Origin of the sequence: Paenibacillus apiarius (assembly GCF_017052585.1) — a bacterium.
GTDB classification, from domain to species: domain Bacteria; phylum Bacillota; class Bacilli; order Paenibacillales; family Paenibacillaceae; genus Paenibacillus_B; species Paenibacillus_B apiarius.
The window spans coordinates 5,298,771-5,760,143 of the sequence record NZ_JAFFHZ010000001.1; the positions used below are offsets into that span (position 1 = coordinate 5,298,771).

The 461,373-nt window shown below is 48.2% G+C and carries 405 protein-coding genes, 13 pseudogenes, 6 riboswitches and 1 other annotated feature (1 of these 425 cut by a window edge); of the genes and pseudogenes, 311 read left to right on the forward strand and 107 right to left on the reverse strand.

All coding sequences use genetic code 11. The features are described from left to right. Positions 1-1,227, reverse strand: partial view of an ABC transporter permease gene (locus tag JSQ80_RS23450; RefSeq protein ID WP_206096900.1) — the 5' portion only. 216 nt of this gene lie to the left of the window's left edge; the window shows 1,227 of its 1,443 coding nt (coding positions 1-1,227); its start codon is at positions 1,225-1,227; its stop codon lies off the left edge, out of view. Between the two features lie 125 nt (positions 1,228-1,352). Between JSQ80_RS23450 and JSQ80_RS23455 the strand changes: the two genes are divergently transcribed. After that, a complete protein-coding gene (locus JSQ80_RS23455) occupies positions 1,353-3,092 on the forward strand; it encodes a dipeptide ABC transporter ATP-binding protein (protein ID WP_206096901.1) in 1,740 nt (579 codons plus the stop codon). Positions 3,093-3,310: 218 nt separating this feature from the next. Here the strand turns inward: JSQ80_RS23455 and JSQ80_RS23460 are convergent, their stop codons facing one another. Next, positions 3,311-3,859 (reverse strand): stage II sporulation protein M, encoded by a 549-nt coding sequence (locus JSQ80_RS23460; protein ID WP_206096902.1) that lies wholly within the window; start codon positions 3,857-3,859, stop codon positions 3,311-3,313. Between the two features lie 171 nt (positions 3,860-4,030). Then, positions 4,031-4,198, reverse strand: a complete 168-nt coding sequence (locus tag JSQ80_RS23465) for a hypothetical protein (RefSeq protein ID WP_206096903.1) — start codon at positions 4,196-4,198, stop codon at positions 4,031-4,033. A gap of 304 nt (positions 4,199-4,502) precedes the next feature. Here JSQ80_RS23465 and JSQ80_RS23470 point away from each other — a divergent pair, with 304 nt between their 5' ends. The 4 genes from JSQ80_RS23470 (at position 4,503) to JSQ80_RS23485 (ending at position 7,748) form a co-directional block, all read left to right on the forward strand. Then, entirely contained in the window at positions 4,503-4,973 is a 471-nt protein-coding gene (locus JSQ80_RS23470; RefSeq protein WP_206096904.1) for a 2-thiouracil desulfurase family protein, read from the forward strand. Between the two features lie 492 nt (positions 4,974-5,465). Then, a complete protein-coding gene (locus JSQ80_RS23475) occupies positions 5,466-6,305 on the forward strand; it encodes an amino acid ABC transporter substrate-binding protein (protein ID WP_206096905.1) in 840 nt (279 codons plus the stop codon). A gap of 14 nt (positions 6,306-6,319) precedes the next feature. After that, positions 6,320-6,985: an ABC transporter permease subunit gene (locus JSQ80_RS23480; protein ID WP_206096906.1), complete on the forward strand. Its 666-nt coding sequence runs from the start codon at positions 6,320-6,322 to the stop codon at positions 6,983-6,985. A 10-nt stretch (positions 6,986-6,995) separates the two neighbouring features. Further along, positions 6,996-7,748: an amino acid ABC transporter ATP-binding protein gene (locus JSQ80_RS23485; RefSeq protein ID WP_206096907.1), complete on the forward strand. Its 753-nt coding sequence runs from the start codon at positions 6,996-6,998 to the stop codon at positions 7,746-7,748. A gap of 106 nt (positions 7,749-7,854) precedes the next feature. Here JSQ80_RS23485 and JSQ80_RS23490 read toward each other — a convergent pair whose 3' ends face one another. From JSQ80_RS23490 to JSQ80_RS23505, 4 genes are all read right to left on the reverse strand, one after another. After that, positions 7,855-8,010, reverse strand: coding sequence for a DUF1540 domain-containing protein (locus JSQ80_RS23490; RefSeq protein WP_206096908.1), 156 nt, complete (start codon positions 8,008-8,010; stop codon positions 7,855-7,857). A 371-nt stretch (positions 8,011-8,381) separates the two neighbouring features. Next, positions 8,382-8,663 (reverse strand): aspartyl-phosphate phosphatase Spo0E family protein, encoded by a 282-nt coding sequence (locus tag JSQ80_RS23495; protein WP_240463785.1) that lies wholly within the window; start codon positions 8,661-8,663, stop codon positions 8,382-8,384. 200 nt (positions 8,664-8,863) lie between these two features. Continuing rightward, positions 8,864-9,004: a hypothetical protein gene (locus JSQ80_RS23500; RefSeq protein WP_206096909.1), complete on the reverse strand. Its 141-nt coding sequence runs from the start codon at positions 9,002-9,004 to the stop codon at positions 8,864-8,866. A 15-nt stretch (positions 9,005-9,019) separates the two neighbouring features. Then, entirely contained in the window at positions 9,020-10,309 is a 1,290-nt protein-coding gene (locus tag JSQ80_RS23505; protein ID WP_206096910.1) for a helix-turn-helix domain-containing protein, read from the reverse strand. 626 nt (positions 10,310-10,935) lie between these two features. Between JSQ80_RS23505 and JSQ80_RS23510 the strand changes: the two genes are divergently transcribed. From JSQ80_RS23510 to JSQ80_RS23530, 6 genes are all read left to right on the forward strand, one after another. Beyond that, positions 10,936-11,964: an ABC transporter substrate-binding protein gene (locus JSQ80_RS23510; RefSeq protein WP_206096911.1), complete on the forward strand. Its 1,029-nt coding sequence runs from the start codon at positions 10,936-10,938 to the stop codon at positions 11,962-11,964. A 211-nt stretch (positions 11,965-12,175) separates the two neighbouring features. Further along, positions 12,176-12,664, forward strand: coding sequence for a ferric iron uptake transcriptional regulator (fur, locus tag JSQ80_RS23515; protein WP_272491151.1), 489 nt, complete (start codon positions 12,176-12,178; stop codon positions 12,662-12,664). Positions 12,665-12,838: 174 nt separating this feature from the next. Next, positions 12,839-13,318, forward strand: coding sequence for an ABC transporter substrate-binding protein (locus JSQ80_RS29840; RefSeq protein ID WP_336245811.1), 480 nt, complete (start codon positions 12,839-12,841; stop codon positions 13,316-13,318). Continuing rightward, positions 13,263-13,727: an ABC transporter substrate-binding protein gene (locus JSQ80_RS29845; RefSeq protein ID WP_336245854.1), complete on the forward strand. Its 465-nt coding sequence runs from the start codon at positions 13,263-13,265 to the stop codon at positions 13,725-13,727. The genes JSQ80_RS29840 and JSQ80_RS29845 overlap by 56 nt, the downstream gene beginning before the upstream one ends. 4 nt (positions 13,728-13,731) lie before the next feature. Next, entirely contained in the window at positions 13,732-15,504 is a 1,773-nt protein-coding gene (locus JSQ80_RS23525; RefSeq protein ID WP_206096912.1) for an ABC transporter ATP-binding protein, read from the forward strand. After that, the gene (locus tag JSQ80_RS23530) at positions 15,497-17,236 is read left to right on the forward strand and encodes an ABC transporter ATP-binding protein (RefSeq protein WP_206096913.1); all 1,740 of its coding nucleotides are present in this window, start codon (positions 15,497-15,499) and stop codon (positions 17,234-17,236) included. The genes JSQ80_RS23525 and JSQ80_RS23530 overlap by 8 nt, the downstream gene beginning before the upstream one ends. Positions 17,237-17,385: 149 nt before the next feature. On the opposite strand, the gene JSQ80_RS23535 is transcribed toward JSQ80_RS23530, so the two are convergent. After that, the gene (locus JSQ80_RS23535) at positions 17,386-17,703 is read right to left on the reverse strand and encodes an AzlD domain-containing protein (protein ID WP_206096914.1); all 318 of its coding nucleotides are present in this window, start codon (positions 17,701-17,703) and stop codon (positions 17,386-17,388) included. Beyond that, positions 17,700-18,410, reverse strand: coding sequence for an AzlC family ABC transporter permease (locus JSQ80_RS23540; RefSeq protein ID WP_206096915.1), 711 nt, complete (start codon positions 18,408-18,410; stop codon positions 17,700-17,702). The genes JSQ80_RS23535 and JSQ80_RS23540 overlap by 4 nt, the downstream gene beginning before the upstream one ends. A 151-nt stretch (positions 18,411-18,561) precedes the next feature. Here JSQ80_RS23540 and JSQ80_RS23545 point away from each other — a divergent pair, with 151 nt between their 5' ends. Further along, positions 18,562-19,140: a helix-turn-helix domain-containing protein gene (locus JSQ80_RS23545; RefSeq protein WP_206096916.1), complete on the forward strand. Its 579-nt coding sequence runs from the start codon at positions 18,562-18,564 to the stop codon at positions 19,138-19,140. Between the two features lie 82 nt (positions 19,141-19,222). On the opposite strand, the pseudogene JSQ80_RS23550 reads toward JSQ80_RS23545, so the two are convergent. Together JSQ80_RS23550 and dhaS are read right to left on the reverse strand one after the other, a co-directional pair. Further along, positions 19,223-20,304, reverse strand: a pseudogene (locus tag JSQ80_RS23550) (oleate hydratase). A 133-nt stretch (positions 20,305-20,437) separates the two neighbouring features. Further along, complete coding sequence (dhaS, locus tag JSQ80_RS23555; protein ID WP_206096917.1) at positions 20,438-21,007, reverse strand: dihydroxyacetone kinase transcriptional activator DhaS; 570 nt, start codon at positions 21,005-21,007, stop codon at positions 20,438-20,440. 393 nt (positions 21,008-21,400) lie between these two features. Here dhaS and JSQ80_RS23560 point away from each other — a divergent pair, with 393 nt between their 5' ends. The 3 genes from JSQ80_RS23560 to JSQ80_RS23570 are packed head-to-tail and all read left to right on the forward strand — an operon-like array spanning position 21,401 to position 24,504. Beyond that, entirely contained in the window at positions 21,401-22,447 is a 1,047-nt protein-coding gene (locus tag JSQ80_RS23560) for a FecCD family ABC transporter permease (RefSeq protein WP_206096918.1), read from the forward strand. Then, a complete protein-coding gene (locus tag JSQ80_RS23565) occupies positions 22,447-23,472 on the forward strand; it encodes a FecCD family ABC transporter permease (protein ID WP_206097717.1) in 1,026 nt (341 codons plus the stop codon). The genes JSQ80_RS23560 and JSQ80_RS23565 overlap by 1 nt, the downstream gene beginning before the upstream one ends. 48 nt (positions 23,473-23,520) lie before the next feature. Then, positions 23,521-24,504, forward strand: a complete 984-nt coding sequence (locus tag JSQ80_RS23570; RefSeq protein ID WP_206096919.1) for an ABC transporter substrate-binding protein — start codon at positions 23,521-23,523, stop codon at positions 24,502-24,504. A gap of 114 nt (positions 24,505-24,618) precedes the next feature. Here JSQ80_RS23570 and JSQ80_RS23575 read toward each other — a convergent pair whose 3' ends face one another. Next, positions 24,619-25,275, reverse strand: a complete 657-nt coding sequence (locus JSQ80_RS23575) for a cupin domain-containing protein (protein WP_206096920.1) — start codon at positions 25,273-25,275, stop codon at positions 24,619-24,621. A 390-nt stretch (positions 25,276-25,665) separates the two neighbouring features. On the opposite strand from JSQ80_RS23575, the gene JSQ80_RS29575 reads away from it, so the two are divergent. Further along, the gene (locus tag JSQ80_RS29575; protein ID WP_268601528.1) at positions 25,666-25,788 is read left to right on the forward strand and encodes a hypothetical protein; all 123 of its coding nucleotides are present in this window, start codon (positions 25,666-25,668) and stop codon (positions 25,786-25,788) included. 356 nt (positions 25,789-26,144) lie between these two features. Continuing rightward, positions 26,145-27,014, forward strand: a complete 870-nt coding sequence (locus JSQ80_RS23580) for a phosphotransferase family protein (protein ID WP_206096921.1) — start codon at positions 26,145-26,147, stop codon at positions 27,012-27,014. Between the two features lie 338 nt (positions 27,015-27,352). Here JSQ80_RS23580 and mgtA read toward each other — a convergent pair whose 3' ends face one another. Further along, a complete protein-coding gene (gene mgtA / locus JSQ80_RS23585; protein WP_206096922.1) occupies positions 27,353-29,998 on the reverse strand; it encodes a magnesium-translocating P-type ATPase in 2,646 nt (881 codons plus the stop codon). 352 nt (positions 29,999-30,350) lie between these two features. Next, positions 30,351-30,523: riboswitch (M-box (ykoK) riboswitch) on the reverse strand. 107 nt (positions 30,524-30,630) lie between these two features. Between mgtA and JSQ80_RS23590 the strand changes: the two genes are divergently transcribed. The 18 genes and pseudogenes from JSQ80_RS23590 to thrS all read left to right on the forward strand — a co-directional run bounded on the left by JSQ80_RS23590 (position 30,631) and on the right by thrS (position 45,049). Then, entirely contained in the window at positions 30,631-30,849 is a 219-nt protein-coding gene (locus JSQ80_RS23590) for a hypothetical protein (RefSeq protein WP_206096923.1), read from the forward strand. 31 nt (positions 30,850-30,880) lie between these two features. Further along, positions 30,881-31,279 (forward strand): adenosylmethionine decarboxylase, encoded by a 399-nt coding sequence (gene speD, locus JSQ80_RS23595; protein ID WP_206096924.1) that lies wholly within the window; start codon positions 30,881-30,883, stop codon positions 31,277-31,279. A gap of 287 nt (positions 31,280-31,566) precedes the next feature. Next, on the forward strand, positions 31,567-31,926 hold the full coding sequence (locus tag JSQ80_RS23600) for a glyoxalase superfamily protein (protein ID WP_206097718.1): 360 nt from the start codon (positions 31,567-31,569) through the stop codon (positions 31,924-31,926). Then, positions 31,923-32,381, forward strand: coding sequence for a GNAT family N-acetyltransferase (locus JSQ80_RS23605; protein WP_336245812.1), 459 nt, complete (start codon positions 31,923-31,925; stop codon positions 32,379-32,381). The genes JSQ80_RS23600 and JSQ80_RS23605 overlap by 4 nt, the downstream gene beginning before the upstream one ends. 56 nt (positions 32,382-32,437) lie before the next feature. Then, positions 32,438-32,983 (forward strand): histidine phosphatase family protein, encoded by a 546-nt coding sequence (locus tag JSQ80_RS23610; RefSeq protein ID WP_206096926.1) that lies wholly within the window; start codon positions 32,438-32,440, stop codon positions 32,981-32,983. Positions 32,984-33,519: 536 nt separating this feature from the next. Next, complete coding sequence (locus JSQ80_RS23615) at positions 33,520-34,137, forward strand: hypothetical protein (protein ID WP_206096927.1); 618 nt, start codon at positions 33,520-33,522, stop codon at positions 34,135-34,137. A gap of 69 nt (positions 34,138-34,206) precedes the next feature. Beyond that, positions 34,207-34,605: a hypothetical protein gene (locus tag JSQ80_RS23620; RefSeq protein ID WP_206096928.1), complete on the forward strand. Its 399-nt coding sequence runs from the start codon at positions 34,207-34,209 to the stop codon at positions 34,603-34,605. Positions 34,606-34,683: 78 nt separating this feature from the next. Continuing rightward, the gene (locus JSQ80_RS23625; protein ID WP_206096929.1) at positions 34,684-35,067 is read left to right on the forward strand and encodes a hypothetical protein; all 384 of its coding nucleotides are present in this window, start codon (positions 34,684-34,686) and stop codon (positions 35,065-35,067) included. After that, entirely contained in the window at positions 35,064-35,564 is a 501-nt protein-coding gene (locus tag JSQ80_RS23630) for an aminoglycoside phosphotransferase family protein (RefSeq protein WP_206096930.1), read from the forward strand. Before JSQ80_RS23625 ends, JSQ80_RS23630 begins: the two co-directional genes overlap by 4 nt. A 33-nt stretch (positions 35,565-35,597) precedes the next feature. Beyond that, positions 35,598-35,927: an antibiotic biosynthesis monooxygenase family protein gene (locus JSQ80_RS23635; RefSeq protein WP_206096931.1), complete on the forward strand. Its 330-nt coding sequence runs from the start codon at positions 35,598-35,600 to the stop codon at positions 35,925-35,927. 127 nt (positions 35,928-36,054) lie between these two features. Next, positions 36,055-36,723, forward strand: a complete 669-nt coding sequence (rpiA, locus tag JSQ80_RS23640) for a ribose-5-phosphate isomerase RpiA (protein ID WP_206096932.1) — start codon at positions 36,055-36,057, stop codon at positions 36,721-36,723. Positions 36,724-36,836: 113 nt separating this feature from the next. Then, complete coding sequence (locus JSQ80_RS23645; protein ID WP_206096933.1) at positions 36,837-37,910, forward strand: hypothetical protein; 1,074 nt, start codon at positions 36,837-36,839, stop codon at positions 37,908-37,910. 48 nt (positions 37,911-37,958) lie between these two features. Further along, entirely contained in the window at positions 37,959-38,876 is a 918-nt protein-coding gene (locus JSQ80_RS23650; protein WP_206097719.1) for a DUF7638 domain-containing protein, read from the forward strand. A gap of 4 nt (positions 38,877-38,880) precedes the next feature. After that, positions 38,881-39,585 (forward strand): Type 1 glutamine amidotransferase-like domain-containing protein, encoded by a 705-nt coding sequence (locus JSQ80_RS23655; RefSeq protein ID WP_206096934.1) that lies wholly within the window; start codon positions 38,881-38,883, stop codon positions 39,583-39,585. Between the two features lie 90 nt (positions 39,586-39,675). Beyond that, positions 39,676-40,311: a DUF2625 family protein gene (locus JSQ80_RS23660; RefSeq protein WP_240463786.1), complete on the forward strand. Its 636-nt coding sequence runs from the start codon at positions 39,676-39,678 to the stop codon at positions 40,309-40,311. Between the two features lie 23 nt (positions 40,312-40,334). Then, a complete protein-coding gene (locus JSQ80_RS23665) occupies positions 40,335-41,348 on the forward strand; it encodes a Gfo/Idh/MocA family protein (RefSeq protein WP_206096935.1) in 1,014 nt (337 codons plus the stop codon). Between the two features lie 607 nt (positions 41,349-41,955). Next, the gene (locus JSQ80_RS23670; RefSeq protein WP_206096936.1) at positions 41,956-42,615 is read left to right on the forward strand and encodes an HD domain-containing protein; all 660 of its coding nucleotides are present in this window, start codon (positions 41,956-41,958) and stop codon (positions 42,613-42,615) included. Positions 42,616-43,135: 520 nt separating this feature from the next. Next, positions 43,136-45,049 (forward strand): annotated as a pseudogene (gene thrS / locus JSQ80_RS23675) (threonine--tRNA ligase). Between the two features lie 139 nt (positions 45,050-45,188). On the opposite strand, the gene JSQ80_RS23680 reads toward thrS, so the two are convergent. Then, a complete protein-coding gene (locus tag JSQ80_RS23680; RefSeq protein ID WP_206097720.1) occupies positions 45,189-46,061 on the reverse strand; it encodes a LysR substrate-binding domain-containing protein in 873 nt (290 codons plus the stop codon). A 42-nt stretch (positions 46,062-46,103) separates the two neighbouring features. Between JSQ80_RS23680 and JSQ80_RS23685 the strand changes: the two genes are divergently transcribed. The 9 genes from JSQ80_RS23685 (at position 46,104) to JSQ80_RS23725 (ending at position 51,673) form a co-directional block, all read left to right on the forward strand. Then, positions 46,104-47,003, forward strand: a complete 900-nt coding sequence (locus tag JSQ80_RS23685; protein ID WP_240463787.1) for an AraC family transcriptional regulator — start codon at positions 46,104-46,106, stop codon at positions 47,001-47,003. A gap of 193 nt (positions 47,004-47,196) precedes the next feature. Continuing rightward, entirely contained in the window at positions 47,197-48,204 is a 1,008-nt protein-coding gene (locus JSQ80_RS23690; protein ID WP_206096937.1) for an ABC transporter substrate-binding protein, read from the forward strand. A gap of 36 nt (positions 48,205-48,240) precedes the next feature. Beyond that, a complete protein-coding gene (locus tag JSQ80_RS23695) occupies positions 48,241-48,558 on the forward strand; it encodes an MFS transporter (protein WP_206096938.1) in 318 nt (105 codons plus the stop codon). Positions 48,559-48,881: 323 nt separating this feature from the next. Continuing rightward, the gene (locus JSQ80_RS23700; RefSeq protein WP_206096939.1) at positions 48,882-49,226 is read left to right on the forward strand and encodes a YojF family protein; all 345 of its coding nucleotides are present in this window, start codon (positions 48,882-48,884) and stop codon (positions 49,224-49,226) included. A gap of 25 nt (positions 49,227-49,251) precedes the next feature. Next, positions 49,252-49,908 carry a bacillithiol biosynthesis deacetylase BshB2 gene (bshB2, locus tag JSQ80_RS23705; protein ID WP_206096940.1) on the forward strand — a complete coding sequence of 219 codons (657 nt, stop codon included), beginning with the start codon at positions 49,252-49,254 and terminating at the stop codon, positions 49,906-49,908. A gap of 37 nt (positions 49,909-49,945) precedes the next feature. Continuing rightward, complete coding sequence (locus JSQ80_RS23710) at positions 49,946-50,365, forward strand: DUF6157 family protein (RefSeq protein ID WP_206096941.1); 420 nt, start codon at positions 49,946-49,948, stop codon at positions 50,363-50,365. Between the two features lie 294 nt (positions 50,366-50,659). Beyond that, complete coding sequence (locus tag JSQ80_RS23715; protein WP_206096942.1) at positions 50,660-50,950, forward strand: DUF5316 family protein; 291 nt, start codon at positions 50,660-50,662, stop codon at positions 50,948-50,950. Positions 50,951-50,981: 31 nt separating this feature from the next. After that, a complete protein-coding gene (locus JSQ80_RS23720; RefSeq protein WP_206096943.1) occupies positions 50,982-51,176 on the forward strand; it encodes a hypothetical protein in 195 nt (64 codons plus the stop codon). Between the two features lie 23 nt (positions 51,177-51,199). After that, positions 51,200-51,673 (forward strand): GNAT family N-acetyltransferase, encoded by a 474-nt coding sequence (locus JSQ80_RS23725; protein WP_206096944.1) that lies wholly within the window; start codon positions 51,200-51,202, stop codon positions 51,671-51,673. Here the strand turns inward: JSQ80_RS23725 and JSQ80_RS23730 are convergent. Continuing rightward, positions 51,668-52,198: a DUF1572 family protein gene (locus JSQ80_RS23730; protein ID WP_206096945.1), complete on the reverse strand. Its 531-nt coding sequence runs from the start codon at positions 52,196-52,198 to the stop codon at positions 51,668-51,670. The genes JSQ80_RS23725 and JSQ80_RS23730 overlap by 6 nt on opposite strands. 487 nt (positions 52,199-52,685) lie before the next feature. Between JSQ80_RS23730 and JSQ80_RS23735 the strand changes: the two genes are divergently transcribed. The 9 genes from JSQ80_RS23735 to JSQ80_RS23775 all read left to right on the forward strand — a co-directional run bounded on the left by JSQ80_RS23735 (position 52,686) and on the right by JSQ80_RS23775 (position 59,190). After that, positions 52,686-52,925 carry a hypothetical protein gene (locus JSQ80_RS23735; protein ID WP_206096946.1) on the forward strand — a complete coding sequence of 80 codons (240 nt, stop codon included), beginning with the start codon at positions 52,686-52,688 and terminating at the stop codon, positions 52,923-52,925. Positions 52,926-53,395: 470 nt separating this feature from the next. Next, positions 53,396-53,872 carry a GNAT family N-acetyltransferase gene (locus JSQ80_RS23740; RefSeq protein WP_206096947.1) on the forward strand — a complete coding sequence of 159 codons (477 nt, stop codon included), beginning with the start codon at positions 53,396-53,398 and terminating at the stop codon, positions 53,870-53,872. A 280-nt stretch (positions 53,873-54,152) separates the two neighbouring features. Next, positions 54,153-54,674 carry a hypothetical protein gene (locus JSQ80_RS23745; RefSeq protein ID WP_206096948.1) on the forward strand — a complete coding sequence of 174 codons (522 nt, stop codon included), beginning with the start codon at positions 54,153-54,155 and terminating at the stop codon, positions 54,672-54,674. A 194-nt stretch (positions 54,675-54,868) separates the two neighbouring features. Next, a complete protein-coding gene (locus JSQ80_RS23750; RefSeq protein WP_206097722.1) occupies positions 54,869-55,411 on the forward strand; it encodes a GNAT family N-acetyltransferase in 543 nt (180 codons plus the stop codon). Between the two features lie 73 nt (positions 55,412-55,484). Then, positions 55,485-55,745 carry a hypothetical protein gene (locus tag JSQ80_RS23755; RefSeq protein WP_206096949.1) on the forward strand — a complete coding sequence of 87 codons (261 nt, stop codon included), beginning with the start codon at positions 55,485-55,487 and terminating at the stop codon, positions 55,743-55,745. A 161-nt stretch (positions 55,746-55,906) separates the two neighbouring features. Further along, positions 55,907-56,452, forward strand: coding sequence for an NUDIX hydrolase (locus JSQ80_RS23760; RefSeq protein ID WP_206097723.1), 546 nt, complete (start codon positions 55,907-55,909; stop codon positions 56,450-56,452). A 17-nt stretch (positions 56,453-56,469) separates the two neighbouring features. After that, the gene (locus JSQ80_RS23765) at positions 56,470-56,967 is read left to right on the forward strand and encodes an NUDIX domain-containing protein (RefSeq protein ID WP_206096950.1); all 498 of its coding nucleotides are present in this window, start codon (positions 56,470-56,472) and stop codon (positions 56,965-56,967) included. Positions 56,968-57,203: 236 nt separating this feature from the next. Then, a complete protein-coding gene (locus tag JSQ80_RS23770; RefSeq protein ID WP_206096951.1) occupies positions 57,204-58,253 on the forward strand; it encodes a phosphotransferase enzyme family protein in 1,050 nt (349 codons plus the stop codon). Positions 58,254-58,299: 46 nt separating this feature from the next. Further along, the gene (locus JSQ80_RS23775) at positions 58,300-59,190 is read left to right on the forward strand and encodes a GNAT family N-acetyltransferase (protein ID WP_206096952.1); all 891 of its coding nucleotides are present in this window, start codon (positions 58,300-58,302) and stop codon (positions 59,188-59,190) included. A gap of 15 nt (positions 59,191-59,205) precedes the next feature. Here JSQ80_RS23775 and JSQ80_RS23780 read toward each other — a convergent pair whose 3' ends face one another. Beyond that, positions 59,206-60,159 carry a WYL domain-containing protein gene (locus JSQ80_RS23780; protein WP_206097724.1) on the reverse strand — a complete coding sequence of 318 codons (954 nt, stop codon included), beginning with the start codon at positions 60,157-60,159 and terminating at the stop codon, positions 59,206-59,208. A gap of 124 nt (positions 60,160-60,283) precedes the next feature. Between JSQ80_RS23780 and JSQ80_RS23785 the strand changes: the two genes are divergently transcribed. Then, complete coding sequence (locus tag JSQ80_RS23785; protein WP_206096953.1) at positions 60,284-61,153, forward strand: SDR family oxidoreductase; 870 nt, start codon at positions 60,284-60,286, stop codon at positions 61,151-61,153. 64 nt (positions 61,154-61,217) lie between these two features. Here JSQ80_RS23785 and JSQ80_RS23790 read toward each other — a convergent pair whose 3' ends face one another. Further along, positions 61,218-63,284 (reverse strand): class I SAM-dependent methyltransferase, encoded by a 2,067-nt coding sequence (locus tag JSQ80_RS23790; protein ID WP_206096954.1) that lies wholly within the window; start codon positions 63,282-63,284, stop codon positions 61,218-61,220. A gap of 453 nt (positions 63,285-63,737) precedes the next feature. On the opposite strand from JSQ80_RS23790, the gene JSQ80_RS23795 reads away from it, so the two are divergent. The 14 genes from JSQ80_RS23795 to JSQ80_RS23855 all read left to right on the forward strand — a co-directional run bounded on the left by JSQ80_RS23795 (position 63,738) and on the right by JSQ80_RS23855 (position 84,701). Further along, entirely contained in the window at positions 63,738-64,628 is an 891-nt protein-coding gene (locus tag JSQ80_RS23795; RefSeq protein WP_206096955.1) for an NAD-dependent epimerase/dehydratase family protein, read from the forward strand. 105 nt (positions 64,629-64,733) lie between these two features. Then, positions 64,734-64,886, forward strand: coding sequence for a hypothetical protein (locus JSQ80_RS23800; RefSeq protein WP_206096956.1), 153 nt, complete (start codon positions 64,734-64,736; stop codon positions 64,884-64,886). A gap of 199 nt (positions 64,887-65,085) precedes the next feature. Then, positions 65,086-66,546 (forward strand): helix-turn-helix domain-containing protein, encoded by a 1,461-nt coding sequence (locus tag JSQ80_RS23805; RefSeq protein ID WP_206096957.1) that lies wholly within the window; start codon positions 65,086-65,088, stop codon positions 66,544-66,546. Between the two features lie 886 nt (positions 66,547-67,432). After that, entirely contained in the window at positions 67,433-68,314 is an 882-nt protein-coding gene (locus JSQ80_RS23810) for a methyl-accepting chemotaxis protein (RefSeq protein WP_206096958.1), read from the forward strand. A 263-nt stretch (positions 68,315-68,577) separates the two neighbouring features. Then, the gene (locus tag JSQ80_RS23815) at positions 68,578-70,371 is read left to right on the forward strand and encodes an RICIN domain-containing protein (RefSeq protein WP_206096959.1); all 1,794 of its coding nucleotides are present in this window, start codon (positions 68,578-68,580) and stop codon (positions 70,369-70,371) included. Between the two features lie 367 nt (positions 70,372-70,738). Beyond that, the gene (locus JSQ80_RS23820; RefSeq protein ID WP_206096960.1) at positions 70,739-71,164 is read left to right on the forward strand and encodes a hypothetical protein; all 426 of its coding nucleotides are present in this window, start codon (positions 70,739-70,741) and stop codon (positions 71,162-71,164) included. 22 nt (positions 71,165-71,186) lie between these two features. Further along, a complete protein-coding gene (locus tag JSQ80_RS23825; protein WP_206096961.1) occupies positions 71,187-73,454 on the forward strand; it encodes a TULIP family P47-like protein in 2,268 nt (755 codons plus the stop codon). A gap of 112 nt (positions 73,455-73,566) precedes the next feature. Beyond that, on the forward strand, positions 73,567-75,042 hold the full coding sequence (locus JSQ80_RS23830; RefSeq protein WP_206096962.1) for a TULIP family P47-like protein: 1,476 nt from the start codon (positions 73,567-73,569) through the stop codon (positions 75,040-75,042). A 23-nt stretch (positions 75,043-75,065) separates the two neighbouring features. Next, complete coding sequence (locus JSQ80_RS29850; protein WP_206096963.1) at positions 75,066-76,802, forward strand: TULIP family P47-like protein; 1,737 nt, start codon at positions 75,066-75,068, stop codon at positions 76,800-76,802. Positions 76,803-77,148: 346 nt separating this feature from the next. Continuing rightward, positions 77,149-77,310: a hypothetical protein gene (locus tag JSQ80_RS30215; protein WP_472850240.1), complete on the forward strand. Its 162-nt coding sequence runs from the start codon at positions 77,149-77,151 to the stop codon at positions 77,308-77,310. 99 nt (positions 77,311-77,409) lie between these two features. Continuing rightward, positions 77,410-80,004: a binary toxin-like calcium binding domain-containing protein gene (locus JSQ80_RS23840; RefSeq protein ID WP_206096964.1), complete on the forward strand. Its 2,595-nt coding sequence runs from the start codon at positions 77,410-77,412 to the stop codon at positions 80,002-80,004. Between the two features lie 64 nt (positions 80,005-80,068). Continuing rightward, on the forward strand, positions 80,069-82,621 hold the full coding sequence (locus JSQ80_RS23845; RefSeq protein ID WP_206096965.1) for a binary toxin-like calcium binding domain-containing protein: 2,553 nt from the start codon (positions 80,069-80,071) through the stop codon (positions 82,619-82,621). Between the two features lie 140 nt (positions 82,622-82,761). Beyond that, positions 82,762-84,021 carry an anthrax toxin lethal factor-related metalloendopeptidase gene (locus JSQ80_RS23850; protein WP_206096966.1) on the forward strand — a complete coding sequence of 420 codons (1,260 nt, stop codon included), beginning with the start codon at positions 82,762-82,764 and terminating at the stop codon, positions 84,019-84,021. A 68-nt stretch (positions 84,022-84,089) separates the two neighbouring features. After that, positions 84,090-84,701, forward strand: a complete 612-nt coding sequence (locus tag JSQ80_RS23855; RefSeq protein ID WP_206096967.1) for an ADP-ribosyltransferase — start codon at positions 84,090-84,092, stop codon at positions 84,699-84,701. Positions 84,702-84,907: 206 nt separating this feature from the next. Here JSQ80_RS23855 and JSQ80_RS23860 read toward each other — a convergent pair whose 3' ends face one another. Beyond that, positions 84,908-85,147, reverse strand: a complete 240-nt coding sequence (locus tag JSQ80_RS23860) for a transposase (protein ID WP_206096968.1) — start codon at positions 85,145-85,147, stop codon at positions 84,908-84,910. Positions 85,148-85,165: 18 nt separating this feature from the next. Next, positions 85,166-85,921, reverse strand: coding sequence for an N-acetylmuramoyl-L-alanine amidase (locus tag JSQ80_RS23865; protein ID WP_206096969.1), 756 nt, complete (start codon positions 85,919-85,921; stop codon positions 85,166-85,168). A 305-nt stretch (positions 85,922-86,226) separates the two neighbouring features. Between JSQ80_RS23865 and JSQ80_RS23870 the strand changes: the two genes are divergently transcribed. The 7 genes from JSQ80_RS23870 to JSQ80_RS23900 all read left to right on the forward strand — a co-directional run bounded on the left by JSQ80_RS23870 (position 86,227) and on the right by JSQ80_RS23900 (position 108,425). Then, positions 86,227-89,436 (forward strand): CBM96 family carbohydrate-binding protein, encoded by a 3,210-nt coding sequence (locus tag JSQ80_RS23870; protein ID WP_206096970.1) that lies wholly within the window; start codon positions 86,227-86,229, stop codon positions 89,434-89,436. Positions 89,437-89,466: 30 nt separating this feature from the next. Next, a complete protein-coding gene (locus JSQ80_RS23875) occupies positions 89,467-93,063 on the forward strand; it encodes a Tc toxin subunit A-related protein (protein ID WP_206096971.1) in 3,597 nt (1,198 codons plus the stop codon). Positions 93,064-93,818: 755 nt separating this feature from the next. Then, entirely contained in the window at positions 93,819-97,121 is a 3,303-nt protein-coding gene (locus JSQ80_RS23880) for a Tc toxin subunit A (protein ID WP_206096972.1), read from the forward strand. A 31-nt stretch (positions 97,122-97,152) separates the two neighbouring features. Beyond that, positions 97,153-100,749, forward strand: coding sequence for a Tc toxin subunit A-related protein (locus JSQ80_RS23885; RefSeq protein ID WP_206096973.1), 3,597 nt, complete (start codon positions 97,153-97,155; stop codon positions 100,747-100,749). Positions 100,750-100,811: 62 nt separating this feature from the next. Further along, entirely contained in the window at positions 100,812-105,155 is a 4,344-nt protein-coding gene (locus tag JSQ80_RS23890) for a SpvB/TcaC N-terminal domain-containing protein (RefSeq protein ID WP_206096974.1), read from the forward strand. 16 nt (positions 105,156-105,171) lie between these two features. Beyond that, positions 105,172-107,976 carry an RHS repeat-associated core domain-containing protein gene (locus JSQ80_RS23895; protein ID WP_206096975.1) on the forward strand — a complete coding sequence of 935 codons (2,805 nt, stop codon included), beginning with the start codon at positions 105,172-105,174 and terminating at the stop codon, positions 107,974-107,976. 311 nt (positions 107,977-108,287) lie between these two features. Beyond that, positions 108,288-108,425, forward strand: a complete 138-nt coding sequence (locus JSQ80_RS23900) for a hypothetical protein (RefSeq protein WP_206096976.1) — start codon at positions 108,288-108,290, stop codon at positions 108,423-108,425. Between the two features lie 134 nt (positions 108,426-108,559). On the opposite strand, the gene JSQ80_RS23905 is transcribed toward JSQ80_RS23900, so the two are convergent. Next, positions 108,560-109,978, reverse strand: coding sequence for a helix-turn-helix domain-containing protein (locus tag JSQ80_RS23905; protein WP_206096977.1), 1,419 nt, complete (start codon positions 109,976-109,978; stop codon positions 108,560-108,562). Positions 109,979-110,320: 342 nt separating this feature from the next. Between JSQ80_RS23905 and JSQ80_RS23910 the strand changes: the two are divergent. From JSQ80_RS23910 to JSQ80_RS23940, 7 genes and pseudogenes are all read left to right on the forward strand, one after another. After that, positions 110,321-110,873 (forward strand): annotated as a pseudogene (locus tag JSQ80_RS23910) (ABC transporter permease subunit); the annotation flags it as partial. 20 nt (positions 110,874-110,893) lie between these two features. Beyond that, positions 110,894-111,640: a carbohydrate ABC transporter permease gene (locus JSQ80_RS23915; protein WP_206096978.1), complete on the forward strand. Its 747-nt coding sequence runs from the start codon at positions 110,894-110,896 to the stop codon at positions 111,638-111,640. A 7-nt stretch (positions 111,641-111,647) separates the two neighbouring features. Then, positions 111,648-111,788, forward strand: a complete 141-nt coding sequence (locus tag JSQ80_RS23920; RefSeq protein WP_206096979.1) for a hypothetical protein — start codon at positions 111,648-111,650, stop codon at positions 111,786-111,788. A gap of 162 nt (positions 111,789-111,950) precedes the next feature. After that, a complete protein-coding gene (locus tag JSQ80_RS23925) occupies positions 111,951-112,400 on the forward strand; it encodes a GNAT family N-acetyltransferase (RefSeq protein ID WP_206096980.1) in 450 nt (149 codons plus the stop codon). Between the two features lie 252 nt (positions 112,401-112,652). After that, positions 112,653-113,963, forward strand: coding sequence for an IS4 family transposase (locus JSQ80_RS23930; RefSeq protein ID WP_206094201.1), 1,311 nt, complete (start codon positions 112,653-112,655; stop codon positions 113,961-113,963). 204 nt (positions 113,964-114,167) lie between these two features. Next, positions 114,168-114,845 (forward strand): helix-turn-helix domain-containing protein, encoded by a 678-nt coding sequence (locus tag JSQ80_RS23935; protein ID WP_206096981.1) that lies wholly within the window; start codon positions 114,168-114,170, stop codon positions 114,843-114,845. 32 nt (positions 114,846-114,877) lie between these two features. After that, a complete protein-coding gene (locus JSQ80_RS23940) occupies positions 114,878-115,723 on the forward strand; it encodes an IS3 family transposase (protein ID WP_336245834.1) in 846 nt (281 codons plus the stop codon). Between the two features lie 82 nt (positions 115,724-115,805). Here the strand turns inward: JSQ80_RS23940 and JSQ80_RS23945 are convergent, their stop codons facing one another. Both JSQ80_RS23945 and JSQ80_RS23950 read right to left on the reverse strand, forming a co-directional pair. After that, on the reverse strand, positions 115,806-117,281 hold the full coding sequence (locus JSQ80_RS23945) for a serine hydrolase domain-containing protein (protein WP_206096982.1): 1,476 nt from the start codon (positions 117,279-117,281) through the stop codon (positions 115,806-115,808). Between the two features lie 345 nt (positions 117,282-117,626). After that, positions 117,627-118,295, reverse strand: coding sequence for an EexN family lipoprotein (locus JSQ80_RS23950; protein ID WP_206096983.1), 669 nt, complete (start codon positions 118,293-118,295; stop codon positions 117,627-117,629). A gap of 299 nt (positions 118,296-118,594) precedes the next feature. Beyond that, positions 118,595-118,841, forward strand: a binding site (T-box leader). A gap of 48 nt (positions 118,842-118,889) precedes the next feature. Here JSQ80_RS23950 and brnQ point away from each other — a divergent pair. The 11 genes from brnQ (at position 118,890) to JSQ80_RS24005 (ending at position 128,402) form a co-directional block, all read left to right on the forward strand. After that, positions 118,890-120,236, forward strand: a complete 1,347-nt coding sequence (gene brnQ / locus JSQ80_RS23955) for a branched-chain amino acid transport system II carrier protein (RefSeq protein WP_206096984.1) — start codon at positions 118,890-118,892, stop codon at positions 120,234-120,236. A 94-nt stretch (positions 120,237-120,330) separates the two neighbouring features. After that, positions 120,331-121,215 carry a GNAT family N-acetyltransferase gene (locus tag JSQ80_RS23960; protein WP_206096985.1) on the forward strand — a complete coding sequence of 295 codons (885 nt, stop codon included), beginning with the start codon at positions 120,331-120,333 and terminating at the stop codon, positions 121,213-121,215. A 501-nt stretch (positions 121,216-121,716) separates the two neighbouring features. After that, a complete protein-coding gene (locus JSQ80_RS23965) occupies positions 121,717-122,019 on the forward strand; it encodes an urease subunit gamma (protein ID WP_206096986.1) in 303 nt (100 codons plus the stop codon). 57 nt (positions 122,020-122,076) lie between these two features. Then, a complete protein-coding gene (locus JSQ80_RS23970; RefSeq protein ID WP_206096987.1) occupies positions 122,077-122,463 on the forward strand; it encodes an urease subunit beta in 387 nt (128 codons plus the stop codon). Beyond that, entirely contained in the window at positions 122,460-124,175 is a 1,716-nt protein-coding gene (gene ureC / locus JSQ80_RS23975; protein WP_206096988.1) for an urease subunit alpha, read from the forward strand. The genes JSQ80_RS23970 and ureC overlap by 4 nt, the downstream gene beginning before the upstream one ends. 46 nt (positions 124,176-124,221) lie before the next feature. Further along, positions 124,222-124,674 carry an urease accessory protein UreE gene (ureE, locus tag JSQ80_RS23980; RefSeq protein ID WP_206096989.1) on the forward strand — a complete coding sequence of 151 codons (453 nt, stop codon included), beginning with the start codon at positions 124,222-124,224 and terminating at the stop codon, positions 124,672-124,674. Further along, on the forward strand, positions 124,655-125,353 hold the full coding sequence (locus JSQ80_RS23985) for an urease accessory protein UreF (protein ID WP_206096990.1): 699 nt from the start codon (positions 124,655-124,657) through the stop codon (positions 125,351-125,353). The genes ureE and JSQ80_RS23985 overlap by 20 nt, the downstream gene beginning before the upstream one ends. Positions 125,354-125,407: 54 nt before the next feature. Further along, entirely contained in the window at positions 125,408-126,019 is a 612-nt protein-coding gene (gene ureG / locus JSQ80_RS23990) for an urease accessory protein UreG (RefSeq protein WP_206096991.1), read from the forward strand. Position 126,020: 1 nt separating this feature from the next. Then, positions 126,021-126,845: an urease accessory protein UreD gene (locus JSQ80_RS23995; RefSeq protein WP_206096992.1), complete on the forward strand. Its 825-nt coding sequence runs from the start codon at positions 126,021-126,023 to the stop codon at positions 126,843-126,845. A 283-nt stretch (positions 126,846-127,128) separates the two neighbouring features. Next, the gene (locus tag JSQ80_RS24000; protein ID WP_206096993.1) at positions 127,129-127,920 is read left to right on the forward strand and encodes a class I SAM-dependent methyltransferase; all 792 of its coding nucleotides are present in this window, start codon (positions 127,129-127,131) and stop codon (positions 127,918-127,920) included. A 44-nt stretch (positions 127,921-127,964) separates the two neighbouring features. Then, complete coding sequence (locus JSQ80_RS24005; protein WP_206096994.1) at positions 127,965-128,402, forward strand: ApeP family dehydratase; 438 nt, start codon at positions 127,965-127,967, stop codon at positions 128,400-128,402. A 96-nt stretch (positions 128,403-128,498) separates the two neighbouring features. Here the strand turns inward: JSQ80_RS24005 and JSQ80_RS24010 are convergent, their stop codons facing one another. Continuing rightward, positions 128,499-129,179, reverse strand: coding sequence for a succinylglutamate desuccinylase/aspartoacylase family protein (locus JSQ80_RS24010; protein ID WP_206096995.1), 681 nt, complete (start codon positions 129,177-129,179; stop codon positions 128,499-128,501). Positions 129,180-129,400: 221 nt separating this feature from the next. On the opposite strand from JSQ80_RS24010, the gene JSQ80_RS24015 reads away from it, so the two are divergent. From JSQ80_RS24015 to JSQ80_RS24055, 9 genes are all read left to right on the forward strand, one after another. Beyond that, positions 129,401-130,603, forward strand: coding sequence for an MFS transporter (locus tag JSQ80_RS24015; protein ID WP_206096996.1), 1,203 nt, complete (start codon positions 129,401-129,403; stop codon positions 130,601-130,603). A gap of 50 nt (positions 130,604-130,653) precedes the next feature. Then, positions 130,654-131,148, forward strand: a complete 495-nt coding sequence (locus JSQ80_RS24020) for a MarR family winged helix-turn-helix transcriptional regulator (RefSeq protein WP_240463791.1) — start codon at positions 130,654-130,656, stop codon at positions 131,146-131,148. 173 nt (positions 131,149-131,321) lie between these two features. Then, complete coding sequence (locus tag JSQ80_RS24025; protein WP_206096998.1) at positions 131,322-131,963, forward strand: hypothetical protein; 642 nt, start codon at positions 131,322-131,324, stop codon at positions 131,961-131,963. Positions 131,964-132,026: 63 nt separating this feature from the next. After that, entirely contained in the window at positions 132,027-132,569 is a 543-nt protein-coding gene (locus JSQ80_RS24030) for a hypothetical protein (RefSeq protein WP_206096999.1), read from the forward strand. Positions 132,570-132,723: 154 nt separating this feature from the next. Further along, complete coding sequence (locus JSQ80_RS24035; RefSeq protein WP_206097000.1) at positions 132,724-134,349, forward strand: AraC family transcriptional regulator; 1,626 nt, start codon at positions 132,724-132,726, stop codon at positions 134,347-134,349. A gap of 337 nt (positions 134,350-134,686) precedes the next feature. Next, the gene (locus JSQ80_RS24040; protein WP_206097001.1) at positions 134,687-135,706 is read left to right on the forward strand and encodes an ABC transporter substrate-binding protein; all 1,020 of its coding nucleotides are present in this window, start codon (positions 134,687-134,689) and stop codon (positions 135,704-135,706) included. A 10-nt stretch (positions 135,707-135,716) separates the two neighbouring features. Further along, positions 135,717-136,724 carry a FecCD family ABC transporter permease gene (locus tag JSQ80_RS24045; RefSeq protein WP_206097002.1) on the forward strand — a complete coding sequence of 336 codons (1,008 nt, stop codon included), beginning with the start codon at positions 135,717-135,719 and terminating at the stop codon, positions 136,722-136,724. 61 nt (positions 136,725-136,785) lie between these two features. Next, positions 136,786-137,745: a FecCD family ABC transporter permease gene (locus JSQ80_RS24050; RefSeq protein WP_206097725.1), complete on the forward strand. Its 960-nt coding sequence runs from the start codon at positions 136,786-136,788 to the stop codon at positions 137,743-137,745. 37 nt (positions 137,746-137,782) lie between these two features. Next, positions 137,783-138,649, forward strand: coding sequence for an alpha/beta hydrolase (locus tag JSQ80_RS24055; RefSeq protein WP_206097003.1), 867 nt, complete (start codon positions 137,783-137,785; stop codon positions 138,647-138,649). A gap of 325 nt (positions 138,650-138,974) precedes the next feature. On the opposite strand, the pseudogene JSQ80_RS30085 reads toward JSQ80_RS24055, so the two are convergent. The 4 genes and pseudogenes from JSQ80_RS30085 to JSQ80_RS24075 all read right to left on the reverse strand — a co-directional run. After that, positions 138,975-139,223: pseudogene (locus JSQ80_RS30085) on the reverse strand (peptidoglycan-binding protein); the annotation flags it as partial. Positions 139,224-139,576: 353 nt separating this feature from the next. Next, positions 139,577-140,278, reverse strand: a complete 702-nt coding sequence (locus tag JSQ80_RS24065) for a transglutaminase-like domain-containing protein (RefSeq protein ID WP_206097004.1) — start codon at positions 140,276-140,278, stop codon at positions 139,577-139,579. A gap of 19 nt (positions 140,279-140,297) precedes the next feature. Further along, entirely contained in the window at positions 140,298-141,098 is an 801-nt protein-coding gene (locus JSQ80_RS24070) for a helix-turn-helix domain-containing protein (protein ID WP_206097005.1), read from the reverse strand. A 204-nt stretch (positions 141,099-141,302) separates the two neighbouring features. Beyond that, positions 141,303-141,731, reverse strand: coding sequence for a VOC family protein (locus JSQ80_RS24075; RefSeq protein ID WP_206097006.1), 429 nt, complete (start codon positions 141,729-141,731; stop codon positions 141,303-141,305). 231 nt (positions 141,732-141,962) lie between these two features. Here JSQ80_RS24075 and JSQ80_RS24080 point away from each other — a divergent pair, with 231 nt between their 5' ends. Continuing rightward, entirely contained in the window at positions 141,963-142,715 is a 753-nt protein-coding gene (locus JSQ80_RS24080; RefSeq protein WP_206097007.1) for an alpha/beta hydrolase-fold protein, read from the forward strand. Positions 142,716-142,931: 216 nt separating this feature from the next. Here JSQ80_RS24080 and JSQ80_RS24085 read toward each other — a convergent pair whose 3' ends face one another. Beyond that, complete coding sequence (locus tag JSQ80_RS24085; RefSeq protein ID WP_206097008.1) at positions 142,932-143,555, reverse strand: LysE family translocator; 624 nt, start codon at positions 143,553-143,555, stop codon at positions 142,932-142,934. Between the two features lie 252 nt (positions 143,556-143,807). On the opposite strand from JSQ80_RS24085, the gene JSQ80_RS24090 reads away from it, so the two are divergent. From JSQ80_RS24090 to JSQ80_RS24145, 12 genes are all read left to right on the forward strand, one after another. Next, complete coding sequence (locus JSQ80_RS24090; RefSeq protein WP_206097009.1) at positions 143,808-144,767, forward strand: carbon-nitrogen hydrolase family protein; 960 nt, start codon at positions 143,808-143,810, stop codon at positions 144,765-144,767. Positions 144,768-145,033: 266 nt separating this feature from the next. Then, positions 145,034-146,116, forward strand: a complete 1,083-nt coding sequence (locus JSQ80_RS24095; RefSeq protein WP_206097010.1) for a bifunctional 3-deoxy-7-phosphoheptulonate synthase/chorismate mutase — start codon at positions 145,034-145,036, stop codon at positions 146,114-146,116. Between the two features lie 28 nt (positions 146,117-146,144). Next, positions 146,145-147,065, forward strand: coding sequence for a COX15/CtaA family protein (locus JSQ80_RS24100; protein ID WP_206097011.1), 921 nt, complete (start codon positions 146,145-146,147; stop codon positions 147,063-147,065). 209 nt (positions 147,066-147,274) lie between these two features. Further along, positions 147,275-148,183 carry a ubiquinol oxidase subunit II gene (gene cyoA, locus JSQ80_RS24105; RefSeq protein ID WP_206097012.1) on the forward strand — a complete coding sequence of 303 codons (909 nt, stop codon included), beginning with the start codon at positions 147,275-147,277 and terminating at the stop codon, positions 148,181-148,183. Positions 148,184-148,219: 36 nt separating this feature from the next. After that, on the forward strand, positions 148,220-150,184 hold the full coding sequence (locus JSQ80_RS24110; protein ID WP_206097013.1) for a cbb3-type cytochrome c oxidase subunit I: 1,965 nt from the start codon (positions 148,220-148,222) through the stop codon (positions 150,182-150,184). A 7-nt stretch (positions 150,185-150,191) separates the two neighbouring features. After that, the gene (cyoC, locus tag JSQ80_RS24115; protein ID WP_206097014.1) at positions 150,192-150,818 is read left to right on the forward strand and encodes a cytochrome o ubiquinol oxidase subunit III; all 627 of its coding nucleotides are present in this window, start codon (positions 150,192-150,194) and stop codon (positions 150,816-150,818) included. Beyond that, positions 150,819-151,148 (forward strand): cytochrome o ubiquinol oxidase subunit IV, encoded by a 330-nt coding sequence (cyoD, locus tag JSQ80_RS24120; protein ID WP_206097015.1) that lies wholly within the window; start codon positions 150,819-150,821, stop codon positions 151,146-151,148. After that, on the forward strand, positions 151,145-152,026 hold the full coding sequence (cyoE, locus tag JSQ80_RS24125; RefSeq protein ID WP_206097016.1) for a heme o synthase: 882 nt from the start codon (positions 151,145-151,147) through the stop codon (positions 152,024-152,026). The genes cyoD and cyoE overlap by 4 nt, the downstream gene beginning before the upstream one ends. A 62-nt stretch (positions 152,027-152,088) precedes the next feature. Beyond that, positions 152,089-152,427, forward strand: coding sequence for a c-type cytochrome (locus JSQ80_RS24130; RefSeq protein WP_336245814.1), 339 nt, complete (start codon positions 152,089-152,091; stop codon positions 152,425-152,427). An 18-nt stretch (positions 152,428-152,445) separates the two neighbouring features. After that, positions 152,446-153,048: an SCO family protein gene (locus tag JSQ80_RS24135; RefSeq protein WP_206097017.1), complete on the forward strand. Its 603-nt coding sequence runs from the start codon at positions 152,446-152,448 to the stop codon at positions 153,046-153,048. A 5-nt stretch (positions 153,049-153,053) separates the two neighbouring features. Further along, a complete protein-coding gene (resA, locus tag JSQ80_RS24140) occupies positions 153,054-153,632 on the forward strand; it encodes a thiol-disulfide oxidoreductase ResA (protein ID WP_206097018.1) in 579 nt (192 codons plus the stop codon). Next, positions 153,620-154,321, forward strand: a complete 702-nt coding sequence (locus JSQ80_RS24145) for a cytochrome c biogenesis CcdA family protein (RefSeq protein ID WP_206097019.1) — start codon at positions 153,620-153,622, stop codon at positions 154,319-154,321. The genes resA and JSQ80_RS24145 overlap by 13 nt, the downstream gene beginning before the upstream one ends. Positions 154,322-154,402: 81 nt before the next feature. Here the strand turns inward: JSQ80_RS24145 and pdxR (JSQ80_RS24150) are convergent, their stop codons facing one another. After that, positions 154,403-155,839, reverse strand: a complete 1,437-nt coding sequence (pdxR, locus tag JSQ80_RS24150; RefSeq protein ID WP_206097727.1) for a MocR-like pyridoxine biosynthesis transcription factor PdxR — start codon at positions 155,837-155,839, stop codon at positions 154,403-154,405. A 289-nt stretch (positions 155,840-156,128) separates the two neighbouring features. Here pdxR (JSQ80_RS24150) and JSQ80_RS24155 point away from each other — a divergent pair, with 289 nt between their 5' ends. The 6 genes from JSQ80_RS24155 (at position 156,129) to JSQ80_RS24180 (ending at position 162,148) form a co-directional block, all read left to right on the forward strand. After that, positions 156,129-157,172 carry a helix-turn-helix transcriptional regulator gene (locus tag JSQ80_RS24155; protein WP_206097020.1) on the forward strand — a complete coding sequence of 348 codons (1,044 nt, stop codon included), beginning with the start codon at positions 156,129-156,131 and terminating at the stop codon, positions 157,170-157,172. 124 nt (positions 157,173-157,296) lie between these two features. Further along, complete coding sequence (locus JSQ80_RS24160) at positions 157,297-158,238, forward strand: ABC transporter permease (protein ID WP_206097021.1); 942 nt, start codon at positions 157,297-157,299, stop codon at positions 158,236-158,238. After that, on the forward strand, positions 158,235-159,011 hold the full coding sequence (locus JSQ80_RS24165; protein WP_206097022.1) for an ABC transporter permease: 777 nt from the start codon (positions 158,235-158,237) through the stop codon (positions 159,009-159,011). Before JSQ80_RS24160 ends, JSQ80_RS24165 begins: the two co-directional genes overlap by 4 nt. Continuing rightward, entirely contained in the window at positions 159,004-159,816 is an 813-nt protein-coding gene (locus JSQ80_RS24170; protein WP_206097023.1) for an ATP-binding cassette domain-containing protein, read from the forward strand. The genes JSQ80_RS24165 and JSQ80_RS24170 overlap by 8 nt, the downstream gene beginning before the upstream one ends. Next, positions 159,801-160,529 carry an ATP-binding cassette domain-containing protein gene (locus JSQ80_RS24175; RefSeq protein WP_206097024.1) on the forward strand — a complete coding sequence of 243 codons (729 nt, stop codon included), beginning with the start codon at positions 159,801-159,803 and terminating at the stop codon, positions 160,527-160,529. Before JSQ80_RS24170 ends, JSQ80_RS24175 begins: the two co-directional genes overlap by 16 nt. A gap of 26 nt (positions 160,530-160,555) precedes the next feature. Continuing rightward, the gene (locus JSQ80_RS24180; RefSeq protein WP_206097025.1) at positions 160,556-162,148 is read left to right on the forward strand and encodes an ABC transporter substrate-binding protein; all 1,593 of its coding nucleotides are present in this window, start codon (positions 160,556-160,558) and stop codon (positions 162,146-162,148) included. A 661-nt stretch (positions 162,149-162,809) separates the two neighbouring features. Here the strand turns inward: JSQ80_RS24180 and JSQ80_RS24185 are convergent. Continuing rightward, entirely contained in the window at positions 162,810-162,968 is a 159-nt protein-coding gene (locus tag JSQ80_RS24185; RefSeq protein ID WP_206097026.1) for a hypothetical protein, read from the reverse strand. A gap of 384 nt (positions 162,969-163,352) precedes the next feature. Here JSQ80_RS24185 and JSQ80_RS24190 point away from each other — a divergent pair, with 384 nt between their 5' ends. The 3 genes from JSQ80_RS24190 to JSQ80_RS24200 all read left to right on the forward strand — a co-directional run bounded on the left by JSQ80_RS24190 (position 163,353) and on the right by JSQ80_RS24200 (position 167,856). Next, positions 163,353-165,383 (forward strand): thioredoxin domain-containing protein, encoded by a 2,031-nt coding sequence (locus JSQ80_RS24190; protein WP_206097027.1) that lies wholly within the window; start codon positions 163,353-163,355, stop codon positions 165,381-165,383. A 331-nt stretch (positions 165,384-165,714) separates the two neighbouring features. Further along, entirely contained in the window at positions 165,715-166,323 is a 609-nt protein-coding gene (locus JSQ80_RS24195) for a class I SAM-dependent methyltransferase (RefSeq protein WP_206097028.1), read from the forward strand. 288 nt (positions 166,324-166,611) lie between these two features. Next, entirely contained in the window at positions 166,612-167,856 is a 1,245-nt protein-coding gene (locus JSQ80_RS24200; RefSeq protein WP_206097029.1) for a DUF445 domain-containing protein, read from the forward strand. 313 nt (positions 167,857-168,169) lie between these two features. Here JSQ80_RS24200 and JSQ80_RS24205 read toward each other — a convergent pair whose 3' ends face one another. Next, a complete protein-coding gene (locus JSQ80_RS24205) occupies positions 168,170-169,186 on the reverse strand; it encodes a PocR ligand-binding domain-containing protein (protein WP_206097030.1) in 1,017 nt (338 codons plus the stop codon). A gap of 198 nt (positions 169,187-169,384) precedes the next feature. On the opposite strand from JSQ80_RS24205, the gene JSQ80_RS24210 reads away from it, so the two are divergent. Together JSQ80_RS24210 and dhaK are read left to right on the forward strand one after the other, a co-directional pair. Further along, entirely contained in the window at positions 169,385-170,518 is a 1,134-nt protein-coding gene (locus tag JSQ80_RS24210; protein ID WP_206097031.1) for a glycerol dehydrogenase, read from the forward strand. 2 nt (positions 170,519-170,520) lie between these two features. Next, complete coding sequence (gene dhaK, locus JSQ80_RS24215) at positions 170,521-172,281, forward strand: dihydroxyacetone kinase subunit DhaK (RefSeq protein WP_206097032.1); 1,761 nt, start codon at positions 170,521-170,523, stop codon at positions 172,279-172,281. Positions 172,282-173,000: 719 nt separating this feature from the next. Here the strand turns inward: dhaK and JSQ80_RS24220 are convergent. Genes JSQ80_RS24220 through JSQ80_RS24230 form a run of 3 tightly spaced genes read right to left on the reverse strand, consistent with a single transcriptional unit; the run spans position 173,001 to position 175,367 of the window. Next, positions 173,001-174,407, reverse strand: coding sequence for a nucleoside recognition domain-containing protein (locus tag JSQ80_RS24220; RefSeq protein ID WP_206097033.1), 1,407 nt, complete (start codon positions 174,405-174,407; stop codon positions 173,001-173,003). Next, positions 174,385-175,116, reverse strand: a complete 732-nt coding sequence (locus JSQ80_RS24225) for a FeoB small GTPase domain-containing protein (protein WP_206097034.1) — start codon at positions 175,114-175,116, stop codon at positions 174,385-174,387. Before JSQ80_RS24225 ends, JSQ80_RS24220 begins: the two co-directional genes overlap by 23 nt. After that, positions 175,113-175,367 carry a FeoA family protein gene (locus JSQ80_RS24230; RefSeq protein ID WP_206097035.1) on the reverse strand — a complete coding sequence of 85 codons (255 nt, stop codon included), beginning with the start codon at positions 175,365-175,367 and terminating at the stop codon, positions 175,113-175,115. Before JSQ80_RS24230 ends, JSQ80_RS24225 begins: the two co-directional genes overlap by 4 nt. Positions 175,368-175,777: 410 nt before the next feature. Here JSQ80_RS24230 and JSQ80_RS24235 point away from each other — a divergent pair, with 410 nt between their 5' ends. The 4 genes from JSQ80_RS24235 to JSQ80_RS24250 all read left to right on the forward strand — a co-directional run bounded on the left by JSQ80_RS24235 (position 175,778) and on the right by JSQ80_RS24250 (position 179,989). Further along, positions 175,778-176,077: a hypothetical protein gene (locus JSQ80_RS24235; protein WP_206097036.1), complete on the forward strand. Its 300-nt coding sequence runs from the start codon at positions 175,778-175,780 to the stop codon at positions 176,075-176,077. A 13-nt stretch (positions 176,078-176,090) separates the two neighbouring features. Then, entirely contained in the window at positions 176,091-177,191 is a 1,101-nt protein-coding gene (locus JSQ80_RS24240; protein WP_272491152.1) for an NAD(P)H-dependent flavin oxidoreductase, read from the forward strand. Between the two features lie 121 nt (positions 177,192-177,312). Beyond that, positions 177,313-178,932 carry a PASTA domain-containing protein gene (locus tag JSQ80_RS24245; RefSeq protein WP_206097037.1) on the forward strand — a complete coding sequence of 540 codons (1,620 nt, stop codon included), beginning with the start codon at positions 177,313-177,315 and terminating at the stop codon, positions 178,930-178,932. 151 nt (positions 178,933-179,083) lie between these two features. Beyond that, entirely contained in the window at positions 179,084-179,989 is a 906-nt protein-coding gene (locus tag JSQ80_RS24250) for a GNAT family N-acetyltransferase (RefSeq protein ID WP_206097038.1), read from the forward strand. Between the two features lie 225 nt (positions 179,990-180,214). Here JSQ80_RS24250 and gcvPB read toward each other — a convergent pair whose 3' ends face one another. The 3 genes from gcvPB to gcvT are packed head-to-tail and all read right to left on the reverse strand — an operon-like array spanning position 180,215 to position 184,146. Continuing rightward, entirely contained in the window at positions 180,215-181,672 is a 1,458-nt protein-coding gene (gcvPB, locus tag JSQ80_RS24255) for an aminomethyl-transferring glycine dehydrogenase subunit GcvPB (RefSeq protein WP_206097039.1), read from the reverse strand. Beyond that, complete coding sequence (gcvPA, locus tag JSQ80_RS24260; RefSeq protein ID WP_206097040.1) at positions 181,669-183,021, reverse strand: aminomethyl-transferring glycine dehydrogenase subunit GcvPA; 1,353 nt, start codon at positions 183,019-183,021, stop codon at positions 181,669-181,671. The genes gcvPB and gcvPA overlap by 4 nt, the downstream gene beginning before the upstream one ends. A 21-nt stretch (positions 183,022-183,042) precedes the next feature. Then, positions 183,043-184,146: a glycine cleavage system aminomethyltransferase GcvT gene (gcvT, locus tag JSQ80_RS24265; protein ID WP_206097041.1), complete on the reverse strand. Its 1,104-nt coding sequence runs from the start codon at positions 184,144-184,146 to the stop codon at positions 183,043-183,045. 91 nt (positions 184,147-184,237) lie between these two features. Beyond that, a riboswitch (glycine riboswitch) is annotated at positions 184,238-184,380 on the reverse strand. After that, positions 184,381-184,475: riboswitch (glycine riboswitch) on the reverse strand. It abuts the riboswitch before it with no gap. 163 nt (positions 184,476-184,638) lie between these two features. Continuing rightward, positions 184,639-184,752, forward strand: a riboswitch (glycine riboswitch). A 186-nt stretch (positions 184,753-184,938) separates the two neighbouring features. Between gcvT and gcvH the strand changes: the two genes are divergently transcribed. The 13 genes from gcvH (at position 184,939) to JSQ80_RS24330 (ending at position 197,092) form a co-directional block, all read left to right on the forward strand. After that, positions 184,939-185,328 (forward strand): glycine cleavage system protein GcvH, encoded by a 390-nt coding sequence (gcvH, locus tag JSQ80_RS24270; protein ID WP_206097042.1) that lies wholly within the window; start codon positions 184,939-184,941, stop codon positions 185,326-185,328. Positions 185,329-185,470: 142 nt separating this feature from the next. Beyond that, the gene (locus tag JSQ80_RS24275; RefSeq protein WP_206097043.1) at positions 185,471-186,025 is read left to right on the forward strand and encodes a GNAT family N-acetyltransferase; all 555 of its coding nucleotides are present in this window, start codon (positions 185,471-185,473) and stop codon (positions 186,023-186,025) included. 65 nt (positions 186,026-186,090) lie between these two features. Then, complete coding sequence (locus JSQ80_RS24280; RefSeq protein WP_206097729.1) at positions 186,091-186,555, forward strand: aminoacyl-tRNA deacylase; 465 nt, start codon at positions 186,091-186,093, stop codon at positions 186,553-186,555. Positions 186,556-186,569: 14 nt separating this feature from the next. Further along, positions 186,570-186,785 carry a hypothetical protein gene (locus tag JSQ80_RS24285; protein ID WP_206097044.1) on the forward strand — a complete coding sequence of 72 codons (216 nt, stop codon included), beginning with the start codon at positions 186,570-186,572 and terminating at the stop codon, positions 186,783-186,785. 137 nt (positions 186,786-186,922) lie between these two features. After that, a complete protein-coding gene (locus JSQ80_RS24290) occupies positions 186,923-187,234 on the forward strand; it encodes a hypothetical protein (RefSeq protein WP_206097045.1) in 312 nt (103 codons plus the stop codon). A gap of 328 nt (positions 187,235-187,562) precedes the next feature. After that, positions 187,563-188,246, forward strand: a complete 684-nt coding sequence (locus tag JSQ80_RS24295; protein WP_206097046.1) for a response regulator transcription factor — start codon at positions 187,563-187,565, stop codon at positions 188,244-188,246. Beyond that, positions 188,243-189,763, forward strand: a complete 1,521-nt coding sequence (locus JSQ80_RS24300; protein ID WP_206097047.1) for a sensor histidine kinase — start codon at positions 188,243-188,245, stop codon at positions 189,761-189,763. Before JSQ80_RS24295 ends, JSQ80_RS24300 begins: the two co-directional genes overlap by 4 nt. 118 nt (positions 189,764-189,881) lie before the next feature. Next, positions 189,882-190,277, forward strand: coding sequence for a (2Fe-2S) ferredoxin domain-containing protein (locus JSQ80_RS24305; protein WP_206097048.1), 396 nt, complete (start codon positions 189,882-189,884; stop codon positions 190,275-190,277). Between the two features lie 439 nt (positions 190,278-190,716). Beyond that, positions 190,717-190,915: riboswitch (cobalamin riboswitch) on the forward strand. A 172-nt stretch (positions 190,916-191,087) separates the two neighbouring features. Further along, positions 191,088-191,468, forward strand: coding sequence for a class Ib ribonucleoside-diphosphate reductase assembly flavoprotein NrdI (nrdI, locus tag JSQ80_RS24310; RefSeq protein WP_206097049.1), 381 nt, complete (start codon positions 191,088-191,090; stop codon positions 191,466-191,468). Next, positions 191,440-193,533 carry a class 1b ribonucleoside-diphosphate reductase subunit alpha gene (gene nrdE, locus JSQ80_RS24315; protein WP_206097730.1) on the forward strand — a complete coding sequence of 698 codons (2,094 nt, stop codon included), beginning with the start codon at positions 191,440-191,442 and terminating at the stop codon, positions 193,531-193,533. The genes nrdI and nrdE overlap by 29 nt, the downstream gene beginning before the upstream one ends. An 83-nt stretch (positions 193,534-193,616) precedes the next feature. Beyond that, complete coding sequence (gene nrdF, locus JSQ80_RS24320; RefSeq protein WP_206097050.1) at positions 193,617-194,618, forward strand: class 1b ribonucleoside-diphosphate reductase subunit beta; 1,002 nt, start codon at positions 193,617-193,619, stop codon at positions 194,616-194,618. Between the two features lie 211 nt (positions 194,619-194,829). Further along, entirely contained in the window at positions 194,830-196,524 is a 1,695-nt protein-coding gene (locus tag JSQ80_RS24325) for a M3 family oligoendopeptidase (RefSeq protein ID WP_206097051.1), read from the forward strand. 286 nt (positions 196,525-196,810) lie between these two features. Continuing rightward, positions 196,811-197,092 (forward strand): hypothetical protein, encoded by a 282-nt coding sequence (locus JSQ80_RS24330; protein ID WP_206097052.1) that lies wholly within the window; start codon positions 196,811-196,813, stop codon positions 197,090-197,092. 10 nt (positions 197,093-197,102) lie between these two features. On the opposite strand, the gene JSQ80_RS24335 is transcribed toward JSQ80_RS24330, so the two are convergent. Both JSQ80_RS24335 and JSQ80_RS24340 read right to left on the reverse strand, forming a co-directional pair. Beyond that, positions 197,103-197,318 (reverse strand): hypothetical protein, encoded by a 216-nt coding sequence (locus tag JSQ80_RS24335; RefSeq protein WP_206097053.1) that lies wholly within the window; start codon positions 197,316-197,318, stop codon positions 197,103-197,105. Between the two features lie 13 nt (positions 197,319-197,331). After that, on the reverse strand, positions 197,332-197,535 hold the full coding sequence (locus tag JSQ80_RS24340; protein ID WP_206097054.1) for a MerR family transcriptional regulator: 204 nt from the start codon (positions 197,533-197,535) through the stop codon (positions 197,332-197,334). Positions 197,536-197,746: 211 nt separating this feature from the next. On the opposite strand from JSQ80_RS24340, the gene JSQ80_RS24345 reads away from it, so the two are divergent. The 3 genes from JSQ80_RS24345 to JSQ80_RS24355 all read left to right on the forward strand — a co-directional run bounded on the left by JSQ80_RS24345 (position 197,747) and on the right by JSQ80_RS24355 (position 203,165). Then, positions 197,747-199,453, forward strand: a complete 1,707-nt coding sequence (locus JSQ80_RS24345) for a glycoside hydrolase family 19 protein (protein ID WP_240463793.1) — start codon at positions 197,747-197,749, stop codon at positions 199,451-199,453. Positions 199,454-199,575: 122 nt separating this feature from the next. Beyond that, positions 199,576-201,582 (forward strand): S9 family peptidase, encoded by a 2,007-nt coding sequence (locus JSQ80_RS24350; protein ID WP_206097055.1) that lies wholly within the window; start codon positions 199,576-199,578, stop codon positions 201,580-201,582. 158 nt (positions 201,583-201,740) lie between these two features. Next, positions 201,741-203,165 carry an NAD-dependent succinate-semialdehyde dehydrogenase gene (locus tag JSQ80_RS24355; protein WP_206097056.1) on the forward strand — a complete coding sequence of 475 codons (1,425 nt, stop codon included), beginning with the start codon at positions 201,741-201,743 and terminating at the stop codon, positions 203,163-203,165. A gap of 83 nt (positions 203,166-203,248) precedes the next feature. Here the strand turns inward: JSQ80_RS24355 and JSQ80_RS24360 are convergent, their stop codons facing one another. After that, entirely contained in the window at positions 203,249-204,220 is a 972-nt protein-coding gene (locus JSQ80_RS24360; protein ID WP_206097057.1) for an aldo/keto reductase, read from the reverse strand. A 73-nt stretch (positions 204,221-204,293) separates the two neighbouring features. Then, a complete protein-coding gene (locus JSQ80_RS24365) occupies positions 204,294-204,935 on the reverse strand; it encodes a TetR/AcrR family transcriptional regulator (RefSeq protein WP_206097058.1) in 642 nt (213 codons plus the stop codon). A gap of 210 nt (positions 204,936-205,145) precedes the next feature. On the opposite strand from JSQ80_RS24365, the gene JSQ80_RS24370 reads away from it, so the two are divergent. The 3 genes from JSQ80_RS24370 to JSQ80_RS24380 all read left to right on the forward strand — a co-directional run bounded on the left by JSQ80_RS24370 (position 205,146) and on the right by JSQ80_RS24380 (position 210,306). Beyond that, on the forward strand, positions 205,146-207,806 hold the full coding sequence (locus JSQ80_RS24370) for a phosphoenolpyruvate synthase (RefSeq protein ID WP_206097059.1): 2,661 nt from the start codon (positions 205,146-205,148) through the stop codon (positions 207,804-207,806). A 107-nt stretch (positions 207,807-207,913) separates the two neighbouring features. Next, entirely contained in the window at positions 207,914-209,368 is a 1,455-nt protein-coding gene (locus JSQ80_RS24375; RefSeq protein WP_206097060.1) for an aminotransferase-like domain-containing protein, read from the forward strand. 8 nt (positions 209,369-209,376) lie between these two features. After that, entirely contained in the window at positions 209,377-210,306 is a 930-nt protein-coding gene (locus JSQ80_RS24380; RefSeq protein WP_206097732.1) for a D-alanine--D-alanine ligase, read from the forward strand. 34 nt (positions 210,307-210,340) lie between these two features. Here JSQ80_RS24380 and JSQ80_RS24385 read toward each other — a convergent pair whose 3' ends face one another. After that, positions 210,341-214,951 carry a S8 family serine peptidase gene (locus JSQ80_RS24385; RefSeq protein WP_206097061.1) on the reverse strand — a complete coding sequence of 1,537 codons (4,611 nt, stop codon included), beginning with the start codon at positions 214,949-214,951 and terminating at the stop codon, positions 210,341-210,343. 439 nt (positions 214,952-215,390) lie between these two features. On the opposite strand from JSQ80_RS24385, the gene JSQ80_RS24390 reads away from it, so the two are divergent. Continuing rightward, positions 215,391-216,182 (forward strand): GNAT family N-acetyltransferase, encoded by a 792-nt coding sequence (locus tag JSQ80_RS24390; protein WP_206097062.1) that lies wholly within the window; start codon positions 215,391-215,393, stop codon positions 216,180-216,182. A gap of 73 nt (positions 216,183-216,255) precedes the next feature. Continuing rightward, positions 216,256-216,414: a hypothetical protein gene (locus tag JSQ80_RS24395; RefSeq protein WP_206097063.1), complete on the forward strand. Its 159-nt coding sequence runs from the start codon at positions 216,256-216,258 to the stop codon at positions 216,412-216,414. A 153-nt stretch (positions 216,415-216,567) separates the two neighbouring features. Here JSQ80_RS24395 and JSQ80_RS24400 read toward each other — a convergent pair whose 3' ends face one another. Next, positions 216,568-217,377 (reverse strand): DUF2935 domain-containing protein, encoded by an 810-nt coding sequence (locus JSQ80_RS24400; RefSeq protein ID WP_206097064.1) that lies wholly within the window; start codon positions 217,375-217,377, stop codon positions 216,568-216,570. 197 nt (positions 217,378-217,574) lie between these two features. On the opposite strand from JSQ80_RS24400, the gene JSQ80_RS24405 reads away from it, so the two are divergent. Then, complete coding sequence (locus JSQ80_RS24405) at positions 217,575-217,985, forward strand: DivIVA domain-containing protein (RefSeq protein WP_206097065.1); 411 nt, start codon at positions 217,575-217,577, stop codon at positions 217,983-217,985. 131 nt (positions 217,986-218,116) lie between these two features. Further along, complete coding sequence (locus tag JSQ80_RS24410) at positions 218,117-218,326, forward strand: hypothetical protein (RefSeq protein ID WP_206097066.1); 210 nt, start codon at positions 218,117-218,119, stop codon at positions 218,324-218,326. Positions 218,327-218,380: 54 nt separating this feature from the next. Here JSQ80_RS24410 and pdxR (JSQ80_RS24415) read toward each other — a convergent pair whose 3' ends face one another. Next, positions 218,381-219,823 carry a MocR-like pyridoxine biosynthesis transcription factor PdxR gene (gene pdxR / locus JSQ80_RS24415; protein WP_206097067.1) on the reverse strand — a complete coding sequence of 481 codons (1,443 nt, stop codon included), beginning with the start codon at positions 219,821-219,823 and terminating at the stop codon, positions 218,381-218,383. A gap of 254 nt (positions 219,824-220,077) precedes the next feature. Between pdxR (JSQ80_RS24415) and JSQ80_RS24420 the strand changes: the two genes are divergently transcribed. From JSQ80_RS24420 to JSQ80_RS24445, 6 genes are all read left to right on the forward strand, one after another. Continuing rightward, positions 220,078-221,013, forward strand: coding sequence for a TetR family transcriptional regulator (locus tag JSQ80_RS24420; protein ID WP_206097068.1), 936 nt, complete (start codon positions 220,078-220,080; stop codon positions 221,011-221,013). Then, positions 221,013-221,252 (forward strand): hypothetical protein, encoded by a 240-nt coding sequence (locus JSQ80_RS24425; protein ID WP_206097069.1) that lies wholly within the window; start codon positions 221,013-221,015, stop codon positions 221,250-221,252. Before JSQ80_RS24420 ends, JSQ80_RS24425 begins: the two co-directional genes overlap by 1 nt. Before the next feature lie 425 nt (positions 221,253-221,677). Further along, positions 221,678-222,031 (forward strand): DUF1360 domain-containing protein, encoded by a 354-nt coding sequence (locus JSQ80_RS24430; RefSeq protein WP_206097070.1) that lies wholly within the window; start codon positions 221,678-221,680, stop codon positions 222,029-222,031. 278 nt (positions 222,032-222,309) lie between these two features. Then, positions 222,310-225,405: a GNAT family N-acetyltransferase gene (locus JSQ80_RS24435; protein ID WP_206097071.1), complete on the forward strand. Its 3,096-nt coding sequence runs from the start codon at positions 222,310-222,312 to the stop codon at positions 225,403-225,405. A gap of 18 nt (positions 225,406-225,423) precedes the next feature. After that, the gene (locus JSQ80_RS24440) at positions 225,424-226,281 is read left to right on the forward strand and encodes an amidohydrolase family protein (RefSeq protein ID WP_206097072.1); all 858 of its coding nucleotides are present in this window, start codon (positions 225,424-225,426) and stop codon (positions 226,279-226,281) included. 194 nt (positions 226,282-226,475) lie between these two features. Beyond that, complete coding sequence (locus tag JSQ80_RS24445; protein ID WP_206097073.1) at positions 226,476-227,657, forward strand: dicarboxylate/amino acid:cation symporter; 1,182 nt, start codon at positions 226,476-226,478, stop codon at positions 227,655-227,657. A 320-nt stretch (positions 227,658-227,977) separates the two neighbouring features. Here JSQ80_RS24445 and JSQ80_RS24450 read toward each other — a convergent pair. Further along, positions 227,978-228,393: pseudogene (locus JSQ80_RS24450) on the reverse strand (hypothetical protein). Positions 228,394-228,578: 185 nt separating this feature from the next. Between JSQ80_RS24450 and JSQ80_RS24455 the strand changes: the two are divergent. From JSQ80_RS24455 to JSQ80_RS24470, 4 genes are read left to right on the forward strand one after another with little or no spacing between them, the layout of a single operon-like run. Next, on the forward strand, positions 228,579-229,307 hold the full coding sequence (locus tag JSQ80_RS24455; protein WP_206097074.1) for an amino acid ABC transporter ATP-binding protein: 729 nt from the start codon (positions 228,579-228,581) through the stop codon (positions 229,305-229,307). Between the two features lie 16 nt (positions 229,308-229,323). After that, positions 229,324-230,166 (forward strand): transporter substrate-binding domain-containing protein, encoded by an 843-nt coding sequence (locus JSQ80_RS24460; protein WP_272491154.1) that lies wholly within the window; start codon positions 229,324-229,326, stop codon positions 230,164-230,166. A 45-nt stretch (positions 230,167-230,211) separates the two neighbouring features. Then, positions 230,212-230,865 carry an amino acid ABC transporter permease gene (locus JSQ80_RS24465; RefSeq protein ID WP_206097075.1) on the forward strand — a complete coding sequence of 218 codons (654 nt, stop codon included), beginning with the start codon at positions 230,212-230,214 and terminating at the stop codon, positions 230,863-230,865. A gap of 16 nt (positions 230,866-230,881) precedes the next feature. Further along, positions 230,882-231,529 (forward strand): amino acid ABC transporter permease, encoded by a 648-nt coding sequence (locus JSQ80_RS24470; RefSeq protein WP_206097076.1) that lies wholly within the window; start codon positions 230,882-230,884, stop codon positions 231,527-231,529. An 82-nt stretch (positions 231,530-231,611) separates the two neighbouring features. Here the strand turns inward: JSQ80_RS24470 and JSQ80_RS24475 are convergent, their stop codons facing one another. After that, positions 231,612-232,292, reverse strand: coding sequence for a peptidylprolyl isomerase (locus JSQ80_RS24475; protein WP_206097077.1), 681 nt, complete (start codon positions 232,290-232,292; stop codon positions 231,612-231,614). A gap of 178 nt (positions 232,293-232,470) precedes the next feature. On the opposite strand from JSQ80_RS24475, the gene JSQ80_RS24480 reads away from it, so the two are divergent. From JSQ80_RS24480 to JSQ80_RS24525, 10 genes are all read left to right on the forward strand, one after another. Then, positions 232,471-233,301, forward strand: a complete 831-nt coding sequence (locus JSQ80_RS24480; RefSeq protein ID WP_206097078.1) for a hypothetical protein — start codon at positions 232,471-232,473, stop codon at positions 233,299-233,301. A 331-nt stretch (positions 233,302-233,632) separates the two neighbouring features. After that, positions 233,633-233,998 carry a hypothetical protein gene (locus JSQ80_RS24485; RefSeq protein WP_206097079.1) on the forward strand — a complete coding sequence of 122 codons (366 nt, stop codon included), beginning with the start codon at positions 233,633-233,635 and terminating at the stop codon, positions 233,996-233,998. A gap of 246 nt (positions 233,999-234,244) precedes the next feature. Further along, positions 234,245-236,044 (forward strand): oligoendopeptidase F, encoded by a 1,800-nt coding sequence (gene pepF, locus JSQ80_RS24490; protein WP_206097734.1) that lies wholly within the window; start codon positions 234,245-234,247, stop codon positions 236,042-236,044. 170 nt (positions 236,045-236,214) lie between these two features. Further along, on the forward strand, positions 236,215-236,994 hold the full coding sequence (locus tag JSQ80_RS24495) for a C39 family peptidase (protein WP_206097080.1): 780 nt from the start codon (positions 236,215-236,217) through the stop codon (positions 236,992-236,994). A gap of 159 nt (positions 236,995-237,153) precedes the next feature. Then, positions 237,154-237,738: a TetR/AcrR family transcriptional regulator gene (locus tag JSQ80_RS24500; RefSeq protein ID WP_206097081.1), complete on the forward strand. Its 585-nt coding sequence runs from the start codon at positions 237,154-237,156 to the stop codon at positions 237,736-237,738. A gap of 23 nt (positions 237,739-237,761) precedes the next feature. After that, positions 237,762-238,211: a DMT family transporter gene (locus tag JSQ80_RS24505; RefSeq protein ID WP_206097082.1), complete on the forward strand. Its 450-nt coding sequence runs from the start codon at positions 237,762-237,764 to the stop codon at positions 238,209-238,211. Between the two features lie 154 nt (positions 238,212-238,365). Next, entirely contained in the window at positions 238,366-238,545 is a 180-nt protein-coding gene (locus tag JSQ80_RS24510) for a small acid-soluble spore protein H (RefSeq protein WP_206097083.1), read from the forward strand. A 154-nt stretch (positions 238,546-238,699) separates the two neighbouring features. Then, positions 238,700-239,287 (forward strand): YitT family protein, encoded by a 588-nt coding sequence (locus JSQ80_RS24515; RefSeq protein WP_206097084.1) that lies wholly within the window; start codon positions 238,700-238,702, stop codon positions 239,285-239,287. A 120-nt stretch (positions 239,288-239,407) separates the two neighbouring features. Further along, positions 239,408-241,621: a heavy metal translocating P-type ATPase gene (locus JSQ80_RS24520; RefSeq protein ID WP_206097085.1), complete on the forward strand. Its 2,214-nt coding sequence runs from the start codon at positions 239,408-239,410 to the stop codon at positions 241,619-241,621. A gap of 16 nt (positions 241,622-241,637) precedes the next feature. Then, positions 241,638-242,315, forward strand: coding sequence for a sulfite exporter TauE/SafE family protein (locus tag JSQ80_RS24525; RefSeq protein WP_206097086.1), 678 nt, complete (start codon positions 241,638-241,640; stop codon positions 242,313-242,315). An 11-nt stretch (positions 242,316-242,326) separates the two neighbouring features. Here JSQ80_RS24525 and JSQ80_RS24530 read toward each other — a convergent pair whose 3' ends face one another. Beyond that, on the reverse strand, positions 242,327-242,749 hold the full coding sequence (locus JSQ80_RS24530; RefSeq protein ID WP_206097087.1) for a FixH family protein: 423 nt from the start codon (positions 242,747-242,749) through the stop codon (positions 242,327-242,329). A 189-nt stretch (positions 242,750-242,938) separates the two neighbouring features. On the opposite strand from JSQ80_RS24530, the gene JSQ80_RS24535 reads away from it, so the two are divergent. The 3 genes from JSQ80_RS24535 to gpmA all read left to right on the forward strand — a co-directional run bounded on the left by JSQ80_RS24535 (position 242,939) and on the right by gpmA (position 244,491). Next, entirely contained in the window at positions 242,939-243,520 is a 582-nt protein-coding gene (locus tag JSQ80_RS24535; protein WP_206097088.1) for an SCO family protein, read from the forward strand. A gap of 40 nt (positions 243,521-243,560) precedes the next feature. Beyond that, the gene (locus JSQ80_RS29580; protein WP_268601066.1) at positions 243,561-243,695 is read left to right on the forward strand and encodes a hypothetical protein; all 135 of its coding nucleotides are present in this window, start codon (positions 243,561-243,563) and stop codon (positions 243,693-243,695) included. Between the two features lie 64 nt (positions 243,696-243,759). Beyond that, positions 243,760-244,491 carry a 2,3-diphosphoglycerate-dependent phosphoglycerate mutase gene (gene gpmA / locus JSQ80_RS24540; RefSeq protein ID WP_206097089.1) on the forward strand — a complete coding sequence of 244 codons (732 nt, stop codon included), beginning with the start codon at positions 243,760-243,762 and terminating at the stop codon, positions 244,489-244,491. Positions 244,492-244,559: 68 nt separating this feature from the next. Here gpmA and JSQ80_RS24545 read toward each other — a convergent pair whose 3' ends face one another. Further along, entirely contained in the window at positions 244,560-244,856 is a 297-nt protein-coding gene (locus JSQ80_RS24545) for a DUF5316 family protein (protein WP_206097090.1), read from the reverse strand. A gap of 156 nt (positions 244,857-245,012) precedes the next feature. On the opposite strand from JSQ80_RS24545, the gene JSQ80_RS24550 reads away from it, so the two are divergent. The 4 genes from JSQ80_RS24550 (at position 245,013) to JSQ80_RS29855 (ending at position 249,431) form a co-directional block, all read left to right on the forward strand. Next, positions 245,013-245,930, forward strand: a complete 918-nt coding sequence (locus tag JSQ80_RS24550; protein WP_206097091.1) for an NAD(P)/FAD-dependent oxidoreductase — start codon at positions 245,013-245,015, stop codon at positions 245,928-245,930. 364 nt (positions 245,931-246,294) lie between these two features. Beyond that, on the forward strand, positions 246,295-247,374 hold the full coding sequence (locus tag JSQ80_RS24555; protein WP_206097092.1) for a lactonase family protein: 1,080 nt from the start codon (positions 246,295-246,297) through the stop codon (positions 247,372-247,374). A 765-nt stretch (positions 247,375-248,139) separates the two neighbouring features. Further along, positions 248,140-249,078, forward strand: a complete 939-nt coding sequence (locus tag JSQ80_RS24560) for a Rieske (2Fe-2S) protein (protein ID WP_336245815.1) — start codon at positions 248,140-248,142, stop codon at positions 249,076-249,078. A gap of 17 nt (positions 249,079-249,095) precedes the next feature. Beyond that, on the forward strand, positions 249,096-249,431 hold the full coding sequence (locus JSQ80_RS29855) for a hypothetical protein (RefSeq protein WP_336245816.1): 336 nt from the start codon (positions 249,096-249,098) through the stop codon (positions 249,429-249,431). Between the two features lie 123 nt (positions 249,432-249,554). Here the strand turns inward: JSQ80_RS29855 and JSQ80_RS24565 are convergent, their stop codons facing one another. Next, positions 249,555-250,469 (reverse strand): DMT family transporter, encoded by a 915-nt coding sequence (locus tag JSQ80_RS24565; RefSeq protein WP_206097093.1) that lies wholly within the window; start codon positions 250,467-250,469, stop codon positions 249,555-249,557. A gap of 192 nt (positions 250,470-250,661) precedes the next feature. Continuing rightward, positions 250,662-251,438, reverse strand: coding sequence for a delta-lactam-biosynthetic de-N-acetylase (gene pdaA, locus JSQ80_RS24570; protein WP_206097094.1), 777 nt, complete (start codon positions 251,436-251,438; stop codon positions 250,662-250,664). A 365-nt stretch (positions 251,439-251,803) separates the two neighbouring features. Between pdaA and JSQ80_RS24575 the strand changes: the two genes are divergently transcribed. The 9 genes from JSQ80_RS24575 (at position 251,804) to JSQ80_RS24600 (ending at position 259,106) form a co-directional block, all read left to right on the forward strand. Beyond that, on the forward strand, positions 251,804-254,263 hold the full coding sequence (locus JSQ80_RS24575; RefSeq protein WP_206097095.1) for a peptidoglycan-binding domain-containing protein: 2,460 nt from the start codon (positions 251,804-251,806) through the stop codon (positions 254,261-254,263). A 190-nt stretch (positions 254,264-254,453) separates the two neighbouring features. Then, a complete protein-coding gene (locus tag JSQ80_RS24580; RefSeq protein WP_206097096.1) occupies positions 254,454-255,488 on the forward strand; it encodes a glycoside hydrolase family 18 protein in 1,035 nt (344 codons plus the stop codon). Between the two features lie 103 nt (positions 255,489-255,591). Then, positions 255,592-256,110, forward strand: a complete 519-nt coding sequence (locus JSQ80_RS24585; RefSeq protein ID WP_240463795.1) for a cytochrome P450 family protein — start codon at positions 255,592-255,594, stop codon at positions 256,108-256,110. Continuing rightward, positions 256,056-256,184, forward strand: coding sequence for a cytochrome P450 (locus tag JSQ80_RS29270; RefSeq protein WP_240463796.1), 129 nt, complete (start codon positions 256,056-256,058; stop codon positions 256,182-256,184). The genes JSQ80_RS24585 and JSQ80_RS29270 overlap by 55 nt, the downstream gene beginning before the upstream one ends. A gap of 224 nt (positions 256,185-256,408) precedes the next feature. Next, positions 256,409-256,642 carry a hypothetical protein gene (locus tag JSQ80_RS24590; protein ID WP_206097097.1) on the forward strand — a complete coding sequence of 78 codons (234 nt, stop codon included), beginning with the start codon at positions 256,409-256,411 and terminating at the stop codon, positions 256,640-256,642. A 26-nt stretch (positions 256,643-256,668) separates the two neighbouring features. Further along, entirely contained in the window at positions 256,669-256,887 is a 219-nt protein-coding gene (locus JSQ80_RS29585) for a GerAB/ArcD/ProY family transporter (RefSeq protein ID WP_272491155.1), read from the forward strand. 1 nt (position 256,888) lies between these two features. After that, complete coding sequence (locus JSQ80_RS24595) at positions 256,889-257,803, forward strand: GerAB/ArcD/ProY family transporter (RefSeq protein ID WP_272491156.1); 915 nt, start codon at positions 256,889-256,891, stop codon at positions 257,801-257,803. Positions 257,804-257,906: 103 nt separating this feature from the next. Next, entirely contained in the window at positions 257,907-258,023 is a 117-nt protein-coding gene (locus JSQ80_RS29275; RefSeq protein ID WP_240463797.1) for a YjcZ family sporulation protein, read from the forward strand. A gap of 156 nt (positions 258,024-258,179) precedes the next feature. Continuing rightward, positions 258,180-259,106, forward strand: coding sequence for a Gfo/Idh/MocA family protein (locus JSQ80_RS24600; protein WP_206097098.1), 927 nt, complete (start codon positions 258,180-258,182; stop codon positions 259,104-259,106). A gap of 135 nt (positions 259,107-259,241) precedes the next feature. Here the strand turns inward: JSQ80_RS24600 and JSQ80_RS24605 are convergent, their stop codons facing one another. Continuing rightward, positions 259,242-259,544, reverse strand: coding sequence for a hypothetical protein (locus tag JSQ80_RS24605; protein ID WP_206097735.1), 303 nt, complete (start codon positions 259,542-259,544; stop codon positions 259,242-259,244). A gap of 135 nt (positions 259,545-259,679) precedes the next feature. On the opposite strand from JSQ80_RS24605, the gene JSQ80_RS24610 reads away from it, so the two are divergent. Then, positions 259,680-259,847, forward strand: coding sequence for a hypothetical protein (locus tag JSQ80_RS24610; protein ID WP_206097099.1), 168 nt, complete (start codon positions 259,680-259,682; stop codon positions 259,845-259,847). 122 nt (positions 259,848-259,969) lie between these two features. On the opposite strand, the gene JSQ80_RS24615 is transcribed toward JSQ80_RS24610, so the two are convergent. Next, positions 259,970-260,287 carry a hypothetical protein gene (locus JSQ80_RS24615; RefSeq protein ID WP_206097100.1) on the reverse strand — a complete coding sequence of 106 codons (318 nt, stop codon included), beginning with the start codon at positions 260,285-260,287 and terminating at the stop codon, positions 259,970-259,972. 579 nt (positions 260,288-260,866) lie between these two features. On the opposite strand from JSQ80_RS24615, the gene rpoD reads away from it, so the two are divergent. Further along, on the forward strand, positions 260,867-261,739 hold the full coding sequence (gene rpoD, locus JSQ80_RS24620; RefSeq protein ID WP_240463798.1) for an RNA polymerase sigma factor RpoD: 873 nt from the start codon (positions 260,867-260,869) through the stop codon (positions 261,737-261,739). A gap of 172 nt (positions 261,740-261,911) precedes the next feature. Next, the gene (locus JSQ80_RS24625) at positions 261,912-262,853 is read left to right on the forward strand and encodes an alpha/beta hydrolase (protein ID WP_206097101.1); all 942 of its coding nucleotides are present in this window, start codon (positions 261,912-261,914) and stop codon (positions 262,851-262,853) included. Positions 262,854-262,908: 55 nt separating this feature from the next. On the opposite strand, the gene JSQ80_RS24630 is transcribed toward JSQ80_RS24625, so the two are convergent. Further along, positions 262,909-263,700: an ABC transporter ATP-binding protein gene (locus JSQ80_RS24630; protein WP_206097102.1), complete on the reverse strand. Its 792-nt coding sequence runs from the start codon at positions 263,698-263,700 to the stop codon at positions 262,909-262,911. A gap of 486 nt (positions 263,701-264,186) precedes the next feature. On the opposite strand from JSQ80_RS24630, the gene JSQ80_RS24635 reads away from it, so the two are divergent. The 4 genes from JSQ80_RS24635 (at position 264,187) to JSQ80_RS24650 (ending at position 268,299) form a co-directional block, all read left to right on the forward strand. After that, positions 264,187-265,761 (forward strand): catalase, encoded by a 1,575-nt coding sequence (locus tag JSQ80_RS24635; protein ID WP_206097737.1) that lies wholly within the window; start codon positions 264,187-264,189, stop codon positions 265,759-265,761. Between the two features lie 122 nt (positions 265,762-265,883). Next, a complete protein-coding gene (locus JSQ80_RS24640; RefSeq protein WP_206097103.1) occupies positions 265,884-266,198 on the forward strand; it encodes a GNAT family N-acetyltransferase in 315 nt (104 codons plus the stop codon). A 136-nt stretch (positions 266,199-266,334) separates the two neighbouring features. Further along, a riboswitch (FMN riboswitch) is annotated at positions 266,335-266,480 on the forward strand. Positions 266,481-266,617: 137 nt separating this feature from the next. After that, positions 266,618-267,538 carry a DMT family transporter gene (locus tag JSQ80_RS24645; RefSeq protein WP_206097104.1) on the forward strand — a complete coding sequence of 307 codons (921 nt, stop codon included), beginning with the start codon at positions 266,618-266,620 and terminating at the stop codon, positions 267,536-267,538. A 194-nt stretch (positions 267,539-267,732) separates the two neighbouring features. Beyond that, positions 267,733-268,299, forward strand: a complete 567-nt coding sequence (locus tag JSQ80_RS24650; RefSeq protein WP_240463799.1) for a YkoP family protein — start codon at positions 267,733-267,735, stop codon at positions 268,297-268,299. 111 nt (positions 268,300-268,410) lie between these two features. Here the strand turns inward: JSQ80_RS24650 and JSQ80_RS24655 are convergent, their stop codons facing one another. Continuing rightward, a complete protein-coding gene (locus JSQ80_RS24655) occupies positions 268,411-270,624 on the reverse strand; it encodes a GH92 family glycosyl hydrolase (protein WP_206097105.1) in 2,214 nt (737 codons plus the stop codon). 173 nt (positions 270,625-270,797) lie between these two features. Between JSQ80_RS24655 and JSQ80_RS24660 the strand changes: the two genes are divergently transcribed. After that, on the forward strand, positions 270,798-271,670 hold the full coding sequence (locus tag JSQ80_RS24660; protein WP_206097106.1) for an AraC family transcriptional regulator: 873 nt from the start codon (positions 270,798-270,800) through the stop codon (positions 271,668-271,670). A gap of 100 nt (positions 271,671-271,770) precedes the next feature. Here JSQ80_RS24660 and JSQ80_RS24665 read toward each other — a convergent pair whose 3' ends face one another. Further along, positions 271,771-272,415: a metal-dependent hydrolase gene (locus JSQ80_RS24665; protein WP_206097107.1), complete on the reverse strand. Its 645-nt coding sequence runs from the start codon at positions 272,413-272,415 to the stop codon at positions 271,771-271,773. A 332-nt stretch (positions 272,416-272,747) separates the two neighbouring features. Between JSQ80_RS24665 and aspA the strand changes: the two genes are divergently transcribed. Beyond that, entirely contained in the window at positions 272,748-274,172 is a 1,425-nt protein-coding gene (gene aspA / locus JSQ80_RS24670; protein ID WP_206097108.1) for an aspartate ammonia-lyase, read from the forward strand. A 99-nt stretch (positions 274,173-274,271) separates the two neighbouring features. Here the strand turns inward: aspA and JSQ80_RS24675 are convergent, their stop codons facing one another. From JSQ80_RS24675 to JSQ80_RS24685, 3 genes are read right to left on the reverse strand one after another with little or no spacing between them, the layout of a single operon-like run. Continuing rightward, a complete protein-coding gene (locus JSQ80_RS24675; protein WP_206097109.1) occupies positions 274,272-274,871 on the reverse strand; it encodes a hypothetical protein in 600 nt (199 codons plus the stop codon). A gap of 55 nt (positions 274,872-274,926) precedes the next feature. Further along, positions 274,927-277,269, reverse strand: a complete 2,343-nt coding sequence (gene helD / locus JSQ80_RS24680; protein ID WP_206097110.1) for an RNA polymerase recycling motor HelD — start codon at positions 277,267-277,269, stop codon at positions 274,927-274,929. Positions 277,270-277,302: 33 nt separating this feature from the next. Beyond that, positions 277,303-277,896, reverse strand: a complete 594-nt coding sequence (locus JSQ80_RS24685) for a TetR/AcrR family transcriptional regulator (protein ID WP_206097111.1) — start codon at positions 277,894-277,896, stop codon at positions 277,303-277,305. Positions 277,897-278,355: 459 nt separating this feature from the next. Between JSQ80_RS24685 and hutH the strand changes: the two genes are divergently transcribed. The 5 genes from hutH to JSQ80_RS24710 all read left to right on the forward strand — a co-directional run bounded on the left by hutH (position 278,356) and on the right by JSQ80_RS24710 (position 284,165). Beyond that, positions 278,356-279,891: a histidine ammonia-lyase gene (hutH, locus tag JSQ80_RS24690; RefSeq protein WP_418888909.1), complete on the forward strand. Its 1,536-nt coding sequence runs from the start codon at positions 278,356-278,358 to the stop codon at positions 279,889-279,891. Positions 279,892-279,962: 71 nt separating this feature from the next. Beyond that, a complete protein-coding gene (gene hutU / locus JSQ80_RS24695; RefSeq protein ID WP_206097113.1) occupies positions 279,963-281,627 on the forward strand; it encodes a urocanate hydratase in 1,665 nt (554 codons plus the stop codon). A 44-nt stretch (positions 281,628-281,671) separates the two neighbouring features. After that, a complete protein-coding gene (gene hutI / locus JSQ80_RS24700) occupies positions 281,672-282,967 on the forward strand; it encodes an imidazolonepropionase (RefSeq protein WP_206097114.1) in 1,296 nt (431 codons plus the stop codon). A 474-nt stretch (positions 282,968-283,441) separates the two neighbouring features. Beyond that, positions 283,442-283,771, forward strand: coding sequence for a magnetosome magnetite crystal formation protein family (locus JSQ80_RS24705; RefSeq protein ID WP_206097115.1), 330 nt, complete (start codon positions 283,442-283,444; stop codon positions 283,769-283,771). A gap of 172 nt (positions 283,772-283,943) precedes the next feature. Continuing rightward, positions 283,944-284,165 (forward strand): cold-inducible protein YdjO-related protein, encoded by a 222-nt coding sequence (locus tag JSQ80_RS24710; RefSeq protein ID WP_336245817.1) that lies wholly within the window; start codon positions 283,944-283,946, stop codon positions 284,163-284,165. Between the two features lie 76 nt (positions 284,166-284,241). On the opposite strand, the gene JSQ80_RS24715 is transcribed toward JSQ80_RS24710, so the two are convergent. After that, positions 284,242-285,519, reverse strand: a complete 1,278-nt coding sequence (locus JSQ80_RS24715; RefSeq protein WP_206097116.1) for an adenylosuccinate synthase — start codon at positions 285,517-285,519, stop codon at positions 284,242-284,244. Between the two features lie 129 nt (positions 285,520-285,648). Here JSQ80_RS24715 and JSQ80_RS24720 point away from each other — a divergent pair, with 129 nt between their 5' ends. Then, positions 285,649-286,530 carry a LysR substrate-binding domain-containing protein gene (locus tag JSQ80_RS24720; protein WP_206097117.1) on the forward strand — a complete coding sequence of 294 codons (882 nt, stop codon included), beginning with the start codon at positions 285,649-285,651 and terminating at the stop codon, positions 286,528-286,530. 88 nt (positions 286,531-286,618) lie between these two features. Here JSQ80_RS24720 and JSQ80_RS24725 read toward each other — a convergent pair whose 3' ends face one another. From JSQ80_RS24725 to JSQ80_RS24745, 5 genes are all read right to left on the reverse strand, one after another. Then, entirely contained in the window at positions 286,619-287,770 is a 1,152-nt protein-coding gene (locus tag JSQ80_RS24725) for a Ger(x)C family spore germination protein (protein WP_206097118.1), read from the reverse strand. Further along, positions 287,767-289,272 (reverse strand): spore germination protein, encoded by a 1,506-nt coding sequence (locus JSQ80_RS24730; protein WP_206097119.1) that lies wholly within the window; start codon positions 289,270-289,272, stop codon positions 287,767-287,769. The genes JSQ80_RS24725 and JSQ80_RS24730 overlap by 4 nt, the downstream gene beginning before the upstream one ends. After that, positions 289,244-290,368 (reverse strand): endospore germination permease, encoded by a 1,125-nt coding sequence (locus tag JSQ80_RS24735; RefSeq protein ID WP_336245818.1) that lies wholly within the window; start codon positions 290,366-290,368, stop codon positions 289,244-289,246. Before JSQ80_RS24735 ends, JSQ80_RS24730 begins: the two co-directional genes overlap by 29 nt. A gap of 176 nt (positions 290,369-290,544) precedes the next feature. After that, positions 290,545-291,165 carry a sporulation membrane protein YtaF gene (gene ytaF, locus JSQ80_RS24740; RefSeq protein WP_206097120.1) on the reverse strand — a complete coding sequence of 207 codons (621 nt, stop codon included), beginning with the start codon at positions 291,163-291,165 and terminating at the stop codon, positions 290,545-290,547. After that, the gene (locus JSQ80_RS24745; RefSeq protein WP_206097121.1) at positions 291,153-291,419 is read right to left on the reverse strand and encodes a DUF3973 domain-containing protein; all 267 of its coding nucleotides are present in this window, start codon (positions 291,417-291,419) and stop codon (positions 291,153-291,155) included. The genes ytaF and JSQ80_RS24745 overlap by 13 nt, the downstream gene beginning before the upstream one ends. A gap of 259 nt (positions 291,420-291,678) precedes the next feature. Between JSQ80_RS24745 and JSQ80_RS24750 the strand changes: the two genes are divergently transcribed. The 4 genes from JSQ80_RS24750 to JSQ80_RS24765 all read left to right on the forward strand — a co-directional run bounded on the left by JSQ80_RS24750 (position 291,679) and on the right by JSQ80_RS24765 (position 295,208). Further along, on the forward strand, positions 291,679-292,338 hold the full coding sequence (locus tag JSQ80_RS24750; RefSeq protein ID WP_206097741.1) for a DUF1232 domain-containing protein: 660 nt from the start codon (positions 291,679-291,681) through the stop codon (positions 292,336-292,338). A 190-nt stretch (positions 292,339-292,528) separates the two neighbouring features. Beyond that, complete coding sequence (locus JSQ80_RS24755) at positions 292,529-292,918, forward strand: cupredoxin domain-containing protein (RefSeq protein ID WP_206097122.1); 390 nt, start codon at positions 292,529-292,531, stop codon at positions 292,916-292,918. A gap of 158 nt (positions 292,919-293,076) precedes the next feature. Next, positions 293,077-294,405, forward strand: coding sequence for a WD40 repeat domain-containing protein (locus JSQ80_RS24760; protein ID WP_206097123.1), 1,329 nt, complete (start codon positions 293,077-293,079; stop codon positions 294,403-294,405). Positions 294,406-294,476: 71 nt separating this feature from the next. After that, positions 294,477-295,208: a 4'-phosphopantetheinyl transferase family protein gene (locus tag JSQ80_RS24765; RefSeq protein WP_206097124.1), complete on the forward strand. Its 732-nt coding sequence runs from the start codon at positions 294,477-294,479 to the stop codon at positions 295,206-295,208. Here the strand turns inward: JSQ80_RS24765 and JSQ80_RS24770 are convergent. Continuing rightward, positions 295,205-295,741, reverse strand: coding sequence for a hypothetical protein (locus JSQ80_RS24770; RefSeq protein ID WP_206097125.1), 537 nt, complete (start codon positions 295,739-295,741; stop codon positions 295,205-295,207). The genes JSQ80_RS24765 and JSQ80_RS24770 overlap by 4 nt on opposite strands. A gap of 150 nt (positions 295,742-295,891) precedes the next feature. Between JSQ80_RS24770 and JSQ80_RS24775 the strand changes: the two genes are divergently transcribed. Together JSQ80_RS24775 and JSQ80_RS24780 are read left to right on the forward strand one after the other, a co-directional pair. Beyond that, the gene (locus JSQ80_RS24775) at positions 295,892-296,590 is read left to right on the forward strand and encodes an aspartate/glutamate racemase family protein (RefSeq protein WP_206097126.1); all 699 of its coding nucleotides are present in this window, start codon (positions 295,892-295,894) and stop codon (positions 296,588-296,590) included. A 128-nt stretch (positions 296,591-296,718) separates the two neighbouring features. Beyond that, on the forward strand, positions 296,719-297,729 hold the full coding sequence (locus JSQ80_RS24780) for a Gfo/Idh/MocA family protein (RefSeq protein ID WP_206097127.1): 1,011 nt from the start codon (positions 296,719-296,721) through the stop codon (positions 297,727-297,729). A 612-nt stretch (positions 297,730-298,341) separates the two neighbouring features. Here JSQ80_RS24780 and JSQ80_RS24785 read toward each other — a convergent pair. Together JSQ80_RS24785 and coaA are read right to left on the reverse strand one after the other, a co-directional pair. Then, positions 298,342-298,560: a hypothetical protein gene (locus tag JSQ80_RS24785; RefSeq protein ID WP_240463800.1), complete on the reverse strand. Its 219-nt coding sequence runs from the start codon at positions 298,558-298,560 to the stop codon at positions 298,342-298,344. 91 nt (positions 298,561-298,651) lie between these two features. Further along, positions 298,652-299,572 carry a type I pantothenate kinase gene (coaA, locus tag JSQ80_RS24790; RefSeq protein WP_206097128.1) on the reverse strand — a complete coding sequence of 307 codons (921 nt, stop codon included), beginning with the start codon at positions 299,570-299,572 and terminating at the stop codon, positions 298,652-298,654. A gap of 493 nt (positions 299,573-300,065) precedes the next feature. Here coaA and JSQ80_RS24795 point away from each other — a divergent pair, with 493 nt between their 5' ends. Together JSQ80_RS24795 and JSQ80_RS24800 are read left to right on the forward strand one after the other, a co-directional pair. Continuing rightward, the gene (locus tag JSQ80_RS24795) at positions 300,066-300,815 is read left to right on the forward strand and encodes an ABC transporter ATP-binding protein (protein ID WP_206097129.1); all 750 of its coding nucleotides are present in this window, start codon (positions 300,066-300,068) and stop codon (positions 300,813-300,815) included. Further along, entirely contained in the window at positions 300,784-301,884 is a 1,101-nt protein-coding gene (locus JSQ80_RS24800) for an ABC transporter permease (protein WP_206097130.1), read from the forward strand. Before JSQ80_RS24795 ends, JSQ80_RS24800 begins: the two co-directional genes overlap by 32 nt. Positions 301,885-301,986: 102 nt before the next feature. Here the strand turns inward: JSQ80_RS24800 and JSQ80_RS24805 are convergent, their stop codons facing one another. Further along, positions 301,987-302,649 (reverse strand): TetR/AcrR family transcriptional regulator, encoded by a 663-nt coding sequence (locus JSQ80_RS24805; RefSeq protein WP_206097131.1) that lies wholly within the window; start codon positions 302,647-302,649, stop codon positions 301,987-301,989. A gap of 69 nt (positions 302,650-302,718) precedes the next feature. Next, positions 302,719-303,414 (reverse strand): HAD family hydrolase, encoded by a 696-nt coding sequence (locus JSQ80_RS24810; protein WP_206097132.1) that lies wholly within the window; start codon positions 303,412-303,414, stop codon positions 302,719-302,721. Positions 303,415-303,577: 163 nt separating this feature from the next. Here JSQ80_RS24810 and JSQ80_RS24815 point away from each other — a divergent pair, with 163 nt between their 5' ends. From JSQ80_RS24815 to JSQ80_RS24890, 16 genes are all read left to right on the forward strand, one after another. Next, complete coding sequence (locus JSQ80_RS24815) at positions 303,578-304,450, forward strand: LysR family transcriptional regulator (RefSeq protein ID WP_206097133.1); 873 nt, start codon at positions 303,578-303,580, stop codon at positions 304,448-304,450. Between the two features lie 296 nt (positions 304,451-304,746). Continuing rightward, positions 304,747-305,151, forward strand: a complete 405-nt coding sequence (locus JSQ80_RS24820) for a Fur family transcriptional regulator (protein WP_206097134.1) — start codon at positions 304,747-304,749, stop codon at positions 305,149-305,151. After that, positions 305,121-305,858, forward strand: a complete 738-nt coding sequence (locus JSQ80_RS29860; RefSeq protein ID WP_206097135.1) for a winged helix-turn-helix domain-containing protein — start codon at positions 305,121-305,123, stop codon at positions 305,856-305,858. Before JSQ80_RS24820 ends, JSQ80_RS29860 begins: the two co-directional genes overlap by 31 nt. 155 nt (positions 305,859-306,013) lie before the next feature. After that, positions 306,014-306,940, forward strand: a complete 927-nt coding sequence (gene trxB, locus JSQ80_RS24830) for a thioredoxin-disulfide reductase (protein WP_206097136.1) — start codon at positions 306,014-306,016, stop codon at positions 306,938-306,940. Between the two features lie 36 nt (positions 306,941-306,976). Continuing rightward, the gene (locus JSQ80_RS24835; protein WP_206097137.1) at positions 306,977-307,222 is read left to right on the forward strand and encodes a glutaredoxin family protein; all 246 of its coding nucleotides are present in this window, start codon (positions 306,977-306,979) and stop codon (positions 307,220-307,222) included. 74 nt (positions 307,223-307,296) lie between these two features. After that, the gene (locus JSQ80_RS24840) at positions 307,297-307,851 is read left to right on the forward strand and encodes a peroxiredoxin (protein WP_206097743.1); all 555 of its coding nucleotides are present in this window, start codon (positions 307,297-307,299) and stop codon (positions 307,849-307,851) included. Between the two features lie 114 nt (positions 307,852-307,965). Then, complete coding sequence (zwf, locus tag JSQ80_RS24845; protein ID WP_206097138.1) at positions 307,966-309,513, forward strand: glucose-6-phosphate dehydrogenase; 1,548 nt, start codon at positions 307,966-307,968, stop codon at positions 309,511-309,513. A gap of 66 nt (positions 309,514-309,579) precedes the next feature. Continuing rightward, a complete protein-coding gene (locus JSQ80_RS24850; RefSeq protein ID WP_206097139.1) occupies positions 309,580-310,401 on the forward strand; it encodes a hypothetical protein in 822 nt (273 codons plus the stop codon). 140 nt (positions 310,402-310,541) lie between these two features. Then, a complete protein-coding gene (locus JSQ80_RS24855) occupies positions 310,542-311,525 on the forward strand; it encodes a phosphotransferase family protein (RefSeq protein ID WP_206097140.1) in 984 nt (327 codons plus the stop codon). A 345-nt stretch (positions 311,526-311,870) separates the two neighbouring features. Continuing rightward, the gene (locus tag JSQ80_RS24860; RefSeq protein WP_206097141.1) at positions 311,871-312,308 is read left to right on the forward strand and encodes a hypothetical protein; all 438 of its coding nucleotides are present in this window, start codon (positions 311,871-311,873) and stop codon (positions 312,306-312,308) included. Positions 312,309-312,377: 69 nt separating this feature from the next. Further along, positions 312,378-312,824 (forward strand): YrvL family regulatory protein, encoded by a 447-nt coding sequence (locus JSQ80_RS24865; RefSeq protein WP_206097142.1) that lies wholly within the window; start codon positions 312,378-312,380, stop codon positions 312,822-312,824. A 172-nt stretch (positions 312,825-312,996) separates the two neighbouring features. Beyond that, positions 312,997-313,722 carry an RNA polymerase sigma factor gene (locus JSQ80_RS24870; protein WP_206097143.1) on the forward strand — a complete coding sequence of 242 codons (726 nt, stop codon included), beginning with the start codon at positions 312,997-312,999 and terminating at the stop codon, positions 313,720-313,722. Positions 313,723-313,740: 18 nt separating this feature from the next. Next, positions 313,741-314,316 (forward strand): ATP-dependent Clp endopeptidase proteolytic subunit ClpP, encoded by a 576-nt coding sequence (gene clpP, locus JSQ80_RS24875; protein ID WP_206097144.1) that lies wholly within the window; start codon positions 313,741-313,743, stop codon positions 314,314-314,316. A gap of 483 nt (positions 314,317-314,799) precedes the next feature. After that, positions 314,800-315,747 (forward strand): ring-cleaving dioxygenase, encoded by a 948-nt coding sequence (locus JSQ80_RS24880; RefSeq protein ID WP_206097145.1) that lies wholly within the window; start codon positions 314,800-314,802, stop codon positions 315,745-315,747. After that, the gene (locus JSQ80_RS24885) at positions 315,747-316,358 is read left to right on the forward strand and encodes an alpha/beta hydrolase (RefSeq protein ID WP_206097146.1); all 612 of its coding nucleotides are present in this window, start codon (positions 315,747-315,749) and stop codon (positions 316,356-316,358) included. The genes JSQ80_RS24880 and JSQ80_RS24885 overlap by 1 nt, the downstream gene beginning before the upstream one ends. A gap of 27 nt (positions 316,359-316,385) precedes the next feature. Then, complete coding sequence (locus tag JSQ80_RS24890) at positions 316,386-316,997, forward strand: flavin reductase family protein (protein WP_206097147.1); 612 nt, start codon at positions 316,386-316,388, stop codon at positions 316,995-316,997. Positions 316,998-317,053: 56 nt separating this feature from the next. Here the strand turns inward: JSQ80_RS24890 and cdaS are convergent, their stop codons facing one another. Both cdaS and JSQ80_RS24900 read right to left on the reverse strand, forming a co-directional pair. Then, entirely contained in the window at positions 317,054-317,686 is a 633-nt protein-coding gene (cdaS, locus tag JSQ80_RS24895) for a sporulation-specific diadenylate cyclase CdaS (RefSeq protein WP_206097148.1), read from the reverse strand. 199 nt (positions 317,687-317,885) lie between these two features. Then, a complete protein-coding gene (locus JSQ80_RS24900; RefSeq protein ID WP_206097149.1) occupies positions 317,886-319,814 on the reverse strand; it encodes an acyltransferase family protein in 1,929 nt (642 codons plus the stop codon). Positions 319,815-320,571: 757 nt separating this feature from the next. On the opposite strand from JSQ80_RS24900, the gene JSQ80_RS24905 reads away from it, so the two are divergent. Further along, complete coding sequence (locus JSQ80_RS24905; RefSeq protein WP_206097150.1) at positions 320,572-321,714, forward strand: AI-2E family transporter; 1,143 nt, start codon at positions 320,572-320,574, stop codon at positions 321,712-321,714. 125 nt (positions 321,715-321,839) lie between these two features. On the opposite strand, the gene JSQ80_RS24910 is transcribed toward JSQ80_RS24905, so the two are convergent. Continuing rightward, positions 321,840-322,439 (reverse strand): TetR/AcrR family transcriptional regulator, encoded by a 600-nt coding sequence (locus JSQ80_RS24910; RefSeq protein WP_206097151.1) that lies wholly within the window; start codon positions 322,437-322,439, stop codon positions 321,840-321,842. A 284-nt stretch (positions 322,440-322,723) separates the two neighbouring features. On the opposite strand from JSQ80_RS24910, the gene JSQ80_RS24915 reads away from it, so the two are divergent. The 7 genes from JSQ80_RS24915 (at position 322,724) to JSQ80_RS24945 (ending at position 332,876) form a co-directional block, all read left to right on the forward strand. After that, positions 322,724-323,902: a cation:proton antiporter gene (locus tag JSQ80_RS24915; RefSeq protein WP_206097152.1), complete on the forward strand. Its 1,179-nt coding sequence runs from the start codon at positions 322,724-322,726 to the stop codon at positions 323,900-323,902. A gap of 202 nt (positions 323,903-324,104) precedes the next feature. Further along, a complete protein-coding gene (gene hprK, locus JSQ80_RS24920; protein ID WP_206097153.1) occupies positions 324,105-325,010 on the forward strand; it encodes an HPr(Ser) kinase/phosphatase in 906 nt (301 codons plus the stop codon). Positions 325,011-325,155: 145 nt separating this feature from the next. Next, positions 325,156-326,418: a tyrosine--tRNA ligase gene (tyrS, locus tag JSQ80_RS24925; RefSeq protein ID WP_206097744.1), complete on the forward strand. Its 1,263-nt coding sequence runs from the start codon at positions 325,156-325,158 to the stop codon at positions 326,416-326,418. 302 nt (positions 326,419-326,720) lie between these two features. Beyond that, positions 326,721-328,130 (forward strand): tyrosine-tyramine antiporter, encoded by a 1,410-nt coding sequence (tyrP, locus tag JSQ80_RS24930; RefSeq protein WP_206097154.1) that lies wholly within the window; start codon positions 326,721-326,723, stop codon positions 328,128-328,130. A gap of 60 nt (positions 328,131-328,190) precedes the next feature. Further along, positions 328,191-330,053: a tyrosine decarboxylase gene (tdc, locus tag JSQ80_RS24935; RefSeq protein WP_206097155.1), complete on the forward strand. Its 1,863-nt coding sequence runs from the start codon at positions 328,191-328,193 to the stop codon at positions 330,051-330,053. A 54-nt stretch (positions 330,054-330,107) separates the two neighbouring features. Further along, positions 330,108-331,481, forward strand: coding sequence for a Na+/H+ antiporter NhaC (gene nhaC / locus JSQ80_RS24940; protein WP_206097156.1), 1,374 nt, complete (start codon positions 330,108-330,110; stop codon positions 331,479-331,481). Between the two features lie 168 nt (positions 331,482-331,649). Next, positions 331,650-332,876 carry an MFS transporter gene (locus JSQ80_RS24945; protein ID WP_206097157.1) on the forward strand — a complete coding sequence of 409 codons (1,227 nt, stop codon included), beginning with the start codon at positions 331,650-331,652 and terminating at the stop codon, positions 332,874-332,876. Positions 332,877-332,958: 82 nt separating this feature from the next. Here JSQ80_RS24945 and JSQ80_RS24950 read toward each other — a convergent pair whose 3' ends face one another. Continuing rightward, the gene (locus JSQ80_RS24950) at positions 332,959-333,675 is read right to left on the reverse strand and encodes a divergent polysaccharide deacetylase family protein (RefSeq protein ID WP_418888884.1); all 717 of its coding nucleotides are present in this window, start codon (positions 333,673-333,675) and stop codon (positions 332,959-332,961) included. A 276-nt stretch (positions 333,676-333,951) separates the two neighbouring features. On the opposite strand from JSQ80_RS24950, the gene JSQ80_RS24955 reads away from it, so the two are divergent. Both JSQ80_RS24955 and JSQ80_RS24960 read left to right on the forward strand, forming a co-directional pair. Continuing rightward, complete coding sequence (locus JSQ80_RS24955; RefSeq protein ID WP_206097159.1) at positions 333,952-335,091, forward strand: amidase domain-containing protein; 1,140 nt, start codon at positions 333,952-333,954, stop codon at positions 335,089-335,091. Positions 335,092-335,178: 87 nt separating this feature from the next. Continuing rightward, positions 335,179-336,663: an oligosaccharide flippase family protein gene (locus JSQ80_RS24960; protein WP_206097160.1), complete on the forward strand. Its 1,485-nt coding sequence runs from the start codon at positions 335,179-335,181 to the stop codon at positions 336,661-336,663. 320 nt (positions 336,664-336,983) lie between these two features. On the opposite strand, the pseudogene JSQ80_RS30090 reads toward JSQ80_RS24960, so the two are convergent. The 3 genes and pseudogenes from JSQ80_RS30090 to JSQ80_RS24970 all read right to left on the reverse strand — a co-directional run. Beyond that, positions 336,984-337,166 (reverse strand): annotated as a pseudogene (locus JSQ80_RS30090) (glycosyltransferase family A protein); the annotation flags it as partial. Between the two features lie 36 nt (positions 337,167-337,202). Further along, positions 337,203-337,499 carry a hypothetical protein gene (locus JSQ80_RS24965; protein ID WP_206097161.1) on the reverse strand — a complete coding sequence of 99 codons (297 nt, stop codon included), beginning with the start codon at positions 337,497-337,499 and terminating at the stop codon, positions 337,203-337,205. 86 nt (positions 337,500-337,585) lie between these two features. Further along, a complete protein-coding gene (locus JSQ80_RS24970; RefSeq protein ID WP_206097162.1) occupies positions 337,586-337,867 on the reverse strand; it encodes a Gfo/Idh/MocA family oxidoreductase in 282 nt (93 codons plus the stop codon). A 270-nt stretch (positions 337,868-338,137) separates the two neighbouring features. Here JSQ80_RS24970 and JSQ80_RS24975 point away from each other — a divergent pair, with 270 nt between their 5' ends. Next, complete coding sequence (locus JSQ80_RS24975; RefSeq protein WP_206097163.1) at positions 338,138-338,641, forward strand: hypothetical protein; 504 nt, start codon at positions 338,138-338,140, stop codon at positions 338,639-338,641. Positions 338,642-339,268: 627 nt separating this feature from the next. Here the strand turns inward: JSQ80_RS24975 and JSQ80_RS24980 are convergent. After that, positions 339,269-339,412, reverse strand: a complete 144-nt coding sequence (locus JSQ80_RS24980; RefSeq protein ID WP_206097164.1) for a hypothetical protein — start codon at positions 339,410-339,412, stop codon at positions 339,269-339,271. A gap of 261 nt (positions 339,413-339,673) precedes the next feature. Here JSQ80_RS24980 and JSQ80_RS24985 point away from each other — a divergent pair, with 261 nt between their 5' ends. After that, positions 339,674-340,441: a DeoR/GlpR family DNA-binding transcription regulator gene (locus tag JSQ80_RS24985; RefSeq protein WP_206097165.1), complete on the forward strand. Its 768-nt coding sequence runs from the start codon at positions 339,674-339,676 to the stop codon at positions 340,439-340,441. A gap of 17 nt (positions 340,442-340,458) precedes the next feature. Then, on the forward strand, positions 340,459-341,607 hold the full coding sequence (gene nagA, locus JSQ80_RS24990) for an N-acetylglucosamine-6-phosphate deacetylase (RefSeq protein WP_206097166.1): 1,149 nt from the start codon (positions 340,459-340,461) through the stop codon (positions 341,605-341,607). Between the two features lie 87 nt (positions 341,608-341,694). Here the strand turns inward: nagA and JSQ80_RS24995 are convergent, their stop codons facing one another. Together JSQ80_RS24995 and JSQ80_RS25000 are read right to left on the reverse strand one after the other, a co-directional pair. Continuing rightward, positions 341,695-341,991 carry a winged helix-turn-helix transcriptional regulator gene (locus JSQ80_RS24995; RefSeq protein ID WP_240463802.1) on the reverse strand — a complete coding sequence of 99 codons (297 nt, stop codon included), beginning with the start codon at positions 341,989-341,991 and terminating at the stop codon, positions 341,695-341,697. 1 nt (position 341,992) lies between these two features. Then, positions 341,993-342,067, reverse strand: a pseudogene (locus JSQ80_RS25000) (recombinase family protein); the annotation flags it as partial. 245 nt (positions 342,068-342,312) lie between these two features. On the opposite strand from JSQ80_RS25000, the gene JSQ80_RS25005 reads away from it, so the two are divergent. From JSQ80_RS25005 to JSQ80_RS25035, 7 genes are all read left to right on the forward strand, one after another. After that, positions 342,313-342,972, forward strand: coding sequence for a GntR family transcriptional regulator (locus JSQ80_RS25005; RefSeq protein WP_206097168.1), 660 nt, complete (start codon positions 342,313-342,315; stop codon positions 342,970-342,972). Beyond that, on the forward strand, positions 342,959-343,951 hold the full coding sequence (locus JSQ80_RS25010) for a DMT family transporter (protein ID WP_206097169.1): 993 nt from the start codon (positions 342,959-342,961) through the stop codon (positions 343,949-343,951). The genes JSQ80_RS25005 and JSQ80_RS25010 overlap by 14 nt, the downstream gene beginning before the upstream one ends. 121 nt (positions 343,952-344,072) lie before the next feature. Beyond that, positions 344,073-344,219, forward strand: coding sequence for a hypothetical protein (locus JSQ80_RS30095; RefSeq protein WP_206097170.1), 147 nt, complete (start codon positions 344,073-344,075; stop codon positions 344,217-344,219). A gap of 101 nt (positions 344,220-344,320) precedes the next feature. Further along, positions 344,321-344,638, forward strand: a complete 318-nt coding sequence (locus JSQ80_RS25020; protein ID WP_206097171.1) for a thioredoxin family protein — start codon at positions 344,321-344,323, stop codon at positions 344,636-344,638. 264 nt (positions 344,639-344,902) lie between these two features. Continuing rightward, complete coding sequence (locus tag JSQ80_RS25025; protein WP_206097172.1) at positions 344,903-348,223, forward strand: DEAD/DEAH box helicase; 3,321 nt, start codon at positions 344,903-344,905, stop codon at positions 348,221-348,223. Positions 348,224-348,470: 247 nt separating this feature from the next. Continuing rightward, the gene (locus JSQ80_RS25030; protein WP_206097173.1) at positions 348,471-349,292 is read left to right on the forward strand and encodes a DUF2935 domain-containing protein; all 822 of its coding nucleotides are present in this window, start codon (positions 348,471-348,473) and stop codon (positions 349,290-349,292) included. A 156-nt stretch (positions 349,293-349,448) separates the two neighbouring features. Next, on the forward strand, positions 349,449-350,318 hold the full coding sequence (locus JSQ80_RS25035) for a GNAT family N-acetyltransferase (RefSeq protein ID WP_336245819.1): 870 nt from the start codon (positions 349,449-349,451) through the stop codon (positions 350,316-350,318). Positions 350,319-350,396: 78 nt separating this feature from the next. Here the strand turns inward: JSQ80_RS25035 and JSQ80_RS25040 are convergent, their stop codons facing one another. Genes JSQ80_RS25040 through JSQ80_RS25060 form a run of 5 tightly spaced genes read right to left on the reverse strand, consistent with a single transcriptional unit; the run spans position 350,397 to position 353,910 of the window. After that, positions 350,397-351,431, reverse strand: a complete 1,035-nt coding sequence (locus JSQ80_RS25040) for a polysaccharide pyruvyl transferase family protein (RefSeq protein ID WP_206097175.1) — start codon at positions 351,429-351,431, stop codon at positions 350,397-350,399. Positions 351,432-351,438: 7 nt separating this feature from the next. Beyond that, positions 351,439-352,584, reverse strand: coding sequence for a glycosyltransferase (locus JSQ80_RS25045; protein ID WP_206097176.1), 1,146 nt, complete (start codon positions 352,582-352,584; stop codon positions 351,439-351,441). After that, positions 352,574-353,296, reverse strand: a complete 723-nt coding sequence (locus tag JSQ80_RS25050) for a glycosyltransferase family 2 protein (RefSeq protein WP_206097745.1) — start codon at positions 353,294-353,296, stop codon at positions 352,574-352,576. The genes JSQ80_RS25045 and JSQ80_RS25050 overlap by 11 nt, the downstream gene beginning before the upstream one ends. A 26-nt stretch (positions 353,297-353,322) precedes the next feature. After that, positions 353,323-353,517: a hypothetical protein gene (locus JSQ80_RS25055; RefSeq protein WP_206097177.1), complete on the reverse strand. Its 195-nt coding sequence runs from the start codon at positions 353,515-353,517 to the stop codon at positions 353,323-353,325. A 15-nt stretch (positions 353,518-353,532) separates the two neighbouring features. Continuing rightward, positions 353,533-353,910, reverse strand: a complete 378-nt coding sequence (locus JSQ80_RS25060; protein WP_206097178.1) for a hypothetical protein — start codon at positions 353,908-353,910, stop codon at positions 353,533-353,535. A 275-nt stretch (positions 353,911-354,185) separates the two neighbouring features. Between JSQ80_RS25060 and JSQ80_RS25065 the strand changes: the two genes are divergently transcribed. Beyond that, the gene (locus tag JSQ80_RS25065; protein ID WP_206097179.1) at positions 354,186-354,677 is read left to right on the forward strand and encodes a GNAT family N-acetyltransferase; all 492 of its coding nucleotides are present in this window, start codon (positions 354,186-354,188) and stop codon (positions 354,675-354,677) included. Between the two features lie 163 nt (positions 354,678-354,840). Here JSQ80_RS25065 and JSQ80_RS25070 read toward each other — a convergent pair whose 3' ends face one another. Beyond that, complete coding sequence (locus JSQ80_RS25070; protein WP_206097180.1) at positions 354,841-356,187, reverse strand: lytic polysaccharide monooxygenase; 1,347 nt, start codon at positions 356,185-356,187, stop codon at positions 354,841-354,843. Between the two features lie 611 nt (positions 356,188-356,798). Between JSQ80_RS25070 and JSQ80_RS25075 the strand changes: the two genes are divergently transcribed. Continuing rightward, entirely contained in the window at positions 356,799-357,728 is a 930-nt protein-coding gene (locus tag JSQ80_RS25075; protein WP_206097746.1) for a glycerophosphodiester phosphodiesterase family protein, read from the forward strand. Positions 357,729-357,792: 64 nt separating this feature from the next. Continuing rightward, entirely contained in the window at positions 357,793-358,125 is a 333-nt protein-coding gene (locus JSQ80_RS25080; RefSeq protein WP_206097181.1) for an antibiotic biosynthesis monooxygenase family protein, read from the forward strand. A 61-nt stretch (positions 358,126-358,186) separates the two neighbouring features. Here JSQ80_RS25080 and cysW read toward each other — a convergent pair whose 3' ends face one another. The 3 genes from cysW to JSQ80_RS25095 form a co-directional block, all read right to left on the reverse strand. Next, positions 358,187-359,071: a sulfate ABC transporter permease subunit CysW gene (cysW, locus tag JSQ80_RS25085; RefSeq protein ID WP_206097182.1), complete on the reverse strand. Its 885-nt coding sequence runs from the start codon at positions 359,069-359,071 to the stop codon at positions 358,187-358,189. A 77-nt stretch (positions 359,072-359,148) separates the two neighbouring features. Beyond that, on the reverse strand, positions 359,149-360,012 hold the full coding sequence (gene cysT / locus JSQ80_RS25090; RefSeq protein WP_206097183.1) for a sulfate ABC transporter permease subunit CysT: 864 nt from the start codon (positions 360,010-360,012) through the stop codon (positions 359,149-359,151). 31 nt (positions 360,013-360,043) lie between these two features. Beyond that, a complete protein-coding gene (locus JSQ80_RS25095; RefSeq protein WP_240463803.1) occupies positions 360,044-361,111 on the reverse strand; it encodes a sulfate ABC transporter substrate-binding protein in 1,068 nt (355 codons plus the stop codon). 387 nt (positions 361,112-361,498) lie between these two features. On the opposite strand from JSQ80_RS25095, the gene JSQ80_RS25100 reads away from it, so the two are divergent. The 10 genes and pseudogenes from JSQ80_RS25100 (at position 361,499) to JSQ80_RS25140 (ending at position 370,438) form a co-directional block, all read left to right on the forward strand. Then, complete coding sequence (locus tag JSQ80_RS25100; RefSeq protein WP_206097184.1) at positions 361,499-361,798, forward strand: DUF2089 family protein; 300 nt, start codon at positions 361,499-361,501, stop codon at positions 361,796-361,798. Continuing rightward, on the forward strand, positions 361,798-362,085 hold the full coding sequence (locus JSQ80_RS25105; RefSeq protein ID WP_206097185.1) for a hypothetical protein: 288 nt from the start codon (positions 361,798-361,800) through the stop codon (positions 362,083-362,085). The genes JSQ80_RS25100 and JSQ80_RS25105 overlap by 1 nt, the downstream gene beginning before the upstream one ends. A gap of 253 nt (positions 362,086-362,338) precedes the next feature. Then, complete coding sequence (locus JSQ80_RS25110; RefSeq protein ID WP_206097186.1) at positions 362,339-363,301, forward strand: helix-turn-helix transcriptional regulator; 963 nt, start codon at positions 362,339-362,341, stop codon at positions 363,299-363,301. Positions 363,302-363,376: 75 nt separating this feature from the next. Then, positions 363,377-364,009 carry a type 1 glutamine amidotransferase family protein gene (locus JSQ80_RS25115; protein ID WP_206097187.1) on the forward strand — a complete coding sequence of 211 codons (633 nt, stop codon included), beginning with the start codon at positions 363,377-363,379 and terminating at the stop codon, positions 364,007-364,009. Positions 364,010-364,298: 289 nt separating this feature from the next. Beyond that, a pseudogene (locus JSQ80_RS25120) lies at positions 364,299-365,359 on the forward strand (flavodoxin domain-containing protein); the annotation flags it as partial. A 358-nt stretch (positions 365,360-365,717) separates the two neighbouring features. Then, positions 365,718-367,400 carry a DUF4855 domain-containing protein gene (locus tag JSQ80_RS25125; protein WP_336245820.1) on the forward strand — a complete coding sequence of 561 codons (1,683 nt, stop codon included), beginning with the start codon at positions 365,718-365,720 and terminating at the stop codon, positions 367,398-367,400. 34 nt (positions 367,401-367,434) lie between these two features. Further along, the gene (locus JSQ80_RS29865) at positions 367,435-367,566 is read left to right on the forward strand and encodes a dockerin type I domain-containing protein (RefSeq protein ID WP_336245855.1); all 132 of its coding nucleotides are present in this window, start codon (positions 367,435-367,437) and stop codon (positions 367,564-367,566) included. A 306-nt stretch (positions 367,567-367,872) separates the two neighbouring features. Further along, complete coding sequence (locus JSQ80_RS25130; RefSeq protein ID WP_206097188.1) at positions 367,873-368,373, forward strand: DUF2243 domain-containing protein; 501 nt, start codon at positions 367,873-367,875, stop codon at positions 368,371-368,373. Further along, positions 368,363-369,166, forward strand: a complete 804-nt coding sequence (locus tag JSQ80_RS25135; RefSeq protein WP_206097189.1) for a cytochrome c oxidase assembly protein — start codon at positions 368,363-368,365, stop codon at positions 369,164-369,166. The genes JSQ80_RS25130 and JSQ80_RS25135 overlap by 11 nt, the downstream gene beginning before the upstream one ends. 201 nt (positions 369,167-369,367) lie before the next feature. Continuing rightward, a complete protein-coding gene (locus JSQ80_RS25140; protein WP_206097190.1) occupies positions 369,368-370,438 on the forward strand; it encodes a right-handed parallel beta-helix repeat-containing protein in 1,071 nt (356 codons plus the stop codon). 183 nt (positions 370,439-370,621) lie between these two features. Here the strand turns inward: JSQ80_RS25140 and JSQ80_RS25145 are convergent, their stop codons facing one another. After that, positions 370,622-371,023, reverse strand: a complete 402-nt coding sequence (locus tag JSQ80_RS25145; protein WP_206097748.1) for a CHRD domain-containing protein — start codon at positions 371,021-371,023, stop codon at positions 370,622-370,624. A 276-nt stretch (positions 371,024-371,299) separates the two neighbouring features. On the opposite strand from JSQ80_RS25145, the gene JSQ80_RS25150 reads away from it, so the two are divergent. The 3 genes and pseudogenes from JSQ80_RS25150 to JSQ80_RS25160 form a co-directional block, all read left to right on the forward strand. After that, complete coding sequence (locus JSQ80_RS25150; RefSeq protein ID WP_240463805.1) at positions 371,300-372,097, forward strand: CsxC family protein; 798 nt, start codon at positions 371,300-371,302, stop codon at positions 372,095-372,097. 162 nt (positions 372,098-372,259) lie between these two features. Beyond that, positions 372,260-372,631, forward strand: a complete 372-nt coding sequence (locus JSQ80_RS30100; RefSeq protein WP_206097191.1) for a PEP/pyruvate-binding domain-containing protein — start codon at positions 372,260-372,262, stop codon at positions 372,629-372,631. Between the two features lie 41 nt (positions 372,632-372,672). Beyond that, positions 372,673-373,419 (forward strand): annotated as a pseudogene (locus tag JSQ80_RS25160) (IS256 family transposase); the annotation flags it as partial. A gap of 204 nt (positions 373,420-373,623) precedes the next feature. Here the strand turns inward: JSQ80_RS25160 and JSQ80_RS25165 are convergent. Further along, positions 373,624-374,601 (reverse strand): EndoS/ChiA family endoglycosidase, encoded by a 978-nt coding sequence (locus JSQ80_RS25165; protein WP_206097192.1) that lies wholly within the window; start codon positions 374,599-374,601, stop codon positions 373,624-373,626. 738 nt (positions 374,602-375,339) lie between these two features. Between JSQ80_RS25165 and JSQ80_RS25170 the strand changes: the two genes are divergently transcribed. Both JSQ80_RS25170 and JSQ80_RS25175 read left to right on the forward strand, forming a co-directional pair. Further along, positions 375,340-375,672 carry a hypothetical protein gene (locus JSQ80_RS25170; protein WP_206097193.1) on the forward strand — a complete coding sequence of 111 codons (333 nt, stop codon included), beginning with the start codon at positions 375,340-375,342 and terminating at the stop codon, positions 375,670-375,672. A 222-nt stretch (positions 375,673-375,894) separates the two neighbouring features. Next, entirely contained in the window at positions 375,895-376,275 is a 381-nt protein-coding gene (locus tag JSQ80_RS25175) for a PEP-utilizing enzyme (protein ID WP_240463806.1), read from the forward strand. Positions 376,276-376,955: 680 nt separating this feature from the next. Here JSQ80_RS25175 and JSQ80_RS25180 read toward each other — a convergent pair. Further along, entirely contained in the window at positions 376,956-377,498 is a 543-nt protein-coding gene (locus tag JSQ80_RS25180) for a recombinase family protein (protein WP_206097195.1), read from the reverse strand. 189 nt (positions 377,499-377,687) lie between these two features. Here JSQ80_RS25180 and JSQ80_RS25185 point away from each other — a divergent pair, with 189 nt between their 5' ends. After that, positions 377,688-379,139 carry a SulP family inorganic anion transporter gene (locus tag JSQ80_RS25185; protein ID WP_206097196.1) on the forward strand — a complete coding sequence of 484 codons (1,452 nt, stop codon included), beginning with the start codon at positions 377,688-377,690 and terminating at the stop codon, positions 379,137-379,139. Between the two features lie 253 nt (positions 379,140-379,392). Here JSQ80_RS25185 and JSQ80_RS25190 read toward each other — a convergent pair whose 3' ends face one another. The 5 genes from JSQ80_RS25190 to JSQ80_RS25210 all read right to left on the reverse strand — a co-directional run bounded on the left by JSQ80_RS25190 (position 379,393) and on the right by JSQ80_RS25210 (position 385,675). Further along, positions 379,393-381,132, reverse strand: a complete 1,740-nt coding sequence (locus tag JSQ80_RS25190) for an ABC transporter ATP-binding protein (protein ID WP_206097197.1) — start codon at positions 381,130-381,132, stop codon at positions 379,393-379,395. Beyond that, the gene (locus JSQ80_RS25195; protein ID WP_418888910.1) at positions 381,129-382,835 is read right to left on the reverse strand and encodes an ABC transporter ATP-binding protein; all 1,707 of its coding nucleotides are present in this window, start codon (positions 382,833-382,835) and stop codon (positions 381,129-381,131) included. The genes JSQ80_RS25190 and JSQ80_RS25195 overlap by 4 nt, the downstream gene beginning before the upstream one ends. Positions 382,836-382,932: 97 nt before the next feature. Further along, positions 382,933-384,378 carry an ABC transporter ATP-binding protein gene (locus JSQ80_RS25200; RefSeq protein WP_206097200.1) on the reverse strand — a complete coding sequence of 482 codons (1,446 nt, stop codon included), beginning with the start codon at positions 384,376-384,378 and terminating at the stop codon, positions 382,933-382,935. Next, positions 384,375-385,058, reverse strand: a complete 684-nt coding sequence (locus JSQ80_RS25205) for a CbiQ family ECF transporter T component (protein ID WP_206097202.1) — start codon at positions 385,056-385,058, stop codon at positions 384,375-384,377. Before JSQ80_RS25205 ends, JSQ80_RS25200 begins: the two co-directional genes overlap by 4 nt. Then, positions 385,055-385,675, reverse strand: a complete 621-nt coding sequence (locus JSQ80_RS25210) for an MptD family putative ECF transporter S component (protein WP_206097204.1) — start codon at positions 385,673-385,675, stop codon at positions 385,055-385,057. Before JSQ80_RS25210 ends, JSQ80_RS25205 begins: the two co-directional genes overlap by 4 nt. 164 nt (positions 385,676-385,839) lie before the next feature. Between JSQ80_RS25210 and JSQ80_RS25215 the strand changes: the two genes are divergently transcribed. The 11 genes from JSQ80_RS25215 (at position 385,840) to JSQ80_RS25265 (ending at position 413,363) form a co-directional block, all read left to right on the forward strand. Continuing rightward, positions 385,840-386,811, forward strand: coding sequence for a helix-turn-helix domain-containing protein (locus JSQ80_RS25215; RefSeq protein WP_206097205.1), 972 nt, complete (start codon positions 385,840-385,842; stop codon positions 386,809-386,811). Positions 386,812-387,041: 230 nt separating this feature from the next. Further along, entirely contained in the window at positions 387,042-387,806 is a 765-nt protein-coding gene (locus JSQ80_RS25220; protein WP_206097206.1) for a thioesterase II family protein, read from the forward strand. Positions 387,807-387,934: 128 nt separating this feature from the next. Further along, complete coding sequence (locus tag JSQ80_RS29595) at positions 387,935-390,937, forward strand: salicylate synthase (protein ID WP_206097208.1); 3,003 nt, start codon at positions 387,935-387,937, stop codon at positions 390,935-390,937. Between the two features lie 29 nt (positions 390,938-390,966). Next, the gene (locus JSQ80_RS25230; protein WP_206097210.1) at positions 390,967-400,062 is read left to right on the forward strand and encodes a non-ribosomal peptide synthetase; all 9,096 of its coding nucleotides are present in this window, start codon (positions 390,967-390,969) and stop codon (positions 400,060-400,062) included. A gap of 178 nt (positions 400,063-400,240) precedes the next feature. Next, on the forward strand, positions 400,241-401,362 hold the full coding sequence (locus tag JSQ80_RS25235) for a saccharopine dehydrogenase family protein (RefSeq protein ID WP_206097213.1): 1,122 nt from the start codon (positions 400,241-400,243) through the stop codon (positions 401,360-401,362). Positions 401,363-401,365: 3 nt separating this feature from the next. Continuing rightward, positions 401,366-403,675, forward strand: a complete 2,310-nt coding sequence (locus JSQ80_RS25240) for a bifunctional Gfo/Idh/MocA family oxidoreductase/class I SAM-dependent methyltransferase (protein WP_206097215.1) — start codon at positions 401,366-401,368, stop codon at positions 403,673-403,675. After that, positions 403,647-404,396, forward strand: a complete 750-nt coding sequence (locus tag JSQ80_RS25245) for a VOC family protein (protein WP_206097217.1) — start codon at positions 403,647-403,649, stop codon at positions 404,394-404,396. The genes JSQ80_RS25240 and JSQ80_RS25245 overlap by 29 nt, the downstream gene beginning before the upstream one ends. A 4-nt stretch (positions 404,397-404,400) precedes the next feature. After that, positions 404,401-409,929, forward strand: coding sequence for a non-ribosomal peptide synthetase (locus tag JSQ80_RS25250; RefSeq protein WP_206097222.1), 5,529 nt, complete (start codon positions 404,401-404,403; stop codon positions 409,927-409,929). A gap of 348 nt (positions 409,930-410,277) precedes the next feature. Further along, positions 410,278-410,931, forward strand: coding sequence for a FusB/FusC family EF-G-binding protein (locus JSQ80_RS25255; protein ID WP_206097224.1), 654 nt, complete (start codon positions 410,278-410,280; stop codon positions 410,929-410,931). A 484-nt stretch (positions 410,932-411,415) separates the two neighbouring features. After that, complete coding sequence (locus JSQ80_RS25260; RefSeq protein WP_206097225.1) at positions 411,416-412,135, forward strand: SDR family NAD(P)-dependent oxidoreductase; 720 nt, start codon at positions 411,416-411,418, stop codon at positions 412,133-412,135. 439 nt (positions 412,136-412,574) lie between these two features. Continuing rightward, positions 412,575-413,363 (forward strand): DUF4878 domain-containing protein, encoded by a 789-nt coding sequence (locus JSQ80_RS25265; RefSeq protein WP_206097227.1) that lies wholly within the window; start codon positions 412,575-412,577, stop codon positions 413,361-413,363. A 169-nt stretch (positions 413,364-413,532) separates the two neighbouring features. Here JSQ80_RS25265 and JSQ80_RS25270 read toward each other — a convergent pair whose 3' ends face one another. Further along, the gene (locus JSQ80_RS25270; RefSeq protein ID WP_206097228.1) at positions 413,533-414,321 is read right to left on the reverse strand and encodes a formate/nitrite transporter family protein; all 789 of its coding nucleotides are present in this window, start codon (positions 414,319-414,321) and stop codon (positions 413,533-413,535) included. Between the two features lie 166 nt (positions 414,322-414,487). Between JSQ80_RS25270 and murB the strand changes: the two genes are divergently transcribed. Then, complete coding sequence (murB, locus tag JSQ80_RS25275) at positions 414,488-415,405, forward strand: UDP-N-acetylmuramate dehydrogenase (protein ID WP_206097230.1); 918 nt, start codon at positions 414,488-414,490, stop codon at positions 415,403-415,405. 390 nt (positions 415,406-415,795) lie between these two features. Here the strand turns inward: murB and JSQ80_RS25280 are convergent, their stop codons facing one another. Further along, positions 415,796-416,977, reverse strand: coding sequence for a multidrug effflux MFS transporter (locus JSQ80_RS25280; RefSeq protein ID WP_206097231.1), 1,182 nt, complete (start codon positions 416,975-416,977; stop codon positions 415,796-415,798). Between the two features lie 351 nt (positions 416,978-417,328). On the opposite strand from JSQ80_RS25280, the gene JSQ80_RS25285 reads away from it, so the two are divergent. The 11 genes from JSQ80_RS25285 (at position 417,329) to JSQ80_RS25335 (ending at position 433,263) form a co-directional block, all read left to right on the forward strand. Continuing rightward, the gene (locus JSQ80_RS25285; RefSeq protein WP_206097235.1) at positions 417,329-418,525 is read left to right on the forward strand and encodes an MFS transporter; all 1,197 of its coding nucleotides are present in this window, start codon (positions 417,329-417,331) and stop codon (positions 418,523-418,525) included. 183 nt (positions 418,526-418,708) lie between these two features. Then, entirely contained in the window at positions 418,709-420,547 is a 1,839-nt protein-coding gene (locus tag JSQ80_RS25290; RefSeq protein WP_206097236.1) for an ABC transporter ATP-binding protein, read from the forward strand. Next, positions 420,544-422,286: an ABC transporter ATP-binding protein gene (locus tag JSQ80_RS25295; protein ID WP_206097237.1), complete on the forward strand. Its 1,743-nt coding sequence runs from the start codon at positions 420,544-420,546 to the stop codon at positions 422,284-422,286. Before JSQ80_RS25290 ends, JSQ80_RS25295 begins: the two co-directional genes overlap by 4 nt. A gap of 125 nt (positions 422,287-422,411) precedes the next feature. Further along, positions 422,412-423,440 carry a helix-turn-helix transcriptional regulator gene (locus JSQ80_RS25300; protein ID WP_206097238.1) on the forward strand — a complete coding sequence of 343 codons (1,029 nt, stop codon included), beginning with the start codon at positions 422,412-422,414 and terminating at the stop codon, positions 423,438-423,440. A 271-nt stretch (positions 423,441-423,711) separates the two neighbouring features. Beyond that, entirely contained in the window at positions 423,712-425,193 is a 1,482-nt protein-coding gene (locus tag JSQ80_RS25305; protein ID WP_206097240.1) for a spore germination protein, read from the forward strand. After that, positions 425,186-426,289 carry a GerAB/ArcD/ProY family transporter gene (locus JSQ80_RS25310; RefSeq protein WP_206097242.1) on the forward strand — a complete coding sequence of 368 codons (1,104 nt, stop codon included), beginning with the start codon at positions 425,186-425,188 and terminating at the stop codon, positions 426,287-426,289. Before JSQ80_RS25305 ends, JSQ80_RS25310 begins: the two co-directional genes overlap by 8 nt. Then, the gene (locus tag JSQ80_RS25315) at positions 426,286-427,401 is read left to right on the forward strand and encodes a Ger(x)C family spore germination protein (protein WP_206097243.1); all 1,116 of its coding nucleotides are present in this window, start codon (positions 426,286-426,288) and stop codon (positions 427,399-427,401) included. Before JSQ80_RS25310 ends, JSQ80_RS25315 begins: the two co-directional genes overlap by 4 nt. 147 nt (positions 427,402-427,548) lie before the next feature. Further along, positions 427,549-428,115: a TetR family transcriptional regulator gene (locus tag JSQ80_RS25320; RefSeq protein WP_206097244.1), complete on the forward strand. Its 567-nt coding sequence runs from the start codon at positions 427,549-427,551 to the stop codon at positions 428,113-428,115. 148 nt (positions 428,116-428,263) lie between these two features. Continuing rightward, positions 428,264-431,482, forward strand: a complete 3,219-nt coding sequence (locus JSQ80_RS25325; protein ID WP_206097245.1) for a bifunctional cytochrome P450/NADPH--P450 reductase — start codon at positions 428,264-428,266, stop codon at positions 431,480-431,482. 93 nt (positions 431,483-431,575) lie between these two features. Beyond that, positions 431,576-432,253, forward strand: coding sequence for a GNAT family N-acetyltransferase (locus tag JSQ80_RS25330; RefSeq protein ID WP_206097246.1), 678 nt, complete (start codon positions 431,576-431,578; stop codon positions 432,251-432,253). Positions 432,254-432,789: 536 nt separating this feature from the next. After that, positions 432,790-433,263 carry a GNAT family N-acetyltransferase gene (locus JSQ80_RS25335; protein WP_206097247.1) on the forward strand — a complete coding sequence of 158 codons (474 nt, stop codon included), beginning with the start codon at positions 432,790-432,792 and terminating at the stop codon, positions 433,261-433,263. 392 nt (positions 433,264-433,655) lie between these two features. On the opposite strand, the gene JSQ80_RS25340 is transcribed toward JSQ80_RS25335, so the two are convergent. From JSQ80_RS25340 to JSQ80_RS25350, 3 genes are all read right to left on the reverse strand, one after another. Continuing rightward, positions 433,656-434,537 carry a CgeB family protein gene (locus JSQ80_RS25340; protein ID WP_206097248.1) on the reverse strand — a complete coding sequence of 294 codons (882 nt, stop codon included), beginning with the start codon at positions 434,535-434,537 and terminating at the stop codon, positions 433,656-433,658. Then, positions 434,534-435,616: a polysaccharide pyruvyl transferase family protein gene (locus JSQ80_RS25345; protein WP_206097250.1), complete on the reverse strand. Its 1,083-nt coding sequence runs from the start codon at positions 435,614-435,616 to the stop codon at positions 434,534-434,536. The genes JSQ80_RS25340 and JSQ80_RS25345 overlap by 4 nt, the downstream gene beginning before the upstream one ends. Positions 435,617-435,921: 305 nt before the next feature. Beyond that, entirely contained in the window at positions 435,922-437,310 is a 1,389-nt protein-coding gene (locus JSQ80_RS25350) for an aminotransferase-like domain-containing protein (RefSeq protein WP_206097252.1), read from the reverse strand. Positions 437,311-437,420: 110 nt separating this feature from the next. Here JSQ80_RS25350 and JSQ80_RS25355 point away from each other — a divergent pair, with 110 nt between their 5' ends. The 3 genes from JSQ80_RS25355 (at position 437,421) to JSQ80_RS25365 (ending at position 441,868) form a co-directional block, all read left to right on the forward strand. Continuing rightward, positions 437,421-438,203, forward strand: coding sequence for a PhzF family phenazine biosynthesis protein (locus tag JSQ80_RS25355; protein ID WP_206097254.1), 783 nt, complete (start codon positions 437,421-437,423; stop codon positions 438,201-438,203). A 436-nt stretch (positions 438,204-438,639) separates the two neighbouring features. After that, complete coding sequence (locus tag JSQ80_RS25360) at positions 438,640-440,094, forward strand: Msr family ABC-F type ribosomal protection protein (protein WP_206097256.1); 1,455 nt, start codon at positions 438,640-438,642, stop codon at positions 440,092-440,094. 217 nt (positions 440,095-440,311) lie between these two features. Further along, complete coding sequence (locus JSQ80_RS25365) at positions 440,312-441,868, forward strand: ABC-F family ATP-binding cassette domain-containing protein (protein ID WP_206097257.1); 1,557 nt, start codon at positions 440,312-440,314, stop codon at positions 441,866-441,868. Positions 441,869-441,943: 75 nt separating this feature from the next. Here JSQ80_RS25365 and JSQ80_RS25370 read toward each other — a convergent pair whose 3' ends face one another. Then, the gene (locus JSQ80_RS25370) at positions 441,944-442,597 is read right to left on the reverse strand and encodes a class I SAM-dependent methyltransferase (protein WP_206097259.1); all 654 of its coding nucleotides are present in this window, start codon (positions 442,595-442,597) and stop codon (positions 441,944-441,946) included. A gap of 261 nt (positions 442,598-442,858) precedes the next feature. Here JSQ80_RS25370 and JSQ80_RS25375 point away from each other — a divergent pair, with 261 nt between their 5' ends. The 6 genes from JSQ80_RS25375 to JSQ80_RS25400 all read left to right on the forward strand — a co-directional run bounded on the left by JSQ80_RS25375 (position 442,859) and on the right by JSQ80_RS25400 (position 448,671). Continuing rightward, positions 442,859-443,449 (forward strand): DJ-1/PfpI family protein, encoded by a 591-nt coding sequence (locus tag JSQ80_RS25375; RefSeq protein WP_206097261.1) that lies wholly within the window; start codon positions 442,859-442,861, stop codon positions 443,447-443,449. Between the two features lie 206 nt (positions 443,450-443,655). Next, positions 443,656-444,480 carry a MerR family transcriptional regulator gene (locus JSQ80_RS25380; protein ID WP_206097263.1) on the forward strand — a complete coding sequence of 275 codons (825 nt, stop codon included), beginning with the start codon at positions 443,656-443,658 and terminating at the stop codon, positions 444,478-444,480. Positions 444,481-444,541: 61 nt separating this feature from the next. Next, positions 444,542-445,564, forward strand: a complete 1,023-nt coding sequence (locus JSQ80_RS25385; RefSeq protein WP_206097264.1) for a serine hydrolase domain-containing protein — start codon at positions 444,542-444,544, stop codon at positions 445,562-445,564. Between the two features lie 687 nt (positions 445,565-446,251). After that, complete coding sequence (locus JSQ80_RS25390; protein ID WP_206097269.1) at positions 446,252-446,677, forward strand: MarR family transcriptional regulator; 426 nt, start codon at positions 446,252-446,254, stop codon at positions 446,675-446,677. Between the two features lie 6 nt (positions 446,678-446,683). Continuing rightward, a complete protein-coding gene (locus JSQ80_RS25395; protein ID WP_206097270.1) occupies positions 446,684-447,331 on the forward strand; it encodes a GNAT family N-acetyltransferase in 648 nt (215 codons plus the stop codon). Between the two features lie 119 nt (positions 447,332-447,450). Then, positions 447,451-448,671: an IS256 family transposase gene (locus JSQ80_RS25400; RefSeq protein WP_206097271.1), complete on the forward strand. Its 1,221-nt coding sequence runs from the start codon at positions 447,451-447,453 to the stop codon at positions 448,669-448,671. Between the two features lie 153 nt (positions 448,672-448,824). Here the strand turns inward: JSQ80_RS25400 and JSQ80_RS25405 are convergent. Then, positions 448,825-449,183, reverse strand: a pseudogene (locus JSQ80_RS25405) (helix-turn-helix domain-containing protein); the annotation flags it as partial. A 240-nt stretch (positions 449,184-449,423) separates the two neighbouring features. On the opposite strand from JSQ80_RS25405, the gene JSQ80_RS25410 reads away from it, so the two are divergent. Next, positions 449,424-450,551 carry an NAD(P)/FAD-dependent oxidoreductase gene (locus JSQ80_RS25410; protein ID WP_206097272.1) on the forward strand — a complete coding sequence of 376 codons (1,128 nt, stop codon included), beginning with the start codon at positions 449,424-449,426 and terminating at the stop codon, positions 450,549-450,551. 86 nt (positions 450,552-450,637) lie between these two features. On the opposite strand, the gene JSQ80_RS25415 is transcribed toward JSQ80_RS25410, so the two are convergent. Next, positions 450,638-450,961 carry a TetR-like C-terminal domain-containing protein gene (locus JSQ80_RS25415; RefSeq protein ID WP_206097750.1) on the reverse strand — a complete coding sequence of 108 codons (324 nt, stop codon included), beginning with the start codon at positions 450,959-450,961 and terminating at the stop codon, positions 450,638-450,640. Between JSQ80_RS25415 and JSQ80_RS25420 the strand changes: the two genes are divergently transcribed. The 5 genes and pseudogenes from JSQ80_RS25420 to JSQ80_RS25440 all read left to right on the forward strand — a co-directional run bounded on the left by JSQ80_RS25420 (position 450,896) and on the right by JSQ80_RS25440 (position 456,514). After that, positions 450,896-451,972: an MFS transporter gene (locus tag JSQ80_RS25420; RefSeq protein ID WP_336245821.1), complete on the forward strand. Its 1,077-nt coding sequence runs from the start codon at positions 450,896-450,898 to the stop codon at positions 451,970-451,972. The genes JSQ80_RS25415 and JSQ80_RS25420 overlap by 66 nt on opposite strands. Positions 451,973-452,341: 369 nt before the next feature. After that, positions 452,342-454,183, forward strand: coding sequence for a serine hydrolase (locus JSQ80_RS25425; protein ID WP_206097275.1), 1,842 nt, complete (start codon positions 452,342-452,344; stop codon positions 454,181-454,183). Positions 454,184-454,682: 499 nt separating this feature from the next. After that, positions 454,683-455,263, forward strand: a pseudogene (locus tag JSQ80_RS25430) (ABC-2 transporter permease). Between the two features lie 51 nt (positions 455,264-455,314). Further along, positions 455,315-455,605 carry a YfzA family protein gene (locus JSQ80_RS25435; protein WP_206097276.1) on the forward strand — a complete coding sequence of 97 codons (291 nt, stop codon included), beginning with the start codon at positions 455,315-455,317 and terminating at the stop codon, positions 455,603-455,605. A gap of 36 nt (positions 455,606-455,641) precedes the next feature. Further along, positions 455,642-456,514: a CPBP family intramembrane glutamic endopeptidase gene (locus JSQ80_RS25440; protein WP_206097277.1), complete on the forward strand. Its 873-nt coding sequence runs from the start codon at positions 455,642-455,644 to the stop codon at positions 456,512-456,514. A gap of 219 nt (positions 456,515-456,733) precedes the next feature. On the opposite strand, the pseudogene JSQ80_RS29300 reads toward JSQ80_RS25440, so the two are convergent. Then, positions 456,734-456,870, reverse strand: a pseudogene (locus JSQ80_RS29300) (arsenate reductase/protein-tyrosine-phosphatase family protein); the annotation flags it as partial. Positions 456,871-456,873: 3 nt separating this feature from the next. Here JSQ80_RS29300 and JSQ80_RS30105 point away from each other — a divergent pair. The 3 genes and pseudogenes from JSQ80_RS30105 to fabG all read left to right on the forward strand — a co-directional run. Next, positions 456,874-457,085 (forward strand): annotated as a pseudogene (locus tag JSQ80_RS30105) (sodium ABC transporter ATP-binding protein); the annotation flags it as partial. Next, positions 457,078-457,302: an ABC-2 transporter permease gene (locus JSQ80_RS25445; RefSeq protein ID WP_240463810.1), complete on the forward strand. Its 225-nt coding sequence runs from the start codon at positions 457,078-457,080 to the stop codon at positions 457,300-457,302. The pseudogene JSQ80_RS30105 and the gene JSQ80_RS25445, both read left to right, overlap by 8 nt. 240 nt (positions 457,303-457,542) lie before the next feature. Next, positions 457,543-458,322 (forward strand): 3-oxoacyl-ACP reductase FabG, encoded by a 780-nt coding sequence (gene fabG, locus JSQ80_RS25450; protein ID WP_206097278.1) that lies wholly within the window; start codon positions 457,543-457,545, stop codon positions 458,320-458,322. A gap of 390 nt (positions 458,323-458,712) precedes the next feature. Here fabG and JSQ80_RS29305 read toward each other — a convergent pair whose 3' ends face one another. After that, entirely contained in the window at positions 458,713-458,829 is a 117-nt protein-coding gene (locus JSQ80_RS29305) for an ATP-binding cassette domain-containing protein (RefSeq protein WP_206097283.1), read from the reverse strand. A gap of 185 nt (positions 458,830-459,014) precedes the next feature. Here JSQ80_RS29305 and JSQ80_RS25460 point away from each other — a divergent pair, with 185 nt between their 5' ends. Together JSQ80_RS25460 and JSQ80_RS25465 are read left to right on the forward strand one after the other, a co-directional pair. Beyond that, on the forward strand, positions 459,015-459,398 hold the full coding sequence (locus JSQ80_RS25460) for a hypothetical protein (RefSeq protein WP_206097285.1): 384 nt from the start codon (positions 459,015-459,017) through the stop codon (positions 459,396-459,398). After that, positions 459,385-460,023: an O-methyltransferase gene (locus JSQ80_RS25465; RefSeq protein ID WP_206097287.1), complete on the forward strand. Its 639-nt coding sequence runs from the start codon at positions 459,385-459,387 to the stop codon at positions 460,021-460,023. Before JSQ80_RS25460 ends, JSQ80_RS25465 begins: the two co-directional genes overlap by 14 nt. A 78-nt stretch (positions 460,024-460,101) precedes the next feature. Here the strand turns inward: JSQ80_RS25465 and JSQ80_RS25470 are convergent, their stop codons facing one another. Then, entirely contained in the window at positions 460,102-460,275 is a 174-nt protein-coding gene (locus JSQ80_RS25470; protein ID WP_206097289.1) for a hypothetical protein, read from the reverse strand. 418 nt (positions 460,276-460,693) lie between these two features. Between JSQ80_RS25470 and JSQ80_RS25475 the strand changes: the two genes are divergently transcribed. Then, positions 460,694-461,122, forward strand: a complete 429-nt coding sequence (locus JSQ80_RS25475; protein WP_206097290.1) for a hypothetical protein — start codon at positions 460,694-460,696, stop codon at positions 461,120-461,122. The last annotated feature ends 251 nt before the right edge of the window (positions 461,123-461,373 follow it).

The following is a 461,373-nucleotide window of genomic DNA, read 5'->3' on the forward strand; positions in this document are numbered from 1 at the left end:
GAATTGCAGGCCGATGACGGTAATAATCGGAATGACGGCATTGCCGACAGCGTGCTTGAGCAGAACCTGGCGCTGACTAAGCCCTTTTGCTTTGGCGGTCAAAATGTAATCTTCGTTAATGACCTCTAAAGTGGAGGAGCGGGTCATTCTGGCAACGGCAGCCGTTAATCCCGTTCCAAGCACAACGACCGGCATAATGATGGACAGCCCATTCTGCGGATTGAAAGTTGCCGGCAACCATTGCAGCTTGATGGAGAAATTCAAGATGAAAATTAGTCCTTGCCAGAAGCTGGGTATCGATAAACCAAGCAGTGCGATAAAAATAAACGTGTAATCAAAGAAAGAATTCGGCTTTGCGGCTGACACGATTCCGATCGGCAACGCGATGAGGAGGGCGAGCGCGAGCGAGATAATCGTCAATGTCAATGTGATCGGAAACTTACTGGCGATTGTTGCAGTTACTTCTTCGCTGCCCGAGAACGATTTTCCAAGATCAAAGGTCGCTATTCCCTTCAAGGTGTTCCACAACTGGGCGAAATAGGGCTGATCCAGTCCGTGCATTTTGTTAAATGCATCGATCTGTTCCTGAGTAGCCGTTTCACCCAATATGTTGGCAGCCGGATGAAAGGGAGAGAGATGCAATATCGTAAAGACAAGCACGGCTACTCCTAAAATGACAAACATGCTCATGACGAGTCTTTCGAAAATGTATTTGAGATAAGAATTGCTATACAAATAGATAAGGAAGTACATGGGCAACCCCGGAATAAACGATGCAATGAAAAATAGTGGGTGCTCAAGGAGAGAGGTGAATGTGCCGGCATAAGTCACTCTCTGTTGCTTGCTCTGTTTCAGCTTTTCGTTGGTTCGATCCAGCAGCACCATTTGAAATTGATTTGCCGTCGTTTTGTCGACCTGCCGCTTCAGTTCATCCGGCGTTACTTGTTGGCCGAAAAAGGCATGCTTGCGCAGCAACTGCTCCTTGATCTCCGCTCTCAGCCTATCTCTGTATCCAGAGACGATGAGCTCGTATTTAGTTTCATCGCGCACCGACGAGTATGTATCTTTCGTTCGTCGAACGAGATAGAAGAGTAACACAACGAGATTGACAGGCAAGCCCAGCAAAAGAACCGCATATTTGTATGCAGGATTCAATAGCATTTTATTGTAGGCAGTGCTGATAGTGCCCATTAAACCGTGTTTGGTTGAAGTTTCCGTCCTCTCCATTACGCTTCTGGCTGCCTCCTTGTTTTAAATTGTATTATTCCGATGGATATAGTATATTTTATTTTAAGGTTTTGTCAAGAAATGTTGAGAAGCTAGAAATCCGGGTAAATAGGCAGGTGAACGGAATGGAGCATATCCTTCAGGTGAAAAATTTGTCTGTAACTTTTCAGTCTCGCAATAAAGAAGTTCAAGCGGTTCGGGACGTAAGCTTTGATGTGAAAAAGGGAGAGACGCTAGGAATCGTGGGAGAATCAGGCAGCGGAAAGAGCGTGACAGCTCGTTCGATTATGCGTTTGTTTTCTTCTTCCCTATCCTATATGAAAGAAGGGGAAGTCATATTCCTCGGAAAGAATGTGGCTCATTACACGGATAAGGAAATGGAGAGCATTCGCGGCCGCGATATGGGCATGATTTTTCAAGATCCAATGACATCCTTGAATCCCACGATTAAAATTGGCAAGCAAATCGCCGAAAGCTTGATTAAGCATCAAAAATTGCCGCCTCAGGCGGCAAAAGAACAGGCGATTGAAATGCTGAAATTGGTAGGCATTCGAAATAGTGAAATGCGTTATAACCAATATCCCCATGAATTTTCCGGCGGTATGCGCCAACGCGTCATGATTGCCATCGCATTGGCTTGCCGTCCTGCTTTACTCATTGCGGATGAACCTACCACGGCGCTCGATGTGACCATCCAGGCTCAGATTTTAAATGTAATGAAAAAAATGCAGGAGCGATTCGGCACTTCCATTATTTTAATAACGCATGACTTGGGCGTCGTGGCCGGCATGTGCGACCGCGTTGTCGTGATGAAAGACGGGGCCGTGGTAGAAACGGGAACAACGGAAGACATTTTCGCGAGTCCGAAGCATCCGTATACATTAAAACTATTACATGCGCTTCCGCGTCTGAACGAGAAGAAGAAACAGAAGCCGGCGCCACTCATCGCAACGGGCTCGGATTACGAACGGCCGCTGCTGGAGGTCAGATCGCTCAAGCAGTATTTTGATATGGGAAAAGGGAATGTGCTTAAGGCTGTTAATAACATCAGCTTCCATATCAATGAAGGTGAGACTCTCGGAGTCGTCGGGGAATCGGGCTGTGGGAAATCAACGACAGGGCGGGCCATTCTGCGTCTGCACGAGCCGACGGGAGGCGATGTTCTCTACCAAGGCATGGCGGTTAACCGGTTGTCCGCACAGGAGATGAAGACGATGCGCCGCTATATGCAGATGATCTTCCAGGATCCATATGCATCGCTTAATCCGCGGTACAAAGTGCTCGATATTATCGGTGAAGCGCTCGATATTCACCGGTTGACCGGCAGCAAGCAGGAGCGGAAGAAGCGGGTCGAGGAGCTGCTTGATATGGTGGGGCTAGATCCCGCTTATGCGCTGCGGTACCCGCATGAGTTCTCCGGAGGGCAGCGGCAGCGAATCGGCATTGCGCGGGCGCTTGCCGTGGAACCGAAATTTATTGTCTGCGATGAGCCTCTATCCGCGCTTGATGTGTCGATTCAGGCCCAGATTGTCAAGCTGCTGGAGGAGCTTCAGCACCGTCTTGGTCTCACGTACCTGTTTATTGCCCATGATCTGTCCATGGTCAAGCATATCAGCGACCGCGTGGCGGTGATGTATATGGGGAAAATTGTCGAGCTTGCGGAAAGCGAAGAGCTCTATTCCAACCCGCAGCACGACTATACGAAGTCATTATTGGCGGCCATTCCGGTTCCGGATCCCGCTATCGAATCGAAAAAGAAGAGGGTGTTGATGGAAGAACAGTCCGCAGCCGACAAGTATAAGTTGGAGCAATCCGAGCTTGTGGAAGTGTCTAGCGGACATTGGGTGGCCGTGCCTGCTGGATGAGCGGAAGTACAAGATGAAGCTGGTTCCTGTGCGGGAGCCGGCTATTATTTTTATATGATAAAAGCGTTGCTGCCAAAGTGAAAACTTGCTGTACGAGTTGCCATCATGTATGTAAGTAATGCGAGCAATCTAAGAGCCGAGGGATGCATATTCCATACGGCTCTTCATCTGCTCCAGTCTGCCGTTCACCATTCAACCTGCGGTGGCAGATCCCGGTTCTATTTGAACCAGCTCATCGTGACAGGCGATACGTGCGTCTCTATCAAGCTCGCAACGGTAAACAATGCGATCATCAAGCCAAGCAGCGCCGCAATGGCGCGGCCTTCCTTCTTCCATGATACAGCCTGCTTGGTGCGCACGTAACGAATGAGCCAGCTTATGGGCTTCAAGCCTATGGAACAGGCCAATAGGATGGCCGGCAGCTCGAAGATGCCGTGGGGCGCCAACGCCGCGATGATCTCCGCCGCAGAATAATGCGAGGCTGCCAACATGACGAGGTAGCCCAGCATGAAGCCGTTGAACAGCGTTAACAGCATAGCCGGAACGGACAATAGTATCCCGCTTCCTGCGATGAGCAGCCCTGCTCCGATATTGTTCAACGCAATCTGGTGCCATTCGTAATCGAACCCGGTCACAAGATTCGCTTTATCTACATGGATCTGGTTCCCAATCAACAGACTGAGCGCAATGCCTCCGAATAACCATAGGGCGGCTGCCAAGAAAAGCTTCTTCTCTTCTTGCCAAACCGCTTTCCAAAATGTCAGCAAATCAATCCCTCCCTCCGCTGTCCTGATCGAATCTAGTACATCATATGAAGGAAAGCGTGCCTGCGTGCTAGATTCGGACACAGAGAAGTCTGCCCGAGCTAGCGTGCGCCGATGCGGCAGGGAGAGGCGCACCCGATAACGGATGCGCCTCGTGCTTGTACAATTTCAGCGTTACAGCACAACGGCGATGTTGCTCAAGCCAGCGTCGACAAGGAACAGAATCAGATCTTTGACAGGTTCGAGGGCTGGAGGCACTACGCCGTTAAGGATTCCTTCCAGAACTGTCTGAGCCTCTGCAAGGTCGATTCCCAAAATAGAAGCGATTTTAAATACTGCCATGATATCACCTCCTCTTGTCTTGCTGGGATTACTATATTTCGGATTTGTCCTTTTGGTTCGTGAAAATCTGAAAATCAAACGAAGTTCCATAGTTTCATAGATTCGAATATCTCAAAGGAAGGCGAGGCATAGCAGTGATTAAACAATGTTTAAAACTATGTTTAATTGAATATTATCACTTCGTAAATGTAAAATCAATCCTTTAGCTTGGGCTCTTGCGTGTATTTGGGACACTTTCATTCCAACCGGCTGGTTTCATGTATAATTGAAATAGATTTCATGCCGATGTTAGGGGAGTAGCTATATGATCATCGTCAGTTCGTGCTTGGCAGGGATTGAATGCCGGTATAACGGCACACACAGCCTGCGCAAGGAAATACAACAGCTAGTCGAGCAAAATAAAGCCGTCATCGTATGCCCGGAACTGCTTGGAGGATTCTCGACACCGCGGGAGCCTGCCGAAATCGTCGGCGGAACGGGAGAAGATGTTCTCGACGGAGCAAGTAAAATTGTCGAGCGTTCGGGCAGCGACGTGACGGAGTTGTATGTAAAGGGCGCCTATAAGACGCTGGAGATGGCGAACGATATGAAGGCCGCCATGATCGTGCTGAAGGAATACAGCCCTTCCTGCGGCAGCCGCATGGTATATGACGGGAGTTTCTCTAATCAGCGCATTCCTGGTGAAGGCGTTACGGCTGCGCTGCTGCGCAGGCATGGCTATACGGTGGTGTCGGAAACGGAGTTCGAAGAAATGTTGAAGAACAAGGACCTTTAGAGGAGGCAAAATGCATTTGTACAGTTATTGTTGCGGAAACCTGGCGGTTTTGGCCTTTGAAATGAAATTGTGCAGTTCAAATCCAAGATGTTGCCATTATTTGTGAGCTTCCGTGAAAATGAACTGCACTTTTGAAGTCAAGCATCCTAAATGGCGAGTGATAGGGCTAGGCAGATGTATAACTGCAGTTGGATCGTGTGTTGCTAAGGCGGTTTCCTCTCAAGTTGCTCTTTGTTGGAAGATAGGGTGATTCCTGACATGTTATACGATCTTAAAGACAAGTTCTCTCTTGGGAATTTGTCTTTTTTGTTATATGACTGGCTAATATAGTCTAAAGACGAGTTATCATATCGGAATAATTTAAAAAAGTATTGTATAGCGCTGTAAACCGTGATATCATCTGAAACAATAATCGTTCACACCGGCCGCGCAAGCCACTCGAACAACGGAGTGAAGGCAGTTGTATAACGAGCTTCAAGGGGGATGTACCGTATGAAAAAGACAGCTTTAACCTTACTGTTAGCAACGCTTGTAGTCGCATTAGCCGCCTGCGGCGGCAAGAGCGGGAATGCGAAGACTGGAGCAGGCGAATCGGCTGCGACATCGGGAGCCGCTTCGGCAGAAGCCGCAAATTTATTGGAAGAAATCAAAGCAAACGGCAAAATTCGAATCGGTACAGAAGGCACCTACCCTCCGTTTACGTATCATGACGAAGGCGGCAAGCTGACAGGCTTCGATGTTGAGATTGCCCAAGAGGTCGCAAAGCGTTTAGGCGTGACACCGGAGTTCCACGAAGCGAAGTGGGACGGCATGTTCGCCGGACTGGATGCAAAACGCTTCGATATCGTGGTGAATCAAGTGGCGATTCGTGACGATCGCAAAGAGAAATACGATTTCTCTGATCCGTACAGTGTCTCTAAAGCGGTATTGATGGTTCACGAGGACAATCATGACGTGAAGAAATTTGCCGATATGGAAGGAAAAAAAGCCGGACAATCGCTCACGTCCAACTTGACCGAACTAGCGAAAGAGAACGGCGCGGAAATTGTGCAGACCGATGGCTTTAACCAAGCGATTGAATTGCTCGTATCGAAACGTATCGATGTGACGGTTAACGACGGCCTATCCTACCTGGATTTCAAAAAACACCGCCCGAAGGCGAAAGTGAAGGTTGTCGATGAGCATCCGGACGCTTCCAGAAGCGGGATCCTGATTCGCAAAGGAAATCAAGAATTTGTCGATGCAATCAACAAGGCGTTGGCAGATATGCAGGCTGATGGCACATACTTGAAAATATCGCAAAAATATTTTAATGCCGATATTTCGAAGTAGCCGGGTGATAGCTGGTGGATAAATATATAGATCTGTTTATAGATTCGCTATGGCCGCTGCTTAAAGCCGGGTTGTTGTTCGCAGTCCCGCTTACGCTCATTTCATTCGTCATTGGTCTTGCGCTTGCTTTGTTAACGGCCTTAGTCCGGTTGTCGAATGTGAAGCCCTTCGTTTGGATAGCCAGATTTTACGTATGGGTTATTCGGGGGACGCCGCTGCTCGTGCAGTTATTTATTATTTTCTATGGTTTGCCGAGTCTTGGCATTACGATTGGAGCGTTCCCGGCCGCGGTTATCGGGTTCTCATTGAGCGTCGGTGCGTACAATTCGGAAGTAATCCGCGCCGCCATTCAGTCGATCCCGCAAGGACAGTGGGAAGCCGCGGACTCGCTTGGCATGACGCGCACCCAGATTTTGCGCCGTATCATCTTGCCGCAAGCGGCAAGAGTGTCCGTACCGCCGTTATCGAATTCGTTCATCAGCTTGGTGAAGGATACGTCGCTTGCCGCGACGATTACGGTGACTGAAATGTTTCAGCGCGCGCAGCAGATAGCGGCGTCCACATACGAGCATATGCTTATTTACTGCGAAGTAGCGCTGGTATATTTGTTTTTCAGCACGATATTGTCGGCGCTGCAAGTGCGTGTAGAGAAATATTTTGAACGTTACGTTGTTCGATAGGAGAAGCCGAATGATCGAAATTAGAAATGTGAGTAAAAATTTCGGAAACGTATCGGTCTTGAAAGATATTAGTTTACGTGTAGAGAAAGGCGAAGCGGTCGTCATTATCGGGCCTTCGGGATCAGGGAAAACAACGCTTCTCCGCTGTCTGAACCTGCTTGAGCAGCCAACGAGTGGCAAGATTCGCATTGGCGGCGCCCAGCTTCATTTCCAAGCAGGACAATCGTTCAAACGACAATCCTTGATGGAGCTGCGCTTGCACACCGGGATGGTGTTTCAATCGCATCATTTGTTCCCGCATATGACTGCGCTGCACAATGTGATGGAGGGACTCGTCACGGTGCAACGGCGAACGAAGTCGGAAGCGCGTGCGACAGCGCTCAAGTTATTGGACAAGGTCGGGCTATCCGATAAGGCGGACTCGTATCCGTACCAGTTGTCCGGCGGTCAACAGCAGCGGGTCGGCATCGCGCGGGCGCTGGCGATGGGGCCGGACGTGCTGCTGTTCGATGAGCCGACCTCCGCGCTCGACCCGGAAATCGTAGGCGAAGTGCTCAAAGTTATGGCGGAGTTGAAACAAGAAGGGATGACGATGGTCGTCGTCACGCACGAAATGCAGTTCGCGCGCAGTATCTCCGACCGGGTCGTCTTCATGGATCAAGGTGTTGTGGTCGAGGAAGGCACGCCGGAGCAAATATTCGATTATCCGGCGCAGGAGAGGACGAAGCAGTTTTTGAATCGGTTGAACTGGGTATGGCAATGAATATGCAAAACTAAACTCATTTCATAGCTTGATAATAATAATCATTACTGCTATAATATAAAAAAAAGAAGAAGGAACCGGCTAGAGTTCCTTCTTTAAAAAAGGCTTATTTCACTTCAAATGTTTGGCAGTCCGTTTCAAGAGCGTTAGTTGCTTTGTTCTTGTTCTCATTGATAGCAATGAGAATCGAAGCTGCTGTGCACTTGTTCTGGTCAGCCCAGAAACGGCAAGAATTGACTTCACACAGTACATCTTTGGCCATAATAGAACATCTCCTTTTTGATGGCAACACAAAAAGGAACCTGGTTGTTTAAGGTCGCTCTTAAACAACAGTAAATAAATCAACCTCTTTGAATAAAAGAGGTTTTTTGCGTTGCCGATAGTTTTCATGTCTAATTATAGCAAGCGCACAGAATTTTAGCAATCTTTAAAAATCAATTTAAAAAATCAATAGGATTTCAATCTCCGCGCCACGCAATCTGAATCATGGGGAGAGTGGGCAAAGGGACAAAACGGCACTCGGTTTCCGCAGCGAGTGCCATTGGAAATGTACAGTCAAATGTGTTTTTTTGGGAGCAGTGCTGCTGTATCTTCGGATAGATGCTGAGCGGTGAAAATCAACCTGGGGTAGGACTACATTCCGTGCACTCCTGCAAAAGCATGGATCATTCCCTCGTTTTGCGTAACTCCTTTGTATGAGAGGGAATGTTTTTTGCGTTGCAGATCCATTTGTTGTTGGAATCTCACAATGTAAATGTCCAATTCCTGGCTTAATTGGACGATATCCTCATCCGTAAGACACTTGCCATATAACGTTGCACTCAATAGCTGATTGCGCTTGTCCTCGATTTTTTGCAACAATTCATCTTCCGAGCGCATCTGCTTGTTTTCTTTGGGGCCGTGCTTATGTATCAAAAAAGCAATCACCTCCCAAAAAGGGGTTGGATGGAATGGATTATCCCATCTCTAAATCTAGTGTAAACCCTGTTGACGACTTTTGGGGGAAAAAGGAATAAAACAACAAAAATTACAAAAAAAAGAACGCTATTTTTCGTAGCGTTCCATGGGAATTTATGTCATATTATCGAAAGATGAAGAAAACAACTTGTCCGGTGCTAACGGACTTGCCACGAAGGTTCCCCGCCTGTAAACATGACTGCTTGCCCCGTCTTACCCTCTTCGTTGGTTGTGACAGGTGCCGCGAAAAGCAATACAGCAACCGCCAAAATGGATAAATGAATACGAATCCCTTTCATGCTAATCTACCTCCCCTAGTTAGGTTTGCTCAGCATAGAATACATGCTGTTCATTTTTTGGAGAACATCTTTATATAATTCGATGCTCCCATTCTCTATAGCTGTGTTAGTAATGAAGCCCAAGCATTCAAATGCCTGGGTATGCATACTCAGCTCCATATATTCACAGGCACTTTTTATGTAGCATTCAAAAGCAACTGCCGTTGCTTGCCTATGCATCAAATAATCACCCTTGAGCCTATAGAAATACGCATAGATGTATCTCTTAAACGGTGTTCTAATATTGACTTGTGAAATTCTTTCCTCGAAGCAGAGCAGGTTTTCAATTCCAGAATAATCTTTCTTCTCAAGATACAATTCAAACAGTGTTGTAACGATATAAATAATATTGAAGTCGGAAGAGTGCTCAAGAAAGCTTTCGAGCTGGGCAACTGCCAAATCCGTATTTCCAGTCTTTCCGTTTATGGATCCCGTCATGAACCTGACGTTTTCGGCTACATTGGGGAATGAGAACTTGCTGTATTCCTCCAAATAATATTTGGCACGTGTATAGTCACCTAAGTAGTAGTATGAATTGCATAAGGCAAAAAAAGCTTCCGCTTTAAAGCAACTGTCTCTATTGTCATTGCGAATCACATGTTCGCATAATTCAGAGCATTCTTTATACTGCCTTAACACATAGGCATGTACGCCAAGCTTATAGTAAAGCAGTATCTTTTCTTCGTGAGATAGGAAATTATCGTATTGAATGATGTTTTTTCCCGTATGATAGGTAGAATCGAGCTTGCTAAAGTCATCGCGATCCATTAAGTACTTATGTAAAATTCCTTTGGCAAAATACGTTTGGATACCGTGGTTTCGGGAGAAATCAATGATATGATTCAGCAAGGCCAGCTTCATTTCAGAGTCCGTGGTGTTAATTGCCGTTTGAAATAATTGCTCGATAAGGTCATAGCTGTCCTTGTGAGGGGATTCAAGGAACCGAAGCGCAACTTTGGCGGCAAGCGAAATATTAGCTAGTCGAATAGCTTCCATCAACATATCATGCAATACGTCAGGGCGCTGCTCCACATCAATATAGTGGCTCACGTATACTTCGTATGGTATACCAAGCACGTCGGCCAGCAATTGAACGGTTCTTAATTCCGGACGCTTGGTTTCACCACGTTCGATTCTGGATATCCCAGCCTTATCGACTCCTGATTGATGCGCCAATTGGCTCAGCGATAAATTCGCTTCTTCTCTATGCTGTCGGATAAGGTCGCCGATGGTTGTGTGCAGCAGCACATTCAGGTTTGATTCCATACCATCACCTTCCGATTAATATAAAAAGTTCGTTTGTTTCCCTAATATTACCATTAAAGATTGGGGATGTAAATACTTGTTATGGAAAAACTCTCGCAATTTGGAGATATTTTGTGTTGAACCATGTCGGGTGAAACCGGCGTTGGAAACTGCCGCCTTTGCCTTGAACCGCCGCTTGTCTTTCACCCGGAGAAAGCATGTCCGTTCCAACCTTTGCTTCACTCTCCCTTTCATTCAGAAGCAGTACAAGCGCTCTCTTGCTGTTTATAAGTGCAAAGTTGTCGGGCTTCCGGATGAGGAGGCAGGAAGCTGCCGTTCTGTCTCCAGCCTCAGGTCGTTGGGTATTGGTTAAGCGCTGGAAAAGACGCCGGCGCTCATGTTGTTTGGAGTTGCCGTCCAGACAAACTTATTATGTAGAGTAAGGGCGGAAGGAATAAGGCCTCTTATTTTATTGCTAAAATTTTTAGCACGAGTTTGTATAAGAAATGACCCGAGTATATACATTGTTAGCTGCAAATGATGTAGGCTACAATAGTCTTGAGCGAATGAATGAGAATGAGAATCATTATATCTAAATATGCTCTCTGTTCGCTACATTTACAGCATGCATGGGAGTGGATCGGTTTATGGGAAGGTCACGTCGGATGATGGCCATTTGGATGGCCGCATTGCTTATGATGATGATGGGTCTGACTGGTTGCGGAGCGCAAGGGGAGCCGGTTGGACAAGCGGCACAGCAGGAAAACAAAGGGAAGGTGCAGCAAAGCGCGGGCAAGCCGTCCGCAGGAACAAAGGCAAGCGACCAGCACTCAACCGACACTCGGATAGTGAAAGATGCGTTCGGCGAAGTGGAGGTTCCGGTCAATCCGCAGCGTGTGGCGGCTCTTTACTTGGAGGACTATGTCGTCGCATTGGGCCACAAGCCAGTCGTGCAATGGTACACGCATACGTGGGGCACGCAGGAGTATCTTAAGCTGGACGTGCCGTTGTTCGATATGGATGGCAGCATTGAGGCCATGTTGGAGGTAAACCCTGATTTGATTATCCTTCCTGGAGATCCGGATGCGGCCAAGTATGAGAAGTATTCCAAAATTGCGCCGACGTACTGGCTGCCGGGCGATGTCAATCAAAATATGCGGAAAACGCTTGAAACGATTGGCGATTTGCTCGGCGCCCCCGAGAAAGCCAAGGAAGTTCTGGCACAGTACGAACAAAAAGCGGAGGAAGCCAAAGCAACGCTGCAAAAAGCGGTTGGTGAAGAAACCGTAGCCGTAATACGGCAAAGCGGCAAAGATAAATCATTGGCTCTGTTTAGCGCCAATAAAGGCTTTATCGGTCCAACCTTGTATACGGATCTTGGCCTGGCGCCACATAAGCTAGCTGCAGACATGACAGATTATCATGCCAAGTTGTCGCTCGAGATCATCCCCGAGCTCGATGCGGATCATATTTTTATTTTCCCTTCGAACGGGGACTGGACGACGGATTATAATGTGGAGGCAATCAATGAATTAGAGAGCAATCCATTGTGGAAGAACCTTCCGGCCGTGAAAAACGGACATGTCTATAAGGTAGAACGTTCTCACTGGCAGACAACGGCAGTAACGGCAAAAATGATGCAGATCGATGATGTCGTCAAGATGCTTGTGAAGTAACGTGATTCGGTACTGGCAGTAATAAGGAAACCGATAGGGAAAGCTTTTCAACCGATGTTGGAGAGCTTTCTTTTCGTTTTATATTTATTGCGGGCCATTGAATGCTATTGATTATTTTTATGGTTTTGATTAAACTATGAATATAATTAAATTAAAATAATTCTAATTTAGAATTTTGCGATAAAGGACAACTTGGGAGGTGTAGACAACTATGACGATGACAGAGCGACTTGAAAAGATTAATCAGCAATTGATCAACAAAAATTACAAGCTGACCTCTCAGCGTGAAGCGGTAGTTCGAGTGTTGCTGGAGCACGAAAGCGATCATTTGAGCGCCGAGGAAGTATTCATGCTGGTGAAGGATAAATATCCCGAAATCGGACTTGCAACCGTGTATCGATCATTGGAGCTATTGTCCGAGCTTCATATCGTAGAGAAGATGAATTTCGGCGACGGAGTGGTTCGCTTCGACCTGCGCGGAGATGACCATGAACATATGCATCATCATATGATTTGCTCGGAGTGCGGAGCGGTGGAAGAGATTCAGGATGACTGGCTGTTGGAGCTCGAAGAGCGAATCGAACGCGAATTCGGTTTTAAAGTAACGGACCATCGTCTTGATTTCATAGGCAGATATCATACCTGCAAAAATAACGTCTGCAAAAAATCATCCGCGAAGAAATGTCAGGCCGTATCCTAACGATTCAACAGGGTACTGGATTTGGCGATGCCACTGGAGTTTTTCTCCAGTGGTTTTTTTTGCGTAAAGATATATTCCGGCTAACCGCAACGTATTCCGCCTACTGGTAGAAGCTCGAATCATCTGCATTGTATGATGAAGCGACCGATACTAGAAAAGGGGAATGGAAAGAACATGAGAGAAAGAAAAGTGTTTACGTTATTAGTTGTCGTGTCCATGTTATGGAGCATAGTCGGATGTGCCGGAACTGACTCGGGCCATGCAGTCAAGGAAGGGGAGACGAAGCCGATCTCAACGGATGAAAGGGACAGTGCGACCGCTTCGGCGTTTCCGCGGACAATCAAACATTTGAAGGGCGAGACCGTTATTGAAGCGCGACCGCTTAAAATCGCGACGCCCTATATCTCATTTGTCGATTATATGGCCGTTTTGGACGAATATCCGATTGCGGCGCAAGGAGTCGAAACCATTATGCACAATTTCCCAAGTCTAAGCAAGCGCGTGGCGGGGAAAGAAATGTTGGATCTCGGCATGGAGGTTAATCGCCCCGACCGTCATCTTCCCGCAAGCGGGAGATTGGCGGAAGACGCTGGAGCAAATTGCCGAGGTGATGGGCAAAGAGGAAAAGGCGAAAAGCGTGCTTGCCGAATTTGACCGCAAATCCGCTGAATATAAAGAAAAGCTTGCGTTTCGCAGTAAGGAGTCCGTCATGTTTGTCATGTACAGAGGAAAGGAACAGTTTGTGACCTGGAACGACGGCCGCTTCGATCCTTTCTACAAGGGACTCGGACTTAAGCCGGTGGATGGTGCTGATGCGGATGGGCAATTGTCGCTGGAAAGCTTGGCTGCGTTGAATCCCGATCATCTCTTTGTCATTAACAATTGGCAGAGTCCGATTCAAGGTGGCGTCAAGGAGGCCTTTAAGGATAGCAAGGTGTGGAACAGCATGAATGCAGTGATTCAAAACCGCGTGTACTTCTTGGAAGATCCTTCGCTGCCCGGACCGATGGCGCTTGCCAAAATCGACGGCATCGAAGAAATCATGAATGCAATGGGGAAATAGGGTGATGGCACGGTCAAAATCATTGTCATTTATGATCCGGCTGGCAGGCAAGCAGCGCGGCAAGCTCATATGGTCATGCCTGTGCTCTGCGGCCAGCGCCGTATTTGCGCTAATCCCTTTTATCATCGTATATCGGATGGCGGAAGGGCTTCTCCATCCACCCGTTGATGCGGCAGTGATCCAGCAGCTCATTCTGATTGCGTGCATAGCTGTATTGCTGCGCTTCGCCCTGATGGGGGCTTCGACGATGCTTGCGCATGCCGCTGCGTTTCATGTGCTGTACGACTTGCGTGTTCGTCTGATCGAGAAGCTGGGGAAGCTGCCGCTCGGTTTTTTTGGCGGGCAGAACTCCGGACGGCTCAACAAAGTGATTGCCGACGATGTCGAGCGCATCGAATCGTTCATCGTGCATCATCTGCCGGATTTGACGGCGTCAATCGTTGCGCCGCTTCTGACGGCAGCCTACTTGTTCGCTGTCGATTGGCGTCTGGCAATCGCTTCGCTGCTGCCGTTGCCCGCCGCGTTCGCCATACAGGGGCTCATGTCAGCCAGAGGGCGCAGAAGCGATGATATGCAACGAATGCACGACCTGTCGGAAGCGATGAACGGCGCCATTGTCGAATTCGTGCATGCCATGCCAGTCATCAAGTCGTACAATCAAACGGTGCATTCGTTCGCCCGCTATCGCCATTCGGTAGAGAGCTACGCGAGCTTATGGACGGAAATCGCACGCAAGAAAACGCTGCTTTATACGTTGTTTCAGCTGTTATTGGAATCGGGGCTGCTGTTCATTATGCCTGCCGGCGTCTGGTTGTGCGGGCAAGGCTCGATCACATTCCCGGTTCTGCTGCTGTTCCTGCTGCTTGGCGTCGGACTGACGGCGCCGCTTAGGCAAATATCAACATTGGGCCATATGATGCAGAACAATCTGGAAGGCGTCCGCCGGATAGAGGCGGTGCTGTCCGAAGAGGAGCAATCCGCCCCTTCGCCTGCTGAGGTCAACAGGCCGCAACGGTTTCAGATTGAATTCCGCCAGGTTCGATTCGCCTATGGAGAGCGGGAGGTGCTGAAAGGAATCGATCTGACGGCTGAGGATGGCACGGTTACCGCTTTTGTCGGTCCGTCCGGTGCGGGGAAGTCTACGGCTGCTCAGTTGATCGCCCGTTTCTTCGACCCTGCGGCTGGAGAAATTCGCTTGGGAGGCTTCGATCTCCGTTCCATACCGCCGGAGCATCTGATGGACCTCATATCATTTGTCTTTCAGGATGTTCCCATCGTCAGCGACACCGTAGCGGCCAATTTGCGGATGGGCAAGGAGGAAGCCAGCGAGCGCGAAATGATCCGCGCCGCGCAAGCGGCCCAAGCGCATGAGTTCATCACCGCGCTGCCGGAAGGCTACCATACGCAAATTGGCGAAGGCGGCGTTCCACTAAGCGGAGGAGAGCGGCAGCGTCTTGCCATCGCCCGCGCCATTTTGAAGAACGCGCCAGTCTTGATTTTGGATGAAGCCTTCGCTTTTGCTGATGCGGAGAACGAGGCCAAGATTCAGGATGCGTTAAGCAGGCTGATGCATGGGAAGACAGTTGTCGTAATCGCGCACCGGCTATCTACGATTATGGACGCGGACCGCATCGTCGTGTTTGACGGCGGGCGAGCAGCCGGAATAGGAACGCATGAAGAGCTGCTTCACAGTTGTCCATTGTATGCGGGGATGTGGCGAGCTCACCGGGATGCCGGGGAATGGTCGCTGGAAGGAAAGGAGGAGTCCGATGTTTAACACCATCCGCTTTATAACGGGACGCTCCGAAGGGCTGTTATCACGGGCGACTCTGTATACGGTGCTGGAAATGATTGCGAACGCCGCTCCCGCCGGTCTATTGTTTGCCGTACTGGCATCCCTGGTTCAGGGGCAGGCATCGCCAGAACAGATTTTGTGGTGGACGCTCATACTAATTGGTTTGTTCGCCATACAAGCCTTGTTCTCCAGTCTCGGCCAGATCGAAGCGCAGAGCAAAGGCGCTTCGATTATGAAGGATGTGCGTCTGCGGCTGGGCGAGCATTTGCGGAAGCTGCCGATGGGGTTCTTCGCCCGCCGGGATCAAGGAGACATCAGCCACACGCTGCTGGCCAATGTAGATGAAGTGGAAATGATACTGACCCATTTGTTCAATCAGGTCATCGGCTCAATCATCCTGCCCGTCGTCAGCGCGGCGTTCCTGCTGGTCGTCGATTGGCGGCTGGCGATTGCCGTACTCGTATCCGTGCCGCTGGCGCTGCCTCTCCTGTATTGGTCCCAGAGTCTGATGAACCGGCGGAGCAAGCAGCGGCAGGAAGCCGCTGCCGCCGTGCATGCACGGTTGCTCGAATACGTGCAGACGATTCGGTTAATCAAAGCCAACAATCAGACGGGACAGCGCTTCTCACGGCTGGATAACGCCATGGCCCGGCTGCGGGACGACAGCATTCGGGTGGAGGCGATGACGTCTCCGGTTGTCATGCTGTTCTCCATCGTCTTGGAGCTTGGATTTGTGTTTCTGCTGCTGGCCGGTTGTTATTTGCTGGAAGGGGGCGTGCTGGATACGGCTTCCTTCCTCATCTTCTTGGTCGTCAGCATGAAGTTCTATCAGCCGCTGCGGTCGGCTGGCGCGGCTTTGACACAGATGCGTTATATGGCTTCGGCGGGAGATCGCATACGCGGCATATTTGCCGAAGCTCCACTGGCAGAGCCTGAACGGCCGCAACTCCCCGTTTCCTTCGAGATCGAGTTTTGCGATGTGCGTTTTCGGTATGGGGAGAAGGAAGTTTTGCAAGGGATTGATTTCAGAGTGCCGGAGCGCGATCTGGTTGCCCTCGTGGGCCCGTCAGGCGCAGGCAAATCGACAATAGCAGGCTTGGTGTCGAGGTTCTGGGATGTAGCGGGCGGAGCCGTGCGAATCGGGGGCGTCGATGTGAGAGACATGCGCAGCGAAGTACTGCTCGCTATGGTCAGCACCGTACAGCAGCAGCCTTACCTATTCAATGAAACGATCGCAAGCAATATTCGGATGGGGCAGCCGGGAGCATCACATGAAGAGGTGGTGAAAGCGGCTAAGGCGGCGCACTGCCACGAGTTCATTGAACAGCTGCCGCAAGGCTACGATACGGTGGCAGGAGAGGGAGGAGCGGCGCTGTCCGGAGGGGAGAAGCAGCGCATATCCATCGCCCGGGCCATCCTGAAGAATGCGCCGATCGTCATCCTTGACGAAGCGACCGCTTCGCTCGATCCGGAAAACGAGGCGTACCTGCAGCAGGCTATAGCCAAGCTGGCTTACGATAAGACAGTGCTTGTTATCGCCCATCGTCTGAAGACAATCCGCTGCGCAGACCGGATCTTGGTCGTGGATCAAGGCCGAATTGCGGAAGCAGGCAAGCATGAGGAGCTGCTGGCAAAAGGCGGCTTGTACAGCAGGCTGTGGCAGGAGCAACAGCGGCTTGGGGGATGGAGAATCAAGGGTGGAAGAATCTCATAGAACCGCTTCTGAGAGCTTTTCAACCACGGTTGAAAAGCTCTCTTTTTATTTTTCGCGGCATAGTTGCCGGATACGTTGAAGCCGCCATTATGAAGCAAGCGGGGCACAGAGAACACACAAAAAAAGCGCATTCCGCGAGGAATGCGTCATTATATCAACCGCAGCAGCGCAATAATCAATACGCCTGCAATCATTGCCCACATCGGGCTCTTGGCGAACCAAGCGGTCAGGCTCGCGACGGCCACAGCCACGTAAAAAGCCCATTCAATCTTTCCTTCCACCATGGGATGGTAGAAGATGGCGGGCGCCACTAATGCGGCAAATACGCCGATAGGCACGTAACGGAAGCCTTGTTCAATTCGCGGCGATACTTTGATATACCGGCTGAGCGCCATGCTCGGGTAGCGGGTCAGATACGTCGCGGCCGCGGCCACGCAGATGACGATAAAGATAGTGTTGGAGGTCATTTCGAGTACACTCCTACAGCAAACGCGGCCGCAGCTCCGGCAAAAACAGCCCCGGATGTCCCGAACCATTGGTAGGCGGCAACGGATGCGATTACGGCCAGCCCGGCAGCCAAGAAATGACTGCGATGCTTCAGCATGGCGATAAGCAGTCCGAGAAACGCCGCTGTAAAGGCGAAGTCCAGTCCGAAGCGGGCCGGGTCTGCAATATACCCTCCCAGCTGATATCCGATCGCAGCGCTCAGCACCCATGCCAGCAGCACGACCAAGCCGGCACCGGCCATATATCCAAGGCCCAGCTTCCCTTGCCTCGCCTGCATCGTGCCGACGCTATAGCTTTCATCCGTAATGCCATACGACAACCAGATCAGATGCCCGCGATGCATCGGGGCGAGATCGCGGCCAAGCGATAATCCATATATAATATATCGAGCGTTAATGAGAAAAGTGCTGATTGCAATCGTCCATAGTGTGGCATCCTGCTGAAGCAAAGACAGAATCGTAAATTGTCCCGCTCCGGCAAACACAAACAGAGACATCGATACGGTTTCCAACCATGTAAAATGATTGGCATTGTTCGCCAGCGCGCCAAATGCAAGCCCATAAGTGAATACGCCAAGCGCAAGCGGCAACACATCGGATATGGCTTTCATAAAACCGTTTCGCAATGGAATTTCTTTTGTTATTGTAGATGATACAAAACCGTCCATCCTCGATTGCTCCTCTAATATGCTATAATAACTCCCGAGATATAATATAGCATATCTATTGTGGCGGTCAACTGATATTTCGTCGAAATTTAATCATTTTTTATGTAAAGTGTTTAATTTTGGTCACATTATGCTAGCCATGGAGGTAATTATGGAAAAGGACTTAATCTCTGACCGTATCGGCAAGCGTTTGCGCCATTATCGGCAGCAATTGAATATGACTTTGGACGACTTGGCCGAGCTCACCGGCGTCAGCAAGCCGATGCTCGGACAGATTGAAAGAGGCAGCTCCAATCCGACCGTCGCCACCCTGTGGAAGATTGCTTCCGGGCTTCAAGTTCCTTTAACCGCATTCATCTTCGAGAATCCTTCCTTAAAGGTCGTCCGCGCAGAGGACCAGCCCCAATTCCGGGAAGACAACAAGCGGTTCGAGGCCTACAATACATACGCAGCGCCTGGCATATCGCTGGAAACGTTCCGCGCTCGATTGCTCCCGGGCTGCTCTTATCAATCAGAGCCGCATGGGCTCGGGGTGATCGAATCCGTCACCGTGTTTGCGGGGACGCTGACGATCGAAATCGGACCGGAGACAAGCACGCTTGGAAAAGGAGACGCGATTTCCTTCTCCGCGGACATGGGTCACATCTACAAAAACAACTTGGAAGAAGTGTGCGAGATATCGGTATCGATTCTCTATTCCAATGTATCCACCAATAAGACTTCCATTTGACATGATGCACAAATGCCCTTGATGCTCCAAATACAAGATCGCCAAGGGCAGGGATGGTGCCTTTCATTTCACAAAATACTGCTCAGCGGAACGAAGTGACGAGTCCATTCAACAGAGTTCTTACGTCATATTGATATTGATTGATGGGAGCGATCGGCTTCTTGATGCCCAATAGCGTATACACGGCGATTCTTGCGGCTCTGACCGAGTATTCTTCGGTAAATACGACATCGTCCGGAACTTTGCAGAATTGTCCGACGAATGCCAGATTCGTCGAGCCCTGCGGAACGACCTGAGGCCGGTCGCCGACCGCGCGCGGCATGAATTGGGCCGTGATATACGGCATCATGCAAGGGATGCAATTGGCGGACTGAATAATCGCGTCCATGTCTTTATCGAATTTAAGATGCTGCAGAAGCTCTGTCAGTATTTCCTCGCCGGTACATTCAGACATTTTTTTCTTCACGTAGTCGCCGGTATTGTCCGGGAAGAGGCCGTAGCCCCAGAACACCTTGACATGCTCCGGCTGGTTGCGGAAGTGAGGTTGATCGCCAGAACAATCGACATCAGCCAACTGGACTCTTTAAAGGTCACCAAAGAGCCTGTTCCTGCCTTGTTGCGGGAGAAGGCTTCCATCAGGTCGAAGAATCTTGAATCCTGGCATGTTACGGTGAAGGACTCCCACTTCGAACCCTCGATGTTATCGTCGAAGGAAGAAGGATTGCCCAATCCGGGCTTTTTGGCGGCGATCCGGTCCCACAGCTTCCAAGAGCTGCCTTTGCCGTTTAAGCTTGGGGCCTTGGTCATCGAACCGAGGCTGTAGCCTTCCGTCATCGATCCATTCGTGACGATAACCAGGTCTCCTTCATTGAGCTCGATGGTTCCTGCCGCGCCTTCTTTTACATAATGAATCTTCGTTACGGTAATATCGCTTGAATCTTTGAAATCAAGATCGGTTACCGTGCATTTCATATTAAAATCGACGCCATGTTCCGTTAAATATTTCTGTATCGGAAGCGTAAGCGAATCATGTAGATTGTAAGGAGTTCTCGTTACCCCTTCAAGCGTCTGGATTCTTGGGAATTCATGCATGAAGCGAATCATATACCGTTTGAGCTCTACTACGCTATGCCAAGGCTGGAATGCGAACGTAGTCGCCCACATAAACCAGAAGTTCGTCTCGAAGAAGTGGGGGCCGAAGCGATGGCTAGCGGAATAATCAATATTCGGCGACTGTATGATTTTTAGTCATTTGTTAAAAAGTGTATAAATTACAAACAAGATGCACGATTATCGTTTACTGCATTTTGTGCTCATATCGAAGCAGCGCTCTAGCGAAATTGCCTTCGACTAAGTCGTATAACTTTTTAATCAGCACTTCCGGATCTTCCTTCATTCCGTGCTCCATCCATTGAATAACCAGACCGGTAAAAGCAAGCGTATAGAAATTGGCGATAAATTTCTTATCCGCTTCCTCAACCTCCATATCGTTCGAAACTTCGTTAACGACACCCATCATCAATTCGTTGGTGACGCTATACAAATAATGGTCCAGATGGTTTCTTGCTAATGAATTGAGCGTATTGACACAAAATGCTTTGTTATTTTCAATATAGAGGAAAATTTTGCGGAGTCCATGTGTCCATGTATGATAGCTTCTATATTGGGCGATGCTCTCAACGGCTTCCGTCTTATAGACCCAACCGAGCAGATCGTATATATCTTGAAAGTGGTAGTAAAAGGTTTGCCTGTTCAAGCCACAGTTGTCCACGATATGCTTAACAGTAACTTTATTGAACGCAACATGGTTCATGACTTCCTTGAGCGAGGTTGCAAGCGCTTTTTTCGTTATTCGTGAACTGGACATTCCATCACCTGCCCGTATAAGTATAAAAGTTGAATTTATGCTTATTATACCCACAAACGGATAGCGCTACAATGACTCGGGTTGACAAGGCAGGGGTGGTTGGACATCCGGCCATTCTCCCAACGACTCAGACTGAGCAGGCAAAGGCGGTCAAAGCGGGGGTTAACCGGACAAAAGGACTTTTTGAAGCTGCATCTGCAGACAGAAATATTTACCGCAAATGATTGCGCTGAATCATCAAAAAAAATGCTTGACAGATGAACGGCCTTTGTTAAAATAAAACTCTAGCCTTTAAATGATAATGATTATCAATATCATTATATATTGTTAAGGCTCGCCCATATCCAGTGTCGCTCCGGCACTGCATTAACGTACATAAAGGTGGTTGCACAGATGTCAGCAGATGGAGTGGTTCATCCTCCAATATCCGGGACAGTCAAGTCCTCACGATTTATCATCGCAAGCGGGATGCTAATGATAGGGGCGATATTGCTTGCAGTGGGCTTTGTCGCTTCGATTTCATATGGCGCAGCCGACGTCGGTTTCCGCGATGTATGGAATCTGATTTTTTCGTATAATGCCGATTCGGCTTCGCACTTGCTCATCTATGAATTGCGGATGCCGAGGGCAGTGAGCGGAATATTTGTCGGCGCGTGCCTTGCTGTGTCCGGCGCGATCATGCAGGGCATCACCCGCAATCCGCTGGCCACTCCATCGATTATGGGACTGTCTCAAGGTTCGGGGCTGGCGATTGCCATCGCTATGATTGTTTTGCCGGCCATGAGCTACTTTGAAATGGTCATCTTTTCTTTTGCCGGAGCGTCGGTGGGAGTTATGGTCGTATACGCGATCAGCGCGTTGTCTCCAGGCGGGATGTCGCCGGTTAAGCTCGTTCTCGCCGGAACGGCGGTAAGCTCGCTGTTCGGCGCGCTATCGTCCGGGCTGGCCATTTACTTCAAAATCGCGCAGGACATCAGCTTCTTCGCAGCGGGCGGATTGACGATGGTGCGGTGGGAAGCCATTGAGATGCTGGTTCCCATAAGCGCGGTCTGCCTTGCGCTGGCGATAGTGCTGTCACGATATGTAACTGTGCTCAGCTTCGGCGAAGAAGTGGCAGCAGGACTGGGGCAGCGTACGGTACTGGTTAAGACGTTATGCACGCTCGTCGTGTTGTTCATGACTGGGGCGGCCGTATCGGTGGCTGGCGGAGTGGGCTTCGTAGGGTTAATCATTCCCCATATTGTCCGTTCGATTGTGGGGGTGGATTATCGGTTGATTATTCCTTGTTCCGCGGTATTCGGCGGAGTTCTCGTGACGTATGCGGATATTGCATCCAGATGGTTCAACGCGCCTTATGAAACGCCTATCGGCGCGGTAACCGCCGTCATCGGGGTTCCATTTTTCCTGTATCTGGCGCGTAAAGAAGGGAGGAGCTTATGATGCGGTCTTCGCGGTCGGCCACGAATGGACGCGCTCCTCTCGTGATGGGATTGCTTGCCGCCGTTATTGTGGCCGTTTTTTTAATCAGTCTGAATTCAGGCTCGATTCCCATGTCTCCGCTTGAAGTATTGAAGACGCTGTTCGGCGGCGGCACCCCGCAGCAGGAAACAGTTCTGTTCCAATTTCGGATGCCGCGCATGGTCATTGCGCTGCTCATCGGCTGCGGGCTGGCTGTATCAGGCGTCATTTTGCAGGGGTTGTCACGGAATGCGCTGGCTGACCCGGGGCTGCTGGGAATTAATGCAGGAGCCGGGCTGGCGGTTGTGCTGTTCATGTACTTGGTGTTCGACACGAAGGAGATTAAGAGCGTGCTGCCGGCGATGGCGATTCCCTTGTTCGCTTTAGCGGGAGCGGGTGCGACTGCCGTGCTCATTTTTACGCTGGCTTGGAAGCAAGGGATTACGCCCATCCGGTTGATTCTGGTCGGGATTGCGGTATCCGCCGGACTCGGTGCGGTAAATACGGTCATATCCCTGAAAATGGACAATGCCAGCTTCATGTATGCCGCCGTCTGGTTAGCGGGCAGCTTGTGGGGAACGAGCTGGGCGTTCGTTATCGCCATTCTCCCTTGGATACTGGTCTTAGTTCCGTATGCCATGTGGAAAGCCCGGTATCTCAATGTGCTCAATCTTGGAGATACGCTGGCCTGCGGCGTCGGGGTGCGCGTGGAACGCGAACGCGGCAAATTGATCTTTGCGAGCGCGGGGCTGGCCGGGGCTTGCGTAGCGGCTGGAGGAGGCATTGGCTTTGTCGGCCTGATTGCGCCGCATATCGCCCGCAGGCTGGTCGGCCCCAAGCATCAGCTGCTCATTCCTGCCGCGACATTGATCGGGGCGCTGCTGCTGCTGGCGGCAGACTGGCTAGCGCGGAATGTCCTTAGCCAGGCTGAAATTCCGGTCGGTATCGTCATCTCTGTACTGGGGACGCCGTACTTCCTGTATCTATTGATGAAAGCCAAGACATAGGCAAGGGACGGCGCAACTATAAAATGAAAAGAAACGGGGAGAATGAATATGATGAAACGGTTTATGAACTTGACATTGATTTTTATGCTTGCTCTTATCTTTACAGGCTGCGGCCAGAAGGCAGCGGCTCCGACGGCTGGCAGCCAAGATAGCGCAAGTCAACAGACCGAGGGGTCAAAAGAAAAGGCCGAGGCGAAGCAGGAGGAACAATTCAAAACGGTCAAAACATCGCGCGGGGAAGTGAAGATTCCGACTAATCCGCAACGAGTCGTCGACCTTGCCTATGCGACCGAAGAGCTGCTGATTATGGGCATCAAGCCCGTTATGTCTTCATCTGGCCCCGATCTGAAGGATTACTTGAAAGACAAGCTTGAAGGAGTGACGCTTGTTGATGCCGGCTCCGTAAAGGTGGAAGATGTAATGGCGCTCAATCCGGATCTGATTATAACGAGCGGCCGCACGGAGAAGCTGTACGATCAGCTGACGCAAATTGCGCCAACGGTTCAATTGGAAGGCGATTTTTACACGTGGCGCGAACGCTTCCCGGAAATGGCCAGCATTTTGGGAAAAGAAAAAGAAATGAACGAATGGCTTGCGCAATATGACGAGAAAGCGAAAAAAATCGGGGACGAAATAAAAGCGAAGACGGGTGATGCAACCTTTGCGCTTTATGTTGCGAATGCTTCCCAATACCGCATTTACGGCAAGGCTTTGCTGGGAGACGTACTATTCACTGACTTGAAGCTGCCAATGGGCGAGGGGGCGCCGCAAGAGAAAAGTGTAGAAATTGTATCCCTCGAAAATCTATTCAAGTTCGATCCGGATTATATTTTTTTGGGGCTGTATGGAAGCAACCTTGCCGTGGCGCAGAAAAAGCTGGACGACATGCAAAAATCCGAACTGTGGGGCAAGCTGAAGGCGGCAAAAAACGGCCATGTTTATATGCTGGACAACCCGACATGGTCACTGGGCACGTTCCCGCTCGGCAAAGAAAAAGCGCTTGAAATGGTGCGCGACACCGTATTGAAATAAGAGAGCCGCAAGACTCCCTAACCCTCATGCGCCAACTAATGAATATATGTTCACGAAGCACACCAATTGCAAAGAACAACAATTGGTGTGCTTCCGTTTTGTTACCAGCGTGTTTCAATAGCAAGTACGTGGCGGATAGAACTGTTGGTGATAAGGGCAATTGGTTTGTTGAAAATGTGGCTGAGGCTGCATGGAGTGTGGCTGCTGCATGAACGCTCCGCCTTCTTCCCCACTATTATGACAGTTTGCTGGAGGACCGATCACAACGCTCTTTTTAATAGGCGCCAACGTTTCTTTTACCTTATCCACATTCAAGCAATAAGAATGAGCAAGAATTTCTGGTGGCGTCAAGCGCAAAATATCCGATCCGAAGATAACCTCAGGAGTCGGAGCATCGAAAATAGCGATAAGATGGGTGTGGTCTTTATTGGCAATCTCATAATGCCACCATCCTTGAGGAACATTAACGACTTGGCCAGGCTTAATTAAGTATTTTAACAGCTGATTGGTGAAGGGGTTGATAAAACTGACAGCTACTTCTCCTGTAATGCAATATACGAGTTCATTTGCGTTCTGATGAATATGGGGTTCGATCATATTGCCTGCACTTAAAAAGATATCGAGCAGAGAAGTGTTTCCAAGACTGTTCAATTGATTTACCCCTAATACATTGATATAGTTCTGAGCGTCCTTCTTGAAGTAGAGGGATTGGTTCACATCATAAGCAAATTCGACATCAGGTGTAGCATAATTCACGTGAGAAGTCGTCATGTTTTGTTCCTGCCTTTTTAATGAGATATTTGCAATATCATATGTGTTTGCCTAAGGTGTGTGCCCATTCCCTTACTCGTACGCAAAGCTCAAATACGAAGACTGTCAGGCCGCATGGTATTAGCAGCTAGGGGAATTCGGGTCCGGCAAGAAAGTAGGTATTGAAAGGGCTGCATCGTTTATATTACAATATAATTAATGATGATAATCATTCTCATACGTATGAGAATGGACATTCTCGAGATGCAGTGGGATAAAAATGATAGATTTCGAAGGGCCATAGCCATCCCATTGGAAAATATACAGTGAAGTGTACAAAGTGGGCGGTTTCGAGCCGTGGACACGGCTGCCTCCCAGTCCTAATAATTAATGAGGAAGGAAGAACGCATCATGAATTCGTTATATCCGATTTTGACGGTTGCTTTAATGCTTGCAGGAGGGTTTTGTTTGTGGCTGGCCCTGGATCATGATCGGCGTTACAAGAAGTGGAACAGAAGCGAATCGCCAGAATAAGGCGCTTGTTGAGCCCTCTTTGGTCGATACCGCAACAAATACAGGCGGGAGGGTATCCGCTGGCAGACCTTGCGTTCCCCTGTGAATCCTTGTCATCACCACGCTAGATGACTTGATTTCAACAAGCGAAAGGTTGTGGACCCTTCCAATGTTTCCCCCTCTTCTCGCACTAATATCCAATTCTACGACCTCCATAAAAACGATATGGATCCCTTTCAAGATTATCCTGCGCTGCACGGTGTTCGCTTTCCGCTTGAATCATAAAAAAATAGATAGCTAAAAGTGGAAGCATTACATTATATTCAATATAGTCGACAATCAAGATTGCAGTCGCTCATTCAAGAGGAGGCGTATTCATGGATAATCCGATAACAGATATAAACTGGACCGGAAAAACGGAAATCATTGATGATTTAGCCGCGCAAGGGAGCTCCTTAACTGTATGCTCCTTGGAATCCGGACTCGAGGCAGAGGTAATCAAGATCGATACGGATGCGGCAAGCTATGTGCTCAAAGTGTGGAACAAGGGCTCCAGACCGGACGTTGGTTACCAATATCGTTTATTGCATACGCTATATGAGCGGGGACTGGCCGTCTCCAAGCCGTTCGGCTGGGGAGCGAATTCTAATGGCGAGAGTGTCTTGCTGACAAGTTATGACGGGATTCCTGTTCTGAAGGTGAACAAACAGAAAATGACGGAGATCGCGCATATATTATCGAACATACATAAAGTTCCGACGGAGGAGCTGGATGATTCACTCCTGCGAAAATATGATTTTATTCGTTATTTTTATCCGGAAATAGAACAGTTTCCAGAGCTGCATCATCAATTGACGCATCTTGTGGAGAATGCAAATATTAGACAAGACACGCTTATTCACGGTGATTTCAACTTGGGGAACATTCTGGAAAATGAGGGGCAGTACAGGGTGATCGATTGGACGAACGGTCAACTAGGGGATCCAAGGTATGACGTTGCTTGGTCGGGGATTTTAATGCGGATATATGCAGGGGAGCGGCAGCACTCTGTCTTTCTGTCTGCGTATGCAGCGGAAAATAAATTAGTTTCTGATGAGAAAGAACGGTTCGAGGCCATGGCTTGCCTCAGGTGGATTTTGCTCGACAAGCTGGCGGGGCTCCCCAAAAGAGCTGACACAATGAAGCGTGTAAAAGATATCATCAAAAAGAACGCGCATCTGAATGAAAGTATCGATCTTCTATTATAATAGGAAGCGAAACATTCATCCTGGTAAGCGGACGTACCAAAAGGGAGAGGTATGCGTGTTCATTAAATTCATACAAGTTTAACGCACTCATTGCAGGAATCTGGAGCGCTCAAGCAAGCTATGATCAATTCATGAGCAGAGAACATGATGAGATTGTGGAGCCATGCGCGTCCGATTGGCTAGGCGGAGATTAAGGGCGTTAAAACTGCAGAGCTATGGGGGCATAGCCCCCAACACTCTGTAATAGCCCGTTGTTGCTGTCGCTTACGACGGCATGCTTGCAAGCAACAGCTTGTCGAACCATATTATTTGCAACTTCCCTATTATGGGCCTTGCCATTACAGCCACTCGTTGAATTTGCGAATGTACCATTTCTTAACCAATTGTGTCAGCACGCAGTAGCCGAGCAACGTGCCCGCCAGCCATGGGAAGTATTCCAAAGGAAGCGGCTGCAGGCCGATACTTGCGCCAAAACCCGAGAACGGGACAAAAATTCCCGCAATCATGACGGCACAGGTCAGCAATAATACAGGCATGCTTGCTCTGCTTTGGATAAACGGTATTTTCTCGGTACGAATCATATGCACGATTAACGTCTGCGAGAGCAGCCCTTCGATAAACCAGCCGGAATGGAACAACGTTTGCTGATCGATTGAATTGGCTGAGAAGATATACCACATCAATGCGTACGTAGTGATATCAAAAATGGAGCTGATCGGGCCGATGAATATCATAAATCTGCCGACGGACTTCGAATCCCATTTCTTAGGCTTGCGTAAATACTCCTTATCCATATGGTCCCAAGGAATGGAGAGCTGGGAAATGTCATAGAACAAATTTTGAATCAGCAGATGAAGCGGCAACATCGGCAGAAACGGGATAAAGGCGCTTGCGACCAGCACGCTGAATACGTTGCCGAAATTCGAGCTTGCCGTCATTTTAATATATTTGATCATGTTTCCGAATGTTCTGCGTCCCTCGATTACGCCGCGCTCCAGCACCATCAAGCTTTTTTCGAGCAAGATGATGTCTGCCGATTCCTTGGAAATATCGACAGCGGTATCCACGGAGATGCCGACATCGGCTTCCTTGAGCGACACGGCATCATTGATGCCATCGCCCATAAATCCGACCGTATGGCCTTTGCTTTTCAGGACGCGGACGATGCGCGCTTTTTGCAATGGATTCACTTTGGCAAATACATTGGAACGCTCAGCGAGGTCAGCCAATTGTTGATCGGTCAACAGCTCGATTTCATGTCCCAGCACGATATCACTGATTTCGAGCCCGACATCCTTACATACTTTGCGGGTAACCTCCGCGTTGTCGCCGGTGATGATTTTAACTTCCACGCCGCTGTCGTTCAGTGCCCGGATGGCCTCCCGCGCCGTTTCTTTCGGCGGATCGAGGAAGCCGATATATCCGGCCAGCACGAGATCCTGTTCGTCCTTGACGCCATATGGCTCGTCTGTTGCCGCGGTGTGCTTGATGGCAACGGCAATGACGCGGAGGCCGTCCTTATTCAAGCTGTTGACGAATCGCTGCGCCTTGTCAGCGCGTTCCGCCGTAAGGGGGACGATGTTCCCGTTGTCGGACACATGTGAACAGATCCCAAGAACTTCTTCCATCGCTCCTTTACAGATGAGCAGATGTCCATTGCCCCGCTTCTCCAGTACGACGGACATGCGGCGGCGGTTGAAGTCGAACGGGATTTCATCGATTTTTGTATAGTTTTTCTCCGCGCCCAATACATCCGTAAGCTCCGCATGCTCCAGTACTGCCACATCCAGCAAGTTCTTCAGTCCCGTCTGGTGGTAGCTGTTCAAATAAGCGTATTCCAACACTTGATGGTCCTCTTTGCCGTTGATGTCCAGATGCCGTTCCAACACAATTTTGTCTTGGGTTAGGGTTCCGGTTTTGTCTGTGCATAAGATGTCCATCGCTCCGAAATTCTGGATTGAATTCAGCCGTTTCACGACCACTTTATTGCGCGACATGATAGCAGCGCCCTTGGCGAGATTGCCGGCGACGATAACCGGCAGCATTTCCGGCGTCAGCCCGACCGCGATGGATAAGCCGAAGAAGAGCGCTTCCCACCAATCGCCTTTCGTAAAACCGTTAATGAAGAAGATGACGGGGACCATAATGAGCATAAAGCGAATCAGCACGAAGGTAACGCTCTTGACGCCTTTGTCGAAGCTCGTAAGCGGCGGCTTGCCGATTAAGGTGCTGGCCATGGAGCCGAAATAGGTATTGTCGCCTGTTGAGACGACGACAGCGGAGGCCGAACCGCTGATCACATTTGTGCCCATATAGCACATATTGTTCAGTTCCAGCGCATTGGCGGGCGTCTGTTGTTTGCGATTGCGCGCCAACTTCGAGGCCCCTTGCGGCAGCGTATCCAGCTTTTCCACGGGCATCGCTTCCCCCGTCAAGGCGGATTCTCCGACATGCAGATCCTTCGAGTGAATCAGTCTGACATCGGCCGGCACCATATCGCCTGCGGACAAATGGATGACATCACCGGGGACGAGCAGTTCCAGGTCAATTTCTTTGCGCTGGGCCTGCCGGCTCACCGTTGCTGTCGTTTTGACCATCTCCTTCAGCTTTTCGGCGGTTCGCGCGGAACGAAATTCTTGCGTGAACGTAATAATGACGCTGACTGTGACCATGGTTGCAATAATGACCACGGCTTCGATGTCCTCATCGACGATATAGGAGAACAAGGCCAAGGAAAGCAAGATTAAAATAAACGGATTTTTGAAGCAGGCAAGCAACTGCACATACCAAGCCGGCGTTTTTTCGTGCGCCACCTGATTTTTTCCGTATTTGTCCAATCTTTTATTTGCTTCGATATCCGTGAGACCTGCAGAACGGGTGTCCAGCTCTTCCATCACATCATCTTCATGGGAGATGGAAGCGTGAATGAGCCGTTTGGCGATTTCGTGATTTTTCTTATCTTTGTCTTTTGCATGATGTTTCATTTTCTTATCTCCTCTCTGCACAGCGCATGTTCGGTTGAGGGAGGCCGTTCCGCTTAAATGCAAAAAAAGCTCTCCCCGTTGAAGGGAGAGCAAGTGCTCCGGACATTCAGCATGCACCTGCATGTTTCATTTACGCATACTCAAATACACCCAGCTGCATCCGCAGTTTGAATGGAAATAAAAGTATGGGAACACGCAAGAGCATGGCAAAGCCGGCTCTCCTTCAGTACAGGATGTTCGGTTGAACTTACATAATCGGCTGGCTGGTCCACTGTCCAAGGATATTCCCCCCTTTGCAAAATAAAAACCCTCCAGGGGACCTAGAGGGTTAGAAAAGCACGCAAAAAAGCTTCCGTATCCCCCTGGTCGAGTTTTGGCACTATACAACGTAAAGAGATGCAATGTCTCTTAGCCACCTTAAGAAAAGCCTTAATCCGGCAGTTCCTGTTCTACCCATGGGCATCTTTCGATATTTCTGGGCAGTGGCCTCTGTTTGTATAGGAGCCTCACCTAACGAGGACTTATTGAATTCCTTGTCATCTTAAGTCTTACATTTTCATTTGTCAAGCCATTTTTTTGCGGGGAAGCGCTGATGCTGTGTATGCAGTTCGGTAAATAGGAGAAGAATGGGCATGACAAGCAGATTTGTCAGGTTGACAATCGGAGCAGCAAGAAGTACGATTTCTTTGTTAGCATTTTACTTATTCCGTTCGGCAAAGGGGGTATGCGCCATGGACAGCAGTGACAGTCGATTATCGCACGCAGAACTGCTTATTACGAGGAGCGGGGAGGAAGAGCGCTCGCATGGCTGCTGCCGCCAACCGATTTCAAGGCTGGGAACAGCAAGCTGATTGTTTTCTCCCCAGAAAGGGGAAATGCCATATGACCTACTCAACGTTCGGAAGACACGTCGCAGCTGATCTATGGGAAGTTGATTTTGACCGGATTAATAATGCCGGATTTTTGCAAAACCAGCTGATCGCAGCCGCGGAACGATGCGGAGCGACCGTGTTGTCCGTGTCGGAACGGCAATTTGAGCCCCAAGGGGCTACCGTGCTTTTGTTATTGTCAGAAAGCCATCTTTCGATCCATACGTACCCGGAAAGAGGGTTTGCGGCGTTGGATTGTTACACCTGCGGGGACACGGTCGATCCCGAAATTGCCATTCACTATTTGATCTCTGTGCTCAAGCCCAGAACGTATTATGTGAAGAAGCTAATCCGGGGAATTGGAGAAATAGGAGAAGAACCGCCAGCGATGAATTCTATGCAGGCGCCTTAAATGCGTAGATGATTTATCTAAAGCAGATCCAGAATGATCCAGAATGCGCTCGGAGGATGGGGCTGTTCAAATAGGTTGATGTGACATGTATACGATACAAGCGCAGGATATGAAAGCTTGCAAGCTCTCCTTTTTCGGGGGAGCTTATTTTAGCTTGATTGCAGCTCGTCTGAATGAGCTATCGCTAGACTCGTGGGATAATATGACATATACTTGATTCATTAAGAACCACATACATAAGATAGAACCATATAAAGCGATTTGAGGTGATTACGTTGGAAGTTCAGATGAAAACGGTCACTCCGATCTTCCGGATGTTTAACGTAGAGAAAGCGAAAGAGTTTTATATTGAGTTTCTGGAATTCAAGGTGGATTGGGAGCATCGGTATGAGCCTGACCTTCCTTTGTACATGCAAGTTTCCTGCGGTGAGTGCGTCATTCATCTATCAGAGCATTATAACGATTGTTGCCCGGGCTCTGCCATCCGAATTGCTGTTGATAATATTGAATACCTGCATGAACGACTCACAACAAAGCAATATAAACATGCCCGTCCCGGATTGGATCACGACGATAAATCACTGTCTATTACGGATCCCTTTGGCAACCGTGTTCATTTTTTTGAGTCTCAATCCTCTAGGACATGAAGCAATTCGAAATTGAAATCAGGGCCGCAGCAGAGAGCGAATGGGAGGAAGTGTGGAACTTGCTTGAGCGCAGAGGAGCAACTGATTCCAAGGAACTAGCCGCATCCCGGTTTCGCTCCATTGTTCAGAATGAACAGCACTATTTGCCTGTCGCGGCTGTAAATAAGAAGCTCGTAGGGTATGGTTGGGCGCAAAATTATGGACCTCATTTACGGTCGGGACAACAGCTGTTCCGATTGCATGACTTGTTTGTGCTCGAATCTTACAGGAATAAACGGATTGCCGCCTTTCTTTTTGAAAGGATGAAAGAGTGGTCGCGGCTTAACGGAGCATCATGGTTGCAGTGGAATGCAAATCCCGAATCTGCGAGTTTTTATTTGCGTTTAGGATATCAGCCTATTCCAGAGGAAGATGAAGGATTTCCCTTTTTTGAAATCGAATTTGCCGTAAAATAGCAAGTACGAGGGTTGATTCCGAATTTCCAAAACGAGGTTCAAGGTGGTGTATCTCAATGAAACGCATCTATCTGATAAGGCATTGCCAGGCCGAGGGACAAGAGCCACAGGCTCCGTTGACAACGGAGGGAGTAAGGCAAGCGGAGGAACTAAGGGAGTTTCTTGCTCACCGGGGTATTGAACGAATCGTTGCCAGCCCTTATTTGAGAGCGGTTTCGACCATCCGTCCCTTAGCTGAATTGCTGCAAATCCCAGTCCATACGGATGCCAGACTTCAGGAACGAGTGCTATGTTCATACAACATGATAGACTGGCTTGATCATTTAAAGGAGACCTTTGCAGATACAGAGTTGAAGTATGAAGGCGGAGAATCGTCCCGGGAAGCGAAGAATCGGGGGCTTGAAGTCATTCATGAAGCGCTCGGAAGAGCCGAACGCAGCACTGCAATCGTAACGCACGGAAACTTGATGTCGCTGCTGCTGAATCATTTCACGCATGATTTTGGATTCGAGAAGTGGGAGCGGCTGTCCAACCCAGACGTGTATGAGCTTCAATTATTCGGAGAGAACGATAACATCACTGTAAGCCGAATCTGGATGTAAGATCAGATGTAAAAATAGCCCCGTACAAGTTTCTGTCGGATAGAAGACTCTTGTATGGGGTTTTATGCATTTCTTTTTATTATAGTAAGGTATTATATGGTATATTGCATAGTGAAACAGACTTTGGAAGACAGCACTAGCGCCACGGCGATGGATTAGCCTGCAATGATGGAGAAGGGATGTCTTTGCGCATTCTTTTCGCCACTCTCCCGCTCGTTCAGATTGCAAGATTTTGCCATCGCAAATAGGAGGCAGTAGTGAGAAGCGTGGCAGACAGGAGCGAGCAGTCGAAATGCAATTGTGCAGTTATATTTGCGGACTATCGGCTTTTTCGGCCTTTGAAATGCAAAAGCGCATTAAAATGTAAGGGAACACCATTATTTGTACGCTTTTGCAAAAAAATGAAATGCACTTTTGCATTTCAGCACCACGAAAAACAAGCAATAAGCCCAAACAAATGTATATTTGCAGTTGAAGCCTCTCATGCATCCGAAAGTTCACTATTTTCGTACCCAATATACTTTAGGAGATTTTACATGACAAGTGTAGGACGACCGTTTTTGGAAAAGGAAGGCTTGTTGCTCAGTGAGTATGGATTCACCCCAGACGAAGGATACGCAAAGTTGGCTTCTGGCACCGTAACCTATTATCATTATACTCATGCAGACAGGCTGGATGAAATTTTTTCTCCGGATAGCGGCTTATTGGCAAGCAGGCCGATAGCATGTCCCAATATACCGGAGCAATTTAAGGATCGTTATGTAACCGAAGGATTCCTCGAACCTTTACCCAACTGGCTTAAAAACTGCACGTACTTTGGCGATCTTGGGTATGAACTGATGCGCAGATACATCGGAAATGTACTGCTGGAAATCAAGCTGCCTGTTCGTGAGTATGATGTTCATATTGCCGATTATGCACATGTGATGGAATGCAAAAGCATCGAATATAGAGGGACTCCAGCATTGCAGCTCGGGTATGATTGCAACAGCGGAAGCAAAGTGACGCAGGCCTACGTACATTCATTTATTCCAGTGGTCAAGTACAAGCGAGGACATGTGGCGCCTGTGGTCCAAGTGTTGCGCCTCGGAGAAGGAGTGGCCGTTCCGAACCGCTATATTGAGGTATCGAAGCTTCAACCTTTTCAACTATAAATACAATTCATGACGAAAGCTTGATGGAACACATTATTGCAACTTTTTAAGGAATAGGCGGAGAATACGATGAATACATGCGAACCAGTCGAAACGGAATTAGGCTTTATTAGCGGCAGAGATGCCGTTTACGTTGATGCCATTCATTACGATTATAATTGCAGAACCGTTACGTTCAAGGGAGAATTCAACGGTGCATTATGTTCGAATGCTTCCAGCGATGAATTTATCGCATACGAAATGGTGTTTGAGAGTGTGTATGTATTTAAGTCCATCGAGCTGGACGTGTGTATGGAATTAATGGACCCAGAGGAAGTAACAGCGTGCTCCTTCATGGAGTATGTCGAATCAGAGCTGCTGGACACGGTTGAAAAGGCGAGAAACATCAAGCTGAAACATTTTCTGTTGCAGACGTATGATGATGTATTTGTAATCGCATGCAAGGATGTCAAGTTGGCGCTAGTTTAGCGATAATGGAGCAAGGTGATAGAGATTTGTGACTCCATGATCTTGTAGACCGACACTATTGAGGGGAGTGCCGACATCATGCAACGGATTCATGCTTTAACAAACGATCTAACCAAGAAATTATTGCATTTTCTATATCAGGATGAGTTGTACAATATTTATTTGATTGATTTGCTGGAAAATCGGCCGGAGTTCATTGGCGAGTTGTACATCCATCAAAAAGAAAAGCAGATTATGGCTGTGATGCACATGAAGAGTGATGGCAATTCTGATTATACTACGTTTTCTTATATGCCCTCAGAGGATGGACTGCCCCACACCGCAGCTCAGATCCGCAGCTTATGTCATGAGAAAATATTGTTGGCCGGGAAAAGGTCCGATGTAATAAAATTGTTGGAATTGCTTGGGTCTGCGAGAGAAGTTGCTCCTAATCAAAAATTCGAAGGCAGTGATACGAAATGAGGACTACATTATATTTCGTGAGACATGCCGAATCCATTTATATGGAAGCTCCCGATCATGTGGCTTTCTGGACTGATTTATATAATCGCATCCAGAGCAAATTATTCTCTTATATGAACGCTGAAGCAAGGTTAAAAGTTAAACATCACTTTGAGAGCGTATTAAAAAATCGCGGCTTTATTAACGTGCCTTCGGTATTGATTCATGGAGATTTCGGGACGTCGAATATTTTGGTTCGCCCGGAGACAGGAGCGCTGGCAGGGGTCATTGATTTCGGGGATGCAATGCTTGGAGACCCGGCTTTGGATTTTGCGGCTCTATATGCGCAATATGGCGTAGGATTTTTGGAAATGTGCAAGGCAAGCTATGGCGAGAGGGGGCGTATTCAAGAACGGCTTGATTTCTATGCGGGGACCTTTGCGCTGCAGGAAGCTTTAATCGGGATCGAAAATGACGATAAGGCAGCATTCGAAAATGGAATCAGAACGTATATATAAAATATATTACATTGATGCATAAGAGGTGAGGGAATGATTCTCGAAGTGGCCATGCTGCATATTAAGCCCGGCATGAAAAGCGATTTTGAAAGCAGCTTCAGGAAAGCGTCGAAGATTATTTCGAAGGCGAGAGGTTATATTGAGCATGAACTGCAAAAGTGCGTGGAAGAAGACAATAAATACGTATTGCTTGTCCGCTGGGAGTCGTTGAAGGATCATATGGTCGGATTCCGTCAGTCTGACGAATATGAAGATTGGAAGGCGTTGCTGCACCACTATTATGATCCGTTTCCAACCGTAGAGCATTATATTACGATCAACTTGGAAAGCCTGAATACGGATGACGAGGATGAACATAAATGACGACAAAGCTGGAGCAAGCGATTCAATTGCGGGCTGCGGGAATTCAGCTATTTCATAAATACGGGAGACATGTGGTCCGGAAGGGACAACACATGAGCAAATATAACGAGGTCAGGAAGTGTCAAAGATGAACCCGAAAAAGTTGGCGGCGGAAGCTGCGGCCGAGCTTGTGCAGGATGGGATGGTCGTAGGTCTCGGAACGGGGTCTACGGCTTATTGGGCGATTCAGAGGTTGGGTCACAGAGTGAAGGCAGGATTGCAAATGAAAGCGATTGCCACATCATCTTCCTCCGAAGATTTGGCCCGGCAGCTAGAAATACCGATCGTCCCATTTTCGGAAATCGATCATATAGATATTGCCATTGATGGCGCGGACGAGGTGGACTCGGAGCTTAGTCTGGTCAAAGGCGGCGGCGGAGCGCTGCTGCGCGAGAAAATCGTGGCCGCTGCAAGCCGCATTTTCTATGTCGTGGTGGATGAATCCAAACTCGTGCCGCAGCTGGGCGCGTTTCCCTTGCCTGTCGAGGTCGTTCCGTTCGGAGCGGACATGACGAAGCGCAAGATCGAAGAACTGGGCTGCAGGGCGTCCATTCGAATGCAAATGGGAGAACGTTATATTACCGATAACGGAAATTACATTTTGGACTGCGACTTCGGGGCGATACGCGATCCGGAGCGCCTTCATGCTCAATTCCATGCGATACCCGGAGTTGTGGAGAACGGCCTGTTCATCAATATGGCCAATCGTGTATTTGTAGGTTATCAAGATGGCAGCGTGAGAAGGATGGAGCGGTAGTGGATGAAATACGGCAACCCGTCCGCTGGGGGATTTCGCAAATTGCCAATCATAGCCGCATCATTACGCCAACATTGCTCGCCTGAAATGATTTCGGGAGTGAAGAGAAGCTTATGAGTAATTATGAATCTATATTGCAGGCTCTGGAACGGAAGGGTTGGAGCACCAAGGGTTTGGACGTAAAATTTCTAGGCGAGGGCGCTTGGTTCAAAGCATATTGGTTTACGACCAGCGAACGCGAGCCGGCGGTGATCCGCTTTCCGCAGCCCGTATCTTATGGCAGGCCATTTCAATATGACGAGACCGAACTGCTTACGGAATTCGCCTCCCGGGGCTTATATTATGAGAAGGCCAACGACCTTGTGCCTGGAATTTGCCCACAGTGGTATACTTATGACGTTCAGCCTGACTTATCGTTCACCATCGAAGCGTATTGCGGCGACACCGTGCAGCTGAAGCAGACGGATGATACACAGGCGGCGCAGCTCGGGAGGCAGTGCGGCGAATTGTGCCGGGCCATGAACGGGGTGCAGCTGGACATCGACGGGTTCGGCTTTTTGGAGTGGCGCGAAGGCAGGCTGCAGGGAACGATGCAGGGTGACCACCAGGAATACTGGATGCATGAGACGAACGGATACTGGGAGCAATTCGAACAATTTTTGGGCAACGATTATCCTTGTCAATCAGATGCTATCAAGGAAAAGCTGAAGCGGATTATCGAGCGCCGCTTGCATTCTGAATGCACGCTGTCTCTAGCCAATCGGGATATATCGCCTGAAAATATGACGACAATGAGCGGCCGTATCAGGTTAATCGATCCGTTTCCGCTCTATTTCAATGGGCATGTTTTTGCTGGTAACGTGCTCAACAATTTCATGACGCTCTTCCCGTCGTATTACCGTTCGCCCCGCTATGCCAAGCATCAATTTCATTTGTGCCAGCGTCAATTGCAATGCTTCGCCGCAGGGTTTCTCGATGGATATGCCCAAGGCGATCGAGAGATTCGTTTAACTGTGCTGATGGAGGAATACTTGATGCTGTTTGATTTGACTGTGGAGCATATGAATCTATTGAAGCAGGAAAATTGGCAGGAAGAAACGGTGCTCCGCTCAGGCAACCGGGAAGCGGTAAGCGAGAGAATACCGGGATATGTGAGGAGGCTGGAGCAATTCAGCTTTGACGTATAAGACTTTAAGGCACATAGTAAAAGCAAGAACCGGCAACAGGAGGATATGATGCATAAAATAAGCAGACAAAAGACGGTGGAGGGCACTAGAATACCGGGCTTCATCCGCAATGGCCAATATTTTTATATCAATGTGGATGTATATGAAGACGGCATGATCAACTGTTGGGAATTGGTAGATATCGCGGGCTTGGAAGAGAAGCTCGATACCAATTGGCTGAATGCCCAGGTTCCGGACGGAGAGCATATATCGATATTCGGGTTAGGTTATTATAAAGCAGAGTCGGCAGTATGGAAATATGACAAGATGAGCTATCTGCAGTACATAAAAGAAAAAATAAAACAGATGAATCCGCAGTTGTCCAATCTGTATGTCGTCACCGATGCGGAGAAAGAACTGCTCGAGAAGCGCAGACTGGCATACTCGCCGCGTGCGAAAGAATTTTATGTCACAAGCGAAGTCGGGTATCAAACTATTGAAGGCGCGGCCTTTACGGCGTTCTTGCGCCATCAAGACCATAATTACTTGGTCAATCTCGTTGTCTATGAAGATGGAAGAGTTATGATCTATCATACTGATTTTACGCTTCAATATAGAATAGAAGATATCAATGCGCTGTTCGCTAATGGGACGTTGTTCACTTCTTGCGCTGCGCCGACGCGAATCATTTTGGATAACTTCGGGGAAGTGACATTGACGGATGCGGGATATGCGGTTGAAGGGAAAGAGAAGCTGAAGGAATTAATGGACCTATACACAAGGCTCAAGGGTGAAAAAACGACATTGGAAGTGTGCAGGAGCTTGTATTTGCAATATTTGCAATATCCGGATGAGGACACGAAAGCGGCGCTGAAGGAAGCTTATGAAGCGATTCCAGAGCATGAAAGGGTTTATTTGGGAGATATGGACAGCCGGGACACAGATTATATTCGAATTCTCTATACGGATGAGACAAGGGAGGTGTAAAGTGATGAAGCAAATCATTGCAATGGGCGGCGGCGGATTCTCCATGGAACCGGAGAACCCGCTCCTGGATTTATATATTTTGCGGCAATCGGGTTCAGAGCACCCGAACATATGCTTCCTGCCGACGGCCAGCGGAGATGCGGACGGGTATATACAGCGATTTTATAAGGCGTTCGGCGAGCACGCCTGCATTCCCTCCCATTTGTCATTGTTTAATGCTCCCACGAAAGACCTGGAAGATTATGTGCTGAGCAAAGATATTATTTATGTCGGCGGAGGAAATACACGCAATTTGCTTGTTCTGTGGAAAGAATGGGGACTCGATCGCATCCTGCGGACAGCATGGGAGCAAGGTATTATTTTGGCCGGTCTCAGTGCGGGATCCATTTGCTGGTTCGAAGAAGGGGTGACCGATTCCATTCCGGGCGAACTTACTGGATTGGCAGGTTTGGGCTTCTTGAAAGGGAGCAACTGCCCTCATTATGATGGTGAAGCAGATCGAAGACCAAGCTACCATCGATTGATGCAAACGGGCAAAATAAGCGGCGGCATCGCTACGGATGATGGGGCAGCCATTCATTACCGGGATCAGGAACTCTATCGCGTCATCGGATCAAGACCGGAGGCGAGGGCATATCATGTGGACTGTGCCGCTGGGCAAGTGAGGGAGAGCGCAATCATACCGGAATATGTAGGGGATATGTTCTGAGCAGCCACAAGTATGAGTCCGGAGTCGGCATGGCTTCTGCACAATTTGTGCCCTGCGCCTAACAAACATGTGAAAATGAGGCGAGCAACATTGGAATCTTCTGAACATCATCAGCAGCCTTGGGCTGACATCATGAACTTATTCGAACGGGGCGGCAATGATGCCGTTATTCTCCCTGCAAGCTCCGAGCGCGGGCAAGAGACGCTGCAGCGCCTTCAAATATCTGAAGGCTCTTATCTCGGTTCCATCGCCCGCTATTCTGGCGGCGTGCTCATTAATCAAGGATGGATTAAGCTGTTGGGTTCTGGCAACGAGCTTGTATACGGAGATGTGCTGAGCTGGAATGGATTGGGCGAAGATATAGGGATTTCGCCTTTGCGCGGCGCGTGTGTGATAGCGTATGACGTGGCAGGCGGTTTTTTTGCCTTGAATGGCGGGCGTTTTGGAGAAGAAGGGTATTCCGTCTATTATTTTGCGCCCGATACATTGGAATGGGAGAACACGGAGTTGACCTATTCGGCGTTCCTGGAGTGGCTGGCGAATGGCGACCTGGAGCTTTACTATCGCACTTTCAGATGGAGCAATTGGCAAGAAGATGTTACATCTATGGATGCGAACCAAGTGATTAGTTACTTCCCGCCGCTCTGGTTGAGGAAGGAACTGCAGAGACGAGCAGCAGGAAAGCCATTGCTGTTACAGAGTTATGGAATTCTTCCGTACAGATGACAGACTGAATTGGAGAGAGAACAATGACATCTAGAAAAATTAGATTGGCTATCGTCGGCTTGGGACATATGGGGCAGTATATGATTCGTCTCGCGAACCAGCCTGAATTTCAACCAGACATCGAATTAACGGCAATTTGTGAATCGAATGACCATTCGCGCCAACAATGCCGGGAACAATATCCCGAAGTGAAATATTACGCTGACTATCAGCTCCTATTGGACGAGACGGACATTGATCTGCTCTATGTAGCCGTCCCGCCTGCCTACCATCATGACGTCGTGTCAGCTGCGCTGCGCAAGAACATCCATGTCTTTTGCGAGAAGCCGCTCGCTAATAGTCTGGATGAGGCGAAGCGCTTGCTGCTGATGGCCAAGGAGGCCGGCGTTGTGCATGCGATTCATTTCTCGATGCCGCATGAACCGGCAGTAAGACAGGCGGAGAAAATGGTGGCGGAGGGAGTCATCGGAACCATCCGCAAGCTTGACCTTATTTTGCAATTTCCAAGCTGGCCGCGGGATTGGCAGCATAACTCATGGATTTCCTCCAGACGGCAAGGCGGATTCGTGCTGGAGGTGGGGGTTCACTGGATTCACGTTATCCAGAAGCTGTTCGGCCGGATTACTCATGTGCAGAGCGAACTGGAGTTCCCTGAGCAGCCAGACCGCTGTGAGATCGGAGTTCGTGCGAAGATGGTGCTTGCCGGCGGGGTACCCGTTCACCTGAACGGAATGTCCGAGTTCGCGGGAGCAGAACGCGTCTCGCTTGTTGTTCATGGCACAGCCGGTACGATTGCGCTGGAAAATTGGAGCGAGTTATACGCCGGACCGATAGGCCAACCTCTGCGGCCTGTCGTTGCAGATAAACAGCTTGGCGAGCCGCCTGTTTTGAAACATGTCATCCAAGCCATTAGAGGAGAACAAGCCGATCTATTTGATTTCCATGACGGTTACGAGGCTCAGGTCGTGCTGGAGGCGCTGCGGCGTCCTGAATCATCTCAGTTGGTTGATGTCAGAGAGTGCGATATTGATATATAAGAAGCTGCTGATTACTCTTGATTACTTTCCTCCTGCTTTCGTTTGCAGGGGGGATTTTTCTATTACGGGCATCACATTAGATGACATCGGAATCGCACAGAATAGAGCCTATGAACTGCATTTGTTCAGTTGTTTTTGCGAAATTCTACCCTTATAGGCGTTTGAAATGCAAATGTGCAGTTCAAAACGAGAGGAATTCCATTATTTAGATGATTTCGTGGAGATGAAATGCACTTTTGCAGTCTAGTGTGATGAAAGACGCAAAAAGGGGAGTCTCAAATGTATATGTGCAGTTGAAGACGCTCCCTCCCGCTCTTTCGGCACTCGCTTGAGCGCTTGTACGATGCGGGAATGGTTGTTACTGACTGAAGGGGAGAGTGAGTGGAAAGGGTTGAACGGAGAGAGTAACGTCTCTATGGATCTAGAGCTGAGTAAGGTAGCTGCTTGCCACAACAATACGCTTCACTGACGTTTTATTACTTTTAATTCTCCATTATATGATAAAATTAGTGATATATCCGGTTCGACTGCGATTGAAACACAATATGCAGATACAGCTTCTACGTGCATAATAGCATATAAACACTTTGGCAGAGAGGGAATGATGATGCATACACAACAAGACTTGATTGGCCGTGCGGAGCAGTTCGTCCAAGCCGAATTGGCTCACGACAGCAGCGGCCATGACTGGTGGCACATTCATCGGGTCAGACAGCTGGCTGTTCGAATTGCGGCGGAAGAAGGGGCCGATGTATTCATATGTGAACTGGCGGCGCTGCTGCACGATGTAGCCGATGCCAAGCTGAATTCCGACAAAGAGAGCGGAATGGCCACAGTAGCCCATTGGCTTGCAGCGAATGAGGCCGATTCTAGCACAAGTGAACAGATACTTCGTATTATATCGAACCTGTCATACAATGGCGGTCATAACCCTCCAATGAATACATTGGAGGGACGGATCGTGCAAGATGCCGATCGGCTTGATGCAATGGGGGCGATCGGTATTGCGCGGGCCTTTGCTTATTCGGGATGGAAAGGCCACTTGATGCATGATCCTGAGCGTGCGCCAAGGGAGACCACGTCAGAAGCCGAGTATCGTAACCATCCCTCGACCGCCATTAATCATTTTCACGAGAAGCTGTTGAGATTGAAGGAGCTCATGAATACGAAGCACGGGAAAAGCTTGGCCTTGCAGCGGCATCAGGTGATGACAGAGTTCTTGCAGCAGTTCCACAAGGAATGGGAAGCCGAGGACGGTCGATTATGATTGATTCCAATTATGAATTGCTTTCACAGCACTATCCTATTAGCCGCGTGCTCCTCATCGAAAAGATGGGGCAAGGAATGAAGGAATATGATTTGTAATAATTTAAAAGCTTGATTGCCGTCATCATTTTTCCTTGACTTTTACAAGTATGATTTAGTAATATTGTACCCAACCTCATATTAGGCATTGATCAAAGACATGATTTCCATTACGGCCTGCCCAGAGAGAGAAGTTACAGCTGCAAGCTTCTTCAGTACCGGATGCGAGATTACCCCTTTGTAGCCGTGGCGTTGAACCCGTCGATCTGTTCTCGCGGAAGTAAGCGGCACCGTCTTATCCCCGTTACCGGATATCAATGAGGATCTAGCATCGGCATGCTCCGGAGAACAGCCACGGCATGTAACGCCGCAGATCGAATCAGGGTGGAACCACGAGCTGAACGCACTCGTCCCTTAGCGGAGAGCTGCGTTTTTTTTGCGTTCAAATATTCAATGGAGAACGTAGGAATGGAGGCTGGATCATGGAGATCAACGTAATACTGCCCGATGGCACTAGCAAGAGGTATTCCCAAGGAACGACAATCGAACAAGTGGCGGAATCCATTAGTTCCAGCTTGAAAAAACAAGCGATAGCCGGTAAGGTCAATGGAACACCGGTTGAGTTGAGCTGCGCGCTCAATCATGACTGCCACATCGAAATCGTTACGCTGGATAGCAAAGACGGTCTGGACATAGTTCGGCACAGCACGGCGCATGTATTGGCTCAAGCCATTAAACGCATATACGGAGATAAAGCAGTTAAGCTCGGGATTGGCCCGGTAATCGAAGACGGATTTTATTATGACATCGATATGGATACGCCGATATCCAGTGATGATCTTGTCTCAATTGAACAGGAGATGGAGCGGGTTATACAAGAGAACCTGCCTATTGTTCGCCGGGTCGTGAACCGCGCAGAAGCGTTGGAGATGTTCGCGGAGCGCGATGAACCGCTTAAGCTGGAGCTCATCCGCGATCTGCCGCAAGATGACGTTATTACCATTTACGAGCAAGGAGAATTCGTTGACCTGTGCCGAGGGCCGCATCTGCCGTCGACCGGCCGGATCAAAGCATTCAAGCTGTTGAATGTCGCGGGTGCTTACTGGCGCGGGGACTCCAATAATAAGATGCTGCAGCGAATTTATGGAACTGCATTTCCAAAGAAAGCCCTGCTTGAGGAACATTTACATCGCCTTGAGGAAGCTAAAAAGCGGGATCATCGCAAGCTCGGGAAAGAACTTGGATTGTTCATGTTCTCTGAAGAAGCGCCGGGAATGCCTTTTTATCTGCCCAAAGGGATGACCATCCGCACGGAGCTTGAACAGTTCGCGCGCGAACTGCAAAGACAGCGGGATTACGATGAAGTGTGAACGCCGCTTATGATGAATAATAGGCTGTGGGAGCAATCCGGGCACTGGGATCACTATAAAGACAATATGTACTTCACTGACGTGGACGCTACGAAATATGCGTTGAAGCCGATGAACTGTCCGGGACATATGCTCATTTTCAAAAATAGCCTGCATTCCTACCGGGAGCTGCCAATTCGGATTGCGGAGTTTGGACAAGTGCACCGCCACGAATTTTCCGGCGCTTTGAATGGGATGATGCGAGTGCGCACATTTTGCCAGGACGATGCTCACTTATTCGTTCGGCCTGACCAGATTGAAGAGGAAATTAGCCGTGTCATCGCATTGATCGACCATATTTATCAAGTATTCGGTTTTGAATATACGATTGAGCTGTCCACTCGTCCGGAAGATTCGATGGGGTCTGAAGAACTATGGAATCAGGCGGAGCAATCATTGCAGAATGTGTTGGATAAGCGGGGCATCGAATATCGCATTAATGCAGGCGATGGAGCATTCTACGGTCCGAAGATTGATTTTCACATCTTAGATGCGCTCAAACGGAGCTGGCAATGCGGGACGATCCAACTGGATTTTCAAATGCCTGAAAAATTCGATCTTTCATATATCGGCGAGGACAGTCAAAAGCACCGGCCGGTCGTTATTCACCGCGCTGTTTACGGTTCGGTGGATCGATTTATCGGAATTTTAACCGAACATTTCTCCGGCGCTTTTCCGCTATGGCTTGCGCCAATTCAGGCAAAGCTGCTGCCTGTATCGGAGCAGTACAGCGATTATGCCTGCCAAGTGAAGAAATCGTTGGAAGAAGCCGGTATACGTGCCGAAGTCGATATGCGGAATGAAAGACTTGGATACAAAATACGGGAGGCCCAGCGCGAAAAGGTTCCGTACATTCTAGTGCTTGGCGAGAATGAGAGGACATCCGGGAGTGTGGCGGTTCGTAAGCGGGGAGAAGGCGACCTTGGCACTAAGAGCATTCTAGAGCTGACGAACCAAATCGTTGAAGAAGTCCGTGCTAAAAAGTAAATGATATGCCGATGGGTAAAAAGAGTCGTAAAGGTAAATAGAATAGTGATCGTTAGTTTGCAAGCCGAGTCAAATCAGGCATGTTTTGCCTGATTTGCTCGGCTTTTTCGCGATTCAATAGCGTGAACAAGTATGAGCATCATTTTTTCGGAGCGGAGCAACCAAACAACTCTTGTGCCGTCTTGATAAATAATTGAACCGCTAACGAGGATTCCTTTAAAGAAGGGACGGCGAGATTAATATCTCTCAGCACCTGTGGCTCTAATTCACGAATATGAACATTGGGCGGCAGGGTTGTCAATGATAACTCTGGCAGTATAGCAAGACCTAATCCCTCTTGTATCATATTTAATAATGCACTTGTGTTATGGACTACAAACTTAACCTTAAGATTAGTCCCGGTCTTGTTGAATGGGTCAATAATGGGTAATTCATTCCCCCCTTTGCAAATGATTAGGGGTTCATTATCCAAATCATTGATACGAATGAAGGGCTGATCTTGCAAGGGATGGTCGTCTCGTAATACCGCAACCATTTTGTCCTTATAAAGAGGAAGAATTTCTAAATCTTCATTTGGAAGCGTAATAATTCCAACATCTATGACTCGCGAGGCTAACCATTTTTCCACTTCATTAATGGTTCCTTCATAAAGATCGAATTCCAAATTAGGATAGTTCTGCTGAATCGTGCGAATGATTTTTGGCAAGAAATACGCAAATGCTGTTGGAAATGCGCCGATGCGAATGGTTCCTATTTCCAGACCCTTTTCAGCAGCGATCTCCTGCTCCATTTTTTCGAAGCCTTTCAAAATCTCTCGGATTTGTACGAGCATCCGCTTGCCGATGTCTGTAAGGATAATCCCATTTTTGCGATCCCGGATCATTAGCGTAACGTCTAAATCTGATTCAAGATTGGAGATTGCGCGGCTTACTGCCGGTTGGGTCATATGGAGTATTTCACCAGCTCTTGTGAACCTTATTCTATAATGGATACATTGAGAATTGTTCTCAATGTATTGAAGAAGACGTCATAGAGTTACGGGCAGGAGTTATGAATGATGAACACCGCAAACATTCACGATATATATAATCAATATTTGCAAGGGCAGCGGCTGGTAACGCATTCCGGCATGGAGATCGTGTACGCGGATTACCGCTTGTCGTCCAATCATGCCTTTCGGTTTTCGTCCGAGGCGGCCAAGGTGGAGCTTAGCTTCTGCTTGGAGGGAACCGGTGAAGTGTGCGTTTCAGGAGAACGGCATGAGCTATCGGCAGGCACCTGCTACTTGCATTTCATGGAGCGATTCGAGGCTGCGTTCGAATACGATGAACGTTCTCCCATGCGCTCGGTGGCGGTGGGCATTCCGCTCGATTTGTTCCATCGGTTCTTGGGGGAGGAGACGCGAGGAAGCTGCGATTTTGCAGGAGTGATTGGCAGCCGGGCATTCCGTAAATTTCAGAAGCCCATTGATCCGCCGGTTTCGTATATTGTGCAGCAGATGCTGGACTGTCCGTTTCATCAGATGGCGCGGCGGCTCTATCTGGAAGGCAAAGCGTTAGAATTGCTCGGCATCCACTTTCAGACGTTTCTATTCGAGCAAGAGCCGGATAAGAATGCGGCACGCCTCTCGAAGAGCGATCGGGACAAAATTCGAGAAGCCGGTGACATTTTATTGCGGCGTATGGATTGCCCTCCATCCCTGTTGGAATTGTCCCGCTTGGTCGGCTTGAATGATTTCAAGCTGAAGACCGGGTTCAAGGAGCATTACGGCACGACCGTGTTCGGCTATTTGCGCGATAAACGAATGGAGCATGCGATGAAGCTGCTTCTCAGCGGAGAGATGAACGTCACGCATACGGCGGGGCAGGTTGGTTATGCTAATTTGAGTCATTTTTCTGAAGCTTTCCGGAAGAAATTCGGAATCAATCCTTCCGAACTCCTCCGCAAACGATAGGATCATATAGAATGCGCATACTATCTTATCAACGTCAGGACGATTAGGTTCTGGCGTTTTTTTATTTTCTTTTCCATTAGGTAAAATCCGCTGAACCGTATTCCTATCCGTCTGTCGGTAGTTGACCAACATAAGGAGATGATGACATTTGTACAAATGATAATCATTATCGATATGCAGAGGGAGATGGAGTATGTTTCAGTTCAAAAAAGGGGTTGTCATTTTAACACTTGTCCTCTTGTCGTGTGCGTTGTTTGGATGTGGAGGAAGTGTCAAGCAAAACGAGACAACAGGAGCCGCTTCATCGGATGCAGCGGAGAAAAATACGAAGCAGGCTGCGGCTGGCGCCGAACAGACGCTCCAGACCCGCGTAGTGAAGGATGCCAAAGGCGAAGTCGAAATCCCTGCGCATCCGCTGCGGATTGCGGATATATCAGGCTCTACAGAGGAACTGCTGATTCTGGGCTATCAGCCTATCCTGACCGGAAATACGGCCAATCCGCTTGACATGACTCCAATTCTGAAGGAGAAGCTGAAAGGGGACTTGAAAATTGCCGGCTGGTTCCAAACCCCAGTGAACATTGAAGCCGTTGCCGCGGCCGAGCCCGATCTGATATTGGCAGGCCCGACGCAGGATACACAGTACGAAGAGCTGCAAAAAATAGCTCCGGCCGTTGCGGTTCCATACGGTTTCAACGCCTTCCGCGATCGTTTTTCCTTTGTGGCGGAGGTGTTCGACAAGAAGCAGGTCATGGAAGCATGGATGAAAGAGTATGACGATCGAGCGCAGCAGCTGCATGATCAAATTGCAGCGGTAACTAAAGATGAAACGTTTGCGGTCATCGAAGCGACTCCCAAAGAAATCCGCATCTATTCCAGCACGGGAGTGGTAGACATGATCTTCAATGATATCAAGCTCCCAAAAGCGCCGGGCAGACCGGAACCAGATGGTTGGGGTGGCAAGGTGACGAGCTTGGAAGGACTGTCGTCGCTCAATCCAGATCATCTGATTCTATTGTTCGAGAGTGAAAACAATGTCTTGGAAGACAGCAAGCTGTGGGAAGGATTAAAAGCAGTGAAGAGCGGGAACGTCTATCGGATGACGAGCAGGCAAAATTATAACGAGGCGTTTACAGCCTGGGACAAGAAGGCCGTGTTGGAGCAAATTGCAAGCGCCATATTGCAGAAGCCGAAATCATAATTGCTTGGAGTTGCGCATAAAGAGAGGTGAGCGAAAATGGGTAAATCCCCAACTTTGAAGTTACAAAAGGAACCGGAGCAACGTCAATTTTGGCTCAACGTCGGCATCGGCATGCTGCTGGTCATCGCAACGACCGGATTGGCACGGGTAGCCTTGGGCGCGGTGCTGCCGTCTATGCAGGAAGGGTTGTCCTTATCTTATTCTCAGTCTGGAATGCTGGGAACGTTTATGTTTTTGGGATATTTGCTAACGGTTGGCCTATCTGGGGTCATAGCGGTGCGTTGGAGAGCAAGGATGGTCTTGGTTGCAGGAGGCTGGCTGGTCGCAATCGGCCTCTTCGGGCTGGCTGATTGAAAAGATGGGAGGTTTTTCTGCCGCATACGGGTTTGGAGCGATTGTATATATGCTGGGACTTATTCTATGTATACGTCCGAAGAAAGCAGCTTATCATGAAGAAGATCTGCAGAAAAGCGCGAATGCCGGGCGATAAGGGCGTATACCTACGAAGCGCAAGCGTGTCGGCTTGCAATGACCGCTTTCCATTTTACTGATTTTCCGGTAAACTGAAATCAGTTGGTGCAAATGTACAGCCGATGCAGATCGGCGAAGCGATAAATATGAAAGCCCCTTGTGCCTAGCGATTGGCAAGGGGCTATTCCATTTACGGGGGAATAATCATGCAGTTGATACAACCAGAGAGTGTGCAGCGCGTTCTGCAGACATTGCAGGATCGCCCCTTATATCTCCATCTCGAAATGACGACAGGGGCTTACGCGTCTCATCGCGACAAGTCGAAGATTACGGCTTCCGCCTTCGTCAGCAATACAGTCATCCGCTATTCGCACGGAACGATTGCAGGTCAAGGCCCCTATCGGGTCGGACTCAAGACACCAGAGGGATGGGTGTATGCAGAAGGTTTGACGCACTGGGACGAGAACGAGCCGAATCGGCTCATTATGGCAGGTCATGATCAGCAAGGCAGACTGATTGTCAGTCTGCAGTTAAGCAAAGAACCATTTTAAGATGACAGGGAAGAAGGGACTTCACATGGAAAGACAACGTCATATTGTCGTCTTGCTGCCGCATCCGGATGATGAAGGGATCATTGCGGGTACTTTAGCTCGACATATTCATAATGGCACGCCTGTATCTTATGTCTGCTTGACATTAGGGGAAATGGGGCGGAATATGGGCAACCCTCCGTTCGCGAATCGGGTGACCCTGCCGATGATTCGCAAGCAGGAACTGGAGGAGGCCTGTCGCCGAATCGGCATTCAGGATGTGCGAATGTGGGGATATCATGATAAAACGATCGAGTTTGAAGACCAAGAGAAGCTCGCCGACAGAATCGAGAGGTTGATTTCGGAGCTTGAGCCTTCACTTATTTACACCTTCTACCCAGGGTACAGCGTGCATCCCGATCACGATGCGACCGGAGCGGCCGTCGTTCGCGCAGTAGAGCGCATACCCGCGCACAAGCGGCCCGCAGTCCATTGCATTGCTATCGCAACAGGCCGGGAGAAGCTTCTGGGACAGCCGGATGCAGTTCATGATGTTCGTGAGCATGTGGAGCAGAAAATTCATGCCATACATGCGCATCAATCGCAAGTGCAGCATTTGCTGGGCAACGGCACATTGGATGACCCGGCATTCCGTGCGAAGTACAGCAGGGAACCGTTTTGGGAGTACCGCTTTAACGATTGAATGGTTGTATTGCAAGTGGTTGGGAGGAAATGAGACGATGAGCTATACCGATACGTTCATTCTTGTCGCGCTGGATTGTCCGGTTGCGAGCAGCACCGTGCCGGAATCCCGAAAAGCAAAAAAACCGATTCATGTCCTCCAGTACGAGCTGCTCTCGCAGCATCCCTATCACTTTACACATGAGGACCTGCTATTCGAAGTGCATATCAGACACAAGGGGATTGACAATGAGGATGTCCGTAGGCGGGAGGAAGAAATCCGTGCTGAGCTATTCAGCAAGCCCCATCCATGCCTGAGAGCGTCCATGCTACCGAAGAAATTCGGTTGGGGCGTACATTATGATGCAGAAGGAAAAATCGCCATCTACGGCATGGAATCTGCGGAATATCAACGATTTCTGCAGTCGGATGACGGGAGCGTGAAGCTGCTGCCCGCGATGCGCAATTCTCGCAAGTAACCGTTAAAATAGTAGCGCTTTTAGACATCAAGCGAATGAAGCTTGATGTCTTTTTTTGGGGGCATTCACGATACTTCATAACGCGTCAGCTCTTCTAATACACTAATGTCAGAGCGTCAATATTATAAAATTGTACATGGTTACATATGTTCTTATATGATATGATGGCTATGGAAAATCAGGAAATATGAAGTGTTTGGACACCGACGGTTATGGTTCGTTCATACGATACGGTTTTGAGGGATGCAACCTCAACGATACGGGATAGGAGATCCTGCAGGAGGGAGCGGGCATATGAATTACTTCGGAATTTCCGTGCTGACATGTCTGGTTCTGTCACTCATTACTTATGCAATGGGTGGTTGGGCATTGACCGCAGAGAGCAATGCATGGATCGGCGTTATTTTGCTGGGGATTGGAGCTTTGTTGTCCGGCGCCTTCATAGGCGGGGATCGGTTGAGAGCGAATGATCACTCCAGCACGGATGAAGACCGGCAGTTTCGTAACCGATGGGGTCATGTTGCCTTCCTTGCGTGCCTTCCATTTCTGTTCGTAGCGATATTCATTTTTGCGTTGTTAAAATGACGGACATATCGAACTGAGAGGAGGGGAATTGATGTCGTTCATGAATTCATCCGGTATTATTGTGTTCATTCTCGTCTGGGGGATCGGTTTTTTTCTGGTTGCCGCAGCGATCAGTTACGGAATCAACCGTTCTAAGCTTGTTCAGAAGCTAGACGATCTGCAGAATGAAGTCCGGCAGCTGCGCAGCGAGATTCAGCAGTCGAAGCAGCAAAACCATAGTGATTAATATCCTATTTGGCGGAGGATTGCATGAATATTAGAAACGTCAAAGCTTCAGACTACAAGATGATTATTCCAGTTATAAATGAGTGGTGGAATGGTCGTCAAATGGCTGATATGTTACCGAAGCTATTCTTTGATTATTTTCAAAATACCAGCTATATAGTTGAAGAAAACGAAAAGGTTATTGGTTTCCTTATTGGATTTTTGTCTCAAACCAACAATAAAGAGGCCTATATTCATTTTGTTGGCCTGCATCCGCAATACCGCCAACATGGCATTGGCCGCAAACTTTATGAAACCTTCTTTGATCACGCTAAGAGAAACGGGGTTGAAACCGTCCGTTGTGTAACTTCACCAGTGAACAAAGTTTCAATTGCATTTCATACGAAAATAGGATTTGCAATCGAAAAAAACGGAGAGAAAGAAATGAACGGAGTTGCTGTACACACTGATTATGACGGTCCGAATCAAGATAGAGTTTTATTTGTTAAAACACTATAACCCGTCAGCCCTTGATAGGGGGGCCTCACGCGGAATGGACAACGTGTTCCACGCATCTGATTTCAACTGTTTGGCGATGAAGACAATCTGGCCGACGTGATACGAGTAGTGGGACATTTGGCGTTCAATGGCTTCCATAACGGTATGGGGCTCGTTACGTATGTGGACGATTTTCAGCAGATCTGCGCCAGTCAATGCTTGCAGGGCATCAAGAAAGACGCCCCACCCCCGGTTCCATATTTGCAAGAGTTCCTCCATCGACTGTATGGAATCAACAAATTCATCATCCCGGTTGCGATTCGGCTTCTCGCCATCGCTGTTCAGGAAGTCGGTCCACCGGGAGAGCATGTTCCCGCTCATATGCTGCACAATGACCGCAATGCTGTTCGATTCTTCATTCAAGGACCAGTGAATGTGATCGCTTTGCAGCTGTTCCAGCGCGCGCTCGGCGTTTGCTTTGAGAGCATTGAATCTACTAATAACGACACGTAAATATTCCATTCCAACATTTTTATCATTTGACATGGAGCGGTACCTCCGAGACGGTTTTGTAGTTCATTATATATGGAAAATAATTTCTGACCTAGTGCTTGAGACATGCTGTTGGACGATTTCCAGTAGAGGAGCCGGCGAACTGCATTTGTGCAGTTGTTTTTGGGAAATAGCGCCCTTTTCGGTGTTTGAACTGCAAATGTGCAGGTTAAAGCGAGGGGATTACCATTATTTATGCGATTATGTGGAAATGAACTGCACGATTGCAGTCGAGCGTGACGAAAGACGCAAAAGGGGAACTCTTAACTGTATAATTGCAGTCGGAGACGTTCCCTCCCACTAAAACATCAAACGGTAGAGCACTTGGGCAATGCTGGAATCGTTGTTACTGACTGAAAGGGATAGTGAGCGGAAACGCCGGACGGAGAGAATATCACCTCACTAACCAACAGTTCTCTCGTATCATTCGTATAAACACAAACTCGTGCGAGTGCTTCCTGATATAGGATCCCAGACGCATATGAGCAAACGGAACCAGATTCAGAAAACGTTCGTACCGCAAGGAGATGAATGTGCAAAGCTCGGCATCATCCTCAATATCCCGTATTGCAGCGTGCAAGACAGAAGTGCTGTGCTGCCGACTTCGTTCCATCAGATACCGCTCTGTCTCATCCAAATGACGAAGCAATGCTTCCTCTCGGATATGCCGCAAGCCGTGTTTAGCATCAGATATCCGCCCTACATTTGTATTGTATCATGAAAATAGAGATATAAGGAAAAAATTACTTGTAGGAATGGGCCGTGTATTCCATAATAAATAAATAGCATAAAATCATGCCTGATGGTATATGCGGGACAGGGACATGAACGAGTGAACTTGGTTGGACCTGAAGATGACATGTGACGGCTCTGGTCCACAGAAGAATAGACGCTGCGCTGTTCCATAGAACGAACAGTGTGAGGGAAGCCAGCGCTCCTTTGGGTTATCGGTACCCACAATAGTCTGGTTGATTGAATAAGTACGCCCGTCCCTTTTGCCGAGCTGAAAAAGAGCCAGAGCTGTTTCGTTTAAGCGGCATATGGTGAAGTTTTTAAAGGTTATCGTTTATAAAATATTTTAGAAAAGTGCAACATTACATTATTTTCTAGCGTATATTAACTAAATGGATGATAATACCGATAACTGCAAATAGAGGGAAACCCATCTAATAGAGTAAGGATGAGCATATTATGAGCTTGGTTATTCAAAAAATGGAAATAGAAGAAAAAGACATCCTTAAAAATTTGATGCAATACTATTTTTATGATTTTTCGGAATATGTTCGTTGCGATGTCAATGAATGCGGACAGTTTGATGAATACCCATATTTAGATTCTTATTGGGGTGGAGAGGGAAAAGTTCCGTTTTACATCCAATTTGAAGGCAATTATATTGGTTTTGTTCTTGTGCGCTTCGTCCGTTCATTCGACAAGGATTATTACTCTATCGCTGAATTTTTTGTCATGAAGAAATATCGGAGATCAGGGCTGGGCCGGCAAGCGGCAATACATATCTTTGATTTGTTTCCGGGGAATTGGGAAGTATGTCAGCTTGAAAGCAATAAACCGGCACAAGACTTCTGGATAGATGTCATAGGGCAATATACGAACAACACTTATTCCGATCGAATTGAACACGGGAAAAGAATACAACAATTTGTGAATTAACGTTATGTAACGACATCTAGTTAACATTGCCGCATGAAGAATCGAGTGATTACGTTCCAATTGAAACGCAGTTGAAGACTATCGAAAAGCGTGGTCAGAGAGGATGGCGAGAGCCGCAATCTAGGAGATATTGTTGGACGATCATCACGGCAGGAGGAGTACATGATGGAATACGGCACAGCATCAATCCTCCCGTTTTACCCATTGTGGAGAGTCCAAAGAAAAAAATGCACGGCTGATTTCCGCATCGGAAAACGACCTCACAGTGGGGGTGATATCCTTGATGTTAATTGATAAATATGTGCCCGAATTCGATTATTCCATGGCGAACAGCAAGCAGATACATGGCAGCAAACAGCAAATCCTCTCGCTTTTGCACCATGTCAATTTTGACAAGTCGTGGTTGATGAGAACTCTGTTCTCGATACGCGGAGTATCGAACCAATTGTTGACCTTGGAAAAATTAATCGAGGACGGGTTAATCATTTTAGAAGAAACCGGGGACGAAATTTTTATTGGACTCATCGGACAACCGTGGAAGTGGAACGGAAATGTTTTGCCTATGACGCCTGATGAATTCATTGCGTTCCGCGAACCGAATTTTATAAAAATAGCTATGAATTTCTATATCGAGTCACTCTGTGGGGATGACATCCAACAAGTTATTACGGTAACGAGAATGTATGGCACGAATAAGAAGGCCAAAAAGATGTTTTCGCGTTATTGGATGTTGATTTCGCCGTTCAGTTCCATCATTAGATTTGAAATGTTGCGCGTCATAAAGCGGGAATTGGAAGGATGATAGCAGGAATATATGAACGGCGTGGAGAAGAAGATCTTGTGCAAGGTACCGCAAACGCAATGCCGATTGGCTTCTGATGAGGACATGGACCGCTTCATCAAGACGTTCGGTACAATTGCAAGCAGATATGTCACGGAAATAGGATATCATTCCTATTGAGTGAGAAGCAGAAGCGAGAGGAGACAATACATATTATGAAATCGTTCCCGATTCTAGAAACAGACCGCTTGAGGTTAAGGCAGTTAAGGGCGGAAGATGCCCAAGAGCTTTATCATTACTTTTCACAGGATGAAGTTACGCAATATTATGATTTGGAGAGCTTCGTCGAAATGAGGCAGGCTGAAGAGCTGATAGCGAATTGGAACCGGAGATATGAAGAGCAGCAAGGCATACGGTGGGGGATTACCTACAAGCCTGACGATGTCATTATCGGCACTTGCGGCTTCCACAACTGGTTCAAGGATCATCGCAAGGCGGAAATCGGCTATGAGTTGACCCCTGAATATTGGCGGCAAGGTATTATGACCGAAGCGATTGCGCAAGTGATGAAATTCGGTTTTGAAGAAATGGGGCTGCACCGGATTGAGGCATTTATTGATCCGGATAATATCTCTTCGCGCAAATTGCTGGAGAAGGCCGGACTGCGCGAAGAAGGACGGCTGCGGGAATGCTTCTACGAGAAGGGGCAATTCGTCGATGCGGTCATCTTTTCTATATTGAAGCGGGAGTTTAGCTAGGATTTTCACTTCGGAAATGATATCGGGTGCGTTCCGTATAGTAACATACTAGATGAGGCACCGGAGGGTTCCTATGGAATACATGGTCATTATTTTATTGCTGTTTATCATTTTACTGATTACAGAAAAAGTGAATAGCTTGCAAGCGCAGGTGAGAAGCATGAAGTATACTTTAGAACAGATCGCGAATCAGTTCGGAGTGCCTGAACATCCGATTAACAATGAATTGCGTATTCTTAGGACAGAAGGCAAAAAGATCGAAGCCGTCAAAGAGGCGAGAAGAGTTCTTGGCCTTTCCTTAAGAGAAGCCAAAGAATATGTGGAGGCTTTATAAAACTCATTTTCATGCCTGAAAGCCGCTGAAATGCGGCTTTTTTAGGTTGGCGTTATTTGTAAACGTTCTGAAAAAAGAATATCATTAAAGGTATGAGGGCTCTTTAGAGGGTTGCATGCTCTCTAAACAATACTAATATTTGGGGTAGATAGGTGAATATCATGCTTGCATATACGATTTGCTTTATTAAAAGAAAGAACGACATTCTGCTCCTGAACCGGGAAGCACCTGCGTGGATGGGAGCGTGGAACGGTGTTGGCGGCAAGCTGGAGCCGGGCGAGACACCAAGAGAATCGATTCTCCGCGAGGTGAAGGAGGAGACAGGCATTCAATTGGATGAAGGAATCCGCTTCAAGGGCGTCGTGACCTGGACCGTGGATCAGAATCGAGCTGGCGGAATGTATTTATACTTTGCCGAGGTTGAAGATCATTTTGAATACGCAACTCCATTGAAGACGGAAGAAGGCATACTAGACTGGAAGGATATCGATTGGATTTTGCATCGTGATAACGTCGGCGTCGCCACGAATATCGTTCATTTTTTGCCTCTGCTCTTGAGAGATTCTTATTGCTATGAGCATTTTTGCGACTTCCGTAATGGTCGGATTGTGCACACGGAGTGTGAACGGATCTCGAATGATGTGGAGCAGCGGGATGAATTATTGCGAGAGCTGAGATTTAACCGGGATACTGTTTATATTACTTAAAATAAAGGGTGGAAGTTTTGAAAAAATGCAAAATCATCGTGACTGCAGGGGCCATCATTCGTGATCAGCGGGGCAGAATTCTGATGCAAAAGCGCTCGGATCATGGAAATTGGGGGTTGCCTGGAGGCGGGATGGAGCCAGGAGAAGCGATTGAAGAAACGATGACTCGGGAAATCTACGAGGAAACAGGTCTCTTCGTGGAGCAGCACGAGTTGTACTCGATATATAGCGGGGAACGCATGCAATATACATATGCAGACGGCAATGAGGTCGCGATCGTCATGTTCCTGTTCAACGCAAAGGTGAATCTAAACGGAAAACTGGCAGAGGACGGGAAAACGTTGATGCATCAAGATAATAGCCATGAATCATTGTCATTGGAATTTCAGTCCTTGGAACAAATTGATATAAAGGAGATAAGCACCGTTCAAAGACCTGTCTTCGAGGATTTATTGTTACGAAAAATCAAATTTGCTGCAAAAAGAGGATCAGAATCTGCTGGACATGATTCATAGTTATCATACAGAGGGAAGAGCAGATATTCCGTGGCCACGGAGCCTGCTCTTTCTGTCTGTTTTGACGAAATCAACAAAAAAGAATGAGGCATTCATGATGATAGAGTATTCATTTTACTTGCCATTCTGGGACTTTGTGGAATACGATATATCAACAGCACATCCATTATTACGTAGACGGACAGCATGTTGCGGGGTGGCGAGAAGCTGCAATGAAAAAGACAAAGGAGCGGAACATGATCAGAAAGGAACATATCGAGCAAATTTTAAAATCATATTTTCAGGATCGCGTGCAAGCTTACAAACTAATCGACAATAGCTGGGAAGATGAATATCGGTATATTGCAATCGTCACGACAGTGAATCATGGACATGTCGTCGTGAAGTGTTACAGCGACCCATCTACCGATAGCGACAAAATCGACGGATGGGCGCACTTGGCTCTTGCATACCGTCAGCACGGCATTCATACGCCGGAATTCTATCGAACGGAAGCCGGAAGCTATAGGGTGACCATGACGGTGGAAGGGCATCTATTTTATATCTGGACAGAGGAGTTTATGCCGGAGAAGACGATGGATGATCTGGAACTGGACATGGAGGACCTGCCACCTGATTTTCTGCGGCAGCTGGGAAGCTGCATGGGGACCATGCATATGATCACGCTTCGCAACGGGATGCAGTATGACTGGAGCAGTCCGTACGTGCTGTTCGATCCGGAAGAAGAGAACTATGAACATGCGTTGCAATTGTATGATGGGTTAAAGGACACGGAAGCAGACACTCGCTTGCTTGAGGAAATATGGGAGATTTACAACCGCAAGCGTGCGGAGCTGCAGTCTGTATTTCACGCTTTGCCAGCTGGTGGCGTGCAAGGGGACTTGTCGATGAACAACATTCTGGTTGATGGGAATCAGCGGCTGGCTGGCCTTATCGATTATAATCTGGCGGGTAACGACAAATTTTTGTCCTACATGATGCAGGAAGGCATCTTTCTATGCTTTGAATGCTATCGGGAGGAATGGCTGGACCGCGAGAAATGCGCATATATGGAGCAGCGCTTCAAATATTTCTTCGACGGATATACAGAGCAATATCCATTGACACAAGCGGAACGCAGCCACGTCAATGTGTTCTACAATATAATCCGGCCATTCCGCTGGGATAAAGTGAACATCACCCTGGGCAAAGCGGAGGCGGGATTATGGCAGGAAGTAAATGAGCGCCTGCAGTGGATGTATCGCGAATTGACGCGGGATGATATGTTGGACTACTTGGAATCGTAACGACGGCAGGAAATGCGCGTTATGTACGGAAAAGGAGAAACTATTAATGAGCCAGCACACCTTCATTCGTGATTACAAACATATTGCGAAATATAGACGGAGCTTCAACCGGTTGGCGCAATCCGTATTCGGCATCGATTTTGAGGCATGGTATGGGCGAGGCTGCTGGGACGATCGCCATGTCTGTTTCTCTTTCCATGACGGGTGCGACATCGTTGCAAATGTTTCGGTGACCCATATGGATTATATGTTGGAGGGCAGGCCGTACAAGGCGCTCCAGATTGGAACGGTCATGACCCATCCGGAGGCCCGAAATCTCGGGTTGGCACGGCGGCTGCTGGAGAAAATATTGTCCGAGCGCGAGCGGGACTATGATTTCATCTATTTATTCGCGAATCCAGAAGTGTTGCAATTCTATCCCAAGTTCGGATTCGTCCGAGCAAGAGAAACGGCTTTTTATTCGCATCATTCGCTCGTACAGACCGGCCGGAGCGCGGCACGCAAGCTGAATATCGACGAGACGGCGGAGTGGGAACTGCTCGCGCAGAAGGCAGCGGCCCGCATTCCGGTGTCTAACCGCTGCGGAGCGGTTCGCGCAGAATCGATATTGCTCTGGTACTGCCTGAATATTTTTGGCGATCATATTTATTATATTGACGGCTGCGATGCCATCGTCATCGCGGAACGCCGAGAGCAAGAGATCCATGTGTATGATGTCATTGCCGAACGGAAGCTTTCGTTAAATGAATGGATTCCTCATATGGCCGACCATTTCGCCGCTGAGGGGGAATACAGGATCATCTTCCACTTTACGCCGGACTTCGACGACATCCACCTGGAATCCAGCGAATGGGATCAATCGGATACATTATTCGTGAAGACGGACCGCGTATCTTTTCCGGCCGCGATCCGGTTCCCCATAACGGCTCAAGCATAGATAGCTGCGATGCGGCTACAGCTCCTTGTATCTCGCCAGGATCGCTTTCGCTTCCGAGATGACCCTGCTCCGCAGCTCGGCGGGAGCAATCGCCTCCATGAATGAACCGAAGCCGAGAATCATCTCTGCTGCCGAATCGAGCGTATCGAATTCGACATCGGCTTCAGACCAGCCGTCATCGGCTGGCACGGTATGGAGCACTTTGACATACCGTTCACGGGTAAAGCGAGGCAGCAGCCGATCATTCAAGCGCACACGCGCCGGATAGCGCGGCAGGCTGGATTGGAATTGCGCGGTTGATTGTTCCCAATAGGCGGCCAAGTCGAATCCGGCGGGACGCGCAAATGCCTCCTCCAGCAGTTCGGCATGCCGAACACGCGACAAACGGTAGGAGCGCAAGCCGCCGTCCGTGTCCGCCACGACGTACCAAACGCTCCGCTTGGCCACCAGCCCGAGTGGATGAATGGTTCGTGTCACGAGGCCATCATGGCGCTCATATTCAATGCGCAGCGTCCGCTCCTCCCACACGGCCTCTTGCACGACAGGCAAATAGGTGGACGATTCGCTCGTCTGATGCCAGCCAGCTCCATCCACATGAATGCGTTCTCTGGCCACTTCCGCATCTCGCCGCAGCTCGGCGGGCGATGCGGCCAATAGCTTAAGACAGGCGCTGTCGAACTCGCCTCGCAGACCGAGATCGTCCACCAGCGAAGATGAATTCATGAGCAGCAGCGACATAAGCTCCTGCGCCTTCATCCCGGTCAATCTCGTCCGGTATCCTTCCGTGAGCGCCCATCCGCCAGTGGAACCGCGATCGGCATAGACGGGAATTCCCGCCGTACACAATGCTTCCATATCGCGAAAGATCGTCCGTTCGGACACCTCCAGCCGCCGAGCAAGCTCGCGGGATGTCATTTTGCCGTGGTTTTGCAGCAGCAACAAGATGGACAGCAATCGATCGGCCCTCACCATAATCCCTCTTTTCTTCATGGAATCCGATATCATCTCCTCCTGTCACGACCAATATGACAGTAGTTGTCATATATTTTCGGATAAACTAAAACAGAAGTCAAATGAGATGAGGAGGACAAGGATGAAGCCATTGCGCAATCAAGTCGCCGTAGTCGCTGGAGCGACTCGCGGGGCAGGACGGGGAATCGCCGCCATGTTGGGAGAAGCGGGCGCGACGGTCTATTGCACGGGTCGCAGTGCGCGCGGACAGCTGTCCAGCATGGGGAGGAGCGAAACGATTGAAGACACGGCCGAATTGGTGACGGCGAACGGAGGAAAGGGGATTCCTGTACGCGTGGATCATACGGTGGAGAAAGACGTGAAGGCGCTCTTTGAACGGATAAAAGAAGAACAGAATGGACAGCTCGATATATTGGTGAATGATGTGTGGGGAGGAGATCCTCTCACGGAGTGGGGCAAAGGCTTCTGGGAGCACTCGCTTGCGAACGGCTTGCTCATGCAGCAGCAGGCCGTTCACTCGCACATGATAACGAGCTATTACGGAGCGCCGCTAATGGTTGCACGGCGGCACGGGCTTATTATCGAGATTACCGACGGCATGGATTATCGGTACCGGGGCAACGTGTATTACAGCCTTGCCAAGGTGTCGGCAATCCATCTGGCTGCGGCGATGGCAGAAGACCTGCGTCCACACGGAGTTGCGGCAGTTGCTGTTACTCCCGGGTTTCTGCGGTCGGAAGCGATGCTCGACCAGTTCGGCGTAAACGAGCAGAATTGGAGAGAGGCGGGGAGGCAAGATCCCCATTTCTTAATGTCGGAGACGCCAACCTATATCGGGAAGGCCATAGTTGCATTGGCGGCCGATCCGGAGCGGATGGACAAGTCAGGAAAATCGTACAGCACGTGGGGACTATCGGATGAGTACGGGTTCACCGATGCCGACGGCAGCCGCCCGCATTGGGGCAAATACGCAGCCGAGCAAGGATTCTGACTGCGATGTGAATCAAGGCCGGTCTCGAATCTTGAGTGGACCGGCCTTTTCTGTGCGCTTGCCGTTATTGCTTCTCGATGACGATGAGACAGGTGCTGTCGGGGAATGGAGCCGGCTCTCTCCGCTCGTTCATGAAGGAGACCTTCGGCGCAAGCGCCTCTGTATAGCCGTCTTGCAAGTAATGGCCGCACTTGATGATGGCAGCGCGGGCTCCCAACGTCTTCGCGATGAAAGTCTCATATTGCGACGGCGTAAAATAACCGAATTGCTCCTGGACTTCGTGGACATATGCTTCAGGTCCCCAAGTGTACGTATACAGGAATTCCATGGCGTCATTGATCGGCATTAACGCTTCTCGCGGCGACAAACGCTCATATCGAATCTTCCTTCCCGCGAAATCTTTGGCATATCGTTCCAGCCAGGACATGCCATCTTCCTTGCGGAACGCGACGATCCGCATCTCATCCGTTGGCTCGCTCATAATCCCGTCGCGGATAATGATGCGTCCGCCCGGCCGAAGGACATCGAAGGCGCTCCGGAGGGCGGCCGCAACCGTGTCATGGTTGAAGCGTCTTCCTTCATATTCGATATAAGAGTACAGCTCATGCAAGATGGACGAGAAAATGATCGTATCGATGCTTCCCGGCTCGACATATTGCTTGAGATTAAGCGCATCGCCCTTCATGACGCGCCAGCTCCGGTTCTCACGCTGTTTCCTGCGCTCCAGCGCCTGGATGACATTTTGCGAAATATCGATTCCGAGCGCCTGTTTGCCTGGCAGACGGTCCTCAATCAAGTCGAGCATGACTCCTCCGCCAGGGCCGATATCGATCACGCCGACACCGGTCACATAATCGAGAATAACTTGCTTATAGTCTGCCGACCGGTTCATATCGGACAAATAGTCCTCTTCATTATGGAACCGATCGTATGCGTCGCGCCGCAATTCGAACAAGTCGAACAGCATCAGAATTGCTTTCTCATAGAGCGGCGTCTTCTCGGCTTCGATGCAGAACGCTATCAATTTTTCCGCGGCGGCAGAAAATTCGAAGTTCACATACACACTGTCCCGAGCTTCATTAAGTTGTTCGATACGGAAGGCCAGATGCGGACTATCCGGCGTGCGATGGTTCCTTATATCCTCATAAGTCAGGTCCCGCAATGCCTTTTCGATCATCCGTTTTTTGTAGACGTTCATTTTCTTCCGGCCTTTGAACTCGTAATACATGCCATTCATCAGCCGCTCGAAGCTAATATGGCGCACATGCTCCGTCTGCGGAGCAGCCAAGGTCAAGAGAAAGATTTTGATGAACTCTTCGAACGAAAACTCATGTAAAGCCGCTTCGACGAACCATAAGGTTTTGTCGTCCAATGCACGGAGCGCGGTCATGATATGCGGTTGGCTTTCCAGCTTCGCCAGCTCAGCCTTTACATTTTCGCCGCTGCGGCCAGACAGCTCCCGCAGATGACGGAACCGCTCCTGCAAGGAGTACCCCTTATCGAATTGTCCAGTCACGATCTGATCGATGACGTCCTCGACCCGGCTCTTCAGTGAATCCCACAATTCAGGCGAGACCGCGGCAATGACGCACCGATTCAGCGGCAGGAGCAGATCCCGCAGTTCCCGGGGTGATACGATGCCTTGCTCTACCAGTTGATATAAGGGCGCGTTTTCGATTAAGGGCACTTCTCCGCGCAAATATTGTCCGATAAGTCCATGCGTATAAATAAGCGTATGCGTAAGCTGGCTGCGCCCATGGCTGCTGTCCTCGACATGCTGCTTATAGATCTGAGCGGAGCCGATGTTATGGGCGAACAGCAATACGCCTTGCTCCTGCCAGACGATCCGCTGCCGCAAGGTCCCGCCCTTGGCAATCTCGGACCATTTCAGCGTCTCTTCCACCGTTTCCTTAATCCAGAAGGACAAGGGCGTGTCTGACAACTCTTGCAGTGTCCGCTCTACATAGTCGAGCACCGGATTGGAATTCGCCAGCTGCCGCAGCGATTGAATCCGTTCCAGATTGACAATCCGTTCCTCGGCCGTCACGATGTATTCCAGCCAGCGGTTCTCCGCCAGCAGCGCGGTTTCGCCTTGTCTGTAGGATTGAATAGCTTCTAATGATTGCAGCAAGTGCTTCACCTTTTTCTATGGAATAGACATGAACATGTTCATATTTTGATACTCCGACGCCTTAAGTCGCACGCTGACTAACGTCAGCAGGATTATTAGCAAGATAAGTTGAGCTATTGAATTTATTCACGAGAGTGTGACACACCTTCGTTACTTATCTCAACATATTGGAGAGGCTATGCTCTCGGTTTGGCGCTTCCGCTGCATGCGGATTTAGCAGATGAACATGGTGGAGGAATCCTTTATATACTACAACATTAAGAGATGCCGGACAATTCATGTGGCAGAAGACACGACCTGTCGGAAACCGGTTCGTCCAGCTGCTTGCCGCAGAAATGGCGTTGTCGGATCATAGGGGGAGGGAGATTGATCTTGCTGGCTGTGCCGGAAAGTTCCGGTGCTTTATAATGTGGAAAAGACGAAGCAAGCAAAAGAACGAAGGAGGCAGATATCATGAACAAAGTATTGATTTTGGGAGGAACTCGCTTTTTCGGCAAAAAGCTGGTGGAGGCGTTGCTGCGCAAAGGCGCGGACGTGACGATAGCGACAAGAGGGAAGACTGCGGATCCGTTCGGGAATGCGGTGAAGCGGATTGAGGTGGACCGCACCGATTCCGCGGCGTTCAAGTCCGCTATTGGAACAGCCCAATGGGATGTTGTATACGATAATATCTGCTTCACGCCGCAAGAAGCGGATGAAGCTTGTGCCATCTTCGCCGGCAAGGTACAACGATACATATTGACGTCCAGCTTATCCGTCTACGAATTCGGTCCGGAGCGAAGAAGCGAATCGGACTTCAATCCCTATACGCACCCAATCCAATTGGAGGTACAACCTGAGCTAAGCTATAAGGAAGGAAAGCGCTGCGCGGAAGCGGTGCTATTGCAGAAAGCCTCGTTTCCGGTCTGTGCGGTCCGTTTTCCGATCGTGCTTGGAGCGGATGATTATACGAAGCGTCTCCATTTTCACGTTGAGCATGTGCGGCAAGATGAGCCAATCGGCATTCCTTCTCTGGACGCGAAGCTGTCATTCATCAGCTCCGACGAGGCGGCGGAATTCCTGGCCTGGCTGAAGGACAACGCTATGGAAGGGCCGGTGAATGCATGCTCGACAGGAGAACTGTCGCTGCGGGACATCGTCACTGCTGTCGAAGCAGCAGTTGGAAAGCAGGCGCGCGTCGTTGTCGATATGTCCGAGTTGCCCGATGTGCATAAGTCTCCATTCGGCGCGCCGGACAGCTGGTTCATGGATACCGCGAAAGCGAAGCAGCACGGATTTGCATTCCGCAATGTGAGGGATTGGTTCGTGCCGCTCGTTCGCGATATTGCGGCCGGGAGGGCATAACGGACGATAATCACGCTGTCGAGAAGTTCTTTAACGGTTGCCAATGAGTCAACAGCAATGAAAGCGGGATCTCTCCGCATTTGATCAACTCAGGCAGCAGCACCGATGCTGCTGCCTGAGTTGATCATTGTGACACCGTTGGCAGTTATCGGACACCCTTGCTTTGAGCAGCAGAAGGCTGGATTGGCGCTCAATCCAAAAGTGAAATGGCTCCTGAACAACGCGGGCAGCGAAAGTTTGCAGAAGCAATATAAGTAACCAATATCACGTTCTTCTTTTGGTAAAATATAAACTTATATATTATGAAGATATGTTCATGTACTAAAGTATAAACTTTAGTACTTTTTATCTATGAACAGCTCTGTTGGAATACTCCATAATGAAAGTTGGTTTACACTCCTTAATCGTATATCCAAAAGAAGGTAGTGAGTATGGAACACATCAGAGGTGAATGAAAGTGAAAACTTCAAATCGACTTGTTGCTTTATACCAATATTTAGTTGAGCATGACAGTTGGATTACAACCCAACAATTAGCTGCGATGCTGGGTTGTTCCGTTTGTACGATAAGAAATGATCTTGAAATACTAAAGTCTTTTTTACCGGATACTTGGTTTATTGAAAGCCGGAGGGGCAAAGGGGTTCATATAAATCGTCCCTCTAACCAACCTATTGTACCATTTAGACAGTTACTAAATGAAACAGATAGAGTTCAAAATCTAATAGCATATCTCATTCATAATGAGTCAGGGTGTACATTGATAGAACTCAGCCAAAAATTATTTTATAGTGTGAGTACAATCAGTAAAATTATAAAGATATTAAAACATGAGTTGAAAAAATACCACCTAAAATTAGGTACAAAACCCGTGAAAATTCATGGAAATGAGTTTCATTTACGACAATTTTATTTTGACTATTATCTGAATAAAAACTGTACGGCTTGGATACAACAAGATACTTTAAAATCGATATGTACTCTTATGAAATCAATTGAACAAAAAGGGAGATTTAAGTTTTCTGACACTTCTTATATCCAACTTCCGATTGTATTGTCTATCTGGAAAAGTCGCCTTTTAAAAAAACAGCACATTACAAAATTTGTTTATCCAACCTTTGTTTACGAATCCAGTGATTCATTTCGATGGATTATTCCAATTATTGAAGAACATTTAAAAAAACTGCATATAAGGGTAAGTTCTCATGAATTACAATATGGAGCAGCTCTGATACTTGGTGTACCACGAACCGAGGGGAAAATAGCAGATAGCACTAAGACTCTTATTAATGAAATGTTAGAGCAGTGTCATACGGAGCCTGTTAGTAAAGTTATTCAACACATAGAAGAAAAAACATTGTTGCCTTTTTCCAACGACCCAATTTTGTTTCAACAATTATATGACTATTATAAATACGCAAGTATAAGATGGATTACCGGAATTCACAGTAATGCTAGCCAAAAGACTATAAAGATCAAAGATAGTGAATTCAGTCTTTTTAACTCAGTCCGTGAGGCCATGCACCAATACTTTAATCATGTAGATTCAATTAGGGATGATGATGTGGCAGACATTACGATGTTCTTTGTCGCCAGCAAGCTAGGCTATAATATGCAGCAGAAAGAAAAAACAATATTATTGTATGTAAGTGAAACCGGTGTTATGAGATATGTTAAGTTGAAGCTGCTTGAAAATATCTGCGGACCAATCAAAATTGTTACTACAAATCATGCCCACGAGATGAAATATCTTGCCTCAAATAAAAAAATAGATATCATAGTGACAACCAATCAGCAAAGTTATACTCTGCTTCCCAATGGTATTCCTATCATCCATATAGACCCAATACCATCCAGCTATGATATTACTATTATTCAAGATGCATTAAAACGGGAGTCTGATCATTGTAAATACGGTTAAAACGATCCCGTTTTTTCTTTACTCTTTCGCACTTCTCCCCATCCGTCATTTCATCCATATTATCTCCCATTATATAGTTACACATTTTCTGCTCATAAATGTTAATTTTAAATATTTTATTGTTATCTATAGATGTTAGCATACTTTACGAAATGGGGAATTATAGGAAGCTCTCCTTGTTTCTAAATGGGAATTCAAAGCGACAGGTTATGGAAAAATTAATGAGGAAGGAGAGCTTAATAGAGGCGAACTTCACTTTAAAATTTGCCGATGGACCTGTATCGTGTTCAGCATTTTGCAGAGAAGATGATATTTCAAAAAAACTAGCTATCGTAAAACAACTCAAACAGCAAGTAGCTGCACTAAATGTTTGACCTTCAAATAAACCAAAGTGCTTTCTCCAAAAAATTATTACTGTGGAATAATGATTCCTTGCTGGCGATCGTATATCCCGCTAGTGGTTACTGTAAATTAAAAAGTAATTTTGTATATTTATTCTCTACTTCAATGGCAAAAAAAGAGAAATGTACGTAAAAATATCTATGTAACAATTGACTTAATGAAAGAGGGAAGAAGGGGGATAGCTCTAAAAAGATTTTTAACGTTTGCTTTCAATTGAATCAAGTTATTTCAACAAAGAGGTGGAATTGAATGATTACGAAACTGAGAAATATCTCGGCGGGAAAAAAGTTGTCACTATTGGTAACCACATTAATTCTATTTGTCGCCATTTCTAACATTATCAGTATCAGTGTCTTGAATTCGTTAACGAAAAACACGGAACAAATCATTAATGAGCGCTTAGTGCCTTCCATTATATTGGGTCCAGACGAAAGGACTCGCTATTTTAAATGAAATAGATGATCATGTTTAATATGTAAATAACTTGAATATCATTTTAGCCGAGCAATTACGTGATGTGAGCTCGAAACAAGCAGCGTCATTTACCGAGCAGCTTAACGAAAGCGTATCTCAGACGAGTGCAGCAAGTGAACATATTGCACAAAATGTACAGGAAATAGCGGAAGGTGCGGATGTGTTAATCACGACTCAAGTCGCCTCCGTTAACGACGCCGTAATGAACGCATCCGATAAATCAACGGAGGGAAATAAAGCTATTGAGTCTGCCGTAAACCAGATGCAATCGATTCATCGAGTTATATCTAACCTCGAACTTACCATTCAAGGTTTAAATCGGCGTTCTAACGAGATTGCGCAAATCATGGACTTGATTAAAGAGATTGGAGAACAAACAAATCTGCTTGCATTAAACGCTACCATAGAGGCCGCGCGAGCAGGGGACAGAGGACGCAGCTATATGGTTGTAGCTAACGAAGTACGCAAGCTTGCTGAACAGTCTTCTCATTCAGCGGATAAAATCGGCAACTTAATTAACGCGATACAGGATGAAGCATCCGAGGCGGTGCAGTCCATGCAAAGGACAAAAAATGAGGTGATAGCCGGGGTGAACGCCGTTGGCGATGCAGGACAGCTTTTCGAGGGAATCAAGCAATCGGTAGAAGAAGTAGCCATCCATATTGAAAAGGTGATCTCTTCCGTAAATCAAATGACAATTGACGCCGAAGCAATACAAAATACGGTTCAATCTGTTAACCATTCAGCTATACTTTCCTCTTCCCGTTCGCAAAATATTTCTGCGGCGACAGAAGAGCAACTCGCTTCGATGGAAGTAATCTCTGCATCCACCGGAGAACTGACTCAAATGGCTGCTGATCTTCGCTCTCAACTTTCCTACTTTAAAGTATAAGAGGAAATCCGAGCTTTTTTACCTCGATAAAACGGGCCGTTTCAGGTTTCATTCCTGAACGTCCCGTTTTTCTTTTTTTAGCAGAGCGGGCCCGACAAGATCGAGAGCGTTCATATTAAGGCATATATTTTTTCATTAATAGGTGAAAAAATGTGTGCTGTTTTTTAGAAAGTTACCGATATACTTTGCTTGTAATCGTGATTTGAATATTGTGAGGGTTATTTCCGTGTATATTTTTGACTCGTAAAAAGGAGAGGGTACTCATGAAAAAATTAATTGATGAAAAAGCAACTAATGTTCTTCCAGACGGCACATACAAAATACAAATCGATGGCAGCAAAGAAAGTAAAGTTTTACAACATGAAGGTACGTCAGCGGTAATTGCAGAATGGGCTGGAGAGCAGTCTCAAATATGGGATATTAGGTATCAGTCTCCTAATTGGCAAGGGATTGGCGGATATGTTATCCAACCAGCAAATACGGATAGATATCTTGCATGGGACAGAAATAATGGGAGTTCTGTAATTGTATCTAGAATTCCTGCAGCAGACATACAGTATACACGTTTTTGGAGAGTTGAGAAAACTCAAAACAACACATATATATTTAAGAATAACCATCATCGACTGCCTAATCTAACTATAAGGGAAAATACACTTCAGGTACTAAGCGGACATAATTACGAGTTTTCTTTGAGTACAGACTTGACTAAACCTATTCCTAAAGGAAGAGCTTTAGTAATTACTTCAGATCCACAATATCCTTGGACCAAAAATACGGATAATAACGTACCAGAAAGTGATAGTGAGAAAGAAAGAGAGTCTGAAAGGTTAATACGAGAGCAATATCAAAGTATTAATAGGTATAATAATACGAAACAACAATCTGCTGTTATTATCAATGGAGATATAACGGCATTTGGGCACTCTTGGCAACGGACCAAAATGCTTAATACACTTCTTCCTATACTCAACAGAAATTACTACTTTGGGTTAGGCAACCACGATATTGAAAATAATCAGGGTGACTGCGCTGATGATGCATGTTTTGGAGGATCGATGTTGATGCTAAAGAGTCATATTGAGAAACTTGGTTTGCCGACATTCCAATATGATATAAAAAAAGCCTCTACAAGTTGGAGTGAACCTTGGAAGGGGAGTTTTGCTTATGCAATTGATTTCGGTACAATCTATTCACTACAATTAAACAATTATCCAACCATGAACGCATATGGAGGAAGCTATTCGAATTATTATGAGATCCATCAAAACTTAGATTGGATAGAAGCAAATCTGAAACATGCTTCGAAACTTGGTAAACCAATTATTGTAAATGTACACAAACCGGACGGCTGGACGGGGGGACCAAGCCAGAGATTTATTGACCTATTGGAAGAGTATGATGTGAAAGCTGTATTTGCTGGACATTATCACAAAAGCTTAGGAACTTATTCAGCAAGCAGATTTTTTGGTAAGGTACCTGTGTTTTTATCGGGTAGTGCATCGCAATCTACTTATTTGATCGTAGAATATGATATGGATACGATGAATGTGTACAAAGTAACAAATAATAATTGGGAAGAAAAAAAACTAGTGAAAAGTATTGAATTGAATAATGGAAATTCCAATAATTACAAAATTGTGAGCGCTTTAAATAACTCAAGTGTCGTTGATATGTCTTTACAAAAAAATGGGGATGTTCATTTATGGCAATACGGCGGTGCTTTAAACCAAAAATGGAAACTTATCAATGATGAAACGAAAAAGGCGTATCAATTTATAAATATGTACGATGAGGGCCTAGTATTAGCCTGGAATGACTATATGGGCTCAAGGAATGTATTTGCTACGCCTAATCAAGGGAAAGATGAGCATTATTGGCTCCTTGAGGATACAGGAGACGGTTATCATATTTTAAAGAATAAAAAGTATCCTTATTTAGTCTTGGATGTAGATAAGGCTGACACTGACAATGGCACAAATATTAAAGTAAATGAGCAACATGATTTTAGCAGCCCGTATATTAAAGCACAAAAATTCAAATTGATACAAGTTTGAAAGCCCTTTCGAATGGTTTTTTGCATACAGTTCTCAAGCTGCATACATTTCTCAAGCTGTCGAGATTTTCTCGACAGCTATTTTTGTATTATTAATTCTCACACGACACTGCGCGAAAGAAAGAATGGACAAGACCGTCTCCGGACACTGGCGATATGATTCGTAGTGGGAAGCCGGAAGGTTATTACGGTTTAAGTTTCTCTACACTTTTTTCATTGATAGATGAAAATATGTATGCTTTTTAAGGAATTTCAAAAGCTATACTTTAATCGTAACTGAAAGGAGGATTGATTTTATAAGGAAAAGAATAGGAAAAGATTTTATCTGTCAAGCCTTTTCAAAATCTTGTTCGGTATTGAAGGATGTGATGAAAGTGAATATTTTTCCTTATCATTATGATGATGCACAGACCTCATTCCATGGCACTTTTTCGATTAAGAAAATAAACAAAGAATACCATTACAATTATGCTTACTTTCAACTTCATTTTTTAGAAGGCCAATTCCTTTTGAAAGATGCGCATCAAAAGAAGATGTATGAAGAAAATGTCACAGGAGTCAAGGCTGTCGTAGCTCTTAAAAAAGAGTACTTGCAAGAAGTTCTGCCGACTCATCAAAAAAACCTAATTTTTAGAAACGTAGGTGGATTAGAGAAAAACAAATATGACTTGATGGTAGTAAGCACTGATTTAGAAAATAAATTGGCGAATAAGTTGGTTTTAAAAGGAATGTTACATCAGAAAATAAAGGAGCTTTTGATAGGGAATGAAAAGTACCTGTTGACAATTACATGAGGAAAATAGAGGAGGAATCAATATGAGTGCCGGAAAACTGGATACCCTTACAATCTATGATTGGAATCAAACCGTTAATGATGTGAAAAATCAAGGAAGCATCCTTGCAAGGAACTTTCCAAGCTTCTTCTCTCAAGAAATTAATGAGCAGACCATGAAGGCAAAAGTAAGTGGAGTTTGGCTGAAATGGGAATTAACGAATGAAGGCACGGGACAATATCCTATTTATAAGTGTTATATAGAAGATGGAACATTGGAAGTGGAGGTAGAAAATAAAAAAACGAAGTATGACTTAAAAAACAGCTGGATTAAAATTTGCGCGAAAATCGAAATCGATAAAAGCAGTTCCACTGAGATGTATAAGTTTTCAGAAAAAGAAGATGCCTTATACTCTATCCATCATTCTTTCCCATTTGATAAAGAGAATCGAGTTGCATCTAATCTGTTAGAACATTTGCTTATCTCATGGTTTAAAGAACATAGAAATCTATTAAATAATCATGTCAACAATTACAGGATCCATGTTCGTACGTCAAATGACTTGACCTTGGCTGGATGGGATACCGGTTATGTAACGTCGTTCTCAAATGTAAATAAAACCATTCTGGAGAAAGAACTGTATCCTAAGAATTTCAAATATGAGTTTGAGGATCTTGACTTTGGATTTTTGTTTAATATGAAAGGAACATTTGATTCTTGGAAAATGACTACAGGAGCAGACGGGCAAAATGTAAATTTTATTTGTAAAATTGGTCAAAATAGCTCGCTTACCAATGAAACCGGCAATAAAACCTACGACTTTTCTTCTGATGCGTTCTTGAAAGTTCAAGTGAAATTAGAATACTTCAATTCAACAGAAAAAACGATTGAAGATCCTACCGGTCTACATGATGGGAATCAAGTCGAATTGAGAGTAAAAACAGACCGGGACCAAAATCAGAATCCCCCAGTGGTTCTTGTGGATTCTTACTACTCCGAAGACCTGACAAGTCCGTTGTTGAACAGTATCGCAACGAGTATGTTCAAGGAATGGTTAAATGAAAACATCGATAAATTCGAAAATATTTTTTCCTACTTTCTTTTACAAGAAACTGCAAAAAACGAAGATTTCCAATGGTTGAAGCCGACGACCGCTTATTACGGAGTAGCAAGCGTCGAGGATGAAAATAAGAAGCCGGATTTGGATAAGAGTGTCTTTTCCGTTATGTCGATGGTCGAGAACCATGTGAATAAATTTCCACAGCACACCGTAGATGCCCGATTATTGCACGCAGTGAATAACGAGTCAGCCTTTGGAATTGATATGCCATTATTTGTGGAGAAATGGGTTGAAAATGCGTTAGTTGCAATGCAGATTGGTACGCCAGAACAATTTGAAAAAACAGATAATGGATTGGTTATCTCGAATAAAGAGAAAATTAAGTTTGCCACAATAGAAAATGACTCTGGGAATGACGTGCCTGGTTATGTTGATGAAGGTAAATTCAGACTGGGCATAATCAATAATCAGCTTGTTCTAGAGATGGAAGACCTGTATTGGGAACAGGCAAGAGGAATTATGGGCCATGTTAATTATAAGCAAAGCTTTGACATTACCTTAAAAAGCGGCGTTGATGAATTAGGTAAAGAATATAGTAACGTCTTGATTCCAACTGAAAATACGGATCCTACCATGTTAATGACCTTTACGATTGAAGATTGGAAGAAGAATGAGAATTTGATTATTGAAATCGTTACAGGAGTCGCTATTGGAATTTTGGTAGGTTTTATTCCTGTCGGAAAGATATTCTCAAAATTAAAAGACGTTGTAAGGAAAGCTTTTCGGCAATCCGGTAACCGTATGTCAGCCGAACTAGGATCAAGTGTCGCGATCGCCATGAGGGAAATAGCTCAAGAATCCGGAGAAACAGGGACAGCATTCTTCCGAAGAATAAGTCAGGAATCAGCTGATGAAATTACCTTGTTCACTCGGCCAGGTATTAGTGCTCAGCAAATCATAAATGAAGTAGCAAATAAACCCGAGAGCTTTTTTTCGAAAATATGGAAAAATAAGTATAAACTTATAGGCGGAGTTGTTGGGGGAGCAGTAGGGGGAATGGTGCCAACGGCCATTATTGGAGCTATCCAAAATGCACAACAAGAGCATTATTCATTACTCCCGACAATCCATGAATTTGTTGCGAATTGCGTAGGAACCGTAAACTGGCCCGATAACAGTGAATTTAAAATTGAAACCGCTCAGCTTCAAGGCATTTATTTAATGGGCGGAAAACTAAATAAGGAAAAGTAAAGATTTGAGCAAAAGCAATACATCTATTGTAAGAAATTACACTTAAATGCGGGGAGCGCCGGACAAGACGTTCCCTACTATCAAAATTTTAGATAATGAGGTGATGATGCACGTGACGATTACCCATTCAACCAGCACTTTTAATTGGGATACCGTATTTGCCATTCCTATTGCAGAGGTTAACCGCATGATAAGGGAGCAAAAAAGCAGTCCACAACATTTTGAGCTGAATGATTCAACTCATAATTTCAAAGGGGATTTTGGAGAATGGAAAATTATTACCGGCGGTGATGGAAATAGCATTCGAATGAATATACCTGTTCGGAATTTTCAGACATTTCTGAGTGAAGATTTATTTACAGGTGAATTTGGTTTTCAATCCGCGGATTTGAATGTCCAGGTTAAGCTTAATTACCTGCCACATGAAAATATATCGAATAAGGCAACGAATGAACAGTTATATGACTTGAAAATTAAATCAACAAGCTCTGATCCAATTTATGATCCTGTAGTGATAGCCATTTCGATCAAAAATGTTGAAGGTCTATTTTTTCCGTGGAGCTTGAAAAGCAGTCTGTTTATTGATCTCCAGACGATCTTGAAGGAATTATTTATGCAGCAAATCACTAAATGGTTGGCATTGAACTTGGAAGCATTCAACCACACTTTTAGCGTCGTTAACTTGAATCTGTATATTAGCGATGAGGAACCATGGACTTGGTGCAAGCCTTCTTATGTCGATTATGCATACACAGATATTGAAGAAGACCTGGACAAAAGCTTGTTGGGAGTATTGTGTATGACAGGAGGAAGAAAAGGGGGAATCCAGCAGCAACAAAAGTTGGATGCCTATGTCATTCCGGAATCATCGAATGCCGGGTTTCTAATTGCAGAAGAACGATTTTTATTAGATGTATTATTGCCAACTTTACCAATGAAGTTCGAATATTCAACGATCAATGACTATGAGGTAATCAATGCAAGCGGGGAAGCAGGTCAATACCAATATATATTGAGATTGAAAAAAGACAGGAAAATTAAGTTGGATAGGGTAGAAGTGAATGGATCAAGATACGATCCGTATATGACCGAAATGAGCCTAAGTTTAGTGAATGACACATTAAAGCTTGAAGCGGCCACAGAAACTTCTATAGGAGTAGGTGGCGTGGTAGGTTGCAGAACGATCAATTGGTATAAGTTAAAACTGGCGGAAAACGGAAATGGCGAACAAACGATAGCATATGAAGAAGCTCTACAGCCTACTGTAACACATTATGTCATAAAAGAAGGTTCAAATTGGGTATGGGAAGTTATAGCAGTCATTATAGGACTTTTAGCGCAGGCTGTCTTAGCCATATTTACAGCAGGTGCGTCCTTATTGATAGGATCCATTGTCATCTTAATATTGACTGGTGTTTTAGCTAAAACCCCTGATATTATTCAAAACTGGAATATTAATACTTCCCCGAGCATCGAACCTTTTTTAGAAAATACGACTTCCGAGATTATTTGGAATGCCAGTGAAACTTTTAAATTAGATTATGCCGGGTTAGCAGGTCCGCTCCAATTAGGCGGGAAGTTTGCATGAAAGAGTAGAAAGAAGGTGTTTATGTGAATACTTACGGTTGGGACATCATTTATGTGAATTCGAATGAGGGCATAAATAAGCAACTACAGAAGTATATGAATGAAAATAAAATAACCTTTACCTATGACGATGAAAACACATCTGTGAGCTTAACTTTTGATAATTGGGAGATTGTTCCCGGGGGATCAAGTAAACTCTTGCGAATGAAAACCCTTGTGAAAGAGGGGGAACTGACCTTTATGGGGCAGCGCACAATGGTAGACGGTATATGCCCTCTCTTCGAAGTTCAACTTGGTTTCTTTGATGATAAAAATGAGTCCTCTATTCAGAAGTTAATGTTTAACTTTCAGGTAAAAGGAGAGAAGGAAGGGGATCAAAGGGAAGGAGCAATTACGGTAATTAATCCGGATATAAATCATGTATTTGCCGAAGGAAGCATGATTTACACCCTTTTAAAGTTAACATTAGCAGAGATGTTTATCGCAAACAAAGAGAAAATATCTTATATATTTGCACAACTGAATATATCGCCGGACATTCCGTGGATGCAACCTAAAAAGTACAAATATTCTTATTATTCTCCGACTTCCAGTAAAGATAAAGGTTTTTTGTCCGTTCTGTCTGTCGTAACGAATCGGGACATATCTGGACTCACAGAGGGAATTGATGGTTCAATCCTGGATAATAATCATGATAGCTTTCTGGTGCTGTCTGAACGATTGTTTCTGGAGCATATCATTATGCCGGAATTGCCAAATTCATTTGGGAACGGGACAACAAAAAACCATTTTACATTTGAAGGCACATCGAATACAAGCGGGGTCATTAAGAATAGCAGGAATATAAATTGCGGTTCGGTACGATGGGGTTTAATCGATTATTATCCGGTACTAACAGAGTTAAAAATACAAGTCGAAGGGAACAGCCTTCGGATGAAAGCAGCGGGAAATTGTGACATTACGGGACTGGCAAGCTCGTATGTAACATTTGAAGTCGAAACGAAAAATACTTTTTATTTTAATAAAGCTTCGAAGAAAATTGAATTTAAGGCTGACAGCAATCCAAAGGTAAGTTACGAGCGCCATATTCCATGGTGGATATGGATATTAGGAATAGCAGCTCCTATCGTGGATGTGATTATCCATTTTGTCACTGACGCAATTTCCGGTTCTGTTGCAGGAAATATCAAAATTGATACCAATACTTCTATTGGTGAGTTAAGAAGTGAAGTAGTGAAGTGGAGTGGCATGGATGAAGAAGAGATTGCAGATTGTGTGTTTGATGTAGCTTTTTGTATAAAAGGTATTAAATTGAATAATGGAAATTCCAATACTTACAAAATTGTAACTGCTTTAAATGACTCAAGTGTCGTTGATATGTCTTTACAAAAAAACGGGGATGTTCATTTATGGAAATATGGCGGTGCTCTAAACCAAAAATGGAAACTTATCAATGATGAAACGAAAAAGGCGTATCAATTTAAAAATATGTACGATGAAAGCCTAGTACTAGCCTGGAATGACTACATGGGCTCAAGGAATGTATTTGCTACACCTAATCAAGGGAAAGATGAGCATTATTGGCTCCTTGAGGATACAGGAGATGGCTATTATATTTTAAAGAATAAAAAGTACCCTTATTTCGTATTGGATGTAGATAAGGCTGACACTGACAATGGCACAAATATTAAAGTAAATGAGCAGCATGATTTTAGTAGCCCGTATATTAAAGCACAAAAATTTAAATTGATACAAGTTTGAAAGCCCTTTCGAATGGTTCTTTTGCATACAGTTCTCAGGCTGTCGAGAAAATCTTGACAGCTATTTTTATATTATAAATTTTCACACGACACAGCGCGAAAGAAAGAATGGGCAAGACCGTTCCGGACACCGGCTATATGATTCGTGGTGGGAAGCGGGAAGGTGAGTACGGAGTGCCCTCGTTAGGTTTCTCTACACTTTTTTCATTGATAGATGAAAATATGTATCCTTTTTAAGGAATTTCAAAAGCTATACTTTAATCGTAACAGAAAGGAGGATTGATTTTATAAGGAAAAGATTAGGGGAATATTTTACCTGTCAAGCCTTTTCAAAATCTTGTTCGGTATTGAAGGATGGCCAATTCCTTTTGCAAGATGCGCATCAAAATAAGATGTATGAAGAAAATGTCACAGGAGTCAAGGCTGTCATAGCTCTTAAAAAAGAGTACTTGCAAGAAGTTCCGCCGACCCATCAAAAAAATCTGATTTTTAGAAACGTAGCAGATTAGATAAAAACAAATATGACTTGATGGTAGTAAGCACCGATTTAATTCTTGATGTTGCTTTATGTATAAAAGGTAAAAATTACTGAGAGGGAGGGAAAAACGATGAAAGAGACGAGGCGAACCGCGGAAAATCAACAAGATCAACAAGTATTAAAGTCTGTGGGACAATTTTTCTATGGAGAGAATTTGGACGAACCGGCTTTTGTCAGCGGGCGTGGGTTGAATGGGTTTAAGATCGATCCTGGCCAGTTGGAAGGAGCAGATTTGAACAAGAAAGTAAAATCAGCCCGATGGATTGCCGATTTTACACCAAAGCAAACGGGACTGTATAAGTTTATGGCCAGTTCAAACCCGTATACACATATCTTTGTGGACGGACAAGAAGTAAAGGATAATGAAGTAACATTGACAGAAGGAGAGCATTATACATTTGTTATCCTCTATTTTGGACACCCGGATGTGAAGCAAGAAGACTTGTTTCAATTTGAAGTGAAATATACATGTAACCGGCAAGAAAGCCAAGCGATTGCAGCAGAGGACTTCTCCATGCCCAGAAAAGTTTCCTTCGATAGTCTTCCCGTGGGCATTGTACCTCGAGCGGAAGGAAATGAAGAAAAGCTTATAGATACGGATGAAGATGGGATTTATGATAAATGGGAAATAAACGGATATACCGTAATTAATCATGTTGTCTATCCTTGGCCTGATACGACCACGGAGGAAGGGAGAAAAAAGGAAGAGGAGTACAAAGAAAAGGGCTACAAAAAATATGTGTCCAATCCGAACGAAGCCCATACGGCAGGGGACCCCTACACTGATTTGGAAAAAGCCAGCGGAAGAATAGATCGCAATATACACAAAGTGGCTTGGGATCCGCTTGTTGCAGCGTATCCAAGTATCACGGTGGGGATGGAACGGCTAATTCTGTCCGATAATAAAGAATTTAGTTCATCGTCAGGAAAGAGTGTCAGCCGGGAGACATCTTCCAGCTCCAGTGCCTCCAATACGGAAGGGATTGATGTGAGTGCGGGTTTTTCCCTCTTCGAAGGGTTCTCAGGATCCGTTACCGGCAGTTATTCGCATACGTCTACGCATACGGTTAACTCTGCACAGACTTCAGGACAGGACTGGTCCAAACAATTAGGTTTACACGCTGCGCAGGCAGCCTATGTAAATGCCAATATCCGCTATTACAATACCGGAACAGCTCCTGTGTATAAATTTATTCCCACCACAAACTTAGTTTTAGGGAAAGAGACGATTGCTACCATCACGGGACAAAAGAACCAGGAAGCTTTCAGCTTGGCTCCGAATCAAGCATATCCTAAAAGACATTTACATGGTATTGCCTTAAATACGTTAGATCAGTTCAGCTCCACTCCTATTTCCATGAATATCAATCAAGTGGACAGACTAGAAAATGGAGAGAAATTGAAATTGGAAACGACCCAATTTCAAGGAGCATTTGCAAGAAGAGATCCATCAGGAAGACAAGTCGTTACAGAGGAAAACGAGTGGGCCAATTATATCCCGCAAATTGAGCGCGTGACAACCGGAATCCTGATAGATATTACAGGCGGACCGATGATAGAGCGCCGTATTGCGGCAAAAGACCCTGATAATCCCAATGACCTTACACCGGAGCTTACATTGGGCCAAGCGTTGGAAAGAGCGATAGGGGCTTACGAAGAAAAGGATAGATGGTATTTTGACCGTGCGGATAACACGCATATTCTGAGTCCGAACCTGGTCCATTTTATTTATAATCGCAAAACGGAAAAAAAGATTAAAAAGGAACTGGAAGGGAACAAGAATATAAAAAATATATACGATATGACAATCCGGCCGGGGATGAATATTCACATCAGTGTCCCGCTAGTATGGGATGATTTTAAGGACGATGAGGGAAGCTGGAAGGGAGGTGCATATGACTCAACGAATGGGTTGAATAACGGCAGATGTTACAAGATAGATCCGAATAGAGAAGTGTACAAGGAAGGGATTATTTTAAAAGCCAATTCAAAATATCTAGTAATCATGGATATGAAAGGAAATGGTGCGGGTAAGGCTGCAATTGAGTTCGGTGGAATAACAAATGAATTCGATATTCCTAACGGGTATCGCAGACAAAAGGTTATAGTTGAAGTATTTGATTTTCCAGCCGATTTTAATAAACTCAAAATTTCGACCACTAGTACAGGAAGCGCTTACATCGATAACTTTTCGATTGTAAAGGTAGGAAATGCATGGGACAAACTGAAAGAGGAAAATGAAGAGTATTCCAAAAAGGTTGCGGGGCGAACTTTTTCCTTTACGTCCTCGAATCCAGTAAGATATATGACTAGCTTTGCAGGTGAAGCCATTATGGCAGATTCGGCAGCAATGTTTGACCAAAAATTCAGGTTAGAATACCGGAAGCCTAGGGGAGCATTCTACATTCTTAGTTCTTCCAATAAAGTTTTGACATGGGATAGAGGGAGCCAAAAATTAATTTTTGCAGACAATACGCCTGTGCTTAACCAGCTCTGGTTCTTTCAAAAATCCGGAAATAAAGGCTATAACATCATAAGCGCTGCAGATAGAAGTAAAGTGCTTGAATACGGCCTTGAAGCCGTAAATCATACAATCCCGATTCGAATCGCGACATTAGATGAAGCAAAAAATAACCAATATTTTACGATATCCCCTCCATTTTAATGAAGGAAGCTATAACTTGAAATGAAATAAGAAAAAACGAGTTCAGAAGAAGGAGAGAAGAACGATGGAAAAAACAAGCCGAATCGAGGAAAATCAACAAATACTAAAATCGGTGGGTCAATTTTTCTATGGAGAGAATTTGGATGAACCGGCTTTTGTCATCGGACGTGGAATGAATGGATTTAAGGTAGATCCCAGCCAATTAAAAGGAGTCGATTTGAAAAAGAAAGTAAAATCAGCCCGATGGATTGCCGATTTTACTCCAAAGCAAACCGGCGTATATCAATTTATAACCAGTTCAAATCCATATACGCATATTTTTGTGAATGGAAAAGAAGTAAAGGATACGGAAGTAACACTGACAGAAGGAGAACAGTATACATTTGTTGTCCTCTATTTTGGAAACCCGGATGTGAAGCAAGAAGACTTGTTTCAATTTGAAGTGAAATATACATGCAACCAGCAGGAAACCCAAACGATTGCAGCAGAAGACTTCTCCATTCCCAGACAGGTTTCTTTTGAATATCTCCCCGGAGGCAGTGACAACACCGAGGATGAACAGCCTCTGTTAGATACAGATAATGACGGAATTTATGATGAGTGGGAAATAAACGGATATACCGTAATTAATCATTTAGTTGTGCCATGGGAGGAAAAATATGCCGCTCAAGGATACAAAAAATATGTGTCCAATCCGAATGAATCCCATACGGCAGGCGATCCCTACTCTGACTTGGAAAAAGCCAGCGGAAGCATAGATCGGAACATAAAAAAAGTGGCTTGGGATCCGCTTGTTGCAGCATATCCAAGCATCACGGTGGGGATGGAAAGGTTAATTCTTTCCGATAATAAAGAATTTAGTTCATCATCAGGAAAAAGAATCAGCCGGGAGACGTCTTCCAGCTCCAGTGCTTCCAATACGGAAGGAATTGATGTGAGTGCAGGTTTTTCTCTCTTTGAAGGGTTTTCAGGGTCCGTTACCGGCCATTATTCGCATACGTCTACGCATACGGTTAACTCTGCACAGACTTCAGGACAGGACTGGTCCGAACAATTAGGTTTAAACTCTGCGCAGGCAGCCTATGTGAATGCGAATATTCGCTATTACAATACCGGAACAGCTCCTGTGTATAAATTTATTCCCACCACAAATTTAGTGTTAGGGAAAGAGACGATTGCCACCATCACGGGACAAATGAATCAGGAAGCTTTCAGCTTGCCTCCTGATCAAACATATCCTAGAAGACATTTACATGCGATAGCCTTGAATACGTTAGATCAATTCAGTTCTACTCCTATTTCCATGAATATCAATCTAGTGGATAGATTGGAAAATGGGGAAAAATTAAAGTTGGAAACGACCCAATTTCAAGGGGCGTTTGCAAAAAGAGACCCTGCGGGTGGACAAGTAGTCATCGAAGAGAATGAGTGGGCGAATTATATCCCGCAAATCGAAAGTGTAACAACCGGACTCCTGATTGATATTAAGGGCGGCCTAATGATGGAGCGCCGTATTGCAGCAAAAGATCCTGATAATCCAAATGACCGCACACCGGAACTTACGTTAGGTGAAGCATTGATCAAATCGATAGGGGCCTATAAAGAGGGAGGAAATTGGTATTTCAAAGATGAGTATACAGATGAAGCACGTATTCTGAGTCCGAACCTGGTCCATTTCATCTATGATAGAAAAACAGAAAGAAAGATCAAAAAAGAACTCGACGGGAATAAAAATATAAAAACGATTTACGATATGACAATCCGGCCGGGAATGAATATTCAAATCAGTATCCCGGTAGTATGGGATGATTTCAATAATGATGATGGAAACTGGGATGGAGGTTCATACGACCAAAGTAATGGTTTAAATAATGGCAGATGTTACAAGATAGATCCGAATAAAAATGTGACCTACGATTTGGATGATATTACATTAGAAGCAAATTCTAAATATCTTATTAGCATGGATGTTAAAGGAAACGGTACGGGTAAGGCCACTGTTGAATTTGGCGGAACAACACGTGAATTCAATATTTCTAACGGATACAAAAGGCAAAAGATCATGTTCGAAGTATTCGATTTTCCAACAGATTTTAGCTTCCTTACTATTTCAACGAATAGTACGGTATATATTGATAATTTTTCAATTGTAAAGGTAGGAACTGCATGGGATAAATTGAAAGAGGAAAACAAAGAGTTCTCCAAAATCAATGATCAAAAGGATTTTTATTTTGCATCTACCGATTTAACACAATATATTACCAATTATAAGGATGAAGCATTTATAAAAAAATGGGATGTTAATTCCAAACAAGACTTTAAGCTGGTCTATCATGTGTATAGGGGAGCCTTTTACATTTATGACATACCGGCAAAGAAAGTTCTGACATGGGACAGAAGAAATCAGAAATTAATATTTATGAATGATTTGGGTGTACGATATCAGCTTTGGTTTTTACAAAAATCAGGAAACAATGGATATAACATTGTAAGCGCCGCAGATAGAAGTAAAGTGTTGGCTTACGACATTGTAAAACCAGATCTAACACCACTTCAAATTGCGACATTAGACGAAGCAAAAGCTAATCAATATTTTGTGTTATCGCCCGTAAAGTAATATGTAGTCTTTAGCTTCAAATCGAAAGATCGAAATTGGTTTTCCTGGACAAACTTCGCCTTTATGGCGGGTTTGTCCCTCCCATTATATACATGGCCGACATCAGCTAACATTAATAAAACGATATGGTGGAATGACGGATGGAAAAAAAACCTTTGAATTTCAAGAAAGATGAACGTAAAGCCGAAGCATGGAGTCAGAAGCGTTATTCGGCTTGGATAAAAGCATTACCGGATAATCGGAAAGAAGCAGTCGAAGCATTTAAAAGATCATCAAAAGAAATGAATAGAAAATTGAATGAAGTTCGTGGAAATATTGATGAGCTAACAGATGAACAATTAAAAAATCAAATAAAAGAAATGAACATCATGATTAAACAACCCGTTAATCTATTAAAGGAAAGACAAATCATTTATACCCATTTTGATCCCGAAGATTTAGGATATTCCAATGAATTGCAAATGTTGGTTGGAAATGGGGATAGACAGTTAGATCGCGGAAAAATTAAAACTGTCTTAAATGAGTATAAATATGGGAATTTGACCGATTTAAAAACAGGAAATTTAACACTTACCGGGGGAGAAACAGGACAATATTATGTAGCGGAGTTAGAACTGCCGAAAGGCACCTATGTAGGACATTTTGAAGATGGACAAACGGTATTGCCAACGGATTATGCGATAGAAATCACGAATAACATGTTTAGTAAACCGAAGGTTATTAGAGAAAATGGAAAAGAACTTATTAAAGTAAATGCAAGATTAATCAAAAAAGAGAAGATTGAAAATAAAGTAAAAGAGACGGAAGCAGCATTAAACAAAATGGTAAATAAAGATACTGGCTTTATCAAGTTAAATATTGGAGGGGGATTTGAGTCCTACACAATCGATCAAGCGAAAGAAGCAATTCATGCTTTAATCAAACATGTACCTTCAAAGTTACTAAATGATGCTCTTGATGAATTAGAATCTATCGTATTTCAAGATGTGAAAATAAGAGAAAATAATCCGCGGGGTTTATTTGATGAAAATACGAATAAAGTCTTTATAAGAGTGAAGCACGAAACATTTATTCAAAATATAGATCAGAGCGGAGATCCAGCAAGAGGGTTAATACATGAAATGGGACATGTCGCGGACATCGTCTTATTTAATAGGACTTCTTATAGCCCTAGATTTAATGGGATTTATGAGGAAGAAAAAAATAACGTTACGAACATCATAACATATCAAGACTACGCTGCACGTAACGCGCAAGAGTTTTTTGCGGAAATATTCAAAGCAATGCATTCCACAGATCCTAAACAACAGGATGCTGTTACAAAAGAAGCACCTAAAGCTGTTGATTATATAAACACTAAAATAAAGGAATATAATAGAGGATTATTGATTATCAGTTAAAATAACAAGCAATTTTGGATGCGAACATGTTTCCTGCCAAATTGCCGTGTAAGTAGGTGAGTTGCAAAATGATAGATTTTCGTATTGACACAGTAAAAGCGAAAAAATGGGGAGAGAAAAAATATTCCCGCTGGAAATCCGCATTAACAGAGAATGAAAAAAAACAAATTACGGAATATACCAAAAACGCCAGTCCTGTAAATCGTTATCTTAGAGAAAATGACGGGAACTTAGGGGCCAATCCTGATTTGGACAAGAAAATTGAACTAATGGACAAAGCGCTAAATAAGACAACTTTACATGATTCCATTACCGTATATCGTGGGACGGATGGAATCATATTCGGAGAAGAATTCCAGACCACTTTAATGAAGGGGAATAAAGTTAATGAGGAGGTGGCCAGGAAGATCAAAGGACAATTCGAAGGAACCGTTCTATTGGAGCGGGGTTACTTAAGCACATCAATCGTTCTGGGAAACAATTTTCTGGCAAGAAACGTTCTTATAGAACTAAAGGTTCCTAAAGGGGAGAATGCCGGGTATGTAGATCCAATTAGCTATTTTCCTGGCCAACTTGAGATGTTATTGCCCAGGAATACTCAATATTATATTGATAATATAAGGACGATTGTTAATGGCGGATCACAAAGATTAAAAGTTGAAGCTAGAATCATAAAATAGAATCTTCACTTGCAGGAACTCGTAAAGACCTGAGTACATCTCGGGTCTTTTTATTTTTCTGAGCGTCCTGAAGGTGTAAGTGCTGCAACCGCAAATGATAACTTCGCGATGGTGGAATTTTCAGAGGCATTTGAGACATCGGAAGATGAAAATGATGAAGCCGGCTGCATGCTGATGCAGCCGGCTTACGGCTCAACTCTATATTGTTATTTTCTCAAGGCGCTTTTCCCCGTGCTGTACAATCCGCAAGAGGTGAGGCCACAGACAATTCCATACATGACACCCATTTTCAAATCGCCTGGAGCGAGATAGACAGCGCCTGCCGCGATACCAAGGATAATGGACAGTACCGGAGCCAGGCGAATCGGCAGGCCGAGCCCTTTTGCTATTTCTACTAATCCGACAATGACGGCCACGATCATAACTTCAGTAATCTCCATATTCATCTATTCCTCCTCTCCGATTTACGCATCTCTCAATTCATAGTTCCATCCGTGTTCTTGGAACCATGTCTCCGCACGCGCCAAATTCTCGCCGCTTAACGCTCCTGTAACCGCATAAGACGTGCCATTATTTAAAAACTGAATCTGTGCCCAAAATCTCTTCTCCAGGAACATCTGAGAGAGCTCATGAATAGCGGCTGCACTCAATCCGCCTGTAACGATTTTCTTTTTGCCAGAGGCTTCAGGCGCTTCTCGGCCAATTACTGTCTCCACGATTGCAGATATGACATTTTCTTTATTATTCAAAAGTCTCCGCATATCGTCAGGATTCGTGATAAAAGCCAGTTCTATCAATATGGCCGGGGCGTTCGTGGAATTAAGCACCCGAAGCTCTTTCCGTTCCTTAGCTCCTCTGTCCCTAATTCCAACCGCCTCAGAGATTGCCTTGCTCACGCTTGCGGACAAGGCTTGTTGATCGTAATAAAGAACTTCTACCCCTGTAGCCGTTGATGCGGCCGCGTTAAGATGTAAGGAAATGTCTAATCTTCCATCTTTATTGTAGCTGTTACAATTGCGGACGATGTTGGCCAGGTTCTCATTCTGCGTTTTCCCCATGTCATCCGTAGTGCAGGCAACAGCTTGACCCGCTTGCTTGAAGGCATCTATGAGCATGGCTGCAAATTCTCTGGCGACTTCATGTTCCTTGTAGCCGCATCCGGTTGCGCCCGGAACAAATGCGTTGTGCCCCGCATGGACAGTAATCATTTTATATCCCATGTTTCTCTCTCCCTTTGTAACAATGTGTGATCTTTTGATGTCCTTTCTCATTGCAAATCTTCCTTGCAGTTACACCTAAAATATACCTTTCGAGATTCCCGAAGGATGAAATATATTTTCACCCATTAACGAAAATGTCTATGCTTTTTTTTGGAAGGCGAGAGGTATGCTTAGGTTGTAAATGAAGGGGGACCTGTGCATGAAAAATGACCAAAAACGGTACGGATATCTTCTATTGTTTTGATGTCTACGGTCATTTTGACTGTGCGGAGTACTCATCATTCAGAACACAAGAGGAGGAGTTCATGGTGTCAACAACAGACCACGCCGCCGGCGTATTCCGGCTCGGAACCGAAGAATTAACAGAAACACTTAAGCAATCCGGTTATCGGACAGTCTTTGATATTGCATCTGAAAATCTTGCGGAATTTCAGAAAAGCAACCCGGAGATTCCCTCTTCCGACGCTAAGGACATTTATCAATTAGCCGTCCAGAGGACAGACAACTTATGCATGCTTTATAAGGCCTGGCAACTGCACAATGATCCGGTCGTCCAGAGCCTCCCCAAATTATCCGCGGATACCGGCCTGCAAGGCATGCGTGCCGCGTTGGAGCGGAGTCTTGGAGGGGGAGCCGATTTTGGAGACTTGTTCCCGGAACGATCGCCAGAGGGTTATGCGGAAGCCTCCTCTATACAGTCGCTTTTTTCGCCGGGACGTTACCTGACGGTGCTGTATAAAATTGCGCGGCAGCTCCACAGTCCAGACGACAAACTGCATATTGACAACCGCCGCCCTGATTTGAAGTCGCTCATCCTCAACCATGACAATATGAACCGGGAGGTATCTTCTCTGGATATCCTTCTGGATGTGCTGCAGCCCGAAGGCTCTGACACGCTGACATCCTTGAAGGATACCTACCATCCGATGACCCTTCCTTATGATGACGACCTTGCGCAAATCAATGCCGTGGCGGAGGCGCGCTCCTCCAATTTGCTGGGGATCTGGGATACCCTGCTGGACACGCAGCGGAAGTCCATCCTGCTGGATTCCGCCGCTATTCGCCGGATAAGCAAGGAGCGGCAATCGGCCTCATCAATTGCCGATACTACCCCGTCTCCGCGTACGAGGGAAGCCCTTTCCTTGACGCCAAACAGCTTCCGTCTGTTGATCAACCCCGAGCCGACAGTGGAGGATATCGCCAACCACTATAACGTAATGACTACCAAAACTGCCGAGCTGGCAGCCGTCTTAAATATGGTCGATGACTTCTGCCTGAAAACCGGCTTGCGTTTTAATGAATTGCTGGACTTAACGATGCAGAAGGATTACCAGTCCAAAAGCAGTGAGTACAAAAGCCGGTTTGTAAAATTTGGCGGGTTGGAGAATGTTGCGGTTTCAACCTATGGCGCAGCTTTTTTGACAGGATCGGAGGAAACGCCGTTGTGGGTAGGAAAAGGAGCTGTGATAAGCCCTGCAGCGGACGCCTATGTTCGTAATGGGACATATGCAAACACGAATTATGGATCAGACAATAGTCTTGTTGTGAAGCAGGATGGGTCTAGCGGATACAGTAGAGAAGCATACATCAGGTTTGATTTGACAGGTCTTTCTGGAGCCGTGGAGGAAGCTAAAATTTCTTTAACAACGACAGCGAAACAATTGTCTAGCTTAAGACACCAAGCTCATTTGGTCAGTGACAATAGTTGGGATGAATTGAAAATCACATGGGATAACAAACCTGCAGGAGGAGCGATCATCGCAAGCTGGGATGTTCCCGAAGTTGGTAAGAATGTAAAGGTTGATGTGACCCGGCAAGTAAATGATGCGCTCGCAAAAGGTCAAAATAAACTATCATTTGTTATACGTTCTAGTGCAAATTACGGCAGTCAGGGCGATGTCTCTTATGCCTCTAGAGAACACCATGAAAAAGCTTTACGGCCTTCTATGGAAATAAAGGCGATGACGGGTGCTGGTTTAAACTTCACGGCGGATAATGTGGTAGCTCTGGCAGGAAGGGCGGAAAAGCTTGTCCGGCTGGCGCGTAGCACGGGTCTTTCCTATGAGCAGTTGGATTGGCTGATTACCAATGCCAGCCGTGCCGTAATCGAACACGGTGGAGAACTTATTCTGGATAGGCTTGTACTGGAGGCTGTGGCCGAATTCACAAGGCTCCAGAAGCGTTATGGCATCACATCGGATATGTTCGCCGCGTTTATCGGCGAAGTCAATACGTATGCAGAAGCAGGCAAGGACAGCTTTTATCAGACAGTTTTCAGCACGGCCGACCATTCGGCTACCTTACCCTTGGGTGAGACTTTGCAATTTGAGGTGAGCAAGCAGGAGCGATATGAATCGATTTGCTGCGGGGCCATGGGGGTGACCGCCGATGAGTTCTCCCGTATCGGAAAATACTGCTTTGGCGACAAAGCGCAGCAAATCACCGCCAATGAAATAACCGTTGCTCAGCTTTATCGTTTAGGCCGAATTCCTCACATGCTCGGTTTGCGTTTTACCGAGGCGGAGCTATTGTGGAAATTGATGGCTGGCGGCGAGGATACTTTGCTCCGTACGATTGGCGCTAACCCTCGCAGTTTAGAAGCGTTAGAGATCATTCGCCGTACGGAGGTCCTTTTGGACTGGATGGACGCCCATCAGCTGGATGTTGTCTCCCTGCAAGCCATGGTTACCAACCGGTACAGCGGCACAGCCACGCCGGAGCTGTACAACTTTTTGGCACAGGTGCATCAATCCGCAAGCAGCGCCGCGAACGTGACCCGAGCAGATGCTCAGGATACCCTACCCGCGGACAAGCTGTGCCGGGCCTTGGCGGCGGGTTTCAACCTAAAAGCCAACGTAATGGCACAGGTCATTGAATGGGTGGACAAAACCGACGGAACGTTTACGCTGCAGGATTTTTGGGACAGGCTTCAAGTACATTTCAACGCCGATCATGAAGATGAACTGGCGGCCTTGGAAGGAGAAGCCGACTTGCTGCAATGGTGTCAGCAGATCAGCCAGTATGCGCTCATTGTCCGTTGGTGCGGATTAAGCGAGCAGGATCTGGCGCTGCTGACCGGGCATCCCGAGCAGCTTCTGGATGGACAAGATACCGTGCCCGTACCCTCCCTGCACCTCCTGCTGGTGCTAACCCGCCTGAAGGAATGGCAGCAGCGCGTCCAGGTTTCCAGTGAGGAGGCCATGCGCTATTTTCCCCAGGTTAATTCGCCAACCGTCACAGGCGACGCTGCGGGTAAGCTGCTTGCCCATATTCATGGTTGGAATGAAGCGGATACCGCCTCGATGAATGACTACCTGCTGGGAGAGAACGAATATCCTAAGAACTTTGAGCAGATCTTTACTTTGGAAAGCTGGGTCAACCTGGGCCGTCAACTGAATGTTGGCAGCCGAACGTTGCGAGAGCTGGTTGACATGTCAGAAGAGGATGATACCGCGGAAAACACGGATTTGATTATCTCGGTCGCCCAAAGCCTGATGGCTGCGGTGCAGGCCTGAACCAACATGACCAAGGAAGGTGGTAAGAATATGTCTACTTCAACCCTGTTACAATCAATTAAGGAATCCCGCCGGGATGCGTTGGTCAACCATTATAGCGCCAACAATGTTCCTACAGAGCTTAAGAACAAGATTACGGACGCGGACAGCCTGTATGAGTACTTGCTGCTGGATACGAAGATCAGTGAACTGGTGAAAACATCGCCGATAGCGGAGGCCATCAGCAGCGTCCAGTTATACATGAACCGCTGCGTCGAAGGTTATGAAGGCAAGCTGTCTCCGGAAGGCAATAGCCATTTCGGGCCGGGAAAATTCCTGGATAATTGGGATACCTATAACAAGCGTTATTCCACCTGGGCCGGCAAGGAACGTCTGAAATACTATGCAGGCAGCTATATTGATCCATCCTTGCGCTACAACAAAACCGATCCGTTCCTGGACCTGGAACAGAGCATCAGTCAGGGAAGAATCACCGATGACACCGTAAAGAACGCGCTGCAACACTACCTGACTGAATATGAAGTGTTGGCGGATCTCGAGTATATCAGCGTAAATAAAGGCGCCGATGAAAGTGACTTATTCTTTGTTGGGCGCACGAAGACAATGCCTTACGAATATTACTGGCGCCGCTTAACACTGAAAAAGGACAATAACAATAAACTGGTACCAGCCATCTGGTCCCAGTGGAAAAAAATCACGGCCAATATCGGCGAAGCGGTTGATAACTATGCAGTGCTTTTCTGGTATAAAAATCGCCTACATGTACAATGGTGTTCTACAGAGAAGACTCAAACTGATGCTGGAGAAGCCGTTGAGAAACAGTATCTGAATGACTGGATCATGAATAGTTCCGGAGTCTGGTCTTCATTCCGAAAGTCTTCATTTATCAAAAATAGTTTTACTTATAGTGAGGGCACCATCACTTCAGAATCTGTTTCTACGGTTCGAAATCAACTATTCTGTGATGCTCCAGATGCTTTTAAGGCAACAATAACTGCCCTTCCATATGACCGAATTCATGTTTATTTTGAAAAAAGATACCATTCATACCATGCTTGGCTCCATGTAGGAGGATTAACTGGCATTGTTCTAAAAGAGGGGGAGCAAAGAGACTTCAGCTACGGTCCAAATCGGGCATTTCATGTACAACTCAGCGATCTTCAAGGACCGAGTGTAGGTCCATATTTCACTGGTATATATAATGGAGATACACTCCAAAACTCTTACGGCTCAATTAACAACGATCAATACACCCCTCCATCAGGAAGCAATATTAAAGGTCCTATCGACCTTACCCTGAAAAATAATATCGACCTGTCGGCTTTGTTGGACAAGAGCCTTGACGCACTGTTCGACTACACCATTCAAGGCGATAACCAATTGGGCGGTTTAGATGCCTTTAACGGTCCTTACGGGCTTTATTTGTGGGAAATCTTCTTCCATGTTCCTTTTTTAATGGCGGTTCGCTTCCAAACCGAGCAGCGGTATGAGTTGGCGGAACGTTGGTTTCAATTCATCTTCAACAGCGCCGGATACCGTGATGACTACGGCAGTCTGCTGACGGATGACACAGGGAACGTGCGCTACTGGAATGTGATGCCGTTGCAGGAGGATACGGAGTGGGATGACACGTTGTCCCTGGCAACGACCGACCCGGACGAGATTGCCATGGCCGACCCGATGCAATACAAGCTGGCTATATTTATTCACACCTTAGACTTCCTGATCAGCCGCGGCGACAGCTTGTACCGGATGCTGGAGCGGGATACCCTGACCGAAGCCAAGATGTATTACATCCAGGCCAGCCAACTGCTGGGTCCCCGCCCCGAGATCCGGATCAATCACAGTTGGCCTGATCCGACCCTGCAAAGCGAAGCGGAGGCGGTAACCGCCGTACCGACGCGAAGCGATTCGCGGGCAGCGCCAATCCTCGCCTTGCGAGCGCTTCTGAGAGCAGAAAACGGACATTTCCTGCCGCCCTATAATGATGAACTGTTAGCTTTCTGGGATAAAATCGAACTGCGTTTATACAATCTGCGCCACAATCTGAGCATGGACGGTCAGCCGCTTCATTTGCCGCTCTTTGCCGAGCCGGTGAATCCGCGTGAGCTTCAGGTGCAGCATGGCGCAGGCGATGGCTTGGGGGGAAGCGCCGGTTCCGCCCCGAGTCGTGAGAGTGTCTATCGTTTCCCTCTGGTCATCGACAAGGCGCGCAATGCGGCGAACAGTGTTATCCAATTCGGCAATGCCCTGGAAAATGCATTGGCCAAGCAGGACAGCGAAGCCATGACCATGCTGTTGCAAACCCAGCAGCAGAGTGTTCTGCAGCAAACCCGCGATATTCAGGAGAAGAACCTGGCCGCGCTGCAAGCAAGTCTGGAAGCAGCCATGACAGCGAAAGCGGGGGCGGAATCCCGGAAGACCCATTTTGCCGGCCTGGCGGACAACTGGATGTCCGCAAATGAAACCGCCTCACTCGCACTGCGGACCACTGCGGGAATCATCAATACAAGCTCGACCGTGCCGATCGCCATCGCCGGCGGCCTGGATATGGCTCCGAACGTGTTTGGTTTCGCGGTTGGTGGTTCCCGTTGGGGAGCCGTCAGCTCCGCTGTAGCCCAAGGATTGCAAATCGCCGCCGGAGTCATGGAACAGACGGCCAATATCATCGATATTAGCGAAAGCTACCGCCGGCGCCGGGAGGATTGGCTGCTTCAGCGGGATATTGCCGAGAATGAAGCGGCGCAGCTGGATTCTCAGATTGCGGCCCTGCGGGAACAGATGGATATGGCGCGCAAGCAATTGGCGCTGGCGGAAACGGAACAGGCCCACGCGCAAGCGGTCTACGAACTGCAAAGCACCCGCTTTACGAACCAAGCTTTGTATAACTGGATGGCCGGGCGTCTGTCGTCTCTATACTATCAAATGTATGACGCCGCATTGCCGCTTTGCATGATGGCTAAACAGGCTCTAGAGAAAGAAATCGGCAATGATAAAACGGTTGGACTCTTCACCCTCCCGGCCTGGAATGATCTGTATCAAGGATTACTGGCGGGCGAGGCGCTGCTGCTAGAGCTTCAGAAGCTGGAGAACCTGTGGCTGGAGGAAGACAAGCGCGGAATGGAAGCTGTAAGAACGGTATCTTTAGATACCCTTCTGCGCAAAGAAAAGGCAGAATCCGGGTTTGCAGATTTCGTCAAGGAAGTTCTGAACGGAAAAACACCTGACCCTGTGGGCGGGGTGGGCGTACAACTGCAAAACAATATTTTCAGCGCAACCCTTGACCTGTCCGTTCTTGGCCTGGATCGCTTTTACAACCAAGCGGAAAAGGCCCACAGGATCAAAAACCTGTCGGTTACCTTACCCGCGCTATTGGGACCTTATCAGGATATAGCGGCAACCTTATCGCTTGGCGGCGAGACCGTTGCGCTTTCCCATGGCGTGGATGACAGCGGCTTGTTCATCACGGATCTCAACGACAGCCGTTTCCTGCCTTTCGAGGGCATGGATCCGTTATCCGGCACACTCGTTCTGTCGATACTCCATGCCGGGCAAGACGGTGACCAGCGCCTCCTGCTGGAAAGCCTGAACGACGTCATCTTCCACATTCGATATGTCATGAAATAGTTGAACTTCCAGATATTTAGGGGCTTGTGAATACAAGCCCCCCAGATTGAAGACAAACTCCCGCGAAATACTGCACCGCGGGAGTTTTTATTTTTCCATCCATACTTTCAATTATGAAATTGAAAGTATGAGATGGGCAACGTAGTGATCCACATGAAGCGTGTGGATCAAATAGCGAGTTATGCGATTGAAGAGGAGAAAAGTATTAAAGTACCAGACAATAAAAGAGGAAGAACAACAAAAAGATTGGAGACGGTACGGCTGCCTATCCTAAAGGAGTATGCCTTTCTTTTTGATTGAAGTTTAGGAAATTGCTCGGATTACTTCGGGGAATGTCATAAAACAGGAGCGTTCCGAGCTTTACCCAATCGTTACAGGAGATCTCTAGAACAAAGTCCGGTTCGTTCCCCCATCCGGAAGTTCATATTCCGTGGGTAGCTCCATCCTGATCCCCTCTTCTTAACAGGTTATAAAAAGTTACACTTATCATTTCCGTCATTGCTAATCTACCTTGCAGTTACACGTAAAATATACCTTCCGAGATTCCTCAAGAATGAAACATATTTTCACCCATCAATGAAAATATCTATGCTTTTTTTTGGAAGGCGAGAGGTATGCTTGGATTGTAAATGAAGGGGGGACCTATTCATGAGGAATAACCAAAAACGGTAACGGATAGCTTCTATTGTTTTGATGTCTACGGTCATTTTGACCGTACGGAGTACTCATCATTCAGAACACAAGAGGAGGAGTTCATGGTGTCAACAACAGACAACGCCGCCGGCGTATTCCGGCTCGGAACCGAAGAATTAACAGAAGCGCTCAAGCAATCCGGTTATCGGACCGTCTTTGATATTGCATCTGAAAATCTTGCGGAATTTCAGAAAAGCAACCCGGAGATTCCCTCTTCCGACGCTAAGGAGATTTATCAATTAGCCGTCCAGAGGACAGACAACTTATGCATGCTTTATAAGGCCTGGCAACTGCACAATGATCCGGTCATCCAGAGCCTCCCCAAATTATCTGCGGATACCGGCCTGCAAGGCATGAGTGCCGCGTTGGAGCGGAGTCTGGGAGGCGGAGCCGATTTTGGAGACTTGTTCCCGGAGCGATCGCCAGAGGGTTATGCGGAAGCCTCCTCTATACAGTCTCTTTTTTCGCCGGGACGTTACCTGACGGTGCTGTATAAAATTGCGCGGCAGCTCCACAGTCCAGGAGACAAACTGCATATTGACAACCGCCGCCCTGATTTGAAGTCGCTGATCCTTAACACTGACAATATGAACCGCGAGGTGTCATCTCTGGATATCCTGCTGGATGTGCTGCAGCCCGAAGGCTCTGACACGCTGACATCCTTGAAGGATACCTACCATCCGATGACCCTTCCCTATGATGACGACCTTGCGCAAATCAATGCCGTGGCGGAGGCGCACTCATCTAATTTGCTGGGGATTTGGGATACCCTGCTGGACACGCAGCGGACTTCCATCCTGCAGAATTCCGCCGCTGCCCGCCGGATAAGCAAGGCGCGGCAATCGGCATACCTGAATCCGAAAGCCGCGGATGATGAGCCGGTATTGATTACAGGAGAAGAATTCTACCTGGAGACGGGCGGCAAACGGCTTTTTCTGGCGCATAAACTCGAGATAGGCTCCACGATAAGCGCCAAAATCAACATTGGACCGCCGCAAGCGGCCGATATCGCGCCAGCAAAGTTGCAACTCGTTTATTACGGCAGAGGCGGCAGAGGGGACTACTTCCTTCGTGTGGCAGACGATGTGTCCCTCGGTGGAAAATTGCTGAACAATTGTTATCTGACCAGCGACGACGGACAGAGCAACAATATTAACGGACCATTCTGCCTAATGATTAATCGAGGCACCGGCAGCATGCCCAGCGGGACTCACCTGCCAGTTCAGATTGACAGAGTGACAGATACATCCCTACGCATTTTTGTGCCGCAACACGGTTACTTGGGACTAGGAGAAAGCCTTGCCAGCAACTGGAATGAACCGTTGGCGCTGAATCTGGACTTGGATGAAGCGTTGACCTTTACCCTAAGAAAGAATGAGTCCGGACAAGATACCATTTCCATAATCGATATGATGCCGCCTGTTGCCGACACGACCCCGTCCCCGCCGACGAGGGAAACGCTTTCCTTGACGCCAAACAGCTTCCGTCTGCTGGTTAACCCCGAGCCGACAGAAGAAGACATCGCCAAGCACTACAACGTTAAGACTGCCATAACCCGAGCTCCTGCCGATCTGGCCGCCGCCTTAAATGTTGTCGATGATTTCTGCCTGAAGACCGGCTTGAGCTTTGATGAATTGCTGAACTTAACGATGCAGAAGGATTATCAGTCAAAAAGCAGTGAGTACAAAAGCCGATTTGTAAAATTTGGCGGCGGGGAGCATGTTCCGGTTTCAACCTATGGAGCTGTGTTTTTGACAGGTACGGAAGAAACTCCGTTGTGGGCAAAACAGTATAACAGCGCAGGCGCTGCAACAGACACCCCTGTTTTGAACTTTACGGCGGATAATGTGGCAGCTTTGGCAGGAAGAGCGGAAAAGCTTGTGCGGCTGGCGCGAAGCACGGGTCTTTCCTTTGAGCAGTTGGATTGGCTGATTACCAATGCCAGCCGGACCAAAATCGAACACGGAGGGGAAATCATTTTGGACGGGCCGGTGCTTGGGGCTGTGGCCGAATTTACCAGGCTCAATAATCGTTATGGCATCACAACGGATATGTTCGCCGCTTTTATAGGCGCTGTGAACCCTTATGCAGACAACGGACAGAAAAGCTTCTATCAGTCCGCATTCAGTACAACGGATGATTCATTTACCATTCCATTGGGCGGAGGTTTGCAGTTCGCAGTTGACAAGCAAGGCAAATATGAAGCTATCTGCTGCGGGGCCCTGGGCGTTACGGCGGATGAGCTGTCTCGTATTGGCGGATACTGCTTCGATGCAGCGCAGGGCGCCAAGCTGAATATGAATGAGAGTAACTTTGGGCAGCTGTACCGTCTGGGCAGAATACCTCGCATGCTGGGCCTGAGTTTTACCGAGGCTGAGCTGCTATGGAAGCTGACGTCAGGCGGTGAGGATACATTGCTTCGGATCATTGGAGGAAGCGCCAGTCTGAACACTCTGGATATCATCTGTGACACCGAGACGGTTATTGCCTGGATGGATGCCCATCAGCTGGATGTTGTCTCCCTGCAAGCCATGGTTACCAACCGGTACAGCGGCACAGCCACGCCGGAGCTGTACAACTTTTTGGCACAGGTGCACCAATCCGCTAACAGTGCCGCGAACGCGTCCGGAGCGGATGCTCAGGATACCCTGCCTACGGACAAGCTGTTCCGGGCCTTGGGGGCAGGCTTCAACCTGAAGGCCAACGTGATGTCGCAGGTCATTGACTGGTTGGACAAAACCGACGGAACGTTTACGCTGCGGGCTTTCTGGGACAAGCTTCAAGCGTATTTCAGCGCCGGACATGAAGATGAACTGACCGCCTTGGAAGGAGAAGCCGCACTGCTGCAGTGGTGCCAGCAGATCAGCCAGTATGCGCTGATTGTTCGCTGGTCCGGGTTAACCGAGCAGGATCTGGCGCTGCTGACTGGGCATCCCGAGCAGCTTCTGGACGGACAACATACGGTGCCCGTACCCTCGCTGCATCTCCTATTGGTGCTGACCCGCCTGAAGGAATGGCAGCAGCGCGTCCAGGTTTCCAGCGAGGAGGCCATGCGCTATTTTGCCCAGGCTCATTCGTCAACCATCACACGCGACACTGCGGTCAAGTTGCTGGCCCGTATCCATAGCTGGAATGAAGAGGATACCGGCTCGATGAATGACTACCTGCTGGGAGAGAACGAATATCCTAGGAACTTTGAGCAGATCTTTGCACTGGAAAGCTGGGTCAACCTGGGCCGTCAACTGAACGTTGGCAGCAGAACGCTGGGAGAACTGGTTGACATGGCCGAAGAGGATAAAACCGCGGAACACATGGATTTGATTACTTCGGTAGCCCACAGCCTGATGGCTGCGGCGCAAGCCTGAACCCACATGGATCAAGGAAGGTGGTAAGAATATGTCTACTTCAACCCTGCTGCAATCGATTAAAGAAGCCCGCCGGGATGCTTTGGTCAAGCATTATATCGCCAATCAGGTTCCGACTGAGCTTGCGGACAAGATTACGGATGCGGACAGCCTGTATGAGTACTTGCTGCTGGATACCAAGATCAGTGACCTGGTGAAAACATCGCCGATAGCGGAGGCCATCAGTAGCGTGCAGTTATATATGAGCCGCTGCGTCGAAGGCTATGAAGGGAAGTTGACTCCGGAAGGCAACAGCCATTTCGGGCCGGGGAAATTCCTGGATAATTGGGATATCTATAACAAGCGTTATTCCACCTGGGCCGGCAAGGAACGTCTGAAATATTATGCAGGCAGCTATATTGACCCGTCACTGCGCTATAGCAAAACCGATCTGTTCCTAAACCTGGAACAGAGCATCAGTCAGGGAAGAATTACCGATGACAGCGTAAAGAACGCGCTGCAACACTACCTCACTGAATATGAAATGTTGGCGGATCTGGAGTATATCAGCGTAAATAAGGGAGCCGACGAAAGTGTTTTATTCTTTGTGGGCCGAACGAAGACAACGCCATATGAGTATTACTGGCGCCGATTAACGCTGAAAAAGAACGATGACAACAGGCTGGCGCCAGCCATCTGGTCTGGGTGGAAAAAAATAACTGCTAATATCGGGGAAGCGGTTAATGACTATGTAGCACCTCATTGGGAGAACAATCGACTTCATATAAAGTGGATTTCCATAGAAAAAGAAGGACAGGCTCTTGAATCATATTTTATTAATGATTGGATCCTAAATGCTTCCGGGGTCTGGTCTTCGTTTAACAAACTCCCGTTTCGGGCTTTTAGGCTTTTGGATCAGCAGGGAGACATTAATCACAATTTTATCACTTGTATAGGGGACAAATTAATTATTGATGATCCGTCCTATTTTAGAGCAATCATATCAGCAGTACCAAATTATTCGAACACACGTTTGATAATGAGTATGTTTGTTGAAAAAATTTACTCTAAAAATTTTAATGAAGTCAATTTTCTTGAAAATAATAGTTCTAGATTTCGATTAAGAGAGGGGGAAGAACGAACATATAACTCTGGTACTTATGACGGCAATTATTCAATAAATCCTGGTGGAGTTGACTTTAAATATGATGAAGAATTTTTTCTTTATTTAAAAATACACTACTCGCACGGTTCAATTGTCAATAATCAGTTTAGACCTCCATCAGGAAGCAGCATCCAAGGTCCTATCGACCTTACCCTGAAAAATAATATCGACCTGTCGGCTTTGTTGGACAAGAGCCTTGACGCACTGTTCGACTACACCATTCAAGGCGATAACCAATTGGGTGGGTTGGCTGCCTTTAACGGTCCTTACGGAATTTATTTGTGGGAAATCTTCTTCCATGTTCCTTTTTTAATGGCGGTTCGCTTCCACACCGAGCAGCGGTATGAGTTGTCGGAACGTTGGTTTCAATTCATCTTCAACAGCGCAGGTTACCGTGATGACTACGGCAATCTGCTGACCGATGGCAAAGGCAACGTGCGCTATTGGAACGTGGTGCCGCTGCAGGAGGATACGGAGTGGGATGACACGTTGTCCCTGGCAACGACCGACCCGGACGAGATTGCGATGTCCGACCCGATGCAATACAAGCTGGCTATATTTATTCACACCTTGGACTTCCTGATCAGCCGCGGCGACAGCTTGTACCGGATGCTGGAGCGGGATACTCTGACCGAAGCCAAGATGTATTACATCCAGGCCAGCCAACTGCTTGGTCCCCGCCCCGATATCCGGATCAATCACAGTTGGCCTAATCCGACTCTGCAAAGCGAAGCGGACGCGGTGACCGCTGTACCGACGCGAAGCGATTCGCGGGCAACGCCAATCCTCGCCTTGCGAGCGCTTCTGAAAGCGGAAAACGGGCATTTCCTGCCGCCTTATAATGATGAACTGTTAGCTTTCTGGGATAAAATCGATCTGCGTTTATACAATTTGCGCCACAATCTGAGCCTGGACGGTCAGCCGCTTCATTTGCCGCTCTTTGCCGAACCGGTGAATCCTCGTGAGCTGCAGGTTCAGCATGGCGCAGGCGATGGATTAGGGGGAAGCACCGGTTCAATCCAAAGCCGTCAGAGTGTCTATCGTTTCCCTCTGGTCATCGATAAGGCGCGCAATGCCGCCAACAGTGTTATCCAATTCGGCAATGCCCTGGAGAATGCATTGGCCAAGCAGGACAGCGAAGCAATGACCATGCTTTTGCAATCTCAGCAGCAGATTGTCCTGCAGCAAACCCGCGATATACAGGAGAAGAACCTGGCCGCGCTGCAAGCAAGTCTGGAAGCAGCCATGACAGCGAAAGCGGGTGCGGAATCCAGAAAGACCCATTTTGACGGCTTGGCGGACAACTGGATGTCGGACAATGAAACCGCCTCACTCGCACTGCGGACCACTGCGGGAATCATCAATACAAGCTCGACCGTGCCGATCGCCATCGCCGGCGGCCTGGATATGGCTCCTAACGTGTTTGGTTTCGCAGTTGGAGGTTCCCGCTGGGGAGCCGTCAGTACTGCTGTAGCCCAAGGATTACAAATTGCCGCCGGTGTAATGGAGCAGACGGCCAATATCATCGATATTAGCGAAAGCTACCGCCGGCGCCGGGAGGATTGGCTGCTGCAGCGGGATATCGCGGAGAATGAAGCGGCGCAGTTGGACTCGCAAATTGCGGCCCTGCGCGAACAGATGGATATGGCGCGAAAGCAACTTGCGCTGGCGGAGACGGAACAGGCGCACGCGCAAGCGGTCTTCGAGCTGCAAAGCACCCGTTTTACGAATCAAGCTTTGTATAACTGGATGGCCGGACGTCTATCGTCTCTGTACTATCAAATGTATGATGCCGCATTGCCGCTCTGCTTGATGGCCAAGCAGGCTTTAGAGAAAGAAATCGGCACTGATAAAACGGTTGGAGTTTTGTCCCTCCCTGCCTGGAATGATCTGTATCAGGGATTACTGGCGGGCGAGGCGCTGCTGCTCGAGCTTCAGAAGCTGGAGAATCTGTGGCTGGAGGAAGACAAGCGCGGAATGGAAGCCGTGAAAACGGTATCTATAGATACCCTTCTCCGCAAAGAAACGCCAGAGTCTAGCTTCGTAGAGCTAGTCAAGGAAGTTCTGGACGGAAAGACGCCTGACCCTGTAGGCGGAGTCGGCGTACAGCTGCAAAACAATATTTTCAGCGCAACCCTTGACCTGTCCGTTCTTGGTTTGGAACGCTCTTACAATCAAGCGGAAAAGACCCGCAGGATCAAAAATATGTCGGTTACCTTACCTGCGCTATTGGGGCCTTACCAGGATATAGAGGCAACCTTATCGCTAGGCGGCGAGACCGTTGCGCTGTCCCATGGCGTGGATGATAGCGGCTTGTTCATCACGGATCTCAACGACAGCCGGTTCCTGCCTTTCGAGGGCCTGGATCCGTTATCCGGCACACTCGTTCTGTCGATATTCCATGCCGGGCGAGACGGTGACCAGCGCCTCCTGCTGGAAAGCCTGAACGACGTCATCTTCCACATTCGATATGTTATGAAATAGCTTTACAGCCAGATATATTCAGGGGCTTGTATTGACAAGCCCCTCCAAGGAGGAATTGGATTATGCCACAATCTAGCAATGCGGATCTCAAGCTATTGTCGCCATCCCTGCCAAAGGGCGGCGGTTCGATGAAAGGAATCGAAGAAAACATCGCGGCTCCCGGCTCCGACGGCATGGCACGTTGTAACGTGCCGCTGCCGGTAACCTCCGGCCGCTATATTACTCCTGATATAAGCCTCTCCTATGCCAGCGGCAACGGGAACGGAGTTTGTGGAATGGGTTGGACGATGGGAGTGATGCGGATTTGCCGCCGAACAAGCAACGGCATCCCCCGTTATACAGCCGGAGATCAGTACCTTGGTCCGGATGGGGAAGCGCTAGTCCCGGAATGCAACGAACAAGGGGAGGTCATTACCCGCCGCACCGATACGGCCCAAGGTACACCGTTAGGCGAGACGTTTACGGTTACCCGCTATTTTCCCCGGATCGAGAGCGCCTTTCATTTGCTGGAATACTGGGAAGCGGAAGCAGGAAGCGCAGCCGCGCCGTTTTGGCTGCTTCATGCTGCCGACGGGGTGCTGCACTGCCTGGGCAAAACTGCTCAGGCGCGGATTGCCGCCCCTGACGATTCCGCCAAGATCGCGGAATGGTTGGTGGAGGAGTCCGTCTCTCCTTTCGGAGAGCATATTTATTATCAATACAAAGCAGAAGACAATGAAGGCGTGAATCTGGAGCAAGACAATCATCAATATGGGGCGAACCGCTATCTGAAATCGATTCGCTATGGAAATAAGGTTGCCTCTCCTTCTCTCTATGTTTGGAAGGGGGAAATCCCTGCGGACGGCCAATGGCTGTATTCCGTCATCCTGGATTATGGCGAGAACGATACGTCAGCGGATGTTCTTCCCGTATATGAGCCCCAGGGCAAGTGGTTGGCGCGCCCGGACCGTTTTTCCCGCTATGACTACGGATTTGAGATCCGAACCTGCCGCTTGTGCCGCCAGGTCTTGATGTTCCATGCCTTTGCGGAGCTTGGCGAGGAGCCGGCTCTGGTGTGGAGGATGCAGCTGGAATACGACGAGAACCCCGTGGCGTCCATGCTGAGCTCGGTTCGGCAATTGGCTTATGAAGCAGACGGGACCATCCGGAGCATGCCGCCGCTGGAATTCGATTATACGCCATTTGACATCGAGGCAATCGAGGAAACGGCCGATTGGCAGCCATTTTTACCGGTGCCTGAATTGGCGGATGGAGAACATTATCAGTTGGTCGATTTGTACGGAGAAGGCATACCGGGCTTGTTATATCAGGACAATGACCACTGGCATTATCGTGCGCCCGCCCGGGGCGATACACCGGACGGGATCGCCTATGATATCTGGCGGCCGCTCCCTCGTATCCCCGCGAACTCCCGGAACGGGATGCTAATGGATCTGAATGGCGACGGGTATCTGGAATGGTTGATTGCGGAACCCGGGGTTGCTGGGCGATATAGCATGAATCCGGATAAGACATGGTCCGGTTTTGTGCCGCTCCAGGCACTGCCGACGGAATTTTTCCATCCGCAGGCACAGCTTGCCGGTGTGACCGGATCAGGATTAACCGACCTGGTTATGATCGGACCGAAGAGCGTCCGGTTTTATGCCGGGGATCAAGCGGGCTTCAAGCGAGCATGTGAAGTGTGGCAGCAAGCGGGCATTACTTTGCCTGTGGAACGCCTGGATAAAAAGGAACTGGTGGCATTCAGCGATATGCTGGGATCCGGTCAGTCTCATCTGGTGCGCATCCGGCATGATGGCGTTACATGCTGGCCTAATCTGGGGAACGGCGCATTCGGGGCGCCGCTGGCCCTTCCCGGGTTCACGGCAGCGGAGGGTGAATTCAACCCTGAGCGAGTATATCTTGCGGACCTTGACGGATCGGGGGCTTCCGATATCATTTATGCTTCGCGTGACGCTCTTCTCATTTACCGGAATCTTTCAGGCAATGGCTTTGCCGATCCGCTGCGGGTTCCGCTGCCGGACGGCGTGCGGTTCGATGATCTGTGCCGGCTGCTGCCTGCCGACATCCGCGGGTTGGGCGCGGCTGGTCTGGTGCTGCATGTGCCCTTCATGACCCCCCGCAGTTGGAAATTAGATTTCTTTTCGGCGAAGCCGTTTTTGTTGCAAATCGTCAGCAATAATTTCGGAGCTTCCAGCTTGTTCCTGTATCGAAGCTCCGCCCAGTATTGGCTGGATGAGAAACAGGCTTCCTCATCGGCTGACTGCGCTTTGCCCTTCCCGATCAACGTGGTCTCGGGTATACACACGCGGGACGAAATTAACGGCGGCACCCGGATTCAGCAGTATACTTACCGCCATGGCGTGTATGACCGGACCGAAAAAGAATTTGCCGGGTTCGGCCGCATTGACACAGGGGAAGAGGAGCGGGACTCCGAGGGAACCCTGAGCGTCAGAAATCCGCCCGTGCTGACGCGAACCTGGTATCATACCGGGCAAAAGCGGGATGAGGAACGTGCAGAGCAGCAATATTGGCAAGGCGACCCTGCCGCTTTTCAGGTTAAACCCGTCCGGCTTACTCGATTCGATGCGGCCACGGCCCAGGATGTACCGCTAGATTCCCCCAATGGGCGGGAAGAGTATTGGCTGTATCGCTCGTTGCGAGGGATGCCGCTGCGTAATGAAATTTTTGCGGGAGATGTTGCGGGGGTGCCTCCTTATCAGGTGGAGAGCTTCCGTTATCAAGCGCGCTTGGTGCAGAACGCCGATTCGGAATGTGTTGCCTTGCCCATGCAGTTGGAGCAGCTTACGTACAACTATGAGCAAATCGCCTCTGATCCGCAGTGTTCACAGCAGATACAGCAATGGTTCGACGAATACGGCGTGGCGGCACAGAGTATAACGATCCAATATCCGCGCCGGGCACAGCCGGAGGACAATCCGTACCCTCACACGCTGCCGGATACCAGCTGGAGCAGCAGTTATGATTCGCAGCAGATGCTGCTGCGCTTGACAAGGCAAAGGCAAAAAACGTACCACCTGACAGACACCGAAGGCTGGCGCTTGAATATTCCCCAGCAGACACGCCTGGATGCTTTCATCTATTCAGCCGACAGCGTGCCAGCCGAAGGGATAAGCGCCGAGCTGCTGGAGGCGGACGGCACGTTACGCTCTCCGGCGCTGGAACAGGCTTATGGCGGCCAGTCCGAGGTCATCTATGCGGGCGGGGGCGAACCGGATGTCCGAGCTCTGGTCCATTACACCCGAAGCGCGGTTCTCGATGAAGTTTGTTTACAAGCCTATGAAGGCCTGCTCAGCGACAGCCAATTGAACTCGCTTCTTGCCTCTTCGGGCTATCAACGAAGCGCAAGAGTATTGGGTTCCGGCGATGAAGCGGATATTTTTGTGGCGGAACAAGGATTTACCCGTTATGCGGGGGAAGAGTGCTTTTACCGCATTGTGGGACAACAAGCCTCTCTCTTGACGGGGGAACAAGTTTTATCATGGGATGATCATTTCTGTGCAGTGACATCCATCGAAGACGCGCTTGGCAATCGAATTCAGATTGCATATGATTACCGCTTTGTGGAGGCTATCCGGATTACCGATGCGAATAATAATGTGAATCAGGTCTCCCTGGATGCTCTCGGCCGGGTCGTATACAGCCGGACCTGGGGCACGGAGGAAGGGATAGAGACGGGCTTCCGCCCGGAGGCGGAATTCGCGCCGCCCGAGACAATGGAGCAGGCGCTTGCCCTGACGTCTCCCTTGCCGGTTGCATCCTGCTGTGTCTATGATGCGCACAGCTGGATGGGAACGATAACTGTTGCGCAACTGTCAGCGCTTGTTCCAGATAGTGAAAAGCAATGGTCTTTCTTGATAGCCAACCGCTTGATTATGCCGGACGGCAGAATCAGAGCCCGCGGCCGGGATCCATGGTCGCTTCAACGGCTATTGCCGCCGATAATGGCCAAGCTGCTAAGCGATGCGGACCGTAAGCCGCCGCATACGGCAATTTTGGCAGCGGATCGTTACCCGGATGACCCATCCCAGCAAATTCAGGCCAGCATCGTGTTTAGCGATGGCTTTGGGCGTACAATACAAACCGCTAAAAGAGCAGATACCCGATGGGCGGTTGCGGAACGGGTTGACTATGACGGAACCGGAGCCGTAATCCGAAGCTTTCAGCCTTTTTATATTGATGACTGGAATTATGTGGGCAAGGAGGCTGTCAGCGGCTCTATGTATGCAACGATCTATTACTATGATGCGCTGGGACGCCAACTAGGGATGGTCAATGCCAAAGGATATGAGAGGAGAACGGCTTTCTACCCATGGTTTACAGTAAACGAAGATGAAAATGATACCATGGACTCATCATTACTTGCTTCACCGCCTGCGCGGTGAGATGGAGGTTAAACCTATGAATACAACGTCCATATATAGCGGCACGCCTACGATTTCGGTTGTGGATAACCGGAACTTGGAGATTCGCCTTCTTCAGTATAACCGTATCTCGGCTGAAGATCCGGCAGATGAGTATATCCTGCGGAACACGTATACGGCGTTAGGGTATCTTGACAGCAGCATGGATCCCCGCCTGTTCGCGCAATATCAGGAGGATAGCGGCACACCGGCGAATATAAGAAACATGGCCTCCCTGAGAGGCGAAGCGCTGCGTACGGAAAGCGTGGATGCCGGCCGCAAAGCGGATCTTTTTGATATCGAGGGGCGGCCAGTCTGGCTTATCGATGCCACCGGCACACAGACGACGCTCGAATATGATGTATTAGGCAGGCCGACAGCGGTATTCGAGCAGCAGGAAGGTAAGGAATCCCCCCGGTGCCGGGAGCGGTTTATTTATGGCGAGAAAGAAGCGGATGCCCAGGCCAACAATTTGCGCGGGCAGTTGGTGCGCCACTACGATACCGCAGGCCGGATGCAGACAGACAGCTTCTCGTTGGCCGGAATGCCGCTGCATCAAAGCCGTCAACTGCTGGAAAATTGGGATCATCCTGGCGACTGGAGTATAGGAGAGGAAAGTGCTTGGGCCTCGTTGTTGGATGCTGAAACCTATGATACGAGCTGGCGGTATGACGCGCAGGACAGGGTGCTTGCCCAAACCGACGCCAAAGGGAATCTCCAGCAACTGACATACAATGCCGCCGGCCAGCCGCAGGCGGTAAGCCTCACGCTGCAAGACCAAGCCGAACAGCGGATTTGGAACCGGATAGATTACAGTGCGGCGGGTCAAGTGCAGCTCGCAGAAGCCGGGAATGGTGTCGTAACGGAATATACTTACGAGGAGAGCACGCAGCGGCTAATCAGAAAAAAAGATTCCCGCCAGCTGTCCTCCGGGGAAAGAGAAGTCTTGCAGGATTATCGTTATGAGTATGATCCGGTAGGCAATATCTTGTCTATCTGCAATGAAGCGGAGCAGGTTCGTTATTTCCGGAATCAGGCCGTTGCTCCGAAAAGGCAGTATGCCTACGATGCCTTATATCAGCTTGTATCCAGTTCGGGGCGGGAATCCGACGCGCTTCGTCAGCAGACGTCGCTTCCTCCCTTGATCACGCCTATCCCTCTGGACGACAGCCAATACGTCAATTACGCGGAGAAATACAGCTATGATCGGGCCGGCAATTTAATCAAGCTTAGCCATAACGGGGCGAGTCAATATACAAGGAATGTTTATGTAGACAAGAGTTCAAACAGGGGGATTTGGCGGCAAGGGGAAGACATACCGGATATCGCGGCTTCCTTTGACAGAGCAGGCAATCAACAAGCTTTATTCCCAGGGAGACCGTTGGAATGGGATACACGAAATCAGTTAAGCCGAGTCCATATGGTCGTGCGCGAAGGCAGCGATAACGACTGGGAAGGGTATCTCTATGACAGTTCAGGAATGCGCATCGTAAAACGGTCTACCCGCAAAACACAGACAACAACGCAAACGGATAGGACCCTCTATTTGCCGGGCCTGGAGCTTCGCATCCGCCAGACCGGGGACCGGGTCACGGAAGCATTGCAGGTCATTACCGTGGATGAGGGAGCGGGACAAGTGAGGGTGCTGCACTGGGAGGAAGAAACCGAGCCGGACGGCATCGCCAATGATCAGTACCGGTACAGCCTCAATGATCATCTCGGGTCCTCTTCATTGGAAGTGGATCGGCAAGGCCAGATCATCAGCAAGGAAGAATTTTATCCCTACGGCGGCACAGCCCTGTGGGCAGCCCGGACAGAGGTGGAGGCAAGCTACAAGACCATCCGGTATTCAGGCAAAGAGCTGGATGCCACAGGCCTGTACTATTACGGATACCGCTACTATATGCCATGGTTGGGACGATGGCTGAATCCGGACCCGGCCGGAACCGTAGATGGATTAAACCTGTATCGCATGGTCAGGAACAATCCTATAAGTTTGATGGATCCGGATGGGAATGCCCCAATCAACATGGCGGATTATAGTGCCGAGAATGGCGATTTATTTTATGGACTAAGCGGTGAAAGGGGAAGATATATAAAGAAATTTAATCCTGGCTTTAACATGGAAGATGCAAGTGCTCCTGCCATGGTTATCGATCAATATAATAATAATGTGGCATTGAGTATAAATTTAAGCTATCCAGTTACACAATTGATGGACTTCCAAAAAGACTTAAAAAAATCCGCAGGGAAATTGAAGGTTCCAACGGATTTAAAACAGAGTATTCTGAAGGACCCTAAAAAGAATTATCCTTTGTGGAACGATTACTTTAACATTGGAGAAGCTAAAGCCAAATTTAATATCTCCGGTATCTTCAAAGAAACAGCAAAAAAATATGGAAGTGATCAATATCATAAATTAATATCTGGCAGAATGATAGAAGCGCCATTGCTGTGGAAACGAGGGAGCAAACTCGGCCTAGAAATCGCCGCTACAAATCAGAGAACAAAGATACACTTTGTTCTTGACAATTTAAATATCGAGCAGGTGGTTACGAAAGAGGGTAGCGGCGGTCAGTCAATCACAGCTTCCGAGCTCCGCTATATTTACCGGAATCGCGAAAGATTGAGTGGGCGTGTCATTTTCTATAGAAATAATGAAAGGCTAGATCAGGCTCCATGGCAAGAAAATCCTGGATTATGGAGCCAATATCAGCCAAGTCTTAGAGAAAGAAGTACTTTAGGAGTCAAAGAGCGAGGGATCGGGAACTTTTTCCGCCGGTTTTCAATGAAGAGAAAGTAGCATGTAACTGAAATTGCTCCCCATTGGTTTTGTAAACTAATGGGGAGTTGTTAATTCACTCCTTTTCAGCGGCATTCACGCCGAATTCTGTTGGGAGTTTAAGCCTATAAATACAAGAAACATGGCCTCCCTGAGAGGCGAGGCGCTGCGATCGGAAAGTGTGAATGCCGGGCGCAAGGCGCAGTTTTTTGATATCAAGGACGGCCAACCTGGCTTATCTATGCCAAGAGTACACAGACGATCCTCGAATATGATTTATTAGGAAGGCCGACAGCCGTATTCGAGCAGGAGGAAGGCAAGGAATTTCCTCAGTGCCGGGATCGGTTTATTTACGGGGAGAAGGAAGCGGATGCTCAGGCAATTTGCGCGGACGGTTGGTGCGCCACTACGATACCGCGGGCCACATTCAGACAGACAGCTTCTCGTTGGCCGGAATGCCGCTGCATTAAAGTCGTCCTGCCGGGCGCACATAAAATGTAAAAAGCATCAGAGCTGAATGAGTCGGCTGCTGATGCTTATTTATTGGACCGAACGAAATCTCTGCAAGTACGAATGGAGCCCGATATTGTTGATACCCCCGTTTTTATAAGGATAGACTAAGCAGTTGTTTAATAGACTTTAAATCTTTCAGGATGAGTTTATCTGGAATCCAGATGACAGGAATTTGAGTTTTATTGATTTTGTAATTGGTTATAATGAAATCGAATTTGACCGTATTGCTTGGTTCGGTTTGAAGGTTTAGAACGTTACCCAATTCATTATTTAATTTGTGATAGATGAATTTTTTCCAATTGGTTGGTCCGGATAAAAGCAATAAAACCTTTTTTTTATAATTTGACAGGAGAATAGATAAAATATGAAACGTGATGTGGTAGCTCTCATCTTCAGATAATCTATTTTCATTTATTTCTTTATTCCACGTGATAATAAGAGGGTGAATGATGTTGTAGCCCTCTATTAATTCATGAGGAATAGTCTTAAATTTACCCCAAAAGTATTCTAACGGTAAATTGAGATTTTTAAATATATAGATCTTGTGGAAAGAAAAATGGATGTTATGTTTTATTTCTTCTATTACTTTGGCATTCATATTTACTTCACTTGAAATCATGTCAATTAAAGCAAGGTGCTTATCGTAAAGTTGTTTATATGATCCACGATAGTAATTCTTGATTTTACTTTTTTCATTACCATCCCCTTCGGAGATGAGGAAAAAAAATAGTGTAAAAAACTTAAGTTCATTTTGCTGGAAGCTGACCTTATAGAAATTTTCAATCGCAGAGACAATGGCATAGGTGCAATCTAACTTTTGAGAGCTAAATATGTAGTCAATATTAAAACTTTTGGAAATAAAATGTTTATATATATTTCTATTTACAGACACATTGATGAGTATGGTTAATAGATTATAATCGATCTCCATTTTATAAAAACGAATATAGTTCTCAATTTTTTGTTGCAAGTTTAGGTCCGGTTTAAAAATTTCTTTATACTTTTGCACGTTAAAAAAAAGAACCATATAGAAGTATCTAATATTCAGTTCCTTTCCAATTATTTGAATCGTTGTTCTGAAATTAAAATCAAGGTTAAAATGTCTAAGTATTTTTCTGAAATTATTTAATTTTTTCTTCAATGTTAATTTATCTAAGTACAATATTTGAGACCATTTTTCCAGGCTATAATACTTCTGATTGAATATTCCCATTAAAATGTTGTAGAGTTCACTGTTTACTAAATAAGTAGCTATAATACTGGAAAGATGATCTAAAGGACCTTTTTTTAGAACGTAACCTTTGGAATTCATGCTTATTATATCCCAATTATTTGGAAGAGTTTGTTTTAATTGAGAAATGTCACTTATAATCGTTCTGCTCGTACATTGCAGCTTACGGGCTAAAGAACTTGAAGACACGATACCTTCGCTATCAATTAAGGATTCTAATATTTGGATTTTTCGAATAATTGAATGATTTTGAATTAAGTGGGCGGTGAAGTTATCCATTTAGTCTCCCCCTCGAAAAGCGATAAATGGTTAAAGTGCAGATGTACTATCCTTTGTTTGAAATTGCTAGTCATCAATTCTGCGGGTCTCTTCAAAGTGCTCCAGGTGCTATGGATTTACGAATTTCCCCTAAACATATCTTTCTAACAATGTTTGTCTTCTTAATGAAAATCTTTATTATTTTTCTCCTTCTCACAATTTATATTTCAATTAGAAAGTATCGTAATTTTGTAATGAAAAACGATACATAATTTCATTAATAGATGAAATTATGTATGGTTTTTTATATGTTTGTTGGTCAGCTTAAGAGATATTATTGTGCAAGGGGGAAACTTAGGAGGCTATATTATATCCATCGTCGTCATCGTCGGGATGATGGTTGATTTCCTGGCGCGGGACGGGCTGATCAACAATATCCTGGGATGGTTCGGCGTCGAAGCTGCCGCTTATTTGCGGGAGCCCGAATGGTTCAGGACAATCTATATTGCGTCAGGCATATGGCAGGGGGTAGGCTGGGGCACGATTATTTATTTGGAGGCGATATCGAACATCGATCCTTCGCTGTATGAAGCGGCCAAGGTGGACGGGGCATCGAAGTGGCGCCAGGTGCTCCATATTACGGTTCCGGGCATCATGCCGACGGTTATCATTTTGCTTATTTTGCAAATGGGCAGCCTCATGTCTGTCAGCACGGACAAGATCCTGCTTATGTATAAATTCATCGACGTATGAAACCGCTGATGTCATCGGCACCTATGTATACCGCAAAGGTCTGCTGGAGTCGAATTACAGCTACAGCACGGCCATCGGACTATTCAACTCCGTCATCAATTTCGGGCTTCTCATTCTGGCGAACACGGTAAGCCGCCGCGCAAGCGATACGAAGCTGTGGTAAGGGGGAGCTGCAGTTGATGAATGAATGCGAAGAGGAGGGATCTGCCGGTGAATAAATTGTCGCTTGGCGAACGAATCTTTGAATGTTTCAATATTCTGTTTATGATATGTCTTTGTCTGGTCACCTTATATCCGTTTGTATATGTGTTGTTCGCTTCCTTCAGCGATCCGCTTGGGGCGTATGGGTTGTCGCGGCAAAATGTCATGTGGAAAAACCCAATCATGTTCTTCATCGTGTTCACGATGTTTTTCTCCGGCGGGTTGATTCCAAGCTATTTGCTCGTTACGGGGCTGGGCATGCTCGATAGCCTATGGGCACTCATCATCCCCGGTGCGGTCAGCGCGTTCAACTTAATCATTATGCGCACGGCATTCCAAGGCATTCCGGTAAGCCTTGAGGAATCGGCCAAGCTGGACGGGGCGAACGACTTCACCGTGCTGGTTCGTATTATTTTACCGTTGTCCCTGCCCGTCATTGCGGTCATGATTCTGTTCTACGGCGTTGGGCATTGGAATTCTTGGTTCGGAGCGCTTATCTATTTGCGTGACCGCGATCTGTATCCGCTGCAGCTCGTGCTGCGCGAAATTCTGATTACGAACAGCACGGACAGCATGCTCACCGCGGCTGGCCCGGCGGACAAGATGCCTATTGGGGAGACGATTAAATACGCAACGATCATCGTTGCGACGGTTCCGATTCTGCTGCTATATCCTTTCCTGCAGAAGTATTTCGTCAAAGGGGTTATGATCGGGGCGATTAAGGAGTGAATGGCGCGTGCCGCCATTGCATGTGCCGCAGGATGACGTTCGCGACTCGCGGCTCGGCGTTAACCAGGCGGGCTCATACGGTCCGCCTGACCCGACAATGAATTCCTTCGCAAAAAGCCGATTACAGGCGAACAGGAAGCCTGTCTAGTTGCTTATATGCCGCTCATCGGCAAATTGTCTCCTCCCGCTCTTGCTATGTCCATCTGTCCCCGTTCATTTATTGAGAATTGTATCTTCTTAGTTGCCCCCCCGAACTTACTATAATAACAGAGCAGCGGGGAATGACAATTCAATTCGGGAGGGACTGTTCATGTCCGTTATGGTAAGGCCTGTTGAACCAAGTGATAAACAAGAGCTGACATCCTTGATGTATGAATATATCGTTGATTTTTATCAAAGGCCAAAACCGGAAATGGAAAAAGTGCATTGCCTAATTGACACACTGCTTGAAAAAAAACGGGGAATACAATTCACAGCTCAGAAGGAAGGCAAGCTTATCGGATTTGCGACCCTTTATTTTACGTTCAGCACGACAGTGTCAGATCAAATAACCGTAATGAATGACCTGTACGTAGTTGAGGAAGCAAGAGGAACTGGCGCGGCTCAAGCGTTATTTCAAGCGTGTGCAACGTTTACGAAAGAGAACGGTTACGCCCGTATGACATGGATTACGGCCTCCGATAATTATCGGGCCCAGCGCTTCTATGACAAAATGGGTGGAACGCGCGGCAATTGGATCAATTATTCAATCGGACGGTAGGCGGGGAGAGCGAGATCTACACAGAAGGGGCCGCCCCTTGGGTCATGTCAGACCTTTGATATGCTCCCCTTACGGTCAATGTCATTAAGTTAACTACTTTAGAATCCCGATTGCCACAAGATTTATGGTAATTGGGATTTCTCTATTGATTAGGTAGACATAAAAAATACTTCACAAAAAGAAAAAAACACTTGACAAAGCTGGGGAATCGGCGTCCAATCCTTAAAGACACTTTTCAAGGAGGAACGCTGAATGAAAACGACGCTTAGACCTTCAAAAATCAAGGAAATTTTATCAAACAATATCAAATCAATGGCAGCTACACTGGATGACTATGTTAGGAGACCTGGTCACGACTTTTCAAGAAACCGAAAACTAACTTTCGAGACTATGCTTCAAATGCTAATCGGTATGGGAGGGAATAGCCTTTGTAAGGAACTCTACGAATGGTTTTCTTTTTCTAAAGATACAGCATCGGTTTCAGCCTTTGTCCAACAACGCGAAAAAATATTGCCAAGCGCTATAGAAACCTTATTCCACAGATTTGTTGCATCATGCGATGAAAGCGTGTTGTTTAATGGGTATCGCTTATTTGCAGTAGATGGTACTGACTTACGACTGCCTACAAATCCGAACGATTCAGAATCGTACATGAAAAATGAGAGCAATACTAAGGGGTATAATTTAGTCCATATTGACGCCATGTATGATTTGATGCGGCATGTTTATGTAGATGCGTCTGTCCAACGGAAAAAAGGGATGAACGAACACAAAGCCCTTGTCACTATGGTAGATCGATCTAATTATTCAGGAAAAGTCATAGTTATAGCAGACCGAGGCTATGAATCTTTTAATAATATAGCCCATTTTCAGGAAAAATCATGGAATTACATTATACGTTCAAAGGAGTCTTACGGAATCATTTCTAAGTTAGCTGTACCAGACCAGGCCGAGTTTGATATCCAAGTCACACTGTCGCTAACAAGACGACAAACTAAGCAAACCTTGTCCTTGTTGAAAAAAGACCCTGTCCGATATCGTTGGATACAGCCACATACAACATTTGATTATCTTTATCCAAAAGATGATCGCCTATACGATTTGTGCTTCAGAGTTGTCCGCTTTGCCATTTCTGATGTATCATATGAAACAGTTTTTACAAATTTAGATTCCGGGAATTTCCCGCCTGATACAATTAAAGAACTCTACAATAGGCGTTGGGGCATAGAGACCTCCTTCCGAGAACTCAAATATGCTGTAGGGCTAGTGAATCTACATAGTAAAAAGCCGAGTTCCATGCTACAAGAAGTATTTTCTCGTTTCATCCTTTACAACTTCTCTGCCTTAATTGCACATCAAGCTCAGATTCCCAATGAAGCAACCAAGCGAATCAACTTCTCGGCTGCGATGCTTATTTGTAGGCAATATTTTAGGGATAAACTCTCAGAAGATAGTCTTCTTGATCTGATTGCAAAACATCTATCTCTAATACGGAAAGGCAGAAAATTCCCACGATTCCAAAACCCAATATCTGCTGTTGGGTTTACCTGTAGGGTATCATAGACAACTCCAAGTTGAGAGTGACTACGTCACAGATGCAGGTAGTGCATCTGTATTTGTCATGCCAGAAATATAAAATTAGCGGACGACTAAGCTTATAGTCATTCACCAATTTTACATCCGCAGGTCATTACTCTATTAACTTAATGACATTGCCCTTACGGTAGACAGGTGAAATAATAAAGCCTGTGTAAGGGGAGCTTTTTTATGCCTAATAAAAAATATGATGCGTCAGAGAAACTCGTTATCATTGGTGAAATCGAAAGTGGCGAAATTGGTGTTAAGGCTGCAGTTAAGAAATACGGTATCAGCAAAACGACTTTGGTGAAATGGCGTCGTCGTTACAAGGTGTATGGTTATGAGGGGTTAGAAAAACAAAACCATAATCGAAGTTATAGTGCTGAGCTTAAGCTCCAAGCGGTGAAGGATTACATAGAGGGAGGATTGTCCCAATATCAGATCATCGATAAATACAAGATTGCAAGTAGAACGCAGCTTTCCAACTGGATTAAGGAGTATAATCGTCATAGCAGCTTAAAAGCTTATTCAGGAGGAGCGAAAGCAATGACGAAGGGGCGTTCAACGACTTGGCAGGAACGGATCGATATTGTGCAATACTGTCTTGCTCATCAGCATGACTACCGTAAGACAGCGGACCATTTTCAGGTCTCCTACCAGCAAGTCTACCAATGGGTGAAGAAGTTTGAAGAGGGCGGTCATGATGCGTTAAAGGATGGTCGGGGAAGAAAGAAAGCGCCGGAGGAATTAACAGAGGCCGATCGTCAAAAACTCGAGATGAAAAAGATGGAATATGAAATCGAGCGGCTTCGGGCGGAGAATGCATTTCTAAAAAAGTTACGGGAATTCCAAAGGAGGCGAAGCTAAGCCAATACCGTCAAGAGAACGTCTATCTTGCTATTCAAGCGCTTCAGGAAGAAGCGTTGTTCAGCGTTCAGCTTCTGTGTGAAATTGCAGGCATTTCACGTTCAAGCTATTACAAGTGGCTAAATCGCAAGCCCAGTTCGCATGAGCAGGAAAATGCAGAACTGACGCATGTCATGATGTCCATTTATGAGAAAGCCGAGCGTACCTTTGGATACCGTCAATTGACGTTGCACATGCGCCGCCAAACGGGAAAAACGATTAACCAAAAGCGCGTGTACCGGCTGATGAAGATACAAGGAATTCAATCCGTCATCCGGAGGAAGAAAAAGAGATATGCGAGATCCACTCCACAGCAGGTGGCGGAGAACGTGCTGAACCGCAAATTCACGGCAGATGCGCCAAATGAAAAGTGGGTTACGGATGTGACGGAATTCAAGTACGGCAATGGCCAAAAAGCGTATCTAAGCGCTATTCTCGACCTTCATGATAAATCCATCGTCTCCTATGTATTCGGGCGTTCCAATAACAATCCTCTTGTATTTCAGACGTTGAAACGGGCCTTGCAAGAAGCACCAAGAAGCAAGCCCATGCTTCATAGCGACCGGGGTTTCCAATATACCTCTCTGGACTTCAAGAAGCTCTTGGACGACAACAAAATGACTCAGAGTATGTCCCGTGTTGGACGATGTATCGATAACGGTCCAATGGAATCTTTCTGGGGAACTCTAAAATGTGAGAAGTATTATTTACACACCTATCATACCTTTGAGGAGCTCGAGAGGGACATCCAGGCCTACATCCACTTTTACAATTACGAACGATTACAAGCAAAACTAAACGGCCTCAGTCCGATGGAATTCAGGACCAAAGCCGCTTAATTAATTTTTATTTTTTGTACTGTCTACTTGACGGGGTGCAGTTCACCTTCCGGGACAGCCCCATTGCTTCATCCTGCAGGCTCTATGACATTTTGGCCGCAGACATACGGTTTCCATATGCATCGCGATGCTCGATGGTTATCGAGCCTTGATTGTCTCTCGTAAATATAATCCGCTCGTCTATATGCTTGGCGGTGAACGTCGTTCCATGTTCATTTGCGGAGATGGGAACGATTTCGTATTTGTACCAGGCCCCATGCCGTTTGGCCATCTGCAAGTACAGCTTCTGTCCTTCTTCGGTGATGATGATGGTTCGGCCGGGATGAATGCCGAACTCTTGGAATCGGTTCACGTAAACGCCAACCGCGATTTCCGACGTTCCGAGCCGGGACAAGCTCGCGAACGCTTCTTGCCACTGAATGTCCGCGTCGTGGGGGCCGTCCTGCTCCGCCCGTTCATATATTCCCGGATACAGCCCCATTTCCCCGGCGGCGAGCTCGATGGCTGTCATCGTAGCCGGTACGGCGAGTTCTTCGCCGAACACGATTCTGGCCAAGTCGCCGCTTACCCGCTCTACCGGCGTAATGTTCACGTTGCTGAGCACGATAACGACGAGCTCGTCATTGACGAATCGGTTGAAATCGGCGCAGAAGCCATTCATCGTGCCGTGATGAGCGGCGCGTTTGCGCTTTGTGCCGCCTATCATTTCTTCAGTGACGACCCAGCCGTAACCGCCGAATATTGGGGAGTATGGCCCGAATATGTGGCGCAGCGACTCATGGCTGATAAGGGCTTCCGTATACAACGCGCGATCCCATTTATATAAATCCGCAATCGTGGAATACATTCCGCCTCCGCCCAGTGAAATGGACATGTCGACGTACTCGGCTGGAATGATCTCGCCGCACACCGAGTAACCGGAGGCAAAATGCTTCAGCAGCGTCCGGCCGTTCTCGACTCCCGAATCCTTCATTCCCAGAGGGAGGCAGATCCGTTTGGCAATATAATCGGCGAATGACAGGCCGGATACTTTTTCAATGACGGCGCTCAGCAAGATGAAAGAGGAACTGGTGTAGCTTGTCCGTTCACCCGGAACGAATTGCAGCGGTTCATGTTGAAAAGACGCTATCGTTTGCTCTATCGGCGAATATAGCCGCATCGTGCGTTCCCAATAATCAGGCAGCCCGGCATAATCGGGAATGCCTGAGGTATGTGTCAGGAGGTGATGGAGCGTAATCTCGTCTCCGCGCGGATAACCGGGCAGATAGCCGCTGATGGCATCATGGACGGAGAGCAGACCCAGCTCCTGCAGCTGCATGATGGCGAGCGCGGTGAAGCCTTTGGTTATGGAGCCGATGCGGAATTTGGTATGCGGCGAATTTGGCGCCTCATGTTCCCAATTAGCCATGCCGTATCCGTCGCACAATAGGATATTCCCCTGGTGGGCGACAAGCGCGGCTCCGTTGAAGTGACCGTTTCGGGAAAGAGCGTTCATATACTGCTTCAAATATAAAGCCGTCCCTTGTATGGATACGGTGGTATGTTTTTTATTTTTCATTCGTGCATTCCTCCTGATTTCAATCTGGTGAAGGAGCACATCAGGGGCAAAGTACAAAGGAGTGGAAACGGAGATGAAAATAAAAAAGCGGAACGACTCATCGTCTGATCCGCAGCAGTTGAACTCAATTGCGTACACCCTGCGCTCCTGTAAAGGTCAAAATGGACAGATTTACCCCTTGGATTGTTAGCGCACCAAAAAATAAATCGACATCCATCGTTGATATGACGCTCTACAGCATTGCTGGCATACGTGAATCTCCTTCCAAATATCTCCGTGTATGTATCATATAACAGAATCGAAGCGATGGAAAGCGTTTTAATCGCACAGATTCCAGCTTTTTAGTTAATCCTTAATCTTCTCTAGCACGCTTCCGAATAATAATTGAGCATTCGTATATCCGCCGCCAGTATTCTCAAATGAATATCCGCCTAGAGGGAGGCCCGCCACAGATACGTAATCTTCTTCAAGCACATCATACGAACCAAATAAAAAGACCGTGAAAAAGTTAAAGTCTTCATCGCCTACAAGAACAGTAGTTAGATTTGTGCTTTCATCGTACTCTTCTTCTGAAATCTGAACGACTGCTCCCTTGAATGTTACGAGCTGCGACAAAAAAGGACGAATGTTTTTGTTCAGTTCTTTATTATTTAATTTTTTTGCTAACGATTTTACTTTCTGCACCGATTCCGCGGTTGGATCGAAGAAGAATTGAGGGTTGTTATCGATGAATTCCGCCCCTTCATCCGTTATGGAAATAACCCCATCGCTTATGGAATCTGCAACAAAATCGACGTGGTCGGACAAAGTAATTTCCTCATTGCTGGAAGGGGAGTCATCAAGTTCCGCTTGCTTGCTCTTCAGTTCCTCCAACTCGCGTTTTAACTTCTGATTCTCTTCCTCGATATCTTGTTTGGCGGAATTCGTTGTGAGAGTGTCGTTTCTTTTCTCTCCACAGGCAGTAAGCATGGTTGCGCAAATTACAAGAACTACAATAATTGCAAACTTCTTCATGTCTGAATACAACCTCGAAAGTATCCCCATCGGCTGGGGTATTTGCTCATACTTGATGCTGATTATTATCTTATTAACCGCTGCCAAGCGGTAAATCGGCAGTGATGTTCATCACCCCGGATTAAGACCAAGTATAACAAAACAAGGCGTGGTATGATCGTTTTTAGATGAAACAAGCTTTCATCATTCATTTTTTGGAGCCGAAGGAATGGAAAGCGCGTCAGGTATTGACAATGTGTATAATTGTCATTTGACAGTTGTCCCAATGCATGTGAAAATAGTATACAAACTTTACGATATGAACTTCGGCGACGAGAATAGTAAGTGATGGGCTGTTCCACAGAGAGTTGGCGTATTGCTGCAAGCCAATGTCCAGCGCATGACCGAATGTCCTCTCCGAGAAGCAAAGCTGAACGACAGTAAGCTTTGCCGGAATCCTCCGTTACCAGGAATGCGTGCATAGTCACGTCATGAGCTGCAACATACAGATCCATACGCAATATTGTTGAATTTGGGTGGTAACGCGGGTGCATACCCGTCCCTTTCTAGGGACGGGTTTTTTTGATCTCATGCAAATATCAGGGGGAGAGCAGATTGAATCAATCATTAACTAAGAAACATATCTTTTTTACGGGACTGATGCTGTTTTCATTGTTCTTCGGGGCAGGAAACCTTATCTTTCCGCCCATTTTGGGACAACAAGCGGGAGACAGCTTCATTCCCGCAATTATAGGATTTATTTTGACGGGAGTAGGCTTGCCGCTGCTCGCCGTCATCGCAATCGCGTTGTCCGGACGCGATATGCAGCATTTGGCCGGGCAGGTGAGTCCGCGGTTCGGCATATTTTTTGCCATCGTCGTCTATGTGTCGCTTGGGCCTGCTATGGGGATACCGCGCGTCGCCAACGTGGCGTATGAAATGGGCTTCAGCTCGTTCCTGACAGCTCACCAAGCATCCAATCCATGGATTTTGTTCCTCTATACGCTCATCTTCTTCATCGCCGTGTTCTGGCTGAGTCTCAATCCTTCGAAGCTTGTCGAGCGCATCGGAAGCTGGCTTACGCCCATGCTGCTGTTGTCGATCGCGCTCTTGTTCATCGGCGGGGTGCTGTATCCGATCGGAGAAGGAGGACCGGCTATCAATGAGTATGTCGAGTCGCCCGGATTCAAAGGTTTCATGAATGGCTATCTGACCATGGACACCATTGCGGCGCTGGCCTTCGGCATCATCGTGCTGAATTCGATACGCGCCCAAGGAGTCACAGAGAAACGGGCCGTCGCGAAAGCGGCCATTCAAGCCGGCCTCATTGCCGGTATCGGGCTGTCGCTTGTCTATGCAGCGCTTGGATACTTGGGCGTCACCAGCGTATCGCTCGGGTATTTCAAGAATGGAGGCCAATTGCTGACCGATGTCGTGATGAACCTGTTCGGCCGTTCCGGGCTGATTCTGCTCGCTGTCATCGTTACGCTGGCTTGTCTCACGACGTGCATTGGGCTCGTTTCCGCTTGCAGCCAGTATTTTGCAACCTTGATGAAAGGGATGGCATACAATCGGATTGCGCTGTTCATCTGTTTATTGGGATTGCTGGTAGCCAATCTCGGATTGAACAAAATTCTCTCGATTTCCGAGCCGATCTTACTTGTCATTTATCCGGTAGCCATCGTGTTGATCCTATTGTCTTTCGTTCATAAATGGTTTGGCGGTTATTCCCAAGTCTACGCGGGGGCGCTTATCGGAACCGTTCTAATCAGCTTGTTCGACGGCTTGAAAGGAGCGAAAGTTCCCATCGAATTCGCCTTGCCGGTACTGCGGCATATCCCTCTATATTCGGAAGGGATCGGGTGGTTCATTCCGGCGCTGGCCGGCGGTGCCATTGGTTATGTGATAGGAAAACTTATTGCGGCTCGTGGAAAACAGTCATTCAATCCTACTAAAAATTGACAATGATTCCGCGGCCGTGATACGCTGTTGGCAGATATCTGAGCAATAACGGAATTTGTGATACATGTCGATGGCGCAGGGGAGGAATCGGTGCATGAAGCAAGTTGTCGTAACTATGAAAAGACTGAACGAATGCACATTTGATCAAGGATTGCAGCTATGGAACGAAGGGTTTGCAGGATACTTTTCTGATATGACCCGCAATCTGGAACAGCATCTCACTCACATAAGCATGAATGGCATACAGCCGCATCTATCTGTCGTCGCTTACGCGGACGATCAGCCCGCTGGATTCGTGCTTATTGCGGTTCGTACCGTGCGCGGCAAGACATTGGCCTGGAACGGGGGAACCGGAGTGGTTCCTGCCTATCGCGGTCACGGCATTGCCAAAGCAATGATGGACGAAGCGGTCCGCCTCCTCCGGGAGCAGGGGGTTCATACCGCCTATTTGGAGGTTTTCGCCGAAAATGACAAGGCCATCCGCGCATACCGGCATGTTGGATTTCAGATCGTCGACCGGTTAATCGGCATGCGGCATAACGGGAGCCTCGACACCGGCGCTTTCGGGAACGATCTATCCAATCCGTACCGTCTGCAGTGGGGGAGACCCGTCGAAGCGGCTGACCTGCCTTTTTACAAGGAGGCAGCGGCGTGGTCGTCTCAATGGCACAACATACGCGAAGGACATAGTCTTATCGTCTATGATTCTGAAGGAAATGCTGCGGCGTACGCTCTTTTTAAACAGACGGCAGACGAATACGGGAAATTAAACTCCATGGTGCTGTATCAGTGCGAAGCCGCTTCAGGCCGTACAGACAAGGATGCGTTGTACCGGGCGATGTTGGAGGAAGTGTTTGGGCCGAATTATGCTGAATGCGACCGGTTGGTATACAATGTTTCTTTCGAACCGGAAATGATCGGCTTGCTGCAGGAAGCGGGCTTTACGACGATTTATGAGCAAAATTTGATGCAACTTTAAGATTCCCCGACAAGCTTAGGTCAGCCAGAGCAATCTGGCTGGCCTTTTTTTGCCAAAATCCATGAAAAACGACAATTGGTAATGAAAGCGCATGAAAAGTTTTGATTTTAGCACAAATTGCGTCAGATTTAAAAAAATATGTGCAAATAGAGTGCTTTATATTATGTCTTCAATTTAATATGATGAAGATATTGTTAGGAGCATTTTGGAAATCCTCGCAAAATGCTTGAATGAGTTGCCCCCCTCACCCTAACTCATTCGTATCAGGTACTGGATTGGTCCTCACTTTACCGGTGTGTGCCGAATTCGTATACGGTTGCAACCCGATCCTCATTGCAGCCGCTCCTTAAATTATGGAATGTGGAAATGAAAGGCCGCTTTATGATGCAAGCTCGTTAACGCCAACAACTAACGGGTATGCTGTGCTGTCCGAAAATGTGAAAACAAACGCAAAGTAGGCTGAAAACAGTTGCTCAGGAACTGACAGGATGGAGGAAGCAGATGAGATTGACACCTCGAGAGCAAGAAAAACTAATGATCGTAGTCGCCGCCGATCTCGCGCGAAGACGCAAAGACCGCGGTCTAAAGCTCAACTATCCGGAAGCGGTTGCGCTGATAACGTATGAAATTATGGAAGGGGCACGGGATGGCAAAACGGTCGCTCAATTGATGAGCGAAGGCGCGACGATTTTGTCGCGGGCAGACGTCATGGAAGGCATTGCTGAAATGATACCTGATATTCAAGTAGAAGTGACGTTCCCCGATGGGACGAAGCTGGTAACCGTTCATGATCCGATTCGTTAAATAGGCAGGATTGCATGACTGACCGAACAAGCATTCTACATCCAAGGGGGAAGCAATTTGATTCCAGGTGAATATATTTTGCGTGACGATGAAATCGTTTGCAACGATGGGCGTAAGACGTTTGCCATCGAAGTGCTTAATGTCGGCGATCGCCCGATACAGGTCGGATCGCATTTTCACTTCTATGAGGTGAACCGCGCGTTGCAATTTAACAGGGAGGCCGTATTCGGGATGCATTTGAACGTTCCTTCCGGCGCGGCCGTGCGCTTTGAGCCGGGAGATGTCAAGGAAGTGGAGCTGGTTCCGTTTGCGGGTGAACGCAAAGTGTATGGATTGAACAACTTGACTGAGGGATCAATGGACGAGAGAGTGCTCATTGCCACCAATTATTCGAGTCCGCCTCTCAAATCCGGGGGAGTCGTGGAAACGGGGGCGGAGCAATGACTTTTCGCATGTCGAGACGGCAATATGCGGACATATTCGGCCCGACAACAGGCGATGCGGTTCGCTTGGCGGATAGCGAGCTGTTCATTGAGATAGAACGGGACTTCACACGTTACGGGGATGAGGCCAAGTTCGGCGGGGGCAAGTCGATACGCGACGGCATGGGACTGCATCCGTTGATTACGCGTGAAGAGGGAGCGCTGGATCTGGTCATTACCAATGCGATCGTGGTTGATTATACCGGCATCTATAAGGCGGATATCGGAATACGCGACGGGAAGATCGCGGGAATCGGCAAAAGCGGGAATCCGCTTGTCATGGATGGCGTCGACTTAATTATCGGGGCCTGCACCGAAATTATTTCCGCCGAGGGGCTTATCGTGACCGCAGGAGGCATCGACACGCATGTGCACTTCATTAATCCGTATCAGGTGGAGCACGCTTTGTCTTCCGGGCTTACGACGCTAATCGGCGGCGGGACGGGACCTGCGGAGGGATCGAAAGCGACGACGTGCACCCCGGGCGAGTGGCATATCCATCGGATGCTGGAAGCGGCGGAAGGCTTGCCAATCAACGTCGGCTTTCTCGGCAAAGGCAGCGGCGCTCGCGAAGAGCCGATGATCGAGCAGATCCGGGCCGGAGCGATTGGCCTGAAGGTGCATGAGGATTGGGGGGCGACGGCGTCCGCCATTGATCATTCCCTGCGGGTTGCGGACAAGCATGACGTTCAGGTGGCGCTTCATTCCGATACGCTGAACGAAAGCGGGTTCGTCGAAGATACGATCGCTGCCATTAAAGGCAGAATCATTCACACCTATCATACGGAAGGCGCCGGCGGAGGGCATGCGCCCGATATGATTAAGATGGCGGGCTTGGCCAACGTGCTGCCATCCTCGACCAATCCGACGCGGCCATTCACCATCAATACAGTGGATGAGCATCTTGACATGCTGATGGTCTGCCATCATCTGGACCCGTGCGTGCCTGAGGATGTCGCCTTTGCCGACTCGCGCATTCGCTGCGAGACGATCGCGGCGGAAGATATTCTGCATGATCTGGGCGTGTTCAGCATGGTCAGTTCGGATTCCCAGGCGATGGGCCGCGTGGGGGAAGTGATCACGAGAACATGGCAGACCGCTGATAAGATGAAAAAGCAGCGCGGCAAGCTGCATGAGGATAAGGGAACGGCTGGCGACAATTTCCGGATCAAACGATATATTGCGAAATATACGATCAACCCGGCATTGACCCACGGAATCGCCGATTATGTCGGTTCGATCGAAGTCGGGAAAATCGCCGATTTGGTCATTTGGCATCCGGCTTTCTTCGGCGTAAAGCCTGAATTGGTGTTGAAGAACGGGTTCGTCGCTCATAGCTTGATGGGGGATCCGAATGCATCCATTCCGACGCCGCAGCCGTACATCTATCGGCCGATGTATGCCGCAGTCGGGAAAGCATTGGCCCGCAGCTCCATTACGTTCGTTTCACACGCTGCATTGGATGCGGATGTGCCTGCGAAGCTGGGCCTTGACAAAATCGTGCTGCCGGTTCGGGGCATCCGTCGGGTGACGAAGCAAGATATGGCCCTGAACGGGGAAACGCCGGACATCCAAGTGGATCCCCAGACCTATGAAGTGCGGGTGAACGGAGAACTGCTGACATGTGATCCGGTCGCTGTCGTGCCGATGGCTCAGCGCTATTTCTTGTTTTAATTCAGAAACTGAACCGCAGAAAATTTGTATTGAGGAGAATGGGAACATGATCATTGAACAAATTGCTGGTCGGCTGGAGCAGCTTGCTCCGGAAGAACGTTCAAGCCGTCACATGGAAAAGGTATATATGCCAAGCGAAGATATGCTGAAAAAAATTCAGCGCGTGACGACCGATCACGGGACGGAGCTCGGCATTCGCCTGACACAGAAAGCCGATCTCGCCGATGGCGATATATTGCACATGGATGAGCACAACATGATCGTCATCGAAGTGCTGCCTGACGATGTGCTCGTCATTAGCCCGAGAGCGATGCAGGAGATGGGGGAAATTGCCCACAAGCTGGGGAACCGCCATTTGCCTGCGCAATTCGAAGGCTCCCAGATGATCGTTCAATACGATTATCTTGTGGAGGAGCAGTTGACTCAAGACGGGATTCCGTTCGTGCGCGAGAAGAAGAAAGTGAAGCAAGCGTTCCGTCATGTGGGACACAAGCACTGATTCGCTGCTGTCGCTGCTGCAGTGGTGCGATTCGAACTTCCCTTCGGGCGCGTTCAATCATTCCTTCGGTTTGGAAACGTATATCCAGGAAGGCAAGATTGTTGACAAAGCCACCTTTGCGGCTTGGCTGGAGATGTATGTCAACGAACAGTTCATCTATTCCGATGGACTGGCCTGCCGGCTCGCCTTTGAAGCGCTGGCGGACAACCGTCTGGATGATATATGGGAGCTGGACCGGTTAATGACGGTTCAGAATCTCTCGCGTGAATCGAGAGAAGGCGCACGCAGAATCGGGGAAAGAATGATCAAGCTTGGCACGGAGCTATACAAATGTCCGCATCTGCAGCATTACCGGGAACGAGTGGAGGCAAAGCGCGCCTTCGGTCATCCGGCAATAGCGTTTGCCATTATTGCCCGCCATGTCGGCGTCTCGAAGCAGACAACTGTATTGGCACATCTGTATTCCTCCTTGTCCAGCATGGTTCAGAACGGCGTGCGGGCCATTCCGCTCGGGCAGACGGAAGGGCAGAAGCTATTATCCGAATTGCAGTCTTTGCTGAAGGAAGCGGCAAAAAACCTGGAAGAGCTGTCTAGCGATGATATCGGTATCGTATCACCTGGTTTGGAGTGGTCTCAAATGAAGCATGAACGGATCCATATCCGACTTTTCATGTCGTAATAGATTGTGAATAGCATAACTTACAGCACAGACTGATGGGAAAGAGGGAGTGCAATGAAACCGGTTAAAATAGGGGTAGGCGGTCCTGTCGGGGCCGGCAAAACGATGCTTGTCGAGAAAATTACCCGGCGCATGCATGAACAGTACAGCATGGCGGTCGTGACCAACGACATATATACGAAGGAAGACGCGAAAATTCTGATTCATACAGGTGTGCTCCCTGCCAACCGGATTATCGGCGTGGAGACGGGCGGTTGTCCGCATACGGCCATTCGCGAAGATGCGTCCATGAACTTCGCGGCGATTGATGAACTGATAGCACGCCACCCTGACGTGGAAATCGTATTTGTGGAGAGCGGAGGAGATAACCTCGCGGCTACGTTTAGCCCCGAGCTGGTTGATTTCTCTATTTACATTATCGACGTCGCTCAGGGCGAAAAGATCCCGCGCAAGGGCGGGCAAGGGATGATCAAATCCGACCTGTTCATTATTAACAAGACCGACCTGGCTCCATACGTCGGTGCGGATTTGAACGTGATGGAAGCGGATACGCTTGCCTTCCGCGGCAACAAACCGTTCTTCTTCACGAATCTGAAAGACGAGTCGGGCTTGGATGAGGTCGTCGCTTGGATTCAGAAAAATGCGATGTTAACAGGATTGGAATAAGATGCGGCCATGGACGGGAATGCTGCGGCTGGCGGTCGAGAACAGACAGGGCAGAACGGCTGCCGCGCACGCATATCATCAAGGCGCTTACAAAATCGCCCGTCCCATGTACCCGGATAATACCGGTCAGGTCTATTATTATGTCATGAACCCGGGCGGGGGATATGTGGATGGAGACCGGTACTTGATGGAACTGGAGCTGGGTGAACAGGCGCAGGCGCTCATCACGACGCAATCGTCGACGAAAATATACAGGACGCCGAATCAGCCTGTGCTGCAGCTGACCGAGGTTATCCTGAAGCAAGGAAGCTGCCTCGAATGGCTGCCGGACCCTATTATCGCTTACCGGGATGCCCGTTACGAACAGCGCACGGTCATCCGCATGGAGAGAAGCGCTGCGCTTATAAGCGCGGAAATGATTACTCCGGGCTGGTCCCCGGATGGAATGCAGTTCTCCTACGATGAACTGGCGCTCAAAACGGATATTTACATGGATGGGCTGCGGGTTTTGTACGACAATCTGAAGCTTCGTCCACGCGGGCGGCAGATGCTGGACATGGGTCGTATGGATGGACAGACCCATCTTGGCTCGATGTTCGTTATCGGGGAACGGGCAACGCCGGAGTTCATCGAGCGGATGTGCGAGGAGATCGGGCTGGACTCGATGCCTGGCCGAATCGGATTGTCCCAGCTTATTGTGCCGGGATTCGCGGTCCGGATGCTGGGGAGTTCGACGCAGCAAATGGAAAAAGTGTTCGGCGTGATCATCAATTATGTGCGTGGGCAATGGTTCGGCAAAGAACGATTGGCGCTGCGGAAATATTGAGCCCGGGGAAAAATACGCTAAGTCATCATAATGAGGCATTGGCAAGCAAGCGGCTAGGCAATAGGGCCGCTTGCTTGCCATGCCAGGGCAAATCTGGGGGCAGAGAGCCGTTATAAGTGTTGGCGCCAATGTGTTCACACCTATCAAATCTATGGTGCGCCAGGTTGCTTCTGCCGAGATTAATTGTACTCTGCTGAACAAAGTAATGGTACAATGTTCACATAAAAGCAGTGGGGATTTACCACAATACGAGATACTAACACAACTGAGGCAGGGAATATGGATGCAAAAAGAGCACAGCAGAGTTAATGAAATGGCTTGGAACCAAAGTGCTTATGACGCTTGGGTAAACCGTTATGGCTCTCCGGCTGAGGCCGCATTGAAAATCAAGCAAAATCCGGAGGCGAGGCTGAAGACATTCTATAAGCACATAGGGGACGTGAAAGGTAAGAAAGTTGCCAATCTGCTGGGTTCTCATGGAAGCAAAGGCGTTGCCATGGCCTTGCTTGGCGCCGATGTCACGATTGTCGATATCGCATCTGAAAATGAACGGTATGCGACCGAACTGGCGCGTGAAGCAGGGGTGAACATCAATTACATTGTGTCCGACGTTCTAGAGCTGCCTGACTCCGTTCTGACGGCGGATTACGATCTGGTCATTATGGAGTTCGGCATCTTGCATTACTTTGTTGATTTGAAGCCGCTGTCCGATACTATCGCCAGCATGCTTAGGTTCGGGGGACGATTGATTTTGCAGGATTTCCATCCGATTACGACGAAGCTGATTACATCTCGGGGCTCGACGGCCAAGGTGCGCAAGCATAAAGTGACAGGCGACTACTTTGATACGTCTCTGGAAGAGACTGAGGTAGCCTATGCTAAGTTTATACCGGGACAGACGGCTGTCATGGAGAAGGTTCTGCATCGCAAATGGACGCTTGGCGAGATTGTGACCGGCATCGCGAGCAGCGGTCTCGTTGTCAAGCTGCTGGAAGAGGAGCCTAATAAGTCCTCCGATGTATATGATAAAGGCATTCCCAAATCCTTCACATTGGTGGCAGAGAAACTGCTGTAATGATGCTTGGGAGTGAGTGCTGTACGAACGGGAGGAGAGCAGATATGGACATAAACGAAATCACGAGCGTTCTTCCGCACAGGTATCCTTTTCTAATGGTCGACCGAGTGTCGGAGCTTGAGCCGGGAAAATGGGTGAAAGGCTATAAGAACGTAACGCCCAATGAATGGTTTATGAACGAGGCCCAGCCTCATATGCCAGGCACAATGATTGTCGAGGCACTTGCTCAGCTGGGGGCGTTCGCAACGACGAGGAGCGGGAGCGGGCTTGGATTTCTTTCTTCACTCAAAGGGGTGGAGATGACGGGAATGGCCCGGCCTGGCGACCGGGTGCATTTGTATTATGAGGTCATTCGGCACAAGAAAGGATTCACTCTTGGCAGAGGGCAGGCCTCTGTCGAGGGCAATGTAATTGTAAAGGTAGGCGAATTGATGTTTTATACGGCACCTTCGGATACATCAATTGCGCAGCCTGCACAGTAGCCGAAGGCGATGGGCTTGAGTTAGGGATCTGTGCCGGCAGATCCCTTTTTTGCGACCGTTCGGAACGCGTGATCTGGATATGGCCAGCCCGCTTCGTTATTGCATCAAGCCGGCTCTTTTTAAAAACTGGCGCAGGATGTTCTTCTGATACTTGACCCGAATAGAGTGGGGCAAGCTCCAGGATGTTTCGACGGTAACCGCATTGGCTTGCAACAGACGGGCGGCCGCCGTGCGGCCCGATCCCGGCAGTTCGCGCAGCCGAACGGTAAAATGCGTGGCTTGTCGTTCAATCGATCGATTGATGCGCTTTACGATTTGTCTGACTGTTTTTACGGATGGACTGCGACGGTCTGTCAGCAGCGATTGGCCCAGAACCTTCGGGTTAAGCCGGGAAAGTCCATTGGCTTCGTGCATGTCTATATACCAGGCTGGCCGGTATTGATCGGCCAATCGAAACAAATGCGCAGACAAGGGGTGGCGTGGCTTATCATGGGCTTTGCGCGGAAAGGTGCGATTCAAATCAGGAATTCCCCGAATTCGCTTTTTATAAGCTTGTTGATTGACAAGCGGAACGATAATGAGGGTCCCTTTATGCAGTTGGAGAAGTCCCTTCTGCAGGGAGTGAACGAACTGCTTTGCCGCACTTACGCTCGCGGTTTCATTCCCGTGAATACCAGCCGTTATCATGACAGTGGCTCCATCGCCTGAACCCTTGACAATGTAATAAGGGGTATGGAATTTCGTGCCGATCGCCAGTTCCCCCTGCATGATATCCATTTGCATTCACCTCCACCCTCCATGTTACTTATTAAGGTACGAACATGAATGCGATCGCGTAACGGGCAAACAACATGTCAAGGGCGATCATTTCGTCTTGGCTGGTCCCTTTTCACAACGGTTAGCAATCTAGAGATGAGCTTGACTAAATCGGCATCATGTGAAATACTATTATTGTTTCCAGGAAACAATAATAGTGACAACGGAAGGCGGTACTAGTTATGGCATCACAACACAAACATGTTGCCTCGCCGGCATTTTTGCTCTATTTAGTGTGCATCAGCGCGTTGCTGGCATCGGTGACACAAAATATTTATTCCCCCATTGTGCCCTTGTTAAGAGATTCGTTTCAAGTGCCATTGCATTTCATCAACTTTTCTGTTTCGATTTTTATGTTCGTGCTCGCCATCATGCAGATCGTATATGGGCCGCTTATTGACGCCAAAGGCGGAAAAAGGGTTCTGCTGCCTGGCATTTTGTTAAGCGTTGCAGGCGCATTAGGCTGCGCGCTAACGTCCAGCTTCACTCTGTTTATCGTATTCAGAGTCGTTCAGGCAGCAGGGATCGCGGCGATCCCGCTCGTAGCGTCAACGACGATAAGCGAGCTATTCGAGGGTTCGGCCCGCGGGAACGCAATGAGCACGTACCAGACGATGCTGGCGCTGGCGCCGGCCATCAGTCCGGTCGCAGGAGCGTTTATTGGTGAACAGGCCGGTTATCGCGGCATTTTTTTGTTCCTGGTCATCATCTCCGTTATCTTATTCGCCATGAATCTCAAATATTTTCCCAAGAGAACCGAACATCGAGCTGTTCATGCCAGAGGAAATTCTTTTCACAGATATGTCTTTGTCTTTAAAAGTAAATGGGGGCAAGCCATTATGGCAATCGGATTTATTCATTATTTCATCTACTTTGCCTTTCTCGTCAGTCTGCCTATCATATTGGCCGATCAGTACCACTTGGGATTGGGACTCATCGGACTCCTATATTTGCCGACGGCGGTCAGCACCATGCTTGGAAGCAGACTCTACAAGACCGTCCAGCAGAAGATGGAACAGCGAACATTGCTCTTGCTGGGCAGCTTGCTGACCGCAGTCTGCGTCATTTTATTTGCGGTCACCAGCACGATTTCGATCGTCTTGCTCACTGTGTCCGCGATCCTATACGGTGTATGCTCGGGGCTGACGATGCCGACACATACCACTCTATTAGCGAACGAATTCGAGGGGAACCGGGGAACCGCAATGGGCGTATACAACTTGGTTCGCTATATGGGGATGGCGGCTGGTCCAATGGCAAGCAGTATATTATTATTAACTTTAAGCAACCTTTGGCTTTTCTTGCTGTTCGGGGTCACCTTTGCCGTCATCGTCTTCGTATTGGCGATTCGGATGAATGGCAAAGGCGATGTGTCGCCGAGCTAGCATCAAGGAACTTGTAAAGGAGATATCAATTGTACATGGAAGAGCGGAGCATGCTGAAGAACAGAGTGTACGCCAACCTCGCCGATTATTTGCACACAAGAGACAGAAGCGCAGAATTCAAACGGGAAAAGGCGCTTGCCATCATTGAACAGCAAAGCGAAGCGGACCAAGAAGCGGTCTGTCTGCATCTGGACAAGTTAACTTTGACCCAGCTCCACGTGCTGCATGAAATCGGGAAATGTCCGGACTCAAACGTGACTTTTATCTCGAATCACATTAACGTAACCAAGGGCGGCGTATCGAAAGCCGTTGCCAAGCTCATTGCATGGGGGCTCGTTCGTGAACATTACCGTGCGGATAACAAAAAGGAAATATATTATCGGCTGACCACGGAGGGGGAAAAGCTGGCGTACGTACATGATGAGCTGCATCAGCAATTGGAGAACAAACATAAGGATTTATTGGAGCGTTATACAGAAGAGGAGCTGAGGGTAATCGCGAGCTTCCTGAAAGATTTGACTGAGCTTAATAGCTCACCGCTCTGAAAAAAGCTCGATGCCGAGCTTTAAAACATCTGCCCGCTTCGCAGCGGGCTTTTTGCTTGCAAGCTGAACTCTTTTACCTTCAATATTTTTGATTTTAACCGATGAATACAATAGACATATTTCAAAATGAATCCAATTCCGACAAATTCAAAGAAATGATGGGGGGAGGATGTATGGATGTATTCGATGATTGCAGAAGCAAAGACGGGAGAGAGCTGCCGTTCACTCCTGCAGCGTTAAGCAAGGAATGCTCAATCTGCATTCCGGCAGATGTGCTCCATGGCTTGCTGCAATATGAAGAAAAAAGGAATGCGGAAGATGCGATGTATCGCATCTTGAATACAGAAGAAATTATTGAGTTAAGGAGCATCTTCCAAGAGCTTGAATGCCATCAAAATATTTGCCCTTTGCATGATTATCCTGCTTTATCAGATGATGATGAATACAGCATGCAGGACAATGAAGCGATAGCAGAGCTAGACAGGCTTATCATGGAAGAGGGGCTGGATGAGGACTTTAGGCTGCAGTTGATCTTTTCGAAGCTGACACTCATGCCGTGCTCAAGAACAGAACATCTTTATGAATACTTGTTGTCGGACGATATGTACGTGCAGGACAAGGCAGTCGAGATCATTCGAAAACGGAAATATACGGCGGCGGCCGCGCAATTGTTCGAGGTTGCAAAAAACGGTATGCACAATGGCAAAGTATCCGCGATTCTGGCATTAAAAGAATTAAAAACAATAGAGAGCAAGCAGTTTTTGAAGGAACTGAAAACGGTGTTGCCTGCGAGCTATTTAATATACGTTCAATAGCCGAAGCGTTACCGATAAATGACTTTGACTTTACGGCACATTGGGACAGAGGAGATGAAAAAAATGAACTTTGATGCTGAGGTTGAAGAGGGCCATGATACCAATAGAATGGAAAACAAGATTAACGAATACATTTCGGTTCCGAAGTTAAGCTTGAAACAACAAGATATAATGGCATGCGTTGAAGCTCTAATCAGGGAAAACAAGTTTGCCGAAGCGATAGAGACGCTGTGGGACATGTACAAAGCATTGCAGAGAAGAGAACAAAGCGGCAATGTCGGCCGATATATTTTAATCCGAATTGCGCATATTAACATTTATAATGAGGATTATATCGCAGCAAGGCATAATTTGTCTTATGTTATGCATTTTCCAATTACAATCGGCAATCCGCTGCTGCATTTGAGGCTGGGGCAAGTCCAAGATAAGCTTGGGAATGAAAAGCGGGCGGTCGATGAGCTTGCCAGGGCATTGATTATGGACGGAAAAAGAGTGTTCGATCAGGAAGACCGAAGATTGCTTGAAATTCCGTTGCGGGCGCTCAATGAATCGATGGATAGCGAATGGAAGCATTATGAGGGCCAAGACTGGGAAGTGACCAAATAGTGTGGACAAGTTATGCCATAGCTTATGATAGATCGGTCTCTCGGCGAGACTGGTCTTTTTTTGCAGCTTGATCTGTTTGACTGCGGTTTGTACACTATGCTAATTTAATATAATGATAATGATTATCATTTTCGAGTTTTAGATAGGGGTGTCCATGTTGCAATATTCACGCATTGGTCCAGTACAGACACATACATTTCTGGACAGTCTATGGTTCAAGCTGCGGAACGTCGAATTAGCGCGTGTCGGCCAGATGGAGCAGCAGCTCATTGAATCCCATGTCTTGTTTATAGTAAAGAATGGCGAGGGCCGATTGACGTTGGATCTTCAGGATTACCGTTTGAGGCAGGATGCCGTCCATTTCGCTGTGCCCGGGCAAACCGTCGGCGTATCCACTGCGGCAGAGGAAGGAGTGGAGATGTATGTCGTCAAGTTCGATATCTGTCACGAGTCGGAATTGGCCGAGGCGTTCCCGCTGCAAGGAGAACTGCCGGTTCATTCCGCTGCCGAGATGATTATTTTATGTGAATTGCTGCATAGCTGTTGGCGCTCTGAAGAGTCGCTGGAACGATTCCGCGGGCAGTCAGCCTTTCAGGAATTATTGTATTGTTCGTTGAAAAATATCCGGCTTCAGCCGGAGTCTGACCCTCGTGCGGCGTTGGAACGCACCAAAGCATATATCGAGAGCCATTATAATGAAAGCTTGACGATTGAGCAGTTGGCTCGCATAGCGGAGGTTAGCCCCAAGTATTATGTTGACTTATTCAAAAGGACCTATGGCAAGAGCGCAATCGACTATATTACGGAAGTGAGGCTCAACTGCGCAAAGCACATTATGGCCCAATCGGACGCCCGGCTGCGTGACATCGCTCATCAAGTGGGGTATAACGACGAGTTTTATTTTAGCCGCAAGTTCAAGCAAGTGGTAGGGGTATCGCCTACGGTTTATATGAAAAACCGCCGCCGCAAAATCGTGGCTTATACGGCTTCCATACTCGGGCAATTGCTGGCGCTCAAGATGATTCCATATGCCGCTCCGCTGCACCCGAAATGGACGGCATATTATTACAAAACGTATCGGACTGATATTCCCGTGCACCTGAGCGCCTACCGGTTTAATCAGGATTGGGAATCCAATCTTGAAGCGCTTCATCTTGCCCAGCCGGATATCGTGATTTGCGACAAAGATCATTTGCACCCTAGCGAGATGGAACAGCTGGAAAACATTGCGCCTGTATTTTATGTTCCATGGAAGGAACAAGATTGGCGGGAGCAACTGAAGTCGACGGCTCGATTTTTGGGAGTCTCGCAAGAAGCGGATTCTTGGCTGCTCAATTATGAGCAGAAGGTGAAGTGCGCCCGGGAGCGGCTGAATCGGGAATTGCAGGACGATACCATTCTCGTTATGAGCATTCATAAGGAACACTATTATGTCTGTCCGGCTCGGGGGATGAATGATGTGCTATACCATGATCTTCAGTTGAATAGGGTGCCCGGTGTAGAGCCCGCATCTTGCAAACAAGTCATAACATTGGATCAATTGGCGGAGCTGGATGCGGATCGGATCCTGCTGAACGTATGTCAAGAGCCGGATTCATTAAGCCATTGGCAATCGTTGCAAACCTCCCGGAAATGGCGGGATTTGAAAGCAGTCCGCAGGAATCATGTCTATTTAATCTCCTCCGATCCATGGCGGGAATATTCCGCCTATGCCTGTGAACGAATGGTGGATGACTTGTTGAAGCAACTGATTGAGAATGTTCAGCAAGTTTCCTCCTAATCACGCGCCATATGGAAATCGTCCAAAATGATTCTGGATATTGTCCATGTTCGATTGCGGGAGACGTGGTTTATAATCTTAATGAGAATTGTTATCAGTATAGTGATAATCGTTTTCAACAAAGCCGGATTTAATCATTTGGGAGGTATGCCGTGGCACTTGTTCGATGAATGGGGGAGGGCTGCATCTATACATAGCTCAGAGGAGTATCCCGGATGCAGGATCCTCAAGGTGAAGCCGGTACAGACCAAGATGAACGGCTACATTATGCACACATTTACCGGAAGCTCTTAGAATGAAGCTTCCCAATATATGATGATGGAGAGGGAATAGTAGAATGAAAAAGAAAGTATGGGCATTAGGATTAGCGTTAATGATGGTGTTTGCATTATCGGCTTGCGGAGCCAAAGAGGAAGCCAAGCCGGCCAATGCCGGGACGGAGAGCGCGCAAACGGAAAACGCGTCTCAAGGCAGCACGGGCGAAAGTGCGTCGAGCGCCCAATCGGAATCAAGAACCATTACTTATTTGGACAAAGAATACACAGTGCCAACGAAAGTAGAGAAAATCGTTATCACCGGATCGGTGGAGTCGATGGAAGACGCGCTGGTGCTTGACGTAAAACCAGTTGGAGCCATGACAACCGGCGGTCAATTCGCGCCGCTGTTCGCCAAGATTACTGAAGGCGCGGAAGGAATCGGGGAGAAGTCTCAGCCAAATATTGAAACCATCTTGAAGCTGAAGCCGGATGTCATTCTGGCAAGCACGAAGTTCCCTGCCGAAGCTCTGGAGAAATTGAACAAAGTCACGACAACCATTCCAGTCTCGCATATTGCGACTGACTGGGAAGCCAACCTGAACTTGCTGGCCGAGCTGACAGGCAAGCAGGAGCAAGCCAAGCAAGCGTTGCAGAAGTACAATGACGAGACTGCGGCCTTGAAGGAAAAAATCGGGCCTATCATTAAAGACAAAAACGTTCTGACGCTTAGAGTCCGGGCTGGCAGCATGTTTATCTATCCTGAAAATGTGTTCTTCAACCCGTCGGTATATGCGGATCTGGGAGCAACGGTACCGGAAGAAGTGAAGGAAGCGAAGGCTCAGCAACTCATCTCCATTGAGAAGCTGTCCGAGATGAATCCGGATTACCTCTTCGTACAATTTTCGGAAACTGAAAATAAAGATACGCCTAAGGTGCTGGAGGAATTGCAAAACAATCCAATTTGGAAGAGCATCAATGCCGTGAAGAATGACAACGTATTTGTCAATCTGGTCGATCCGACCGCGCAAGGCGGCACAGCTTTCAGCAAACTCGCTTTCTTGGAAGCCGTGAATAACAGCAAACTAGTTCAAGCAAAGTGAGTAGAGGGATATGCGATCAAGGATTTCCGCTTCGGCCCTAATCCTGTGGAGTTCACCGTTTCTCATTGTGCTTACGATCCTCTTGTCGGTTTTATACGGAGCCAAGAATATCGAGGTAAGCACGATTCGCGATGCGCTGTTCCATTTCGATCCGGGCAATGTGAATCATCAGATTATTATGCATTCGAGAATCCCGAGAGTGGTCGGGGCTTTGTTAATCGGAGCTTTCCTCGCCATCTCGGGGGCGCTTATGCAGGGGATGACAAGAAATTATCTTGCATCCCCTTCTATTATGGGGGTTACCGACGGTTCGGCCTTTGCGATTACGCTTTGCATGGTTTTCATGCCGAATTCTTCGTCGATGGACATGATCATGTTCTCCTTTATGGGTTCGGCGCTTAGCATCGTCATCGTTTTTGGCTTGGCCGCCTTGCTTCCCGGAGGGCTCTCTCCAGTGCGGATGGCTATATTAGGCACGATTATCGGCACCTTTTTGAGCAGCGTTTCCGCAGCTTTATCAACCTATTTTCAAGTATCGCAAAATATCAGCTTTTGGTTTAATGCGCGGCTGCACCAGTTGGACCCAGGACTTATCAAGCTGGCGCTTCCCTTTGCACTGGTCGGCATCCTGATGGCAATCTGGATTTCAAAATCAATTTCGGTTCTTTCGCTTGGTGAAGAGATTGCCGTAAACCTGGGACAAAAAACGAAGCTGATCAAGTTTATGGCTACATTGAGCGTTGTCATTTTAACGGGTATTTCGGTAGCGCTCGCAGGCAAGATTGGCTTTGTGGGACTCATTGTTCCTCACATTGCGCGTTTCTTGACAGGTGTCGATTATAAGAAGATTATTCCTTGCGCCGGAGTGATTGGAGGAATATTCCTCGGCTTGTGCGACGTGCTCAGCAGGTTCGTCAATTATCCGTTTGAGATGCCGATTGGTGTCGTCACTTCCATCCTTGGCGTTCCCTTCTTTCTCTATTTAATCCGGACGAGGGGAGGCGGGAAGCGTGAATAAAATATCTGGAAGCCGCTACGCCACGGTATTGGTCGTCGGTATAGCCATTATTTTTATTACGATGTATTTGAGTCTGACGAATGGCGCCTTTGACATTAAGGTCATGGATGTCATTCGCACGTTATTGCGCATTGACCCGCAGCCTGATCAGGATCTGGTCATTCTGGAGTTCCGCCTGCCGCGGATCGTCATTGCCCTGTTCGTCGGCATGGGGCTGGGAATTGCAGGGGCGGTCATTCAGAGCATTACGAGAAACGGGTTGGCCGATCCGGGTATTCTGGGGATTAACTCGGGGGCCAGTGCGGCCATGGTTATTTTTCTGTTTTTCTTTCAAGGCCAGATTAAGGGAGATGGCTTGGCGTCCATTTTTGCGATGCCGCTGTTCGGCTTAATGGGCGGGCTTCTCGCAGCCATGCTTATCTATCTGTTCTCTTGGAAGGATGGAAGGCTGGAATCACAACGTCTCTTATTGACTGGTATTGCAATAGGAGCAGGTTTAGGAGCTGTTTCGCTCTATCTGACTTTGAAAATGAATGCCAGCGATTTTGAGATGGCGGCAGTATGGAATTCGGGCAGCATTTACAATGCCAATTGGAAATATATTTTGTCTATTGTTCCATGGTTCGTCTTTCTCATTCCTATTATCGTAAGAAAGTCTTATATTCTGGATTTGTTTCATCTGGATGAAGATAGTGTCATCAGCGTAGGCGTAGCCTCGGAAAAAGAAAAAGCGGTGCTCTTATTATGCAGCATCGGCATTGTGAGCGCATGTGTATCCGTTTCGGGAGGAATCGGATTCATCGGCCTGATGGCCCCTCACATCGCGAAGCGCCTTGTCGGCAACTCGCATCGGCGCATCATTCCGGTGTGCGGTATCGTCGGGGCTGTGCTGGTACTGGTCTCTGACTTTATTGGCAAGACGGTCTTCGCGCCAGCGGAATTGCCCGTAGGCATCGTTATTGCCATTATCGGGGTTCCTTATTTCATATTTTTGCTGTACAGAAAAAAGGGCCGGAACTAAAAGCGCAATGGATAGAAGCAGGGAGGAATAAGAGAGAATGGCTAACCAGGATAACATCCAGACCGCTTCGGCTGTCAATGAAGCCGCTGCCAGCATGGTCACCATACCCCGGACGGAACAATGGGATATGCGTTCGCGCGGGGGCAACCGCGACTATCGGATATTCGTGGCCAAGCCCAGCGAGGAACCGCCGTCTGCGGGATACCCAGTCATCTATGTGCTGGATGCCAACTCCGTATTCGGTACGATGGTGGAGACGGTACGCGTGCAGTCACGCGCTTCCGAGAAGACGGGGGTGCAGCCGGCGATTGTCGTCGGAATTGGATACCAGACGGAGGCGCCGTTCGATCCGTCCCGCTTTCATGACTTTACTTTGCTAACCCGAGTTGAAGAGCTGCCCTTTAGCCCGAAGGACGGCGTCGTGGCGAATATGGGCGGAGCGGACGCGTTTTTGGAATTTATCGAAGCGGAGCTGAAGCCTGAGATTGAACGCAAGTATGTGATCGATAAGAGCAGACAAACGATCTTTGGCCACTCTTTGGGCGGGTTGTTTGCGCTGCAAGTGTTTTTTACAAAGCCGCACACGTTCCAGACGTATGTTGCAGGGAGTCCTTCCATACATTGGAACAAGCCGTTTCTGCTTGAAGCGGAGCGTCAATTCGTATCGCGTGTTAAGCAGGACAACAACAACATCAACGTCAACATCATGATAGCGGCGGGGGAAGTCGAGAAATTACACTGGAGCTGCATGAATGAAAACGCCCGGGAGCTTGCGGAACGCCTGTCTGCTCTCGCAAGCCATGGCGTGCGCACAGAGTTCAAAGAGTTCGAGGGAGAAGGCCACATATCGGTGCTGCCGGCCTTGATTAGCCGAGCCGTGCGGTTTGCCTCGAGTTCTGTATGATGTGTTTCACTCTCTTTACAAGATTGAGAGAGATACAATTACAATTTAATGTGATGTCCGCTAAGGCACTAACTATTACGTTAGTGCCTTTTTTTGTTGCGCCGAAGTGTACGAAAGTCAGCCTAAGTATGATATTGTAATTGGCAGAGTTACATCTACCTATGATGAGAGAGCAGAAGGGACTACGTGGATGAAAAAAAGTTTAGTGATATGGTGATAAATAGGGCAGAATTTTCTGCCCTGCACCTTAATTAACCTAAATTGAAAGTGAAAGGCATCATCTGAAGTTCATTGGCATGTAAATGCCATGAACTCATCAGCTGTTTCAATAAAAGTAGTTGTAATAATACGGGATATTCCGATGATTATTTAGATGATGATGGTGTTGGTGCGCAAGATGATGTTGATTGATTAACTCTGGATTAAAAGATGATGGGTTTGTTGGCAAAGCTGTATGATGCGGGATAGACTCATAATTATCCCTATACTCTAATGTAGAATAATAGACGTTTGTAGTTTTACACCATGTCCGGAAGTCTATAATCCCATTTTGTAGTATCGTAAATATTTTTTGGAAGGCTTCAACGGCTTTTTTTGTTCCTTTTCCATAAGTGCCTCTACTTCGAGGCTAGGTATTTCACGGTATTTTTTAGAGATCTCGTTTAAATAGACTTGAATTTCACGTACATGGGAACCGGTTGCGCCTTCTTGCAAGACTGTTTCTGGAGGCGGAGTTGGACGTCCTTGAAAGATTACACCAGGACTTGTAGCCGTTGCTATCGGTTTATAACATGGTTCATAAAAGTATTTTAAAATATCCAGATGTTTATATCCTGCACGTGCAAGCTCTTGACTCTTGTATTGGCCGTCATAAGAAAAAAAAGGGTTCTCTTATGGGAACCCTTATCTGTACGTCTGGATTAAGCTTTAGCCTTTGCCGTCTCGGATCGCCCCCACCCTTTTATTAATTCTTTTGCGCCAAAAATTAAATAAACTCTTAATTAGGAATCCCTTCGTATTGTTGTATTTCACAAAAAATTCATCCGGATGATCATAATAACCGAGATCCTCCGTAATCGAAAAACTTTGCACATATGTGCTTTGTCCTTGCCAGCAGAGATTGATTCGTTCTTTGCTTTTTACCGATATGCCGAATCCGATATAACCCCCGTTTACGCTGCATAGTCTATCCTTTACTCGCTCCAGATAAGAATCGTCAATGATTACGCCTTCTAGCGCCTGCCACTCGTTATTGAAATACACCTCAGTCCATGCATGAACGATTTTCTGGGGAGCAAATAAATAGATGGTTCCGGTAAGAGCTCCTCTTTGCATTTGTTTATCAATGTAAAACCCGTGAATTCGGCAAGGTATGCCCACTCCCCGCAATAATGCCATTAACAGGATACTTTTCGTGTTGCACTGCCCGTAACCGTCTTGAAGAACCTCAGAAGCGGGGATATCATCGCCCCGATTATAGCCGAACTTGATGCCGTTGCGCACATAATCATACACGCGGCGGATTTTTTCATATTCATTGAGCTTGTGCCACTGCTGCTGCATAATCAATTGTTGAATCGAAGGATGGTTAAAATTGACTAATTTTGTCGTTTGCAAATATCGGCGCATGCCATTCACCCTTTTTAGATTAAATATAAGGGTAACCGGGTTCCTTGACTTGCAAATATCTGCTATTCTGTATAATTGCTCGCGGAGACATCCCCAACTTATCCCGTACGCTGCGGGTAAAATGCGAAGAGCTATTGAAGCCGGCCTCCAGAGCTGCCGCTGTAATCGTGAAGCCGCCAAAAATAAAATGGAATGCCAGTTCCAATTTGTGATGGAGAATATAACTGACTAAAGAAATCCCCATTTCCTCCTTAAACAAATGTGACAGCCTGCTCTCCGATAAATAAATCAGTTGACTGAGAGTTTTGACCGACAGTTTATGTATGGGGTACTTTTCGATATAGGTTATTACATCTTGAATTCGATCATCCAGAGCATGCTCGATTGCAGAATCATGGAGTTTTAATATTTGTTTGAATGTGGTGATGAACTCGCTGTACCCGGTGGAGCCAGTTAGCGAGAACAGAGTTCGAGCAGCCAATTGCTGTAATGGATCGGCTTGATGAGTTGCCAATACAGAATAACGGTTGTCCTGCAGATATGTTCGTTTCAGTAATTCACCAAAGACAGATTCAGGATTGACTAATACGTAACATTGCCATTCCTGGCCGCCGTGCAACTTATGGTGTGTATTGGAATCGAGAATGATCCCTTTCACCCGAAGGGACTCTTCTTCAATTGTGATATGAAAATCATTGTTGAGACCTATCGTAATCTGGATATAATTATGGTTGTGATAGTCAGTGTCTACTTTGTTCGTGATAAACGAGATATGATCCCTGCTTGAAAACAGAATAAGATCGTGGGGAGATTGAATCATCGAAGCGAGTGACCTCCTTACATTGTTGTCTGGCAGTAGGGTGCATTGACCCGAATTATACAAACAGCAGGGAGGGAAAGCAAGCTTCTCATTGCCATAATAAAGAAGGATAGTTTGAGGGAAGAAAAAAGGATACAGAACCTTGGCTTGTCTGCACAAAAAAAGGTCCATATCCTTTGTATTTACAGAATGATTGGCAATCCATTACATTCCCGTTTCTCCACTGTCATAGTTAAATTGCCATTCAATCCCGAACTTGTCCGTTACGCTTCCGTAGCATTTGCTCCAGAACGTTTCTTGGAGGTCCATGCCGACCTTGCCGCCTTCTTTCAATTGATGAAAATACGATTGGATTTCTTCCAGGTTCTTGCTGACGATCGCAAGGCTAATGTTGTTACCCGCAATAAAAGGCATGCCGGGAAAAACATCGGAAAACATTACATTGCTGCCTTGAATGTTAAGCCGTGTGTGCATGACTAAATTTTTCGCTTCCTCCGGAAGTGTGAAATTAGGGTCTGGCGGTGTCTCGCCAAAGGTCATGATTTGCGGTTGTTCCGTTCCAAAAACTTGGGCGTAATACTCTACAGCTTCGCGGCAGTTCCCATTGAAATTAAGATAAACATCAACAGACATTCGTTTCGCTCCTTCGTTTCAAATCGTTGTTGTTGCTAATTTTTTCATATTGTATCATTTAACGATCCGTAATCAAATATACATTTCGCATTAAAATTTGTGGAATGTGAATATAGATGCATTTGCTAAAACTCTATCAAGTATAATGAGCAAATGAGTACTAGCTTTCACTTGTTAACAATCATCCAATCGTTTAGCGTGTGTATACGATTGATGTGAGGAGGATTCGACGTGCAGACATTGATGGTGCAGGATACATTTCAGGAGCGTCAGTTGTTTATTTATTTACCTGAGGGATATGTTGAGAGCGAGCAACGCTATTCAGTTGTTTATTTGCAAGATAGCGGAAATCTGATTGATCCGCAGGAGAGCGGAACCCTGCAAGCGGTTAGGGAATTAACAGCCAAGGGGGAACTGCCGGGCATTATATTTGTCGGAATCGCGTCGCTTGATCGCAATGACGAATACACGCCGTTTGTTTCGCCGAATGCATTTGAGCCGAGTCGTATGTTTGGAGGTCATGCCTCCGCTTACGCCGCTTATCTCGCCAATGAGTTAAAGCCTTACATCGACAGCAACTATCGTACGTTCCCTGATCTGAAGCATACGGGGATTATGGGATTTTCGTTGGGGGGACTCATCTCTTTCTATACGGGAATGCTGTATCCTGATATATTTGGCAGAATCGGCAGCTTCTCCGGGTCTTTCTGGTTCCCGGGGATCGTGGAATGGGTACAGCAGCTCTCGATTCGCGATACGGGCCAACGATTGTACATGAATGTCGGACACGCCGAAGGAAGCGGACGGACTAACGGTCAGCATTGGATGGTCCCGAACAACAAGACAGTCTACGACTATTTGCTGCAAAATGGGTTTACGGAGCATACGGCGCGTCAAGATATTTACGAAAGCGAGTTTCATTCGTTTGAACGCGGGGTGCGTTATGTGCCGGAAGCGCTGCAATGGCTGTTCAACGGAGAATGATAATAGGAGATGGTGCCCCATGACAACGAACATCACACCCAATAGATTAGAAAATAAGCCTATTTTCTAATCTATTGGGTATAGCTGACATTTAATGACCCACACGTAGCTGCCATTGATGGGATGTTCGCGTAAATCATTAATTCCTAAAGCTTGAAAATTGGATGAATTATGAATAAGGGGTTCTACCACATAGCTATCAACTTAAAATGAAAACTATAGTATTCCTATTATAAACTCATATAAGAAATATCCCGCAAAACCTATTAAAATAAATCCAGCGATTATGGATACCCATTTTATCATGGTTTGACTCATTACTTTTCTTGTTACCGCAACAATAGCAAGCAGACCAACATCATGGACTAGTATACCAGCTAAAATTCCCGCGCCGACGATTAAAAATTTTGTCGGTTGTGTCGTATCATAAGAATCAGAAAGTACAGCGCCAAAAACAGAAATCCAAAACACGAGATATCCTGGTGAAACAGCTACGAGTAAGCCATTACGATATGAGCTAAGAAATGATCCGTTTGGTTTATCACCAGCTAACGTAATGCCTTGATCAGAGTTTTTTATGGAATCATAGCCTAAAAACGCTAAGAAACATGCGCCAATAAGCCACATTGGTATTTGAATGTAAGATATAGAAAGTATAGAAGCCAATCCCATATATAATGCAATAATTAATAATAAATCGATTGTCATTCCACCTAATCCTACAGCCCAACCATGCATAAAACCCTTTTTCAGACCTTGCTTCGTCATTTCAACTGTCATTGCTCCTACAGGCATTGCAATTGCAAGACCCGCGAGAAGATATGTGAAAAATAGATTCAAAAAACCACTTCTTTCAAATTTGATGTCTTCATATGTTCATCAATATACACACTTTAGCATTAAAATTCAATATTTGTTTGTGATCCATCCGTGAAAAGCAATCGCCCAATTAGATACGCATTAGAACCAACCGCTTCGACCGGCGAAGCGGTTGGTTCTAATAAAATCAGAATGGATGGTTTCTTTTCATCTGGTTTCTTTTATTATAGTGGTCAAGTCGGAATTCAGTGAGGAAGCGCGAGGGAGGGTGGAATGAAAAATCGTTATATTAAGGTAGCCGCCGTTCAGTCCGCGCCCATCTTGTTCGATAAGCAATCCGCCATGGACAAGATTGATAATATGACGAGAGAGGCGGCAGGACAAGGGGCCCATTTGATTGTTTTTCCAGAGGTGTTTTTGCCGGGTTATCCGCGAGGGCTAAGCTTCGGCACACGCGTTGGAAGCCGTAATGCCGACGGAAGAAGAGACTGGGAACGCTATTGGGCAAGCGCCATCGACATCCCGGGGTCCGAAACCGAGACTTTTGGCGAATTGGCGAAGGAGTTGGGGGTTTATCTGGTCATCGGCGTTGTGGAGCGGGACCAGGAATTTAGCACCGGAACGTTATATAATTCCATGGTGTACATCGGGCCGGATGGCAATCTTTTGGGCAAACACCGCAAGCTCGTTCCGACCGGTTCCGAACGTCTCTTATGGGGACAGGGGGACGGCAGTACGCTTACGGTCATCGATACCCCTTTTGGCAGAATCGGCGGTTTGATATGCTGGGAAAATTACATGCCGCTTGCACGTATGGCCATGTATGCGCAGGGCATTGACATTTATCTCGCTCCTACGGCAGATGCCCGTGATACATGGCAAGCGACCCTTCGGCATATCGCTTGTGAAGGCCGCAGTTTTGTCATTTCGTGCAATCAGTTTGCGACCAAAGCTTCTTATCCTGCTGATTTGGCTTGCTATGAGGACCTCAAGGAAGACGGCGATATTCTAAGCAGAGGGGGAAGCGCCATTGTAGGACCGCTTGGCGAATATGTCGTTGAGCCGCTCTATAACCAGGAAGGCATTCTGTTTGCCACACTGGATCTTTCCCAGGTCACACAAAGCCGTTATGATTTTGATGTTGCAGGTCATTACAGCCGCCCGGATGTATTTCAACTGATCGTTAACGATAAAAAACAAGAAGTCGTACGAACTGCAGGCATGCAAAACTGAAACGGACAGAGAGGCAGTGACGTAAAGCCGTGGATCCTTCGCTTTAGCGAGCCCGAAGGGTTACCCCTAGCCAGACACGACCTTGGGGTCGTGTTTTTTGTTTTCTCTTTGTGTTGCCGACCCTTTTTCCTGACTCATTGGATTGTTAAAAAAATAGTAAATTGGTAGGTTACTTCTTAGCCTAATCTGTTAATGTAAATAAACGTATTCGGACGATGAGTGTTAAAGGATAGCGAACTTATCATAAAAGAGGAGAGAACACGGCTATGACACAAAGGAATGTAAACCAATTACGTAAGGACTTGGATACGATTAATGTTCAACTTCTGGAGCTGCTGTCGGAACGGGCACGCATTTCTCAGGAAATTGGACATGTGAAAAATAAGCAAGGCGTTCCAAAGTTTGATCCGGTTCAGGAAAAGAATATGCTTGATCTGTTAATCGCGAACAATACAGGACCTTTTGATGATAAAACGATCCGACATTTGTTCAAACAGATTTTTCAGGCTTCGTTGAATCTTCAACAAGAGGAGCACAAAAAGCATTTGCTGGTAAGCCGTAAAAATCAGAAGGAAAATACGGTCATTACTTTGGGCAATATTACGGTCGGAGGCGGAACGCCTATCATAATTGCAGGACCCTGCTCGGTTGAAAGCTATGCGCAGGTTCGTCAAACAGCCGCGGCTCTCAAAGAAGCAGGCATTACAGTGATGCGAGGGGGGGCATTCAAGCCAAGGACATCCCCTTACGATTTCCAAGGTTTGGGGATAGAAGGCCTGAAGATTCTGAAAGAAGCCGGAAGCGAGTTTGGATTAAAAACGATAAGTGAAATTGTGGACCCTTCCCATATCGAATTGGCCTGCAATTATATCGACATTATCCAAATCGGCGCAAGAAATATGCAGAACTTTGAGTTGCTCAAAGCGGCAGGAGATGTGCGTACCCCAGTCCTGTTAAAACGTGGTTTGGCAAGCACGATTGACGAATTCCTCCACGCTGCAGAATATATTGTTTCGCGAGGCAACACACAGGTTATGCTGATTGAGCGAGGCATTCGAACTTATGAGAAAGCGACCCGAAACACGCTCGATATTTCTGCCGTACCGATTCTGAAACAGGAGAGCCATCTCCCGGTGCTTGTCGACGTCACTCATTCAACCGGCCGCAAGGATATAATGGCTCCTTGCGCCAAGGCGGCGCTGGCCGCGGGGGCAGACGGTGTAATGGTTGAAGTGCATCCGGATCCTTCAACAGCATTATCCGACGCCGCACAGCAGATGAATTTCGAAGAATTCAATCGCTTCTACACGGAAGTCAAACAGTCCGGATTGCTCCATGGGTTAGGATAAAACAGAAAAAGAGAAGAGGTCATTTCTTTTGTTATCATTACGTTACCGTTTGTTGGCATGGACTTCATTCATTGGTATGTTTCTTGTTATGCTTGCAGGAGCCTTGGTTACCAAGACCGGTTCCGGGCGCGGTTGCGGAGATGACTGGCCCTTGTGCAACGGGGAGTTTGTTCCGGCCTACACGCTGGAGTCCCTGATCGAGTATTCACACCGTATGGTTACTGGGATCGTTGGCATAGTTATTCTAGTGACGTTTCTATATACATGGCGCTACCTCAGGCATCATCAAGAAGCCATGTGGTATGCCGGCGGAACGCTGCTCTTTACGATCGTTCAGGCACTGATGGGAGCTGCAGCTGTGAAATGGCCGCAGCAGCCGGCCGTAATGGCGCTTCACTTCGGAATATCACTGCTTGCGGTTGCCAGCAGTATGCTTCTGGTCGTATGGAATTGTCGGATGAAAAATGAGGCGGAGCATGCTTCTTCCAGTCAAATCCCGAAAGGTATTTATCCCATCGCATGGGGGATATGGCTCTACTGTTATGGTGTTATTTATTTGGGGGCTTTCATACGTCATACGGATGCGGATGGCGGTTGTATGGGCTGGCCGCTTTGCAATGGTCAGGTTATCCCTTACATGTCCGGGGCTTCGGGGATTGTCTTCGCGCATCGAGCTGCCGCTGCCGTCCTGCTTATTCTTATTGCTGCATTTTATATGCTTGTTCGTCGCGGCAAATCCAAGGATCAGTCATCCGAGTTGAGGACGGGTACCGTCTATGCTCTCGTGTTAGTTATCGGACAGATTGGCAGCGGTGGACTGCTCACTGCAACGATAAACAACGAAAATATATATCTATTTACAAGTCTTCTCCATAATGTTGTGGCAACGATGCTGTTCTGCGTGCTGACGGATACAGCCATCCGCTCATGGAAGCATCGAATGCTATAATGATGAGCTCTTCATTCCATATGAAGGGCTTTTTTTTTATGAAAGGGGGAAGGCGACGCCACTTTTGGAGGATTTGCTGTGAATATATTTGTTTCATTTTGTTGAACATGGTCGGTTTTTTGATTTTGTTACTGGATGGTGACACCTGTACCGTTGCCTTATAGAGTAAGGTGTGATGAAAATCACACCATTCGATGGGAGATGAAAAGATGAAGAGACCCAACCCACTCCGCTGGTTCGCATCCTTATCCATGCTGTTGCTGCTGCTCTTGATGACGACCGGGTGCACAGAAAGCATGATCGTGCTTGATCCCAAAGGGCCGATTGCCGAACAACAGCGGGATTTGATGATGATTTCAACGGTCTTGACTTCCCTTGTTATCGTGCCTGTCCTGATTCTTACCGCAATCATTGTGTGGCGTTACCGGGATAGGACAGGCAGAAAAGCGAAATACGCACCGGATTGGGAGCATAGCACCAAGCTGGAAGTTATCTGGTGGGGGATTCCAATCCTTATTATTACCGTGTTAGGCCTGATTACCATAAAGGGAACGTACGCCCTGGAGCCGTCCAAACCTCTCGAGTCGGATAAAAAAGCGTTGACCATCCAAGTGACCTCGCTGGACTGGAAGTGGTTATTCCAATATCCCGAGCAAGGAATCGCAACGGTGAATGCTGTCCATTTCCCGGAGGGTGTGCCGATCCGATTTGAGATTACAGCCGATTCTCCGATGAATTCCTTCTGGATTCCGCAGCTCGGCGGTCAGATGTACGCGATGTCCGGGATGGCGATGACCCTTTATTTGCAAGCAGATGAGCGTGGACAATATTGGGGATCAGGGGCGAATTTCACCGGAAAAGAGTTTGCAAAGATGTATTTTGATGTGAAATCCACTTCACAGGAGGAGTTTGACCAATGGGTGAACGAGGTCAAAGCATCGTCACCGGCGCTGACGTTGGAAGGCTACCAACAGCTGGCTAAGCCTGCCGCGTCGGACGTTAAGACGTTCTCCGCGTTTCCGGAAGGGTTGTTTTATATGACGGTTACCAAGTATGCTTCCTCGCACAATCATGGTTTGTCCTGGAAGGACATTCAAAAAATCAAGCTCCAAGAGTAGCTGGTTTCGAATTGAAATGTTAGGAGAGAGCGATCCATGTGGGAGAACGTAAAAAGCTTTGCTTCGGAATTTTTTGTAACGGGCGATCCGTTAATTTACGGTGCGGATATCAGCATTGTTTTAACCATCATTGGCATTGTATTTGGACTCACCTATTTTAAAAAATGGGGCTGGTTGTGGCGTGAATGGCTAACGACCGTCGATCATAAAAAAATCGGCATCATGTACATACTTTCCGCTTTCCTTATGCTGTTCCGCGGCGGAGTGGATGCGCTCTTAATGCGGGCGCAGCTGGCCATGCCGGAGCTGAACCTTTTGGCGCCCGATCATTACAACCAGATTTTTACCACGCATGGCGTGATTATGATTCTATTTATGGCGATGCCGTTTATGTTCGGGTTGTTTAACGTGGTCGTGCCGCTGCAAATTGGTGCGCGTGATGTCGCCTACCCTTTTCTGAATGCGCTGAGCTTCTGGCTGTTCTTTTTTGGCGCGATGCTGTTTAACTTGTCCTTTGTGATTGGAGGATCGCCAGATTCGGGGTGGCTCGCTTATCCGCCTTATTCGGAACGAATGTTCAATCCGGGTGTCGGACAGGATTTCTATATATGGGGGATACAGATATCGGGGATCGGCAGCCTGATGACCGGTATCAACTTTATCGTGACGATTTTGAAAATGCGTGCTCCCGGCATGAAGCTAATGAAAATGCCGATGTTCCCGTGGTCGGTTTTATCGAGCTGTATCGCGATTATATTTTCTTTTCCCATCTTGACGGCAACATTGGCGCTGCTGTTTCTGGACCGATATTTGGGCGCGCATTTTTTCACCTTGGACGGCGGCGGTAACCCGATGATGTATATCAATCTGATCTGGATGTGGGGGCACCCCGAAGTGTATATCATCGTTCTGCCTGCCTTCGGCATTTACTCGGAGATTGTATCCACTTTTGCGAAGAAAAAGTTGTTTGGCTATAAATCAATGGTGTATGCCATGATGATTATCAGTATTTTATCGTTTCTCGTATGGGCGCATCATTTCTTTACGATGGGCTCTGGCGCCGATGTCAATGCATTTTTTGCGCTAACGACGATGCTGATTGCCATCCCGACAGGCGTGAAAGTGTTCAATTGGCTGTTTACGATGTTCCGGGGAAAAATCACCTTCGAGACTCCCATGTTGTGGACGATCGGCTTTATTGTTTGCTTTCTCGTCGGCGGGATGACCGGGGTGCTGCTGTCGGTTGCGCCAGCTGATTTTCAATTCCATAACAGTTATTTCCTGGTCGCGCATTTTCATAATACCATCATTGGCGGTGTGGTGTTCGGTTATTTCGCCGGATTGTATTATTGGTGGCCCAAATTGTTCGGCTTCAAGCTGAATGAACGTATCGGGAAATGGGCGTTCTGGTTCTGGAATATTGGATTTTACGCATGCTTTATGCCGCAATACGTGCTCGGATTAATGGGGATGACGCGGCGGCTGGTCACGTACGGATGGGATAAGGGATGGTGGGAAATGAACTTGGTATCCACCATCGGGGCAGCTCTGATGGGAATAGCCTTCTTGTTTCAAGTATGGCAAATCGTGTATAGCGTCAAGCATCTTCAAAAAGATGAAACGGGCGATCCATGGAACGGACGCACCTTGGAATGGTCGATTCCTTCTCCTGCGCCGTACTATAATTTTGCAACGCTGCCACAGGTATCTTCTCAGGATGAATGGTGGGAAGAGAAGCAGCGCAGAGAGCGGGATCCGCTTTCGCTGGCTCCAGCGAAGCTGGAACCGATTCACATGCCCAAAAATTCAGGAATTCCTTTTGTGATGTCGATGTTCTGGTTTGCGGCCGGATTTGGTTTTGTATTTGACTGGCTCTGGTTAACGATATCCGGTTTAGTTGGGGTGGCGGTGTGCATGCTTGTTCATTCCTTCAACTATGATACCGATTACTATATCCCTGTTGAGGACATTAAACGCACAGAAGCTGCGATAAGGGGGTAACGAACGAATGGCTCAATTAAACGATTCCGGACATGCCTATCAACACGTATCGCGTTCGGATCATCACAAGCATCCGGATATGGAAGAAATGCGCACATTCGGATTTTGGATCTACCTGATGACGGATGTGATTATTTTCGGCACTTTGTTTGCTGCCTATATTGTTCTGCAAGGCAACAGAAACGGTGGGCCTGGGCCTGAAGAACTGTTCCAGATGGGCGGCATTATTGCAAGCACTTTCATTTTGCTAACCAGCAGCTATACGAGCGGTCTCGCCGTGCTGGCCATGCATAAAGGCAATCGCCAAGCCCTGATGGGATGGCTCGGTGTCACGGCATTGCTCGGTGCGACCTTCATTGTGCTGGAAGTCAATGAATTTATCCATCTGGTGCATGAGGGAGCCACCATAAGCACGAGCGCATTTCTATCCGCTTTCTTTACCTTGGTCGGGACTCATGGGCTCCATGTATCCATAGGATTGGTCTGGATGATTGCATTGATTATTCAGCTGGCCAAGCACGGCATTACGCCGGTAACGAAGCGCAAAGTGAATGTAATCAGCCTGTTTTGGCATTTCCTTGATGTGGTTTGGATTTTTGTGTTTACGATTGTCTATTTGATGGGGGTGAGATAGATGACGCAGCATGACATGACACATCCGCATGACGCCGAGACCCAGGGCTCCTTGAAATCGTATACGATCGGATTCCTGTTCTCCATCGTATTGACGATCATTCCGGTTACCGCCGTCTTGTACGGATGGACCGAGGGGATGACGAACACCATCGTTCTGATGACGGCAGCAGTGTTGCAGTTCGTCGTGCAACTGATCTATTTCATGCATCTGCGGGAGGAAAAAAAGCCTCGTTATAATTTGGTGACGTTGATTCTGGGCTTGATCATTTTGCTGGTTATCGTAATCGGCTCCATGTGGATCATGTTATTCAATATGGTGGCAACATGAGCAGGTCATCCACAAGTGTATTGACTTGGATTCAACTGACAAAGCCCCGAATCCTTCAACTAAATCTCGTTGCCGCGTTTGGCGGGTATTGGCTGGCTTCCAAATGGATGGTGGATTGGAGCTTCTTGTTCTGGATGCTTCTAGGCACCGTTTTAACGATGGCATCCTCGTGCGTAATGAACAACATCTGGGACTGGAAGCTGGATCAGAAGATGAGCCGAACGAAGGATAGGCCGCTGGCGACAGGCCGATTGAAAATAAGGGGCGTGCTGTTGTACGCCCTGGCGCTTGGAATAGCGGGAGAAATCGTCCTGTTTTGGAAAGTAAACGCGCTGTGCGGCTGGCTCGGATTGCTCGGTATGTTTGTCTATATCGTCTTGTATACGATGTGGTTAAAGCGAACCTCGACCTGGAGCACATCGATTGGAGGCGTCTCTGGCGCAATGCCGCCGGTAATTGGTTACTGTGCGTTTACCAATGAGGCAGATGCAGGCGCTCTGCTTCTGTTCGCGTTATTATTTCTGTGGCAGCCCGCTCATTTCTGGTCGCTTGCCATCCGGCGAGTAGACGAGTATCAGGCTGCGGGATTTCCGCTTTTGCCGGTTCGTAAAGGGGTACGCCGGACGAAGCTGCAAATGATCCCCTATGTAGTCTTGCTACTTCCGACTGTTGTGCTGATTTACACCTATGGGTATGCAGGCGAAATATTCCTTACGGTCTCTGTGCTGGCAGGTGTCGTTTGGGTATGGCATACGTTAATAGGCGCTGCTGCATTGGATAACGACAAGTGGGCCAAAACGAATTTCCTGATTTCGGTGAATTACTTGATGGTCATCTTTTTCATCATGATTTTGGATACTGCCGGTCGTCCAATCTAAGTCTGTTCACTTGGATGACGAATGAAGACATTTATCCGTTATTTTAGGAGTGGGAGTGGGTCGTGTTGAAGGCAAACCTTGCATTTTTTCTTATTGTTATGATTGTGCTTGTCATAACTGCGTGTAGTGAAGGAGCTAACAATCAAGCAACAAATGAAGGAATGACTGCTCCGGGAGACGCAAACGCGCTGGCCATATATAAAAAACAATGTTTATCCTGCCATGCTGCTGATCTAAGCGGAAAAGTAGGCCCCGGTTTGCAGGAGATTGGCTCCAAATTGACGGAGCAGCAACTGATCGAGATTATACATGATGGCGCAAGAGGCATGCCGGCCTTCAAAAAGATGTTAAGTGGCGAGGAAATTCAAGCTTTATCGCAATGGCTCTCGAAAAATAAATAGGTGCAGGAGGGGTTATCTGTGAAAAGGGCGGTCATATACGTCTTAATTGGTTTGATGATTGTCATTACATCCGCATGCGGCAGCGGCAAGCCGAATCAGCTTAATTACCAGGTTGCGCCTTTTGAGTCCATCAATCAAGATGGGAATCCGGTGTCTTTGTCTGATTTGAAAGGCAAGGTGTGGATCGCTGACTTTGTTTTTACGTATTGTACAACGGTGTGTCCGACGATGACGGCCAACATGTCCGAATTGCAAAGCCGATTAAAATCAGCGGGTATTGAGGCGGTATTGATCTCTTTCTCTGTAGATCCAGAGCGGGATGATCCTGAGGCATTAAAAAATTACCTTACAAAATTTGACGCCGATTTCTCGAATTGGCATGCGCTAACCGGGTATGAGTTTAATGAGATCAAAACATTCATTGTCAATTCGTTTAAGACTGTTGTTGCGAAGGATACGTCCTCCGATCAGGTTATTCACGGTACTTCGTTTTTTTTGGTCGACCAATCAGGGACAGTTGTTGCCAAGTACGATGGGATGACGGATACGCCTTACGATAAAATTATGAAAGATGTAAAAGCATTGCAACGACAGGGAGACAATTTGGCGGGGGGGAGTTGATAGCATTGGAGATTATTGCACGTTCTTCATGGACGCGAGCGATTGTGCTTATCCTTATCCTGATTGCTGTCGGCTATGCGATCATGCAAACGCTGGCGGGAAATCGCGAAGCTGTTGCGATAGGCAAGAAAGCGCCGAATTTTACATTAACCAATTTGCAAGGAAAAACGGTGCAATTATCCGACTATCTTGGGACAGGCGTTCTTCTGAACTTCTGGGCATCCTGGTGCGACCCATGCGTCAATGAAATGCCGCTTCTGAACGAAACCTATCAGAGATTGCCAGGTGTTGAGATCCTAGCTGTCAATATGGGAGAAGCCAAGGAAAAAGCAAGCCAATTTGCAGATCGTTATCACTTGAAATTCCCCATACTGCTTGATCAACAAAGCGATGTGAAAAAACGCTATAAAATTGGTGGTTTGCCAGCAACTTTTCTGATTGACGACAAGGGTCACATCGTGGAGAAAATCTCAGGGGAGTTGGACAGTTCCGATTATATTATGAATGTAATGGAACGGATTCAACCTAAGCATGGACGTGAAAAGCAGGATATGACTGGAGAGCTGTCGGAATGGATACTTTAACATGGTCTATCGCGTTTGGCGGGGGGGTACTTGCATTTGTCTCGCCGTGCACGTTGCCTTTATACCCGTCTTTTCTTTCTTATATTACAGGGATGTCAGTTAGTCAATTGCAGACGAGGGACTCTTCCAAGATTCATAAAATATTGTTTCTCAATTCTGTTTTGTTTTTGTTTGGTTTCTCTCTCGTATACTATATTTTAGGCTTTTCAGCGAGTTTTATGGGCCATTTATTTGAAAATTATCGCGACCTGATTCGAATGCTTGGCGGCGTATTTATTTCTGTCATGGGTTTATTCCTGATTGGAATATTTCAGCCTCAAATGATGATGAGGGAGTTTCGTTTCCCCTTTATACAAGCGAAGATGAACAAATCGCTAGGTTCTGTGCTCGTTGGCATTATTTTCGCTGCTGGCTGGACCCCTTGTATAGGTCCCATATTCGGAGCGATTATGTACTCGAATATCATCAACCCGAACCCGGTTCACACCTTTGTTAACGTGACTGCCTATTCATTAGGGTTTGGGATTCCTTTTATTGTCATGGCCTATTTTATTGGGAAAATAAAGGGGATACTGAAGTATTCCGATTTGCTTATGAAAATTGGGGGCGTACTTCTTGTCATTGTGGGCATGCTGCTTTATTTCGATAAAGTGAGCATGATGAATACGTGGTTTTCGAGTTTTCTGTAACTTAATAGACAGACCATAAAAAGGTGAGTGAAAAGACTTGTATGATACGATACAAAGCTTTCATTCACCTTTTTAATTGGATTAAGCAAGAACGCTCCGAAGAGATGCGGCAAATTTGGAAACACCCGGAATGATTTCATCAGCCCTAGGCCTTGCAAAAGTGAAACGCACATAACCGGAATCCGAACCATAGACGCTGCCAGGGACAAAGATTACGCCATTTCGGAGAGCTTCTTCCAACAACTTACTATCATTCACCTCGGGTATAATCTTACACCACAGGTGCAAGCCACCCTGTGGAATCGAGAAGCGGACCAGGCCCGGCAGTTCTTTCCGAAGCGCTTCTATCAACAAATCCCGTTTATAGAGCAGATGCATTCGCAAACGGTCCAAATGAGGCTGGATATATGGAGACTTAAAGAATTGCGCAGCAACCTTTTGCGGAACGACGCTAAGTCCGAAATCCATCTGCTGTCTGGCATCGGCTAACCGTTCGACAACGGAATGAGGAGCGACCATCCACCCGACACGCAGCCCGGATGCTGCGATTTTGGAGAACGAGCCAATATAGAGGATCGAGCCGATAGAATCAATGGATTTGAGCGGCAGCGGCGGCGTTCCATCATAGGAAGTGAGGCTGAAGGGATCATCCTCTACAATCGGCAGTCCCAGTTCGCTCGCAACATCAAGCAGTTCCATACGGCGTTCAGCATCGAGGACAGCGCCTGTTGGATTCTGATAATTCGGATTTATGAACACCATCTTGATACGATGTTTTTTATACAGAGTGCGTACATCCTCGGGCCGGACTCCTTTCTCGTCGACGGGAAGACGGAATAATCGAAGACCTGCCGATTGAAACATAGGCAACGAGTAGCAATACGAAGGATCTTCAATTGCAACCGCATCACCGGGGGTCAGCAAACACTGGGTAATTAAATATAAGGATTGCTGGGAGCCGGATGTGATGAGGATCGACGACTCTGTGGTTTGAATGCCCCGATAGTGGCTTAAATACGTGACGAGCGCTTCTCGAAGTGGAACAAATCCTTGAGGATTGTCATATCCAAGATATTCTGTATAGTGGTTTTCGTCGATAATAGTATTTATCTCTTCCACAGGAGAGATGTCCGCCCCAAGTTCGCCGCTAGCAAAATCAATCAAAGAATTGTCTTTTTGAAGAGCTTCCCGGATACGGCGCAAAAAAGTCAGGTTAGGCAAGAAACTCCCGCCTTCCACATACCGATGCCAGTTAGGGGTATGTTTCGGTGTTGCTCCCCATTTATACTTGCTTACCCGAGTTCCGCTTCCTGTACGGCTCTCTATAATCCCAAGCGCACGAAGCTCCGCATAAGCAAGGACAACCGTGCTTCGATTAACTTCCAATTGATCGGCTAATTTTCGTTCGGAAGGCAGCAGACTGCCCGGCGGAAACTCACCGTATGAAATTCTCCGTTCGATGTCATCGGCAATCTGTTGATATAGAGGCTCGTTGCTGCGACGGTCAGGCTTCCACATCATTATCACCTCCTCGCCTAGTGTTTTTTTAGATGGATTATTATAACAGGAATCTTTTTATCATAACATTTGGCTTGTAAAAAAAAGCCCTTCTTGGCATCGGAAAAATATCAATCTGTTGAACATGGATGGTGATTTTGTTTACAATTGGATGGTTTCTCTCCGGTTTGGCGGCTTCTCATGTCCTACATATTTCCAAAAGAAAAAATTGCAGCTATAATATATAAATGATAATGATTCTCACTATTCTGCTATTACTACAACTTTTTGGTTTGAGAGGCGTGTGGGCATGAGACACCATTTTTTCATTGATAGTCCTGAAAGGTTTGAAGAGACGATGTGCCGGCTGGCCAGGCAAAGTGATGGAGCGGAGAGAACGCGTGATCGCTTTGTGCGCTACGATATTATGGAAAGCTGGGGATCGGGCAAAGTTGAAGTGTACCGCGTTATGGACTGCTCTGCACTTGTGATCTACGATGTTGCTTTTCATAACGACGTGGTGTTTGAATACGAGATGACCTGCCGTTATATCGGAGTGACCTATTGTCTGGGTGGTGAACTGGAGCTGCAAGAACACGGGTATGAGAAGGCATTGTTTACGAAGAACAGCTTGTCTGTATCCAAGTCTTGCGAGATGAAAGGCTGCACTCGTCATTATGCAGGCCGGCGTTATCAATGCGTGTCGCTGACAGCGGATTCGGAGCACATGTCCATGCTGTTCGGCAGCAGTGGCATTGACCTATGGAATCATACAATGGGGAAGCTCGATAGTTCGGCACGCCAGCAATATTTTACAGGCGTGCAAGCGAGTGCGGAAGTGGCAAACATCTTCTGCAGCATCTTCCATTGCCGCCTTCCGGAGCAGTCAAAAATATTATATTACGAAGGCAAAGTCATGGAACTGATGTCCCTTCTCCTGTCGGTAGAACTGTCCGGACAGAAAGACGAAGAGGCGGGGGTGCTTCTGGATGATTACGAGATCCGGCAAATCCGTCTGGGACATGACAGGCTAATGGAGAGCCCCGGCAATCCGCCCACGCTGGTTCAGTTGTCCAGGGAGCTTGCCATCAGCCGCAATAAATTGACGAAGGGTTATAAGTTAATCTACGGCCACACGATCTACGTTCATTATCGCAAAACGTGCATGCAGAACGCGGCTGCGCTGCTGATCGATCTCAACAAGTCTATTCAAGACATCGCGTTGGATGTCGGTTACTCCAACGCAAGCAATTTCTGCAACGCGTTCAAGCGTGAATTCGGCCTAACCCCCTTGCAGTATCGGAAATCCAAACTGAAGAGATTACCTGCACAAATAAGTACGCAACCAACATAATCGGTGCTTATCGCACAACAATTGACCGTCATCCTCCGGTATAGTGGTGTTGTATCCGATTCAGGAGCGCCAGCAGCTGCTGGGGGATGTTTTGGTGTTTCGCGTGAAAGGGGGGTCAACCGCTATGTTCGGCAATCGCGCGATCAGAGGTGCAGCGGATATTGTGCTCACTCTCCTCGTGGTAAGCATACTATCGTTCCTGCTTATGCGAATATCACCCATTGATCCGGCGGAAGCATTTGCCATCAGAAATACGATGAATCCTTCGGATGACATGATATCGGATCTGAGACAAGAATTGGGATTAGACGGCTCGCTAATCAGGCAATATGTCTCCTGGCTGGGAAATGCGTTCCGCTTCGACTTCGGGAAGTCGCTCATGAACAACAAACCTGTGCTTGATGAATTTGCAGCTACGATACCGTTCACATTCCGCATCGTAGCGTTGAGCGCCGTGTTGCAAGCGTTGGGAGCGGTCTCGCTAGGCTGTCTTGGCTATTGGCTAAGAGACCGATGGTCAGGATCCATCGTCAGAGCTCTGATGATTGCGGGGATCTCGTTACCGGGTTTTTATCTGGCTACCGCATACTTGGACATCGTGGCGGTGAAGCTGCATTGGATATCGGTCGTAGGTGGTCAGGGCATGCTGAATGTTTGGAATCCCGCTCTATGTTTGGCTCTCCCGATGGCCGCCTTTTATGGACGGATGCTTACCGGCATGCTGGTCAAAGAAATGGACGAAGATTACGTCATGTACGCTCGTTGCCAGGGATTACACGAGAACTATATCTTGCTTCGGCACGGCTTGCCTCATGTATTGCTTGCTCTGCTGCCGAACTTCATGCAGAGCATCGGATTTACGGTTGCGGGGGCTACGATTATCGAGCAGATATTTTCGGTTCCGGGGATCGGCAACGTCATCATCACTAGTGTCATCAACCGTGACGCGCCGATGATCCACTTTTCGATTCTGCTGCTCGCTGCGGTCTTTATGCTGACAAGCCGGATGTCCGATGCCGTACGGATAGGGCTGAATCGCGAGACGTCTAGGGGGAACAGGGAATGAGTCGATATCGAAGGTTGCGGATCGTGGCTGCCGTATTCGCACTATTCGCATGTGCATTTGCTTACGTCCTGGCTCCGCACGACCCTCACCTGGTCGATATCGGCAAGCGGCTGCTGCCTCCCAGCCCGGAATATCCGTTCGGGACAGACTCGATGGGACGCTGTGTGCTATCCCGTGTCCTATATGGAGGGAGAACGACGTTGGGCATCGTTCTGCTGACATGGCTGACAACATTGGCCGCAGGCATGCCAATAGGCATAGCAGCCGGGTTATGGCGGGGGAGATGGCGCTGGCTGGGCGACAGCTTCTTGAATGTGCTTGCCTCGTTCCCGCCTATTGTCTATCTGATCGTCTGGATTGGGGCGTGGGGAAGCGGGATGCACACGGTTGTCGTCGCATTGACGATAGCGTCGCTTGTCAGTCTGGTCAAGCTCGTGAAGGCGAAGGCGGAGATTGAGCGGGATAAAGCTTACGTCTACTGCGCAGCGGCGTCGGGAGCTTCCAAGCTTCGTATCATGTTCTGGCATCTGCCGCCGAATCTGATCAGGGAATCAGTCGTGCTGCTAAGTTTGATCAGCTCGGATATGGTGCTGATGATTAGCGGCTTCTCTTTTATCGGGTTAGGCCTCGAACAGAACGGGATTGACTGGGGCGCAATCATGATGGACGGCCGGGCGGTTGCCATGCTTCGTCCGGATATTATGTTGTATCCGCTGGCGTTTATTTTTTTGTGCGCATTCTCTTTTAATGTGCTGGGAGAAGAGCTTGAGTAGGAGTGGAGAGGCCATATTAAGTCTGAATCGAATAGGTGTGACTGCAACGAGCGGGAGACGATTGCTGCGCGAGCTTACTTTTTGCTTGCAGCGCGGAGAAGCAATCGGGGTGACCGGAGAGAGCGGATCGGGGAAAACCACGCTGCTTAAGGCGGTGATGGGCGTTCTGGGCAAGGGATGCGTGATCGATGGCGGAAGCATACAATTGGAGGGCCGTGATCTAGGTGCGCTTGCTCCGGCTGAGCGCAGGCAGGTGGCAGGCAGATGGATCGGGTTTGTGCCGCAACTCCCGATGACCGCTTTTGACTCGCGTTTGAACATGGGGAGGCAAATCCAAGCTATTTTTCGCAAACGGTTGGGACTGAATCGTTTAGAAGCAAACGAACTGGCGCGGGCCAAGCTGGAGCGGGTTAATCTTCCCGATTATGAGCGGGTGATGGCGAGCCGGCCCGGAGCGTTGTCCGGCGGCATGCTGCAGCGGGCTGCGATCGCGATTTTGTTGGGCCTGAATCCTCCGTATATTCTGGCGGATGAGCCTACTTCCGCATTGGATCCGGATAATCGGGAAGCCGTAATCAAGCTGCTGCAGGAGTTCAAGCTGACATCAGGGCTGCTGATCGTGTCGCACGACACAGAGGTGCTTGGTCGTATCTGCGATCAGGTGCAGGTACTGTATGACGGCGAGCTTGTCGAGCAAGGGAGCATGAAGGAACTGCTTGATCGGCCGCAGCACATGTGGACTGCGCAGTTTGCATGCAGCGCAGCGCAGCAGGAGGAAGGCTGTTGGTTATGGGAGAGATACTGATATCGAATTTGACGATGAGCTATACAGGTGACAGACGCGCTTCTGTTAAGGCTCTGGATCAAGTTTCTTTTCGATGGCAGGAAGGCGAGAGCCTTGCGGTTATGGGCGGAAGCGGGAGCGGGAAGAGTACGCTTGCCCGGTTGATGCTTGGCTTGGATCGTCCTGTCTCCGGAAACATCCGGCTGGATGGAGTCAATCTGGCCGGCTTGAGCTTCAAGGCTTGGCGCCCATACCGCAAGGTGCTGCAAGGCGTGTTCCAGGATGCTTCCGGCACGCTGAATCCCCGGTTGTCCGCTTACCGCAATATGGAGGAAGCGCTGCTCAATCTGACAGATATGACTAGGCGTGAACGCCGACGAGAGATTGAAGGGCTGATGGAGCGGTTCAACCTCGAGCGGGGCATGCTGCAAGTGCCTGTGCGGGAGCTCAGCGGAGGCCAGCAGCGCAGATTGTCGCTGTTAAGGGCCCTGTCGGTAAGACCGCGATATTTGGTGCTGGACGAGGTGTTAAGCGGACTGGATATGGTGTCGAGCGATGCGGCTATAGCCACATTGGGCGATTATCGCCACAGTTACGGCTGCTCGTATATGTTAATTACGCACGATCCCTATAACGCATACCGGCTTGCGGACCGATGTTTGCTGCTGGAGGAGGGACGTCTGGCAGGCCAGGCGGTCAAGCAGGAGCGGGTGCAGGCGGTCGCGCGCACCTAACGAACACAATCGGAGAGGAGAACGAGATGAAAACCAACGAATTTCGTTTCAAAACAATTGTCCTGTTGCTCTGTATCATTTTAGCGACAAGCGCTTGTTCATCGGGAGGAGAAAAAACGGATAAGGATACGCTTGTGATCGGCTATATCGGGGAACTGAGCAGCTTCTATCCTACGATGACGGACATGCATAACAAACCGGTCATTCAGCTTGTGTATGATATGCTCGTCCGTTATGAAGACGGCGAGATTAAGCCGGGTCTCGCTACCGAATGGCAATTCAACGAATCGGGTACCGAGCTCACGATGAAGATAAGGCAAGGCGTGAAGTTCCATGACGGAGAACCGCTGAATGCCGCGGCTGTCATTGCCAATCTGGAGTATTACCGAGATGAGGGGAATGCTTCATTCCTGAAGGCTGTATCGACAATCGACAAGCTGGAAGCAATGGATGAATACACGGTCAAAGTGACGTATAAAACGCCTTATTATCCAGTACTGCACGATTTGTGCACACCGTACCTTGCTATTGTATCCCCTAAATCGATTATTAAAGATAACTACCAGTCCATGAATGGAACGATTGGAACAGGTCCTTATATTCACGAGTCATTCAAGAAGGGCGAGCATACCGTATTTAAGAAAAACAAGGATTATTGGGGAGAAGAGCCGGCTTATGAACGAATCATAGTCAAATACGTTCCCGACTCCGCCACGCGGCTGAAAGCGCTGCAAACGGGCGAGATCGATGTGGTGTTCAGCTCGACCATGATTACGAACAACGAATTCAAGCAAGCGACATCGATGACGGGCGTCACCGGCAAGGCGTCGAAGGGCAGCCATACCAGAGCGCTGGCGCTTAATGCTTCAGGCGACAAGCTTGGTGATCTTCGGGTTCGTGAAGCGATCGCTTACGCCATCGACAAGCAGGAGATTGCAGAAGGGTTAACGTACGGCTATGAGGCGCCTGCCGACGAGATGTTTGATGGAGACATCCCGTATATTGACAAAGGAATGCTGCGAACGAAGAGAGCCTTCGATGTGCAGAAAGCCGGCATGCTGCTGGATGAGGCGGGCTGGAAGCTGAACAAGGAGACAGGATACCGGGAGTTCAATGGCAACCCGATGAAGCTGCGATTTACGTATGAGACGGGAGAAGCGTTCAACAAAGAATTGGCCACCGCCTTGCAGGGCCAGTTGAAGGAAGTCGGGCTGCAGGTAGAGGTAGAAGGGACCGATGTGATGACATGGTGGACAGACTCCGTAGAGGGCAAGTTCGACATCACCATTTGGGATTCAAAAGGAGCGCCTGAGGACCCGCATCACTTTATCGGTCCGATGCTCGATCAGACCGCTCATACAGCGGCGATGTCAGGTCTGCCGGAGGCGGACGACATTAAGGCTCGAATAACGGAAGTGCTGCATACACGGGATGAAGCGACGATAGCGTCGGGATATGATTTCTTATTGAACTATTTGAATGACAAGGTTATCGTCATACCGATTACGCATGCCAAGGAGTTAATTTTATATCGCAACGATAAGGTAGCGGACTATACGTTCAGCGGGCTTGAGAATGGGTTTAATCCTGCTGGAGTACGGAAAGCGGTTAGCCCTTAAGAGCGCTCCAGTCTCATTTTTGAAAACTATAATAAAGCTTAAGCTGCAAGCCGAATCCTGTATCTAACAGGTTCGGCTTGCAATGTTTTAAAGTCCGAGAGTATCCAAGTCGGTTACTGGCTTTTATTAGATAGCAATCAATATTTACAAATTTTGCAGGGGTTTTACTAGGCACGTCGAATTCTAATGACTTTGGATTGGAGGTATTTTGGAAAGAAAAAAATAGAAATACGGGAGCAGGAGCAATAAATGAGATATAACATTTTCTTGAATCAATAAGGAAAAATCCTTCCAAGCATAATTTAGAAGCCTTATCAGAGACTGAGCTAAAAAAAGAGATAGTAGAAGGTATTCCTGAGGATTATATTGATTTTTTAAGAGAAGTTGGATATGGGACTGTTAACAATACAAATTTTAGTTTTTATAGTGGCCTAGTTGAAGTAGACGAAATATTTGATGATCTTTATGATGCAGATTTGCGTCCCGAACTAATAAGACACAAGAAAATCTCAATAGATTTTTAGCTGGATGAGAAACAATGATACATATGAAGTGCTGATTACGAATCATTAGATTCTGATATAACTAACAAAGATGAAAATAGGGTAGCTTGGGCGCTGATGCAAACAAACTACCCTATATCAAACAAACCGATGAAGATCTAGAGAACTATTAAATTCTTCATTGTTTCAACAAAATCAGGAATGCCTTTAACAGCTAAAAGGATATTGTTGATTTTTAAAAGTGCTACGAACAAAGTTTTCATCTGCTGCAACCATTTCCTTTTCGAATGTTTGTCTTTGCGAGTTTGCTGAATCATATTAATGCACCATCCTCTTACTTTAAAATGGATTCTGCACAATATACATTCAGATCAATTTTCGGATCAGTAATTAGTCTTCAGATCAATTGCAGCTATTTCAGATCCGCATTTATTGTTGAGATATTCTATGGTTATTCAACACTAATTGAATGAACTTCATAAACGTATCCATAGGGGTCACGAATCTCCAAACTAATGCACTGTGAGAATCGAACTGGGAAACTACCAGATAAGCCATTCGTTAATGAATTATTAATCTTTATGAGGTAACCTTTAACTATTGAGGGTTACTTTTTTTTCCCTGCGGCTTTCCCCGCTCAATTGGGTAAAATAACCCTAAGCATTATTACAAATCCCAACAATGAAAAGAGGTGATACCCCATGACAACGAATCACAAGCCCAATAGATTAATCGATGAGAAATCACCATATCTGCTCCAGCACGCCTATAATCCAGTCAACTGGTACGCATGGAGCGATGAAGCATTTGACGAAGCGAGTAAAGAAAATAAACCTATTTTTCTTTCCATCGGCTACAGCACCTGCCATTGGTGTCACGTCATGGAAAAAGAATCCTTCGAGGATGAAGAAGTTGCACAGCTGCTGAACGAACATTACATATCCATCAAGGTCGACCGCGAGGAGCGGCCGGACGTTGATCATCTCTATATGAGCGTATGTCAGGCGATGACCGGGCAGGGCGGTTGGCCGCTGACGGTCATCTTGACGCCGGAGAAGACGCCTTTCTTCGCGGGCACTTATTTCCCGAAGCAAGCAAAGTATGGGCGCATCGGCCTGATGGAGCTGCTGGGGAAGCTGGCTGACAAGTGGGCTCATGATCGGGATGAGCTGCACAAGGTCGGCGAACAAATCCGTCAGGCGCTCGGCAAGCGTTCCGAGGCCGAGTCGGAAGGACAGGCCGCAGGCGTTGATGAAGAAGCATTGCATGTCGCTTTCGGACAATTCGAAGAGGATTATGATGAGACTTATGGCGGCTTTAACTCTGCTCCCAAGTTTCCTTCCCCTCACAATCTGTCATGGCTGCTGGCATACGGTTCAGCGTACGGGGATCCGGTAGCGGCGGAGATGGCCTTGCACACGCTGCGGATGATGGCAAGAGGCGGAATATACGACCACATCGGCTTTGGCTTTGCCCGGTACTCGACCGATCAGAGCTGGTTGGTGCCGCATTTTGAGAAAATGCTGTATGACAATGCGTTGTTGGCCATGGCATATATCGATGCTTACCAAGCGACTGGGGATAAGCCATACTCCGATATCGCGGAATCGGTTCTTGCCTATGTTCTCCGGGATATGACTGCGGAAGAAGGGGGCTTCTACTCCGCTGAAGATGCGGATTCAGAAGGAGTCGAAGGGAAGTTCTATGTATGGAAGCCGCAAGAAGTGATGGAATTGCTCGGCAGCGAAGCGGGAAAACGTTACTGCGAGCTATATGACATTACCGAAGGCGGGAATTTCGAAGGCGACAGCATACCGAATCTGTTGGAGTGGACGGTAGAAGAATACGCCAACAAGCACGGATTGGACAGCGAAGAATTCGGTGCCGAGCTGCACAGAAGCCGGGAACGATTGTTCCAAGCGAGAGAAGGGCGAGTCCATCCGCATAAAGACGATAAAATTCTGACATCGTGGAACGGTCTCATGATTGCCGCGCTGGCGAGAGCAGCCAAGGCCTTACAGCAGCCCCGTTATGCGGCGGCAGCCGAACGGGCGGCATCCTTCATCCTGGATAAGCTGCGTCGAACCGAGGACGGCAGGCTGCTGGCCCGATATCGTGACGGGGAAGCGGCATTCCTTGCCTATGCGGATGATTACGCATTTCTGATCTGGGGGCTGACGGAGCTGTATGAAGCTACGGCCAAGCCGGACTATTTGGATCACGCCGTATCCCTCCAGAAGCGGATGATTGACCTGTTCTGGGATGACGATGATGGCGGATTTTACTTCTATGGTTCCGATGGCGAGCAGCTATTGACCAGAATGAAGGAAATATACGACGGCGCCATACCGTCAGGCAACGCCGTAGCCGCAGTTCAGCTGCAGAAGCTGGCATTGATGACGGAGGATGATGAGCTTCGGTCTGTCGCCGAGCGGCAGCTGCAAGCATTTGCAGGTACAGTGAAGCGTTATCCGTCGGGATATGCGATGACCCTTCTTGCATGGCTGCAAGCGGTTAGAGGTCAGCGGAAAGTCGTAATTGAGGGAGATCCCGATCATGCATTGACCAAGGAAATGATTGCCGCCGTTCAACGGGCGTATGCGCCGGATGCGGCGATCGTATTTAAGTTGGATAAGAAGCTCGAACCTGCGGCATATGTATGCGCAGATTACGCTTGCCAGGCACCGGTCCATGATGCAGAGTCGCTGCTGGAACAGTTGAAAAGCACATAAATATGTCACACTGCGGCTCCGGAGTAGTGAAAGATGCCTCTCGTAAGACTGACGAGGGGCATCTTAGTGATTTCAGAAACTTATTTCATTGACAAAATATAACTGCACTACTACTATAGTAAATAGATCTTTTCATATTTTTGCCTCACTTCTGTACCGGCTTACCAACTACCACATCATGTTGCTTCACCTTCACGCTTCCATTGCTTTTCCTTTTTACAATTCTATCCTTTTATGATTTGTTGCTGCTTTTCATTGGCCGTCATGCTGTATCTTGTTCATCGTTGACAGGTAGTAAGCCAAGATCTACTAGAGTGGGAGGAATCAAAAAATGGAAAATACGAAAGTTCAGGATTATATTGAGAGTAATCAGCAGCAATGGGACAAAGAGTACAAATCGAACGTGTGGGATTATTTGTCGGATATCACGGAATATGCCAGATATTCGGTTGTGTGCGGCTACATAAGAAAGTTTATTGCAGAAGAGGGTATTCTGGATATGGGGTGCGGCACTGGAATACTGTACGATATGCTTCTGGACAGCGAGAAAGAAGTATATACGGGCGTAGACCATTCTCAGGAAGCGATCAAAATGGCATCGGCTAAATCGACAAAGAACATTTTCCACTGCGGCGATATTAATCAGTATGTGCCTGAAAAGCAATATGATGTCATCGTTTTTAACGAATCGCTGCATTATGTGCCCAACACGCCAAGCAAACTTCTTGAATATTCCAAGTTTTTGACTCCTAATGGCGTTATCGTATCTTCCTTGTATTCTCACAAAAACACGCAAGACCTTGCTTTTACCATTATCGAAAATAAGATCGAGGAAATGGAGCAGTGCGGACAATTTGACGTAGTGGACAAGGTGAGCGTATTTAACCACAACGCCGGACTGAAATGGTATATCCATCTATTGAAGAAAAAGAACGTATAGGTAAAAAATAGATGAAGGATAGTCGTCTCTAAGCTATGCATGAACGGTGACCCAAGAGAGGACACTTTAAAAAAAGTGCCCACTCTTGGGTTCTTTGCGTTTATAATCATAGTTATCTATAAAGAACGGAGTTTGAATATGCGATATACTGAAGCAGGTTTTTATTGTTCCAGCTATTTTTCTTCAGCAAATTATTAGCCATATGGGAATAATACCAGTTAAGGTACAGCAGCTTGAACTTCTGTGTTTACTTCAATATATCCCCTTGAACAAGGGAGGGAGGTTATCATGAATTCCAAATATATAGCGGGAATATCCCTAATTGTGATGGCTGCAGGCTTCGTGGTTACGCTCATGCTGCCTGATTATACATGGATACTGCTTCTGCAGGGCGGCTTCGAAGCAGGTCTTGTGGGCGGGATCGCTGACTGGTTCGCAGTTACGGCGCTCTTTCGACATCCGATGGGTATTCCCATTCCCCATACGTCATTGCTCTTAAAGAATAAAGATCGGATTGTTCAATCTCTCGTATCTGCTATAGAGACGGAGCTATTGAACAAAGAGAGCATTGAGAAGAAGCTTCGCGGATGGAACCTTGTGGAGCGGGTGACAGCGTTTGCCACGCAGGCCGTTCAGAAGAAGAAGGCTCGCAGACAAGTGCTTGATCGTGCGATACAGCTTGTTGAAAGGCTTCCTGTAGAGAAGCTGGCTCCCGTCGTTAAGTCAGGGTTAGCTACTTATGTACGTCAAATAGAGCTTCATCAAGCATTTGACCAGCTTGCCACCTATCTCATCAAGGAGAGTTATGATGAGAAAGCGCTTGACTACGTGCTTGAAGAGGCGGAGTCGTGGGCTCGGCGTCTAGAGACGAAGCGCATGCTTGGCAGAGTGGCGAATGAGAAGCTGGCGGAAGTCAAGCTTGGCGGACTGAAGGGCTTTGCATTTCAAGCCTTCGCAGGCTTCATGGACGAGGATAAGCTTGGTCAATTGCTGCAAGGCATGATTACTTCATCCCTGCAAGACTTGAAGGATGACGATAATGAATACCGCACAATGATTATCCAAGAGATTCGTGTGCAGGTCTTCCAGCTTGCTATGCATGAAGAGAAGGTGGGGCGACTAAAGACCTGGCTGCTCGAGCATATCCAGCATGAACGTTTTGACGAGATGATTAGGGAACGATTGGAAGAGATCCGCACGATGGCGCTTCATGCCTTAGCCCGTGAACGCGACACGGGGGGGCGAATCGTTCTCCACGTTTACCGTGCTGCCGCTCAACAGTTGAAGGCGAATCCGGAATGGATCCATGAGATCGAGAATCGAGTCAGTCAAGCGGTCGTCGCTGTCGTTGAGAAGAACCATTATCGTATCGGTCAGCTCGTAAAAGAAAATGTAAATCAAATGGACGATGAAGCGCTGATTGAGATGCTCGAAGGCAAAATCGGCAAGGATTTGCAGTGGATTCGCGTTAATGGCGCCTTGTGCGGATTTGTCATCGGATTGCTTCTAGCGGCAATTCAGCTGTTCCTTTAAATCAAGATGGAGTCTGTCGATAGCGGCAGGCTCTTTTGTTAGGTTGCAGAAACAGTCTCCCATTAGTGATGCATCGTGCTAACGTGAACAAAAGTGCATAAACCGAGGCGATATCAAGATAATAACACCAACTGAACGTCTTTATTCGTGCACAGCAAGATGTCGTGATTACGACCGTCCCTTATCATTTTCAGCAATAAGGAGGGGGAGGCATGAAGGATATACGGACAGGTTGCTGAAGAAGCAACGCTGAAATTATAAAAAAAAGAACCGCCTTGGATTTGAACTTTGGCAGACGGATCTTCGCGCATGGCTAGCGCTGATAAATTTGCCGATAACGGGCAGGAGTTATGCGCTCGAATTTCTTGAATGTCTTGATAAAGTAGCTAGGCTCGCTAAATCCCAATTCATTGCTTATTTGCGAGATAGACAGGTCGGTCGTCTCTAAAATTTGCTTGGCCCATTCCATTTTCAACCGCGGAATGAACACAGAAAAGTTTTCTCCGGTCTCCTTCGTAAAAATGCGGCTGAAATAACTGGGGCTGACATGGCAAAGCCCGGCTATGTCAGCCAATTTCACATTCTCGCTTTTATGTGTATAAATATAATCAAAGGCCGGCTGCAGAATAGCATTGGAAGCCATCTTTCGCTGATTCGACATGTTGCTGATTTGACTGTCGATCAGTGTATTTTCCAATTCGTTCTTGATTGATTGAATGCTGCGGTACGAATGCCCGGCAAGAGAATCGACAACAGGCTTATTGTTCGTTAACGCTTGCCGGTACATATCGATCGTTGCATTTTTATTGATCGCTTCTTCCACGATATAATTGCACAAATGATACAGCATCTCCGAGATTGTCGTGACTTCGTCATAATTCAATACCGGGAGCGAAGTATAATCTTGTTCCAAGCTAAGGAACTTTTTATCGGCATCGGCATTGGAGGGGCGAGTGACAATTTGTTCAAGCTCCATCGGATTGTCGCGCAGCTTGACCTGTCCCGCCATGATGGCCCCCATATACTGGTTATGAACAATAATCGGGATGGCGATATCGACAATATTGTAATGGCAAAGATAGATATAGGGCTTGTTCAACCGAACAGCCTCCAGGCCGCCCCTTGCGTCGCACTTCTGGCAGTATTGCGATAGCGCCTCGTCTTTGCGAATCGCCTGACAGAAGCTTTGACAGTGACTGTGCTTCGTCACAGGCACGCCTTTATAGTCAGTTGTAATAACGGCCATTTTGGTAACCAAAGAGAGTGAGTCCTGCAGCTTCTGCCACTTCTCCATATCTATGATGCCTTCCAAATTAAAACGTGAGTTCACGATGGCCCATTCTCCTTTTGTCCGCTTCGCATTATTATAGCATAATAATCGGATAGAAAGACAAGATAATACCATTTTCGCGGTTTAGGATAAAATAATACGACGTGATAGCGCTTTATTTTGCAGGAATAGTTCAATGATCTTGTACTAGGCCGATACTATAATGGAGATACAATAACACAGAGGAGGATTACGCACATGAGAAAAGCGTTTATAAGTCCATCAAAATATGTACAAGGTGAAGATGAACTATTCAATCTGGGTTATTTCATCAAAACATTCGGAGAATCGGCTCTTCTGATTGCCCATCCCGATGATGTGCAACGTGTAAAGCAGAAGCTCGAATATACAATGGAAAAATACGGAGTCGCACTAATTGAGAGCGGTTTCAATGGGGAGTGCTCCCGTCAAGAAGTAAAGCGATTGCAGCAGCTTGCGATTGAGCATAACTGTTCTTGCACCATTGGACTAGGCGGAGGAAAAGCGATTGATACCGCGAAATGCGTAGCGGAGGGTGACGCGCTCATCATCGTGCCGACCATTGCGGCGACCGATGCGCCGACAAGCCATTCTGCCGTTCTTTACTCGCCGGAGGGCGAGTTTGACGACTACGCTTACTTCAAACAAAGCCCAAGTGTTGTCATGATTGATACGACGGTTATTGCCAATGCGCCTACGCGCTTCCTGGTTGCGGGGATGGGGGATGCGCTGTCCACCTACTTTGAAGCGAGAGCAACGGCAAACTCTTATTCCAATGTGAATGCAGGGTTGCCATGCGGTGCTAATGGGGGCGTCGGCAAGCCAGCCAAAGGAACAAAAGCGGCTCTTGCCCTTGCCAAGCTGTGCTATGAGACATTGCTTGAAGATGGCGCCAAAGCGAAAATATCCTGTGATGCGAACCTGGTTACGCCAGCCCTTGAAAATATTATAGAAACGAACATCCTGTTGTCCGGCTTAGGCTTTGAAAGCGGTGGTCTGGCAGCTGCGCATGCTATTCACAATGGCTTGACATCATTGGAGGGCACCCATTCGTATTATCATGGCGAGAAAGTCGCCTTTACGACATTGGTGCAATTGGTTCTGGAAAATGCAAGCACGGCAGAAATAAATGAAGTCTTGCAATTCTGCGTGACTGTAGGTCTGCCGGTGTGTCTGGCCGATATCGGCGTAACCAGTGTGACGAACGACGAATTGCGGAATGTGGCCCAAAAAGCTTGCATACCAGAAGAGTCGATTCATTCCATGCCTTTCCCGGTTAATGAAGAGATGGTAGTGGCGGCGATTCGGGTAGCGGACCACATCGGACAGCAATATAAACAAAAGGGTGAGTAATCGTGAAAAAGATCATCAATAAGCCGGAGACGCTGGTCAGAGAAATGTGCAACGGCATGGTGCTTGCACATCCTGAGCTGGAGTTTAACAGCAAATATAAGATCATGAAGAAAAGAGAGCTTAATCAAAACAAGGTAACTTTGATCAGCGGCGGAGGAAGCGGCCACGAGCCGGCTCATGCCGGATTTGTCGGGCAAGGGATGCTGGATGTGGCGGTCTGCGGAGACGTATTTGCTTCCCCTTCCCAGATTCAAATTTACCAAGCGATCAAAGCTTCCGCCAGTAATAAGGGCACGCTGCTCATTATTAAAAATTACAGCGGCGACATCATGAATTTCAAGAATGCGGCACATCTGGCAGGGGAAGACGGAATCGTTGTTGACTATGTCAAAGTGGATGACGACATTGCGGTAGAAGACAGTCTGTACACGGTCGGCAGAAGAGGCGTGGCAGGAACTGTGCTCGTTCATAAGATCGCCGGCGCAGCCGCCCAAGAGGGAAAAGAGTTAGCCGAAGTGAAAGAAATTGCCCAAAAAGCGATAGATAACACGAGAAGCATTGGCTTTGCCCTTACCTCGTGCACCGTTCCGGCTAAGGGAACGCCGACATTTGAGCTGAACGATAATGAAATCGAATACGGCGTAGGCATTCACGGCGAACCCGGCATTCGCAGAGAACAGAATGCATCCGCCAATGAACTGGCGCAGAAAATGGTCACGGATTTGTTCCGCGATATGAACATGAACGGCAGCTCTGGGCAAGAACTTGCGGTGCTCATCAACGGATTCGGCGGATCGCCGCTGCAAGAATTGTACGTGCTGGCCAACGCGGTTGTTCGGGAAATCCGCAACCATAACGTGTCCATCGTTAAAGTATTCGTCGGCAACTACATGACGAGCATCGATATGGCAGGCGCTTCGGTGTCCGTGATTCGACTGGATGAGCAATTAAAGCATTACCTGGAGGCTAGTTGCGATACACCAGCGCTCCAAGTTACCGGGCCGTTCAGTCCACTGGGTGCTGAAGAAGCGCCAGTCGAGTGGACTCCGAATCCAGACGTCTCTTATCGTTGTGAGACAGACCCGGCATATGCCAAGATTAATCGGGATACATTTTCGGTTAACAATCTGATATATCTCACCGACAAGATGAGCGAAATCATTATTGAAAATGAAGTTGCTTTCTGCGAACTGGATTCGCATGCGGGCGATGGCGACTTTGGCATGAGCGTTGCCAAAGGCTTTAAGCAATTGAAGAATGAATGGCACGAGATCATGGAACATCATGCGGGAAATATTGGCGATTTCCTGAATGCTTGCTCTTTAATCATTATGGAGCATTGCGGCGGTGCTTCCGGACCGATCTGGGGATCGGCGTTTCGGGCTGCCGGCAAATATGCCGGTGACAGAACTGAATTAACGGCCACCGAATTCGCCGGAATGATGAAGGCGGTTGTCAAAGGCATCCAAGACACAGGCGAACGTTCCTTTGGAAGAGGGGCTGTAGTCGGGGATAAAACGTTAATTGACGCGCTGGCTCCATTCGCTGATGCATGGGAGCAAAGCGCAGCAGAAGGCGACGATTTGAAGACCGCTTCGGTGAAAGCGGCTGAAGCTGCAGTGCAAGGCGCGAAGCATACGGAGACGATTGTTGCCAGAATGGGAAGAGCGGGAACGGTTGGAGAGCGAAGTCTGGGTTATCCGGACGCCGGAGCCTATGCATTAGGTGTTATTTTCACTGAGCTGTCTCAAGTCTTGGAATAAATGAAGAACCCGCTCAGATCATTACCGCAGCGAGCCAATGAGGTTTTGGAGCTGCAGTAGAAATTGTTAGTCATTAGAAAATGCCGGAGAACATACGATAGTCCCTGTTCTGATCTCATGGATCGGAACAGGGACTTGTCCGTTAGAGGGGGGTTGCCTTATTGCTTAGCTGTCACCTTTGAGTATTATTCTCTTGGATCTCTTGGACGCTGGTTGTTTCTCGAAGATACATTCCGAGTATTCGATCTGCAATCGTCGCGGCGGTCATCGTCATCGGATCGCAACACAATTATCAAGAGAATGAACAGAACAAGGATAATGTCCGTATCTTCGTCGAATGCGCCGCTAAAGATGACCAAGAGTAAGAATATGATGAGAATGAGTCTATCGTTACGGCGATTTCCCAGATTAAGATTTTCTAGATTGAGATTTCCCAGATTGAGGTTGGCGAGTTGACTGTTCTGAGTGAGCAAATCCAGAATAGCTTGAAGGTTCATATTGCAACTCTCTCCTTTCCATTTTCAAGATTCATAGAGAAGCAACTTCTCTACAATTCTATTCTATGAAAATAAAAAGGACTTGCCTCGGCTATGTATCATTCTGCGCATGAAAATGGTGTTTCATGGAGTAGTCTTTTATTACGGAGTGAAATTGCTAGAATAGCTAAAAAAATGCGCGAATCCGCTTTAGCCGGATTCGCGCATTCGGTTTCATGTCGATCATACCCATCCGAAGGCCTGGACGAGCTGGGCCGTAACGAAAGTAACCGCAATGGCGATTCCCAACGGGATGACTGCGGACAAGATTGTCCATTTAGCGCTTTTCGTTTCTTTATAAATGTTGTACAAAGTCGTTCCGCAAGGATAATGAAGCAAGGAGAACAGCATCATATTTAACGCCGTTAACCAAGTCCAGCCGTGCTGCAGGAAGATTTCCTTAATGTTATCCAATCCGTCGGCATCGACCATGGCACCGGAGGACATATAGCCCATCAACAATATCGGCAGCACGACTTCATTCGCGGGAAGACCGAGAATAAAGGCCATAATGATGAATCCGTCCAGTCCGATCGCATGGGCGAACGGATCGAAGAAGGCAGCCATATGATTAAGAATGCTGTCTCCGCCAACGAACACATTGCCTAAAATCCAGGTGATTACCCCGGCTGGAGCCGCAACGACAATCGCGCGCATCAATACATTTAACGATTTTTCTTTCGAAGAAAGCAGAATCGTCTTCCAAATTTGCGGACGGCGGTATGGGGGCAGCTCCAATGTATAATGCGTCGGAACGCCGCGCAATGCCGTCTTGGATAATACCCATGATACGGTGAGGGTAACGACGATGCCGATCATCACCATGCCCATTACGACAGACGCCGTGGCTAAGGTTTGCAAGCCGCTGGCTACTCCGGCAGCCATAAACAACGACGACAGCAAAATTAAGGTCGGCCACCGGCCGTTGCATGGAACGAAATTGTTCGTCAGTATCGCAAGCATGCGCTCACGCGGAGACTCAATAATACGCGTCGACAATATGGCGGCTGCGTTGCAGCCAAAACCCATCGACATCGTTAATGCTTGTTTGCCGTGTCCGCCCGATTTTTTGAACAAGCGGTCCATATTGAAGGCTACCCGCGGCAAATATCCGAAATTTTCAAGCAGCGCGAAGACCGGAAAGAAGATGGCCATTGGAGGCAGCATGACACTGACGACCCAAGAGGTCCCGCGGAAGAACCCGAGAACAAGCACGCCGTGGAGCCAATCCGGGGCATGCATCGCCTGAAATCCGGCAGTGATATAGCCTTCCACGATTGCAAACAGTGTAAATATCATTTCAGAGGGCACGTTGGCGCCCGCAATCGTAATCCAGAACACGGCGCCTAGAATAGCCAGCATAATCGGGAAGCCCCAAATCGGCGAAGTGACTATCTTATCCAAGCGATATGTGCTCTGCAGTTTCTTTTTGTCTTCATAATGAACGGATTCGGAACAAATGTCCCGCGTTGTCCGGTAAATATCGCTCACTATCCCGTCACGGACCGTCTCTCCCTCGGCAAGGCTTCTGGCCTTGATCAGGAGCGAGTCCAGCGGGTCTGACGCACTAGTGGCAAGCGGTTCTGCCATAACTTGCAACCTCCTTCATGGGGCTCGAAGTCTCCTCAGTCATCCGTTTCTTCAACGAGGACAATAAGCTCTCATCTCCATCCAGCAAGCGAAGCGCAATCCATCTCGTTGGATATTGGCTGCCGAGATTCTCGCGAATGGATGGTTCCAGCTCTGCAAGCTTCCGTTCGATATCGTCGCTATATTGGATATGAATGGGCCGCGGATTGATTTGTCCCGAGGCAATCAACTTCACTTGCTTCAGCAGCTTATCGATCCCGATTCGGTTCCGGGCGGAAATCGCCACGGTCGGAACGCCGAGCCGCTGCTCGATCTTCTGCAGGTCGATGCGGACCCCGAGCCGCTTCGCTTCATCGATCAAATTGATACAGACCACAACGCGATTGGTCATTTCGAGAACTTGAAGCGCCAAATTCAGATTCCGTTCGAGCGAGGTAGCATCCAGAACGACGATAGTGACATCAGGCTTTTCGAAAATAATGTAGTCTCTCGCAACCTCTTCATCAGTAGAGTTGGAGTATAGGGAATACGTTCCTGGCAAATCGATCATCCGGAACGTCGTGTCATCATAACTGAATTCGCCTTCGGCCATCATTACCGTCTTGCCCGCCCAGTTCCCGGTATGCTGTCGCAATCCGGTCAATGTGTTGAATAACGTGCTCTTGCCCGTGTTCGGGTTGCCGGCCAAGGCAACGGTGTATTGGCTCATGCTGTTTCACCTCCGATAATTTCTCCGAAAATGAGTGAGCTTTCCTCTTTCCGAAGCGCAATCGTTGTATTATTAACCCGAAATGCGATGGGGTCGCCGAGCGGACTTTTCTGCAGCACTTCGACGACATTTCCGGGCACGAATCCGAGATCCAGCAATCTTCTGCGCAGCACGCCTTGAACTTCAATCCGATTCAACCTTATATGGGTTCCTGACTTGGCATTCGACAATGGTATGCTTGTTGATGGCATCTGATGTCACTCCTTTTACGATGCAGCGAAATGTTTCCCGAGGGCAACTTTATCATTAAAAAATAATAAGGTTTGTTATGTGTATGCTACTTTATTAGTATAGGTCAACAATATTTCGATGACAACAAAAAATTTCCCTAGGGCAAAAAAAGCTGTGTTTCCGCCGCTAGCTAGCCTTTGCTAGACTTACGGCGCCTTCATAGCGCACTTTCGGAGGATCAGGGAAAGAAGGAATATAAGGAAGGAATGGCGAATTTAAGATCGTTATTTGGAGACGTGCTGCAGCTGCAATATGCATGTATACAACGCGCAAATTCTGCGGTCGGAATAGGAGCTGATGGGAGTTGAATGAATTTCAGAACGTTTTTGATCAACTGAAGCCGTTGCTGCAGGCTTATGAGGAATCGCTTGTGGTCAAGCGGGATACGCTCGATACCTATGATGTAAACACGAAAAAGCATCCGTTAAAACCAAGCGAAGAGGGTTTCTTTGGCTCCGTCCAAATCAAGAAGAATTATGTTAGCTTTCATTTGTTTCCTATATATGTGTTTCCTGCGTTGTTGGATGGCATATCCGCGCAATTGAAGCAGAGAATGCAAGGAAAATCATGTTTTAATTTCAAAAAATCAGATGCGGTTCTATTCAAAGAGCTGCAAGCATTAGTTCAAAGAGCGTTTGAAAAATCCAGGGCAGAAGGGTTGATCGAATAAGGAGGCGTTTCATTTGGATGAATCTATCAATAAGCTGACGGAACGGCTGCAGATACGATATCCCATCATTCAGGCAGGCATGGCGGGCGGGGTAACGGCACCGGCGCTTGTGGCGGCTGTATCCAATGCCGGAGCGCTCGGAACGCTTGGCGCTGGATACATGTCCCCGGAGCAAATGAAAGAAGCGATTAGAGAAATCAAGTCACTTACGGAGAAGCCCTTTGCCGTAAATTTATTTGTTCCGGAAGCGCGGGTGGACATTGAGGACGTGCGGGAGCCTATACAGACACAGCTGGATTCCATTCGGCGACGGCTGCGGATTGCAGAGGAGCAAGGGGCGGGAGGCAGCGAATCCGGCTTCGATTACGATGCCTACCGGCAGTCTTTTGCAGAGCAAGTGTCGGTCGTTGTCCAAGCAAAGGTGCCGGTGTTCAGCTTTACGTTCGGCGTTCCTTCGCCGGAAATGATTCACCTCCTGAAAAGGGAAGGAATCGTCCTCATCGGCACTGCTACCCATGTGAAGGAAGCGCAAATGCTGGAGTCGGCTGGCGTTGATATCATCGTCGCGCAAGGGAGCGAAGCGGGAGGGCACCGGGGCACTTTTCACGGTGATTGCGAGGATTCATTAGTCGGCACCATTGCTCTCGTGCCGCTCATTGCGGATCATGTATCCGTGCCCGTCATTGCTGCCGGCGGCATTATGGACGGGCGGGGCATGGCGGCAGCCATGGCGTTGGGCGCGCAGGGCGTTCAGTTGGGAACCGCGTTTCTTGCCTGTGAAGAGAGCGGTGCTCATGAGGCTTATAAAGCAGCGGTTCTATCTTGTGATGAATGCAGCACCACCGTGACGCGGACGTTCTCGGGCAAACCCGCAAGAGGCATCGTGAATGGCTTTATCCGTCAGCTGCAGCCGCATGCCGAGCATGTTCCGCCATATCCGATTATGAATCAGTTGACAAGAGTTATCCGACAGGCGGCAGCAAGGCAATCCAATCCCGAATACTTGTCGCTATGGGCAGGTCAAGCAGCCAGACTAAGCCGGCGGACAACCGCGGCAGATGTGGTCGAGAAGGTGGTTGATCGTTGGCAAGAGGTTGTACAACAGATGAAATAAGGAAGATTTATGAAAATGTTTGATGATTGTTGTATTCTTTGCAAAATCAACTCATATCCTTCATAATGACAAAAGAGATAATTTATTAACAACGATGAATGAATCGTGAAGGAGCAAGAGAATGAGTGCTTACATTGGGGAAAGATATGAACTTTGCAAGGTCATTCTACATTTAGCAGACGGAGTCTTATATGAAGCGATAGATTTGTCCTTGAAGAGAGATGTATTTATTTATCTTGTCGAAAATACGGGTACGGGAAAAGCCGAAGAAAGCAAACGCGCTTTCGGCAAGGTGTCTCATTTCTCGAATAATCGTTTCTTCCATATGCTTAATGCGGGAACATCAGGACAAAATTTCTTCGTCGTATTCTCTGCTTATACGGGAATGCCGCTTGTGCGATATATCCAGCACCATGCATTAAGCTCGCAGAAGATGCTATCCATGGTCTATGAATTGGGCAAAAGCATCCAGGATGCCATGGAAGAACAGATTAGCCGGTTCCCGATTACAGTCGAGAACTTGTGGATTACCGATGACAATCAGATTATGATTATGAACTATTGGACGGAAGCCGAACCGGGTCAATTCGGGACGATGGGCTTGTGTTATTTAATGTATCAATTAAGCACCCTGCATCTGAGCGTTCCGGCGAACTATGATACGTATGAGACCCGTTTGACGGCAGCCTTGAAGGATCTGGCGCCAGCCCAGAAGGAAGCGGTTCTCGGCCTCGTCCGCCGCGTATATTCGGGGGACTCGTCCATGTTCTCTTTTATGGTGAGTTTGCGCGAAATCATGGACCAGCCGAATGGCCCTGTTTTGTCACGGATGCAGCCGGCTTCAGCGGCAGCGGAACCTGTCTTGAGTCGACGGGAGGATGACGAGACAGAGGACGATGATTACGACGACTATGAGGCGGAAGAAGAGGCCGGCAGTCCGTTTGCGGATGCAGACTCGGGTTCGGACAAAGTCGGGCGCAGCAAAATGCTGCTCGTCATTGCCTGCGCAGCGGTCTTCGTCTGCGTACTCGGCGGCGCCGTGCTTTGGGCCAATTCCATTTCGAAGTCAAATGAAACGGCTGCTGTAACGGATAACAATCCTCCAGCAGAGACGAACGAGAATTCGGAGTCCGCTCCCGCTGCGAATGGGGACAATGCTGCGGACACACCGTCCGATGAAGGCCAACCTAATCGCAACGAAGATAGCGGCAGCTCGAAGCAGCCTGATACATCTGCTGACGATAGAACGTCCTCGGACAGTAGCGGATCGCAAAATGGCGGCCAATCGACCGATTCGTCTTCCGGGACGAATTCCGGCGGCCAGACAACCGATACGAATCCGGACACGAATTCCGGTTCGGATGCGGATACCGGTTCAGGAACGGGTACAGGCACAGACTCGGGCGCAGGCTCGGAAGCGAATCCGGACGCGACGCCAGGAACGGCTCCTGAGACTGAACCGGGAACGGCGACGCCAGGAACAACGCCAGAAGGAGAGCCAGGCACGCCGGCGGACTCCTCGGGGCAGCCGATTGCGGAAGGCCAAGTGCCAAGTCTGGTCGGCCTGACGAAGGAAGAAGCGGAGCAAGCGGCGCTCGCGGCTGGCCTTCGATATAGCTTCGTCCTCGAGAACAGCGAGGAGCAACCGCCGGGCCAAGTGTTCAAGCAAGAGCCTGAAGCGGGCGCGGCGGCGAAGAAGGGCGATCGAGTCAAGTTCTATATCAGCCGTGAGAAAAAGTAAATAAGTGGTGAAGAGGGACTGACTGCCTCTGTTAAGACGATAGATTGCAGTCCGGTCCCTTTTTTCTTTATGCAAAGCACAATAGAGTAATGGATGAAATCCATTAGAATCAAGGCAAACTATCATGTTGAACACGGAAGGATAGGTTGAATTGATTACGATACGTCCCAGCGGCAAGGTTGCCGAGTTAGCTGAATTCATTGCGGATCTCAATCAGGAAGAGACACATCATGTGGGATATTGCGGGACAGAGAAGGAAGAAATCGAATCCGCCTTGCAGGAAACTTTTGAGCACATCGGCGAGGCATTTTGGGAAGCGTGCCAAGATGGCGAGATGATTGGCACGCTCGGATTCGATATTGATACAGAGGAACGGACAGCGGAAATGTGGGGGCCGTTTATACGATCCGATGCTTGGCTGGACGTGGCTGCCGAGCTGTGGCGTCAATCGGCAACTGTGGTGAAGGAGCAGACAGACGCGATATCGGGATTTTATGATGTGAATCATCTGCATGCCGCCGAATTCATAAGCCGCATCGGGGGACAGAAGAGAGGAGAACACCTCATTCTTCTAGCCAAGCCCTCTCTGCTGGACGATCAATTTGCAGCTGCGGTTACTATTCAAGAGATTCAAGCCGATATGCACGAACCATTTATCCGGCTTCATCAGAATTGCTTCCCATCGGCTTATTTTGACGGACGCACCATCCTGAACAGACGTAATTCTGATCATAGATTGTTCGTATGCGCGACAGCGGAGGGGCAACTGCAAGGATATGTCTATGTAGAGGCCAATCCGGAATTCCAGGAAGGGAATATCGAATTCATCGCGGTCTCACCGGAATACCGCCACCAGGGCACAGGGGCTGCGCTGCTGAGATATGCCTTGCAATTTCTGTTTAAGGACAAGGGACTTCAAGAAATAGCATTATGCGTCGATATGCACAATGAGAAGGCGATTCATCTGTACAAAAAAGCCGGCTTTGCCCCGATACGCGTCCTTTCGCATTACCGTATCGAGCTGCATTCAAGTAAAGAGGGTGATACGGATGGATAATTACTCCATCGCAACCGAAGCGTTGTCGTCAATTGTAACGGAGCCAGGCGCTTCTGATGAACGGTGTTCACGGCTTACCGATAACAATGAACGATGTCAAAAGAAACGAAGCAACCTTAGCACGGCACAATACCGAACTAAGGTTGCTTAATTGAGGCTTTTTTAGCGCTGTCCGCTTGACGGGAGGAAGTTCACCTTCCAACGCAAGGGGCAGCTTCTTTTTTATTAATTACATGCGCAATTCAAGACCGGCTTGCGCGCGGCTTGCGTCTCATCCAGTCTTCTTACGTCTGTATTGTGCGGCGCGTTGAGCAGCAGCTCCGGATTCTGTTCCGCTTCCTGCGCGATTTGTATCATCGTATCGATGAATGAGTCGAGCGTTTCCTTGCTTTCCGTCTCGGTCGGCTCGATCATCATGCATTCCTCGACGTTCAGCGGGAAGTAAATGGTAGGCGGATGGAAGCCGAAGTCGAGCAAACGCTTGGCGACATCCAGCGTACGGACGCCGTATTGCTTCAGCCCTCTGCCTGACATGACGAACTCGTGTTTGCACACGCCAGGGTACGGGATTTCGTAATACGGCGCCAAGCGGTGCATCATATAGTTCGCATTGAGCACGGCGCATTCAGACACTTGGCGCAGTCCTTCCGGCCCATAAGTGCGGATATACGCATAAGCGCGCACGAGAATGCCGAAGTTGCCGTAGTAAGCTTTGACACGGCCAATGGATTCGGGTCTGTCGTAGTTTAATTCATACGATCCATCCTCCTTTTTGGCTACGATCGGCTTCGGCAGGAATGGAATGAGCTTGCTCTTCACGCCGACAGGTCCAGCGCCCGGACCGCCGCCGCCATGCGGAGTGCTCATCGTCTTGTGCAAGTTCAAGTGCACGACGTCGAAGCCCATGTCTCCCGGACGGGTAATGCCCATAATCGCGTTCGAGTTCGCGCCGTCATAGTAAATAAGGCCGCCTGCCTCATGGACGATCTCGGCAATCTCGACGATATGCTCTTCGAATAAGCCAAGCGTGCTCGGATTCGTCAGCATGAGCGCGGCCGTATCGGGACCGACGACGGCACGGAGCGCTTCCAGATCGACCAGTCCCTTGTCGTCCGATTGGATCGTGATCGTCTCGAGACCGGCCACCGATGCGCTGGCTGGGTTCGTGCCGTGCGAGGAATCCGGCACGATAACCTTCGTCCGGGTCTCGCCACGGCTCTCGTGGTAGGCGCGGATCATCATCAAGCCCGTCCATTCGCCATGGGCGCCGGCCGCAGGTTGAAGGGTCACTTGGTCCATGCCCGTCAATGCGGCGAGATCGTTCTGCAGCGTATATAACAGCTCCAATGCGCCCTGAATGCTCTGTTCCGGCTGATACGGGTGAATCTTCGCGAAGCCGGTGAAGCGGGCTACATCTTCGTTGATTTTCGGATTGTACTTCATCGTGCAGGAGCCAAGCGGATAGAAGCCGTTGTCGATGCCGAAATTGCGGCGCGAAAGCTCCGTGTAGTGGCGGATTACATCGACTTCGTACACTTCGGGCAGCTCGGCAGGCTGGCTGCGGAGCATAGCGCCGGGAATCAGTTCGTCGAGAGCGGTCTCGGGAACATCGAGCTCAGGCAAAGAATAGGCGACACGTCCGGGTTTGCTGAGTTCGAAGATGAGCTTTTTGTCCGGTTTCATAGACATGCCTCCAATCGGTTCGCAAATTGATCGATTTCGGATTTCGTTCTTCGTTCCGTAACGGCGACGAGCATATGGCCTTCCAGCTCAGGGTAAGCCTTGCCCAGATCGTATCCGCCGATATAGCCGTTATCAAGCAGCTTTGTCTGAATATCATCCATATTGACGCCATCAGGCAGCTTGACGACGAACTCATTGAAGAATGGCGTGTCGAAAGCGAGCGCCAGCCCGGATTGCCGTGCGAATACGCCAGCGGCGTAATGAGCCTTCTGCACGTTCAAGTTCGCGACTTCCCGGATTCCCGTCTTGCCCATCGTCGACAAATAAACGGATGCGCACAGCGCAAGCAGCGCCTGGTTGGAGCAAATGTTGGACGTCGCCTTCTCGCGCCGGATGTGCTGCTCGCGGGCCTGCAGCGTCAAGACGAACCCGCGTTTGCCGTCGATATCCTTCGTCTGTCCGACAATCCGTCCCGGCATCCGCCGCATGAGCGGTTCCGCGACTGCGAAGAAGCCGCATGTCGGTCCGCCGAGCGAAGCGGAGATGCCGAACGGCTGCGCATCGCCGACCACGACATCCGCGCCCAGCTTGCCCGGAGCTTCCAGCAGCCCCAAGGTGATCGGGTTGGTGCTGACGACGAGCAATCCTTTCTTGCCGTGAACGATTGGCTCGATGGCGCGCAAATCTTCAATGCAGCCGAAGAAGTTCGGCGATTGGACGATAACGGCTGCGGTGTTGTCCGATACAAGCGCTTCCAGCTTCTCTAGATCGGTAGCGCCGTTCTTGTAATCGACCTCCACGACGTCCAGATTCAGACCGCGCGCCGTCGTACGCACGATTTGGCGGGCTTCCGGATGAACGGCGCGCGAGATGATCAGCTGCTTGCGCTTCGTCGCTCCGCTGGCCAGCGCGCCTGCTTCTGCCAGAGCGGTCGCCCCGTCGTACATGCTGGCATTGGCCACGGCCATGCCGGTCAGCTCGCAAATGTACGATTGAAACTCGAAGATGGCCTGCAGCTCGCCTTGGCTGATTTCAGGCTGATAAGGGGTGTACGCCGTATAAAATTCGGAACGGGATACCACATGATTGATGACGACGGGCACATGATGATCGTAGAGCCCGGCGCCCAAGAAGCTGGTATAGCGTTCAAAGTCGGCGTTCTTATCCGCCAATTCCTTCATATGCTTCAGCAGGGCTGCTTCATCGAGCGCCTCGGACATTGGCAATACGCCCGGATAGCGAACGGAAGCAGGGATATCTTGAAATAGATCCTCGATGGAGGAGATGCCGATGACCTTCATCATGTCCGCTTGATCCTGGGTGGTCATCGGGATATAGCGATGCTTCATAGTTGGATTCGCTCCTTCTGTTTAGTTCGTCGTTCTCTTGTAGAATGGGGCTTTGATGACACGCGCCTTCAGCTGCTTCCCGCGAATTTCGACCATTACTTCCGTATCCAGTTCACTGTAAGCGGCATCAATCAAGGCGAGACCCAGATTGCGCTTGAGTGTGGGGGACTGCGTTCCCGTCGTCACTTCGCCAATGGGGTTCCCTTCGGCTAATACGGGATAATGGGAACGCGGAATGCCCTTGTCAATCATTTCGATTCCGACGAGCTTGCGGCGAGGCCCGTCAGCCTTCTGGCTTGCGAGCGCTTCGCGGCCGATGAAATCGCCCTTATCCAGCTTGACGAAGAAGCCAAGTCCAGCTTCAAGCGGCGAGATGCCGGCCGATATTTCCTGTCCGTACAGAGGAAGCTTTGCTTCGAACCGCAGCGTGTCACGCGCGCCCAAGCCGGCCGGTATAAGCCCGTGCGCTTCGCCTGCTTTCATTAGCTCTATCCATACGCGAGGCGCGTCTTCAGCGGATACGTACAGCTCAAATCCGTCTTCACCGGTGTAGCCGGTCCGGGAAATCAAGGCGCGCACGCCGCAGACAACGGCGTCCGTCACAAATTGAAAAGGCTTCAATACGGCTAGCGGCGCATCCGTAACATGAGCTGCGATCGTGTGCGCATTAGGACCTTGCAGCGCGAGCAACGCGGTGCTGTCTGAGACATTCTCCAAGACGACATCGGCAGGGAGATGAGCCTGCAGCCACGCAAAATCCTTGTCAATGTTGGAAGCGTTGACCACCAGCATATAACGGTCTGCAGCCAGCCGGTAGATAAGAATATCGTCGACGACGCCTCCGTTCGGATTGCATAAGAGGGAATATTGCGCTTTTCCGTCGACGAGACGGGTGACATCGTTCGTCGCCATGTGCTGCAGAAAGGCTTCTGCCGATGAACCGCTTACCATAAATTCGCCCATATGGGAGACGTCGAACAAGCCTGCCTGTGTGCGTACGGCTTCGTGTTCCTTCTGAATGCCGCTGAATTGCACCGGCAGTTCCCATCCGCCGAAGTCGATGCAGCGGGCGCCGGGATAGTCGGCGTATAACGGGAATATCGGTGTTCTTTTTAACTGTGACATGACTTCACCTCGATCGCCTTATTAGTTGGGTATTTAATGGAAAAATAAAAAAGACAGGCAGAAGTAATCAGCATGCATACGCCTACTGTATTCCTTCCGCTCTGTCCTTGGTACCTGAGAGTTACCTCGCATTCGCGCATGCGAATGTTGCGAGTTTCCCCTTGGGTGACTCTTAAAGCAAGTGCTCAAAAGGGACTTATTGAACAACCTTTAAAAGAGTTCTCTCCAGAGATGCGTCCGGTAAAAGTCCTTTTGCCTGAGAGATTCACCCATATAGGCTTACTCCTTCGGCGTTACCTGCTAGCGGTAATCTCTCCCCTTACCATCATTCGCGTGTACAGTTGTATACCTACATTATTACTAGATGCTTCCACACATTGTCAATCCATTTTTTGCGGGTTGAAAAAATGTTGTCCGAAATATTGACATAAATCGATGGCTGAACTACGCTATAGATGTTAAATGCATCCTTGTTAAATTCATACAACGCGGATGAAGATGGCCGGGAGAGACCGACACGCGTTTTCTGTGCCGGCACCGAAGGAGCAAGCTGCCAACCTGCCGATTGGCAATTAATCTCTCAGGTACACGTACCGTCATCGGACGCAGCTCTGGAGAGCGCATTAGCCACCCAAGGGGTAAATTCGATCGTGTCCATGGCGGCGGGATTGGGCACAAACTCTCAGGTACCGAGGACAGAGAAGAGGGCGACAAGGGCCTTTTCTTGTCCTTTTTTTTACATGCGTACCAACCTGGACAACTACAATTATGATGAAGAAATGAGGCGTTAGCATGAGTGAAGTAAAAGAGAATTTACGGTACAGCGAAGAACATGAATGGGCTTTCGTCGTCGATGACCGCACCATACGCATCGGAATTTCCGATCATGCGCAGGCTCAACTGGGTGATATCGTATTTATTGAATTTCCTGAAATCGGTTCCACGATCTCCGCCGGCGACAGCATGGGTTCGATTGAATCGGTAAAGACGGTCTCGGAGCTGTACTGTCCTGTAAGCGGAACGATTACGAAGGTGAATACGGAGCTGGAGGATGCGCCGGAAAAGGTGAACAGCGAGCCTTACGAGGGCGGATGGATTGTCGAGCTCGAGATCGAAGGCAGCATGGAAGAGGCGCTCAAGCATTTGTTAAGCGCGGAGAAATATCAGCAATTTATCGACTAAGCGCAAGCAGTGAGATAGCAAGCGGCACCTCCCGGGAATCGCGCAATGCGGGCAGCGGGGGGTGTTTTTGCATTTTCAAAAAAGGATATAGAGCCTTGACTCCGGAATCATATGGGGTAAAGAGACAAAGGGGAAACCAACGATGGAGATAAAACAATTACGCGCATATTCGCGTGCAGAGATGCAATTGGTTGGGGAATTTGGCTATATCTCTGACCAAAAATTTGAAGTAAGCAAAGAAGAGACATTGAACAAGGTTACGATCAACATAAGCTTAAAACATTTAGACACGCCATATAAGAAGAAAGAAATGAACGAGGAAGACGATCACGAGCGTTATAGCAAGTTAGTAAGCTTAGGATATTCACTGGCGCTTTATGTCGGAAATGAACCAGCAGCCATAGCCATCACTGAACCTCAGGATTGGAATAATACGTTGTTAATATGGCATTTTCAAGTTGCAGAACATCACAAACGAAAATCATACGGAAAAAAACTTATGAGCAAGCTTGAAGAGGTTGCAAGAGAGAACGGATGTAGAGCGATAACATTAGAAACGCAAAATACCAATGCTCCTGCAATCCGCTTTTATCAGAGCTGTGGATTCGAGATTGAAGGGGTAGACTTATCATTTTACACCAATCATGATGTTGAAGCTGGAGAAGTTGCTCTATTTATGAAGAAAAAATTGTTATAATTGCATTAATGCACATGCCGTAGCGCAATTATGTATCAGACTCAGCTAAGGAAAGGAAATGAATGATGAACCGATTTGAACAAAAAATGATTGAGTTTATTGCGTCGCAGCAACTGAAAGCCGAGCATTTGGTGTTGGCGCAGTCTTGCCACTCGGTGAAAGAAGCCGCTATTGCTGTAAACGGATCGGAAGACCAATTCGTCAAAAACATTTGCATGATAGACAACGAGGGCAGATTGATTGTTGCGATTGTGCATGGAGAGGATCGGGCAAGCACTTCGAGAGTTGGCAAAGCGCTCGGTATCGATAGACCGAGATTGGCAGAAGAGGCGGAAGTGTTGGAAAGAACGGGTTATCCTGCAGGAGGAGTGCCTTCCTTTGGATACGATGCATTGTTTTTGATCGATCCGAAAGTAACCGAGATGGAATTCATCTATACTGGCGGCGGGTCTCCTAACTCATTAGTTCGCATCGAAGTCGAAGAAATGTTAAATGTGAATATTGGAAAGATACTTAGAATAAGAAAATAAAGGGAGAGAATGCTGTGAAAGGAATAGTGACGCCGGTGGCTCAGGATGTTGTCATCGAGCAAGTAAAAGAGAAGTTCAACTGCACCGTGTTGAAGTGCGAAGGGCGCCCGGTTCTGGAGTATGGAACGGAGGCTGAATTGGTTCAGATCGGAGAATATGTAAGAAGCGAGTTCGATAAAGAGCTTCTGGATGTTTTCTTCGCGGCTATTGAAAGCGTGAATTCGGAATAACATTCCATACGAGCACGGGCAACAAAGCCGTACACTCTGCTCGAAAGAATCGAACCTGACAAGACATTGTAACAACTTACATAGTGGTAAAAATGATTCATTGAAGTGAACATTGGACAAAAAGGAGGACGGGGCTAATGTGGGCTACGAATGCAGCTTGGGTATGGGCGCTGTGCTATACCATTTTAGGCATCAGTTTGGCGGCAAGCGTGTACAGTTTATTCAGAAAGCTATTAACGCTGATGTCATGGATTCATGTCGGCGTTCTCATTACCGGGTTCGCCGTTTTTTTCTTGAATTCGCTTGGCAGAAGCGAAGGCATGACGGAACTGGAATATTTGGTTAACCAGTTGTTCCAAGGCTCATCATGGGCAATTTTTGTGGTGTGTGGCTATCTGTACACCATCGTGTGGTGGTGTTGCTTTATCTCCTCCTATAGACGAAACTAAACCAAAGTTCATTTGGGATAGGAAGCGGGATACGGCTCGGCCAAGAGCAAGCCTTTTTCATAGCCTTGAGGGCAGGGATGTTATGCAACCGGATATGGAAGCATATAATGATTACATACATCTCCTCCATTTTTATAGGCCTTTCCGTTAGAGGAGAGGCCTTTTCGTTATGGATTCGTGATCGGTGAAGGGGGTGTCATAGGTGATCGGGCAGGACCCATTGGATCGACTCATTCTGTTGTTCAGGCTGTTTTCAGCTTGCGTTCAGGTTCTTTTCATGTGGGTATTATATAATGGTGCCACTAGATATCGGGGGCGGGGGATACCTATGCATCAGTTAAAGGGAATTAAAATATTGCTTGTGGATGATGAACCCAATATATTGCAGTTTCTGGAGCTCGGGCTTGTGAATGAAGGTTTTGATGTGAAGACGAGTCAAGACGGGATCGCGGCCATAACGTTGATGAAAGAATTTCAACCCCATGTCGTCATCTTGGATGTCATGATGCCAGGGATGGATGGCTTTGAAGTATGCGCAATGCTCAAGAAGATGGATCAAGTGGCGGTCATTATGCTGACCGCCCGCGATGAAGTCGACGATCGCATCAGGGGGCTTACGCTTGGAGCGGACGATTACATGGTAAAGCCATTTAGCTTTGCGGAGCTATTGGCTCGCATTCACGCGAGAATCCGGAACCAATTCCCGCATCTTGTAGGCGAAGTCAATCACGGACCGTTCCGCATCGATGACCGACGCAAGGAAATCAGCATGGACAAGCGTGTGCTGGAGCTCTCGCCAACCGAGTATGAGCTGTTAAAGTTTATGCTGAGCAATCACGGGCTTGTGCTGAGCAAGTCGGTTATTTTGGATAAAGTGTGGGGGTACGACTTCGGCGGCGACGAGAATATCGTGGAAGTCTATGTCCGTTCGCTGCGCGACAAGTTGCATGATCGCGAGCATTGCTTGATTCGAACGCTGCGGGGCGTCGGATATCGGGTGGACCTGCCATGATTCGCTTAAGCAAGAGTGGAGGCAGGAGGCGTCAACTGTTCGGCTCATTGCGTTGGCAGCTGTTGTCGAGATCGCTGCTTATTTTGGCCGTTTTGCTCGTTCTGATCGGCCTGTTCCAATATGTATTCATGCGTCAGTTTACGTACCATAACAAGGCGGAAAGTCTACGGAACCAGGCCTTGTCCATCCCTCCGGAGGCGTGGCGGCAGGCTGGCGTGCCTGTCCAGAATAACGGGTACCGCAGCGGCTGGAAGGCAGTCCGCGTCCGGAGTCAGGATGGAGGACCGCCTCCCGTCGTGTTTATGCCTGGAGTCACAATCGCGTTCATCGATAAGAACGGCGCCTATTCCGTTCTGTCGGAATGGAAGAGCGCGGGAGCGGCTCCGCGTCTGCCGGACGAAACGTACAATAGCGTGCTGCAATCGAATCCCGCCTTGCGGCGGGACGGGACCGAGTATGAAGTGGTCAGCAATGCGGACGGCGAGGAGCAGATAGTGGTGCTGCATCCCATTCAGCTAAGCGGATCGGTTAAGGGAATTGTGCAGATTAGCGCCCGGACGGGGCCGATGAAGGAGGAGCTGGGGCGGCAGCTGCTTATTTTTATCGTGCTGGCCATATTTGCGCTGCTGGCTGGATTATTGACGTTCCTGCCTGTGTTAAAAAGAACGCTGCATCCGCTGTCGAACATGGTTCACGCCGTGGAAAACGTCAATGCTGGCAATCTGGACGAACGGTTCAGCACGAATCAAGGCCAACAAGAAATCGATCGGCTTGCGATATCGTTCAATCGGATGCTGGAGCGGCTTCGCGCGTCATTCGAAGCAGAGAAGGAAGCAAAAGAACAAATGCGTCAATTCGTGGCGGATGCGTCGCACGAGCTTCGCACTCCGTTGACCTCTATCCATGGCTTCTTGGAGGTGCTGCTTCGCGGGGCTTCCCAGCAGCCAGAGCAGCTGGAGAAAGCCCTGCACAGCATGTATGGGGAATCAGAGCGGCTTAATCATCTGGTGCGGGATCTGCTGCTGCTCGCCAAGCTTGATCGGACGCCTGACATTGCTCTGTCGGAAGGCAGACTGGACAAGCTGATTCAGGACATGGAGCCGCAGCTGCGTTTATTGGCCGGCAGCCGTCATGTTGAATTGGAACTATCCGATCCTGCGGTATGCCGATTCGATAGCGATAAGATGAAACAGGTCATACTCAATCTATTCTACAATGCCGTGCAGCACACGGAACCGGACACGGGGATCATTACGCTGGAGCTTAAGCGGACAAGTGATGCGGTACAGCTCATGGTCAAGGATAACGGGATCGGCATCGACGCGAAGCATATCTCGTATGTATTCGATCGATTCTACCGGAAAGATTATTCCCGTACGCGGAAGAACGGCGGGGCGGGGCTAGGGCTGTCCATTTCGAAATCGATTGTGGAATCTCATGGCGGGACTATACACGTGGAGAGCCAGGCAGGCAAAGGGGCTGCGTTTATGATTGTGCTTCCAATAACCTCCCGTTAATATGACCGGGACGATGCGCGAAATATAGAAACAATCCTTGTATTGGTTAATGTAATCCGTACAAGGGTAGACCTCTTTCATTGAGAATGATAATATTTCTCAATGAGGAGGAATCGAGATGAGCCATAAATTACCAGTGCTTCCTTCGATGTTTCATTCCGTGTTCATCTATTACGGAAAGAATGGCTCGAGCAGAAGGAGCAGCCAGCAGGTCAAGCATGCCCTAATACAAGAAGCATATAAACTTGGTTGCATCCACGAAGTAAGGGTGCAGGCAATACCTTGTTCACGAACAAATATTCAAGGGTGCGCCGTCAGGATAGAGCCCGAAGGAGCCTTCTATCACCAGGTAACGCCGGAGACGGCCATAGAGATTTTGCAGCGGCTCATGGCGGGACGGAGCAGTGAACGAGCGGAGGATGACGAGGATGAATTTCCGTACCCGCCGGTCATATTGGATTTTTGGGATTTCAGCAGCACGCTTGCGTTGCTATTGAGATATTGGAATAAGTGAGTGATTCGCAATACAGGTGAGAGATTAGACCGTTAGCTTAAAAATAGAATAGGCGGTTATGCTGTTGAAGCAGGGCGATCAAGCGGCGATCGTCCTGCTTATTTCATGCGTCAGCACAAAAAAATAGGTGAAAGGTAGGAGGGGGAAGGGGTAACAACGGCTATAAAGTCGTATCATCATCCGCTCTTGCTCGAAAAACTCTGAATACTGGCGCTAATGTCTATGCGATGCCCAGTTTGGCGGAAACGAAACATATGCGTAAGTGTTGGTACGCATATTGCCGCCATACTCTTTCTACGATTTTTAATAGCCCAATTATTTATTAATTAATGTTTGTCAAATATCTTGCTTCTTCGCAGAAAAATGTGTAGACTACGATAAGAGCCTATATTTAGTGTTTGATTAAGAGAGTACATACTAAATATGGATTGTTTACCTGAATATCATAGAGTAAATAAGGTGTCTGGTTGGACTTAAAAGGGAATCCGGTGCAATTCCGGAACTGTCCCCGCAACTGTAAGTGTGGACGAGATGGGCGTTGCCACTGTATTATGGATGTCTGAGAGTCGCTAATACGGGAAGGGCCCGCAGTAGGATGACACACAAGTCAGGAGACCTGCCTATTTGCTTAGTTTCGCATCTTCGGGGGATGAGAAGCGGGAACGACACGCTGCAGAGTGCTTGGTGAAGCAACAAGCGCTGTACTTTTTTGCTGTCGTTTTACGCTCATCTACCAGATTAGATGGGCTTTTTCTATAAAAAAAATGACAGAATCATGATTACAATGCTTCTAGCAATGGAGGGTCTCGGATGCGTATCGTATTTGACTCAAAGACCGGAAACGTGAAGCGCTTCGTCAAAAAGCTTGATCTCGATTGCATTCAAGTCGCTGAAGGGTTGACTGTCGATGAACCATTCGTCTTGATTACCTATTCGACTGGATTCGGACAAGCGCCTCAATCGACTTTGAAATTTTTGGAGAATAATGGCCACATGCTGCAAGGGGTGGTCTCCAGTGGTAATATGAATTGGGGCGAACTTTATGGCAAGGCAGCGGACCGTATTTCTGAAATGTACTCAGTTCCCGTATTGATGAAATTCGAGCTGAGCGGAACAAATAAAGATGTGGAGCGTTTTAAACAGGAGGTAAACGAAATTGTCGATGCAACTATCAAATTGGATTCAGCTTAACAATGAAATTATGGTGCTAAAGGATGGAAAGTATCAGTTTGAAAAAGATCGTGAGGCGGCTAGAAGCTATTTTGTCGATTATGTCAATCAAAACACGGTCTTCTTTCACGATTTGAGAGAAAAAATCGATTATCTCATTGAGCATGACTACTACGAACAGGAGCTGTTCGATAAATATAGTTTTGCTGAAGTCAAGAAGTTGTACGAGATGGTGTATCAGAAGAAGTTTAGATTTCCTTCGTTTATGAGCGCTTTTAAGTTCTACAACAACTACGCTATGAAAACGAATGACGGAACGAAGTTTTTGGAGCGTTACGAAGATCGCATTGCGGTCGTGTCCCTCTTCCTAGGCAACGGCGACATGAAAAAGTCGATGGAGTACGCGGATCTCTTTATTTCGCAGGAATACCAGCCGGCGACGCCGACCTTCTTGAATGCCGGGAAAAAGCGGCGCGGTGAATTGGTTAGCTGCTTCTTGCTCGAGATCGACGATTCGATGAATTCGATCGGATTCGCCATTAATTCGGCTCTGCAATTAAGTAAAATCGGCGGAGGCGTAAGCTTGAGCTTGAGCAAAATCCGCGCAGCCGACGAACAGATCAAAGGCTTGGACGGCAAAGCGAGCGGTGTGCTGCCGGTAATGAAATTGTTTGAAGATTGCTTCTCCTATGCGAATCAATTGGGCCAACGCGATGGCAGCGGGGTCGTGTACTTAAACATTTTCCATGCCGACATTCACGAATTTTTGGATACGAAAAAGATTAACAGCGACGAAAAAATCCGTATCAAAACGCTGTCGCTTGGCGTCGTAGCTCCGAATAAATTTTTCGAATTGGTAGAGAAAGACAAAGATATGTATCTCTTCTACCCTCATACGGTATACAAAGAGTACGGAATGCATCTGGACGATATGGACATCACCGCTATGTACGATGAGCTCGTCAACAACCCGAACGTCCGCAAGAAACGGGTCGTTGCCCGCGATTTGATCATTAAGATAGCTCAAATCCAGATGGAATCCGGTTATCCATACCTGATGTTCGTCGATAACGCCAATGAATATCATGCGCTGAAAGAAATCGGCCGCGTTAAATTTTCCAACCTGTGCAGCGAAATTGCGCAGTTAAGCGAAGTATCCACGATCAATGATTACGGTGAAGCGGATGTAATCAATCGCGATATTTCCTGTAACTTAGGCTCGCTTAACATCGTTAACGTGATGCAGAACAAACGGATGAAGGAGACGGTTCATCGTGCGCTGGACGCGTTGACCGAGGTGAGCGACCGCAGCGACATTTCGATTGTCCCTTCTGTAGCGAAGGCGAATCGCGAATTGCATTCCGTTGGGCTTGGGGCTATGAACCTGCACGGTTTTCTCGCTTTGAACAAAATCGCTTATGAATCGAAGGAAGCCATCGATTTCGTGCGCACCTTCTTCATGATGCTCAACTTCTACTCGCTGGAGCGGTCGATGCTGATTGCGAAGGAGCGAGGCGTGACATTTAAGGATTTCGAAAAGAGCGAATATGCGAATGGATCTTATTTCGAGCGGTACCTCAACACGGACTATTCGCCGCGGACGGAAAAAGTGGCTGCCTTGTTCGAAGGCATGGACATCCCGACTCACGATGATTGGGTGAAGCTGAAGGAGCAAGTGGCTCAATACGGCGTCTACCATGCTTACCGCTTGGCGATTGCGCCGACGGGGTCGATATCTTATCTGCAATCGTCAACCGCTTCGATCGCGCCGATTACGCAGAAGATCGAGGAACGCGAATATGGGGATTCCAAAACGATATATCCGATGCCGTTCTTGAATGAGGACAACTTCTTCTATTACAAAGAAGCTTATGATATGGATATGTTCAACCTAATCGATCTGGTTGCAGAGGTGCAAGTTCATATCGATCAAGCGATATCGACTATCTTGTACGTCAAAGACGATTTGACGACGAGAGATTTGGCTATGTATTACATTTATGCCCAGAAGAAAGGGTTAAAGACACTCTATTATACGCGTACGAGAAAAAGAACAATCGACGAATGCGTAAGCTGCGTCGTCTAAGCACGGAAAATGCGCAGATATGCATCATGAATGATGAACTGCTTTGATTGTGCCAGTGGTGTCGTTAGAAGGAGGACATATTGATGAATAAGTTTGAAGCGGTGAATTGGAATGCTCCGGAAGCCGACTATACCGAGCTCCTGTGGACCCAGAACACCTCGCAGTTCTGGTTGGATACCGAAATTCCGATTTCGAAGGACTTGAAATCTTGGGTAAAGCTAAGCCAGAACGAAAAGCTGACTTTTATGCGAGTATTGGGCGGATTGACGCTGCTTGATACGGAGCAAGGAAACGTCGGCATGCCGATGATTGCGCAGCACGTAGCTGACAAGCAGAAGAAGGCAATCCTTATTTTCCAAGCGGCCATGGAAGAGATCCATGCCAAAAGCTACAGCACGATCTTTACGACGGTAGCCAGCTCGGAGATGATTAACGATACGTTCGAATGGGTGAAGGAAGACAAGCATTTGCAGTACAAAACTTCCAGAATCGATTCGTACTACAAAAATATACAAGACGGCGGCAACCTGAGCCTCTATCAGGCGATGGTCGCTTCGGTATTTCTGGAAAGCTTCTTGTTCTATTCGGGCTTCTTCTATCCGTTATATTTGGCAGGCCAGGGAAAAATGGTGGCGAGCGGCGAGATTATTAAGCTCATCGTGCGGGACGAGAGCGTACATGGCGTCTTTGTCGGCTTGCTGGCTCAGGAAGTATTCCAGCAATTGAGCGGTGAAGAGCAAGCAGCGGCTGCCCGCTTTGTGCAAGATTTGTTGAACGACCTGTATAAAAATGAACTCGAGTATACCGAGAAGCTCTATGATCCGATCGGATTGACCCATGAGGTCAAGAAGTACATTCGTTACAATGCGAACAAAGCTTTGATGAACCTTGGGCTTGAGCCTGTATTCGAAGAGGAAGAGGTCAACCCGGTCGTTCTGAACGGGATCAGAACCCAGACGACGACGCACGATTTCTTCTCCACGAAGGGACAAGGCTATCAGAAGGGCAAGGTCGAGCCATTGCATGATGAAGATTTTGATCTTCTGAATCGCCGTGTGCTGGAGTCGAATAAGCTCGGAATCTAGTCATACAGCAAGCACAAAAATCCTCCCTCATACGGAGGATTTTTGTGTTGCGGAGCACCTATACAAGCGGGGATGGATCCAGTACAATGTCCATGTAAGTAAATCCTATTTGGTAGAGGCTTCCATCATGGAATTGTATGACGATTGTTTTGTATAATAGGTACAGGCAGTAGAATGATGCAGATTAACCCATAGGGAGGATACATGCTATATGAAATTCAGTGAGTATCAATATGAGCGTCCCAATATTCAAGCTGTTGAACAGCAGTTTAAAGAACTATTGAGCGCCTTCAATACGGCGAAGAGCTTAGAAGAGCAGGATCGCGCCATGGCTGCTATCAATAAGCTGCGCAGCGAAATCGATACCCAGAGCCAAATTGTCGGCATTCGCCATTCCGTAGACACGACGGACGCGTTCTATAAGGCGGAGCAGGATTATATGGACGAGGTCGGTCCGGTCATCCAAGAATACATAACAGACTATTATCGCGCGTTGGTCAACTCGAAGTTCAGAACGGAGTTGGAAGGCAAGTGGGGCAGTCAATTGTTTGCCTTGGCGGAGCTGTCCTTGAAGACGTTCCATCCCGATATTATAGAAGATTTACAGCAAGAGAATAAGCTTGCGACGGAATATTCCCAGCTTATCGCTTCCGCGAAAATCCAGTTCGAAGGCGAAGAGCGGACTTTGGCGCAGTTGACGCCGTTCGAGCTGTCCACCGATCGGGAGCTGAGACAGCGGGCATCCGAATCCAGATATCAGTTCATGGCGGAAAATGAAGCGTCGTTCGATCGCATTTACGATGATATGGTGAAGGTGCGCACGAAGATTGCGAAGAAGCTTGGCTATAACAATTTCGTGGAGCTTGCTTATGACCGGATGAACCGTACCGATTACAACGCTGCCATGGTCGCGGGCTTCCGCAACCAAGTGTTGGAGCAGATCGTTCCCGTCGCCACGAAGCTGAAGGAACGCCAGCGCAACCGGATTGGCGTCGACCAATTGCGGTATTTTGATGAAGGCTTCAGCTTCAAGACAGGAAATGCGACACCAAAAGGTGACCCGGATTGGATTCTCCAAAATGGCGCGAAAATGTACGCTGAGTTATCTCCGGAAATGAACGAGTTCTTTACGTTCATGATGGATAACGAGCTGATGGACTTGGTCAGCAAGAAAGGCAAGCAGAGCGGGGGCTACTGCACGTATTTGAGCGAGCACGGAGCGCCGTTTATATTCTCGAATTTTAATGGCACCTCCGGCGACATCGACGTATTGACTCACGAAGCGGGTCATGCGTTCCAAGTGTACGAGAGCAGACATTTCGAAGTGCCGGAATATAACTGGCCTACTTATGAAGCGGCGGAGATTCACTCCATGAGCATGGAATTTTTCACTTGGCCGTGGATGGAATTGTTCTTCAAGGAAGACACGGATAAATACCTGTTTGATCATCTGGCATCTGCTCTGACCTTTATTCCTTATGGTGTCAGCGTGGATGAATTCCAGCATTTCGTATATGAGAATCCGGAAGCGACTCCGGCGGAACGCAAAACCGCTTGGCGCAATATCGAGAAGAAGTATTTGCCGCACCGGAATTACGAGGGCAATGACTATTTGGAGCGCGGCGGCTTCTGGCACAAGCAGGGCCACATTTTCCAATCGCCATTCTACTATATCGATTACACATTGGCCCAACTGTGCGCATTCCAGTTCTGGAAGCGGATGAACGAGGATTGGAAGCCGGCATGGACCGACTACCTGAGATTGTGCCAGGCTGGGGGCAGCCACTCTTTTACGGGCTTAGTGAAACTGGCTGGCTTGACTTCTCCGTTCGAGAATGGCTGTGTGGCGTCTGTCATCGGCGAGATCGAAGCATGGTTGAACGGGGTAGATGACACGGTATTGTAAGCTGAGCTGAATATAGCAATTCCAACAAGGCCGCATGCGTTGAACGCATTGCGGCTTTTTTCTGAATAAGTCTGACTGCCGTATAAACCACTCCGCTTGTCCCGCAGCATCTGACTTTTCTTATCCAATAGGCTTACTCAGAAGGTTGGAAGGGCTATTGTGTACTTAACAGCATTTAGCCTCACTCTCCCCTTAACTCAGCAACAAACCAATGTTGAAGAAACGAATGTATTTCTGATTGAAAGGGAGAATGAAGCAAAGGCATATGAAGAGTATATGGTCCATAGTGAAAAACTTCGTAATTGTCGTGCTAAATCTAATCGGAGAGTTGTGGGTCAGCCCATTCCGGAAAAATGCGTTCTACGATCCATATCCCCGGAATTTGAGCAGGGCTGGATATGCCGTATTTGTAACGACGGGGCAGAACTTCGGCAGAGATGAAGACGATAAAATTGTCATCGCTGACAGCTTGCAGGATTTTGTCATTCTGCTTATTTATCTGCAGCGCGTCGAGACAATCAATGAAGAGTCGTACACGCTTGGTGCCGAATATATTCCGGCAAAATGAGACTGTTCAATTATAGTGATGATTGCGTGATCGTCATCCCTGCCTGCGGAACGAATTCAATCCGATATTCACATTCCTTGTCTGCAATGGTTACGGCCGAGAATCCTGGTTGTTCCCGCTCTTGCTGGAGCAGTCGGATCCCGCCTCTGTCGAGCTGCCACTCATATGCCTCTTCGCCAGTGCGAACAGGCGCCGATAAATGATAGACCTGCCGGTACCGCTCCACCGAAGCAGCTGCATTAGCGGAATAGATGGGCTAGTTCTTCCGTACGAACGCCCAATTGTAAGTAAAATTGAATTTTTCTCACTCGTACGACGTCTGCGGCGTCATATTCTCTGTAGCCGCTCTCCGTCCGCACAGGAGAGAGCAGCTCTTTTTCTTCGTAATATCGCAAGGAGCGAATGCTGACTCCAGTCAGACGTGACAGGTCACTGATGCGCATCTGTTATAAGCCCTTTCACGGGCCCGGTAATGTCATGATAAAGTATAACATCATGTGAGGGTCAAGCACGGGTTAGTCGATTCCATACCGTCAGACAGGAATAGAGTTAAAGCGTTTACATAATTTGTAGTTTATGCCTATAGTCAAAAGAGGCCTTGTTCCCTTACATTAGTGGAGTAGTCATCTATTCCCATTTATTAAGGAGGCATGAATGATGTTGAGTCGAAGTTATCCGTATTCTGGCAAGTTTTTGCGGCGCATGAGCGCGCTCATGTTAGGAACCTCGCTGCTCATTGCTCCGCTCGGGGCCGCGGTTGGAGCTGAAGAGGCCGCCATGGTGCAAGGAAGCGAGCCTATCGCTGAACAATTGGGCACCGGGGCTGCGGCAGCTGAGGCATGGTCGGCAGAGAAAAGTTACGCGGCAGGAAGCATTGTTACTTATAATGGCAAGCAATACCGCGCGAAATGGTGGACGCAAAACGACGTTCCGGATAAGCCGGCAGCCAATCCGTGGGAAACGCCGTGGGAGCTTATCGGCGACGATCCGGGCAATCCCGGCGGGGGTGAATCCGATACGGAAGCGCCAACGGCTCCATCTGGTCTTCATGCATCGGCTAAAAGTTCAAACGCTATAACATTGAGCTGGGAAGCAGCGACAGACAATATCGGCATTGCAAAGTATGACGTGTACCGGAACGGAACCTTTCTCGCTTCGGTGACTGCCTTATCTTATGCAGACAGCGGATTGCAAGCGGATACATCATACACATACACCGTAAAAGCCTACGATGCAGCCGGCAATGGAACGGCTAGCGCGGAGCTGAGCGTGCGGACGGATGCTGCCGGAACCGATCTCGGGGTCGGGCAGAGCCGGATATTAACGGACGAGCAAATTGCGTCGCTATGGCAAGGCATCGATCCGCAGTATGCTCCGGACAAAGCGGCGCAAGCCGTGCAAGCTGCACTGTCGAAAGCGCAATTCGAAGAGCTGTTCCCATTGCGCATCGGATCGCCGGAATGGCATCAGGTTGCGAACGGAAAACCGTATTATCGCGCCGATCAAACCGATTATTACTCCTATGACAATTTAATAGCAGCCGTGCGCGATGTAGCGAATATCAAGTATAAAATCGAAATGCGGGAAGGTTCGGCATGGCTGCAGCGGATTAGCCGTCTGGACAAAGCGCAGAAGAAGGAAACGCTCTTGCTGGAAACGTCAGGCTTTAACGACGACTGGGCAGCCGCGAAGCCGATTCTGACCCGGATTGTCGACTTTGGCTCGTTCCTGAAGGAAGGAGCAGACAAGGACAAAAAACGTGAGCTTGCCGCTTTCTTGGCCAATATTGCTCATGAAACGGGCGGAGGCTGGGCGACCGCTCCGGGAGGAGAACTGCGATGGGCCCTCTATTGGAATGAAGAAGTCAGCTATATCGGGGGTAATGGCGGGATTGGGTATGTAGATGGGGCAAACAAGGACTTTCCTCCTGTGTCCGGCAAATCATATCACGGACGCGGGCCGATTCAATTAAGCTGGAATTATAATTATGGATTATTCAGTTCAATTATTTATGGCGACAAGCAAGTGCTGCTCAACGAGCCGGAACGCATCACGGCGGATGGGAAGCTCGGGTTCATGACGGCGATTTTGTTCTGGATGACGCCGCAATCGCCGAAGCCATCCTGTCACGACGTGATGGTGGGCAACTGGGTGCCTTCGGCTGAGGAGATTGCCAAAGGCTTGAACCCGCCGGGCTTCGGAGTGACGATTATGGTCATCAACGGGGGACAGGAAGGCAACCTCGGCGAGAGTGACGTTCGCATTGCTCGCAGAGCGGGGCACTATCGCGACATTACGGCGAAGGAGGGCGTGGATATCACGGGCGAGAAGCTCGATACGCTTGGCATGCGGCCGTTTTAGGAAATGAAATGCCTCTTCGACCGGAATCTTTTCCGGTTGGAGAGGTTTTTTTGAGTGAGATGATGCTCATATCATGGTAAAGTGATTACATATCCAAAATTTGAACAGGAGGTCATGCACTAATGATCAAAAGACGAATCACAGCCGAGGATTTGTATCGATTTACTTGGGTGAGCGACCCGGCGATCCGTCCTGCCGGCGGCACGATTGCCTATGTATCCAAGACCGTAAATGAAGACAAGAGCGGGTACCGCTCACGCATCTGGCTGACGGATGGGGATGGGAGCGCACAGCGGGAATTCACGCGCGGCGAACACGATTCGGCGCCTGCTTGGTCGCCGGACGGCTCCAAGCTGGCTTTTCTCCGCAAGGACGGACAGAAGAACCAAGTTTGGTTCATCGATGCGGACGGTGGAGAAGCGTACGCCGTTACGAAGGCCGGAGAGGGAGTCAGCGCCTTCGCTTGGTCGCCAGACGGACAAGCCCTTTTGTATACGGCAAAAGCAGAGCCGGACATGCAGGCGAAAGGCGATGATGCAACAGCCGAACGGGATGACTCGCCTAAGCCGGGAAAGCAAGCGCTCGTCGTGGATCGGATGAAGTCCAAAGCCGACGGTTCCGGCTTATGGGATGGCAAGAGAGCGCATTTGTTTGTGCACGACATTGAAAAAGCGAGTGACAACGCGATAACGTCCGACCACTTTGATGTGACCGATTTTGCTTGGTCCCCGAGCGGAGACGCGATCGTGTTCGCAGCTAAAATTCCAGACGATGCATCGAGAGATGCCGATCTTGTGTTAACGAACGATCTGTTTGCCGTCGGACGGAATGGAGGAGCGTTCCGCAGACTGACGAAGGCCGGAATGTCCGTCAGCAAGCCGGCGTTCTCGCCCGATGGCAGCCGCATCGCCTTTTTCGGCCACGAATATTCGCATGGCAATGCAACGACGACACAGATTTACACCGCTGTGTATCCCGGTGGAGAAATCAACTGCTTGACAGGCGGATTGGATCTGACTATGGGGAATGCGGCAGTCACGGATATGAAAATGGCGGGGTCCTCGGGTCCTATTTTCAGCCGGGACGGGCAATCCGTCTATGCGATCGTGACGACGGAAGGTAATGTCCATGTCGGCCGCTTCGGCGTGGACGGCAGCCATGAGATGCTGACGTCGGGTCCGCGGGAAATCATTCAGATCGCGTATGCCGGAAGCGGCAACGAACTCGTTCTGGTTGCATCGGATACGCAGCGGCCGGGAGAACTGTACCGCTTGCATGCAGAGAGCAAGCAGGAAGTGCAATTAACGCGGAGCAATGCGGCACTCCTGGAGGAACTGGAGCTGAGCAAGCCCGAATCGTTCTGGTTCGAAGCGTCCGACGGCGAAAAGGTGCAAGGCTGGATCTTGCCTCCGGTCGGGCTGGAGACAGGGAAGAAGGCGGCCACCATCCTCGAGATACATGGAGGACCGCACGCCATGTATGTGAACTCCTTCATGCACGAGTTCCAACTGCTGGCCGCACAAGGTTACGCGGTCATCTATTGCAATCCGCGCGGCGGGCATGGCTATGGCCAAGAGTTCGTCAATGCGTGCCGCGGTGATTACGGCGGACGCGATTATTTGGATGTAATGGAATTGGTTGATTATGCCGTATCCCATTACAGCTATGTGGACGAGCAGCGCCTTGGCGTGACGGGCGGCAGCTACGGCGGATTCATGACCAACTGGATCGTGGGTCATACGAACCGGTTCAAGGCAGCCGTAACGCAGCGTTCCATCTGCAACTGGCTCTCATTCTACGGCGTAAGCGACATCGGGTATTTCTTCACTGAAGACCAGATCGGCGGCCAGCCGTGGGAAGAGCCGGAGAAGCTGTGGAAGCATTCCCCGCTTGCTTATGTGAAGCAAGTGGAGACGCCGCTGCTAATCTTGCACGGAGAAGAGGATTTGCGCTGCCCGATCGAGCAAGCGGAGCAGCTGTACGTCGCCTTGAAGCGTCTGGGTAAGAAGACGCAGCTCGTGCGGTTTCCGGGCGCGAATCATGATCTGTCCCGCAGCGGACATCCTGAGCTGCGGGTGGAACGGCTGAACCGAATCGCCGGATGGATGAACGGATTGCTTCAAGCGTAGGGCCTAGCCACCGCAATTCAATTTGCTCCCAACATGAATTTTCCAGTTGCAGCCATAAGGGGAAAGGGTGTAACTATGGCGAACATTTTCATGTTAGTCTATAATAAGCACCTATCGTCTTAGACGATGTCATGACTGAATTTTTGGGGGAATATCTTATGATGAAATATGGCATGTATATTGACGGTCAATGGGCCGATGCAGATAAGACAATAGAGGTCATCAATCCAGCGACGAGACAAGTTGTGGGCACGGTCCCGTTCGGCGGCGGCGATCAGGCGAAGCTGGCGGTTGACGCAGCATATGAAGCTTACCGGAGCTGGTCCAAGACGACGGCAGACGAACGGAGCAAGTTGCTGAAGAACTGGCATAGGCTCATTGAAGCGCATACGGACGAATTGGCGCGCATCATGACGATGGAGCAGGGAAAGCCGCTGCAGGAAGCGATCGGGGAGATTCGGTATGCCAATCAATATATCGAGTGGTATGCGGAAGAAGCGAAGCGAATATATGGGGAGACCATTCCCGCTTCATCTCCGAATAAGCGGATGATCGTGCTGAAGCAGCCGGTCGGGGTCGTCGCGGCGATTACGCCGTGGAACTTCCCCGCGGCGATGATTGCACGTAAAGCGGCGCCTGCCTTGGCAGCCGGCTGTACGGTCGTTGTTAAGCCGTCCGAAGAAACGCCGTTCACCGCGCTCAAGCTTGCCGAATTGGCTGATGAAGCCGGCATCCCGCGCGGCGTCTTGAACGTGGTGACGGGGGACCCGGCAGCCATTGCGGCCGAGTGGCAGCGAGATGCGCGCGTACGCAAGCTGTCGTTCACCGGCTCCACGCATGTAGGCAAGCAATTGATGCGGGGCGCGGCAGATACAGTGAAGAAGGTCTCGCTAGAACTGGGCGGCCATGCTCCATTTATCGTTACGGAGCACGCGGATCTCGAAATGGCGGTGGAAGGGGCGATTGCGTCCAAATTCCGCAATGCGGGTCAAACGTGCGTATGCACGAACCGGATATATGTTGCCGCGCCTATCGCCGATGAGTTTACCCGCAGGCTCGCCGACCGGACGTCACGCTTGCAGGTTGGGGACGGCATGCTGGATACGACGGACATCGGGCCGCTGATCAACGAGCGGGCGGTAGGCAAAGTGAAGGCGCATATTGCCGATGCCATCGCCAAAGGCGGACGAGTCGTTGCCGGCGGTCACGCAGCAGAGGATAGAGACGGGTACTTCATCAAGCCAACCGTTATCGCGGACGCGACGGACGAGATGCTGTGCATGCAGGAGGAGACATTCGGCCCGCTTGCTCCGGTAGCGGTGTTCCAATCGCTGGAGGAGGTCGTCCGGCGTGCGAATGAATCGCCATACGGTCTTGCGGCATACGTGTACACCGAGAACATTCGGGAGGCGGTAACGATTGCGGAAAGCTTGGAATATGGCATTATCGGCGTGAATGACGGGGCTCCCTCGGCAGCGCAGGCGCCGTTCGGCGGCTTGAAGGAGAGCGGCTTGGGCCGGGAAGGCGGTCATTTCGGAATGGAGGAGTATTTGGAAATCAAATATATTTCTTTGGGGATATGACATCCGGCTCATGATTATAATCTGTATAAGAAGGGAGCGATCGCCTTTTCAAGCGATCGCTCCCTCTTTCGCATTGCAGAGGCTTACGGAAGAGCCCGTCCTCTCGAACTGACATAGAGACGGAACCATTCTTCGCGGGACAACGTCACATTGACGGCGTCCCCGCAAGCCCGGATACGCGCTGGATGGACTGTGCCGATGACAGGCTGAATGCCGGCAGGGTGCTTTATCAACCAAGCGAGGATGATCGCTTCCGGTGTCGTGTTTTTCTCTTCCGCCATCTGCTGCACCAATGTCGCTGTCGCTTGAATGGATTCAGGCTGATCGTGAGTGGAACGGCCAGAAAATATTCCTTGTGCGAGCGGTCCCCACGCTTGGATTTGAATGTTCTCCAAGCGGCAGAATTCCATCGTTCCCTCGGGGAAAATATCGGCAGCGGCCGCAGCTTGATTCACATGGACACCTGCGTCCAGCCAGCCAATCTTGGCGAGGCTCATCTCCAGTTGATTGATGATGAATGGCTCATCGCAAGATGCCTGCAGGAGGCGAATCTGCCCGGCGCTCATATTCGACACTCCGAATGCGCGGACCTTGCCGGACGCTTTCAATTGGTGAATGGCGCTCGCGACTTCGTCCGGATCCATCAGCGGATCCGGCCGGTGGAGCAGCAAAAAGTCGAGGTAATCGACGCCAAGGCGGGATAGGATGCCGTCTACGCTGGCAAGAATATGCGGTTCGGAGAAATCGTACCGTCCCGGGATATCCCCCTCGGCGAAGCGAATGCCGCACTTGGATTGGATGAAGATGCGTTCCCGCAATTGCGGTTTTTCCTTGAGCACCTCCCCGAATACTTGTTCCGCTTTGCCCCATGTATAAATATTGGCATGGTCAAACATATTGATGCCGCTGTCAAGAGCGGCCTCCATGGCTTCGTGGGCTTGCTTCACATGTTCGGCGGCATACGGCTCGTTATTCCAGCCTCCACCCAGCCCCATGCAGCCGAGCGCGAGACGGCTGACCGGATAGCCGCTGCGTTGTAATGGTATTGTGGTCACATGCAGTCACTCCATCGTCTGTAGTCTATGAGACAAGTTGCATGGATAGTTTACTACAGTTAGCGGCCCGTTGCTATCTTGAATCGGCACCATGCCGATTGGCGCGAGTCAAGCGCTCGTCCACCGGACGCGCAAATTGATATGCGTAATCATAAATCGATTCCAACTGTTTCGCCATATATTCGGGAGAATGAGGGGTATCCTGCTCCAGCCAGTTCACCAATACCCCCAGATGGGCGAACAGAACGTAGTGGGTCACAATCTCTTTGTTAATGCCGTTCATGGCGCGTGGCGTCAGCTTCAACTCTTCAAAGGCTTGGCTGAATTGCTTGAGCAGCATGTCCATGAAGCGGTTGTGAAAATACGTTCTGGCATGATCCCCGAACATGGTTTTGTAAAAATCGCTATGATGCTGAAAATGGGAGAACAATCTGATAACTTGCTGTTCCGGGTATTTCCGGGCCATGTTCCGCCTCTCATTTTCGGTTGGCCCGACAGTTTTTGCGAGCTCTTCCAGTATGTCGTCTACGCTTCGTTCGAACAGATCGTATTTGTCTTGATAGTGCAAATAGAATGTTCCCCGGTTAATGTCTGCTCGTTCGGCAATGTCCTGCACCGTTATTGCCCCGAACTCTTTTTCGTTCATCAATTCGATAAGCGCGCGTCTTATTTTCCTTTTCGTTCTTTTAACCCGCCGATCCGCTGTATTGGACATCGAACATCACCTTCTCGTTTACGAATAATTTACATTTAATCAACAATTCGGCTCCCTTTGTACGGTAATGAACAGAAGACGGCAAACTGCGTATTGAACAAATAACAGCTCTTGGTAAAATTATAAACATCCAATTGGATGATAATCAACAATACATTCATTATCTAGTATTTGTGGCTATTTTAACCTATTGCTAAGGAGTTGAAGCCGTTGTTGCCTTTTGTCATGAATTTGGAGAAAGTAAATCGGACCCATTTGCAAATCGTCGGGGGAAAAGGTTCCAATCTGGGAGAACTGCTGCAAGCAGGATTTTCCGTTCCGCCTGGAGTCTGCGTTGCTACTTCCGCCTATGACGCGGTAGTGGGACAATCGGCTCAGATGGATTCCTTCTATGAAGAGCTCGACCGCTTGACCGTTCAGGATAGGGAAGAGATACGGCGTGTAAGCCGGCGGATACAGCAGCATATCATCGGCCTGGGTATCCCGAGTGACTTGAAGGAAGACATTCTAGGCGCATGGAGAGAATTGGGCGACAATAATGTGTATGCCGTTCGTTCCAGTGCGACGGCGGAGGATTTGCCGACAGCCTCCTTTGCCGGACAGCAGGATACTTTCCTGAATGTAAAAGGGGAACGGCAGCTGTTCGATGCCATTCGGCAATGCTGGTCATCTCTATTCTCCGAACGAGCCCTTGCATACCGGATGAAGAACGGATTCGATCATCGCTCGGTCCGGCTTGCCGTCATCATCCAGCATTTAATCGTGCCTGACGTGTCAGGGGTGATGTTCACGGCCGATCCGATTACAGGCAACCGCAGCATCATCTCGATTGATGCGAGCTTCGGGCTGGGTGAAGCGCTCGTATCGGGTCTGGTTAATCCCGACTTGTATCAAGTCAAACAAGGCGTCATCGTGAAAAGACAGGTATCGTGCAAGCAGGAGGCTGTGTTTCCGCTCGCCGAGGGAGGCACGGTTGTCGAACGTCTTCCCGAACAGAAGCAGAAGCAGCAGGCGCTGTCCGACGAAGAGATTGTGGAGCTGGCCCGACTGGGCAAGCGGATTCAAGCTCATTACGGATCGGAGCAAGATATTGAATGGTGTCTGTCCTGCGGACAATTCTTCATCGTTCAGGCCAGGCCGATTACTTCAATCTTCCCGATACCTAACGCGCCGGACGACGGGCTGCATGTTTATTGCTCGTTCGGCCACCTGCAAATGATGACGGATACGATGTCACCTGCTGGAATTTCGGTCTGGAAGATACCGAATGAACGGGCTTCCGCCGGGGATGAACGCGTGGAATCGTTGGTAGAAGCGGGTGGAAGACTGTTCGTCGATATAACGGGTTCACTGCAATCCGACTTGGCCCGCAAGGTGATGCTGCGGGTAATAGACAAGATGGACGCCTTGATAGGCAGCGCGGCCAGACAAATCCTGCATCGCTTTCCAATCAAGGAAGGGCCCTCCCCAGACGCGGATCCAATGGCGGAGATGATTCCCCCGCTTGCGACGCAAGTGCTGAAGGACATGTTGGAGGGGGATGGCCAGGCGGCTTACGCGGAGGTCGAGGGAAATGCGGAGCGCCGCGTGGAGATGTGCCGGCAGCGTTTGAACGAATGCGGCGGAGCCGAAAAAATTACGTTTATTCAGCAGAATTGCCAGTCTTTATTTGAAAGCTTGATGCGCGATGACTTTCACTATATGATGGCGTCCGTGGTCGCGCAGCATCTGCTCGAACTGCTGGCGAAATGGTGGACATTCGATGGCGGCGAGCTCATCACGCTGAATAAATCACTTCCTTTCAATGTCACGGGCGAGATGGGGCTGGAACTGGGGGACTTGGCGGATATGGCCCGTGCCTGCCCGGAGCTGGCGGCGTATTTGAGGAACGCGGCTGAGGATGGATTTATGGAGGGGCTGGACACGGTTGCCGGAGGCTCGGAATTCAAATCGGCTTTCGAACAGTGGCTGGAACGATACGGCGCCCGTTGCCCGGGCGAGATCGACATCGTCAGAACGCGTTGGTCGGAACGGCCGTATATGCTTATCTCCTCGATCGTGGGTCATCTGGACAGCGTCAAGCACGGAGAGCACCGCGAGCGCTTCCGGCAAGGGGAACTGGAAGCCGATGCGGCAGCCAGACGCATTCTTTCACAAGTCCGCAGCATGGAAGATGGAGCGTTCAAGGAGCGGATCGTGTCCAGGCTGATTACCGTCTATCGCAGCTTCATGGGCTTGCGGGAGCATTCTAAGTTCGTGCTGGTTCGGCATTTGGAGCTCTATAGGCGAGCGGTGATAGAGTTAGGCGATGAGTTCGCGGCACGGGGCGTCCTTGGCGAACGGAGCGATATTTTTTTCCTGACCTTGCCTGAAATGAAGGATGTCATCACCGGCACATTCGAACAAGACGTTCAATTGCTGATCGCTGCCCGCAAGGATAGCTATAAGCACTATCAGCGGCTGCGGCCGCCGCGAGTCATAACGAGCGAAGGGGAGATTATCGAGGGCAGGCTGGACGGCGGCGATGCGCCGGAAGGCTCCTTAATTGGAACGCCGGTCTCTCCGGGCATCGTCGAGGGCAGAGCCAGAGTCGTGCTCGATCCGAGCACGGCTGCGCTTAAAGAAGGCGAGATTCTGGTAGCGCCGTTTACCGATCCAGGCTGGACACCGCTGTTCCAGCAAGCGAAGGGGCTCGTCACAGAGATCGGAGGCATGATGACGCATGGCGCGGTCATCGCCCGCGAGTACGGCATGCCTGCCGTCGTCGGGATCGAGCATGCGACGACGCTCATCCGAGATGGCGCGTTGATTCGATTGGACGGCACCAAAGGACATGTGCTCGTGCTGCAAGAAGCGCATAGTATGGCCTAATCACCTCATTAATATGCGCAGGAACCGCGATTTGCCTGAAAAAGGCATGGCGCGGTTCTTTTTTTATGAGCTGAAATGTGCCAATATAGTCGTGAGGGGATGAGTGAATGTTCAACGATTTCAAGCTCATGGATGGGCGCCCTGCTTACGTTCAGGTTAAGGACTATATAAAGGAATTGATATATAAAGGAATTTTGCGTTCCGATCAGAAGCTCCCTTCGACCCGCGAGTTCGCAGCGCTGTGGAAGCTGAGCCGCAATACGGTGATTACGGCGTATCGGGAACTGGAGGACGAAGGACTCGTCCATTCCGTTGCCGGCAAAGGCAGCTATGTCTCGCAGGAGGTCGTGCCTTCCGCAGACAGCGCGCGGTTGGAATGGAAGGAAATGATCGGAGATTGCGCCCGCACGGCCGAGGAGCTTGATCTCATGAAGCACGGCGTCCGTTGGGAGAAGGGGATGATTTCCTTCACCAGCATTGCGCCGGATGAGAAGCTGTTCGATTTGCATAATGTGAAGCGGGCCTTTCTGGACCGGATGTCGCTGGAAGGCGAGATTTTGCTGAACTACGGATATGCGAAAGGCTATAAGCCGTTAATCGACTATTTGCTGCGGTATATGGAGACGAAGGGCGTGGATTTGACCGGAAAAGATCTGCTCGTGACGAACGGATTTACAGAAGGATTCGACCTCGTCCTGTCTGCCATGGGCAAGCCGCATCGGCGCGTGCTCTGCGAGAATCCGACCCATCATACCGCCATCAAGCTGTTCAAGATGCACGGCATGGAGATCAAGGGAATCGGCATGGAAGAGGACGGCTTCCGGTTAGGAGAGTTGGAACAGGCTCTGGCGCAGCAGTCATTCGACTTGGCTTACCTCATTCCGTCCTATCATAATCCGACAGGCATTGTCATGTCCCCGGAGAAGCGGATGGAAGCGCTGCGTCTATTCGGGCATTATCGAATCCCGGTCATCGAGGATGGCTTCAATGAGGAACTGCGCTACTCCGGCTCGCACGTCGCTCCGCTCATCGCCTGCGGGGGCAGCGGCAACAACGTTGTCTATATCGGCAGCTATTCCAAGGTGCTGTTCCCGGGCATTCGCGTAGGCTGGGTGCTGGCGGATCGCGAACTCGTCGATTATTTGGAAAGCATGAAGCGGGCGCGGAGCATTCATACATCTACATTGGATCAAGCGGTGTTGTATCAATACTTGCATAACGGTAATTTCGAGAAGTATATCAAGCGGGCCAGAAATGCATACAAGCACAAATATGAATTGGCCGTTCAATGGTGCAAGGAGCACATTCCTTATACGAGGCTGAGCGGCGACGGAGGACTGCATCTATTTATTGAATTGAATGATTCCTTGCCGGCGCGCGATGTGCTCGCTGCGTGTGTGCGCCGGGGCGTGGTTTTCACGCCAGGAGATATTTTTCATACCGATGGGTTCGGTGCCAATACATTCAGACTCGGCTTCTCGCGTGTTTCTGAGGGAGAATTGGAGAAAGGCATCGCAACGATAGGCGAGACGGTTAGGCAGCTGATGCGGGAGGGTTTGTGATGAAAGCAATGAAAGTCGGCGTTATTATGGGAGGAGTCTCATCAGAGCGCCAGGTGTCGCTTATGACGGGGAAGGAAATTATGGCTCATTTGGATGACAAATATGAAGCCGTACCGATAGAGCTGAATTCGAAGGAAGAGCTTATTGACAAAGTCAAAGAGGTGGACGTCGCCGTGCTGGCGCTGCACGGCAAATACGGCGAGGACGGAACGGTGCAAGGCACGCTGGAGACGCTAGGCATTCCATATACAGGCGGCGGCGTCTTATCGAGCAGCTTGTGCATGGACAAAGAATTGACGAAAAAAATCATCCGCTTCGAGGGAATTCCGACGCCGGACTGGATGTTGATTACCTCGCTCGATGAGCTCGACACTGCGGAAGTCGGCAAGCGGCTCGGCTATCCCGTCGTCGTGAAGCCGAATACGGGCGGCTCCAGCATCGGCGTTCAGATTGCCGACCGCGCGGACAGTCTGCGTCAAGCGGTGGCAGATGCGCTTCAATGGGACCGGGAAGTGCTGCTGGAGCAATATATTGGCGGCGACGAAATTACGTGTGCCGTACTGAACGGAACAATGCTGCCGATCGTGTCTATCCGGGCCAATGCGCATTTCTTCGATTATTCGTCCAAGTATGATGACGGCGGGGCGGCAGAGGAAGTCGTCGAACTGCCTGAGTCATACGATAAGGCGGTTCGTGAGGCAGCTCTCCGAATTTATAAAGCAACGAAGTGCAGCGTATATGCCCGTATCGACATGATGATCAAAGACGGGATTCCCTATGTATTGGAAGTGAACACGCTGCCGGGATTGACGAAGAACAGCTTGCTGCCGAAGAGCGCCCAAGCGGCGGGCATTTCTTACAGCCAGCTGCTGGATGAAATCATTACGCATTCTTTGCGGGAACGAACACAAGAAGAAGCAGGTCTCCTCGGGCGATAACGCCCGGAGATCTGCTTCTTCTGTTTAGCCTGTCTTATTGCAAATTCATAACGCGGTACAGAATGAGTGCCGCTTGCGCCCGTGTGGACGTGCCTGCCGGATCGAACTTGTTGCCGTTGGTTCCTTTAATCAAGCCTTTGCTTACGGCGAAGACAACAGCCGCTTTGGCGTCCTTCGAGATGAGCGCTTCATCTTTGAAGCCGAGTGACGCGCCGAACTGCGACAGGTCTGCCCCCAGCGCTTGCGCGAGCATAACGACCATTTGCTGGCGGGTCAACGGATCGCGGGCGCCCGGTTCTGTAATCCGGTCTTCCCATGTCTTGCCGTTGTCCGTCAAACGATCGAGCAACGTAGCGAACTCCGCCTGCGTTACCATATCGTTCGGCTTGAACGTACCCGTGCCGTCTTTGCCGCGCAGCAGCTCGTGCGCCGCGATGACTTCAATCTCGTCCTTGGCCCAATGGGCAGCGATATCAAGGAACGATCTCGCTTGCTCTGCGATCGTATATGCGCCGAAGTGCGCTGCCTTGAAGGTAACGGCCTTTCCATCTTTTGCTTTCGTGCCGATGCCTTCATAGTTCCAGTCGCCTTGCGCGTCTTGAGCGTATGCGCCGGTCTTGCGAATATCCTGCAATGCTGCAGTGTCGAGCTTCAAGGTAATCTCCAATGCGGTATCTTTCATTTCCTTAGGTCCATGAATGGTCAGCTTTGGAGCTGTAAAGGTTGTCTTGCCCTGATCCTTGCTGAATCCTTTTTCCTTATGGTCAGCCAAGGATAGCACCAGCTCGAATCCATTGTTTCCGATAAGTCCGGCAATGGCCTTGTTCGGAATGGAGACGTCAAAATCAGCGGCGGACAGCAGCAAGCCCTTGCCGGAGTCGGACAGTGTCTGTGCAGCCGACTTCTCGAGCGTGAGGCTTACTTCACCGTATTTCTTCATTTGCACATCGCTGAGATCAAGTTGCGCTTGCTTGGCGTCCTTGTCTTGCAGCTGTTTTTTCAATGCTGCGACATCTACTTTGAGAACCGCATTCACCGTATCGCCCTTCTTCGTTTCGGTCAACGTTCCGGCCTTCAGTTTGCTGCCCGCCGCTGGAACAGCGGCCGCGAAGGCAGAGCTTCCCGAAGAAGATGCTGAAGGTGCGGTACCCGGCTTCGGATTCGGAACGGTCGGTTTGATTACCTTAATGGTCGCAGAGTGGAGCTCTTCAATCGGAATGGTCTCTTCGTTAACATTGAGCAGCTTCGCATCCGTCAGATTAAAGGTATACGTTCCTTCCTTGTTGCTAGAAAAGGTGATGCTTGCAATAGCACCGGCTCCTTTATAGGCGCCGCCAGTCAAACGGACGGAGTAATCCAATTTCTTCATGCCATTATCCAAATCGCTTGTTTCTTGCTCGATGATTAGCGGCACATCAGGATGGTGCTTTTGCTGATAAGTAGCCAACACTACGCTTGGCTCTATTTTTTCCAGAGTCAGATTGCGGTCATAGGTCAGGCTGAACGAAGCCGAGTAGACAGCTTCCGGAACGGAGAAGTTGACCTTGACATCAAACGGTTCTCCTGTCAGCACTTCTGATTTGGCGCTTCCGGCGTACACCTTGTCCTTGTTGTCAAACACGACGTGGTGTGCAGGGGCAAGCACCCCGTTAGAGGCTGCGTCATAAACATAAATAGCCCAGTTGTTCATGCCCGGATTCAAAGGCGCGGAAATCGTAAACGTCCCGTCATTATTAACGGTGCCGTTTGTCAGATCCCCACTGCTTAGATGAATTGCCGTTACAAAAATATTGTTGCCTACAGGCTCATTAGGGAGCAAATCAATTAGCAAATCCTTCGTCACTTTCCCCGATATAATGCCCTTCCCTGGATTTACCTCATCGATTCGAACAGGATCCTCATCCATTACGGACTCAGGCGCTTGCCGATCGATGATAAACCATGATTTCTGTTTTTCCAGCTTGTTCTCTCCAATGACAGGAACAAGATGATATTTTCCGTCCGGCAGCGTGACGGATTGGCCGTCTTTTTTTACGGTTCCATTCCAATTCTGAATGCCATATATATCTGGATCGTGCATATTACCGTAATCCTTGCTGACATAAACGTCTCCCATGTGATGGCCATATACACTGTCGGTGACCGAAATCGTGAAATCTTCGATTGACCTCGTCACGGCAAAGGTCATTTTAGTCCTCTGTTTGGGGGATTCTCCATTCGGAGAGAAGAACACTGGATCAGTCGTAATGTTTGTAATCGTATCGATTTCATATTTATCCCCGACATACAGGCTGACAGGAAGCCGAAGCACATGTCCTTGCGCCTCCGTTAAAATGATGAAGCCTTCATAGCTTCCATCGGGAACGTTTGCCGGCACCATCACGTTAACGTCAAACGTGTTTTCTCCGTTCGGAGACACTGTGACAGTGTCGGTGTCAGCACTTAGTTTAAGTCCTTTATCGGTACCATTCCATTGGATCGAGATGCTGTAACTTTGATCTTCGTTAGCGATATCCTTGACTTTAATGCTCTTTGAATATTGATTGCCTGCTCCGACCAAGCCGAAAGATACGCTTCCCGTTTCGTACTCGGACTCTTGTTTATTTTCTGTGGCTGTCGTTGTTGCCTTGGCCATTGCAATCGATTTTGCAGAGATGACGTTGTTCAAGTCGACCCGGCCTGCGCCTTGCTCCATTACCAAATAGGGAGCTTTATCGCGATCATACATCGGCACGGCATTATTCATCATCAGCGACTTGAGTTCGTTCGTTCTGATTCGATGATGATATTTCTCGAGCAGCAAGGCGGCGGCGCCTGCAATATGAGGGGCGGCCATGCTGGTGCCTTGCGAATCTTTATAAGCATCTTCATAGTTGCCGTCCCAAGCCGGAACGGAAGAGCGGATGGCGACCCCCGGAGCGGAGATGTCTGGCTTTATTGTATAGTCGGGGTAAACAGGGCCGCGGGAGCTAAAGTCAGCCAACAGATCCTGCTCTTCAATCGTAGAGAAAGCGACAGTAGTTACTCCGCGTTCAATATTGCCCTTGAGCGTTAAGCCGGCATCTTTAGAGACTGAGTAGGTAGGGATATACTCGCCGGGGTCTCCGAGTGTCGCTTTGAGTTCCCCATCTACATTGTTGAAAATAATGAGTGCGGCTGCGCCGGCCTGCGCCGCGTTGACCGCTTTGTCTCCGAAAGTCATGCCAACCTCTTCGTTTCCGACAAGAATGGTACCGCCGCGCGAAACAAGCACTAGCTTGCCGGCAACGTCTTTGCCCTTATAGTCCTCGGCTTTTCCGTAATTGGCATATACCATCTCGAACGATTTGCCTTGTTCGGTTATTTCTTTGGCGTTCTCGGACAAATGCGCATAGACCCGTTTCAACCCAGGAGCATCGAACACAGGGGTAATCGTTGGAGGCGTGGAAGCGCCGACGGATATCGGAAGATGCGCTCCTCCGGGACTGCCGACGGTGCCGGCCTTCGGACCTGCGTTCCCATTCGCCAAGACGACGGTCACGCCGGCGGCCACCGCATTGTTGACCGCAACCGAATCGGCCGTGTACGCATTGTTGAAGTCTACGCCGAGCGACAGATTGATGACATCCAGATTTTCCCTTACTGCTGTATCTATCGCTGCCGTAATGTTATCAGTCGAGCCTTTGCCGTAAGGCCCGAGCACGCGGTACACGTACAACTCAGCGCCGGGAGCTACGCCCTTGACCCATCCGGTTGGACTGTTCGGGTCATCCGGATTGCCGCGTCCGGCGATCGTTCCGGATACGTGCGTCCCATGCGTCGTGTGATATGGGGTCCCGTCCTTCAAAGGCAGCTTCGTCGAATCCGGCAAGGTTTCCATCGGAGTGGGATCTTTGTCGACGAAATCCCAGCCTTCTTTATACGCACCTTTCAAGCTCGGATGATTCATATCGATGCCCGTATCCAGCACGCCGATTTTAATGCCTCGGCCTGTAACGCCGATATCCCAGAGCTTGTTCGCGCCAATATGCGGCGCACTGTCATCCATGAGCGGTCCGAACGGCAGTTCATCATTGATTGGAGGCGCACTGTATACCAAGTTCGGATAGATGGCTTTGACACCTGGGATTTCTGCCAACCGCTCTACTTCATTTGCGGGAATGCGCACCGAATATCCATTGAATGCCGTCGTGTATTCGTGGTTGAATTCAACATTCAGGCTGCTCTCGGCTTTCATTTTGAATGCGGCATGTTCCAACCGGATTTTTTTCTCGTGATTGCCAGAGAACGGCACAATGCTGTTTTTTGCATTTGCCTCATGCAAGGCTACGGGGTCCGTTTCCAATTCAACGATCACCGTCACGGGTTCATCGCTGTCGGATTGCGCGACAAAAATGTCGGCCTTGGAACGAAGCGAGGAAGGTGTGGAGAGAGAACGGATCGGGAGCTGTGGCGAAAGCGTGGCTTTTAACTTCGGAGTCACTTGCTCCAGAGGAGGAGTCTCCTGTGCGTAGGTCATTGACGGGGCCGGGAACAGCATCCCCGCAACCATGGCGATGCTAATGAGTCCGGCTAATTTTTTACGTATCGTATGCGTTCTCAAGCTGTAGCCTCCCTTCGGAAATTTATGCTCTGCTCTAGCAACGATGTCGAATATGTAAACCACTCACCACCCTCCTTTGTATAGTAATAGATTCCATATGTTACCATGGATTCATAGTCATCATTTTAATACACTGTTCGAGCTTATCCATGAGGATTTGGTCCTAAAGTTATAGAAGTAGATTTATAGGGGAAAGGAAAGAATTATATAAAATTTTGTCTAATTTTATCGTTATTCTCGCGATTTGCTTATGTCTTCCGCGCTAATAATTATCAAATACCTTTGAGCTATTCGAGGCTGCGATATAAAAGGATTCTTGTTCAATTGATATGAATTTAACTAGAATAGTAGAATAATGATTGCAGCGCTTATCCGCCTGTCCCTCGGCTTCCCTCTGTTCCCGCTTGACATTGACGGAGGGGAAGACTTTATATTTAAATGACTTGCATAAGAGCTGATCATGCAAGCAGCTTGCAACAGCAAACCTCGAAGGGATGGGAACATGATACGCAAATTAACGCCAGCAGAGATGAAGGCAATCTTGCATTCGATAAACAGGGAACAGCATTTTCTATACTATTCATACCTTACATTCCGCAAGCATAATGCCGTGCATTACGGGCAGTTTACCGGCCGGGGCGAACTGCTCGGAGTGCTGGCTTATTTAAGGGGACTTCCGTTTCATCATGCCTTTTCCGTATATCCCGTGCAGGAGTCATTTCGCATCCGTCCATTGCTATCGTTCATGAAGCAGGAACTGCAGTTGCCGGACCATACGGTAGGCAACTTTATTATTAATCAGGACGAAATGGCGCTCCTCGCCTCTCAGCTCGACTTTCTCAAGCCGCCCAAAGAACTGCTTCTGATGAAGCATATCCATCAGGAGGCGTTGCCGAAGGAGGACGGGCGCGTCGTGCATTTGGGACCGTCCCATTATGACCGCATTGAGTCGAAAATGGCAGAACTTCATACGATGGCCTTTACGAGAGAAGAATTGCGGCACCCGTTCTATGGCGTGATGGAACAACGGGAGCTGGTCGCGGTGGGAGGCTACCACATCTACAACGAGGATTATGTTGAGCTGGGGAATATCGGAACGGATGTCTCGAGGAGAAGACGAGGATACGGCAAAAGGGTATGCGCGGAGCTCACCCGCAAAGGGAGAGAGGTAACGCCAAATGTATATTTGAATGTATTGAGAGAGAACGAAGGCGCGGTTCGCCTATATGAATCGCTTGGTTATGAATCCATCTGCGAGCAGTACATCGCTGAATTTGCTGTTGGCGATGCATAATAACAATTGTTGCTATACATACTATAACTTGACACACAATTAGACATCCTAACATGAATGGAGCGAGCTGAAAATGGACAATACTCACGATAAAGCCACGAAAGCGGAAGTACAGTCGACCAAACTCAATAAAATGCCGGTCGTAAACAACGAAGACACTGAATTTGCCTCTGAAGTGACAGATGCCCAACGCCAAGCAGCCAATCGTTCGGCAGAGGCTGCAAAAGAATAATATATGAGATGAAAGACAAAAAAGCTTGGTTGGCGCCAAGCTTTTTTTTGCATCTCGTATGGTGAAAATTTGAAGGGGGCACCCCTACCTCAACACGTTCAAACTTGTCACCTTATGGAGAACTGCAAACCCATACCATAAGCGGCGGGAACGTCAGGTTACCACTCGGGGTGTTGTCGGATCGCATTCGGGATTCGGGACTGCCCCAGATTGGGCAAGCTTAATTAAGTAATAACACTCTTCCCGTGCCATATGATCAGGAATGAGCGGACTGATGATGTCTAGTACTTCCGAATTCAGTTCCATCTCCTCCAGCTCCAGCAGAAACTTTGTGAACAATTTGATTTCAAGATTCACATCCGAATGGAACCGCCGCAGCGCCGGAAATGCTTTCAACTGCGTACGCATGTATCCGACCATTTCCACCGCCTTCAAATAAAAGTCATTGAAGTGCTTTTCGAACTTCATGCTTTTCTCGATCAGACGCCTCTCGACAGCATCCAGATTCGACGCTATGGAAGCCGCATGTCCCGCCGCATCTGAGAGCCATACCAAGTCATAATGAAGCGGGTCGAATTGGGGCACGGGATGGCCGGATAGGAGAGCGTTTAAAATAAGCACGTATTCATCGAGCTCATTTACCATGTGATTGAAAAAAGTCGGCGGCAGACTTACCGCGACTTGACTGAGCAACAGCCTTCGCTGCAAGTCCAGCTTGAAGGAACGCAGTTGCAATGTCAGGGGGCGGGCTTGCTGAGCAATGTTGTTGAGATTTGCTGCCGCGTCCTCCTTGTTGGACTGTTCCAGCAGCATATCGAAGCTTTGAATGAAGTACTGCGCGTTTTGGATATCTTTCGTTTCTCTCGGTGATAACGCATCGAAGATGAACCGGGCATGATCGCCTAGGATTTGCAGCCAGAACCGATGCTCGAACAAGGCAGATGAAACGCGATTGCCACTCATGATTTCGCTCCTCCTCTCGTTGACGTTGCATAACAGAGCGTATTCGGTAATATAAGAATATATGCAGGTTCCGGCTCTTGCCGGGACTGAATTTGCGACGTAAGACCACTTGAAAACTGTTTGCAAGCCTGATAGTGTGATAAATTAGAGAATGTAGTGATTTGCAGCATGAGCAGGTTGGAATGGAGGAACGGATAATGGAAGAGAACATAGAACGCCAATTTGAGGAACAGAGAAAGCTGTTCAAGCAGCTGGACGTTGAATTGGATGCATTAACGATTCATCAGAAGGACTTTGCAACAAAGTTCCGCGGGTATGATCCAGATGAAGTGGATACGTTCTTGGACACGGTAATTAAAGATTACGGGCAATTCTTTGTCGTTATAAATGATTTGTTGAATCAATATGAAAAGGTGCAGCATCAAGCCCGAGCCAATTATGAAGCACTCCAGCATAAAAAGACGGAGCCGGCCGAGTCAGGCTCTCCGGCAGAGAAACGGCCGGTGATTGACAAGAAATTCATCGAAGACGTCGTGCAGCAGTTGGAGCATAACATCGATGAGCTGAAATATCGGATACAAGTCGGTTTCGAAAGCGAACGTGATTAACCTCACCGCATGTAATCACCGTCCAATTGGATGGGGAGGGCGAGCGGAAAATGGCAGGTCACGGATTCATTACATTCCGTTATACTTATAGCAATGAATTGCTCATCATAATGAAATGTTAGGTGAATCGCATGAATGTAACCGTATCGCTGCTCGTTGCTTGCGCGGTCATTCTCGTTGCCGTCATCGCCACAATCGTGGTTGGCAATTCGAAAGAGAACCGGGAAGGCAACCCTACGTATGACCAGAAGACGAAAAATATTTTCGTCCGGCTGTCCGTCTATTACACGATAGCCGGCGTCATATGTATTGCGCTGTTCTTGGCGCTCGTCTTCAATTAATAATCTCAATGGGAACCGCCGTTACGAGAGAGTAACGGCGGTTCTTTGTCGTAATTATGGACGAGCCTCCAGATAGCGAAAGGCCGAAGCAAAACGTTCAATGGCGCGTTCGATATCCCCGGCGCAAGGCCTTGCAAAATTCATGCGGACATAGCCCGCCGCGGAACCGAAAACAGAGCCGGGAAGGATGGCAACCCCGCGCTTCATTGCTTCATCTTGGAGATTCGTTTCGCTGACAGGGCTGTTCAGCTTCATCCAGAGGTGAAATCCGCCCTGCGGCAGATGGAAGTCGATGGCCCCGGGCAATTCCCGCCGCAGCGCACTCGCCATTCGATCCCGCTTCAGCTGCAGCACGTCCCGCACTTTATCGACATGCTTCCAGAAATAATTGGAGTCGATAAAGTGAGCTGCAATCTTCTGCGGTACGATGCTATGTCCATAATCCATCTGTTGTCTCGCATCGGACAGCCGATCCACGATGGATTGCGGCGCCACCAGCCAGCCGATGCGCAGGCCGGAAGCGGCCACCTTAGACATCGTGCCGATATAGATGACAATTCCGCTCGTATCCATGGATTTCAACGATGGCGGAGACGCGGCTGCGAAGCTGTTCAGACCGAAGGCGTCGTCCTCTACGATCGGAATGCCGAACCGCTCCGCGAGCGACAGCAAAGCAACGCGTCTCGACTGTTCGAGCACCGTTCCGGTTGGATTGTGATGATTGGGATTGACAAAAATCATCTTCAATCGGTGCTTGCGGTCCAATTCCGCAATCGCCTCCGGAATGACGCCGTGATCGTCAACAGGGAGACCGAACACCTTCAAGCCGGCGGAACGGAACATTGGCAGCGAATAGCAATAGGAAGGATCCTCAATCGCAATCGCGTCACCGGGACTCAAAAGACATTGGGTAATTAAGTATAACGATTGTTGGGACCCGGAAGTGACGAGAACGGAAGACGGAGTCGCCTGAATACCGCGGGAGCGCCTCAGGTGCAGTGCGGCAATTTCACGCAACGGTCCGTAGCCGTACGGATCGCAATATCCCAAATAATCATCGAACGAATGATCGCGCAGAATTGCCCGGATTTCTTCCTGCGGCAGCATATCTGCGCCCATTTCACCGCTGGCCACGTCGATAATCTCGTCGGAGCGCCGCAGTTCATCCCGTATCCGGCGTATGAACGGGGGACTCGGCGGCAGCATTCCTCCATCGATATACTCCCTCCAATTCGGCGTGCGCTTGGCGTTGATGTTCCACGAGTTCGAACGGACGCGCGTTCCGCTGCCCCGGACCCGCTCGATAAGGCCGGCTGCCCGCAATTCATCGTACGCTTGCACGACTGTGCTGCGGTTCACGTCCAATTGCTCAGCCAGCTTCCTCTCGGAAGGCAGCGTGCTGTCCGGAGGCAGCTCGCCGTATGTGATTCGTTGTTCAATCCACTCCACGATTTGACGATAGAGCGGCACATCACTATGACGGTTCAGATTCCACATCCTAACACGCCCCGCTTCATGTCAGATTTGACAGTTATTATGTATGCATCACATTATAGCAAGCCGACATGGAAGATTATAGCTGCAAATCCATCATTTCTGTGACAACGATCACATTGAAAGAACCTCTAGCCAACTGCAACTAGGATTGCGAACGGATACACTTGCAAATTCATGTGGAATCGTTTATGGTATGGACAGTACCTTGTGGTCAACTAAAGAACCATATAGTTCTATGAATGGTGGATGTCAAAGTGGAAGAAATATTATCAGAGAAGAAGAAGCATATATTACTATCGGCCATGAAGCTGTTTGCAACGAAAGGGTACGTCCAGACTACGATGCAGGAGGTAGCCCAATTCTGCAAAATGTCAAAAGGAAGCGTATACCAGCATTACGCTTCGAAGGAAGAATTATTGTTCAGCATTTTCAAATATTACTTTAAGCTAATCAATGATCAAATACAACTCGTCATGCGGGAGCAAAGTCTGTCACCGCGGGAACGTTTGGCAAAACAAATCGAAGTGATATTCACCTTGTCGCAGCAATATCCGGAGTTCCTGACGATGCAGATGAGGGAGAACGCCAGCTTTTCCAATAAAGACATCGAGCAGTTCATCGAGAAGGCTAGCGCGGAGCACCTTCAGATGATTACGGATGGCATCATTGACATTTACGGCGAATCATTTGCCCCTTACTCGCTTGAAATGGCATTGCTGCTAAGCGGCATGATATCGACCTACAACAGCATCATGCTGATGGAGAAAGTATCTTTGTCGACCGATATGCTGAGCGGCTATATTGTGCGTATGGTGGACTACGCCGCTGAAGGTTTAATCCAAGAACGGCCTGAGCCGCTGCTTAACGAGGAGATGTGGCCACGCATGAAGCTGATCGCTTCCCGCGAGCACAGCAAGCCGGCTCATCCGCTTGTCCTCGTCAAGCAAATGCGGGAGCGCCTGGCACGTTTGGAACTGTCTGCCCACTCGATGCAGGACGCATTGGACTCTATCTCCGTCTTGGAGAAGGAGTTGATGGAAGTGCAGCCGCGCAGAATCATCCTGCTCGGCATGATTGCCAATCTGCGGGCAATTGAAGAACTCGGGGAGGAACTGAACGGATTGACGAAAGCGCTGGCGCAATCCTTGGAGCATATCAACATTAATGCGATTTCAGGAGGAGAAGCATAATGAGGCAAGCACTGGATTCTCACATACGGCAAGCGGTTGAACAAACGCAATTCAGTGGTTCCGTCCTCGTGCCGAAGGCGGGGGAGATGCTTGTTCGGCGAGGCGCAACAATGTGCGGCCATGCTAATCAATTGACCGAAAAAAAATCAGACGCGAGTCTGATTTTTTTTATCCAGCCAAACATTTCTTATGGCGATAAAAACTACTACGGGGCCGCTCATCTTCAAAGAGCGTTATAGATTTAGGAAATGATTCGATGGCGGTATTAACCTTTCTGCAACCTATGAATATATGATTGCTCACCAATTGTGGAAGAACAGCATACGTTGTACTATGATCTCTCACTCAGCTCATCTATTAGCTGCGCCACGTACTTGCAGGATAAGATACACCTTCCACCTTGCGGGCAGTTAGCATGATTTGCTGGGGAGGCTGCGGTGTTTGTCCATTCTTCACTACTTCCACAGTTCTCGTGCCACTTGCATTCAGCTTATTCATTGAATTGCAAAAACACATCTGCGGTCACCTCCATTTCCATGTCTTAGTCTATCATATGCCGTACGCTGCTAGAATGATTGGACATGCCGGCCTAATAGAGGTTGTTCCCGGTGCTGAAGAGACTTTCATAACTCGCGCCAGTAGTGCAGATGAGGAGGTGTGTAAAATGTTCGAGTTGACATGGATTCAGTTGTTCATTCTGGCCCTTGCCACGTTCAGGCTGACACATTTGATCGTCTACGACGATATTACGTGGCCGCTGCGGTCACCGTTTCTCGCCATATCTTATGCAACCCGGGAAGATGGCACCGTAATCCGCGAAATCGAAATTAAAGGCAGCGGCATTCGGAGGTGGATTGGGATGCTGCTTAGCTGTCATTGGTGCACGGGCATATGGTGCGCCATGCTCGTTACAGCACTTTACTGTTATGTGCCAGCTGGGTTCCCACTGTTGCTTATGTTGGCTGTGGCTGGGATTGCTGCATTGATAGAGCAATATTTGCTCCAAAGATTAGGGTGAGCAAGTGGAAAAAGCGAATGCCTGTCATGGACAGCCGGTCGAAGATAGACCGGCTGTTTGGCGCGCTCTCAGCTTAGGAGACAAACGCCTTTATGAACATTTCCAGCGTCAGATCCTCTGCATCGAGCGGATTGCCCCATTTTTATGTAACTTTTGTTGCTTAACGGCGTTATATTTATAGTAGATGGCATATTATGGTCATCATACTTCAAATCAATCCTTTTCCAGAAGACAGAAGAGGGATTCGGCATTATCGAATTGGAAGGAGGTTGTTCACAATGGAACCGATTGCGATCGTCCGTTACCAGCCCCAATATGCAGCAGCCGTAGCCGATATGTGGAATACGAGCAAGGATAGTTGGGGTGGAGGAAATTCGATTCGTACGGCGGAGCAAGTACGGGTGGAGGAGGAAAACTCTGATTCGCTGATAGTATACTTGGCCATGGAACAGGAGATAGTGGTTGGATACTGCAGCTTGCTCGAATACCGGGAAGATACGGGAGCGCTATACGTAGGACTGCTCAACGTCCGCCCGGATTATCACGGCAAGAAAGCAGGAAAAATGCTTGTCCGCGAAGCGTTGGATGAGACCGTGCGGCTCGGCTGGCCTCGGCTGGACCTATACACCTGGGAAGGCAACACGAAAGCTGTGCCGCTATACAAGAAATGCGGATTTTTCTGGGAAGATCGGGAGGATACGACTCATCTGATGAACTTCATCCCGGCTGTGCTGCAGATGGAAGCGCTTGCGAACTACTGGGCAGAGATCGATTGGTATGCGGACTCGACGAGGGCAATCGCCGTGGAGCCGGACGGAAGGAAAGAGAACGGATTCGACTATTACGCTTACACCTGGGAAAAGGGCGAGTCTTCTCTGCGGGTGGAATTCGAGCGGCGCGGCAGAGGCATGCGTCTGATCGAAACGGACGATTATGTTGTAAGCGCAACGGTGGAGCAAGCAGAGCCTGTATTTGGCAAGTCTTATAAGATCGGATATCACATCGTGAACAAGTCCGGTAAACCGCTCAAGCTGGAGCTTCAAGGCGAAAATGATCGCAATATTACATTCGAGTGGAAGCGGCAGCTGGATGTGCAAGAAGAAGCAACTCTCGATGCGAGCTTCTTCGTAGGTCCTGTAAATGAAGAGCAAAGTGAATGGCGGACATGTCCGCGGGTATGTACGCGAATATGGATTAACGGTGCTGAGGCGTTGTTCCAGATCGGCGTCGTGCCGAAGTTTCCGGCCAATCTGAGCTTGAAGATGGCTGACCGGGATACATACCCGAATCGGGGCGGAAGCTTCTGCTTGGACATCGAGAACAACTTTGCCGAGCCGGCGGAATTCTGCTTCGAGCTCCCGGAGAGTCCATACCTGGACTTCGGTCGGCGAGCTTTCAGCGTCAAGCTGCAGGCAAAAGAAAGAACCTCGATAGCCGTTCCTTATCGCGCGCTTGCGCCAAGTTATTACACCGCAGCGCTGCAAGTCGAGGCACGTCAAGAATGTGGAAGTGTCGTTACGTTCTCGAAATTGATAGGTGCGGGATTCCGGGAATTGGGAGCAGCGTTTGCAGGGGAAAATGAGGAGCAGTGGCAGCTGTTCCACGGCAAATTTACGTTGACATTCGGAAAAGAACGCAATGAACTATCACTTTCTTGTCCCGGCATGAAAGAGTTCTCGCACACACTGCCATATCCGAAGCTGGGCAAGCCGTACTCCAGTGAATTGTCGAAGGCGAAGCCGGAACGGGTCGAATGGTTCGAGGAGCGGGGTGCCATCGGTCTGTCAGTGCGATACCGCTCGACTTCGTTTCCTCAGACCGCGCTGATCTCGCATACGGCTCTGTACGGAGACGGAACGGTCAAGCATTGGTATGAAGCAGAGAATGTGTCTGGGACGCAGCTGACGGCCGATCTGTGGTTGTCTCAGCCAATCCCATATGATTTGTATGGCGCCATACTGCCGTATGAAGGACGATTCATTGAAATCAATGATTCAGCCGGCAGCGAATATGACCATTGGGAAAGCGGGAAAGTGACCGAACCGTGGATATTTTCTCCGAACGGCCCGCTACCGCGTGGCATATGCTGGCCGAAGTCCTGCCAGTTATACAGGGACGGCTGGCGATTCAGTCTGGAATTCAATGTCGGGCTGCTGGACGCTCATGAGAAGTGGACGATGGAGCCGATATATTTGACTTTAGGCGGAGTTACTGATTGGAAAGCGTTCCGCGCTTTTGCATTGGAGGACGAGCTACGTGACGATCTGCATCTGACGAGTCACACGGAGCTAGTCGCCAATGGGCATAATCCCTTCGTTCGCTCAGATATGAATGTGAATTTACAGCAGCGCAAATTCGACTTCTATGATGGGACGATCACGGCCAAGCTGCGCCATGAGGCGGAATTTGCGGTGGTCCAATCGTTCAAGTTCGAACAGGAAGCGGGAACAGCGAGCTTTGCGCTTCCGGCACCACAACGGCCGCTCGATGTCGTCGAGATCCACGCTCGTCTTAGCACGCATGACGTGAAGGAAAGCGCTGTCGTATTTACGCAAACGGATGCCGATATCTCGCTTTATAACGAGAAGGAGAAGGGATATCAGACATACGTGGCTGACAACGGTCTGATTCGGATGAAGGTAGCGCCCGATTTCTATCCTGCTCTCTATTCGATGCAATACGAAGGAAGAGAGTGGTTGTCGAGCGGATTTCCGGAGCGCGGACCTAAATCGTGGTGGAATCCATATATCGGCGGTACTGCAAGTGAGATTGAAGGTTTGAGCGCATTATCCGTCTTGAAGGAAGCATGTACGGTTGAATTTACGGAACGACGGGATCAACATGGGAATGTGTGGCAGGGCTTGAAGGTAAGTGTTGACATCCAGAAGCATGACAAGCTCAAAGGGCTGAAGGTCAGCCAGTATTATTTGCTGCTTCCGGGCGTTCCGGTTGTGTGTCATACGGTTGAAATCGATCAGCGAACCGGCACCTGCTTCGAATCGAAGGGGTGGTCAACTGAGATATTCGTTCAACCCGACGAACGAATGGATGAGGGCTGGATTCGCACCAACCCTTCTCAAGGCGCTTCGCAACTGTACCGCTTAGGGAAGGGACACATGTCCATTCGGGAGGCGAACGATTGCGCTTTTGGTTCGGAGCAACGCAAGGAGATGCTCCAGATTGTGAATTCGACGTCAAGTGCTCATACGAATATTTATTTCAACAACGATATTTGCGAAACATCGGTATACCGGAAGTTGAACATGGAAAATACAAGCGTGCAGAATATTGCGCCGATATGGTTCCTGTTTACTGATGACTTGATTGAATCGGCAGCATTGGCTGCGTTGAAACAGATCCGATTTCTGGAATAGAGAGGATGGCTGCTGCTCATGAAAATCATTGATGCCCATATGCATCTGTCTCATATCGCAGAATTCAAGGCAACCGCAGCGGAAAAATCGTTCGTCGATTACAGTGCGGAAGGCATCTTGCACGAATATGCGGATAACAACGTCGTGCTCGGTATCGGAATGGGACTGACAGAGACGAAGCAAGGCGCTTTCCCTGATGATGAGGCTGTCACTCCGATGGGCTTGGATCTTGCAGAACACCTTCCTCCCCAAATTGTGTATTGCTTAGGCATCAACCCGCACAAGCTGGATGGGCAGGCACTGGCAGAGTTGGAACAGGAATTGCAGAAACCAGAAGCGGTCGGTCTGAAAATCTACCTTGGTTATTATCCATTCTATGCTTACGAGCCAGTCTACGGTCCGATCTATGAATTGGCCGCGGCCTATAAGGTGCCGGTCGTATTTCATACCGGAGATACCTATTCGGAACGCGGTCTGCTGAAATATTCGCATCCACTGACAATTGACGAAGTCGCGGTTACGCACCGGAGTGTCAATTTCATGATGGCGCATTTCGGCGATCCGTGGGTGCTGGACGGAGCCGAGGTCGTCTATAAGAACCGGAACGTATTCGCCGATCTGTCGGGCCTCATCGTTGGGGATGGCGCACAATGCGCGCGTTTGAAAGATTCGCCACTTTTCTTCGCCCATTTGCGGCATGCCATTACGTATTGCGATCATTACGACAAGCTGCTGTTTGGAACCGATTGGCCGCTCGCTCCTGTGGAGCCGTACATTCAATTTGTGAAAGAGCTCATTCCTGAGGCGTATCACGAAGATGTGTTCTATAATACGGCGTTGCGCGTATTTCCGAAGATTAAGCCGTTTGTGGGATAGGGCAAGGAGGACGGAATAACTCAATTGTGCAAGAAGTTTTATTCAGCTAAGCAACAATTATCCTTTATTTGGCAGTAGGGTTTCGCTCGAAATTGTGCTATCATATGAAATTGTCTTCACAAAGAACACTTGTGTTTCCTGAGTGAGGACAAAAGGTCTGTTTTGTTCGCTTTGACTGGAGGGGGATTTATTGTATGAAACGATTGGGGCTATTTCCACGGATCATCATCGCCATGGTGTTCGGGATCGGGGTTGGTCTCGTGGCGCCGGACTGGGTGGTGCGGATATTTGCTACCTTTAATACTATATTTAATCAATTTCTTAGTTTCATGATTCCATTAATCATTTTAGGTTTCATCATTCCAGGAATCGGGGAACTGGGGCGCGGGGCAGGGAAGTTGTTGGGACTGACCGCCGGAATCGTATATGTGTCGACGGTGCTATCCGGTCTGCTTGCGTATGCGGCGGCCGCATTTGCCTATCCGTCTTTGTTGTCCGGCGCTTCGGCCGTGCAGACAGGCAATCCGGAAGAGATGCTGCTGAAAGGTTATTTCCACATCGACATGCCGCCCGTGTTCGGCGTCATGACCGCCTTGCTGTTGTCTTTCGTCATCGGGATCGGTATTACCGCAACGGAGTCGAAGTCACTTCTGGGACTGACGCAGGAGTTCAAGGACATCATCGGCAAAGTGATATCGAGCATCATCATACCGTTTCTGCCGATTCATATCGCCGGTATTTTCATGAACATGACACAAGCGGGGCAAGTGGCGCTCATCTTGCAAGTGTTCTTGAAAGTATTCGTAATGATTTTGCTGCTGCATGTGGTCATTTTGCTGTGCCAATACGGCATTGCCGGCGCTTTGAACAAGCGCAATCCGATTGCGATGCTGAAGACGATGATTCCGGCTTACTTCACGGCTCTCGGCACTCAATCATCTGCCGCGACAATACCGGTCACCTTGAAGCAGACGAGGAAACTGGGGACGGACGAGGAAGTCGCCAACTTCGTCGTGCCGCTCTGCGCCACCATTCATATTACGGGATCGACGATTACGATTACGTCAGTGACATCCGCAATATTATTTATTCACGGTCAACCGCTGACAATTGCAATGATGCTGCCATTCATTCTTATGCTGGGCATTACGATGATTGCCGCTCCGAGCGTTCCCGGAGGCGGGGTCATGGCCGCCCTGGGCTTGTTCCAATCGATGCTCGGCTTCGATGAAGCGATGATAAGCCTTGCAATCGCATTGTACATCGCTCAGGACAGCTTTGGCACGGCAACGAACGTGACCGGAGACGGGGCGATTGCACAGATTATTCATTTTTTCAAGAAAAAACAGATGCGGGCAAACCGCACGGCGGGTTAAGAATATACCTAAAGGGCATGCTGTCGTCTTCCTGACTCAGCATGCCCTTTCTATTTGGCCCGAAACAAAAACCGGTGCTTAGGCCACGCACGCTCCAACTGCAATTGTACATCTGCTTGGACCTATCACTCGCCATTTATTGTGCTGGACTGTAAAAGTACAGCACCTTTTCTTACAATCTGACAAATAATGGTATAACCTTCGATTTAAACTGTACTTTTGCAGTTCAACGGCCGAAAGAGCCGGGTTTTCGTAAAAATCACTGCACAATTGCAGTTCAGCCAACGATCAAGCCGTTATTTTTAGGTTGAGCTGCTGCATTATGGCCGTAGGCGGAGGGTCAACCGCTCATTGGCGCCCCGTTGGAACTCGTAACAGCTTTTTTCGATCTGCGCTGAATGAATGCCAGCTTGAACGTCATGCAATAGTCGGTCTAGATGCTCATATGTTCGGCCGGATAGATCCGTCAAGGGGAAAATGCGGATTTCGTCCTTTGTAACACGAATCATTTCTTTGAGGGATAGGCGAGATCGCATGCGGATGCTTGAATTCCAAGGCGATTGGCATAAGAGATGAACGAGCATGCGCCCCCTGCACAATCCAGAATGCGTTTGCCTGCCATTTGCATTATAGGCAAGTCGAACATGCTTATATATTCCTCATATGTCCGTCCGATAAATACGATGCGGCTTAAATCAAGCTTCCTGTTGCCGCTTCCTGCTCCCACAATCTTCATCTCGCTTTCTTCCCAAATTGAATGATTCCATTGTGGCCATAAATTCTGATTGGTAAATGATAGGTTGCGCGCGGGAATTTGTCAATCGGACGTCTCCGTAATTTTCATTAATAAACCCAAGACTGGTCCATATGTATAATATAGGCTTCGAATCCGCCCGACATTGGAAGAGGGAGGTGATTCACATGATTTCGTTTACCGGGGTGAACAAATACTTCGGGTCATTTCAAGTGCTGAAGGATATCGATCTCCGCATCGGGCAAGGGGAGGTTGTCGTCGTCATCGGTCCATCCGGTTCCGGCAAAAGCACGCTGCTGCGCTGCATCAACCGCTTAGAGGAAATCTCGTCGGGCGAGTTGACGGTGAACGGACAGAACGTCCGCGACAAGAAGCTGCAGATCAACGCGCTGCGCAGGCAGATCGGAATGGTATTTCAGCATTTCCATTTATACCCCCACAAAAAAGTTATCGACAATATTACACTTGCCCCGATGAAAGTGCTTGGCTTGCAGGAGCTGGAAGCGAAGGAAAGGGCGATGCACTATTTGAAGAAGGTTGGCATTCCCGATAAAGCGGATTCGTATCCATCCCAATTGTCAGGGGGACAGCAGCAGCGCGTGGCCATCGCCCGCGGTCTTGCGATGAATCCGGCGATTATGCTCTTCGATGAGCCTACGTCTGCGCTTGATCCGGAAATGATAGGTGAAGTGCTCGATGTCATGAAATCGCTTGCTCGCGAAGGAATGACGATGGTCGTCGTTACGCATGAGATGGGCTTTGCGCGTGAGGTAGCCGATCGCATCGTCTTTATGGATGAAGGACAGATTGTGGAGGAAGCTGCGCCTGAGGCGTTTTTCAACAAGCCGAAGGAAGAACGCGCCCGAATCTTTTTGAGCCGGCTGTTAAATCATTGAGAACTGGAGGATGAGAATGAGTAAGAGGTACCGCAACAAATGGTTCCTGAGCGGAATGATACTGATGCTGGCGGCTTTCGCGGTAGCAGGATGCGGAGGGAAGGAAGCTGGAACCGGGAATCAATCCGGAACGGGGAAAGCCGCTTCGACCGTCGAAACAGCCAAAGATCGCGGCAAGCTAGTCATTGGTGTCAAATTCGATACGAATCTGTTCGGCTTGAAAGATCCGGCGAGCGGCGAGGTGAAGGGATTTGATATCGATATCGCGAAGGCGATAACCAAGAGGCTGCTCGGAGATGAGAGCAAGCTGGAGCTGAAGGAAGTGACTTCGAAGACACGGATTCCAATGCTGCAAAACGGGGATATCGATGCCATAATTGCCACGATGACCATCACGGAAGAGCGGAAACAGCAGGTCGATTTTACAGACGTCTATTTCAGTGCAGGACAGTCGTTGCTGGTGAAGAAGGGAAGCCCGATTCGTTCGATTGAAGACGTGAAGAAAGGCGTTAAGGTGTTGGCTGTCAAAGGGTCGACTTCGACGAAGAACGTCCGCGAGAAGGCTCCTGACGCGGAAGTGCTCGAGTTCGAGAACTATCAGGATGCGTTCACCGCTTTGAAATCGGGAAAAGGGGAAGCGTTGACAACGGATAATTCAATCTTGTTCGGCATGATGAAGCAGGACCCGAATTTTGAAATGGTCGGGGGGAATTTTACCGACGAGCCGTACGGGATTGCGATCCGCAAGGGAGATACGGAATTCGCTTCCTTAATCAATAATCTGTTGCAGGAAATGAGAGACAACGGTGAATACGACAAACTGTACGAACAATGGATGGGGGAGAAGCCGTCTAAATAACCGTCCAGAACCGAACGTTCAACTATACCGGGAAGGGGGAAAGGCATGCTGGATGTTTCCGTGCTAACCGGAAATTGGGACCGTTACGTAATGGGATTTGGCAACACGCTGGCGATTAGCGTACTCGCCCTTATCGGCAGCTTCGCCATCGGGACGCTGTTCGCGGTCTTGCGCATAACGCCCAATCGGCTGCTGAACTTTATCGGCGGAGCATACGTGGAGTTCGTGCGCAACATTCCGCTCATCTTAATCGTCTTCCTGTTCTACAACGGTTTGCCTGCCCTTCATATCAATCTGAGCGGCTTCGTGGCGGGAACGATGGCATTGACTATATATACCTCGGCATTTATCGCGGAAGCCATCCGGGCAGGCATCCTTTCGGTATCGAAAGGGCAGACGGAAGCCGCCCGCTCATCGGGATTGTCATATGTCCAGACGATGCGTTTCGTCATTCTGCCGCAAGCGATGCGGATCGTTATCCCGCCGCTCGGCAACCAATTTCTTAACCTCATCAAAAATTCGTCCGTGCTCGGTGTCATTGCGGGGCTCGATCTGATGTATTACGGCGATCTCATCAATTTAGATACGTTTAAGACATTTAGCGTTTATATCTTTGTCGGCCTGTTCTATCTCGTCCTGACGATACCGATGAGCTTCGCGGTGAATGCCTTGGAACGGCGGATGGCCCGAAGCGGATAGGAGAGGAGGCTAATCGTTGGACTTCATCGGAGCATATACATCCGATAATGTGATCTACATGCTGGAAGGGTTTCTAGTCACGATTGGCGTGGCCTGCATCGCGATTATTTTGAGCTTCCTCATTGCCATTCTGCTCGCCGTCATCCGTTACGCCCGCATTCCTGTCTTATCGCAATGTACGGCCGTTCTTGTCGAGATAATACGCAACTTGCCGCTGCTGCTCATTATATTCTTCGTTTTCTTCGCCCTGCCGCAGGTCGGAGTCAAGATGAGCGTGTTCACGGCAGCGATTGTGGCGCTCACCATCTTCGAATCAGCCATGGTGTCTGAAATCATTCGGGCAGGTCTCCTGTCCATTGACAAAGGCCAAATCGAAGCCGCCCGTTCCAGCGGATTATCTTTCGCGCAGACGCTGAGATTTATCACGATGCCACAAGCGTTAAAGCGAATGGTTCCTCCGATGGTAAGCCAGTTCATTGCGCTGCTCAAGGATACGTCACTTACTGTCATCATTGCGCTCCCGGAGCTGATGCACAACGTGCAGATTGTGAACGGCCAGAACTTCAACTATGTCATTCCAACTTATTTATTTGCGGCCGTGCTTTATTTTATCGTCAACTACGCATTGTCCTTGTTCGCACGCAGACTTGAGCTGAACGGTTAGATTGAATGTGAATGCAAAACAAAAGACAGACTGCCGTGTGGCAGCCTGTCTTATTTTCGGGCGGATCAAAACATTGCATGCGTTATTGCTTGATGATTTCCGGTTCTTTATACTCCACGCCCAAAGTGTCGACCGTTACTTTCTTCATTTTTTGCGGGCTATCCGGCATATCCTGCGCATTTCTAGGCGTGCCTACAATCTCTTGGACCGTCTCCATTCCTTTAGTTACTTTGCCGAATGCTGCGTATTGACCATCCAGATGAGACGCTTCTGCGACCATGATGAAAAATTGGGAACCGGCAGAATCCGGAGAAGCGGATCTTGCCATGGAAATGACGCCTTCGCTATGCTTCAAATCATTTTGAAAATTGTTGTCGGCAAATTCACCTTTAATGCTGTAGCCTGGACCGCCGATGCCTGTCCCTTCGGGATCTCCGCCCTGAATCATGAATCCTGGGATGACGCGGTGAAAGATTAGTCCATCGTAGAAGCCTTTGTTCACTAATGAAATAAAATTGTTGACGGTGTTCGGAGCAATATCGGGGTATAGCTCCAGTTCAATTTTTTTACCGTTTTCCATTTCGATTGTGACAAGGGGGTTCTTTCCGTCAGCGGCCGGTTCCTTCTTCTTGGCGTCAGACACGTTCGAATTGTCTTTGGCTGATTGGGCGTTGTCGGCGTTTGACTTGGCGCCGCAGCCTGCGATAATAATCATGACTGCAAGCAATAGAATGGACAAGCTCCGTATTTTTTTGCTCCTCATGAATCGATTCCTCCTGCGTTCTGCTTTTTTATACGTACAGTATGCCATTGAATCAACTGTCAAATCAAGCCACGGTTCGTGTCCTTGCTAATTTCGCCTGTTTGGAATACGATTGGATAAACGATTCTTATAGGATCAAGATCGACGCGATAACGTTTAGACAAGGAGGAGGAACTGGATGTCCATTGAGCGTCAGCAGCGCGACAAGCTGAAGGATACTCCTGAAGCAATGGAATCTCCGTCTGGGCTATACCGCGTGCAAGGACAATCTGATGAGCGTTATGAGAAGACGGCAGGGAAAAGGAAAGGCAGAAGCAGAAGCAAGCTTCATTGTTGGGTAGCGGCGTTGGCGGCTGCGGTGCTGCTGTTCGCGCTTGCATTCTACACCATTCCGGGTGTGGCCGGAAGTGTGCGCGCTTTATTGAATCTAGAAGGAACAGAGGCGGTTCGCTCCTTTACCGCACAAGACGTCCAATCGAATTATACGACAACGAATCTTCGCGAGGACGAAGTTCGGAATAGCGAGACAGCCCAGCGAGCGATAGAACGAATATATGAGTACTTCCCGGAGACTCGCTCCTATGAGATTGCGCTGGCCCAGAGAGCGACAGGCTTATTGGGAGACAAAAAGATGGATCGGATAACCATCATTTTGAAGGAAAAAGGGAAACGCTTTTCGGAGCATCCACAAGAGGTCACGTTGCAAGTCAATGCGAAGACAGGCCGCTTTGAACTTATCAGTCACTCCTCACCGCAGTTGACGAATGAGCAGCTCGACACAGCGAAGGATGCAGCCATTGTCGGTATGGCAGACGCGTTTCTGGCCACAATCGGCGTTGATAGCAAGGGGTTCAAGCAGAAGGTCGAGCGTACGTCTTGGAACGAAGGAGACCGGGCGCTGACGGAAGCGAGCGTCACCTATAAGCCCGCCAACGACGAGATGCATATTTTTCAAGTGAATTTGAAAGTTGGAATGACAAGCGTGCTCTTCTTCAATGACAATGAATGATACGATAGATGGATAAGAGATAAGGTTATGACGGTGTGAGGGAACGTGAGATCGGGATTTGGGAGCGGCTTGACGACGGCGCCGTTTGTCATGAAGCAACCGGAAGGGCGGGACCGATTCTGCTTTCGATATCCTATTGATGTTTATCATCATTAACAGCGATTTTGTGCGGCAGCGCACCATCCGCTGTTATTTTTTTGGGTGCGAAATTATTTATAGCGAGTGTGTTTACCTAAACCACGGAGGGCTTGCGGACATAAGCTATTCATAATGGACGGTCTTCGTCTGGCTTCAGTGCAAACCAAAACAACAATATAAAAGGGAGGCTTTCATGATGAAACGAAGAAAAAATGTGCGCGTGAAGCAAGCGCTGCCGCTGCTCAATCAAAATGTTCCGGGATTGTCCGGACCGGAGTCATCCTTGTCGGAAGCAACCAATAACGGTCCGTTTACTTCCAAGTTCTCATTGTTGGAGCGATTTGGCGGGCTTGACGGCATCATGACCACGGTCGGTCACGTTCAAAAGCTGTACGGCATGTACCAGCAGCTTAATTCAATGATACGGGCGTTCAGTTCGCTGGGCGCGCCGAAAGCGGCCATATCCAATTCACGCGGAAATCGTGTGCAAACAGCGCCCCGAAAAACACAACCTAAGCGTTCCCGCGCAGCATCGCGCAAGCATCCAAAAAGGGGGTGAACGCCCACCGCCATGCAGTCCACAGGAGCGGCGAGGGTTACTCGATTGGCCGTGCTTTTTTCATAACGCACCCATGAATGGAAACCGCCCTTGCGCGGCGGTTTCCGAGTGGGGCAGCACCGTACATAAATGAGGGACGGATTAGCGATATAGGAGAGAGTTTTTACTAGATTGTTAGTATATGGTACTATTTAATAATAGAATTTATTTTCAAATATTTATTCCAATGGTGAGAGGAGCAATATGATGAGCAAGAGACTGACACGCGCCGAAGTGCCGCAGGAGGCAACGTGGAGGCTGGAAGATTTGTTTCCGACCATACAGGCGTGGGAAGCCGAGCTGCATGCCATTCATGCAGATGTCGTTACGGTGACGCAATATAAGGGCCGATTACATGAAGGCGCCGCTACCTTGTTGTCTTGCATCAATGCGCAGGAAGCGCTGCAAGAACGGATTGGCAAGGTATCCGCATATGCCCGGCTGCGTCTATCCGAAGATAGCACGAATCCGGATCACCAAGCCAATTCAGGCCGGACTGGGAATATTATGTCCGAGGTTTCGTCTGTGTTATCCTTCGTCAAATCAGAGATTTTGGCTTTGCCGGAAGGTACGCTGCAGCGGTATTTCGAGGAAGAGCCCGAGCTGCAAGTATTCCGGAGAAATCTGCTGTTGCTGCTTGAGACGAAGCCGCACGAGCTATCCGCAGAGACGGAAGCGGTCCTGGCGTCGCTGGGAGAGGTTCTCGGTGCGCCTTATCGAATCTACCTGCGGAGCAAACTGTCGGATATGACATTTGAACCGGTACAGGACAAGAGCGGGAACACATTGCCTGTATCCTTCGCTCTGTATGAGAACAAGTATGAGCAGTCCCCGGATGCCGTATTGCGGCGGGCGGCGTTCCACTCGTTCTCGAAGACGCTCTCGACGTATCAGAATACGTTTGCCGAGACGTACGCGACGGAAGTGAAGAAACAAATCGTGTTGTCCCGTCAGCGCAACTATGAATCCGTCACCCATATGCTGCTCCAGCCGCAAGAGGTGACGACGGACATGTACAACAACATTCTCGATGTCATCCAAGCGGAGCTGGCTCCCCATATGCGCCGCCTAGCTAGGCTGAAGAAGCGGGTTCTTGGCTTGGACAAGATGATGTATTGCGATTTGAAGGCGCCTTTGGATCCAGAGTTCAATCCAGAGATCTCCTATGAAGAAGCAAGCCGCTTAGTTCAAGACGCGCTGCGAATTATGGGGCCTGAATATAGCGAGATTGTAAAAACCGCATTCTCGGACAGGTGGGTCGATTATGCGGATAATGTCGGCAAATCGACCGGGGCATTCTGCTCGTCCATTTACGGAGCGCATTCCTATATTCTCGTGTCATGGGCGAACAACATGAGAGGCATGTTTACGCTCGCTCATGAAGTCGGTCATGCCGGACACTTCATGCTGGCAGGACGGTATCAACGATTGGTTAACACGCGGCCTTCGCTTTACTTCATCGAAGCGCCATCAACGATGAATGAAATGCTGCTCGCTCAGCATATGATGAACCAGTCGACTGACAACCGCATGCGACGCTGGGTCATTATGCAGCTCTTGAATACATATTACCACAACTTCGTCACTCACCTGCTTGAAGGTGAATTGCAAAGACGGGTCTACCAGTCGGCGATGGCTAATGAGCCTATCACCGCCAAGACTTTGTCGGAGAAAAAGGGCGAGGTGTTATCTTCCTTCTGGGGCGATGAGGTGGAACTGGATGAAGGCGCGAGACTGACGTGGATGCGCCAGCCTCATTACTACATGCAGCTCTATCCGTACACGTATGCGGCCGGACTGACGGCATCCACGGCAGCGGCCCGCTTGATTCAGGAGGAAGGGCAGCCTGCGGTAGATCGCTGGCTGCAAGCGCTCAAGGCGGGAGGAACGCTCAGTCCGCTGGAGCTGATGAAGCTGGCTGGTGTCGACATGTCCAAGCGGGAACCGATACAACAGGCTGTAGCTTATGTCGGCTCTTTGGTCGATGAATTGGAAAGCTTGTTCTAAACTTCAAATTCATCTGCTTGCACTGTGCTTTTTGGCTGAAGCCGGTCTCTCTTCATGAGGGCCGGCTTTTTTGGTTGTCAAATAAGGGCTAGCCGCTGTGACGCATATTCAAGTGGAAGCGACGGGAATATTATTATCAACATAAAGTCAAATATGCGAGGATAACAGTGATGAAAAAGCGAATAGCAATCATTGGCCTGTACTGTCTTATGATGTCTTTCTCTCTCGGTTGTGCGAATCAGACTCAACAACGTACCGAATCGGCAAACCAACGGGAATCGCCAACCGATACGTCTCTGTCAACGCAAACGCAGCGGAAAAAACAAGAATTGACGGAATTAAAGCCACGAAAGAAAAAAGTGCTGCTTGATGTCCCGCTCGTGTCGCAAAATCCGGAACTAAAGTATGGATGCGAAGTCACCAGCTTATCGATGGTATTGAAGCATGCGGGAATTCGGGTCGGGAAATTAGAATTGGCTGACCGAGTCAAAAAAGACAATAACCGTCTTAAGACGAGCAAGAGCGGAGATATTACCCATTGGGGCGATCCGAACGAGGGCTTTGTCGGCGATATGACGGGGAAAAAGAAAGGGTATGCGGTTTATGCCGATCCGCTTGAAGAGCTAATGGAGAAATATCTTCCTGGCCGGACAGTCAATTTAACCGGACATCCTTTTCAAGAAGTGTTGGCGCAACTCGATGAAGGGAAGCCCGTCGTAACTTGGACGACTGGCGATTACAAAAAGCCGGACCGCTGGGAATCGTGGAAACACGGAAGTGAACGGATTACGACGCCGCTCGATCTTCACGCTGTCGTACTAGTTGGTTTTGAACCAGAATATGTATATCTCAATGATCCGTTGACAGCCAAAAAGGCGGTGAAGGTAAATAAAAAACAATTTATGGAGTCATGGCACGCTTTAGGCAGTCAGGCACTCTCCTACAAATGACAATCCCGGCATGGCAATGCCGGGATTGTCATTTGTTCCGGGCAGATCCAGTTCCGCCATCAAGGGCCCTTGACAGGGATTTTCGGGATAAAATATACTGATGTGACGGTACCAGAGAAAATGAAAAAGTACCATTGTTATTATTGAGGAGGGGGAATTATGAAAGAGCGTCTCATGCAAGCAGCCCTGGATTTGATGACATTGCATGGTCTCAAATTCACGATGAGTGATCTGGCAAGTGAACTAGGCACTAGCAAACGAACCATCTATGAGCACTTCTCGTCTAAGGAGGATTTAATTGGGGCGATCGTCGACGAATCCATCGCAGAGGTCATTCAAATCGAAAAAGGAATATATGAGAACGATAGCTTAACTTGGCTCGAAAAACTAAAGCAGGTGCTTTCCATCGTCCCGAGCGGTCTGAAGCTGAGTGACAGGCGGCTGCTAGCGGAGATGAAGCGTGTCGCCCCGAAAGAATGGAACAAAATCAACAATTTTTTGCTAGAAGAATGGGGGTGGGGGACCGTGAAGAACATTCTCGAAAAAGGGATAGCAGCCGGTGACATCCGTCCCGTGAATGTGCCTAGCGTGCTGCAAATGATGATAGGCGCCTCGGCGGCCATATTCGACCCCGACTTCTTAATGCGCTCGTCCTGCACATTGCAGCAGGCGGTCGAAACGATGGCGGAGATGGTGACACTCGGCTTGTCTGCCTCCCAAGAGAATTCGAATGATACAAGGTAATCTGATAGAAGGAAGTGACAACAATGCATTGGCTCTTTTTACTTGGCGCTATCGTTCTGGAAATAGCTGGGACGGTATCGATGAAGCTCTCGCAGGGCTTTACGCGGCTGCTGCCGTCGGCACTCATGATCGTTTTTTATTTGTTGGCTTTCACCAGCTTGAATTTTTCGCTCAAGCAAATCAACGTTAGTATCGCATACGCCATTTGGTCTGGTGTCGGTACGGCGGCCATCGCAGTTATCGGCTATATGTATTTTCAAGAGGAACTGACCTTCTTGAAGATCGCATCGATCATCCTAATTATTCTCGGCGTTATCGGCTTGAACATCGGCGGCGGAGCGCATGAGAGTCAAGAGAATGATAGCCGGGCTATGCAAGGCTCTGAACAGGAGAAGCGGATGAAGCCGCTTGTTGCGAATTCTGCCGATCCCGCTTTAACTCGCGATGTCCAAATCGCAGAGAGCAGGGAATAGCCGATGCGATGGATGAGAGTGTTTTTCTGGATTGCAGATGTTGGATTCATTTGTATTGGGCATACGGATTTCAACAATGGGGCTCTGAAATAAGAATAAGTTGACTCCCTCCCGATAACATTACTAACGTACAGTCTAGAGGGAGGTATCAAGCATGAATAAGCAGCGAGCTATGGAGATTGCGGCTTCGCCGGACATGGTGGATGTAACCTGTGAAGGGACACCGATTTATATTCAACACGTAAACGAGCAGCAGGAGACGGCCCGCATTTTTCCATTGGACCAGCCAGAGCAAGAACGGGAGGTCCCCTTAAGCAGCTTGGTGGAACAATGATGACCGTTCTGCCGCATTTGGCATTGCAGCAGGCGATGGGAGACAGCTTCCCATCGCCTGTTGCCGTGTAAGGGGCAGCCGGTTCATTGGATTCCGTCAATTTTCATCCGCACGCGCATATACATAAGACATGCCTATAGCGGAGTTGATTAAGGTGCGGTATGTCCACAAAGCAATTGCAATACTACTCGGGAGCTTGTTAATCGCTGCAGGAATACAATTCTTTCTTGTCCCTTTCAAGGTGCTCGACGGTGGAATTGTTGGCATCTCGCTCATACTGAACTATTTGTTCGGAACGAAGGTGGGGTTGGTCATTATCGGATGCAGCATTCCGATCTTCGCTGTGGCATGGGTATACCGGCGCGAATTGTTTTACAACAGTTTGCACGGAATGTTCATTTCATCCTTTATTATCGATTTGTTCGAACCGTTGCAATATCATTTTCTCTATTATGTGAACTTATCTCCACCGATGAGCTCCTTGATCGGAGGCCTCATCATTGGAACGGGAATAGGCATCATGCTGCGGTTCGAAACAAGCACGGGAGGAACTGATCTGTTGGCGAAACACATTTCCAATGTGCTTCATATCAATGCGGGCTTTGTCATTTTCATCATGGATGCGATCGTGATTGGAATAGGCAGCATGCTAATTTCGGCGGATACGCTGCTGCTCTCCCTCATTGCGATTTCCGCCGGCGGCATCATGACAAGCCTGTGCGTAATGAAGAACACGACATAACCCTATCGGGCTATCCTAAAATCCGAACCTCCTCATATACTGTCTGAGAGGCTTGTCTATAAGTCCAGTTCAAAAAGGTCACAAAAGGCGTTTGAACAACTCGATAAGGGGAGATGAGAGATGAGCAACCGTCAGCCTATTATGGAGCGGCAGTCCTTGTCGATCTCTGGCATGACATGCGCCGCATGTGCGGCACGAATCGAGAAGGTCGTCGGCAAAATGGAAGGAGTCCATGCAATCAATGTCAATTTTGCTCTGGGAAAAGGGAATGTGACGTTTAACCACACCACGACTCCGGTGGAGCATATTATGGACAAAATCAAGCGTCTCGGTTTCGACGCCCGCGTGGAAACGAATCTGTCTGCCACGTCATTCTCGACTAGTGTCGAATGCAATCGGCTGCGCAACCAGTTTATCCTATCCGCATGCTTTACCATACCGCTTCTGTGGACGATGGTGACCCATTTTAAATTTACTTCCGGCATCTGGATTCCCGGGCTGTTTCTTCATCCTTGGTTCCAATTCGCCATGGCGACGATCGTGCAGTTTGCAGCTGGCGGGCCCTTCTACGCAAGCGCCTACCGTGCGCTGCGGCATAAGAACGCCAATATGGATGTTTTGGTCGCTCTCGGCACATCGTCGGCTTATTTGTATAGTCATTATGTAGTATTTCATCCTCATCCTGCTGCAAATGGAATGCATTCGCCGCTATATTTCGAGACGAGCGCCATGATCATTACCATCGTCCTGCTCGGCAAATGGCTGGAAGCAATGGCGAAAAAACGGACGTTGCAAGCGCTGGATCAGCTTCATGCTCTTCAGTCTGAAGAAGCGGAGGTGTTGCGGGGGCGCACGATTGAACGTGTTCCGCTGACGGAAGTTGTTCCCGGCGATACGCTCGTCATTAGGCCCGGAGCCAAAATACCTGCTGACGGCTCAGTCATCTCAGGATGGTCCGCGATCGATGAATCGCTGCTAACCGGAGAATCGCAGCCTGTAGACAAGAATAGAGGGGATACGGTCATCGGCGGCACAGTCAACCTGAATGGGACGCTTCATGTGCGAGCCGAGAAAATCGGCAGTCATTCGGCTTTATCCCATATGATTCAGTTGGTCGTGCAGGCTCAACATACGAAGCCATCAATTCAGCGCCATGCAGATGATATTGCGGAGTTGTTCGTTCCGATTGTGGTGAGCTTTGCAGTCATTACTTTTGCGGCATGGGATTTCGTGTTCGCTCCGGGCGATTTCGGAGAAGCGCTGGAGCATGCCATCTCTGTGCTTGTCATTGCCTGCCCATGCGCCATCGGATTGGCGACTCCCACATCTGTGCTGGTCGGTTCGGGGAAGGCGGCCCAGAAAGGCATTTTGTTCAAGGATGGTCAGCATCTCGAGATGCTCCACCAAATAGATACGGTGCTGCTGGACAAGACGGGAACGATTACGGAAGGGAAACCCAAATTAACGGATTATATCGCGGACGGCGGCGATGAGGCGTCGCTGCTCCGCTACGCGGCAGCCGCAGAAGCCCACTCGGAGCATCCGTTGTCCCGTGCGGTTATTGCCGCAGCGGAGAGCAAGCGTCTCACGGTTCCAACCGCTTCCGGCTTTCAGTCATTCCCTGGCTATGGCATTCGCGCGACAGTAGAGGAACAGGACGTGCTCATCGGATCGGCCCGGTGGTTGCGCCAAGAAGGCGTTCCGGTACACGAGATGACGGAGGCCGTCAAGTTCGAGTCACAGGGGAAGACAGTGCTCTATGTGGCTATTCAGGGAAGGCTGGCCGGCTTGTTGGCGGCTCGCGACAGCGTCAAGGCCACGTCTGTCCAAGCGATTGGAGCCTTGCGCAAATGGGGTATCGACGTCGTCATGGTGACGGGGGACCAGGAACGAACGGCCTTGACGATTGCGAAGGAGGTTGGCATTCGCAGCGTGCATGCCGGTTCCTTGCCAGATGATAAGGTCAGGGTGCTGCAGAAGCTGCAGCAGGCAGGAAAGAGGGTCGCAATGGTGGGGGACGGCGTCAACGATGCTCCCGCATTGGCTGCGGCAGATATCGGCGTCGCGATCGGGACCGGCGCGGCCATCGCCGTTGAGGCGGCGGATGTCAATCTGGTGCGCGGCCAGCTTACCGGGTTAACGGATGCTATCCGCATCAGCCGGAAGACGATGGCGAACATCAAGCAAAATCTGTCGTTTGCTCTCATTTACAACGTGCTTGCTATTCCGCTTGCGGTCATCGGCTGGTTGGAGCCATGGATGGCCGGGACAGCGATGGCGCTAAGCTCCGTATCGGTCGTAAGCAACGCGCTGCGGCTGCAGCACTCGCAATGAGCGTCAGGAGGCGAAGATGAATCAAACCTTGCTGCTGACCGCGCTGTCGGGACTGATGAGCGCGCCGCATTGCGTGCTCATGTGCGGAGGTGCGATGGCGGGCTTCACCTTAAATGCCAACCATGGGCCGCTTGCCGTGGCGGCCGCTTATAATTTGGGGCGCGTGTTCACGTATACGTGTATTGGTGCGTTCATGGGCATGATCGGATCGTTCGTCGACGGCGCAGGGATGTTGATCGGACTCCAAGGGATATCCGGAATGATGGGCGGGCTCCTTATCATGCTGTGGGTATTCGGAAAAGTTGCATTGCCTGTCCAACGCTTAAGTCCGCTGCGGCTGGCTGCAGTTGAGCGGTGGCTCACACGGCTGCGGAGAAGCCGGGAACGTTGGACCATCTTGCTTAGCGGGGTGTTGTTCGGGTTCATGCCATGCGGCTTGACCTACGCCATGCAGATGAATGCCGCCGCCAGCGGAAGCCCATGGAGCGGCGCGGCCGTCATGGCCGTCTTCGGATTAAGCACGTTCCCGGCCCTGCTTGTCGTCGCCTTGTTCGCCAACCGCATACACCAATGGCTGCGCGGTTACATGACAGCAGCCGGCAAAGTATTGGCGGTCATCATCGGCCTGGTGTCGATACTGCGGGGTATGGCCGCGAATGGGTGGATTCCTCACCTGTACCCATGGCTGTGGTAATCATCAGCCTTTTATTGTACCGCCTCAAATGAATGGCTGGCTTCGACACCACTTCCGCCGCCATGCACGACGACTAGCGCTTCCCACGTTCCAGCCATAAGGGGGACAGCCTCTCCCGTGTATATACCAGGTTCCGCTTCACTTATGTAAACCTCAATCCGCCCGCACATCATATCCGGCATCGATAGGCTGGCGGTTACCTTTGCTTTGTTTACCGGTTGTCCGCTGTGGTCGCTCACATGGATGGTTAATGTCGCTGGCGCCAGCATCCGTGGCGGGAATGGCGCAATTTCCGTCCGCACCACGATATCTTCCTGCTGAACGGTCATCACAGCTTCATATTGAATCGAGTCTTTCCATGCATAACTGGCGCCGATGAGCAGAAGCAAGACTGCTGCAGCTGCTGCGCTGACGATAAATGCTTTCAGCTTCATGTCCGTATCTCCATTAAGGGAATTTGTTTATATGTATCCGGCCACCGGTTATACTATGACATCGGGAATTAGGAATCACCAAAAATTTGAATTGTCACAAATTTGTACAGATGACTAGCCCGATCGAGTCATGCCGTGCTTCAGCAATCCGTTACAATGAAATGTAGATTGGCAAAACGGAGGCTGAACATGAAGAACATACATATCGGATTAGGGATTGTGCTTCTGCTGGCAGTGCTGATGTCAGGTTGTTCGGGCAAGGAAAAACCGAATGACTTCGACTGGAAGGTCGGCGCGTTGTCCGCGGTGGATCAGAGCGGCAACACCTTTGCGATCGGCAGTATGGCAGGGAAGGTGTGGCTGGCGGATTTCATCTTTACAAGCTGCACGACCGTTTGTCCGCCTATGACTTATAACATGACGCAAATTCAGGACATGCTGAAAGCTAAAGGGATCCAAGATGTCGAAATCGTATCGTTCAGCGTCGATCCTCACGTGGATACACCGGAGAAGCTGACGCAGTACATTGGAAAATACAAGGCCGATACGAGCAGCTGGCGGCTTGTCACGGGATACGACCAGAAGACAATTGAGCAGTTCAGCCGCGATTCCTTCAAGACGCTTGTGCTGAAGACGGAGGATTCGGATCAGGTGACGCACGGCACTTCCTTTTTTTTAATCGATCAGACGGGAACGGTATTGACGAAATACGATGGCTTGGAGCCGGATCATGACAAGATTGCGGCGGACGTGCAAGCGTTATTGGATTAATCATAACTGAATATGCGATCAACAAGGAAATTGGCATCAATTGCGCATCAACGGCCTGACGGACGTTCCAGTACGGCTCACGTTGATTCGTTCGGTCGTCGGCAAGCTGTATACGAACGCGGATTGGTCCATCGAAATCGAGGAAGGTATGGATGCCGGCGAGAGGAAACAATGAAATGGCTATGTTATAATGAAATGAGTACAGACTAGATCTTGCATGGACAGACAGGAGGATACATATGCCGAAAATCGTGCTTATTCGTCATGGCCAGAGCGTGTGGAATCTAGAAAACCGGTTCACCGGATGGACGGACGTCGACTTATCGGAGCAGGGGCTGCGCGAAGCGCGGGAAGCAGGGGCAATCTTGAAGAAGAACGGCTTTGCGTTCGATGTCGCCTATACTTCCGTGCTCAAGCGAGCGATTCGCACGTTATGGATTATGCTGCATGAAATGGACCAAATGTGGATTCCCGTCCACAAGTCCTGGATGCTGAACGAGCGTCACTACGGTGCGCTGCAAGGGCTGAACAAGGCTGAAACCGCGGCGAAGTATGGCGAGGAACAGGTCCATCTATGGAGAAGGTCAGTCGAGGTTAGACCTCCTGCCTTGGAGAAGAGCGATTCGAGATATGAAGCGTTCGCTCCCCAGTATCAAGAATTGAAGGAAGGGGAGTTCCCCCTCACTGAAAATCTGGAGGACACGGAACGAAGAGCGCTTAAATATTGGCACGATACGGTCGTGCCTTCGATGCAAGCGGGCAAGCGAGTCATCATTTCTGCCCATGGGAACACGCTGCGGGCGCTCGTCAAATATTTGGACGACATTCCTGCAGACGGTGTCGCTAACTTGAACATTCCTACAGGTGTGCCGCTCGTATACGAATTGGATGACAACCTTAAGCCAATCAAGCATTACTATGTAGGCAGTGAAGGGCCGTTGCCGGAAGGAAGCGTGGCAAAACATATGTAGTGACGTCTTGTCACAATATATCGGGAGAGCCCTGGGGGCTCTCCTTTTTGCTGTCTTGACGACAGGCTTCAGCGGTAAACGCTGACGTACAAAATGAGCGCTGTTATGATGCTGGGCAGACCAAGCAGCCATAGGGTCACGTTCAACCGCAGGCGGCGTTGTTCATCCTCCGAGGTATCATATTCATAATTGAACCGGTGATTGTTCGCATCGCCGAAGGTGCCGGACAGCAGGCCGGCGATCGCCCATAGGCCGAGACCGATAGAACCGCTCACAATGAACATTTGGTGAGGATCCCCCCAAATTAAACAATAAACTGCCGTAACAACGACGATAAGCAGCCCGAGAATAAACCGTATCGCCACTATGTCACCCCCAGCCTCTCTATTTTCCCGAAACTCTATTATACCGGCATATGGTTAATAGTGGAATGTGAAAAAGAGGAGGAAGCATAACGAAGACGACACCGGGACACGATAACATGGAAATAAGCAGGGTAACGATGGAAGGAAGAGATCCACATGTTCGATTGCATTATCATTGGCGGCGGAATTGCCGGCTTGCAGGCTGCAATACAGCTTGGACGCTACGAGCATCGTGTGCTCGTCATCGATTCGGGAACCGGACGCTCTACATTATGCCGCCGGTACCGCAACATTCTGGGTTGGCCCGACGGTGTTGCAGGAGATGAGCTGCGCCGGCTCGGACGCATGCAAGCGGACTCGCTCGGTGTTCACTTTCTGGCCGGCACAGCCGGAACCGCAGGCGGAAGCGAGAATGAAGGTTTCTACGTCACAGTCGGTGGTGGCGTTGATAAAGTGAAATATCTGGCGCCTACGCTGCTGCTAGCCACGGGAATCATGGATCGGCTACCTCTAGTTCCCGGACTGCCCGAATGTCTTGGCCTGACGCTCTACGTATGTCCGGACTGTGATGGTTATGAGGTCCGCAACCGCCGCACTGTCATAATCGGAGCAGGCAACACCGGTGCCGAGATGGCATTGACGCTCCGCAGCCGGACGAATGAATTAATTTATATCAATCATGACCGCACTGCAATTAAAGATGAGCTGTATGGTGAACTCAATCAGAACGGAATCCCTGTCATGCATGAACAAATGAGCGAAATCACGGTTGATGGCGATGGAGAGATGACCGGAGTCAAGCTCATGCAGGGCGGGATTATCGAGGCGGAACGGGGATTTGTCGCTTTCGGCGGCAATGCCGTTCATACGGATCTGGCTGCGGAGCTGGGGGTGGAACGGCTGGAGAACAAGCACATTCCGACCGATCCTCGCAGCAAGATGACCAATGTTCCGGGAGTATGGGCAATTGGCGATATTGGCGTACATTCCGAACAGGCAACGATTGCAATGGGTGAAGGAGCGCAAGCGGCGATATGGATTCATAAGTGGCTTGACCGCCGCCGGGGAAGCTAAGTAGGGGAAAGCTTCAGCTTCCCTGAGAGAGCTTAGCGGCTGCAGATCCATTCTAATAGTTTGCCGTTTGATCTGCTGGCGTCTGGCGAAATTCACTTTCGCGGTTCCCCCTTCGTTCATGCGAAGCTCAACTTCTCCGTGTCTGTTTCGGTTCAGATCCCAGTCATCCCTTCTTTTCATAGAAAAGAGATCTGGTGAAACGGAAGGCAATGCTCTTAGTGGCCGGAAGCTGCCTCTTAATAAGCGCTTATAACGTTGCTTTATAGGAAAAACGCAAATTCGGATTGCTTTTGCCTGCAGGATAAGTGTACATTAAGAGAATACAGGTCTACAGCAATGATTGCTTTCAAGGAGGAAGAAATACATGACTGAACGCATGCTTGTATTTGTGGGTTCATATGCAGATACAACTGATTCCGGGGTATACGTCTATGAATGTAAGGAAGAGACAGGTGTGCTCACGCTGCAGGATCAAGTGTCAGGATTGAAAAATCCGACATTTCTAAATGTGAATGTGCCGGCTGCAAAGCTATACTCCATAGCAGAAGGACAGTCGGAAGCGGGACAGAAGACAGGGGATGCCGTATGCTATTCGATCGATCCTGTTCAAGCGAAGCTGAAGGAGTTGAACCGCTCGATTGCGGTCGATGCTCCGACTTGTCATATTCAGCGGGATGCGGACGACCGCTACCTTGTCGTGGCAAGCTATCACGGCGGCAGAGTGGGGCTCGTCGGGCTTCAAGCCGACGGTCTTGTGGGAGATCAGCTGGATATTAAGCAGCATGAAGGCCATGGCTCCCATCCGGAGCGGCAAGATCAGCCGCATCCGCACTCGGTGTTCTTTAGTCCGGACAACCGGTATTTGTTCGTGTCGGATCTCGGCATTGATTGCATTCGCGCCTATAAGATTGATAAGGAGCGCAATGTGCTGCAATGGCACGGAGATACGGAGCTCCAGCCGGGATCCGGCCCGCGTCATTTGGCCTTTCATCCGAACGGCAGGCTCGTCTATGTTATTAACGAACTGAATTCAACGATTACGTCCTTCCGATATGATGCGGAAGCGGGCCATCTACATACAATTGAAACCGTTCCGACGCTGCCTTCTGACTTTACGGGGGACAACTCCTGCGCGGAAATTGCGGTCTCAGGGAACGGAATGTATTTGTACGGCTCGAATCGGGGGCATGACAGCATCGTCGTGTACGCCATTGATTCGGACTCCGGGCGATTAACGCTCGTGGAACATGTGTCCACGGAAGGCAAGCATCCGCGTCATTTCGCCTTGACACCGGGAGGTCGCTTCCTGATCGCCGCCAATCGCGATACGAACAATATTGCGATCTTCCGGGTTGACGGCGCGACAGGCAAGCTGCAGTATACCGGCAATTCGGTTCAAGTCTCGAAGCCGGTGTGCGTGAAGCCGGTTATATTTACGGTGTGACAGATTCAGTACGTGAACAGAAACAAGAATGGCAGTGGATCCGCATACGACGCTGTTGCGCCAAATCATTGGGGCGAGATGCGGGGATGACCCGGTTTTAAAGAGAATAGATTTTCAGCTATTTATGCGGACACTAATATGTTGTCCGTTTTTTTATTTTGGGAGGAATGCATCTATGCGAGAAACGAAGGGTTGTATCATGCCCGCAACGGTTACGATTTTCATCCGCAAACCAGTTCAGTCCTGTCTTTGCGAAGGGACAAGGTGAGTCTGAGTCGATACACCCTTCGAGAAATAGGTGTATTCAGGCGGCTCTTTGGTCCGCTCTCCCCATCATTCAGACAGGTGAGAGAAGAGGGAGGGGGTCCGCTGGAGAGACCTGGCGAAGCTCAATTGTGCAGTTATTTTTACGAAAACCCGGCTTTTTCGGCCCCTGAAATGCAAATATGCAGTTCAAACTGAAGGTTTTACCTTTATTTATATGATTATACGAAATTGAACTGCACTTTTGCAGTTCAGCTCTATGAAAAGCGAGTAATAGAGTCAAGCAAATGCATAATTGCAGTTGGAGCGTCTGTTTTAAAGCGAAGATGTCTTTCCGCTTTTGATTTGGATCTCAGACATTGCAAAAATATTTTTGATTGGCTGCTATGCTTCGCGATGCTGAAGTGTTCACTTTTGAAACAAAAACGTATAGTATTAGATTATAGGAAGTATTTTATTATAATTATTCTATGTTGGGAAAGAGACCAGAGGAGGACTGATTTGACGAACTGGGTTCATGCAGGTGCATTGGAAGAGTTAAAGGAGGAAGGCGCGAAGGTCATTAAAGGCGGAATCGCCGTATTTTACCATGAGGAGAAAGTATATGCGGTTGATAACCGCTGCCCGCATATGGGGTTCCCGCTCCATATGGGCAGCCTGTGTGACGGCATCCTTACATGTCATTGGCATCATGCCCGCTTTGATGTATGCAGTGGAGGGACGTTGGATCCTTGGGCTGACGATGTGTCAACTTATCCAGTCAAGCTGGAAGCGGGAGAAATCTATGTCAATCCGAAGCAGGCGAGCAAAGGCGATGCCGAAAGACACTTCCAGCGGCTGCATGAAGGGCTGGAGCAGAATTTGTCGCTGGTCATCGCCAAGTCTGTCGTCGCCTTGGTTGAAGCAGGCGTCCCCGATGTACAGATCGCCCGCGTCGGATTGGAATATGGAACGACTTACCGGTCGGGCGGATGGGGCTCAGGATTGACTATTCTAGCGGCTATGGTCAACATTTTGCCGAAGCTTGATCACTACAACCGCATATTGGCACTCTATCACGGTCTCACCCGCGTAGCTGCCGATTGTTCGGGACGGCCGCCCAAATTCCTCATGCAAGCGCTTCCGAACGATGATGTCTCAATTGACAGGCTGACGACTTGGTATCGTCAATGTATTGAAGTTCACGATACGCAAGGGGCGGAGCGCGAATCAACCGCTTCCATACCCAAAATGATTTTGGAGACTGGATCGCGGTTCTGCATACGTTTACACATGCCCATGCCGTGCATGAAAGCTTGCTTCGCGGCGCCAACGATCTTGCGATTCGCGCAATATACTATGCAGGAGTCAGTATATATCTCGACCGCTTCCTCAACATTCCAGCCGCATCACCGCCGACACCCGAGAAGTACGGCAGCTATGGCTACACGACCGATCTAAACGAGCTGCTGGAGCTAATGGACCAGCGTCAGCGAGTGGCGGAAGCTGCCAACTGGGTGGCGCATTACCTCGATCAAGGCGGCGATGCCGAACCGCTATTCAATACGCTGGGCCACTCGTTACTGCGAGAGGATGCAGAGTTCCACTCCTTCCAGATGATCGAAGCCGCCATCCAAGAATATGATCATTGGTCGAATATATCAGGAACGTTTGCGAATCAGGCAAAGAGAACAATGATACTGGCGACGACCCGCTATTTGGCCGCACATGCTCCGACCGCCCACGAGCAGTCGCATATTGCGCGCATTGCATGGAGATTGCAGCGCGGAGAGCGGCTGTTCAAAGACGAATAGCCCCTTCAAGTCTGAGCCATTTAACATCGTCTAATTTGGGCAATGGGTGGGGAACGCCAACAATAAGTAAATGAAAAAGCAGAGCCCGCAAACTCCGGGCTCTGCTTTGTGCTGGAGAAATGGTTACGCGGCGCCGACGTCGACTGTGACTGGCTCTCTGTGCGGAGCCTTGCGATCGTTCACGAGGAATAGCCACACACCGAATATAAGAAGCAGGCAAGCTGCCATTTGCAACGGGTTCATGGCTTCACCCAACAGCACCCATGCGAGTATGCTGGCGCCTACCGGTTCACCGAGCACCGCCATCGAGATGGAAGTGGCATTCATGTACTTGAGCAGCCAGTTGAACAGCATATGCCCTAACACAGTAGGGATAATCGCCATTGCGCTGAACAGCACCCATTCCTGTGCCCCGTATCCGGTCATTGCATAACCTGCACTGAGGTTATACGCGGCAAGACAAGCTCCCGCTACGAGAAATACGGTAAAGTTGTATGCATAAGAAGAGACACGTTGCCGCAAGTCTTGACCGAGCAGCATATGCGCGACTACGGCGATGGTGCCCAGTACAGACAACAGGTCTCCATAGAGCGCCTGCCCGGACATTTTCAAATCTCCCCAACCGATAAGGATGACCCCAAAGAGAGAGACGGCAACTCCGAATATAGCCCGCGTCGTCGTTCGCTGTTTGAATAGCCAGAAGGAACCGGCCATGACGAGAATCGGCTCCAGCGTCAGCAGAGCCGTGGAGCTGGCTACCGTCGTATGACGCAGCGATTCCATCCAGAGGAGAAAATGCAGCCCCAGAAAGAAGCCGGACATCATCAACCGGAACCAATCCCTGCGTTGTATCGAGCGCCATTCCGCCCGGTATGACCATACCCACGGGAGCAGAAGAAGATTGGTCAGCAGCAAGCGGTACATGCCGATAACCGGAGCGGGCGCGGCCGACCATTTGACAAGAATGGCGGAGAACGAGATAGCGATCATGCCGATAACTAACAGGGCATATAAGTGCGATGATTTTCGTGATGACATTTCTGACGGACACCTCGATATGTATAAGAATGGTTCGTAGCACTAAACAAATAGTATATAACAATTCCGATGAAGTTGGAATTATAGATTTATGTGAATGTACAGAAGAAGGAGCCCCGTTAATTGAGCACTCCTTCTGTTCGTGATGCAGGTCGGTCCATCATTCATGCACCGTCATATATGCGAAGGGAATCACTTCGGCTGCGGCAGCTGATCCAGTGCTATGAATTCATAGCCTTGTTTCCTGGCGCCGTCGATAATGCTGCCCAGGGCATCGGCGTTATCCTTCGAAATCGAATGGAGGAGCATTACGGCGCCGGGATGAAGCTGACTCATTACCTTATCGTACGCGTAACGCGCGCCCTTCTGCGCATTCACATCCCAATCCTTGTAGGCCAGAGACCAGAATACATTCGTATAACCCATGTCGCGCGTCAATGCCAACGTTCGCTCGCTGAAGATGCCGCGGGGCGGGCGAAGGTAGGGCATTTGCTTCTGACCTGTGACTTGCTCGACTTCAACTTTTACCTTGTCCAGCTCTTCCTTCAATTGAGCGTTGGAAATTCGTGTCATATCGGGATGACTCCATGAATGGTTGCCGATGATATGTCCCTCGGCGGCCATTCGTTTCAGAAGCTCTGGTTGGCTCTTCACGTAGTGTCCCGTCACGAAAAAAGCCGCAGGCACTTTTTTGTCCTTTAATGTGTTCAGAATCTGCTCCGTCAATCCGTTTTCATAGCCGTTGTCGAACGTGAGATATAGCACCTTTTTACCGGTATCGCCTAAAAATATCGCACCGTACTTATCGATAATAGGTTTGAAGCCTTCCTGATCAATCGAAGGAAGCTGGCCGTTCTGGCTTCGTTTAAATCCGAAATGATAAGCATGGTTCTCATAGGCATACGCCGAAAAGCCGACTGTCATCGCCAACATGACGACGAGCAGGGACGAGATAACATATCGTTTCATTTGGTTGTAGCTCCTTACTTCAATCGTTTTTTATTCTATCGTTTACTATTTCTTGTTTGCTCCATTTTATACGAGGCCGGCATAACATCCGTCACCAAGCGACGCCTCGCTGCTGCTGAACAACCAACAAGATAAAAGTATGCCGATCCGAATAAAATGCCGAGAACGATGATTGGATCAAGGTAGTGTTGAAACCCTAAAATCACGGTCGGCCATTTGTTTAAATGCCTGATGCACAAAGACATCGCCCAATCATACAATGGTGAAGATACGAGAAGATGGCTGATATCCGGCCGACAACTGCAAATGCAGTGCGTCGGGAAAAGGTTCATAAAAGCTGTCCTGCCGTGAAAGGGGTTATTACGATGGAATTACACTTGTCACTCGGGAGTGCCGGACCCGAGGTGCTGGAATCTGAACAAATGCTTAGCCGATTAGGGTATTATGTGGAAGTGAATGGTGAATACGACAGGTATACCCAGCGGGCCGTAATGAAGTTTCAGATGGAGCGCAGCATACCGTCAACCGGGATTATCGACAATGGAACGTTCGAGCATTTGCGATACGCTGTAGCCGAATATAATTCCCGAATCGGCCAGCCTCTGTCATTTGTTCCAAGAGCCATTGTTCCGACTGCCCCCCAGGAGCCGCCAACTGCGCATCAACCTGCTCCGGAGTGGAGCAGCCAGCCTGAAGCGCATCAACCCGCTCCGGAGTGGAGCAGCCAGCCTGAAGCGCATCAACCCGCTCCGGAGTGGAGCAGCCAGCCTGAAGCGCATCAACCCGCTCCCGAATGGAGCAGCCAGCCTGAAGCGCATCAGCCCGCTCCCGAATGGAGCAGCCAACCGGTTGCCCATCCACCTTATCGGGAGATCAACATTGCTGCTCTCGTGCAAGAAGGGGCAATCAGCGGAACCATCGCAAGAACGGACTATTACAATTTTTGCATCATTGCGGGCAAGGAGTATGTCTTGAAAGCAGCAGCGCTGCATGATTCCTTGACAAGGCAGTCCAGCAGCTTCAATCTGTTCATATGCTGCATGGATCCGACCGCATTTTCCATGTTAGCGAAAATGAACTTGAAAAACGCCGTTCTCATTAAAGTGGAGGTCCTCGAAGACGATCGCCTCCGTTATGCCAAAAGCGATCGGAAGATGAATGAATATTGCTGGACGCTGAAAGCTCCTCTGATCGAGTTTTGTCTGACCCATTTCGGAATCGATTCAGTGATATACTGCGACGGGGATATTTACTTTTTCTCGGATCCGAAGCCCATTTTCGACGAGTGGGGAAACCATTCCGTATTTATGTGCCGGCAAAGGGATGTCGAGTGGGTAGAACAATTGTATGGAAGATACCAAGCCGGCATTATCGGGTTCAAAAATGATAATTACGGGCTCGAAAGTCTGAGATGGTGGAAAGAAAGATGTCTGGAGTGGTGCTACCACAGGGCGGAGGGCGGAAAATTCGGAGACCAGAAGTATTTGGATGATGTGCCCAACTATTTTCCAAACATTAAAATATCGGATAATTTGGGAGTCAACGCGGCTCCATGGAATTGCGTATATAACAATGATTTCAGAATTTACCGGCAAAACAATGAGTTGTATATTGAAAATAACAAGCTTGTCGCCTATCATTTTGCCTGCATAAGCATCTATAACGAGAATGAATTCGATCTATGGTCGATTGGTGAAATTACGATCGGAAAAGTCATTAAAAATGAAATTTATGTGCCGTATCTCGATAAAATAAGGGAGATCATCGCATCTGTCAAAGCGAATGACGGTTATGCGTTAAGTCAAGCTTTCATTCAGGAGGATCCGGCAAAAGCAAAAACGTATTATAAATATTCCGCATTCCGAAGAAGGATGGATCAGTGGGATCAATTCTTTAACTTCGCAACAGTCGTCAATCAGGATAGCCTGATTAAAGGATTGGCGCTGAATCGTTCACTGAAAAACAAAATCGAAAATTTTCATCATTGGATTTGCTGCATGGATGATCTCAGTTATCACGTATTAAGCAGAATGAATCTGGGAAATGCAACCTTAATCCCGATGAAGGAAATTGAAAATGAAGAACTGCTAAGAGTAAAAAGTTCGCGTAATCTAAACGAATACAAGTGGACTCTAAAAGCGCCATTATGTCTTACTGTTTTAGAGCGTTTTAAGGAGATTGACCACATTATCTGTTGCGACCCGGATGTATATTTCTTCGCCGATCCGAAGCCGATATTAGACGAATGGTGGAAGTATTCCATCTTCTTATGCAAGCAAAGAGGCAATTATGAGCATGAACAGGTACAGGGATTGTTCCAAAGCAGTCTCGTTGGATTCAAGCGCGAAGAGAACAGCGTTACGATTTTGAAGTGGTGGAAGGATAAATGCATCGAAAAGTGCGGCGAGAATTACGATGCGCATGATCAAACGTACAGGGATCAAAGATATTTGGAATATATACCGCACATTTTCCAAAACATTAAATTAATTGAGCATAAAGGAATAAATGCGGCTCCTTGGAATGTCATACTGAACAATCACTACTCTGTCGGCGTACAAGACAATAAAGTATTTATTGGCGACAGCGAGCTTGTGTCCTATCATTTCGGAAATATGCTTATCTACAATCACGACGAATACGATTTGTGGAGTTCAGCGCCGGCCTCATTCGATTATTCGATTATCAGCCATATTTACGCGCCATATTTCAATACTGTAAAAGAAGTGCTCAGCTCCATACAGCACACGACGGGAACGGATATGTCACTGCTTTGCGAACACGCCTCCAGCAAGAATTCTGCCATAAATTACTTTAAATATTGATGGTTTCTCATAATAGGGACTGATCAAGGCAGCAGGGAACTGCTGCCTTTTTTTGTCTGCGAGAGAGCATATGAAATAGGCGATTCAGATGCTATAATGTCTCTGAGAGCTGAGACTAAGATGAGTGCCTTCGAAAAAGCAGTTATTGTGCATGCTGATATCGATAACTCTATTGAAAAGGTGATGACAGATGAAAACAATGAATTACATATTGGCAGGCTATGCAGGAGACAGCATCCTTCCTCAAGTTACGCCAGTTGACGCGGCAAGATTGACCCATTTAAACGTAGCCTTCGGTCATGTGAAAAATGACAAAATTACGATCGGCCATTTGCAAAATCTCGCTTCCTTACCCAAGCTGAAGGAATACAATCCCGAGCTGCAAATCCTGTTGTCTGTTGGGGGCTGGAGCGCCGGCGGTTTCTCGGAAGCCGCTTCAACGGCGGAAGGACGCCGCCAATTCGCAGAATCGGCTGTTGAAATACTGCGCGCGCATCCATTTGACGGCATTGATCTGGATTGGGAATATCCATGCTATTCAGAAGCGGGAATCAAGTCCAGTCCTGACGACAAGACTAACTTTACGCTGCTTCTGAAGGAGTTGAGAGAGGAGATCGACCGGCAGGGACAAGCTGACGGACGTCATTACCTGCTCACGATTGCAGCGGGTGCCGATCAATATTATGTGGATGGAACGGAAATGGATAAGGTTCAACAATATTTGGACTTCATCCAACTGATGACGTATGATATGCGCGGCGGATTCCAGACGCTCACGGGTCATCATACGAATCTGTTCACGTCCACGGGAGACTTGTTCCGAATCAGTGTAGATGCATCTGTTCGTCTCTTCACGAAGGCAGGAGTTCCACGTGAGAAGATTGTTATCGGCGCCGCCTTCTATTCGAGAATGTGGAAGGATGTGCCGAAGGAGAATGATGGCTACCTGCAAATGACTCCAGCCTCAGGCGGCTACGGTCCTGACTATTCGGCACTCGCGGCGGAGTACATCAACCGCAACGGCTTTATCCGTTATTGGGATGACGAAGCGAAGGCTCCTTATTTATACGACGGCAGCACCTTTATAACCTATGATGACGAACAATCTTTGACGTGCAAATGTGAATACATCAAAGAGCATCACATCGCAGGCATTATGTTCTGGGAGTATAGCTGTGACAGAACCGGGAATCTCCTAAGCGCATTGTACACAGGACTCAAATAGCAATATATGGTTTTGGCAAGGCCGTTGGCTGCAGAGTCGCAGTTGACGGTCTTTTTGTTGTGCGATTCTTATGTTGACAAAATCCGCTCGGATTTGAAAAAGGATGTCGCCCTGGAGGATCAAATTAAACGCATCATACGGGTTGTCGAGCAGCCTCGAGGACGAGGTGCAGGAGAAGATTCAACAGATACACCGGGAATATATCGGCTTTCTTATCGTCATTGCGGATATGATGGGCATCCCTGCGCAAGATCAGGACCGGTTCAAGGAGTGGTCTGACGCATTGGTGGGGAATGATTATGAGCGCTATGTCTGGTGTCAAAGGGAAATGACCTCATACTTTACGCACATTGCCGAGGAGCGCCGCCGCGATCCGCAGGACGATCTCATCAGCAGGCTTGTCCAGGCGACAGCGGATGGGGAACCGTTGCAGCCGGTACAATTGATTAGTTTCTGTATTCTGCTGCACGTGGCCGGGAACGAGACGACGACGAACTTGTTGTCTTCGGCGTGCTCTGCTTTGACAGCCGCAGGGACGCTTGGCACGACATTCATCAAGATCGCTCATTGCTTGCGAACGCTATTGAAGAAGTACTGCGCTACTGCTCTCCCGTACAAATGATGAATCGGCAGGTTAAGCGCGCTACCGAGCTGGATGGATTCACATTTCACAAAGGACAAAACGTAAAACTGTGAATTGGATCGGCCAATCATGATGAAGATGTTTTTGAGCATCCGGAATTTTTCAATAGATAAACGAATCAAATGGTCAAGCGCGAATGGGAAGCCGTTTGCGCTTTTTTCATGATTTTGGCTCGAAATAAGTTTAAAAAGCGGAGTAGCGTCCATAATTGAAATAGAGTGGATGATGGATGGTAACATAATTTTTCCTTCATAGAGGAAATGGAGGAGCAGACTTCATGATGGCAAGTATTGGGGTACTATTGATCGTCTTCGTAATCATATCTATCGAAGTCCCTGCTCTGAGGAAGAACGGAGCCACACAAGAACTGCGCGCTTTTTGGACGCTGCTTGCACTCGGAACGGTCCTAGGCATCGCGCTAGGATTCAAGCTCAATATTCCGAATCCGCTGGACTGGATTGCATTCGTGTACAAGCCGATAACCAGCCTGATATCCAGTTTGTTGGACTGAAGTATGAAGAGAAAGGGAGAAAACAAATGCCAGCGGATGAAAATGGTAACATTTCGGTGCGTCAATTCACGATTCTCGTGTTTCTCTATTCGGTAGGGACTACAATATTGGTCATTCCAGCCAGTCTGGCAGAAGTGGCAAAGCAGGATGCTTGGATTGCCGCGATTCTAGGTGTCGGACTGGGTTTGCTATTAGTTAAGCTATATAGCTGTGGGGAATTTGTTTCCCGGTCTAACCTTGGTTGAAATGAACGAGAAGTTGCTCGGGAAGTGGATCGGCAAAACCGTTTCGCTCTTGTTCGTCTTCTTTGCATTGATTACCGCATCAGAATTGCTATATTTTATGGGGACTTTCATGACGACGCAAATTATGCCGGAGACCCCGCCCCAAGCCATAAACATATTATTCGCGCTTGTCGTTATTATGGGGGTTCGTCTAGGCATAGAAGTGCTGGCTCGAACAGCAGAAATGCTGTTCCCATGTTTTGTTGTGTTATTTCTAGGTTTAATCTTATATATTGCTCCTCAGATTGAGATTCGCAATATTCAGCCTATATTCGAAACGGGGATGAAACCGCTAATTAGGGCAACTTATATGTTTACAAGTGTGTTTTCTTTGTCAACCGTCGTCTTTTTAATGGTCTTTCCCGCGTCGATCAATAAACCGCAAAAAGCGCGAAGGGCTTTCTACCTCGGTACTATCCTCGCAGGAATCGTATTAATCACTGTAATCGCATCAGCGATTATGGTGCTGGGTGCGGATACTACGGCCCGGCAAGTGTACCCGAGCTATGTGCTGGCCAAAAAAATCAACATAGGCAATTTTTTGCAGCACATTGAAGTGATTGTCGCCATCATGTGGTTCATTACGATTTTTTTAAAAATGTCCATCTATTTTTATGTGTCGGTCAAAGGTTTGACGCAAACGCTGCATTTGAACGAGCAACGGCCGCTTGTGCTGCCAATGGGCATGCTTTTAGTTGTATTCTCCTTGATTGTCCATCCCAACATCATTCATTCCAACGACTATAATAGGGGGGCGTGGCTGCCGTTTGTGTCAACCTTTGGATTTGCGCTTCCGCTGCTGTTGTGGGCTGTCGCATCGTTTCGAAACAAGCAAAATTTGAAATCATCAGGCCCATGTTCCCAGGGAAGTGAATAGACTGTACGTCTCAAATATCTGCATATTAGGCATTTCACAGAGTCAAGGACAAGTGTGACAGCAATACAATACAACGTATCTTGCTGAAAGGGAGGATTAGACCATGGGAGAATGTGTAGGCGGAGCTGGGTATGGCGGTTACGGAGCCCTTTTCACTTCAACAGGTGTCATCTTGGTGCTCTTTATTCTGCTGGTTATTGTGTCGCGCGGCTTCATTTAACGGCTTTGAACGAACGGCACGGTGCGATGGCCGTTTGATTGCGAAGCGGCAAGGAGGAGGGGCCCCCTCCTTGACCTGCGAATAACCTTTGCCTCGACTTGCTTCGTTCTCATTTGTTATACTACGGTTACTCTAATCAGCTTAGGAGGAACCGTCATGAAGACAAGAATCGGGATTATCGGTTTGGGAGATATCGCTCAGAAGGCATATCTTCCCGAATTGGGACAGCGCGAAGGAATCGAGATCGCCGGCATCATGAGCAGAACGCCGTCTACGGTGGAGAAAATCGGGCAGCAGTACCGTATTTCCGGCAGGTACACGGATTTGAACGAACTGCTGCGACAGGATCTGGACGCCGTATTCGTACATACGCCGACCGAAACGCATGAGAGCGTGGTAACGACTTGTCTGGAACGAGGCGTGCACGTCTACGTGGACAAGCCGTTGTCTTATGATATCAATGCTTCCGAGCGGATGGCGGAAGCCGCAATCAAGCATGACAGATTGCTGGCTGTTGGATTCAATCGCCGTTTTGCCCCGATGTATCAAGAGGCGCGGAACTGGATCGAAGAAGCGGGAGGCTTCGATCTATGCATCGTTCAGAAGCATCGGACCAGACAGCAATCGATGCCGGCGGAGAAGACATTGTATGACGATCTGATTCATATGATCGATCTTCTGCTGTGGTTCGGAGCGACGCCGTGTGACGTTGCGTCATATATGCAGGAACTTGATCAGGAAGGAAGACTGCTGCATGCTGCCGGAAGCGTCGCTTTTTCTCGGTCGATGGCGATGTTCAGCATGAATCGGCGAGCCGGTGCGGATATGGAACGGCTCGAATTGCATGGAGGCGGCAGAACAGTTGAGGTTACGAATCTGGAATCTGCAGTCTGGAACGACCGGAATAGCGGCCAGCAAACGAAGCGGTTCAGCAGTTGGGACACGATTGGCCATCGCCGCGGCTTTGCAGGCGTTGTGAATCATTTCCTGCATTCGCTGGACAATCCGAAGCAGTGCGCCATCGCAGCCGATCAAGTGATGGACACGCATCAACTGATTGAGCAATTGATTCATTGGTCTTGAAAAATGACATGTAAAAACCAGATTCCTGAATGCGAAAGGAATCTGGTTAGGTCACGGCTTATTCACTCGTTGTTATTGCCCGAAAGGCTTGCTCCGCTGCCTTTGCCGTTGTATCATCCATGGCGTTTACCCCCGCTACAACAGGTTAAACCGTTCTAAATGGTCCTGCAACCCAACCTCAGCCAATATGTGCCGCTGCATCGGTCCCATCAAGTCGAAATGGGGAAAAGGAGGACGATGATGAATGTACTTAGGGTTCAAGCCGTGAGCTGTACACCATTCGTTCAAGCGCTCCAAATCACTGCAACCTACCTTGGTCACGGTCTTGATACCCGGAAAGCGGTCGTCCAGCCAATAATGGGTCAAGTAAGCGAGTTCTCCCCGTCTTACGCTTTCTTTCCACACCGACAATTCTGTTCTTGTAATGCCAAATGCCATAGCCTCATTCTTCTTTCTCATGTGCGTTATCTCTTCTTATTATAACAAAGAAAGTGCAGCGAACATCCATGATTGCATCAATAAGCTTATGTTGTAACGGGTATCCTAATATCAATGAGAGAAAGGAGGATATCCATGTCTGAAAAGAAAAATGTTGAATCCGACAAGAAATCCGTCATGGAAGAGGCTGCATTACAGGACCAATGCGTGACGCCTGCCATCGCTCAGGTTGATGCTCCCGCTGATTTGCAGCAGGGGATCATTGAGATTGCGGACAAGGACGAGTACGTAGACGAACCATAACGGGATGAATCGCCTGTACAGGCGGTGAGCTTGTCCGAGAGGGTTACACGACAGCTTGACCGCCTGCACATACGATTTTTATTTTACGGCCTCCACACCTATAATTCTTACATTCCCCTTCCCTATTTGTGTACCTTATTTTTCTTCTTGAGCTTGTCGATTTCTTCCGTGACGACGAACGCCAAGTCTTCGTTGCCGAATAAAGACAAGACGCCAAGCAAAGTATCACCGGGAATGTCTCCGGCTTCTTCCTTGGCCACCGTCAATGCGATCGCTTCTTGCAGCTTTCGGTTGTCACCTTGCTTCGGGTAGGCCCGATGGTACAACTCGGCGGGATCGAGGTCATGATTGATGCACCACTGCGCGAACACGAGTATCATCATTTGTTCGTCTTGTTGATAGTTTTGAATAATCTGTTCTTCGATTTCTTTCGATTGCATTGAGGATTCTCCTTAGACCTAGTAAGATAACTTCATTATAACGAAGGCGCCGGGAGATGCACAATAAGGGTGGATGTAGGCGCCTGGGAAAGATGGAGTGGGGAGTCTATTTCAACGTTTGCTGAGACACTCCTTCGTGTTGTACAATGACGAGTATGCTCGTGGAATCTTCTATTGATTTATGGATTTGCGGATAAGTCTGATACAAGCATTATATTACATAGTTTTCCACTAAGTATTATATGAACCCATTATGTTGAATTTACGTAGAATATGAGGAAACCTTTAACGAGCCTTCAGAAGAGCGGCCGCGTGAAGAGGTAGATTTTATCGTTGTCAGTTATGGTTAGTCATGCCTTTTTACCGCTTCACAGAACGTAAACTATCCTTATTAATAAAAAAAACCTTCTGCCAATGCAAGAAGGTACAATTCAGGTATTGATTTTTGTCCAAAAAAATGATAGAATAACGGATGCTATAAAAACAAATATAATTATTCAAAATCATACCACATTATAGGATTTTTGTCAAATATATTTTTAGTGCCGCAAGTAGTATATAGGGGGGAACTGGATTGTGATGAACGACCAACAAGAATACGACCTAACGCTGCCACCGGGGATTAAATTGGACGACCCCGTGCGCATGTATTTGAAAGAAATTGGACGCGTTCCACTCCTATCCGCAGAGGAAGAAATCGAATTGGCCTTACGGATCGCACAAGGAGATGAAGAAGCCAAGCAAAGACTGGCCGAAGCGAATTTGCGCCTCGTCGTCAGCATCGCGAGACGATACATCGGTCGCGGCATGATGCTCCTTGATCTGATTCAGGAGGGCAATATGGGCTTGATGAAAGCGGTGGATAAGTTCGACTATACGAAGGGATTCAAATTCAGCACGTATGCGACCTGGTGGATTCGCCAGGCGATTACGCGTTCCATTGCCGATCAGGCCAGAACGATCCGCATCCCGGTACACATGGTCGAGACGATCAACAAGCTTAACCGCATTACGAAGCAGCTGCTGCAGGAGCTGGGCCGTGAGCCATTGCCAGAAGAAATTGCGAAAGAAATGGAATTAAGCACGGAAAAGGTGCGGGAAATCATGAAGATCGGACAGGATCCGGTATCGATTGAAACGCCGATCGGTGAAGAGAATGACTCGAATTTGGGAGACTTTATCATCGACCGTGAAGCGCTGGCTCCGGCGGATGCGGCTGCTTATGAGTTGTTGAAGGAACAGCTCAAAGACGTGCTTGACACATTGACCGAGCGCGAGGAGAACGTGCTGCGTCTCCGCTTCGGATTGGATGACGGGCGCACGCGCACGCTGGAGGAAGTGGGCCATGTATTCGGCGTTACCCGTGAGCGGATTCGCCAGATCGAGGCGAAAGCGTTGCGTAAGCTGAGACATCCTAGCCGCAGCAAGCGGCTGAAAGATTTTTTGGAATAAAGGACAAGCTGCACTTTACTTCTATCATGACGGGAACACGCATCAAGCGCGTGTTCCTTTCTTCATGTGAACGGCTGGCGTATGGCTCCATCGATAAGGAGGGTTGGCGTGAAGATATTGGTATTGGGCGCATGTTGATACATATTTTACTCAATGAAGGAGGTATTCAAGGATGCCGCTCGATAAGCAAACCGAAGCTTTTTTGGAGAAATTGAAGGGACAACCGCCGATTGAAAGCTTGCCTCCTGCGATTGCGAGAGAGCTTCAACGTCAAATGGGAATGCAAGCTGAACGATTGTCCGGAAAAGAAAAAATACAAGTGGGAGAAGTATCCGATCTTGCCATCCAAGGCGCTCATGGAGAAATTCCGATAAGAATGTATAAACCGGCAATTAAGGGACCCCATCCTGTGTTCATCTATTACCACGGAGGAGGCTGGGTACTTGGCGATCTGGACCGCTTCGATGATATTTGCCGCCGGATAACGAGATCTTCGAATTGTGCCGTCATTTCTGTGGATTATCCGCTCTCCCCGGAGAATAAATTCCCGCTTGCGGTAGAAGCTGCCTACTCGGCGGCGCAGTGGGCTTATGACAATGCAGAACGGCTTCAACTCGATCCGAACCGTCTTGCGGTAGGGGGAGACAGCTCCGGAGGGAATTTGGCGGCCGTAGTTACCCATTTGGCCAAAGAAAGAGCGAGTCTCCAAATCGCTTATCAAGTCCTGATCTATCCTGTATCCGATGCGTCCATGCAAAGCGCTACATACGAAGAATTTGCCGAGGGGTATTTTCTGACCAAGAAGCAGATGATATGGTTCTTTGATAATTATCTTAACAGCGTTGAAGAAACAACAAATCCATGGGTTTCTCCGCTGTTATTTTCCGATTTTGCCGGCTTGCCGCCTGCGCTCGTCATTACGGCTGAATTCGATCCTCTGAGAGAAGAAAGCGAGGCTTATGCCGAGCGCTTGAAAGAGGCCGGTGTACCGGCCGTCCTGCATCGTTATGAGGGCACGATTCATCCCTTTGTCAGCTTCGCCGACGAAATCGACAAAGGAAAAGAAGCAATTGAAGAAGCAGCCGCTGCGCTCCGTTCATTTTTCGGAACCTAATTGGACAAAACCCGCCGATTCCATGGGAATGGGCGGGTTTATCGTATAGCAATCCTTATTCCTCCATATGTGGAACCCGGACATATACGCGTTGCCGATGCTTCTCTACTGCCACGGGGGCTTCAAAGAAATCACTCAATGTCGCCGCCTCCATTATCTGCTCCGTCGCTCCGCTATGGACGACCTCGCCCTTCCGCAGCAGCAGCGTATGGCTGAACACAGGCAGAATCTCTTCGGTATGGTGGGTTACATAGATTAACGCAGGTGTCTGTTCCTGCCGCGTCAGATCGTGAATACTGTCAAGCAGTCGTTCGCGCGAGAACAGATCCAGTCCATTGCATGGTTCGTCAAGAATCAAAATTTGCGGATCTGCCATCAACGCCCGGGCGATCAGCAATTTCTGCTTTTCTCCTTGCGAACAGGTACGGTATTCCCGATCCCAGAGGTGACTGCAGCCGAGTGTCCGCATCAGCGCGTCGGCACGGCAGGTGTCTTCCTCTGACAACCGTTCATATAAGCCAATGGTGGCATATTTCCCGCTAATTACGACGTACTGGGCTTTATCGGTTCCATACAGCTTCTCCTGCAGAGAAGAGCTGACCCAGCCGATGGATTTGCGAAGATCGCGCAAGTCGACTTGGCCGAAGCGGTGACCCAAGACGGACACGGTTCCTTGAGTCGGCCAAATATATCCGTTAATCATATTAAGCAGCGTTGTTTTGCCCGAACCGTTCAGCCCAAGCAGCGCCCAATGCTCTTGAGACCCGACTTGCCAGCTTACATTTTTAAGCAATACATCTTTGCCACTCTTCCAATATACTCCCTGCATATCTATTACGTGCTCCATCTGTTCAAACCTCTTTCCCGTTTCATCAAATATCAATGTATGCCATATGCGCCCCGGACGAAGCCGCAGTCTATTCCATCTATCATAAAGAATCCGCAGCGGTCTGTCGATGTGAAAAGTGCTCACGGTTGCACATGAATGATGTGATTTTATGCAGTGACAAGCTTACATCGCGACTATGCGGTGTTTTTTGTGTGCGGTTCATTCCCCCTGTGTCTCAAAAAAATACGTGCCATTCTAACGGGACAGAAACAGCAGTATAGTGTGATGTGGGGTTAATACATCATTACGGATAACGGACAACATTAGGAAGTGAATAATTCATTTCATATTTATTAAAAATAACATATACCCCTACATTTACCATTCGCATGTGAAAAGGAGGATGAAGTGGTGGACGATGAGAAAATGAACACCAATGAAAAGGGCGATGCGATGGAGCATGGCACATCAGTAACGGGTGCCGGGGATTCACTCGATACGCGTATGGCGGATGGGGAAGGTGAAGACACCCTGACGACCCGTCAAGGACATCCCGTAAGAAATAACCAGAATATACGAACAGTGGGGAATCGGGGTCCGGCAACGCTGGAGAATTACCAATTCATCGAAAAAATTACGCACTTTGATCGCGAACGCGTTCCCGAGCGGGTTGTGCATGCACGCGGCGCGGGTGCGCATGGGTATTTTGAAGCTTACGGAACAGTCGGGGATGAGCCTGCTTCTAAATACACCCGGGCGAAATTGTTCCAGGAGGCGGGCAAAAAAACACCGGTCTTTGTTCGCTTCTCCACCGTGATACACGGCGGTCATTCTCCGGAAACGCTGCGCGATCCGAGGGGCTTCGCAGTCAAGTTCTACACGGAGGATGGAAACTGGGATCTTGTCGGCAACAATCTGAAAATATTCTTTATTCGCGATGCGATTAAATTCCCGGATATGATTCACGCCTTCAAGCCTGATCCGGTCACGAATATTCAAGACGGTGAACGATTCTTCGACTTCTGCTGCAACTCGCCTGAGACGGTCCACATGGTTACCTTCGTTTACTCGCCATGGGGGATCCCGGCCAACTACCGGCAGATGCAAGGCTCTGGCGTGAATACATACAAGTGGGTGGACAATGAGGGGCATGCCGTTCTCGTTAAATACCATTGGGAGCCGAAGCAGGGGATTAAGAATTTGACGCAAGCGGAAGCAGAAGAAATTCAAGGTAAAAACTTTAATCACGCCACGCAGGATCTATATGAAGCGATTGAACGCGGAGAATATCCGGAGTGGGAGCTGTTCGTGCAAATATTGAGCGATGATGAGCACCCGGAGCTGGATTTTGATCCATTGGATGATACGAAAATATGGCCGAGAGAGGAGATCCCATGGCTGCCGGTTGGACGGATGGTATTGAATAAAAATCCGGAAAACTATTTTGCCGAGGTTGAACAGGCTGCCTTTGGGACCGGAGTTCTCGTAGACGGCATGGATTTCTCGGATGACAAAATGCTGCAGGGGCGCACGCTTTCTTATTCGGATACCCAGCGTTACCGGATTGGAGCGAACTATTTGCAGCTTCCGATCAATGCGCCGAAGAAGCGTGTGGCAACCAATCAACGTGACGGGCAAATGGCATTTTATGTGGATGCAGCTCCAGGCCAGAATCCGCATATTAACTATGAACCATCCTCATTGAACGGTTTGAAAGAGGCGCCTAGAACAGACAACGAATACACGCCGCATGTGGAAGGGAAATTGGTGCGGGCAAGCATCGACCGAACGAATGATTTCAAGCAAGCAGGTGAAACCTATCGGGCGTTTGATGATTTTGAGCGCGATGATCTCATCTTGAATCTCGTGACTACCTTAAAAACGTGCAATTCCCATATCCAGGAGCGGATGGTCGAGTTATTTACGAAGTGTGATGAAGAGTATGGGCGCCGCGTAGCTGAAGGATTGCAGCAATGTGCGAACCAGGGGGCATCCGATCACGGGCCGATTGGTTCTGCGAACACAGGTGAAGCAGTCAAGGAAGCCGAACGCAAAGGGCATAAGACGGATTCGTATTAAAAAAGGTGGCCTGAAAGCCGCTTATCCATCAGGGTGAGCGGCTTTTCGACACATAGCGCCATATATTCAGTATTTTTCTCCACTTCTTCATGAACAAAAAAATCACGTCTTGCCACCATTAAGTGTATAAAAAAGGTAAATTCCTCCCTCAATCACTAGTCCGCCCTAGTCTGAGGGAGGTTTCTTTCTGTAAATTTGCATATGTCAAAAGACCGGGTGCCATTAAAATATCGATCGGCTTCTATACCGCCCCCGAGCACCGGAAACAGGGATACGCCAGCGCGCTGGTTGCTGAACTATGCAGCATCATTCAAAAAGAGGAGTTGATTCCTGTCTTGTATGCAGATAGGGTCAATCCCGATTCGAACAATGTGTACAGAAAAATTGGATTTACCGAGCGGGGCATAATTAGAGAAATGGCTTTTGTTCAGAACTAATTGCCAGCAAGCAGGCTTCTGCGGCCGAATTGAAATTTGTATAGGAGAATTATTATATTGATGTAAATTCAATTCGCGTTATAATTAAGAACGGGGCATGACCGTTTATTGGAGTGCCTACATTATGAATTTGAATAAGGATCTTCAGGGCCAGGTGAAATTCCTGACCGGCGGTAAAGGGCTGAAAAGCAGCCCCAAGCCCGCGACTCGCTGCAAGCTTGCAGCGACTGACTTGGTGCAACTCCAAGGCCGACGGTATAGTCCGGATGGGAGAAGATCGCTTAAGCGTTTCACGTGAAGAACTGCACATGACAGCTCGAATCGGAATTTGCTTCATCATGACCTTCATCATGACGGATAGGCGACGTATGTCTTCTTCAGCCAGATCCTGTATTCAACGACCTTGGAGGTTATTGAATATGGACCACGTTATTCACGTTGAACAGAGGAACAGCAGCACGCGCAGAGGAGTTCTGCTCGTCGCGCTGGGGGCTGCCCTATGGGGTCTTGGGCCCATCTTCCGTGTTCTAGTGTTGGAGTATTTGACTTCGACACAAATCGTCCTCATCGAACATCTTATTTTACTCCTTTATGCAGCCCCTATTCTCTGGGTACACCGGGGGGAACTTCGGGGATGCTCTTGGCGTCATTTGTTCGCGCTCCTTTTCATTTCATGGGGAGGCTCGGTAATGGCGACCATCATGTTCACGGAAGCTTTCGCACACGGCAATCCGAATGCGGTCTTGCTTCTGCAGAAGCTGCAACCGATATTTGCCGTCATACTGGCACGTATTCTGTTGAAAGAAACGCTTCCCAGACGCTTCCCGATACTGCTGTTGCTGGCAGTGGCCGGAACATACTTGTTAACGTTTGGATGGTCGTTGCCAATTGGCCATGTGCGCGAGGTGGTAGGGGTGAGCAGTCTGCTTGCTCTCGGGGCAGCGTTCCTATGGGGCGGATCCACCGTAATGGGCAGATTGATGCTGGACAAGATGGAATATGAAACGGTTACGGCATTGCGCTTCCTGTTGGCGCTGCCGCTGTTGTTCATGCTGACATGGAACGAAAATCCAAGTTGGAATATCCCTGCAGCACAGCTGGGCACGGTGTCATTTTATATTATCATGCAGGCATTGCTGTTAGGTTTGGTAAGCTTGCTGTTATATTATCGCGGCTTATCGGTTACGAAGGCTTCTTATGCGACCCTTGCGGAGCTGTCGTTTCCGCTTGTCGGCATGATGATGAACTGGATCGTCTTCAAGGAAGTCGTCACCATTCCGCAATTGACAGGGTTCGTCTTAATATGGGTTGCATTGTATTTGGTTTCTAGACAACAGTAAGTGCTATTCGAATACATTATCATCGACCTTCCTGGAATAAGTCCAGGGAGGTTTTTTGTGAATATCTTGCCGTTTACCGCTATATTGCTCAGAAAGAACTTTATTTCATGCAATTATTTTCCTTCAACTCCCATCATAAATTCCTTGTAAATATGCAAATTAATCATCATTGGCCATTATGAAGGGGAATACGCATGAAACTAAAAATGACTCTGTTATTCACATGGACCGTTTTCGATCCCATCTACTGCTCATTGCGAAGGCTGACTTATATCGACCGTGCGAACCATAATATTTTCAGGGTGAAATTGCTCACGTATCGAGGCAAGGAAATAGCGCTGTCCGACGGAACGAGTATCCGGAACAAGGATTTATTGGTGAAGATTCATTTGTATAATGTGCAGTTGTTACGGCAAGTGCTGCATGTAACGAATGACGTTCAAAAGGGGCGCCTCATTTATCGGTCCGTGGAACGCTCGCTGCCGGGAGTGTGTCAATTCATCCGGAATCATCCAAGAGCGAATGAAATCAAAGCGATCTTCGGAATCACCATGTTGAATCGGGGATGCCGTCAATTGGGCTTTGACGTGGCGCCTATTCCAAATGCGTTCTATCGGGGGGTTAAATGGATTGTCCAAATGCCTATCCATTTGATTTCGGTGTCAAATCCGACAAAGCGATTCAAAAGGCGGAATTTCCCGTCATATTTAGTGATGTCTAAAAACAAGCTTGAAAAAATATATGGCCATCCATCTACATAGGACGTTTGACACATAAGGTGTCGCAGAGCTTCAACCGATTCGCAGACACTCTCCGCTCTTCATAACGAAAAGGGTGCCCTGAGTCTTCGGACGAAGGGCACCCTTTTATCATTAACTTTGTTTTGACATCGCGTATGGCAGCGCCGCTTCGTCATAACGGTCTTCGCGTGGCGAATCGGTCATCTCAAAGGAGATGGTTCCGCCGTTCTTCACCTTATCGTGCTCGAGGTACAGCGTCGCCACTTCTGTGCCGTCCATGCGGACGCCCGCCACATATTTGTTCGCGGCGGAGTTATTGTCCGCTTCGATGACGAGCTGTTTGCCGTTCTCCAGATGAACCGTCATCCGATTGAACAGCGGTGTTCCGATGACATATTCCGGAACGCCCGGGCTGAGCGGATACAAGCCCATCGCGCCGAAAACGTACCATGCAGCCAAGCTGCCGTTGTCCTCGTCTCCCGGGAGTCCGTCCGGACGCGAGCTGAACAGTTCATCCATCGTCTTGCGCACCCAATGCTGCGTCAAGGACGGGTAGCCGAGCGCTGCATAGATGTACGGGAAGTGGAAGCTTGGCTGGTTGCTGATTGCGAATTGTCCGAAGTCGATGGCTGCCATTTCAGACATCTCGTGTATTTCAAAGCCGTATGAGCCAACCTTGAACTCCGGCTTCGCTGCGAACAGCGCATCCAACTGCTTCTTGCATTGTTCGCGCCCGCCCATCAGCCCGGCAAGGCCCAGCAGGTCATGCTGTACGGCCCAGCTGCTCTGATATGCGCCGCCTTCCGTATACGGGCCGCCCCACATCGTCGGGTCGAACGGTTCAAGCCAACTGCCATCCTGCAGCTTGCCGCGCATGAAGCCAACGGCAGGATCGAACAGGTTCTTATAGTTTTTAGCGCGTTCCATTAGCTGCTCATATTCTTCTTGACGGCCCAAATGCTTCGCAATTTGCGCGATGCAGAAGTCGCCGAATACGTAGTCAAGCGTATTGCACACACTTTCATGCGTGTGAATATCAGCTGGCATATAGTCGTACTTCAAGTATTCGCCCATGCCTTTGCGTCCGTATCGATTATCGCTGGATACGGTCATGGCATGTTTTAACAACCCTTCGAACGCGGTTTCTACATCGAAACCGGTATTTCCTTTTACGACGGCATCAGCAAACGATACGTCGATCAGCGTTCCCGGCATCATGCTCCGCTCGCCTGGGGAAGCCCATTTCGGCATCCACCCGGCTTCCTTATAAGCGTTGACCCACCCCTGCATCATTTCATTGACGAAGGAAGGGTAGAGGAGGTTGTACAGCGGGAATGACGTGCGATACGTATCCCAGAAGCCGATGTCCGCAAACAATGGGCCTTCTTCGATCTTGCCGTTGTACGGGCTGTAATGGATCTGCTTGCCGTCCGCATCGTATTCATGGATAGCATGCGGAAAGAGGGATGTCCGATACAGACAAGTGTAGAACGTATCCAGCTTATCTTGGTCGTCGCTCTCGACTTCAATGACACCGAGTTGTTTTTCCCAAGTGTCCGTCGCCATGCTTCTCACTTCATCGAAGGTGCGGGCTCCAATTTCGCGCTCCAGGTTGATGAATGCCTGCTCTTCGCTGATGAATGAGGTGCTTATCGTGACATGGACGATGCCATTCTCAGGAACGTCCAGTCCAACATATGCGCCGATGCGCTCGCCTGTCTTCGACAAGGCGTTTAACGGCTTGTATTCATGATCGGACAAGCCGCTGGCATTGGCTATGATAGGGCAGCCGAACTTCATGACGAAGTACATGCGGTAATTGTCCGGCGTGCCGCCTGCTTTGGCCGTCGTATAGCCAGTTAACGTGCCTTTGTCCGGATCGATCGTCATTGACGCCTCTCCAGGGAACGTCGATAGAATGAGTCTCGCTGCATCCTTGCGATCGAACGTTAGGCGGATGCTTGCGCAACGCGCTGTTGGCGAGAGTTCCATCATCGTCTGGTAGCGAAGCAATTGAACTTTGAAGTAGTCAGGACGCACGACCATGTCTTGCTTGCGGAACGAAGACGAGCGCTCAGGCGCCCATACTTTCAGCGGTCCAGTCTGCGGCATTAAAGTCATATGTCCATAGTCGCCAATCCACGGGCTCGGCTGGTGAGTCAGCCGGACGCCCTCCAGACGGTTATGATGCGGGCTGAAGAACCAGCCGCCAGCGGCTTCGTTCGTCTGCGGACTCCAGGATGCCATCCCGAACGGCATGGCAATCAAAGGCAGCGTGTTCCCGTTCGAATACGGATAAATGGAGTCTGTTCCTTGCAGAGGGTTCACATGCTTAAGTAAGCTCATCTATTGTCTCTCCTCATATGTCCAGATTTATTGTCATATTAAATATGCCTTTCATGTTATATTGTATGTTAATATGTCATATTACACCTATCATATTTTTATAATTTCTATCACTTTTCATGATAAAATAAAAGGGACAACGGTTTATTACATTTGGAGAAAAGAGTGATCGGATGTTTCCTTACAACTTGCATGGCGACGAAGAAATCTATGGGGAATTTCCTTTCACGCTCAAAATTCATCGTTTGAACGTGGCCGTGCCCGCTCATGTGCATCATTTCATCGAATATACGTATGCCATACAGGGCAGAGGCAAAGAAATTATCAACGGAGTAGAAAAGGAACTGACGCCGGGAACCTTCACTTTATTGTTTCCCCATCAGGTGCATGAATTAGACATCGCCCCCGGAGATGAATTGCATCTATATGTGGGAGCGATTGGCTTGAAGGCTTTTTTTGGTGCGGGCGACTCGTTTCTGGCCTTGCACAGCTTGCTGAAGGGTGCCGAAAATGACAAAAACACGACCTACAAGCTGGACGAGACGACAGCGCGAGAGGTGCATTTGCTGCTTCAGCAAATGCATGAGGAGGTGCGTGAGGAGAAGCCATGGAGCCGTATGATGTTTCTGGCCAAGCTGACGCAGGTATTCGTCTTATTCGACCGCTGCCGTCAGGAGCGGCTGGATGAAGGGGCGGCAAGCTACGGGAGGAACCCTCGCAGAGGAATGTGGGAAGTCGTTCATTACGTGTATCAAAATTTCAAAGAAGATATAACGCTGGATACACTATCGAAGCAGTACAATTACAGCGTTTCTTATATTAGTTCGGCGTTTAAACAAATGGTCGGAGAAAACTATTATTCCTTTCTGGAACGAATTCGCATCGCGCATGCCTGCAACTTGTTGATCGGTACAGACATGAAAATTACCGATATTGCTTATGAAGCCGGGTTCAAATCATACCCGACGTTTATTCGTGTATTTCAATCCCGGATGAGCATGACGCCGACCACATACCGCAAGCATAACAACATCGAGTTGAGATAGAGGCTTGTGTCGCAAAGCGAGTGTCGATCATCCGGTTCATGTTAGAGCGATGAGAGGCGGGGCCTGGGAGCAGGGACTTCGAACAGAAGTCCCTTTATCCTTATAAGCGGATTTTAAATGAGCGTTTAGATAGCGGATAGAGCCATTTAACGCCTCTTGGCGTCAATGTATCGGCAATCAAATGGGAAGCATAACCGCATATGGATACGGCCATGATGCCTTCAACGTGAAGCTGCTGCTCTAAGCCCCAGCCGATGGCCCCCCAGAACAGGGTGGCCCATATGGTGTGCGACATTCCCCTATGACTGAGCCATGGCACCCAGGCGACAAATACACCCAAGCCGAGCAACCAGTTCCACCCCAATGTCCATCCCCAATAGAGCAGACCGCAGCCAACCAGGCTTACCATGATGTTGCGGGTGACGCCTTCTTTGGCGACAAAGCCGAGCAACAGTATGATTACCGAGACGATACTCAGCTCCTGATTGACAAGTCCATGCGTCGAATACTGATAAATGACGCCAGCGGCGAGACAGACACCGATCCAGAGGAATATTTCGTGCAGCCATTTGGATACCTTGCCGATCTTGCTGCTCAATATGCTGGGGCCGTCCAGATCCGCACTCAGGGCGGATAATGCCGACACCGCAATATATAAGGACGCGTTCTTCAAGGTAAATGGATAATACACGGCTGCAGCAGCTCCGACGACAATGCCGATAGTAAGGTGAGTCGATCCCTTCATATGTTCTCCTTTCATAGCTGCTAAATTTCTTGATGCGAGAACAAACATATGTTTGCATCCAGTTATTATACCTATTTTCGTATAGAATTAGCAAGACTTCCAAGGCAAGCAAAGTACAGAGAAATGGTGGAGCTTAACTCTAGAGACGTGCAAAAAAAGGGGAGCGAAATGTTTTTTATCGGAAAAATTGATCATTTATCAAAAGGGAGCTACAATCATAGAGGGCACATTGGTTTATTAGCATTATTCAGTAAATAGGGACGTGCCCTTTTTTATGACGCTGTGTGAAAGCGTTTCAAAAAACCGATCATACGAGAAGGAAAGGGATCAAAATGACGAATCATTTAACCCGTACCGAAAAAGATTTTCTAGGAGAAAAGGAAGTTCCTGTCGAAGCGTATTATGGAATTCAGACGCTGCGCGCCGTGGAGAATTTCCCGATTACGGGCTCACGCATGAATGAGGAGCTGATTCGCGGTTTAGCCATCGTGAAGAAGGCTGCGGCGCTGGCCAATATGGAAGTGAAGCAGCTGCAGGAAGAGATGTGCGACGCCATTGTGCGAGCCGCGGACGAAATCATTGATGGACAATGGCACGACCATTTCATTGTCGATCCGATCCAAGGCGGAGCAGGAACTTCGATGAATATGAACTCGAATGAAGTTATTGCGAACCGGGCGCTCGAACTGCTGGGAAAAGCAAAAGGGGATTACGCCAGCTTAAGTCCGAACAATCACGTCAACCGTTCGCAATCTACGAACGATGCGTTCCCGTCCGCTATTCATATCGCGGTGTTGACGCTTATCGATAAACTTTTACTTACGATGGGAGAATTGTACGAGACATTCCGGAAGAAGGCGGCTCAATTCGATCACGTTATCAAGATGGGACGCACTCACTTGCAGGACGCTGTTCCGATTCGATTGGGACAATCCTTCGAAGCCTATAGCCGAGTGCTGTTGCGGGACATGAAGCGCATTGAGCAATCCAAACAGCACCTGTACGAAGTCAACATGGGCGCAACCGCAGTCGGAACCGGCCTTAATGCCGATCCGAGATACATACGCCGGGTAGTGGAGCTGCTGGCCGAGATAAGCGGGTTCCCGTTCATTCATGCGGAGCATCTGGTGGACGCCACTCAGAATACGGATGCTTATACGGAAGTGTCGGCAGCGCTTAAGGTTTGCATGATGAACATGTCCAAGATGGCAAATGACTTGCGGTTGCTCGCATCCGGTCCGCGCGCCGGCTTCGGTGAAATCCGTCTGCCAGCCCGTCAGCCTGGCTCGTCCATCATGCCGGGCAAGGTCAACCCGGTAATGTGCGAGGTCGTGAACCAGGTGGCGTTCCAAGTTATCGGCAACGACCATACAATCTGTCTGGCATCGGAAGCCGGCCAGCTTGAGTTGAACGTGATGGAGCCTGTGCTCGTATACAATCTGCTCCAATCGCTCAGCATGATGAACAACGTCTTTAAGGTGTTCCGCACCCACTGTCTAGAGGGGATTGAAGCCAATGAAGAGCGTTGCCGGGAATACGTGGAGAACAGCGTTGGCATCATTACGGCTTTAAGCCCTCATCTCGGTTATGAAGTATCCGCCCGGATTGCCCGCGAAGCGACGGAGAACGGCAAGTCCGTAAGAGAATTGTGCTTGCTGTACAATGTGCTGACGGAAGAGGAGCTGGACACGATTCTCGACCCATATGAAATGACCAAACCGGGAATCGCCGGTGCAGCTTTGTTCGAGCGGGAGTAATTCCTGACCTTGGAGACGCCCATTCTATGGGTGTCTCTTTGTTTCGCCGTTCGATATCCAGGCAAACATGCGTCCCGCGGCTTGCTGTTGATAACTGAGCTATGCCAAAGCGGCCGGTGGCAAAAGTTGTGGTCCTTTACCATTACGTGCAAGAACCCATGCGTCATGAAACCACATTTCTGTCTGCCGGCGGCTGGTTGAATAATTCCAACGCACTTGACGCTCGAATTCGATTACTTGCCCGTTTTCCCCTAAGGTCACCCAGTTATAGCTTCCGTTACTATGCATCATCTTTACCCACAGAACAGGAAAATGTATAAAATCACCTGTATCATCAGTGAAGTGCCTATTTTGGTTCTCAATACGAAGTAATGTCAGACCTTTTGCATATTCTTTGTCTACTGCCCTCATCACGGCCATTGCAAGTCTTTCGGCCTCATCTAATTTGGGGAGGTTCCCCGAATTTTGACTTATCAGATTCGTGTAACTCAAAGGATGTGCGCCTTCTTGTGCTGATATTATTGTAAGATGAGGGCCTCCAAGGTAAAGTGACTCTTGAACTTGATAACGCCGAATCTCAACTTTCATGCCATCACGCAATTCTTCGTTCACACTGACTAACTGAACATGATCGGGAATGGGAAGCAACCTTGAAAGTTCCTTACTGCAATTAGGAAAAGTATTGAACATATCAGCCATTACATATCTCATCCTTTCTAATTAATGGAATGCAATTCGAATCAACTTTTAAACATTACAGCGATTGAGATTCCTTATATAAGAATGATTCATTTCGAAACAATTTTTCCGGAACAACTGAAATAAAAGGGGTTATCTCTCCAAAATAATGAATAGACAGTTCATGCATTGCCCGAGTACATGCTGTATAAAAAAGTTTCCTTTCGGATTCTCTGCTATATATTTTGCTGGATCCATTAAAAATAATTACAGCATCAAACTCTATTCCTTTTGCTAAATAAACGGGTATCACTACGACTCCCTGTTCATAAAAAGTACTTTCCTTTTGGACAAGGCGAAAATCCAATTTTTCTCCTATCCATTTTGCGGCTTCTTTACTTTCTTTAGCTGTTTTACAAATGATCGCGATGGTCTTGTAGCCATCATTCTGTAATTCTTTCACACGTTGAATAATACTTTCCACTTGTTCTTTCTCATTATGCGCTTCAATGCAGACCGGCTTCTTGCCATCTCTGTCAAAAGATTTGATTATTTTATCGTTCGTTAATATATGTCTGGTGAATTCCGTAATCTGTCGAGTTGATCGATAACTGTGATTCAGACGAATTGTTTCTGCATTCTCATCAGGAAATAAAGAGGCAATGGTTTGTAAGCTATTATTAGCCGTATGCGAAAAAATCGTCTGATTGATGTCACCGAGTAACGTCCACTTCGCCTTTGGAAATAAACGTTTTATAAACGTGATTTGAAATGGTGAATAATCTTGGGCTTCATCCATAAAAACAAATGCAACATGAGCATTAGTCTTGAGCCCTTCAAGTAATTCTTTTAGGAAGAGGTAAGGCGTGGCGTCCTCATAGGCTAATTTCTTTTCATTTAAACGACTAATTGTTTGCTTGCATATATCTTTCCAATTCCTAGGCACTGATGAATCATTTTGAGCAAATTCAAATAATTGCTTAAATACTTCAAAACTATTTAAATAGGTCAACGATTTAACTTGTTTGCGTAAAGAGCTAAAATGTTTTTTTACTATATTTTGAGCCAACAATTCATGTTCACGCTCAAAACCATCAACTGTACTGTCAAACAGCCTATTGTTATAAAAACGATTATATTCTTCTTTCGATAAATATTGAATTTCTTGTTCGACCCATTCTTTTTTTGCTTCTTGCTTTTCAATTCCCTTAAGTTTATGAAGAATCCATTCAGTAACTAACTGCATTCGATTTGCAATGGGGATAGATTGATTCAGCTTATAAAAAGACTCGTCTATAGAAGATGAAGGTATTACGGTTCTTCCTCTAAATGTTATATCATTAAATATCAATCCCTTTTCACCGAGGTATTTCACATAATTTTCAATAAACGACATGAATGTAGTCGATGATTTATAAATGATTCCATCTAATCGGGTCTTATATGATGCTTCTTGATTAGACGTTAAAATATATTCTAACTGTGTAAAAGGATCTTCAACGTGAAAGGCATCACCAACCATATGCTCTACATATTGTTGAAAAGTAGTCTGTTGCATATTTTCTTCACCAAGCTCAGGTAAAACATTTGAAATATAGTCATTAAACATTGGATTGGGGGAAAACAATAAAATTTGTTCGGACACTAATGTGTCACGATAGCGATACAATAAATAGGCAACTCGTTGTAAAGCAGCAGAAGTTTTTCCACTTCCAGCTGTGCCTTGAACAAGCAGTAGGTTACTCTTCTCATTCCGAATAATTTGATTCTGTTCCATTTGGATTGTTGCAACAATGCTTTTCATTTGATCGCTTGCATTTCTTCCTAAAACCTCTTGCAGCAATTCATCACCTATCGTTACGCCGGTATCAAACATACCTTGAATTTGTCCATTCCGGATCATGTATTGACGTTTAAGAAGCAGTTCACCTGATATGATTCCAGCAGGTGCTTGGTACTTTGCAAGACCTAAAGAGTAATCATAATAAAGACTTGAAATGGGTGCACGCCAATCATGTACTAGAAATTCACTGGTTTCTTTATCATAAAATGAAGCGATTCCTAGATAAATTTGCTCAGACTCTATCTCGCCATTTTCCAAATAATCAATTCGTCCAAAGTACGGAGCTTCTTTTAGTTTTTTCAAAAGTTGAGATTGGTTCTGTGCATGACGATGAGTATGTTCTCTTTGAGAAAGAGTTTCAGCTTCTTGCCTAATACTAGCTGCAGTTTCAACCATTTCTTTAATATTATCAATGTTTACCGTTACATCTTCCCAAAAGTTCTTTCTCAAGCTTACAATCTCTGATTTCACTAATCCAACCTTTTTTTGAAGTTCGTTAAGTTCTGTATCTGCCTTCTCAATGACAGCATCAACCCGTTCTTGTTCATTTCGAAGATCTTGCTCCCAATTACTCATCCAATCTCTCCTTTGCATCCATTCAATACTGTATTACATAGTTGAACGATGAAAAAGGCCACGGGATACGATTTCCCATGACTTGCGGAATTCATCATCTATATTTTCTTCTCTCCACTGCTTGGAAAAGGCAGGGTGATAAAAATAAGCCATAAGTCCAAAAACAGCATTTGCCACTAATGAGCTATCTTGATCATTGATTTCATGATTGTTTATCCCGCGTTGGATAATGATATCCAACTGATTAATTAACCGTTCTTCATGCTTTTGAATGACTGTAGTATTTTCTTGAATCAATGAAGTGTTTAGAGCGAACAGTTGCTCATTCTCGATAAGCTCCTTTTTTTTGAGCTGAAATAAACGGAAGAACCATTCATGCAGGAGAGCCGCTGCATTTCCGTCCTTCTTTGTAATTGCATCAAGTGTATCTGAATATTTTAACAACCATCTTTCTAGAATTGCGTCCCGCAGCGCTACCTTGCTGCGAAAATAAGAATAAAGTGCTGCATGGCTTACATTGAGGGATTTGGCAATACTAATAAGTGTTGTTCTATTCCAACCGTATTTAATAAGTTCTCTTTCCGCTGCATCCAGAATAACGTCCTTCGTTAATGCTTTTTCAGTCATTTCTCTCACCTTCCATTTGTTTCATTATTTAATGTGTGAATGTTTCGTATATAACCTCCTTCTAAGTAGATAATAGCTTAACACATTACCTTACAACTTACAAAATAATTTTTTTGTAAGTTGTGTTCATAACAACTTCTGAATAATGTGAACAGGACAAACAAATCAATTTAAAATTTACTATCCCTATGCAATCTGTATTGTTTGTGGCGAATACCGCTATTGACAGAAGCGCACACACATGTAATAGTAGAACAAATGGATATAAATACCGAATTCAAATGAAAGGGCGATGCACGATGAGGCGCGTTCATCATTGTCCAGGGGATGATAAATTCATAGGTCGCTCTTTTTCAATAAGGGGCTGTGTGGAAGCAGAAAACTTCCGCACAGCCTCTTTCTTTTGTTAAAGCAGGAAAGGAGAGGAATGTATTGGCTGTCAAACAATCACAGCAAGAAATGCAAACCGGGCCCATCACGCTAAAAGGAGATCAGCTGACACTTAATCAGCTTGCCGCCGTCGCCTACGATTACATCCCGGTCGTGCTTGGCACTGATGCTGTTCAACGAGTCAACCGTTGCCGTGGAATGGTGGAGGAACTCGTGAGGGCGGATAAAGTAGTATACGGGGTTACTACCGGATTCGGAAAATTTAGCGATGTCACGATTTCGGCGGAAGATTCGGCCGGGCTCCAAGCCAACTTAATCCGCAGTCATGCGTGTGCCGTGGGCCTGCCTTTGCCCGAAGCCACCGTACGTACCGTTATGCTTTTACGGGCGAATGCTTTGGTGAAAGGCTTTTCTGGCATTCGTCTGGAAACGCTTCAATTGCTGGTTGATTGTCTGAACCGGGGGGTTCACCCTGTCATCCCCGAGCAAGGATCGCTCGGCGCAAGCGGGGATCTGGCTCCGTTGTCGCACTTGGCGCTCGTTCTTATGGGTGAAGGGGAGGCTGTCTATAATGGGGAGCGAATGGCGGGACATGAAGCATTGACTCAAGCCGGTCTCAAGCCGGTCCAGCTGCAAGCGAAAGAAGGTCTGTCGCTCATCAATGGCACGCAAATTATGACCTCGATCGGCGCATTGACTTATGTGAGGGCGCAGCGGCTCGCCAAAACTGCGGATGCCATTGCCGCCCTCACGGTGGAATGCTTGCACGGAATTACAGATGCGTTCGCGGATGAGCTGCAGCGTGTCAGGCCTTATCCGGAGCAGATCGGCGTTGCAGCCAATCTGAGAAAGCTGCTCGATGGCAGCCAATTGACGACAAGACAAGGCGATATTCGTGTACAAGACGCCTATTCCTTGCGCTGCTTGCCTCAGGTTCATGGCGCGTCGCGCCAGGTGCTTGCCTATGTCGAGGATAAGCTTGACGTGGAGATGAACGCGGCAACCGATAATCCGCTCTTGTTCTTGGAAGAGGGAATCGTCATCTCGGGAGGGAATTTCCACGGACAGCCGCTGGCCTTCGCCATGGATTTCTTGAAAATCGGGATGAGCGAGCTTGCCAATATTTCAGAACGCCGTACGGAGCGGCTTGTCAACCCGGCCTTATCCGGCGGGCTTCCGGCATTTCTGAGCCATCAGCCGGGCATGGCGTCCGGATTGATGATTCCGCAATACGTGAGTGCCTCGCTCGTGTCCGAGAACAAGGTGCTGGCCCATCCGGCGAGCGTTGACTCGATTCCATCCTCCGCCAATCAGGAGGATCATGTATCGATGGGCACGACGGCTGCCCGCCATGCGGCTCAAGTCATTGACAATACGGCCAAGGTGCTGGCAATTGAACTGATCTGCGCGGCGGAAGCAGTGACTTTTCGAGGCGCAGAGAAGCTCGCTCCGTCAACACGCGCGCTGTACGAGAAGGTGCGCGAACTCGTGCCGCCAGTGGTAACGGATCGCTCCCTGGGCAAGGATATTGAAATCATCGCATCCATGCTCAGCAACGGGGACTTCCTTCGTGCGGTGGAGGAGGTATGCGGACCGTTATATTAAAGAAAGCCAAAGCATAAGCAGTCCATATCAAGCTTTTTACGGGAGTCACACTAAAAAGGAGGCATAACAAGATGAATGATGTGAAGCAAAGCATCCACGCGCCGCGGGGAAAAGAGTTGTCGTGCAAGGGCTGGGTTCAGGAAGCGGCCATGCGCATGCTGATGAATAATTTGGATCCGGACGTTGCCGAGCGGCCGGAAGAGCTGGTCGTCTACGGGGGAATTGGCAAGGCGGCACGCAACTGGCCGGCCTATGATGCGATTGTGCGTGAGCTGCAGCGGCTGGAGAACGATGAAACATTGCTCATACAATCCGGCAAGCCCGTCGGCGTATTCCGCACTCATGAACGGGCTCCCCGCGTGCTCTTGTCGAACTCCGTGCTCGTTCCGAATTGGGCCAATTGGGAGCATTTCCGTGAACTCGAACGCAAGGGATTGATGATGTATGGACAAATGACCGCCGGCAGCTGGATTTACATTGGAACTCAAGGCATTCTCCAAGGCACGTATGAAACGTTTGCCGAAGCTGCCCGCCAGCATGCCGGAGGCACGCTGCGAGGCACGCTGACGTTGACGGCCGGTCTAGGCGGCATGGGCGGAGCGCAGCCGCTTGCTGTAACAATGAACGATGGCGTCGTCATCACGGTTGAGGCGGATCGTTCACGTATCGAACGCCGTATTGAAACGCGCTACTGCGATGTTATGGCAGAATCACTCGATGAGGCATTGGAGCTTGCCCGGCAAGCATTGGATGAAAAGAAAGCGCTATCCGTCGGGTTGCTTGGCAATGCGGCCGATGTGTTCCCAGAGTTCGTGCGCCGCGGAATCAAGCCCGATTTCGTCACGGATCAGACCTCTGCCCACGATCCGCTCAATGGGTACATCCCGGACGGATACAGCACGGAAGAAGCGGCCGAGCTTCGTGTCCGCGATCCAAAACGTTATATCGAGCTATCGAAGGCGAGCATGGCTGTGCATGTGCAGGCAATGCTGGAGCTGCAGCAGATGGGTTCAATCGTGTTCGATTACGGCAACAACATCCGTCAAGTCGCATTCGATCAAGGCGTGGAAGATGCGTTTGCGTTTCCAGGATTCGTCCCAGCTTATATCCGTCCGCTCTTCTGCGAGGGCAAAGGACCGTTCCGCTGGGCGGCATTATCGGGGAACCCGGAGGATATCCGCAAGACAGACGAGCTCGTGCTTAAGCTGTTCCCGGATAATGATCATCTGCGCCGTTGGATTACGATGGCGCAAGAGCGCGTCGCTTTTCAAGGTCTGCCTGCACGCATATGCTGGCTCGGCTACGGGGAACGCGCGAAATTTGGCCTAGCCATCAACGAGATGGTCAAGACCGGCGAGTTGAGCGCCCCGATCGTCATCGGACGCGATCATCTCGATTGCGGCTCCGTCGCTTCCCCGAACCGCGAGACGGAAAGCATGAAGGACGGATCCGATGCGGTCGGCGATTGGGCGATTCTGAATGCGCTCATCAATACTTCGGCTGGCGCCTCCTGGGTATCGGTACATCATGGCGGCGGCGTCGGCATGGGGTATTCGCTGCATGCCGGCATGGTTGTCGTCGCCGATGGCACGGAAGCTGCGGCGGAACGTCTGCGCTGCGTTTTGACGACGGATCCGGGCATGGGAGTCATCCGCCATGCCGATGCGGGCTATGACGAAGCGATTGTGACCGCAGAGCAGCACGGGATTCGCGTGCCGATGCGCGAGCAACCTTAACATACATGCCACATTCAGAAAAGCAGTGAAGGAGGCTGGCTTCTTTGAAACAGATTGACTTGCTTCTTACGGGAATCGGATCTTTATATACGCCTGAAGGCACTCAGCCCCGCTATGGGGAAGAGATGGGGCGCATCCGCGAAACGACGGGTGCGGCAGTCGCGATTGAGCAAGGCCGAATCGCGCTAGTGGGAAAGGAAGATGAAGTGATTGCGGCTTTGGCGGGTATCCATATCGCCGAAACGATCGACGTTGGCGGGCGTATGGTGACACCCGGGCTGGTCGATCCGCATACCCATCTTGTTCATGCCGGCTCGCGCGAGCATGAGCTGGCGATGAAGCGTTCCGGTGTGCCATATTTGGACATATTGGCTCAGGGGGGCGGAATTCTGAGCACTGTGAAGTCTACGCGGACCGCGAGTGAACAAGAGCTGTATGACAAGGCCGGAAGAAGTCTTGATGAGATGCTGCTCCAAGGCGTGACGACAATCGAGGCCAAGAGCGGCTACGGCCTGTCGTTAGAAACGGAGCTCAAGCAGCTGCGCGTGTCGCGCCGGCTTCATGATACGCACCCGGTGGACGTCGTGTCTACCTTCATGGGCGCGCATGCCGTTCCGGAAGAATATAAGGGCCGGTCTGATGATTTTGTGGACTTGGTCATTCGCGACATGCTGCCTGCCGTTGCGGAAGAAGGGCTGGCGGAATTTTGCGACGTATTCTGCGAAGAAGGCGTATTCAATGTAGAGCAGTCGCGCCGCATCTTGGAGGAAGGCAAGCGTTTCGACTTGCAGCCCAAGATACATGCCGATGAAATTGTGCCGCTGGGCGGTTCCGATCTGGCCGGGGAAGTCGGAGCCGTCTCCGCCGAACACCTGCTCACCACGACCGATCAAGGGCTGGCCAGTCTGGCTGCAGGGAATGTCGTCCCGGTCTTGCTTCCGGGAACGTCATTCAATTTAGGCTTGTCCCATCACGCTCGTGCCCGTGACATGATTGACAAGTTCCGGCTGCCGGTGGCTCTGTCCACCGATTACAATCCCGGTTCATGCCCGACCGAGTCCATCCAGCTTATCATTATGCTGGCATCCTTGAATTTGAAGATGACACCCGAGGAAATATTGACCGCCTGCACATTGAATGCTGCCGCGGCGATTGGACGCGCGGGCGACATCGGTTCCATCGAACCGGGAAAGCGAGCGGACTTAACCATTTTCGATGCGCCGAATCTGGCTTACTTGCCGTATCATTTTGGCATCAATCACACATTCGGCGTCATCAAGAACGGTACGCCAGTCGCGTGGAACCGTACTTTGACGGAGAAAGGAGGGATTGCGCGATGATATCCCGCATCCCTTATCTCCGTTCACCGGAAGAAGCGGCATTTCGCGATCATATGGAGACGAAGGCCGCGCACTGGATCCGTCCGCGGGACGGGAGGAATGGATCCGTGGGATGCGCTAGACGCATTATACCGTCTTGGCACGCTGCCGCAAATCCAAGGATTGGATTTCGTCTGCATTGATCCCGCGGTTGATGTCCGCAATGTGACCTGAAGATTGGCCGTTCAATTCATGCTGAGCTTCCTGAGCGGAAGGGCGAACCGAAGGTGAATTCTACCGCTATTGAATCTGCAGCTGCCGGGATCTTCTCGGCAGCTTTTGTTGTGTTCGCACAACCTTCATTCGAATTCCGCACATGATCCTTACAAAAATGCCAGCTTCGTGAAAGGGAAATCCATCGCACTTTTTTGACCGATATGCGAAAATCAAATCATAATAAACCAGTTAACAAACCTAAATGAAGAGGTGATTTTAATGAAATCCAATCACGTGTTATCGTCTCTATGTTATTTCAGCATCCTATTTGCGCCGCTGCTGCTTCCCATAATCGTGCTTCTTATTGCAACAGACGAAGTAAAGGTTCACGCCAAAAAAGCGTTGTGGACGCATCTCATTCCGTGTTTATCAGTTGTCATCGGTCTAGCGCTGTCTGCTGGGGTCGGATTCGGTGTTCAGGATATAGCGGCGTTTAGCATCGGTTTATTATTAACGTATGCAGTTTTTATACTGACCGCAATTTATTATTTCTTCTGGAATCTCGTGAAAGGCGTGCGTGTACTGAACAGTGGCGCTATCGCAGGGTAATCGGTAGACATGCCGTGGCCTTGCGGAAGCCCATCGCAACAAATAACAGGAATTACAGCCATTCAGCCTCCAATAGCGGTTGGATGGTTTTTATTTTCTTTTGACTTCAAATCTAATTTAATGGTATATTTTATCGGCATTTGAATGCGATTGCAGATAGGAAAGGAATGTAGTGGAAGTGACAACAAGCGAAGACACAAAGCCGAAATTAATGCCGACTAAAATCTTGAAATGCAGAAATCCGGAGTGCAAGGCGTGGGTGAGGGACGAATTTGCAACTGCGGAGCAAAGCTGTCCGCTCTGCAACGGCCCCATGCTTAGAAGCATCAAGCATTTGCCTGCCGTCCAAAACAAGGTGAAGCCGCAGCCGCGCAAACGGAAATCTGAATTTTAATAAATAAAAGTACATAAACAGAACCGCAGCAGCCCGGGGGAGGGTACACGGTTCTGTTTTTTTATATCGGTGCCGATTATCTTTGTATCATCTGATCACGATTCGGTCCGACGGAAATCCGGCGAATCGGCACGCCAAGCTGGCGTTCCATATACAGCACGTAATCTTGGGCTTGCTGCGGCAAGGCGTCGAAGCGGCGTATGCCCGAAATATCGCACATCCATCCAGGCAAGGATGTCAAGACGGGTCTCGCCTCATCGATCCGGGCCGAGACAGGGAAATCAGCCGTGACGACCGAGTCTAGCTCATACGCTTCGCAGACCGGAATCTCCGGCAAATAACCAAGCACATCGAGGTTGGTCAATACGACTTCGGTAGCTCCCTGCACAGCGCAACCATATCTTGTAGCCACAACGTCGAACCATCCCATCCGTCTCGGACGTCCGGTCTTAACGCCGAATTCACCGGCGTCACCGCCACGCCGCCGCAATTCATCCGCCTCCCGCCCTCCGATTTCGGAGACGAACGGGCCGGCGCCAACGCAGCTGGAATATGCCTTAACGACGGCGACCACATGCCGTATCGCAGACGGAGGCAGTCCTGCTCCGACAGCAGCGAAGCCTGCCAGTGTCGAAGAAGAAGTGGAATGCGGGTATATCCCGTGGTCCGGGTCGCGCAGCGCGCCAAGCTGCCCTTCCAGCAAGATGGGTTCGCCGTTCTGCAATGCCGTCTGCAGCAAGACCGTCGAATTGCACAAGTACGGTTTTATTTTCTCCGCTTCTTCCACCAACTGCGGCACTAACGACTCTGCATCCAGTGTTGGTTTGTTATAGAGATGGGTCAACAAGATGTTCTTTGCTTCAAGGGAAGCTTGAATGCGTGCTTTCAACCGTGCTTCATCATACAAATCGGCAACCTGTATACCTAATTTTAAATATTTATCCGAGTAAAAGGGAGCGATGCCCGACTTGGTGGAACCGAATTTCCGCTCTGCCAACCGTTCTTCTTCCAGCTCGTCGAACAAACGGTGGTATGGCAGGACGACCTGCGCGCGATCGGATATGCGCAGATCTGGCTCTGGCACGCCTCTGGCGAGCAGAGCGTCGCGCTCCGACAATAGGGCAGTCATGTCAAGTGCCACTCCCGGTCCAATCACATTGACGACATTGGGGTGAAATACGCCAGACGGGAGCAAATGAAGCGCGAATTTTCCATAGCCGTTAATGATCGTATGTCCGGCATTGCTTCCTCCTTGATAACGAACGACATATTTCGATTCTGCTGCGAGCGCGTCCGTTACTTTCCCTTTGCCTTCATCGCCCCAATTCGCCCCGACAATCGCTGTTACTGTCATCCTAACGCCTCCATATCACCGATTTGGTGGTCTTTTTAATTGAAACCATTCCCTGTCTTCATTATAATAAAAACAATTAAATAAATATAATTAATAGCTTTTATATTTAATATAAAGGTGGTTTATGCAGTGGCGACAAATTTGGATTGGTATCGGGTGTTCTATGTGACAGCCAGACAGGGCAGCTTCTCCAAAGCGGCAGAAGCTCTGTTTATTACGCAGCCTGCCGTCAGCTATGCGATCAAGCAGCTGGAGACAGCGCTGGGCGGCAAGCTGTTCTCCCGGACACCGAGAGGGGTAACGTTAACGGCAGAAGGGGAGGTGCTGTTCAAGCACATCGAGCAAGCATATGGCTTCTTGGCAGCTGCGGAGCGGAAGGTGGCCGAAATGCATCAACTGCTCTGCGGCGAAGTTCGCATCGGGGCGGGCGACAGCCTATGCAAGCATTACTTGTTGCCTTATTTGGAGAGCTTTCATGCGGCTTTTCCCGATATTAAAATTCAAGTAACGAACCGGACCTCGCAAGAGACCGTTCAATTGCTGAAGGAGGGTAAGATCGATTTCGGCATCGTCAATTTGCCGATCGAGGACAAGCAAGCTCAAATTCGTGAAGCCGCCGTAATTCAGGACTGTTTCGTTGCCGGTGAAAAATATAAGCATGCTGCAAGGAAGCCGCTGTCTGTGCAAGAACTGAGTGAATATCCAATAATCCTGCTTGAACAAGGGAGCAGCTCGCGGAAGTTTATCGATCGCTGCGTTCAGCGTGCAGGCGTGACTATTCAACCGGAAATCGAATTGGGCAGCGTCGATTTATTGGTTCAATTCGCCAGGATTGGACTGGGGATTTCTTGCGTGGTGAAGGATTATATCCGTGATGAGCTGAGGCAGGGGATTCTATACGAGATTGTGCTCGAAGATCCGATTCCCCCGCGCAGCATCGGCATCATCACATCGAAAGAAATGCCGCTATCCGTGGCGGCCACTCAATTCCTCCAGCTGCTGCAAGCGTGAAAGAGCGAACATTACGCTGGAGACTGAATCCGCGCTCGTGTATTATGACGGAATGCCCTAGCGGCGGCCATCCACTGCCAAGGCATTCCTAACGGCGCAACCGGTTCATTCCGGCATGCTCGATATGAACGTTGACCTCGATAGAATCGAGCGAGTCGGGTTTCAGTTGCAGCAATGCTCCATTTTGCGCTCGTTTCCACATCTTGTTGCAATTCCGGTAGACATACTTCCGCAGCGAGTACACATCGGCCTTTTTACGAAGCCCCTGTTCCAATGTATGCCGCACTTCGTCACGTATTTCTTGCTTGGCAAGCGAGATGATTTCTGCTTCGCTCAAACTCCCCGTTACTTCCTCTATGTAGCCGTCGACATCTATTTTTAGCTTGAACTTGGGATCGAGACCCCGAATAGCAACGGAAAGGCTCGATTTGGGTTTGGTCATCGCAAGCACGGCTTCCGGCTTCTCTCCGCTGCCGATATTGATGGGGGTTCGTGTGATTTTATCGGATAGCCATCTTATGCCGTACATATGCTTTAGATTGAACCAGCTTCGAAAGATGCCGTCTTGAAGCGCATATACGCCGTTGATTTGATACTGGTCGACTTCCTTATCATTCTCCGTCCATTTCTTCTTATTGATCGACATACTCGGCAGCAGCAGTGTGGATCCCGGCTCATTCAATTCCACAACCATACGATAGAGCTGAACGGGTGGAATATAAGCTTGCTGCTTTAACACATCATTCGGAGCATGGAGTATGGATGCAACGGGGGATTCGTTGAAAGGAATCGGCAAGATAAATAAATCAGGGATAGATTCTTTCGTCCCAAAGACCCATGGCGTGTATCGAATTCCGGAAAACCGAAATACTGAATCGATCATCTTATTCACATCTTGTTGCAGCGCATGTTCGCTAAAAATGATCACCGCTGTATGATCCCATAAAATTTGCAACGAAGAAGTGGTATACAAGTCGTTAACGGCAGAATCGAGCGAGTAGCCTTCGCCGCGCCCGACCCACACCGGTGTTTTGCCTGTGCTCTTCATTCCTTCTTGCTTGGCAACGTTGGAGAAGTCTAGAGACTGGGTATACACGACATATTTACCATCCTTATAGTCGATACCTAGGGCGGCGATATAGTTGATGTCCTGCACACTTCTGATATCCCAGCAGCCTGCCAGCGAGAGTATTATCATGCAGCACGCGCCGAACAGGATGCATGCGTTGCGCATCCTCATGTCGAGTCATCTCCTTGCCGCGTATCATCGGTCGTATTCAGCATCGCCGGACGCCGTTTCAGCCATTTGACCGGAACACCGAACAGCGACTGGAGCATGTCTTTGAAAATAGGAGGCGACAACGGAGCAAGGTAGGGAATCCCGAAAGATTGCAATGTCGACAAATAAACAAGGATAGCCAGCATCATCAAGAAAAAACCATACATGCCGAGCACGGATGAACCAATGAGCACGAGCAGACGCAAGATGCTGACCGTGCCGCTTAACGTCTGATTGACAAGCGTAAAGGTGGCAACTGCAGTAACGGCTGCCACGACGAGCGTCGTAGGCGAGCTAAGTCCGGCACGAATAGAGGCATCCCCGACGATTAAGCCTCCAACGACGGCGATGGTCTGGCCAACCGCTTTCGGCAAGCGGATGCCTGCTTCGCGGAAGATTTCAAATAAGCCGAGCATCAGAATCATTTCCATGGGCGCGGACAATGGCAGCCCCAGACGGGAAGTCGTAACCGTCGCCAAGAGCGGGAATGGGAGTTGTTCCAGGCCAAATGCGATCAAGGCAATCCAGAAACCCGGCATAAAAATGGAAACGAACAGCCCGATGATGCGCAATATTCTTTGAAACGTCACAAAGAAATAAGGAAAATGGATATCCTCCGGCGATTTAAGCGTCAATACCAAATTGGCTGGACCGAGAAGCACCATTGGCGATCCATCGACTATGATGATGAAGCGGCCCCGCACAAGCGCTTGCACGACATAATCGGGACGTCCGATATAATCGAGAAGCGGGAACAAGGCATACTTCGAATCGCCCAGCGCTTCTCCAAGCTGGGAGCTGCTTACGACGGCGTCGGTATCGATCTGTCCGAGCCGTTGTCTGACTTCATTCAACATATCCGGATTCGCGATATCCGCTATATACAGCAATGACACCTTCGTCTGGCTGCGCAGCCCGATGGAATAGGACTCGCACTTCAACGAACGGGTCCGCATCCGCTTGCGTATGAGTGCCACATTCGTGGACAAGCTCTCCGTAAAGCCATCTTTCGGACCTTTTATTGAAATTTCCGTATTCGACTCTTCGGGGGAGCGATTCGGCGGGTCTGCAATATTGACCGAGTAGAACAGGTTGTCCCGTTCAAATCCGATGATGAGCTGACCCGAGAACAGGATTGCCTCAGCCGCCTGTATTCCTGCCGCTGGATCGAGCGGCTGCAGCGCAAGCGGATTGTTGCGGAGCAAGCTGTCCAAGGAATGCGCATCTTCCAGCAGCGCCTTCAATTGCGGAATGACATACTGGTTCAGCTGCTTAATGTCTGCCAGGCCATCGCAATAAATTAATGTAACTTTATAAAAATTGCTGCCGGGACCGAATAAATGGATCTCGCTCCGGATATCGCCGCATCCAGCCAGGCATGTCAATAAACGTTCGACCGTTAACGGCACCTGTTCTGCTTGCTCATTGAACGGGTTAGGAGTCGGAACAAGATTCTTGTTCATGTGCAGCCGCTCCTTTGGATTGTCGTTGATGGCTGGCGGCCAGAAGAGCAAGCAGCAATGACAGCAGAACAAGCCCAAAGGTTACGCCAGGAAAATAAAAGGAATGCAGCATTTCTACAAAACGAATGTCATCATTATCCGCAAGTATGGCTGCGCATAGAATGACCGCTGCCAACAGCCCGGCGCCGACTCGTTGGTGCGGGCCGCGCAGCGGCAATAAATCCAAAATAAGAAACAACTCCAACGAAATCCGGATAAACGAACCGGATAACCATTGATAAATGGAAAGAAAATCTACATGTTCGATATATTTTCCCGCCGTTACAATTCTCCATTGCTCGAAAGCGGGATAACGCATCGAGGACGCATTGACAGCCCCAAAGTTGGCGATTGAGTCCAGATAAGGGCCAATGGTTAATCCGGCCAAAATGACTGCCAACGCCGCCATGCCCCAGAAGCCAGGCTTCTTCGAAAGATGGGGCTGCAGCAAAATGACAACAATCAATTCCGCCATCCCGCCTCCGATAAGCACCAATCCGCGTATGACCGGGGCAATGCCATTCTCCAGCACCGGCAGAAGAAGTGAATAATCTTTGAATTGGAAATTTGCTCCCATCACGAAATAGCCTAGTACGATGACGACCGGAAGAAGGATTCCCGCGCAAATGGCGATAGCCTGAATGCCGGCAAGCGCGCTCGCTAGCGAAAGCAAGACCATTGTAGCGGTAATGACAACTGTCGGTGTGTTCGGCAGATAGGATATTTTCGTCCATGTAGACGTGTCCTTTAACGTGACAAACGCAGCCAGCAGCAAATATGCGACAAACAGCAGCGTGATAATCCACGCCGTTGCCGCTCCGCCTAATTTGTAAAGCCATGGGAACAGCGCGTCGCTTCCTTTCTTGCGTATAATCCAGATGAGAAGCGGGATCCAGCATAGGCTAAGAACCAACGCCAACAATACGCTTATCCAACCATCTTTATGCGTTTGCCGCAACAAAAGCGGAATGACAGTAACATGGTTCAACAGCCCCGTGGACATTACCAATATGAAACAGGTTTGCAGATAGGTAATGGAATGGCGTGGCGACATCATCTGTTCTCCTTCGTGCAGTTATTATGCTGCAGCTGCAGTATTGTGTTGACAACCATTAGTGTTAGTCGAATCCATGAAAATCATCCCATAAACAGCAAAAAGAAGGCAGCAACCTGCTGGTTGCTGCCTTCTCTTAATAAAATAGTAGGACCGGTGGGGCTCTGAATGGCGTTGCTTTACAGCCATGCATTGAATGCAACCACTATAATGATTGCTCCGCTTAAAACCGTGCTGAATTGCCCTACAGTGAAGGAGCCAATGCGGATGTTGGCCACCTTCTGCCCGATAATCGCACCCAGCCACAGTGTAATGAAGCTGCCAATTGCCGCCGTCAATGATATGGCGAGAGGGGATAACCCGATTAGTCCTGCACTGAGACCATTGGTCAGTGCGTTCGCGGACAGAGCGACACCCAGTATGGCGGCTTCAAGAAGATTAATATTGCCTGACTGGTCCAAATCTGCTTTTTCCGGATTGGAGATTAATCCTTCGATGCCGATATTCCCTGTCTTAGGAGCAGAAGCCCGCTTGCTCACGGGTACGGTCAGCAGCACGATGCGCACTCCGACGACCAGCAATATGAATGTTGCCAATAACGTGGGAAGAATGCCCGGAAGAATGGTTGAAATCCATTGACCGAATAAGATTCCTGACATACTGAACAAGAAGCAAATGGCTGCAATAAAGGAGTTCGAGAGTACGCCAATGCGAATTTTCCGAATTCCATACGATATGCCAACACCTAAATTGTCAATGCTCGATGCCGCCGCAAGCCCCAAAATCATTAGCCATGCCATGATTGAAGCACCTCCTTGTCGTTATGATTGTTGTGGGCATGAAGCAAAAGAAGCACCTCGTTCATCATCGTGTGGGTCGATTCGGCAAAGGATGGAGTCACGAATTTTTCTGGTTTGCGCTTCTTTTCTTGACTGCACACGCCCATGTGAAATTGCTGCTTGAATACCTCATCGATGTAATACACATTCCTGAAAACGTGAGCATCTTCGTCGCTTTCCCGATGATAATGCAGACATGACATGCAATAGTACATATTACCATCTCTCCTTCTGTATGTCATTACGCCGACCCTGTGGGTCTGACTGTTGAGGTATCTTATGTGCATCTGTTGAGAATGGTGCATCGGGGCAGAGATATGAATTGAGAAATCTTCAACATTGCGCTCCACGCCTGTCGACAAGGATGAAATGGGCGTAAGTCGCAGAAGATTGGTGAGCAGACGTTCCTCATTCGTGCATATACTGATAGCGAAGGCCGTGTTCCATATTTCACAGGAAAGGATTGAGATGACAATGCCGGACAATCAAGGAACAGAGGACTTGGGAATGCTGTTGAAAGATTCGTTGAAGAAACAATCCCTTTCCATGCGAAAATTAAGCGGGCTCACCAATATCGATACAGCAACGATTTCCAGAATTATCAACGGCAAGCAGCCTGCAAAGCTCGACCATTTGCGCCGATTCGCGGAGCACCTTCATCTCCCGATGGATAAATTGCTGGAAGCGGTAGGATTGAATAAAGGGACGCAGCATAAAGAACTGCGCGAAGAGATCAGTGATTCCGTGGCAACCATTCAGGAATTGCTGCATTCTATCCGGCTGTTGGATTATCAGGTGACGGCAGAGCACGTTCGCCAAGAACTGGCAAAATATGAGCAATATGCGCAAACGGAAGAGGGGAACCGCATCATTTTGGAATCTTTTCATAGCAAAGTGAAAGAAGTAAGCGGATGGGGGCCCTTCATCAATCAATTGCATTACATGTTCTCAAAATATTGCGACGAACGCGTAACTCCAGAAGATCGGTATATCTTGGGAAGCGCGCTCTTGTATTTTATTTTGTCGGCAGATATTATTCCGGACTATTTGTTCCCCATCGGCTATATCGATGATGTCATAGCTGTGCAGCTCGCCATGGAACGACTGTCTCCTTCTGACGATTCGATCGCTTGAGCGAGCAGAGGCAGCTTGCATTCCATCTTTTGTCACTGTTCGTTCAAACATCGTTCACCTTTCGTTCATATTGGAGCAATAACTGTGATTTCATTTATAGCTACAATAGATAGCGAGGAAGAACATTTTTCCAATATTGAACCGTTCGCGGCAATCGTGAACAAGGTGAATGAGTTGAGGGGGCATTAATGTGAATAAGAAATTTGCCATTGCGGCATCCACACTTCTTCTCGCCGTGGCTTTGGCGGCATGCGGCAGCTCGGGAAAAGATTCAGCGGCGCAAGGTGAAGGCGCGCCGGCCAACGCTTCTTCGGGCGATGTGCAAGCCGTCACGTTGAAAGCGACCAACTTTGAATTTGATCAGAAGGAAATCCGGGTAAAGAAAGGCCAGACGGTCAAGCTGACGCTTGAAAACAGCCAAGGGATGCATGGAGTGGAAATCCCTGATTTGAAAGTGAAGCTGGACTCGCCGGGGTCGACGGAGTTTGTAGCTGACAAAGAGGGAACATTTGAATTCAAATGCTCGATTATGTGCGGCGCCGGTCATAATGATATGGTCGGCAAGATCATCGTCGAGTAGGTTAGATTATAAGCAGCGCATGGTCCAATCAGTTCATGGGATCATGCGTTTTTCCTTTGCCGCGAATTCGTTCATGTTCGTCCGCATGAGCTTCGTATATAATGTTAACAGAGAGCGTTGCTATTTAAGAATGCAAATTGGAGAGGTGGATTGATGCTATGACATGGTTGAATGAACTCGTTGCGATGCGATGGCGTCAAGAAGGAGAGCGGTACGCCAAAGATGTCAACGAATTCGTGGGCAAAGGGTTGACCGAGGGCTGGGATGCAGTGGACGAGGTCGAGCTGCAGGGGGACGGCCGAAGCGAGCTGGCAGAACAAGTACTAGAGATGGTGGCCGCCGCGAATGAAGCGGGAGATATCGAACGGCTGCGCAGAGCGCTTCCCGCAGCTACGTTGCCGTTTATGGGAGCGTACAAAGATAGACTTAAGGCTGTGAAATCGATCTTTTTCATAGATGAAGATACATATGTCTTCCGGTCGGGCGCAACTTGGGAATCGGGCTGCGTACATGCCGTCAGTGCAGGGAAAATAAGAACGTTCGAGCATATTACGCTCGTCGGCCGTTCTCCTAATGGTGAAACGTATGCGCTCGTCGGCGAGGAAGGAATCCGCACCATGCGGGGATTACATAATGATTTGACAGGAGAGCTGCTGCATTCTTTTTCATGGGGTAACATATATGATTCTATTAAAAGCTTACGGCTCCCTATTAAGACATTGGCCGACTTGGAGGAGCCTCCGCATGAGCATCTGACGGAGATCATTCCGTTTGCCGATGGAAAGAAGCTTATTTTGGTATCCAATCTCGGAATCTATCTCGTTGCAGCTGGATCGGCGAAACTGCTTCACCCGTCTGCGGAAGAAATCGAGGATTGGGGTGCTGACGATGTCGGGGATATTTGGATTGATATGGTCCATGCCGCGCTGTCGCACGATGAGAAGCATATCGCGCTAGGGAGCCAAGGAAGCTCTCATCTGCTCTATGACGCGCAGGGCAATTTCAAGGCTGAGATCTATCCTGAGAGCAGCTATCCGCACTACTGTTTGTTTACCAGAGACGATGAGCGCGTACTCTTCAATTCTTGCCATTTTTACAATGGGATCACGTTGTCGGCTTCCATTCAAGAAGCCTGTGTCGCCAGCCCGCTGGAGGTCCGGGAAGACGATATCGTCGAGGACGGATCCCGTGTGTATGCCGCTGCTGTTCGCGGCGATGAGATCATTCTGGGCGACGCCAACGGTTATTTGAGAACGGTAAAGCTTGACGGATCGTTGTCGTGGCAGTATTTTTTGGGCGGCACGATATCTGGCATTACCGTCAGTCCTTCAGGGAATCGGTTAGCCGTCGGCACGTACGGGGGCATGCTCCATCTGCTGGATTTGGATATGGATGAACGAGATCCTTACGCCATAGGAACGGCGGCGCATTGGGAGCGGGAGCGATGGATCGTGTGGAAGGGACTGGAACAGCCCTTGCGATGGTAGCAACGCAATTGATCCTGTGTGTGCAAGCAGTAATCAAAGCTTGAATTTGTTCCTGTGGCAGTGCCACTGGAATGGAACTGCAGAAATTCATGATGGAGGTGCAGCTGGTGCAATTGGTCATCGTTCCGGTTGGAGGAAGCTGGGAAATGGAAGAGCTTCTTCCTTATGTAAGCGAAGAGCGGAAGAGCAGCGTTGCTCGGTTCAGACAAGAAATCGACGCCAGAAGAGCGCTGTTATCCGAATGTATCGTGCGCGCGTTAATCATGTCCCGGTACAGTTGTTCTAACGGACAGATTCAACTGGAGCGGCATGCCCACGGGAAGCCTTATGCGGCAAGCCATCCTGAGTTTCACTATAATGTCAGCCATTCGGGGGATTGGGTTGTATGCGCGGTGGCGGATCTTCCGCTGGGCGTAGATATCGAGCAAATCCGTCCCATTGAGTTGTCGATTGCGGAACGCTTCTTTGCCGCTTCTGAAACGGAGGCAATCCTGTCCTTGCGCGAACCGGAAAGACTGTCGATGTTTTATAAGATTTGGACATTGAAGGAAAGCTTCGTGAAGGCGGAGGGGACTGGGCTGAGCGTCCCCCTTGACAGCGTTGCATTCACCGTAGGCGGCATGGATGACATTCAAATGGCCGCACGTAATGAAGAATACCGTTACCGGTTCCGGATGTACGCTCCGGACCCGGATCATATGCTGGCCGTGTGCGCTAGCGGCTGCGAATTCCCGCATCAGCCTCGTGAGCTTGCAGTCTCGGCGATAACAGCCGTCCTTGGCGGAAGAGCCATCTCCATTTAAGATTCCAAGGTTTCGATTGACCTAATTACATGATCCATTAAGGAATCGATGTCATCGATATGGCTTTCATTTATTTTCTGGCGAAACTTCACTTGAATTCGGTAGGTCCCATTGTCGGCTGGCTCTGTTGTATTTGCTGCAACGCTGCAGGGAGCCAGCAGATAAGAGCGCTCATGGACAATATCCGCAGAATCTGCCCAGAGAGCGGTTAATCGTTCATGAATGCGATGGGAGTGAACCGCCTGCTCTCCGGGCAATTCGAAGACAAGCTGAAGCAATGCTCCGGGCTCTTCATCTACGATGCGGATGCCACGGAGCTCGCCGGCGAAATCAGGCAAGCCGCTCGAGATTTGCAGCTCGGCGATACAGCTGCCAGCCTGCGGCTTCATTCGCATCCGGAATATCCGGTTGTATCCGGCCAGATCAATAATATCCTCGCGCCCAACGATAATCATGTCAGCTTCTCTCTCCACATCATACAGCTTTCCTTCAAATACCACTTTCAAATTGTCGAATATCGTAGGGTCGAACATTGTTTAGCCTCCAGTCTCTTTTACCTTCAGTTTATTTACAGTCAATCTTAGTACAAGGCGCCTCATCAGTAAAGAAATGAGCTGAACACTTGGCATTGCGTGAGCATCTATGAGAAAATGAAACAAAAAATGGATTAGGGGTGCTTCATTTTGAAAACGATAGGCCTTATCGGCGGCATGAGCTGGGAGTCATCTTTACTTTATTATCAAATTATTAATCAGAACATTAAGGCAAGGTTAGGCGGGCATCATTCTGCAAAAAGTTTGATGTACTCTCTAGATTTTGAAGAGATCAAATCCCTCCAGCAGTTAGGCAACTGGGATGACGCTGCAAAAATGATGATTGAGGCAGCGCAAAAGCTTGAAGCTGGCGGAGCCGATTGTATCGTCATCTGCACGAATACGATGCACAAGATGGCAAGCGAAGTAGAAGAATCGGCATCTATTCCTTTACTGCATATCGCTGATGCAACGGCGAATGAAATGGTAAAAGACGGAATCAAAAAAGTAGCTTTGCTGGGAACCGCGTATACGATGGAACAAAATTTTTATAAAGGGAGACTTATTGACAAGTTTGGGCTGGATATCATGGTTCCTAACGAAGCAGAGCGCAGGATTGTGCACGAGATCATCTACCAAGAGCTGTGTCTTGGAATCATCAATGAAGAGTCTAAACAATCCTATGTAAAAATTATAAACAACCTTATTCAACAAGGTGCCGAAGGCGTAATTCTTGGATGTACTGAAATAGGGCTGCTCATTTCACAGCATAATTGCAGTATTCCCGTTTATGATACAACGAGACTGCATGCGCAATGTGCCGTTGATTTTGCGCTAAGCGAGGGCTAAGCAATCATGAAGGATGCGTAATCGCCATTTAGTACCCGCTTGTCCGCTATAAAATGAGCGCGTGAGTAATTTCGTAAAAGCTGTGTTATAGTGTATGCAGGTATCTTTATATATATAAAAAGGGAGAGATGGCTGTGTCGCTTCGCATCGGAAAATTAAGCTATTGGCACGTGCATGCTTGGGACTACACAAAACAGGCTCAAGAACACCCTGAGACGTTAATAAGCGCGGTCTGGGACGAAAATCCGGAACGCGGACAGGAGGCGGCAGGGAAACTGAGCGTTCCTTTTTATGCATCGCTTGATGACATTTTGGCAAGTGATATCGATGCCGTCATCGTGGATACGCCGACACGCATGCACCGGGATGTGATAATCGCGGCAGCTAACGCCGGCAAACATATTTTCACCGAGAAAGTGCTTGCGCCCACGTGGACAGAAGTCAATGAAATATTGGAAGCGGTAGAGAAGAACGGCGTAAAGCTAACGGTATCGCTGCCACGGTTGAATGATGGTTATACGTTGACGATTCAGCAAATATTGGCACAGCAGCTGCTCGGAAAAGTAACGCTGGTGCGTGTGCGCTTATCCCATAACGGCGCGATTGCCGGGTGGCTGCCTGAACATTTTTATAGCTTGGAGGACTGTGCAGGCGGAGCATTGATTGACCTTGGCTGCCATCCGATGTACTTGACGAGGTTGTTCCTCGGAGAAGAGCCCGTAGGCGTTGCGTCTCAATATGGCTATGTTACTGGAAAAGCGGTGGAAGATAACGCCGTATCGCTGTTGTCGACGAATTCCGGTGCCATGGGCATCGTTGAAGCGGGCTTCGTAAATTCTCATTCGCCGTTTACAGTGGAAGTGCATGGAACGGAAGGCACGCTGCTGTACGGAACCCCGGAAGCGAAGCTGTTGGTGCGGACCAACCGCCAAGGAGCCGAGCTTGCGCAAGAATGGCAAGAACAGCCGTTATTGTCTAATCGGGAGAGCGCTTTCCATCAATGGGTCGGTCATATTCAAAATAATACGAAGGCAGAGGATAATATCCGAATGGCGGTGGAATTGACCAAATTAATGGAAGCCTCCAACCGATCGGTTGCAGAACGCCGCGCCATTCGTCTGGAGGAGCTCGAACGCTAGCCGCCTCGCCCTGCGATATAGGCTGCCCAACCCTTGCGCACTATCGCGTGCGGGAATAGAAATCCAAGCAATAGCAAAGCTCTGCTATATTTCATGCGAAATAGGGCAGAGCTTTTTTAGTTAATATGGTTCGTTTCATTATGAGAGAGAAGTTGTCTGAGATAAGCGCGTCAGCAACGCTTCAACATCCGAACAGCAGCAGACATACGATGATTAAAAGCAGGAAAAGGACGAGAATGATATCCCTATAGTTCAAAGCGAAATGCGTTCCTCTGTATCCTGCGCAAGCGTTCGCCATGTATGCCGAACCCCTTTCATATTACCGTAATGATTCATTGTATGAATAAGGGCAACCTGTATGATTGGACATATATGCAATCATATCTTTGATATGGAAGTAGGGCAGGGGGAAATGCATCATAAAATACTCGAAATCAATTTCTTACATAACTAGTATTATGTAAACTTAAGCGCTAGATAAGTAGTCTCCGGGAAATGGGCTCGGCAATTCAAAGGGATCATGAAGCGGGTTTTATTTGAGCAGCAAAGGAGTAAATATTGCGATGGCAGTCCAGATTCCTTTCCTGGACTGCCATGTTTGACTTGCGGTAGTTAGGGGAGCTTGCGTTCCTCTCGGTCTTCAGGTTCATCGCTGCCGGTTCCAATATTGACCGCTCCTTGCAGCACGAAGGCAATGAGGGAGATGCCGATGATAGCCAGAAGACGGATAGGCCCGTCCGATACGGAGGCTATCAAGATGCCCAGCACAATGGCTGCGCCCAACAGGATGGCGATGCGTGTATATGTAACCTTATTCAGAAACGAACACAATTCGCTCTCCCCGCTTTCGCTGCTTTATAATACATGATACGTTATTCCTTGCCGAAAGGCTGCAAAAAACCGTTGTTGTATACATGTCCAGCTACTTGCGAAGGTGGATGTTGCGAATTCGATGATCGGTGTCCTTGCTCAGAATGAGCTTGGCGCGCCCTTTGGTCGGCAAAATGTTCTTGTTCAAGTTTACCTGATTGATGTCTCGCCATATGGTTCTCGCTCTGTTAATGGCCTCTTTTTTCGTCAATGCGGCATAACGGTGAAAGTAAGACGTTGGATCACGAAAAGCCGTATCACGCAGCAGCAGAAAACGCTCAACATACCACTTCTCCAAATCTAGGTCCTGCGCTTCCACATAAATGGAAAAGTCGAAAAAGTCACTGACGAATACGCTTGCTTCCCTGCTGACCTGCAGGACGTTGATGCCCTCGAGGATGAGAATGTCGGGTCTCTCGACCTTTATAGTCTCATCCGGAACGATATCATACGACAAATGAGAGTAGACCGGAGCATGCACTTCGGCTTGTCCCGCCTTGACATCAGTCAGAAATTGAATGAGCCGCTTCGTATCATAGCTTTGGGGAAAGCCCTTCCTGTTCATGATTCCCTTGGCTTCAAGTATCCGGTTCGGATACAAAAAGCCGTCAGTCGTCACAATTTCCACTTGGGGATGTTCTTCGTATTGGGACAACAATGCCTGCAGCAGCCTTGCTGTCGTGCTCTTGCCTGCGGCAACGCTGCCTGCGATACCAATAATGTACGGAACCTTGTCCGCCTTTTTACGCAAAAAAGAAGCGGTTGTCGCTCTCAATTGCTGTGCTGCCGCCACTTGAAGGTTAATCAGCTTCGTTAAGGGAAGATAGATGTCTTCAACCTCATCCATAGATATGCGCTCATTAATGCCTTTCAAGGACTCGAATCGTTCAGGAGAGATAACCAGACGAGATTGATCGTATAGACTGGACCAGTCTTCCCGCTCGATCGTTATGTAAGGACTGAAGATATGCATACTATACCTCTCAATTGGAGTAATTTGTTCGGTATGACTGAATGAATATTGACTCAATAATAATGACCCTAATATGAAACAATTGTCAAGGTATTCCGTTAGCTGTTCACAATTATCCAAGCTGGCATGCAACCAACTCGGCTCAAAAGGATAAACCGTTGCAAGCGGAAAATAGGTAAGAGAACCTTTTCAGTGCAAAAAGTGATTTTATGCAGACGCGCCTGTACGCTTGATGGCGAAAGCATTGGACTTGACGATGGATGTGCAGGACAAAAACGGCCAACTCGTTGTCGGTTTGGTCAAATTATAAGCGAGTATAACAGAGGCCTTTCTCTGGGCACAGTGCAATGTAATTCCAGAGCAAAGGCCTTGATATGTATAGAGTGAGTGAATTCTTGTAAATTGTCCGAAATTACAGTTTACTTTCCTGAAATAGCAGTTACAATATAAGTGAGTAATCACTCATTTTCGGAAGAGGAGGACTTTTAAAACCATGGATTCGACTATAAGAGTCAAGCAAATCAGCAAGCGCTATTCAAAAAAAGAGGTTCTCGACAATGTCGATTTGACGGTGAGAGCGGGGGAGATCTATGGCCTTATCGGGCCGTCGGGCGCAGGGAAAACGACGCTCGTAAAACTCATCGTAGGCATGGACTCTGCCTCCAAAGGGGCAGTCGAAGTACTGGACGTGCCCATTCCCAACTTGAACGTGCTGCAGAAGATGGGGTATATGGCGCAATCAGATGCTTTATACCCGGAATTGACCGGGGAAGAGAATTTGTCTTTTTTTGCTTCACTGTTCAAGCTAAAAAAAGACGATCGGACAAAACGAATTGCCTATGCGGCCGAATTGGTGCAGCTGACGCCGCATTTGTCCAAAAAGGTTAGAGCGTATTCGGGCGGGATGAAGCGCAGGCTGTCTCTCGCCATCGCCTTGGTGCATGATCCGCAAGTTCTCGTGCTGGACGAACCGACAGTAGGCATCGACCCGGAGTTGAGGCTATCCATATGGGAGGAGTTATACCGGTTGAAACAAGAGGGGAAGACGATATTGGTCACCACGCATGTGATGGATGAAGCGGAGAGATGTGATCGTCTCGCGATGGTGCGGGACGGGAAGCTGTTGACGCATGGTACGCCATCCGAGTTAAAAAGCCATTTCGGCATCAGCAGCTTGGAAGAAGTATTCATCAAGGCGGGAGGAAGCACATATGAGAACCATGGCACTAGTCAAACGTATTAGTGAGCAAATGCTGCGCGACAAACGGACGCTTGCGTTGATGATGGCGGCCCCCTTAATCATCTTAACGCTCGTGCATTTTCTTTTTACCGGAGATTCGGCCGCCAGCTTGAAACTGGGATTGGTCAGCGCCGATCATTCATTGGTTCAACAATTGAAGGAGAAGGATATCGCAATCATTGAATACGATCATATTGAAGATGCAAAGCAGACGATAGCCGCAGATGAACTGGATGGATTGCTGCAAATCGAGAGAGAACATGTCAGCCTGACGCTGAAAAATGAGGATCCATCCAAGACGAAAGCCCTGCAAATGCAAGTCCAACAAACGTTAGCTTCCAAGGCAGCCAAGGAACAGGCGGCTAAGATTGGCACAAGCTTGCATGGAGCAACGAACAGGCCCTCAGCGGGTGCCTCCGAAGCGAGCGCGCCTCAGATCGATACCGCATACGTGTACGGCAATGCGGATACTTCGTTTTTCGATGTGTTGAGCCCTATTTTGGTCGGCTTTTTCGTCTTCTTCTTTGTCTTTCTCATCTCGGGAATAGCCCTGCTGCGGGAACGGACGACAGGCACGCTGGATAGGCTGATGTCCACGCCAATACGGCGGGGTGAAATCGTGGCGGGTTACTTGCTCGGATACGGCTTGTTCGCTGTGCTTCAGACGCTTATTGTTGTTTTTTATTCGGTCAAAGTATTGGGTATCGTGCTTGTCGGCTCCATCTGGAGCGTCATTGTCATCAATTTGCTGCTTGCCCTGGTCGCTTTATCATTAGGCATATTGTTGTCCGCGTTTGCGAATTCGGAATTCCAGATGGTGCAGTTCATACCGGTTGTCGTTATTCCGCAAGTATTTTTCGCGGGTATTTTTCCGGTAGAGGGGATGGCGGACTGGCTGCAAATCATCGCCAGATTCATGCCGATGTATTATGGCGGAGAGGCTCTGCAAGCCGTTATGTATAAAGGGCTGGGATTAAGTGATATTAGCAGTGATTTGATTGTGCTCTGCGGTATTTCACTATTTTTCATCGTTCTGAATGTGTTTGCTTTGCGTAAGTACCGTAAGATTTGAGCGTGGCAATCAGTCAGTGGCGCCGCTTCCACGCTGGAACGGCGCCTTCAATTCAAGAAACCGCCACGCGGCATCTCCGTGGCGGTCCGATTGTGCGGTTATTTATGGCGCCAAAGCTTTCATTATAAACGTAATGGTTGCCTCGCGCTCCAACCTGTCGTCCCAGCCCGAATCATCCCGCATGCCAAAGGTCGCCCGAGTCAAAATATATCCCGCGATAATGGAGACGGTGAGGCGTATGATTGTTCCTGTCGGGAGATTGACTAATTTCCCTTCAGCCTGGAATTTGCGAATGACAGCCTCCACGCGCTCTTTAACTTGCGACACAATTACTTTCTGCAGCTGCGCATGCAGTTCAGGGTGAAAGGGGAGCTCTTGCATTACGATTTTGAACAGGCTCACATTTTTTTGTAAAAATTCAATGCGGTTCTCTATCAGCGCCCGGAGAAACTGCTCAAAGCTGTCATATGGTGAATCCAGCACATCCCGGAACTCGCGTAGCAGGAATGGAGTAATGAGCTGTACTAAGGATGGATCTACGATAGACAGCAGCAAGTCTTTTTTTGTTTTATAATGACGAAAAATAGTTCCTTCCGCAACACCTGCACGTTGCGCGATTTCGCTAGTGGAGGACGCGGCATATCCTTTTTCTGCGAACACTTCGATAGCTGCTCGCAAAATTCGGGCTTGCTTCTCCGTCATTTTGCCGCCGGAAGAACCGGCTGACAGCAATTCTTCTACCCACGGCTCGACCGTCTCCGTCATTTCTGGCAACTCCTTACTGTAATGAATCCGTGCACACTTCCGTAATCTTACCATAATCCGATAGGATTGTTAACTTGAGCGGAGAGGTCTGCAATTCTCAATCGCCGTGCCGCCATTGTTATTTGAAGCCTTTATCGGCATAATCGGCGCAAGCAGCTGCAATATGTCCAGAGGAGTTCGCATCTTGTAACGGATATGTCCGGATATGTCCGTCTTGCAGCCCCAGGAGGCCAAGGCAAAATCGATGCCCGCTCCGCGAGCAGCTTCCATATCGTATCTTGTATCGCCAATGTAGATGGCTTCCGCCGGATCCAATTCGTACTTTTCTATAAAGGCCAGCAGTGGTTCCGGATGAGGCTTGTGGCGCAGCGTATCATCGGCGCATATGACATGCGGAACATAGGTGCTTAATCCGAACGGCACAAAGTCGTCGATCAATTCCTGCCGGGTCTTCGAGGTCACGATTCCTGTCGGAATGGTTAACTCATGCAGCGTTTTGAGCACATGTTCGATACCTGGAAATACGTTCATCAGATGTGAGTATTCCTGCAAATATTGATTCCACTTTGCGTCCACTTTGTCAATCTCTTTCACTTCAAGCTTCATCAGCGCGTCACGGCCGGGAATACCGAGTATGAAATGCAGCTGTCCGTCTTCATACACCTCTCCCAGTTCTTCATATAACACTTGCTTCAATGACGCGATAAGCGCTTGTTCCGTGTCAATCAGGGTACCGTCAACATCGAATATGATGCAATTATACAATTGTTCATCCTCCTGTTCCGCAGACTTTCTTTGCGCAAGATAAGTGTCTCGCTGGCTTTGTCTCATTATATTTGCTAGCATTGAATTTGTATAACGAATATATCGCATGGTAACAATCGATTTATTCGATTATAAAGAAAAGGTTAAGGGGGTGAGCTGACAGATGGATATTGAGCAATTGGAAGCTTTTTTAGCTGTGGTCAAGAGCAAGAACTTTACCAAAAGCGCGGAGAGCCTGCATGTGGCTCAATCGACGGTAACTTCAAGAATCAAGACATTGGAGGAGTTGATGGGGACTGCGTTATTAATAAGAAACAATAAACACGTCGCTCTAACCCAGGCAGGGCTGTCCTTTTTGCCATATGCGGAGAGGATGATGTCTTTGTATGAGGCAAGCAAAGAGGCATTGAAATTGCAACAGAAGTATTCCGAAAGATTTGTGCTCGGGGGACCTACATCTGCTTGGATGTATATATTCGGAGACCAACTGCGAGATTTCCAGCGGAATAATCCCGCGATTGCTTGCGAGTTATTGACGCATTCATCAGAGAATACATTGGAGAAAGTCATTGACGGTATTATTCATGTCGGCATTGCCTATATGAAACCGCGTCATCCGAGATTGGCGGTTCATCATATTATCGAAGATGATTATGTTTTTGTCGCGCGGCAGCAGCTCGCTCGTAAGCTCACGCTGGAAGATTTGCACCGCTCGAATTTTGTGTTGAATGACTGGGGCAAGCCCTTTATGGATTGGTTCTACAATGAAATGGGCGAGAGGTATATGCCTGCCTTCAAGATGAATCAGACGACGATAGTCATAAAGCGATGTCTCGAGGAGAATTGGTTTACCCTCATCCCCAAATCGATTGTAAAGAATTATATAGAAAATAAAGACCTTCATATTTTGGACCACGAGTTAGCATGGCAGCCTCCTAAGCACAATGTGTACGCGGTAACGTTAAAAACAATTAAAAACTCGAACCTGGCCATTTCTATTGCAGAACTGTTGGCTAGTCTGTATGCTGCCCGGTAAAAACAGAAGTGTCTGGAAGCAGGCATGAGCTTCACAAGCACGGCTGTTGTGGCTATTGAGCTTATACAGCAATGCGACATGGAATAGGTCTATCTCGAAAGTTAGCGGAATACAATGCGTTCGATTGGTTATGACGTTTTGTTCATATAGAAGCGGGTTCGCGTAGCGTCGCAGAACTCGTTTTTTTTGCGGTTGAAGCTGATATAGAAATATGCCCCATTGGGTAATGCAGCGAGGTTGACATATGAGGCGACATTTTTTATATTTAAACTAAGTATAAAAATGGAGGTATCCTCATGGCCCGCAAAGGAATGTTAACGACCCCGCGTAAAACGATATATGATATCGTATCTCATTCATCAGATCACCCGACCGCATCTGACGTCATGGATCGACTCAAGGAACGCGGATATAGCTTCGCCTACGCGACGGTATATAATTCGCTCCGCTACTTGACAAAGGAAGGACTCATTCGCGAGTTGAAGCTGGAAGGTGACGCAAGCCGCTATGATGCGCGCACGGATGATCACCAGCATGTCGTATGCGTGAAGTGCGGCCGGGTGGAGGAAGTATGCATCGCGACGCCCAAGGAGTGGTTGGAGCGCATTGCCGAGGAGACGGGGTTCGCCATTGCGGAAGAGGAGTTTCTATTCAAAGGAGTGTGTGCGGCGTGCAGCGATTCGAAGAAAACAACCCAATAAATGATAGCGCAACTGGTTCTGCAACGAGCTTCGAAGAGGGGCAGTTCTGCGAGACGACACGGCGTGTCGTCATCGTCAGCCCGTTTCCGGCGTCGATTCGTTCACTGTTCGTCGCTCTTACTATTCGTTGTTATGATGTTCTGCTGTTCCATCAAGAGCAAGATCCTGTCCTGCAGGCGATGAACAGCGACTTAATCATCGTCGATCGGACGCGGACCGTTCCTGCCGACAAGTCGGCTTCCATTCCCGGCAATCATCGCTCCGTTCTCGTTCTGCACGGTGAAGGAGTGGATTCCGATTCGCAAGGCAAAGAGGTTCTGCCGTGGCCTTGTCCGATTGATGCAGCTTTATCCAAAATCGAGGAATTGGTAAACTCGAACGATGCCTTGCAGCCGATGGATGGCAATGAACAATTGCGGTTCAAGGATGTGGTTGTCGATTTGAAACGTTTTATCGTCCTTAAAGCAGGAACGAAAATCGACCTGACCCGCACCGAATTCGATTTGCTTAAAGGGCTATTGTTAAGAGGCGGGGGCGTGATGACGAGACAGGAAATTATGGAGTTTGTATGGGGAGAAAATTATTTCGGCGGCAGCAATTCCGTCGACGTTCATATTAAAAGCTTGCGCCAGAAGCTGGGGGATGCCCCCAAGAATCCAAAATATATCGTTACCGTAAGAGGAATTGGCTACCGGATCGCTGATTAATCTTCATGAACCCTTCATGTTATCTTCATGAAGGGTTCATTTTGTCTTCATCATACCTTCATGATGCGGCTTGGCATCGATGGTATGATGTTTTTGTAAGCATAACTTATATTTAGTTTAAGTCTAAATTAGAGATAAATAATGGAGCTGATATCATGTACAAAGCAGTAATTGTCGGAACTGGACCTGCCGGACTGACCGCAGCCATTTACTTGGCCCGCGCGAACCTGAATCCTTTGATTATCGAAGGTCCTGAACCGGGCGGCCAGTTGACCACGACCACTGAAGTCGAAAACTTCCCCGGCTTCCCCGATGGGATTATGGGGCCGGAATTAATGGACAATATGCGCAAGCAAGCGGAACGCTTTGGAGCCGAATTCCGTTCAGGATGGGTAAGTGAAACGGATCTGTCCCAACGGCCGTTTACGTTGACGGTTGATGGACTCGGCGAGATTCAGACAGAGACGTTGATTGTGTCGACGGGCGCATCCGCGAAGTATCTCGGCATTCCCGGTGAGCGGGAGAATGTGGGGCGCGGCGTCAGCACATGTGCCACTTGTGATGGTTTCTTCTTCCGCAACAAGAAGATTATCGTCATCGGCGGAGGCGATTCGGCGATGGAGGAAGCTAATTTCTTGACACGCTTCGCTTCCGAGGTCGTTCTCGTCAATCGGCGCAACGAGCTGCGAGCTTCCAAAATCATGCAAGACCGGGCGCGCCAAAATGACAAAATCAGCTGGAGCTTGAACCGGACGCCGCTTGAGGTAATCGCAGGAGAACATGGCGTGACCGGCCTGAAGGTAATGAACAATGCTACCGGACAGGAAGAAATCATCGAGACGCAAGGTATCTTCGTAGCTATCGGACATACGCCGAACACGAAGTTCCTTGGCGGTCAGCTGACGACGGACGAGCACGGTTACCTGCTGGTCAATCCAGGCAATACGGCAACGAACGTTCCAGGCGTATTCGCTTGCGGAGACGTTCAAGATAACCGATATCGCCAGGCGATCAGCGCGGCCGGTACGGGTTGTATGGCGGCACTCGATTGTGAAAGATTCCTGGAATCCGTTCATTCGTAATATTCCCATCTAGATGAAGATAAAGGAGAGAAATCAATGTCCGCAAATGAAAAAGTAATCGTCTATTCCAGCACGCATTGCCAATATTGCACGCAAGTCAAAAAGTTCCTGAACGATAAAGGCGTCGAATTCGAAGAGCGGAATATCGACAAGGACGAAACATATGCCGAGGAATTGTGGAACACAGGAATGAGATCCGTACCGGTCACTGTCATCGGTGACGCCAAAATTCTTGGATTTAACCAAATCCAATTGAATAAAGCTCTGGCGGAACGCCCATAAAATATACGAAAATACGAAATGTAAAGAGGAGATAGCAAATGACGCAACCAACATTTACGACAGCAGCCACGACAATGACGACTGTATATCCTTTTGCCAAAGTAGGCCTTCCTGCGCCTTCCTTCAACCTGCTCTCGACGAAGAATATCGAAACGCTCGAAGAGCGCATTTCACTAGAGGACTATCGCGGCAAATGGCTCGTGTTCTTCTTCTGGCCGTTTGACTTTACATTTGTATGCCCAACCGAAATCGTTGCTTTCAGCGACAGCTACGAGGAATTCAAGCAGCTTGATTGCGAGATTCTCGGCGCATCCGTGGACAGCATTCATACTCATCGCGCTTGGATTCAGACACCGCGTGATCACAACGGCATTGGTCCGATCAACTATCCAGTGGTATCCGACTTTACGAAAGAGGTTGCCCATGCCTATGGTATTCTCGATGAAGAGACGGCAGCTGCGCATCGCGGCTTGTTCATCATCGATCCGGAGGGCATTCTCCGCTACCAAGTGGTGACCGATATGAACGTGGGCCGCAGCGTTGATGAAACGCTGCGCATTTTGCAGGCGCTCCAAGCGGGCGGTCTATGCCCTGCCAACTGGAGACCCGGCCAGAAAACATTAGGCTGAGGCATATACGCATTCATGGAAAATCCGCTCCTCTGAGCGGATTTTCATTTTCATAAGCACAATACAGGCAACGGTTTTGCAGCCTAATATAGATAGCAGGCAGGAGGGTTTTGTATGAACTCAGCAACCTTTGTACTATTCGGGGCAACCGGAGATTTGGCACAGCGCAAAATCTATCCGGCCCTGTTTAACTTATATATCGATCGCAAACTGTCTCCATCGTTCTCCGTTATTGGTCTCGGGAGAAGGGAATGGACCGAATACGAGTTCCGCAGCCGTGTGGAACAATCGATCCGGACATTTTCCAGACGGCCGGCAGCGAATGAGGCTGAGCTGAACGCGTTTCTGGACCTGTTCCGCTATTGCCGCTTGAACGTGGCGATTCCGGAAGACTACGCGCAGCTTCTTGAACGGGTACGACAACGGGAGCAACAGCTCGGCATCCCAGACCATCGCGTCTTCTACCTGTCGGTCGCTCCGGAATTGTTCGAGATGATTGCCCATAACATTCAGGCAAGCGGCTTGGGCAATGTCTCTGGATGGAAGCGTCTCTTGATCGAGAAGCCGTTCGGCAGGGACTTGCAATCAGCCCGCGCCTTGAACGAGCAGTTGAGCAGCGTATTCGCCGAAGAGGAAATATTCCGCATCGACCACTATCTCGGCAAGCCAATGATACAGAACCTGCAAATGCTGGAATACACGAATCCGATATTGCAGGCGCTGTGGAAAAATCAATACGTAGCCAACGTGCAAATTACGGCAAGCGAAACGGTGGGCGTCGAGGAGCGCGCGGCTTATTACGACAAGACTGGCGCAATTCGCGACATGTTCCAGAACCATATGCTGCAAGTGCTGACGATGTTCGCCATGCAGCTTCCGAGACATAGCACGTCTGAGGACGTCGCTGCCAAGAAGAAAGCGGTGCTGGCCTCCTTGCGGCAGCTTCACAAGGAAGAAGTCAACCATAACGTAGTCCGTGGCCAATATGCGTCTGGCCATATCGACGGCAAGCCTGTTGCAGGCTACACCGAAGAGCCCGGCATTGATGAGGCTTCTCGCAATGATACGTTCATTGCGGCTAGGCTGTGGATTGACAATTACTTCTGGAGCGAGGTTCCGTTCTACATTCGCACCGGAAAACGGATGGCGGAGAAATCGACCCGCATCGTCATCGAATTCAAAGATCCGCTCGATAAATATAGCCGAACGAATGAGCCGACAAGCCCGAATCTGCTGATCATCGATATCGGTCCGAAGGAGGGGATATCGTTCCAGCTCAACGTGAAGGATGCGAACAGTGAGATAAAGACAGAACCCATCCGCGTTCATTATGATGCGGCACAAGACGATGTGCCTGAAGCGTATGAAAATCTAATCCATAATGCGCTTGCGGGAGATTCGACATTTTTTGCCCGCTGGGATGAAGTGGAGTTGTCTTGGAAATGGGTGCAGCCGATTCTAGAAGCGTTCGAGAATCAGGACTATATGATACCTCTTCATTCGTATGAAGCTGGCAGCGATGGTCCAGACGCGTCACGTCGCCTGCTGGAGGAAGACGGCTTTCATTGGTGGCCCGCTTTCGATTCAGATACAGTAAAGGTATCGCATCTCGCAACAAAAAAGAGGAAGAGCGCAAATATGAATCCGTTCGTTGAGCAATAAAGCGTTGCTGCTTGCCTGTGCAAGCTCATCACAGCACCACTTCCCCATTTTATGGGAGGTGGTGTTTTGTTATGGCGCCCTCACTTTCCTTACTGGACTTATAACAGCCAAAGATGTGTTCCCTATTATTTCAGAAAGGTTGCCGCTTATTACGAAGCAATGGTGAAGAATTTCCCATCTTATTCATTTTATTGGTACTATCTCGCCGACGCGCAGGCAAAGGCCGGTATGACGGATAGCGTTTTTTTGACAGGTAACAAGCCTTTCGGAGAAGGGAGTCCGTTTATCGATCATATAGCTTTGTTTGTGCAAGAAGGTCATACGAAAAATGTAACGAAACTGCCTCTTGCCGAAACGGCCGGCTACAATCCGACGATTTTTTTAGGGGATTTTACCGGTGATAAAACCGATGATATATGTATCGTAATCGATGCCGGAGGAAGCGGCGGCATCATATATGCCAACCTGTTTTCATACTGGAATTGGAAATATCATCTAATATTTGACTCTGAAACCTTCAACGCAACAAAAGGGAACTATGATGTCGTGTATAAAGACAATTATAAAGTGGAAGTTATCAATCGTCAGCTACACACAAAATATACGATTGATATCGCATATAAAGGCGCTGACTATCTGGCTTCTATTTATGATCAGGGTGGAAAACTGATAAAACCGATGACAGACGAAGTAGGCAATATAGGCGGGTTGTATCCGATCGATTACGAACGGGACGGCATTTACGATTTGACTGCCGCTCAAAATATTATGGGGCAATATCAAGCGGATCGGTTAGGAATAGTCAATACTGTCCTGTATTGGAACGGTATGGCCTTTATCCCGATTCGTCAGTACGTTCAAATCTATGGATCCAAGTTGCAAAGCTGATGTCAAAACCAATCGGGCGCGAGTTTCGATTGGTTTTTTTCTGAGTCACAGCAGTCCAGTGGAAGACGTTCGCGTTATTTTCGCTGCACTAGCTGCGTTTCTGTTAAAATGAGAATGTTGAATAAGAGGGGGCTCGGATTATGAAAGATAGTTGGGAAAGAACGGAAGCGCCTGTTGAGCTTAATTTGCCGGAAATCGATGAGCTGGTTGGGCCCGTTTTTAACGGTAAACGAGTCATTGCCGCGAGACGAATCAACGAAGGATTCAGCAATTCCAACTATAAAATTCGACTTGACGGAATAGAGAAGCCTTACGTGCTGCGCTTATATCGGGGAGGCGCAGAGGTGGCGGACAAAGAACTGGCCATTGCACGTCTCGTTCAGGACAACGTCCCTGTCCCGCGTATTCTGTTTGCCGATGGGAACTGCAGCAGATTCGAGAGGCCGTGGGCCGTAGTCGAATGGAAAGATGGATCACTTTTACGAGATGTGCGGAGGACAGGCGGCGCTGAGGATATCATGGCGGCCGCGGCTTCAGTAGGCAGCAGCTTGGCCCGTATTCACGCCTATTCCTTTCCTGTGGCCGGATTTTTCGGAAAAAATCTCGCTGTAGATCATCCGCTCCGGATGGACTCCGACAATTTTCTGGCGTTCATCGAAGACAGTTTGTTCGTAAAGCGAAGCGGATATTGGCTCGGTGAGGAGATGACACATGCTCTATGGTCCTTCAGCCGACGATACGGTCCACTCCTATCGGAGCATCAGGAAGCCCCGGTTCTCGTGCACTCGGATTTTAACGGATTGAATGTGCTTATTGAACAATCGCGCAGCCGCTCCGTTTCGGCAGTGTTGGATTGGGAGTTCGCATTTTCCGGAAGCCGCTTGGTTGATATCGCCAATATGCTGCGTTATGAAGAGAACAACTCGACATTTGAGCAGCATTTTATCAAGGCGTATGTGCAAGCCGGCGGAGTTCTTCCTTCCAACTGGCGGCTGCTGTCCAGGCTGGAGGATCTGGTAGCTTTATGCGATATGCTGAACAGCTCGACAGATGAGACGCCGAACCGCATGCTTGATTTAAAGCGCTTAATCACAAAGACATTGAATGAATATGCGCCTATTTGACCGCTTTAGCGGAAACCGCAAGATTCGCGCCCTGAGTTTCCACGGCCTTTGATGAAATCGGTCTGATTTATCCGGTTCGAACGGTTTGGTTGCCGTTCCTAGGGCGCAGTTACGGTGTACAAGGCAATGGCGATATTGTTCGGACAAGCAGATTTCATATGATTATCTTCGTTTCGGCTGCATGAAATATGTTTATTACTTCATATTTCCCTTCTTGTGCAGACACTTCCTCCCATATGCTGCATTCTATGTTTGAGTTGATATTCATTTATATAAATATACTTGTATATTTGGATAAATTATGAAACAATGTAAAAGGGATAAATAGTATGGGAGGGTAAATATATGAAATTATTGATTAAAGGAAAAATCAGTCTGATTCTTTCTGTTTCAATTGTAACTATGGCACTATCACCAACGATTTCATTGGCAGCTGAAAGGCAACAGCAAAAACAACATGCAAGCCATACAAGTATGTCTACTTCAATTCACTATACTCCTAGCGCTAATTCTAATTCATATGAAACTTCCGGTGCAGTCACATGGACGATGAAGACTATTAAACACGCTTTAAGAATCGGAGGATGGGCCTTAGAACCTCTTCTCAAACTATTCAACAAAGAAATGGCTAAAAATGTAAGGAAGTATTCATCGAAACTAGCTGACGCACTAGACTCTATTGAAAAATGGTCGGAAGCGAAAATAGTGAAAGCGGCAGTCGCGTTGAAAGTTCCAAAAGACGTTGCCGAGGCAATTGCAAAAGTAATTATGACATTGATATAATAAATGAAGAAGCCAACTTTAAGAAGTTGGCTTCTTCATTTATTAGCCATTTATCATGAGAGGTGAAAAATGAAAAGTAACAAGGAAATCGTAAAAAAAATAATTCCCATGATTATTGTAGGTTTTTTACTGCTATCCATACTGATTGGAGTTACTTGCTTTTTCCTGTTTTTTAATATCGGCATTTTCGAAATATTAGGAGTCGAATACGAATCTTGGACGTCGATATTATTGTTCTTTGGTTTTTCCTTGGTTGCAGATGCCGTTATCAATGGTATGTTGGTATTTTTTAAAGCGAGTTACTTTCATAGAACCGGGCGAAACGTCAAAAAGCAGCATGCCTCCATTTTTCGGATTTTATTAGATTTTATGGCTATACATATTATTGATGAATTAATGACCTCGGTTCATTTCTCGATACTTTCCAAGATTGGCTTTGTTCTCATTATCTATTTGATTGATGCATCCATTTTTTCTTCGCGTAACCGCGAGTCCGATAAACCTAGCGATGAATAAGCCGCATTAGCTGAAGGTCTTTGCCGTATCCTGGTTTTTTCCGCGTATGATGATCCTATATCCGTTTATTTTTTTCAAGATTTACGCTTTTTTTTGAAGCCGCGTATCTTTTTCAATCATTCAGACGTTTACTTAGTGTAAAAGATGGACTTAGCAAAGGAGGGCCCATACCATGGCCTTTGTGAAATCCGATTTCCAATCATCCGAAGATGAAGTGAATGCGGCTCTTATCGAGGCGCTCCCTTCGCTCCGGAACTATTGTCTATCCCTGACTGGTTCGAAGTGGGAAGCGGAAGATCTTATGCAGGAGGCTTGCCTCAAAGCGTTGCCTGCTCTGCGCCGTACTGGCGTCGAATCGGTTCATCCCGAAGCTTATTTGCTGCGGACAGCCAAGCATGCCTGGATTGACCTCATCCGCAAGGAGCGTTCAGCTAAGCGGCTTGAAGAGGCGTTGGAACTTCCGCCTGAGGCCGCTGCTATCGATTCCCGACTGGAGCTGGAATCGGCACTATGGATCATGCTCAAGCACTTGTCGCCGCTGCAGCGGACCGTGTTTCTGCTGAGAGTGGCGTTTGGATACACATCCGCTGATACCGCAACGATGCTCAGCACAACGGAAGGAGCCATCAAGTCAGCGCTTTACCGTGCGCGTACAGTCCTTGGGGGCTTCGGTGACTCCGAAGTCGGTTTGCTTCCCGATCCGCGGGAGCAGGAGTTGTTGAAAGCCTACCTGTCCGCATTCCGGAATGGGGATGCGGGCCGTATCGTCGCCTTGGGATTGAACGATATCATCGAGCCTGTTGTATGCATCGGGACATTGCTTGAACGCCGCGCCCGCCGCAGTCAGGGAATGGCGGGAAACGCCGTCAACAGTTGCCTTTCCATGTTGGCGGCATAACGAAAGGAGAAGCTTCCCATGAATTTAGTACCGTATGTGGTCGAGCAGACCAGCCGGGGAGAGCGCAGCTACGATATTTATTCCCGGCTCCTAAGCGACAGAATCGTTATGGTATCCGGAGAGATTGAAGATCAGATGGCCAATTCAATAGTGGCACAGCTGCTGTTTCTGGCCGCAGAGTATCCTGACAAGGATATTCAAATGTATATTAATTGCCCGGGAGGCTCGGTGACCTCCGGTTTCTCCATTTACGACACGATGCAATTCATTAAGCCTGACGTATCTACAATCTGCATCGGCATGGCGGCGAGCTTCGGCGCCATTCTGCTAGCTGGCGGCACCAAAGGCAAGCGTTTGTCGCTCGCCAACAGCGAAGTGATGATACATCAGCCGCTGGGCGGTGTGCGCGGGCAGGCCACCGACATCCAGATTCACGCTGATTGGATCATTAAAACCCGGCACAAGATTAATCGCTTGCTTTCTGAACATACCGGACAGACAATCGAACGGATCGAGCAGGATACGGACCGCGATCGGTTTCTGGATGCGGAGGAAGCGGTTGAATACGGATTGATCGACCGGATCATCCGGTAAACATGTTGTAGTTATACTGATAAACCAATCGAGCGAGACGAAGCTCGATTGGTTTATCGTGTTATAGTAGATGCTGCTGAACCTGACGGTATGATTGCCGCCAGGTTCTTTTTATAAGTGCCGATTGTTCCGACTTGTTTCGGGTCAATGATTGACTTGACAAAAGAAAGTAAATATAATATCTTTAAATCGAGATATCTAAAGTAAAGATACTTAGTGCAGAAGTGACTTGGCATGAACATGGCGATGGGTAATGACCAATCCGACCCGCTTTAGTTATTCGTCATCCTTTCCATAGTCTGCGGGACATTATAAAACATGCGCTTCACGGATATAAAACATGATGTCTTACCGTTCAGAAAAAGAACTATTGCGGGTTGATATCTCGAATTGAAGATAAAAAACAATTGATCATGATGTTTTTTGGATAGGATACGTTGCGTAATCGGACTATATTGATAAATGACAAAGGAGAGAATACTTATGACATTGCACACTGCAGGAATTCACCATATCACGGCTTTTGCGAGAGATCCGCAAGCTAATGTCGACTTTTACGCTGGCGTACTGGGCCTGCGGCTCGTCAAGAAAACGATCAACTTCGATGCCCCTGAAGTATACCATCTCTATTTCGGTGACCAAGCTGGAAGCCCGGGAACGATTATCACGTTCTTCCCGTGGCCGAATTCGCGCAAAGGGCGTATCGGAGGCGGTCAAGTGGGAATTACGACGTATGTCGTGCCGCCAGGCTCGCTTGGTTTTTGGGAGGATCGTCTGAAGCGCTTTGGCATTTCGGTCATGAAAGCGGCAAGGTTCGAGGAACAATATCTTCAATTTTCGGACAATGAGGGGTTGAGGCTTGAACTCGTCGAACGTCAAGCAGGCCCGGACAGCAAGTGGTCGTTCGGCGGCATTCCGGCCGACAAGGCTATTAAAGGCTTTGGCGGCGCCGTCTTGTTCAGCACGAATGCGCAGAACACGATAGATACGCTTGAACACGTGCTCGGATTGAAAAAAGTCGGAGAAGATGTCCAGTATGCTCGTTTTCAGGCTGCTGGCGAGCTTGGCAATCTCATCGATGTCCCGTTGTCCAGCTTAGAGGCGGGGAATGGAGGCGCGGGCACCGTTCATCATATCGCATGGCGCGCGAAGGACTTCGCGGAGCATGAGGAATGGCGAAGCGCCGTAGAGCAGAACGGATATCAGTCGACACCTATCATTGATCGTCAATATTTCAATGCCATCTACTTTCGGGAAGGCGGAGGCATATTGTTCGAAATTGCGACGGATCCTCCAGGCTTTGCGCGTGACGAACACGCTGATGCGTTAGGTGGGAAGCTGATGCTGCCGGAATGGTTTGAGCCGCATCGTTCAGCTATTGAAGCAAATTTGCATCCGATTCAGGTGCGGTCATTGGAGGAGGGGAAATAATGCAGCATATTTTCGAAAAGGGTGCCGATTCCAAGGCGCCGACACTCGTTCTGTTTCACGGAACCGGAGGAACGGAGCGCGATTTGCTGCCGCTCGCCCGGTTAATCTCGCCCGAATCCTCGGTGCTCAGCCTTAGGGGCAACGTGTTGGAGCAAGGAATGCCGCGTTTTTTTAAACGGTTGGCGGAAGGAATCTTCGATGAGCAAGATTTGATCTCCCGTACGGCAGAAGTGAACGATTTTCTGGCTCAGGCCGCCGAAAAATATAGTATCGACAGGGCAAACATGGTTGCCATCGGATATTCCAACGGGGCGAATATCGCAGGCAGCCTGCTGTTCCATTATAAAGCCGCGTGGAAGGGCGCCATTCTTCATCATCCAATGGTTCCGCGCAGAGGCATAGAGCTTCCTGACTTGTCAGAGACTCCTGTCTTTATCGGAGCAGGCACGAACGATCCGATCTGTTCGCCTCAGGAGACGGAAGAATTGATCAAGCTGCTCAGCGGAGCGGGCGCGTCGGTTGCAGCCCATTGGGAGCAATTCGGCCATCAATTGACGGCTTCGGAGGCGGCAGCGGCAGCGGCATGGTTTCAGGAGCAATTTTTACAATAATGATGCGGGATGAACAGGAGGATAGATATGATATCGATTGATCCGGCGATGCAAAGCGAACGCGAGAATTACAAGCTGCTCATCGGAAGCGTCATTCCAAGACCCATTGCTTTCGTGACGACGCTCTCGCAGGATGGAGTGTTGAATGCCGCGCCTTTCAGTTATTTCTCGGTTGTATCGAGTACGCCGCCGATGCTGTCGGTCTCGGTGCAGCGCCGTAACGGAGTTATGAAGGATACAGCCAGAAATGCCAACGAGATGGGAGCATTGGTCATTCACATCATAGATGAATCAAGCATCGAAGCCGTGAACCGCACGGCTGCCAACTTGCCGCCACATGAGAGCGAAGTCGATTCAAGCGGTTTAACACCGGTTGCAAGCGACATGATTGCCGTTCCGGGCATCGCCGAAGCGAAATTCAGAATGGAGTGCGTGCTCGAAAGATCGTTGCCGCTTGGGGGAAGCAGCGAAGCGCCAGCCTGCGATTTATTAATCGCGCGTGTCGTCCGCTTCCAGATAGCGGAAGACATTTATGACAATGGCCGCATCGATCCCGCGAAGTTAAATCCGGTCAGCCGGCTGGCGGGGAGCTCTTATTCTACATTGGGAAAGCTGTTCTCGATAGATCGTCCGCAATAGCGGAAACCAACCAAGCCAAGCCGTAACCCCCACCGTACTGCCGCGCAGCGAGGGGGTTACGGCTGTTTGCCGATCGGAACGTCGGGGGCAATCGGGTAGAGCCTGCCATTTAAGGCGAATGAAGCCGCTCCTCTTTCCTCAGAGACTACGAGCACAAGGGCATCGCTGCGCTCGCTTAATCCCGTTGCGGCCCGATGCCTGGTTCCGAATTTCGTTCCGGCAGGAATGGAGTGGGACAGAGGCAAAATATTGCCGGCCGACACGATCTCGTTCGCCCGGATGATGACGGCGCCGTCATGGAGGGGACTGCCCGATATAAAGATGGATTCGAGCAACGAGTGCGTCAAGGTTGCGCCGATCGGTGTGCCCGGTTGAATCAAATTGTCCAGCGAATCTTCCCGCTGCACGACAATCAACGCGCCATGCCTGCGTTGCGTCAAATGATTGATGCCCAAAGTCAACTCGGCGTATTTGTCGGTATACGGAGATAAATAACAATTCAAATAGAACGAAGCTGCAGTGGATTCGATTTGGATGATTTGTTTTCTTATATGCTCAAACATGCCGAGCAAGCAGTCATTTTCACCGTCGAGCACGTTCAGACTGTGGCGGATATCGCCTGATACCTGCTCCAATTGTTGTCGCAAATTGCTTTTTACTGCCGACATATTGCAATGTTCAGTCTGCATTACGTAACTCCTTATTGCCTAGACTTCATGTAAATCTAATGTAGGCTGCCCGTTCCTTGTTTATACTGGAAACTTCATGAAAGCACAGCTCCGGGCAGAATCCAACCCGCAATCAAATAAGCTGGAACGTCGGCCTTGCTGGAGCTGGGGCCTATACGAAAAGGACATCGTTCTCTAATTGAGCTCGATGTCCTTCTTTTTATTTTCGTTCCGCCGTCGTCACTCCCGCCCGAACGGCCTTGGCCAGCAGCGAGGCATAGAACTTGGCTCCGGTCTTGTTGAGGTGCACACCGTCGGGCGCGAAGTAGGAGTCCTTGTCTTTGCTGGCTTCATACCAATCGACGAGTGTGGCGTTAGACAATGCTTCAGTCACTTCCTTCAATGCCGAGTTGACTTGACTCTCATATTCATCAGGCATGCGGGTATTTACAAATACGATGTGTCTGACACCTTTGAGTGAACTCAAGTAGGCAATCAACTTCTTCTTATTGAACATTCCATTCGTCCCCAACTCGACAATCAGATACTCGCCCAGCTTGCCCTGCTCTTTAAGCTGCCGCAGCACGTCGGGAGCTGTGGACATTTGGCGGCCGATTTCCGCATCGACTTCGATATCCTGGAATTGCTGCTTCAAGTACGGCGCGACATCGGCCATAATGGAATCTCCGATGGCCGTCACCCTGATATCGGGTTGGACAGAGCCCTTATTCGGCGATTCTGTTTGTTCTTGCTTAGTCGAGTCGCCAGTAGGTCTGCGGGAAGGAGAGGGCTGATTCGTTGACTTGGTCTGTGTGCCTTCGCCTTCGTGTCTGGAACGATCGGATTCTGGCTTGACGGCCTTGCCAAGCTTGCTGCTGTTCTCACTCATAGCGGAATGGTTCTGGTCAAGCGTCTTATCGCTAGCCGAGATGACGGGAGGCTGATAGCTCATGCCGAAGCAAAATACGATAAAGACGCCTAATCCGCATACCGAAGCAATCCAATGCTTCACCCGCATCCGCTGCCATTGCCAGCTCCGGTCGGTGATTTGCCGGCGCCACGATCCCAACTTGCCGCGGCGAACCGGTTCTTCAATATAGCGCCATGATATTGCGGCAAGCATCATACTGAGCGCAATCTGCGCGACGGCCAACATCCAATCGGCTTCGCCTCTCCGATCTGCCGGATTCGTCAACACGATAACAGGATAATGCCATAAATAAATGCCGTATGATCGGACCCCAATCCACCGTAGCGCCCTCCAGCTCAACAACCGGCTCAAGCTGCTTGCCGGATGAGCGACCGCTGCTACTACCAAGGAGGCGGCTATGGACAGGAGGACGAATCCGCCGCGATACAGCATATCGTCATATCGATTCATTAAGAAAAACATCTCAATGACGACAAGGAGCCCGGACCAGCCGATAACTTCAATCATTATCCGTGACGGGCGGGAAATACCGGTGTTCAATCTAGCGCTAGGCCACAAAATGGCGAGCGCTGCTCCAAACAGCAATGCGAATGCCCGGGTATCCGTTCCGAAATAGACTCGGCTCGGATCGGTTCCAGGATCATACATGATTACCATAGCCGCGCATGAAATGGCTGCCCCGGCGAGTGTTGCCGCAAACAAATGTCCGCGCTTGGGAGCATATCGAAACGCAATAGCCAGCAGCAGCGGCCATATCAAGTAAAATTGTCCTTCCACTGCCAAAGACCACATATGTATAAAAGGGGACTGAGGCCCAAAATGATCAAAGTACGAAACCTGATGAAAGATAAGCCGCCAATTGCTGGAGTATAACAATGCCGCCAGCACATCTCCTTTTACCGAAGGGATCAGGGACTTATCCATAATCGTAATCCATGCCACGACGGCAACGAGCATGACGAGCATGGCGGGAAGCAGCCGGCGCGAACGCCGAATCCAGAAATCTTTGAGATCAAGGCGATGAGTTCGCTGCCAGGCGGCAATGACAATATCCGTCACGAGATAGCCTGACAATACAAAGAATACGCCAACCCCCAGATACCCTCCAGGCAGCCAGCCCGGATCAATATGATAAATGATGACCGCGAGCACCGCCAATGCGCGAAGTCCGTCCAACCCCGTCATATAGCGCCCTTGCTCATTACTCCGGCCATTCATATGTCGTATCTCCTTCATCTTCTGAAACCGTATGCAGCAAATGGAATGCTTCAACATTCCATCGATAAATTCTATGTATAACCCGTTCACCAACCCACTTGCGATCCATTCATTCTCTATCCTTTCCGTATTCAATTGGTGCGTCCGCATGAATGGAGACATAAAAACCCCCCGTTATCTGTTACATAAGAAAACGGGGGATTATCCTCAACAGCATATATACTTCATCAAGCAACTTGAATCCGATTCACTGCCCGCAGTCATCATGATATGTGTTCCTGTCATAACTATAAACGACTGTTGAACCGTTATCGTTACAAAGTCATCACAAAAACGATTCAAAATCGTAACACCTGTTATTGATACGCAGCAAAATGGTCTTGGTTGTTCAAGTATGAAACTTACCATATATTAACGCCGTAAAAAAGATAGGATTAGAGGCTGTGCATCCCGTTGCTCCAAGAAAAAACGGAGGAGCAGCCAGAAAGCGGCAGTGGGGGCGCTGTCTCCTCAGGTGGAACCAACCAGCAGACTGTCATTCATCATGGCGGTTTCGGATGGGATGACATGCTGCTGTACCATTTGATATTCAATTGTACTTGATGCCAATCGGGCGTGAAAGCGTTCGGTTGGTTTTTTATCGTTAGGTATCCGATTGCGGCTCAGATCCGGTGTCGGCCTATTATGGTAATATTGTATAATAATATTATGATTTGCCGAACGCTAATAACTAGAAAAGCGGAGAAGGGGAATGTGTATGGAGAGACCTCCATCTAGGCCAACCAAATTCAGAATGTTTTTTCTCAACAACAAGTTTGTTCTGTTTTTATTGATTATGCTGCTTATTGGGCTGAACATTTTCGTGCTGACCAAAATTTCTTTCGTATTTGATCCGCTCCTCATTTTGATCAAGACAGTGCTGCTTCCGGTTCTTCTAGCGGGGGTTCTATACTATTTGCTTAACCCTATCGTCGATTATTTGGAAAAGAAAAAGGTGAAGCGCCTATTTTCTATCCTTATTCTCTATATTTTGATTCTCGGAATCATCACGATTGTCGTGCTGGCCGTCATTCCGGTCATTCGGAGACAGATTTCCGATTTGATTGCTAATTTCCCGGTATTCAGTGCACAAATCCAGACACTGTTCACCGAGTTGATAGGCAGCGACTTCATTAACCGTTTCCAGCAAACGATTAACTTTGACACATCGAATCTGATGAATACGATATCCGAACGCGTATCAACCTTGTTGAATAGCACTTGGACTGGCATCGGCGGCTTTTTGGGAGCGGTGACAGAAACCGTTCTTACTCTTGTAACGGTCCCGTTCATATTATTCTATTTGCTGAAAGACGGGAAGCGGCTTCCGCATTACATCTTGTCATTCATACCGAATTCGCTGCGCAAACAGAGCGATCAGGTTATGACGGAGATGAATCATCAGATTAGCTCGTATATTCGGGGACAGATTATCGTTAGCTTCTGTATCGGAATTCTGCTGTACATCGGCTATCTCATCATCGGGCTTGAATATTCGCTCATTCTGGCTGTCATTGCAGCCTGCACGAGTATCGTCCCTTATTTGGGGCCTGCCATTGCCATTACGCCGGCGTTAATCGTTGCGCTGGTGACATCGCCTGTGATGCTGCTCAAAATGATCGTAGTATGGACAGTAGTTCAACTGGTTGAAGGCAAGTTCATCTCCCCGCAAATTATGGGCAAAACGTTGCAAATCCACCCGATTACGATTATTTTCGTTATTTTGACAGCCGGCAACTTATTCGGACTTCTCGGCATCGTCTTGGCCGTTCCGGGGTATGCCGTCTTGAAAGTGATAGTCACTCATTTGTTCAACTGGTTCAAGGAACGATCGCACCTTTATGAACGAGACCATATGTAAGCGGAAGTGAGGTCTTTTATGGTGGAACATCCGCATTCTTGTTGGCGCGCGCTTTTTATCCGGGTATAGCGGGGACACAGGGTATTCCTGTAAGCAAGCGAATACCCTGTCGTTCATTTGGCGGCTCAGTTTGCATAGTAGTGTAAATAGCGGTCAAGTAAAATATCCAATTGCGTTTCAAGCGGAGGCAATTCGATAGTCGCCCCTGCTTGCAAAATAGGCAACATGAGCGTTGGAAGGAAGAGCGCGCCGAATAGTTGCGTCATCATCATGACTCGTTTTTCCGTGTTTTCTTCACCCGTCAGTTCTTGCAGAATCGCTTGCACCTTGTGAAATCCCATCGTTCTCAAAAAGTGCCCATATTCGTATTGCGATTCAAAAAGAACGGCTCCTTGGGCAATGATTCTTTTAACCAACTCGGGATACTGCTGAATGGCGCCGGCATACCGGAGCAGGAATTGCTTTAGTCTTTCCTTAGATGACAATGACTGATCGTCCAGTACTTCAAAGCTGTCTTGAAAAGAAACGAGCAGCACCTTCACGGCTTCGTTGATTAATTTTTGCTTGGTGCCGAAATGATAATTGACGAGCGCAATGTTAACATTGGCCATTGAAGCAATCTTACGGACTGTTACGGCCTCGAACCCTTCACTTTTGATCAATTCCAAGGTGATATTCAATATGTTTTTCTTCGTCGAGACGTCATTATCCAACGTTGGATTCATCTTCCCCCTCCTCGTTTGCGCAATTCCTTTTAAACATTGTTTAATCTTTGTTTTGATTGCATATTATCACTATCAGTATACTTCGTCAACAATCCGCTCGGACAAAGGGGAAACGATTCATTAACAGGGTTAGTGAAAAAAGTATTGCAACTTACTATGAAGTCTCCTATAATATAAATTATATTTATAAAAGAATAATGTTTTAATTGGAGGAGCCTGGCATTCTAGGCTCCTTTTTGCCATTTTTAAAATTGTTAATTATTTCAAGGAGTGTGAGGCAGCTAATGGAATTCATTTTGTATCTTCTCTTAATCCTGGTATTCACCAAAATTGCCGGCGATTTATCCGTTCGAATCGGACAGCCGGCTGTCTTGGGTAAATTGTTGGTGGGCATCCTGCTTGGCCCAGCCGTTCTGGGCTGGATTGAAAACGGCAGCTTCATTCATGAACTATCTGAAATAGGCGTGCTGCTGCTTATGTTTATCGCTGGCTTGGAAACTGACTTGGAGCAGCTGCGGAAAAATTGGAAGTCTGCATTTGCCGTAGCTATCGGCGGGATTATCCTGCCATTCATCGGAGGTTACAGCTCAGCCATTGCGTTCGGGTTTACTTCCAGCTATGCTTTATTTTTCGCAGTTCTCTTCTGCGCCACCTCTGTCAGCATTTCCGTCCAAGTGCTGAAGGAAATGAACCAGTTAAACTCTCGCGAGGGCACGACCATCCTGGGAGCTGCAGTTGTCGATGACGTCTTGGTCGTTATTTTGCTTGCTTTTATTATGAGCGTCCTAGGTCAGGGTACCGACGTGTCCATAGGCCTGTTGATAGGGAAAAAGGTGTTGTTCTTTGTCATTATCATTTTGGCTGGAATGTTTGCCGTTCCAAAAGTGATGAATTGGTTGGCACCGCTAAAGGTAACCGAGGCGGTTATTAGCGCAGCCTTAATCGTGTGCTTCGGCTTCGCCTATTTTGCTGAATGGATGCAGATGGCCGGAATTATTGGCGCATTTGCCGCAGGTATCGCTGTATCGCAAACGACTTTCAAGCACGAGGTTGAGAAGAAGGTCGAGCCGATTGCTTATGCCGTCTTCGTCCCTGTTTTTTTTGTAAGCATAGGGTTGAACGTATCGTTCGAAGGAATCGGCGAGCAGCTAGGTTTATTGGTTACAATCACCATCATGGCTATCGTCACCAAGCTGGTGGGCGGATGGATTGGAGCGCGGCTCACCGGATTTGACAAGAAATCCGCTCTCGCGATTGGATCCGGGATGATTTCCAGAGGGGAAGTAGCCTTGATTATCGCCGCTACCGGTCTGCAATCCGGCCTGCTGATGCCAGAGTATTTCACCTCTGTCGTCATCATGGTTATTATTACGACCTTGGTCACTCCGCCGCTGTTGAAAATCTTGTTCAACAGCAAGGATAAAGATCAGGCTGCAGTTAGTGAAAAAGCAGTGAACTTGTAAAAAGACCGAGCCTTCAGTTCTTAAGCTGCAGGCTCGATTTTTTTTGCCCGATCTGCAAGTTGGCCCTTTTCGGACACAGTAATGTAGTGTATTTTAAGGGTAGACAGAAGAAGGGCCACAACAGGTGTTTGACACCTGGCGGCTGCTATTTTAGTGTTACTTATATAATTGTGAACGTGTTCGCCTCAAAGGAGGAATCGTTGTGAAAAAGATAACGGTCCAGCAGCTAATTGACCGCTTTCAATTGGAAGTATTAACAGACCATGCCGGGTTCGAACGAACGGTATCCAAGACGCGCGCCCATCGGCCTGGATTGGAGTTTGCGGGATACTATGATTTCTTCCCGCAGGAACGAATTCAAGTGCTGGGAAAGAAGGAAATTGGCTATCTACATACCTTAACCGATGAAGAACGGAACGAGCGAATCCACAATGTGGTCCGGTACCATCCGCCCTGCTTCATCGTTACCGGGAATCAGGAAGGGCTCACCTATTTAATTGAACACTGCAACCGGGAAGGAATTCCGCTCCTGCGCACATCAGAAGAGACATCCAAATTCATTGGCGCCGTGGATTCCTATATAACGAAGATGCTTGCTCCAGAAATTCAGGTTCACGGCGTGTGCATTAACGTGGCGGGAATCGGTGTGCTGCTGCGGGGCAAGTCGGGAATAGGCAAGAGCGAGACCGCTTTGACGTTGATTCGGCGCGGCCACCGCCTCGTCTCCGATGATGCGGTCGTTCTGAAAAAGATGAATGCCGAGACCTTAATCGGCACACATGACGGCAAGACGAGAGAATTTCTTGCGCTGCGCAGCATTGGATTGATCAATGTGGCGCGAATTTATGGGCGCAGTGCCTTTCAGGAAGAGACGCGCATCGTGCTCGACATCGAATTGGCAACATGGAAAGAGAATGAATTGAACAATGAATTGCAATTGGAGCCTGGTTATGTGGAGTATATGGGAGTGAAGGTGCCGACGATTCAAATCCAGCTGCAGCCGGGCCGCGATGTGGCCAGCCTGGTCGAAGCGGCGGCGAATAGCTGGTATTTGCAGCTGCAAGGCTACAGCGCCGCAGAAGATTTCATTCAACGATTGAATATGTAACATAACGCGATGTTCTTGCTATTGACGACTGTCCGCGCGCGGGTTAATTAATCGTCTCTATGTCTACAATAGACAAGGAGACGATTTTTTGTTTACTAATCCCCGATACTTTTTAGTTATATACCCAAGGAGCTGAGGCCATATGATGAACATTATCGATGAGCTGGAATGGCGCGATGCCATTAACCAACAAACGGATGCAGAAGGATTGCGCGCCTTAGTAAGCGAGAAATCGATCTCGCTATACTGCGGTGTCGATCCTACCGGTGACAGCATGCATATCGGTCACTTGATACCGTTCATGATGTTGAAACGATTCCAGCTTGCAGGCCACCGTCCCGTCATTTTGATTGGCGGAGCTACAGGGACAATTGGTGATCCGAGCGGTCGGCAAACAGAGCGCCACTTGCAAACGATGGAACAAGTACAGAAAAATGTGGATGCATTGACAGCCCAAATGAAAAAGCTGTTCGTCAACGACGGCGATACTGGACTGCGGATGGTAAACAATTATGATTGGACATCTACCTTAACGATTCTGGATTTTTTGCGTGATTACGGGAAAAACTTCAGTGTCAATACGATGCTGGCTAAAGATATTGTGGCAAGCCGCCTGCAGACTGGGATTTCCTTTACAGAGTTCTCCTACCAAATTCTCCAGTCTATTGATTTCCTTCATCTGTACAAGGAAGAAGACGTTCAATTGCAAATCGGCGGTGCTGATCAATGGGGCAACATTACAAGCGGTTTAGACTTGATTCGGAAAAAGGAAGGCCCCGAAGCGAAAGCATTCGGCTTGACCATTCCTTTGATGCTGAAAGCGGACGGCACGAAATTTGGGAAAACGGCAGGCGGTGCGATCTGGCTCGATCCGAAGAAAACGACTCCGTTCGAATTTTACCAGTTCTGGGCGAACACAGACGATCGAGATGTCATTAAATATTTGAAGTTCTTCACCTTCTTGACGAAAGAGCAGATTGATGAACTGGAAGCTAAGGTGACGACGGAACCGCATAAACGTGAAGCGCAGCGCGTGCTCGCTGAAGAAATGACCAAGTTCGTTCATAGTGAAGACGCATTGCTTCAGGCGCAGAAAATTACAGAAGCTTTGTTCAGCGGTAACATCAAGTCGTTAACGGCTGATGAGATCGAGCAAGGATTCAAAGATATGCCTACCTTCCACGCTTCACGGGAAACGAAAAACATTGTGGATTGGTTAGTCGACTTGGGGATTGAACCATCCAAGCGACAAGCACGTGAAGATATTACGAACGGTGCTATCTCCCTTAATGGAGACAAAGTCGACGATCTTAATATGGATGTAACGACAAGCAACTCTTTTGATGGACGATTCATCATTATTCGCAAAGGCAAAAAGAACTACAGCCTCGTGAAACTGGGTGAATAGTTGCTGTTGGCAGGCATGATGTTCCTATCACATTAGGACTGGTTTTGAAGCCATATAGATGGCCGATAAACCAGTCCTTTTATTTTTTTGAATTATCCCATACAAAAACCAAAATGGCGCTCGACATTTATTCCACGATATCCCTCCGCAAGCTAAAAAAAACAGAATAAGACCATTTTCCGCAAGCCATTCTATAACTCATAACAGCATAGTGATGGGCTTTTCAATTGTTTTCCAGATTTTCATTCACATCAATTGGATGATGTTGAGAGAATAGCCAATGCAGAGAAAGTAGGTTGATTATGCCCCATTCAAAAAATTTGACGTTGTTCGGGTTAATCGGTATTACAATGGCGTTCTTCGGTACCGTACGCAGCGTGCCGACTCTTTCCATTACGGGCTGGACACAGATTTTCTATATGCTGGTTGCGGCAATTTTGTTCGCGCTGCCAATTGCATTGATGTCCGCCGAACTGTCGACAGGATTCCCGGAAGAGGGAGGTCCGCAAGTATGGGTCAAAAATGCGCTGGGGCAAAAATGGGGCTTCGTCACCTCATGGCTCTTATGGGTGCAAATGTTCTTCGGGATGGTTATGGTGGCTTCCACCGTAGGAATCTTGCTTGGGTATGTCATCAATGTTCCCGAGCTATCTTCAAACAACTACTTTATTTTTACAGTTATTCTTATTTCTTACTGGACTGTCACCTTATTAAATCTGAAGTTCGATATGGTCAAAATTGCCGGTAGCTGGGGCGCCATCATAGGGGTATATATCCCGTTCGTAATACTGGTTGTACTCGGTGTTATCTATATGTTTAAAAATGGAATTCGGACCGATAGCTACTTGGGTCATTTTAAAGCAAGCGAGTTGCTGCCCAATCTTGGGGACTTGGGGAGCTTGACTTACTTATCAGGCATCATTTTTATCTTCGCAGGCGTAGAAATTTCATCGGTGCATGCGAACGAAATTGAAAATCCAAAACGAAATTATCCGATTGCGGTTATCGCATCCGTTATATTGCTCGTCATCTTCAACCTCATTGCCGGCTTGACTGTATCGAATGCGGTCCCGATGGGCACGTTAGAATTAGCCAACATTACGCAGCCTTACATGATTTTTAGCGAAAACTTAGGTTTACCACCTATTTTTGTAAATATTATTTCTGCGATGATTTTGATTGGGGTGCTCGTGCAATTGAGCGCATGGGTGCTCGGACCAAGCAAATCGATGATTAAAGTTGCTGACGAAGGCAGCTTGCCTCCGTTCTTCCAGAAGAGAACGAAGAAGAATATTCCGATTACGTTCGTATTGATTCAAGCAATCGTGATTTCGATTGTATCTGTTCTGTATATTGTGGTACCCGATGTGAACAGCGCTTTCTTGATTATGACGATTACGACGACAATTCTGTACTGTATCGTCTATGCGTTGATAGCCATTTCAGCTATACGCTTGCGCTATAAAATGCCGCAAGTGAAAAGATCGTTCCGACTCGGCAGCAACGGCAATGGTCTGATGTGGTTCGTCTCGTTGTTGTCACTGCTCAGTGTTGCCATTACCCTGACGGTCAGCTTGATTCCGCCTTCTATTCTGGATCCGGGCCAATACACAGGTTACATCATTTTTCAAGTAGCGGCAACGATTGTGATGGTAGGGATTGCACTTATGATTAATAAACTGAAAAAGCCAAGCTGGAAGAAAAGTGAATGAATTCACAATATGACTTCATTTTCCATCATACACGTTTGACTCATAATAGGAGGACTGCACATGAACTATCCACTCCCGGAAATCAATCTGAAAGCATTGTTCCTTGGCGATAAAGGAGAAAACGTCGATCTTTTTAAAGAAATCCTATTGAAAGTCGTAGATGAGCATGTGGGCTGGCGTCAGAATTACCAACCGCAAGATTTACCTGTAATTACACCTTACGACAAAAGCTCGCAAAGCTTCGAAGATACGGTGAACCATATGCGCACGGTGTTCAACGAGTTGTCTTCCAAGCTTCGTACCGACTCGCTGCCATGGCATACCGCTGGCCGCTTTTGGGGACATATGAACTCGGAAACATTGATGCCGGCGATTATTGCTTACACCGCTGCCATGCTATGGAACGGCAACAACGTTGCATATGAATCGTCTCCGGGCACTTCGCAGATGGAAGAAGAAGTTGGTCATCAATTGGCCAAAATGATGAGTTATAAGGAAAACGAAAGCTGGGGACATATTTGTGCCGACGGTTCCATCGCCAACTTGGAAGGACTATGGTACGCAAGAAACATGAAGTCCTTGCCTCTAGCCATTAAAGAAGCGGCTCCTGAATACGTGGAAGGGAAATCCGAGTGGGAATTGCTGAACATGTCTACCAAAGAAATTTTGGACATCATGGAGCAAATTCCTGACAAGCTGGATGATGTGAAATCCCACTCAGCTCGCAGCGGCAGATATCTTGATAAATTAGGAAAATGGCTCATTCCGCAAACGAAGCATTACTCTTGGATGAAAGCAGCTGATATCATTGGCATCGGCCTCGATTCCGTAGAAGCGATCGATGTAGACAGCAGTTATCGCATGGATGTGGACAAGCTGGAAGCGAAAATACGCGAATTGGCTGCAGAGAACATTCCCGTGCTTGGAGTGGTTGGTGTCGTAGGCAGTACGGAAGAAGGTCAAATTGATCACATCGATAAAATCGTTCAACTTCGTGAGAAACTGGCTTCAGAAGGAATTTACTACTATATCCATGTCGATGCTGCTTATGGCGGATACGCGCGCGCCATCTTCTTGGATGAAAATGACGAGTTCCTTGATTATGACAAGATAGATGAAGTGTACAAACGGTATAACATCTTTACGGATATGAAATTGAAAGATCAATGGTTAACCGAAGATATATATAACGCCTTTAAAGCAATGAGCCAGGTCGAAACGATTACAATTGACCCCCACAAAATGGGATATATTCCTTACTCTGCCGGTGCAATCGTCATTAAGGACAGCCGGATGCGGGACGCTATTTCATACTTTGCAACTTATGTTTTTGAGAAAAATGCGGACATTCCGGCATTGCTTGGCGCGTATATCCTCGAAGGCTCCAAAGCGGGCGCAACCGCTGCGGCGGTATGGACGGCTCACAAAGTGCTGCCTCTGAACGTTACAGGCTATGGCAAGCTGATGGGTGCCAGCATTGAGGGGGCCTACCGCTTTTACAACTTCTTGATGGACAAGTCCTTCAACGTCAATGGCAAAATCATTCGTGTCCATCCTTTGACCAAGCCTGACTTCAATATGGTTGATTATGTATTCAACGAAGAAGGCAATACCGATCTGGAGAAAATGAACAAGCTCAATCATGATTTCTTTGATTATGCTTCATATGTGAAGGGCGAACTGTACAACAATGAGTTCATCACATCTCATACAGACTTTGCAATTCCCGACTATGGCAGCAGTCCGCTTTCATTCGTGCAAAAACTCGGATTCAGCAGAGAAGAATGGGATCGTGCCGGCAAAGTTACCATTCTTCGCGCTTGCGCATTGTCTCCGTATGCGCATGATGAAGAAGTGTTCGAAGAATATATGGTCAAGATCGAAAATGCCATGCAAGAAAAACTTGAAAAAATATTGGCATGAAATAAACGAAAATCAAAAATAGGGAAGGCTGTTACAAAATAAGGAGTTCAGCTTATGAAGAAAGAAGTAACGCTAAAAGAAAGTCTATTTCTTTTAGTTGCATTGTTAGCGATTATAGGCGCTTGCATCATAGGCATTGGCATGGATCCGCAAATTCCGATATTAATCTCCTTGGGAATTACTATCGTCTTCGCCAAAAGTAAGGGTGTATCTTGGGAGCGCGTTCATAAAGGCATTCAGGATGGGATTACACCAGGATTAATACCGATTCTTATCTTTATGCTAATCGGAGCATTAATCAGTGCATGGATTGCTGCGGGAACGATTCCGACGATTATGGTATATGGCTTCGGTATTTTATCCGCAAAGTATTTTTTGCCTTCTGTCTTTGTCATATGCGCCGTTGTGGGTATTACGGTAGGAAGTTCCTTCACGACAATATCCACGATAGGCATTGCATTTTTCGGTATGGGGCAAATTATGGGCTATCATCCCGCCATCACGACAGGAGCTATCGTCTCAGGCGCCTTCTTAGGGAACAATATCTCTCCTTTATCAGATACGACGAACCTGGCTTCCGCTATTGCCGAAGTTGAATTATTCGAGCATATCCGTTACATGATGCAGGTTGTCATTCCGTCATTCTTTATCTCGCTTGTATTCTTCTGGGTTGCAGGACATCCGCAGGTTCTGTCGACAGGCAATCAAATCAATGAGCTTGTTCATACGTTTCAATCCTCTTTCAGTATTTCTGCGGTCACTTTACTTCCGGTGCTCATCCTGTTCTTATGCGCTTGGAGGAAAATACCGGCTATTCCGACCCTCTTGTCGAGTATTGCATGTACGATTGGTGTGCTGTATATCTATCATCCGCATACAAGCTTACTGGACATATCCAAGCTGTTGCAAAACGGATATGTAGCCCGTACAGGAGTGGACAATGTAGACAAGCTGTTGTCACGAGGCGGTATTCAGAGCATGATGTGGTCTGTCTCATTAATTCTTCTGGCATTAGCGTTAGGCGGCTTGCTTGTGGAACTGAATATAATCAAATCTTTGATTTCGCGCATTACAAATTTCGTGAATACGAAAGGCAAACTCATCATAATGACGGCAATCAGCTCCATGGGCGTCAACCTTCTGCTCGGGGAGCAATATTTATCCATTATTTTGCCGGGTAAAGCTTTCAAATCTCAATATGATGAGATTCAGTTAAGCCGCAAAGAAATGTCAAGAATCATTGCGAATTCAGGGGCGGCATTTAATGCGCTCATCCCTTGGGGCGTTAGCGGTGTATTTATTGCCGGCACGTTAGGGGTATCCACGCTGGAATATTTTCCATTTGCGATCTTTTGCATCGTTGCTCCTCTACTTAACATCTTGCTGGGATTCATGAAAAAGAGGGCGAAGTCATCACAAAAAGCATGATTCTCAATCATGCCCCACAATGAATCAGACCGCGAAAACGCGGTTTTTTTTATTGCATCCTATTGACATGTAAATAAACATAAATATAATAAATCTATGATATTAATAGACAATTATTAAATTTGTTTATTTATAATCAAAAAGAAACAAGAAAGGAGAGTGGATGCATTGTTGAACAACCGTTATGTCCGCACGATTATGATATCGCGCGTGCTCCTGCATTTGGGCATTTGGGTCAGAAATTTTGCCATACTGTTATACGTAACCGATGTGACGGACAACGATCCCATGTATGTATCGCTTATTTCCGTCGCGGAATATGCGCCTATTTTTTTATTCGCCATTATAGGAGGAACGTTCGCCGATCGCTGGAAGCCGAAACGAACCATGGTTGGATGCGACCTATTGTCCGCTGCATCCGTCATTGCGATCTTGCTATTTCTTAGTTACGGATCCTGGCAGGCATTATTTTTGGCGACCTTGGTATCCGCCGTATTGTCCCAATTTTCACAGCCTTCGGCAATGAAGCTGTTCAAGCAGCATGTGCCGGCCGAGCAGCTGCAGGGGGTTATGGCCCTGTTCCAGTCGCTGATGGCATTCTTTATGGTAATCGGGCCGATCCTGGGCACGTTCATCTATCAACAGTACGGAATCGAGATCTCAATCGCCGTGATGGGGGTGCTGTTTTTGGGCTCCGCGTTTATCCTGTCTCTGCTGCCGCGGGACATCGAGGAGATGGATGCAAGACAACATCCTAATTTTGTACGGGAATTGAAGGATGGTTTCCGTTATGTTTGGACCAATCGGATGCTGCGAACGTTATGGGGAACCTTTTCCGTTGCTGGATTAGCTGCCGGCCTCATTCAACCGATGATGCTTTTCGTAGCGATAGAGAATTTGGGACGGGATAAAGCTTTCCTGCAATGGCTTCTGATGGCCAATGGCGCAGCCATGCTCGCAGGAGGGGCCTTCATTATGGGGGTAGCCAAGAAAGTGAATCCGCAAACCTTGCTCGCTTTCGGACTGCTGGTCAGTTCGCTCGGAACAATCGGGATCGGGTGGTCGACGAGTGCTCCGCTGACGATTATGCTGCAGGTGATGACCGGATTATGTTACCCTTGCATCCATATCGGCATTAATACGATGATTCTGAAAAATACGGAAGGCGCGTATATGGGCCGGGTCGGAGGCGTAATGACACCGATGTTCATGGGCATGATGGTTGTCGGAATGTCTTTTGCGGGATTGCTTAAGGACGTGCTTTCTTTATTCACGGTGTTCGTTTCAAGCGGAGTTTTGTTCTTCCTCGGAACGCTGCTGTTGATTCCGCTCCTTGGCGAGGAGCGCAAGGCGGGCGGAGAACCGCAAGCGGCTCAGCCGCTGGATCATCATTAAAGCAACGGCGCAATACCCTCAGTCATCATTCATTCTGAGGGTATTGTCGATGAGAGGGCTTTACAAGGTCCAGCCAGATTATTTACAGGTTGCTCATTGTTTTGTTTACCGGTTTCAGAAATTCTGATAGTCTCTTAAATACAATCTGTTCCTCGCTCATTTTCTCCATCTGTTCTTTTAGAACGGAAGCCGTTATTTTGCCAGCTGTGCCGACGTGTCCTATTGCAATGCATACATTGTGTCGAAGCAAATGCTCGCGCATCAACATGAATTGTTTTTGGATCGCCGACCGCGTATGAATGTCGTCTAGAAATATATGGTTTTCGAGACTCGGCACATTGACCTCGCCCGCTATCTTTGCCACGACGCTGCGATAATTGGTGTGGCTATCCAAGAAAAATAGTCCTCGTTCTTTGCATGCTTGAAGCACATTCCTCATCACTCGCGGATCGACCGTAGCCTTTGAACCCATGTGATTGTTCATACCTACCGCATAAGGGACATTATCAATGGCCGCATGAACCCGCCTCCGAATTTCTTCATCAGTCAGCTCGGTTGTAATTGCCCCCGGTCCAAGCCAATGTTTTTTTCCCGACAAGGCCTCCATTGGCATATGGACGATGACATCATGTCCGGCAGCATGCGCACGCTTGGCATCGTTGACCGTATGCGGCATGAACGGCATGACGGCGACAGTTACTCGAAACGGAAGCTCTATGATTTCTTGGGTGCCTCTCGCGTTATTGCCGAAGTCATCGATGACGATGATAGCGGTCTTTTGCTCTTTCTGTCCAGGCAAGGAGTAAGCACCTTCCGGAGAATTCAGAAGCATTGCAAATATGGCTGCGAAGGTCAATATCTTGCACAAGGTGATCCTATTTGAGCTTTTCATCATCCACATCCTATTTCATCTTCATTGCTATCGTGTGTTCGATTATGGGAATTCATACTGATATTTTTTAACAGCATCTTATATTTTGTGCTGGACATAATTAAACAAAACATTCAGATATCTGCATTCACATTCCATTCAATACAGACAATGATTTGATGTAAGGGAGAATCAAAGACAAGCATGCGTAAAAAAATGTACTCGATAATATTAGTGATCTGCATCTTTTGCATGTCGATGTTGACACAAGCAGCCGCAGCGCCAAAAGAAGTGGATAAAGAGCTTGCTGCTTATATACAACAGTTGTTCTCGGATCGGGCCCAATTTTTGATTCACCGCGACAAAGACAGCTTAGACAGACATTATGTAAGCTCAATTGCAACGAGCCGCAACGCGATGCGCCATGAAACGGACAGAGCCGAATATGTTCAAGCCTGGGCGGAGCGCAGAGGCATCCAATTCGTGGACGCGACAAGCCATGTGCGAATTATTCGGATAAACAAACAAAAGGACAAGGCTTATATTTCGACCGTAGAATCTTTGAAGCTCGACTATACGTACATTCACAGCATGATGCCCGTTCAATCATTCGGCATCGGCACGCGTCATGCTTTGACCTTGACAAAGACGGACGGGAAGTGGCAATTGCTGCGGGAGTGGTATTTGGATCCGCTAGAGGAAAATCCGAAGCTTATTCCGGATTCGGACGGCATGATACTAAGCTCAGATCGTCATATCGAATCATCAGAGCTGGGGAAGGAGTCGGCGGGATCGAATACAACACGGAAGTATAATCGCGACAAAGCTGTCGCTTATGCCAACAAATATGCAGGTGCGGCTTGGGGAGCAGGCAATAAACATCGATATCATCCGAATTATCGGGATTATACCGGGTTGGGCGGGGATTGCACCAACTTCGCATCCCAATGCATCGGGGACCGTGAAGAGGGCGGAGGCCTGCGAATGCGAGGCGGGTGGCGGCATTTCCAATACGTGGGCGGAAGCAGGACTTGGGTGCAGACCGATGCGTTCAAAGATTTCCTGCTAAGCAGCGGTTATGGCTCACTTATCGCAAGAGGGAGCTTTCAAGAAATCGTCACCGCGAACGAAAGGCATCCGTCTGGCGCTATCGCAAAGCTGCGGCCTGGCGATCTGATTGCTTATATGCTCCGAGGCGACGTTGACCATTTTTCAATCGTTGTCGGTTTCGACATGAACGGATACCCGCTCGTGAACTCTCATACGGCTGATCGGTATCGGGTTCCCTTTGATCTCGGTTGGGATAAACATACCACCTACTTATTAATTCAGATCCGCGATTAATGTGGCGGGGCGGCAAAAGAAACATATCGCGACTATTCCGATCATACAATGAGTAGGACAAGACGGAATGGTCGGTGATTACAATTGATGCTGCCACCGCTCGTGAAGCAGGCGGCGCTCCGGACCGGAGCCCTCCTTGCTGGAAAATGCATCGGATTAGTCGGAAGAATCACGTTAACAAGGCTGCTTGGTGCAGAAGGGATAGGCTTGTACCAGATTGCCTATTCATTCTACGGGATCGTGCTGATGGTCGTTACTGGCGGGTTGCCCACAGCTCTGGCCTTGTTCACGGCTAAGCATCCATCCAGAGGATGGGGAGCCTTTCGAAATATATCCATATTCGTAGCTTTGCTCGGAGCTGCTTCTGGGCTTCTTGTTTACTCGTATTCTGGCGCAATCGCCGCCTTGCTCGGCAACGACGAGCTCGCGATGGCGGTACGCTGCTTGGCTCCGGCACTTATTGCTGTACCGCTGCTCCAGTTGCTGCGCGGATATATGCAGGGCACAGCACGATATGGAATCATATCGGTATCCGAGTTGGCGGAACAAAGCGTCCGGGTCGCACTGATGATCATGCTCGCCGCTCTGTTCTCTTCTCACGGAATCGGAGCGGCGCTGGGAGCCGGCATTACGGGAACGGCGATCGGCGCGTTAGTTGCGTTCCTTATCATAACGGTATATATCGCCGCATCGAAGCAGATAGCGGCATTGTCGGCGGCGCAGTCCTGGTCATATGGAAGCGAGCTTAGTTTCTTGTTGCGCACTTCCTTGGCCATCGGCTTCACGAGGATGCTTGTACCCGCGTCTGACTTTATCGACTCGATGTTAATACCGCGAAGGCTGCAGGCTGCCGGGTATTCGGTATCTGAATCGATCGCGATGTATGGCGTCATTACGGGAATGGCCGTCGTGATCGCGTATGTGCCGACAATCGTGACCGCAGCGTTATCGCATACGGTGACGATGAACATTGCAGCGGACTTTCAGCAGGGACGGATGGATGAATACCGCCGCAGCATCGAGAATGTATTGAATCTCGGTTGGACATGGGGAATTTTGAGCGGGATGTTTTTGTTTTTATATGCAAACGATTTGTCGAATCTTATATTTGGCACGCCAGCGGCAGCGGACCCAATACGCTACTTATCGGCGATTCCACTTATTGTGGGTCTCCGCGAGTTGACGACGAGCATTCTGTGGGCGCAGGAGCGCAAAAATTCACCCTTGATGGGGCTCATTGGCGGCATCGGATTGTCAACCGTGCTGCTGTATTTCCTATTGGCAATACCAGGATTCGGCTATAAGGCGGCAGCTATCGGCACTCTCTCGTTGGAAACGGTGGCGGTGCTGTGGAATCTGAAGGCGCTGCGAAGAAAAGGGACTGCGTTATTCAAGATGAAATGGATAGGAGGAGACCTCGTCTTGTTCAGCGGAATCATGCTGTTCGTCTTTCCTTCCGTTATGCAGCATGTTCATTTGAACCGTGTTGCGGCGGTTGCAGGCAGCATGCTCCTATACTGTGCATGCGCCGCATTTATTATCGGAATGCGGATAAAACATTTCAATAAATGAGGATATTTCCACAGTAAAAATAAGTCCATCTAATTAGGCTGACAGCCGTGTCAGTAAATAGATAGATATAATATACTGTTGACGTACCATGACATAAAGGAGGGTTCGTCAAATGAGTGAATGCGTTAAAGGTGTAGGAGGTTACGGTCCTCTCTTTACTTCAACGGGCGTTATTCTCGTTCTCTATATTCTTTTGGTCATCGTCTTGCGCGGATTCTGTTAACTACGATAATTATTAATTAGATTAAATATACCACACCCTTCGTAATGGTTCAGGCCAGTTTAGTTGAACCCTGCCGATGATGAGTCGGCGGGGCTTCTCATGTTTTCGGCATGCAAGTACTTTGGCGCACGTGCCTATAGTAACTAACTTTAATCGAGAAATTACTTATCATGAAAGGTCCCTCGTCAATAGCCCCGTCACAGATGACAAAGACCTCGAATTGTTGGCAGGTTTGTTGCAGAATGCTGTCAAGCGCAAAACGGAGCAAACAGCCGTGAGTATAGGTGGGAACCTAGAATGGAAAATACCGGTTCCATCAAGAATCGCCTCCATAAAGCTGAGTGCGTACTGCAGAAATACGTCGCATAATTAGCAGCTCTTCCTCTATCGAACTAAGCGGAGGGGGACCGCCGCGCAGATAATTCAGAAACATTTGCAATTCCTTCAATAAAGGCAGCTCTTGCGGAATCGGACGGACCTCAGGGGGATGGTCAGCATTAAATCGGCATACCGTAATTCCCTCTGCGTAGCTGCCGGTTAACGCCGCCACACCGTTTTCAAAGCCGACCGCACAGGAACGCACATTGCCCGGCGAGATATTATTGACATCCAAAGTGACATAAATATCTCTTTCAAGGTCCGAAAGAGTTGCGACAAATCCATAATGACTATCGCCCAATGGGTTGGGGATGGCCGTATCTACTGAAGGCAAATATCCCATAATATGCAGGCATGAATATTTTCCAGATGAGCGGTGGTTATGCTTGCAATGACGTAACCATCGATGGCCGTATCCATAGCCTCAATCGAGGCTACAATATTATCGGCCCCATAAGCAATGGCATTGGCTATGCTTGCCTCCGAACATGCCACTACACTTGCCGTAACTCCTAATTGCTTCAGATCGCGCAATATGTTGCGGCCCCAGTTGCCACATCCCACTAAACCGATGTGCAGGCCGGAATATGAAGATGGACTCATTGATGTTCCCTCCTGCTTGCGCACGCCGTCAGGCAGATTTGCAGCATGATTGCCCATAGCAAGATCTCTCCCTTCCTGCTCTTAGAATCGCGGATTCTCACTGCATTACACCAGAGTCACAGCCGTTCCATTATATGAGTATGTAGTTATCTTCTTAAGAGTGAAGGAAATGAAAGAAATAGACATTTATATAACATATATTACCTCTTTATAATTATCCATGGAGAATATTATAAAGAGAGAACATGCCTAATTAAGGAGAGAGCGCGCGTGGAGCTGAAAGATTTTTTCGTTAGTCAAAATGACCAAAATTATTATCCAGAAAAAACTTGCGGGGTGGCAAGTCTGTTAATGCTGCTGAAGTTTAACCGAATTATGGACCATATAACATTTGATGAGCTCGCTGAAGAACTGAAGCTGACTGTGCCGCCGAAGGAAAAGGGATATGACGAGGACGATCAAGCGATTGGAGCTTATCCGGAGGATCTCTTTAGATTTTGCATATTGAACAATATTGCGTTTCGGATGTCATTCTATGATGACGAATGGAAAGACAGCTTGAAAAGGGCCCCAATCATGGCCTTATTAACAGGGAATGAGGAGGAATTTGGCCTCCGCAATTCCCACTGGGTCGTATTGGTGCAGAGAGACAAAGACTTTTTTACCTATCTTGATCCCTGGTATAAAAAAGAAACAAACAGCTATATGAAACATATGTCCTCCGTTGATTTTGACAGGTATTTCACAGGTATTGCTTGTCAAATATTAACCTAGCCGCGAGCACGATTCAATCCGCAAAATAATGGCGATGCGCGGCATCGCGGACGGTTCGTGTCTCGCGGCAAGCCGGCAGCGACGGCGCACTACGCGGCTGGCTGAGTCTTATCGGACGGGACGGATATTCGCGCCATGCTTGTCAGACCGGACGGGCATGTTGCTTGGAAGCATTCCAACGACGTGAACTGGAGGAGGAGGCGCGGTCCTTGCTTCCGGTATGGTGCCAAGCCGGTAATAGAGTTATTTCTGGTTAAACAGCGATGAATCCCAAGCATGATTCAAAAGGCCGATTTTCTGCGGAGAGAAAATCGGCTTTAGTCATGTTTACACCTTCAGCTTCCTGCAAATGAAAGTGAGATTCCTTGCATAAATGTAAGGCGGCCGTTATGTAAATCGATACTTCCGCTGCTCGGTTCCATGTACAATAAAAACACGATAACAGTTCAGTTTGAACAGAGGAGAATGTGATTATGGAAAAACATAAAGATGCGCGGTTTACTCAAGTTGTCACGGTTTCATGTATGGCGGGTTTTGCTTTTATGACATTCGTTGCAGGCATGATCAATCTATTGCATATATAAAAGCAGGGTCCTCCATGAGAACCCTGCTTTTTTTTAGATACCATTAATTATCGATGTCTCCATCATCAAGTTCCCAGTCCCGCTGTGCAGCTTGTTTCCAGCGATAAGGAGAGGAATCCTTTTGCTGCTTTTCAGGCACCACCTCAGCAGGTTTTTCGGGTGCATGACCATTCGAACTCCGTTCCATGGCCTTGCCGTTCCGCCACCTCAAGCATACATTCCATACATTTCTACTGCTGTTTTCAATGGAGCCTCCTTCGAAGGTGAGAAAAAAGGGAGACCGAAAGCGTTATCAGTCAGCCATTAAAAAGAGTGCACAGGTTGCATTTTTTTATTATAAACAATTAAACAAAACACGAAATACTTGAATACACTTATTGTATAATACATATTAACTTGTAAATACTTAATCAACGAATTATAATTACTTAAAAAGGAGATGTTTCATATGTATCAAGAGGAGCGATTGTTGAAAATACTTGAATACTTAAGTAAACACCAATCGATGAGCGTTGCGGATATATGTTCGCTATTCCAAGTATCGAGAGATACGGCACGAAGGGATATCGTGAAGCTAGTTCAAGAAGGTGTCGTCATGCGAACGCATGGCGGAGTAGCCTTGCCCGAATTACAGAAAGAGTTGTCCTCCTATCATGAGCGTTTAATCGATGAGCCAGACAGCAAGATAAGCATTGGAAAGCTTGGCGCCAAGCTAATCCAAGATCAGGAGACCGTATTCTTGGATGTATCATCCACCGTGCAGTTTGTAGCCGAACAAATTCAAGCGAAACAAATAACTGCTGTCACTCATTCCATTGATAACGTAGGCGTATTATCGAATCGGGATGACCTTCAAATTTATGTTCTCGGCGGCTACTTGAATGCCAAAAATCGCTTGCTGTACGGCCCGTCTGTCATAGATAAAATTAGTGAAATCCGTGCCGACAAGGCATTTATTGGCGCTACCGCCATCCAGTCTGACGGACTCTATTATCCTTATGAAGAAGATGCCCGCGTGAAAAGGGAAATGGCCCGCCGTTCAAATCAAGTGATACTCGTCGCCGATCATACCAAATTTACGGCCAAATCGAGATTCAGAGTAGATTTCGACTGCGTGGATATTATCATTACCGATCGAGATATACCAGTTGAAATCAAAGATGTGATCGACCGGAAAAATATTACGGTTATTGATTGTCAAGCGGATGACCAATAGGGAGGAGAAGAATGACCATGAACAACAAGGTTCTCTGCAACGTCCAGCTGCTGCTGCCAGATCGAATCGTCCCGTCTGCCACGGTATGGATAAGAGATGGGAAAATTGAGAGGATCGAGTCCACTCTCCCTTCTGCAGCAGGAGAGCAGTATGAACGGATTGACGGCAGAGGTCAATGGCTGATGCCTGGTATGATCGACGTTCATATTCATGGCGCCAATGGTTTTGACATGATGGATGGCACGGAAACGAGTATTCAAGCCGTATCGCGAGCATGTGCCGCGACAGGCTCTACTTCGTTCCTCGCCACCTCGGTCAGTTCTGCGATAGAAGACCTGCTGAACATGATTCGCAGCGTCAAGCGCGTCGTCGGGCAAGAAGAAGGAGCGAAGATAGCGGGGATTCATCTGGAGGGGCCCTATTTGAATCCAAAACGCAAGGGAATGCAGAATGAACAATATCTCCGCCATCCTGACATCGGGGAAATGAAAGAGATTTTCCGGGAAGCGGGTTCGCTTATCAAAATGATTACCATCGCTCCGGAATTGCCAGGGGGCATGGAGCTAATCTCTTTCTTGAAAAAACGGGAGGTTGTCATAGCGGTCGCGCATTCCGATGCCACATACGAGGAAGCGAAGCTGGCCTTTACGGCCGGAGCCAGCCATGTTACGCATTGCTTTAATGGCATGCGTCCCATTCATCATCGGGATCCGGGGCTAATCACAGCCGCATTCGAAGAGCAGCATGTGAGCCTGCAAGCGATCGTGGATCAAGTTCATTTGCATCCCGCCATTATCCGGCTCATGCACCGGTTGAAAGGGGCGGAAGGAATGGTGTTGATTACAGATGCTTTGCAGGCTATGGGAATGGGGGATGGAAATTATATATTTGGCGGCCATCAGGTCACAGTATCTGAAGGGGTCGCGAGGTTGGAAGACGGCACTTTAGCGTCCAGCACGGTAACGATGAACGAAGCATTGCGCCTTACGGTCGATACCGGAATTTCCTTGACGGATGCCGTGCAGATGGCTTCGACAACACCTGCAAATATACTGGGGCTTCGGAGTAAAGGAAAGATCGAACCCGGTTATGATGCAGATCTCGTGTTGTTGGATGAACAGTTCCGGGTCGTATGGACGATGATTGATGGTCAAATAATAGGATGAAATAAAGGCCGATATCCTTGATGAGGACTATCGGCTTTTTCTCATGGATGGAGTGCATATGGTTGCCGAAAGGATTCAATGTTTGCCTTACAAAGTAAGCCCAAACCGCTTCAATTCGATGAAGATGCCCTCGAGTCTTTGTCCTTTTTCCATTATCGAATACTCTACGCGCGGAGGAACTTCCGGATATATTTTACGTTCCACGATACCATGTTCCTCTAGCTCTCTTAATTGACAGTAGTCCAAATGCTGTTCAATAACCAAATCAGCTTTAATTAAAGCTGTCCCTAGATTCGCGTAATGATTGATTTTTTCATTAACTGATTTTCCATTCTGTTTTTGAATTTCTTCTTGCTGTTTTCTTCCTTTTAGTTGGAGATTCATAATATTGTTGCAAAGCATCTATTTGCATATCGAGATTTTGTTCCTCTGTGCTGACACGAGCGTAACCAAAAATCAAATTATTTCACTTCTTATTCTAAATATCTCTATTTAAATAGTACAAAAAACCTTATCTCATTTAAATAAGGAACTTTGTTTTTGGATATGAGTTTTGGTACCTGGTATGGATAAGTTTTTAACGATTTTGTCAAAGAACCTACCGAGTTCCATAAACGGTCGTTTTTAGAATTTGCTAACTAATTGAATGCATTTTATTGAAAAAGTACAGTTGATTATAAAACCGATATCCGATATATTGGTTTTATGAAAAAGGATATTATTAAACCCATTAAACGTATGTCATTTAGAGATGAAGTATATCTAACTTTGAAAAAAGCAATTGTTACATTAGAGTTGCAACCAGAGCAACGCTTAAATGACAAAGAGTTAGCAGAAGAATTCGGAATTAGCCGTACTCCAGTTAGAGAGGCTCTAAAACGTCTTGAAGATGAAGGACTTGTTGAATCTATTCCTGGTTCAGTGACTCGCGTTGCACCATTAAATCTCGAGGAGGCGAAACACGCATTTACTGTGGTAGCAGCTTTACATTCATTAGCTGCCCGTTTAGCAGTACCATTACTCACAGAGGCAGATATTCAGGAATTGGAGTTCAGTAATAAAGCCTTATTACTATCTATTGAGAAAAAAGATATTATAAAAGCAATTGAAGCTGATGAGTTATTCCACAATGTTTTTCTAGATGTGGCGGGAAATCCTGAAATCATTCGTGCGTTAGAACGAAGTATATCTAAGATTCAACGCCTCGAAATTTCTCAGTTCACTTCTATAAATGGTTTAAAATCAGTAGAACAACATCAGCAAATTATAGAATCGTGCAAAAATAAAGATAAAGAAACAACAGCACATCTTGTAGAACAAAACTGGTTAAGTCTGGGGAAATTACTAACTCATGAGACAGATTGAGGTGAGAAATTTGCGCCCTATTTTTTTAGGTATATGTGCTGCATTCTTTTTTGCGTTCACATTTATATTGAATCGAGCAATGGAATTATCAGGCGGTAACTGGGTATGGAGTGCCTCATTAAGGTTTATTTTCATGTTTCCATTCCTTTTATTTCTTGTTATGAGTAGGAAAAAATTAAAAGTATTATTACAAGTTATGAGAGAGGATTTAAGAGCATGGTTTTTATGGAGTTTCGTAGGTTTTGGTCTATTTTATGCTCCATTATGCTTTGCCGCTGCACATGCGCCAGGATGGATAATTGCTGGGACATGGCAAATTACTATTATATCAGGATCTTTGTTAGCTCCTCTTTTTATTCAGGCCATTCAAACACCTGATGGGGTTCTTAAGAAAAGAGGAAAAATCCCAATGAAGGGCATGGGAATGTCATTGATTATTCTTCTTGGTATTTTCCTTATGCAAATGGAACAGGCAAAATCGCTTAGTGTAAAAGATATTTTGTTAGGTATTATCCCTGTTATTGTGGCTTCTTTTGCTTACCCGCTTGGTAATCGTAAGATGATGGAAGTTTGTGGGGATCGTCTAGATGCTTATCAACGTGTCCTTGGAATGACATTAGCTAGCTTACCATTCTGGTTTTTACTATCCTTGTATGGTCTTTTTACAACAGGATTGCCTAGTAAAGAACAAACTATGCAATCTATTTTAGTTGCTATTTGTTCGGGTGTAATTGCAACTATCTTATTTTTTAAAGCAACTGATATGGTTAAAGGAGATATGCAAAAACTTGCAACTGTTGAAGCAACACAGTCCATGGAGGTACTGTTTGCTGTTATCGGAGAACTAATTTTATTACATTCTTCAGTTCCTTCTATTTTATCTTGGTGTGGTATGTTTGTAATAATGTTAGGAATGATAGCACATAGTTATGTTACCCATAAAGGTGAAATGGCGCATAACCAAAATATTAGTGTTTAATTGTTGTTGGTGCCCCCTATATGGACGGAGGATACGATCTTGAGCACAGTATTGAAATGTTCAGACAGTACAAAGAAGCAGGCATCGATCTCTTCCATATCACAAGCGGCGGGGAAGGGCCTTGGCCGAAGCGGCAATCGCCAATGAGGATGCGGATTTGGCAGCTGTAGCGCGCGGCATGCTGAAAGATCCTTATTGGGCTTTGCATGCCATTCAAGCTGTAAGCAAGGATGCCGCACCTCCGAAGCCGTACAAAGCTGCTTATTGATGAATCATGTCGAGCGCGAATCGCGGGTGCAGCGGGATTGACGGTTGTCGATGCCGCGAATAAAATAAGCTAGTGGAGACGGAGATGGAGGATGATTGCAAATGGAGAAAATAACAACAGAAGAACAGTATCATAATCAAATCGGGAAAGATCAGTTCACCATCATGAAATTTTACACAAATTGGTGTCCGGATTGCAAAAACCTCGATCGCTTTATCGGGGATATCGTTACCGAAAACTCAGACAAGCAATGGCTGGAAATTGATGCCGAGCAGTTACAGCATATAGCCGAAGAGAACGATGTAAGAGGCATTCCAAGTTTGCTTGCATTTAAAAACGGTCAAAAGGTCGGCCATTTGCACAGCAAGTTCGCGAAGACGCCTGATCAGATCAGAGAGTTTTTAAGCACGTTGTCTTGACGGATAAGAGACCGGAGGCGGTAAGCCTCTGGTCTCTCTTATTTATAGCAAGGCGATTCGATCAGAACATAGAAGAGGCATCTGGCCTTTGCAACAACTTCATTTTAATGAATTTCAGCACATTCGTCCATTACATTCACAGTGAACAGGCGTCGAGCTCCCCGAGTCGCAAAGTTTTGGCTTATTCCAAATTGTTTCTGTTATCATAAGACATATAACCATTCTGGAAAATCATATTTCTGTTCAAAAGGAAGGTCCAAAGCAATGAGTTTTCAACTGACTGAACGGTTAATTAAGGTATTATGCGGGCAGATCTCTTATGAAAAAGGAGCGGCCTGCTACCAGGCCGGAAAAGTGACAATCACGAATTGCGATCTCGAAGCCTCTATTTACGAAGCCACGGTTGAGGAGAGAGGCAGCTACCAAGTTACGGTCGAAATCGGTCAAAATGGGGATGTGGAGGCGGAGTGCACCTGTCCTGCGCTCCCTTCTTACGACAATTACTGCAAACATATCGCCGCCGTGCTGCTGATTCTCCGTGATATGCAGCATAGATCGCCGATTCGTGCGGGGGCATCCAACCTGCTGCCGGAAGACCGATTCTCGATGGGATACCGGGGGACAGAGTCCCCATTGGCCGTAGACGCATCGAGAGCCAACGGGATTACGGAGAGGGATATTCGGCTGACTAAAGGCATGCTGGGGCTGTTCGGCGACAAGCCGCTGCATCCAAGCCGCACAGGGCCTCATTTTGATGCAAGAACACCCCTTCACGTGGAGTTCATCTGCAGACCCGTCTCTTACGGCTACCGGAAGCACGTGTTCGGGATTGAATTCAAGGTCGGACCCAAACGGCTATATGTCGTGCAAAAAATTAGAGACTTTCTCAATCGCGTTGACCGGAGAGAAGACTATGCATTTTCCAAGTTGTTCACTTACGATCCGGAGCTCCACAGCTTTCAACAAGAAGATGATGCGGTCATACAGCAATTAATCCAAATCTATCGCAACGAAGAGACGTACCGCGAAACTTCGAATATTTATCCCCATGCCAACCCTATGAGCGGCGAGCGGATGTTGTTGATTCCCCCTTTCTTATGGGATACCTTTCTTCCCTTGCTCGCCGCAGCTCCTTCGGTACAGCTTGAACAGGGGGGCGACACGTACGAAGGCATCGGTATATCCGACGAGCCGGTCCCTCTCCATTTCGGGCTGGGCCAAGCGCAACCGGAAAGCTATCAGTTGGATGTCCAAGGCTTGGATGAGATTATCGTCATGGAATCGTACGGGGTTGTGCTGAGCGAAGGCAAGCTGTTGAAGCTGCAGACCGACAAGTGCAAGCGTCTCGCGGGGCTGAAGCACATGCTCGAAGCTTCCGGCAAGCATCAAATCCAAATTCCTCCGGAGCAGATGGAACCTTTCATGGAGAAAGTAATACCCGGTCTGATGAAGCTGGGCAGTGTCCACATCGATGAAGCCATTTCCGACCGCATTATGCAGACGCAGCTGAAGGCCAGACTATACTTGGACCGTGTGAGGGATAGGCTGCTTGCGGGATTGGAATTCCAATATGGCGACATTGTCATCAATCCGTTGGAAAGAAACGTTCAGAGGCGCGGCGAGGACCGCATTCTGTTGCGGGACGGGGAACAGGAACGGCGCATTTTGGAGCTTATGGAGAATAGCTCCTTCGCCCAGACGGAAGCCGGGTATTTCATGGATGATGAAGACGCGGAATACGAATTTTTGGTTCATGTCGTTCCCCAGCTGGAACAGCTGGTGCAGGTGTACGCCACCTCTGCCGTGAAAGAAAGGATCTGCACCGAGCATGCTCCGCCGAAGATAACCGTGGACGTTGATGACAGAATCAATTGGCTTGAATTCCGATTCGATATGGAAGGGATACCTGAAACGGATATCCGGAATCTGCTGAAGTCCTTGGAGGAGAAGCGCAAATATTATCGGCTGCGCAACGGGGCGTTATTGCCGCTGGAAAGCGCGGAGTTCCAGGAAATCATCCGCTTCATGAACGAACTGGGCGTCCGCAAAGGGGATGTTAAGGGAACGCAATTCCACCTTCCGGTCATCCGCGGGCTCCACTTAATGGATTCCCAAAGACAAGGAAATGCCGTTAGCCTGGGTAAATCTTTCCGCCGGCTCTTGGATAACATGCGGAATCCGGACCATTTGGATTTCCCCGTGCCAGATAGTCTGGAGCCTGTGCTTCGTGATTATCAGAAGTATGGATTCCAATGGATGAAGACGCTGGCACAATACCGGTTCGGGGGCATACTTGCAGACGATATGGGTCTTGGCAAGACCGTGCAGAGCATCGCGTTTATCGTCTCCATGCTGCCCGAGATCAGAAATCAGGGGCTGCCCGCGATGATCGTCGCTCCGGCTTCGCTCCTGTACAACTGGCAGAATGAACTGAAGAAGTTCGCGCCGGAAATTCGGACCGTGATTGCGGACGGCAGCAAGACGGAGCGCAGCGGCATTTTGAAAGATGTATCCCAGGTGGACGTGGTCATTACTTCTTACCCGCTGCTGCGCAGGGATATCGCGATGTATGCCGAGCAATCGTTCCATACGCTAATTATGGACGAGGCCCAATTTTTTAAGAACCACACGACTCAGACGGCACAGGTAGTCAAGCAGATTCAGGCTCAGTACCGGTTTGCCCTCACGGGCACTCCCGTAGAGAACTCGCTGGAGGAGCTGTGGTCAATCTTTGGCGCCGTACTCCCCGAGCTGTTCCCGGGCAGAAAAGCATTCAATGAATTATCCCGGGAAACGGTGTCCAAGCGTGTCCGTCCGTTTTTGCTGCGGCGCTTGAAGACCGACGTGCTGAAGGAGCTGCCGGAGAAGATCGAGTCGCTGCAAGCCTCCGAGCTGCTGCCGGAACAAAAGAAGCTGTATGCAGCTTATTTGGCCAAGCTGAAGCAGGAAACATTAAAGCATCTGGACGATAACGATTTTCAGAAAAACCGGCTCAAAATTTTGGCTGGCTTGACAAGGCTTCGCCAGCTGTGCTGCCACCCCGCCCTGTTCGTTGAAGGCTATGCCGGCAGCTCAGCCAAGTTCGAGCAATTGATAGAAATTGTGGGGGAATGCCGGAGCGCGGGCAAAAGGATGCTTGTCTTCTCCCAATTTACCGAAATGTTGGGCCTAATCGAGCGGGAGTTGGGTTATCAAGGCGTGCCGTATTTTTACTTGGACGGCAAAACGCCTTCGGCCGAGCGTGTGGAACTGTGCAGCAGGTTTAACGAAGGGGAGCGGGATGTGTTCCTCATCTCCTTAAAGGCCGGCGGCACTGGACTGAACCTGACTGGAGCGGATACCGTAATCCTCTACGATCTGTGGTGGAACCCAGCCGTGGAGCAGCAAGCAGCCGATCGGGCGCATCGCATCGGGCAGAAGAGCGTCGTGCAAGTAATCCGGCTCGTCTCCCAAGGAACCGTGGAAGACAAAATGTTCGAGCTCCAGCAGAAAAAATTGAATCTGATCGACGAAGTGATTCAACCGGGCCACGAGGCACTGTCCGCGTTGACGGAGCAGGATATCCGGGAGATTCTGATGATATGATAGAGAGCATGCGAACGGTCCGCTTCGTATCGTCTGAATGAAGCAGACGTCATAACGCCAAAAGAAGCCGATCACCTTATTGCCGTTTTGTCTGTCATTGCCGTTGTCACGGGATTGCTGGTATGGGGGACGCGGCTTGTATTCCGCAAACATCAGGTAAGCACGTAAAGAAAATTTATTGTTCTAAATAGCAGCTTCCCGCACATATGATTTCTAGTAAACATACTTATTTGGGAGGTTTGCGCGATTGGCACACGATGCCTTTGTGGCTCGTTCCATTGATGAAATACGCTTTTGGTCCCGTATCATGAAGGAGCATTCCCTGTTTCTTAGATTGGGCTTTAGATGTGAAGATACTCTGTTAATTAATGAGGCTAATCATTTTTACACCGTGTTTGAAGCAATTGAAAACAGAGCCCATGCATTATCTGTTGATACAGATCCTCAGATTATGATTCGATTTAATTCGGAAGTTCAGAATGCGGCTTCTCATATCTGGGCCTTCAAAAGAAAGGTGCTGGGTCTCATCGTAAGCTGCCAGCTTCCAGGGGGGAATAACTTCCCATTATTAGTTGATCATACAAGCCGAGAAGCTAATTATTTCAGAAATCGGTTAGAAGAATTAAATACGGGAAGACTGGAGCCGCTGCCTGATGCCATCATCGATGAAAATGTATTTTTCCTGCGCATTATGGCAGATCACGCTAAATTCATAAGCCATCTGCTGGATCCTTCGGAGCGGCAGCTAGTTGAACAAGCACGCGGTTTCAGCCATGATTTCGACCAATTGCTATTTCAAGCTAAAGATTTAGAGTCCATGCGCCCTCAATCGCAAACCGTTCCGCTGCTCGATCAATTTTTGGACCAAAACAGAGTATCGGTAAAAGCTTTGCGTGATTTCAAGAAAACAGCTCGTGAATTGATAGAGGCTTGCCGAATAAAAAGTATTATCCACCCTTTGTTAGCCGATCATGTGTTTCGCGAAGCTGAAAGATTTCTTTTTATTATCGAGATGTTTGAACAGCATTTGTCAGGATACCCTGTTCCGATTCAACAGTTAGAACATTGAATAAAAGCTATCTAAATAATTTATGAAGCCAGTCGCAATAGGACTGGCTTGTTTGCTATGCAATCAAGGCTTCACTGCTTCGGCTGGATGGGATACATCTTTTCCCATGTGGTAAAATAGGAAAAGAATAGGATAGGAATGAAAGGGGGGGTGTTTGTGAACCGGAGGCAAAAGAGATTCGGGATGGTCAAGCTGGCCCATCCAGATACGGCCGGACTTATTCAATTATCAGCGTCCGTTGGCTGGGATTACGACGAACAAGAAATTCGCACGGTCATGTCAGCTGGAACGATATATGGTCATAAAAACGAGCACGGAGAGATTATTTCCAGCGCGGCGATTATTCCTTATGACGAAAAGTTGGCTTCTATCGGGATGGTAATCGTTAGCGAAAGCTATCGGGGCCACGGGTTAGGCCAGGAACTGACAGAGGCTTGCATTTACTCCGTGCCTGATGATGTGACGATTATGCTGATTGCGACCCAAGAAGGGAAGCCACTGTATGAAAGATTGGGCTTTCATGCTGTGACTTGTGTCCATAAGTTGATTTGCGATGCTTATGCGCCCTTTTCCGAAGAAGAGGGAGGGATGACATTCGACGTGCTTCCATTATCCGATATTCACTTCGAACAAGTTCGAGCCATGGACCGGGACGCTGTGGGTGCAGATAGGGGCCCGTTCCTTGCAGCGCGAATTCAACAAGCGAGACAGGGCGTAGTCGCCGTACAAAGAGATGGAAGTGTGACGGGGTATGGATTAGGCATTGCAGGACCGGTCAATATGATCCTTGGACCTATATCAGCTGCGAACGACATCGTCGCAGCTCACATCATTCGCGAGCTTGCGCGAGGATATCGAGGAAGATTAAGAATCGATGTGCCGGACGGGCACGCTTCATTTGTTTCGAACCTGGAAATGTCTGGTTTTGTGAAAGTGGGTCAACCGCCTGTCATGCTCAAAAATTCAAGCTCCTTGCCAACAAGAAATCAAGCTCTTTTTGGCATCGCGGCTCAGATTTTCGGGTAGCAGAGCCCCCGCCCCGAAGGGCGGGGGATCTCCCGCTTTAATGTTCCGGCTTGAGGATGCCGATCCCCTCATCCTGCGTTAAAATAATTGCTCCAGAAAAGGCTGTTCCAAGTTTGCTTTGACCGCTTGCCGATGGTTGCCGATATGGTTGAGAATAGTGGTCCTATTGGCTTGCGCATGAGCCGCCGCATTCAGAATGCGCTCGGCCAGCTGCGACGCGTCCGTGGAGATGGCCAATTGCGGAAGACCGATGGAATGGGTGAAATCGAACGATTTGAAGCGGTAGCCCAAGCAGATGAAAGGAACATCCGCCGCTGCGGAGAGAACGTTGGCGTGCAGCTTGAAGTTGATGGTGAGATCGAACCGTTTCATGAGTTGCAAATAATGTTCGTACGAATGCACTTCTGCATCGTACACCACTTTATCGGGAACCGCGATCTTATCGTACAGCCGCTTGCAAGCCTCCCGGTCAGGCCCCCATACCGGGTACACATACAGCTTGTACCCTTCCTCGATTAGGGAGCTGGCCGCGGAAGCCACTTGATTCTCGACGTACGCCTCATCCTTGCCGTAAATCCGGTTATAGGATGTGCCCCAGTTGATGCCGATCCACCGTTCGCCCGTCTCTTTCGCGTCAGACGCTGGCGGAGAGGCAAGCATAGCCGGATCGCCGCTCACCGTTACCCGATCCATCGAAACGCCCATTTGCCGCATATATTCGAACGTCCACGGCCCCCGTACACCGCAGAAAGCAGCATTTTCGACGACTTCTTGCACTTTAACGCAAAATTCTTTGTTCTCGGCAGGCTCACCGGAGCCGAAGCTGAACGGATTCAAGCGATCGTGGCCGCTGCCCCAAATGATTACGCGTTTTTCTTGCCGGACGGCTTCATGCAAGATATCGAGATAACCAGGTATCAGCAGGGAGCCGCCTCCCATAACAACCGTGTCATACCCGGACAGATCTTTGAGATCGACTCCAGGCATCGAAGGAATGACCTTATACTTTTCCGGGCTCAGATGCAGCTTCGCCATTTGCTCGAACATGGCCCACATCCATTCGTCGCCCAGATTGTTGAATCCAATCCATCCTAAATATAAAATACTCTTCACGTTGACATCACACTCCCGTTATTGGATTTCGGGCTTGAACAGCTGTATAAATTTCATCCATCTGCGCAACGATGTTGTTAATATCAAAATGCTTCAGTGTCCACCGTCGACCTTGCGCGCCGATCTTCTTGAGGCCTTCCCGATCGGATAGAGCTTTTCTCAATGATTCGATTACGGCCTCTTCCGTCGCCTTGCGTTCGGAATCGTGATCTCCGAAATAATAGTCCCATGCTTGTCTGTATACGGCCGGCTCGACTATTCCGAAGAAGCCGTGGTTTCCGATGGCCAGTACCGGCTTCCCGCAAGCCATCGCTTCCAGGGCAACCCGTCCCGTGCCGACCACGATATCTCCAAGACCGTAATATTCCCGGACTTTCGTCTGATTGCCAGTCATATGAATGAAGGGTTGTCCGGTATTTTTATGAATGGTTTTAACCATCTCGTTAATTTCGGGGAATTGGAGGCCATCGCCGACAACGACCACGTGCAAGCCAGGCATCTCCGCCTTGCGCAGCCGTGCGGCAGCCATAATCAACAGGTTGCAGACGATGGCTTTATCCCAAGCCAACCGGCTTGCATATACGACAACGCTGGCATCATCCGGAATCTCCAGTGAGTTCCGCAGATCATGGGAGGGGACCGGATAGAATTCCTCCGTGTCGATCCCGTTCGGCACCAGAATCGAAGCAATGCCCATATTGTCCAAATACCGCTGGACGGGCTTGCTGACGCTGATGACCGCATCGCTGCATTGGGACGTGCGAATCAATTGCCCCTCGGGATAATAAGCCCCGTGGACGGTAAATACAACGGGGATGCCCAGATCTTTAGCCGCCATGGCCGCATACATTCCCGAAGGGGTTTGATGCACATGGACGACATCAATTTTGCGGTGCCGCATAATTTGCTTCAGCGTCCGAATGGTTTGTTTTTGCGAGCTTTCCAGCATAAAGGCGCCTGCCGTCAGATCAATCGCATGAATCGGACAGGCCGCTTGCGCGAAGGAATTGTACATCAAGCCGCTCGCTCCGGCATAGACCGGTTTAACGCCTAGCTTTTGCAGCCCTTTAACAAGACTTAGCACATGGGTTTCCGTGCCTCCGACTGCCAAGCTATCCATCACCATCAACACTCGGTAAGCATTAGTTCTCATTGCGCTTCAACCGATCTTTTCCAAAGTATTTACGGGACCGTTGGTTAGGGTGCTTCCGGTAATAGTAAAGGATATCGGGCATATTTTCGATATTCAGGCTGTGTCCGCTTAATGCTCTAGCTATAAATTCATAGTCTTCCGCACCTTCTATCCTCCTTGTGTGCCCGCCGATTCGATCGAAAAGGCCGCCGCGCATCAAAATGGTGCCATGGCATACACAGTGGCCGCCGCTCGCATATACCTTGCGGATCTGATCCCCGTACCGGATCCAGCCTGCTTTTGACCTCTGCTCCATCAGGTTCTGCTCGAAAACTTCATAGTTGGTTCCCACCAGCTCAATATCCGGACGTCCCTGCAAAAAGGACACTTGGCGCTCCAGACGCTCATGATGGGACACATCATCCGAATCATGAACCGCTATAAATTCTCCTTTGGCCAAATAAAAGCCGGCGGTCATGGCCCCGGCATACCCGATATTCCGGGGAAGGGGCAACGTTATAAACGTCCGTTCGGCCAACTGCTGCCGATTGTGATTCAGCCAGTTCTCCACTCGCTTCAATGAATCATCCGTAGAGGCATCATCTACGAGAATAATTTCCCAGTTCGGGTAGGTTTGCCGCAACATGGCGTCGAGGCAATCTATCAAAAAAGCTGATTTATTGTAATTCGTTATGACGATGCTTACGAGACCAGGCATTCGTGGGTAGGTCATCATTTTCACCACCTTGTTTCATTTAGTCAGGCGACAACGCGGACATATGACACCATATTGATTTGAAATATGGCATAGTGTCCATTGTCATATCCCGGAAATCCGGAAGTGCGGACAGTCAGCTTCGTGTCGTCGACAGATACAAGAACGCCTGTCGTCATGTCCAATGCGCTTGCCACCTGCACCTGTTTTCCAATTAATGAACGGAGCTTTTCTTTCATCCTAATCACCTTCTTCTATTGGGTTTGGAACGAGATGACTTGATTCAAATGCACGAGCACAGCCGTTCCATCCGGCTCGCTGATTTCTGCATAGTCTTCTCCGACCTCGGTTACCGTGCCTTGAATGGTTCCTCCGAACGAGGTCAATTCAACTTGGCGATGAACGTATCTCTCAATCGGCTGCTTCAGCGGGGAAACGGAGCCTCCATGCCCCGAATGCGCCGGCGCGGAGTCGTTCCACATCTCTTCCCGAATCGCTGTCCGCAGCACTTGAATGAGACGGCTTGCTTGCTGCTCGTCCCCAGAGAAAGACTCTTTGACCACTTGCTTCATAATCTGAGTCAATCCTTCAAAATATTCTCGCAGCTCCTTTTCATTTACTGATATTCTCATAATCTCCACCTGCCTTCCATTGCCATATTAATAGAGTATACAAAAGTAGATTCGGTGACTAAACTTCTCTCCGTCCTCATGCAAAATATGTTCGTTTGAACGGATTAAAGAGGCATCTTGGGGCTCGGATTCGTCGACTCAAAAGCTAGTAGATTCATATGGAAGGTATCGCAAAAAGGCGGCAATTCGAGGAGAATGTTTGCAAATACTTCTTGAATGATAGTATTGCAGCTGGTATATAAAGACTAACTCTATTCATACCGAAGGAGAATGTCATGATTAAACGGATATCGATTGTTGACGAACAGACGGCAAGTCAAGTCCTGGCCGTTCAGTTACCGGCTTACCGGGTGGAGGCGGATCTCATCCGATTCGAGGACATCCCGCCTTTGAAGGACAACATCTCATCGTTGCAGCAATGCGGAGAAACATTCCACGGTTATTACGTCGGCGAGCGATTAGCGGGTGCCGTCTCCTACAAACAGGAAGGAGAGACGATCGACATCCACCGGATGATCGTCCATCCGGATTATTTCCGCCGGGGTATCGCTCAAGCTTTGCTGCAGCATGTCGAACGCATGCACCCTGATGCACATATGTTCATTGTCGCTACTGGAGCGCGCAATGAACCAGCCAAACGGTTATACGAGAAAAATGGCTATGAGCTGGTCCGTGAGCAGGAAGCAGCTCCCGGGCTGATATTGGCCTTTTTCCAGAAGAACAAGACTGAATCTGCTGATGCCGAAGGGATGGGGAAGGGATTCTAAGGAGGATGGACTGACATGGACGGCCAACTTTGAGAAACGCCTAGTTATGTACATCAAAGAACTGGAAATGATTGTGCCTATCAAATAATTATATCGCAGCAAGCCACAGGCTGACCTGGGAGCACCCGGAACGGCCTGTGGCTTTTGTTTCACTATAACGGCTTTATTTCAACAGCCATAAGGCAGGAACATTAGGCGGTTCCCAGCCCACTAACGAAGTATGCGCTACACGGGCTTCATACGTTTGTCCGTTGTATGAGACGAGCGCTCCTGCTTCGTAAGCTGTATCAGGAGCCCAAGGAGCAACGGCCGGGGCTGGGGCTGTCGTTGCGCGTACCGCATTGCTGTTCGGCGATACATTGCCAGCTTCATCAAAAGCAATCACCGTAAATGTATACGAGGTATTCGGCTCTAACGCGGTCACCTTATAAGTCAGTCCGTTCGTTGCAGACACCAGTGTCGAACCGTTATAAATTCGATAGCCTGCAACGCCCACGTTATCTGTAGAAGCATCCCATGACAACGTTACGCTTGAGGCGGTTATATTTGAAGCAGACAAATTCGTAGGAGCAGTAGGCGGCACCGCATCAGGCTGCGGCGCCTGTGTCGTGAACGTGACGGCATTGCTGTTGGCAGATTCGTTAGCAGCAGCGTCCACCGCGCGTACCGTATAAGTATAGGCAGTATTAGCCGTCAGGCCGATGAGATTATAAGAGAGAGAAGTTCCATTCGTAGTCGCGGCTAAGCTTGATCCTCTGTATATTTTGTAGCCGGTAACACCAACATTGTCAGTCGAAGCACTCCAGGACAAGGTTGCGCGGTTAGAACCGATATTCGATACTGCCAAGTTGGTTGGAGCGGTAGGAGGAGATGTGTCTACAGGAGCACCGCCGCCGAAGTCAACGTCAATGACGTTGTAGAATGCATTCGCAGTGTCTGCAATCTCCCATACCGCCAAGATGACCTGATATCCGGTCCGGCTTGGCACATTGCACGTATCCGAGTAGGAGTGGGGCGGCTGCTTTCCTTTGTAGTCCACGTTGCAGAATGGAGTCAGATCGAACGAAGCGCGGCTTAGCGGCGCATTCGGATTCCAATCCTGCTTCGTGATGTAATACTTCCAGCTCGTTGTCGCATGATTGGCTTCAATCGTCCAATGGAAGGTTGTCGTTCCGGGAGAAATGTTAACTTTGCTCCAGCGGGTTGACGATTGCTGGTCGAGCTCGGGGAAAGCCCCATTGGCACTAGCGATCTTTCCGTCAACCGGTCCGGCAGCAGGGAAGCCTTTATAGGCTTCCAAGCTTTGCGGTTCGTAAATAATTGAGCCGCACTTCTTATTCACGCCTTTGGCGCACAAGTCCGCGCGGCTGCTTGGCGAATCGATGTAGCCGTGGGCAAAAGCTTTGCCGGAGAATACCATCATGACAAACAGGAGACCAAGCATCATGCCGCATGTGAGTAACACATTTTTCATGAGCGGATTCGAAAAACGATTGCAAGCCAAAATCATTTTCCTCCTTTAAGTTCGATTTTCATTTGAGACCTAAAAGAAAAACGGCTCCCTCCATTTCGCATAAATTGTATAAAAACTCAAATTGAGCTTATACCGGACAAAAAGACGGGATGATCCACCAGCATAAATATTTACGCGCTTAAACGAATCCATCGGATGTGCTCGCTTGGGTGCGGATATGAAAAACGGCATGGATTGCGGCAGGTATCAGATAAGGGAGTGGGGACGTTCACTGTTGAAAGGGCTAAGCAGAAGCAAACGGAAGTCTCGATTATTATATACATTAATGCGCTTTAACTCAAAATGACTTTTGGAGTCAGGAGAGCCGCTGCAGATGGAATTCCATTTCATTTTCACTCGTTTTCTCCGTTACGCGGGCATTTCTGAATATTTATTTTCATTTCTTTCTCTTCCTTCAATATCACGTCATCTGCAATTACCACTAAATACAACGGGCAGAATAGTGCAACGAAACTCGTTTATATGACGTCAATATAAAAAGAGGGTGAGATCTGTACATCTTAGTTCTGGCGGAGGGTATAAGTATAAAGTTAAAAAAAGTAGTACGAAGCAAAGTTTTCTTGTTCTTTCTCTTTCTATTTTTATTTATGTACCTGAATAACAGTAATTTGTTTACGAATCATCGCAGTGAGGCCCCTTTCTTGCTTGCTCATCGGGGGCTTGCACAAACCTTCAGCATGGAAGGTATAGAGGGTGACACATGTACGGCAGAGCGAATTCATACACCTGAACATCCTTACTTGGAAAATACAATCCCATCTATGGAAGCCGCATTTGAAGCTGGGGCTGATATGGTTGAATTCGATATAAAACCGACCAAGGATGGCCAATTCGCTGTTTTCCATGACTGGACTCTTGAATGCCGGACTAATGTTGAAGGCATGACCAAAGACTACACCATGACGCAATTAAAGCAAATTGATATCGGTTACGGTTACACGGCTGATAACGGAAAAACGTATCCTTTCAGAGGAAAAGGGATAGGACTTATGCCGTCAATGGAGGAAGTGCTGGCCTATTTTCCAGAACGCTCCTTTTTAATTCATATGAAAAGTGACGATCCGGAAGAGGGAGTGCAGCTTGCTCAACATCTCGCTAAATTATCAAATCAACGGCTGAGCCTAATAACGGTTTACGGAGGAGATAAGCCTGTAGCTGCGTTAAAGCGACAACTCCCGGAACTCCGAGTGATGTCTAAGGCTACGCTGAAGAGCTGCTTAATTCCTTATATTGCTGCAGGTTGGACCGGATATGTTCCGTCTCCTTGCGAAAAAACACAATTGCACATTCCTGAAAAATTTGTTCCTTGGTTGTGGGGATGGCCGGGAAAATTTTTGAGCCGCATGGAAAACGCAGGCACTCGAGTCATTGTCGTGGCAGGTGATGGTGGATGGTCAGAAGGCTTCGATACAGCGGAGGATGTGCAACGGCTGCCTTCTAATTATACTGGCGGCTTATGGACGAATAGAATCGATAAAATCGCACCGCTATTTCACGAGAAAGAGATAGAGCAATAGAGTGAGCTTTTGTAATACAATTCTATGCATACCAACATGAAAGATGGCAAAGGAGATGGACGGGATGAGTCAATTCGCTAAAACACCAAAGCCGCCTTATTTTGCGGTTACCTTCTCAAGTCAGCGCACGGAAGGAGAGTATGGCTACGAAAATATGGAAAATCATATGGTGTCATTGGTGTCCAAACAACCAGGCTTTTTGGGAGCGGAAAGTGTTCGTGATGCCAATGGTTTCGGAATAACGATTTCATACTGGGAATCGATGGATGCAATTCGAAATTGGAAAGCAAACGAAGCGCATCTGTTGGCACAGGAAGAAGGAAAAACAATTTGGTACGAAAATTACATAACGAGAATCTGTAGAGTAGAAAGAGAATACTCCCTCAAAGAAGTATAAAAAATTAATTTTCGTGAAAAGACATCTGATATAGATGTTCTTTTCACGAAAAGGTTCGGTTTCAGACGCGTTTCCGTTCGAGCCACTGCTTTGCTGCAAGCGTGAGCAGCGCAACGGCGACCAGCAGCGAGGCCGCGGCGAACGCGGCAGAGAACTGATATTCGTTATAGAGGATTTCCACATGCAGGGGGAGCGTGTTCGTCTCGCCGCGGATATGGCCGGAGACGACCGATACGGCTCCGAATTCGCCCATGGCGCGGGCGTTGCAGATGACAATGCCGTACAGGAGCCCCCATTTGATGTTCGGCAGCGTGATGTGACGGAACATCTTCCAGCCCTTGGCGCCCAGTGTGGCGGCCGCTTCTTCTTCAAGCGTGCCCTGGGATTGCATAATCGGGATGAGCTCCCGCGCCACGAACGGGAAGGTGACGAACAGCGTAGCGAGCACGATGCCGGGGAGGGCGAACACGATCTGCACATCGTGCGCCGCCAGCCACGAACCGAACCAGCCGTGCGCGCCGAACAGCAGAATGAAGAGGAAGCCTGCAATGACCGGCGAAACGGAGAATGGCAGGTCAATGAGCGTAATGAGCCATTGCTTGCCGCGGAAGGCGAACTTGGTGAGACACCATGCGGCGGCTATACCGAATATCGTATTCAGCGGCACGACGAAAAGCGCCGTTAACAGCGTCAACCGGATAGCCGATAGAGCGTCCGGATCGGTCAGCGCCGCGAAGTAGACGTCCGCGCCCCGCTTGAACGCCTGCACGAATACGGCCGCAAGCGGGAGCAGCAGGACGAGCCCGATGAAGCCGAGCGCAACGGCGATGAGCAGCCGGCGGGCGAGCGGCGATTCGGTCGTGCAGCCGGCGCGATGCGCAAGCTTGCGGGCCGTCCCGCGGGCTGGCGGGGAAGTGGTGCCGGGATAGGAATGAGAACCGGCCATGCGTCAATCCTCCTTATTGTTGATAGTAACGGTAGACGGACAACAGCAGGCAGATGGCGATGGCTCCGTCATACGGTTCATGGCGATGTCATGCGGCGTGCAGCCTTCCATTGCAGCGCATTGATGAGCAGTTGCAGCAGGAAGGACAGAATGAGCATAACGAGCGCGACGGCCGTGGCGCCCGCATAATCGTATTGTTCCAGCTTGGTCATAATGAGCAGCGGCGCGATTTCCGTCTGATATGGCATATTGCCGGAGATGAAGACGACCGATCCGTATTCCCCGATGCCGCGGGCGAAGGCTAGCGCGAATCCCGTCAAGAGCGACGGGAGCAGCTGCGGCACGATAATGCGGCGGAAGACGGTCAACCGCTTCGCGCCGAGCGTGGCGGCGGCTTCCTCGACGTCTGTCTCCCATGCTTCCAGCACGGGCTGCACCGTGCGTACGACGAATGGAAGACCGATGAATGTCAGGGCGATCGCAATGCCGGCGGCGGAATAAGCGCTCGGGATGCCGATGGCGTACAGCCAGCGGCCTATCCAGCCGTTCTCGGCGTAGATCGACGTAAGCGCGATGCCCGCCACCGCGGTCGGCAGCGCAAACGGCAGGTCGATGATGCCGTCAAGCAGCCGCTTGCCGGGGAACGAATACCGCACCAGAACCCAAGCGACAATAAAGCCGAATACGACATTAATCAGTCCGGCCGCCAACGCCGTCGCGAAGCTGATGCGGTAAGCTGCAAGCACGCGGGCATCGAAGACGGTTGCCCAGAAGCCGCCCCAGCTCAATTCAAGCGACTTCAGAACGACGGCGGACAGCGGGATGAGCACGAGCAGCGACAGATAGCCGATCGTAAACCCTAGCGTGATGCGCAAACCCGGGAGGACCGCATACGACTTGCCCTTATGCGGCGCCCGCTTTGGGGTTGGTGTGGCAGTCATCGGGCATTGCAGCCTCCTTTTTTCCGAAGTTTCAACGTGAATAAATCTCGTCGAACAAAGCGCCGTCGGCAAAATGCTTCTTGTGCGCCGCGGCCCAGCCGCCAAACTGATCTTGGATGGTCAACAGCTTCACTTGCGGGAAGCGCTGCCCATACTTGGCGGCAGCCTTCTCGAGCCGCGGCCGGTAATAATGCTTAGCGGCTATCTCTTGCCCTTCGTCGCTATACAAATAGTCGAGATAAGCTTCCGCCACCTTGCGTGTTCCCCGCTTTTCCACGATTCCATCCACGACGGCCACCGGCGGCTCCGCCAAGATGCTCACGGCCGGCACAACGATCTCGAACTCATCCTTGCCAAGCTCATTCGCCGCCAAGAATGCCTCGTTCTCCCACGAGATAAGCACGTCGCCAATGCCGCGTTCCACGAAGGTTGTCGTTGCTCCGCGCGCGCCGGAGTCGAGAACGGGCACGTTGCGGTAGAGGCCGCGCAGCCATTCCTTCGCTTGCTCCTCATCGCCGCCGCTCGCCGCGAGCGCATACCCCCAGGCGGCGAGGTAATTCCAGCGCGCTCCGCCGGAGGTCTTCGGATTCGGGGTGATGACCTGGACGCCCTGCTGCACGAGGTCGTTCCAATCGCGTATGCCTTTCGGATTGCCCTTCCGCACAAGGAAGACGATGGTGGAGTAGTAGGGAGCGCTGTTGTCCTTCAAGCGCGTCTGCCAGCCTTCCTTGATTAGGCCCGCTTGTTGGACGGCATCGATGTCGTAGGCCAAGGCCAGCGTGACGACATCCGCCTGCAGCCCGTCGATGACGGAGCGCGCCTGCTTGCCGCTGCCGCCATGGGACTGCTTCACGGTTACGGACTGTCCCGTCTTCTCCTGCCAATAAGCCGCAAACGCCTTGTTGTAATCCGCGTACAGCTCGCGCGTCGGATCGTAGGATACGTTCTGGAGCACGACAGGCTCTGTCCCGACGGCAGCTGTTCCGCTTGGTCCGCCCGTCTTCGTTCCGGCTGCGCCGCTTCCACAGGCAGCGGTCAAGCTCATGGCTGCGATGAATACCCATAGGATAATCTTTTTTCGGTATTGTCTACCGCTCATCTTGGATGACTCCTCTCTTCGCAGCGCTCCGGTTCCAAGCGGAGACGCTCCGTACGGCAACGCAGCATAGTATTTGCTCGCGCCCGCTTGTTTTAAATCCGATAGGACAACTTGGTAATTACGTGATATGCATGTATGTTATCAGCAGTTTTGGGCGGAAGTCAACGAAGATTTACGGCATTGCAACTTGTTTCCAAAGTCGTAAAAAGATAAGGCTGGCTGCTGTTTGTAAGCGCTTTATATCAGTTTATCCCGTCGAATGAGAAGCCAGTTTATTCCAAAATGCCTGTTAATACGATATATATAGACAGGTAATCAACATAATTAAAATAAAGTTGAATAAAATTAATATTTAAGTTAATATAATTAAAAAAAGGAGGGAAGTTAATGGAACGTGAAGAAATCCCATCTTGGATTTTAGCTTTGGATAAGGAGTCCCTTGAATTTATAAGGAAGTTTATTATCAATTCGGGTTCTCTAAAGAATATGTCCCAAGTGTATGACGTTTCTTATCCAACCGTCAGGGCTAAGTTGGATAGGCTAATAAAAAAAATTGAACTGCATAGCAAAGAGGACGAAGTAGAGTTCGTTAATATGATTAAAAATTTAGTAATTGATGAACGAATTAGCTTAGAAGTGGCAAAAATAATTATCGATAAATATAAAAAGGAAAGAGATGATCATTGATGCTTCATGTGATTCAATTCTTAGGTGCACTAGCAATACTAGGAATTCAATATTACCTGTCCAGAAGACATAACGCATATTGGGGAGCTATCTTGCCAGGGATTTATATTTCGTTTTTTGGATATGGGCAGTTATCAGGAGTATTTAACGAAGGTAAAGAAGTCTCAATGATTTTGGCAGCGCTTGGCGGTACGGCGATTTTATTACTCGCATGGGTTAAAGGAAGAGCATCCGTAAAAGTCAAAAGAAAGAAAGAATTGGAAAAAATCGCGTTTCATGATATGTAATCCAATATGAAGATTGTTCATTTGTAATAAAGTTTGTTCAACAATCCTGTTGAAATATTAGCAGGATTGTTTTCTTAATCCAAAATCTAGGGATATATTGTAAAGAATTATACTTAAACTAACAAGACAGAATAGTATAATTCAAGGAAAATACGTTAAATTCAAATGATTAATACAGTAAAATATACTTAATACTAATTAAGGAGAAAAACTTATATGATAGATAATAAATTCCATATAGAGGTGGCTTTATATGCCTAAAATTGACAATGTACTAGCAATTCTATGGATGCTTAGCTCAGATGAAAAAATTACTGCAAAACAAATTTCAGAAAAGTTAGAGATCAATATAAGGACTGTGTATCGTTATATTGATACACTTTCGACAAGTGGTGTACCTATAATTTCAGACACAGGACATAACGGTGGATATACTTTATTGAATAATTTTATTGAAGCTCCACTTTTTTTTGATTTTGAGGAGCAAACATCACTATTTCACGCTGCTGTTTTTGCAGAAGAAGCCGGATATTATGGAGGAGAAGCACTAAATAGGGCTATTTCAAAGCTAAGCAAATATTCAAACCAAGAGCAGGAAACAAAGATAAACCAACATTTAACCAGTCTTGAAGTAATAAGTCGAATAAGTACCCTCTCGATGGAACCTTTCTTGAAGGAGTTGGAGCAGGCCGTAGCTGACGGATACTCTGTAAAAATTCGATACCATAAAAGTGGCAAAGAGCAATCAAAGTATAGATTGGTTGATCCATACAGAATTATTTATTGGAATAATAAGTGGTACGTGATTGGATTTTGTCAACTTAGGAATGATATCCGCAGTTTTAGAGTAGAGCGAATTGAAAGTCTAATGCTAACTGGAAATAAGTTTAACCGGCCAGAAAATTTTTCAGCACGTGACTTTTTTTTGAAAAACCTCCTTCCTACTATAGAAGATAAGGAAGGGATTATTTCTTTAGTTATTAATGGAAATAAAAGTACGCTGAATGATGTTTGCCAACATTGGTTTTTAGGAAATTATTTACAGGAACGGACTGCAAATCAAGCAGAATTCCTTCTTGAAAAAGATATAATACACACATATGTACCTTATTTACTTTTACCGTACGGTAAATCTATTCAAGTTATTGAGCCAAAAAGTCTTAAGAAAAGACTTATTGAAGTTCTGTCGGAATTAATACAATTTCATCAAGTATGAAAACTTCCCTGACATTAGCTGTCAGGGAAGTTTTATTATAATAGGCTATATCAATTGTGATTGGAGAGTTATTGGATGCAAACAAAAAAAGTTTATCTTTATGTATTTAATACAATGTCAGACTGGGAATATGGATATTTAATTGCTGAACTAAACTCAGGAAGATATTTCAAAAAAGATTTAGCACCTTTAAAAGTAGTTACAGTAGGAACTGCTAATGAAATTATTACTACAATGGGAGGACTGAATATAAAACCAGATATTTCCCTTGATGAGTGTACTCTTGAGAGTAAAGATCTTATAGTTTTACCTGGAGGGAATACTTGGGGAGAAGATATTCATCAACCTATCTTGGAGAAAATTGGGGAAGCCTTAAAGCTTGGCACTATTGTTGCTGCAATTTGTGGTGCAACTGAGGGACTGGCGAATATTGGATACCTAGACTCTAGAAAGCATACAAGTAATAACTTAGAGTATATTAAAATGGTCTGTCCTAATTATAAAGGAGAAAAATTTCATGAGATGGGACCTGCAGTATCTGATGCGAATTTGGTTACTGCATCAGGAATAGCTCCTCTGGAATTTGCGAAGGAAGTACTGAAAATCTTAGATGTATTTGCACCAGATACATTACATTCATGGTATAATCTAAATAATACTCATAAAACTGAATACTTCTTCCAGTTAATGAATTCAATAAATAGATAAGCCCAAAAATCAATACTGGCAAAAAGAGGGATGTTATAAAAAGGCATTTTTCAATTTTAAAATAAAAAGAAATAAATGTTGTTTTCCTAAATGAGCCTTAATGTCATTTTCTTTTGATAATAATGATGGACCGTTCTTCAAGAATCAGTCGTGATTGTGAAATAACATTGTTAGAAAATGATCAATCTTTTTTATAAAAACTAAATCTATTTCCCAAAATAAAGCCCACGCATTTTGATCAATCTTTGTTCAAAATGCGTGGTTTTCTTCTATTATAAAATCAACGTTTGCAGAGGGAATCGCACGCGAGCTTGCGGAAATCGCGCAAGCACACGGAGTCCGGAGCGAGGTTGGATCCCTTAATGATTGGATAGGAAAATTGCCGAAGGAAGGGGCTGTGCTCATCGTTACTGCTTCTTATAATGGAAAGCCTCCGGGCAATGACGCGCGAATTCGTGCAATGGCTGGAAGGGGTGGAGCCGGGTGCGCTTCAAGGAGTTCATTATGCGGTATTCGGCTGTGGAGACCACAATTGGGCGAGCACGTATCAGGACGTGCCAAGACTTATCGACGAGCAGCTTGCCCTTAAAGGAGCCAGGAGACTCTCTCTGCGTGGCGAGGCTGATGCCAGCGGAGACTTCGAGAAGCAGCTTGACGAGTGGCGGGATCGCATGTGGTCTGACGCCTTGAACGCTTTCGGTCTGCAAGTAAACGGGGTGGGGAAGGAACGAAGCACCCTTAACGTTCAGTTCGCAAGCGGCTTGGCAGGCTCCACTTGCCCTGGCATACGATGCTGCTTACGGAACGGTAACGGCAAATCGTGAACTTCAGTTGGAAAATAGCGATCGAAGCGCACGCCGCACAAGCGTGAATTGGAAGCTTTGTTGGAGGAGGGCGTCTATCAGAATGAGATATTGGAGAAACGCGTCTCGATGCTGGAGCTGCTTGAAAAATATGAAGCTTGCGAGATGCCGTTCGCAAGGTTTTTGGAGCTGCTGCCTCCTCTAAAACCCAGATATTATTCGATCTCAAGCTCTCCTCGATCCAACCCCGGGCAGGCCAGCATTACGGTAGGCGTCGTGCAAGGTTCTGCTTGGAGCGGCCGCGGCGAGTATCGGGGGGTTGCATCTAATTACTTGGCTGATCGCAGGCCGGAAGAAGAAATCGTTATGTTCGTTGATTTCAACTCCCCGAAGATCCGACAACTCCGATTATCATGGTGGGTCCCGGGACAGTACTCTTCACATGGCTTTTTCCCGCATGGAAAGCATATCCAAAACCTATGTACAGCATCTGCTGGAACAGAATTCATCAGATGTGATCAGCATCCTTGCCGGAGGCGGGCGGTTATATGTGTGCGGGGATGGCAAAGCTGCCTCTAGAGTAGATTTCCTACTTGAATGGGGCATTTTTTTGTGGATATTATTCCGTGTGCAAACGGTTTAAGGACAACTTATTTGAATGACAGGCGGCTTTCAGCACGGGGAATGGGATAAGGTAAACAAATGTATATAAAAGTAATAAGTTATCTCTTTGAATCGAGGAACAGGTCTCTTAATGTTACATTGAAGACTCTTTCTTCAAGCTTAGTCATCGCGATCAAATCGTTAAAAGGAGGCATGTCATCATTCATTTGCAACGAATTCATAGCTAAGGAGGGAATTGATAATTTTTCAGAGATTGTAAACCAGACTCAGGAGGGAAAAAGATGAACTCGATGAAAAAATGGATATCCCTAACCGTTTGCATGGTGATGATGTTGACTGCGATTCCCTATGCGCGTGCGGCTGAGAATCAACCGGAACTTCGCAATCTGGCCAAGGAGGCTAGCTATGAATGGTCGGAGGCGCCGGAATCCAGTTATCCGGATACTGGGAACAAGCTTACGGATGGAAAGATTGGCGGCTTGAACGTTCTGGATCCCGCATGGGTTGGGAGTTTGCATAAGACAACTCGTGAAATCGTGCTCGATCTCGGTGAGCGCAAATCTATCTCTAGTGTAAAAGCACATTTTCTGCAAGATTGGCCTTCTTCGGCTATTCTCTTCCCGCTGACCGTATCGGTGTACGTCTCCGACGATAAGGAGCATTGGGGTACGATTGCACATAGAGCGACTGAGCATTTGTGGGTAGATGGACCGCCGGTTGACCAGTACTATGTGTGGGACGGAAGCAAGGATGGAATCCCAACAGCCGGCTCTGATGCGGTGATGGCTTATGCCCGTTATGTCAAAGTAACCTTCTCCATGCACCCGAGAGCATGGTCCTTCATCGATGAAATTGAGGTCTGGGGAGCCGATGGCAAAGCAGAGGGCGCGAAGCAGGTGCCTTCCGAAACATTCAATTATTTGCAGCCGGGAGAGCCCACAGCAGGAATACGCAACTTGTCGCTCATATACAACGGCTATTATTCTGACGTCCCGAAGCTGACGAAGGACAATTTGATTCCTGAGATTGGATATGTCAATAAGGAAGGAAAACTAGCCGACTGGTTCTTTGACGGCGTCTTGATGCTTGGTTTGCTGACTCCGCAAGGACATGATTTTGGCAAGGGAGAAGCGAACCTGTCGGAATGGAAATGGTATCTGGATAAGACGTTCGACGATCAGGGTGATATGTATGAAGTAAATGAGGCGACCAAGGAAGTTGGCGAGAAGCTGGGGCAGCCCGATCATAAAGTTAAGGTCGTCATGATGATTCCGAACCCGGGAGAGCATTTATCGAATTTTGGCGATGTGGATGGCGATGGAGTATCGGAGAACTTTAACGCTGGCGAGGTCGGCGAAGAAGCGGCTATGGCCAATAGACAAAAAGCCATCCGCTGGTGGATTCAAGAGGTTATGCAGCGTTGGAATGCGAGCAGATACTCCAATCTTGAGCTTGTCGGCCTGTATTGGCTGGATGAGCAAGTAAGCACGAGCAAGTCGGGACCGGATTTCCTTCGTTTCATCAACGGTCTCGTACACGATCAGGGGCTGATGGCATTCTGGATCCCTCACTTCCTGAGTTATAAAAGCTTTATGTGGAAAGATGTCGGATTCGACTCGTCTGCCTTCCAACCGAACTATTACTTTGAAGAGCTGAATATGGAGCGGCTCAAGGATGCGGCAAATATTGCGAAGCGGTACGGTATGGGCGTGGAGCTCGAATTCGACGACCGGATGCTGAAAGACAAGGCGTTCCGCAAGAGATTTTTGGAATACCTCGAAGCCGGGGAACAGTTTGGTTTTAAGGATCATGCTTATAAAGCGTACTATAAAGGCAGCGGCACTATATTGCATGATGCGGCAGCAAGCAAAGATCCAGAGATCCGGGAACTGTATGATAAGCTCTACCAATTTGCAAAAGGAAGTGCTGCGGATAATAAGGCTCCAGTAGCCGGGCGATTATAATGGGGACGGTAAAGTCACTGTCGGCGATCTGGGCATCGTTGCCGCCCATTACGGTAAAACCAAACTAGGTCCGGATTGGGATCAAGTGAAGCATATGGATGTCAATAGAGACGGTAAAATTGATATTCAGGATCTCGCCGCAGTCGCCAGATTCATGCTCAAGTAAAAGTGCTTGAATAATATGCGGGCCGCAGATCATCCTGCGGCCCCACTGTTATTTCTATCTTCTCTAAAACGTCTCTTTATGTATATGAGGCGTATTCCGCAGCGCTTCTCCGCAGTTCAGATTCAGTCGGGCTGAACACCTCATCTTTTTCAATTCCTCTGCCCATGCTCCGAAATTATGCTATCTCAATCTGGATTTTAACAGATGCGCTCCAGTTTGCAGCAAGTTAATCTTGGGGAAACTGGGGAAGGAACACTATATAACGTTCAAATGCGGATAGCAACGCATATGCATGAAGGAGGAGCCATGACTGCTGAAACCGATCACTCACACTATTCGGCCCGGTATACCTATTCCGCTCGCAATCTATGGGCGGGCTTCCTATTTGGCCTTGGTCTAGTCGCCTTTATTGATGAAACTGTTTTTCATCAATTACTTCATTGGCATCATTTTTATGACAAGTCCACGACCGATATAGGATTAGTCTCAGACGGACTGTTTCACGCTTTTAGCTGGTTTGCGACAATTGGCTCTTCGTTCATGTTCGCAGACCTTCGGCGCCGAGATGCATTGTGGCTTACAAGGTGGTGGGGAGGCGTATTGCTCGGGGGAGGCGCATTCCAGCTATACGATGGCACAATCCAACACAAGCTTATGCAGATACACCAGATTCGCTATAATGTAGATATTCTTCCATACGATCTGATATGGAACTTAACTGCCGCTGCAATGATTGCAATCGGCATCATCCTGCTCATTCGAACCCGATCAGAACTGGCGGGAAGGGACGACTCAAATGAAAGGTGAGCACATGAATCAAGGGGGCGGATTTCCCTTCGAACTTACATTGGCATTTCTATTCATGCTGTTAATCGTTAGTTATATGGTTGCTGCGGTCTTGACCAGCCGCCGCCACAAACCATGGCCGTTGCGCCGCAGCGCCCTCTGGATTATTGGAGTTCTCTGCGCTGCCGCCGCGATCATCGGACCCTTAGCGAATGATGCCAGCATCGATTTTACAGCACACATGGTCACACATTTGCTCCTAGGAATGCTTGCCCCGCTTCTTATGGTGCTAGCTGCACCTGTCACTCTCCTCCTGCGAACACTCAGTGTGAATGCAGCACGGCGCCTTTCACGCTTGCTGAAGAGTTTGCCTGTTCGTATTGTTAGCGATCCGGTTGCCGCTTCCATCCTTAATGTGGGAGGACTCTGGATACTCTATACGACTGGCTTGTACGCTGCGATGCACCATAATATCCTTCTTCACGCTTTTGTGCACGTACACGTATTTCTTTCGGGTTACCTGTTTACCGTGTCCATGATTTATATTGACCCGGCACCGCATCGGTCAAGCTTCGTCTACCGTGCAATTGTGCTGGTAATGGCCTTAGCTGGCCACGGTATCTTATCCAAGCGCATCTATGCTCAACCACCTGCTGGCGTTCCCGCCGCGGAGGCGGAAATTGGCGGCATCCTCATGTACTACGGCGGTGACGCCATCGACCTGGTTCTGATCTTTATACTTTGCTATCAATGGTTCAGAGCCGCCCGGCCTCGCTCATCGTTGGCCATGCGTCAGTTCGGAGATGCCGGGTAAACGAGTAAACCAGTGTATGGTTCATGATCGATAGAAGTTCACTTTGAAAAATCAGTATACATTTAACAAAATATCCACGTATATCCGGCAGTAGGTATTTCAACGCATATACCCTTCAAGTAAACTATAAATATGGTTTAGAGTGCTTACCCGACAATACCCAACCTTAAATGAAAATGACAAGAAGAGGAGAGATGGCAAATGAGCAAGCCTAAACGCTTTGCAACCACGCTGAAAAAATCGGCGGGGCTTTGGTTCGTCTTCCTGTTAGTTATCAGCTTCGTTCCGTTTGGAGGGAATGCCAACGGCGCTTCCGCGGGGGAGCAGTCTACGGCATTGTTGCAAGGGACGGATCTAGAGCCTGATTCCGCTACGCAAACAGACCCGAATGCGATTTCTTGCAGCACGGCTTCCTGCCTTTCCAGCGCTCTGAAGAACGTGATGCCAGGGAATAAAATTGTGCTCGCGCCCGGCACGTACAAAGGCAGCTTCTCCTCGGACGCAGATGGAACAGCGGATCAGCCTATCATCATCCAAAGTCAGGACCCCGCTAATCCGGCCGTATTAGCGGGTCATTCCACAGGCTCAGGATTCAGCCTGCGCGTGCGCGGCGACTACTGGATGATTCGCGATCTCCAATTTACGAACGCCCAGAAAGGCATCATACTGGATCATTCGAACCATACGCTCATTACGAATGTAGAAGTGTACAACATCGGCTCTGAGGGCGTTCATTTCCGGGACGGCAGCTCTTACAGCACCATACAAAACTCGAATATCCATCATACCGGAAGAATATCGCCGGGGTATGGCGAAGGAGTGTACGTCGGTTCTGCCGAAGGAGCCAGCTATAACCAGGCCACGCATTACAATACGATTCGCAATGTGGTCATCGGCCCTCATGTGACAGCGGAGCATATCGATATTAAAGAAAGAACGATTGGCACGCTTGTAGAGAATTGCACGTTCTACGGGGAGGGAATAAGCGGCAAAAACTATGCCGACAGCTTCATTGATGTGAAGGGGAACGAGGCCGTGATCCGCAACAATATCGGTTATCAAGATAACAACAGCAGCATTGTCGACGCTTTTCAGCTTCATCAGATCGTCGCCGGCTGGGGAATCAACAACAAGTTCATCAACAACACATTGCATCTGGATGACCCTGCGGTCTACATCGTTGCAGGATACGGCAACGCAAGCGCATCGGCGACGCAAAATACGAGAATCCCGGCGGGCAATATGTACAAAGGAAACATTACAGCATACTAAGAATCTCCAATACCCCCAGGGAGCATGGCCTCCTCAAAGCTGTGGAAATCAAGTTAATTATACATAATAGCTGTACTAACTGAACGATAGCAATTAAATCTATAAGCTATTCATTATCCGCCCAGACAAAAAAGTCTGGGCGTTTACTTCGGCAAGATTGCAACGTTATCATTTTCTTTTCAATTAATGCCGGATTTGTCCCCGAATTTCACCGTCTGGATGCTGCACGGTATGCACGTTGACGTAAGTGTTATCTCTTTGGATCTCCCGAATTAAGTCATTAAGCGTTCTGCCTTGCAGAGGACCGACCAAATCGCGGTTGGTCAAAACACCTCTTACGACGCCGCGTCTAACGGAAATGCCGAATTTAGACGGTCCGAATAAAAAGGCGACAATGGGGCCGTTTTGTCCTCTCCGTCCAAGATGGATATGGGCTTGAGTGATCCGGGCGATATTATTGACGACAAGACGGAACCTTAATCGAGTGCCGTTAGCGCTAAGCTGAAAAATCGCATTCCCGGTAGCGACCGTTCTTACAGGAGGCACCTCGCTGAGTCCAGATAACAAAGCCCTAAAGGTTCTAATAAGTCTTCACTCCTCACTATGCAACGATGATTTAAACATATTCAAAAAAGAAAGGAGTGGATTGTGTATTCGCCTTGGATTTTTTTACGAAAAAAATACGGATAAAGGGAGCTTCTGAAACGAAATATATCGTGGCCGGTGAAGGAATCCGGTTGGCCCATACACTCTGAAAAGAGGCTGATTTTTTAGACAAGCGCCAAAGCAAATCTATCTCCCCGTAATAGTATAATACTGTAACACCAAGATTAAGCAGCTTTTATGAGGAGGAATGAAAACATGTCTTGTGATGATCGGGATTGCCGCGTTGTCGAATCAACTACACTGGCTGAATGCGATAACGAAAAACACGATCCGCATTGGCCAACGATTAAGGTTCCACTAGTATTAGCAGAGCGCGAGGTTCAAGTTAACGTGGAGGCTCTGATTAGCTTGGATGAACCTGCCTTGGAAATTAAACGCATTAAGAAGAAAGTATTTTTGGAGCAGTGCAAATTGGTTCCGACCGATTTCCATGGCAAATGGGTGACCAGAGCCAAATTGTACCTCAGAGGGTTCATCCGCAAAAATATTGAATATGCTACAGCCGACAGATCTCCTACGGATACTGCTGTTTGCGGAAGAATTCTTCATACGACGGCGCACGTTCCTTTCCAATGTGTCACAGAAATCAAATTCGGCAAAGTGAAGCCAGAGCTTATATCCGAAAGAGTAGAAGAGTTCGAGTTCTTGGGCAAAGACGAAATGTCGCCTCGGCTTGATAAAACATTGTTCAGTCACGATGTATTCTTTAACGAGCAGCCTTTCTGCGAACTGGTGAAGGTCAGATTCCATGAACTCGACCTTGGCGAAGACTTCGACTACGATGATGATCTGCCTCGCAGAGAGAAGACGTTCCGCAAACTGCGCGAAAAAATCGTTGTGCACGTAACCGTAAAAGTGTTGCAAAAGCAGCAAGTTCCATTGCCATTGGGCCATAAAGATGATGATGATGATTGCAAAGACCATAAAGACCACGATGACCACAAAGACTATAGAAAAGATTATGGCAAAGACTACAAAAAAGATTATAAGTAACACCAACACCGCTTAGCTGCCGAGAAATTCTCGACAGCTTTTTTCATGTTTGAGGCATATCAGTTCACTCGCTTACCGCTCGTTATAAAGGTTCAAATAGGAGGGGATTCCTTACAACTTATAATGTTTCATACGAAGGCGAGCTTGCGATGGAACGAATCATTGAAAAAGGATCTGGTGCTATGGCTCGATCACACAGGCAAAGAAGATATTTCGCTTGTAAGTGGAAAAGGGGCTAATCTTGGGGAAATGTTCCGGGCGGGATTTCCGATTCCACGGGCATTTAGCGTGTCGGCTCTAGCTTATAAACGGCAGCTCGCACAAACGGTTATAGGCAGTAAGTTGGACGAATTACTAAGAAATCATGCGGAAGATCCTGAATATCAAAGCCAAGCAGCAAAACAATGGTTTCTGGCAATTCCAATGCTGCCGGAGATTGAGAACCGCATTCGTGAATATTATCGTCAAATGGGCAATCAAATACGTGTGGCAGTACGTTCCTTGGCAACAGCAGAGGATTTACCGAGTCTGTAAAATACTTTGTGTAAACTCTTAAATCTACTAAAATGAAAGTAACAGAAATGGACACGCATTTGGGCTATGAGAGGTATGATGTGCAGAACAAGCAGACGGCGAATAGCCGTAATGGCAAGAGAAAGAAGACGATAACCAGTGAGTACGGAGAGCAGCAGATTTCCGTTCCCCAAGACCGCCTCAGCGAGTTCGAGCCCATCGTGGTGAAGAAGAATCAGACGAGCATCATCGGCATCGAGGACCAGATTATCGCGCTCTACGCCAAGGGCGTCAGTACACGGGAGATTCAAGATCATCTCCAGAATGTGTACGGCATCGACGTGTCCCCGACGATGATCTCAAACGTAACGAACAAGATCATTCCCTTGGTTAAGGAGTGGCAGAACCGCCCGTTGCAAGGCGTTTATTCGGTTGTTTTCCTGGACGCCATTCGTAAACAAAGCGGCCCACATGGTCATCGGCATCGATCTGGACGGCAACAAGGACCTACTGGGCATGTGAATCGGTGAAAACGAGTCCGCGAAGTTCTGGCTCAGCGTCCTGAACGACCTTAAGAATCGCGGAGTGCAGGACATCCTGATCACCTGTGTCGACAACCTCACCGGCTTCTCTCAAGCCATCTCCGCCTGCTTTCCGAAAACGGAGATCCAAAATGCATCATCCATCAGATTCGTCATTCGACGCGCTATGTCTCCTACAAGGATCTGAAGAAGGTGACAGCGGACTTGAAGCCTATCTACAAGGCTGCGACAGAGGAAATGTCATTGCTTGAGCTGGATCGATTGGAGCTTCGTATGAATGAGTTTACACAAAATCCTTGACAGACCCGTGCAATACATTCGAGCAATTGAAGAAAGATATGGATGCCTATATCTATTTTTTAACAATGAGAGGTTTTAGACAAAATTATTACTTCAGTTTTAATACTGTCTACTTGACGGGGGCAAGATCACACCCCCGTCTTTTTTTATAGACAGCTTTTTGGGAAGTATTTAGTTATTTTTCAAGACATCAATTAATCTTTTTGTCCAACTAAAGTCTGTTTCAGTAATTGTATTGTCTCCATATTCTTTTCCATCTCTATCGATGGCATAGATAAACATTCCTCCCTTAGGACCATCTTCCGGTTGCCAAACAGCATATTTGTAAGCTCTACTTGTTTCAAATGGTTCCTGAGTATCACCCCAGTTTGCGCCTAATTCTTCCTGAAAAGATATCCCCGGAAGAAACTGTTCAGGGAAGATCGTATCTTTATAAGTTGCCCATGTACTATCTAATCTACCAGGGTCTCTGCCATAAGCTTGTAGAAACAAATAATCACAAAATGGAGCTACTTTTTTGAATAGACTATGATTGTCTTTGTTTGTATCATAGATAAGCAGCTTGCCACTATTCGACATTGGTCCTAACCGTTTAGACAGAGCTTCAAAAACACCAAAAGCTTTTGTTTCTTTTTCTTGAGTTAAAGTTTCCTCCATATCAATATCTAAGCCATCTAAATTGTAGGGAGTCAAGTATTTATCTATTAAGGATTGCGCATGAACATCATATTCTTTGGATGTGGGCAGTGTACCAATACTAGGTACGTTATATAGCTCCCTTATGTCTATAGTGCGTATCACTTTGGTTTGACGTTCGTGCAAGATAGGCACATACGTATCACGAAGCGTGTCCCAAAATAGTTGTTCATCTGTACCTGGTTTTACATAGTGGAAGACGGAAACGATATCGATTTCTTCAGGAATGTCTGTCATAGCTGTCACATTAGGGTATGGTAAAGTTGAATTTGCATCATGAGGCATGGTTACGTCACGCCATGTTCTATAGTATGCCATCATTACAGGAGCTTTTTGAGCTTCAGTTAACTCGTTTACTATAGAAGTTGAAGGACTAGCTGTAATAATTGAGCCACTTACCAAAGATAAAATTAAAATTGTCGACAAGATTAACAACATTGATGTTTTCTTCATAAAAGATAACTCCCTTCCCTAAATGATAATATTTGAGATAATAAAGTAAGCGGTTACATTTCAGAGGGAATTCCGTCTTTATACCGAATACGATTTCGGTGAAGTAATGTCGTTGTTGCTAAGCCTTATTGCGATTATGACAGCCTTCAACAGTTGCAATCGTCCATCGGCAGTGCCGATAGTTTACAATTTCATCTTTCCAGCTACGCATCGTGCTCCATCGGTTCTCCTTGCTCTAACCACGCTCAACCTCAGGTTTGCAACAGTAAAGGTTGGAGAGCAGTCATACCATGTTGTAAGTGCTCCCATCCCTCACGCAGAACGGGTGAGTAATCTAATAAAGCTTCCAGTCGTTTTCTACTCTTATCTGGATTTAGACTTTGGGATAGGCCTTGGCTTGTGGCGCCAGCTTGCGCTGTACTTCATCCTAAATTATGAACCATTTTAAAACCTCCCCGAATAATTATTCATGTATTTCACTCTCGATTTGCTTGGCGTAAATTCCTGCGCCCTTATGAGTCAAGAACGTGAATGGATCGCCACTTTTTCTCGTTATATCAAAGGGCTTATTCAGTAATTTAAGCTGCAAAAGTCAAGTCATTTATATAATCGTCCAGAAACACAAAAAATTAATAGGTATAATTGACTAATAATCATCTGCGCAAAATTAATACTATTATCCTGATTTGGTCCCCACTACTTCTTCTTTGGTCTGTAAAATAAGCTACCTCGCTATAGTTGATGGCTCGTCTTCCGCAGTTTGCTCGCAAGAGGTTTCTGCATGTACTCATCGACCATTTTCCCGAGCCGCTGCGCCCTTTCGATTTCGATCACAGCCTTATTCCGGCCATTGCCGGAGTGAGGCGGGCAGCCAAAGAATTAGGTGTGGAGATACCTATAGATATTACCTACCCGCATCCTAACGGGTTAATTCTATTCAACCCGCCGGTCCCAGCCAACTTGCGAACTTTAGCAAGATTGCCTGCGGCCTGGCTGAGGCTTAAAGGATGGATGAATTATGATCCGCTGCAAGAATGGTTGAAGGTGGATCAACCGTATTTGCGTTTATGAATGACAATCCCTGCCTAGCGTTCAAAGCGGAGCTGCAACGCTTCATGGACGAACATGGATGTCGATGCGCATCAGGAATGGAACCGCAGCCGAGCTATCCGGCATGGAAAGATGAGCCTGACAACGTATTAGATCGTGGCCCTTCTTCGGGATTGCGCCGAACGGCTTGCTGCAAGGCTTGTGACAGAAGGGAAAATACGCCATGCACGGGATCTGTATTACTTGTCGGTAAATGAATTGGAGGACCTTATTGACGGCAAGCAAGCAGAGGCATTAAGTCAAGGTGAAGCCGAGGGTGTCGTAAAGGTTATACGCGGGCCTCAAGAGTTCCACAAACTGAAGCCAGGCGATATTCTGGTATGTACGAATACGAATCCCGCCTGGACACCGCTCTTCTCCGTTGCCGCAGCCGTTGTCACAGATACGGGCGGCGTATTGTCCCACTCGGCCATTGTAGCAAGAGAATACGGTATCCCCGCTGTCAAGGCATGCGGAAACGCCACCAAAGTCCTCGCTGATGGAGAGCGGGTTATATGCTGCATGAGAAAAAAGAACTTATTGTCATGTTTTTCGGAGAAGCACACGAAATCAAAAAGTGCGTGACCGACTTGTCATGACGATTGAAGAGGGCTTACAGCCTTTGCATCATCTATTGAAACAAAAGATAACAAAGGACGACGACTATCTTTTTTTAGCCATACGCAATGTCCAGACGAGTTTAGTCATGTATTTTTTGTTGTATGACAGGTTTCAAACCGATCCAGTTGAAAGAAAACGTTATATCAACATGACCGTTCAGCAGTTCATAAAAGTAATTACGTAATTTTTAACTAAGAGCAAGATGACAGCAGGTTACGTAGAGGTCAAGGAGAAAGCTGGAGCGGATTATTGCGGAATGATCAGCCTATATCCTATATCCAGAGCAATTGCTGTCGGAACAACTACTCAGCGCTTGTTCAACCAGAAGAGGGTAAGGTGAACGATATGTTCAGGATGGAAAGCTTCAGCTCCCTGACGAGTCTGATCCGAATTTGTTGGATGAGCGAACCAAGCTGCTGAAGAAGTTTCAGGAGAATCATGATCGGACAGAAATCGGCGGAGGAAATGAGCAAGCTGATTCAGAACAGGGTAATGACGTATTTAAATGAATAAATTAAGAAAAAGGTCGGTGCTGAACCGACCTTTTTTAAAACAAACGGCTTGCGGCTTACAAAATTATGGGAGTTGTGTCCAGTTGTATCGCTTGGTATAACAAAAGGATATGGAACCGTTCATCACAAGATCTACTGTTCCAGATATCGGTATAACGTTGATTTGCTTATCCCGGTCGCTTCCTTAATTTCGGCTAACGTATACGATTTGCTTTGATACATAAGAATCGCACGCTGTACGTTCTCGTCCGGCTTTCGGGGCCGTCCCGCCGAATGGCCCTTCTGCTTGGCCTCGTAGAGACCATTCTTTGTTTTCTGACTGATCGCGTCACTCTGGAATTCTAGAAGCTGCTTGACCGTTTCTTTGAACCGGGCCCCCATAGTCGTAGCGGTGTCTATCTTTTCATGAATGGTGTACAGATAAGCGTTCTTCGCTTCCAATGCCTCTAGCAGTTCCATTAGGTGTCTCGTAGAGTCGGCGAAAGTAAATAGTCTTGCAACGACAACTTTATCTCCGGAATTCAAGCTCGCCATCATGCTCTTCAGCTTCGTTCTTCGTTTGGCATAGGCGTGTTCCTCTTGAACGATGATCTCGCATTTCAAGTTGTGCAATTGTTTCATCTGCCGGACGCAGTGTTCATCTTCGACATAAGGTCTCATGTATCCAATTAACACTATTTTCGCTCCTAATCAACCAAAGATTTAATTCTATCATAGCATAAAACGTCCTTCTACGAAAAAAATATTCCTATAAAGGTTCCATTTTGGGGCGAATGGTGCTACACTAATTCCTGCAAAAGGAGTGAAAAGAACCTATACATTTTTCATTTTCAACTCTATAAAAATAGGATGAGGTGTGGGTAAGTGGTAAAGAGAATACAGACAGAATGGTTGTCGAATGTAAGAGCCGATATTCTATCTGGTATCGTCGTAGCATTGGCTCTCATTCCAGAAGCCATTGCCTTCTCCATTATTGCCGGCGTCGATCCCATGGTCGGTCTGTATGCGTCATTTTGCATTGCAGTCATTATCGCTTTCGTGGGGGGACGCCCGGGAATGATTTCAGCGGCAACAGGAGCGATGGCGCTCTTGATGGCACCGTTGGTGAAGGAGCACGGCTTGAATTATTTATTGGCCGCAACCATTTTAACGGGGATTATTCAGATTGTTTTTGGCGTGTGCAAAGTGGCACAGCTGATGAAATTTATTCCGCGTGCAGTCATGATAGGTTTTGTCAATGCGCTGGCCATTCTTATCTTTATGGCGCAAGTTCCGCATTTTATCGGCATATCGACTTTAACTTATGTATTTGTGGGGCTTACTTTGCTTATCGTTTATACGGTGCCAAGATTCTTCAAGGCAATTCCGGCGCCGTTAATTGCGATTATCGTCTTAACGGCAGCAGCGATTATGGGAAAGCTGGATCTTGGAACAGTAGGGGATTTAGGCAACATCACGCAGACACTGCCCTCTTTTTTGATACCGGATGTTCCTTTTGATTTTGACACACTCGCCATTATTTTTCCATACTCTTTGGCACTTGCCGTTGTTGGTCTTCTGGAATCTTTGCTAACTTCCTCGATTGTCGATGAGATGACAGACACAAGCAGCAACAAGAATAGGGAGGCCCGGGGCCAAGGAATTGCGAACGTAATAAACGGCTTCTTCGGAGGCATGGCAGGTTGCGCGATGATTGGGCAATCGGTAATCAATGTGAAATCAGGCGGGCGAGGCAGATTGTCTACGCTTGTAGCAGGCATGTTCCTCATGTTTCTCATTATTGTGCTTGGTGAGCTGGTCGTTCAAATTCCGATGCCGGTTCTGGCAGGTATCATGATCATGGTATCCATAGGAACATTTGACTGGTCATCCTTCACGTATCTGAGAAAAGCGCCGAAGACGGATGCGCTTGTAATGCTGACTACTGTCATCATTGTAGTGGTGACCCATGACTTGTCGAAGGGTGTTATTGCAGGTGTGCTGTTAAGTGCGATCTTCTTCGTAGCGAAAATTTCCAAAATCAAGGTCAGGCAGAAACAGGTTGGAGACAAGCAACTGTTCCAAGTGGAAGGACAACTGTTCTTTGCGTCCACAAACAGCTTTGTCGATGCCTTTGATCTGAGCTGTCAAGGGCAGGAGATTGTCATTGATTTCTCGAATGCCCATATATGGGATGATTCTGGTGTTGGAGCCATTGATAAAGTGGCGATCAAGTATCAGGAGAACAACAATAAAGTAACTATTAAAGGACTTAACTCATCCAGTAAGAGCTTAGTAGAACGTTTAGCTCAGACTGCCAAACTTGCTGCTCATTAAGCCCCAACCATAGTTGAATTTGCGAATAAAAAGCAGGCCGATATGGTCATGTCGGCAGCAGAGGGTTGAATGTATGAAAAACCCTGATTTTCCATCATGAAGAGGAAAGTCAGGGTTTTTGCCCAACTAAAGCGCTGTGTTAATGACTGAGCAAGGAAGTCATCGCTTTTTCATCTAATGTCATTTCTCCGATAGGATTAAATATTGAAAATCGATTGCGTTAAGCATGAATATGGGTCTTACTACCGTCTGATTATGCGGAAATCTTCCAGCCGCTTGTTTTGGTCTGTAAATCCCAAAGCTTGGCGTAAAGACCTCCGTTGGCGATCAGTTCCTCATGCCGGCCCTGCTCCACGACGGCGCCTTGGTCCAGCACGATGATGTTGTCCGCCTTGACAACGGTCTTGAGCCGATGCGCGATCATGATTACCGTACGGCCTTTGATCAGGCGAGTGATCGCCTTCTGCATCTCCACCTCGTTTTCAGGGTCAAGGGAAGAGGTTGCTTCGTCCAATAAAATGACAGGAGCATTTTTGAGGATGGCGCGTGCAATCGATATACGCTGTTTTTCCCCTCCCGACAGGGTGGATCCGCCTTCGCCAACCATCGTGTCATACCCTTGCGGCAGCTTCATGATGAACTCGTGGCAGCAAGCTTCTGCAGCGGCGGCTTCGATTTCCTCCTGTGTTGCATCCTCGCGGCCGTAGCGGATATTGTTGCGGATGGTGTCCTGGAACAAGTACACATCCTGAAACACCATGGAGATTTTTTTCATGAGCTTTTCCGGGTCCATCTCGCGCTCGTCGCTGCCGCCGAACAGCACCTTGCCTTGTTGCGGGTCATAGAACCGGGCAATCAGACGAAGCAGCGTGCTTTTCCCGCTGCCCGAAGGGCCAACGATCGCGGTAAGCGTCCCTTCCTTCATTTCCGCGGTAACATGGTCGACCACGATGTTATGGTCGTAACCAAAGGTGACATCTTCACAGCGGATGTCATGGTTGTCCGGCGGTTCGTTCTCTCCTGCCATAACGGGCTGTTCCAGCAGGCTTACGATGCGGCTGCCCGCCATGGCGTCATATTTAAACGCCGGCAGACGCATGATGGCAACCGATAGCGGATCAAACACATGGGTGCCCACCAGCAAAAATACGGCAAATAAAGGGACCGTGATTTCACCGTCCAAAATGAGATAAACACCTACAATGGTAATCAAGGACATTCCTGTCTGGATAAAGGCCATTGCGACCAAAAAAAAGGGACCCAGTGCGCCTTCCAGCTTGATGCTTTCCTTCATATAACGATAAAATGCCTGCTCCAATCTTTTAAAATTTTCGCCGCGCAGATTGTAGGCCTTGATGATTTTCATGCCAAACAAGTATTCCTGCAAACAATTTGCTTGCGCGATTTTTGCTTTAGAGTGGCTTGCGCCAAGTTTGCGTTCCAAACTGGAGACTCCCCATAGAATCAGCATGGAGATGGGGAAGCCTGCAAACATGGCCACAGCCATTCGCCAGTCGATACACAGCAGACCCGCAAAACCCAAGATAGGAATAACAATGCCGCTTACAAGCTGCGGTAAAATATTCGTTGCCGCATTTTCGGTCTGGGTAAAATCATTCATCATGGTATGTCCCAGTTCTCCGGGATCCTTTCTCATAAAAAAGCCTAAAGGAAGCTTGCGTATATGCTCGGCCAGATTTGTCCGTCCTGCGGCAGAAGACTCGTACGCTCCCCGGTAAGTGGAGCGGTAAGACATCAGTTCACATATATAGACAAGGGCAAGGAATACAACCATGCCTCCCCATGCGAGCCACAAGCCTTGCATATTCAGGGCTGCCCGCCCCTCAGAGTAATAAACGTAAATCATGCCCACCACCATAGCCAAGAAGCCGAACGGAAACATATTGGCCAAGTTGGCCAATACCGCCCAAAGGATGGGCTTCAGCATTTTCTTGGGGTTGCCCGCCGTGATATCGCGCAGTTGCTTCATCATTGCACCAATGCCTCCTTTTTCTGCAGATGATCAATTTGCCAGTCTACGGACGATGTATAAGCGTCCCACATGCTCTTATACAACCCGCCACGGGAAAGCAGCTCCGCGTGAGTGCCCGCATCGTTGATTTGCCCTTCCTTCAACACAAGAATCTGATTGGCTTCACAGATGGTTGTCAAGCGATGGGCGATGATCAGCACTGTTTTGCCCTTGATAAGTTCCCGCAACGCAAGCTGCATCTGATATTCGTTTTCTGGATCAGCGTAGGCTGTGGCCTCGTCCAACACAAGAATGGGCGCATTTTTCAATATCGCTCTTGCTACGGACACCCGCTGTTCCTCGCCGCCTGACAGGTATACGCCGCCTTCGCCGATAAGCGTATCGTAGCCGCTCGGGAGGCGTTCGATAAACTCATGGCATTGGGCCGCCCTGGCCGCCGCATAGACTTCTTCCTTTGTCGCCTTTGGTCTGCCTGCCTGGATGTTGTTATAGAGCGTGTCTGAAAAGAGGAAGGTGTCCTGAAAAACAAAGGACATGGTCTCCATCAGCTCGTGCATGCCCATATCCCGGATATCCACACCGCCGATGGTGATGCAGCCCTTTTGCACATCCCAAAAACGGGGGATAAGCTGGGCAATGGTTGACTTTCCGGACCCGGACGGCCCCACTAGGGCGGTGATTCTCCCTTGAGGCGCAGTAAAGTTAATCTCTGTTAAAACGTCAACGCCCCCCTGGCCGCCATAAGAAAAGGAGACATTATGAAACTGAACGTCGTAGGAGGACGGCTTTTGGCAAGCTTTGGGCTCGTGTAACGTGTTTTCCTCCAGCATTGCGTCGATGCGCGCTACTCCTTCCGTAATGGTGCCCAGAGCGGATGCGAAGCTGTTGAGCTTGAAGATCGGCGCGCTGATGCCAGGCGCCAGAACAAGGAAAAACAGAAGCGTTAGAGCAAACGCCATATTGTCCGGCTTACCGCTCAGGAAAAACAAACCTGCCGGCAGAATGAAGGTGGATAAGGAAAGTATAATTGTCTTAAAGGTAACGTAGCCGTTTTGGAAATTATCAGTGTACTTTAAGCTGAAATCACGGTATTTAATCATGTCGTCATGAAATTTCCGGAAGGAATGAACGGTTTGCCCGAAAATTTTGATGGATGGCATCCCACGCACATACTGGATGGACGACGTATTGATATTTTCGAGCGCGTCAAAATACTCCTTCAGGCCCGCCTTCGCTTTTTTGCCGGCCATCATGGAGTATTGGGAGGCAAAACCGATCAGCATGGGGATGACACAGGCCAAGGCAAACCATATATCCAGGTAAAACATCGTACCAATCATGGCCGCAAGCATGACGGCCGTATTGATCAGATCGGGCAATTGATGGGCGATAAAGAGCTCGATTCTTTCCACGTCCAGCTCCACGATTTTTTTGATTTTCCCTGTAGCATTTTTATTGAAGTAGCCAAGAGGGAGCCTGCCTATATGATCCGACAGCTTTACCCTGATCCCATACAGGATGCGAAATGCGGCAATGTGCGAGCACATCCCCCCGACATACATAAAAAAATACCCGAAGACCACCCCTGCAACGCCCCAAGCAGCCCAACCCAATACGTACGAAGCGTCTACGGATGTAATGTCCGTCGAGTGCTTTAATAGCTCGGCCATCACGACATATACCGAGAGATAGGGAACCAGCATCAAAAATACACTTACGGTAGACAAAATCCCCGACCATACGAGAAGCGCCTTCTTTTCACCCGCGAGCTCCAAAAGTCTTGGAATGCCTTTTTCCTTTTCATTTTTCAATAGTGTTCACTCTTTCTTGTTCATTTTTCAATTCGAGAACATGATCGCAGGCAAGCTCTGTCAGGATCGTGTCGTGCGTGATGATGACGACGGTTTTTCCCGCCTGCGCAAGCTGTTTCGTCCATGCGGCCACGTTAAGAACGCCATCGCCGTCCAATCCGCTGGTCGGCTCGTCCAGCACGATCAGTTCCGCATCCGAACAGTAAGCCGCAGCCATGGTGACCCGCTGCTTTTCTCCGCCTGACAGGGACGCGGGGTGCCTGTCCCGAAGCTCTCTCAGATCAAACGCGTCCATCGCTTCATAGGCTCTGAAGCGGAGCGCATCATCCAGACGCTTGCCGAGCACAATTTCATTTCCCACGCTGTCGGCATAGAGCTGGTAATCCGCATCTTGCATGACAAGATAGCTGGATGATCGTCTCTGGCCTGCAGACAGGGGGATTCCCCGGCTGTAAACCGTTCCTTTACGCTGGCGGAGGAGGCCGCACAGAATTTTACACAGGGTAGTCTTGCCCGCTCCATTTTCACCCGTCAGCGCCGTAACGCTCCCTTTCGGGAGCGCAACGTCCACATCATGAATCCCGTCACCGTTCTTTCTGTAGTGATAGGCAAGCTGTCGGCCCTCAAGCGCCGGCTCTGCCCGCGGTATGTCCTCTGATCTGCCCGCCGCTTCGGCCCTCGCCATATCCGGATGGCGCAATCCGTACGGACGCACATCTTCATATGCAAGCCGGGAAAACTCATCCTTTGTCCACGTGCGGGCGATCACGCCCTTTTCCAAACAGACAAAGGAATCGGCAACGGGCAAGAAAGGGTGCAGCCGATGCTCGCTGATGAGCAGGGTAGTGCCGATTTGCTTAAGCCTGTCCAGAATTTCAATCAAGGTTTGTGCAGCTTTATGATCCAGATTGGCGGTTGGTTCGTCCAATAACAGAAGTGGCGGTGAAAGAATGGAGGCAGCCGCAATGGCTACAAGCTGTTTCTGCCCGCTGGACAGATGATTTAGCGAACGGTCGAGCAAATGGGAAATACCGAGCCGCTTCGCCTGCTTTTCAATCCGGCCAATAATCTCATCCGGCGCGATCCCGAGATTTTCGGCTGAGAACGCTAGCTCGTCCCGGACGTTTTGCATAAAAAACTGGCTTCGGGGATCCTGGAACACGACGCCCAGCAGCCTAGTTCGTTCCTCCGGCGACAGGGCGGAGGGACTTATGCCCCCGACGCTTATCTCCCCAATGAGGCTCCCGGCATAAAAGCTTGGCGCGAGCCCGTTGACCAGACGCATAATGGTACTCTTGCCGCAACCCGAACGGCCGCACAGTATCACGCATTCCCCGGCCTTTATACGTAAATTGATGTTTTCCACAGCAGTTTCGCTTTCGGCTATCCCGTCTTCATTTCCATAACGGAAGGCAACGCCGTTCAGCTCAATCATAAACCAAGACCTCCTGCCCAAAAAATGGCCGCTCCCATTAGGGCATACAGCCCCGCCGCCATGCCGTCCGCGGCTGTTAACTTTACAGGATGGATGGAGGTTCTGGCACAGCCGCACTCCAGTCCCCGCAGCTCCGCCGACGAAGCAAGCTCCGCCGACAGCTTGAGGCACCGGACGATGAGGGGCATGAAATAGCATTCATAGGCCATGGCCGGATGTATCAGAGCGCTGTACCAGCGGGGGAAGATGCCCCTTGCGCGTATGCCGTCCCGGATGGCTTTGATTTCAAGCCCCAACACAGGGAAAAAACGAAGCAGGATGCAGAGCATGACGAGAATGGATTTTGGAACATGCATCTTTGCATAGGCACACATTAATGTGCTGGGGGAATTTGCAATCAAGGTTGTTCCTATCATGGCCATTGGAGTCATTCTTACAAATGAATAGACAATAATGATGAAAGTTCCTAAATCATGGACTGCAAGCGTGTAGTATACCAGCCTGAGCACAATGTATATCAGGCCATATTGCAACGCTTTTATAGGCAGTCTGTTCAAGAACATATAAAGGAGACAGAGTGATGCCAATAGGTCAGTTTGAATAGGCTGAGTTAATAGGATGGATGCAATACTGGCAAACATAAGGATGATTAAGTGAGTTCTGGAATCCAAACGCATCATACAAGTTTTGCCTTTTTCACATGTTTATGAAGCAGTTGATTCCCGATTGCGCATCCTGCAAGCGCGCCAACAAGGGAAATTACGCACATAAGCAGCACCATGGAAGGCGTGCCGTAATAATATAAATTTTGAGCAACCTGTTCCGCTGACATGCTCCGGCTCAGAGTTGCTTCATACTGCTGTTTGAAGAAGACAATGGGCATGACGCCGCAAAGTGAAAAGCCAATATTGAAGATACTATAGCCGATAGCGTTGCGGACCGGGTGTCTGTATGTATGTTGTCCCCACATGGCAATCTCGCAGATGACGCCCGCTGCAACGAGCGTAACCAAGAAATACGCGTAACCGAAAGCTGTAAAGTATAAGCCTGTAATCAAGGACGTAAAGAATAGAACCCCTCGTTTGTCAATTTTATTAGACATCACCATATATATAGGGCCATTGATTATAGCTATGATTCCTGCTCCGGCCAAATAGGATCCGGCGGGAGTCAATAGTACCGAAGTAAACATAAAACCTATCGTAAAAATGAGAATCATCACCACATTAAAGATGGAAAGTGTAATGAAATCTCTCATTTTCCATCTGTTTTGCACTGCCGCCGTCTGTGTTTGCATAGAAAAATTCCTCCTGATGAGCTTGCGGATTTCATAGCAAGCAAATATATTTATGTCTAGACAGCATCTTAATAGCCGCTGGCTCGTGTGGTCAACACAGGTTGCGGTTATTCGTCTTTTGCGGGCATATTTTCGTCCGATCGTGGTATAAGGTGGTGAATAAAATGAATGATATGATGGCTGACATGTATTCTCCTTGTTTGTTGGAGAATGGATTTTTTCCGGATTACTGCAATGAACGATGCTGCCGCGAAGGATTCTGTTTTTCCGTTTTGCCTGAGAAGGGGCAAGGACATTTCTGGGTATATTGCCATGACAACCAGTTTTCCATTTCGATTCAGAATTTTGTCTTGTATGAGGATTTGCATATTGAATATCAGCAGCCCCAATATGTAAGCATTAATTATTATGATTCCGTATCAGGTGAAGAACTTAAGCCGTTCAAACGATTGTCTTGCAACTGCATTAAAGGGCATCTCGGCTGTGACAATCTGTATCAGGCGGTATATCATAAAAATATTCCGATTTGTTCCACCGGAATTGTGATTATGCCCGAGTATTATGAGAATTATTTAAATGCCAGATATCCTGGAGAATACGAGGATCCTCGTTCTGCTTTTATCAGCGTGGACGGTTCAACGGATTTTCCGGAGCTGGTCTTTCTTTTCAGGCAAATTAGAAATTTTCGCGGAACCGGCCTATCGGCAAAGCTCTATTACGAAGGGAAGGTAGCGGAGGCCGTCTCGCTAATCATTGAAAAAACATCGCAGCAGACATTTTCTTGTCCAATGAAAAGGTTATCCGCGCAAGATTTAGACAGCTTGGCGTCTGTTGCCGCATACATAGACGATCATTTCGCTTTTGACATTCGTTTGGATCAGTTGGCCCGGATTGCCTGTATGGGGACAACAAAGCTCAAATGCACATTTAAAGAGCTTCATAAATGCACAATTACGGATTATATTCAGAATAGACGCATGTGTCAGGCAGAGCATTTGCTTACAAACACGGACCTGAATATCAACCAGATTGCTCAAAGTGTGGGTTATGCGAATTCCAGTCGATTCTCTGAATTATTTCGCAAAAATATAGGAATGCTGCCGAATGAATACCGGAAACTGGCAGTATCCAAATAAAATTCGGGGGATCCCAAAAACAAACGAAAGCACCTTTCAGAACCACTATTTATGTGGAGCGGAAGGTGCTTTTTCGGCATGGATCTGACTTGAGAGTCTATAAAGAATCCCCAGAAAGTCTTTGACAATGATATTGATAATCATTATCATTATTATCGTTATGAAGGAGAAAAATGGATATGAAAGATGTGACATCTGTAGTGTGCTATACAAGAATTGGGGGAGTGTACATGAAACCTGCACAAACAGCCCGTCCGTGGCTGCTGACCTGTCCGGAGCCGAAAGACAAAATTCGCCTTTTCTGCTTGCCCTATGCAGGAGGAGGCGCCTCGATTTACAGGGGTTGGACAAAGTCTTTACCCGATGATGCGGGTGTGTACCCCATACAGCTTCCAGGCAGGGAAAACCGGATAGCGGAACCGCCTCTATGTGATATGGGAGAGCTGGCGGGTGCCATCTCCGAAGCGATGGTTCCGTACTTGCAGTGCCCGTTTATCTTGTTTGGCCACAGCATGGGAGCGCGAATCGCTTTCGAACTTGCCCGGCATCTTCGAAGAAAATGGGGGATACAGCCGAACTGCCTGATCGTTTCGGGAAGCCGCGCACCGCACATACCGGAACCAAAGCCCCTTCATCATCTTCCGGATGATGAGTTTGTGCAGGAACTGCGCCGTTTCTCAGGCACACCCGAGGCCATTTTGCAGAGTAAAGAACTGATGGGACTGTTTATTCCGCTTCTGCGTGCGGACTTTACCATTGACGAAACCTATATCTGTTCAGAGGAGGCTCCGCTAGATTGCCCGATTTCGGCATTTGGGGGTACAGAGGATAGGGAAGCGCAGCGAGAAGAGATTGAAGCATGGAAGCGCCACACCAGCTGTGACTTTACGTTTGAAATGATCGAAGGCGATCACTTTTTTCTGCAGGAGCGAAGAGATGTTCTTTTGCGATCGGTCTCGCGAATTCTTTTCCGACACTTGCAACGAATGACGTAAAGAAAGGAGGTTAATAAAAAAAGAGATTTTTGACTATAGTTGACAATGATAATGATTATCATTATCATTTATTTGTGCGTATGAAGTGCGCGCATCATCCACCCGCATTTACTTAGGAGGAGGACAGAATGAAAACAAACACGGAATGGTTGGAACATGCTGCAAGCAAATACGAACAACTCGGCTGCTGGGAACCATTAACGCTTGGAGAGCAATTACGATTATGGGCTGAACAATATCAGAGCCGGGTAGCGCTTGTTGAAGATAACATCAGACTCACCTATCAGGAACTTGACCGCAAGGTCGATGAACTTGCTTCCGGCTTTTTTCATATGGGGATCAAAAAAGGCGACAATGTGGTGGTGCAGCTTCCGAACCGCATCTCGTTCGTCCTCGCTTGCTTTGCCCTGTTCCGCATCGGAGCTCTGCCGGTGCTTGCATTGCCCGCCCACAGGGAGACTGAACTGGACGGCATTTTTAATCTCGCCCAACCGGTTGCGTACATTGTTCCTAGTGTATTCTTTGGCTTTGACTATACCAAGATGGCGAAACAACTCGTTAAAAAACATCCTTCCGTCAAATTCATGATTACAGACGGCGAATGCGAAGGAGGCATCAGTCTGGACGATATCAGCATGCCCCCGGCAGATCTGGAATCGCCTTCTTATAAAGATACCGCTCTGCTGCTCTTATCCGGCGGAACAACCGGCACCCCCAAGCTGATTCCCAGAACCCATGCCGATTACGCATACAATGCCAAAGCATCGGCAATGCGCTGCGAACTGAACCCGCAAAGCGTCTATCTAGCCGTTCTTCCGGTTGCCCATAACTTTCCGCTCTGCTGCCCTGGCATCCTTGGAACACTGTCAGCCGGCGGCAAGGTCGTGATGTGCCAAACGACAAGCTGCGATGAAGCTTTTCCGCTTATTGAGAAAGAGAGGGTGACCATAACCGCTCTTGTTCCTGCCCTCGTAAAACTATGGCTCGAGGTGCTGGAGTGGGATGCCTCAGGCGATATTTCAAGCCTTGAAGTCCTTCAGGTAGGCGGCTCCATGCTGGATGAAAATCTCGCGAAGCGCATCGATCCGGAAATGAAATGCAGGCTTCAGCAGGTTTTCGGCATGGCGGAAGGTCTGATTTGCTGCACTTCCCTGGATGATCCTGATCCTGTCATCCTCAGTTGTCAGGGGCGCCCCATTTCGGAGGCTGACGAAATTAGAATCGTTGACGAAGACGGAAACGATGTCGCTCAAGGAGAATTTGGAGAACTTCTTGTAAAAGGTCCCTATACGATTAACGGTTATTACAGAGCTCCTGAACAAAATCGCAAGCATTTTACTCTCGATGGTTATTATCGTTCCGGGGACAAGGCGAGAATAACGCCGGATGGGAATATCCAAATCGGCGGGCGCATCAAAGAGCAAATCAACCGGGCAGGGGAAAAAATCATGTCGGCTGAAGTAGAGTCCTATCTATGCGCCCATCCGGATATTAAAGACGCCGCATTGATTTCCATTCCCGATGATACCCTTGGAGAGAGAAGCTGTGCCTATTTGATAGCCGACAATAGGGAAATCAGTCTCGCGGATATTCATCTGTTTTTGTATGACATGGGAGTGGCTCGCTATAAAATGCCGGATCAAATCCAATTCATCGATTTCTGGCCGCTTACCGCCATTGGCAAGGTCGACAAGAACAAACTAAGAAAGCTGGCGGCGGAAGCTGACCGCAAAGCAGAAGAAGAAGATTCTCCGGCAACTTACCTTGAGGAAACCATCGATTTTGGGGGAGATGCTCATATTGCGGCAGCCCATCTTGCAGAGTCCGGTCTGTATGAAAACTATCTTCTCTATGAAAATGGGGATGAATTGTCTTTAGGTATGGGGATTCATGCCTTATTATCCGTTGATGCGAAACATACAACGCTAAAAACAGCTGAAAAAGGGCTGCAGTTTGAAAATGAGACACTAAGCGAAACCATTGACAAAGCCTTCTCGTCCGTTCCGCTTCAGAACTGGCGTGCTTATGGAACGGCCAATTTCGGGCTGTCTCGTTATAATCACAAACTGCCGCTGCTGTCTGAAGATCCATGCCTGCTGAAACTATTTATTCCTGAGGTCGAAGTGCGATTTACTGACGGCTCCATCTTGTTGCGAGCCTTGAGAGAAGACAGGTTGGAACAGTTCAGCCAACTTCTGAGGAACTTGCCGGAGATGGGACATTGCAATAGTATGGGCGATAACCTGGCCCAAAGAGTGGGCAAGCCGAAACTGGATGTTCCGGAGATAAGGACGCATGACGCTGCCTCATACATGAACATCGTGGCGGAAGCCGTAAAAGAAATTCAAGCACGAAAATATCAAAAAGTGATTTTGTCGAGAAAAATCCCGCTTCATCGGGATCTCGATATGGCGGCCAGTTATATTGCGGGCAGAAGGGTTAACACTCCGGCTAGATCATTTTTGCTTCGCCTCGATGGCTTGCATGCGGCCGGGTTCAGTCCGGAAACGGTTGTGGAAGTCGATAGTCTGGGCTGGGTCAGCACATTTCCGCTTGCGGGAACACGCGCAAGCGGATGCAGCAAGGAAGAAGGGGACAAGCTCAGAGATGAGCTGTTGAATGATCCGAAAGAGATTGCAGAGCATGCCGTTTCCGTAAAACTGGCGTTTGAAGAGCTGAAAAGTGTGTGCGACGCCGAAACGATTGCCATGAGTGATTTTATGTCCGTTATAAATAGAGGGACGGTTCAGCATATTGCTTCGAGATTGAAAGGGAAGCTCAAACCCGGCTGCAACTCTTGGCATGCTTTCAATGCCCTTTTCCCTGCGGTAACGGCTTCGGGCATACCCAAAAAAGAGTCCATCGATGCCATAGGAAGATTCGAGTCCCACCCCAGAAATCTCTACAGCGGCTGCGTCATGACTGTTGACAGCGACGGCGCCATGGACGCCGCTCTCGTGTTGCGATCGATTTATCAGCAAGATAAGAACGCATGGCTGCACGCTGGCGCAGGCGTAGTTGAGATGTCCTTACCGTCCAGAGAACTGGAGGAAACGTGTGAAAAGCTAAGCAGTTTTTCCAGACAGCTGATTGCGTCCAGCCGTGAAAGAGAGTACCAAAAGCAAGTATAGAGCCAATAAGAGGGAAAGGAGTGATTGTGATGAAACAACCGGTAAAAAACAGCCCGTCAATCGATATATCTCCATTGAGCTATGAAGATGTACGGATGCAGATTAAGAGCATGCTGCCTGCGCCGATCGATTTTGATGACGATCAGAACTTGATCGAACTAGGCTTGGATTCCTTGCAAATGATGAGGATGGTCAACAAGTGGCGGCGGAGCGGAGCGGCCGTTACGTTTTCCGAGCTGATCGCCGCGCCCCGCTTGCGTGAATGGTGGACTCTATTGAACAAACAGAATAAAGCGATTCGAGCAGCGTATACGGACGCAATAGGGATGGAAGGGCAAGAGGACGTGAAGGGCCCCTTTCCGCTTACGGATGTTCAGCATGCCTACTGGGTCGGTCGACGTGACGATCAGCCACTCGGCGGCGTGGGTTGTCATGCCTATTTGGAGCTCGATGGCAAGGACGTTGAACCTGAGCGCCTGGAATCGGCCTGGGGACAATTACTGATGCATCATGCCATGCTGCGCGCAAAATTTTTGCCGGATGGACAGCAGGAAGTAATGGATGATCCATTTGCAAAAGCGCTGTTCGTGCATGACTTGCGTTCTTATCCGGAGGGCGAACTCGCCCTGGAGTTAGAGCGCATACGCGCCCGATTATCGCATCGCCGTTTGGCCGTAGAGAAGGGGCAGGTTGCCGGGCTTGAACTTAGCTTGCTGCCAGGGGGCCGTACTCGTCTACATTTTGATATCGATTTGCTTGTAGCCGACGTGCAAAGCCTGCACATCATTTTGCGAGATTTGGCTGCAGCCTATGCTCGCGGTTGCCGGCCCGCGGCGCCGATCAACTGGAAGTTTGCTGACTATGTGAAGCGAGAAGCTGAGCGCCGGGCTTCAGACAAACGAGAAGCCGCTCAATATTGGAAGGGGCGTCTGTCAACCCTGCCTGCGGCTCCCGGATTACCGTTGAAGGAGAAGCCGGAGGCGATAAAGTCACCTATATATAATAGAAGAAATTATTTCGTGACAAGGGAAAATTGGTCGCTGTTGCAGCAACGATCCGCAGCTTATCAAGTCACGCCCGCGATGGTGCTGTTAACCGCTTATGCGGAAGTCCTTGACCGATGGAGCACCCATTCGCAATTCCTCATTAATATACCCTTATTCGATCGCCACACCGAGCAAGCCGGCATTGAAGAGGTTGTCGCCGATTTTACCAACTTGCTTTTGCTCGCCGTGGAGTGCAGTTCCCGCCAATCGTTTGTGGAGCGGGTGCGAAGCGTTCAGGCGCAGTTCCATCAGGATGTGGCCCATGCGGCTTATTCCGGAGTGCAAGTTCAACGGGATCTGGCGCGTGTCCGCCAGGGAGAACGGGATTTCGCGCCTGTCGTGTTCGCTTGCAACTTAGGCACTCCGCTCGTTAATGAGGAATGCCGCCATACTCTGGGCAAGCTCTCTTATATGATCTCGCAAACTCCGCAGGTATGGCTTGATTTTCAGACCTATGAAATGGATGGCGGCCTGTTATTGGCGTGGGATGCCGTTGATCAAATGTTTCCCGCCGGTTTGATTGATAGCATGTTTACTGCCTATACCCAACTGATGGACTGGCTGGTGGCGGATAACAATGACTGGCACTCTTCGCCGGATATTGTGACTGCTTCCGATCGTCATAGGCGGGACTGGGAAGCGGAAGTGTCCCTTCCGCAACCGGCCCAATGTTTGCACGCGTCATTTTTTGATGTTGCTGCCGGGAATCCATATGGAACCGCACTTATAGACAGTCGGTCAAATACAACTTATTCATATGGAGAACTATCCCAATACGCATTGCGGGTGGCGTCCTTCCTCAAGAAAAAAGGGATTAAGGAGGGCGATCCTGTGGCCGTCACTTTGCCACGGGGAATCGAACAAATCGCTGCAGTGATTGGCATCTTGGCAATCGGGGCCTGTTATGTCCCGATCGGCATCGAACAGCCATCCGCCCGTCGTGCGCGCATTCATCACAAAGCAGACATTCGTTACGTGCTTACCGATGAGGAACAAGCTCGAACCTTGGACTGGCCCGCCGGCGTCGTCGTGCTGAATATCGCCGGAGCAGCCAACTCAACTCCGTTGGCGGAGCCCGTAGAAATATCTCCGAATCGTGTGGCCTATATCATATTCACTTCCGGTTCCACAGGAGAACCGAAAGGAGTTGAAATTAGCCACTGCGCGGCATGGAATACGATTTCAGACATCAATCGCCGCTATACAGTCAGCCGAACCGATCGGATATTAGCGGTTTCATCCCTGGATTTCGATCTTTCCGTCTATGACATATTCGGGCTGCTGAGCGCGGGAGGATCGGTTGTGCTGATTACGGAAGACACGCGGCGTGATGCCGCGCATTGGTTCAAGCTGCTCAACCAATATCAGGTCACGATATGGAATTCAGTGCCTGTGCTCCTTGATATGCTGCTGATAGCTGCGGAAAGTGAGCGGCGCAGCATGCTGCCGCTACGTCTCACGATGCTGTCCGGCGACTGGATTGGACTGGATCTGCCTGCGCGGCTGCAACGAGCGGCTGAACATGCTCGACTGGTTGCAATGGGGGGAGCGACAGAGGCTTCGATCTGGTCTAATGCTTTTGATGTTACTGTACCGTTGCCTGTAGAATGGGCGTCCATTCCGTATGGCCGTCCATTGGCCAACCAGACTTATCGGGTTGTGGACGGCAAGGGGAGGGATTGCCCCGACTGGGTAGCCGGAGAACTGTGGATTGGCGGTGCCGGTGTCGCGCAAGGATATCGGGGAGACCCTGAGCTTACCGCGGAGCGGTTTGTCAGTTGGAACGGTTCCCGCTGGTACCGAACCGGCGATCTGGGACGATATTGGCCGGATGGCAATATCGAGTTTCTGGGGCGGAAAGATTATCAGGTCAAGTTAAGAGGCCACCGCATTGAACTGGGCGAGATTGAAACGGCATTGAAGCAGTATCCGGGTGTGCGAGATGCCGTGGTCGCGACAGCGGGCGATCCGCGGGGACATAAACATCTTGTCGGCTATGTGGTTGCCGATCAGGACAGCGGGTCGTCTTGTTTTGATATCGAGAGCGCTGATCCGGAACAGATCCGCGACCTTTGGACCGCTGTGGTCGATGCGGGACGCAAGCAGGCTTGGGAGGCTATTCCCCAAGAGATCACATCAGAGGAGCTTACAGCGTTTAGGGAACATGTCGATCGCTTGAGCACTCGTTATATTTGCCGTGCTCTGACGCAAGTGGGCGCTTTTCTTCAGCCGGGAGAGCGATACACGCTTGAGACGTTGATGCAGCGTTGCGGAATTCAACACCGCTATCGTGAACTGGTCAAACAGTGGCTTGGCACTTTGGAAGGCGAAGGATGGTTGGAAAAAGACGGCACGAACGCCTACGTTAATACCCAAATGTTCCCGGCGGAGCCATCCGAAACCTTAATTGAAAACGGGGCATATTCGGCATTGGAACGACATGCGCAAGGCATTTTGCGCTATTTGCAGCAGATCGGCAACTGCAGCGCCGGCCTGTTAACGGGCAAAATCGACCCGTTGGCGCTTTTCTTTGCGGACGATCTGTCTCTGTCGCCGGATGATCTGATGCAAAGCCTGCCGGGAACAGACTACAGAAACGGCATTGCAAGAAAGATGGTAGAAGCGATCGCTCAAGGTCCTTCCAGGCCTGAACCGATACGGGTGTTGGAAATCGGAGCGAGAAACAAGGAGTTCACCGAGTCTGTGTTGGCTTTACTAGCGCCTGAAGAGACCATCTACACATGCACGGATCATTCTGCCTTCTTCATCAATGCGGCGAAACAGCAATTGAAACCTGCTTCGTTCGTTCAATATCAGCTGTTGGATGTCGGACAGCATCCACAGGCTCAGGGATATGATGCGCATCGTTATGACGTCATTATCGCGTCCAATTCCTTGCACCGCGCGCGGAATATCGGAACCGCGCTGGGGCATATTCAATCCTTGTTGGCTCCCGGAGGGTTGCTGATAGTGCTGGAGATGACGAGCAACAGCCGTCTGCAGCAAATAAGCACAGGATACCTCGAAGAAGGCTTTACTCGCTTTGAAGATGAACGACTTGCAGAACGCCTGCCGCTTCTTTCTGTGGAAACATGGGAAAAGCTGCTGCACACGCAACAATTCGCTGAAGTCGCAGCCTTCCCGGAGCATGGCGATCCAGCCAGCAGATTCGGACAGCATGTCATAGTAGCTCAAGCGCCTTGCCATATCAAACGCTTTCAACCGGAAAAGCTGTCTCGTTTTTTAAGCCGGAAGTTGCCTGAATATATGGTTCCATCTGCTTTTATTTCTTTAAACGAGCTGCCGCTTACGGCTAACGGCAAGGTGGACCGGCAAGCGCTGCCAACCCCTGATTACCTGATCAAGGCCAATTCGGAAAAAGTGTATACAGCTCCACGGACGCCGATCGAACAAACGTTGGCGGCGATATGGGGCCGCATTTTTGACATGGGGCAAGTCGGGATTAGCGACAACTATTTCGAATTGGGAGGGGACTCGTTAATCGCGACCAAGCTAAGCGCCATTGTGCGCAGTACGCTTGAGGTGGAGCTATCGCTCGGCATGATATTTGAAAGTCCGACCATCGCGGCACTGGCTGAACGCGTTCAGGCGCTTATGGAAGAGAACCCGGAAACGTCCGGATCTGATTCCGGATTGCCCCAGATCGTTCCGGATCCCGGACAGCGGCATCTTCCTTTTCCGCTGACCGATATTCAACAAGCGTATTGGGTTGGCCGCAGCGGCGTTTATGCATTGGGCAACGTATCCACCCATTGTTATTTCGAGATTGAAGGCGTTGATCTGGATCTTGAACGGATTAATAGAGCTTGGCAGCGTCTGATCGATCATCACGACATGATGAGGGCTGTCATTATGCCCGGCGGTCAACGCCAGACCATTTTGGAGCAGGTTCCTGCCTACCATATCAGCATATTGGATTTGCATGGCAAAGATCTGGAAGAGTCCGAGGTTGAACTGAAAATGGTTCGGGAAGAGATGTCACATCAGGTTCTCTCTACCGACCAATGGCCATTGTTTGATGTGCGGGCATCTTGTTATGGAGAAGATCGCGTTCGCCTTCATATTAGCTTTGACAACTTGATCTTTGATGGGTGGAGCATGTTCCACCTTCTAAGCGAATGGTCCAGGCTCTACCATGATCCAAATGCCCAACTGCGCTCCCTTGATTTATCATTCCGGGACTATGTGTTGGCGCTGGAACTCCTCAAACAATCGGATGCCTATCGACATGACGAGGAATATTGGTTTGACCGTTTGCCCGACTTGCCGCCGGCTCCCGATCTGCCTCTGGCTCAACATCCAGACTCGCTTTCCGAGCAGCGGTTCAGCCGTTTGGATGCCAAGTTGGATCGCCATACCTGGGAGCAACTCAAGCGGCGGTCGGCGGAAGCGGGACTCACTCCTTCCGGAATATTGTTGACGGCGTATGCCGAAGTTCTCGGCGTATGGAGCAAGCGTCCTCGCTTTACGATCAACCTGACCCAATTCAATCGGCTGCCGTTGCACTCGCAAGTTCATGATATTGTAGGTGATTTTACGTCGTTGACCTTGCTGGCCGTGGATCAAACGTCAGGCAAGACATTTTTGGAACGGGGCCGGAATTTGCAGCAGCAGCTGTGGCGGGATTTGGATCACCCTTATGTGGGCGGGGTGCAAATCCAGCGCGAATTAGCGAAACAAAGCGGGAAGCATCACGGGGTGGCGATGCCGGTTGTGTTCACGAGCGCTCTGGGCGTCGACCAGTGGGGCGGAGACGATTCCGGCGGAAAGTGGCTGGGCAAACTCGTCTACAACATTACGCAAACGCCGCAAGTATGGCTGGATCATCAGGTGGTCGAGCAAGATGGGGAGCTGCTCTTGATTTGGGATGCGGTAGAAGGACTATTCCCGGAAGGTCTCCTTGCCGATATGTTTGCAGCCTACCGTCATCTTCTGCAGCGTCTGGCCGAGGAAGACACGGCGTGGCGGGAAGCGGCGCCGAGCCTCGTATCCGTTCCCCGGCTTGAAGCAAGAATCGAGGCCAACCATACGGATGCGCCCGTATCTTCGGATACGCTCACCCGTTTATTTGATAAACAGGCTTCCCTGCATCCGGCTCGGCCGGCAGTCATTGCTTCCGGCCGCACATTGACCTATGAGGAGCTGTCTTGCCTTGCCGCAGAGGTGGGGCATCTCTTGCGGACCAAGGGGGCGCAGCCCAATACACTGGTCGCAGTCGTTATGGAGAAAGGCTGGGAGCAGGTTGCGGCAGTGCTCGGGATTCTGAAGTCCGGAGCCGCTTATCTGCCGGTAGATCCGGATCATCCCGAGGAGAGGCGTTGGCAGCTTCTGCGGGATGGCCGTATCAATATCGTTCTCACCCAGTCCTGGCTGGAAGAGAGATTGAATTGGCCCGGGGGCATCGAGCGATTGGCTGTAGATCGGATGACGTCAAGGGATAAGGCAAGCTACCCGCTGGAGCCCGCAGAGCAGCCGGAGGATTTGGCCTACGTCATTTATACCTCGGGGTCGACGGGTTCGCCCAAGGGGGTCATGATCGACCATCGGGGCGCAGTCAACACCATTCTGGATGTGAACAATCGTTTTTCCGTGGGGCCGGAAGACCGGATATTGGCGCTCTCCAACTTGAATTTCGATCTTTCGGTGTATGACATGTTCGGCATGTTTGCGGCCGGAGGAACGGTGATCGTGCCTGAAGCGGACAAAGCGAGAGATCCCGCCCGTTGGCTTGAACTGATGGAGCAAGAGCAAATCACGGTGTGGAATACGGTTCCGGCCTTCATGCAGATGCTGTTGGAGCATGCCTCCAGCAGAGAGATCGTGATGCCGCAATCCCTTCGCCTGGTTTTGTTAAGCGGCGATTGGATCCCTGTGGATCTGCCGGACAAGATTAAGGCTCATGTTCATGGCGTCCAGGTGATCGGTTTGGGAGGGGCTACGGAGGCTTCGATCTGGTCCAACCTCTATCCGATTCAGGAAGCCGATCCGGGCTGGAAAAGCATTCCTTACGGCCGTCCGATGGCCAACCAGCGCTACTATGCGCTTAACGAATGGATGGAGGATTGCCCGGTCTGGGTGCCGGGTCAGCTTTATATCGGCGGGATTGGTCTTGCCAAGGGCTACTGGAATGATGAGGCCAAGACCAGGGAGAGGTTTATCCATCATCCCCGCACAGGCGAACGTCTTTATTGCACAGGTGACTTGGGACGTTATTTGCCGGATGGCAGCATAGAGTTCCTGGGACGGGAAGACTCTCAGGTGAAAATCAGGGGACATCGCATGGAGCTGGGCGAGATCGAAACTGCGCTGAAGCGGCATGACGGGGTTAAGGAAGCCATAGTTGCCATATCTGGCCAATCGGCCGGGGATAAGCGCTTGGTCGGTTATGTGGTGCTTGACCATGACAAGGGATCGGAGCTGCTCGACACCAAGCGCGCAGATCCTGCCGTCTGCGCATCAAGGCGGCAGGCAATCAAGCGTGCCGGACAACTGCAAGGCTCGCAAATTCCGGCTTCCATCGATGTGGAGGCGGTCTCTCTTTTCATGGAGGATGCAGATCGTTTAAGTATGGCGTACATTCGTCGCACTTTGCATGACATGGGCATTTTTTCACGTGCAGGAGAGCAATATTCCATCGATGAGCTGATGCGCCGCTTTCAGATCCGCCCCCGCTACCGGACGCTCGTACTCCACTGGCTGAATATGCTGATGGAGGAGGGACTGTTGGAAAAAAACGAAGCCGGGATTTATCGGAATCACCGTTCTTTACATGAAGAACTGCCTGATTACATCCCGGAGAGCGGACAAAAAGAATCTCCGCTCTTATCGAAAGAGGCAGCGGCGCTCGACACCTTTTTCCGGCGCGAAAGCTCATCATTTACGGGTCTGCTTACAGGCGAGATCGATCCGCTTGAGCTTTTCCTGACGAATGATTCCTCTATGACACCGGAAGGCTTGAGCCAGTTCAACCTTGCGCGGGAGTATGACATCAACCTTGCGCGGGAGGTCTTCAGCGCCATTATAAATGGTTATCCGCACGATCAAGAGGTGCGGGTGCTGGAAATCGGAACGAGGGCGGGAAGCCTGACGGATACCCTTGTGTCTCTTTTGCCTGCAGATAGGGGCCGGTACCTGTATGCCGATGAGTCCTCGTTCTTCATAGACAGGGCAAAAGAGAAATGGGGGGAAGCGGCGCCACTTGAATACGGCTTGTTCGATATGAACAAACCGCCGCTCCGGCAGGGATATGAGCTCCATCAATTCGATGTGATTGTGGCGGATAATACGCTGCATCGCACCCGAAATATGGGGACGACACTGCAATATTTAAAGCAGATGCTGGCGCCCGGAGGATTTCTGTTCTTGATTGAAGCAACACGCAACAGCCGCTTCATGCTGGCGACCGTCGCGTTTTTCGAGGATGGATTCAGCCATCTTGAGGACGAGCGGAACACGGACCATCTTCCTTTAATCGCAGCGGAAAAATGGCGCGAGGTGTTAGATAAACAGGGATTCTCAAACGCGATGGCGTTCCCGGAAAGCGGACACGCCGCAGAGCAATTCGGCCGGCACTTGATCGTAGCGCAGGCGCCTGAAGCGGTCAGGGAATTCCAGCCGGAACATTTGTCCGCCGCCATGCGGCGCAAGCTGCCTGATTACATGGTGCCGACCGCGTACGTGCTGCTGGATGACCTGCCTCTGTCCGCCAACGGGAAAATAGACCGAAAAGCGCTAGCGGAACTTGGCAGGGAAAAAGAGATCGTGCCTAAAAAAACGCACGTCGCCCCTTCCACGGAGACGGAAATGAAAATAGCGAGTGTGTGGGAAGAGATATTCAATTGTAATCAGATAGGAATTTACGACAGCTTTTTTGCATTGGGAGGGGATTCGTTACGCGCCATTCAATGCATCAATCTTCTAAAAGAGCGATACCGGATCGATGTGACTTTGCATCATCTGTTCGAGGCTCCGAATATTCATCTGCTTGCCCGGTTCATCGAGGCGGGCGCTTCGGCCATGGAAGCAGCGGCCGGGGATTATGATGAAGGAACCATATGACTATCTTGTTCGGCCAAGTTGTGCGTGCAGACACCTTGCAATGACAAAAAAATGCGAGTCTTGAAGCCTCGCCGTCTTCAAGGAGAATGCACAAGGTATTGAGATGTCCTGAAAGAAGATCGTCCTTGTCTTCTCTTTGGAGGCGAGCGAAGCAAGCAGATGAAGAAGGAGGACAACATTGGATAAGAAAACGATTGGCATCCTCGGAGCCACCGGATATGTAGGCAGAGGAGCGGTTCGGGCGATGCTCGCTTTCACGGAATACCGTATTCTGATCGGCGGCCGGAACGAGGAACGGGTCCGCCATCTTTTTCCGATGATGGAACAAAAAATCGGCTGCTTGCAAGTGGATGTGCACAACAGGGATCAGCTTCACCGCTTTTGCGGCAAGTGCGATATCGTCATCAATTGTGCAGGACCTTCTAAGCAGATTGCAGATACGGTTGCGGCTGCATGTATAGAACAGGGAGTTCATTACGTAGATGTTTCGGGAGATGAGCATCTCTATGAGCAATTGATGAAGAGAAAACAGGAAATAGAAGAGAAGGAACTGTCAATAGTCATCTCTGCCGGGGTATACCCTGGTTTATCCGAAATCTTCCCGGCTTACGTCGCTGAAACCTATTTTGATGATATCGATGCGCTCGAACTCTTTTTTGCGGGCCAAGGCGGATTTTCCTTAAATGCGGCCTACGACATTGTATGCAGTATAGAAGAAGATACCGGGTTGGGAATGACCTATTGCAAACATGGCGAAGCCCAAAAAATGGACGGCCCGTTTCATAGAAACTACTCACTGCCTTTCCCTGCGGGCAAACGTGATACGTATCCGGTTCTAAACCGGGAATTCCAACAAATGGCCAGACAAAATAAAATGAAATCTGCTTACTTTTATAACACTTATCCAAACCATTCGGTACTAAACCAATTTGTGATGATTAAGGCTTTGGAACAATATAAAACCGAAGAACAGAAAAGAGCGTCCGCCAAGGCACTGACAGAACAATTCGAAGCAAACAATAAAGAAGCGAATGCTTTCACCATGTTTCATCTGATCGCAAGCGGCAGCAAACACGGCAAACCGTTGAGGCTGGTTGCAAATCTGCTGTCTCAAAACGATTGGAATACATTATCCGGTATTCTGGCAGCCCATGCCGCCAAATCGATTATGGAAGAAGACGAAAAAAAATCCGGCTGTTTCTTTGTGGCTGAAGCCGTGCAAGCTGCAAAATTGATCGGTGAATTGTCTGAGCGCCATATTGTCATCGAACATACATTTACGGAATTCAAGCAGGGGTGAAATATGAAAAGGAATAATAGATTGCGAACCGTGGTATGCGGCTCCAGATTCGGACAGTTCTACCTTGAAGCCTTGCAAGCACTGCCGGAACAGTTTGAATTGGCCGGTTTGTTGGCAAAAGGCAGCGAGCGCTCCCAAAAATGCGCAGACCGTTACGGAATTCCTCTGTATACAGAGGCCGAGCAGCTTCCCGATGACATTGACCTGGCCTGCGTCGTACTGCGGTCCGGAGTCATGGGCGGCAGCGGTACCGAGGTATCGCTCCAACTCCTCGCACGCGGGATTCACGTTGTGCAAGAGCAACCGGTTCATCATAAGGATTTGGCCGCATGCCTAAGAGCGGCGCGGCAACACGGGGCGCATTTTCAGATCGGCGATCTGTATGTGCATTTGCCCGCCGTGCGCCGATTCATTGCTTGCGCCCGCGCAATGCTGGAACAGCAACGAGCGCTTTACCTGGATGCCGCCTGTGCCACTCAAGTTTCCTTCCCGATGATGCATATTCTGCTGGAAGCATTGCCGGCCATTCGTCCATGGAAGATGAACCATATGATGAAGGATGAAGGGCCCTTTCAAGTGTTAACCGGATTGCTGGGACAGATTCCGATTACAGTAAGAGCCCATAATGAAGTCGATCCGCAAGATCCGGACAACTACCTCCACTTGCTGCATCACATCACGATTGGTGTGGAAGGCGGAAGTTTATCGCTTGTGGATACCCATGGTCCTGTCGTTTGGCATCCTCGCCTGCACGTTCCGGATTATGACAACATTCCCGGCGAGCTGTCAACCGAGCCGCCAGCGCATTTACTTGCCTATAGCACCCAAATACTCGGGCCGTCGGCTCCCATAAGCTATAAGGAGATCCTCTTGCGACAGTGGCCGCAGGCCATCGGTCGAGATCTATTGGCGATGAGAAACATGATTCTGGGAAATGAGGCTGCGGATACAAGAGCGCAGCAGGAGCTTCTGTGTTCCCGCCAATGGCACGAGTTGACCCATGCATTGGGCTATCCGGTCTTGCGATCGAATCGCAGTCATCAGCCGCTATCGGTAGATAGATTAATAGAAGCAGCTTCAACCATAGTTGAAGACGTGGTGGAGCGCTCTGAGCCGGCTTTTTCTGCCAATACGGAAAGCGATGTTTTTACTTGCACAGCCTCTGCCGAGGGTGAGATTCAAGATATGGATGCCGGGCAAGTGAGAGAGTGTATAGAGCGACTGGATGAAGCGGCTCTGGCTTCCATGCTGTTTGCTCTGCAATCACAGGGTGCGCTGACAGCGACGGAACATGAATACAGCGAGGCTGAACTTTTCTCTGTCTTGAAGGTCGCGCCTCGCCATCGGCACGTAATTGGCCGTTGGCTGCAGATCCTGACAGAACGCGGGTATCTCAAACAACACGAGGGTTATTTTCAATGCACAGATCCAGTTACGCTAGACAGAGTAAGCCGAAGTTGGGACTTAGCGAAGAAGGCATGGAATGGCAAGCTGGGTTCTCCTGTCATTATCGACTATCTCATGAGCAATGCGGAGCAGCTCCCACAGCTCATGAGCGGCGCGCAGCAAGCTGCGCTGTTATTATTTCCCGAGGGCCGCATGGATGTCGCCCATGCCCTGTATCGCGATACGAAAATGGCGCGGTACCTGAACAAGTCCGTGGCGGAAGCCGTAATCCGCATTGCCGCCGGCAAACGAGCTGCATCTAACGGCCCATCGAAAGACTCCTTGCGCATTGTGGAGATTGGCGCAGGTACTGGGGCAACTACCGCTGCAGTCGTTCAGCGGTTGCAAACTTTAGTATCGGAAGGGCTTCGGCCGGAATATTTGTTTACCGATATATCTCATTTTTTCCTTGCGGCGGCTCGCGAACGCTTCAAAGATTGCCCGTGGATGCATTTTCAAATTATCGATATGGATCAGGGCCTTATGGGGCAGGGGCTGACACCGGAAAGCGCAGATATCGTCATTGCGGCGGGTATGCTTAACAATGCGCGCGACACGGATAAAGTGATACAAGGTCTTATGCAAAGTCTCGTCCCCGGGGGATGGATGCTAATAACAGAACCCATACGGGAATTTACGGAAATGTTAATTTCACAAGCTTTTATGATGACTCGTCCCGAGGACGACAGGCAGCGCAGCAACACAACCTTCATGTCCGTCAAACAATGGCTGGATGTATTCTATCAGGCAGGCGCCCGGGAGGTCGCGGCATTGCCGGATGAACAACATCCGCTCGCTCCTCTGGGACAAAAACTATTTGTAGTGAGGAAGGGAACAGATGCTGAAATGCAGCCACATTTTGTGTAGGGTAAACAATATTGCCCATGCTGTCCGAGATTACGAGGCGCTTGGATTTTCGATGCAGTGGGGCAGTGCTCCGGAGAGGGCGCACAATGCCTTATTGTGGTTCGAGGAAGGACCGTTTATTGAATTCTTTCAAATTCCTAAACGATTAACGTATCTCATTCCGCCGCTAGGTTTGATTTACGGGCAGGTTGCAAGAAAACGTTGGACTCACTGGGCCAAGTCTGCTGAAGGCTGGTGTGATGTTGCGCTGGAACCGGCAGATCGTGAGAGGGAGAGGACCCAAGAGGACGGAATAGACGATGGCCGGGACTTGACCGCGATCAAGTCGGCTATCGCCCAGGCGGGAGTTTCCACGTCCCGTGTCATTCACGGCAAGAGAACACGCCCGGATGGATTACAAGTGAAATATAGTCTTTTTGCAACGGAGCCGATTGGCTTGCCGTTTGTCGTGTCTGCTTACGACCCTCCCCAGCGCCCTGAAAAGATAGAACATCCGAATGGAGCGACCGGAGTGGAGTGGGTCAGAATGGAAGTGGCTGAACACCATCTCCGTTCCTTTCAGGCCCTGTCCGCAGGAGACAAGTGGCTGAAAACGGAGTCTGCGTCACAAACAAGAGTGCTCGAAGTATGTCTTGCCGGCCTGAACAAAAATCTGGATGCAAAATTGCTGCACGGCGCTGCATTTACGACTACATCAAGCTCAAGAAAAACAGGAGTGTGAAGATATGTCCCAAAATCTTACTATCAATAGTTCCGAGCTGCTAAGGCGGCTCCGAAGAGAAGGAATGTTTCTATGGGAGGAGAATGGGAGCCTGCGTTACAGGGCGCCCAGTGGAACGCTTAAAGACAATGATTTACAGGCTCTCAGAGATCACAAAATGGCTCTCCTGGATATATTGCGGGCAGAAGCCAAACCGGTCACCGTCACCCCTGATCCGGAGTCTCGATTTGAACCTTTCCCGCTTACTGATGTGCAGTCCGCTTATTTGTTGGGGCGCCGTGAGTCATTTGGTTATGGGGGCGTAGCTTGCCACATTTACATGGAACTCAACTATCCCGAGCTTGACCCCAAACGGACAGAATCCGTCTGGAAGCAACTGATCTCGCGCCACGATATGCTGCGGGCGATTGTGGATCACAACGGACACCAGCAAGTCATGAAGAGCGTGCCGCACATGGAAGTGGCTTATACCGACACAAGCGGTTGGGAAGAGCAAAAGGCGGAAGCGAAGCTTGATGAGATTCGGGAAGATATGGGGCATCGCATTTACGAAACGAATCGTTGGCCTTTATTTGATATTGCAGTCACCAAAGCGCGCGATCATGCTATCCTTCATCTTTCCATGGAATTTCTCATTGCCGATTGGGCGAGCATTTGGCTGCTTTTATCGGAATTTGAGACGCTTTACAAGGAACCGGAGCGGCCATTGCCTGATATTAGCCTCCGTTTCCGCGATTATCTGCTGGCCGAACGCAGCTTGCGGGAAAGCACGGCTTATGATGCTGATAAAGATTATTGGCTCCAACGGGCCGATACGTTGCCGCCAGCGCCGGATCTGCCCCTGGCCAGACAACAGCATAACCCCGGCACGGCACGCTTCCGGCGCCGCTTTCTTCGACTGGACCCACTTGCCTGGGAGGGGCTTAAACAACAAGCCCAAAAACGAGGGTTGACACCAACCGCTGTCGTGATGACGGCTTATGCCGCCGTTATCGAGAGATGGAGCCGGAATAAACAGTTTTGTCTCAATCTGACGTTGCTGAATCGGCTGCCGCTGCATGCCCAGGTCCATGATATTGTCGGTGATTTCACGTCCGTTAACTTGCTCGCTGTAGATGGGGGAGTCGGGCAAGCCTTTCATGAACGCGCCAGGACTTTGCAAAAACAGTTGTTTGAAGATTTGGACCATCGCCTGTATTCCGGCGTGGAAGTGCTGCGTGAAGTTGCGCGCAGGCGGGGACGGGAAGCCGCTTTAATGCCAGTGGTGTTTACAAGCGCAATCGGTCTGGTTGAGCCGGCTCAAGGCAACCCGCTAATAGGCACAATCGGGGGCTACGGAATCAGCCAGACGCCGCAGGTGTTCATCGATTGTCAGGCCATGGACAGCTTGGACGGGCTCCAGGTCAATTGGGATGTGCGCGAAGGCATCTTCCCTGAAGGGATGATTGACGATATGTTTGCTGCCTTTGAGCAATTGCTGCGTTCATTGGCCCAGTCGAATCCAATCTGGGACACGGGCGAAGCCGTGCCATTGCCTGCCTGGCAGTTAACGGAACGACATCACTCCAACGCCGCAACAGCACCCGTGCCGAATCAACCCTTGCATGAGCGGGTGCTGGCACAGGCAATGGCAACTCCGGATCTCCCTGCCGTCATTGACGGCGAAGGACAAGTCACTTACGGAGAGCTAGTCAAACGGGCCGCAGCAGTGGCTGAAAAATTACGAGCGCTGGGTTGCGCAGCCCAAGACCGGGTGGCCGTCGTTATGGATAAATGCGCGCATCAAGTGGCCGCAGTATTGGGAGCATTGTCGGCTGGAGCGGTCTACCTTCCCATTGATACGAAGCAACCGGAATTGCGGCGCTTGGCGATGCTGGAGCAAGCAGATGTCCGCTTTGTTTTGACGTGTTCGACAACTCCGCTCGAATGGCCGGGCCGATTCGTAACCATTGCAGTGGATCAATTAGAGCCCGCGACGAACAATATGCTTGCATCGGGTGGGGATCCGGACGTGCCTGCTTACATCATTTACACCTCAGGTTCCACCGGACAGCCTAAGGGAGTTGTCATCAGCCACCGTGCAGCTGCCAACACCATTGCCGATCTGAACCGCCGCTTCAACATCAACCAAGGCGACAGGGTGCTGGGGCTTGCGCAACTGAGCTTTGATCTGTCCGTCTACGATATGTTTGGCCCCCTATCGGCGGGTGGCGCTTTAGTGTATCCACGTGCCGATCGGCTCACCGATCCGTCTCACTGGGCTGAGCTAATAAGCAAACATGAAGTTACCGTGTGGAATTCTGTGCCGGCCTTGATGCAAATGCTGATCGCATATGTAAACTCCGAGCCAAATATAACCTTGCCCAAATTGCGTTTGGCCCTGCTTTCCGGAGACTGGATTCCGCTGACTTTGCCTGATATGATTGCCAAGCGGTTGCCCGCTTTGCAGGTCGTCTGTCTGGGCGGAGCCACCGAAGCATCCATCTGGTCGATTTACCACATCTATCAAGGTCTTGAGGCGGATTGGCACAGCATTCCTTACGGGCGTCCGCTCGCCAACCAAGGATTCCGGGTGCTGGACTCCCGGATGCGTGATTGTCCGGTATGGGTATCCGGGGAGTTGTATATTTCCGGGCATGGTTTATCCGACGGTTATTTGGCCGATCAAGCAACGACTCGTGAGCGGTTTGTGTTGCACCCGGCGGACGGGCAGCGCCTGTACCGCACCGGTGACTTGGGCCGGTACACTCCCGGCGGCGAAATTGAGTTTCTTGGCCGCGAAGATCATCAGGTTAAAATCAAGGGGCACCGGATCGAACTCGGAGAAATTGAATCGACCCTGCTCCAGCACCCTGCCGTTGCCGCAGCCGGAGTGGTGGTCGACGGTGCGGGCGATGATAGAGCGCTGCTGGCTGCCGTGGAAACAGCCCGCAAGAAAAAGCGGAATATAGATGAAGAAACATTTGAATTTGACAGCCTGGTTAACGGCATCGATGAACAGGCATGTGAAGCGTCTGATGAGATCGGCAGGGCGGAGATCGAGTCGGCGACTGCGGCCCTCGATCAAGCGGTTCTCAACTCGATGTTGGTTGCGCTGCAGAAGTTAGGGCTGTTCGCCAATGGCGGAACCTGTTCCATGGAAGATATTCTGCAACGCGGCGGAATCGTTCCTCGCTTCCATTGGTTAGTTCGGCGATGGATCGCAAGGCTAACGGAGGCAGGGCTGCTGGCGGAACATCCCGCTCAACATTTTAGCTGTCCTCGGCAACCGGACGGGACCCAATTAAACGAGTATTGGAAACTGGCGGAGGCATTCTGGACGAAAAAGCTTGGTTCATCGGGATTTACTACTTACGTGCGCAGCAATGCCGAACAATTGTCAGAACTGCTGAGCGGACAGCAGGATGCCGTGTCCCTGCTGTTCCCGGAGGGCAAGCTCGACCATGTCCGAGCCTTGTACGTCGATCATCTCATGGCCAACTATCTCAATCATTGCATTTGCACACTCTTGACACGTATTGCCAAGACTCATCCAGGCCAAACGCTGCGGATTTTAGAGGTGGGTGCGGGCACGGGGGCAACGACGGAAAAAGTGCTGCAATCCCTGAACGGCTTTGAAGTGGAGTATGTTTTTACAGATGCTACTCCCTTTTTTATCCCAGGTGCCAAATCCCGGTTCACGCAATTCCCGGGGGTTCGCTTCGGTATTTTTGATGTCGATCAGGACTATCGAGCGCAGGGGCTGGCCCCGAACAGCTTTGATGTCGTGCTGGCCGCCGGTGTACTGGAAAATGCCCGGGACATTCCGTCAAGCCTGAACAGGTTAACCGAACTCATCAGTCCCGGAGGGTGGCTCGTATTTACGGAACCGACAGAGGAACACTTATGGATACTGGCTTCGCAGGCGTTTATGATGACGGAACCGGGTGACCGCTTGCGAGAAGATACTTCCTACTTGGACCGGGGGGAATGGATACGGCTACTAAAAGAATACGGGGATGAGCCGGTACTATCTCTGCCTGCGGAGGAGCACAACCTTTCCGCTCTCGGCTTTCACCTGTTTGCCAAGCGCTTGAAACAGGACCGGCTGCCGGTAAGCGTGTCAGAGTTGGAACGCTTTCTCTCATCCCGTCTCCCCGCACATATGCTTCCTTCGCACCTGCAGGTTGCCGATGCGCTGCCGCTGACGGGAAATGGCAAGATCGATCGGCGCGAGTTGGCCACATGGCGGCCTAGACCGGCCATAGACCATTCCAACATGGAATCGGATGAGGGAAGTGCAGACACGCTGGAGGCGCAGCTTGCCCAGTTATGGGCCGAAGCATTGGGGATCCCCGGTATAGGAAGGTTGCAAAGCTTCTACGAACATGGCGCCGATTCGCTCATTATGGCGCAGGTGGCAGGGAAGCTGCGCGACCAATTGGCTGCAGATCCCTCGCAAGGAGATATTCCCTATGATGCATTGCTCAGGCAAATGCTCAACTATCCTACTGTCGCTGCATTGGCGGAATTTATGCGTTCTCACCTTCAAGAGCCAGAACGCACGGCTGACGGCCCTTTGCCAGATTTGCAAGGGAACTCGTCATCCTCAAGCAATGCCGTGCTCACTCCTTACGGAGGAGGGGAGACGGGACCGCTTCGAGTGGTGTTCCACGCCGGCCTCGGGACAATGAACTGTTTCCGTTTGCTCTTGGAGCGTATGAAAGAGCAGAACTTAGGGCCTGTCGTTGGAATTACAGTAGCGGACATGGAGAAGTATTGCGAGGTTGAACCTTCCGAACTTATCGAGCGGCTTGCAGATGATTATGCCGGGCGCCTATTGGACAGCGGCCACAAGCAAATGCAGCTTATCGGTTATTGCTTAGGCGGATTGATTGCGCTTGAAGTTGCAAGGCGGCTGGTTGAGAAGGGGATACATTTATTAGACCTGGTGTTGGTTGACAGTCACCCGGTGCTGTTTGATATTGACGATGATCTCGTCATTGAGACCTTGTTTGTTCCCAATCTGAATATTACCCTTGAACAAGCAGGGTTTGGCGATGCCAATTCCGATGATTTGGCACGGGGGCTGTTACATCTCTTCGAAAGCAACAACCATAGCGTGCCGCAAGGATCTTCATGCGCCATCGGTGGGGATGAAGGGCTGGAAAGAGTGGGCGGCCTATTCCGCACAATGGCAGCCCTGCATATGAAAGATCGCTTTGCGGCTTATGTCCATGCCATTGCAGCAGCTTCCGGTGGTCAAATGCCGGCCGAGATGGCAGAGGGGCTATTTAAGGTATATCGCCAAAGCTTTAAAGCTGCCCGCTTCACACCTCCCCCTTATATGGGAGATATCCGGTTCTTGCTGGCAGATGAGCCCTTTAGTTTTTTACCCGGCACTGATGAAATGACTCTTGAGTTCTGGAGGGAAGTCTGTCTTGGCGAATTCGAAGTGACCGGAATTGAGGGGAATCACTTTAGCTGTATCGAAGAAGAAGCACATGCAATCAAGCTTGCCGAGTTGATATCGGCGCCGCTCATCAAGAAATGAACGCGTTCCCGAGGATTGGATCGGGGATTTAAAGTTAAAGTGGAGGCCACTCCCATAATTCCATTTGGGGTTTGAACTACTCGGGAAGAACTCGATTTGAATCGTCAAGGGAAGTTGCAGCAAAGGTTGAATTTATTTATAATGATCAGTAAAAGGGAGGTGGCAGGAGATGGCAATTCACTTTGCCGGAATCAGCAACGACTCATGCAAAGCCTGATATTGGGGCGATACTTTGCGTGGGGCCGGACAGTTATCGTTAATATTGTCGCCCGAGAGAGCTTATATCGTTTCTAATAATGGGCTTTGCACCTTATTTTCCTTTCATAATAAATAAGGGGCTGAAAAGCAATGGTCAAACCATTTATTAGAAACCATCAATATAACTTGATTAAGAAGCAGGCAGGTCTGCTGCAGCATACCTGCAACACCGTTTCCGATCCGAAAGTGGTGGAATCGGTAAAATACAGCGCACAATGCAAAATTATAGAAGCGTTCCCGGAAGCAATGGAGCTGGAAAGGCAGACGTTGGAGCAGATTTCGACGTTTAATGCGTCGGCAGAATTTCATCATTATTTGCTTTCGTTGGAGCCTTATTTGATAGAATTTGCGCACGTGACGGATAAGCAGCTTAAGAAGCTGTTCCCCAAGAACAAAAAGCTGAAGATTCCTGGTTTAGCCGCTATCGATTACCGCTATGTCACTTATCTTGGCTGGACCGACATCGGAACGAATAGAATGTACCTTGTTTATCAGCTGAACGGGCAGCTCGTCGGCGTCGAAGGAAGATATACCCCGGCGAATAAGAAAAGCATATGCTTTTTGTGCAATCGGCATGAAGAGGTTGCGTTATTTACGGCGATCACGAAATCGAAACCGGCTAACGCATCGCCTGACTACTATAAGGCGATCGGCAACTATATGTGTGTGAATAGCGACACCTGCAACAAGAACATGACGGATGTCACCGCATTGGAAAAATTCATTCATGACGTTGTAGGATAATGTATGGAATAGATCGAGAAGAGGCTGTCGAAGCATTTCGGCGGCCTTCTTCTTTGTTCAACATCTATATTTTGGAGGCACAACATGCACATAGAATTAAAAGATATACCGGAATTTCAAAGCCTTAAAGCAATTATCCGAAAAAGAGCACCGGACATGCTAGCAGCTCCATCAGATCGATGGGGCTATGCTAGTGTTAACCGAAGAGTGTGCTAAGAGCAATCCGAAGGCAAAACGGCCCTATCAAAACAAATGATAAGGGCATATCGTACAGAGCTAAATCATAATAAAGTAGAGGGAATCCAGATGGTGTGGCGTTTGTTGCCGATATTAATTTTGTCGAGTAACGTGTTGCGACGAAACTTTTTCCTCGGGGAAAAAGTTTTTTACATTTACAACATATGTTTACTTAGGATAAAATTAACTTACCTAGATGGAACTAATATACATCTCATGATTAAAGTTTCGAACAAAGGAGCTGCCAATGAAAAAATATATGATCTTCGGAGCAAGTAAAGGTTTAGGAGACGCTTTTGCGAAAGGATTGCCTCAGCAGGGAGATCAGGTGTGGGTAGTATCCAGAAATCGACCAAACAGCTTTGATTTGCAGGATGGAGTTAAGCGCATCTGGATTCAGGCAGACCTGTCGAAGCAGGAAGCTGCTGCTGACATTGCAAAGTCTCTTACAGCAGAAACAATTGATGTGCTTATCTATAACGTAGGGATTTGGGAAAAAGACGGGTTTGAAGATCACTATAATTTTGACAAGGATGAGCCAGCCGAAGTTGCCAACATCATTCAGGTAAATATAACGTCGACAATCACTTGCATTCAATCGTTGCTCCCGAATTTACGAAAATCTGGAGCGGGGAAAATTATTTTCATCGGATCAACGGCTGGACTGGAGCACACAAACAATGCTCAGGTGTCCTTTGTCGCTTCCAAATTCGGTCTGCGCGGGATAACGAATGCTGTGCGGGAACATGTTCGCAAGGACAATATAGCCGTTACGTGCATTAATCCGGGTGAGCTTGCAGCGGAAATCCCCTATGAAGCTGGGGCTGAAAAAGCACTCTCTGAATATGGGGGCACCCGAATTCCTGTGCAAGATATTATTTCGCTCGTTAAATGCGTGATCAGCTTGTCAAAAGCAGCTTGTGTCAAAGAAATCCATGTGCCCGCTATGCAGGATGTAAATGCTTAGGCGTTCTACGGAGTAAGCGCCAAATATAAGGTGACACCGCATATAAGAGATGTCCAATTACATAACTTCGTCGCGAGAAGAGCTTGTTAAATCAGACTTTTCTCTTTTTTTATGTAGGAACATTTGTGTTCATCATGCTTGTACCGAGCTTCTTCATTGCAACTTCACCGCGTCATGACCTATTTGAATGAGTAATGCTTGCTATCGGCAACTTGATTCCGATAGTGAATAGTTTATAGGAATGGTGAAACTGCAATGAAGCGGGATGGGGCCGACGCTGGGGGAAATTGAAATTTGAGTATTAAAATCAGCACTTAATATGGAAAGTTTACACAAATAAATACCAATATTTATTACATTTAGTAACTCGCTTAATATATAATGGACCATTAAAGGGCAGTTACAGTCTCTTAATAATTTTTAAAATGGAGGATAGTAAATGAAATCGAAGAAACTAAGAAAATCTTTTCTGGGTATCGTGTTAGCCGTCTCTTTATTTCCAACATCAGTTTTTGCTAGTAATACTACTATTGTACCCGCTCATGACACTCCAAACCAAACTATCAATTCGTACCTAACTGCTTTAAAAGAACAAAATATTTCAGAAGTAATTGAACTTGTGATTGACGAGAGATATGAAACTTCCAATGAATTGAAAGAGAGCTACGAAAATATGGCTCAATACAAGAGAAATCAAATAACAGATTATAATGTCCTAGAAGAAACTCCCCTTTCTTCTGAAGAAGTTAAATATGTCGTTTCCTTATCTGCCGCAGATGGCAGTCAAGAGAATACACCTTTTCACTTAAAAAAAATAAATGATGATTGGAAAGTAATAATTCAAGATGGCGATATTACAGAAGATCCATCTTACATGGAAACAAAACCAGCAACGGAAGAAGAAACGGTTAAAGCTAATATTCAATTATCACAAGAAAATGTTACAGGAGAATCACTCCAGATTATGGCAAACCAATTGATGGATTACAACTGGTGGAATAGAATAGAAGGAAAGACTTTCTATTCGAACCAATCTTTCGATTTTTCAAAAAATCAATTGATGCTGAATTTCAGACAATGGTGGGAAGACAATGGTGTTAATAAAGTAGAAGCAAATGTCACATTGAGAAATGGAGTGGCGATACTACATGGGGGTCTGTACAAGAAACAGGCAACAACCCCGATAATGGCAAACAAAAATATATCTCGGGAGATTCAAAAGGACTAAAAGGCGCAAAATTAAAGTTCAGAATCCCTGCCTATAATCGCCCGGATGACGGGAAATATTCTTTTGCTGGCTTTGGAGAACTTTATTGATCTAAGCTAATACTTAACTAAAGGATTTATTCTGATTAAATCAGAATAAATCCTTTTTTTAGAGTAATCTCAGAAGTCGATTATATGTTGTTCCGGTTTCGCTCATTCAGATAAAAATAGATCATCCCCATAAAGACGCTCCCCCCGATAATATTGCCGAAAGTGACAGGAATCAGATTATGCAAGGCGCCGTACAGCGAGATGCCGGCCGGATGCGGATGCTCCATGAACAATGCGATAGAGAAAGAGGTCATGTTTGCGATGCTGTGCTCGAAGCCGGATATGAAGAAGCAGTAGACAAACAGAATCATCGCAAATATTTTAGGCCCGTCACCCTTCAGGGTCATCGGAATAAAGAATGCCATGCAGACAAGCCAATTGCATAAGATCGCCCGGAAAAATAATTGAAACGTCGATGCCTCCATCTTATGCGCTACTACATCATAAAAAAATACGTTGCTGTTATATCCGCGGAACAATCCAGTGCCCCATAAGAGGGCTGCAAATAAGAGTGCGCCTATAAAGTTGCCGAGATAGCTGGTACCCCAAATTTTAAACGTATCACTCCAAGTCGTCGATCCGCGCAGAGTGGAGAAGGTGAAGTAGAACGTATTCCCCGTGAACAGATCTCCGCCCGCGTAGCCGATCAATATGATAGCCGCTCCAAACGTGACGGCAGCCGTCGTATAGGCGAACGGTGAAGCGCCTTCGTCGAATAGATTGCCCGTCTTAAACGCGACAACCACGCCGAACCCGATGAACATGCTTGCCATGATGGAACGAAGCAGGTACTGGAACTTGTTGGAGTCCCACGCCGCTTTCTTTTTTAATGCTAATGTCTCCACCTGATCTAACGGATGCTGTTCCATGACCTGCTCCTTGTTTCTTTTCTCTTCGTTTAGCACACCCTTAATTGGATAAGATACCCTATAGCGTACGTATCCATGCGTATCGATTGATTATCTGTGCATAGCCTATTACGAGGGTTATTGGTTATAATGGATATGCGAAAAAGAAAAGTAAGGATGGAGTAGCATGCATAACCTCTTAGAACGTTATTACCAATTACGCGAATTGATCTCGGAAGATTCCATAAGACATGATGAATTATTGAAACAGCACACCTATACCCGCATGGGCGGCAAGGCCGATCTGTATGTGACGCCTGACCGTCACGAGGAATTGCAAGTTATCATTAACTTTGCGCGTCAGCATCAACTGCCGCTTACCATTCTCGGCTTTGGCTCCAATCTGATCGTTAAGGACGGCGGGATTCGGGGCATCGTAGTCAACTTGAACAGGCTGAACCAGATTGTCCGCAATGAGCATAAGATTATCGCGCAAAGCGGCGCAGCCATCATCGACGTGTCACGCGCCGCGCTTGAACACCGGCTGTCCGGACTTGAATTCGCCTGCGGCATTCCGGGATCGGTAGGCGGAGCGCTCTACATGAACGCCGGTGCGTACGGAGGCGAGATTGCGGATGTGCTGGAAAGCGCATTGCTGCTAACGCCTGAAGGCGAGCTTGTCCGTCTGACGAAGGAACAGCTCGAATTAGGTTACCGCCGGAGCAATATCGGACCGAACCGGTATATTGTGCTGGAAGCGACTTTCTCGCTTGTGTCAGGCGAATACGATGTGGTTAAGGCCAAGATGGATGAGCTGACACACTTGCGCGAATCCAAGCAGCCGCTTGAATACCCTTCATGCGGCAGCGTCTTTAAGCGTCCTCCGGGCCGCTTTGCCGGCCAGCTGATTCAGGAATCCGGGCTGCAGGGTACGCGGATCGGCGGGGCCGAGGTGTCCACGAAGCATGCCGGGTTTATAGTTAACGTAGACGATGCGACGGCAAGCGAATATATATCGCTTATCCGCCACGTGCAGCAGACGGTCAACGAACGGTTCGGCGTGGAGCTCGAAACCGAAGTGCGTATTATCGGCGAAGACAAGTAGAATCAAGCGGAATAAGATACAGATGCGTTAATGATACCAAGTGAAAGGATGGCTTCACATGAAAGGCTTGGAAACTGTTGAACGTTATCCGAAACGCTGCTCCGAACAGATGGATAAAACCGATGAAACGATGTCCGGAGCAGTTTCTTTGCTGAAGAATGTATTGCGGTACAGCTAGACGTCCGCTTGGTATGGTTCTATTTGGTCCGTAAGGGAATCGTACAGGTCGAGAGTGATTGATTCGGTAATAACCGGCAGAATGCAGAGTTAAGGAATGCCTTGCAAGATTAATCTTCATACAAAAAAAGCAGCACTATCATAAATGCTGCTTTTTTGTTATTTCTAAGCCCCGTTTTAATTCTCCTTTTACAGGTTACTTCTCAAAACAAATTATTCTGTTTTAATAACATACTTACCAAGAAGCCACATTCCACAACTTATGACAAGGAAATATACGGGCATCGTCACCAGTGAACCATTATGAAGAACACTCATTCCCCATGTCATTAAGCTAACCAACAAATAATAACCTAAACTAAATATCGCCCCCGCGGTGCCAACAACATCATGAAAACCGACTAGTGCGAGACTTAGGCAATTGGGCAATGCAATGCCGGCTCCCATTAGCATCATAAACATGGTAAATAAAATACTTGCGATGGCCATGATCTTCGGCATCGTGTCACAAGCACTTGCAACTGTAAGAGCCAATGCTCCAACAGACATAACTAGCAGGCCAATATGAATGATCTTCTCAGGTGCATAAATGGCCAATAATCGTTTGGAGAACATTGCGCCAATAATCGACGCAAGAGCTACAATGATGCCAAAGAAACCATAAACCCCAGGTGACACATGAAAGTGCTCAATAAATAAAAATGGAGCTTCGGCATAGTAACTGAAAATGACCCCATTGATTCCGCCAATCAATGTTCCAAAGACGATTACACGGGGTGACAACAGCATTCTCTTTGCGGTCGATGCAACGGCAACCTTTTTTCTCTTCGTAACATCTGCTGTTTCCGGCAGCCTTAATAGAGCATAGACAAACAAGAATACACTCAAAATAACAAGTGTAAAGAAGACAGCCCGGAAGCCAAGGGCTTGATCAACCCAGCCCCCGATGAGCGGCCCGACTGCGGGAGTAAATGCGATGACTGCAGATATTTGTGCAAACATAGCATGCCGTTGATTACCTGATACACTTTCTCGCAGAATCGTTTGTGTAATGATCGATCCTGTCGCGGCACCAAATGCTTGAACAAAACGGCTTAACAGAAGCATTTCAATAGATGCGGAGAAATAGCACATTAAACTGCCAAGTCCGTATAGAACGAGTCCTCCCAGCATAGCTGGTCTCCGCCCGGTATAATCGGATAACCATCCCCAACAGAAAACACCCAAAGCAAAACCGATAAAGTAAATGCTTAATGTTAACTGTACAGAACTATTTGAGACACCAAGCGCCATAGAAATATCAGGTAATGAAGGTGTGTAAATGGTCTCGCTGATTTGCGGAAAAGCCACAAGCACGATCATTAACAGCAAAGATGGAACTACCTTTTTTTTCACTTTATTTTCGCCCTCCTACAAGCTTATATGACTCCGAACAATATAAGCTTAGCTAGGGAAACGGGGGCTTCATTATCGCAATTCGATTATAGGTCATCACTTTTTTTATAATTCCTTTGAAAGTTTTATAGGAGGGCTTAACAAGACCGCTAATAGGCCGGTTAAACGTAATGTACATTATATCTTCTCAAATCGACTAGTCCAAGTCAATATTTGGAGAATTCCGTTAACGTCAAAATCCGTTTTTCCGTAAGAACAATCCGTTTCAAGGTAGCAATGCTTAACGTTTTTCACTTAACATTCAAAAGTGAAGCGTCAATAATAGATGCTGCGAAAGGGGAAAATGTGAAGATGGCTAGAATTCGATTCAGTATATTTTTTAGTGTATTTGTTGCGATGGTTGCATTGATGATTATTGCTCCTATCATGCCTCCGCTCATCCGCGAATTGGGGTTAAGCGAAACCCACTCGGGCTTGATCATATCATTAGGCTCCATTGCGATGACCTTGATGGCTCCGGTGTGGGGACGGCTAAGTGATATCAAAGGAAGAAAGCCCGTCATTTTGCTTGGCTTCCTGGGCATGTTTGTGAGCTACGTCTTGTTTACGGCGACGATGTATGCTGGACTGTCCGGGCTCATTAAAGGCGGACTGTTAGTCGCATTGCTGATAGCAGCGCGCGCTATGGTTGGTCTGTTTATTCCAGCCGTCCCGTCATCGGCACAGGCGTATATGGCGGATGTCACAGATGAAAAAGACCGTTCTGCAGGCATGGCATTCATTGGCGCCGCAAATGGACTGGGCCTCGTGCTTGGACCTGCGATAGCTGGCGTATTTGCCCTTATCGGACTAATTTGGCCCCTTTATATCGGAGCTTTGCTGCCGATTATAGCATTTGTCGTTGTGCTGCTGTTGATCCCGGCCCATAAACCGATGATCCAAGATAAACCGCCAAAGGTCAACCCGTTTCAAAAAGGCGTTCGCCTTTATTTGTTTGCCGGGCTGGTAACGATGCTCAGTATTGTAACCCTGCAAGTCGTCGGAGGCTTCTATTTCCAGGACCAATTATCTTTGACTACCCAAGAAACTGCGCGCATGCTGTCGATGGGGTTGATGTTTACCGGGGTAGCGATGATCATTACGCAAGGGATTCAAATGAAAAATCAAAGATGGCAGCCCAAACAGCTGCTTCTGGTTGGATCGCTGCTGCTTGTTATCAGTATGGCGCTCTTTTTGTTCCTTATTAGCTTGATCAGCTATTACCTGGCATTCTTTTTGTTTGGGGTAGGAGCGGGCCTTATGATGCCAGGCTTTATGGCGGGTTCATCGCTCGCCGTTTCCCGCGAGCAACAGGGAGGCATAGCGGGTCTTTTGGCATCAGTCCAAGGGATTTCGGCTGTGATTGCGCCAATTCTTAGCACAAGCCTTTACCAAGTAGATAGACATCTTCCGTTTGCGATCATCGCTGCCTTGGTTCTCGTGATGGCCATAACCATGTTTACCGTGACAAATAAGCCTGCCGCAAACAGATCGGTAACCGGACAATAGCAATCATCCATATTAGATGGTTCATTTTTTTATATTCATTGATAATGATTATCTTTATCGTTAATATAGTATTATGATTATAGTCATGTAATCCTTAATCTCATGTTGACTAGACAACAATATATCACCTTATATTACTAAGCACTTGCTGCTAAGCAGACTTATAAGAAGGATGGGATAGACATGAGTGCCAAATCTGAAATGTCAGGCTTGATAAAAATAGCCGGTGAAAAAAAGGGGTTATTAACAGCGGCCAGCTTGTTCTCTATCCTTTCAAGCCTGCTGCAAATCGCACCTTTTATCGCGGTATATAACATTATCGAGGAATTGTTGCGACATGCGCTACAGCCTGCAAGCATAGACAAGGAATATATCCTATATTGGGGTATCTTTGCTCTCATCGCTTTGATTGCCGCGTTACTTACTTTATATATCGGTGTAATGTGTTCTCATATCGCAGCTTTCAACATCCTCTATAAGCTAAGGGTGCGACTGGCTGAGCATGTTGCAAAAGTTCCAATGGGCTATCATACGAAAACGGCAACAGGGGAACTCAAAAAAATAATCGAGGTCAGTGTTGAAAAAATAGAAAAATTTATCGCTCACCAATTGCCTGATACCGTCTGTGCGGTGATTATGCCGATTCTATTGATCAGCTATTTATTTTGGCTCGACTGGCGGCTGGCTCTCGTGCTGCTCATTCCGATCGGCATCGGTTTTTGGCTGCAGTTCCGTATGTTCGGCAACGTAATGGGACAAACGGCCTACAGAGACTTTCAACATGCGGTGGAAGAAATGAATGCAACAGGCGTGGAATATGTCAAGGGTATGCCGGCAGTAAAAGTATTCGGGATCAATGCGGAGTCATTTCTCACTTTCAAGCAAGCAGTGACCAGATACCGCGATATTTCTTTACATATTACCGATTTATTCAAAACACCGTACAGTCTCTTTTTTGTCATTGTAAGCTCTTTGTTTACTTTCATTATCCCCATCGGAATTCTGCTGTTGAGTGGTAATTCCGGCAATCTATCGTTTGCGATTACGTTTATTTTGTTTCTCATTATTGCGCCAAGCTTATCCACGCCGTTGTTGAATTTGATGTATCTGGGCAGCGGGCTGAGAGAAATTGTGGAAGGAAACAAGCGGATTGAAGCGGTGTTTGCGGAACCGGTTGTAACGGAGCCTGCTGTGGCCCAAGTTCCTGTCAGTTACGATATCGCCTTCCAGCATGTTTCATTCGCATATGAACGGAAAGAAAGCAAAGATTTCAAATCGGTATTACAGGACATTCATTTTGTGGCAAAAGCAGGGGAAATGACAGCATTAGTCGGTCCTTCAGGCGGCGGAAAATCGACCATTGCCAATCTATTGCTGCGTTTCTGGGATGTTCAGGAGGGCGAGATCTCGATTGGCGGCGTTCCGATTCGAGAGATGGGAACGAATACGCTGATGGATACCGTCTCCTTTGTATTTCAGGACGTTCATCTTTTTTACGATACGATTGAAGCGAATATTCGAATGGGCAATACAACCGTCTCCAAAGAAGCTGTCATAGCGGCTTCCAAGACAGCCTGCTGCCATGAATTCATCGAGAACCTCGAGCAAGGATACGATACCAAAATCGGCGAAGGCGGCACCTATTTATCCGGGGGAGAGGCGCAACGAATTGCCATCGCTCGGGCGCTGCTTAAAAATGCGCCAATTCTGGTGCTGGACGAAGCGACGGCTTATGCGGACGCTGAAAACGAAAAGAAGATCCAGCAAGGGCTCATTGAGCTTGTGAAAGGGAAGACCGTCCTTATCATTGCTCATCGCCTGTCCACGATTCGTGCGGCAGAACAAATTCTTGTCGTCAAGCAGGGGGAAATCGTCGAACGCGGAAGGCACGACGAACTGCGGGCAGACAACGGGTTGTACGAGCAAATGTGGCAAGCACATCAAAATGCCTCCTCTTGGAGACTGGGTGCGGAGAATATAATATCGCCACAAGCAATTCCTGCAGGGGAGGCTTCCCGATGAATCAATACTTTTACAACATTTCGGCAGGCAACATCAAAAATTTATGGCCTTCCGCTTTTGCGGCCATATTGGACGGCATAACCAAAATCATTCCGGCAGCTTTGCTCGTCGATATTTTCAATACCATTTATGAAGCTTTTGCGTATCCGGAAAAGGGTTTGAACACCGGGCGGATGTGGATCGTATGCATCATTCTGATCGTCTGGCTGATGGTGTCCTATGCCGCTGCTTCTTTTCTTTATGACAAATCCTTTAAAGCCGCCTACAGCTTGGCAGCATCCGGTCGCTTAAAAATGGCCGAGCACCTGCGACATCTATCGTTAGGTTATTTCGGACAGCGCGATCCAGGTGATATGACGAACTTATTGCTGAGCGACTACGGACAAGTCGAACATACGATATCTCACAATGTGCCGCAATTGATTAGCGCGATTATGCTGCCCGTACTGGCATTCGCGGGGCTCGTATTTCTGGACTGGAGAATGGCATTGTCCATGTTCATAGCGGTCCCAATAGGGGGATTGCTGCTGTGGCTGACGGACTCGATTCAAGCGCGCTTAAGTGAACGTCATGTCAAAGCCAAAAACGAGGCTGCCAGTCGACTGCAGGAGTATTTAGCCGGTATACGCGAGATCAAGGCCCACAATATGGGCGGGGATCGGTTTGAACGTTTACGCCTTTCATTTGACCAATTGAAGCACGCTTCGATTCGGCTGGAAGGTCTCGTAGGTCCTCTGATTATGGGAGCGATGCTGCTGATCCGCTCCGGGATGACCATCATGATTTATGCCGGAAGCTATCTGCTTGTTGGCGGAACGTTGACTCTTCCCATCTTTCTTTTGTTCTTGCTGCTTGGGACTCGAATCTTTGAACCGTTAACCGTCGTGTTAATGAACTATGGCGGAATGCGGTATTCTGCTTATAGCGCACAGCGGATCATGGACGTGCAGCAGCATGCACCGATGCAGGGCACGGCAAGCATCGAGTCTTCCGGGCCGATCGTGTTCGACCGGGTCACATTTGGTTATGACGCCGCTACGCCTGTCCTGAAGGACTTGTCTTTTACGATCCAACCGAATACGATCACGGCTTTGGTAGGACCGTCCGGAAGCGGGAAGAGCACCGTAACACGCTTGATTGCGCGCTTCTGGGAAGTTCAACAGGGAGAAATCAGGATTGGGGGACAATCCATTCGAGATGTCAATCCGGAAAACCTGCTGCAGCATATGTCCATGGTATTCCAGGATGTGTATCTATTCCAAGATACGATCGGCAACAACATCCGCATTGGCAACCTAAACGCAACCCAAGCAGAGATTGAAGAAGCGGCCAAGCGCGCTTGTTGTCATGACTTCATCTCCCAATTGCCGCAAGGATATGATACGCCGGTGGGAGAAGGCGGCTCGACATTGTCAGGAGGTGAAAAGCAGCGGATTTCGATTGCCCGAGCATTGTTGAAGAATGCGTCGATTGTGCTGCTGGATGAAGCAACCGCTTCTTTGGATCCGGAGAACGAGCTTGCTGTGCAGCAGGCCATCAATGAACTGGTTGCCAATAAAACGGTTATTCTGATTGCGCATCGCTTCAAAACGATTCAGAACGCAGACCAGATCCTTGTCCTTGAACATGGGCAGCTCGTTGAAGAAGGTACTCATCAGACACTGCTGGACCAAGAAGGATTATATGCCAATTTGTGGAGTCTGCAGCAGGATTCCGATGGCTGGCAAGTGAAATCTTGAATCGACATAAGGATGTTCACAACGAAACTTTTTCCTACGGGAAAAAGTTTTTCGTATTTACAACATATTTTTATTAGGATAAAATGAACTCATCTTGATGGCACTTAGAGTGGAGGAGAATAGCTTTGAAACTGCAAATTGACACCTGGGATTTGAGCGGCGCTTACGGGGACTGGCAAGATGTCACTCCATCCCCCCCACAGAAGCAGCACCATCAAATCTATTCCATTCCGACTGTGAGCGGAACAGGGCATTTACAACGGATTTTCTTAAGACAAGGCTTGGAGATCAATTGGTTCGACGCCGAATTGCACGAGCCGGTTACGATGGATGTCGGGGTTCATTATCCTCACTTGGAAATCTCTTATACGATGTCTGGCACAGGCTGCTGGGAGACATCGACCCAAGCCTTCAACTTATCCGCAGGCGTCTCGTCGCTGATATATATGAGGGAGGCGAGGCTTCATGCCGAGCTCTCCCCAAAAGAGCCTTTGCAGCATATGGAGCTTCGCATCGATTTGCGGCATTTCGATGCCAATCTTCCCGAGCTGGAGCGATTGACAGCCAATCCGGTCTACTGCAGACAAACGGCAGGTTCTCCGCTAATTCCGCTCATCGTGGAGCAAATGAAGCATTGTCCGTATAACGGATCACTTCAGAAGCTTTACTTGGAAGGGAAAGCACTCGAACTGCTGGCCTTTCATTTAGATGGAACGGATAAGGAAGAGATGGGACAGCAAGTCAAATCCAAGCTGACAGCCGAAGATATCCAATGCCTTCATGAAGCGAAGGATATATTATCCCGTACTTGGAAGCAGCCTCCGAGCTTGCTTGGACTTGCAAGATTAACCGGGCTTAATGATTACAAGCTGAAGCTCGGCTTCAAAGAGTTGTTCGGCACGACTGTATTCGGTTATGTGCGAAGCCTGCGAATGAATGAAGCGCGATATATATTAGAGCAAGGAAAAGCCAATGTCAGCGAAACGGCCATCATGGTTGGGTATCACAATGTAAGCCACTTTGCATCGCTCTTTCGCAAAACCTTTGGTTACAACCCTAGTGAATTCGGAAAACTCACCTCCAGAGCGGACCTTGCGCGACAAATGAATCCGCATATTGTTAAGGATCATCCATTTACAGGTGGCAAAGCGTGAAAAACACGGATCATGCATATGTACGATAGTTCAAAGATCATTCAGCCCATGTGCGCTAAATGATCTTTTTGCATTGTTGTTTGATTCATCATAGTAGTACCGTCCCTGTTTATTTGCATCTATTGGGTTCCTCTATGGCCTCATTGAATAAGGGATATTTCAACTGTTTTAGGGAAATCTACAATACAGCTATCATCGCATGACACAAGGAGGTAGGGTTGTGGGCTTATTAAAAAAAATGTTCAAAAACAATCAGAGAAAGAGCAGACCAATGTCAAAAAAGTCTGTGCTAACACCCCAACCGGTATTTCCCACAGTGGAGGAGAACATTCATTATTTGAAAGAAGCGCTGTTTCATACGGACGACCTCGTACGCCAAAAGGTATCGATCCCCGGGCACACGAGCGAGTTTCTCTTTATGCACAGCATGTGCGACCAGAGTAAAATTCGTGAGGAAATATTAAAACCAATTTTGCAACAAAAAGATGGGGATTTAGAAGAACTTTTAATCGCGATGCGCGCGAACAAGCATGGTGATCTTGAGCAAGTGATTGATTTGTTAGTTAAGGGAAATGCCGTGCTCTTTATCGAGGGGATGGAAGATTGCTTTGTTATTGAGGTGAAAGCGAGTCATGTTCGAAATGTTGCCGAACCGAACAATGAGAAAATTGTGGAGGGCTCGCACGAAGGTTTTGTGGAGAGTATCAGTATTAATCTACAACTCGTGCGCAAACATATCGAGAATCGAAATTTGGTTGTGAAACGGTATAAACTCGGAAATGAAACAAAAATTGAAGCGGTGATCGTCTATTTACAGAACTTGGCGAATCCCAAGCTTATCGAAGAAGTCGATCTCAGGATACAAAATATCGACGCTGATAATATCACATCCTCCGAATTTATCGAAGAATATATCGAGGATACATCTTTCTCACCCTTTCCGCAGCTGCTGCATACGGAGAGACCGGATCGGGTCATAGGGAATCTGCTGGAAGGCAGAGTCGCGCTGTTGGCCGAAGGCAGTCCTACGGCCTTAATCATGCCCGTAACCTTCTTTGCCTTTTATCAATCGCCGGACGACTATAGTTTTCGCTCTGTGCAAGGGTCGTTTATCCGATTCATCCGGCTATTCAGTTTTGCCATCGCCATCGGTCTTCCGGCTTATTATATTGCGGTGGTGTCATTTCATTACGAAGTGATCCCACAGGATTTGCTGCTGCCGATCAAAAGCAGTATTGAGCACATTCCGTACCCACCCATCCTTGAGGCCCTGTTTATGGAGCTGACGATTGAATTGCTTCGCGAAGCCGGCATTCGCCTTCCTGGGCCGGTGGGACAAACGATTGGGATCGTCGGCGGCCTCGTTATCGGAGATGCGGTTGTCAAAGCAGGTCTGGTATCGAACGCCATGATCATTGTCGTCGCCTTAACGGCGATTGCTTCTTTCGTGGTGCCTTCTCATGAAATGAGTGCTTCCGTCCGAATACTGCGCTTCCCTGTCATGATAGCCGCATCGCTATTCGGATTCTTCGGGATTGTCTACAGCGTAATGATCATTCTAATCCATTTATGTATATTAGAATCGTTTGGAACGCCCTATTTTGCCCCTGCAGCACCTTTTCGATGGAAGGATTGGAAGGATACGATCATCCGGTTTCCTCAATGGGCATTGAAGCAGCGTTCGAATGATCCAGCTCCACAAAAACTAGATCAACAGGGATCTTCAGGGGAGGAGCAGCAGAACGATGACTAATGCCAAGGATCAAGTTACGCCGGGGCAGCTTGTATTTTTGATTATCCAGACTCAAATTGGCGTCGGGCTGTTAGGGCTGACAAGCAAGGTGCATAGCGCAGCGCGAGGGGATGCATGGATATCCGTGCTGCTGGCGGGTATGCTGGCTCAATTGTTTATTGTCATGATGTGGCGTTTAAGCAGAAGGTTTCCTTCGCTTACGCTGTATGATTATTTGCCTGCTGTATTAGGAAAATATATGGGTAAATTCATCCAATTCGTATATGCAGCTTATTTTATTTTGGTGTCCAGCTTCATCATTATGCAGTTTAGCAGGACGGTACAAGACTGGGTATTAATCGATACGCCCAGATGGATCGTCATGGGCATGATGACGGGCATATGTCTTTATTTGGTTCGAGAGAGCCTGCAAACGATTGCCCGTTTTTTTGTTCTCGTCTTCTTCTGCAACATTGCGGTGATCATCATTTCATCGTATGCGTATATCCATGTTCACTTTCTATATGTATTACCAGTGGGACAGGCAGGCATATGGAATATAACGAAGGGCGCGCACGAAGCCATGACCTCTTTTTCAGGGTACGAGCTTCTGTTGATTTGTTATCCTTTCGTGGAAGGAGGCAGCGCTTGGAAATTCAAGGCAGCAACCTTAGCGAATATCTACACCACCGTATTGTATACCTTTGCCGTCTTTACCAGTCTTATCGTATTCAGTCCAGCGGAGATGGAACTGCTTCCTCAACCCTTGCTTTACATGGTTAAGGCGTTAGCCTTCAGTTTGCTCGAGCGGCCTGACCTCTATTTCATCTCCCTATGGGCGGTCGTGGCGGCCACTTCATTGATGGGTTATACGTTCATGGCATCCAGGGGGATCGCTAATCTCTTTCAGGCGCAAAGCAATCATCGGAAAGCCGTTCCTTACGCGGTGACCCTTGTATTTGTCATTGCCCTGATCTTTCAAGATCCGCTCTTGATTGATATAGTGGGTAAATTTTTAGCCATCGTAAATTATGTGTTTGTATTTGGGATCCCATTCGTTCTATTCATGATTTCCGTTCTGTTCAATGTAAAGGAAGCTAGGGGGAGTACGGGGTGAGATTGGGTATCATCTTATTCGCAGCCTGCTTCATGGCAACGCTGACATCGGGTTGCTGGGATGTGCAAATGCTGAAGGACGATAGAATTGTATACATTGTGGGCTTGGATTTGAGTTCGGATGGGCAGCTTCAGTCGACCATTTCGATACTTGATGTGAGCGGTTCGGACACCGTAAAGAGGGCGAATAGCGAAATCCTTACGGCAAGCGGATATACAAGCAGACATACCCGGGATATTATTGACCGTGAAGTATCCGGTAGATTATCGGCTTCCAAGCTCCGTGTCATTCTAATCGGAGAGTCTTTGGCGAGACAAGGTATTTATCCGGTTCTCGATGTATTATACCGTGATCCTAGAAGCGCTCTGAATGCAAGGATTGCTGTCGTTGCAGGCAAAGCTCATGATGTCATCAATAAGAAAATAACAGGCTCAAAACTAATCGGCGAGCATTTCAACCAGCTGATCCGAAGTGCGGAACGCAGAACGGTTGTTCCAGCAGTTAACATTCAACTGATATGTCCTCCCATGCTGGATCCAGGGGATGATTTTGCTGTCCCGTATATTTCTAATAAAGAGACGAATCCTACGGTTTACGGGATAGCCTTATTTAATGGGGATAAAATAACAAGCACGTTTAACTCAGAAGATTCATTATTGTACTTGCTGATGGCCGATAAATTAGCCAAGAACGCTAGCTTGACGCTTCAAGTAAATCAGGAGGAAAATCAGAACCTGGAAAAATATTTAGCGATGGACATTCAAAAATTAAACCGGAAGATGAAAGTAAACGTCCAAGGAAATCGGAGTATTAAAGTGACGCTGGATTTGAATTTAAAAGTAACTGCAACTGAATACCCGAAGGATCATTTAAATGATAGGCGAACTTTGGGACAGTTGAATAAGAAACTTTCGGAAGAACTGACGAGAAGAGCGCAGGCCATTACGCAGAAAATGCTGCAGGCCAATCATGACGGGTTTGGGATCGGTCGAAGAATAATGGCATACTATCCGAATACATGGAACAATCTGAATTGGATAGAGGATTACCCAAAGGTAGAGTTTGATCCTAAAGTGACGGTAGAGATTGTTAGACATGGAATAATAAACTAAATATACGCGTACGAGCATGCGTATTTTGCAAAAGTAGTGGTGGATTAAATTACTGTGGACCTCACCTGCTTCAGACTTGAATTATCACCCGCAATGGTATATTATGTTAGGGAATGAACGTTCATTCTGCATGAAAGGTGAGATCTAGTGACGACGAATAAGAGAGAAGATATTTTGCTAGCAGCATTGAATCTTTTTACCGCACGTGGTTTCGATGCGACGACCGTACCGATGATAGCAGACACCGCAAAAGTAGGCGCCGGTACCATTTATCGATATTTCGACAATAAAGAGGTTCTGCTGAATTCCTTGTTTCAAGAATGCGTAGAGCAATTTTTCCAGGCGATAACGCAAGGTTTTCCTGAATCCGGAACCATTCGCCAGCAGTTTCATCACATTTTTTTTCAAACAATCCACTTCGCAAAAGGGAACAGGGAAGCTTTTTCGTTCATCGACTCGCACTTGAATCCTCGATTACTGGACGATAAAAGCCTGAAATCATTCGAAATAGGCATGGATTTTATTCGTCACTTTTTAGTCCAAGGACAGCAGCAAGGCATTATCTCCTTGTTACCGCCTAATGCGTTGATCTCCATTTTCTATGGTGCTCTCGTCAAATTATTTGAAACGATAAGAGCGGAGGTACTGGAGGAAACGGATGAACTTCTTGCAGGCGTGGAGGAATGCTGCTGGAATGCGATCCGGGTCCATTGACTCGGTCGTCTTCATAACGCAAGCGGAATGAACATTCATTCCTATTTTAGTCCGCGTTCACTAAGGTCGGTTTTCAGCACCAATAGCAGGCTCCTATTGAACTACCTCTTGCCAAAAAGAAGTATGAAATTTAAGGAGGCGAAGTAACATGTCCATTGCGATTCCACAACCCAAATCGTACGGTCCACTCGGAAATGTGCCCCAAATTAATCCTGACACACCCGTTATGTCATTCATGAAGCTTGCGGAAGAATTCGGTGAAATTTATCGAATGAAGCTGCCGTTCGGAACCTTGCATGTTATTTCGGGATATGAATTGGCGAAAGAATTGAGTGATACATCACGCTTCGGCAAGGTCGTGGATAAAACGATTTTAGACAACGTGCGAGCTTTCGCAGGGGACGGCTTGTTCACGTCCGAAACCGATGATCTGAATTGGAAGAAGGCCCACAATATTTTGCTCCCAAGCTTCAGCCGTACGGCTATGCGCGGATATTTTGACATGATGCTGGATCTGGCCACGCAGCTGATTCAAAAGTGGTCGCGCCTGAATCCCGACGAATGCGTAGAGGTTCCGGAGGACATGACCAGGCTGGCGATGGATACGATCGGATTATGCGGCTTCAATTATCGATTCAACAGCTTCTATCGCGATCAACCCCATCCGTTCGTCACCAGTATGGTCCGGGCATTGGATGAAGCCATGAATCAAGCCCAGCGTCTTGGCATTCAGGATAAGCTCATGATTAAGACGAGGCGCCAGTTTATGCAGGACATCGATGTTATGTTCTCATTGGTGGATAAAATCATCGCCGAACGCAAAGCCCGCGGCCATCAGGAGACGGATGACTTGTTAGCCCATATGCTGCAGGGCAAAGATCCGGATACGGGAGAAGCTTTGGACGATGCGAATATTCGCTATCAGATCATTACGTTTTTGGTAGCTGGTCACGAGACAACTAGCGGTTTATTATCTTTTGCGTTGTATTTTCTGTTGAATAATCGCGATAAGCTGCAAAAGGGATATGAGGAAGTGGATCGTGTATTAACGGCTCCTGTTCCGACCTACGCACAGGTAAAGAACTTGAAATATATCCGGATGATTCTCGATGAGTCGCTGCGTCTATGGCCTACAGCGCCAGCCTTTAATTTGCAAGTAAAAAAAGATACGATGCTGGCGGGGAAATACGCGATGAAACAAGGGGATCGCTTGCTTCTGTTGCTCCCTCAATTGCATCGTGACGTCGCCGTATGGGGAGACGATGCGAAGGAATTCCGTCCGGAGAGGTTCGAGGATCCGAGCCGGATTCCTCACGATGCCTACAAACCATTCGGTATCGGTCAACGGGCTTGCATCGGTCAGCAATTTGCTCTGCAAGAGGCGACGCTTGTGCTGGGTCTGATTCTCAAACATTTCGAACTCATCGATCATACTCATTATCAATTGAAGTTAATGGAATCGCTGACATTGAAACCCGAAGGGTTCACCATGCAAGTCCGTGCCCGCAACAAACAGGCAGGCTATGTCCCTGCAGACGGCGGGAGCAGTACGCAATCGGCAATGAAAATAGCAGTTAATCAAGGCGATCGGGATCAGGCGGAGCGCCATGATACTCCGTTGCTGGTGCTTTACGGATCCGATCTTGGCACAGCCGAGGGTATTGCTCGGGAATTAGCGGATACGGCACGTTATCAAGGCTTCCGAAGCAAGGTTGCGCCTCTGAACGATTATACAGGTAAACTGCCTACAGACGGCGTAATTTATATTGTAACGGCTTCTTATAATGGCCAACCGCCCAATAATGCGCGTCACTTCGTTCAGTGGCTGCAAGAAGCGAAGCCTGGTGAATTGGAAGGGATTCGTTATTGCGTCTTTGGCTGCGGTGATCGTAATTGGGCAAGCACTTATCAGAGTGTTCCGAAATATGTTGACGAGCAGCTTGCATCCAAAGGGGGAACAAGACTACTCTCTCTCGGAGATGGCGACGTTAGCGGCGATTTCGAAACAGAGGTAGAGAGCTGGCGTGATCAGCTATGGCCTGCAGTCATGGGCTCATTGGGATTGAGCGTCAAAGAAAAGGAAAAACGCGTAACGCCTGCTCTGTCAATAGAGGTTGTCAGTGGAACGGTAGATGCACCGCTTGCCGACACGTACAATGCCCATTACGCAACGATACTGGACAACCACGAACTGCAAAAAGGAGGGGACGGGCGCAGTACGCGTCATATTGAAATCGAACTGCCGGAAGGAGTGTCGTATCAAGAGGGAGATCATGTGGGCGTTTTTCCTCTGAATCGGAAAGAACTCATCGAGCGTGTGTTAAGCCGATTTGGATTGGATGGCAACGACCATGTTATTCTGCATACGACCGGATTGAGCGTGGCGCACCTGCCGCTGGATCGCCCCGTAAAGCTATACGACCTGCTGAGCCGCAGCGTGGAATTGCAGGAGGCTGCAACTCGAGCGCAGATTCGGGAGCTTGCCGCATTGACCGTATGCCCGCCGCATAAGCTAGAGCTGGAAGCTATGATGGAGGAAGAAGCATACAAATTGAACGTCCTTCAGAAACGGATTTCGATGCTTGACCTGTTGGAAAAATACGAGGCATGCGAAATGTCGTTCGAACGCTTTTTGGAGCTGTTGCCTCCTCTTAAAGTTAGATACTATTCGATTTCCAGTTCTCCTCGCGTGCAGCCGCAGGAGATCAGCATTACGGTCAGCGTCGTGCGGGGTCCCGCATGGAGCGGCCGACATGAATATAGGGGAGTTGCTTCCAATTATCTTGCCGACATGCAGCCGGGAGATTCGATCATGATGTTCGTTCGTACGCCGCAGTCGGGCTTCCAGCTTCCTGAAGATCCAGGGACTCCGATTATTATGGTAGGACCGGGGGTTGGGGTCGCGCCGTTCCGCGGGTTTCTGCAGGCACGTCGCGCACTCAAGCGAGATGGAGTTCAGCTCGGCACAGCACATCTCTATTTCGGCTGCCGCGACGAAATGGATCATATATACCATGAGGAATTGGAACAGTTCCAACAAGAGGGGCTTGTTGCCGTACACACAGCATTCTCGCGGATAAAAGGGCAGTCCAAGACTTATGTTCAACATCTGATGCAACAGCAGGAGCAGGAGTTAATCGGAATCCTGGATCAGGGAGGACGATTCTATGTATGCGGTGACGGAAGCAAGATGGCCCCGGATGTAGAGGCAGCCCTGCAAAAGTCTTATCAAGTTGTTCGCGGCGTCAGCGAAACAGAAGCAAAAAAATGGCTGGATCGTCTCGCGGTCGAGGGACAGTATGTCAAAGACGTGTGGGCAGGCGGAAAAGTTTCAAATCATCAATCACCATTTATAGGATACAATTGATTCAGATTTTGCAGATAGCGAGTGATTAATGATGATGATAAAAACGGAATTTGGAAAGGGTGAAAATCTTATTTAAGTAGGGGAGGCTAACATTTGGAAAACGATTTAGAACTAATGAACATACAAGCAGGGGTGCTATATGTTCACGATCATGCTCGGCGTTTAACGATAATCAATGAGCCGATAAGTCAGCCTGCACCCCGATTTTTTTGGGGCCAAACAAAAATGGGCCAGGTGCTAAGGTTCCGTAGCGATGTACCGGATATTATTGTTGAAGAGATCTTGCACATCATGGATCAGGATGATACAACCGCCAAGATCGCAAATGTTATTCATGCTCTAGGTAGAGACAAGCCAATTAACCGCGTATGGTTAGGTCCCGCATATGTATGTCATATAATCGAGGCCGGCCTCACTGATGCGGTCTTGGTCACGGAACACAATAAATACTGCCTGGAAGCCGGGTTTCCCAAACTAGCATCTGAACTGACATTTCGGGAACCGTGTTTTATGGTGATTGAGAACGACATGGCGGTATCTGTCTGCTTCAGTGCGAGAAGTACCGCTAGAGCCGCAGAAGCTGGCGTTGAAACGTTGGAAGGTTATCGGGGGAAAGGATATGCAAGGAGCGTGACATCTTCCTGGAGCAGAGCCATACACGAATCAGGAAGGATCCCTTTATACAGTACCTCCTGGGATAATTATGCTTCGCAGTCAATTGCAAGACGACTTAATCTATATCTCTATGGAACAGATGTCTCTTTTTACTAAGGTGTATGAACAACTATATGTCGGTTGACAAGAATATGTAGACATTATAGACCGCTGTTGGGTGTGAATTGTCTTGGCAACAACCTGATTAAGGAGACAGGAGTATCTTTACGCTAAAGGTTCATGCAGGCCGGACGCAGACGGCAGTGCGGCATTCAGCGGACAGATGCTCCTTCATTATTTCATCGGATGTAGCGATCATCGCTTGCCTGCGGCACGCTTATTAACGGTTATTTCCGCAGGGCGAAGGAATCGTAACGGTGGATGAACTTGAACGATGATTAGAAATGAGCTTTTTTTCATCCCCAGAGGTCCCGAAAGTAACGTAGTATTTTAGTGGAAAGTAGGATAAAATCATACGTAGAAAATTTTATCAATTGTTAATATCGTACTCATAAACCACAAAACGAGTTATTATTTAATCCCGGCCGACGCCAGAACTTATTTCAAAAATTTGCAACTTATTGTAAAAATGTTTGGTTCAGCTCGAACTGGGACGCTTTGCAGTAACTGAGCGATTCGAGAGGATGAAGACCATGTTATCGTTTCAGAAATCATCGGCGGAGCTAGTGGATGCCGAAGAAGCAATTATCAATTCCAATCCCTTATTTAATTTGATATCCAGAAATAAGGAGATGATTTCAACGGAAGAAGTACTTGATGATATTCAGCAGGCCCATCGCATCGGGGCTCAACGGCTGCTATTGAAAGAGAATCAGGACTATATTGGCATCCTGGAGTACTTGCCTGTCAATCCGTCCGATCAATGTACATGGCTGGGGGTTCTGCTGATTAGCGGAGAACTCCAGTCGAAGGGATACGGTTCGCAGGCAGTGCTTTTATTTGAAGAAGATATGAGGAACCAGGGAATTAGCAAGTACAGGATCGGAGTCATTACGAAAAATACGCGGGCCCATCTGTTCTGGATGCGGCAAGGATTTAAAAGGATCAATTCGAAAACAAACAGCAACAGCAAAGAGATATTAATCTATGAAAAGAACCTATCATGAAGGCGAAAGGCAAGACGCCTCCCTCCCGGCAGCTGTTTCGTCTTTAAAAGACACCAAAGACTAAATCCACATCAAAAAGCAACATTGGGGTTTGATTTTTAATACGACGCAGATGAAGCATCAATCACGATGTTATCGAAATCATAATTGTAACAATATTTCCCAAACTCAAACAGCGCGCCAATTGAGTATCGGAACGCGCTGCCTCTGCATAGCTTTTTTCATCTGTCTACTTGACAGGGGTATAGCCAGTGGTTTAGTCCAGCTTATAGTAAAAAATCACCTTATGCCTATTCGTTATAATAGAGTTGTTCAAGCAACTATTGTATAAGACCTTGGAGAACAAAGAAACAGCGCTGCAAGCTTTGTTCCTAATCCCGGTTTGCCCCTTTCTACAAAGACATGATAAGTTCAAGCACTTGACGGGCTCGATGTTCATACGTATGATAACGGACGGCATGTCGTTGCCCTTCTGCTGCGATCTTTGCGGCTTGGTCCGGATGGCTTAAATAATACCGCAGCTTCTCAAGCATATCTTCCTTCGAATCATAGATAACATAATGGAGTCCGTTCTCAAACAATTCAGATTGTTCGGGAGTATTATCCGTTAGGACCATTGCGCCGCACCCCATCCCTTCGAAGATTCTCATGTTAAAAGTTTTAAATTTATCGGCGGTTTGGTTGAAGACGATTTTCGAATTTCCATAATGCGCACCAAGATCTTCCAGATATATATTTTTCCGGAGCGACAGATTCGCCTGCCCTTGAAAGTTCGTTTCAATGAAGCGAAGACTTTCATCCCGACTTTTATAAATTTCATGTCCGCGCGTACCTACGAAAGAAACGTCGAAACGGCGCATCGAATAAGGGATGTCCGAATGAAACAAATGGGGATCTACCCCGAATGGGAAGAATCGGATCGGTATCGGGAAGCGAGATGCAAGATGCAAAGAATGAGACATTAGCAGGATATCGGGACGATATATTTCGCACATATCCAGGTTGTCCGCGAGACGATTTTCTCCGTGATGGAACCAGAAGAGAACGGGCGCTTGGACCTGCTCCCTGTGTTTAATGTCAATCCGAGGGCGAGAAGGGCTCTCAACGAACAGAACCGCTGCGTACTTTTTTGTATCTAGGGCGGAGAAATCGGCGACATCTTGGATCACATCGACGCCGACACCAATATTAACAAATGCTCTTTCCAAATAGCTGCCCGGTGTGTATGGGGTTTTTCCGTAACACATCAATATGCGCTCCGGTTGAATACTCAATTTGTTCCAACCTCCTTTTGTAGCCTGCCGAAGAAAGGTTCAGCTAACATATTCATTTTTTGATATTGGATGACTTGTTTATCGATTGAGGTGACCGTATCAGTATGGTTCTCTTCGATGCGGTTTGATAAATGCAATAGCTCATGGCTGAGGGTCGGGCTATCGGTCGAGATTACGTAAGGGATGGCATCGATTGAAGCGGCGAAATCGAACACCTTGAAACGGTATCCAAGAGCGATAAAAGGTACCCGCATGACGGCCGAGAGCACAGCGGCGTGTAATTTGAAATCAACCGTAAATTTACATTGGCCTATAATGCTCATCAATTCGTACGGATTTACTGTTTCAAACAAACGCACGCGATTCTCATATCCTATTTTGTGCATCAGTCTTCGGCTGGCGGGGATATCGCGAGGCCACATGACGAACATAATAATGGAATAGCCTTGCCGGATCCATTCCTTGGCGGCCGTGACCAACTTGTCCTCAACGGAAGCCTCGTCATTGCCGAAGACTTGATTCATCGCTGTGCCCCAGTTGATTCCAATAAAGGGCCTGTCCCCTAGAAGGGGCGGCTCGTACGAGACGGGCTTCGCTTCCTCGGGCGTGAGGAGTAAAGCGGGGTCGCCACTCACCGCAATGTTTTCCGCATCGACTCCCGCTATTTGGAGAAATGCTTGACTGAGAGGACCTCGGACTGCCGCGAAGCGGGCGCCTCGGAATAAATCGCATTGGATACCTTGAGCTATGAGATCGGCAGGCAACGGGCTGCCGCCAAGCATTGCGTCCAGACCTTTTTTAGGTATGAGTTTATCCACGCCGGAACCCCAAATATAATACGGTTTGTTGCCTTTACGCGCCTTTTCAAGCATCGCAAGATAGGTGGGGGCGATTAAAGATCCCCCTCCAAGCACAACGGCATCGAATGCCAAGGGGTCAGCGTTATCGGCTATTGATCCGACGACGTGGAAACGGTCGGCTTCGAGGTTCTTGTTGAAGTGATGCCGAAAGATATCCCACATTACTTGGTCCCCTGCGTTTTTGTAACCAATCTCTGCCAAATATAATATACTAGACATTTTTTAGCGTGCAACGCTGCTCAGTCTACTCTATATTGATATGATATTCATTGCCGATATGTTATGGACAGCCGCTGAAAATGGTAGAATGGAGGCAGCATGTTGATTGAACGCCTTGAACATGGGAAGAATCAATGGATTTTCAGGGGTTAAACTGTTATCCCACCCAAGTCGAATACATGCTCATAATTTCTACGAAAGACGCGGCTATAACGTTAATATTGGCATGATAACATTTCTTTTCATAGCAGACCTCCTTATACTAAGAGCAAATAAAAATGCGTTTGAGTTAGCGGCAGGCTGCTTCAAATGCTTGTTACCAAAAGCTTTTTAAGCAGCCTAAGTCCCTGATGTAATTCTTCCGTATCCTTGACAGAGGTTAGCGAAATTCGAATAAACTGCTCTTCGGCATCCTTTCGGGTGAGGAATCGGAGAGAATGATAAATATGGATTCCCTCTGCCAAAGCGCTTTGCTCAAACTCCTGCAACTGATATTGCCCGGATAGCGGGAGCCACCGAAAAAAACTGAGTGGATTCTCATTCGGGTTTTCGATTTGAAAGTAAGATCGATAAAGCAAATTGCGCTCTTCTGAAATAGCCCTTTTTTTGCGAATGATCTGATGCGCCACTCCAGTATGAATACATTCCGTAATAACTTCCGCGTTCAAGGCAGAGGTTTTGATATTGATGTTAAAGATTCCGTACGTCATTTTCTCGACAAATGGATTGGCATAAGCGATGAATGCTACTCTCATACCGGAGCTGAGCGATTTGGACGTACTCAGGATGTACACAAACCGATCAGGCACAAAATGAGAAACGGGCAGATAGCCCGGCGGCGCGAGAAACGAATAGATGTCGTCTTCTAATAAGATTAGTTTGTGTTTATTGATGATCTGGGATATATCTTTTCTCCGCTTGACATCCATTAGGATTGCGGTCGGATTATTGCAGGATGGAACGAGATATATTCCCTGCAATGTGTTCATTGTGCATGCTGCATCCAAACTTTCCGGAAGCATGCCTGCTTCGTCTCCTGCAACAGGAATGAGTTGAATATGGAGTATATTCGCTAATTCAATGAAATTCGGATACGTATATTCATCCACGGCAATTTTATCTCCAGGATGGAAAAGAGACATTAAGGTTAGTGTGAGAGCATTCTGCGCTCCAGACGTTATTGCAATATTCTCGACTGGTACATCCATCGCAAACTGCTGCATCCACGTTCTGGCCGCCATTCTATGATATGGCATTCCTAGCGGATGCCTATAATCCAACAACGTTTCAAGATGATTTTTTCCCGCTATTTGTTGAACGATTTCTGCAACCTGTGTATTGCACTCATCAAGCGGTTGAATAATTCCCATTTCGATACAACCATTTTCATCATCATTTTCCGCTTTGAAAATAGCATTTCTCACATTAGGAGCAACAAAGGTGCCTCGACCCGTAACCGCATAAATTAAGCCCTTAACTTCACATATTTTAAAAGCACGTGTCACGGTACTCAAATTAATATCCAGATAATCTGCCAGTTCCCGCTGAGGCGGAAGCTTCGTATTTGGAGCTAAAAAGCCATTCAAAATATCGTACTCCAACAGACTGGCGATAGAACGATAAATAGGGGGGAACAATTTTTTTCGAGCTGGCGCCCAGGACATTGGATAGTTTTCAAATGAATTAAAAGGCATCGTAATCCTCCCAATATTGTATTGCATACAATTATACCATTGAAACCATACAATGCTGATGCTAGAGTAATGGATACCATTCCAAGTCATCTCGGTAGGAGGAGGAGAAGATGAAGTATTATGTAGTAGACGCATTTGCAGAGCACATATTTGAAGGGAATCCCGCCGGTGTCTGCATAATGGAGAAATGGATTGCAGATGAGCTGATGCAAAAAATTGCTTCCGAGAATAACCTTTCTGAAACGGCCTTTGCTGTAAAGGAGGGGGACGATTACCGATTAAGATGGTTTACCCCTGCAAAAGAAATCGATCTTTGCGGGCATGCCACTCTGGCCACAGCGTATGTCATCGCCAATCACTATGAAAAAGATGTAGAGCGGTTAACATTTCAGACAATGAGTGGGGAACTGGTAGTTCTTAAAAAAGGAGAACGGTACGAGATGGATTTCCCGAGCAGAATGCCTAAGCCATTTACACTGACCGAACAAATGGTGGAAGCTCTTGGGGTCACTCCAGTTGAAACTTATCTAGACAGGGATTTCATGTTCGTGCTGGAGAAAGAGGAAGATGTGCAGAACACAGATCCGGATTTTTCAAAACTAAAACATTTGCCTGACGGATTGGGTGTCTCGATCACGGCACGGGGGACGAAATACGATTTCGTGTCCAGAAGCTTCTTTCCAAAATTAAATGTCAATGAAGATCCCGTATGCGGTTCTGCCCATTGCAATTTCATTCCTTACTGGGCAGGGCGCCTGGGTAAGGAGAGCATGATAGCAAGGCAGCTCTCCAGCCGAGGCGGAACATTATATTGCCAGTACGTTGGAGATCGGGTCAAAATTAGCGGAACTGCCGTTTTGTATGCGGTGGCAGAGCTGCAAATCAATCCATAAACATGAAGAAGTAACAGCGATCAGTAAGTTAGTCCCTCTCTTGCTAAAATAAAACTGGTTAGGTGCCATACTATAATTCGTAATGAAGGAGTTCTCAAAAAGTCCCTCGTTAATCCCGAGGTCCTCCATTCATGTGTTTGTGTCAACACTAGATGTCCCATATTGACGAGAAGGCCCTGCTTCTTAGCGGGGCTTTCTTTCTTTTTATTGACGAAGCTGTGATATTCCTATAGCTTTATATATGGAGTCACATTACATAAGGGACACTCATTCTATTGTCTTAACTATTCTAAATAGAATTGTGGCTCTGAAGGCGAAGTAGGAGGGAAAACCGTGCACTTCTTATTATTCTTTTAATACGAGCTTCTTGACATAGAAGCTCGTATCGATCCTATGGCTATCGATACGAAATCACAACATTTCGGAGGTAGCATAGATGGAACATATATGTTTTGAATTAGAAAATGTCGAAGTGACTTATTTAGATAAAGAGGTATTAAAGATTGACCGATTAGCTGTCCATCAATTTGACCGCATCGGTATCGTCGGAAAAAATGGTGCCGGGAAAAGTACATTACTCAAGTTGCTCGCCGGTATTGTTCAACCATCAAGCGGGAAAGTGCATCGTCACATAGAGTATGGTTATTTTGAGCAAATGGAAGCTCCTACAGCCGAAGAAGCTGATCCAGTGATACTCGGAAGATTAGCTGTTCCACAAAATTCAGATCAGTTGAGTGGCGGGGAGCAAACAAGGCTGAAGCTTGCACAAATGTTTACCCATTACTACGAAGCGTTACTAATTGATGAGCCGACAACACACTTGGATCAAGATGGTATTTCGTTTTTACTTGATGAACTGCGATATTACTATGGAGCGCTTGTGTTAATTAATCATGACCGTGCTGTACTAGACGAACTCGTCACAACCATTTGGGAAGTACATGAAGGCAAGGTACAAGTATATTCGGGAAATTACAGCGATTATATAGAACAGAAACAGTTGGAACGTGAACAACAGAGTCAAGCTCATGAACAATTCATCAAAGAAAAGAGTCGGCTTGAAAAAGCAGCGCAAGAGAAAATGAAGAAGGCCGAAAAAATCGCACAAGCTGGAAGCATGTCAAAAAAAGAGTCAAAGGCAAAACCGAACCGTATGTTTGAGTCGAAATCGAAAGGAACGAGCCAAAAAGCAGTATATCGCGCCGCAAAAGCGATTGAACAGCGAATGGAAAAACTTCAGGAAGTTGAAGCTGTACAAGAAGAAAGACAAATCGTGTTCCGCCAAGCAAAAGCATTGGAATTGCATAATAAGTTTCCAATTATCGCTGATAGACTTACTCTCCAGTTGGAGGATAACGTATTATTGGATGAGGTGAGTTTCCAGCTTCCTCTTGGAAATAAAATAGCGATTACCGGTGCAAATGGTAGTGGTAAAAGTACATTGCTACTGCATATTGCGAATAATGGTGGAGGTTTAACCATTTCTCCAAAAGCGAAAATGGGTTACTTCCGTCAAATGAGCTATCAATTTACAAGCGATGAAACGGTACTGCAATTTGTAAAAAATCGCTCAGAGTATGATGAACGATTTTTACGAAGCGTGTTACATTCGATGCAGTTTGTTGGTACAGATATACGAAAAAGTGTGAAGTCATTAAGCGGTGGAGAAGCGATTCGCCTCCAACTTTGTCAGCTGTTCTTGGGGAAATATAACATTTTATTGTTAGACGAACCGACCAATTTTTTAGATATCCATGCCATTGAAGCATTAGAACGGTTTATATCTGCATATGAAGGAACCATCATATTTGTATCACATGATAAGAAGTTCATAAAAAATGTAGCAGATTTGCATTTTCATATTTGTGAACAAAAATTGAATCAAAAGTGATTTCAAGTTAGTCTCGGATGAGCCGCCAAGAACCTTTTGGCGGCTTATTCTTCTATTTTTTCTGTAATCATTTCAGCATTTTTTAGTCACCATAATATGAAAAATTGCACTTAAAATATCTCATTCATAATACGGGCAGTCTATTTTACTCTTACTTTTAGGCCCGATAACGTTTATAATATTTCAAGTACAAAGTATATAAGAAAAGGTGTCATGGATGAGCATACTAAACGTAGAACGACTAAGCCACGGCTTTGGAGACCGTGCGATCTTCAAGGACGTATCCTTCCGCCTGCTCAAAGGCGAGCACATTGGTCTGATCGGTGCCAACGGAGAAGGCAAGTCCACATTTATGAATATTATTACAGGCAAGCTTCAACCAGATGAAGGCAAGGTTGAATGGTCCAAGCGTGTACGTGTCGGCTATCTCGATCAGCATGCCGTACTTAGCAAGGGCTCAACGATCCGTGATGTCTTGAGGGGAGCCTTCCAATATTTATTTGACCTGGAACAAGAAATGAACGATATGTATGGCAAGATGGGGGACGTAACTCCAGAAGAACTGGAGAAGCTTCTTGAGGATGTCGGTACGATCCAGGACATGTTGACGAATCAAGATTTCTATATGATTGATGCCAAGGTCGAAGAGACCGCTCGTGGACTTGGTCTGAATGATATCGGTCTGGATAAGGACGTAAACGATTTGAGCGGTGGTCAGCGTACTAAGGTGTTGCTGGCGAAGCTATTACTCGAGAAGCCGGACATCCTGCTATTGGACGAGCCGACGAACTATCTGGATGAACAGCATATCGAATGGTTGAAGCGATATCTGCAAGCCTATGAGAATGCATTTATTCTCATATCACACGATATTCCGTTCCTGAACAGCGTTATTAACCTGATCTACCATATGGAGAACCAAGAGCTGACCCGCTATGTCGGTGACTATGACAAGTTCCAACAAGTCTATGAAATGAAGAAGCAGCAGCTGGAATCCGCTTATAAGCGTCAGCAGCAGGAGATTGCCGACCTGAAGGACTTCGTCGCACGCAACAAGGCGAGTGTAGCTACACGCAACATGGCGATGTCGAGGCAGAAGAAGCTGGATAAGATGGAGATTATCGAGCTGGCGAAGGAAAAGCCGAAACCGCAATTCAACTTCAAAGATTCCCGGGCTTCCAGCAAGCTGATGTTTGAGACAAAGGATCTGGTCATCGGTTACGATGAGCCGTTGTCCCGTCCATTGAACCTCCGTATGGAGCGCGGTCAGAAGATCGCATTTGTCGGTGCGAACGGTATCGGTAAGACGACGCTGCTGCGCAGTATTCTGGGTGAGATTCCAGCGATATCTGGTTCTGTTGAACGGGGAGACAATCTGGATATCGGCTATTTCGAACAGGAAGTAAAAGATGTGAACTATAATACGTGCATCGAAGAAATCTGGAACGAGTTCCCTTCATTTTCACAATTCGAGGTTCGTGCGGCACTGGCGAAGTGTGGACTGACTACGAAGCATATCGAGAGTAAGATCGCTGTACTTAGCGGTGGCGAGAAGGCGAAGGTTCGCCTCTGTAAGCTCGTTAACATTGAGACAAACCTGCTCGTGCTCGATGAGCCGACGAACCATCTGGATGTAGATGCGAAGGAGGAGCTGAAGCGTGCACTCAAGGCATACAAAGGCAGCATCCTGCTAATTTCCCACGAGCCTGAATTCTATCGTGATGTCGTGACGGAGACATGGAACTGTGAATCCTGGACGACGAAAGTATTTTAATTCAGAAGCGTAAAGCCGACTCTGTCGCATTTGATGCGATAAAGTCGGCTTTTATACTCTTTGGATAGGCGATAACTATGCCGGTTTCTGTGCGCGGTATGAGCGCAATGTCCCAAAAATGGTCGCAAACTGGCCGGTTTGTTGAACCTCTTCAAAACCACTTTCACGAAATAATTGTGGAAGTATTCCCTTAGCATGATCTTTGGTGGTTTCAAATCCATCAAGTAATTGAATAGGCAAAAACGCGATCCGCATCCAGAGATTATGCGGTTTATCAAAATCAATAATATTGATTTGTCCTCCGGGACGTAAGGTGCGAAGCAGCTCCTCTAAGGTTTTCCGCTTCATTTCCAAGGTTAAATGATGAAAAAAAAGACTTGAAAAAATATGATCCAGATGCGCATCCGGAAAGGGCAGATCAAGTGACATTCCTTTTTGAAAAGAAATATCCAACTGGTTCTGTTCTGCTTTCGTTTTAGCAATGGCTAAAACTTCGGGATCTGCATCGAGTCCGATAATTTCCGCTTCCAATTGCGCTTGCTTTATCATCAGCGTTAATGTTCCTGTTCCGCAGGCTAAGTCCAAAACCCGCTGCCCAGGTCTCAGGTCAGCTTGATGAATCAAATGGCTTTTAAACTTCGCTTCCTTCATTCCCCGTTTTAGCAAAGGATCGTATATGGGGGTCAACCAATGGAATTTCATCGCCGGAATATACTCTTTTTGCGACATTATTGAACTACCCCTTTACCGCGTAATCGGGATGTTATAAAATGCCTTAGCTGTTTTTCTCTTTCTTCATACGCCTCTTTAGTTTTTTAGTTAATTTTATCATAAAAAGGGAATTATGTCCGATTATTTTTATAGTGTATTGAAAGCCTAGACCGGTGAAAAGAGTGGGAAGGAGCAGCTTGCTAGAGAACCGGACATCTGCTATATTCTACAATAAATCGTTGTAAAACATATGATTCACAATACAAGGAGATGAATGATATGAAAAAAGTTTGTTTGCTATTACCGAATGGTTTTGAAGCCGTTGAAGCAAGCGTATTTACAGATGTGTTCGGATGGAATAAAGCTGAAGGCGATGGATCCACAGAGCTCGTTACCGTTGGAACTCGTTCAGAATTAACATGCACCTGGAATTTTACCGTAATACCCGAAAAGGTCATTTCAGAGGTGACCGTCCAAGAATACGACGCGCTAGCATTACCAGGCGGCTTTGAAGAGGCAGGATTTTACGAGGATGCCTTTCGCCCCGATGTGCTTGAATTTATCCGAGAATTCGATAGACATGGGAAGAACATTGCATCGATTTGTGTAGGGGCTTTACCGCTTGGCAAAAGCGGCATTCTGCAAGGAAGAAATGCGACAACCTATAATCTAAATAATCGCCAGCGACAATTACAACTAGAAGCAATGGGAGCCAACGTGATTCCAGATCAGCCCATTGTAATTGACAACAATATCATTACTTCTTTTAACCCATCCACCGCTTTCGCTGTAGCCTTTACCCTTCTTGAATCACTTACTTCCACAGAAAATGCAAACCATGTTAAAAAGCTCATGGGATTCCTCACATAACTTCAGATGCATGAGAGGACGCATATCGCGGGTGATTTGTGAGAGCGCCATTCGCCATAGCAATCTTTATTATTTGTGAAAATCTCCAAACTCAATACTTTTGCATTTGACTTTTCCCTTAGGGGAAGGTGTACAGTGAAATGGAACAAAGATTGATATGTAAAGCATGTAGTCCGTGTAAAACTACGAAGAATGGAGGTGACCTCTTGCTATCGATTGGAGAATTCTCAAAGATATGCGGAGTATCTACAAAAACGCTTCGATATTATGATGAAATTGGATTAATTCATCCTGATGAGATTAATCCTGAAAGCGGTTATCGGTATTATTCCATCCGGCAACTAAAAAAGATGCTCTTTATTAACCGGTTGAAATCTTATCATTTTTCTCTGGAAGAAATTAAATCCATTCTGGAATGGGAAGAGGATCAATCCGAAGAGAAGCTTTGTTCCGCCCTGAATCGCAAGAGAAGGGAAATACAGCAAAAGCTGAATGCTCTTGAACATACTCTCAAACAAATGACTCATGATATTTTAACTTTAGAGAAGGGCATTCCGATGATGTCATACCTCAACAATATAGAAGTACAACTTGTTGAAACCCAGCCAATGAATATCCTTTATATGCGCCGGATGATGAGTAGCGATGACTATGCTGCAGGATATGGAACGCATTTCAGCAGGCTGTATGAAAAGATTGCTATTGAAAAACTCACCTTGCTAGGTACGCCAATGACGATTTATCACAGCCCTGAATACAATCCTGCCGGCAATGATACAGAGTTTGCTATCCCGATAGAGGAGGCTGTAAAGGGAACGAGGGATTTGCCTGGAGGCCTATGTGCGAAGTCTGTTGTAAAGGGTTCATATGCAGAATTGACATCGGTATATGCCAAGCTGAGGGAATGGGTAGAACATGAAGGCTATGAATTGGTGAAATCACCATATGAAGTATATGTAACCGACCCTAATCAAGCCACTATTCCTGAGGATATGGTTACCGAGGTGTATTTTCCTGTAAAGAAAAAATAGAAGCAAGACCTGACATTTTCAGTAACGCTCGCTTAAAATACTCTTTTAAAGAGGTAGCTATATGAAAAGAAACCACTGGCCAACGACAGAATGGCAAGCCGTAGACCCGGCAACCTTGCGAATAGACTCTGAAAAGCTTTCAGAGCTTGAACCTTTGATAAAAGCCGAGTATAGCAATATAAACGGTATTGTTGTTGTGAGAAATGGAGCTATTACCTATGAAAGATATTATAATGGCTATGGCCCGGATGATGCGCACCATGTGGCATCTGTAACGAAAAGCATCATATCCGCCCTTATTGGCATTGCCATAGATGCTGGATATATTAAAAATGTAGATCAGAAGGTGCTGGATTTTTTCCCCGAATATGTACCCGATGCTGCTGATAAGCAGAAACGAGAAATCACCATACGCCATCTTCTCACGATGACGGCTCCTTATCCATTTGAGGACTGGCACGAACCGCTGGACAAGATCTGTATGCAGCCTGACTGGGTAACGTATACGCTGGATATGCTAGGCCAAAAAGGAAGTATTGGATCTTTTAAGTATTCCACCGCAGGGGCGCATCTGCTTTCAGCTATCATCACTCGCAGCACAGGACAAAGTGCCCGAGAGTTTGCCAACGAACGCTTATTTAAACCGATCGGCATGAAAGAAATCCCGGATTATGAAATGAAATCATTTGGGTTTGAGGATTTATTCGGGAAGAATGTGAAAGGGTGGGTAAAAGACCCGAACCGTAACTCCACAGGCGGATGGGGACTTACGCTAAGTCCTCGTGATATGGCACGTTTTGGTTTGCTATATCTGAATCATGGCATTTGGGACAATAATCAAATTATTTCGGGGACATGGATTGACGAATCAACAACGATGAACCCCAATAATTACGGTTATCTATGGTGGCTACGCGAAGAGGACGGGGTTTTTGCATACTTAGCACTAGGCGATGGCGGTAATGTCATTTGTTGCATTCCAGACAAAGACCTGGTCGTAGCCATTGCATCCGAATACATCATGAATCCTCGCGATAGATGGACATTAATTAAGGAATGTATTATCCCGGCTGTAATAGACTAAACTTAAAAAGCGCACCCGCCCAACGGAAAATAAAAAAACCGTTGCTTTGGCGGTAAAGTATTTGTGCGCAAAAACAAAATAGAGTAAGCCAAACGGCGGTTTTGAATAATCATCAAAGCCGCCGTTTTCTTTTTTTGAAAAAGGATTTACGGAGGGTGTATTAAGTGCGCCCCTTTTTAGACGTAAGCGTCAAATAGCCCTCATCTTGAGAACAAGGTGTGGACTATTTGACACTTACATTGAAAGGCAGTCTGAAAGGGCAGAGTGTGTCGGATAAGGTTAAGTGGCGCTTAGGCGATCCTCGTTTCGTGCGAAGTTTGCGCAGGCCAAGCCGAGAAACCGCTCGGGGCGGTCCCAATGCAAAAAACCGGCAGATGCTGGCTTAGTCAGTACTATTTTTCGTATATTGCCTTAAGTACGGTTCGAATCCATGACATGTTTCTAAATAACCCATATTTGCCCGATTACACAAAAGAAGCCAGAAGTTCTTTTTAAGTAATTTTCTTCGGAGTTTCTAATCACTATTACTCATACCATGTTAAGTTCAGTTAACGGTATCTATTTAATTGGTTTATTTAGTTTTTTCACAACCATTTGACAATGAAGATTAGTGAGCTTAAAATAAACTTAAAATATTTTAATTAAATTTATTTAAGTTTATTTCTCAAAAAAAAGGGGAAGGGAAACATGCTAAATAATCTATTAGAAGATTTTTATATGAAACTTACCATGAGTTTTTATAAAAATGCATCTCAAAACGAAACTTTAGACATAGGAAATATAAGTACTGTAGAAATGTCATGTCTCGAAGTTGTATATTTTCTGAAAAATCCTACCTATAGCGAGCTTGCAGAGTTTCTTAATATTTCACAGCCAAACGCAACCTATAGAATAAACAAGTTGATTAAGAAAGGATATCTTACAAAAGTAAACGACAAAAAGGACAGACGTATATATTATCTTCAAGTAACAGATAAATTTATGGACTACTATTGCCTTAATGATAATTATATGAATAACGTAATAGCAGAATTAGAAAAAAGATGTACTGCAAATGAGATACAACAATTTGAAAAGATGCTGAACATTATAACGAAAGACATAATGGAGTGATGAGCAATGGAATTGAAATTTAAAAAATATAATAAAAAATATTTAGAGAGTTGCGCAAATTTAATACGTAGTACATGGCCATTTGAGAAAGAGTTTAATCAACCCAAAAATCCAGAAATCATATATCAATCGTATGTATTATCTTGCGAAATGTATTCGGAGCACCTTGACTTGATTGTGGATGAACATGATAACGTAAAAGGAATACTATTTGGTAGTATAGAAAATGCAAGTTTCTTTAGCCAAATGAAATATAGAATCAAAGGATTAAAAAACAATTTGAGAATGATGTATTATCTATCATGCGGAGGCTTTGGAAATCGTAGAACAGCCTGGAGAATAAGAAATAAGCACAATGAAATAGATACTTTAGGAGAAACGACTGATATACAATTTGACAGCGAAATTAACTTATTTATGGTTAGTCCGGAACTTCGCGGCATGGGGTATGGAAAAAAATTGATGGACCGCTATTTAGAATTTTGTAAATACAATGAACTTCGTAGTGCGTTCTTATGGACAGATCTTGGATGTTCTTATCATTTTTATGAAATATACGGATTCAAACTGTACAAACGATTTTTCCATGGAAGTTTGAGCGAAAGTGATAAAAAACAACCAAATGGGATGATATATTATATAGATATTCAATAAAAATAACAAGTAAAGGCTATGATATCACGAAGATCCCCTGGAATAGGAGTCTGTAAAATAGATTGTGTAAACTCCAAAACCTACTAAAATGGAAGTAGAAGAAAGGTTGTGGAGAACACATGGGACTGTGGACGAAAGAGCAACTGCGAGCATTTATCAAAGAGAATAATCTGGTCACCGCTCAGGATGCGCAAAATGCCCTGAAAGACCTCTTTGCCGAAACGATCCAGGAAATGCTGGAGGCTGAGATGGACACGCATCTGGGATACGAAAAGCATCAGACCAAGAATAAGGCAACGACAAATAGCCGGAATGGCAAAAGCCGTAAAACCATCACGAGCGAATACGGTGAGCAGGAAATCATCGTTCCACGCGATCGTCATAGCGATTTCGATCCGCTCGTTGTCAAGAAGCACCAATCCAACGTGACGGGGATTGAAGAACAGATTATTGCGCTCTACGCCAAAGGAGTAAGTACGCGAGATATCCAAGACCACCTAAACAACCTGTACGGAATCGACGTCTCACCGACGCTCATTTCCAACGTGACTAACAAAATCATGCCACTCATTAAGGAGTGGCAGAATCGGCCGCTTCAGAGCGTGTATGCCGTTGTCTTTCTTGATGCCATTCACTTTAAGGTGAAGCAAGATGGCGCTATTGTCAACAAGGCTGCGTACATGGTCATCGGCATCGATCTTGACGGTAACAAGGACGTGCTGGGCATGTGGATCGGCGAGAATGAGTCCGCCAAGTTTTGGCTCAGCGTGCTCAATGAGTTGAAGAATCGTGGTGTACAAGACATTCTGATCACCTGTGTGGACAACCTGACCGGCTTCTCTCAGGCCATCACGGCTTGCTATCCACAGACCGAAATTCAGAAGTGCATCATCCACCAAATCCGTAATTCCACGCGCTACGTTTCCTATAAAGACCTCAAGAAGGTAACGGCGGATCTTAAACCGATCTACAAGGCCACAACGGAAGAAGCTGCTCTTGTTGAGCTCGATCGCTTCGAAGAAATCTGGGGAACAAAGTATCCACTCATCGTTCGTTCCTGGCGTAACAATTGGGCGGAGTTAGCAACCTTCTTCAAGTATCCTCCGGAAATTCGAAAGCTTATCTATACCACGAATATGATCGAAAGCTATCATCGTCAGCTGCGCAAAGTAACAAAGGGCAAGAGTATTTTTCCGTCGGACGAAGCTTTGCTCAAAATGCTCTATCTCTCGACGATGGATGTTGTTCGCAAATGGACGGGGCGTGTACAGAATTGGGGGCAAATGCTGCTCCAGTTCTCTGTATTCTTTCCAGATCGGGTCGGTCAACATTTACGCTAAGGAGTTAATCCCCCCTCCGAAGGGGAGTTTCTTATAAATGAGTTTACACATATTTCTTGACAGACCCTGGAATAGGGGCACGGCAAGAATTTCTTCTTTTTTGAGCCACTCTCTAGATGATAGTTATATTAAGGAATGTATTATCCCGGCTGTAATTTCATACCTCGCTGATAACTCTTTAAGATAGTTTTGGTCAAATAGTAGAGCCTCTTTCTTCAGTATTTTATATCGATTATCTTCTTCTATCGATAACGCCGTCACAATAGTTCCCATTCCGAGCAGAGCAATGATAAGGATAAGGAATGTATAAATTGCTGGATCCTGTTTAAAAATTAAGTATGGTACAGTGGCTAATATAAGCAGGCTAAATCCTAAAGCAACATATTTAGATGTTTTACGTTCATGCTTCCTATTTACTAACAGCTTGCCTTGTGGTGTTTAATTTTTAAGCCAAAGCTTCTTGAGAAAGGCCTTTTTTTTCTTAATTTTAAAAGTTTTTCACTAAATGCCATATGTATGACCTCCTTTGTTTTTTATAACTAAATTGTATGATAACATTGCTCTCTATACCATCTTATGACACATGCATTTTGTCAAGCATAGGCAGCCAAAATTGTGTCGTAGTCTAGTTTTTAGATAAACGATGATTTGATAATTGCTTTAACAGAAATTAATTGAATTAAATTGTTCATGTTATGCTTTCATGCAGGTTCGCTATAATGGATACAGAGAGTTAGGAAAGGAATGTAATCATGAAGAAAGTCATCGTAGTCGGAGCAGGAATTCTTGGGGCATCGACAGCATACCAGTTAGCCAAAATGGGGGCAGATGTCCTTATTGTAGACCGCAAAGATCAAGGACAGGCTACGGATGCCGCTGCCGGCATTATCTGCCCTTGGCTATCACAGCGACGCAACCAAGCCTGGTACCAGTTAGCAAAGGCCGGCGCACACTTTTATCCTGGGTTAATTCATGAACTCAAAAGCGAGGGTGAAGCAGAAACAGGCTATGCTCAAGTCGGGGCTCTATGTATTCATAATGATTTGGAGAAAATCAGAAAGATGGAGGAGCGAGCACACGTACGAAAAGCGGATGCACCGGAAATCGGTGAGATTACCCAGCTTAATGAAACGGAAACCCATGAGCGGTTTCCTCTGCTAGCAGAAGGTTATCATTCCGTTCATATCAGCGGTGCCGCTCGGGTAGATGGTCGTGCGCTGCGTGATGCGTTGCTCCGATCAGCACAAAGAAACGGGGCTGTCTTGATCCATGGGGATGCCGCGCTTCAATATGAGTCGAACCGTGTAACCGGAGTAGCTGTCGGCGTAAAAAGCTTCTCGTCTGAACTCGTGGTTGTTTGTGCAGGGGCGTGGGCAAATCCACTCCTTCAGCCTTTAGGCCTTCACTTTAAGGTAAGCTATCAAAAAGCACAAATTATGCATTTACAGGTTCCTGATCAACATGACATTGGCACCTGGCCTTTAATTGTGCCGCCTTCTGATCAATATATGCTCACTTTTGGTCATCAAAAGATCGTGATAGGGGCAACTCATGAAAATGAGATCGAAGGCTACGATACGAGAGTAACAGCAGGCGGAATACAGGAAATTCTGAATAAAGGGCTAACCTTGGCACCAAAATTAGCAAACAGCACGTTACAGGAGATCAGAGTCGGTTTCCGTCCGTTTACACCCGGTTTTATTCCAGTGATCGGCGCTCTCCCTGGCTGGGATGGTCTTATAACGGCAAATGGACTGGGATCATCCGGATTGACGGTAGGACCCTATCTCGGCAGCCAACTGGCAAAATTGGCACTCGAAATGGAACTGGACATCGATCTAAATGATTATGATATTCAAAAAGCAATGGATGAAAGCTGATCAAATAGGTTCATCTTTTGAACAGATTCGCCGCTAACTTCCTAACTTGGGAGCATAGCGGCGTTTTTGCCGCTCTTCGGTCATGATCATTTTTCACCATTAACGAGCAGCGAAATTTGCTTTGCCATGTAATGAGGGCTGTATGGCGTTTTTTCTTTTAACCACCAGGTTACAATCCCCAATGTTGATGAGGCTATGACCTCATTCAACACATGAAATGGCCGCCCCTTTGATTTTCTTTCCTCTCCCCATATCGTGATGATATCCAGCAGCATGCCGAATATCCGTTCATAGAACGCTTGATTCTTGAGCATCACCGTGTATAACCCGGCATTCTGGTAAAAGTGTTCAAGAAACGAAGTGAGATCCCGGTAACTGCCTACTTCATGAATCGATTTACTACCAGGCAGCTTTTCATCAGTTCGATGCTCTTACTGTTGGTGGGAAGCATTGTCGCAGCTAGTTCACCGGGCTTTACGCTGTTATTAACCGGACGATTGGTGCAGGCTGCAGGGGCCGGTATTATGATGCCATTACTAATGTCCGTAATTTACGAATTATTTCCCGTGAACAAACGGGGATCCGCAATGGGGATGATCGGTCTTACGATTGCATTCGCTCCGGCGATCGCTCCGTCTTTGGCCGGAATCGTGATCGAACATGTATCCTGGCGCTGGTTGTTTATAGGCATGATACCGCTGCTCGCTATCGTTATCCAATTATCTGCAAGGTATTTAACGAACGTATCCGAGACATCTAAGCCCAAAGCGGATATTCTCGGAATTGTATACTCCATCTTTGGGTTTGTAGGCATCCTATTCGGCTTTAGCAACGCAAGCAGCAGTGGATGGGGGAATACCGTCGTCTTGTCTTGTTTGATTGGCGGGCGCGTGTTTGGCAATAGAACTTATGCAATGACGGCGATCATTAATACGTTGGTTACGATTATCATGTATGCTGACTTGATTTTACTTCCGTTATACCTGCAAACAAGCAGGGGATACACGCCGCTTGAATCCGGATTGCTGCTGCTGCCCGGTGCGCTGTTAATGGCGATAATGTCACCGATTACCGGACGTTTATTCGATAAGCCCGGTGCTAAAGTGCTTATGTTAACGGGGCTTGTATTTGTCATTTTAGCGGTATGGGGAATCACAAATCATGGCTCGGCTGTTACGAATACGGTTCGGCAAGTGGCCGGCGCCATCGGCACCGCGCTTGTCGTGACGGTGATGACGATGAGTGCCAGCCATCATGCAGCTGATTTGAGTCAATCTGGGGCGTCATGCTCACAAGCCCACCTTGCGAAGGAGTCATCCATCCTAGGCACGAGCGATACGTTTATGTATATTTTCACTGTGGGCATCATCGCATTCGTTCTGACTTTATTCTTGCCCAAGCGCAAATCAAACTCTGCGTAAGAGTTGTCTCAAGCGCAGGATCCTAACAGGGCAAACGCATAAGGCTCGTCGATTCCGATGTTGGTTCTGTAAAATGGGACGATTGTTGAGAATGGGAAACATGACACATTGTTATTGGCGGTAATAAGAAAGCATTTTAATTTATAGCTGATTAGCTATTATCATCTGTATACATTGACTTTGTATTCGTAGGTACTCGCAAAAAGGGCTTCGCAGTCCCGAAACCCTTTTTTATGTTCCGCGCATACTATCCAAACAGAGACAATATGTTTATTTATTGAAGTCTATTCCCCGCTATCCACTCTATCCACTACATTACACTGTATTCTATTTTCGATTTAACTAAATCATGATGCAAGGAGCGATACTATGGCATATGCATGGCAGGCGCGTCACGGACTTTCGTCCGCGCAGTATCAAGCGGAATTTAATTCCCTACTCTCTCAGGGCTATCGACTCATCGACATTAACGGTTACAGTGTGGGTGGGGTCGATCGTTATGCCGCTATTTGGGAGAAGTCTCCAGGTTATGAGTGGCAAGCGCGGCACGGACTATCCTCGGCGGAACATCAAACGTTATTTGCGACCCTTACTTCCCAAGGATACCGTCCGATATGCGTTAGCGGCTATGAAGTAGCTGGTACCGATCGCTATGCATCACTCTGGCATAAAATAAACGGCCCCGAGTGGCGCGCTCGCCATGGAATGACCCCAGCTCAATATCAAGCCGAATTTGACTCCCTGGCGTCGCAAGGATTTCGGCCAGTTGATGTGTGCGGGTATACGGTTGCCGGGCAGCCACGATTTGCAGCCATTTGGGATAAATCTCAAATTCCGAATTGGACCGCTGGCCATGGCCTGAATGCTGCCGAGTACCAGTCAGAGTTCACGCACTGGAGTAGTCAGGGATTTTTACTATGGCGCGTAAGTGGCTATGAGGTTGCTGGGCAAAACTTTTATGCAGCAATTTGGATCAAAGGTCCCAGCCTCACTTGGTGGTCACGCCACGGATTATCTGCTGCCGATTATCAGACGGAGTTTCATTCCATGTTGGCCCGAGGGTTCCGTTTGGTTAAAGTTAACGGATACCCCTTGCATGGAGAAGCACGGTACGCAGCGATATGGCACAAGCCATATTTGTCTGACGACGATCAGTCATTTATCCGCCAGACTGTAACAACCTTTATGAACAATCATATGGTTCCAGGAGCCTCCCTAGCTCTCACTCAATTTGGACGACTCGTCTTTGCTCAAGGATATGGCCTCGCCAACCAAGCTACGAATGAACCGGTCACGACTAGCACCCTATTTAGAATTGCCAGTGTTTCGAAACCGATTACTTCAGCAGCAGTATTCAAATTAATTGAAGCTGGGTTGTTAAATCTGGGGGACAGAGTGTTTGGCACAAATGCCATCCTCGGTACCACTTACGGAACACAGCCGTATAGCGCGAATATTAATCAAATTACCGTGCAGCATCTTCTGGAACACACTAGCGGGTGGGCGCGGTCGCAAGATCCAATGTTCGGCCATTTCAATTTAAATCAACACGAGCTAATTACATGGATGCTAGATAACTCACCGTTAACTTTTGTGCCAGGTCAGACATTCGATTATCTCAACTTCGGTTATTGTGTGCTCGGACGAGTCATTGAACGAGTTTCGGGTGCTTCCTATGCTGATTACGTCCGACAGCACGTTCTCGCTCCCTGCGGGATTTCGGATATGCACATTGCTGGCGATACTCTCGCAGACCGCCGATCCAACGAAGCTGTGTACTATACACAGAGCGGCTGGAATCCGTATGCAATCAGAGTGTCTCGCATGGATGCGCACGGAGGATGGATCGCGTCTGCAACTGATCTGGCCCGTTTCCTCGTTCGGGTAGATCGCTTCCCTACTAAGCCGGATATTTTATCTAGCGGTTCTCTCGCAACGATGTACACACCAACGATCGCAAGTAGGGCCGATGGCAGCCCTGCTAACTATGCTAAGGGATGGAACATCCACCCTTCAGGTAATTACTGGCATGACGGTGATATACCAGGCACTGCTTCAATTGCTGTTCGAACAAATAACGGATATTGCTGGGCCGTATTGGTCAATTCACGTAACGATGCTCAATTACAGATAATGCGAACTGATCTTGACAACCTGATGTGGACGATTGTCGGGCGCATTAGAGATTGGCCTTCGTTTGATTTGTTTTAAAGCTCCAATTTATAAATCAACTAGCAAGAAAACTGTACGGTGAACTAATATTGGTTCATCGTATAGAAGATATACGTGTGCTTTTCAAGAAGGGTGTAAGAGAGGAATGTAATTTGCCTATCCTTTACCTGTTATTGTTCAATGACACAAAGTTACCCTCAACAGATTTATTTAGACCCTAAACGGGAAGTACCAGTACCTCTGTAGAGATGCTGGTGCTTTTTTGTTTTTTAAAATAGGAGAACAACGACACAAACAATATATTGACGCGCAAATGCAAAGTGTATATATTGTATATATACGGTAGTCACTTGATTTACAGAAGTGAGGTGATGGAACATAAAAATTATAACATCCAACGCATCGAGCGACCCGATTTACATTCAGATAATGAACCGGAATAGACGGAGCATCCTGAGTGGTGAATTACGTGCAGGGGACAGCCTCCTCTCCATTAAAAAGCTAAGGAATTGCAAGTGTTCGAGGAGGAAGAGACACCATGAATGCAATTGAATTTCGCAATCTAACCAAAGTATACCCGGAATTACAGTCGATAATATATCTTTGGACGTGAAACAAGGCTACATTACAGGTCTTATTAGTTCGAATGGCGTAAAAGCACCAAATTTAACAGCTATCTTGAACAATTCGAGTTGTCCCCAAGAAGGAGAGCGCTGAGCTCCTATTCATGGATGAGCCGACCTCTAGACTTGATCCTGTGTTTAGAAGGGAAATGCTCGATCTGCTTGCGGAAACGATGATAGATATCAAAAACCATAACCATAATTTTCTGGTTACGCTGCCGATTAGCCGTAAACAACTTGTTCAACCCAAATACATATCAGCCATCATTTATACACTTTTTGGAATCCTTGCTTCTTACGGGATTCACTCGATCGTTAAACTAGCAGTCCCAGAGCTTAACAAGCCAGACTATTCGGTCATGGACATACTGGTTCCAGTAGGCATAAAGGCTTTAGCAGTAACCAAACGTTATTTATTATCCTGATCGGTATCTCGCTGTTATTCATTGCTTCCTACTTCTTAACTGCAGCTCTGTTTACTAGAAAGGACTTATAAGAGTCACTGTTGCATGATCAAAAAATATACGAAAAGGGGAGATAGGAAAGGATGCATACTCAAAAAGGTCGTCCTATTCGAATAAAAGGCTGGATGATGACCCTTGGGGGATTACTTCTTTTACAGATCTTTTTTATCGTCTGTGATATGAATTCGTGGTCACAGTACAGAGAATTCAAACCAGGAACATTGATTGGTGAAATTGTTCATTCGACGCTATTTACAGAATGGTTCACTCCATACAATATACCGGAATTTAATGTATTTACCGCGTTTTTTGCCGTTACTTTACTCCCGTCTGCACTAATAGGTGCTATAAAGGACATCTTTTCAAGAAAATGAATCTACTCATGTTATTAATGAAAGGACTGCGATGTAATGCACTTGAGAGAAAATCAAAATATGAAATGGATACGTTTATTGCTCGCCGGATGGTCAACATTAGTTACTGCTCTGTTTCTAGCTTCATCTTCTGGTGATGTTACGGTACAGTTGTTCGGCTCATCAAAGCATGCTCAATATTTGGTTAAGGGTCTTGTGATGAGTGGGCTGGTTGTTCCTATCATTTTGTATTTATATCCGCATGTCTATCGGATGACTGGTGTTAGACCCAAGACGCCGGTATATTCCTGGAAAAGGCTATATCACTTTATTACTGGGGTTCTCATGGCCATTGCACTGGTTTCATTGGGTTTCATTATAGCCGGTTTTCAAGGGTGGATCGTCATTGAAAAATGGCATACCCCTGATCAGTGGTTTTTTACGCTGCTCATCAATATGTTATTTGCTTTTTTTTATGAAGCTTTGCCAGAGGAGATCGGATTGCGAGGTATGCTGTATGATGTCTTGCGTCATCGATTCGCCACTTGGTTATCCGTATTGATTCAAACTTTAATCTTTGTATCTGTCACTGTAGCAGTTGCCCAGATTCAAGCGCTCGTTGGACTTGCTCCCGGAGTATCCATTGACATCTTTTATATTATATTAATCCTATGTTTTGGAATATGTTTGCAGTTGCTTCGTCTATGGACCGGGAGTCTCTGGGCATCGATTGGTTTTCACCTCGCCTACTTGGAAATCATGAGGTTTGTCATCTGGCCGCATCAATATGGCGCACCGCCAATTATAACCTACCACGAATCAGGGCCTGGACTCGCCTGGTTAATCTCTGCCAGTATGATTATTGTTGGGGGCATCATTGCATCACTCGTTATACTAGGTACGAAGCGTTTTATACGGAAAAGCACATAATTCGAACCGATTCGCTTTTATAAATGAATTGAATCATTGTTCAACAATCAGGCGCGATTGTGCATAAAACAAATTTATAAAAGTCGATTCCTTATCGTACTGGGAATCGACTTTTTTAGGTGAAAATCTGCTTAGTGTATGTCTTTCGCGTTTTGTTGGTAGGACCCCTACGTATAGAATATTCATTGACCTTCTTTCACAAACATAACAATACGCGTTGAGCGTTACAATATAATCAGCACGGTTTAATATCTCTGGATCAATGACATCCCGAGTATGATTGCTGATATCTACGCCAGCTTCTTTCATCACTTGAAGGCTCTTGGATTTAACCCATGGGCTTCAGAACCTGCGCTTAGAGATACGCAATCGTGAAGGGCGACTTACAACTGCTTGATTCAGATATTCGAAATAAATTTGTCGGGATTCGTGAGACAGCTGTTGGTTTTGAGGGCTTAGTAGATAATAGGCAGGAGGCCTAACGGTGTTTAGGAATTATGCTGTTTTGGACAAACCAACCTTAGAAGACATCATCTATTTCACCGCCAAGGGAGGACGCATTCATGCTTAACTTGCTTCGTAAAGACTTCATCGCTTTAAAAACCTTACTATGGACGAGTATCTTGTATCTCGCTGTATTCAGTACCGTTTTTATACCCAAGCTTCAATCGTCTATTCACCTTGTAGGTATCTATACAGCTTTCGCCACACTTAGTCTCGGTACGATGATAGAGATCAAAAACCATAACCATAATTTTCTGGTTACGCTTCCTGTTAAGCGCAAATAACTATCCTTATTTTAAGTCAAATCAGTGGTACAATGTAGTTCCTTCGCTAGATGAAAAAAGGCTGAGAAAGAAGATGTTTTAATGTGTGCTGCATTTTGGAGCAATGAGAGCGGGGAAGTTCTACCTATTCAGAGGGGTTCAGCAAGTTGCCTCCACATTTGGATTTGTAGTACGATGATAATGAATCCAAGTAATGGAAAATATGTAGCTCGTATTTACAGAGGATAGGAGTGTTACTACATGCTGACGCCACTGAAGGATAAGACGGTCGTCGTGACCGGAGCCAGCAAAGGAATTGGCAAAGGAATTGCAAGAACCTTCGCCGCACAGGGGGCGAAAGTCGCAGTCGTCGCACACAGCCTGACGAAAGCGGAGGAAACCGCGGTGGAAATCCGGGAGAACGGAGGCGTTGCTCATGCCTTCCAAGGCAATGTCGCCGATTTGGAGTCGATGAAGTGCGTTGCGAGCGAGACGGCCGGTACTTTCGGGGGGATCGACGTGCTGTGCGCCAATGCCGGTATTTTTCCGAATGCGCCGATTGAGGAGATGACCGGCGAGCATTGGGATCATGTGATGAACACGAATGCACGCGGGACGCTGTTTTCCCTTCAAGCCTGCCTGCCCTTTCTGAAGAAAGCGGAATACGGCCGGATCATTGTTACCTCTTCTATTACGGGGCCGGCCACCGGCTATGCCGGATGGTCGCACTACGGCGCAAGCAAAGCCGCTCAGCTTGGATTCATGCGCAGTGCGGCGCTCGAACTCGCGCGTTACAACATTACAATTAACGCCGTCATGCCCGGCAACATTATGACGGAAGGCTTGGAAGGCCTTGGAGACCATTATCTGCAGGCGATGACGGCATCCATCCCGCTCAAGCGGCTCGGAAGCGTCGAAGATATCGCTTACGCCGCTCTCTTTTTGGCTTCGAAGGAAGCAGGTTATATTACGGGCCAAACCATCATCGTTGATGGCGGTCAGATTATTCCAGAAAGTCTGGAAGCGATGGGGCAAACCTGATTCGATTACCATACGAAACATTTCATCATGAACCTCTGCTGGCCGAGCTCAATGTAATCATCATATCATATGTATATCTGGACATATCCGTTTTAGAAGAGAAGAGCTCAAATTGATAAGGGCTGAAGCCGCGATCAGGCAGCGGAAATAGAATAGAAAAAGCCTTCATACTGCCACACAAACGTAGAACCTCCAACGTCACGATTTATCGCGATGCTGGAGGTTCTTCGATGGTTCATGCTCAATAGACGGTACTGGCGCGGCGCTGCTTCGTCTTCCACGCCGCAATGAAGAACGCTACAGGGAGCAGAAAAACTCGACATTCTCCTGTGCCGACAAATCGAGATAGATGGCCAGCTCCTGCGGTACAAGGCCAATATTGGCCGACCATTAATCGATCGTTTTGCCGTCCACGAATACGATGTGTCCCTGATCGAAGTCCAGTAACCCTGTGACGGCATGGATCGTCGAGCTCTTGCCGGCACCGTTCGAACCAGTATAATCCACTTAAGTTTACTTAACAACAAATTGTTTCCTTGAGCAAACATTTGATTTCCCAAAAGAAAATGGAAGGCAGCAATAAAGACTGAGGCCAAAAAACCAGGACATATCTTGACAATTTGTATACAATTGTATACAATCAACATCACAATTAAGTGTATATAATTGTATACAAATGGAGGGATCTTATAATGAGAAATGAAAAATTTAACGACTTTAAGAAAGAGGGGCATCATCGTGGCGAGCGGCACAAGGGAAGAGGCGGTTCACATCAACATGGACCAAAAACTTTCCGTCGAGGGAGGGCACTTGCTTTTTTAGAGATGATGAATCTTAAGCGTTCAACCATTAAGCAACAGTTAGATCAACCCGAGTTTCAATCGATTCATCAAATTTTAGTCGGGGAATTAAAAGCGATCGATATGGTAATCAACGAATTTATTGAGTTATTTGAAATTCACGAAAGTGAAGAAATGGAGATGCATAAAAATCAACACATGGAGACTTCTGTATCGGAGAATACAGACTCTATAGATAATGGTGAAAAAGGAAATGAATCCGATGAAGCAAATTAATAGTTATATCGATTCCGTATTTCATAACCAAGATGCTCTTTTGGAAGAAGTCATTACGTCCATAAAAGAAAAGGGGATGCCTTCCATATCGGTATCTTCCTCCTCTGGAAAACTTCTAACGATGCTTGTATCCATCTCCGGGGCCAAAAACGTTCTGGAAATAGGGGCCCTGGGAGGTTATAGCGGGATTTGCCTTGCCAGAGGATTCGGTAAAGAAGGAAAATTGACTTCCCTTGAGTTAGAGGAGAGATACGCAAAGCTGGCAGATAGCAATCTATCTAAAGCTGGTTTTGGCGATCAAGTAACCTATATTACCGGGGAAGCCATGCAGAGCCTTGACAAATTAGCCAGGGACAATAAGCGATTTGATTTTTTCTTCATTGATGCCGATAAAGAGAATTATGAAAATTACCTGAGATATTGCATTAGACTGGCGGAAGCGGGTGCTTTAATCGTTACAGATAACGTACTTGCGGGCGGCAGTGTAGCAGACCAGGAAGCGAAACCTAAACGTTATACTGAACTAATGAAGAAATTCAATGAAACTGTGGCCACTCATCCTCAATTAGAATCCCTGCTTATTCCAATCGGTGACGGGATGACCATTTCAAAAGTAAAGAAATAAACAAGACATCGGGTGGTCTTCATCTCCTTACCTGATTGAATGAGGGAGCGCTGACAAAAATGCCGGCGCTTGTTGTGCTTAATCCACGCGAAATACCTGATATTGCTTCCGGTACTCTCCGGGCGTGAACGACGTATGGCATGTCTGTATTGCAGCGGGCTGCTTCAAACATCGCGCCAAATAATCGAAATGATAGTGCAATTCGCGCTCCATCTGTCCAGAGTCGAAGGGCGGCTCCAAGCGGTTACCCAAGTAGGAAGCCACCTTTTCGCCAAGAAAATAGGATCGAGCTTGTGGGCTGCTCTTTCTCATCCCGTTATGGACATGAAAACCATGATAAACCTCGCAGATTCATATTTGAACCGAAAGACTGGAACCCTGTTCGGATGGATTTTCGCGCAATGGGCGCAGGCCGCTACATCTGCAGACATGAAATTTGCCGCACTGACGGCGAAGCATCATGAAGGATTCAGCTATAACCGGAAAAAGAAAAGCGCGGTTTTTGTCAAGGAAGAGAACCTGCCTGAGCAGGCGGGGATGGAGATCATCAAGGCTGCGGTCTTGAGTCGGAACGAAGAACGTGGACACATAAACCGCAGCCGGGTATTACAGCTTCACTTTACAGCGGGCGGCCGGGATTTTGCCGTACCTGTGTTGGAGCCCTCCGGGTTTGAATACCGAATTGGGGAGAAGCCAAACCTCGCGCTGGCTCAAGGAATGGCCAGAATCTACAACTATGGAAACGATTCTGTCCAATCAACCGGAGCGGTTGCGCAAGTCGAACAGTCTCTTTGCCCCGAAAGGACTTCCCGAGAAAGCCGGTATAGTTATTCCGGTTGTCATGCGAAAAGACGATTACGAGAAGGAGCTCCGATTGCAAAAAGGAAAGCAGGGAGCTGCCGTCGTGACCTCCATCCGTTACGCGGGTACGCTCGGAGAACGTCCACTGGGGCAGATTACGGTGGAAAGAGGCGGAAGCAGCTACCATATTCACCAGTCTATTGAGCCGTTGTACGGGGTAGAGGTCGGAGACGAGCTGTTGATCGCCTATGACGAGGCTTCGCGTGAAGCTGTCATCATAAACTACGCATCGAGGTAAAGGTAAACCCCGTGGGCCAATAGGGTCAACTTTAGGGAACGAAGCTGGATGAATCGGGTGACTCCAGTGATTCCGATGAACTCGATAAATCCGGTGGAATCTCGTAAATCTGCAAATAGTGGTCCAAAAAAGGCCTTATGCTAACCATAAGGCCTTTTTTGGACTAAATTATAATAGTGGAAATTTATGCTGCTATTAACGGGATAAAAAGCATCAATTGTACCATTAATCCCGTTGACGTAGAATAATAG

Excerpts from the sequence above, each read along its gene's own strand:
- JSQ80_RS23455 (WP_206096901.1), top strand. The coding sequence starts at position 1,353 with ATGGAGCATATCCTTCAGGTGAAAAATTTGTCTGTAACTTTTCAGTCT.
- JSQ80_RS23465 (WP_206096903.1), bottom strand. The coding sequence starts at position 4,198 with ATGGCAGTATTTAAAATCGCTTCTATTTTGGGAATCGACCTTGCAGAG.
- JSQ80_RS23470 (WP_206096904.1), top strand. The coding sequence starts at position 4,503 with ATGATCATCGTCAGTTCGTGCTTGGCAGGGATTGAATGCCGGTATAAC.
- JSQ80_RS23475 (WP_206096905.1), top strand. The coding sequence starts at position 5,466 with ATGAAAAAGACAGCTTTAACCTTACTGTTAGCAACGCTTGTAGTCGCA.
- JSQ80_RS23485 (WP_206096907.1), top strand. The coding sequence starts at position 6,996 with ATGATCGAAATTAGAAATGTGAGTAAAAATTTCGGAAACGTATCGGTC.
- JSQ80_RS23490 (WP_206096908.1), bottom strand. The coding sequence starts at position 8,010 with ATGGCCAAAGATGTACTGTGTGAAGTCAATTCTTGCCGTTTCTGGGCT.
- JSQ80_RS23500 (WP_206096909.1), bottom strand. The coding sequence starts at position 9,004 with ATGAAAGGGATTCGTATTCATTTATCCATTTTGGCGGTTGCTGTATTG.
- JSQ80_RS23505 (WP_206096910.1), bottom strand. The coding sequence starts at position 10,309 with ATGGAATCAAACCTGAATGTGCTGCTGCACACAACCATCGGCGACCTT.
- JSQ80_RS23510 (WP_206096911.1), top strand. The coding sequence starts at position 10,936 with ATGGGAAGGTCACGTCGGATGATGGCCATTTGGATGGCCGCATTGCTT.
- fur (WP_272491151.1), top strand. The coding sequence starts at position 12,176 with ATGACGATGACAGAGCGACTTGAAAAGATTAATCAGCAATTGATCAAC.
- JSQ80_RS29840 (WP_336245811.1), top strand. The coding sequence starts at position 12,839 with ATGAGAGAAAGAAAAGTGTTTACGTTATTAGTTGTCGTGTCCATGTTA.
- JSQ80_RS23525 (WP_206096912.1), top strand. The coding sequence starts at position 13,732 with ATGGCACGGTCAAAATCATTGTCATTTATGATCCGGCTGGCAGGCAAG.
- JSQ80_RS23530 (WP_206096913.1), top strand. The coding sequence starts at position 15,497 with ATGTTTAACACCATCCGCTTTATAACGGGACGCTCCGAAGGGCTGTTA.
- JSQ80_RS23535 (WP_206096914.1), bottom strand. The coding sequence starts at position 17,703 with ATGACCTCCAACACTATCTTTATCGTCATCTGCGTGGCCGCGGCCGCG.
- JSQ80_RS23540 (WP_206096915.1), bottom strand. The coding sequence starts at position 18,410 with ATGGACGGTTTTGTATCATCTACAATAACAAAAGAAATTCCATTGCGA.
- JSQ80_RS23545 (WP_206096916.1), top strand. The coding sequence starts at position 18,562 with ATGGAAAAGGACTTAATCTCTGACCGTATCGGCAAGCGTTTGCGCCAT.
- dhaS (WP_206096917.1), bottom strand. The coding sequence starts at position 21,007 with ATGTCCAGTTCACGAATAACGAAAAAAGCGCTTGCAACCTCGCTCAAG.
- JSQ80_RS23560 (WP_206096918.1), top strand. The coding sequence starts at position 21,401 with ATGTCAGCAGATGGAGTGGTTCATCCTCCAATATCCGGGACAGTCAAG.
- JSQ80_RS23565 (WP_206097717.1), top strand. The coding sequence starts at position 22,447 with ATGCGGTCTTCGCGGTCGGCCACGAATGGACGCGCTCCTCTCGTGATG.
- JSQ80_RS23570 (WP_206096919.1), top strand. The coding sequence starts at position 23,521 with ATGATGAAACGGTTTATGAACTTGACATTGATTTTTATGCTTGCTCTT.
- JSQ80_RS23575 (WP_206096920.1), bottom strand. The coding sequence starts at position 25,275 with ATGACGACTTCTCACGTGAATTATGCTACACCTGATGTCGAATTTGCT.
- JSQ80_RS29575 (WP_268601528.1), top strand. The coding sequence starts at position 25,666 with ATGAATTCGTTATATCCGATTTTGACGGTTGCTTTAATGCTTGCAGGA.
- JSQ80_RS23580 (WP_206096921.1), top strand. The coding sequence starts at position 26,145 with ATGGATAATCCGATAACAGATATAAACTGGACCGGAAAAACGGAAATC.
- mgtA (WP_206096922.1), bottom strand. The coding sequence starts at position 29,998 with ATGAAACATCATGCAAAAGACAAAGATAAGAAAAATCACGAAATCGCC.
- JSQ80_RS23590 (WP_206096923.1), top strand. The coding sequence starts at position 30,631 with ATGACAAGCAGATTTGTCAGGTTGACAATCGGAGCAGCAAGAAGTACG.
- speD (WP_206096924.1), top strand. The coding sequence starts at position 30,881 with ATGACCTACTCAACGTTCGGAAGACACGTCGCAGCTGATCTATGGGAA.
- JSQ80_RS23600 (WP_206097718.1), top strand. The coding sequence starts at position 31,567 with ATGAAAACGGTCACTCCGATCTTCCGGATGTTTAACGTAGAGAAAGCG.
- JSQ80_RS23605 (WP_336245812.1), top strand. The coding sequence starts at position 31,923 with ATGAAGCAATTCGAAATTGAAATCAGGGCCGCAGCAGAGAGCGAATGG.
- JSQ80_RS23610 (WP_206096926.1), top strand. The coding sequence starts at position 32,438 with ATGAAACGCATCTATCTGATAAGGCATTGCCAGGCCGAGGGACAAGAG.
- JSQ80_RS23615 (WP_206096927.1), top strand. The coding sequence starts at position 33,520 with ATGACAAGTGTAGGACGACCGTTTTTGGAAAAGGAAGGCTTGTTGCTC.
- JSQ80_RS23620 (WP_206096928.1), top strand. The coding sequence starts at position 34,207 with ATGAATACATGCGAACCAGTCGAAACGGAATTAGGCTTTATTAGCGGC.
- JSQ80_RS23625 (WP_206096929.1), top strand. The coding sequence starts at position 34,684 with ATGCAACGGATTCATGCTTTAACAAACGATCTAACCAAGAAATTATTG.
- JSQ80_RS23630 (WP_206096930.1), top strand. The coding sequence starts at position 35,064 with ATGAGGACTACATTATATTTCGTGAGACATGCCGAATCCATTTATATG.
- JSQ80_RS23635 (WP_206096931.1), top strand. The coding sequence starts at position 35,598 with ATGATTCTCGAAGTGGCCATGCTGCATATTAAGCCCGGCATGAAAAGC.
- rpiA (WP_206096932.1), top strand. The coding sequence starts at position 36,055 with ATGAACCCGAAAAAGTTGGCGGCGGAAGCTGCGGCCGAGCTTGTGCAG.
- JSQ80_RS23645 (WP_206096933.1), top strand. The coding sequence starts at position 36,837 with ATGAGTAATTATGAATCTATATTGCAGGCTCTGGAACGGAAGGGTTGG.
- JSQ80_RS23650 (WP_206097719.1), top strand. The coding sequence starts at position 37,959 with ATGCATAAAATAAGCAGACAAAAGACGGTGGAGGGCACTAGAATACCG.
- JSQ80_RS23655 (WP_206096934.1), top strand. The coding sequence starts at position 38,881 with ATGAAGCAAATCATTGCAATGGGCGGCGGCGGATTCTCCATGGAACCG.
- JSQ80_RS23665 (WP_206096935.1), top strand. The coding sequence starts at position 40,335 with ATGACATCTAGAAAAATTAGATTGGCTATCGTCGGCTTGGGACATATG.
- JSQ80_RS23670 (WP_206096936.1), top strand. The coding sequence starts at position 41,956 with ATGCATACACAACAAGACTTGATTGGCCGTGCGGAGCAGTTCGTCCAA.
- JSQ80_RS23685 (WP_240463787.1), top strand. The coding sequence starts at position 46,104 with ATGATGAACACCGCAAACATTCACGATATATATAATCAATATTTGCAA.
- JSQ80_RS23690 (WP_206096937.1), top strand. The coding sequence starts at position 47,197 with ATGTTTCAGTTCAAAAAAGGGGTTGTCATTTTAACACTTGTCCTCTTG.
- JSQ80_RS23695 (WP_206096938.1), top strand. The coding sequence starts at position 48,241 with ATGGGTAAATCCCCAACTTTGAAGTTACAAAAGGAACCGGAGCAACGT.
- JSQ80_RS23700 (WP_206096939.1), top strand. The coding sequence starts at position 48,882 with ATGCAGTTGATACAACCAGAGAGTGTGCAGCGCGTTCTGCAGACATTG.
- bshB2 (WP_206096940.1), top strand. The coding sequence starts at position 49,252 with ATGGAAAGACAACGTCATATTGTCGTCTTGCTGCCGCATCCGGATGAT.
- JSQ80_RS23710 (WP_206096941.1), top strand. The coding sequence starts at position 49,946 with ATGAGCTATACCGATACGTTCATTCTTGTCGCGCTGGATTGTCCGGTT.
- JSQ80_RS23715 (WP_206096942.1), top strand. The coding sequence starts at position 50,660 with ATGAATTACTTCGGAATTTCCGTGCTGACATGTCTGGTTCTGTCACTC.
- JSQ80_RS23720 (WP_206096943.1), top strand. The coding sequence starts at position 50,982 with ATGTCGTTCATGAATTCATCCGGTATTATTGTGTTCATTCTCGTCTGG.
- JSQ80_RS23725 (WP_206096944.1), top strand. The coding sequence starts at position 51,200 with ATGAATATTAGAAACGTCAAAGCTTCAGACTACAAGATGATTATTCCA.
- JSQ80_RS23730 (WP_206096945.1), bottom strand. The coding sequence starts at position 52,198 with ATGTCAAATGATAAAAATGTTGGAATGGAATATTTACGTGTCGTTATT.
- JSQ80_RS23735 (WP_206096946.1), top strand. The coding sequence starts at position 52,686 with ATGAGCAAACGGAACCAGATTCAGAAAACGTTCGTACCGCAAGGAGAT.
- JSQ80_RS23740 (WP_206096947.1), top strand. The coding sequence starts at position 53,396 with ATGAGCTTGGTTATTCAAAAAATGGAAATAGAAGAAAAAGACATCCTT.
- JSQ80_RS23750 (WP_206097722.1), top strand. The coding sequence starts at position 54,869 with ATGAAATCGTTCCCGATTCTAGAAACAGACCGCTTGAGGTTAAGGCAG.
- JSQ80_RS23755 (WP_206096949.1), top strand. The coding sequence starts at position 55,485 with ATGGAATACATGGTCATTATTTTATTGCTGTTTATCATTTTACTGATT.
- JSQ80_RS23760 (WP_206097723.1), top strand. The coding sequence starts at position 55,907 with ATGCTTGCATATACGATTTGCTTTATTAAAAGAAAGAACGACATTCTG.
- JSQ80_RS23770 (WP_206096951.1), top strand. The coding sequence starts at position 57,204 with ATGATCAGAAAGGAACATATCGAGCAAATTTTAAAATCATATTTTCAG.
- JSQ80_RS23775 (WP_206096952.1), top strand. The coding sequence starts at position 58,300 with ATGAGCCAGCACACCTTCATTCGTGATTACAAACATATTGCGAAATAT.
- JSQ80_RS23785 (WP_206096953.1), top strand. The coding sequence starts at position 60,284 with ATGAAGCCATTGCGCAATCAAGTCGCCGTAGTCGCTGGAGCGACTCGC.
- JSQ80_RS23795 (WP_206096955.1), top strand. The coding sequence starts at position 63,738 with ATGAACAAAGTATTGATTTTGGGAGGAACTCGCTTTTTCGGCAAAAAG.
- JSQ80_RS23800 (WP_206096956.1), top strand. The coding sequence starts at position 64,734 with ATGCTGCTGCCTGAGTTGATCATTGTGACACCGTTGGCAGTTATCGGA.
- JSQ80_RS23815 (WP_206096959.1), top strand. The coding sequence starts at position 68,578 with ATGAAAAAATTAATTGATGAAAAAGCAACTAATGTTCTTCCAGACGGC.
- JSQ80_RS23820 (WP_206096960.1), top strand. The coding sequence starts at position 70,739 with ATGAAAGTGAATATTTTTCCTTATCATTATGATGATGCACAGACCTCA.
- JSQ80_RS23825 (WP_206096961.1), top strand. The coding sequence starts at position 71,187 with ATGAGTGCCGGAAAACTGGATACCCTTACAATCTATGATTGGAATCAA.
- JSQ80_RS23840 (WP_206096964.1), top strand. The coding sequence starts at position 77,410 with ATGAAAGAGACGAGGCGAACCGCGGAAAATCAACAAGATCAACAAGTA.
- JSQ80_RS23845 (WP_206096965.1), top strand. The coding sequence starts at position 80,069 with ATGGAAAAAACAAGCCGAATCGAGGAAAATCAACAAATACTAAAATCG.
- JSQ80_RS23850 (WP_206096966.1), top strand. The coding sequence starts at position 82,762 with ATGGAAAAAAAACCTTTGAATTTCAAGAAAGATGAACGTAAAGCCGAA.
- JSQ80_RS23855 (WP_206096967.1), top strand. The coding sequence starts at position 84,090 with ATGATAGATTTTCGTATTGACACAGTAAAAGCGAAAAAATGGGGAGAG.
- JSQ80_RS23860 (WP_206096968.1), bottom strand. The coding sequence starts at position 85,147 with ATGAATATGGAGATTACTGAAGTTATGATCGTGGCCGTCATTGTCGGA.
- JSQ80_RS23865 (WP_206096969.1), bottom strand. The coding sequence starts at position 85,921 with ATGGGATATAAAATGATTACTGTCCATGCGGGGCACAACGCATTTGTT.
- JSQ80_RS23870 (WP_206096970.1), top strand. The coding sequence starts at position 86,227 with ATGGTGTCAACAACAGACCACGCCGCCGGCGTATTCCGGCTCGGAACC.
- JSQ80_RS23875 (WP_206096971.1), top strand. The coding sequence starts at position 89,467 with ATGTCTACTTCAACCCTGTTACAATCAATTAAGGAATCCCGCCGGGAT.
- JSQ80_RS23880 (WP_206096972.1), top strand. The coding sequence starts at position 93,819 with ATGGTGTCAACAACAGACAACGCCGCCGGCGTATTCCGGCTCGGAACC.
- JSQ80_RS23885 (WP_206096973.1), top strand. The coding sequence starts at position 97,153 with ATGTCTACTTCAACCCTGCTGCAATCGATTAAAGAAGCCCGCCGGGAT.
- JSQ80_RS23890 (WP_206096974.1), top strand. The coding sequence starts at position 100,812 with ATGCCACAATCTAGCAATGCGGATCTCAAGCTATTGTCGCCATCCCTG.
- JSQ80_RS23895 (WP_206096975.1), top strand. The coding sequence starts at position 105,172 with ATGAATACAACGTCCATATATAGCGGCACGCCTACGATTTCGGTTGTG.
- JSQ80_RS23905 (WP_206096977.1), bottom strand. The coding sequence starts at position 109,978 with ATGGATAACTTCACCGCCCACTTAATTCAAAATCATTCAATTATTCGA.
- JSQ80_RS23915 (WP_206096978.1), top strand. The coding sequence starts at position 110,894 with ATGAATGCGAAGAGGAGGGATCTGCCGGTGAATAAATTGTCGCTTGGC.
- JSQ80_RS23925 (WP_206096980.1), top strand. The coding sequence starts at position 111,951 with ATGTCCGTTATGGTAAGGCCTGTTGAACCAAGTGATAAACAAGAGCTG.
- JSQ80_RS23930 (WP_206094201.1), top strand. The coding sequence starts at position 112,653 with ATGAAAACGACGCTTAGACCTTCAAAAATCAAGGAAATTTTATCAAAC.
- JSQ80_RS23935 (WP_206096981.1), top strand. The coding sequence starts at position 114,168 with ATGCCTAATAAAAAATATGATGCGTCAGAGAAACTCGTTATCATTGGT.
- JSQ80_RS23945 (WP_206096982.1), bottom strand. The coding sequence starts at position 117,281 with ATGAAAAATAAAAAACATACCACCGTATCCATACAAGGGACGGCTTTA.
- JSQ80_RS23950 (WP_206096983.1), bottom strand. The coding sequence starts at position 118,295 with ATGAAGAAGTTTGCAATTATTGTAGTTCTTGTAATTTGCGCAACCATG.
- JSQ80_RS23960 (WP_206096985.1), top strand. The coding sequence starts at position 120,331 with ATGAAGCAAGTTGTCGTAACTATGAAAAGACTGAACGAATGCACATTT.
- JSQ80_RS23965 (WP_206096986.1), top strand. The coding sequence starts at position 121,717 with ATGAGATTGACACCTCGAGAGCAAGAAAAACTAATGATCGTAGTCGCC.
- ureC (WP_206096988.1), top strand. The coding sequence starts at position 122,460 with ATGACTTTTCGCATGTCGAGACGGCAATATGCGGACATATTCGGCCCG.
- ureE (WP_206096989.1), top strand. The coding sequence starts at position 124,222 with ATGATCATTGAACAAATTGCTGGTCGGCTGGAGCAGCTTGCTCCGGAA.
- JSQ80_RS23985 (WP_206096990.1), top strand. The coding sequence starts at position 124,655 with ATGTGGGACACAAGCACTGATTCGCTGCTGTCGCTGCTGCAGTGGTGC.
- ureG (WP_206096991.1), top strand. The coding sequence starts at position 125,408 with ATGAAACCGGTTAAAATAGGGGTAGGCGGTCCTGTCGGGGCCGGCAAA.
- JSQ80_RS23995 (WP_206096992.1), top strand. The coding sequence starts at position 126,021 with ATGCGGCCATGGACGGGAATGCTGCGGCTGGCGGTCGAGAACAGACAG.
- JSQ80_RS24000 (WP_206096993.1), top strand. The coding sequence starts at position 127,129 with ATGCAAAAAGAGCACAGCAGAGTTAATGAAATGGCTTGGAACCAAAGT.
- JSQ80_RS24005 (WP_206096994.1), top strand. The coding sequence starts at position 127,965 with ATGGACATAAACGAAATCACGAGCGTTCTTCCGCACAGGTATCCTTTT.
- JSQ80_RS24010 (WP_206096995.1), bottom strand. The coding sequence starts at position 129,179 with ATGGATATCATGCAGGGGGAACTGGCGATCGGCACGAAATTCCATACC.
- JSQ80_RS24015 (WP_206096996.1), top strand. The coding sequence starts at position 129,401 with ATGGCATCACAACACAAACATGTTGCCTCGCCGGCATTTTTGCTCTAT.
- JSQ80_RS24020 (WP_240463791.1), top strand. The coding sequence starts at position 130,654 with ATGCTGAAGAACAGAGTGTACGCCAACCTCGCCGATTATTTGCACACA.
- JSQ80_RS24025 (WP_206096998.1), top strand. The coding sequence starts at position 131,322 with ATGGATGTATTCGATGATTGCAGAAGCAAAGACGGGAGAGAGCTGCCG.
- JSQ80_RS24030 (WP_206096999.1), top strand. The coding sequence starts at position 132,027 with ATGAACTTTGATGCTGAGGTTGAAGAGGGCCATGATACCAATAGAATG.
- JSQ80_RS24035 (WP_206097000.1), top strand. The coding sequence starts at position 132,724 with ATGTTGCAATATTCACGCATTGGTCCAGTACAGACACATACATTTCTG.
- JSQ80_RS24040 (WP_206097001.1), top strand. The coding sequence starts at position 134,687 with ATGAAAAAGAAAGTATGGGCATTAGGATTAGCGTTAATGATGGTGTTT.
- JSQ80_RS24045 (WP_206097002.1), top strand. The coding sequence starts at position 135,717 with ATGCGATCAAGGATTTCCGCTTCGGCCCTAATCCTGTGGAGTTCACCG.
- JSQ80_RS24050 (WP_206097725.1), top strand. The coding sequence starts at position 136,786 with ATGTATTTGAGTCTGACGAATGGCGCCTTTGACATTAAGGTCATGGAT.
- JSQ80_RS24055 (WP_206097003.1), top strand. The coding sequence starts at position 137,783 with ATGGCTAACCAGGATAACATCCAGACCGCTTCGGCTGTCAATGAAGCC.
- JSQ80_RS24065 (WP_206097004.1), bottom strand. The coding sequence starts at position 140,278 with ATGCGCCGATATTTGCAAACGACAAAATTAGTCAATTTTAACCATCCT.
- JSQ80_RS24070 (WP_206097005.1), bottom strand. The coding sequence starts at position 141,098 with ATGATTCAATCTCCCCACGATCTTATTCTGTTTTCAAGCAGGGATCAT.
- JSQ80_RS24075 (WP_206097006.1), bottom strand. The coding sequence starts at position 141,731 with ATGTCTGTTGATGTTTATCTTAATTTCAATGGGAACTGCCGCGAAGCT.
- JSQ80_RS24090 (WP_206097009.1), top strand. The coding sequence starts at position 143,808 with ATGAAAAATCGTTATATTAAGGTAGCCGCCGTTCAGTCCGCGCCCATC.
- JSQ80_RS24095 (WP_206097010.1), top strand. The coding sequence starts at position 145,034 with ATGACACAAAGGAATGTAAACCAATTACGTAAGGACTTGGATACGATT.
- cyoA (WP_206097012.1), top strand. The coding sequence starts at position 147,275 with ATGAAGAGACCCAACCCACTCCGCTGGTTCGCATCCTTATCCATGCTG.
- JSQ80_RS24110 (WP_206097013.1), top strand. The coding sequence starts at position 148,220 with ATGTGGGAGAACGTAAAAAGCTTTGCTTCGGAATTTTTTGTAACGGGC.
- cyoC (WP_206097014.1), top strand. The coding sequence starts at position 150,192 with ATGGCTCAATTAAACGATTCCGGACATGCCTATCAACACGTATCGCGT.
- cyoD (WP_206097015.1), top strand. The coding sequence starts at position 150,819 with ATGACGCAGCATGACATGACACATCCGCATGACGCCGAGACCCAGGGC.
- cyoE (WP_206097016.1), top strand. The coding sequence starts at position 151,145 with ATGAGCAGGTCATCCACAAGTGTATTGACTTGGATTCAACTGACAAAG.
- JSQ80_RS24145 (WP_206097019.1), top strand. The coding sequence starts at position 153,620 with ATGGATACTTTAACATGGTCTATCGCGTTTGGCGGGGGGGTACTTGCA.
- pdxR (WP_206097727.1), bottom strand. The coding sequence starts at position 155,839 with ATGTGGAAGCCTGACCGTCGCAGCAACGAGCCTCTATATCAACAGATT.
- JSQ80_RS24155 (WP_206097020.1), top strand. The coding sequence starts at position 156,129 with ATGAGACACCATTTTTTCATTGATAGTCCTGAAAGGTTTGAAGAGACG.
- JSQ80_RS24160 (WP_206097021.1), top strand. The coding sequence starts at position 157,297 with ATGTTCGGCAATCGCGCGATCAGAGGTGCAGCGGATATTGTGCTCACT.
- JSQ80_RS24165 (WP_206097022.1), top strand. The coding sequence starts at position 158,235 with ATGAGTCGATATCGAAGGTTGCGGATCGTGGCTGCCGTATTCGCACTA.
- JSQ80_RS24175 (WP_206097024.1), top strand. The coding sequence starts at position 159,801 with ATGGGAGAGATACTGATATCGAATTTGACGATGAGCTATACAGGTGAC.
- JSQ80_RS24180 (WP_206097025.1), top strand. The coding sequence starts at position 160,556 with ATGAAAACCAACGAATTTCGTTTCAAAACAATTGTCCTGTTGCTCTGT.
- JSQ80_RS24185 (WP_206097026.1), bottom strand. The coding sequence starts at position 162,968 with ATGATTCAGCAAACTCGCAAAGACAAACATTCGAAAAGGAAATGGTTG.
- JSQ80_RS24190 (WP_206097027.1), top strand. The coding sequence starts at position 163,353 with ATGACAACGAATCACAAGCCCAATAGATTAATCGATGAGAAATCACCA.
- JSQ80_RS24195 (WP_206097028.1), top strand. The coding sequence starts at position 165,715 with ATGGAAAATACGAAAGTTCAGGATTATATTGAGAGTAATCAGCAGCAA.
- JSQ80_RS24200 (WP_206097029.1), top strand. The coding sequence starts at position 166,612 with ATGAATTCCAAATATATAGCGGGAATATCCCTAATTGTGATGGCTGCA.
- JSQ80_RS24210 (WP_206097031.1), top strand. The coding sequence starts at position 169,385 with ATGAGAAAAGCGTTTATAAGTCCATCAAAATATGTACAAGGTGAAGAT.
- JSQ80_RS24220 (WP_206097033.1), bottom strand. The coding sequence starts at position 174,407 with ATGGCAGAACCGCTTGCCACTAGTGCGTCAGACCCGCTGGACTCGCTC.
- JSQ80_RS24225 (WP_206097034.1), bottom strand. The coding sequence starts at position 175,116 with ATGAGCCAATACACCGTTGCCTTGGCCGGCAACCCGAACACGGGCAAG.
- JSQ80_RS24230 (WP_206097035.1), bottom strand. The coding sequence starts at position 175,367 with ATGCCATCAACAAGCATACCATTGTCGAATGCCAAGTCAGGAACCCAT.
- JSQ80_RS24245 (WP_206097037.1), top strand. The coding sequence starts at position 177,313 with ATGAGTGCTTACATTGGGGAAAGATATGAACTTTGCAAGGTCATTCTA.
- gcvPB (WP_206097039.1), bottom strand. The coding sequence starts at position 181,672 with ATGAAACCGGACAAAAAGCTCATCTTCGAACTCAGCAAACCCGGACGT.
- gcvPA (WP_206097040.1), bottom strand. The coding sequence starts at position 183,021 with ATGAAGCATCGCTATATCCCGATGACCACCCAGGATCAAGCGGACATG.
- gcvT (WP_206097041.1), bottom strand. The coding sequence starts at position 184,146 with ATGTCACAGTTAAAAAGAACACCGATATTCCCGTTATACGCCGACTAT.
- gcvH (WP_206097042.1), top strand. The coding sequence starts at position 184,939 with ATGAGTGAAGTAAAAGAGAATTTACGGTACAGCGAAGAACATGAATGG.
- JSQ80_RS24275 (WP_206097043.1), top strand. The coding sequence starts at position 185,471 with ATGGAGATAAAACAATTACGCGCATATTCGCGTGCAGAGATGCAATTG.
- JSQ80_RS24280 (WP_206097729.1), top strand. The coding sequence starts at position 186,091 with ATGAACCGATTTGAACAAAAAATGATTGAGTTTATTGCGTCGCAGCAA.
- JSQ80_RS24290 (WP_206097045.1), top strand. The coding sequence starts at position 186,923 with ATGTGGGCTACGAATGCAGCTTGGGTATGGGCGCTGTGCTATACCATT.
- JSQ80_RS24295 (WP_206097046.1), top strand. The coding sequence starts at position 187,563 with ATGCATCAGTTAAAGGGAATTAAAATATTGCTTGTGGATGATGAACCC.
- JSQ80_RS24300 (WP_206097047.1), top strand. The coding sequence starts at position 188,243 with ATGATTCGCTTAAGCAAGAGTGGAGGCAGGAGGCGTCAACTGTTCGGC.
- JSQ80_RS24305 (WP_206097048.1), top strand. The coding sequence starts at position 189,882 with ATGAGCCATAAATTACCAGTGCTTCCTTCGATGTTTCATTCCGTGTTC.
- nrdI (WP_206097049.1), top strand. The coding sequence starts at position 191,088 with ATGCGTATCGTATTTGACTCAAAGACCGGAAACGTGAAGCGCTTCGTC.
- nrdE (WP_206097730.1), top strand. The coding sequence starts at position 191,440 with ATGCAACTATCAAATTGGATTCAGCTTAACAATGAAATTATGGTGCTA.
- nrdF (WP_206097050.1), top strand. The coding sequence starts at position 193,617 with ATGAATAAGTTTGAAGCGGTGAATTGGAATGCTCCGGAAGCCGACTAT.
- JSQ80_RS24325 (WP_206097051.1), top strand. The coding sequence starts at position 194,830 with ATGAAATTCAGTGAGTATCAATATGAGCGTCCCAATATTCAAGCTGTT.
- JSQ80_RS24340 (WP_206097054.1), bottom strand. The coding sequence starts at position 197,535 with ATGCGCATCAGTGACCTGTCACGTCTGACTGGAGTCAGCATTCGCTCC.
- JSQ80_RS24345 (WP_240463793.1), top strand. The coding sequence starts at position 197,747 with ATGATGTTGAGTCGAAGTTATCCGTATTCTGGCAAGTTTTTGCGGCGC.
- JSQ80_RS24350 (WP_206097055.1), top strand. The coding sequence starts at position 199,576 with ATGATCAAAAGACGAATCACAGCCGAGGATTTGTATCGATTTACTTGG.
- JSQ80_RS24355 (WP_206097056.1), top strand. The coding sequence starts at position 201,741 with ATGATGAAATATGGCATGTATATTGACGGTCAATGGGCCGATGCAGAT.
- JSQ80_RS24365 (WP_206097058.1), bottom strand. The coding sequence starts at position 204,935 with ATGTCCAATACAGCGGATCGGCGGGTTAAAAGAACGAAAAGGAAAATA.
- JSQ80_RS24375 (WP_206097060.1), top strand. The coding sequence starts at position 207,914 with ATGTTCAACGATTTCAAGCTCATGGATGGGCGCCCTGCTTACGTTCAG.
- JSQ80_RS24380 (WP_206097732.1), top strand. The coding sequence starts at position 209,377 with ATGAAAGTCGGCGTTATTATGGGAGGAGTCTCATCAGAGCGCCAGGTG.
- JSQ80_RS24390 (WP_206097062.1), top strand. The coding sequence starts at position 215,391 with ATGATACGCAAATTAACGCCAGCAGAGATGAAGGCAATCTTGCATTCG.
- JSQ80_RS24395 (WP_206097063.1), top strand. The coding sequence starts at position 216,256 with ATGGACAATACTCACGATAAAGCCACGAAAGCGGAAGTACAGTCGACC.
- JSQ80_RS24400 (WP_206097064.1), bottom strand. The coding sequence starts at position 217,377 with ATGAGTGGCAATCGCGTTTCATCTGCCTTGTTCGAGCATCGGTTCTGG.
- JSQ80_RS24405 (WP_206097065.1), top strand. The coding sequence starts at position 217,575 with ATGGAAGAGAACATAGAACGCCAATTTGAGGAACAGAGAAAGCTGTTC.
- JSQ80_RS24410 (WP_206097066.1), top strand. The coding sequence starts at position 218,117 with ATGAATGTAACCGTATCGCTGCTCGTTGCTTGCGCGGTCATTCTCGTT.
- pdxR (WP_206097067.1), bottom strand. The coding sequence starts at position 219,823 with ATGTGGAATCTGAACCGTCATAGTGATGTGCCGCTCTATCGTCAAATC.
- JSQ80_RS24425 (WP_206097069.1), top strand. The coding sequence starts at position 221,013 with ATGAGGCAAGCACTGGATTCTCACATACGGCAAGCGGTTGAACAAACG.
- JSQ80_RS24430 (WP_206097070.1), top strand. The coding sequence starts at position 221,678 with ATGTTCGAGTTGACATGGATTCAGTTGTTCATTCTGGCCCTTGCCACG.
- JSQ80_RS24435 (WP_206097071.1), top strand. The coding sequence starts at position 222,310 with ATGGAACCGATTGCGATCGTCCGTTACCAGCCCCAATATGCAGCAGCC.
- JSQ80_RS24440 (WP_206097072.1), top strand. The coding sequence starts at position 225,424 with ATGAAAATCATTGATGCCCATATGCATCTGTCTCATATCGCAGAATTC.
- JSQ80_RS24445 (WP_206097073.1), top strand. The coding sequence starts at position 226,476 with ATGAAACGATTGGGGCTATTTCCACGGATCATCATCGCCATGGTGTTC.
- JSQ80_RS24455 (WP_206097074.1), top strand. The coding sequence starts at position 228,579 with ATGATTTCGTTTACCGGGGTGAACAAATACTTCGGGTCATTTCAAGTG.
- JSQ80_RS24460 (WP_272491154.1), top strand. The coding sequence starts at position 229,324 with ATGAGTAAGAGGTACCGCAACAAATGGTTCCTGAGCGGAATGATACTG.
- JSQ80_RS24465 (WP_206097075.1), top strand. The coding sequence starts at position 230,212 with ATGCTGGATGTTTCCGTGCTAACCGGAAATTGGGACCGTTACGTAATG.
- JSQ80_RS24475 (WP_206097077.1), bottom strand. The coding sequence starts at position 232,292 with ATGAGGAGCAAAAAAATACGGAGCTTGTCCATTCTATTGCTTGCAGTC.
- JSQ80_RS24480 (WP_206097078.1), top strand. The coding sequence starts at position 232,471 with ATGTCCATTGAGCGTCAGCAGCGCGACAAGCTGAAGGATACTCCTGAA.
- JSQ80_RS24485 (WP_206097079.1), top strand. The coding sequence starts at position 233,633 with ATGATGAAACGAAGAAAAAATGTGCGCGTGAAGCAAGCGCTGCCGCTG.
- pepF (WP_206097734.1), top strand. The coding sequence starts at position 234,245 with ATGAGCAAGAGACTGACACGCGCCGAAGTGCCGCAGGAGGCAACGTGG.
- JSQ80_RS24495 (WP_206097080.1), top strand. The coding sequence starts at position 236,215 with ATGAAAAAGCGAATAGCAATCATTGGCCTGTACTGTCTTATGATGTCT.
- JSQ80_RS24500 (WP_206097081.1), top strand. The coding sequence starts at position 237,154 with ATGAAAGAGCGTCTCATGCAAGCAGCCCTGGATTTGATGACATTGCAT.
- JSQ80_RS24505 (WP_206097082.1), top strand. The coding sequence starts at position 237,762 with ATGCATTGGCTCTTTTTACTTGGCGCTATCGTTCTGGAAATAGCTGGG.
- JSQ80_RS24510 (WP_206097083.1), top strand. The coding sequence starts at position 238,366 with ATGAATAAGCAGCGAGCTATGGAGATTGCGGCTTCGCCGGACATGGTG.
- JSQ80_RS24520 (WP_206097085.1), top strand. The coding sequence starts at position 239,408 with ATGAGCAACCGTCAGCCTATTATGGAGCGGCAGTCCTTGTCGATCTCT.
- JSQ80_RS24525 (WP_206097086.1), top strand. The coding sequence starts at position 241,638 with ATGAATCAAACCTTGCTGCTGACCGCGCTGTCGGGACTGATGAGCGCG.
- JSQ80_RS24530 (WP_206097087.1), bottom strand. The coding sequence starts at position 242,749 with ATGAAGCTGAAAGCATTTATCGTCAGCGCAGCAGCTGCAGCAGTCTTG.
- JSQ80_RS24535 (WP_206097088.1), top strand. The coding sequence starts at position 242,939 with ATGAAGAACATACATATCGGATTAGGGATTGTGCTTCTGCTGGCAGTG.
- gpmA (WP_206097089.1), top strand. The coding sequence starts at position 243,760 with ATGCCGAAAATCGTGCTTATTCGTCATGGCCAGAGCGTGTGGAATCTA.
- JSQ80_RS24550 (WP_206097091.1), top strand. The coding sequence starts at position 245,013 with ATGTTCGATTGCATTATCATTGGCGGCGGAATTGCCGGCTTGCAGGCT.
- JSQ80_RS24555 (WP_206097092.1), top strand. The coding sequence starts at position 246,295 with ATGACTGAACGCATGCTTGTATTTGTGGGTTCATATGCAGATACAACT.
- JSQ80_RS29855 (WP_336245816.1), top strand. The coding sequence starts at position 249,096 with ATGGACCAGCGTCAGCGAGTGGCGGAAGCTGCCAACTGGGTGGCGCAT.
- JSQ80_RS24565 (WP_206097093.1), bottom strand. The coding sequence starts at position 250,469 with ATGTCATCACGAAAATCATCGCACTTATATGCCCTGTTAGTTATCGGC.
- pdaA (WP_206097094.1), bottom strand. The coding sequence starts at position 251,438 with ATGAAACGATATGTTATCTCGTCCCTGCTCGTCGTCATGTTGGCGATG.
- JSQ80_RS24575 (WP_206097095.1), top strand. The coding sequence starts at position 251,804 with ATGGAATTACACTTGTCACTCGGGAGTGCCGGACCCGAGGTGCTGGAA.
- JSQ80_RS24580 (WP_206097096.1), top strand. The coding sequence starts at position 254,454 with ATGAAAACAATGAATTACATATTGGCAGGCTATGCAGGAGACAGCATC.
- JSQ80_RS24585 (WP_240463795.1), top strand. The coding sequence starts at position 255,592 with ATGTCGCCCTGGAGGATCAAATTAAACGCATCATACGGGTTGTCGAGC.
- JSQ80_RS24590 (WP_206097097.1), top strand. The coding sequence starts at position 256,409 with ATGATGGCAAGTATTGGGGTACTATTGATCGTCTTCGTAATCATATCT.
- JSQ80_RS29585 (WP_272491155.1), top strand. The coding sequence starts at position 256,669 with ATGCCAGCGGATGAAAATGGTAACATTTCGGTGCGTCAATTCACGATT.
- JSQ80_RS24595 (WP_272491156.1), top strand. The coding sequence starts at position 256,889 with ATGAACGAGAAGTTGCTCGGGAAGTGGATCGGCAAAACCGTTTCGCTC.
- JSQ80_RS29275 (WP_240463797.1), top strand. The coding sequence starts at position 257,907 with ATGGGAGAATGTGTAGGCGGAGCTGGGTATGGCGGTTACGGAGCCCTT.
- JSQ80_RS24600 (WP_206097098.1), top strand. The coding sequence starts at position 258,180 with ATGAAGACAAGAATCGGGATTATCGGTTTGGGAGATATCGCTCAGAAG.
- JSQ80_RS24605 (WP_206097735.1), bottom strand. The coding sequence starts at position 259,544 with ATGGCATTTGGCATTACAAGAACAGAATTGTCGGTGTGGAAAGAAAGC.
- JSQ80_RS24610 (WP_206097099.1), top strand. The coding sequence starts at position 259,680 with ATGTCTGAAAAGAAAAATGTTGAATCCGACAAGAAATCCGTCATGGAA.
- JSQ80_RS24615 (WP_206097100.1), bottom strand. The coding sequence starts at position 260,287 with ATGCAATCGAAAGAAATCGAAGAACAGATTATTCAAAACTATCAACAA.
- rpoD (WP_240463798.1), top strand. The coding sequence starts at position 260,867 with ATGAACGACCAACAAGAATACGACCTAACGCTGCCACCGGGGATTAAA.
- JSQ80_RS24625 (WP_206097101.1), top strand. The coding sequence starts at position 261,912 with ATGCCGCTCGATAAGCAAACCGAAGCTTTTTTGGAGAAATTGAAGGGA.
- JSQ80_RS24630 (WP_206097102.1), bottom strand. The coding sequence starts at position 263,700 with ATGGAGCACGTAATAGATATGCAGGGAGTATATTGGAAGAGTGGCAAA.
- JSQ80_RS24635 (WP_206097737.1), top strand. The coding sequence starts at position 264,187 with ATGGCGGATGGGGAAGGTGAAGACACCCTGACGACCCGTCAAGGACAT.
- JSQ80_RS24645 (WP_206097104.1), top strand. The coding sequence starts at position 266,618 with ATGGACCACGTTATTCACGTTGAACAGAGGAACAGCAGCACGCGCAGA.
- JSQ80_RS24650 (WP_240463799.1), top strand. The coding sequence starts at position 267,733 with ATGAAACTAAAAATGACTCTGTTATTCACATGGACCGTTTTCGATCCC.
- JSQ80_RS24655 (WP_206097105.1), bottom strand. The coding sequence starts at position 270,624 with ATGAGCTTACTTAAGCATGTGAACCCTCTGCAAGGAACAGACTCCATT.
- JSQ80_RS24660 (WP_206097106.1), top strand. The coding sequence starts at position 270,798 with ATGTTTCCTTACAACTTGCATGGCGACGAAGAAATCTATGGGGAATTT.
- JSQ80_RS24665 (WP_206097107.1), bottom strand. The coding sequence starts at position 272,415 with ATGAAGGGATCGACTCACCTTACTATCGGCATTGTCGTCGGAGCTGCT.
- aspA (WP_206097108.1), top strand. The coding sequence starts at position 272,748 with ATGACGAATCATTTAACCCGTACCGAAAAAGATTTTCTAGGAGAAAAG.
- JSQ80_RS24675 (WP_206097109.1), bottom strand. The coding sequence starts at position 274,871 with ATGGCTGATATGTTCAATACTTTTCCTAATTGCAGTAAGGAACTTTCA.
- helD (WP_206097110.1), bottom strand. The coding sequence starts at position 277,269 with ATGAGTAATTGGGAGCAAGATCTTCGAAATGAACAAGAACGGGTTGAT.
- JSQ80_RS24685 (WP_206097111.1), bottom strand. The coding sequence starts at position 277,896 with ATGACTGAAAAAGCATTAACGAAGGACGTTATTCTGGATGCAGCGGAA.
- hutH (WP_418888909.1), top strand. The coding sequence starts at position 278,356 with ATGCAAACCGGGCCCATCACGCTAAAAGGAGATCAGCTGACACTTAAT.
- hutU (WP_206097113.1), top strand. The coding sequence starts at position 279,963 with ATGAATGATGTGAAGCAAAGCATCCACGCGCCGCGGGGAAAAGAGTTG.
- JSQ80_RS24705 (WP_206097115.1), top strand. The coding sequence starts at position 283,442 with ATGAAATCCAATCACGTGTTATCGTCTCTATGTTATTTCAGCATCCTA.
- JSQ80_RS24715 (WP_206097116.1), bottom strand. The coding sequence starts at position 285,519 with ATGACAGTAACAGCGATTGTCGGGGCGAATTGGGGCGATGAAGGCAAA.
- JSQ80_RS24725 (WP_206097118.1), bottom strand. The coding sequence starts at position 287,770 with ATGAGGATGCGCAACGCATGCATCCTGTTCGGCGCGTGCTGCATGATA.
- JSQ80_RS24730 (WP_206097119.1), bottom strand. The coding sequence starts at position 289,272 with ATGAACAAGAATCTTGTTCCGACTCCTAACCCGTTCAATGAGCAAGCA.
- JSQ80_RS24735 (WP_336245818.1), bottom strand. The coding sequence starts at position 290,368 with ATGATGTCGCCACGCCATTCCATTACCTATCTGCAAACCTGTTTCATA.
- ytaF (WP_206097120.1), bottom strand. The coding sequence starts at position 291,165 with ATGGCATGGCTAATGATTTTGGGGCTTGCGGCGGCATCGAGCATTGAC.
- JSQ80_RS24745 (WP_206097121.1), bottom strand. The coding sequence starts at position 291,419 with ATGTACTATTGCATGTCATGTCTGCATTATCATCGGGAAAGCGACGAA.
- JSQ80_RS24750 (WP_206097741.1), top strand. The coding sequence starts at position 291,679 with ATGCCGGACAATCAAGGAACAGAGGACTTGGGAATGCTGTTGAAAGAT.
- JSQ80_RS24760 (WP_206097123.1), top strand. The coding sequence starts at position 293,077 with ATGACATGGTTGAATGAACTCGTTGCGATGCGATGGCGTCAAGAAGGA.
- JSQ80_RS24765 (WP_206097124.1), top strand. The coding sequence starts at position 294,477 with ATGGAACTGCAGAAATTCATGATGGAGGTGCAGCTGGTGCAATTGGTC.
- JSQ80_RS24770 (WP_206097125.1), bottom strand. The coding sequence starts at position 295,741 with ATGTTCGACCCTACGATATTCGACAATTTGAAAGTGGTATTTGAAGGA.
- JSQ80_RS24780 (WP_206097127.1), top strand. The coding sequence starts at position 296,719 with ATGGCTGTGTCGCTTCGCATCGGAAAATTAAGCTATTGGCACGTGCAT.
- coaA (WP_206097128.1), bottom strand. The coding sequence starts at position 299,572 with ATGCATATCTTCAGTCCTTACATAACGATCGAGCGGGAAGACTGGTCC.
- JSQ80_RS24795 (WP_206097129.1), top strand. The coding sequence starts at position 300,066 with ATGGATTCGACTATAAGAGTCAAGCAAATCAGCAAGCGCTATTCAAAA.
- JSQ80_RS24800 (WP_206097130.1), top strand. The coding sequence starts at position 300,784 with ATGAGAACCATGGCACTAGTCAAACGTATTAGTGAGCAAATGCTGCGC.
- JSQ80_RS24805 (WP_206097131.1), bottom strand. The coding sequence starts at position 302,649 with ATGACGGAGACGGTCGAGCCGTGGGTAGAAGAATTGCTGTCAGCCGGT.
- JSQ80_RS24815 (WP_206097133.1), top strand. The coding sequence starts at position 303,578 with ATGGATATTGAGCAATTGGAAGCTTTTTTAGCTGTGGTCAAGAGCAAG.
- JSQ80_RS24820 (WP_206097134.1), top strand. The coding sequence starts at position 304,747 with ATGGCCCGCAAAGGAATGTTAACGACCCCGCGTAAAACGATATATGAT.
- trxB (WP_206097136.1), top strand. The coding sequence starts at position 306,014 with ATGTACAAAGCAGTAATTGTCGGAACTGGACCTGCCGGACTGACCGCA.
- JSQ80_RS24835 (WP_206097137.1), top strand. The coding sequence starts at position 306,977 with ATGTCCGCAAATGAAAAAGTAATCGTCTATTCCAGCACGCATTGCCAA.
- JSQ80_RS24840 (WP_206097743.1), top strand. The coding sequence starts at position 307,297 with ATGACGACTGTATATCCTTTTGCCAAAGTAGGCCTTCCTGCGCCTTCC.
- zwf (WP_206097138.1), top strand. The coding sequence starts at position 307,966 with ATGAACTCAGCAACCTTTGTACTATTCGGGGCAACCGGAGATTTGGCA.
- JSQ80_RS24855 (WP_206097140.1), top strand. The coding sequence starts at position 310,542 with ATGAAAGATAGTTGGGAAAGAACGGAAGCGCCTGTTGAGCTTAATTTG.
- JSQ80_RS24860 (WP_206097141.1), top strand. The coding sequence starts at position 311,871 with ATGAAATTATTGATTAAAGGAAAAATCAGTCTGATTCTTTCTGTTTCA.
- JSQ80_RS24865 (WP_206097142.1), top strand. The coding sequence starts at position 312,378 with ATGAAAAGTAACAAGGAAATCGTAAAAAAAATAATTCCCATGATTATT.
- JSQ80_RS24870 (WP_206097143.1), top strand. The coding sequence starts at position 312,997 with ATGGCCTTTGTGAAATCCGATTTCCAATCATCCGAAGATGAAGTGAAT.
- clpP (WP_206097144.1), top strand. The coding sequence starts at position 313,741 with ATGAATTTAGTACCGTATGTGGTCGAGCAGACCAGCCGGGGAGAGCGC.
- JSQ80_RS24880 (WP_206097145.1), top strand. The coding sequence starts at position 314,800 with ATGACATTGCACACTGCAGGAATTCACCATATCACGGCTTTTGCGAGA.
- JSQ80_RS24885 (WP_206097146.1), top strand. The coding sequence starts at position 315,747 with ATGCAGCATATTTTCGAAAAGGGTGCCGATTCCAAGGCGCCGACACTC.
- JSQ80_RS24890 (WP_206097147.1), top strand. The coding sequence starts at position 316,386 with ATGATATCGATTGATCCGGCGATGCAAAGCGAACGCGAGAATTACAAG.
- cdaS (WP_206097148.1), bottom strand. The coding sequence starts at position 317,686 with ATGCAGACTGAACATTGCAATATGTCGGCAGTAAAAAGCAATTTGCGA.
- JSQ80_RS24900 (WP_206097149.1), bottom strand. The coding sequence starts at position 319,814 with ATGAATGGCCGGAGTAATGAGCAAGGGCGCTATATGACGGGGTTGGAC.
- JSQ80_RS24905 (WP_206097150.1), top strand. The coding sequence starts at position 320,572 with ATGGAGAGACCTCCATCTAGGCCAACCAAATTCAGAATGTTTTTTCTC.
- JSQ80_RS24910 (WP_206097151.1), bottom strand. The coding sequence starts at position 322,439 with ATGAATCCAACGTTGGATAATGACGTCTCGACGAAGAAAAACATATTG.
- JSQ80_RS24915 (WP_206097152.1), top strand. The coding sequence starts at position 322,724 with ATGGAATTCATTTTGTATCTTCTCTTAATCCTGGTATTCACCAAAATT.
- tyrS (WP_206097744.1), top strand. The coding sequence starts at position 325,156 with ATGAACATTATCGATGAGCTGGAATGGCGCGATGCCATTAACCAACAA.
- tyrP (WP_206097154.1), top strand. The coding sequence starts at position 326,721 with ATGCCCCATTCAAAAAATTTGACGTTGTTCGGGTTAATCGGTATTACA.
- tdc (WP_206097155.1), top strand. The coding sequence starts at position 328,191 with ATGAACTATCCACTCCCGGAAATCAATCTGAAAGCATTGTTCCTTGGC.
- nhaC (WP_206097156.1), top strand. The coding sequence starts at position 330,108 with ATGAAGAAAGAAGTAACGCTAAAAGAAAGTCTATTTCTTTTAGTTGCA.
- JSQ80_RS24955 (WP_206097159.1), top strand. The coding sequence starts at position 333,952 with ATGCGTAAAAAAATGTACTCGATAATATTAGTGATCTGCATCTTTTGC.
- JSQ80_RS24960 (WP_206097160.1), top strand. The coding sequence starts at position 335,179 with ATGCTGCCACCGCTCGTGAAGCAGGCGGCGCTCCGGACCGGAGCCCTC.
- JSQ80_RS24970 (WP_206097162.1), bottom strand. The coding sequence starts at position 337,867 with ATGAGTCCATCTTCATATTCCGGCCTGCACATCGGTTTAGTGGGATGT.
- JSQ80_RS24980 (WP_206097164.1), bottom strand. The coding sequence starts at position 339,412 with ATGGAACGGAGTTCGAATGGTCATGCACCCGAAAAACCTGCTGAGGTG.
- JSQ80_RS24985 (WP_206097165.1), top strand. The coding sequence starts at position 339,674 with ATGTATCAAGAGGAGCGATTGTTGAAAATACTTGAATACTTAAGTAAA.
- nagA (WP_206097166.1), top strand. The coding sequence starts at position 340,459 with ATGAACAACAAGGTTCTCTGCAACGTCCAGCTGCTGCTGCCAGATCGA.
- JSQ80_RS24995 (WP_240463802.1), bottom strand. The coding sequence starts at position 341,991 with ATGAATCTCCAACTAAAAGGAAGAAAACAGCAAGAAGAAATTCAAAAA.
- JSQ80_RS25005 (WP_206097168.1), top strand. The coding sequence starts at position 342,313 with ATGAAAAAGGATATTATTAAACCCATTAAACGTATGTCATTTAGAGAT.
- JSQ80_RS25010 (WP_206097169.1), top strand. The coding sequence starts at position 342,959 with ATGAGACAGATTGAGGTGAGAAATTTGCGCCCTATTTTTTTAGGTATA.
- JSQ80_RS25020 (WP_206097171.1), top strand. The coding sequence starts at position 344,321 with ATGGAGAAAATAACAACAGAAGAACAGTATCATAATCAAATCGGGAAA.
- JSQ80_RS25025 (WP_206097172.1), top strand. The coding sequence starts at position 344,903 with ATGAGTTTTCAACTGACTGAACGGTTAATTAAGGTATTATGCGGGCAG.
- JSQ80_RS25045 (WP_206097176.1), bottom strand. The coding sequence starts at position 352,584 with ATGAGAACTAATGCTTACCGAGTGTTGATGGTGATGGATAGCTTGGCA.
- JSQ80_RS25050 (WP_206097745.1), bottom strand. The coding sequence starts at position 353,296 with ATGACCTACCCACGAATGCCTGGTCTCGTAAGCATCGTCATAACGAAT.
- JSQ80_RS25055 (WP_206097177.1), bottom strand. The coding sequence starts at position 353,517 with ATGAAAGAAAAGCTCCGTTCATTAATTGGAAAACAGGTGCAGGTGGCA.
- JSQ80_RS25060 (WP_206097178.1), bottom strand. The coding sequence starts at position 353,910 with ATGAGAATATCAGTAAATGAAAAGGAGCTGCGAGAATATTTTGAAGGA.
- JSQ80_RS25065 (WP_206097179.1), top strand. The coding sequence starts at position 354,186 with ATGATTAAACGGATATCGATTGTTGACGAACAGACGGCAAGTCAAGTC.
- JSQ80_RS25070 (WP_206097180.1), bottom strand. The coding sequence starts at position 356,187 with ATGATTTTGGCTTGCAATCGTTTTTCGAATCCGCTCATGAAAAATGTG.
- JSQ80_RS25075 (WP_206097746.1), top strand. The coding sequence starts at position 356,799 with ATGTACCTGAATAACAGTAATTTGTTTACGAATCATCGCAGTGAGGCC.
- JSQ80_RS25080 (WP_206097181.1), top strand. The coding sequence starts at position 357,793 with ATGAGTCAATTCGCTAAAACACCAAAGCCGCCTTATTTTGCGGTTACC.
- cysW (WP_206097182.1), bottom strand. The coding sequence starts at position 359,071 with ATGGCCGGTTCTCATTCCTATCCCGGCACCACTTCCCCGCCAGCCCGC.
- cysT (WP_206097183.1), bottom strand. The coding sequence starts at position 360,012 with ATGACTGCCACACCAACCCCAAAGCGGGCGCCGCATAAGGGCAAGTCG.
- JSQ80_RS25095 (WP_240463803.1), bottom strand. The coding sequence starts at position 361,111 with ATGAGCGGTAGACAATACCGAAAAAAGATTATCCTATGGGTATTCATC.
- JSQ80_RS25100 (WP_206097184.1), top strand. The coding sequence starts at position 361,499 with ATGGAACGTGAAGAAATCCCATCTTGGATTTTAGCTTTGGATAAGGAG.
- JSQ80_RS25105 (WP_206097185.1), top strand. The coding sequence starts at position 361,798 with ATGCTTCATGTGATTCAATTCTTAGGTGCACTAGCAATACTAGGAATT.
- JSQ80_RS25110 (WP_206097186.1), top strand. The coding sequence starts at position 362,339 with ATGCCTAAAATTGACAATGTACTAGCAATTCTATGGATGCTTAGCTCA.
- JSQ80_RS25115 (WP_206097187.1), top strand. The coding sequence starts at position 363,377 with ATGCAAACAAAAAAAGTTTATCTTTATGTATTTAATACAATGTCAGAC.
- JSQ80_RS25125 (WP_336245820.1), top strand. The coding sequence starts at position 365,718 with ATGAACTCGATGAAAAAATGGATATCCCTAACCGTTTGCATGGTGATG.
- JSQ80_RS25130 (WP_206097188.1), top strand. The coding sequence starts at position 367,873 with ATGACTGCTGAAACCGATCACTCACACTATTCGGCCCGGTATACCTAT.
- JSQ80_RS25135 (WP_206097189.1), top strand. The coding sequence starts at position 368,363 with ATGAAAGGTGAGCACATGAATCAAGGGGGCGGATTTCCCTTCGAACTT.
- JSQ80_RS25140 (WP_206097190.1), top strand. The coding sequence starts at position 369,368 with ATGAGCAAGCCTAAACGCTTTGCAACCACGCTGAAAAAATCGGCGGGG.
- JSQ80_RS25150 (WP_240463805.1), top strand. The coding sequence starts at position 371,300 with ATGTCTTGTGATGATCGGGATTGCCGCGTTGTCGAATCAACTACACTG.
- JSQ80_RS25165 (WP_206097192.1), bottom strand. The coding sequence starts at position 374,601 with ATGAAGAAAACATCAATGTTGTTAATCTTGTCGACAATTTTAATTTTA.
- JSQ80_RS25190 (WP_206097197.1), bottom strand. The coding sequence starts at position 381,132 with ATGATGAAGCAACTGCGCGATATCACGGCGGGCAACCCCAAGAAAATG.
- JSQ80_RS25195 (WP_418888910.1), bottom strand. The coding sequence starts at position 382,835 with ATGCTGGTTCCCTATCTCTCGGTATATGTCGTGATGGCCGAGCTATTA.
- JSQ80_RS25200 (WP_206097200.1), bottom strand. The coding sequence starts at position 384,378 with ATGATTGAGCTGAACGGCGTTGCCTTCCGTTATGGAAATGAAGACGGG.
- JSQ80_RS25205 (WP_206097202.1), bottom strand. The coding sequence starts at position 385,058 with ATGATGCGTTTGGATTCCAGAACTCACTTAATCATCCTTATGTTTGCC.
- JSQ80_RS25210 (WP_206097204.1), bottom strand. The coding sequence starts at position 385,675 with ATGCAAACACAGACGGCGGCAGTGCAAAACAGATGGAAAATGAGAGAT.
- JSQ80_RS25215 (WP_206097205.1), top strand. The coding sequence starts at position 385,840 with ATGAATGATATGATGGCTGACATGTATTCTCCTTGTTTGTTGGAGAAT.
- JSQ80_RS25220 (WP_206097206.1), top strand. The coding sequence starts at position 387,042 with ATGAAACCTGCACAAACAGCCCGTCCGTGGCTGCTGACCTGTCCGGAG.
- JSQ80_RS29595 (WP_206097208.1), top strand. The coding sequence starts at position 387,935 with ATGAAAACAAACACGGAATGGTTGGAACATGCTGCAAGCAAATACGAA.
- JSQ80_RS25230 (WP_206097210.1), top strand. The coding sequence starts at position 390,967 with ATGAAACAACCGGTAAAAAACAGCCCGTCAATCGATATATCTCCATTG.
- JSQ80_RS25240 (WP_206097215.1), top strand. The coding sequence starts at position 401,366 with ATGAAAAGGAATAATAGATTGCGAACCGTGGTATGCGGCTCCAGATTC.
- JSQ80_RS25245 (WP_206097217.1), top strand. The coding sequence starts at position 403,647 with ATGCTGAAATGCAGCCACATTTTGTGTAGGGTAAACAATATTGCCCAT.
- JSQ80_RS25250 (WP_206097222.1), top strand. The coding sequence starts at position 404,401 with ATGTCCCAAAATCTTACTATCAATAGTTCCGAGCTGCTAAGGCGGCTC.
- JSQ80_RS25255 (WP_206097224.1), top strand. The coding sequence starts at position 410,278 with ATGGTCAAACCATTTATTAGAAACCATCAATATAACTTGATTAAGAAG.
- JSQ80_RS25260 (WP_206097225.1), top strand. The coding sequence starts at position 411,416 with ATGAAAAAATATATGATCTTCGGAGCAAGTAAAGGTTTAGGAGACGCT.
- JSQ80_RS25265 (WP_206097227.1), top strand. The coding sequence starts at position 412,575 with ATGAAATCGAAGAAACTAAGAAAATCTTTTCTGGGTATCGTGTTAGCC.
- JSQ80_RS25270 (WP_206097228.1), bottom strand. The coding sequence starts at position 414,321 with ATGGAACAGCATCCGTTAGATCAGGTGGAGACATTAGCATTAAAAAAG.
- murB (WP_206097230.1), top strand. The coding sequence starts at position 414,488 with ATGCATAACCTCTTAGAACGTTATTACCAATTACGCGAATTGATCTCG.
- JSQ80_RS25285 (WP_206097235.1), top strand. The coding sequence starts at position 417,329 with ATGGCTAGAATTCGATTCAGTATATTTTTTAGTGTATTTGTTGCGATG.
- JSQ80_RS25290 (WP_206097236.1), top strand. The coding sequence starts at position 418,709 with ATGAGTGCCAAATCTGAAATGTCAGGCTTGATAAAAATAGCCGGTGAA.
- JSQ80_RS25295 (WP_206097237.1), top strand. The coding sequence starts at position 420,544 with ATGAATCAATACTTTTACAACATTTCGGCAGGCAACATCAAAAATTTA.
- JSQ80_RS25305 (WP_206097240.1), top strand. The coding sequence starts at position 423,712 with ATGTCAAAAAAGTCTGTGCTAACACCCCAACCGGTATTTCCCACAGTG.
- JSQ80_RS25310 (WP_206097242.1), top strand. The coding sequence starts at position 425,186 with ATGACTAATGCCAAGGATCAAGTTACGCCGGGGCAGCTTGTATTTTTG.
- JSQ80_RS25325 (WP_206097245.1), top strand. The coding sequence starts at position 428,264 with ATGTCCATTGCGATTCCACAACCCAAATCGTACGGTCCACTCGGAAAT.
- JSQ80_RS25335 (WP_206097247.1), top strand. The coding sequence starts at position 432,790 with ATGTTATCGTTTCAGAAATCATCGGCGGAGCTAGTGGATGCCGAAGAA.
- JSQ80_RS25345 (WP_206097250.1), bottom strand. The coding sequence starts at position 435,616 with ATGTCTAGTATATTATATTTGGCAGAGATTGGTTACAAAAACGCAGGG.
- JSQ80_RS25350 (WP_206097252.1), bottom strand. The coding sequence starts at position 437,310 with ATGCCTTTTAATTCATTTGAAAACTATCCAATGTCCTGGGCGCCAGCT.
- JSQ80_RS25355 (WP_206097254.1), top strand. The coding sequence starts at position 437,421 with ATGAAGTATTATGTAGTAGACGCATTTGCAGAGCACATATTTGAAGGG.
- JSQ80_RS25360 (WP_206097256.1), top strand. The coding sequence starts at position 438,640 with ATGGAACATATATGTTTTGAATTAGAAAATGTCGAAGTGACTTATTTA.
- JSQ80_RS25365 (WP_206097257.1), top strand. The coding sequence starts at position 440,312 with ATGAGCATACTAAACGTAGAACGACTAAGCCACGGCTTTGGAGACCGT.
- JSQ80_RS25370 (WP_206097259.1), bottom strand. The coding sequence starts at position 442,597 with ATGTCGCAAAAAGAGTATATTCCGGCGATGAAATTCCATTGGTTGACC.
- JSQ80_RS25375 (WP_206097261.1), top strand. The coding sequence starts at position 442,859 with ATGAAAAAAGTTTGTTTGCTATTACCGAATGGTTTTGAAGCCGTTGAA.
- JSQ80_RS25385 (WP_206097264.1), top strand. The coding sequence starts at position 444,542 with ATGAAAAGAAACCACTGGCCAACGACAGAATGGCAAGCCGTAGACCCG.
- JSQ80_RS25390 (WP_206097269.1), top strand. The coding sequence starts at position 446,252 with ATGCTAAATAATCTATTAGAAGATTTTTATATGAAACTTACCATGAGT.
- JSQ80_RS25395 (WP_206097270.1), top strand. The coding sequence starts at position 446,684 with ATGGAATTGAAATTTAAAAAATATAATAAAAAATATTTAGAGAGTTGC.
- JSQ80_RS25400 (WP_206097271.1), top strand. The coding sequence starts at position 447,451 with ATGGGACTGTGGACGAAAGAGCAACTGCGAGCATTTATCAAAGAGAAT.
- JSQ80_RS25410 (WP_206097272.1), top strand. The coding sequence starts at position 449,424 with ATGAAGAAAGTCATCGTAGTCGGAGCAGGAATTCTTGGGGCATCGACA.
- JSQ80_RS25425 (WP_206097275.1), top strand. The coding sequence starts at position 452,342 with ATGGCATATGCATGGCAGGCGCGTCACGGACTTTCGTCCGCGCAGTAT.
- JSQ80_RS25435 (WP_206097276.1), top strand. The coding sequence starts at position 455,315 with ATGCATACTCAAAAAGGTCGTCCTATTCGAATAAAAGGCTGGATGATG.
- JSQ80_RS25440 (WP_206097277.1), top strand. The coding sequence starts at position 455,642 with ATGCACTTGAGAGAAAATCAAAATATGAAATGGATACGTTTATTGCTC.
- JSQ80_RS25445 (WP_240463810.1), top strand. The coding sequence starts at position 457,078 with ATGCTTAACTTGCTTCGTAAAGACTTCATCGCTTTAAAAACCTTACTA.
- fabG (WP_206097278.1), top strand. The coding sequence starts at position 457,543 with ATGCTGACGCCACTGAAGGATAAGACGGTCGTCGTGACCGGAGCCAGC.
- JSQ80_RS25460 (WP_206097285.1), top strand. The coding sequence starts at position 459,015 with ATGAGAAATGAAAAATTTAACGACTTTAAGAAAGAGGGGCATCATCGT.
- JSQ80_RS25465 (WP_206097287.1), top strand. The coding sequence starts at position 459,385 with ATGAAGCAAATTAATAGTTATATCGATTCCGTATTTCATAACCAAGAT.